Source organism: Halobaculum litoreum, from assembly GCF_030127125.1.
In the GTDB taxonomy this organism is placed as follows: Archaea; Halobacteriota; Halobacteria; order Halobacteriales; family Haloferacaceae; genus Halobaculum; species Halobaculum litoreum.
This window is the reverse complement of record NZ_CP126156.1, coordinates 2152092-2596308: the sequence shown is the minus strand read 5'-3', so window position 1 is coordinate 2596308 and position 444217 is coordinate 2152092. Positions and strand designations below refer to the sequence as shown.

Below are 444217 nucleotides of genomic sequence, written 5' to 3'. Positions count from 1 at the left end.
GCCCATGACGCCGAAGGCGGCCCAGTCGTCGCGGGCGTCGTCGTCGGGCGCGAAGTCCGCCAGCGCCGGGATCAGGGTGTGGAACGGGCGCTTCCCCGGTTCCAGCGAGTTCGGGTGGTCGGAGTCGAGCGAGAACGACGCGCCGCGGTTCTGCAGCGCGATGCCGGTGTCACCCGCGACCAGCCCGGAGCCGAAGCCGGCGAACCGGGAGTTGATGTACGAGACGACGTTGCCCTCGTCGTCGGCGACGCACAGCAGGACGGTGTCGGCGTCCTCGGCGTTCGCGTCGGGGACGCCGAACGTCACGTCGTCGTTGCACTCCTCGCCGACCTCCTGGGCGCGCGTCGCGGCCCAGTCCTTGCTCGCGAGCGGCGGGTGGTCCTCGAACTCGGGGTCGGTGATGTAGCGGTGGCCGTCGTGGAACGCCAGCTTCAGCGCCTCCGAGAAGTAGTGGACGCGCTCGGGCGAGTCGTAGTCGTACTCGGCGGCGCCCAGCTCCTCGGCGATGTTGAGCGCCTCCAGCGCGATGAGCCCCTGGTTGTTCGGCGGGAGTTCGTACACCTCCGTCCCGTTGTAGGTGGTCGAGACGGGCTCGGGGAACTCCGGCTCGAACGCCGCGAGGTCGTCGACCGTCATGAAGCCGCCCTGCTCCTGCACCTCGCCGGCGATCTGCTCGGCGATCTCCCCCTCGTACACGACGTCGGCGCCCTCCTCGGCGATCAGCTCCAGCGACGCGCCGAGCTTCGGGAGCGTGACGTGCTGGCCGACGTCGGGCGCCTCGCCGTCGAACAGGAACGCGTCGCGGGCGTGGTCCGTCTCGAACAGCTCCTCGCCGTGCTGCCACTGGGCGGAGACGACCTCCGAGACGGGGTACCCCTCCGTCGCGTAGCGGATCGCCGGCCGGAGCAGGTCGGCGAGGGACTTGCGACCGAAGCGCTCGGCGGTCGCCTCCCAGCCGCGGGCGGTGCCCGGCACCGTGACCGCGTGGGCGCCCGTGGCGGGCATCTCCGCGTCCGCCGGGTCGGCGTCTTCCTCCTCGGCAACCGCCTCGCGGACGTTCTCGATGGTGGCGTCGGCCGGCGCCGGCCCGCACGAGCGCATGGCGCCGACCTCGCCGTCGGCGGTGCGGTACAGCGCGAACACGTCGCCGCCCAGCCCCGTCGACGTGGGTTCGACGACGTTCAGCGCCGCCGCGGTGGCGACGGCGGCGTCGAACGCGTTGCCGCCGTCCTCCAACACGGAGATCCCGGCCTGCGACGCCAGCGGCTGGCTCGTCGCCACGACGCCGCGCTGTCCGTACACCGTCGACCGCCGTGACGCGAATCGATCGATATCTGGGTCGCTCATGTGCACAGATCGCCGACGGACCCGCGAAAACGCTGAGCCGGATAGTTTCGGGTGCCGGCGCGGCCCGTCGGTTCGCGGCACGCGGCGGCGCCGTGCGACGACGCCGCGGGCGGCCGGCGCGAGCGCCCGCCGTGCGGGCGGCGACCGCCCGCTCGGGAAGACTGATATGCTCGCCCCACGCTACACACGGGCATGGGAGCGGAGCGCGGCGGGGAGGGGGCGGTCCGACCGATGCGGGAGGTCACCCTCCGGATCAAGCACGTCGGACAGCCGGAGACGGCCGCGTCCGAGCGCTACCCGGGGGTGACGATGCGGTCCGTCTCGTCGATGACCGGGCGGGGGGACGAACGGAAGCGGATCGTCGAGTTGACCGGGGATCCCGCGGACGTCGGCGGCTTCATCGAGACGTTCGCCGCCTGCGACCCGGTCGTCGAGGCCGAGCCGATCACGCCGCTGGGCGAGGCGACCGTGTTCGTCGCGTTCACCGTGAACGTGCCCGAGTGGGACAGCATCGCGGAGCTGCTCGCCGGGCTCGGGCTCCACTACCGGACGGGCACCGTGATCACCGGCGGGTACGAGCGGTGGACGCTGTACCTCGACGCCGACGACGACCTGTCGGCGGTGATCGACGCGATCGAGGACCGCGGGAACGAGGTGGAGCTCGTCAGGCAACTGGAGATGCAGGAGGTGACGCCGTCGACCCGGTTCGAGACCGCCGGCGCGATCCACGACCTCACCCCCCGGCAGCGCGAGGCGCTGGGGGCGGCGATCCGGGCGGGGTACTACGGCCACGAGAAGAGCGCCGGGATCGAGGACATCGCCGAGGAACTGGGGATCGGCACCACGACGACGTGGGAGCACCTCGCGCGCGCCGAGGGGAAGGTGATGGCCGACCTCGCGGACTTCCTCGGCGACGGCCGGACGTGAGCCGGTCGGGGTCGGAGCGTCACTCCGCGTCGTCGTACGGCCAGCGCCCGCCCATCCGCAGTTCCTGTTCGTAGCCGGCGTCGATGGCGTCGCGCATCTCCGTCCGGCTCATGTGGGGCGTCTCCACCTCGTCGGCGGCGAAGCGTGCGACCGCCTCCGCGACCTGCACCGCCACGTCGCGGAGGTCCCGGGAGTCGAGTTTGTCGAGCGTGTCCGCGTGCGTGTGGCCCCAGCCGCGCCCCGACTGCGTCGAGGCGGTCGAGGTCATCGCCGCGGGGACGCCCTCCTGCACGAACGCCCACTGGTCGCCGTGGGGGGCGATGGTGTCGTCCGTCGACAGGCTCGCGTCGAGGTCGTTCGTCACCGCGCGGAACACCGCGCCCAGCTCCTCGAAGCCGTTCGTGCCGACGCGGAGGGTCCGCGAGCTACACGCGCCGTCGAGGTTGACGACGCACTTCACGTCGTCGAGGGCGCTCGTCTCCGCGCAGTGGTGCGCGCCCCACAGCCCGATCTCCTCGGAGCCGAACGTCACCAGCCGGACGCGGGTGTCCAGCTCCACGTCCTCGCGCGCGAGCAGCCGGCCGACCTCGGCGACGAGCGCCGACCCCGCGCCGTTGTCGTTGGCGCCGTCGGCGATGTCGTGGGCGTCGACGTGGGCGGTGAGCAGCACCGCCTCGTCGGTGTCGGGGCCGACCTCGGCCTCGACGTTCACCGACGTGGCGGGCTCGTTGCGGCAGTCGACCGCGACGGTCGCCTCGCAGCCCTCCTCGGCGTAGCGCGCGAGCCGCTCGCCGACCTCGCGGGAGACGCCGACCGCCGGGATCGGGCCGGGGCGCTCGTGGTAGCCGACCTCGCCGGTCGGCGGGAGCGAGCCGTCGAGGTGGTTGCGGAACACGAACGCGACCGCGCCGTGGTCGGCGGCGTTGACGTACTTCTCCATGCGGTGGATCCAGCGGTCGACCTCCTCGGGCGTGTCCGAGGAGACCATCGCGACCGCGCCGTCGAGGTCGTCGGCTCGCGCCTCGAACTCCTCGTAGGTGCCGTCGCCCACGTCGACGACCCGGCCGGTCGCCTCGCCCGCGGGACAGCCCGGCAGCGCGAGGACGTCCTGTCGGCCGTCGTGGACGCGCTCGTGGGGCTCGTGCACCGTCAGCGACGACGACCCGCGCCACCAGCCGGGGATGTCGAACTCCTCGATCCGCGCCCCGCGGGCGCCCGCCCGCTCGAAGGCGTCGCGGACCACCTCGGCCCCGCGACGCTCCCCCTCCTGACCGGCCATGCGGCTCCCCACGTCGACGAGGTCGGTGAGGACGTCCCACCCGAACCCGCTCGTCTGTGCGTCGCCCACGGCCGCGTTCGGCAGTCGCATACCCCGTGGTTCGACGCGTCCGTCTTGAGTCCCGGGGTCCCGGCCGACGCGTCCCCGTACCGGCACCGGCGGCCGGCCGCCGAAACCGCGGGGCGGCGCGGGGACCGCCCGCGACCACGCCCGCGGCCCGTCAACTTCTTGTGTCGTGCTATCGAATGACGCAAAAGATGCCCCGACCGATCGATCTCTCAGATGCCGACGAGCGCGTTCTCCGCCACCTCCGCGAGAGCGGCGCGGACTATCCGGCGCTCGTGGCGGCGAACACGGGGCTCCACATCCCGCTGGTCGAACGCCGGATCGCGACGCTGACCGAGCGCGGCTTCCTCGAGGCCGCCACCGGCGAACAGATCTACCGGATCACCGAGGCCGGCCGGCGCGCCCTCGCGGGCGACGCGCCCGTGGTGTCGCCGGCGGTCGACGGCGACGGCCCCGAGGAGACGGTCGCCGACGGCGGCACCGCCTCCGAGGAGGCCGAGTAGCCCGCACGCGCGGTCGCGGTGGTCCCCGGCTCTCGCGGTCAGTCGCTCGCGCCCAGCGCCGTCTCGAACGCGAGTTCCACCGCCCGCTCGTCCAGCCCCGCGGGAGGCTCGGGCGCACGCTCCCGCCGCGGGCGGCCTCCCCGTCGCGCGCCGTCGCCGCCGCCTGCGCCGGCGTCGCCGGGAGGTGGAGGAACCCCGCGGGCACGTCCGTCCCGTCGAGCAGCGCGAGCGCCCGGTAGAGGATCGCGTTACAGAGGTGGGTGCCCGCGGTGTTCGACACCCGCGCCGGCACCCCCGCGTCGAGACACGCCGCGACCGTCTCGCGGACCGGCAGCGTCGCGAGGCGGGCGTCCGCGCCCGCGGGGTCGAGCCGTTCGTCCACCGGGTCCGCGCCGTCGTTGTCGGGGACGCCGACGGTGTCGGCGACGTTGATCGCGACGCGCTCGACGCAGACGGCCGCCCGGCCCGCCGCGAGGCCGGTGGCGACGACCGCGGCCGGGTCGTGCTCGTCGACCAGCGCGGCGAGTTCCTCGCCCGCGCGGTCGAACGCGACCGGGAGCGTCCGGCCGACGACCGCGTGGCCCGCGACCGTGCGCCCGTCGAGCGCCGCCGCCGTCTCGCCGGCGGGGTTGGTGTCGTGGTCGCCGAACGGCTCGTAGCCGGTGCAAAGCAGCGTCATACCGGGCCTCGTCGGTGCCGTCGCGTAAGCCTTGGCCTTCCCGACGCCGGTGGCCGGTTCGAGGCGGGGTGGGACGGGGGGCGGAGCGGGGCGACAGCCGACCCGACGACCGGGTCGGGTCGCGACGCGTCGCGGGCCGGCGTCAGTCCCCGGGGACGGCGGACTCGTCGGCCGTCGAGTCGTCCCGTAGGGTCGTCGCCGCGATCGCTCCGGCGACGACCACCAGCCCGGCGCACGCGAGGTACTCGCCCGACAGCCCGATCGCCGACGCCAGCGGGAGCGCCACGAGCGGGCCGAGCGTCGACCCCAGATCGCCGAACACGTTGTACACGCCGCCGAGTTTGCCGACGTCGCCGCCGGGGGCGATGTCGCCGAGGTACGCGAGCAGCGGCGGGCCCGCGAGCCCCGCGCCGCCGCCGACGAGCGCGACGCCCGCGAGGACGCCCCCGGTCGTCGGCACCAGCGCCGCCAGCGCGAACCCCGCGCCGAAGACGGCCAGCCCCGGCACGACCGTCGTCGTCCGGCCGAGCCTGTCGGAGAGCCGCCCGACCGCGAGGTTCGACGCCGACAGCGCGACGACGGACACCGCCATCACCACCCCGCTGGAGCCCGTGCCGGCGAGCCCGCCCAGCGAGATGTCGTGTTCGGCGGTGTAGAGGACGACCGTCGACAGGAGGACGCCCGCGTACAGGAACCGGATCGTGAAGTTCACCGCGCCGACGGCGCCGATCCGGGGGTCCGCGCGCACGAGGGCGGGGACGTCGCGCAGGCGGCTCCCGCCGTCGGTGTCCGGGGTGACGTTCGGGAGCACGCGGTACGCGACCGCGGCGGCGAACAGCCCCGCCGCGCCGGCGACGGCGAACGCCTCCGCGTAGCCGTACAGGTCTGTGACGACGCCGCCGAGGACGAGCCCGGTCGGGAACCCGAGGCTCTGCCCGCCGCGCATGTAGCCGACCCACCGCCCCCGGTTCGCGGGCGTCGTCACGTGCGTCACCGTCGAGAAGGCGCCGACGAACACGAACGCCGAGCCGATCCCCCACGCCGCCCGCGAGACGAGGAACACCGTCGCCGCCGACAGCCCCAGCGGGGGGTTCAGCCCGACGAGGTAGCCGAACGGGACGAGTCCCTGCACGGCGAACCCCGCGATCATCGGCCGGCGGGTGCCGAGACGGTCGAGCACGTCGCCCGCCGGCGTCGACATGAGCAGCCGCGTGAACCGGTTGATCGAGAGGATGGCGCCGACGAGGAACGGCGCGATGCCGAGCACGCTCCCGAGCGCGGGGATGGTCGGGAACGCGACGCCGCCCCCCATCCCGCCGAAGAACACGCCCGCGACGAGGCTGAGGACGACCGTCCGCACCTGCGACTCCGTGTACCGCTCGTCGTCGGGGTCCGTGTCGGGTGGGTGGGTCGGGTCGGTCACGTCTGGCGGTCCGGAGTCGAAGTCGGGGGGTACGCGTGCTGGGCCGTCGGGACGGCGCCGGGGCGGTCGACCGCTCGGTCCGCCCGGACGGCGCGGGCCGCGCGAACGCACCGCCGCCGCGGGTTCGGGACGCTCGCTACGCTCGCGCCCCGCTCACCACGCGTACTCCTCGCGCGGGTCCACGTCGTCGCGCTCGCGGTCGAACACGACCTCGCCGTCGACGACGACGTACCGGCTGCGCGTCCCCATCTCGTGGAACGGGCCGTCCCACACGACGAGGTCGCCGTCGGTGCCCGCCGCGAGGTCGCCGACGCGGTCGCGGATGCCGAGGATCTCGGCGGGGTTCGTCGTGACCGCGTCGAGGGCGGCCGCCTCGGGGAACCCCGCCCGAACCGCGAGGCCGACGCAGACGTCGAGGTGTCGTTGCGGGATCACGGGGGCGTCCGTCTGGATGGCGACCGTGACGCCGGCCTCGTGGAGGATCGCCGGCGTCTCGAAGGTGATGTTGCGCAGTTCGTACTTCGAGGCCGACGAGAACGAGGGGCCGACGACGGCGGGCACGTCGCGGTCGGCGAACTCCTCGGCGATCACGTGGCCCTCGGTGGCGTGTTCGATCGAGAGCGCGTCGATGCCGAACTCCTCGGCGATGCGGAACACGGTGACGATGTCGTCCGAGCGGTGCGCGTGCACCCGCAGCGGGAGGTCGCCCTCGATCACTCTGGCGAGGTTCTCGCGGCCCAGATCGCGCTCGAACGGCTCGCCGTGCTCGCGGGCGTGCTCGCGGCGCTCGATGTAGTCCTCCGTCGCCATGAACTCCTGGCGCAGCGTCGCCGCGACGCCCGGACGGGTGGACGGCTGGCGGCCCTCGCGCTCGCCGTGGAAGCGCTTGGGGTTTCCCCCATCGCGGCCTTCATCCCGTCCTCGGCGATCAGCATCCGGTCGGCGACGTCCCCGTACGTCTTCATCGAGCAGATGATCCCGCCGATGACGTTGCCCGACCCCATCCGGGCGGAGACGGTGGTGACGCCGTTCCGGAACGCGCCCTGCAGCTCCTCGTCGCGCGGGTGGAAGCCGTCGAGGGCGTTGACGTGCGGTGTCGTCGCGCTCGTCCCCTCGTTGAAGTCGCCGTCCTCCGGTTCGCCCCACTCGGCCATCCCGGCGTGGCTGTGGGCGTCGATCAGGCCGGGCGTCACCTGCATCCCCGTCGCGTCCACCTCGACGGCGTCGGCGGGCGCGTCGACGTCGCCGACCGCCGCGACCGCGCCGTCGACGACGAGCACGTCGCCCTCGACCGTCCCCCGTTCCGTCTGCGTGTGGACCGTCCCGCCGCGGACGACGACGCTCCCGCCGTCGCCTGTCGTGTCGCTCATTGGCACACGGTCGGCCGATCCCGTGCAAAGCGTTTCGGTTCGAAACGCGTCGTCACAGCTCGCGGCGGATCACCGCGGCCAGCTCCGCCACCGCCTCGGGGCGGAACGTCCAGATCCCGCGCCAGACGCGCGGCTCCGTCTCCAGCGCCAGCAGGGCGACCGGCGTCGTGTGGGGGCCGACCGCGTCCGCGGGCGGGTCGAACACGACGAACCACGAGTCGCTGTAGCCGGCGCCGTACCCGGTGTGGGCGGTGACGTCGAGCGCCGACTCGGGGTCCCAGTCCGGTTCGCCGTACACGTGGACCGCCGCGCCGGAGGCGGCGAGCCGCCGGTACGTCCGGCGCGTGCCGACCTCGTCGTCGATTCGGGACAGCTGTTGGAACGACGAGTGGATCTCCCCGGCGCCGGCGCGGGCGGCGCGCAGTTCGATCTGGCGGCTCATCGCGATCAACAGGAGCTTCTCCTTGTGCGCCAGCGGGTACCCCCGGAGGCGGAACGGGACGTCCGCCAACTCCGTCAGGACCGCCGGGAGGTCGGCGTCGGCGAGCGGGAGCGTCCCCGTCGTGTACAGGTCGGAGTTGACGAGCAGCACCGCCCGCTCGAGCGCCGCGAGCGGCGAACTCGCCAGCACCTCGCCGTCCTCGACGAGCACCGCCACGTCGTCCGCGTCGGTCGTCGCCGCGGCGCCGCGGGCGGCGTCGGCGCCGACCGACACCGGCTGGTCGGCGAACAGGCGGCGGAGCATCGAGTCGAGCGGCGTCCCGCCGTCGCGACGGAGGACCGCGAGGTGTCTGTCGGCGGGGACCGCCGACGCGAGCGTCTCGAACTGTGTGTCCAGCACCACGTCTCTACACCGGGCGACCGTCTCGGTGTATATAACGTCGGCCGTCCGAGAATCAACGACGAAACCGCCCGCCTACAGGGAGCCGAGGTCCACGGCGTCCATCTGCTCCTTGTAGCGGTTGCGGACGGTGACGACCGTCACGTCCGCCACGTCGGCGATCTCCGACTGGGTGCGCTTCTCGTCGGACAGCATCGACGCGAGGTAGATCGCGGCGGCGGCGTACCCAGTCGGCGACTTGCCGGCGTGGAGGCCCTGCGCGGTCGTCTCGTCGACGATCCGCGTGGCACGGCGTTTCACCGCCTCCGGGAGGTTCAGCTCCGAACAGAAGCGGGGCACGTGTTCGACCGGGTCGACCGGCTTCAGCGCCAGCTTCAGTTCGCCGGAGATGTAGCGGTACGCGCGGGCGATCTCGCGGCGCTCGACGCGGGCGACGCTCACGAAGTCGTCGAGCGAGCGCGGGATCCCCTCCTGGCGACAGCCGGCGTAGAGGCTCGCCGTCGCCATCGCCTCGATGGAGCGCCCGCGGATGAGGTCCTCCGAGAGCGCGCGCCGGTAGATCACCGACGCGACCTCGCGGACGGACTTCGGGACGCCCTGCGCGGAGGACATCCGTTCGATCTCCGAGAGCGCGAACTGGAGGTTGCGCTCGCCGGCGTCCTGCGTGCGGATACGCTCTTGCCACGTGCGGAGGCGCTCCATCCGCGAGCGCTTCTCCGCCGACAGCTGGCGGCCGCTGGCGTCGCGGTTGCGCCAGTCGATGCTGGTCGTGAGCCCCTTGTCGTGCATCGTCTGGGTCATCGGCGACCCGACGCGGCTCTTGCGGTCGCGCTCGGTGGCGTTGAACGCGCGCCACTCGGGCCCGCGGTCGACGTTGTCCTCCTCGATGATGAGGCCCGTCGGCTCGTGGATCAGCTCCCCGTCGTCGGTGCGGACGAGGTCCGCCTCGTCCACCTCGTCGGGGTCGACCGTGTCCGCGTGCTGTTCGTCGGAGCGTTCGCGCTCGCGTCGCGTCGTCGTCACTGGCGCGCTCGCTCCGCGATCGCCCCCGAACCGCCGTAGTTCGTGTTCGACCGAGTTGTACCACCGCGGTCTGCGTCGGGCAACCGAGAGTCACCAGTCTCGGGCCCACGATACGATTCCGGCATCCCGCTAACGCAGACTCAACTCGGTCACATAAGAGTGTCGCCGAACGGATACGGCCGCCGCTGGGCGGTTCCCTGCGTGCCAATCGCTCGCAATGTGGGGGAAGTATTAAACCTTGTGCCATTCAGCGATCGGACACGACGAGAGTCGGAGGCCACGCATGACCGACCACATCGCACTCGCCGCCTGCCCCGCACACGGCAGCGACGGGTACGCGATGTCGTCGGTCACGGCCCTCGCCGCGGTCGCCGCCCGGTCCGCCCCCGCGTTCGCCGCCGTCGGCGACGCGAACCGGACCGGAGCCGGCGTCGACGGCGCCGAGGGGACCTCCGCTCCGACGCTCGTACCGTCCGCCTCCATCGCCGCGTGACGCGGCGACGGTTCTCGGGGTCGACCCGAGCGGAGGCGGACGCACCCTTGTCCCGTCCACCGTTCAGGTTCCCCGACCGTCCCGCAGTCGCGCGGCCGCCCCGCTCCCACGGGCCGGCCTGCACGCGCGTTCGAGCCGCGCAGGGAGTCTATGTCGGTCCACCGACACCGACTGGCCGACGCCAGCATGACGATCGCAGTGTCCCGTTCGGCCCCCGGCGACCTCGCCGAGGGCGCAGAGACGAAGCTCCGCCGCGCCGACCCCGTCGCCGCCGTCGAGACGCTCGACATCCGCGGCCTCCAGCCCGGCCTCAACGACCTCACGGTCGAGGCCGAGGCGACCGTGTCGCTCGCGGCCGACGCGGGCGACACGCCCGAGACCGTCGCCGACGCGCTCGCCGACACGTTCGGCGTGAACGACGTGACGGTCACCGCCGTGCGGGCGGTCCCGCCCGATAGCGCCGACGGCGCCGCCGTCGCCGGCGAGTAGCGCCGCGAACCCCGGTTTCGACCGCTCGCCCGCGAGCGACGGCGACGACGACCGCGACTCGCCCGTTCGGTCGCGACCGAAAGGGCCTACCGCGCGCCGCGACGAGCACCGCCATGAGCGATCCCGCCGCCGACGCCGACGAGGGGCCCGGCTTCGCCGACGTGCTCGACACCGCTCGGGCGCTGCTGGCGACCGGCCCGCTGTGTGACCACTGTCTGGGCCGCCCGTTCGCCGAGCGCTCGTTCGGCCTCGGCAACCACGAGCGCGGCCGCGGCCTCCGGGTCGCCGTCGCGCTCGCCGACGACGCGGACTTCGAGCCGGGCGCCACGGACGACTGCTGGGTGTGCGAGGGCGTGTTCGAGCGCGTCGACGAGTTCGCCGAGCGCGCCGCCGACGCCGTCGCCGACTACGAGTACGCCACCTACCAGGTCGGGACGCGCGTCCCGCCGCTCGCGGAGGAGAACGACCGCCTGCTGCGCGAGGACGCCGGGATGGACCCCGACGCCGGCGAACCGCTCCGCAAGGAGTTGAACCGCGAGGTCGGCAAGCGCGTCGGGCAGGTCACCGGCACCGAGGTCGACTTCGACCGCCCGCACGTCCAGTTCCTCCTCGACGTCGACGCCGACCGCGTCGAGGCGACGGTCAACTCCGCGCACGTGTACGGCCGCTACCGGAAGCTGGAGCGCGACATCCCCCAGACCGAGTGGCCCTGCTCGGACTGCCGCGGCTCCGGACGACAGGGCCGCGAGCCGTGCGACACCTGCGACGGCTCGGGCTACCTGTATCCCGAGAGCGTCCAGCAGCTCACCGCCCCCGTCGTCGAGGAGGTGATGGAGGGCGTCGACTCGACGTTCCACGGCGCCGGCCGCGAGGACGTTGACGCGCTGATGCTCGGGACGGGCCGTCCGTTCGTGATCGAGGTCGACGAGCCGCGCCGCCGCGAGATCGACGTACAGCGGCTCGAATCGGACATCAACGCCTTCGCCGACGGGAAGGTCGAGGTCGAGGGGCTGCGGCTGTGTAGCCACGAGATGGTCGCCCGCGTGAAGGAGCTCGACGCGACGAAGCGCTACCGCGCGGCCGTCGAGTTCGGCGGCGACGTGAGCGAAGACGACCTCGCGGCGGCGGTCGCCGAGTTGGACGGCGCGACCGTCGAGCAGTACACCCCGAACCGCGTCGACCACCGTCGGGCGTCGATGACCCGCACCCGCGTCGCCCACGAGGTCACCGCCGAGCTGGAGGACCCGCGCCACGCGACCGTCGAGGTCCACGGCGACGGCGGCCTCTACATCAAGGAGCTGATCAGCGGCGACGAGGGGCGCACGGAGCCGAGCCTCGCGGGCCTGCTCGGCGTCGACGCGGTGGTGACGGCGCTGGACGTGCTCGCCGTCGAGGGCGAGGCGGAGGCGTTCGAACAGCCGGAGTACTTCCTGGAGGACGGTCGCGGCGACGACGCCGCCGACGCCGAGGCGTAACCGACCCCCCGACCCGCCGACCCGCCGGCGCGACCGCGAACCGTACGCTTTTGCCGTCCCTCGGTGACCCCCAGCCATGCTCGGCGCAGACGAGGCCGGCAAGGGACCCGTCCTCGGCCCGATGGTCGCCGGCGCGGTCCGCGCCGACCCCGCCGCGATCCCCGACGGCGTCGACGACTCCAAGCGCCTCACGCCGGCGCGCAGGGAGGAACTCGACGCCGCCCTCCGCGACGACGACCGCGTCGCCGTCGCGGTCGCCCACGTCGCCGTCGAGCGCATCGACGCGCCCGACACGGACATGAACACGCTCACCGTCGCCGGACAGGCCGAGGCGCTGGCGCAGGTCGCCCGCGACGGCGACGACGCCGTGGTCGACGCCGGCGACACCAGCGAGTCGCGGTTCGCCCGCCGCGTCGCCGACGCGGTCGCCGGGGGACGGAGACACACCCCGGCGCGAGCGTCGCCGTGACGGCCGAACACGGCGCCGACGAGTCGCACCCCGTCGTCGCCGCCGCCAGCGTCGTCGCGAAGGTGGAGCGCGACCGCGTCGTCGCCGCGTTGGACGAGGAGTACCGCAGCCGCGGCTACGACGGGATCGGGTCGGGCTACCCCTCCGACCCGACCACCCGCGCGTTCCTCCGCGAGTACGTCGCCCGCGAGGGCGACCTGCCGGCGTGCGCCCGCCGGTCGTGGTCCACCTGCGACGACCTGCTCGCGGCGAACGAGCAGTCGGCGCTCGACGAGTTCTGAGTCGCACCCCCGTCGGGGGGTTCGGGACGTCCGTTCCGTGACAGTCGAATCGCCAGACAGCGCGACGATCCGGAGTCGCGCTCAGCGGAACGGCGGGAACCGCCAGCCGTAGGCGACCAGCGCGAGGAACGCGAGGAGCGCGAGCACGCCGACGGCCTCGACGGGGAGCCCGACGTCGAGCAGCGACGAGAGGACCAGCGCCGAGAGCGGCAGGATCACGGCGAAGCCGACGAACACGCCGGCCAGCACCGTCCACGGCGACGAGCCGCGCGACCGGTCCGCCCGGTCGAGTTCCTCGCGGACGACGCGGCGGACGATCCGCTCGACGTCGGCTTCGGTCAGGTCGGTGGCGGCGTCGGTCGCGTCGCCGTCGGCGTCGCGGGTCGTCGGCTCGGCGGGGCCGCGGCCGTCGTCGGAGGGCACGCTCCCGGCGACGCGAGCGACCCGAAAAGTGTTCCGCGGCGGGGCGTCGGCCCGCGCCCGACCTCAGCGGTCGGTCAGCAGCACGCGGAGGATGTCCCCGTACGCCGGCCGGGTGATCAGCACGCCGACGAGCACGCCGAGGATGGTGAAGATGGCGAAGCCCTGCAGGTCGCCGAGCGACAGCACCGCCAGCGGCGACATCGCGATGATCGTCGTCGCGGCTGCGGCGCCGATGACCCAGAACGCCTTGCGGAAGCGCGACTGGAACACGCGCCGGGAGTTCACGTCGCCCTCGCTCATCACCTCGTCGGCGATGATGACGAGGTCGTCCACCCCGGTCCCGATGACGGCGATGAAGCCCGCGATGACCGACAGGTCCAGCGGGTAGCGGATGAACGCCGCGAACCCGAGCAGCACGACCACCTCGGACAGCGCGGTGACCACCATCGGGGCGGCCACCTGCGGCCGGCCGTAACGGAGGAACACGACGCCCGCGACGGTGAACACCGCGAGCAGCCCGATGATCAGCGAGTCGGTGCGGAACGACGCGCCCTGCGAGGCGGTGACGGTGGTCGTCGTCCCCTCGTCGAGCGCCAGCGGCGCGGGGAGCGCGCCGGCGCGCAGGTCGACCGAGACCTCCTGTGCGCGCTGGAACGCCTCCTGGCCCTGCCCGGTCGTCAGGATGAACGTCGGGTTGTTCACCCACTCGCCCGAGCGGATCGTGGACGCGAGCCCGCCGTCCATGCCGAACGAGGAGACGACCGCGCCGTCGCGGACGACGAGGATACACGGCTCGGTCGACTGCGGACTCGACTCGTAGCGACACTCGCTGCCGCCCTGCCGGGCGACGCCGGTGTCGACGAACGTCTGCCGGACGCCCGGCGCCGCGTCCTCGCGGACGGCCACCTGGACGAACGCGCCGCCGGCGTCGTTCTGCCGGGCCGTCCCGACGCTCTGGAACTGCTCTTGGGTGATCGCCGTGGTGTTGACGTACGTCGTCGTGTTGTTCTGCTGCACCGGGTGGTAGACGACGATGCGGACGGTCCCGCGCGAGTCCACGAGGTCGACGACCTCCGAGCGGTCCTCGTTGGGCACCTCGATGAGCACGAAGTTCTCGCCGCCGCTCTCGACGGTGCGGACGGAGCCGCCCGAGAGGCCGGCCTCGTTCACCTTCGACCGGAGCACGACGACCGCCTGCTGGATCGTCACGTCGGTGACGCCCTCCTGCACCTCCTCGTAGCCGTAGCCGGCCGCGTCGAGGGCGCCAGCGAGGTCGTCGGTGGTGGCGTTCTCGGTCGTCAGCTCCACCGTGGCGGTCTGTTGGGTGACGTCCTGCTGGGTGTAGGTGCCCGGCGGCCGGGCGGTGACGTCGGTCACGTCGACGCCGGACAGTTGGGCGGCGACGCGGGCCTCGACCGTCGAGACGTTCTGCCCGCCGAAGTCGACGCCGGTCGCGTGGACGCCGGCCAGCGGCGCGCGGATGCGCGTCCCGCCGGACAGTTCCAGCCCGTACTGGAGGTTGGTGAACCCGGCCGACTCGGCCAGGGCCCGCCGGCGCCGTCGGCGGTGCCGTTCGCGGTCGCGCCGCCGGAGGCGCCGCCGATGCCGGGGGCGAACAGGAACACCGTCGACAACACGAGCATCGCGACGAGGAGGACGACCCGCCAGTTGTCCTTGATCGTCTCCCAGGCGCTCATCGGGCCACCCCCTCGTACTTGTACCAGCGAAGCAGCGACACGTTGAGCAGGTACGTGTTCATCAGGTCCGCCGTCAGCCCGAACACCAGGATGATCCCGATGCTGGAGAGCAGGCCGATGCCGAACAGCGTCGCGACGATCGCCATCACGGCCATCGCCGCCAGCGACGTGAGCGTCATCGTCACGCCGGTGCGCATCGCGCGGTGGGTGGACTCGTAGAAGTCACCCGAGCGCCGGAGCACGTGGTTGTTCAACAGGATGTCGGAGTCGACCGAGTACCCGATCAGCATCAGCAGCGCCGCGACGGTCCCGAGGGTGAGTTCGATGCCGAGCAGGTTCATCAGCGCCACCGGGATCACGATGTCGGAGAACGCCGAGACGACGACCGCGATGCTGGGGACGAACGTCCGGAACATCGCGAACACGAGCGCCGCCATCCCGACGAACGCCGCGGCGACGCCCAGCAGCGCCTGCGTCTGTGTGCCGGAGCCGAACGAGGCCGACACCGAGTCGACCGACCGGACCGCGAACCCGGCGTCCTCGGCCTGGGCCTCGAGCTCGCCCGCGGTCGCCTCCGACGCCTCGAAGGTCACCACGTACACGTTCTCGCCTTGGATCCGCTGGACCGAGTCGGGCGTCGCGGCGAACGCCCCGGCGATCTGTTCGCGTGCCTGCTCCTCCGACGCGTCGATGCCGAGCCGGAGCTCGGTGCCGCCGACGAAGTCCAACCCGGGGTCGACCGGCGCGCCCGTCGTCACGTAGAACCCGCCGATGACGAGGAGGGCGACGGCCAACACCGCGAGCGGAACCGCGGCGAGCTGCCGGTTGTCGTACCGGGTGTAGTCGACCTCCGGTACCTCGAATCGAGCCATGCGTGCCGCTCCCCCCGCGCGCCGAATAAGCCTTCTTCTTCGGGGCTGCCGGGGTTTCAGCCGGTCTCGTGGGTCGACGGCGCCGATCGACGCCCGTCCGGGATCCGCACACGCCGTCGAGACCGCCGGGACGACTCCGATCTGCCCCGGGTCGGCCCGTCGGTAAACCCCTCCCCGCGATACAGAATCCCCGCGAGCCGAACGACGGCCGCTCTGCGAGCCGGTCGCCGTCGGCGGTGTCGACGGGATCGGCGTCGGTCGCGCACGCCGCCGACACGCCGATGGTCCCGCGGCGCGTACGCGCGGACATGAGTCCCGAGGCGACGCGCGTGGTGCTCTCGTTCCCGGACGGCCTGAGCGAGTGGGGCCGCGACCAGATCGGCACCGACCGCTACCGGAACTACCTGCGCCGGATGCTCGACGCGCCCCGCGTCGGCGACGAGCGGGCGGAGTTCGTCGACGTCGGCTGTTGCGGCGACTCGCTCGACCTCACGTTCCGGGTCGAGGCCGTCGAGGGCGGGAGCCGCGTCGGCGACGACACCGCGATCGAACTGGTCGAGCGGCGCGGCAGCGTCGCGGGCGGCTGGCGCGTGCAGTCGGCGGCCGGGCCGACGGAGTAGCCGTCCCGCGGCCCGACGGTCGACGCCGGTCACGGTCGGATCGGACCCCGGGTGCGTCCGTCGGGGCGACCCGCGGGCTCCGGGCCCGACCGACGGGGCCGGGGGCGGGAGGCGACGCGGACGGCGACCGACCCCGGGCCGAACGGGACCGGAGCCCGACCGAACGCGACCGGGTCGAACCCGTGCCCGACGAGCCCGCGAGCGGCGGCGCGTTCGACCTGCCGAACGCGGCGGATTCGGGGCGTTCGCCGCTCCTCGCGGCGACGCCGAGCCGCGGACCCCACCCGCGCACGAGAGGATTCGGTATCGTGGGATGGAGTTTATCGGTCGAAACCGGTCGCTCGGCGCGAAGCCGTTCGTGAGCGACGAGAAGAGCTGTCCCGTTCGATCCGGCGGTCAGGGCATGTACCGGATCACGACCACGCCGGGCGCCGAGCGGACCTCGACGCGGTTCACGCCGAGGCGGGCCGCGCGGGCCCGTGCGGTCTCGGCGTCGGCGAGGACGTCCTCGACGGCGTCCTCGGTGTCGGCTTCGGCGACGGTGATCACGTGGAGTTCGCCCGTGCCGGCGCGTTCGAGGCGGGTGAGGTCGCCGACGGGCTGGTCGCCGGCGACGTCGACCGAGCGGCTCGTCGGCGACTCGTCGCTCGCCTCGACCGCGATGTGGCGGCGCTCGTGGACCTCGACCAGTTGCCACGAGACGTTCATCGGCGGGTCGGGGGCGACGGTCCCCTCGACGGCCTCCCCCTCCTCGACGCCGGGGTTCGAGGACAGCGCGTGGACCTGCCCGGAGGCCACGTCGCGGAGGACGGCGGAGTCGTCGTCCGCGTGCGTGACGAGGAACGTCGCGTCCTTCTCGCCGTCGGCGGTGTCCGCCGGGCCGGCGTCGCCGGTCGCCGCCGCGAGCGCGTCGCGGACGGCGTCCAGTTCGGAGTCGTCGGGGTCTCGGTCGGTCATGGGGCGCGGTAGGTCGTGGAGGCTTTTGCGCGTTTCGTGACGGGCGGGACGTCGACCGCCGCCGTTCAGCGCCGGAGAGTGTACACCAACGGGATCAACAGCGCGACCGCCGCGGGGATGGCGAGGCCCGCCGCCCGCGGCAGCGCGTACAGCACCTCGATCGCCGGGGCGAACGCCCCGGTCGGCGGCGGTCGGGTCGTCGGCTCCCCGTCGAGGACGAACGTCTCGGGGAGCGCGGCGACGGTGCCGAGGTACAGCGACAACAGGAACAGGTAGCCCGCGAGCGCGAGCCCCAGTTCGTAGCCCGAGCGGCCGGGCGTCCCGCGGCGGCGCGCCCGGGCGACGAGCAGCACCGGCGCGACCGTCGGCGCGACGGCGCCGAGCGCGACGACGACGTAGAACGCGCGGACGATGGAGAAGCGCGCCTGCGCGGTCGCGCCGAACAGCGTGACGAGCGCCAGCGCGAACAGCAGCGACAGCAGCGCCGCCGCCAGCCCGCCGACGACGACGTACGACTTGAACGCCAGCGACTCGCTCGCCCGGAAGGCGTACGGGAACGCGCCGAAGACGCCGCGGTACCCGTCGTCGCCCCCGGTGCTCGTGTCGGCGTCGGCCGCCGACGTGGCCTCGGACGTCGCCTCGTCGGTCATCGGCCGACGTTGGGCCGCGGCGGTGTTAAGCGCCGCGTCCGCGGCCCGCGACGCCCGGGCGCGGCGGCCGGCGGGTCGGCGACGGCGCCCCCGTGGACCGGACGGCAGGGTTTTGCCGGCGGGGACCGGGCGTTCGGGTATGTACGTCGACATCGGCAACGCGCTCGACGGGGACCTCGGGCTGGCGCGCGAGGACCTCGACGCCCTCGACGGGCGCGTCGCCGACGCCCACGAGCGGATCGCCCGGGGCCGCGCCGACAGCGAGCACGGCTACGCCGCCCTGAACCTCCCCGAGACGTGCGACCCCGACGCGATCCGGACGGCCGCGGCCGGCTTCGACCCCGACCACCTGCTCACGGTCGGCATCGGCGGCAGCGCTCTCGGCGCCGCGACGCTCACCGACGCGCTCGGGGGCGACCTCGACTGTCGGTACCTCGACAACGTCGACCCGGTGTGGGTGGCGTCGATCCTCGCCGACGTCGACCTCTCCAGCACGGTCGTCAACGTCGTCTCCCGCTCGGGGACGACCGCGGAGACGCTGTCGAACTTCCTCGTGGTCCGCGAGGCGATGGAGGCGGCCGGCGTCGACTGGACCGAGCGCACGGTCGTCACCACCGGCGCGTCGGGCAACCTCCGGGCGATGGCCGACCAGCACGACCTCCCCGCGCTGGACGTGCCCGACGGCGTCCCCGGCCGGTTCTCGGCGCTGTCGACCGTCGGGCTGTTCGCGGCCGAACTCGCGGGCGCCGACCTCGACGCGCTGCTCGCGGGCGCCGCGGCGGAGGCCGACCGCCTCGCGGGCTCGCTGTACGAGTCGCCCGCGTACGCCTACGGCGCGACGACGTACGCGCTGGCCGAGCGCGGCGCCGTGACGAACGCCGTGATGCCGTACGCCGAGTCGCTCGAACGCTTCGCCGAGTGGTTCGCCCAGCTGTGGGCGGAGTCGCTCGGCAAGGACGAGCACGGGCAGACCCCCGCCCGCGCGCTCGGCGCGACCGACCAACACAGCCAACTGCAGTTGTACCGCGCCGGGCCGGCCGACAAACTCGTCACGCTCGTGCGACCCCGCGAGGCCGACGACGTGGCCATCCCGGAGACGGATCTGGAGGGACTCTCGTACCTCGGCGGCTCGTCGCTCGGCGAACTGCTCGACGCGGAGTTCCGCGCGACGGAGGCGAGCCTCGCGGCCGCCGGGCGCGAGAACGTCCGTGTCGAACTCGACCGCGTCGACGAGCACGGGCTGGGCGAGCTGCTGTACGGGATGGAGGCCGCCACGGTGTTGTACGGCGAGCTCGCCGGCGTCTCGACGTTCACCCAGCCCGCGGTCGAGTGGGGGAAGAACGCCGCGCGGGGGCTCCTCGGCGGCGGCGACTTCCCCGAGGCCGACGCCGTGAGCGAGAAGCGGCGGCTGGAGGTGGAGTGAGGTGAACGTCGAGCTCGGCCCGCCCGGCGGGAGCGTCGAGGGGCGCGAGGTCGCCGTCCGCGTCGGACAGGCCGTCCTCGCCATCGTCTCGGGGCTGGTGGCGGCGTCGGCGCTCGTGCCGGCGTTCGAGTGGGTCGCGCTGGCGCTGGGGTTCGGCGCGGACTCGGCGGCGACGGCGGCGTTCGTCACCGTCGGCAACGTCGCCGGCTTCGCGGTCGCGGCCCTCGTGTTCCTGTTTTACGCGGGCGACCTCGACCTGCTTCGGGTCCGCCGGCCCACCGCCCGCGACGCGGTCGTCGCCGTCGGCGGCTCCGTCGGCCTGATCGCCGCGGGGTACGCCATCCTGTTCGCGTTCTCCGCGGTCGGCCTCGCGCCCAGTACGAACCGCGCGCTGGAGAACCCGCCGGCGTACTTCCTGTTGATGATCCCGCTGTCGTTCCTCACCGTCGCCGTCGGCGAGGAGCTCCTCTTTCGCGGCGTCGTCCAGGGGGAACTGAAGCGGGCGCTCGGCCCCGCCGGCGCCGTCGCCGGCGCCTCGCTGCTGTTCGGGCTGCTCCACTACGTCGCCGGCACCGGCACCCCGGCCGAGCGGCTCGTGTACGTCGCCGTCGCGGGCCTGCTCGGCGTCGGCCTCGGCGCGATGTACGAGTACACCGACAACCTCGTGGTCCCCGTCGCCGTGCACGGCGCGTACAACGCCGTCCAGTTCGCGGTCCAGTACCTGTCGGTCACCGGCGCGGTCTGAGCGGTCGGTCGGCGCCGCCGCTAGGAATCTCGGTTCCCGGACGCCGCGGACGAAAACCGCACGACGGCACCGTGGATCGGAGAACGGTCGGCCGACCTCAGGAGGGGTTCTTCCGCGAGAGGCCGCTGCCGCAGATCGGACAGCGGTCGCGGTTCTCGTCGAACGTGCGGCCGCAGCCGGAACACTGGAAGCGCCAGCTGATCTCCTCGTCGATGCCGTCGCGGGCGATGACGCGCACGCCGACGTCCATGCGCTCGGCGACGTTCTGCATGGCGTAGTCGTCGGTGACGAGCGTCGCGTCGAGTTCGAACGCCGCGGCCAGCAGGCGGAGGTCGGTGTCGGAGAGCTCGGCGGCGTCGCCGGTCTCCTCGGCGGCGCGGCGGACGCGGCCGAGCGCCCCCTCGCCGGGGACGTGGACGTGCATCCCGGCGCCCTCCTCGGCGTCGAAGCGGAGGGCGGTCTCGCCGTTCAGTTCCGCCTGCACGGCGGGGACGGAGGCGGTGTCGTCGTCGCTGTCGTAGCCGTGGATGAACGCCGACGAATCGAGGACTTCCATTACGTTCGGACGACGATGTAGTCCTTCACCGCCTGCACGTTCGAGACGGGGACGTGGAACCGGCCGCTCTCGTCGCGGTCGAACGGAACCTGTGCGGGCGACAGCTCCTCGTTCGGCGTGACCAGCAGGTCCGACAGCGACCCGGTCTTGAGGTCCATCGTGATGTTGTACAGCATGCCCAACTCGGTGCCGTCGGAGCCCATGACGGCCTTCCCGGAGAGGTTCTCGGCGAGGATGTCTGCCATACCGTCGCTCACTGACCGGACGGTCATAAACGCCACGCTGGCGTCGGACGCGGGGCACACGCCGCGGGCGCCGACCTCGGGAGGTCGCCGGCGGCGGCCGGCGGCGAAACCCACGGCCGACGGCGGCGATCGGAGGAGCGGTCGACGAACCGGCGCCGTCGGTCCGAGTGAGTCGAAACAGGTAACTTCGGCCCCCGGTTCAACTCGGACAAGAGACCTTCTCTCGGAGTATATTCCATGTCCGACACCAACACAGAGTCCGAGTCCGCCGCCGGGTCCGGCACCCTCCGCACCCCCATCGTGGCGGTGCTCGGCCACGTCGACCACGGGAAGACGACGCTGCTCGACCGCATCCGCGGCTCCGCCGTCCAGGAGGGCGAGGCCGGCGCCATCACGCAACACATCGGCGCGACCGCGGTGCCGCTTTCGACCATCTCGGAGATGGCCGGGTCGCTCGTCGACCCGACCGACTTCGACCTCCCCGGCCTGCTGTTCATCGACACGCCGGGGCACCACTCGTTCTCGACGCTGCGCTCGCGCGGCGGCGCCCTCGCCGACATCGCGGTGCTCGTCGTCGACGTCAACGACGGCTTCCAGCCCCAGACCGAGGAGGCCATCGACATCCTCAAGCGCACCGGCACGCCGTTCGTCGTCGCCGCCAACAAGGTGGACACGACGCCCGGGTGGAACCCACAGCAGGGACAGCCGATCCAGAAGTCCCTGGAACAGCAGTCCGACCGCGCCGAGAACCGCCTCAACGAGAACCTGTACGAACTGATCGGAGACCTCTCCGGCAAGGGGTTCTCCGCGGACTTCTACTGGCGCGTGCAGGACTTCCAGTCGAACATCGGTGTGGTGCCCGTCTCCGCGATGACCGGGGAGGGCATCCCGGACCTGCTCACCGTGCTCATGGGGCTGTCCCAGCGGTTCATGAAAGAGGAGATGGCCGTCGACGTCGCCGGTCCGGGCGTCGGTACCGTCCTCGAGGTGAAAGACGAGCGCGGCTTCGGCGCGACGCTGGACGTGGTGCTGTACGACGGCGTCGTCCGCGAGGGCGACACCATCGTCGTCGGCGGCCGCGACGACCCCATCGTGACGGAGGTGCGCGCGCTGCTCCAGCCCCGGCCGAACGCCGAGATCCGGACCGAGAAGCGGTTCGAGCGCGTCGACGAGGTCCGGGCGGCCGCGGGTGTGAAGATCGCCGCGCCCGACCTCGACGAGGCCATGTCCGGCGCGCCCGTCCGCGTCGTCCGCGGCGACGACGTGGACGCGGTGAAGGCGGAGGTCCGCAAGGAGCTCGCGAGGATCGAGGTCGACACCGCCGAGGACGGCGTCGTCGTGAAGGCCGACACGCTCGGCTCGTTGGAGGCGATGGCGAACGCCTTGGAGGAGGCGGAGGTGCCGATCCTGCGCGCCGAGGTCGGCGACGTCGCCCCGCGCGACGTGACGGTCGCGCAGACCGCCAACGAGGAGAAACACCGGGTGATCCTCGGCTTCAACGTCGACGTCCTCTCGGACGCCGAGGCGGCGCTCGACCGCACGGGCGTGAAGCTGTTCGACGACGACGTGATCTACCAGCTCGTCGAGGAGTACGAGGAGTACGTCGACGAGATGGAGCGCGCCCAACAGGAGACCGTCCTCGACAAGATCACCAAGCCCGCGCGCTTCCGCATCCTGCAGGACCACACGTTCCGGCAGAACGACCCCGCGGTCGTCGGCGTGGAGGTGGTCTCCGGCACGGTGCAGAACAACCGGCCGGTCGCGAAGTTCGAGGGGAGCGAACCCGAACGCGTCGGCACGCTGTCGGGCATCCAGCACCAGGGCGACGACGTGGACAAAGCACAGGCGGGCGAGCGCGTCTCCGTCGCCATCGACGGCCCGACCGTCGGCCGACAGATCGAGGAGGGCGACGAACTGTGGATCGAACTCCCCGAGAAGCACGCGAAGATCCTCGAACAGGAGCTGGCCTCGGAGATCCGCGCCGACGAGATCGAGGCGCTGAAGGCGTACCTGGAGAAGCGCCGGAAGACCGACCCCTTCTGGGGGAAGTAACGGCTCCGATCCGGGCCGCCGTCGGGCGATCCGACCGGCACGCTCGCGGGCGGAGAGGCGAGCCCGTGGCCACGCGTGACCACGAGCGTCCACACGCGTCACGTCCGGATCACGTTCGCACGTGTTCCGCGTATTATTTCCGCCGTAACGTATTTTACGAGCAGAACAGTAGTTCTCGACGGGTGAGAGCCGATGAGTGTGCGCAAACCACCGAGCGACGGTGTCGCTCGGCGCGTCCCCCGGGTCGGATCGTGGTCGAAGGAGGACCTGGTCCTCGCCGTCGTGCCCGCGTTGCTCCTCGCGGGCGTCGTCGGCGGGACGGCGCTCCCGGTGCCGACCCCGACGGCCGCCGGCGTCGGGTCGGCGCTGGCGGCGCTGGTCGTCGCGTACGCGCTGTTCGTCTCGCCTCCCGTCGACCGCGGTCGACGCCGGTGAATCGATCGGTCGTATTCTGCTCCGATCCGCCGCCACGTCCGGCGGTTTTCGTGACGACGCGTTCCGAACCCGAATCCGGGTACGGCGTCCCGACCGGGAGAGGGGCCTCTCGGTCGTCGGGAGACGCGTGAGAACGGAGTCGTCGGTGCCGGGCTATCGGGCGGTCGGTTCGAGGTCGTCGCCGACGGCGGACATCACCTGCGCGGCCGCGCTGGCGGCGAGGCCGCGGGCGACCTCCTCGCGGTCCTCGGCGTCGAGGCCGGCCTCGATGTCCTCCAGGTCCGGCGAGAAGCCCGCCGAGACGGCGTGGCCGACCGGCGGCTGGACGGCGACGGTCGCCTGCGGCCCGTTGGCGCCGTAGGAGAGTTCGAGCCGACGGCGTAGCCGTCGGGGAGGTACGACTCGGTGCGCGTGACGATGGTGGCGACCGCCCGGCGGAGCGCGTCTTTCTGGTCGGCGGTGAGGTCGATCTCCTCGGGACGACCCGCCTCGACGACGCCCGGAGCCCCCGCGTATGGGTTGTTGCCGTTCATCAGATACGACGAGGATATGGGTGGTCCATTTAAAAAGCCGTCGGCGACATGTCCGCGAGAAACAGCGTCGAGCCGACCGGGAGCGGCCGGACCGGCCGGTCACGCGATCGGTTCGCTGTCGCCGTAGGCGGCGACGACAACCGCGGCGGCGTACGCCGACTCGTCGGCGGCGACGGTGGCGCTGCGGGTCTCCTCGCGGTCGAACGTCCAGTCGCGGAGGTCGCGGCCCGCCGCCAACCCCTCCAGTACCGTCTCGCGGACGGCGTCGGCGTCGCTCCCGTCGGCCTCGTAGAACAGGCCGGGACCGGGACCGGTCGCCCACCCGAGGCAGGCGGTGACGCTGTCGGTGTCGTGGGCGTCCCCGGGCGAGGCGGCCGCGTGCGCCTGCACGACCGTGAGGCGGTCGCCCGCGGGACCGAGGTCGGGAGCGGTGCCGACCGCCTCGACGGTCGCGTCCGCGGGCACGACCGAGGAGACGGTGACGAGGTTGAAGTCGCCGACGCCGGCGTCGGCGAGCGCGGCGTCGTAGGCGGCCAGCTCGGTGGGGCCGTGGCCGACGCCGTCGGCGACGAGGATGTCCATACCGGGTGACGAGCGGCGGGAGGAAAGTGGGTGTCGGATCGCGGGCGGGGGCGTGTCGCCGCGGCCGGCGGTCGACGAGTCGCGGGGCGAAACCGCCCGACTGGGACGCGGATCGGAGCCGACTCAGTACTGGTAGCGCCCGAACTCGCCGTCGTTGAACACCGGCCCTTCGGAGTCGGTCTCGACCTTCTCGCGGGCGTTCTCGAAGTCCTCGCGGCGGACGGTCGTGCGCTCGTCGCGGATGGCGAACATCCCCGCCTCGGTCGTGAGGGCGGCGATGTCGGCGCCGGAGTAGTCCTCCAGTTCGAGCGCCAGATCCGCGAAGTCGACGTCGTCGGCGACGCTCATGTCGGCGGTGTGGATCTCGAGGATGCGCTCGCGCCCCTCCGGGCCCGGTTTGGGCACCTCGATGAGGCGGTCGAAGCGGCCGGGGCGGAGGATCGCGTCGTCGAGCATGTCGAAGCGGTTCGTCGCCGCGATGATGCGGATCTCGCCGCGGTCGTCGAAGCCGTCCATCTCCGAGAGCAGCTGCATCATCGTGCGCTGGACCTCCGCGTCGCCGGAGGTCTTCGAGTCGGTCCGCTTGGCGGCGACGGCGTCGATCTCGTCGATGAAGATGACGGCGGGCTCGCGCTCGGCGGCCAGCTTGAACAGGTCGCGCACCAGCCGGGCGCCCTCGCCGATGAACTTCCGGACGAGTTCGGAGCCGGCCATCTTGATGAACGTCGCGTCGGTCTCGTTGGCGACGGCCTTCGCGAGCATCGTCTTCCCGGTGCCCGGCGGGCCGTGGAGGAGGACGCCGCTGGGCGGCTGGATGCCCACCTCGCGGAACTGGTCGGCGTCGACGAGCGGCGCCTCGACGGCCTCGCGCACCTCGCGCACCTGCTCGTCGATGCCGCCGATGTCGGCGTACGTGACCTCGGGGGAGGCGTCGACCTCCATCGCCTGCGCCCGGGCGTCGGTCTCGTCGTCGAGCACCGTCTGGACGCTGAACGAGTCGTTGATGGCGACGCGGTCGCCCGCCTCCAGCTCGTCCTCGAGCCGCGGCGAGAGGTCGGTGAGCACCTCCTGGTTGTTGCCGTGCTGTTTGATCACGGCGCCGTCCTGGGTGAGTTCCTCGACCGTCGCGATGTACAGCGACGACGTCTTCAGCGCCTCGTTGCGGCGCTTCAGCTCGTCGACCTCGTCGCGGAGGTCGCTGCGACGGCCCTGGGCGTCCTCGAGCCGGTCCGACAGTTCGTCGTTGACCTGCACGATCCGTTCGAAGTGCTTGCGAAGCGCCTCCAGCCGCTCGGCCTCGCTCATGTCGGGGTCGAGGTCGAGGCGGGGCCGATCGGGGAGGGACGGGCTCCGTGACATTTCTCGTACTCGCTTAGGTAGCGCCGGTAAAGGGGCTTTGGGTGGCGGGGGCGTTCGCCTCGGGTGTGTTCGGGGGTCGACCGGCGAGCCCCGCGACGACGCCGTCGCTCGGCGACGACACGCGACCGAAAAAACGGACCGGGAGTCGTTCTCAGGCGCCGCCGGGAGGCGTGCCGGCGCCGGACGGCGCGCCGGGGCCGGACCGCGTGGGCGTCGTCGGTGCGTCCTCGGGCGACTTCTCGCCGGAGACGAGGAAGTCCGCGAGGTTGCCGATCAGCACCTCGTTGTCCCCGCGGTAGGCGTCGTCGGGCGCGAGGAAGTCGCTGTCGCCGACGATCGCGACGTTCCCCTGTTGGGCGGCGACGGCGTAGCTGCCGTCGCGGCGGGTCGTCGACCGGGTGGTGCCGTCGGCGCTCGCGAGCGCGACGGTCGCGTTCCCGCCGACCACCACCGGCGCGGCGTCGCGGAGGACGGCGTTCTCGACGCCGTCGCCGAGCGACCCGTTCGCTCCGGCCGCCGAGACGGCCGCGTAGTTCCGTTCGGAGTCGGTCTCGTAGAGGTACCCCGAACGGAACGCCATCTCGTACTGCGAGGAGAGGTGCGTCGTCGTCGGGCCGCTCGACGCCGTCGGGAGGCCGAGAAGCCCACCGAGCAGGCCGCTCAGGCCGCCCGAGCTCGCGGGGTCCGAGAGGACGACGAGCCGGCCGCCGGCGTCGGTGAACGCCGCCAGGCCGGCCAGTTCGGCGTCGCTGTAGCGGCGGGTCGGCGCGATCGTCAGGAACGCGTCCGCCTCGCGCAGCGAGTCGTTCAGCGTCGCGCGACGGTCGGCCTGCGGGTCGAAGAACTCGACCGTGTGCCCGTTGGCGACGAGCGCCGAGACGAGCGGGTCGATCGACTCGGCCGACGGCGCGGCGCCGTGGCCGGCGTCGACGACGATCGTCTTCGGCTCGGCGTCCGCCTCCATCTCGATGCTCCCGTCCTGCGGGGCGTCGTCGATGAGTGCGTTGTCGGGCTGGAACTGCGGGTTGTCGAGTTGTGCGGGCGCGGGCGTCTGCTGGCTCGTCACGAGCGGAACGGCCGCCGCGGCGCCGACGACGACGACGACGACGAGCAGGAACGTCCCGACGAGCCGGAGGGGATTAGCTTGCATTGTAGATCACCACCTCGTCGGCGGGTTCGCCGACGGTCATGTAGTAGCGGTACGGGGAGTCGGTCGGCTCCGCGAGCACGACCGTGCCGTTCGCGGTCTCCTCGAACAGGAGGAGACCCATACTCGGACTGGCATCGCGACGGGTCACGTCGTAGCTGTCGAGGCCGGCCTCGTTGGCGGCGTAGTCGACGGCGTCGGCGGTCGTGCCGATCTCGTCGACGAGGCCGTTCTCGACGGCGCGCATGCCGATGTACGTCTTCGCGTGTTCGAGTTCGGTGCGGCTCATGTTCAGCTCGCGGTGCTTCAGGACGCTCTCGACGAACGCCGACTGGAGCTCCTCGACCTCGCGGCGGGTCTGGTCCGCGCGTCCGGACGCCTTGTCCGGACCGCTCTTGATGTAGCTGGAGGGGGGGTGTCGGCGGGGGCCGTCGCGATCACGCCGACGGACCCGACCTCCGCCGCGGGGAGCGTGAAGATGCGGTCGGTCGGCGCGACGGCGTAGTAGCCGCCGGAGGCCGCCATCCCCTGGACGCTGGAGACGACGGGCATCACGGCCGCGGTCCGTTCGACGGCCATGTAGAGCCGTTCGCTCTGGGCGGCCGATCCGCCGGGGCTGTCGACGCTCAGTACGACTGCCTCGATCGAGTCGTTCGTCCGTGCGTCACGCAGGTGGGCGACGGCCTCGTCGACCGAGGAGCCGGAGATGGAACTGCCGACCGAGACGACCATGACAGTTCCCTCCGGGCCGCTCGTGGCCTGGTGCGCCATCGGCGCGAGCACGGCACTCGTGAGGAGGGCTGCGACCACGACGATCAGGAGTATCGACCTGCTCGACGGGTCCGGTTGAGAGGGCATTGCGTCTGGACGTTTCAACGACCTAAGTTAAATCGTCCGATAATACTGAACGGTCAGTCAGCGACCGATCGCGGGACGGCGGCCGCGGCGGTGCGCCGAACCGCCGTTCGAGCCGGAAGCGCCGCCGCGCCCTTACAGGTCGAGCAGCGCCGCGACCTCGTCGAGGTAGTCGTCGTACACGCCGATGGCCGACTCGATCGGCGCGCTGTCGGTCATGTCGATGCCGGCGATCTCCAGCACGTCGATCGGGTACTCCGACCCGCCCGCGCGCAGCGCCTCGCGGTACTGCTCGGCGGCGACCTCGCCCTCCGACTCGATGCGGTCGACGATGGCCGCGGCCGCCGAGATGCCCGTCGAGTACTGGTACACGTAGAAGTTGTAGTAGAAGTGCGGGATCCGCATCCACTCGCGGCGGATGTGGTCGTCGACGTTCGCGTCGGCGTGGCCGTAGAACTCCGCCTTCAGCTCGCCGTACAGTTCGTCGAACGCGTCGGGCGTGAGCGGCTTGCCGGCCTCGTCGTGCTCGTGGATCGCCTGCTCGAACGCCGCGAACATCGTCTGGCGGAACAGCGTCGACCGGAACCGCTCGAGGTACTGGTCGAGCGCGTGGACGCGCAGTTCGTCCGACTCCGCGTTCTCGAGCAGGTGCTTCGTGAGCAGCGTCTCGTTGACCGTGGAGGCGACCTCCGCGACGAAGATCTCGTAGTCCGCGTACTGCCACGGCTGGGCCTCCTTCGCCAGCTCGGAGTGCATCGAGTGGCCCAGTTCGTGGGCAAGCGTGTACATCGAGGACACGTCGTCCTGGTAGTTCATCAGGATGAACGGCTGGGTGTCGTACGTCCCCGAGGAGAACGCGCCCGAGCGCTTCCCGCGGTTCTCGTACACGTCGACCCAGCGCGACTCCAGCCCCTCGGCCATGCGCCGTTGGTACGCCTCGCCCAGCGGTTCGACCGCCGCGATCACGTGCTCTTTGGCCTCCTCGTAGCTGATCTCGGGGCCCTCGTCGCCCGTCAGCGACATGTACAGGTCCCACATCTCCAGCGTGTCGACGCCCAGCGCCCGCCGCTTGAGGTCGGCGTGGCGCCCCAGCGAGTCGAGGTTGTCGCGGACGGTGTCGACGAGCGTGTCGTACACGCTCACCGGGACGTTCGGCCCGTCGAGGGCGGCCTCGCGGGCGGTGTCGTAGTTGCGCGCCCGGGCCATCTTGACGTCCTTCTTGACGCTCTTGGCGAGCGTCGTCCCGACGGTGTTGCGCACGTCGGCCCACTCGCTGTAGAACTCCTCGTGGACGGTCCGGCGGAACTCGCGGTCGGGCTTCTGCAGCAGCGTGGTGAAGTTCCCCTGCGAGATCTCCACGTCCTCGCCGTCGGGGTCCTCGACGGTCGGGAACGTCATGTCCGCGTTCGCCAGCATCGAGTACGCCTCCCCCGCCGCGCCGGTGACCTCGCTCAGGTCCGCGAGGAGTTCCTCCACCTCGGCCGACCGGGTGTGGGGCTTCATCCGCACCACGTCGTCGACGAAGTGTTCGTACTCGGCGAGGGCGGGCTCGGCCTCGACGAACGCCTCGAACTCCGCCTCGTCCAACTCCTGCAGCTCCGGCTCGAGGTAGCTCGACGCGCTCGACGCCTCCGCCTGGAGGGCCTGCGCCTTCGAGGACAGCGCCTGGTACTCCTGGTCGCGGGTGTCCTCGCTGGAGCGCAGTTGGGCGTAGGAACTCACCTTCGCCACGTCGCGGTACACGTCCTCGTACGTCTCGAGCAACTCCAACAGCGTGGCGGGGCTCTCGGTGACGCGCCCCTCGTACGCGCGGAGGTCGTCGAGCCGCTCCTCGAGGTCCTCGTAGGCGGCCGTCCACTCCTCGTCGTCGGCGAAGATCGAGTCGACGCTCCACTTGTACTCCGCGTCGATCTCGGATCGTTCGGGTACCGAACTCATTACCCGTGGGTGCCCGTGCGCGGTGGTAAGTCTTGCCAACCGGACCGACAGACGGCGGCCGCCTCCGCGGCCGACGGCGCGAGCACGGGGCCGGAGTCAGGGCCGTGTCGCGACCAACAACCGGACGCCCGGCGCGCGCCGGAACGTCCGCGAGTCGACCCCCGACAGCCCCGCCGACGCCAGCCACCGCTCGACGGCGGCGGAGTCGGGTGTCCCGCCGCCGAGCGTGACGAGGTACGTGAGGTCGATCAGCGCGACGCCGACCGACGCCAGTTTCGTCGGGCCGTCCGCCGCGAACTGGTCGAGGACGGCGACCCGACCGCCGGGCGCCAACGCCGCCGTCGCTCGGTCGAGCAGCTCCGCCGCCTCCGCGGGCGTGTGGCCGTGCAGGACGTTGAACAGCAGGACGAGGTCGTACCCCGCGTCCGGGCGGTCGGCGCCGTCGCCCGCCGCCAGCCGTTCCCAGCAGTCGTCGTCGAGGTAGTCCCCGCCGACGAGCGCGAGGTCGACGCCGGCCGTCGCGGCCGCCTCCCGGGCCGTCTCCAACGCGGCCGGGTGGTCGACGAGCGTCACGTCGGCGCCGCGCTCGGCGAGTGCGACCGCGTACGCGCCGTGCCCGCCGCCCAGATCGAGGACGCGCTCGCCGTCGACGCCGCCGAGCGCGTCGCACACGGGGGTTCGAAGCAGCGTCGCGGCCGATCGGAACCCCGCCTGCGTCGTCGCCCACGCGGCCTCGTCGTCGCCGAGCCACTCGTACAGCGACGCCGCCGGGTCGCCCTCGCGGACCGCGCGGGCGGCGTGGTCGCGCCAGTACGGGAGGACCACGTCGGTCCAGAACCGCAGGAACGGAGCGAGGTCGGCGTCGCCGTCGGCGACGAGCCACCGGTCGGTCGCGCGGCTGCGGACGTATCGGTCGCCGTCCCGGTCGACGTAGCCGACCGCCGCCAGCGCGTCGAGCAGCGTCCCCAGTCCCGCGGGGTCGCACTCGAGCGCGTTCGAGAGGCCGTCGACCGTCCGCGGCCGGTCGAGCGCCTCGAACACGCCCAGTTCCGCGGCGAGCGACGCCGCGTGCAGCGACGCCGCGCCGTGCACGTCGAGGATCGCCGCCGGCGCGAGGTTCGCGCGGAACGCCAGCCGCTCGACCAGTCCGGGCACTACCGGCATCCGTCGGTCCCACCTCCGGGGGAGGTCATACGCCCGCTACGTCGCGACCCGTCAAAACGGACGCGGGGGATCGATAAATCGAATACCGCGATATCAAATCGGTGGCTCTGGACACGGAGCCGGCCGCCACCCGCGGACTTTTGCCGCCGGTCGGCGTCGCTTCCGGGCATGCACCTCGACGACGACCTCGCCGCGGCGGTGGGTCGGGCGTGGACCGACACCGAACCGTGGGCGTTCGTCACCGACCTCACCGCGCTGGGGAGCCGGATGGCCGCCGGCGAGGGGGAGGCGCGCGCGGCCGACCTCGTGGCCGACGCCTTCCGGGAGGCCGGCCTCGACCGCGTCAGGCAGGAGCCGTTCGACGCCCCCGAGTGGCGCCGCGGGGAGACGACGCTCCGGCTGACCGCGCCCGGCGACCGGGAGTTCGAGGCGATCGCGCTCCCGTACTGTCCGAGCGGCGAGGTCTCGGGCGAGTTGGTCGACGTGGGGTACGGCACGCCCGCGGAGATCGACGATGTCGACGTCGACGGGAAGGTCGCCGTCGCGTCGACGACGACGCCCGGGGACTCGCGGTTCGTCCACCGCATGGAGAAGTTCGGCGCCGCGGCGGAGGCGGGCGCGGAGGCGTTCGTGTTCGTCAACCACGTCCCCGGCCAACTGCCGCCGACCGGGTCGCTCACGTTCGGCGAGGAGGCCGTCGTCCCCGCTGTCGGCGTGAGCAGCGAGACGGGCGCGTGGCTCACGGAGTACGCGGGCGAGGGCGGCGCGGTCGAGCTGTCGGTCGACGCCGAGACGGTCCCCGGCGAGTCGCGGAACGTGCTCGCGCACGTCGGGCCGCGGACCGACGAGTACGTGCTCGCGGTGGCCCACTACGACGCCCACGACATCGCCGAGGGCGCCCTCGACAACGGCTGCGGGGTCGCGACCCTGCTCGTGGCGGCACGGGTGCTCGCGGCCGCGGACCTCGACATCGGCGTCCGGGTCGCCGCGGTCGGCTGCGAGGAGACCGGCCTCCTCGGCTCGGAACACCTCGCGGAGACGACCGACCTCGACATGGTGAAGGCGGTCGTCAACGTCGACGGCGCCGGCCGCTTCCGCGACCTCGTCGCCATGACGCACACCTCCGACGCGACCGCCGCCGTCGCCGAGCGCGTCGGCGCCGAGACGCGCCAGCCCGTCCGCGTCCGGGAGGAGCCGCACCCGTTCTCCGACCAGTGGCCGTTCGTCCGGCGGGGGACGGCGGCGCTCCAACTCCACTCCGACAGCGGCGAGCGCGGCCGCGGCTGGGGCCACACCCACGCCGACACGCGCGACAAAGTCGACGACCGCTGCATCCGCGAGCACGGCGTGCTCGCCGCACTCATGGTCCGCGAGTTGGCCGACGACGGCACCGAGGTGCCGGTGCTCGACCCGTACGAGTTGGAGGAGGCGTTCCGCGACGCCGACTTCGAGCCGGGGATGAGGGCGGCCGGGCTGTGGCCGGCCGACTGGGAGTAGTCAGTCCGTCCCCGCGCCGTCGACCACGTCGCCGAGCACCCGCGCCCGGCCGGCCGCGGCGACCCGCCGGCCGTCGAACACCTCGCGGAGCGTGGCGGCGGCCTCGGGATCCGGTTCGAACGCGAGGTCGGGGTACGTCACGTCCGCCAACACGAGCGGGCCGGGCGGCGCGGGGGCGACCCCCGCGGGCCGGCCAGCGCCTCGTCGCCGAGCACCTCGTCGACACGGTCGAGGCCGGTGTCGCCGACCGCGACGCCGCGGACCACCGTCGCCAGCCGCCGGACGAACTCCCGGGGGAACCCGCCGGCGGCGACGGTGAGCACGAGGAACTCGTCGCCCGCGGCCGTGGAGCCGGCACCGGTGTCGACCGTCACCGACAGGTCGCGGCGGGTGCGCGGCCCGCGCGGGTCGCTGGTGAGGTTGTGGACATCGTGTGTGCCCGAGAGCCGGGCGGCCGCCTCGCGGGCGCGCGCCGGGTCCGCGCCGGGGGCGTGGAGGTGGTAGCGGTACGTCCGCCGGGCGGCGTCGTGGGTCGCGTGGAAGCCGGCGGGCGCGTCGGCGGCGGCCCACACGCGGACGCTCCCGGGCAACTCGCTGGAGAACGCCCGCGGGGTGAGCCAGTCGGGCGCGTCGAACGCGACCGTCTGGGCGAGCGCGGAGACGCCGCGGTCGGTGCGCCCGGCGGCGGCGTAGCCGGGCGGGGTGTCCGGGGCCTCGTCGTCGGGGCCGCCGCGGTCGAGGACGCCGAGCGCGCGCAGCGCCTCCAGCAGCGTCCCCTCGACGGTCGGCACGTCCGGCTGGCGCTGGAAGCCGTAGAACGGGCGGCCGTCGTAGGCGACGCGGAAGGCGCGGCGGGCGCGCGGGGCGGTCATCCCGGCTACGCGACGTCGTCGTACGTCGGGCGGTCGCGGTCGCCGGGGAACCCCTCGACCGGCGTCGTCGTCTCGTCGCCGGTGGCCATGTCCTTCACCGTCACCTCGTCGTTCGCGAGGTCCTGCTCGCCGACGATGACGACCGTCTCGGCGTCGATCGTGTCCGCGTAGCCGAGTTGGGCGCCGAAGCTCCGGCCCGACACGTCCGTCTCGACGACGTTGCCGGCCGCGCGGAGGTCGCGGGCGATGCGGGCGGCGACCGGGCGGGTGTCGCCGACCTGGAGGACGTAGTAGTCGGTCTCGACGGCCGCCTCGGGGGCGACGCCGGCGCGCTCGAGGAGGAGCCCGAGCGTGGCGTGGCCGGGGGCGACGCCGACGGCCGGGGTGGGCTGGCCGCCGAACTGCTCGATGAGGTCGTCGTAGCGCCCGCCGCCGAACACGGACCGGGCGACCTCGCCGGTGGAGTCGAAGCACTCGAACACGGCGCCGGTGTAGTAGTCGAGCCCGCGCGCGGTGCGCAGGGAGAGGTCGCAGTGCTCGCCGACGCCGAAGTCGTCCGCGGCCGCGAGGACGGCGCGGAGGTTGTCGACGGCGGCCGCGAGGTCGTCCGACTCCGGGGCGAAGTCGGTCAGTTCGTCGAGGGCCGCGGGGTCGGCGACGCCGAGCAGGTCGTCGAACTGGCGCGCCTGGTCGAAGCCGAGGCCGGCGTCGTGGAGCAGGTCGAGGTACTCCGCCTCGTCGACCTTCTCGGACTTGTCGACCGCGCGGACGGCGGCGCGCACGTCGACGTCGGCGTCGAACGAGCGCAGCAGCGACCCGAGGATGTCGCGGTGGCTGACGCGGAACTCGAAGTCGGCGGCCGTCAGCCCCAGCTCGGTCATGGCGTCGGCGGCGGTCGCGAGCACCTCGGCGTCGGCGGTCGGCTCCGACGAGCCGAACACGTCGACGTTCGTCTGGTAGAACTCCCGGAAGCGACCCTGTTGGACGGCCTCGTAGCGCCAGAACGGCCGGGTCGAGACCCACTTGACGGGCTTGGAGAGCGCCTGCGCCCTCGCGGCGTACATCCGCGCGACCGTCGGCGTCAGCTCCGGCGTGAGGGTGACGTGGCGGCCGCCGTGGTCCTCGAAGGCGTACAGTTCGTCGACGATGTCGTCGCCGGACTTGTCCGTCCACATCTCCGCCGGCTCCAGCCGGGGGGTGTCGATCTCGCGGAAGCCGTACCGGCGCGCGACCGACTCCAGCGTGTCGGTCACCTCCCGGCGGACGGCCATCTCGGGGGGGTAGAAGTCGCGGAACCCCTTCAGGCGGTCGTAGGTGGGCATTGGCGGGGAGTCGCGCGGCCGGGAGGTTAACCCCCGTGGTTCGCGGGCGGACCGTCGTCGGCGCCGAGGCCGGCCGCCCCGGCCGCGCTCACACCGCCAACAGCCCGACCCCGACGACCGCCAGCGCAGCGGCGACGAGGCGCGCACCCAGCCGGCGCTCCCCGAGGACCACCCCGCCGAGGAGGACCGCGACGATCGCCTGCGTGTTGATCACGGGGGAGGCGATGCTGGCGGGGAGGGCGTCGAACGCGACCGAGGTGAGGTGTTCGGCGCCCGCGACGAGCAGCCCCAGCGCGACGAACGTCGTCGCGGGCGGCAGCGTCCCGGCGCCGTCGCCGTCGCCGGCGGCGCGGAGCGCGCGGAGGTCGCGGACCGCCAGCGGGAGGAGGACGACGAGCACCCCGCCGACCACCACCACCACGAGCGCCTCCGGGGGAGCCCGACGCGGTCGACGACGGCGCGTTTCCCCACGTCGCCGACGGCGTACGCGACCGCCGACAGCAGCGCGAGCTGTGCGGGCCGGGCGGTGACGGCCCGCCGGAGGGGTTCGACCGGGTCGCCGCCGCGGTAGTTCGCGACGTACACCGCGACGGTGACGACCGCGATCCCGGCGACGGCGAGCGGCGGCACGACCGCGTCCAGCACGAGCAGTTCCAGCGGGAGCACGAACACGGGGACGACCTTGTTGATCGGCGTGACGTACGACACCTCGCCGAGCGCCAGCGCCTCCACGACGAGGACGTACCCCGCGGCGACGCCGAGGACGCTCCCGGCGATCGCGAGCACGCCGCCGGCGCCGAGACCCGCGGGGGCGGGGACGTCGGCCGCGGACAGGCGGGTCGCGGCGACCGGCGCGTACCACGCCAGCGCGCAGGCGTTCACCGCGACGGTGAGGACGGTGGCGGGGACGCCCGCGAGGTAGCGCTTGATCGAGAACAGGTACACCCCCCACAGCACCGCCGCCCCGAGGGCGACGGCGATCCCCGGGGAGACGAGTCGGAGGGGGAGGAGGGCGTCGGGCGCGAGCACGCTCGGCGGTGTGCGGTCGCGACGGAAAACCGCGCCGGTGGCGGCGAGAACCGGGCGGCGGGGGAGCCCGCGGGGACGGGCGGGCGCCCGCTCAGCGCCGCCCGCGCACGTACGTCTGCTCGTGTGCGGGGAACACGTCGCGGACGGCGTCGTCGCCGCCCTGCTCGCGTAGGAGCGCCCGGAGCTCCCCCTCGTAGTCGGCCTTCGGCACCTCCTCGGAGGGGCCCGTCTCCACCTCGAGCGTGCGCTCGACGAGGCGGTCGACGGCGCCGCGGCCGAACCCCGAGAGGGGCGAGAGGTAGTCGACGGCGTGGCGGTCCTCCAGCGACTGGGCGAACGCCCGCGAGATCGTCGGGACGCGGTCGTCGCGGCGGGTGCCGTCGGCGACGGCGTCGACGTCGCGCTCGGCGAGCGACTCCAGCGCGTGCTCGTGGACGCGCTGGATGCCGTTGCGGGGAAGCCGTCGGCACGCATCGTGTCGACGGCCTCCTCGGCGACCGCCCGGTCGAGTTCGTGGGTGTCGAACGGGAAGCCGAGCGACTCGGCCGCCCGCCGGGCGTGCTCGTGGTCGTCGGTGAGCCCGAACGTCGCGGTGACGAGCGTCACGTCGTAGAAGCGGTCGAGGACGAGCGCGGCGAGCGAGGAGTCCTTCCCGCCGCTGTAGCAGAGCGCCAGATCCACGGATCGGTCAGCGGCGGCGGATGTCGAAACTCTTCTGGTCCGGCTGCAGCTCCCGCAGCAGTTCCTTCATCTGGTCCTCGTCGATGCGGCCGTTGACCCGGCCGCTGCGGGCCAGCGCCGTGACCTGCTGTTTCACCTTGGCGGCGAACTCGGGCTTGCTCATCTCGACGGCGTTGAGCCGTTGGCGCGCCCCGTCGGTGAGGTACTGCTTGAGCAGCGCCTCCTGCTGGCGCTCGGCCTGCTCTTGGGCGGCCTGTTGGGCCTCCTCGTCGGCCCCCTGCCCCTGGGCTTGCTCCTGTAGCTCGCGCATCTTCTGTTCGCGCAGCTCCTCCAGTCGCTCGTCGTCCGGGGTCTCGCTCATGTCGTTCCGAAGTTGCCGGCGCGCGGTCAAAACGGTTGTGGGTGCGTCAACGCCGCCGACGCGACGCCTCCGCGGCCGGCGCGGGGACGGCGGGGCGCCGGTCGGCGACGACGCCGTCGCTGGCGGGCGGCGGCCGGAGAACGGTCGGTCGAGGGGTTACGCGTAGCGCTCGAGCTCGGGACGGTCGAGCTCGCTCAGCACGTCGCCGGCGGTCTCGTCGAGGAACGAGCGGCCCTCGTCGGTGATGCGGCGGCCCTCGCCCTGCGCGGTCTCGACGAAGCCCTCCTCCTCGAGCTGCTGGAGCGCCACGCGGATGATCTTCCGCGAGCCGCCCTCGTGCTCGGGGGGCTGGACGACGTAGCGGTTCGTGCCGCGCTTGGCGCCGCCGTACTCGGTCGCGAGGCGCTCGACGCCGACCGGGCCGCGGTCGGCGACCTTGCGCAGCAGCGAGGCCGTCCGGCGGAACCAGAAGTCCTCCTGCTCGGGCGGCAGCTCGCGGTCCTGCCCGGACTTGGTGAACTCGACCCAGTCCGGCTGTTCGATGCGGTCCTCCAGTCGCGCGGCGACCTCGTCGATGAGGTCCGCCGCCGGGACGTCGTAGAGGGTAACCATACGGGCGATTTCAGCGTCGTTCCGTTTAAAGCCGTCGTATCGCCGGTTCCGTGTGAGGCGTCCACGCGGTCCGGTTCCGGGGCGACAGGGGGGCGACCGCCGGGCGAGCGGGCGCCCGTCAGCCGACGCTGTCGGCGCCGACGACGCTCACCACGACGCCGCCGATGACGACTGGCACCCAGTACACCGCGGCCCGGTAGATGACGACCGCGCCCAGCGCCGTGGTCGCCGTCACCGACACCGAGGGGAGCGCCGCGAGGACGGCGACCAGCACCGCCTCGATGCCGCCGGCGCCGCCGGGGAGGGGAGGAGTGACGCCCGCGATGGCGCCCATCGGGACGACGAACAGCATCGCGGAGAACGGGACGGGCTGGTCGATGGCGAGGAACGCGAGGTACAGCCCGACCATCTGGAACACCCACCCGAGCGCCGACGCCGACAGCGCCACCGCGATCCCGGTGCGGTCGGTGGCGACGCGTTCGATGGCGCCGAAGAAGTGGCCGATGCGCGACTCGACGCTGTCGGCGCTGGGGGCGGTGAACACCGGAAGCAGGCGGGCGACCCGTTGGATCACGGGGACGAGCGCGCCGACGACGCGGTCCTCCAGCGCGTAGCGGTTGCGCCACCCGAGATACACCGCGCCCGGGACGACCAGCGCGAGCGCGGCGACGACGCCGGTGGCGAAGCGGAGCCGGGTGCCGAACGTCGTCTCGGTCGCGAAGTACGCCGCGCCGACGAGCGCGAGCGACACCGACGGGACGAAGTTCAACGTGTCGACGCTGGCGATGGCCGCGAGGCCGCGCTCGTACTCCGTGTCCGCGACCTTCGCGATGAGGAGGGCCGTCACCGGCTCGCCGCCCGCCTGCCCGAACGGCGTGACGTTGTTGGAGAACATCGCCCCGTTGAGCACGAGGAACGACCGCGGGAACGACAGCGGCACGCCGAGGACGCCGAGCACCGTCCGGAGGCCGAGCGACCACGCCGCCAGCCAGCCGAGCGTGGCGAGGACGACCAGCGCGACCACGTCGAGCGACGCCCGTCCGAGCACCGCGACGAGGTCGTCGACCCCGACGAGGTACAGGAGGACGCCGAGGACCGCGAACGCGCCGAGGAACCCCACGACGGTGGCGCGTAGCTGGTCCGAGTTCATGGCCTGACGGTCGCCCGGCGGCCGCTTCAAGCCTCCGGAACCGGGGGACGGTGTCGCCGCGTGGGAAGCCGGAGGCCGCCGCGACGGGCGCCGGTCGCGACCCCGCGCTCGATGAAAACACCGTTTACGCCCGCCCCGAAACCCTCGCACGATGGACGAACGCGAGGCGCTGGCGCGGCTGGCCGCCGACCTCCCCGGGGCGGGGGACGACTGCGCGGTCGTGGGCGACCGCGTGCTCACGACCGACATGCTCCACGAGACGACGGACTTCCCGACCGGCGTCGACCGCTACACCGCGGGCTGGCGCGCGGTCGGCGCCTCCCTGTCGGACGTGGCCGCGATGGGCGCCGAGGCCGAGGCCGCCGTCGCCGCGTACGGCGCTCCCCGGTTCGACCCCGCCGAGGTCGACGCGTTCCTCGCCGGCGCCCGCGAGGTGTGCGAGGCGGTCGGCGGCGAGTACGTCGGCGGCGACCTCGACGAGCACGACGAGTTCACCGTAGCGACGACGGCGCTCGGACGCACGGACGACCCGGTGTTGCGGAGCGGCGCCGCCCCGGGCGACGCGCTCTGCGTGACGGGGACGGTCGGGCGCAGCGCCGCGGCGCTGCGGGCGTTCGAGGCGGGCGACCCCGACCGCGGCAACGCCCTGTTCCGGTTCACCCCCGCGTCGCCGCCGGCGTCGCGCTCCGGCCGTACGCGACGGCGATGATGGACTCCAGCGACGGCCTCGCCCGCTCGCTCCACCAGATCGCTGCGGCGAGCGACGCCGGCGCGGCGGTCGCGTGGGAGGCGGTCCCCGTCGCCGGCGCGGTGCGCGACCTGTTCGCCGCCGGCGGCGAGCGGCGGGAGGCGGCGCTGTTCTTCGGCGAGGACTTCGAGCTGGTGTTCGCCGTCCCCGAGGACGCCGTCGAGGCGGCCCGGGAGGCGTCGCCGACGCCGATTTCGGTGCTCGGGCACGTCACGGCGGCGGGCGTCACGATGGACGGCGAGGCGCTGCCCGACCGCGGCTACGGCCACGGGACCGGGAGCGACGGGCGGGACGACGACGGGTGAGAGGCGCCGGGCCTCAGACGGTCGTCACCTGGATCGGCACGAGCATGAAACACAGCAGGCCGAGCGCGAACGTGGCGACGCCGACGGCGACGCGGCGGCCGTCGAGCGGCTCGTCGTCGATCGGGTTCGCGGGGCCGCGGTAGGCGATGAACGCCGAGAACAGCCCCCAGAACGCCCACAGCCCGACGGACTCGTTGATCGCGAGGTCGCGGACGAAGTAGAGGTACGCCGCGATCCCGAACAGGGCGGCCGGCACCATCGCCGCGACGGTCTCCTGACGCTCGCCGACCATCGCGCGGACGATGTGGCCGCCGTCGAGTTGGCCGACCGGCAGGAGGTTGAGCACGGTGAAGAACATCCCCACCCACGCGCCCATGATCACCGGGTGGGCGGTCCGCGTCGGGTCACTGTAGCCGGTCGGCTGGTTCAGCGCCGCCGCGATCAGGTCGAGCAACGGGGGGTTGTTGAACACGATCACCTGTCCGCCCCCGCCGAGCACGGACGCCGGGACGGTGAACGGGCCCAGTAGGAGGCCGACGACCGTGACGACGACCGTCGCGGCGAGCCCCGCGAGCGGCCCGGCGACGCCGATGTCGAACAGCGCCTCGCGGTCGGGCATCTGCCCGCGCATCCGGATGATCGCGCCCATCGTCCCGAACGGGAGGATGAACGGGATCACGTACGGGAGCGACACGTCGACCCCGTGGTACCGGCCCATGACGTAGTGGCCGAGTTCGTGGGTCATCAGGACGCCGAGCACCGCCGCGGTGAACGGCCACGCGCGCAGCGCCGTCAGCGGGTTCGCGGCGATCTCGGAGAACGGGATGTAGTACCACGCGGTCGCGCCGACGAGCAGCGTCGACACCACCGTCGCGAGGAACAGCCCGACGTTCACCCACGGGACGCCGTCGACCCCGTCGGCGTGCGGCCGCGCGACGACGACGTCGAGCCCGGTGTCGGTGTTCACCACCTGTACCTCGTAGCCGGCCTCGCGGAACGCGGGCCAGATCCGTCGCACGAGCTCGCGCTCGCCGACGTCGCTGATCCCGTAGTAGAGGACTCTGTCGCCGTCGGTTCGGACCTCCGAACAGTGGAAGACGGCGTCGAGCTCCGGAGGACGGGGATGGTCGTCGGGAACCGCCTCGCTCATCGGTTGCGGTTCGCGGCGAATCGGGATAAGTCCTCGCTGCCGGGTTCCGGGCCGGCGCGAGGACGCCCGGGGTGCCGATACGGGGACGGCGGGGAGCGGGGACCGGGGATCGGATGGTCGCGGGGACCGTCCGTGCGTGTGGGTAGGGACCCGTGTGGTCGGCCGGTCAGTTCGTCGGCTCGATGCGCCAGGTGGTCGCGGACGTGTACGACCACTTCTCGATGGTGAGGCCGCACGCGGAGTCCTTCAGCTTCACCATCAGGGCGCCGATCTCCTTCGGGGAGAGGCCGACCTCGTCGGCGATGAACTTGCTCTTGAAGTAGAGCTCGCCGTCCGCGGCCTTCTCGCGCAGGAACGCCGCGAGGCGCTCCTCCTTGGAGGGGTCGTCGGTCGAGGCGCGGTCGGTGTCGGAGGGTTGCACGGTTGCGCTCATTGTGTCACCTCGATTCTGCCTACGGAGCCACGGGGGCATATAAAGTCCAGTCCGTTGAGGGTGATTCGGCTCCGTTCAGGGGATTTCTACCGTGAAACGCCGCCAATCGGACCGTTCACGAACGTTCGAGAGACAGTTAGACTGTTCACAACCGATCCTCAGCCAGTCTCAGTCGATAGGGATTCGGGGAGGTGATTCGCCGCGTCGGACGTTGTATTCACAAAAACGGATTCGGAACCTATCGGATCGGCCCCGGCGCGACACCGGGTCCGCCCGTGTCGTCCGGGCTCACTGCGACCGCTCGTGGACCCAGAACTCGTCGGCCTCGGTGGTCTCCTTCTTGAAGATCGGGACCTCGTCCTTCAGCCGGTTGATGCCGTCCTCGACGGCGCGGAACGCCTCCGTGCGGTGGCCGGCGAGGACGACGACGAACACGATGTCCTCGCCGTCGGGGACGACGCCGACGCGGTGGTGCATCCGCACGTCGAAGACGCCCTCGCGCTCCTCGAGGTCGCGCTCGATGCGTGCCATCCGGTCGGCGGCGACGCCCTCGTACTTCTCGAACTCCAGCAGTTCGGTGCGGTCGTCGTCCGGGGAGTCCTTCGCGCGCACCCGGCCGGTGAACGTCGCGATGGCCCCCGATCGGTCGGCGCCGTCGGCGGCTTTCGCCGCGGCGACGAGCGACTCCAGCGTCACGTGTGGCTCCCCCTCGTCGATCAGCTCCGCGAGGGCGTCGACCGAGAGCGCCCCGGCGTCGTCGACGCGGGCGACGACGTCGCCCGGGACGGCGGCGTCGCCGACGACGACCGTCGGGAGGCGGAGGCGGGAGAACCCGGCGACGAGCGCGTAGTCGAACTCGGGCGCGAGCCGGTCCAACAGCGCGGGGAACGAGTCGTCGGTCCCCGAGGCCGTCCACGACCCGTCGTCGCCGAGGCGGTAGCTCGCGGCCGCCTCCCCGGCGGCGGCACCCGTCGGCGACGCGTCGCGTCTGACGGTGGCCACACGCCCGTCGAGGCGGGCGGCGAGCGGGTCGAGGAGGTCGGCCACGCCGGGACCGACGAGCGAGAGGGTGTGCATGGTAGACGAACGGCGAGCGTCGGGCTTAGGCCTTCGGCTCCCCCGGGCCGCCGGACGCCGTCGCGCGGCGAGACGTGACGGATCGGTACACACCGCCGTCAGTCGACACGACGCCGCAGCGCGCCGAGACGGTCGCGCTCCGGGACCCTTAAGAACGAAACGCCGGTAAGCCGAGACAATGAGAGTAGTGCTCTCGCTCGGCGGCAGTGTGCTCGCGCCGGAGTTGGACCCCGAGCGGGTCGCGGCGTACGCCGCCGCCATCGAGCGGCTGGTCGGTGAGGGGTGCGAGCTCGGTGTCGTCGTCGGGGGCGGCGGCATCGCGCGCGAGTACATCCGCACGGCGCGCGAGCTGGACGCCAACGAGGTCCAGCTCGACCAGCTCGGCATCGACGTGACGCGGGTGAACGCCCGGCTGCTCATCACGGCGCTGGGCGCGTCCGTCGACCCGTCGCCGGCCCACGACTACGACGAGGCCGCCGCCGCCATCCGCCGCGGCGACGTGTCGGTGATGGGCGGCGTCACGCCCGGCCAGACGACCGACGCCGTCGCGGCGGCGCTGGGCGAGTACGTCGACGCCGACCTGCTCGTGTTCGCGACGGGCGCGGACGGCATCTACGACGTCGACCCCAACGTCGACGACGCCGCCGAGCAGTTCGCCGAGATGACGCCGGAGGAACTGGTCGAGGTCGTCGTCCCGATGAGCCGGGACGCCGGCGCCTCCGCGCCGGTCGACCTGCTGGCGGCGAAGCTCATCCAGCGCGCCGGGATACGGACGGTCGTCCTCGACGGCCACGACCCGACGGCCGTCGAGAACGCGGTGCTGTACGGCGAACACACCGGGACCGACGTGGTCCCGGCCGGCGGCGGGGAGCCGTCGTACTGGGCACAGCGATGAGCAGCGGGGACGGGGCCGCCGACGACGGCGGGGACATCGACCCGCACGCGGTCGGCAGCCGCGGCGGCGACGGCGCCGCCCACCACGCCTTCTGGGCCGACGAGGTCGCCGACGAGGTCGAGGCGCGCGACCCCGACGAGCCGATCGTGATCAAGGGGGGCGTCTCCCCCTCCGGCATCGCCCACATCGGCAACTTCAACGAGATCATCCGCGGCTACTTCGTCGCCGCCGTGCTCCGCGAGCGCGGCCACGAGGTCCGGCAGGTGTTCACCAGCGACGACAAGGACGCCCTCCGGAAGCTCCCGCGCAAGCTCGCGGACACCGAGGGGAACATCGTGGAACTGGGCGACGTGAACGCCGGCGCGCTCGGGCAGAACCTCGGCAAGCCGTACACCGACATCCCCGACCCGTTCGAGGACGGCCACGACTCCTACGCGGCCCACTTCGCCGCCCTGCTGGAGGCCGACGCCGCCGCCCTCGACATCCCCGTCGAGATGGTGTCGAACACGGAGCTGTACGCCGACGGCGCCTTCGACGACGTGGTCGAGCGCGTCCTCCGCGACGCCGACGCCGCCCGCGCGACGCTGAGCGAGTACCAGGACAAGGTCGACGCCGACTACGTCCCGTTCATGCCGCAGTGTGCCGAGTGCGGCATGCTGACGCAGGACGTGACCGAGGTGGACGTCGACGCCCGCGAGGTCGGCTACCGCTGTTCGGGGATCGAGGCGGGCGACCGCTTCATGGAGGGCTGCGGCCACGAGGGCGTCGCCTCCTTCCGCGAGGGGAAGCTCCCGTGGCGCTTCGAGTGGCCCGCCCAGTGGGAGGTGCTCGGCGTCGACTTCGAGCCGTTCGGCAAGGACCACGCCGAGGGGTCGTGGCCCAGCGGCGTCGACATCGCCCGCGAGGTGCTCGGCACCGAACCGCCCGTCCCGATGGTGTACGAGTGGTTCACGCTCAACGGCGAGTCGCTGTCCTCCTCGGAGGGCCACGTCGTCACCGTGCAGGAGGTGCTCGACCTGATCGAACCGGAGGTGCTACGCTACTTCTTCGCGCGGAACCCGAAGAAGGCGAAGGACTTCGACGTCGAACGGCTCGACCAGTTGGTCAACGAGTTCGACCGCTTCGAGCGGGCGTACTTCGGCGACGACGACCCCGACGAGCGGTTCACGGCGTTCGCCGAGCGGGCGTACCCGTTCGTCGTCGACGAGGTGCGGGAGGGCCGCGTGCGCCTCCCGTACACGTTCGCGGCGGTGCTGGGGATGGTCGACGACCGCGAGTTCCGGATCCAGTTGGCCCGCGACGAGGGCCACTTCGACGACGACACGCCGGAGTGGGCCATCGAGGACGCGCTGGAGCGCGTCGAGCGCGCCCGCCGGTGGGCCGAGCGCTGCGACAACGAGTACAACTACCGCCTCCAGTCCGACCTCCCGGACCACGACTTCGACGCGGCCGTCGAGGCGGCGCTGGACGACCTGGCCGACTTCGTCGCGGCCGGCCACGACGGCGAGGCGATCCAGAGCGAGATCTACGAGGCCGCCCGCCGCCACGACGTGGAGGTGGGCGACTTCTTCGCCGCCGGCTACCGCCTGTTCTTCGACGAGACGCAGGGGCCGCGCCTCGGCGAGTTCCTCGGGGAGCTGGAGCGCGACTTCGTCGTCGCGCGCCTGCGTCGGGCGGCCTGAGGCCCGGCGGTCCGACACCCCGTTTCGTTCACCGCGTTCCGGAAGGTCGTAACCCGAGATCGGCCGGTAGACGAACTGGCCAGTCAGTCAGCGGCGTTCTCGGGACCGAAACCCTTAGTGACCGACACCGGAAACGTCGGGTAATGCGGAAGAGCGGCCCGCCGCGTGGGCTCATCTCGTACATCGTGTTGGAGCTTTTAGAGGAGAAGCCGCGATACGGGTACGAGATCCTCAAGGAGATCACCGACATCAGCGGCGGCCACTGGGAGCCCTCCTACGGCTCCGTCTACCCGATCCTCTACAAGTTCGAGGAGGAGGGGTACGCCGAGCGGATCGAACGCGCGGACGAACCCGACCGGAAGTACTTCGCGCTCACCGACGCCGGGCGCGACCACCTCGCGGAGAAGCGCCGCGAGGTCGGCGGGAAGGCCCGCGACTTCGCGGACGTGATCCTCGGCTTCTACCACATGTACGTCGCGTTCGCGACCGACGACCGGTTCGACGTCCACCCCGAGCCCGACGAGTGGCGCTTCGACGCGGAGTACTCCGGGTGGATCGCCGAGCAGGTGATCCGCCACCACGAGCGCGACTTCGGGGAGTTCGAGCGGGTCCCCGACACCCCCGAGGAGTTCCACGCCCGCCAGGGCGACGCTGACGCGCCGGACGAGAGCGACGCCGGGGACGACGAGGAGGAGCCGCGGGCGGACGCCGACGGCGGCCGGCCCGAGGAGGCGGCGGCCGACGGCGGCACCGGCGAGTAGTCGAACGCGGGACGCGACGGGGAAACGAAGGGGCGCGGGCGGTCCGTCGCCCCGTCCTCAGAGGACCGACGGCGCGAACACGACGACGAGCAGCGCCGCCAACATCGTGAGTCCGACGGAGGTGGTGAGCGTCGACACCAGCCGCCCGCGGTCGGAGACGGGCAGCCGGGAGACGAGTCCCTCGGCGCCCATGCGGAGCAGGCGGCCGCCGTCGAGCGGGTAGCCGGGGATGCAGTTGAAGATGCCCAGTTGGATGTTGATCCAGCCGGTCCAGAACAGGACGTTCGCGAGCAGGAACACCGGCCCCTCGCCGAGGAAGCCGAGCGGGCCGGTCACGTCGTAGAAGCCCGCCCACGGCCCGTAGAAGCCGGCGAAGTTGTACGGGAGCGCCGCGGAGACGACGCTCGCGAGCGGGAGCAACAGCGCGGCGTACACGAGCCCCAGCGGGGAGCCGACGATGCCGCCCAGTCCCGGCGGCGCCTGGCCGGAGTCGCTGCCCAGCAGCGCGAGGTACGCCTCGGCCGGGTAGCGCTGGATCCCGAGGTCGTCGACGACGACGCCGGAGACGCCGCGCACGACGGAGACGCCGATCAGCGGATTCGACGCGGTCCCGCCGAGTTCGACCGTCACCTCGCGGGACGCGCCGTCGGCGTACAGCCGGAGGGTCACCGCGTCGCCCGGGGCGTAGGTGTCCCCCGAGAGCGTCGTCGTGAGGTCGTCGTAGTCGACGATCCGCTCGCCGTCGATCCGGGTGATCGTGAACGGCCCGGAGAGGTCCGTCTGGTTGTCGAGCGCGCCGTTCTCGGTGACGGCCGCGACGTACGCGCCCAGCGGCGCCCGGACGGTCCCCTCGCTGGTCGTCACCCGCGCGAACTCGTGCTCGCGGGCGGCCTCGCGGAAGGCGGCCTCGGTGCGCACCTCGGTGCCGTTGACGGCGGTGATCTGCGGCGGTTCACCCTGCGGGTCGACGGACAGGCCGAGCGGGTTCCCCTCGACGGCGCCGACCGCCGTCACCCGGCGCTCGACGGTGACCGTCTCCGCGCCGTCGTTGAGCGTCATCTCGACGGTCGGGTCGTCGGCGGCCGACAGCGCCGACTCGAAGGCGGCGGGGTCGGCGACCGACTGCCCCGCGACGGCGGTGATGCGGTCGCCGCTCTCGATGCCGGCGTCGGCGGCGGGCGCGCCCTGGTACGCGCCGCCGACGGCGAGACCGGCGGCGGGAGCGATGGACGCGACGACCGGGCCGAACAGCAACGCGAACACGACGGCCGTGACGGCGAAGTTGTTCGTGACGCCGGCGGCGAACATCCGCGAGCGGGCGCCGCGGTCGGCCCTCGCCTGACTCTCCTCGTCGGGTTCGACGAACGCGCCGACGGGGATGATCGCCAGCAGGACGACGCCCAGCGAGTCGATGTCGATGTCCTCGACGCGGCACAGCAGGCCGTGGCCCCCCTCGTGGACGACCAGCGCGACGAGCAGGCCGAACACGATCTCGGGGGCGACCGCCAGCGGCAGGAAGTCGTTGACGCCGGGGATGATGAGGAAGTTCGACGGCTGGTTCGCCTGCGTCTGGGTGGGGCTCTCCAGCGTCGCCAGCGCGGAGAACACGAGGAACCCGAACATCGCGACCATGACGACGACCGCGATGCCGACGCCGACGTTGCTCCACGCCCGCCAGAGGCGTCGCGGGGCGGACAGCCAGTTCAGGAACGCGCGGCCCCGGGTCGTGTGGATCGTCGTCAGCGGCCCCTGCACGCGGACGGCGTCCGGGAGGTACCCCCGGGAGTAGAGCCCCGCCATCACGAGCGAGTACGCGAGGATCCCCGCGAGCACCCACAGCAGGGTGTTCGAGAGGAGGGAGGACGTAGCCATTACCCACCGAAAGTCGGGGAGCGGTGAAAGGGGTTCGGGTCCGCACACCCCGCGCGGAACCGCCGGACGGGGGCGGCGAGCGCCTCACAGGCGCCGCTCGAGGATCGGGACGTCGAACGGCCGCGAGTCGAGCCGCTGGAGGCCGACCCGCTCGTAGCCGCGGGCGGCGTACCAGTCGAGCAGGAACGGGTGGTCGGTGAACGAGCGGAGGCGGACGCGGTCGTGACCCCGCTCGGCGACGACGGCCTCCGCGTGGTCGAGCAGCGCCGCCCCGAGCCCCTCGCGCCGGCGTTCGGGGGCGACCGCGAGGCGACACACCTCCGGACAGGGCCAGTCCTCGCGCCCCCGGAGTTGGATCGCCGCGGCGACGCGGGGTGCGTCGTCGTGCCCCGCCGGGTCGTCGACGACCCAGCAGTCCCGCTCGGCGAGCCACTCGCGGACCTCGGCGGCGTCGGTCTCGGCGGCGCTCGACGGGAAGCCGGCGTCCGCGAGGCGGCCGTAGGCGTCCCGGTAGAGCGCGGCGAGGGCGGGGGCGTCCGCGTCGGCCGCCGGACGGATCGGTGGCTCGGACACGGACGGGTGTCCGGCGAAGGCGGCCAAGAGCGGATCGGTCGCGGCGGCGGTCGCCGGTGTGGGGGTCGCGGGCCCCGGTGCGAGCGGGCCCGGACCGCGCCCGGGCCGCACGCGTCCGTCGGGCGGTGACGCAAGCCACAAGCCCCCCGCGTCCGAGGATCCGGCCATGGCGAAACCCCCGCAAACGGAGGAGGGTTGGTACGTGCTCCACGACTTCCGGACGGTGGACTGGGACGCGTGGCGCGAGGCGCCCGAGCGCGACCGCGAACTGGCGGTCGAGGAGGGTGTCGCGTACCTCGAGGAACACGAGCGCGTCGCCGACGCCGAGGCGGGCGCCTCGGCGGTGTTCTCGGTGCTCGGCCACAAGGCCGACCTCATGGTCGTGCACTTCCGGCCGACGCTGGACGCGCTTTCGGCGGCCGAGCGCCGCTTCGAGTCGACCGCGCTGGCGGAGTTCACCGACCAGCCGACCTCGTACGTCTCCGTCACCGAGGTGTCCGACTACGTCTCCGACTCCTACTTCGACGGGGACGAGGAGGAGGTCGAAGAGGGGATCCGCCGGTACATCGAGGGGAAGCTGAAGCCGGAGATCCCGGACGGCGAGTACGTCTCCTTCTACCCGATGAACCGCAAGCGCGAGGCCGGGCAAAACTGGTACTCGTTGTCGTACGAGGAGCGCTCGGACCTCCTCTCGGGCCACGGCGAGATCGGTCGCGAGTACGCGGGCAAGATCAAGCAGGTGATCGCCTCGTCGGTCGGCTTCGACGACTACGAGTGGGGCGTCACGCTGTTCGGCGGCGACCCGGCCGACATCAAGGACATCGTGTACGAGATGCGCTTCGACGAGGCGTCCGCCGAGTACGGCGAGTTCGGGCCGTTCTACGTCGGGCGGCGCTTCCCGCCGACGGATCTGGGCGCGTACCTCGACGGCGAGCGGGTGCCCACGAGCGAGCACGGCGGCGAGTCCGCCCACGGCGGCGGCCACCCGCACGGCGAGTCCGGCGGCCACCACGGCGGCGACGACGGCGGGCACCACCACGGCGAGGGCGGGCACGGCGGCGACGACGGCGGCGGCCACCACGGGAGCGCCGACGAGGACACGGGCGCCGACGAGGAGGCGAGCATCCGGCACGAACTGGAGGATCTGGACATCTACGCGGGCAAGCCCCACGGCGAGGACGTGTACGCGACCGTCCTCTACTCGGAGGCGGACGCCGACGACCTGTTCGACGAGGTCGACGGCCTGCGCAAGAACTTCGACCACTACGGCACCCACGTCAAGACCGCCGTGTACGAGGGCTCGGAGACCGACCGCGCGGCGGTCGTGAGCATCTGGGACACCGCCAGCGCCGCCGAGACGGCCGCGGGCTTCCTCTCGGAGCTCCCGGGGATCGTCGAACGCGCCGGCGAGGAGTCCGGCTTCGGGACGATGGGGATGTTCTACACCGTCAAGCCCGAGCACCGCGAGGACTTCGTCGACAAGTTCGGCGTCGTCGGCGACCTGCTCGACGACATGGACGGCCACTTCGAGACGGACCTGATGGTGAACCGCGAGGACGAGAACGACATGTTCATCGCGAGCCAGTGGGCCTCGAAGGACGACGCGATGGGCTTCTTCCGCTCGGACGCCTTCCGCGACACCGTCTCGTGGGGGCGCGACGTCCTCGCGGACCGGCCGCGGCACGTGTTCCTGGCGTAGGCGAGCGCGACCGAGGGCTCGGACGGACGGACGGCGGCGCGGCGGTTCCTCCCGGCCGGATCCGTCCGACGTTGCTTCCGGGGGGCCGCCCGCGAAGGAACCGCGGTCCGGCCACGAGCCGACCGGACGAACGCGAGTCGGCCGAATATCTGCGTTGATGGACGAGGACCGAGGTTTATACCGGGCGAATCGATAGACCCGCCAATGACGACCGGGGGTGCCGCCGGCGGGGGCGTGGACGACCGGCTCCACTCGCTGTACGCGGCGACGCGCGAACTCATGACGGCGACGAGCCGGGAGTCGCTCTCGGCGGTCGTGGTCGACGTGAGCGAGCGCGTCCTCGGCTACCCGCTCACGGGGGTTCACCTCCGAGCGACGGACGGGGACGAGGGGCTGGTGCCGGTGGCGTACCCCGGTGCGGTCCGCGAGCGGTTCGACGACGACCCCCCGACGTACACCCCCGGCGACCGGGTGTACGAGGTGTACGAGCGCGAGGAGTCACTCCGCCTCGGCGGGCCGGACCACCCCGACGACCCGGACCGCGGCGTCGTCGTCCCGATCCCGGGCCACGGGGTGTTGATCGCCGGCACCGAACGAGCCGAGGGGTCGGGCGACGGCTCGCTCCGCCTCGTCGAACTGCTCGCCGAGAACACCGGCGTCGCGCTCGACCGGCTCGAGCGCGAGGCGCGGGTGAACGAACTCCACGAGGCGACCCGGGAGCTGATGGAGGCGCGCGACGCCGCCGCCGTCGCCGCCGCGGCGACGAACACCGCCCACGAGGTGCTGGACCTCCGCTTGAACGCGGTGTACCTGCGGTCGACCGACGCCGACCGGCTCGTCCCCGTGAGCGTGACGGGCGAGGTCCGCGGCCTGTACGGGGAGGTGCCGACGCTCGGCCGCGACAGCATCGGCTGGCACGTGTACGAGACGGGCGAGCCGGCGTGCCACGACGACGTCCGCGAGTCGCCGCGGGTCGCCGACGCCGACACGCCCGTCCGGGCCGGGATGGCGATCCCGCTGGGGGACCACGGGGTGTTCTTCGCCGCGAGCGAGCGCGCCGGCCGGTTCGACGACACCGACCTCGCGCTGGCGCGGCTGTTCGCCGACACGGTCGAGGCGGCGCTCGACCGGGCCGAGCGGGAGGAACTCGTTCGCCGACGCGAGCGGCAGCTCGCCCGCCAGAACGAGCGCCTCGACGAGTTCGCGAGCGTCGTCTCCCACGACCTCCGCAACCCCCTGAACGTCGCACAGGGGCGGCTCGAACTGCTCGGCGACCACGTCGACAGCCCGCACCTCGACCACATGGAGACGGCCCACGAGCGCATGGAGGCGCTCATCGACGACCTGCTCGCGCTCGCGCGCACGGGCCGGTCGGTGGGCGAGACCGAGCCGGTCGCGCTCGCGTCGACGGTGACGAGCGTCTGGCGGACCATCGACGGCGGCGGCACCGTGTCGGTTGCCGACGGCGTCGGCACCGTCGAGGCCGACGCCTCGCGCCTGCAGGAGCTGTTCGAGAACCTCTTCCGCAACGCCGTCGAGCACGCCGGCGACGGCGTCGCCGTGACCGTGGGGCGGCTCGACGACCCCGCCCGGAGCGGCTTCTACGTCGCCGACGACGGGCCGGGCGTCCCGCCGACGGACCGCGACCGCGTGTTCGAGCGCGGGCACACGACCGCCGAGGACGGCACCGGCTTCGGGCTCGCCATCGTCGCCGAGATCGCGGACGCCCACGGCTGGGACGTGCGGGCGACCGACGCGGCGCCGCGGAACGGCGGGGGTGCGCGGTTCGAGATCGTGACCGGCGAGGGCGAGCGAACGTCGTGAGCGAGCCCTCGAGGGACGGCGGCGAGGTGCCGTCCCGAGCCGCCCACCGGCTGTCCGGTCCCGAGCGAACTTCGTGAGCGAGCCCTCGAGGGACGGCGGCGAGGTGCCGTCCCGAGCCGCCCACCGGCTGTCCGGTCCCGAGCGAACTTCGTGAGCGAGCCCTCGAGGGACGGCGGCGAGGTGCCGTCCCGAGCCGCCCGTCGGCCGTGCGGCCGAGCGCGGAGTGAAAGTGAACGCGCGGGCGAGTCACGGCTCCGCAGTCCGGGGGTTTCGAGGCGAAAGAGAGGGGGTGCGGTCGGTCAGCGTCGGCGGAGGTAGCCGGCGACCCCGAGCAGGCCGCCGAGCAGCGTGAACGCCGCCCAGCGGGCGCCGGAGACGTCCCGGCCGGCGGCGTCGCGGTAGACGAGCGCCGCCAGCGCCGCGTGGACGACGAGGGTCACGGCGGCGAGCCGCCGGAGCCGGCGCGCGTAGCGGCCCGCCCGGTCGTCCGCGCCGGTCGTCGACACGGCGTCAGTCCGCCGGCTCCTCGCGCGGGAGGACGCCGGCCGCGCGGAGGTCGTCGCCGTCGACGGACGTGCGGAACTGCTCGGCGCTCATGCCGTCGTCGCGCTCGATGCCGAAGTTGTCGGCGTACAGCTCGTCGACGCGGGCGCGCTCCGCGTCGCTGAGGCGGGGCGTGTCGGGCGCGGCCGCCCACTCGTCGATGTCGTCGAGCGAGCGGAACGTGGGGACGACGCTGGCGACCTCCGCGTCGTCGAGGAGGTACTGGATCGACGCCTGCCCCATCGTGCGCTCGCCGTCCCGTTCGAGGAACTCGATGGCGTCGACCTTCTCCCAGCCCGTCTCGAACCACGCGTCCGGGCGGTGGGCGCGGTGGTCGCCCTTGCCGAGTTCGGTGTCGGGGCGCACCTGCTTGTTGAGCAGCCCCGAGGAGTGCGGGACGCGCGCGATGAGGCTCGTGTCGGCGCCCTCCTCGCGGATCGTGTCGAGGAAGTGGCGGCCTGGCGTCTGCTCGAACAGGTTGTACACGGTCTGGACCGCGTCGAAGTCGAGTTCGACCGCGCGGTCGCCCTCGGCGAGCCAGCCGATCGACGGGCCGAGCGCCCAGCCGAGCGCGTCGTACAGCCCCTCCTCGCGCATCGCGTACAGCTCCTCCAGCACCTCGTCGGTCACCTCGTCGACGTTCGCGTTGTGGAGGAACAGCACGTCGAGGTACTCCATGTCCAGTCGGTCGAGACTCTGCTCGACGGCGTTCCGGAGGTACTCGGGCGAGAGATCCTTCGGGATCTCGCCGTGGCCGGCCTGCGCGTTGTTGTAGAAGTCGTAGCCGACCTTCGTGCCGACGGTGACCTCGTCGCGGAACTCGCCGAGCGCCTCGCCGATCGGCTCCTCCGAGCGGCCGTGGCCGTACACGTCGCCGGTGTCGAAGAACGTGATCCCGCGGTCCAGGGCGTGCTGGACCATCCGAATCGAGTCCTCGTCGGTCCGGTCGCCCCACCAGTCGGTGCCGACGACCCACGCGCCGAAGGCGACCTCGCTGACCTCCACGCCCGAGTCTCCGAGTTCGCGGTACTGCATGCCCCGGTCTTGGACCCAGCGGCACTTATCCGACCCGGTTGCGGGGGCGCCGCCGCCGTCGCCGCGCTCCCGGCCCGCGCCCGGCGGACCCGTCCGCGCGCTGCGACTCGGCGGGCGCGCCGCCGCCGGACCGGGCGGCGTCGCGGACGACGGGAACGCTTTTTCGTCGGCGAGTGATTCGTTCGACCCATGCATCCAGCCCCGGTTCGGGTAGGGGTCCTCGCGGCCGACGAGCAAAGCCCCGAGCGACGGGCCGCGTTCGCGGCCGCCGACCGCGTCGCCGCCGCCGTCGAGCCGGTGTCGCTGACGGCCGTCGCCGACGGCGACGCCGACCTCGCCGCCCACGACGTACTCTGGTGGCACCACGACGCGCCGTTCGCCGACTGCGCGGCGCCGGTGGCCGACGCCGGCCCGGCGATCCGCGCGTACCTCGCCGACGGCGGCGGCCTCGTGCTCGGCGCCCGCGCGCTCCCGGCGGTCGAGCCGCTCGGTATCGACCGGGTGGCGCCCGACGCGACGGGCGCGAGCGACGCCGACGGCGTGGCGGGCTACCGGATCCGGTCGGTCCACGCCGACCACCCGCTGTTCGAGGGGTTCGCGCGCGGCCCCGGCGACGCGGACGGGTCGCCGCCCCGCGTCGACCTCGTCGGGCCGGGCGGCGAGGCGGCGTACGCCCGGTACGACGGCGTCCTCCCCGCGTCGGGCGACGTGCTCGCGTGCGCGACCCACGGCGGCCACGACATCCACCACGAGTCGGCCGTGATCGAGTGGCGCGTCGGCGACGGCGCGGTGCTCGGGCTCGGCGGCACCCTCCGGTTCGACGGCCCCGACGACGGCCACGCGAGGCTCCGCGACCGCCTCCTCCGCAACGCGTTCGCGACGCTGGGCCGGGGCACGCTCCCCGCGTTCACCGGCCGCCCCGACACCGCCGAGGGGTTCGCGGCGCTGCGCGAGCGCCTCGCCGACGACCGGCACCGGCCGGCGTACCACCTCTCGCCGCCGGCGAACTGGCTCAACGACCCCAACGGCCTCGTGAAACACGAGGGGACGTACCACGTGTTCTACCAGTACAACCCCGGCGGGCCGTTCCACAACGCGATCCACTGGGGCCACGCCACGAGCGACGACCTGCTCCGCTGGACGGACGAGCCGGTCGCGCTCGCCCCCGACCCGGACGGCCCCGACCGCGACGGCTGCTGGTCCGGCTGTACCGTGATCGACACCGACGGCACCCCCACGCTCCTGTACACGGGCGGGTGCGGCCGCGACCAACTCCCGTGCCTCGCGACGACCGACGACCCGATGCTGCGCTCGTGGGAGAAGCACGCCGGCAACCCCGTCATCGAGTCGGCGCCGGAGGGGCTGGACGTGTACGAGACGGCCGACTGGGCCGCCGAGTTCCGCGACCACTGCGTGTGGCGCGAGGACGGCGTCTGGTACCACCTCATCGGCTCGGGCGTCACGAGCGACGCGGCCCCCGTCGACGGCGCGGGCGACCACGCGGGCGAGGGCGCGGCGCTGCTGTACCGCGGCGAGACGCTCGACGAGTGGGAGTACGTCGGCGTGTTCCACGCCGGCGTCGGGCCGCGCGGCGAGCCGGTCTGGGAGTGCCCCGAACTCCTCACGTTCGACGACGGCCGCCTGCTCCACGTCTCCGACGACGACCGCGTCGCCTACTACCTCGGCGACGCCGACCTCGGCGACCCAGCCGCGCCCGCCGGGAGCGACGCCGCCGCGCCGGCGTTCGACGTGCGCGAGGCGGGCCTGCTCGACCACGGCGACTTCTACGCCCCGCAGTCGCTGTGGGACGAGGAGCACGACCGCTACCTGACGTGGGGGTGGCTCGTCGAGGCGCGCGACGCGAGCGCCCAGTGGGACGCCGGCTGGTCGGGGACCATGTCGGTCCCGCGGGTGATCGACACCGACGCCGACGGCCGACTCCGTCAGCGTCCGGCCGCGGAACTCGCCGCCCGCCGCGACGAGCGGGTCGCGAGCGAGCGCCTCGCGCTCGCCGACGAGGAGCGCCTGCTCGACGCCCGCGGCGCGAGCCTCGGCGTCGAGTGTACGCTCCGCCTCGGCGACGCCGACGCGGTCGGCCTCTCGGTGCTGGAGTCGCCCGCGGGGAGCGAGCGGACCGTGCTCCGCTTCGACGGCGACACGGTGACGGTCGACCGGAGCGACGCCGGCGGCGACGGGCGCGTGAACCGCGCGCCGCGCGGGATGCCCGTCGGCGACGCCGGCGAGCCGGCGGCGACGGTCGACCTGCGCGTGTTCGTCGACGGCTCGACGCTGGAGGTGTTCGCGAACGAGCGCCGCTGCCTGTCGACCCGGGTGTACCCGACACGCGACGACGCCGACCGCGTCTCCGCGTTCGCCGAGGGCGGCGACGGCGACCTCGACCTCGACGTGTGGGCGATGGCGGGCACGTGGCCGACGTCGACCGGACGGTAGCCGGTCGCGTCAAAAGAAGTCGACGTGGTGGGCGAGTCGGCGGCGTACCACTTCGCCACGGACTACAGCAGGTCGGGCACTGTACAGGCCGGAACGGGCAGCGCCCGTTCGAGAAGGCGTCGAATGGTTCGCCTCGGCTCTTCGTTGCGGGATTAGGCGTTGTCGTCGATCCACTCACAGAACGCATCGAACTCGTGTGCTCCGGCGCTCTCGGCGATGCTCCGAAGCGTTCCGGTACGTAGCTCGTCGTGCAGCGGAACGGTCACTTGTCGATGGTCTGTATCGTTGGTCGGGTGTTCGTAGTACAGTTGCGCGTGGTCACCAGTCGTCCGTCGCCACTCAAACCCGCCGACGTTGACGAGAACCTTCACGACCTCCATTCCGGAGAACGTCCGCCGCCCCATCGATCAGTCGAGCACGTCCGGCGGCTCTCGGTCGCCAGTGGTGTTGTCGACGGGATCGATTCCCAGCGCACGAAGTTCCTCGTCCGTCGGTTCGTGGCCACGTTCGCCGGTGTGGACTGCGACAGCGTCGTCGAGGTTATCCAGCGCTTCTTCTCTGGACTCTCCCTGCGTGGTCACGCCCGTATCGACTTCTTTCGCGATCCACCAGCCATCCTCTTGCCAGAGACGAATCTCGCCATCATTTGGTTCGCCGTTCCGAGTCGAACCGGCCATCGTGTGCCTAGTTGGCCGATGGACCGTATAAGAATTCGCCACACCACTTGCAGGACGAAGCCAAACCGAAACTTCGGACGAGACGAATCGAACCCGTCTCAGCGATACCCGCCGCGCCGCCCGCCGCGACTCCGCGTCGGCAACTCCGGCAGGGCCTCGTGCGGCAGCGGGATGTGACCGTGCTTCAGTTTCCCCAGCACGCGGGTCCGGTCGCCGTCCAGTTCGATCCGGATCGTCGGCGACAGCGTCCCGCCGAAGCGGCGGTGCTGCTCCGCGGGCGGCAGCTCGGCCACGTCGTCGAGGCTGCGCCCCTCGAGGTCGAAGTAGTTGAAGAAGGAGGTGACGAGCAGTTCCTCCGCGTGCGGGAACGCGAGCCACGAGTACGTCTGGAACGGCGCGTTCCCGGGGTTGGTGAGCACGAGGCCGGTGTCGTTGAGCGGGCGGTAGTCGCCGTGCAGGGAGTCGGCGACGAAGCCGTACAGCGCGTCGAACCCCGCGAGGCCGGGCGCGAACGTGTGTTCGTGGCTGGAGACGAACAGGTAGTAGCGACCGTCGCGCACGACGACGTGCGGGCGCTCGAGTTCCTGGTTGACGCACGTCGAGTGGAGCAGCGGGTCGCGCAGTTCCCACTCGGTCGGGTCGCCCGTCGGCGAGTCGGCGATGCCGACGGCGCCGTTGAACTCCTGGTGGACGGGGTCGCCGCCGCAGGCGTCGCTCCCCTCGGGGACGGGGACGTTCGCCTCGAACAGCAGGTGGGTCTCGCCGGTCGCGGGGTCGGTGAAGAACCACGGGTCGCGGAACGTGTAGATCATCCCGCGCGACTGCGCCTCCGTCTCGTAGCGGACGCCGTCGGGGCGCAGGAGCGACTCGTGGGCGAAGGTGCCCTCGACGGCGAGGCCGTCCGGGTCGTCGGGGTCGCCCTCGACGGTCAGAGTGCCGCCGGTCGCCAGCGCGATGTGCTGGGTGTAGCTGAGGTCCGCCTCGCCGGCCTCGCCGGCGGCGGTGTAGTAGCAGTAGAGGTCGGCGGGACCCTCGCCGTCGGGGTCCCACAGCGCACAGCCGGCCCACTGTCGCGAGCCGAGCGGCTCGCTGTGCTCGAACACGGGGCCGGCGCAGTCCCACGACTCACCGTCGGCGGAGTAGAACGCGCGGATCGTGGCGACGTCGTGGCGCTTGCCCGGCAGGAGGTCGCGCGGCGCGGTGAGCGCGAGCGCGACGCGGTAGCCGCCCACGTCCGCGAGCGAGCCGTCGCGTTCGCGGAGCAGCCACGTGTCCCACAGGTACACCTCGTCGCTGACGGGCTCGTTCGGCGGGTAGACGACGGGCTTGACGGCGTCGTCGACGCGGGCGAGCCGGCTCGCCTGTTCGCGGGTCCACGCGGGCGTCCGGCGACGGATCGCCTCGGCGTCGCCGGGGTCGGCGCCCGCGGCGGGGTCGCTGTCGGTCATGCACGGGAGCACGAAAGGCGGCTCCTAACCGCTGTCGCTTCGTCGTCGCGGGCGGTTCCCCGCGGGGTGCGCATATCCGAACCCATTTGTCCCGCGGCGGAGTAGCGAACGGGTATGACCAAGCGTCACGTGTCCCTCCCTCCCGAGGCGGACGAGGGGGTCACGGCCTTCATCGATCAGGTGGACGACCGGCTCTCGTCGGAGGAGGACACCTGCGATGTCGTCCGCGACACGCTCGTGGACCTGTTCGGCGACCGCGACGCCTACGAGCGGTGGCAGGCCGGGGAGGACGTGACGCCCGCCGAGCGCGTGCGCCTGCAGGGGTACGACCCGTGTAACGCGACGCTGGAGTCGGAGTACTACGCCGAGAAGGACGAACAGCGGTACAAACGCTCCAAGCACCTCCAGTGGCTGTGGCGCCAGTTCGACGCGACGCCGATGGCGGACAACATCGCGTTCGCGCTGCGGTTCCGGCAGATGCTCGCGACCCACCTGTTCGCCGAGGCCGGGGAGAACCTCCGGCTGTTCAAGGGGATCACGTTCACCTACGGCCACAACATCGAGATCGGCGACAACACGGTGATCCACGACGACGTCCACCTCGACGACCGGGGGAAGCTCACCGTCGGCGACCGCGTCTCCATCTCCGACTCCGCGCACCTGTACAGCCACGACCACGACGTGAACGACCAGACGGCCGTCGAGAACTACCACACCGTCGTCGACGACGACGCGCGCGTCACCTACGACTCGATGGTGCGCGCGGGCTGCCGCATCGGGAAGAACGCCGTCGTCGGCGCCAAGTCCACCGTCCAGGGCGACGTCCCCGACCACCACATCGTCGCCGGCTCGCCCGCCCGCGGCATCCGCGTGAAGCCCGGCTGGGAGTCCGTCGCCGAGCCGGTCGAGGAGAAGCTGGTGAACCGCGCCGACGAGCGGCGGATCGAGTACGAGTTGCCCGACGACCTCGACGTGTTCGACGAGTTCGAGCGCGACCTCACGCCCCCGGACGGGGTCGACGCCCCCGAGGCGGACGACTAGCGCGGTCGACCGGCGAGCGACCGCGGCCGGGCGGTCACGCTCGGGGGTCCAGATCCGGGCCCGGGTACGCGCCGTCCGCCACCTCCGGGTAGAGGCTCGCGGCGTCGAACAGCGCCGCGAACGCCCGCGGCTCGCGCACGCTCACCGGGAAGCGGTCGTTGAGCCCCGCGGCCGTCCCCGCGGCGGTGAGGCGGTCGTCGAACGAGAGGACGTGCATCGCGCCGCCGCGGTACGCCGACGCGAGCGCCGGGTGGTCGCCCGGCGGCTGGCCGACCGGCTCGCGCCACGCGCCCGCCTTCTCGCGCCAGTCGGCCGCGAGGGCGGCGCCCGCGAGGTCCCCGATCGTCGCCTCGGCGTCGGCGAGGAGGGCGTCGCTGGCGACGAGCGTCGTCCACGAGTGCGCCCGCAGCGGGTCGAGCGCCGCCCGCGCGTCGCCCCCGACGAGCAGGTCCGCCGCGAGCACGTCCGCGTCGGCGACGACGCGGGCGGGCGACGGCGACGGTCGGTCGCCCGACGCCGCGTCGGTGTCGGCGTCGCCGTCGTCCGCCCGGTCCGTCCGGCTCGCGCGCTCGCGTCGCTCCCGGAGCGTCGTCCGGATCGTCTCGGCGTCGGCGTCGGCCGACTCCCCGCGGTCGAACAGCGCGTCCCACCGTTCCATGGCCGACCGGACGCGCCGGCGGCGTGAAAAGCCGTCAGGTCCCGGCGGCGCCCCGGGCGGGCGCGACCCGGCGGCGGAGCGCGTCGAGGAGGAGGCCGGCGAGGAACGCCGCGCCGACGTTCCACGCGAGGCCGACGACGCCGACGACCGCGACGACCGCGAGCGCGCCGCGCCCCTCGACGGCGACGGCGCGGCGACCGAGGTGGGCCGCGACGACCGCGAGCACGACGCCGAGCACGGCCATCGGGAAGGCGGCGACGACGCCCGCGAACGGCACCGCCGCGAGGTACAGCCCCCCGAGGACGAGGTTCGCCCCGCCCGTCCGGGCGCCGAAGGCGTGTTTGCCCGCGAGCCCGCCCGAGCCGTGACACATCGGCACGCCGCCCAGCGGCACCGCGGACAGGCACATCGCGCCCATGCTGCCGGAGAGGCGGTCGGGTGACACGTCGGCGTCGAACAGGTCCGACAGGAGGAGACTCGTCGCCACGGCGGCGTTGCCGACCGTCATCGCGAGTTGGCCCGTCGTCGCCGACAGCGCGTCCGCCGTGACCGCCGGCGCGGCCGCGGGGAACACGGCGAGGGTCGGGAGCGCGGGCGCCGGGAGGCCCGTCTCGGCGAGCGCGAGCGCCAGTCCGACGCCGAGCACGGCGAGGGCGGCGCCCCGGCGGCGGCCCGCGAGCGCGACGACGCCGGCGACGCCGGCGGCCGCCAGCGCGAGCGTCGGGTCCGCGAGGCCGAGGTCGACCCCCGCCCGGAGCAACACCAGCGCGACGGCCAGCTGGATCCCGCGTATCACGGGCTCGCCGACGTATCGCTCGACGCGCGAGAGCGCGCCGGTCGCGGCGGCGACGACGAGCACGACGCCCGCGAGCAGCCCCGCGGTCACGTACTCGCCGGCGGTCAGCGCGCCCGCCAGCGCCAGCCCCGCCAGCGCCTTCATCGGCTCGACCGAGAGCGGGAGCCCGTACACGAGCCCCCAGACGATCTGGAAGACGCCGAAGAACAGGAGGGCGTGCGCCAGCGAGACGGGGGTCAGCGCCGCCAGCCCGACGACGATCGGGAGGACCGTAACCGAATCCCCTATCGCGCCGGTCCACTCCCCGGCGTCGAAGCTGACGGCCGGCGAGTGCTCGGTCCGCCCGGAGAGCGCCACGGTACCCGTGGGTAGCCGACGAACCACTTCAGTGTACCCGGGAACCGAAGCCGGGGACGGACGGCCCGTGACGTAACCGCTCTACGTTACTCCTCGCCGTACGTCGTCACGCGGTCGGCCGGCACCGACAGCCGCACGCGCTCGCCGACGGCGGGCGGATCGCTCGCGAACAGCGAGAGGCGGCCGTCGCCGCCCCGCGCGACCGCGTCGGCGGGCGCGTCGGCGGGGCCGCCACCGGCGGGATCGGAAGCCGGGGCGGCGTCGGGCGCGTCGAGGTCGACGACGACGCGGTGGACGGCGTCCTCGCGGACGACGCGGGCGACCGTCCCGGCGAGCGGGCCGTCGGCGTCCAGCCGGACGTGTTCCGGGCGGACCGCGGCGACCGTCGCGTCCGACGGGAGGGCGAGCGCGTCCCGGATCGGCGCCGCGGCGACGACGTTCGACCCCGTGAAGGCGGCCACCGCCGGCGAGGCGGGGCGCTCGAACACGTCGTCGGGGGTGCCGGTCTGGACGACCCGGCCCCCGCGCATCACGGCGATGCGGTCGGCGACCGCGCGGGCGGTCGTCCGGTTGTGGGTGACGTACACCGCCGTCGCGTCGGCGAGCACGTCGAGCAGGTCGTCGCGCAGCGCCCGGCGGGTGGGCACGTCGAGCGCGGCGAGGGGTTCGTCCAGCAACAGCACCGCGGGCCGGACCGCCAGCGCCCGCGCCAGCGCGACCCGCTGGCGCTCCCCGCCCGACAGCGTCTCCGGGTACCGGTCCGCGAGGTGGCCGACGCCGAGGTCGGCGAGCAGCGCCTCCGGGTCGCGGTGGTCGTCGCGGTAGCGGGTGCCGTAGGCGGCGTTCTCGCGGGCCGTCAGGTGCGGGAACAGCGCGTAGTCCTGGAAGACGAAGCCGAAGTCGCGCCGCTCGGGCGGCCGGTCGTGGAGCGGGTCGCCGTCGAGCGTCACCGTCCCCTCGTGGGGGTGAAAGCCCGCGACCGTCTCCAACAGCAGCGTCTTGCCGCTCCCGCTGGGGCCGAGCACGACGAGGGTCTCGCCGGGGGCGACCGCGAGCGCGGCCTCGACGACGAACGGCGCGGCGCCGTCGTCGCCGGCGGCGTCGCCGAACGCGGCCGACACGTCGATCCGGAGGCTCATCGGGCGATCCCCCCGGTGGAGCCGCCGTCGCCGGTGAGGTGGCGCACGAGGAGGAAGATCAGCGCCGACAGCACGAGCAGGAGGAACGCGACGGCGCCGCTCTCGGCCAGCCCGCGCTGGAGGTACGTGTTGTACACGAACACGGGGGCGTGCTGGGCGCGCACCGACCCGCCCGCGGGGAGGTAGAAGAACTCCACCGTGTACGCGACGACGGCGACGGCGCCGAACTCCGAGACGGCCCGCGCCCACGCGAGCACGCCGCCGGTGACCATCCCCCGGACCGCGAGGGGCGCGGTGACGCGCCGGAACGTCTCGAACCGGCTCGCGCCGTGGATCCGGGAGGCGTACGCGAGACGGCCGTCGATCGCCTCGAACGCCTCGCGGGTGGCGTTCACCGCGTACGGGGCCGAGACGAACACCATCGCGAGGACCAGCCCCGTCGTCGTCCCGAGCACCGACAGCGACGGGAAGGCGCCGCCGCGGCCGAACCCGAACAGGACGACGATGCCCGCGACCGAGTGCGGGACGACGAGCGGCAGGTCGACGAGGCTCTCGACGAGCGCCTGCCCCGGGAAGCCGTCCGCGAGCACGCGCGCCAGCGGGACGCCGAACAGGAGGCTCGCGGCGGCCGCGAGCAGGGGGCCGTACACCGCGAGGTACAGCACGCGGTGGACCTCGGGGTCGAGCGCCCGCGCGGCGACCAGCTCCGGCCGCTGTCGCGCCACGAACATCGCCAGCGGGAGGCCCAGCGCGACGAGGAGGACGCTCCCGAGCGTCGCCGCCGCGACCGTGAACGCCGAGCCGTCGAGGGCGTACGCGGCGACGGCGACGCTGCCGACGGCGAAGACGGCGTACGCTCCCGGCCGGCCGAGGGCGTACGCGGCCGCGAACGCCAGCGCCTGCACGGCGACGAACGCGACGACTGCGCCGGGTCCGGCGGCGCGACCCGCGCCCGCCGAGGCCCCGGTTTCGGGTGCCATGACGAACCCTGCGCGGCCGGGTTACAAGAGCCTGCGGTGACCGAACCGGGCGGCGCGCCGTGGGGCGGCGGGGCTGCGGGGCCGTGAGGCGCCGGAACCTCGCCACCGCGGGGCCGCGAGGCGGCGAGCCGGCGCCGCGGGAACGGTCGCCGCCACGCCGCCGCACAACGGTTTTGTGCTCGGTCGGCGAAGCGCAGGCAGATGGACCGCGAGACGGACCCGGGCGACGAGGACGGCGGGGCGGCCGGCTTCGAGGCGAGCCTCGTCGCCGACGGGGTGACGTTCGACGCGCGGGACGCGACGCTGCTGCGGGCGATCGCGGCCGCCGGCTCCGTCAGCGGGGCCGCCGAGCGACTCGGCCGGTCGCGGGCGCGGGCGCTCACCCGACTGGAGACGCTGGAGGAGGCGTTCGGCGCCCTCGTCGAGCGCCGTCGCGGCGGCGCCGACGGCGGGGAGCCGCCTGACCCCCGAGGCGGACGCGCTGTTGGCGCGCTTCCAGCGGCTGACGGCGGCGCTGGCGGGGACCGCGGGCGCGGCGGAGTCGGTGTTCGGGGGCGTCGTCACCGGCCGGGACGGCGAGCTGGCGCTCGTCGACACCGACGCCGGCCCGCTGCGGGCGCTGGCGGTCGGCGACCCCGCGCCGGCGGCCGGCGACCGCGTGGAGGCGAGCGTGCGCGCCGACGCCGTGACGCTGCACGACCCCGCGGAGACGCCGTCGCCGGACGCGACGAGCGCCCGGAACCGCCTCACCGGCGTCGCGATCGCGGTCGAGCGCGGCGACGCGGTCGTCGACGTCCGGGTCGGCGTCGGGGCGCCCGAGCCGGTGGCGGCGCTGGTGACCGTCGACAGCGCCGACCGCCTCGGGCTGGCCGTCGGCAGCGAGGTGGTGGTCTCGTTCAAGGCGACGGCGACGCGCGCGACCGTGGCGGTCGCCGGGGAGGCGAGCGGCGACGAGGACGCCGGCGGGGAGGCCTGACGGCCCGGCTCAGAGGTCGCCGCGCAGCGCCTCGAACTCCGCGAGCAGGTCGTCCAGCGCGGCTCTCGCCGCCTCGTCCGCGGGGCGGTGCGGCGAGCGGACGTGGCCCGCTGGGGCGCCCCGTTCGCGCATCGCGTACTTCAGGCCGGGGACGCTGTGGCCGCCGGTGACCGCGTAGTTCAGCTCCACGCAGGCGGCGGTCAGTTCGCGGGCACGCTCGTGGTCGCCGGCCTCGTGAGCCTCGTAGACGGCGGTCGTCGCCTCCGGGGCGACGTTGGCGAGCGCGAGGACGCCCCCGGAGCCGCCCGCCGCCAGCGCCTGCGCGAGCACGCCGCCCGAGCCCACCATGAGGTCGAAGTCGAGGTCTGCGACGCGCCGTTGGGTGCGCTGGAACGTCTGGATGTCGCCCGAGGAGTCCTTCATGCCGCCGATGTTGGGGTGTTCGGCGAGCGTGGCGACCGTGTCGGGGTCGAGCTTCACGTCGGTGTACGCCGGGACCGAGTAGAGGTACACCGGGATCTCGGCGGCGTCGGCCACCTCGGTGTAGTACTCCTCCAGCGTCGCCATCGAGTGGCCGTAGTAGAACGGCGTGACGACGAGCGCGGCGTCGGCGCCCGCGTCGGCGGCGGCGGCGGTCGCCTCCAGCGTCTCCGCGAGACCGGGGCTCCCCGTCCCCGCGAGCACCGGGACGGAGGCCTCGTCGGCGACGACCTCGACCGTGCGGGCGCGCTCGGCGGCCGTCATGAGTTCGGCCTCGCTGTTGGAGCCGCAGGGCACGAGGAAGTCGACGCCGCGCGCCTCGACCCAGCCGACCAACTCGCGGAGCGCTGGCTCGTCGAGTGCTCCCTCGGCGTCGAACGGCGTGACCAGCGGCGGTCCGGTTCCGTGCATACCGACCGGGTCGACAGCGCGGAGCAAGAGCCTTTGCACGGTCGCGCGCCGGACCCGGATCGCCGGATCCGCCGCGGAGCAGGGTCGTACGGGCGTCCGACGGACGGCTGGCGTCTGACGTGGCTTTATACACGGCCGGGCGAACCGCCCGATGGGCGCGGGTCGACACGAACCCCCGACCGCCGCGGCCGTCGCTCCGCGGCGGCCGGTCGGTCCCGCCGTCGCGCCCGCCACGGCCGATCACGTTCCGTCCGCGTCGCAGGCACGCGTTCCCCCACCCGCCTGTCGGGGCCGTCCGGCCCCGCCTCTTTCCCCACCCGACGGCGCACCCTGCCGGAGCGACGCCGTTCCGGCGACGACCGCGTCCGGCTCAGTCGGCCCCGAGCAGCGTGGCGCGGACGTCGTCGACGCGCTCCGTCTCCGCCAGCACCGCGAGGCGGTCGCCCGCCTCGACCGTCGTGCCGGGCAGCGGGATGGTGAGCGGCTCGCGGTCGCGGCCGTGGGCGTACACCCGGGCGCCGTCGAGCGGGAGGTCGTTCACGCGCGACCCGAGGATCGGCGCGTCGTCGCCGACCGACAGCGAGAAGATCTGCAGGCGCTCGGTGAGGTCGCCGATCGCGTTGAAGTTGCCGCCCAGCATCGCCGTCTTGGCGGCGCCGGCGCCGAGGCGCTCGGGGTAGATGATCTCGTCGACCGCGCGCTCGAACTCGTCGTAGATCTCGTCGTGGAAGTCCTCCGAGACGCGCATCACGGTGCGGCAGTCGCTCGCCCCCTTCGCCTCCATACAGATCTCGAAGTTCAGCTTCGGGTCGCCCGTGATCGCCCCGACCGCGTCCGCGTCGGCGACCCCCGCCGCCGCGAGCACCTCGGGGTTGGAGCCGTCGCCCTCGACCACGGTCAGGCCGGTGGAGCGCGCCCGCTCGACTTTCGCGTGGTCGTTGTCGACGACGACGACGTCGTGGCCCTCCTCGTCGAGCACTCTGGCGGTTCGCGCCCCGACCCGTCCGTAACCCACGATGACGATCCGCATACCGTGGTATGCTACGTCATCCCACATATCGCTGTCGCCCGTGCGTGCGGATCCCACGACACACGCGCCCCTTTTGCGTTCGCGTCGCCTACCGGAGGGCATGATGGCGACGACGCACGTCCTCGCGGGCGTGCTGGTGGGGCTGGCGGCGACGGCGCTCGCGCCGGGCGCCGGGCCGCTGGTCCTGTGGGGCGCCCTCGGGGGCTCGCGCCGGACCTCGACCTGCTGGGGGCCCACCGGAAGGACCTCCACTTCCCCGCCTACGGCAGTCTCGCCGCGGTCGCGGCCGTCGCGGTCGCGGCCGTCGCGCCCTCGCCGGCGACGGTCGGGGTCGCGGTGTTCCTCGCGGCGGCGGCGCTGCACGCCGTCTCGGACGTCTTCGGCGGCGACCTCACCCTCCGGCCGTGGGAGGCGACCGGCGACCGCGCGGTGTACGAGCACCTGCGCGGGCGCTGGCACCCCCGCGGCGGTGGGTCCGCTACGACGGCGCGCCCGAGGACTTCCTCGTGGGGGTCGCGCTGGCGCTGCCGGCGCTGGCGACGCTCGACGGCCCCGCCCGCTGGGCGGTCGGCGCGCTCGTCGTCGTGTCCGGGGGTACGCCCTCGGGCGGCGGCTGCTCGTCGACGCCGGCGAGCGCGCCGTCGCGGCCGTCCCCGAGTCGGTGCTCGCGGTCGTCCCCGAGACGCTGATCGAGGACCTGCGGTAGCCGGGCGCTTTTCGCCCGGGAGCGCCGAGGGGCGGCATGGGCATGGAGACGGTGAACCTCGCGGACGGCTTCGACGCCTTCGACGAGCCGTGGTCGCCGCGGCTCGCGGCGGCGTTGAACGGACAGGCGGTGAAACTGGCGCGGCTGGACGGCGAGTTCGTCTGGCACAGCCACCCCGACGCCGACGAACTGTTCTGGGTGGTCGAGGGCGGCCCGCTCGACGTCGAGTTCCGCGACGAGCCGACGGCGACGCTCGACCCGGGCGAACTGCTCGTCGTCCCCGCGGGCGTCGAGCACCGCCCCGTCGCCCGCGCGGAGGCGAAGGTCGTGCTGTTCGAGCCCGCGGGCACGGAGAACACCGGGGACGCCGGCGACACCGGCGACGGCCGGGCGAACGAGGTGACGGAACTGCCGACGGGCGTGAGCCGCGGCCGGGTGGACGTCGCCGGGGACGCGAGGGACGCCGGCAGCAGCGGGTGACACGGATGTCAGCGAGCGGCTAAGTGGCTCCCGAGCGTACGGGAAGTATGGCCGCAGACGACATCGAGGGCGAGGTGCCCGCCGACCAGTCCGACATCCCCGTGACCGCCGAGCGCCCCGACAGCCTGCTGCGGACGACCGGTACCGACCACATCACGCTGATCGGGAGCAACGAGGAGGCGACGGTGGAGTTCTACCGCGACGTGCTCGGGATGCCGCTGGTGATGCGCCAGCCGAACCTCGACGCCCCGAACGTCACGCACCTGTTCTTCGACAGCGGCGACGGGCGAATCCTCACGTTCTTCGTCGAGGAGGACCGCGACAACGCCCCCGGTCAGCGCCCCGGCATCGGCGCCGTCCACCACCTCGCGTTCTCCATCGAGGCCGAGGAGTTGCCCGAGATCAAGGAAGCGCTCTCCGAGCACGGCCACCGCTTCGCCGAGTTCGACCGCGGCGCGTTCCACTCGCTGTACACCCGCGACCACAACGGCCTCACCATCGAGCTGGTCGTCGACAAGTACGAGCTGCCCGACGACAAGCGCGGCGAGGTGATGGCGGTCGCACAGTCGAAGCGCGTCGCCGCGGGCGCCGACTACGTCGACGACGAGCACATGGAGGCGGCCATCGAGGAACTGGGGCTGGACGTGGTGAGAAACGAGGTGCCCGACGCCGCAACCGGCACCGGGTACACGGAGTAGTCGACGCGCGGGAGGTCTGGCGCCGCCGACGCCCACCGGACGTACGGTTATGTCCCGACGGCGCGTCTGTAGTGTGGTGAATCAGCGATGCAACTCATTCCCAGCGAGAAGAACGTCGGCGGGTGGGACCGGACGGTACGACTGATCGTCGGTCCCGTCCTCCTGATCGTCGCGGCCGCCGCGCTGTTCGGCGTCGTGGCCCTCGGGCCCGTCGCGATCGCCGCGAGCGCGCTCGTCGGTCTCGTGTTCACGGTGACCGGGGCGGTGCAGAAGTGCCCCCTGAACGGACTGCTCGGGTTCGACACCTACCGCGGGGCGACCGAGGAGCAGACCGAACAGGAACTCGAGGCCGCCGAGCGGCCCGCCTGATCGGTCCCTTTTGTCGGACGCGGGAGCCGGAGCGGCGGCTCCGAGGCGCGGCGACGTCGGAAAAGCCTAGGCCGGGATTTGAACCCGGGCTCTCGTCCTTACCAAGGACGCGCTTTACCGCTAAGCTACCCAGGCGCGATTACGGATAGCCGGGAGTCGTCTTTAGGCGTTACGATTGGCCGTCGCGGGAGACACGGTGTATCACGGGACGACGACCGGGTGGCCGCCGTCGCGCGCCGCCGTCAGGAGTCGACCGACGAGGCGACGCGGTCGTCGTCCGCGAGGTGGGCGATGCGCTCGCCCGTGGAGTCGGGGAGCGCCCCGGCGTCCGGCATCCGGTCGTCGTCGCCGGCGGCGAGGTCGGCGGCGTACGACAGCAGTTCCTCGGGCGCGGTCCGCCCGACGGCGGCGGTGCCCGCGACGACGGCCAACTCGAACACGTCCGCCTCGAGGTTGCGGTCGAGGGCGGTCGCCGCCGCGTCGTCGGCGGCGTCGCGGCGGAGCGTCTGGTCGCGGCCGAACGCGCGGACGGTCTCGACGGCCTTCGCGGCGGCGGCCGTCCGGGCGAGGAGGTAGAAGCCGCGCGAGACCGAGACGTCGGCGGCGAGCACGTCCAGGTCGGCGTCGATGTCGCCCTCGGCGTCGAGGTCGGCGCTCGCCCACGGCTCCGTCTGCGACAGCTCGCGGGTGAGGCGGAGCCCCTCGTAGATCAGTTGGACGCCCGCGGCGTGGTCCTCGACGCCGGCGAGGTCGGCGTCGGGGTCGAGCGCGCGGGCGGAGAGCAGCGTCAGCGCCCCGGGCGTCATCTCCGCGTCGTCGAAGCGGTCGGTCAGCGCGCTCCGGAGCGCCGCCGGCTCGGCGTCGCCGACCGCCCGCTCCGCGGCGGCCCGAGTCCGCGCGGCGTCATCCATCGACGCGGGGTAGGCCGGGCACACGCAAAGACCTTTGGAAACGGGGGGCTATCCCGTCGCGTGATTCGCTCCGAGCGGGCCGACGACGGCGCGTACCGCATCGTGACCCTGGACCGCCCCGAGGCCCGCAACGCGCTCACGCCGGCCGGGCTCGACGCGCTGGAGGCGGCCGTCGTCGAGGCCGACGAGCCGGTCGTGCTCCTGCGGGGCGCCGGCTCGGCGTTCTGTGCCGGCGCCGACCTCGGCGTCGTCGAGGCGCTCGACGACCCGGCCGCGTTCGCGGGCCACGGCCAGCGCGTCGCCGACGCGATCGAGACGGCCGACGCCGTCGTCGTCGCGGGCGTCGACGGGCCCGCCCGCGGCGGCGGCGTCGGCTCGCGTTGGCGTGTGACCTCCGGGTGGCCACGCCGGACGCCTCGTTCGCGGAGACGGGCGTCGCCTTCGGCCTGTTCGGCGCGTGGGGCGGCACCGCGCGGCTCCCCCGCGTCGTCGGCGAGGGCGTCGCGCTCGGCGTCGCGTGCTCCGCCCGGGTCGTCGACGCCGAGGAGGCGCGCGACGTCGGCCTCGTCTCGCGGGTCGTGCCGGACCCCGCCGCGGTCGCCCGCGAGGTCGCCGGGAACGACCCGAGCGCGCTCGCGGCGGTGAAGCGCCTCGTCCGGACGGGCGCGCGGGGCGCCGAGACCGAGCCGGACGAGCGGGAGGCGTTCGCCCGCCTCCACGCCGAACACTTCGGCGAGTGAGCGGGGCCGTCCCCGTCGCTCGACGCCACCCGGCCGCGCGGCCGCCACGACCGCAATCCTTGAATCCTCGCGGCGATGAATACGCGCCATGACTGACGGACGCAACCCCGCCACCCGACGCTCGCTCTCCAGACGCCGCGCGCTCGGCGTCGTGGGGGCCGCCGGCGTCGGCGCGCTCGCCGGCTGTCTCGGCGGCGGCGGCGACACGGTCGGGTCGCTGCCGGACCGCGGCGACCAGCAGGTGATCGCCGACGTGGAGTCGTTCCCCAACGAGGGGAACCAGCACGTCCAGCGCGGCACCGACGTCGACTACGGCACCCGGCCGCCCACCTCGGGGCCGCACTACTCGGGGACGGTGTCGGCGGGGTTCTACGAGGAGCCCCAGCCGATGGGCGACGTGGTCCACACGCTCGAACACGGCGCCGTCGTCGCCTACTACGACCCGGAGGCGATCACCGAGGACGCCCGCTCGAACCTCCGGACGTGGGCGCGGAGCTTCACGGGCACGTGGCGGAGCTTCCTCGCGATGCCGTACCCGTACGACGACCCGGAGACGCCGTACACGCTCACCGCGTGGCGGCACCTGCTCCGGCTGGCCGAGTACGACGAGGCGGCCGTCCGGGCGTTCTGCGCCGAGTACCTCGGCCGGGGCCCGGAGAACCCGGTTCGCTGAGACGCCGGCGGCGGGGACGCAGCCCCCCCTTACAGCGTCAACTCGGCGGGCGCGGGCGGCATCGCGCGCTTGTGCGCCGACGACTCGTACAGCTCCTCGACGCGGGCGACCTGCTCGGCGGTGACGTCGAGCGCGCGCACGGTCGCCGCGGTCGACAGCGGCCCGTCGATGTGGAGCGCGAGCACGGCGTCGAGCGTGTCGTAGTCGAGGCCGAGCTCCTCCTCGTCGGTCTGGCCGGTCCACATCTCCGCGGAGGGCGTCTTCATCACGAGGTCGCGGGGGACGCCGACGTGGGCGGCGAGCTGGCGCACCTGCTGTTTATAGAGGGTGCCGATCGGGTTGCAGTCGACCGCCTGGTCGCCGTACTTCGTGAAGTAGCCGGTGAGCGCCTCGCTGCGGTTGCCCGTCCCGAGGACGATGCGGTCGTCGGCGTTGGCGGCGAAGTAGTTGAGGACGGCGCGGACGCGGACGCGGACGTTGCTCTCGGCCATCTTGGCGTCGGCCGCCTCGGGGAGCGCGTCGTAGAACGCCTCGGCGATGGGCTCGATCTCGACCACGTCGTACTCGATCCCCAACTCCTCGGCGACGCGCTCGGCGTCGCTCATGTTCTCGTCGGTGTTGACCGACCCCGGCATCACCAGCCCGCGGAGGCGCTCGGCCCCGAGCGCCTCCACGGCGAGGTACGCGACCGTCGTCGAGTCGATGCCGCCCGAGAGCCCGAGGACGGCACCCTCGGCGCCGGCGGCCTCGACGCGGCCCGCGATGAAGTCGGTGACGTGGTCGCGGACGCGGTCGAGTTCGGCGTCGGAGAGTCGCAGGTCCAACGGGGTCGATTCCTCGTCCAGCAGGACGGATTCGGTCATCGAGGGGATGTAGGGCGCCGGACGACTAATACCCACTTCCCGGCGGCGGGGCGTGGACGCGCGTCCAGTTCCGCCGCGTCACGAGCGACCGATTAGTTGAAGTGTGGCCGTGGGGTAGGAATCGACGCACAGGGCGCCGTTGGTCCAGTGGTAGGACATTGGCTTCCCAAGCCAATAGCCCGGGTTCAATTCCCGGACGGCGCACTCTCCCGTTCTCGAACGAAACAGCCACGGCGTCGCGTCGACTCCCGCCGCGTGTGCGCACCGTCTTCCACGTCTCCACGACCGACCAGCTCTCGTACGTCGACGCGAAGGTGACGAACCTCCTCGCGGACGACAGCCTCACCGTGACGGCCGTCGCCGTCGTCGTCGACAACCCCGCGGTCATCGACGCCGCGGCCGGCGGCGACGGACGCGAGCGCGTCGAGACGGTCCTCGCGGCCGGCGGCGACGACGCCGACACCGCGGTCCGCGTCTGTGCGAACGCCCTGCGGGGCGCGACCGCGACGCTCGAGGACCTCCCCGCGGGCGTCGAGCGCGCCTCCTCGGGCGTCGGCGAGCTCACGCGCCTCCAAGCCGACGGCTGGTCGTACATCCGTCCGTAGGGAGAGGCAGTCGCGGGAAGCGCCGGCTTCTTGTCGGTCGACTCGGCAGTCGGCTGCATGTACGTCCTCCAGTCCGGTGCGGGGCTCGGCTCCTCGGTCGGTACCGTCCTCCGGGCCGTCGCGCCGGTCGTCGACGTCGTCGTCGCCGTCGCCGTCGCCGTCGTCGTGTTCCTCGTCGCACGGTGGACCGTCCCGCGAGCCGTCGACCGTCTCGGGACTCGCTACGACTGGACCGCCAACGGCGAGTCCGTGCTGACGGCCGCCGGCATCGGCGCGGGCGCGACGCTCGGACTCCTGCTGGCCACGTCCGCCGCGGGCTACGCGGGCTACGGCGCGGGCTGGGCGCTCGTGCTCGGCGGCGTCGTCACCGGCGTCGGCGTCGAGCGCCGCCGCGTCCGCACCGTCTCGCCCGTGCTGGAGGCGCTCGGCGTGCTCGCGGCGCTGCTCGCGGTCGGCGTCGTCACGGTCGCGGTCGGCGGACTCGTCCGCGTCGTCGGCGTGTTCCTCGCGGCCGGCGCGCTCGGCGGGCTGGGTACCGCCGCCGTCGGCACCGTCACGACGGCGTCGCCGCCGCCGGTCGACGACGCGGGAGGCGCCGCTCCCGGGGACGGCGACGCCGGCGGCGACCCGCGCCGGTGATCAGGCGAGCCAGTCGGCCGGGTCGGCGTCGAGGAGGCTCCGGAGTTCGGCGGCCGCGTCGGCGTCGTACCGGAGCACGCGGCGCCACCACGGCCCCTTCCCGGAGTCGTTCGAGAGGTCGGTGACCAGCCGGTTCGCCTCGGCGCCCGCCGCGGGCGTCGACAGCGGCACGGCGCGGTCGAACAGCCGCGAGCCGTCCGGGTCGCCGCGGACGAGCACCGACGCGTCGAACGGGTCGCGGCGGACGTGGGCGTTCGAGGCGAACCGGGCCCGGGTGGCGGCGTCGGCGTCGCGGTAGTCGTCGCCCGTCAGCACCTCGGCGACGCGGAACTCGCCGATCAGGAAGCTCCCCCAGTCGGGCGGGAGCCAGTCGGCGCGGTCGCCGTCGTCGCCGGCGACCGTGAGCGTCGCGTAGAACAGCAGCGAGTCGCCCGGCTCCAGCCGCGACAGCGGGCCGGCCTTCACGCCGTGGGGGTCGCCGTAGGTGTACGCCTCGCGGCCGAGCACGCCCCCGAACTCCGGGTCGAGGTGGACCGGCAGGTCGACGGCGTCGTCGGGGACGTACGCGGCGAGGTCGAGGTCGGCGTACGTCGCGACCGGCTCCGTCGTCGGCTCGCGCTCGGGGATCGGGACGTACACGAACGAGGCGTCCGGGTACACGGGTCCGCGGCGACCCGGGAGGTTCGTGTTGGCGGCGACGTTGATGGCGACCGCGCGGGACATACGCGGCGGTGTCGCCGCGGGGGCAAAGCGTCGGCGTTCGGTCGGAGCCGTCGCCCCGTTCGACTACCGCTCGGCTACCGCTCGGCTACCGCTCGGCGTACCACTCACCGAACCGCTCCAGCGCCCGCCCGCGGTGGGAGACGCCGTTCTTCTCCTCGGGGTCCATCTCGGCGAAGGTGGCGCCGTCGTACTCGAAGACGGGGTCGTAGCCGAAGCCGCCGTCGCCGCGCGCCTCGACGATCCGACCGCGGACGACGCCCTCGAACAGTTTCACCGGGAGCGGGTCGGTCTCCTCGGCGTCGCGGTCGGCGCCCGCGGCCGCGGCGGCGACGCGGTCGTCGCGGTCGACGGGGTCGGGGCTGGCGTCGAACGCCGCGCCGTCGCAGTACGCGAGCACACAGCGGAACTCGGCGCGGGGGTCGTCGAGTTCGCGGTCGACGAGGCGACGGACGGCGCCCACGCCGAGGGTGTCCTCGACGAACGCCGAGTACGGACCCGGGAAGCCGTCGAAGCCGTCGACGAACAGCCCGGCGTCGTCGACGAGGACGGGCTCGTCGGCGTGGCGGTACGCCTCGCGGGCGCCGTAGGCGGCGATTGGCGCGAGGTCGGCCGCCTGCACCTCGGTGTAGTCGAAGTCCAGCCGAGCCACCTCGTCGCCGAGGTAGGACTCGGCCTCGCGGACCTTGCCGGGGTTCGTCGTGACGTAGCGGAGCACACCCGCGCTCGGGCCGGGGCCGGCAAAGCCGCGTCGATACGCGGTGTCCCGGGGGGCGCCGGCCCGCGACCGTGTCCGGGATGACGGCGAGAACGACCACCCCCGAGAGCCTTTTGAGCCGCGGGGGTTCAGTACAGCCCGATGAGCAACGAGCGGCCCGGCGACGGCCGGGACCGACGCCGAGCCCCCGGAGCCGCCGACCGCGAGGCCGAGGTGGGCGAGCCCGTCGTCCGCGGCGACCCTGCGGTCACCGGGGAGCGCGCCGAGCGTGCCGCCCGGTTCGACCCGGACGACCCCGACAGCCTCGCGGCCGCGGCCGAGACCGTCCGCCGGTTCGCCAGCGAGGCCGTCGGCGGCGACGACAACGTCGTGATGCTGCGCGGCGCGGCCGCCTGTGCGGCGCTCGTGCGGGGCCACGGCTCGTACAAGGCCGCCGCCGAAGCCGCCGGCGACGGCGTCGGCGTGTCGTTCATCCGCAAGTGGGCCCGCGTCCACGACCTCCCGGAGTCGGTCCGCCGGCACGTCGCCCGCGGCCACATCGCGCCGACGGCCGCGAAACACATCGCCCGCGTCGCCGGCGAGGCCCGCTTCACCGTCGCGTGGGCGGTGCTCGACGCCGACCTCACCGTCCGCGAGGTGCGCCGCGTCGCCAGCGCCGTCAACGACGGCGTCGCCCCCGAGGAGGCGCTCCGCTCGGAGGGTGTCACCCCCGGCCGCCTCACCGTCGACCTCCCGCCGGACGCGTACCGGCGCCTGCGCGACCGGGCGTCGCTGGAGAACCGCGACCCCGGCGACGTGCTCGCGGACGCGCTCGACGACTACTGAGCGGCGGGGTCCCCGCCGTCCCCGAGGAACCGCCGCGCCGTCGCCCCCACCACCGCCCGCGCCGTCTCCACGTCCGCCCACCGGACGGTCTCGTCGGGGAAGTGCGCCTGCTCGATGGTGCCCGGTCCGAACACGACCGCCGGCACGCCCGCGGCGACGTAGTGGCGGTTGTCGGCGCCGTACGTCGCGCCCGTCGGCTCGGTGTCCGCAAGTCCGGCCGCGCCCATCGCCGCCCGGAGCGCGCGGACGACCGGCTCGTCGGCGTCCACCTCCGCGGGCTCGAACATGATCGAGAACCGCTCGAAGGCGGGCGGGTGCTCGCGGAGCCACTCGTCGCCGGCGACGACCGCGGCGAGCCGGTCCTCGAACGCGGCCTCGACCTCGGCGACGGTCTCGCCCGGGGCGACCCCCAGCCGCCACTCGGCCGTCAGCGTCCCGGGGACCGTCGAGGCCCACGACCCCGCCTCGACGCGGCCACAGACGATCGGCCACGGCACCTCGAACCCGTCGTACAGCGGGTGCGTGACGCGCTCGCACCGCTCGGCCTCTAGGTCCGCGAACGCCCGTCTGATCGCCTCGAACAGCGGGAGCGTGTCGACGCCGGTCCACCGCGTCGCGGCGTGGGCGCTGCGACCCGACAGGCGGAGCCGCTTCATCACGGTGCCCTCCGTCGCCGTCACCGCCCGCAGCTCGGTCGGCTCGGCGACGAGCGCGGCGTCGCGGGCGAACGGGTACGGCGAGTCCAGCGCCGCGGCCGCCGCGCCGATGCCGCCCTCCTCCTCGCCGGCGACCGCCTCCACGACGAGGCGGCCGTCGAGGTCGACGGCGCCCGACTCGACGGCCTCGCGCACGTCGAGGGCGGCGTGGACGCAGGCGGCGACGGCCGCCTTCATGTCGACGGCGCCGCGGCAGGTGAGCGTCGCCGCGCCGTCGGCCGCTTCCCCCCACACCGGCTCGAACGGGTCGCTCGACCAGAGGGACTCGTCGGCGGGGACGACGTCGAGGTGGCCGTTCAGGACGAGCGTCGGGCCGGCGTCCGGGTCGCCGAACGCGAGGACGCCCGCGACGCTCGGGCGGCCGGCGGCGTCGATGGCTGCGGGGTCGTCGGGGAAGGAGGGGTGGTCGGCGAGGCGTGCGGGGTCGGCCTCCCACGTGTACGTCTCGAAGCCGGCGTCCGCGAGCACGTCGCGGAGCCACTCGGCCGCGGGCGCCTCGGCGCCGTTGGTCGTGTCGAACTCGCAGAGGCCTGTCGCGAGGTCCCGGAGGTCGGGGACGGTCATGGGCGGTGGTCGACCCGGGGCGACAAGGCGCTGTGGGTGGCGACGGGCCGCCTCGGAGGGCGTCGCCGGCGGTCGGTTCCTAAACGCTTATGCGCGGACGGCGGCAAAACGGGGTGAGGGCTGGTAGCTCAGTTAGGGAGAGCGTCCGGCTTTTAACCGGACGGTCGGGGGTTCGAATCCCTCCCAGCCCGCTTCTCGCGACACGCGCGACGAACACCGCGAGCGTAGCGAGCGGCGCGGGCGGCGGCGACGCCGCGGCCGCCTACCGCAGTTCCCGTTCGAGGAACGACACCGCCGCCTCGACGGCGGCGTCCTCGTCGTGTGCCCGGGGGAGGAGCAGGCGGTACGCCGTCGCGCCCGCGTCGAGCACGACCGCGTCGCCGCGGCGGCCGACCGCGGTCAGCGAGTCGTACGGGACCGAGAGCCGGCCCCCGTCGTCGCCGTCGACGACCACGAGTACGGCCGTGTCGGTGAACGCGGCGGCGGCGTCGCCCCGGAGCCCGGGGTCGGTGTCGCCGGCGACCGGTTCGGCCGCGCGCAGGCGCACAAGGTGGTGGGGCTGGTCGTAGTCGGGGAGCGCGCCCGCCACCGAGGGGAGCCCCCGCTCGTCGCCCCGGAGGCGGGCGGGCGTCACCGACGCGCCGAGGGCCTCGGCGGCGACGTCGCCGACCCCGTCGGCGGGCGGCTCGGCGTGCTCGATTGGGAGGTCGGCCGACGGGGGCGCCGTCTCCCGGTGTCCGGCGTCGGCCTCGCGGTCCGAGCCCGACCGGTGGCGGCCGGCGCCGGCCGCGCCGGCACGGTTGCCCGTGACTCCGTCGGTGGGGGCGGTGCCCGTCCGCGCTCGCACCGGCGTCGGGGCGGGCGTCGGTCCCCGCGTCGGCCGGCGCCGCCGCGCCGTCGAGGTCCCGCGGCGGCACCGTCGGGTCGGCGCCCGGCCGGCGGAAGTGGAGGTCGAACACCGCGCCCTCGGGGTCGTTGGGGCGGACCGACACCTCGCCGCCGTACAGTTCCATGAGCCGGTCGACGAAGAACAGGCTCAGCCCCTCGCCGTGTTCGACCTGCGTGTGTTCGCCGTTGCCGAAGATCTCGGCGTAGCGCTCCGGGTGGACCCCGGGACCGTTGTCGGCGATCGACAACACGGTCCGGTCGGCGTGTTCCGACGTCGACAGCGTCACGCGCGGCTCGTCTTTGTCGTTGTGCTCGACGGCGTTCTCGATGACGGCGTACAGCGCGCCCGCGAGCATCTCGTCGGCGAGCACGGGCGTCGGGTGGGAGACGTCGTCGACGACGCGGACGTCGTCCGTCTGGATGTCCCCGACGGCGTCCTCGATGGCCGTCGCGAGGTCGATGGGACGGAGCGTCCCGTGCTCGCCCGCGAGCACGCCGCTGAAGCGACGGGTCGTCCGCGCGTGGTCGAGCATGTCGTCGACGCGGTCGGCGGCGGTGTCGAGCGAGTCGAGCAGGCGGGTCACCTCCGGCGTGTCGACGCTGTCGACAACCTCGTCGGCGACGCGCTCGATGTGTCCGAGCACGACGTTCGCGTCGTTGCGGAGGTTGTGGCGCAGCACCCGGTTGAGGATCCGCAGCGACTCCTCGTAGCGGCGGTGGCGGGTCATGTCGGTGAACACCCCGATGTAGCCGCGGATCTGGCCGCCGGCGGTGAGCGGCGAGAACGACCCGCGGCCGTACACCACCCGGCCGTCCGCGCCACGCGACTCGAACTCCCCGGTCCACTGCTCGCCCCGCCGGAGCGCCGCCTCGATCTCGGCGTACACCGCGTCGTCGGCGACGAGTCGCCGCGGCGTCGACCCGACCAACGACCCCCGCGGGGAGCCCGTGAACTCCCGGGCCGCCTCGTTGACGTCGGTGATCACGAGGTCGGTGTCCGCGATGACGGCCGGGTTGTCCGTCTCGCGGAACGCCTCGCGATAGATGTCCGATTCGATAAGTGACATGTTGGGTCGCTGTCCGGCGGTCGAAGTACCCACCGGTTGCGGTCAATGTATGAACAGTCTTTCGTCAGACGGGTGTCGGACGGACCCCGACCGACGACGGCGTCGGCACGGATCGGCGCGGCCGACCGGTCCGGCGTCGGTCGGTCCCGGTCGGATGTCGGGTCGCCGTCAGTTCTCGCCGTGGTAGCTCCCGTCGTAGCGGCCGTCGTGGTCGGCCGCCGCGAGGACGAACTGCGCGACGCGGGCGCCCGGTTCGATCTCGATCGGGTGGCCCACCTGCAACAGGCCCTCGCCGCGGCCCTCGTAGCCGGCGTCCCACACCGCCGTGTTGAGCATGCAGGAGTTGCGGAGGAGCGTCGATCGCGGGTAGACGAAGCCGACGTGGTCGTCGGGGACGCGGAGTCGTTCGCCGTACTTCAGGACGTACGCCCCCGGGTCGAGGCGGTAGCGGCCGTCCTCGGGGGCGACCTCGCGCCGGTCGCCGACGGTCTTCCCCTCGCGGCCGATCCGGCCGGGCGAGACCTGTTCGTACAGCGACTCGACGGTGAGGTCGACGCCGTTCGGCTGGATCTGGTCGTCGTCGAGCGGGTCGAGGTAGTCGGCGACGGTGACACCGGATTCGAACACACCCGGGAGAGGTAGAGGTCGACCGAAAAGCCCGCCGGTCGGACTGCGTCGACGAACTGCCGGGATCGAACGTCGAGCGGATCGGCGATCCGCCTGACGAACGAACGATTACTCGGGGATCGAGTGAGTGCTCGGCGCAATAATTACCGGCCTGCGTGGGGGTCTATCACGAACGTCGGGTTGGAAACTCGCCGGATTTATATCCGCCGGGCGTCGATACGCGGACGATATGGGACAGACGATCACGGAGCAGATTCTCGGCGACCACCTCGTCGAGGGCGAGCTGACACCCGGCGAGGAGATCGGGATCGAGATCGACCAGGTGCTCACGCAGGACACCACCGGGACCATGGTCTGGCTCCAGTTCGAGGCGCTGGATCTGGACGAGGTCCAGACGGAACTGGCGGCGCAGTACTGCGACCACCAGACGTACCAGTTCGACTTCAAGAACACCGACGACCACCGCTTCCTCCGCTCTGCGGCCGGTACCTTCGGCGCGTACTTCTCCCGCCCCGGCAACGGCATCTGCCACCAGGTCCACAAGGAGAACTTCGCGGCGCCCGGCAAGACCCTCCTTGGCTCGGACTCGCACACGCCGACCCCCGGCGGGCTCGGCCAGCTGGCGATCGGTGCGGGCGGCCTCGACATCGCGGTCGCCATGGGCGGCGGCGCGTACTACGTCGAGATGCCCGAGGTCGTGAACGTCCAGCTGACGGGCGAGCTGCCCGAGTGGGCGACGGCGAAGGACGTCGCGCTCCACCTGCTGGGCGAGCTGACGGTCAAGGGCGGCGTCGGCAAGGTGCTCGAGTACACCGGTGAGGGCGCGGAGTCGCTCACCATCCCCGAGCGCACGACCATCACGAACCTCGGGACGGAGCTGGGCGCCACGTCGTCCATCTTCGGCACCGACGAGAAGACCAAAGACTGGCTGGCGCGCCAGGACCGCGAGGAGGAGTTCGTCGAGCTGTCGCCCGACGAGGACGCGGAGTACGCCGACACCATCGAGGTCGACCTCTCGGATCTGGAGCCGCTCATCGCGACGCCGTCGATGCCCGACAACGTCGTCCCGGTCCGCGAGGTCGCGGGCGAGGACGTCGAGCAGGTCATCATCGGCTCCTGTACGAACGGCGCCTACGAGGACATCCTCCCCGGCGCGAAGATGCTGAAGGGCCGCGAGGTCGCCAAGAAGACCGAGATGATCGTCGCGCCCGGCTCCAAGCAGGCCTCCGAGATGCTCGCCCGCGAGGGCTGGACCGCGGAGATGATGGCGGCCGGCGTCAACTTCTCCGAGGCGACGTGCGGTGCCTGTATCGGCATCGGCCACGTGCCCGCCTCCGACTCCGTCTCGCTGCGGACGTTCAACCGCAACTTCGAGGGCCGCTCGGGCATCGAGGACGACTCGGTGTACCTGTGCTCGCCCGAGGTCGCCACGGCGGCGGCTATCACCGGCAAGATCATCGACCCGCGTGACCTGGCCGACGAACTCGGCGACCTCGAGGCGCCCGGCCTCGAGATGGGCACGAAGTACGGCCCCGGGATGGGCGAGTCCGACCCGGACATCATCAGCCCCGACGAGGCCGTCGACGACGACCTGATCAAGGGCCCGAACATCGGCGACGTTCCCCCTGAAGGACGAGCTCGCCTCCGACATCCGTGGCGAGGCGCTCCTCAAGATGGAGGACAACATCACGACCGACCACATCATCCCGGCGACGGCGGACATCCTCAAGTTCCGCTCGAACATCGAGAAGCTCTCGGAGTTCACGCTGTCGCGCGTCGACGACACGTTCGCACAGCGCGCGCTGGACGCCGACGGCGGCTTCCTCGTGGCCGGCGAGAACTACGGCCAGGGCTCCTCGCGTGAGCACGCGGCCCTGTGCCCGATGTTCCTCGGCGTGGAGGGCGTGCTCGCACAGAGCTTCGCCCGCATCCACAAGGCGAACCTGTTCAACTTCGGGCTCGTCCCCCTCACCATCGACGAGGAGACGTACGAGAACATCGACCAGGGCGACGACATCGAGATCGTCGACGACGTGGGCGAGGGCGTCCGCAACGGCGACACCGAGTTCACGATCCGCGTGAACGACGACTGGGAGGCCACCGCGCACCTCGACGCCTCCGAGCGCGAGCGCAAGATCCTCGCGGCCGGCGGGAAGCTCTCGTGGACGAAGCAGCAGCACGAGTCCGACGGCGGCGCGGCGCCCGCCGACGACTGACGCGAGCCGACGGATCGGCTCGAGCGGCCGGCGACGACACGACCGCGGACCGTCGACGCGTCCGCGACACCGGGTCGCGGCCGACCGGCGTCTCTCTCTCTTTCGGCGCGAGCCGCCCGGCACGCCGGTCGTGACCGGCTGATCCGCCAGTTCACTTATCCCCGCCAACTCCTAGGCCCTAGCCGTGACCACCTCACGCGGCGCTGCCGCGGGCGATGACGCGAACGGCGACGCGAGGGTTCGCCCCGTCGAGCGGGCGGACCTCCTCGGCGTGTTCCGCATCGAGAAGGCGGTGTTCACCCAACCGTGGCCGTACGCGGCGTTCGAACAGCTGCTCGACGCGCCGGGGTTCCTCGTCGCCGAGGGCGACGGGGCGGGCACCCCGGACACGGCGCGCCTCGACGCCGGCGACGTGCTGGGGTACGTCGTTGGCGACCTCACCCCGAACCACGGCCGCGACATCGGCCACATCAAGGACCTCGCGGTCCGGCCGGACACGCAGGGGCGCGGGCTGGGGCGGCGGCTGCTCCGGGCCGCGCTGTCGGAACTGGCGGCGGCGGGCGCCAGCGTGGTGAAGTTGGAGGTGCGCGAGAGCAACCACCGCGCCCAGGAGCTGTACGACGACGAGGGGTTCGAGCCGGCCCGGCGGATCCCGCGGTACTACGGCGACGGCGAGGCGGCGTTCGTGATGCGCCTCGACGTCGGCGAGTGGGTGCGGCGCCGCAACGCGGGCGACGAGTAAGCGGTCGGCGAGCGGGCGACCGACGGCCCGGGCGCGGACGGACGGGTTTTACCGGTCGCGCCCGCACGCCCGGTATGGGATACGCGTGTCCGGTGTGTGAGACCCCCCAACGCGACGGCGAACACCTCGCGAACCACCTCGCGTTCACCGCGATGCTCCGCAACGACGCCCACGAGGCGTGGCTGGACGAGCACGTCGACGACTGGGGCGACCGGACGCCCGCCGACCTCGCGTCGGTCGTCACCGAGCACGCCGCCGAGACCGAGTACGACGAGGTGTTCGAGGACACCGCCGGCGGGCACGACCACGGGGGCGGCCACGGCCGCGACGCCGGGCGCCCGGACGTGACCGGCGGGGACGCGATGGGCGGCGCCGCCGAGGCCGTCGTCGACGACGCCGTCGAGTCGGTGCTGGAGGAGGCCCAGGAGCTGACGGAGGCGATGTACGGGCTGGACGAGGGGGACGGCGACGGGGACGCGGACGCGGTCGCGACGGACGACGGGGAGGAGTCGACCGCCGACGGCGACGACACGGACGCCGAGGAGGAGTCGACCGCCGACGGCGACGACACGGACGCCGAGGAGGAGTAGCCGACCGGCCCGCGGGAAGGGAACGACTCTTGGACCGCACGCCCGCAGCCACGCGTATGGACACCGAAGGGACCCTCGCGCCGGCGACGGCCGACGAGGCCCGCGCGGAGTACGACGAGTTGGTGCCCGCCGCGAAGGTCGCCGTGCGCGAGGCGACGAAGGCGATGGGCTTCGACCGCGAGGAGTACGCCGACCGCGTCACCGGGGAGGTCGTCGAGACCGTCCGCGACGCGCTGTTCGCGTCGCTGCTGCGCGTCCACGTCGGCACGCGCGCGGAGTTCGACGACTGGCTCGCCGACCACCCCGAGTACGAGCCGGACGTGGCCGGCAGCGACAACGTCGACAACGTCGTCTGGCACCCCGTCGCGTTCCCCGTCGACGACCCGGCGGTCGACGCCGACGGCGGACGACTCGCGATAGCGGCGACGTGGCAGGCCGAGCGCGAGGCCGCCCTCGGCACGCTCCGACGGCGCGCGTTCGGGCGGGCGTACCGCGCGGTCGTGAGCGACGACGGCGCGGACGGCGACGACGCGGGCGAGACGGCGGGCGCCGCCGACACGGCGGACGAGCCGTAACGGGTTTTCGCGGGCGCCCCCTACCTCGCCCATGCGCTCGGTCACGCGGAACTTCCTCCTCGGCGTGCTCGCGGTCGTCGTACTCCTACTCGCGCTCGGGGCGCTCCCCTCGTACCTCGGCTCGGGCGACCCGTACTACCTGACCGCCGACCCGGTCGCCGACGACGGGCCGGCGTTCACGCTGAACGCGACGGAGGGCGGCATCGCCGAGCGGCGCTACGAGTACTTCTTCGCGGCCGTCGAGTCGAGCGACGGTCGCTCGGCCGGCTACCGGCGCGGCCCGTACGGGCTGAAAGAGGAGTTCACCCACTCCCCGTTCGACGAACTGGCCACGTTCCGGGAGTTCGCGCCCGCCGACGCCGTCGACGGCGACGCCGTCTTCGTCCGATACAACGAAACCCGCTACCGCGTAACCGTCGTGCAACCGTGAGCGACGACACTCCCGACGACGACGGCGGCGGCGGCGCGGCCGACGAGTGGACCCCGGACGCCCCCGACTTCGACGACGGCCGGCGCCACGACTGGCCCGGCGAGCCCGACTGGCCCGTGCTGGAGTCGGTCGTGGAGTACGAGACGGGGTGGCAGACCGCCGGCTACGACCTCGTCGAACACCCCGACGGCTCGACCAAGCGCTACTACTGGGCGGAGCTGGCGACGGCCGTCGTCGTCGTCGCCCGCGCGGGCGACGACCTCCTGCTGGTCGAGCAGTACCGCCCGACCGTCCGCAACACCCAGCTCGAACTCCCGGCGGGCATCGTCGACGCCGGCGAGTCGTACACGGAGGCCGGCCGCCGGGAGCTCCGCGAGGAGACGGGGTTCGCGGCCGACGGCCTCTCGCTGTTGGGGGAGGTGCAGTGTACGACCGGGCTGCTCAGGCACACCCGCGGGTTCGTGTTCGCCGAGGGGCTCGAGCCGGTCGGGCAGGAGCTCGACGACAACGAGTACCTCGTCCCGCGGGCGGTGCCCGTCGAGGCGGCGCTCGACGTGGTGCGGTCGCCGCCGACGAACGACGCGACGCTGGAGGGGGTCCTCCTCGCGCGCGAGGAGGGACTGCTGTAGGGCGGGACCGAGTCGACGCCGGGACCGGGGTCGCCGGCGACGGAGGGCTTTTCACCCGCGCGCGGCTCCGCCCGGACATGGACGGCGAGATCACACCCGAGGAGGTCGAGCGACTCCTCGACGAGGGCGCGGACGTCCGCGTCGTCGACATCCGCTCGCCGGGGGCGTTCGCCCGCGGCCACATCCCCGGCTCCGAGAACGTCCCGATGCCGCAGTTGACGCAGCGGGTCGACTCGCTGTCGGGCAGCGAGCGCATCGTCACCGTCTGCCCGCACGGGAAGGCGAGCGTTCAGGCGGCGAACCTCATCAAGTCGTTCGAGGGGACCGCCGACGCGACCGTCGAGAGCATGGCCGGCGGCATCACCTCGTGGGAGGGCGCGCTGGAGGCGGGCGACGACGCGCCCGCCGCCGGATCCGACGAGGGGCCGCAGTCACCGTTCTGAGCGTCGCCGCCGCGAGCGCGCGGCCGCGAGCGTCCCCGTCAGCGCCGTCGCCAGCGCCGCCAGCGCGACGCCCGGGCCGAAGCCGGGCGTCGTGACGGCGGTCCCGTCGTCGGTCGCGGTCCCCGGGGCCCCCTCCGTGCCGGCGGCCGCGGTGGCCACGACCGAGACGGTCGCGCGGGCGTCGCCGGCGCTCACCACCGACTCGCCGGCCGCGTCGAAGCGGACGGGCACCCGCAGCGTCGCCGTCCGGTTCGGGCCGACGCGGACGCGCTCGGTCGCGACGACCGTGCCGTCGACCCGGACGGTCACCGTCCCCTCGGCCGGCACGCCGCCGGGCGCGGTCACGGCGGCCGTCACGAGCGCCCACTCGCCGGGCGCGACCGTCGAGCGGTTCGTCGACAGCGACGCGACCGTCGGCGCGGCCGCGGGTTCGACGACCACGCCGTAGACGCCGTCGCGCACCGTCAGTTCGTAGGCGCCGGCGGTCTCGGGCGTCCACGACAGCCGAACCGTCCGGGTGGCGCCCGCCGCGAGCGTCCCGTTGGCCGACGCGACCGTGCGGCCGTCGGCCGCGAGCGCCACGCGGTACTCGCCCGGCGCCCCGCCCGCGTTGCGGACGGTCACCGGGACGGTGACCGTCTCCCCGGCCGCCAGCGTCGCCGGCGCCGCGACCGTCTCGTTGCGGAACGGCCCCGACACCGCGAGCGCGTCGCCCGACTCGACGGTGATGCGCGCGACGGGCGTGCCGAACGCCGCCGCGTGCGCCTCGGGCGACCACATCTCGGGGACCGCCTCGGTGCGGGTGAACCGCCGTGCGGCGTCGCCGGTCGCCTCGTCGCCCGCGGCGGCGACGAGCGCGGCGAACCGCGCCGCGTCGACCGGCTCGGACGCCGCGTTCAGGCGGGTGAGGACCGACGCGAGCGTCGCGCCCCCGTCGCTGGCGAGCCGCACCCGTCGGTCCAGTTCCCCGGCGACGAGCGCGCCCTTCCGGTACTGCGCGCCGGGGACCCACGTGCTCTGGTCCGCCAGCACCGTGTCGGCGAACGGGGAGCGCTCCCCGCGGGCGAGGTGGGCGGCGAAGGCGTCGAAGCCGACGTGTCCCTGCCGGAGCGCGAGCAAGGCGGCGTAGTAGTCGGCCGACCCCTCGACGACCCACTTCGTCCCCGCGGTCGTCGCGAACGACTGGCGCGTGTGGACGTACTCGTGGAGCCACGGGCTCTCCGGGGAGTCGAGCGGTTCGTCCGCCCGCACCCACGCGTCCGCGTCGCCGGTCTGGAGGCCGCGGACCGCCCACGGCACGTCCGCCGGGGCCGCCACCAGCAGCACCGACTCGTCGCGGTCGCCGACGCGGAGCGTGTCCGAGGCGGCCGCGACCGAGTCGAGGATCGCGTCGGGCGCCGCGGCGGTGCCGTCGGCCGCGTCGGGGACGATCAGCCGGAACGTCTGCCCGTGGGCGGTCCGCTCGTGGACGGTGTGGGGGCCGAGGAACGCGATCCGGGTGCCGACCGCGCCGGGGCCGTCGACCTGCGCCTCGCGGACGAGCCCCACGTCGCCCGCCCCCGGCCGGAACCGCCACCCGACTCGCTGGCTCGGCACCGTGACGAGCGCCCACGGGCCGGGGTCGACGAACAGGTAGCGCTCGCTTTGGGCCGCCGTCGAGCCGGTCGTCGCCACGGCCGACGGCGCGTCGTGCGCGAGCGTCGCGCTCGCGGAGGTCCGGTTGGCCGGCAGGCGGTAGCGGATCGTCGGCGACGCCGTCTCGCCGTCCCACTCGTACCCCCCGTCGGCGGCCGCGAAGCCGTCGAGGGTCACCGACTCGGCGTCGTCCGGGAGCGTCGTCTCGAGGGCGGTGACGCGGTCGGGGACGGCGAACGAGAGCTCGACCGCCACCTCGCCGGGCGTGTCGGGTGTGAGCGCGAGCGTCGTCGTCAACCGGATGTCGTGGCGCGACGCCGCGGCGGCGGCCGCGAGCGGCGCGCCGGCGGGGAGTGCGCGCTCGCGACCGGGGCGCCGGCGTCGACCGCGGCGGGCGTGCCGGGGGCGGCGGCCGGGTCGGTCGTCGCGGCCGGTCCGGCGGGGCCGACGGCCGCGACGGGTGCGACGACGAGACAGACGAGCGAGACGACGAGGAGGGCCCGCCGGAGCATCGACCGTCCGTTCGGGGACGAGCGGTATAGCCGTTGGCTCGGCTCCCGGAGCGCTGTCAGGTCGGTGGCTCCGGGCCGGCCGTCGCCCGAACGGCGGTCGCACGGCTCGGCGGCGGCGAGAAACGGAGAACGGGTCGGCACGGACGGTGCTCGACGGCGGGTGTCAGGTCGGCTCGGCGGTCACGCGACGTTGAACCCCTTGTCGCGCAGGAACCCCTCGACGCGGCCGCTGTGGTTCCCCTGCAGCTCGATGGCGCCGTCCTCGACGGTGCCGCCGCAGGCGAACTTGGACTTGAGGTCGCTCGACAGCGAGTCCATGTCCACGTCCTTGGGGTCGAACCCTTCGATCACCGTTACCTCTTTGCCGTACCTGCGCTCGTCGATGCGGATCGAGATCTCCTGAGACTCCTTGGCGACGTCCTCGCAGACGCAGAGTTCCTCAGGCAGTCCGCACGTCGAGCATACCTCGGACATTTCCGGTCGAAGGTACAAGAGCGCCGTATTAAATCCTGTCGGGTGTTCGCACGCGAAACGGGCCATCGCGGCGCCGTCGGCCGGTCGGCGACGGTCGGCGGACCGTCACGCCGTCGCTCGCCGCGGGACGCGGGTCACGACGACCGGCCCGCGCCCCCGAGCCGCCGGAGGACGGGCGCGTGGTCCCGGACCAGTTCGTCGACCGCCTCGACGGCCCGGTCTGCCTCGGCGGCGTCGACGCCGCGCCCGTAGCGGGCGCGCTCGTGGGCGTCGGCGACCGCGCGGGCGCCGTCGCCGAAGCGGTCGCGCGCGAGCGCCTCGACGAACTGGCGGGGCGTCTCCCCGGGCGCCGCGGTCGGTGGACGACGGCCGCGAGGTACTCCAGCCGGCGGAACGCGCGCTGGGCGTCGGTCGACGGGTCGGCCCGCGGCTGGCGGAGCAGCCAGACGGTCCGGCGGACCCGCCCGGTGAGCCCGAAGCGCCGCGCGCCCGCGACGAGGCCGACGAGGCCGGCGAGCCCCACCGCCACGTCGCTGCGCGTCGGCGTCCAGCCGTCGTCGCCGCCGTCGCCAGCGGCGCCGCCGCCGGCCCCGGCGTTCGTGAGGTTCGCCGTGAGCCCGCCGCCGGCCGCGGTGGCGCCGGCGGTGCCGAACCGCTCCTCGTCGGGGTTGACCGCGCTGATCTGGTTCGGCCCGGGCGTCGAGCCCGCGGGGTCGGCCGTCGCCGTCGGCGTCTCGTAGCTCCCGTTCTCCGAGCCCGCGACGTCGACGTTCTCCGCGCCGTCCTCGCGGGCGGTGTCGATGCTCGACTGCTCGGCCGCCTCCCGGGGGCCGCCCGGCGTCGGGTCGAAGCGCACCCAGCCGTGGTCCGGGAAGTACACCTCGACCCACGCGTGCGAGTCGAGGCCGCGGACGACCCACTCGTCCTCGGCGACGCGCTGGCCCTCGGTGTAGCCGACGACGAACCGCGCGGGGACGCCCTGCGAGCGCAGCATCGCGACCATCGTCGTCGCGTAGTAGACGCAGTAGCCCGAGTCCATCTCGAACAGGAACCGGTCGGCGACGTTCCCCTGCGGGGCGGACACGTCCAGCGAGTACTCCTTGGTGCGTTCGAGGTAGCGCTCGACGGCGACGGCGGCGTCGTACGGGTTGCCCGCCTCCGCCCGGTTCAACACCTCGGCGGTGCGCTCGCCGACGCGGTCGGGCGTGCTCTCCGGGAGCTGGGTGTAGCGCGAGCTGATCTGCCCGGGGTAGTCGACGCCCGCGCGCCGGAGTTGGCCGGGCGTCGCGGTCGGGCGCTCGCTGACGACGGTGTACGTGTCGTTCTCGATGAGCGTCGTCCCCGGCTTGAGCCCGCCGTGGTCGGTCACCTGCGCGGTGTCGGCGGCCCGGCCCCGGAGTTCGACCGGCTTCCACGCCGCCGGGAGCGCGTCGAGCTGCCCGCGGGCGGTCACGCGCTGGACGAGGCGCTCGCTCTCGCCCGGGGGCGGCCCCAGCTGGTCGGCGTACGGCTCGGCCTCGCCGGTGCGGACCCACCGCCCGCCGGTGTAGCGGTCGTACGAGCCGACGCGCCAGTAGTCGCCCTCGTCGGCCTCGACGGTGAAGCGCACCTCCGGCGACAGCCGGATGCTCCCCAACACCCCCACCGAGTCGGTGTTGGCGACGAGGCTCGACTCGACGGTCGGGGAGTTCCCGCCGGGGACGATGGGGTTGGTCGCGCTCCCGGGGACGACGGTGACCAGCGAGGTGGCGACGACCATCACGGCGACCAGCACCGCGAGCGTGTCCCACTGCGCGAGCACGCCGCGGCGGCCCGCGGCCGCCAGCCCGCCGAAGCCGAACGCGAGCGTGAGCCCCACGGCCGCCGCGAGGCCGACCCACGGGCCCGCGTCGCCCGTCAGCAGGAAGAAACCCGTCGTGGCGGCCGCGACCGTGGCGGCGGCGGCGTCGCGCCGGCGCACCAGCAGGTACGTCGCGAGGAACGTCGGCACCGGGACGAGGAACAGCGCCCACGCCCCGGCGTTGAGCAGGCGGAGCACCGACAGCCCGGTCAACAGCGCCACCACGTCGGCGAGCACCCGGCCGACGGTGAACAGCGCCCGCGCCGACGGCGGCACCGACAGGACGTAGCCGACGAGCGCGAGCGCGAACCCGACGACGGTGAGCCCGACGGCGGTGCGCTCGCGGAGGAACCCGCCGAGCCACGCCGCCGCGAGGGCGACCGCCGCCACCTCCATCATGAGGAACGTCGCGCCGCCGACGACGTCGACGACGTGGTAGAACACCGAGAGGAACGACGCCGACGCGAGGAGGACGCCCAGCGCCGCCGGCCGGCGGACGGCCGCCAGCGCCGAGTACCGGTCCGGGGTGCCCGTCCCCTCTCCGCGGGCGTCGCCGCGCGACCGCCCCGCGCCCATCGCGCCGAACGGGCTGGACGGGGTGCTCACGCGACCACCTCGCCGTCGTCGGCCTCGCGGCCGTCGGCGTCGCGGCGGGCGCGCGGGTCGGGGCGGGAGACGCCGTACGTCGCGGGGCGCTGGGCGCGGAACTCGGCGAACTCGTGGTCCTCGCCCGCGACCGTGACGCGGACGCGGTCGGCCTCCCCGTACACGGTGACGTCGGCGTCGGCGTCGGCGACGCGTCCGGGACCGACGGTGGCGAGGCGTTCGAGCAGGCGCACCTGACTGCCGCGCTCGCCGGTGACGGTGAGCGTGCCGTCGGCGAGGCTGACGTCGACCGGGACGCCGTCCTCGACGAGCGCGAGCACGAGGCTGGCGGTCGCCTCGGCCATGTCGTCGGCGGCGCCGGGCGCGGCCGCGGCGCCGGCGGAGACGGAGACGGCCTCCGTCTCGGCCTCCGCGGAGAACTCCTTCACGATGAGGTCGTCGCGCTTGGCCGTCGACTTCCAGTGGACGTCGCGCAGCGAGTCGCCGCGGTCGTACTCGCGGAGGCGGTCGAACTCGCGCCGCTCCTCGTGGACGCCCGTCTCGTGGAGCGCGCGGAGGTCGCGACGCGCCCAGCCGGCGATGGCGTGGACTTCGGGGTAGACGAGCACTTCCGTCGTCTCGGCCGTCGAGAGGTCCACCTCGGCGAGGCCCAACACGTCCCGGGCGGTCACCTCGGCGGGGCCGAGACGGTGGCTCCCGCGCGACTCGTAGGCGACCTCGTACTCGACGGGGGTCGCGCCGACGACCGTCTCGAACACGAGGCGGTCGGCGTCGAGGCCGTCGCCGACGCGCTCGCGGACGACGCCCGAGAACGGGCGCGTCATCCCGGTGTCGGCGTCGGGACGGGGGCCGTCGCGGTCGCCGAAGTACAGTTCGACGGGGTACGTGCGGCCGACGTGGTCGTCGGGCGGGGCGCGGCGGGCGGCCCGCGGGGGTCGGCCCAGCGCAGTTGGAGGTAGGCGGCCCCGAGCGCGACGAGCGCCGGGACGACGACGGCGTTCAGCGAGCGGGGGCCGAACACCAGCCCGGAGGCGACCGCGACGACGGCGGCCGCGACGACGGCTTTCCCGCGTCGGGTGAGCCGCATGGCTACTCGACGGCCACCGTCGAGAGGGCGTCCTCCACGACGTCGAGACCGGACTCGCTCCCCGTCCGGGGACGGACGCGGTGGGCGAACACGGACGGCGCCTCCGTCTGGACGTCGTCGGGGACGACGTAGTCGCGCCCGTCGAGGACGGCGCGGGCCTGCGACGCCCGCACGAGGGCGATGCTCCCGCGGGGGCTGACCCCGAGTTGGGCGTTGTCGCGGGTGTAGGTCGCCAACTCGGTGACGTAGTCGCGCACCGGCTCCGACACCGCGACCTGGCCGACGGTCGCGCGGGCGCGGCGCAGGTCCTCGGTCGTCGCGACCGCGTCGAGCGACTCGATCGGGTGGTCGCCGGCGGTGCGGTCGAGGATCTCCGACTCGTCGGCCTTGCTCGGGTAGCCCAGCCGGAGCTTCTTCATGAAGCGGTCGATCTCCGCGAGCGGCAGTTCGTACGTGCGGCCCGGCTCCACGTCGTTCTGGGTGGCGATGACGGTGAACGGGTCGGGCAGTTCGCGGGTGACGCCGTCGACGGTCACCTGTCGCTCCTCCATCGCCTCCAGCAGCGCCGACTGCGTCTTCGGCGGGGCGCGGTTGATCTCGTCGCCGAGCACGATGTTGGCGAACACGGGGCCGGGCCGGAACTCGAACTCCCCGGACTTCTGGTTGTACACGTTGATCCCGGTGACGTCGGAGGGGAGCAGGTCGGGCGTGAACTGGACGCGCTTGAACTCGCAGTCGACGGAGGTGGCGAGCGAGCGCGCCAGCATCGTCTTCCCGACCCCCGGCACGTCCTCGAGCAGGAGGTGCCCGCGCGCGAGGACGGCGACGAGGATGTGTTCGACGGCGGCGTCGTTGCCGACGATGACGGTCGAGACGTTGTCCGCGACGCGGTCGACGAGGTCGGCCGCCTCCGAGACGGGGAGGGGTGCGAGGTCGCCCAGGTCGCCCTCGCCGTCGCGGTCGGGCTCGGCTTCGGCGTCGCTCACGCGTGGCGCACCTCGAGGGCGAGAGAACGGGCCCGGCAGCGGGCTGTCCCGGTGTCGGTCATAGCACGGGTGACGGACCCGACGGACCTAACTCTGCCGCCTGTGGACGCGCCGCACACCGATCCGCGGGGCGCGGGGCGAGCGGACGGAACCCCTCCGGAGCGCTCCCGAGCGAGGGGGAACGCCACCGAGCGAACCCGATGGTTTCGGGTGGAGATCCCGCCCGGATCGACCGATCCGGGCGCTCGATCGACGCCGGGTCGGCGCCGGCGTCCCCGCGGGCGGCCGGACTGAGAAAGGATTAGGTACCTCCGATCCCGACGGCAACTCGATTCGGAGCCACAGATGTCAGAGGGACCAGGCAGCGCGTACGGAGGAGGATTCGTCGAGCGGGCCGTCAGGGCGGCCGACGGCGCCGAGGCGGCGCTCGACGCCGACGCGGACGCCGACACCGTCGCGGCGGTGTTGAGCGCGACGCTGTTCGGCGAGGTCCTCGGCTACGGGGAGGACCGCTACGAGGTGGACGGACGGGTCGCGCGCTTCCGCGGCGACGACGGCACGGTGGGCGTGACGTTCGCGGCCGCGGCCGACGAGTCGGCGCTCGGCTCGGCCGTCGTCGCGGCGTTCGAGGCGGCCAGCGCGGAGCCGACCGTCCGCTACGTCGCCGCGGGCGGGCTCGACCGCCTGCTCGTGTTCGAGCGGCTCGACGGCGACGCGGCGAGCGACGGCGACGCCGGCGTCCGGACGGTCGCCGGCGTGACGGCGTCGCTGCACACGGAGATCCCGCTGGCCGCGGTCGTCGACGCCGGGCGACGGGGAAGCTGTCCCAGACGCTCCGCCCCGGCCCGCAGATCGCGGTGGCGAAACTGGCCGCCCTCCGGCCCGACGAACTGGCGCCGGCCGACCCCGGCGAGCCGACCGCGGCGGCCGACGCCCCCGACGCGGCGGCCGCACCCGAGCCGTCCGGCACGTCCGACACGGGAGCCGCACCGGAAGCACCCGCGGAGCGCCCGGTCGACGCCGACGACGCGGACGCGGCCGCCGACGCCGCCGACGAACTGGAGACGCTCGTCGGGACGCTGCGCGACTGCCTCGGGGACGTCCTCGCGCCGGCGGTGGCCGACGCACAGGAGCGCCTCGTCGGCGCGGCCGCGGCGTTCGACGACCGCGCGGCCGACCTGCGCGAGGCCGCGCGGGGGCCGCCGGCGGCGACGGCGACGAGACGGCCGCGGGGCCGGTCCGACGCCGTCTGCTCGCCCACGAGGCCGCCCACGCCGACGCCCGCCGGCTCCGGGCCGCGTACGGCACGTGGGTCCGCGGCGCCGGCCGCACGGGGTTCACGCCGTCGGAGAACCGCCGGGCGTTCGCCCGCGTCGTCGCCTTCCAACTCCTCGAGGAGGCGCTGCTCGTCCGGGTGGTCGAGGGGACGGGCCTGCTCGGCGACACCCTGTCCGGCGCGGCCGTCGAGCGCTTCGAGACGTTCGCCGACGCGGCGGGCGTCGACCGCGACGCCGGCGACCTGTTCGGGGTCGCCCGCGAACGGTTCGCGACCGTCCACGACCGGCGCGCGCCCGACCTCGCGGGGTGGGCGCTCGACGACGACGGCGTGGCGGCGGCGCTGTCGCGGACGGTCCGGTACCTCGACCACTTCGCGTTCCCCGACGACCCGGACTGGGCGGTCGCCGTGTACGACCGGCTGCTCTCGGTGGCCGACCTCCCGGGGATCGACACGGACCCGGCCGCGCCGGACCCGCTCGTCCCCGCGCTGCTCGACGCCGCCGGCTACCGGAGCGGCGAGCCGATCGACGGACGCAGCGACACGGACGGCGACGCCGCCGACGGCGACCCGGTCGACCTCCTCGACCCCGCGGTCGGCGACGGGCGGTACCTGCTGGCGGCCGCCGACCGTCTCCGCGACCGGCTCGGCGACGCCGGGCCGGCCGAGCGGCTCGCGGCCGTCCGCGGGCGCCTGACGGGCGCGAGCCCGGACCCGCTGGCGTGTCGGGTGACGGAGACGCGACTGCTCGTGCGCCTGCTCGGCGACTACCGGGCGGCGCGACGGGCGGACGCGGAGTACGCGCTCGGCCCGCTCCCGGTGTTCTGTACGGACCCGCTGATCCGCGAGGCGCCCGCCGACACCGGGCGCGACGCGGCGGCCGCGCTGGCGCGCGAGGACTACGGCTTCGTCGTCGGAGCGCCGCCGGCGACGCTGCGGCGCGACGTTGCCGAGGGGCCCGTGGCCGAGGCGTACGCGGCGTACGACGCCGCGTACTACACCTACGACACCTCCGCGCTGTACGTCGAGCGGGCGGGCGAGTGGCTCGCGGAGAACGGGACGCTCGCGCTCCGGGTGGCGGGGCGGTTCCGCGACACCCGGTTCGGCGAGAAGCTCCGCGAGCGCCTGCCGCAGTGGTACCGGCTGGAGGAGCTGCGGGAGGTGGACGGCGTCGCCGCGGGCGGGACGCCGGTCGTGCTCGTGGCGCGACGCTTCCGGAAGAACGAGCCGTTCGCCGACCCCGAGGAGTACGCCCCGCCGACGTACGGCTTCGACTACGCCGAGGGCTCGACGCGCCGCCGGTGCGGCGCTCGTCGGCGCGGCTGACCGGCGACGAGTGGGTGTGGGACGCCGACGGCGACGACGACGAGATCGGGATCTGAGCGTCGCGGGTGCCGACGGCGACGACGGCCGCGGCGCGCCGGGCGTCGGCGCCTCGGGGAGCGACGCCCCGTGCGGTGCGAAACCCTTTCGCCGCTCGCCCGCCCGCCTCACGAACAACGATGGTCACGGGAGCGCCGGCGACGATGCGCGAGCGCCGCGAGGAGCTGACGCCGATGCTCGCGCAGTACGTCGACGTCGCCGAGGAGTACGACGACTGCGTCGTCCTCTTTCGCGTCGGCGACTTCTACAAGGCGTTCTGCGAGGCCGCCGACGAGGTGGCCCGCGTCTGCGAACTCACCCGGATCGAGCGCGAGGACTCCACCGGCACGTACACCGCCTGCGGCGTCCCCGTCGACAACGCCCCGAAGTACCTCCGGCGGCTGCTCGACGCCGACTACCGCGTCGCCGTCGCCGACCAGGTCGAGGACGCCGAACAGGCCAGCGGGCTCGTCGACCGCGCGGTGACGCAGGTGCTCACCCCCGGCACGGTCGTCGAGGAGGAACTGCTCGCCGAGGGGTCGAACACGTACGTCGCCTGCGTCGCCCGCGCGGCCGAGGGACCCGAGGCCGGGACCCGGGCGGGGAGCGACGCGACCCGTTCGGACGACGCCGCCGACGCCGACGCCGCCTACGGCGTCGCCTACGTCGACGTGTCGACCGGCGAGTGCGCCGTCACGGCCGGGGACGCCGCCGCCGTCGACGAGGAACTCGCGCGGGTCGCGCCCGCGGAACTGCTCGTCGGCCCCGGCGTCCCCGACGGCGTCGTCGACGCCGCCGACTGCATGGTGACCGACCGCGATGACGGGGCGTTCGACCCCGAGACGGCCCGCGCGGTGCTCGACCGCTACGCCGCAGCCGACCGGTTCGCCCCCGCCGAACGCGTCGCCGCGGGGGCGCTCCTCGCGTACGCCGAGTACACACAGGGCGACGAGGGAGCCTTGGAGTACGTCCGGCGCGTCCGCCGGTACGACCCCCGGCGCTCGCTGCGGCTGGACGCGACCGCCCTCCGCGGCCTCGAACTGTTCGAGAACCACGCCGACTCCGGCCGGACGCTGTTCGACACGCTCGACGAGACGCGCTCGGCGCTGGGGCGGCGCCGCCTGCGGGCGTGGCTGCGCCGCCCGCTCGTCGACCGCGAGGCCATCGCGGCCCGCCACGACGCCGTCGCCGCGTTCGCCGAGCGCACGCTCGTCCGCGAGGCCGTGCGCGACGCCCTCGCGGCCGCCTACGACCTCGAGCGCCTCGTCGGCCGGGTCTCGCGGGGCCGGGCGACCGCCCGCGACCTCCGCTCGCTCCACGACACGCTCGCGGCGGTGCCCGCGATGCGCGAGGCGCTCGCCGGCGTCGACGCGCTCGCGGGGGTCCGGGACGCGCTCGACCCCCTCGAAGACCTGCGCGACCTGATCGACGAGGCGGTCGTCCCGGACCCGCCGCAGGAGCTCACCGAGGGCGGCGTGATCCGCGAGGGGTACGACGGGGAGTTGGACGAGATCCGCGCCACCGCCCGGGAGGGCCGCGAGTGGGTCGCCGACCTGGAGGCGAGCGAGCGCGAGCGCACCGGCATCGACAACCTGGAGGTGGGGTACAACAGCGTCCACGGCTACTACATCGAGGTGACGAACGGCCGGCTCGACAAGGTGCCCGACGACTACACGCGCCGCCAGACGCTGAAGAACAGCGAGCGGTTCTACACGCCGGAGCTGAAGCGCCGGGAGGACGAGATCCTCGGCGCCGAGGAGCGCGCCGACGCCCTGGAGTACGAGCTGTTCGTCGACCTCCGCGACGCCGTCGCCGCCGAGACCGACCGGATCGGCGCGCTCGCGGACGCCGTCGCCCGCGTCGACGCGCTCGCGGCGCTCGCCACGGTCGCCGTCGAGCGCGACTACACGCGCCCCGAGCTGGGCGCCGACGGGATCCACCTCGACCGCTCGCGACACCCGGTCGTCGAGGGGACGGCCGCCGAGTTCGTCCCGAACGACGCCGCCCTCCCCCGCGGCACCGTCGCCGTGATCACCGGGCCGAACATGAGCGGGAAGTCGACGTACATGCGGCAGGTGGCGCTGTGCGTGGTGCTCGCGCAGGCCGGCTCGTTCGTGCCCGCCGACGCCGCCCGGCTCCCGGTCGTCGACCGGGTGTTCACCCGCGTCGGCGCCAGCGACGACATCGCCGGCGGCGAGTCGACGTTCATGCGCGAGATGCGCGAGCTGACCGACGTCCTCTGTGACGCGACGCCGGACTCGCTGGTGCTGCTCGACGAGGTGGGGCGGGGCACCGCGACGACCGACGGGCGCGCCATCGCCCGCGCGGCCGTCGAGTTCCTCCACGAGGAGTCGGGCGCGACGACGCTGTTCGCGACCCACTACCACGGGCTCGTCGACCTCGCCGACGAGTACGAGCGCGTCGTCAACCGCCACTTCGCGGCGACCGAGCGCGACGGCGACGTGACGTTCCTCCACCGGATCCGCGAGGGCGCCGCCGCCGCGTCGTACGGCGTCGAGGTCGCGGAGCTGGCGGGCGTGCCCGACGAGGTCGTCGCCCGCGCGCACGACCTCGTGGCCGCCGCGCGCGAGGACGGGAGCGGGACGCCGGGGAGCGCCGGCGACGGCGGGGACGACGCACAGCGCACGCTCGACGAACTGGCGACGAACGGACACGCGGAGGACGCCGAGGACGCCCCGTCCACGCGGCCGGCGACGGCGCCCGCCGCCCGCGACGGCGCGGTCGCCGCCCTCGTCGCCGACCTCCGGGAGCTCCACCTCGCGGAGACGACGCCGCTGGAGGCGCTGAACACCCTCCACGACCTCCAGCGACGGGCGGAGGCGGCGGCCGCCGACGACGCCGACCCCGACGGCGGTGACCGACCGTGAGCGACGGGGCCGCCGGCGGCGACTCCCCAACCGTCCGCGAACTCGACGAGGCGACCGTCGAGCGCATCGCCGCCGGCGAGGTCGTCACCCGGCCCGCGCGCGTCGTCGCGGAGTTGGTGGACAACGCGCTCGACGCCGGCGCCGACCGGGTGGACGTGGCGGTCGACGGCGACGGCACCGAGCGGGTCCGCGTCGCCGACGACGGCCGCGGGATGGCGCGCGCGGACGCCGTCCGCGCGGTCGAGCCGCACACGACGAGCAAGATCCGGGCGGCCGACGACCTCCGGACGGCGACGACGATGGGGTTCCGGGGAGGCGCTGGCGGCCATCGCGGACGCCGGCGCACTCGAACTGACGACGAGCGACGGGGGCGCCGTGGCCACGCGCGTGACGGTCGCCGACGGGGAGAAGACCGTCGCGGACGCCGGGCGCGCCCGCGGCACGACCGTCGTCGTCCGGGACCTGTTCGGCGACCGGCCCGCGAGACGGGAGTCGCTGGCGGCGCCCGCGCGGGAGTTCGGCCGGATCTCCGAACTCGTGACGGCGTACGCGCTGGCCCGGCCCGGCGTGGCGTTCTCGCTGACCCACGACGGGCGCGAGACCGTGTCGACGCCCGGCACCGGGACGCGGGACGCGCTCGTCGCGCTGTACGGCCGCGAGGCGGGCGGGGCGTCGACCGACCTCACCCACCGCGCCGCCGTCGACCTCGCGGACCGCGACGCCGACCTCGCCGTCGAGGGGCGGCTCTGCTACCCCTCCACGACGCGGTCGACCCGCGACCACGTCCACGTCGCCGTGAACGGGCGGCCGGTCCGGGACGACGACCTCCGTAAGGCGGTCGCCCGTGGGTACGGGAGCCTCCTCCCGGGCGGGCGCGAACCGGTGGCGGCGCTCCGGATCGAGCTGCCGGCGTGGGCGGTGGACCCGAACGTCCACCCGGCGAAACGCCGCGTGGCGATCCGCGGCGGCGACGCGGTGTGTGAGGCAGTCGAGGCGGGCGTCCGCGAGGCGCTGACGACCGCGGACCTCCGGCGATCGGGCGAGGTGGCGATGGATCTCGAGTCGTCGCTGGCGCCCGTCGAGGGGGCCGACTCGGCGTTCGCCGACGTCGAGGTGCTCGGCGTGTTCCGGGACCTGTACGTCGTCTGCGAGGCGGGCGACGACCTCGTCGTCGTCGACCAGCACGCCGCCCACGAGCGGGTCAACTTCGAACGCCTACGGGCGGCGCTCGCGGACGAGGCCGTGCCGTCGGCGGAGGTGGACCCCGCCGAGACGGTGACGCTTGACCCGCCGACGGCGGCGGCGGTCGAGGCGTACCGCGAGGAACTGGCGGAGCTCGGCTTCGCGGTCGACCCCTTCGGCGGGACCACCTACCGGGTCACGCGGGTGCCGGCGCCGCTCGGGCGCGTCGCCGACGCCGACTCGCTTCGCACCGTCGCGACGGAGCTGCGCGAGGCGTCGGGGCGCGGGGGCGCCGACGCGCTCCGCGACGACCTGCTTGCGGACCTCGCCTGTCACCCGTCGCTGAAGGCGGGCGACGCGCTCGACCGCGAGACCGCGGCGCGACTGGTGGAGCGACTCGGCGAGTGCGAGCGGCCGTACGCCTGCCCGCACGGCCGGCCGACCGTGCTGTCGCTGCCGGCGTCGACGCTGGCCGACGGGTTCGAGCGCCACGGCTCCGGGTAGGCGCGTCGCGGGCGACCGGCGCGACCGCGGCCGCGCCGCTCACCACTCCTTGCAGTCCGCACAGACGTAGCCGGGGTCGTCGCGCCAGCGGCGCGTCGTCGTCCCGCCACAGACCGCACAGGCGGCGCCGTCGGGCGAGTGGTCGTACGTCGCCTCGGCCGGGGCGACCGCGTCGGGGGCGGGGGCGGAGTCGTCGGCGTCGGCGTCGCCCTCGGGGTCTGCGTCCGGCTGTGCGTCGACGACGGCGTCGTCGGCGGCCGGGGCGTCGGCGGCTGGGTCGTCCTCGCCGGCCGGGGCGCCGTCCTCGCCGCCGGGGGTCGCGAACTCGTCGAGCGAGCGGTCCTCGGGCACGCCCGGAGGTGACGCCCCGGCGGACGTAACTCCTGCCCTCCGGGCCGACGCCGGCCCCGTCGCGGCCGCCGGTGCGCCGACACATCAACGCTCAAGTTCCCGCGGGGCCGAGGTCGGCGTATGGTAACTGTCACCGACTTCGTGATCGAGTTGGTCACGAGCGTGATCGACCTGATCGTCATCTTCGTGACCGAGGTGGCGCTGCGCGACCCGCTCGCGTTCGTCTCGTTCCTGTTCGGCGCGCTGTTCGTCGGCGGCGCCTCGGCCGTCCTCGGCTACCTCGCGCTCGGCGCGCTCGGCTACGAGTTCGGCATCGGCGACCTCGCGGCGCAGAGCCGCTACCGCCGGGCGGGCGGCGAGCGCTGACCCGACGACGAAGGACCCTTCTCGCGACTACTCGCCGACCGCGCGAGCGGCCGCCGCGGCCGCCAGTTCGATCGCTTCCGCGAGGTCCGGCCCGAGCGGCGACCCGACGACCAACGAATCGGCGTGCTCCAGCACCGCGGCCATCCGCTCGGCGACCGCGTCGGCGTCGCCGGCCATGCAGAACGCGTCGACCATCGTCGGCGTCACGAGGTCGAACGCCGCGGAGAACTCGCCGGCGGAGATGTGGTCGCCGATCTCCCCGGCGACGCCGGCGTCGACGCCGTGGCGGTCGAGGACGGGCGGCGCCGCGCCGGCGGCGATGAACGCCACGGGCGGCCGGGCGGCCTCCCGCGCCGCCTCCGCGTCGGCGGCGACGCTGACGGCGGCGTACGCCGCGAGATCGAAGGCGCCGCGCGAGTCGGGGCGGTCAGCCACCCCCTGTTCGACCTGCTCGCGGGCCCACGCGAGGTCGTCCGGGTGCGAGCCGTTGAACAGGAGGCCGTCGGCGTGTTTGCCGGCCATCCGGCACATGTGCGGGCCCTCGCCGCCGACGTAGACGGGGATGGCGGCGCCCTGCGGCGGCTCGTAGTTCAGGCCCGCGCCGGCGGCGTCGAACGTCGACGCGCCGTCGACGCGCTCGCCGGCCCACAGCTTCCGGGCGGTCTTGAACGCCTCCAGCACCGGGCGGAGGCCGCGCTCGTCCGCGAGGCCGAGGTTGCGGAGCGTCGAGGGGTCGCCGGGGCCGACGCCGAAGACGGCGCGGCCGCCGCTGGCCTCGTCGAGCGTCGCGACCTTCGAGGCGAGCGTCGCCGGGTGGAACTCCAGCGGGTTCACGACGCCCGGGCCGAGGCGGGCGTCGTCGGTCGCCGCCGCCAGCCGGGAGAGCACGGAGAACGCGTCTCGGTTGTTGTAGTGGTGGGAGACGAACAGCGAGTCGAAGCCCGCGTCCTCGGCGCGCGTGCCCAACTCGACCATCCGGTCGACCGGGTGTTCGGGCGCGAGTTCGATCCCCAACATCGGGTCGGTCGACTCACGCATCGAACGACCACCCCCGGACGGCCTGCCGGATCAGGTCGCCGTCGACGTCGCGGAAGTGAGCGTCGGACTCGCCGTGGTCGCCCCACTCGAAGCCGCGGACGACGACGACCGGCGTGCCGTCGTCGCCCTCGCCGGCGACGAGGTTCGCGGCGGCGGCGAGTTCGTCGGCGACGTTCTCGACGGTCACGCCGAGTTCGCGCCCGTCGCGGTCGCCCTCGCCGCGCCAGTCGCGGGCGGGCGCCATCCCGGCCCAGCCGACGGCGACGCCGCGCTGGCCGTGGCGGAACGGCCGCCCGCAGGTGTCGGTGACGAGCACGCGGTCGGCCGGGAGGCCCTCGCGGATGCGCGCCGCCGACTCCGACGGGCGTTTCGGGAGCAGGAGGAGGTCGTGGCCGGGGACGTTCGACCGGTCGATGCCGGCGTTGACGCCGACGTGGCCGAAGCGCGTCTCGGTGAGGAGGAACGGCGCCTCCATGATCACCTCGGTCGACTCCTCCAACACGGCCTGCGCGAAGCGAGGGTCCTTCTCGTCGCCCGAGATGTCGGAGAGCCGGGCGGCGATCTCGCGGGCCCGGGGGCCCGGCGGGAACTCGTCGAGGTCGGCGGCGCGACCCTCGGCCTTCGAGACGACCGTCGAGGCGACACACACCACGTCGTCGGGCCGGAGGTCGACCCGGTCGCGGATCAGCGCCGCGAGGTCGTCCCCCTCCCGGACCTCCGGGAGGTCGGGGACGGCGAATAGCTCCATACCGCGTCTGCGGCCGTCGCCCGCAAAAGCGCGCCGGTGGTGGTACACGTATCCGGTGTTCGCGTCGCCCCGCTGGGGGGCTCGGGACGCCGGTACGCCGAAGTCGTCGCCGACCCACACCCGGGCATGGCTCACGTCGTCGCCGCGTTCCTCCGGAACCGCGGCGAACTCCTCCTCGTCCGCCGGAGCGACGCGGCCAGCAGCTACCCCGGCCGCTGGGGCGGCGTCGCCGGCTACGCGACGGGCGACGCCGCCGACCCGCTCGCCGACGCCGTCCGCGAGGTGCGCGAGGAGACCGGCGTCGCGGCGGACGACCTGACGCTCGTCCGGCGCGGCGACCCCGTCGACGTCGACGGTCCGGAGGGCTCGTTCACGGTCCACCCGTTCCTGTTCGACTGCGCGACCCGTTCGGTGCGGCCGAGCGAGGAACTCGCCGCCGTCGAGTGGGTCCGGCCGCCGGCGATGCTGGCGCGCGAGACGGTGCCGCGGCTGTGGGACGCCTACCGCGCCGTCGGGCCGACCGTCGAGACGGTCGCCGCCGACCGGACGCACGGCTCCGCCGCGGTGTCCGTGCGGGCGCTCGAGGCGCTGCGGGACGCGGCGGCCGCGGCGGCGGCCGACGACGCCGACGACGGCTGGGAGGGCGTCGCCGCGGTCGCCCGCGCGCTCCGCGACGCCCGCCCCGGGATGACCGCGCTCGCGACCCGGGTGAACCGAGTGATGCACGAGGCGGCCCGGACGCCCGGGGCGGTCCGCGACCGCGCGAGCGACGCCGTCGGGACGGCCGCGGGCGCCGACGAACGCGCGGCGCGTGAGGCGGTCCGGGTGCTCCGGGGACACGGCGACGCGCCGGCGGTGCTCACGCTGTCGCGCTCGGGCACCGTCGCCGCGGCGCTCGCGGCGCTCGACGGGCCGGTGTTCGTCGCCGAGTCGCGGCCGGGCGGCGAGGGGCGCGAGGCGGCCGCGTCGCTGGCGGCCGACGGCGAGCGCGAGGTGACGCTGGTGCCGGACTCGGCGGTCGCGTCGCTGCTCGCGGACGGGGCGGTGGACGCGGCGCTCGTCGGCGCCGACGCGGTGTTCCCCGACGGCTCGGTCGCGAACAAGGTCGGCACGCGCGGACTGGCGCTGGCGGCGGCACGCGAGGGGGTGCCGGTGTACGCGGCGACCGCCCGCGACAAGGTCGCACCGGGGGCGAGTTCCACCCCGAGCGGGCCGCGTTCGAGACGCCCGCGGGGTTGGCGCGTACGCGCCGCTGTTCGACCGGACGCCGGGCGAGTGCGTGACCGTCGTCACGGAGGACGGCGCGGTCGACGGGGAGGCGGTCCGCGGGGTCGCCGGGGAGCACCGCCGGCTGGCCGCGTGGGACGGCGACGGCGACCGCGATGGAAAGGAGTGATACGCGCCGACCGGTTACGTCCCAGCGGGCGGCCGTGACGAGGGTTACCCCCACCGAGCCCCGTGTGACGAGGGATTCACCCGAGCCGCCCGGTCTACGTCTCGGAGCCGCGGCTGTGTGGCGAACGTGTCGGAGTGGCGGCGAGTGGCTACATCGCGGCCGACTGGTCCCGGCCTCGCAGAAGAACCCTCGCCGAGGGCGTCGGTTCGCCTACTCGGCCTCCGTCGCCGCCTCCTCGCGCGCCCCGAGGTGGCTCCGGAGCGTGTCCACGTCCTTGTTGCCGGCGCCGGTGTTGAGCAGGACCACGGTGTCGTCCTCGTCGAACTCGCCGCGCTCGGCCAACTCGAACGCGCCCGACACCGCCGACGCGCACGTCGCCCCGACCTCGATGCCCTCCGTCCGTGCGACCTCGATCGCGGCGTCGAGGATGGCCCCGTCGCTCGTCGCGACCGCGCCGCCGTCGGACTCCGCGATGGCGTCGAGGATCCACGGCGACGCGCCGGGGTCCGGCACCGCGATCCCGTTGCAGACCGTCGTGATCTCCGTCCACGCCTCGTGGACCGCGGCGCCCTCCTCGAACGCGCGGACGACCGGCGCACAGCCCTCCGCCTGTGCGGCGTACATCCCCGGCAGCGAGTCGGTGAACCCCAACTCGCGGAACTCGGTGGCGGCCTTGTGCATCCCGATCAGGCCGACACCGCCGCCGGTCGGGTAGACGACGGCGTCGGGCACGTCCCAGTCGAGTTGCTCGATCGTCTCGAACGCCATCGTCTTCTTCACGTCGTGGCGGTACGGCGTGACGAACGTCTTCGTCGAGTACCAGCCCGCCTCGGCGCCCTCGTTGCCGGCTTCCATCGCGGCGGCGTACTCCGCGCCGGCGTCGGTGATCTCCCCCTCCGCGATCCGGAGGTCGCCGCCGTGGACCTCCGTCATCGCCTTCTGGGTGAAGCCGGCGCGGTCGGGGAGGAACACGTGCGCGTCGAGTCCCGCGCGGGCGGCGTACGCCGCGGCCGCCTGCCCCGCGTTGCCGGCGCTGTTGAGCGCGATCGCGTCGGCGCCGTGTTCGACGGCGGCGGTGAGCGCGCCCGTCTGGCCGCGGTCCTTGAACGTGCCCGTCGGGTTGCGCCCCTCGTCTTTGATGTACACCGCCCCGACGCCCATGCGCTCGGCGAGTGTGGGACACTCGACGAGCGGGGTCGCGCCCTCCCCGAGCGTGACGGCCGTCTCCCGCGGGAACGGCAGCAGCTCCTCGTAGCGCCACAGCGAGTCGAACGGGCGCGCCGCCAGTTCCTCCCGGGAGAGGTCGACGGCGTCGAGGTCGTACTCCGGGTCCGTGATGCCGCCGCAGTCCGGACACCGGTGGGTCACCGTCTCCGGGTCGTGCCGCTCGCCGCAGTCGATACACCTGAGGGCGACGAAGGCGTCGGTGGTTCGCATACGCGCCGGGTCGGCGGGGGGCGACTAACCGCTTGTGCATCCGGCGGTCCGGGCGGGAGTCGCGGGGATCGCCGGCCGGCGGCGGCTCACTCGACGCGCTCGACGAGCGACGCGACCTCGTCGGCGTACCGCTCTGGTTCGAGCCCGAGGTCGACGTCGACCGAGACGGTGATCGCCTCCGAGAGCTCCCGTTCGACGGTCCGAGCGACGTTCTGTGCCGGGTAGGCGCCGCCCGACAGGAGGAGGCCGCCGTCGTGGATCCACGACGCGAGCACCCCCTCGACGTCGACACGCCCGCCTTCGAGGCTGATCGGCTCGCCGCGCACCTCGAAGGAGATGGCGTCGAACTCGAAGGCGGCGGTGTACTCGGTCAGCGCCGCCTCCTCGCCCGTCGCGACGGTGAGCGTGCCGGCGTCGCTGGCGGACACGTCCGTCAGCCCCGCCGCCTCCAACTGCGCCTCGAACTGCCCGCGAGCGGCCTCGCCGGCCCGGGCGGCCAACTCCTCGCGCACCGACGCGACGGGCACGTCCGCGAGGTTCGGCGAGAAGGCGATCCGGGCCGCGAAGAAGTTCGCGAGCGGGGCGTCGAGCGCGCCGAGCGTCCGCTCGCGAACCGCCTCGCGCAGGGCGACGTCGTCGAACACGCGCGTGACGGCGGTCGCGGAGACGTCGGTCCCCCCGACCGTCCGCGAGAACACCTCCTCGGTGTCGGCGCTCGTCCGTTCCCAGCCGCCCTCCTCGAGCCGCTGTTCGGGGAGCTCCGGCGGCCTGACGGCTCCGCTGGCGGTACTACAGCCGGCGAGCCCCGCGGCGCCCGCGGCGAGCGCGCCCGCGAGGAATCGTCGTCTGTCCATGCAGGCCGCGCGTCGCGACACCCACAAAACCGCTTCGTTCCGGGTATCAACCCCGAGAGTCGGGGATCCGTCCGCTCGGACGGCCGTCGGTCCGGCCGACGCGGACCCCGGGACGGGTGGACCGGTCGCCGGGGCGATCGCCCGGACGAGCGTTTTTACCCGTCCGGTCCCCGGCTGGGGTATGGAGTTCGGGTTCGAGTTGGCGCTGTGTGCCCACCTCGAACGGGAGACCGACTGGGTGCTCGCGCGCCAGCTCGGCGGCGCCGTCGCGGCGCCGGGGAGCCGCGTCGTCGACGTGGTCGGCGTCGTCCCCGGGCCCGGGTTCGACGACCGCGCCCGGATCACCGAGCGTGCGATCCCGACGGCGGCCGTCGAATCGGCCGCCGGCGTCGGCGAGGCGGTCCCGGCCGCCCGCGCGGTCGACGGCCACCCCGAGCGCGCCCGCGACGTCGTCGACGAGGCGGTCGCGTGCGGCTTCTTCGTCGAGGAGCGCCGCGGCGGCAAGCGGTACGTCCGGCAGGCGACGCGGTACCCCGACGACTGGGTCGGCGAACTGGTCGCGGTCGAGAACAAGCCCGACCTCGCTCGCCCGGGCGACCTCGAACGACAGCTCCGCGTCGACGCGAGCCTCGGGCTGTTCGACCGGGTCGTGCTCGCGACCGAGAGCCACGTCACCGGCGCGCACCTGAACCGCATCCCCGAGGCGGTCGGCGTCTGGCGGTTCCACCCGGACACCGACGAGCGCGAGGTCGTCCGCGAGGCGACGCCGCTCGACCCCGACGCGCCCGGCGTCGAACTGCTCGCCGAACACCCCGGCAGGACCGACGTGGCGCTGGTGAGTCCCGCGGAGAAGGCCCGCAAGCGCCGCCGGGTCGCCGAGCGCGCCTACGGCAAGGGCTGGCGGACGTACGAGTTCCCGGCGTGCGCGAACTGCGCCGCCGACGGCGACGGTCGTCCGCGCTGTGCCCACTTCGGTCGCGTCGTCGACCCCGCGAGCGACTGCGGCGAGGCGTGTCCGGGGTGGGAGCCGGCCGAGCCGGCGGCGGACGACGACGACGCCGCGGCGCTGCGCGACGCGCGGACGCCGTGGGTGCGCGACCCGCCGGGCGCGGTGCGCCGGCAGGCGGGGCTGGACCGGTTCCGCTGACCGCGGGAGGGGCGCGAACGGTCGGTGCCGCCCTCCCCGCGCCGTCGCCTCACCCGCGCCGTCGCACGGTCACGACCGCCAGCGCCGTCGTCAGCGCCGCCAGCGCGGCGAGCGCCGCGCCGACGCCGAAGCCCGGCACGTCGATGGCCGACTCCGGCGGGACGGTCGTCCACGCGCGGTCGCCGGTCGCGTCGTCGCCGTCGGCGGCCGTGTCGTCGCCGGGCGTCGCCGTCGGCGACGCGAACAGGTCGCCGCCCGTGCCCCACAGTTCGTCGTCGGGGACGAGCCGGCTCCCCTCGAACCCGGTGAGGTAGGCGTAACACGCCTCGATGTCGGCGGTGTCGACGTCGGCGCTGCCGGTCACCTCGTACGCGCCGGTCGCCCCGACCTGCGCCATCGTCGGGCCGTCGGAGCCGGGGGCGGTGCCGACGCGCTCGGCGTCGTACGGCTGCCACGGCGCGTACACCTCCCAGACGACGTCGCCGCGGGGCGTCACCTCGACGATGCGGTGGCCGCGGCGGTCGGTGATCAGCGTGTTGCCGTTCGGGAGGCGGTCGGCGTCGCGCGGCTCGTGGAGGCCGCCGCCGCGCATCGTCCACGTGCGCTCCCAGCCGCCGTCGTCGGTGCGGCGGTACTCGACGACGCGGTCGTTCTCGGAGTCGGCGACGAGCACCGAGACGGTGCCGTTCTCCCCGACGATCACGTCGGGGTTGTGCTGCTCGTTCAGCACCTCGTAGTCGTCGTCCGCGCCGAGCGTCCACTCGATCTCTTTGGTCGCGCGGTCGATGGCGATCACCTGGTCGAAGTTGCGCACGGAGACGACGAGGGTGTCCTCGCCGACGAGGTCGACGTCGTTGACGTGGGTCCAGTCCTCGCCGTAGGGGCCGCCGCCGTCGCGCGGGAAGCGGTCGGTGTGCTCGTCGAAGCGCCACTGCCAGACGATCTCGCCCGACCGGTCGTAGATCAGCACGCGGTTGCGCTCGTCGCCCTTGTCGACGGTGGCGAACTCGCCGTCGCCGAGGTAGTCCACGTCGTGGGCGTCCTCGACGTTCTGGAGGCGGGTGACGTCGGTGTGCTCGCCGGTCGCGGGGTCGATCCGTTCGACGACGGTGATCCCCGGCTCCGTCGTCGCCATCAGCAGTTCGCCGTTGGGGAGCGGGTCGACATCGTACTCCCACCAGCGCCCGGCGGCGCTGTCGTTGTGGACGCCGTGGATCGACCCGTTCGGCGCGACGCCGAACGTCATCGCCGCGGTCTTGCCGCCGCCGCGGGCGCCCTGGATCGAGACGAGCGTCGTCGCGTCGGGGGCGCGGTCGGCGTCGATCGTGCCGACACAGGGGTTGAGCGGCTCCGACTGCGTCCGGGCGGCCGAGGCGTCCGCGCCGAGCGCGGGCGCGACGCCGGCGACGACGAGCGCGAGGACCGCGGCGCCGACGAGGAGTGTCCGGCGGCGGCTCATTCGGCCGCCTCCAGCTTCACCAGCACGTCGTGGTTCTCCTTCGGGAACCCGCCCTCGCCCGAGCGGCCGTCCCGGTTGGAGGTGATCACGTACAGTTCGCCGTCGCGCCCCTGCTCGACGTGGCGGATGCGGCCCAACTCGTCGGTCAACAGCGGGTGGGCGGTGGCGGTGTACGCGTCGTCGAGCCAGTCGGCGTCGAAGCGGCGGCCGCGCTCGCTCAGCGGGGGCAGCCCCGCGTCGGGCGGCGACAGCGTGAGCACCACCAGTTGCTGGCTCCGGAGGCCGCCGATCACCATCCGGTTGCGCCACGAGGGGACGGCGTCGCCGGTGTAGAACAGCGAGCCGGTCGGCGCCCACGTCGTGCTCTGCGTGTTCGCGAGCGGGCGGCGCACGTCGCTGTCGGCGGACAGCGCGGCGTACTCGTCGGGCTTGCGGGTGTCGGGCCACCCGTAGAAGCCGCCGGGGACGAGGCGATTCACCTCGTCGTGGCCGGCCGGCCCGTGTTCGTTGACGAGCGGCGTGCCGTCGGGGAGCCACACGAGCCCCTGCGGGTTGCGGTGGCCGTACGTGAACACGCGCGGGTCGCCGCCGTCGATGTCGGGGTTGTCGGGCGCGGGCTCGCCGTTCGCGGTGACGCGCAGCACCGACCCGGGAGCGCGCCGGGGTCGGCCGCCAGCGCGTCCTCGCCGGCGTCGCCGAGCGTCACCCACAGGTAGCCGCGGGGGCCGAACGCGATCCGACCGCCGTTGTGGAACTGGTTGGCGGCGACGTCGCCGACGACGACCCGTTCGGTCGCCGCGGGGTCGTCGGCCGACAGGTCGAACCGGGAGACGCGGTTGCGCTTCCCGCCGTCGTCCACCTGCGCGGTGTAGTAGACGTACAGCACCTCCACGTCGGGGTAGTCGGGGTGGACGGCGACGCCGAGGGTGCCGCCCTCGCCGCCCTGCACCCACCACTGCTGTTCGGTCTGGTCCTGCGGGACGGCTTCGGCGTCGATGGCGTCGGCGGGGGCGAACACGGTGTCGAGGTCGCCGTCCGCGAACCGGCTGACGCGACCGACCCGCTCGGTCACGAACAGGTCGCCGTTGGCGGCGACGGAGACGTCCCACGGCACCTCGAGGTTCTCGACGAGCACCGTCCGCTCCACGTCGCGGGCGGGGGCGTCCGTCGGCGCCGTCCACTCGCTGGGGGTGAACGCGGTGTCGGGTTCGGGGACCGGCGTCGGTTCGGGCGTCGGCGTGTCCGCGTCGCCGCCGGCGGGCGCGCCGTCGCCGCCCGGCGCGTCGGAGGAGGGCGCGCCGCTACAGCCGGCGACCAGCGCCGCGCCGGCGACCGCGAGCGCGCGCCGACGGGACCACTCGTTCGTCATGCGTGTCAGGAACGACGGCGGGCGCAAGTGTCTTCGGGTATCGAGCGTCCCCGACGGCGCCGGGTCGCGGCCGGGCGGACGGGGGCGAGGGCCGCCGCGCGGTCACCCGCGCAGCGACTCCACGGGCGGCTCCCACGCCGCGCGGTACGCCGGGTAGAGGCCCCCGACGAGCGCGACCGTCGCGCCGAAGGCGAACGCCCCCAGCGCGACGAGCCCGTTCGCCGGGACGAGCACCGCGTCGAGCGGGAGGTCGGTGTTGAGCGCGACGAGGACCACCCCGACGGTGCCGAGCACGACCCCGAGGGCGCCGCCGCCGACGCCCAACAGCGTCGCCTCGACGAGCAGGGTGCGCAACACCTGGTCGCGGTGGATGCCGACCGCCCGGAGCACGCCGATCTCGCCGCGGCGCTCGGAGACGGTCATCAGCATCACGTTGAAGATGGAGACGCCCGCGACGACGAGCGACACGCCCGCGACGGCGAGCAGGAAGCCGTTGAGCAGCGCGAAGAACTCCGTGATGCGGTCGAGCACGCTCGTCAACGAGAACACCGACACGCGGCGCTCGCGGGTGTTGAGCCCGTCGCGCACCTCGCCGGCGATCGCCTCGGCGTCGCCGCCGGAGTTCGCCTGCACGACCACCTGCGAGAAGCCGTCGGTGGCGAACTCCCCCGGCGGGAGCACGACCGCCGAGTCCGCCCGCAGCGGCGTGATGCTCGACTGCTCGGGGAGGACGGCGACGACGCGGTAGGCGTTGCCCTCGATGGTCACCTGCGAGCCGACGCGGAGGTCGAGCGCGCCGGCGACGTCGGCGCCGACGAGCGCCCCTGCCGGTGGTAGTCGGGGACGCCCGGCGCGTCGCCGAACAGCGCGGCCGGGTTCGTGGTCCCGTACACCTGTGCGAACGTCCGCCCGCCGGCGCCGGAGACGGTCGCGCCGGTCGACTTCAGCCGGACCACCTCGCCGCGGCCGGCCGCCGCCCGCTCGATCACCGCGAGGTCGCGCCCGTTCAACACGTCCGACTCCGTCTCGGGCGCGGGGCTGACGATCACCTGATTCCCGAGGCCGCCCAACTCCTCGGTCGCGGCGCCCTGCAGGGCCGTGCCGAGCATCCCCAGCGAGACGACCGCGAACACGCCGATGACGATGCCGAGGGCGGCCAGCCCCGCGCGGAGACGCTGGCGCGAGAGGTTGCGCGCGGCCAGCGAGACGGCCGGGAACCGGCGGTCGAGCGCGTCCGCGAGGTCGGCGACGCGCTCGCGCGCGGCGCCGTCAGCCATCCGTCTCCTCCAGCACGCCGTCGACCAGCTCGACGGTGCGGTCGGCGTAGTCGGTGACGAGGTCGTCGTGGGTGACGGCGACGACGCCGACGCCGCCGCGGGCGATGCTGCGGATCTCCTCGAGCACGGAGACGCCGGTGTCGCGGTCGAGGTTGCCCGTCGGCTCGTCCGCGAGCAACACGTCCGGCTCGTTGATCAGCGACCGGGCGATGGCGACGCGCTGTTTCTGGCCGCCGGACAGTTCGTCGGGCGTGTGGTCGAGGCGGTCGCCGAGCCCCACGCGTTCGAGCAGGTCGACCGCGCGGTCGGTGTAGTCGCCCGGGAGGAACGCGGTCGGGAGCCGGACGTTCTCGACGGCCGAGAGGGTGGGGATCAGGTGGAAGTCCTGGAACACGAAGCCGATGGTCTCGCGGCGCACGTCCGTGCGCTCGCGCTCGGAGCGGCCCGCGACCGGCGTGCCGTGGAGTTCGACGCGCCCCTCGGTGGGGTCGTCGAGCAGGCCCAGCAGGTTCAGCATCGTCGACTTGCCGGAGCCCGAGGGGCCGATGACGGCGATCACCTCGCCGGCGTTCACCGCGAAGTCGACGTGCGACAGCGCGGTGACGGTGCCGCCGCCGCCCTCGTAGCGCTTCGTCACGTCGACGAGCCGCAGCGGCGCCGTCGTCGGGTCGGGCTCGCGGGCGGCCAACTCGGCGGCGCTGACGCGGGCGTCCGGGTCCGACGGGGCGACCGCCCCGTCGTCGACCGCGCCGGCGACCGCCCCCGCGGCGTCGCTCGCGCCGTCGCCGACGACGCGCTCGGCCTCGCTCGCGGCCGGGTCGTCGCTCATCGGTACCGGCGGGCGAGCAGCCCGACCGCCGCGGGGACGGCGAGCCCGAACGCCAAGAGGACGCCCCCGAGCGCGCCGAGGCCGCCGAACGCGCCGACCCGCCGGGCCGGGGCGTCGTCCTCGGGGAGCGGCACCTCGATCACGGTCGTCACGCGGTCGTCGCCGGTCGTGTACGCCACCTGCACGGGGACGGTGGAGGCGTTCGCGGCGTCGACGCGGGCGGTGACGCGGAACGGGGCGAACTCGCTGGCGCCGACGGTGCCGACGAAGTAGTCGCGCTGGGGGTACGCGGGCGCGGCGAACTCGCCGTCGGCGACGCCGACGACGACGCCCGTCACCTCGCCGCCGCCGACGTTGCCGAGGTTGCCGCCGATGGCGACGCGGCCGTCGTCGCGGACGGTGACGTTGAGGCCGGTCAGTTCGACGGCGCCGCGCTTCGGCCGGAAGTCGTAGCCGGCGGCCGCCTCGCGCCGCTCGCCCGCGAGGTCGTACGTCGCGACGAACGAGAGGTCGCCCGCCGTCTCCACGTTCGAGAGGTCGACGGTGACGGTCTCCGACTCGCCGGGCGCGAGCGTGTCCGCGACGGCGACGCGGCCGACCGCCGCGACGACGGTGCCGTCGTCGCCGCGCGGGACGAGGACGACGCCGTCGACGGCGGCGTTGCCGAAGTTGGTGACCGTCACGTCGACGCGGGCGCCGTCGCCCGACGATTCGTCGTCGCCGCCCTGGAGCGCGCCGCCCCCGCCGCCCGCGCCACCGATGATGCCCGCGAGGCCGGCCGCGCCGCCCCCGCCGGCCGCGACGCCGCCGCCGTCGCCGGTCGACCGAGTCACGCGGACGCCGGCGTCCGCCGACAGCGCCGCGACGGTCACGGGCCGTTCGTGGGTGACGGTCGCGCGGGTGCCGGCCGCCGTGGTGTAGTCGACGCGGACGGCGACGGCCGCCTCGCCGGCGGCGTCGGGGCGGACCGAGAAGTTGAGCTGTTGGCTCGCGCCGGCCGCCAGCGTCGCGACGGTGCGCCGGACGCGCTCGCCGTCGCCGGGGTCGACGACGGTGACGGTGAGGTCGCGCAACGCGGCGGTCGTCGGGTTCGAGACGGTCACCTCGACCGGGGAGTCGGCGCCGGCGACCGCGCCGTCGGCCGCGACCTCCACCTGCGGGGCGCCGCGCTCGACGGCGAGCGAGAGGGGTACCGGGCGGTGGCGGTCTCGTCGTCGCTGTCGGAGACGGCGGCGACGACCGACAGGTCGTACGCGCCCGGCTCGTCGACGGTGAGCGTGACCGGGACGGTGAGCGTCTCGCCGGGCGAGAGCGTGCCGAGCCCGGTCGCCTCCCCCAGCACGTCGCCGTCGCCGTCGACGACGCGGACGCGGTCGAGGTCGGCCGCGGAGGCGCTGCCCGCCGAGAGGCGGACGGTCGCCGCGACGGTGATCGGCGCGCCGGCGGTCGGCGTCGCGGGGGTGACGGTCGCGTCGGTGATCGAGACGCGGGCGTCGGGTACCGCGCCGGCGACGCCGACGAACGGGACGAGGACCGACGTGACGAGCAGGCAGGCGGCGACGAGGGTCGCGGCTCGTGTCGAACGGACGTTCAAGTTAGCCCGGTTAGGGGTCGGACGCCCAAATACCTTCCCGCGGCGCTGGAACGCGCCGGGACCGGAACGAGCGCCGGGATCTGAACAGACGCCGGAATCTGGCCGACCGCCAGACCGCCGGCGGCGTCACTCGGTGGTCGTCTCGCCGGTCGCCCCGTCGACCGTCAGCAGCAGCGCCACGAGGAGGTGGATCGGGATCGCCCACAGGAGCAAGAGCGCGACGACCCCGACGGCCGTCTCGACCGCCGAGCCGCCGTCGGAGGCGACTTCGAGGAACGTCGCGACCGCGAACCAGAGGGTGAGCATCCGGACGACGTGCGCGTCGTCGAACCGACCGATGGCGTCGTGGAGGGGCATACACTCACCAGACGTATCGTCGAGATAAACGCCGTGGATCCGGCGTCGCTACAGGTCGTACGTCTCGCCGTCGACCGCGAGCGGTTCCGCGAACGCCTCGTCGGGCGGGTAGTAGTGGGCGGTGTGGACCAGCCGGGTCGTCCCCGCGCGGAGTTCCTCGGCGAACGCCAGCGCCCCCTCGCGGGTCATGTGCTTGGTGCCGAAGGTGTACGGCGTGCCGTCGGGCCCCTCGTCTTTCCCCCCGAGCGGGTGGTACTCGCAGAAGCGCGCGGGGACGATGCCGTCGGCGAGGAGGAGGTCCGGGTCGGCGAGCGCCGCGCGCGAGGCGGCGGGCACGTCGTAGCTCGTGTCGCCGGAGATCGACAGTTTCGCCCCCGTCTCGGGGTCCTCGACGACGACGCCGTAACAGATCAACGGCGGGTGGTCGACGGGGACGAGCGTCACGTCCAGCCCGCAGACCCGGGTCGGCTCCAGCGGGCGCACGTCGCGGACGGTGATGCGGTCGAGGTAGTCGTACTTCGAGCGGATCGTGTCGGCGACCGACTCCCCCGTGGCGGGGTCGACCTCGTCCGCCGCGTACACCGGGAGGTCGTCGAACAGGCGGTAGGCGTTGCCGAGGCCGTCGAGGTGGTCGAAGTGGATGTGGGTGACGACGGCGGCGTCGGGGAGGGGCACGTCGTTCGTGAGGAACTGGTGGCGGAAGTCCGGCGAACAGTCGATCAGCAGCGACTCGCCGGTGCGCTCGTTCGCGACGTGGACCGAGAAGCGGGAGCGCTCGACGCCGCGCTCGCGCGCCGCCGCGCAGGTGTCGCAGTCGCAGCCGACGGTGGGCGTGCCGGTGGTGTCGCCCGTGCCGAGCAGCGTGACGCGCATCTACCGGGGGGAGGTGGAGGGGCGACTAAGCCGTGTCGGGAGCGCGCGTGGCCGAGCGACGCGAGGCCACGACGAACGGCGGCGAGGTCTCGGGCCGAGCCGCCCACAGAGCGCGCGTGGCCGAGCGACGCGAGGCCACGACGAACGGCGGCGAGGTTCTCCGGGCCGAGCCGTCGGGCGAAACTCGTGGCGACCGAAAGGTATCTCTACGCCAGTCGCCTCCGCAGGGTGATGGGCGACGACCACCCCTCCCGGCGGACGTTCGAACTGCTGGCGAACGAGGTCCGCCTGCGCGTCATCACGGCGCTGGGCGACGCGAGCGGCGCCGGCGGGTACGCGACGCTGGCGTTCTCCGAGATCCAGCGGGCCGCCGACGTCGACGACAGCAGCCGGCTGACGTACCACCTCGACGAACTGCGCGACGAGTTCGTCGAGAAGACCGCGGAGGGGTACACGCTCACGCTCGCCGGTATCCGGGCGTATCAGGCGGTGATCGCGCACCGGAGCGGCCCCGAGGTGGAAGTCGAGCCGTTCGATGTGGACATCCCCTGTGGGTCCTGCGGCGACGATCTCGAGGCATGGTACACCGACGGGCGGGGGAATCTCGGGTGCCACACGTGTGGGGATCGGACGTTCAGATATCCGGTCGACCCGTCACACATCGACCCTCGAGCACCGGAGACAGTCCTCGAGTCGCTCGAATTACGGCTCCGCCGGGACCACAACTCGATGTTCCACGGTCTCTGCCCGTACTGCGGTGGCAGGGCCGAGTCGACGTTCGATCTCGCCTCGGATCACTGGGCGGATTCCGGCATGCGCCACCAAGACCTGACGGTGCACACCTCGTGTCTGGAGTGCTCGTGGTTCTTCGTCACCAACGTCGACGCCGTGTTGCGGACGAAGGAGGTCGTCTGGGCGTTCTGCGCGGAGCGCGGTGTCGATTGGACGTCGCTACTGTGGACCGAGGACGTCGACTGTACGGTCGAGTCCTTCCAGCGCGAGCCGCTTCGAGTTCGTAGCCACATCGATATCGAGGGAGACCGACTGCAGGTCGTTCTGGACGAGAACCTCGACATCGTCGAACGAACCGTAGTCGAAGCGGAGTGAGCGGCCGGACTCAGTCGTCGTCCGAGTGGTCGTGATCGTGCGAGTGATCGTGGTCGTGGTCGTGGCCCCCGCCGTCGCCGACGACCTCGGCGCCCTCGCCGTCGATCATGTCCATGTTCTTGAGGTTGTCCCGCTCCTCGAAGTCCTGCACCGCGTCCATGATGTCCGTCTGCGTGATGGACATCCGCTCCTCGGTGAGCGCCTCCAGCACGGCCTCGCGCATGACGAGCCGGAGGTCGCTCCCGGTGAGGCCCTCGGTGCGCTCGGCGACCTCGTCGGGGTCGAAGTCGGCGATCTCCATCTGCCGGGTGATGACGCGGAGGATGTCCGAGCGCATCTGCCGGTCGGGCTTCGGGAAGTTGACGATCTCGTCGAAGCGGCGCCACGCCGCCGCGTCGAGCTGGTCGGGGTGGTTCGTCGCCGAGATGAGCAGCACCTCGTCGCGCACGAGCGAGATGTCGTCGATGCTCTTCAGGAGGGTGTTGACCGCCCGCTTGAGGGCGGCGTGCTCGTCGGACTTGCGCGTCTTGGCGACGGAGTCGAACTCGTCGATGAAGAGGATACACGGCGCGAGGCGCTTGGCGACCTCGAACGTCTTCTCGACGTTCTTGGCGGTCTCGCCGAGGTACTGGCTCGTCACCATCGACAGCTTCACCTCGACGAACGGGAGGCCGAGCTCGTGGGCGAGCGCGCGGGCGGCGGTCGTCTTGCCCGTGCCGGGCGGGCCGACGAACAGCAGTTTCCCGATCTCGCGTAGGCCGATGCGCGCGAGGTACTCGCGGTGCTCGATCGCCTTCATCAGCTTGCGGATCTCGCCCTCCTGGTCGGTGGTGAGCACGAGGTCCTGCAGCGTCATCTCGATCTCCTCGGGCGCCTTCACCGTGACGAGATCGAGCATCTCGGCGTCCTCCTCCTCGTCGAAGTACTCGCCCAGCAGCGCGTCGATCCACACCCGGTCGGCGCGCACGGGCCGGTTCTCCTCGCGCGCCTCGGCGTGGGTGACCCCGAAGTCGCGCTCGTGGTCGACGTCCGGGTCGGTCGCGAGCGCCGCGAGCACGGGGTTGTCGAGGAGGTCGTCGTCGTCGACGCGCTCGAGGAGCCAGTCGACCCCCATCTCGGGCTGGGAGAGCGCGATCTCGCCGGAGAAGTCCCGGCGCTCGGTGAACAGGAGGTCCGAGATCGCCTCCCACGGGCGTTCGACGCCGGTGGCGGTCTTCGCGGTCGATTCGGTCACGTGGAGCGGGCGCTCCACGCCGCCCGGTCCCTCCTCGTCCTCCGGCGACTCGCTCCAGAAGACGCGGCGGTACCGCGGCGGTAGGTCGTCGGCGTCGAGGTCGCGGTCCTCGTTGTACCGGTGGACGGTCACGAGAAGCTCGACCACGTCCCCTGCCGGGTCACTCATCCCCGCGACGTTGCCGCCGGAGGCTGTTAAGCGCGTCGAAGCCCCGGAGACGCGGCGTGTCGCCGCGACCGACTCGTCGCGGGCGACGCCGCCCCAACGCGGCGAAACGGGTGCGAGGTTCTCCCGGATTTATCAGGATCGACCGCCGAGGTCGGGTATGGCAACGCCCGTCATCGCGGCCGCGTACCGCACCCCGTTCGGTCGACAGGGAGGCGTCTTCGAGGACGTCCGCAGCGAGGACCTCTCGGTGGCGCTCATCGACCACATCCTCGACGAACACGACCTCGCACCCGACGCCGTGGACGACCTCATGTGGGGGGTCGCGCAACAGCGCGGCCAGCAGGACAACAACGTCGCGCGCGTCATCGCCCTGCTCTCGGAGTTGGGCGAGGGGACGCCCGCGACGACGATCAACCGCTGGTGCGCCTCCTCGATGCAGTCGGTCATCTCGGCGTCGGACGCCGTCGCCGCGGGCAACCGCGAGTGCATCGTCGCGGGCGGCGTCGAGTCGATGAGCAACGTCCCGATGGACGGCGACTCCTACCAGCACCTCCACCCGGAGCTGTCGGAGAAGTACAACGTCTTCCAGCTCCAGATGGGGATGACCGCCGAGAAGGTCGCCAACGAGCACGACGTGAGCCGCGAGGCGCAAGACGAGTTCGCCGTGCGCTCGCACCGGCGCGCCGCCGAGGCGACGGACTCGGGGCGCTTCGACGACGAGATCGTCCCGATCGAGACCGCCGACGGCGTCGTCACCGAGGACGAGGGCATCCGCCGCGACACGAGCGTCGAGACGCTCGCGGAACTGTCCCCGGCGTTCACCGGCGACGGCTCCGTCACCGCGGGCAACTCCTCGCAGATCACCGACGGCGCCGCCGCCACGCTCGTCTGCTCGAAGGAGTTCGCCGACGAGCACGGCCTCGAGGTGCTCGCGGAGGTCGGCACGAACAACGTCGCCGGCGTCGACCCGACGGTCATGGGTATCGGCCCGGTCCCCGCGACGCGCGGCCTGCTGGAGCGCGCGGGCACCGACATCGACGACTACGGGCTGGTCGAGGTGAACGAGGCGTTCGCCTCCCAGTGTGAGTACACCCGCCGCGAACTCGGCATCGACGAGGACATCTACAACGTCAACGGCGGCGCCATCGCGCTGGGCCACCCGCTGGGCGCCTCCGGCGCGCGGCTCCCGGTGACGCTCATCCACGAGATGATCAAGCGCGACGTCGACCGCGGGCTGGCGTCGCTGTGCGTCGGCTTCGGGCAGGGCGCCGCGATCGAGTTCAGCCGGTAGGCCGCCGTTCCGGTCGCCGATTTTCGCGTGTGGAGGCGGGCGAGCGACGGCCGTCCGGGCCGCGGACGGGGGCGCTCGGGAACCGTCCCCCTGTGTTCGCGGTCCCGGGGACCGCCGCCCGACCCGGAGCACGCTCTGCGACGGCGTCACGCGGACCCGACACGGTTTAGGCCGAACCCTCGGAACCACCGGGTATGATTTCGAGGCAGTTCCTCCGCGAGCACCCGGAGGAGGTACGCGAGGGGATCGAGAACAAGGGGGTCGACGTCGACCTCGACCGACTCCTCGAACTCGACGAGGAGTGGCGCGAGCTGAAGGGGCGCGGCGACACGCTGCGCCACGAGCGCAACGAGGTGTCGTCGACGATCGGCCGGCTCAAACAGGAGGGCAAAGAGGAGGAGGCCCAGGAGGCGATCGACCGCAGCGGCGAGCTGAAAGCCGAGATCCGAGAGGTCGAGGAGCGGGCCGACGAACTGGAGGACGAACTCCACGAGGCGATGCTGCACGTCCCGCAGATCCCCGACGACGACGTGCCCGTCGGCGACGACGAGTCGGAGAACGTCGAGGTGCGCCGTGAGGGGTTCGACGACCTCCGCGAGCTGCCCGACGAGGTGATCCCCCACTACGATCTGGGCGAGGACCTCGACGTCCTCGACTTCGACCGCGGCGCGAAGGTGTCGGGCGGCGGCTTCTACTTCGCCAAGGGCGAGGGCGCGATGCTGGAGCACGCGCTGATCCAGTTCTTCCTCGAGGTCCACCGCGAACAGGACTACACCGACGTGTTCCCGCCGATCCCGGTGCGCTCGAAGTCGATGGAGGGCACCGGCCAGTTCCCGAAGTTCGTCGACGACGCCTACCGCATCGGCGACGAGAACCACGACGAGATCCGCGACGACGACCTGTGGCTGCTCCCGACCGCGGAGGTGCCCGTCACCAACATGTACCGCGACGAGATCCTGCTCGACGACGACCTCCCGGTCAAACACCAGGCGTACTCGCCGAACTTCCGGCGCGAGGCCGGCGAACACGGCACCGAGACGCGCGGGATCGTCCGCGTCCACCAGTTCAACAAGGTCGAACTCGTCAACTTCGTCCGCCCGGAGAACAGCGACGACCGGTTCGAGGGGCTCGTCGCCGAGGCCGAGGAGGTGTTGAAGCGGCTCGACCTCCCGTACCGCATCCTCGAGATGTGTACGGGCGATCTGGGCTTCACGCAGGCGAAGAAGTACGACATCGAGGTGTGGGCGCCCGGCGACGACATGGACGACGGCCCCGAGCAGGGCGGCCGCTGGCTGGAGGTGTCGTCGGTGTCGAACTTCCGCGACTTCCAGGCGCGCCGCGCGGGCCTCCGCTTCCGCCCCGAGCGCCACGAGAGCGCCGAGTACCTCCACACGCTCAACGGCTCGGGCGTCGCCGTCCCCCGCGTCGTCGTCGCGATCCTCGAGTACTACCAGAACGACGACGGCACGGTCGACGTGCCCGAGCCGCTCCGCCCGTACATGGGCGGCCGTGAGGTCATCGAGGGGAGCGAGAAGATCGGCGAGAGCGCCGTCGGCGCCGGCGAGAAGGAGTAAGTCGCGGTCCGCGTCGCCGGGTGTTGGGCTTCGGACGACCGGCGCGACCGGTCGACACGGCCGCGCTCCGGGGCGCTTATTCGCCGGCGTCGCCTGCGCTCGGTGTGGACCTGCACGTCCGGTACGAGGGCGACGACGACCCCGACAAGTGCACGGCCCGGAAGCTCGCCCGGTTCGACCTGGCCGAGCTCCACCGGTCGGACCGGGCGACGCCGTACGGCGTCGTGCTCAACCCCCACGCCGAGCGGGCGCTGTCGCCCGCCGACCGCGAGGCGGGCGAGACGCTCGTCGCGCTTGACTGCTCGTGGGAGTCGGCCGGGGAGGCGCGCTTCTCGCTCCCCGGCGAGCACCGCGCGCTCCCGTACCTCGTCGCCGCCAACCCCGTGAACTTCGGGCGGCCGATGCAGTTGACGACCGTCGAGGCGTTCGCCGCCGCGCTGTGTATCCTCGGCGAGCGCGACCACGCCGAGCGCGTGCTCGCGAAGTTCACGTGGGGCGAGACGTTCCTCGAACTCAACGAGGAGCCGCTGCGGCGCTACGCCGAGTGTGGCGACTCCTCGGAGGTCGTCGCGATCCAGCAGGAGTACCTCGACCGCTGATCGGTCGCCGGGCGTCTACTCCGCCAGCACGCCGCCGACGGCGCCGGCGATGGCCGAGTCGACCGCGAACACGACGGTGACGACGAGGCCCACCAGCAGGACGCCCGCGCCGCCGAGCAGCCCCCGAGCGGGCCGGCCGCCAGGCCGAGCAGGCCGCCGAACAGCGCGAACAGCACCGTGAACGCGACGCCGGTCACCGACCCCGCGATCAGCCCGTGGTACGCGCCGTTGCCGAGGCCGCCGCCGGCGAGGTAGCCCGCGACGGCGCCGCCGAGCAGTCCCGCCCCGATCTGTCCGACGACCGGGATCGCCGTGCCGAACGCCGCGACGACGAGGAACACCAGCGTCCCCCACGCCACCGCACGCCAGTCGGTCATACCTCGACGGAGGCCGGCCGGGGGTATCTACCTGTCGTCGCCGCGGCCGTCGCGGTCGTCGTCGCCCTCGCCGCGCCCGGCGTCGCGCTCGAACGCGGCCGCGCCGTCGATCAGTCGGCCGTCCGCGTCGGCGTCGGCCGCGCCGCCTCCGCCCTCGCCCTCGTCGTCGCCCTGCACCGCGTACGCCGGGAGGTCGGCCACGTCGACCTCCCCGCCAGCAGGTCCGTCGGGTCGATGTCGCCGAGCCGGTCCGGGTCGGGGTCCGCGTCGGTCGGCGGCGTGTCGGCCGAGGGCTCGTCTGGGTCGGGCTCGGGCTCGGGGACCGGATCCGCGTCGGGCGCCGCGTCGCCGTCGGTCGTGTCGGCGGTCCCGTCCCGCTCGGCGGCCGCCTCGGCCTCCTTCGCGGCCGCGAGCTGGTCGGTCGTCGGGACGAACAGCCGGTCGGTCGCGGGGTCGTACGGGCCGTCGGGGACGCCGTCGCGCGCCTCCGCGCGGAGGCCGTCGGCCGCCTCGGGCGCGGGGTCGGGGGCGCTCGCGGCGTTGTCGCGGACGCGGTCGGCCTCGACGCCGCGGATCGCCGCCCACTCGTCGGGGTCCACGCCGGCGAGGGTCACCGCCCACGCGTCGAGCGCCGCGGCGGGCGAGGAGCCGGTTTCGAGGAGCCCGACGAGCGCGCGGAGCGTCCGGGTCTCGGCCTCGCGCCACCAGTCGGGCTTGGCGACGTACACGGGGTAGAAGAACGGCGTGTCGCTGCGGTCGGCCAGGTCCCGGGGGAACGAGACGGTACGGTCGTGGACCTCCTGGAACACGGTCATGTTCACCGCGGCGACGGCCGCGAGGAGGTCGGCGTCCATCTCGTAGCCCGCCGCCTCGAGTTCGGCGCGGAGGTCGGCGAAGGCGAACGCGAACCACGCGGAGTCGGCGTCGTCGGCGAGGAGGTGGTTCGGCGCGTCGTCGTCGCGGGCGCGGCGGTACTGCTCGTCGATCCGCGACTGGACGGCGTCGTGGAGGACGCGGAGGCCGATGCGCACGTCGTCGACCGTGAAGTCGGTGCGCTGGGCGACCTCCTCGATGTACGGGTCGGGGACCGCCGGCCGGTGCATGCCCGTGGGTGTGTCGGAGGGCGGTAAAACGGTTCGTGTTCTCGGGGTCGGGGCGCCGGCGGCCGCGCCTACAGCGACTCCGCCACGTCCTCGGCGAAGTACGTGAGGATCAGGTCCGCGCCCGCGCGCTTCAGCGACAGCAGCGACTCGTGGGCGGTCGCCTCCAGATCCAGCCAGCCGCGGTCGGCCGCGGCGTGCAGCATCGCGTACTCGCCGGAGACGTTGTACGCGGCGACCGGGCGGTCGAACCCCTCGCGTACGTCGCGGACGACGTCGAGGTACGGCAGCCCCGGCTTCACCATCAGCACGTCCGCGCCCTGCTCCGCGTCGGCTCGTGCCTCCCGCATCGCCTCGCGGCGGTTGGCGGGGTCCATCTGGTAGTGGCGGCGGTCGCCGAAGGCGGGCGCGCCGTCGGCGGCGTCGCGGAACGGCCCGTAGAACGACGACTCGTACTTCACCGCGTAGCTCATGATCGGCACCTCGGCGAACCCCGCGTCGTCCAGTCCCGCGCGGATGGCGCCGACCATCCCGTCGGTCATCGAGGAGGGCGCGACCATGTCCGCGCCCGCCTCGGCGTGGGAGACGGCCGTCTCCGCGAGCAGGTCGAGCGTCTCGTCGTTCTTCACCGTGAGGGTGGGGTCCGTCTCGGCGCCGTCCTCGACGACGCCACAGTGGCCGTGGTCGGTGTACTCGCACATGCAGACGTCGGTGATGACGTACGCGTCGGTCTCCGCCGAGATGTCGCGCACCGCGCGCTGGACGACGCCGTCGGCGGCGTACGCGCGCGAGCCGACCGCGTCCTTCGCCTCGGGGATGCCGAACACCATCACGGCCTCGACGCCCGCGGCCAGCACCTCCTCGACACGCGCGACCGCCTCGTCGACGGGGACGCGCTCGTGGCCGGGCATCGACTCGATGGCGACGCGCTCGTCGGCGGTCGCGTCGACGAACACCGGCGCGATCAGGTCCGACGCCGAGAGGCTCGTCTCGGCGACGAGCGGCCGCACGCCGTCGGTCCGGAGGCGGCGGGGCCGATCGGTCGGGAACATGGGGCCACGTCGGCCCGCGTCGGACCTAAAGGCCGCGTTCGCGGCGCGGCCGGCCGGCGCCGCCGCGTCGGCGACGGCCGCCGCTCCCGGCGGGCGACGAATGACACAAGCCCTATATCGGCCGACTGGCAAGCCGTCGGCGTGACGCGCTCACCCCTCCAGCTCGGCGCGATGCCCCCGTGGCTGGAGTCGCTGTTGGCCTCGGAGTACGCGCTCGTCGTCCTGTTCGCCGTCTTCGTGCTGGAGGGCGCGATGCTGATGTACTTCATGCCGAGCGAGCTGATCGTCCCCGGCTCGCTGCTGCTGTTCGGTCACTCGGCCGACACCGTCGTCGCGGTGCTCGCCGTCGCGGTGCTCGGCGCGACCGTGGGCCAGACGGCGCTGTTCGTCGTCGCCCAGCGCGGCGGCCGCGAGTGGCTCCTCCAGAAACGGTGGTTCCGCGTGAGCGAGGAGCGCCTCGACAAGTTCGACGGCTGGTTCGACCGCTGGGGACAGGTGGTCGTCCCCGTGTCGAACTCGCTGCTGTTCACGCGCGGGATGCTCACCGTCCCCGCGGGGCTCGCGGAGATGGACGTGCGGCGGTTCGCCGTGCTGTCGGCGGCCGGGACGCTGGTGTTCGAGGCGGCGCTGGCGGCGCTGTACGTGTTCGGCGTCGACCTGCTGTGGTGAGCGGGGCGCCGCGCCGCGGGCGTTCGCACCGACGGTGGCTTTTTGCCCCCGACGGGTGAGCGCGACCCATGCCCGGTCCCGCGTTTCTCGTCGGCGAGCGCGTCGCCCTCCACACCGTCGAGGAAGCCGACGAGGCGTTCCTCCACGAGCACCGCAACCGCGCCCGCTTCCGCGACCCGATGGGCGAGTTCGCACCGCTGACCGCCGAGGACGTCACGGCGTACCGCAGTGAGGTCGTCCGCGGCGACGACGGCGTCACCCTCCTGATCTGCGTCGACGGCGACCCCGTCGGCCTCTGTTTCCTGTTCGACGAGGACCCGCGCCGCGGCGTCGCGGAGGTCGGCTACTGGCTCGTCCCGGACGCCGAGGGGCACGGCTACGCCACGGCGGCGGTGCGGCTGCTGTGTGGCTACGCGTTCGACGAGCGCGCGCTCCACCGGATCACGGCCCGCGTGTACGAGGGCAACGACGCCTCGAGCCGGCTGTTGGAGCGCGTCGGGTTCACCCAGGAGGGGCGACTCCGCGAGGACAGCGTGCGCGACGGGCGGCGCCGCGACACGCTTCGCTACGGCCTGTTGGCGCACGAGTGGACGGCGACGGACGATCCGACGGGGGAGGGGTGACGGCGGCGGGGACGGACCGGCCGGTCAGGACTCCCGGTCGGTCTGTGTCACGTCCACCTGCTCTCGGATGGCTTCGAGCCCCTCGCTCTCGGCGAGCTCCTCGACGCGGTCGCGGAAGTGCGACTCGCACAGCCCGACCTTGATGCCGCCGCGCTCGGCGGCGTAGGCGGCCTCCCGGTCGCAGTAGTGACACTGCATACCCACAGAAGGCGCCCGGTCGTACTTAACCCCGCGCCTCCGGCAAGCGGTCCCGCACCGCGGTCCAGCGGGCGGCGTCGAGGCCGTCGACGCCCAGTTCTTCGCCGTGTGCGTCGGTCCCCCCGGTGAGCAGCAGGTCGTGGTCGCGCGCCAGCGCCTCCACGCGGGCGGGGTCGTCGTCGACCCCCTCGCCGTACGGGTAGAACCGCTCGACGGCGTCGAGGTCGTGCGCGACGCAGAGGTCGAACGCCGCCGCGGGGTCGTCGTACCGGAACGGGTGCGCGAGGCCGACGACGGCGCAGGCGCCGGACAGGAGCTCGACCCCCTCCGCGACCGGCGTCACCGACCGCGGGACGTAACAGGGCCCGTCGTTCCCGATGAGGTGCTCGAAGGCGCCCCGGTAGTCGTAGTCGGCGTCGCTCTCGTCGATGGCGCGGGCGACGTGGGGCCGACCCAGTCCCGCCCGCGGTTCGAGGCCGAGGTCGACGCCGAGGTGCGCCTCCACCCGCTCGACCATCCGCCGGCCGCGCTCGCGGCGGTCCGCCTGCAGGCGGTCGCACTCCGCGCGGAGCGCGTCCTCGGCGCCGGGGGCGGCCGCCTCGCCGCCGACGCCGTAGCCGAGCAGGTCGACGCGCTCGCCGTCCGGCCCGGTGTCGACGCGCAGTTCGATGCCGCGCACGACCGTAACGCCGTCGCGGACGCACACCGGCGCGCCGAGGTCTGGGTGGATCCGGTCGTGGTCGGTGACGGCGACGGCGTCGAGGTCGGCGCGCCGCGCCGCCGCGGTGAGCGTGTCGAGGGTGAACTGCCCGTCGGAGACGACGGTGTGGGCGTGGAGGTCCGCGGTGACCATCGTCGGATCGGGGGCGACCCGGCGGGAAGGCCGTTCCGGTCGTCCGCGACCGTCGCGACGGCCGTCCGACGCCGCGGAACCGGCCGACGACACGCGATAAAAGGACATTATAATACGTTATAGTCTACCCACCTCACGAAGGTCGTACATGGACAATCGTTACATACTATCGGCCGCTTCGATCCGTTGATGCGCCTGAACGGCACGGAAGACGACCTATCGGCCCACGAGTACCCCGCGACGAGCGGCGAACTCATCGACGCGTACGGCGACACCCGTATCGACCTCCAGGACGGGACGGAGACGCTCGGCGCGGTACTCGGCCGCCTCGGCGCGGAGACGTTCCACTCCGCCGACGACGTGATGATGACGCTGTGGGGCGGGGTCGGCCACGAGGCGGTCGGTCGTCGCTTCTACAGCGACCGCGACGCCCCGACCGTCGGCGAGGACGGTCCGGACCCCGTCTCGTTCTGAGCGCGGGGGCACCGCCGGCGACGGCCGCCACCGTCGCGCGACCCGCCGCCGGCACCGCCCGGCACCCGGCTCAGTCACCCGTTCCCGGGCGGTTCTCCGTTCGCTACACCCACTCCAGCGCCGCGTCCAGATCGAGCGGCACGCTCCCCTTCTTGTACGCCTCCGTCCGGCCGTCGGGCCGCGAGCGGAACACGACGGCGGGCCGGTGACCCACCTCGGGGCGCTCGCCGCGGACGGCGAACCAGTCGTCGTCGGGGAACGACGAGCAGTCGACGAACAGCGTGATCCCGCCGCCGTGCGCCTCCAGCTGGCCGCTCGTCTTCGTCTCGACGGTGTCGCGGACGGCGGCGGAGGGCGTGCCGGCCGAGCGTCGGTTGGGCGCGACCGGCCGCGTCACCTCGACCAGCGTCGAGGTGCCGTCCGGCCGGGTCGCGCGGAAGTCGATGACGTGGTCGGTCGTCACCTCGATCTCCGGTTCGATGTCGTAGCCGGCGTTCACGAGCAGGCGGGCCACGTCGAACTCGCCCATCGTCGCCGTCATCCGGGTGATGTCGAGGTACTCGCTGGTGCCGAGTTTGCTCGCCATCTCCTCGCGCTCGTCGTCCATGACGCCGGTCGCGAGGAACTGCTCGTAGAAGCCCAGGGCGTCGAAGCGGTCGGCGTCGGGGAACCCCGCCGCGTGCTCGCGGAAGAACTCCCGGGTCGTCCCCGACCCGTCCTTCGAGCACAACACGGGGAGGAAGTACCACGCGAGGTGCGGGAAGTCCTCGAACCACGGCTCGTCCTCGTACAACACGGCGAGCAGTTCCCGCTCCGCCCACCGCGTCACGGGGAACGGGACGTCGGCGAGGGCGTACTTGTCGGTGCGCCACAGCGTCGAGGGCGTCTCCGTGTTGCCGAGCCAGTAGGCGCCGGGACCGCCCCCGACGCCGGCCGGGCCGTCGCCGTCGGCCGTCCAACAGAACAGCGCGAGGCTGCCGTCGTCCATGTCGAAGCGGCGGGCCTCGTAGCCGGAGGGCGGCGCGAACCACGGGTCGCGCTCGGTCGCCCCGAGGTTGTCGTCGAGGGGTCGGTAGAGGTCGTCGCGGACCCGGGACGCCGACCACGTGCCGGGGGCGTATCTGAACCGAAGCGGGCGTGCCACGACCGATATCATCGGTCCCGCGGTTTCAACCCACCGCTCGGCCCGCGGACGGCTTCGCTTCACGCCCGGAACCGTGTGAACGACCGACACATATATTACACTCAATTTGCTACGTGATACCGTACCATGTCAATGGGTGCCTACGACGAGGACGAGCACGAGCGCCGGGAGGAGAAGGCGCGCGTCGACGGCGACTTCGCGGAGGAGCGCAGCGAGTATCGCGGCCGCGTGACGTACGACTCCGGCGAGTCGGCCGAGGCACTCCTCGACCAGTTCAAGACGATCAAAGGCGAGTAACCCCGCTCGGACTTCTCCGGTCTCACTCGGCCGCCAGCGACAGCGCGATCGCCGTCGCGGAGACGGCGGTGACGGCCACGACGTGCCCGCACATCGCCAGCAACAGCACCGGCCGGTCGGCGATGAACGGCACCAGCGCGAGTTGGGCGAGCGCGAAGCCGACGTTCAACGCGTCGAGCCGGCGGAAGCGGAGTCTGGTCCCCGGGCCCGGCGACAGCCGGATCTCCCGGTACAGGGAGACGACCGCGGTCCACCACGACGTGCCGATCCGGTAGCAGAGGTCCCACAGGACCAACAGCGCGAGGAACACGACCGGCGTCGGCGGCTCGGCGCCGAACAGGTCGTCGACGAGCGGCGTCTCGGCCGTCGCCACCTGGAACGGGAGCAGCGCCGCCGCGGGCGACGGCTCGCCGACCGTCGCCGGGTCGGTGACGAACAGGTGGGTGACGAGCGCGATGAACGCCAGCACCGCGAGCACCACCTCGATGCTCGACCCGAACAGCAGGCGGTAGTACGTCTCGGCCACGTCGAGGCGCCGGTTCTCGCCGCCCAGCTTCAGCATGAAGTAGCTCCCGACGGCGGCGACGCCGACGGCGGCGGTCCCCGCGGGCACCGCCGCCCAGAGGTCGTACAGCCACGCGAACAGCAGCACGCCGACCTCGAACACGACGATCTGGAGCCCGATCGCCGCCGGCCGCGACAGGCTCGCGCCCGGGAGCGCGCCGACGATGCTCTCGTACACCCACGCCTCGCCGTAGGCGGGTCGCGGCTCGCGGTCGACCGGGTCGATCGCGCCGTCGGCGGGGCCCTCGCCGTGTGCGCCGCCCTCCGCGGGCGGCGCTGTCACGCGGAGACCCCCGGCTCCGCCTCCGAGTCCCGGTCGGCGTCGTCCGCGCCGTCGGCGTCGTCCGCGGACCCCGAACCCGGGTCGGACCGGCCGTCGCCGGGCGGGTCGGATGAGTCGTCGCCGCGCTCCAGCGCGCGGCGGAGCGCCTCGTCGAACGGCGTCAACTCGACCGGGACGTGCTCCCGGATGGCGTCGTCGCCGACGACGACCGGGGTGCGGAGGCCGTCGACGAGCGGGTCGACCACGCCGTCGGGCACGTCGGTGACGAGGCGGACCCACCCCGAGGAGAGCCGCGGCGTGAGCACGGGCACGGGGATCACGTACAGGCGCCCGCCCAGCGCGCGGCGGGTGCGCCGCAGCATCTCCTCGTAGGTGAGGACGTCCGGCCCGCCGATGTCGTAGGTGCCGCCGGCCGTCTCGGGGGCGTCGAGCACGCCGACGAGGTACGCGACCACGTCGTCGACGAAGATCGGTTGGCACTCGGTGCGGACCCACCGCGGCGTGACCATCACCGGGAGGCGGCCGGCCAACTGTCGGACGATGTCGAAGCTGGCGGAGCCGTCGCCGACGATCACCGCCGCCCGCAGGGTCGTCAGGTCGTACTCGCCCTCGCCGAGGATCCGCGCGACCTCGCGGCGCGACCGGAGGTGCTCGGAGAGGCGTTCCTCCTCCTCGTCGCCGAGGCCGCCGAGGTACACCACCCGGTCGAGGCCGCCGGCGCCGGCGGCGTCGGCGAACGCGGTCGCCGCGCGGCGGTCCGCCTCGGCGAAGTCGTCGCCCTCGCCCATCGAGTGGACGAGGTAGTAGGCGGCGTCGCAGTCGAGCGCGGCGAGCCACCGGCCGAGCGGCTGGGTGCTCGTCTCGCCGGGGCCGGTGGCGAGGCGCACGTCGTCGGGCGCGAGGAGGTCGCCCTCCAGCACGCGCACGCCGTCGGGAGCGTCGTAGCGGTCGGCGTCGCGGACGAGGGCGACCACCTCGTGGCCCGCCGCCAGCAGCGCGGGCACGAGGCGGCTCCCCACGAAGCCGGTGGCGCCGGTCACGAGGACACGCATACCGTCCACATCCACACGTGCCCCGATAACCCTTGGTCCGGTTCTGGGCGGTCCGGGGCGGTCCGACCGCGCCGGCTCACCCCCGTCGTCCCACGCGTCGGTCGGGGGCGCCCCGCGCGCCTCCTCGACGGCGGCGGGGGCGGGGGCGTCGACGGCGGCCGACCCGGGCTCGCCGGCCGCCGACCGCCACTCGCCGTCGGCCGCGCCCGCCCACGAGTCGGCCGCGAGCGCCCGTTCGCGCTCGCGCTCGAACCGGTCGCGGTTCACGTCGACCGTCCCCGGGGCCGACGCCGCCGCCGCGGCGACGAACGTCGCGCGGTCCTCGGGGGTCGCCGCGCCGTCGACGAGCCGCCCGACCGCCCCGTCGAGGGCGGCGGGGTCGGGGTGGAGGAACACCGTCGAGCCGAGCGCGCCGGGGCGCAGGGGCGGCGGCGGGAGGTCCGCGGGGACCGCGTCGTCGCGGAGGCGCTCGCCGGGGGCGCCGTGGACGCGCTCGACGCGCTCGCACTCGGTGTCGGCGTCGAGCGCGAGGTTGTGGCCCGGGTACGTCCGACACCGCTCCGGGTACCGCTCGGTGTCGTGGATCCGGCACCGGAGCGTGTCGGGGTCGAGGAACGCGCAGGCGTCGAGCCAGACGCGCTCCCCGCCGAACGGCGCGACCGGCTTGGGCGACTTGCGGAGGCCGACGAGGAACGCCGGCCGGCCGTCGATGGCGGCGACGCGGTGGCCGTCCACCTCGGCGTGGCGGGGGCCGTCGGTCGCGAACAGTCTGGGGACGAGCACGTCGCCGAGGCCGTCCGCGAGGAACCCCCGGATCTCGTCGCGCGACAGCGGGACCATGTGGTAGGTGTCGTCGAGCGCGCGGTAGCGCCCCTCGCGCTCGCGGTCGTCGGGCGCGCCAAGCGGCCGCCAGTCGATGCAGCAGCCGGCGCACCCCTCGCAGTTCACCTCCATGTGTCGCTTGCGGACACGGTCGGCGGGCAAGAACCTGTCCCCGGCTGCGGGCGGGCGGGAAGCGGCGGCCGGGGGCGACCGGCGACGACCGGCGCCGGCGGCGGAGCCGCGCGTTTATCGCCCCGGCGCACCGACGGCCGGTATGAGCAAGCAGCGCTGTGACGGCTGCGGCCGGCGGGTCCGTCTCGGCGGGGGGATCGGCGATCTGTGGTCGTTCGAGGCCGGGAGCACGGACGGGCTGACGCTCGAACTCGCGGACGGCTCCGAGCACTTCCTGTGTTACGACTGCATCGACGCCCTCCCCGACGACGAGGAGGTCACGCGCGCCCACGTCGAGTCGCTCCCCGCGGCCGACGAGTAGCCGGGCGACGACGGGCCGCGACCCGGGCGCGAGCGTGCAGCCATCCGACACGCTTACGCCCGCCGCGGCGGTCCGTTCGGCCGTACTGTGGACCCCAGCCGGATCGTCTCGGAGTTCCCCGCCCCCTCCTTCCGCGGCACCCAAGAGCGGGCGCTGGCCGACATCACGGACGCGTTCGCCGCCGGCAACCGCGTCGTGCTCGTGCGCGCGCCGACCGGGAGCGGCAAGTCGCTGCTCGCGCGCGCCATCGCCGGCGCCGCCCGCCGCGTCGAGGAGGCCAGCCCCTCGGAGGCGACCGGCGCGTACTACACGACGCCGCAGGTGTCGCAGCTCGACGACGTCGCCGAGGACGACCTGCTCGACGACCTCAACGTGATCCGGGGGAAGTCCAACTACGACTGCGTCCTCCCCGGCGAGGAGGACACGCCCGTCAACCGGGCGCCGTGTGCCCGCCGGCGCGGCTACGACTGCTCGATCCAGCACCGCTGTCCGTACTACTCCGACCGCGCCATCGCCTCGAACCGCCCCATCGCGGCGATGACGCTCGCGTACTTCATGCAGACCGCCGGCTCCGACGTGTTCCGCAAGCGCGACGTGGTCGTCGTCGACGAGGCCCACGGCCTCGCGGAGTGGGCCGAGATGTACGCGACCATCGAACTGTCGCCCCAGACCGTCCCCGTCTGGGACCGGGTCGGCGTCCCGGACATCCACAACGCGGAGGTCGGGCCGCTGGAGCGCACCTCGCGGTTCGCGCAGGCGCTGCTGGGCGTCTGCACCGACGAGAAGGACGAACTCCTCCGGCAGGGCGACCTCTCGCCCGAGGAGGCCGCCCGGCGCGACCGCCTCCAGGAGCTGATCTCCGAGCTGAAGTGGTTCCTCGAGGACTACCGCGACGTCGACTCGGCGACGACGTGGGTCGTCGACCAGCCCGACGGCGAGGGTGGCGCGCTCACGATCAAGCCGCTGGACCCCGAGAAGTACCTGAAACACACCGTCTGGGACCGCGGCAACCGCTTCGCGCTGCTGTCGGCGACCATCCTCAGCAAGGAGTCGTTCTGCCGCGGCGTCGGCCTCGACCCCGACGACGTCGCCCTCGTCGACGTGGAACACACCTTCCCCGTCGAGCACCGCCCGCTGTACGACACGACGCAGGGGAAGATGACGTACGACCACCGCGACGAGACGCTCCCGAAGGTCGCGCGGCTGTGCCTGCGGCTGATGGCGCGCCACCCCGACGAGAAGGGGCTGATCCACGCCCACAGCTACGCCATCGCGAGCCGGCTGGTCGAGCAGTTCGGCCAGTTCGGCGTCGGCGCGCGCGTCCGGAGCCACGACAGCGACGACCGCGACGCCCAACTGGAGGCGTGGAAGGCCAGCGACGACCCGGAGGTGTTCGTCTCGGTGAAGATGGAGGAGGCGCTGGACCTGAAGGGCGACCTCTGTCGCTGGCAGGTGCTGTGTAAGGCGCCGTACCTGAACACGAGCGACTCACGGGTCGCCGCCCGACTTGAGGACGGCCAGTGGGCGTGGTACCACCGCGCCGCCCTCCGCACCGTCATCCAGGCGTGCGGCCGGGTCGTCCGCGCGCCAGACGACCACGGCGCCACCTACCTCGCGGACGCCAGTCTCCTCGACCTGTTCGAGCGCGCCGAACACGACACGCCGCCGTGGTTCCGCGACCAGATCGACCGCATGACCGCCCCGGACCTCCCCGAGTTCGACCCCGAGGCGGCGATGGCGGGGATGGACGCCGACCCCGGGCCGAGCTCCGGCGCGGGCCACGGGGCCGGCCGATCGACCGGGGGCGGCGGCTCGAAGGGGTTCGGCGGCGGCACCGGCGGCTCGTCGTCCTCGTCCGCCTCGCGGTCGTCGGCGGGGCGCTCCTCCTCGGGCGGCTCCGCGTCGGGGTCCCGTTCCGGGGGGAGCGACGGCACCGACGACGACCCGATGGCGGACCACCCCCTCTCGGACGTGTGGGGGGAGTAGGCGTACCCACACGCCGCCGCGCCCGGATACGTCCTTATATCACGAACCCACACGGCCCGCGGCCGCGCCGACCTTAGTGACATATTATCTCACGAAGGATTATGTATCCCCTTGCAGATAGGAGTACCATGACAATCCACGGCGTCGACACGGCACTGACGCTGTTCGCTGCCGGAACGCTCACCCGCACACAGGCCGCGCGCAAGGCCGGCGTCGACCTCGACCGGTTCGACGACCTGTGCGCCAAGCGCGGCATCCCGGTGACGCCCGCGCCGCTCGACGCGGGCGGCCGGTCGCACGTCAACGCCGACTGAGCGGCCCGGTCTTCTCCCGAGTTCACCCGTCGACAGCGGCGCCGCTGGCTGGTCGGTCGGACCGGCGGCCGGGATCGCGTCGCCCCGGGCGTCGCGGCCGCTACGCCGCCGCGTCGTCGCCGGCCGACTCCGGCGGCACGACGTACAATCCGGCGTCGGTCTTCACCACGTCGACGGCGGCGGCGTCCGCGGCCACGCCCGGCGGGCGGGGGATCGTCACCGCCTCGTACGTCTCGGGGTCGAGCACCTGCACCGCGTTGTCGTCCTCGACGGTGACGACCGTCGTCTCGACGGCGTCGTCGACCGTGCCGACCTGCTCGGCGTCCGGGGTCTCCCCCTCCTCGAAGCGCGCCTCGTACGGCTCCCCCGTCGCCAGGCGCACGCCCTTGAGGTTGCCGCGGACCGAGCGCACCAGCACCGGGCCGTCGCCGTCGTCGGGGTCGATGACGTCGCCCGGGCGGAACTTCGGCAGGCGCACCGCGAACGTGACGCGGTACACCTCGTTGCCGTCGCCGTCCTCGGTGACGAGCGTCGGCGCCTCGGTGTAGCTGCCGCCCAACTCCTCGGTGATCTGAGTGGCGACCGCCTTGCCCAGCTTGTTGGTGGAGAGCTTCACGTCCTTTCCCTCGGGCTGGTCGACGATCTCGGTGACGAACGACTCGCGGTCGCCGTCCTGTTCGCGTTCGGCGACGAGCGACTCGGCGATCTCGACGGCGCGGGACTGCTCGGCGGGGTCCGGGACGCGCTCGCGGCCGCGGATCTGCACCTCGGCGGCGTAGCTCCCGCCCGAGATGCGGCCGCAGCGGTCGCAGGTGCCCCGAGAGATCTTCACGGGGACGACGACCGTCTCCTCGACGTGGGTGTCGCGGACGACGCCCGAGAACGTACAGTGCATCCGGATCGTGTTCTGGTCGACCTGCTCGGGCTCGACGCCCCAGCGGATCTCCTCGGCCTTGAGGTGGACCGCCAGCGCCTCCGACACCTCGTCGACGGCGACGTCGGTGTAGTCGCGCGCGCCGACGTCGACCCACCGGTTGCCCCGGTGGACGGCGCCGCAGTGCGAACAGACGGTCACCTCGACGCGGTCGGGCGCGTCGACCAACTCGAAGTCCGCGAAGTAGCAGGCGTCACAGAGCACGCGGTCGCGCTCGCGCGGCTCGCCCGGGAGCGGCTCCTCGCGCTCGGGCACCGGGTCGCCACAGCGCGGGCAGAACTCCCGGGTGTCGCGTGACTCGCTCATTGGGCTCGGGTAGTCGGCTCCGGCGGATAAACGGCGCGACTGGCCGCGCGCGGGGAACGGCGCGACGGTGCGACGGCGCGCCGCGGACGCGGGGGACGACGCCGGTCAGTCGTCGTACTCGGACTCGCCGCCCGCGATCGGCGTCGCCCCGTCGTCGTCCGTCTCCAGTTCCAGCACCTCGTCGACGGAGTCGAGGCCGAGGAGTTCGCGGTCCTCGGGGGCGAACTCCAGCGACTCGAGCCCGGAGGACTCCGCCGCGTCGACCACGTCCGACCCGGAGAGGGTCGTGCCGTACCGGCCGAGCAGGCTCGTCAGTTCCTGCGGGATCACGTACGTCGTGGACTCGCCCCGGCCGATGGCCGCGAGCGTCTCCATCCCCTTGTCGATGATCGCGCGCTCGCCCATCGACTCGGCGGCGCGGGCGCGCAGCACCGTCGAGATGGCGTCGCCCTGCGCTTCGAGGACGCTCGCCACCTTCGTCCCCTGCGCGGCGAGGACGTTCGCGGCGCGGTCGCCCTCGGCGGCCTCGACGGCCGAGCGGCGCCGTCCCTGCGCCTCGAGGATCATGGCGCGGCGGCGGCGCTCGGCGGACGTCTGCTGTTCCATCGCGTCGAGGACGACACGGGTGGGGAGCACCTCCTGCACCTCCACCATCTCCACCTGCACCCCCCAGTCGTCGGTGGGCCCCTGCAGACCCTCGCGGATGCGGCGGTTGATCTCGTCGCGACGGCTGAGCGTCTCGTCGAGGTGCATGTCGCCGATCGCCGCGCGGAGGTTCGTCTGAGCCAGCAGAGCGGTCGCCCGGCGGTAGTCGTCGACCTCGAGGAACGCCCGCTCGGCGTCGACGACGCGGACGTACACGACCGCGTCCGCGGTGACCGGGGAGTTGTCCTCGGTGATCGCCTCCTGGGTCGGCACGTCGATCGTCTCGACGCGCGTGTCGAACTGGTAGGTGCGGGAGACGAACGGCGGGATCAGGTGGAGTCCCGGGCCGAGCAGGCCGCGGTTGGCGCCGAACACGGTGAGGGCGCGCTTCTCGTACGCCTGTACGATCTCGACCGAGGAGACGAGCGTCACCAGCGCGAGCACGAGCAGCGTGCCCGCGAGCGCGTACTGCATCGGGAGCAGGGCCCACGCGAGGAGCGCGAGCCCGGCGCCGAGCACGAGTTGGAGGCTGCCGCTGTCGGGAACCAGATCGAGCAGGCTCACGTCGCTGGCGCTCACGCGACCGAGCGAACGGAAGAACTGCCTGCCGGGGCTGTCCATGCGCCGACCTTGGACGACACCCTACTTACACGTTTCGCGGGGCGCGGCGGCGACGGGACGGCCGGGCCGGTCACGCGCCGGGGACGGGCGCCCGCGCGGAGCCGAGCCGCGGCGACTCCGTCTCCGTCCCGTCCGCTCCGTCCTCGTCCGCGTCGCCGTTCGTGGTCCCCGAGTTCCCCCGATCGCCGTCGGCCCCGCCGCCGTTCGCGTTCCCGGAGTTCCCGCGCGCACCGTCGTCCCCGCCGCCGCTCGCGTCCCCGGAGTTCCCGCGTGCGCCGTCGTCACCGTCGCCGCTCGCGGACCCCGAGTTCCCGCGCGCGCCGTCACTTCCCGCGCCCGAGTTTCCCCGGTCGCCCTCGGACGCGTTCGTCGTGTCGGCGGCGTCCCCGCCGCTCGCGTCCCCGGAGTTCCCGCGCGCGCCGTCGTCCCCGCCGACGCTCGCGTTCACGGCGTCGTCGGCGTTCGAGTTCTCCGGGTTCCCGCGGTCCTCGGGCGGCCCGCGGTCGGTCTCGGTGCCGTTCTCGGTCGTCCCGTCGCGACCCTCGCCGCGGTCGTCGGGCGGTCCGCGGTTCGCCGGCGGACCGGGCTCGCCCGCGAGGCCCTGTCCGGTCCCCTTGCCGGCGATCCCGCGGGCCGCCTCGGCGGCCTCGCCGTCGGTCAGGTTCGACGCGTTCGAACGGAGTTCGGCGATCGCGGCGGCGTTCACCCCGCGCTCGCGGAGCGTCTCCTCGGGCAGCCCGTCGGCGGCCTCGGCGGTGGTGTTGAGGCGCGCCTCCAGCGTCCGGGTCTGGGCGACGACGCGGGCCAGCTTCGCGCGGTACTCGCCGCGGCTCATGTTCCCGGCCCGGTAGCGCTCGCGCAGGTCCTCGCGGCGCTCGCGCAGGTCGACGAGCTGTGCCCGGATCGAGTCCGTCTGGCTCGCCACGACGGCCGCCCGCGACTCGTTGGTCTCGGCGGATGCCAACTGCTGGCCGAGCGCGCGGCCCTGCACCTCGCCCTCGACCTCCGCCCCCTGTACGCCCACCACGCCGGCGAACGTCGCCCCCGGCTCCTCGTCCGTCGTCTCCTGGGCGAACGCCGCCGTCGCGGGGACCCCCGCGACGACCAGCGCCGCGACAACCAGGAGGACGGTCGTTCGGCTCATACCCGACACGATGTGGTACACCCACTAATAGCGTCCACTCCCTCTCGCCGGATTCAGCCCGGTTAAGGCTCGTTAACCCGTCGCCCGCGGGCGATCGTCCGGATCGTGTCCGGTCGACTACGCCTCGTCGTCGCCGGTCCCGTCGCCGCCGGCCTCGCCGTCGCCCCCGTCGTCGGGGTCCGGGAAGTTCGGGTCGCCCGGGTGGGGGTCCTCGTCCGCCTCCGGGAGCCGGAGGACGTTCTCGCGACCCAGCCGGAAGCTCTCGACGGTGCCGTCGTCGCGGAGGTCCCCGACGACCTGACTCGTCCGCGCGGCGCTCCAACCGAGTTCCTCGGTGACGTCCGCCTGCTTCATCCGCCCGCCGTTGCCCTCGACGAGCCTGACGACGCGCTCGTGGGGGCTCAACAGCTCCTCCGGGGGCGTGGTGTCCGCTTCGTCGTCGTTGCCGTCGGCGGCGTCCGTGTCGCCCTCGCCGTCGTCGGGGTCGCGCTCGTCGCCCGCTGTCGCCGCCGCGTCCGCGGGATCCGCGCCGTCCACGGCGTCCGGGTCGCTCGCCCCTCCGCCCGCGGCGCCGCGGTCGAGGACGTCGCCGCCGACCGGGAGGTCGCCGCGGCGGCGGAGCACCACCGCGCCGGCGATGCCGAGGAGCAGCACCGCGGCCACGGCGAGGTACGCCGGCCGGAGGGGACGGCGCCGGCGGGCGCGACCGTCACGCGCGGCTGGTCGGGCCCGAAGTTGCGCTCGCCGCGCCACGTGACCGCCGTCTCCGAGCGCTCGTCCGCCTCGGGGGCGACCCCGCGCACCTCGTAGCCGTCGGGCCACGCGACCGTGAGGACGGTCCCCGAGTCGAGGAACAGCCCCGCGAGCGCGTCGCCGGCGACGAGTCGGTCCCCCTGCGTCGCCGCGAACCCCTCCCAGGTGAACGTGTAGGCGACCACGCCGTAGTCGGTGCTCGTCGGGAAGGGGTTGCGCTGGGCGCTCACCGAGAAGTTCGTCGCCGCCATCTCCCGGCCGGTGGCGTTCTCCGCGGCGCCGACGGTCGTCGCCATGCGCGTCTCAAACCGGGAGACGTACGCCGAACGGTTCGCGCGGATGTCGGTCTGCAGGCTCTCGAACGCCGCCGTCGTGTTGTCGTCGGTCAACTCGATCCGGTAGGCGATCCGCCACTCGGCGTCGCCGTCCGGCCGGAGGGTCGCCCGGAGCACCACGCGGTCGGCCGCCACGTCGCCGGTCTGGGCGAAGCCGAGGCCGATGTCCGCCGGGCGGTCGCCGGAACCGCCCGCGTGCACGGACGCGGGGCCGACCGGGGCCGGGCCGGTTTCGGGGCCCCGGTCGCCGCGAACGCGGGCGCGGCGCCCGCGAGCGCGAGGAGGAGGGCGAGCGTGACCGCGGCGACTGGGCGTCGCATACCCACCCTCACCCGCGGACGGCCCAAAACGGTTTTCGTCGGCGGCGCGCCAACGGCGGACCATGGACGTCGAAGACCTGCTGAAACTGGTGTTGGTGCTCGTCGTGATCTGGATCGTGTTGGAGATCCTCTCGGAGGTCGTGGGGCTCGCGCTCGGCCTGCTCGGGTCGCTCGGCGGGCTGCTCGGGGTCGCCGTCGTCGTGCTCATCGTGCTGTGGCTGACCGACCGGATCTGACGGCCGTGTACAGCGTCAACGTCCCCGTCCCGTGGGAGGTCAGACGGCTCGCGGCGTCGCTCGAACCCGCGGTGACGGGGTTCGCCTCCGTCCGCGACCGCTACACGCTCGTCGTCAAACGGCTCGACGGCCGCGACCTCGACGACCTCCACCGGATCCGCGAGCGCCTGCGCCCCGCGCTGGCCGGCGTCGCGCCGTTCGACGTCCGGGTGACGGGGATCGACGCGTTCGAGCGCCCGCCGCTGGGCGAGGGGCCGGTCGTCTACCTCGCGGTCGAGGCCGTCGACGACGACGCCGGCGGCGTCCGCGGGCGCGACCCACTGCGCGCGGTCCACGACCGCCTCGTCCGGGAGTTCGGCGGCGTCGACGGGCTGGAGGGCGCCGACTACGTCCCGCACGTCACGCTCGCGCGGGGGTGGGCCGGCCACGGCGACCCCGGCGACGCGGTCGCGCGGCTCCGCGAGCGCGACGTCGAGGGCGTGCGCTGGACGGTCGACGAACTCGGGGTGTGGACGCGCGAGTACGAGGAGATCGCCGCACGGGTGCCGCTCCGCGGGTGACCGGACCCCCGGGGAGGGCGCCGGAAGCGGCTACCGCTCCGAGAGCCGCAGCGGCACGGGGTGGTTCGGGTGCATCGTCAGCGAGCCGCGGAGGTCCAGATCGGGGCCCTCGTAGTCGAAGTCGAAGCGCCGGCCGACGGTCGCGAGGATCAGCTTCGCCTCCAACAGCGAGAACTGCTTGCCGATGCAGTGGCGCGGCCCGGCGCCGAACGGGAAGTACGCGAAGCGGGGGCGGTCCGCCCGGCGCTCGGGCGCCCACCGGTCGGGGTCGAACGTCTCGGGGTCGTCGTACCACCGCGGCGAGCGGTGGACGACCCACTGCGGGAGCATGATCAGCGACCCCTCGGGGATCCGGTAGCCCGCGACGCGGGTGTCGACCTTCGCCTGCCGGAACAGGGTGTAGACGGGCGGGTACAGCCGCATCGCCTCCGACAGCACGCGGTCGGTGAACTCCAGATCGCGGACGTCGCCGGCGGTCGGGTCGCCGTCGAGGGCATCCACCTCGCGCCGGAAGCGCGCCTTCGCCTCCGGGTGTTGCGAGAGGAGGTAGAACGTGTAGGTGAGCGCCAGCGCGGTGGTGTCGTGGCCCGCCAACAGCATCGTCATCAGTTCGTCGCGCAGGTCCTGTTCGGTCTGCTCGCCCGCGTTCTGGGCCCGCAGGAGGATCGACAGCAGGTCCATCGGCATCGGCGAGTCGACGGCGTCGCCCGCGGGGTCGGCCGCGGTCTCCTCGGTGCCGCGGCGGCGCGCGACGAGGTCGTCGATGATCCCCTCCAGCGTCGACACGGCGTCGTGGAACTCGCGGTTCTCGCGGGTGGGCGCCCAACTCGGGATCACCGCCCGCATCGCGTTCGGCTCGAAGCGCTGGCCGAGCGGTTCGAGGTGCTCTTGCACCTCCTTCACCGTCTCGCGATCGACGTCGGTGCCGAACATCGCGGTGACGATGATGCGGACGGTGAGCCGGGCGAGTTCGATCTGCACGTCGACCGTGTCGCCGTCGGCCCACTCCGCGAGCGCGTCGGTCGTGTGGTCGACGATGGCGTCGTCGAGGCCGGCGATGCGCCGGGCGTGGAACGCGGGGTTCGCGAGGTCGCGCTGCTGTCGCCAGCGGTCGCCCTCGCTCATGAGGAGGCCGTCGCCCAGCAGGTCGTCGATGGCGTCGTCGAGGTTCGGTTTGCCGAACGCCGACCACTCGGAGACGAGCACGCGCTCGATGTCGCGCGGGTTGGTGAACATGTACGTCTCGCGGGGACCCAAGTCGAGGCGGATCACGTCGCCGTAGGCGTCCGCCACGTCGGTCATGAACGAGAAGGGGTCCCGGGAGTAGCGCCGGCCGTTCCCGAACAGCGGCTCGCCGCGGGGGCCCGGCGGTCTCGTACTCATACACGATCACAGGGGCGGGACGCGGAAATAGCCTCGGGCGGGCGCGTGCGCGCGTGGACGACAGAATCCGGGATCCGGATCGACGGCCCCGAACGGGCCGCGTTACTCGTCCAGTAACCGCGTCTGGTCGATCGGGACCGCGGTCAACCCCCCGGCGTTGCCGTTCGAGTACGCGTACAGCACGACCCCGGCCTCCACGTCGACGGCGCGTTTGAGCGTCCCGCTGAAGTCGTCGTCGCGGAAGCGGGCGCGCACGAGCTTCGACAGCGGGCTCGGGTCGCCGTCGCCGCCGTCGCCGTTCCCCGCCGTCCCGTCGATCGGCTCGAAGCGGGGGCCGTCCTCGTCCTCGTCGCCGCTCATGTCGGTGTCGCGGTCGAACAGACCCATGGGTCGGGGTCGCCGCGTCGTGTGAAAAGCGTGACGCGAGTCGGGTCGCCGCGCGTCGACGTGGCGGCGACGCCGGCTACCGGTTCAGCGTGTGGATCGCCCGCCCCATCGCGTTCTCGGCGGCCTCCATCGTCGCCTCCGCGAGCGTCGGGTGGGTGTGGATCGTCGCGGCGACGTCCTCCAGCGTCGCGCCCATCTCGACGGCGAGCGCGAGTTCGGCGATCAGCTCCGACGCCTCGGGGCCGACGATCTGGGCGCCGAGCACGAAGCCGGTCGCCTCGTCGGCGACGATACGGACGAACCCCTCGGTGTGGGTCGTCGTCAGCGCGCGCCCGGAGGCGTTGAACGGCATCTGCCCGACGACGGGCTCGAAGCCCTGTTCGGCCGCTTCGTCCTCGGTGAGCCCGACCGTGCCGATCTCCGGCTCGGTGAACACGGCGGCCGGGACGGCCTGGTAGTCGAGGGCGGCGGGTTCGCCGGCCGCGACCTCCGCGGCGACGATGCCCTCCTTGCTCGCTTTGTGCGCGAGCATCGGCTCGCCGGCGACGTCGCCGACCGCGAAGATCGAGTCGACGTCGGTGCGGGCCTGGTGGTCCGTCTCGATGAAGCCCGCGTCGGTCGTCTCCAGCCCGGCGTTCTCCAGTTCGAGCGTGTCCGTGACTGGGGTGCGGCCGACCGCGACCAGCACCTGCTCGGCGAGGTACTCCGCCTCCGCGCCGTCCTCGGTCTCGGTGGTGACGGCGACGCCGCCGTCGCCGGTCTCCGACCAGCCGCTGGCGCCCTCGCCGAAGTGGAACTCCACGCCCAACTCCTCGGCGCGGGTGCGGACGATACGCTGCACGTCCTCCTCGTAGCCGGGGAGCACGTCGTCGAGCATCTCGACGACCGTCACGTCGGTGCCGAGCTTCGCGAGCATCGTCGACAGCTCCATCCCGATGTAGCCCGCGCCGACGACGACGAGGCTGTCCGGGAGCGCCTCCATCCCGAGGAGGTCCCGCGAGGAGAGCACGCGCTCGCCGTCGAACTCGAACCCGGGGATCTGGATCGGCCGGGAGCCGGTCGCGACGACGGCGTGGTCGAACTCGATCGACTCCGAGCCCTGCCCGTCGCCGCCGTGGGCGACGCGGAGTTTCCGCTCGTCGGCGAACGTCGCCGTCCCCTCGATCAGGTTGACGCCGTTGGCCTTGCAGAGCTTCTCGACGCCGCCGGTGAGGCGGTCGACGACGCCGCTCTTCCACCGCTGCATGCGCTCGACGTCGACGGCGGGGTCGGCGTAGATCCCCAACTCCTCGGCGTTGGCCGCCTCGTGGGCGACGCCCGCGCCGTGGATGAACGCCTTCGACGGGATGCAGCCGTGGTTGAGGCACGTCCCCCCGTAGGCGTCCTTCTCGATGAGGGTCGTGTCGAGCCCCTGCTGTGCCGCGCGGATCGCGGCGACGTAGCCACCGGGGCCGGCCCCGATGACCGCGACGTCCGTGCCGGTCGAGATGTCTCCGACGACCATTGGGCGATGCTTCCGAACCCGGGATGATAAACTGGCAGGAATTGCGACCGTACGCCGGCGCGGCCCGCGTGCCGCGTGTCGGGGCGCCGGGCGTCGGCCACCGCAACGCCCATACCGACCGCCGGCGTCGACCCGGGCGTGCAGTCCGTCCGTCGTCCCGTCGCCGTCGCCCTGTTCGCCGCGGCGATGCCCGCGGTGATGCTCGCCGTCGACCGCGGACTGGTGCCGGAGTTCTCCGCCGCCGAGCCCGTCTGGTGGCTGTTGCCGCCGCTGGCGGTCGGCTACTGGGTCGCGTGGGTCCGGTGGGCCGAAGCCGGCGCGTGAGCGACGAACACGAGCTGTAAGCACACCGTAACTATCAGTAGGCGGTCCGTGGTGCGCCCGCAGCCATGGCACACGACGACTCGCGGTTCACACGACGTACCACGATGCGAACGGGAGCGGTCGCCGCCGGCCTGCTGGCGCTCGGCGGCGCGGGCGCGGGCACGGCGGCCGCACAGACGACCGTCACCGGCGGGGGCGGCGCGCTCCAGGCGGCGATCGACGCGGCCGACGAGGGTGACACCCTCGTGATCGGCGACGACGAGACGTACGACCCCGTCGTCGTCGGCGTCGCGGACCTCACGATCGAGACCGGGAACGACCCCGTGATCGAGGGCGCCGGCGGCACCGGCGCCGCCGTCTCCGTCGACGCCGACGGCGTCACCCTCTCGGGACTGACCGTGACGAACCCCGGCGGCCTCCTCGGGATCAAAGTCGAACCAGACATCGACGACGCGACGATCGTCCGCAACACCGTCGAGGAGGTCGGCCCCACGGGCCGCTTCGGCGTCACCGGGATCGTCGTCGGGCAGGGTGACCACGACGACATCACGATCGTGAACAACGCGATCCGGAACCTCGACCAGGAGACGACCGACGACTCCGGGTTCCCGACCGTCAACGGGATCCTGTTCGACGCGGACAACGACGACCCCGAGACGATCACCGACGTGACGGTGAACAACAACGTCATCGAGGGGTTGGAGAGCGACGTCGCACCGCTGGGGATCGTGGTCCAGCACGCCGTCGACGGGATGACGATCAACGGCAACGCGATCCGGGACCTCGTCGCCGACGACGCGACCGACTCCGACCAGTCCGACTCGGTCGACTTCGGGTTCACGTTCGCGCAGGGGATCAACGTCGCCTCGCCGTCGACGACCGACATGGTCGTCTCACGCAACGTCATCGAGGACGTCACCAGCGCCGAGGTGATCCTGCCGGAGGCGGTGAAGATCGACGGCGACGGCGGCGGCGTCCGCTTGCGCGCCAACCAGTTCCTCGTCGCGATCGGCGTCAACAACCGCAACGGCACCGACGACGGGAACCGCGACCCCTCGGGCGACCCCGAGGTCGACGCGCGCAACAACTACTGGGGGAGCCGACAGGGGCCGGAGGAGGCCGCGTTCAACACCGACGCCGACGACGACGACCGCGCCGACGTGATCGGCAACGTCGCGTTCGAGCCGTTCCTCCGCAACGCGCCCGGCGGCGAGGGGAACGCCCCCGGCGACAACGGCAACCGTCGCGGGAACGGGAACGGGAACGGCGGCGGCCCGCCGAACTGAGGCGGTCGCCCCGCCACACCCCGCGGCGGCTCACACGAAGCGCAGGCCGCCGCCCGTCGCCAACACGCGCCGGATCGACCCCCACGTCGACACGAGCGTGAAGTCCCCGGTGACGCCCTCGATGGCGCTGTCGCGGACGGCGACCAGCTCGAACCCCTCGCCGGTCGCCGTGATCTCGTGGTACGCCGTCTCGGCGTCGGAGTCGGCGATCAGCGTCGAGGTGGTGTCGTCGAGCCCCAGCCCCGCGAGCGCGGCGGTCGCGTGGGAGTTGAAGTTCCGGGGGAACCGCTCGCACAGCCCGCGCGTCGGGCCCTCGTACAGGACGACCTCGCCGTCGCCGGCCTCGAAGTCGGGGGCCTCCGCGGCGTACTCGAAGTCGAGGTGGGCGGGGTCCTTGCGCGCCTCGATGTGGACCGACTCCAACTCGCTGCGGGCGTCCGCGAGGCCGTCGATCCCGAACAGCGCGGCGTGCGGCAGGTAGATGGCGTTCCCGGCGTCCTCTGAGGCTGCCCGGAGGTGCGCCTCGTCGCCCGGGTCGGCGAACGCGGAGCCCGACAGCGCCATCAGGTCCGCCCCCGCGAGCAACTCCTCGGCGTAGTCGACGAGCACCCCCGGCGTCGCCGCCTCGACGACGAGGTCGGGGTCGCGTGCGACCAGGGCCGCGGGCGTCGTCACCTGCAGGTCCGGGTCGAGGAACGCCTTCTCCTCGCGGACCAGCACCCCCGCGAGGGCGACGTCGTCGCTCGCCGTCGCCCGCTCGATCAGGTCCGCCCCGATCCGTCCGGAGCCGACGACCGCGAGGCGGGGCGTGTCGCTCACGCGTCGTCGCCCCCGAAGAAGCCGTCCGTGTGCGCCACGGCGTGGTCGCGGGCGACCGACTCGTCCAGTTCGATCCCGTGACCCGGCGCCTCCGACACCGCGATCCGACCGCCCTCGACGAACGGGGCGTCGGTGTCGAGCAGGTCCGCCCACCAGTCCACGTCGAGCGCGTGGTACTCGAGGTAGCTGGCGTTGGGCACCGCCGCACACAAGTGGACCATCGCGGCCGTCCCGACGGGCGAGCAGACGTTGTGCGGGGCGAACGCGAGGTAGCGCTCCTCCGCGCGGTTGGCGATGGCCTTCGCCTCCGCGAGGCCGCCGACGGTCGCCGGGTCGGGCGTCACCACGTCGACGGCGTAGTCGTCGAGTAGCTGGGTGAACTCGTGGACGCGGAAGCGGTTCTCGCCGGTCGCCAGCGGCGTCGACGTGGAGCGGGCCAACTCCCGTTGGGCGTCCGTGTTCTCCGGCGGGAGCACGTCCTCCAGCCACATGATCGGGTACGGCTCCAGCGCCGTCGCGAGCCGTTTCCCGGAGCCCAACTCGTAGTCCCAGTGGCAGTCGAACGCCACCTCCGCGCGGCCGTCGACGGCGTCCACCACCCCCGCGACGACCTCCTCCTTCGCCGCGACGTGGGTGGGCGTGAGCCGCCCGTTCGTCGGCTCGGGGTCGTTGTCGGCGGGCGCGTCGAGGTCGAACTTCATCGCGTCGTAGCCCAGGTCGAGCGCCTCGGTCGCGCGCTCGACGTACGCCTCCGCCTGGTACGCCGCGTCGTCGGCGTAGTCGGTCGCGCCGTGGGCGACGGCGTACGACTCCCCCGCGTGCAGGTCGACGTACAGCCGCACCTCGTCGCGGTACTTCCCGCCGAGCAGCTGGTAGGTGGGGAGGCCGAGCAGCTTCCCGGCGAGGTCCCACAGCGCGAACTCGACGCCCGACGCCGCGGTGACGACCTTCCCGGTCGTGCCGCCGTGGCCCGAGGTCTCCTGAACCATGTGGCGGAACAGCCGCTCCACGTCGAGGGGGTTCTCGCCGACGAGCACGTCCTCGAGGTAGCCGACGATCCCGTCGACCCCGCCGCCGCGGTACGCCTCGCCGAGTCCGGAGATGCCGGCGTCGGTGTGGACGCGCACGAGGTTCCAGTCGAAGTTGCCGCGGATCACCGCGGTGTCGACGCCCGTGATCGACACGTCCCGCTCGGGAGCGCGGTGGACGCCGGGCATGGAGAAGTCCCGCATCAGGCACCCCCCTCGTCGGTGCGGAACTCCGCGAGCGCGTCGCGGTCGATCCGGACGCCGTGCCCCGGTCCGCGGGGCGTGAGCATCCCGTTCTCGGGCGTGGGCGGGTCGACGATCAGGTCGTCGAACACCTTGACGTCCCGGTCGCGGTAGAAGTACTCCACCATGCCGCCGTTGGCGACGCTCGCGACGAGGTGCGCGTGCAGGTGGGGGTTGTAGTGGGGTGTGACGGGCACGTCGTGGGAGGCGGCGGTGTGGGCGATCCGCAGCCACTCGGTGATCCCGCCACACACCGTCGCGTCCGGCTGGATCACGTCGACGGCGCCCTCGCGCAGCAGCTCGGCGAAGCCGTACCGCGAGAACTCCAACTCGCCGGCGGCGACGGGGTAGTCGAGCCCCTCGCGGACGCGGGCCATCAGCTCCACGCTGTCGGCCTTCACCGGCTCCTCGACGAAGTACGGGTCGTACGGCGCGAACCGCCGGCACGCCCGCAGCGCCTCGCCCGTGTCCGTCCAGACGCCGTTGGCGTCGAGCATGAGGGTGCGTTCGGGGCCGAGCACCTCGCGGGCGACGGCGACGCGCTTCTCCTCGGTCGCCACCGAGCGGCGCCCCACCTTCATCTTCACCGCGTCGTGGCCGCGGTCGAGGTACGTCTCCAGTTCCTCGCGCAGCCCGTCGACGCCCTCGCCGCGGTAGTAGCCGCCGCTGGCGTAGGCGGGCACCGACTCGCGGGCGGCGCCGAGGAACTCGTGGAGCGGGAGCCCCACGCGCTTTGCCCGGAGGTCCCACAGCGCGACGTCGACGGTGGCGATAGCGCGCAAGAGCAGGCCCTTCCGGCCGATCTGGTAGGTGCCCTCGAACATGTCGCGCCACAGGCGCGTCGTGTGGTTCGGGTCCGCGCCTTCGACCATCGGGGCGAGCAACTCCTCGACGGCGTCGGCGATGAGGCCGGCGCCGTCGTAGCCGAGCGTGTAGCCGACGCCCTCGGTGCCCTCGTCGTCGCGGACGAACGTGAGGGTGTGGTCGCGGTGCTCGACCGTCCGGGTCGCGAACGACACCGGCTCCGACAGCGGGATCGACACCGGGACGCTCTCGACGGCGACGACGGTCACGGGCGACCCCGCGCCGAGCGGCGGCTGTGTGGACGGTCCGGGGCGGTGCGGCTGGTTGTCGTGTGGTGTGGTGACATGGCGGCTACACGGTGAGGTTGTCGCCGGTGGCGCGGTCGAACAGGTGGGCGTTGCTGGTGTCGACGAGGAGGGTGAGGCGGTCGCCCTCGGTCGCCCCCGTGGCGTTGGAGACGCGGGCGGTGAACTCGGCGTCCGGGTCGTCCTCGCGGCCGACCGGGCGGACCGCCAGGTCCTTGTGCGGCCCCATCGGCTCGACGACGCCCACGTGGACGGCCATCGAGCGTTCGGGGTCGGGGTCGTCGACGAGCGCGGCGTCCTCGAAGTCCTCGGGACGGACGCCCAACTCGAACTCCCGGCCGCCCTCGGTCGGGAGCGCGAGCGACTCCGGGAGCGCCAGCCGAAGCCGTCGCCGACGGCGACGAGCGTGCCGTCGCGCGCCTCGACGCGCACGTCGAAGAAGTTCATCGGCGGCTCGCCGATGAACCCCGCGACGAAGCGGTTCGCCGGGCTCGCGTACACCTCCTCGGGCGGGGCGACCTGCTGGATCTCGCCGTCGTTCATCACGACGACGCGGTCGGACAGCGTCATCGCCTCCGCCTGGTCGTGCGTGACGTACAGCGAGGTCTTGCCGACGCGCCTGTGGAGGCGGTTCAGCTCCGTGCGCATCTGGATGCGCAGTTTCGCGTCGAGGTTCGACAGCGGCTCGTCGAACAGGAACAGCTCCGGGTCGCGGACGATCGCCCGGCCGAGCGCGACGCGCTGCTGTTGGCCGCCGGACAGGTCCGAGGGGCGCCGGTCGAGCAGGTCGCCGATGCCGAGCATCGACGCGGTGTCGTTCACGCGCTCTTCGATCTCGCCTTTCGGGAACTTCCGGATCTGCAGCGGGAAGGCGATGTTGTCGCGGACGGTCTTGTGCGGGTACAGCGCGTAGTTCTGGAACACCATCGCGACGTCGCGCTCGCGGGGCTCCTGCCCGGAGACGTCCTCGCCGTCGATGACGATCCGCCCCCGCGTCGGCTGTTCGAGCCCCGCGACCGTCCGCAGCGTGGTGGTCTTCCCGCAGCCCGACGGCCCGACGAGGACGATGAACTCCCCGTCGTACACGTCGAGGCTCACGTCGTCGACCGCGACGACCACGTCGCCGTCGTCCTCGGTGAACTCCTTGGTCACGCCGTCGAGGCGCAGGCTCACCCGGCGACCCTCGGGGTGGGCCCCGTGTTCGTCGGCCGTCGGCTGTTCGATCGTCTCTTCGTGGCTAGTGTCGCTCATGGTGTGCTCCGGTCGGTCGCGGCGGTGCCGGCACCGCTCGCGGCGGTGCGGTGGCGGTTCCTGCGCGGTCGGCGACGCCCGCGGGGGCGGCCCGGCCGGATCGAGAGGAGGCGCGGCCGCGGGCCGTCATCCCTTCATCCCCCCCGTGAGGCCGACGACGATGTAGCGGTTGAACGCGATCACCACCAGCGCCGACGGGATCACGGAGACGACGGCCGCGGCGGCCATCGCGCCCCAGTCGATGCCCGCGTCGCCGACGAACAGGAACGTCGCGACCGGGATGGTCATCGACTGGAGGTCGGTGCTCACCGTGAACGCGAACAGGAACTCCCGCCACGAGTAGAGGAACGTGAGGATCGTCCCCGCCGCGAACCCCGGCAACACGACCGGGAACACGACGTGGCGGAACGCCTGCACCTTCGTGCAGCCGTCGACGCGCGCGGCCTCGTCGAGCGCCGTCGGGATCGTGATGAAGAAGTTGCGCATGATGTAGATCACCAGCGGCAACCACAGGTACACGTTCGCGATCACGATCCCCGTCTTCGTGTTGAGCAGGCCGAACGTCGACACGATGCGGTAGTACGGCGTCACCAGCCCGATCGGCGGGAACAGCCGGGTGAACAGCACGAACACGAAGACGGCGTTGTCGTACGGGAACCGGTACCGGCTGAACACGTAGCCGGCGGGCGTCCCGAGCACCATCACGATCGCCGTCGACGCCGACGCGACGATCACGCTGTTGACGACCGCGCGCCAGAAGCCGCGGTCGATGAGCGCCCGGGAGTACGCGTCCAGCGTCGGCTCCAGCGGGAGGTACGTCATCGCCAGCACGCCCTGGCGCGTCTTCAGCGACGTGAGCAGCATCCACACGAGCGGCGTGACGATGAACAACACCGCGAGGAACAACACGAGGTGGACGACGTACGGGCTCTCGACGACGTCCCACACGCGCTGGCGGCGCCGGTACCGCTCGTTGGTGAGGTCTGCGCCCGCCATGTCAGACCTCGATCTCCTCCATGCGTTCGAGGATGAAGTACACGTAGCCGGCGGCCACGACCAGCGTCACGGAGACGAGGATGACGGCCACCGCCGACGCGAACCCGTAGTCGAGCAGTTGGATCCCGAACCGGTGGATGTAGATGGCGAGCGTCTCGGTCGCGCCGCCGGGGCCGCCGCCCGTCGTCGAGAACGGGATGGCGAACGCCCGGAACGCGAACATCCACGTGATCAGCCCCGCCACGAAGAACGACGGGCGGAGGTACGGGAGCGTGACGTTGCGGAACGTCTGCAGCGACGTCGCGCCGTCGACCTTCGCGGCGTCGTACATCTCCTGCGGGATCGACTGCAGTCCGGCTAGGAGGACGATCGCCGCGAACGGGATGCGCGACCACGAGTCGGCGAGGATGATCACCGCCATCGCCGTCGACGACGTGGTGAGCCACGAGAACGTCGAGGACAGCAGGCCGACGTCGAGCAGGACGCGGTTGACGACGCCGAGCTGGCCGTTGAACATCCACCGCCAGGTGACGCCGACGATCGACAGCGGCACCGCCCACGACAGCAGGATGAGGGTGGTGTAGCCGTTGCGGAGGCGGTCGGCCGTCACCTTGTTGAGCGCCAGCGCGATGACCAGCCCCGCGCCCACCGAGACGACCAGCGAGCCGAACGAGTACACGAGCGTGTTCTCGACGGCGTTCCAGAACGTCGGGTCGGTGAAGATGCGCTCGTAGTTGTACGCCGGCTCGAACGTCTCGCCGAACCCGCGGGTGTTCAACAGCGACAGCCACAGCAGCATCACCGCCGGGTAGATGAACACGACGAACAGCGCCACCAGCGACGGCCCGAGCAGCACCGTCCGGATGTGGTCGTTCACCCAGTCGGAGATCCGGCCGGTGACGCCGCCGCCGTGCGGGCCGACGTCGCGCCCGTACTCCTCAGTCGCCATGACGGGGCGGTGTGTGGGTCCGCGACATCAGTTGTTGATCTCCGAGTCGACGAAGTCCTGCACCTGGTCCATCGCCGCCTGCGGGGAGATCGACCCCTGGATCGCCCGCTGGACCGGCGAGAGCATCTGCTGGAACACGGACGCCATCTGCGGGAACAGCTCGAGGACGCCGTTCTCGATGGCGTCGCCGATGGTGTCGCCGAACGTGACGAAGTCGTTCTCCGCCGAGTCGGTGTACACCCGGTCCATGTACGAGATGTTCCCCTCGTAGGTGAACTCCAGCCACTGGGTGTAGTAGCTCAGCTTCAGGTCGCCGTACAGCATCGCGGCCAGCTTGTGGCCGGTGTCGGAGAACCGGTTGATGCTCGTCGTGTTCGGCGCGACCAGCCCGGCCTGCGTCGGCGCGGGACCCGCGTTGGCCGCCGGCGGGACGACGACCTGGTACTGGCTGCCGGCCTCGTACTCCTGGAGCAGCCGCGGGATGAAGTCCGAGAACGCGGTCGTGTACGCCAGTTGGCCGGAGGCGTACAGGTCGACGATGTCCCCCTCGCCGTAGGAGATGACGTCGCTGGGGACGTACCCCGCGTCGCGCCACTCCTTCATCTTCCGGATGACGCGCACCGCCTCCGGGGAGTTCATCACGACCGTCCCGTCGTCCTGCACCATGCGACCGCCCTGCTGGAACAGCAGCTCGCGGAACGAGTACGCGAGGTACGTCGAGGTGCCGGCGTAGTACGCGAACGCGTTCACGCCGGTGCCGGCGAACGCCTCGCCCAGCTCCTCCAGCAGGTCCCAGGACCACTCGCCCTGGAAGCGCTCGGGGTCGATCCCCTGCTCCTCGACGAGGTCGGGCCGCAGGTGACCCATGCTCGCCTCGCCGATGTTCGGGTAGCCGTACGTGTGGGTGCCCTGCTGGATGGGCCCGATGTCCCACTCGACGAGGCTCCGCAGCGCCGGGATGTACGGGTCGTAGCTCCCCTCGGGGTACAGCGCGTCCGTCACCTCGAGGTACCCCTGCTCGACGAACACGGGGACGAGGATGCCGTCGACGTTGAACGCGTGGGGCATCGGCTCCTCCGAGGAGAGGAACTGTTGTTCGCGCGTGTTCGCCTGGTCGACGCCGATCTCGATGACGTCGAGTTCGATGCCCGTCTTCTCGGTGAACAGCTCGTGGGCCGCCAGCGTCGCGGGGTCGAACTCCATGTTCGCCGCGCCGTGGTTGAGGATCTGCATCGTGTCGACGTCGCCCGCGGCGGTGTCGTCCCACCCGTCGGGCGGCGCCCACACGTCGTTCTCGACGGCGCTCTGGAACGCCCCGCTGTTCGTCCACGTCGTGTCGTTCTGCCGGTCGGGGACGTCGCGTCGCTGCTCGATCGGCCAGTCGGCCGCGGCGCCGATCCGGCGCTGCTCCCAGTCGTTCGCCAGTCCGAGCTCCTGGACGGCGGTCGTGAAGTCGCTGTCGCCGCCCCCACCGCCGTTTCCGCCGCCACCGCCCCCGCCGCCTCCGCCGCCGTTGCCGCCGTTGCCGGTTCCGCCGCCCGCGCACCCGGCCGTCGAGGTGACGACGCCGAGTCCGGCGAGCTTCAGGAGTGTGCGTCGATCTACCGTGTGGTCCGGTGCCATGGTTGGGGGAGGCCGGTGCCGTCGGGTAGTATAATGTACACTACCGCGGCGAGATAGCGCCAGTAGGCGTTCGAACGTCGCTCGGGTGCGTACACGGTCGCGTCACGCCCGGGGTCGACGCCGGCGCCACGCGGCCGTCGGCGCCCCGCTGGAACCGTGCGCGCGTTTTTGCCGGCCGGCGCCGTCGGGCGCGCATGGACTACGAGATATCGGGCAACGCGGCGCTCGTGACCGCCTCCAGCAGCGGCCTCGGGGAGGCGTCGGCGACGGCGCTCGTCCGGGAGGGCGTGAACGTCGTCGTCAACGGCCGGGACGAGGACCGGCTGGCGGCGGCCGTCGAGCGGATCGACGCCGCCGGCGACGGCGCGGCGGTGGGCCACGCCGCCGACATCACCGACCCGGACGCGGGGGCGGCGCTCGTCGAGGCGACCGTCGACGAGTTCGGCGGCCTCGACCACCTCGTGACGAGCGCCGGGGGCCCCCCGAGCGGGCCCTTTCTCGACACGACCGACGAGGACTGGTACGCCGCCTACGACCTGCTCGTGATGAGCGTCGTCCGGACGGTGCGGGCGGCCGCCGACCCGCTCCGGGCCGACGGCGGCGGCACGTTCGTCGCCGTCGCCTCCCGCAGCGTGAAGGAGGCCATCGACTCGCTGGTGCTGTCGAACGCCGTGCGGATGGCCGTGATCGGGCTGACGAAGACGCTGTCGCGGGAGTTGGCGCCCGAGGTCCGCACGAACGCGGTGCTCCCGGGGCCACACGAGACGAGCCGCATCGAGCGCCTGATCGAACAGGGCGTCGAGCGCGGCGACTACGCGTCGTACGAGGCGGGCCTCGCGGCGCGCGGGGAGTCGAACCCGCTGAACCGCATCGGCGACCCGATGGAGCTGGGCAACACGGTCGCGTTCCTCTCCTCGCCCGCGTCCGGCTACGTCAACGGCACCGCCATCCCCGTGGAGGGCGGCCTCGGGCGCGCGAACCTCTGAGCCGGCGCCGCGGGACAGCGACGCGCCCGGGCGCCGGGCGCGTCACTCGGGGTCGAACTGCCGCATCGCCGTCCGGACGCCCTCGCGGTCGCCGATGAGGGTGATCCGGTCGCCGACCTGGAGGGTGAAGTCGGCGTCGGGCACCTGCGTGTCGTCGCCGCGGGCGACCAGCGCGATCAGGCTCCCGCCGGGGAGCTCCGGCCCGATCTCGCGGACGGTGACGCCGGCCATCTCCTCGCTCGTGACCTCGATCTCCTGGACGTCGCCCGAGCGACCGATCTCGCCCATCCAGTTGGCGAGCGCGGGGCGCTCGATGTAGTTGTCGATGGCCTGTGCGGTCGCCAGCACCGAGGAGACGGTGGTGACGCCGAGCTCCTCGAACGCCTCGACGTTGTCCGGGTTGTTCGCCCGCGCGAGGATCGTCTCGGGGGCGAACTTCGACTCCGCGAGCTGTGCCACGAGGAGGTTCGCGTCGTCGTCCCCGGTGGCGGCGACGACGATGCGCGCGTTCTCGGCGCCGGCCGACCGGAGCACGTCCGTGTCCGTTCCGTCGCCGATGTGGACCGTGTGGCCCTCGTTGCGCGCGATCTGCACCACCTCCTCGTCGTTCTCGATGACGACCACGTTCTCGCCGCGGTCCTCGAGGCGTTCGGCGAGCGCGCGGCCCACCTTCCCGCCTCCGATGATGATGACTCTCATTGGTATCACGTCGAGCCGCTCCGCGATCTGTCGGGCGAACCCGCCCTCCAACACGACCGTCGCCAGGATGACCAGGAACACGGTGCCCACGAGCACGTCCGCGGCCGGCTGCATCCCCTCGTTCGCCAACTCGACGGCGAACAGCGTCGCGACCGACGCCGGGATGATGCCGCGGGGGCCGACCAGCGACATGAACAGCCGCTCGTTGCGCTCGAACCGGTCCCCGACCGTCGACAGCATGACCAGCGCGGGCCGGATCACCAGCATCACGGCGACGACGACGACGACGCCGCCGACGCCCAGCGCGATCAGGTTCTCGAACTGCAGCAGCGCCGCCAGCGCGATGAACACGAACGAGAGGACGAGCAGCGTGATGTCCCCCTTGAAGTCCGTGATCTCCGCCTCGTACGGCACGTCGGCGTTGCCGAGCAGCATGCCCGCGACCGCGACGGCGGCGATGCCGGCCTCGGTGGCGACGTAGTTCGCGCCGCCGTACGCGACCAGCGCGCCCGCGAGGACGAGCAGCCGGGCGTTCTGCGGGGCGTTGCCCGGCGAGAGGTCGACGTAGCGCAGCGCGTAGTAGACGACGCCGGCGACGAGCGCGCCGACGACGACGCCGATACCGAGCCGTTCGGCGAACAGCGTCACGAGCGCGGCCGGCGCGGTCGTCTCCGTCACGATCGCCTCGAAGATGACGACCGCGAGGATCGCGGCGGTCACGTCGTTGACGATCCCCTCGGTGTCGAGCGCGGTGGCGACGCGGTCGCGCACCGGCACCACCTCGAGGATCGGCGCGATCACCGTCGGCCCGGTCGCGACCAACAGCGCGCCGATGAGCCCGGAGACGAGCCAGTCGACGCCGAGGGCGAACCGGACGACGACGGTCGTCGCGACGAACGCGATGACGGCGCCGATCGTGACGAGCCGCAGCGTCGCCGCGGGCGCCTCCCGGAGCTTGTCGATCCGGAGGTGGAACGCCCCCTCGAAGACGATGATGGCGACCGAGAGGCCGACGATCGTCGACAGCCCGGTCAGCCCGAACGTCTCCCGTGTGATGAGGCCCAGCCCCTCCGGCCCGAGCAGGACCCCCGCGGTGATGAGAAAGATGATGCTCGGCAGTCGGAACCGGTCCGAGAGCACCTGCGCGGTGACGCCGACGCCGATGATGGCCGCGACGAGCGCGATCAGTTGCGCGGCGCCTGCCGCCATTCCCTCACCTCCATACCGGGCCCACAGGCGGGCGCTTGAAAAAGGCGCCTACTGCGGCGCGACCGGGGACCGGTCCCGTGCGGCCGGCTACGGCTCCGCGTACATGTCCCCGATCTCGTCGGCGTACCGGTCGAGGATGTTCCGGCGTTTCTTCTTCATCGTCGGCGTGAGCAGGTCGTTCGCCTCGGAGAACTCCTCGGGGACGACGCGGAACTGCTTGATCGTCTCGTGGGCCTCGAACGACTCGTTGACGCGGTCGACCTCCGACTGGATCAGTTCGCGGACGCGGTCGTCGCGACACAGCGCGTCGTCGTCGGCCGGCAGGTCGTACCCCTCGGCCTCGCCCCACTGGCGCACGGCCGCGAGGTTCGGCACGACGATGGCGGAGACGAACTTGCGGGCGTCGCCGATCACCATCGCCTGCTCGACGACCTCCGAGGCCGCGAACGAGTCCTCGATGGCGCCCGGCGGGACGTACTTGCCCGTCGAGAGCTTCATCAGCTGTTTGGCGCGCTCGCGGAACTCGATGAAGCCGTCGTCGCGGAGTTCGACGACGTCGCCGGTGCGGAACCAGCGGTCGCCGTCGAGCTCGACGAACGCCTGCTCGGTCTCGTCGGGGAGGTTCCGGTAGCCGCGGAACACGTTCGGCCCGCGCACGAGCAGCTCGCCCACCTCGCCGTCGTCGCCGTCGACGGCGCCCACCTCGTCGTCGACGCGCACCTCCACGTCGTACACCGGGTGGCCGATGGTGCCGACCTTCGGCTCCTCGGGCGGGTTCGTCGTGACGACCGGCGACGTCTCCGTGAGACCGTACCCCTCGAGGATGGGCAGGCCCATCCCGTGGTACAGTTCGCACAGATCCGCCGACAGCGAGCCGCCGCCGGAGATGAAGAAGTCGATGTTGTCGCCGAGCGCCTCCTTCACGCTGGAGAAGACGAGCCGGTCGGCCACGGCGTAGCGCGTCCGCAGGGCGAACCCGGGGTCGTCGGCGCGGTGGTACTCCCGGCCGACGCTCGTCGCCCACGTGAAGATCCGCTCTTTCACGGGCGACTCCGACGCCTGCTCGCGGATCGCGGCGTACAGCTTCTCGTACACGCGGGGGACGCTCGTCGCCGTCGTCGGGCGGACGAGGCCGAAGTCCTCGCGCAGGGTGTCGGGCGACTCGGCGTACGCGACCGTCGCGCCCGCCGAGAACTGCATGAAGTGGCCCGCGAGGCGCTCGAACACGTGCGCCAGCGGGAGGAACGACAGCGTCGTCGACTCCTCGTCGATGACCGGCACGTCGTCGGGCTTGTCGGGGCGGGGGCCGAACCGGCGCATACACTGGTCGACGTTGGAGAGGAAGTTCCGGTGGGTCAGCTCCGCCCCCTTCGGGGTGCCGGTCGTCCCGGAGGTGTAGATGAGGCTCGCGAGGTCGTCGAGGTCGCGGTCGACCACCCAGCCGTCGCCGGGGTCGACCTCGCTGCCGAGGTCGTGGACCTCGCCGAGCGTGTACACGTCGTCGCGTTCGTGGGGCTCGCCGTCGACCAGCACGACGAAGGAGAGGTCGAGGTCGTCCTCGACGGCGACCACCCGGTCGAGGAGGTCGCGGTTCTCGACGACGACGCCGGAGGCGCCGGGGTCGGCCAGCAGGTGCTGCACCTGCGAGGGCGACGACGACTTGTACACCGTGGTGACGACCGCGCCCGCGCCCAGCAGGGCGAAGTCGCTGTGGGCCCACTCCATGCGCGTGTTCGAGAAGACGCCCACGCGGTCGCCCGCGGTCACGCCGAGTTCGCGGAAGCCGGCCGACAGCCGGCGCACGAGGTCGCGCATCTCCCCGTACGTGAGGTCCGCGTAGTCGCCCGCGGGCGCGGCGTCGACGACGCCCGCGTCCACGAGCGATCGCTCGTACACCCCGCCCTTGTAGCGCTGTGCGACTCGGTCGGCGTGCTCTCGCGCGCTCGCGTCGAAGGTGGCCGCCAGCGAGTCCCGGGTCACGCCCGGGTCGTACTCGCGTTCGGCCTGCCGCCAATCCATGCCTCCCCCTGTCGGGGCGCCCCTAATAAGTCGGTCCCCACTCGGAGCGCGTTGTTCCGGGTTGTTCCCGACTCACACCGGCTTCCCGCGCTCGTCCATGTAGTCGAGGTAGCCGAGGACGCCCCGGGTGTTCATCTTCTCCTCCTCGCGGGCCTTTCGCTCCCCCCACACCTCGACGTGGTCCGCCGGCGCGTGGTCGGCGAAGTGCCGGATCACCGCCTCGTCGTCGCCCAGCTCCTCGCGTTTCCGCCGGACGGCCTCGACCCACTCCGCGAGCGTTCGCTTGTACGCGGCCATGTCGGCGTCGCGGAACTCCTTGGGACCGAAGTGGCCGAAACAGAGGTACCGGGGGTCCAGATCGCGGATCGTGTCGGCGTCGGCCTGACAGCCGTGGAGGTCGAACCGCGAGGGGGGCGACGTCTGACGGATCTCGTCGAGCGCGGGGACGTAGATGCCGGCGGCGTCGGCGGTGAACACCACGTCGTCGCCGCGGTCGTGGAAGATCACCTGGTGTGGCGCGTGCCCCGGCGCGTGGTGGACGTCGAGGTCGCGGTCGCCCAGGTCGATCGTCTCGCCGCCCGACAGCGGGTCGATGCGCTCCTCGGGGATCGGCTCGGGGTCGACGTAGAACTCCCACTGGTCGCCGACGGCGGCCTTCGTCCCGGCGACGAGGCGCGTCGGGTCGACGAGGTGTTCGACCGCCGACTCGTGCATCGTCACCGTCGCGTCGGGGTACCGCTCGGCGAGGAAACCGGCGCCGCCGGCGTGGTCGAGGTGGACGTGCGTGGGGAGGATCCACTCGGGCCGCATCCCGAGGTCGTCGAGCGCGTCGAACAGGTACTCGCGGTTGTCGCCGATCCCGGTGTCGATCACCGCCGGACGCTCGGCGTCGAGGAGGTACACCGAGCCGTAGTTCACGGTGCCGTACATACCGGTGTCGAGGCAGTACAGGTCCGTGCAGCCGGGGACGGGCGCGTACTCGCCGGGCTCGATGTCCATGTCCGAACGGGCGTCAGTCGGCGCCAAAAGGATTCGGGAGGCGGTCGTCGGCGGCGGCCTCGCCCGGATCGACGGACGGAGCGCTGGTCGAGGGGGCCGCGGAGGGCGGAGCGGGGCGGGAGCGGGGCGGACGGCGGGGCGTGCGGCGCGTCGGCTACGCGTTCACGTCCGGGCCGTCGTCGACGAACCGGACGGTGAACCGGTCGTAGCCGCCGTAGGCGGTCTCGAGCGAGCCGAGCCACCAGTTCCATCGTTCGACGAGGTCGCGGTCCGCCGGGGCGTCGTCCATGTTCTCGATCACGTCCGCGATCGTGAGTTCGTGCCCGCGGTCGGCTTCGATCTTACCGGAGTCAGCCAGATCCCGCGCCTGCCGAGCGACGGTACGGCGAGCCGCCTGGGTCCCCCCGAACTCGCGCTCGAGGGCCGCCGTGAGTTCTCTGCTGTCCACAGCCTCGATACGGCCTCCATCCCTTTTAGTTAGCCGGGTGTGTGTCATCCCCTCGCACGACCACCGTCAGACGGTTCGGCGGCGGACGAGTCGACCGGGAGACACGTTCGTCGCGGCGGCGCGGTCGCTCGCGAGCACGGTCGGCTGAGGGGAGTAAGCCCCCTTCTGTTCGGCCCGACATTCGGCTGAGCGTCCGCGTCGTCGCGGGGCGGGGCCCCGCGGCCCGCACGGGTCGTGCGGGCACCCGGACTACCATCGGGGGGCGGCCGCGAACGGCCGCCCCCGTCGACGCGGGCTTGCACCGGCAAGGATTCGCCGTTCCATCCGTTCCCGCCCGTCGACCCTCGGTGGGTGAACTCCCTCCCCTCTCGGGTCGGTTCGCGCGCCCGCGGCGTGGCCGCGGGCGCCGGCGGCGACGTCGTCGCCGCCACACCTCATCGGTCGGGGCGGGGGTCTCGTTGCTGTTCCAGAGCCAGCCGTCTCCGACTCCGGGCTTGCGCCCGGTCGCCCGTCCGGGGGTGGGGGGACTTTCCTCATGCGCCGTCGCGGGTCGGGCGCACGGGGGTCGGGCTCCCTCTGCCGATCGGACGTAGACCGACGGCCCGGATAAAGCGTTCGGGCCCGGGGGCGTCGCGCCGCGAGGCCGCCGCGATCGGTCCCGTCGGCCGCTGCTCCCAGTTAGTGTGTGGATAGCTACCACATCGAGGGAAGGGTTCAAGTTAGCACAGTACCCAGAACGTTTATGTCCAATGCGGAGGCCGTGCGGCTGACCTACGAGGACGGTGCACGCGCGGTCGAACTCGCCCGGGAGTCCGTCGAGGCGTTCGTACTCCAGGGCCAGCGCGAACAGCCCGGCAGCATGCGCGACGCCTTCTACGCCCGAACGGGCGCGTTCGTCCGCCTGCAGTCCACACGCGGCAGAGGCCGGATGCGAGGCTGTGCCGGTTCGTATCGGGGGAAGGACCAGCTCGGCCACGCGATCGTCGACGCGGCGATCAAGGCGGCCTCCGCCGACTCCGGCGGCTCCGAACTCGAACCGAAGGAACTCGACTCCGTACTCGTCTCGGCGTGCGTCGTCTCCGGCGTCACGCTCACCAACGACCCCGTCGCCGACCTCGAGCTCGGTCGCCACGGCGTCGCCATCGACCACAACGGCAAGCACGGCTGGCTGTACCCGACGATCCCCGTCGAGAACGACTGGAGCGAGGAGCGGTTCCTCTCGCGCGTCTGCCGCAAGGCCGGCCTCTCGCCGCTGGCGTGGCAGGAGGAGGAGACGATGGTGACGCTCATCGACGGGCAGGTGTTCCGCGAGCGTGAGGACGGCGGCTCCGTCGAACAGCTGTAAGGGACGCACTCGGCCGGCTTCTCTCCGACGTAGGTGTCCACCAGCGGTGCGGTTCGGTGTCGCTCAGCAGCCGGCTTCGACGGGGCCGTCCTGCTCCACCGCTGCCTCCGCGAACTCGGCGTCGAACGCCGTCGTCTCGCCGCGAACGTGGTCGACGCGAACCGGAAGCTCGGTCGGGTCGAGGCGCGCGGTGAGCGTGTACGTGACCGGTCCCGGCGTCCCCTCGCACCGATCGAGCCAGCCCCGGTCCTCGACGGCGACGGTGACACCGTGGGACCGCCCCTCCGGCCCACGCACCAACTCGCTCGTGAGTCGCTGGCACGACGGGTCGAACGACGGGATCCGTCCGCGGAGCCGGAAGGTGGGACCACCCTCGACGACACGGGGCCGCGTCGTGTCGACGGTCAACCGGACCGCGTGGCCGTCGCAGTCGAACGCCGAGGCGGCTGGGTCGGCGTCGACGGTGAGTTGGTGGTCGAGCGACGACGGCGCGTGGAAGCCGCAGCCGGCGATGGCGGCGGTCGCGCTCGCCGCGAGCCCGGTCGCACCCGACCGGAGCAGGTCACGTCTGGAGGGCATCGCCGGAGCGAGTCGCGGTCGGGGCATACGTCTTGTGCTTCCAGCGACAGGCGTACGCCGAGAGCGTCAGTCGTCGCCGAAGCCCGTCGCCGTCGCGTCCGCCAGCGCCCGCCCCGCCGCGGCGTCGACGTCGAACTCCCGGACGACTTCGCCGTCGCGGATCAGCGGCTCAAGGAGCGCCTCCCCGCCGTCGGGGCCGTCGCGCCCGCGGAGGCCGACGTGGTGGCCGCCGTCGGGCGTCCGGTACACCTCCTTCACGCCGGAGAGCTTGCCGCGTTTCGCGGCCGGGTCGCCGTCGACCTCGACGATGTCGAGCGCGAAGTCGACGGGGTCGGCGTTGGAGACGTAGCCGCCGACGCCGAAGCCGTCGGCCACGTCGCGGAGGTGCCGGAGTTCGGCGGGCCCGAGGCCGCCCGAGAGGAACACGTCCACGTCGTCGTGGCCGCGGGCGTCGAGTTCCCACCGCACCTCGCGGACGATGTGGCGGAAGTCGCCCCGCCGGGAGCCGGTGGTGTCGAGGCGGACGCCGTCGAGGCGGTCACCCAGCGTCTCGACCGCGCGGATCACCTCGTCCTTCTCGTCGGAGTAGGTGTCACACAGCGCGATCCGGGGCACGTCCTCGGGGACGGCCTCGTCGAAGGCGCGCCACGCCTCCTCCTGGTGGCCGCGGCCGAAGCAGATGAGCAGCGCGTGGGGCATCGTGCCCGACGGGTCGCGGCCGAGCACCTCGCCGGCGGCGACGTGCGAGAAGCCGTCGAGTCCGGCGACGAGCGCGCTCCGCTCCACCATCGCGGCGATGCTCGGGTGGACGTGGCGCGCGCCGAACGAGAGGAGGTTCGCGTCGGGGGCCGCGCGACGGCACTCCAGCGCCGCCGTGGCGACGCCGGAGGCGTGCGACAGGAAGCCGAGGAGGGAGGTCTCCAGTTCCGCGAAGTCGAGGTAGCGCCCCTCGATCCGCAGCACGGGGCCGCCGTCGAACAGCGCCCCCTCGGGGAGCGCGTCGACGTCGACGTCGCGGTCCGCGAGGAGCGCGGCGGCGTCCTTCACGCCCGCGAGGAGTTCGAACTCGCCGTCGGGGAACTGGTCGGCCGTCACCTCCGCGACGACGCGGGGGTTCCGGTCGGCGTGGCGGAGCGTCTCCACGGTGCGCGCGAAGTACGCGTCCGTCGCGGAGCCGTCGCGGATGGCGTCGGCGTCGACGATGTCGAACGCCTCGGGGGCGGTCATCGTCGCTCGGTTCGCCGGCACGACGCAAAAAGTCACGCCATCGGCGGGGCGGCGACCGTGTCGGAACCGGCCACCGACGGACCGTCGCCGTCGTGTGCGAACGCGATCGCCGACCGGTCGGATCCGTGTCAGTAAGTGACAAGCTTAAGCGCGTGCGTCGTCCACGGCCGACCGATGCAGGGGAACGACGGGCCGAGCGAGCGGGTGGTGCGCTACCAGTGTCCCGCCTGTGGCGCCCGCTTCGACGACATCTTCGTGGGACTCGAACACACCGAGACGACCGAGGGTAACGTCCCGCTTCGACGCGTAGCCTGAGGGTTCGCGGTGTCCGGCCCCGGACGTGGCGCGCGAGCGGCGAGCGGTCGCGGGACGGGGTGAGCGGTGGCTACTCGGACGTAACGGCGGGGTACGACGACCCCGGCGAGCCCTACTGGGGGGGCCACGTCGACTAACAAAGGAACCCCGCGGCGAGTGCGTCTGTCGCCGTGATTCGACGATGACCGAGGCAGAACTCGCGTCCCACGAGTGGTGGGAACAGTACAAAGAGACGGTGAACAGCGACCCCGAGATGCAGGTGCGGGGGCACGACCGGTTCGACGAGAACTTCTACGTCCAGTTGGACGACGAGCGGTTTCTCGTCGCGATGGACGACGGCAAGGTGTCGGAGGTGATCCCCAACCCGGGGCTCAACCAGGAGTGGTCCTTCGGCGTCGAGGGCGGCCGCGGGGCGTGGGAGGAGTTCGTCCGAGAGGTGCCGCCGGCGTTCAACCACGAGATCATCGCGTCGAACTACCGGACGCAGGTGAAAGGCGAGTCCGGTCACCTCCAGCTCACGGGGAACAACCGACAGATCTTCCAGAATCTCCGGCCGTTCCAGCGCGCGCTGGACCTGATGCGTCACACCCACAACAACGGAGGCAATCTATGAACGAGCGAGAACCCGGCACGGTCGAGGAGATCACCGGCAAGTACGTCCACGTGGACGTGAACGGCACCACCCAGCGAGTGTACTTCGAGGAGGCCGGCCCCGAGGACGGCATCCCGCTGCTGTGCCAGCACACCGCCGGCTGCAACAATCAGGAGTGGCGCCACCTCCTCGCCGACGAGGAGATCACCGACGAGTACCGGGTGATCGCGTACGACCTCCCGTTCCACGGGAAGTCGGTGCCGCCGACGGGTCAGGAGTGGTGGGAGGAGGACTACACCCTCACCGCCGACCGCTTCGCGGCGACCATCGTCGCCATCGCCGACGCGCTGGAGTTGGAGGACCCCATCTACATGGGGTCGAGCATGGGCGGCAACATCACGCTCGAACTCGCGGACTGGCACCCGGACCGCTTCCGGGCGCTCATCGGACTGGAGTGTGGGGCGTACAGTCCGGGCTTCTACATCGACTGGCTCGACGACCCGCACGTCAACACGACCGAGGTGAACGCCTACGCCTGCTGGGGGCTGATGGCGAAACAGAGCCCCGAGCAGACGCGCCGCGAGACCATGTACCTGTACGAACAGGGCGCCACGGGCGTGTTCAAGGGCGACCTCTACTACTACTCGGTCGACCACGACTACCGCGAGAAGCTGGGCGACATCGACGCGACCGAGTGCCCGCTGTACGTCGTGAACGGGGAGTACGACTACCTCACCACTCCCGAGGACGGGAAGGAAGTCGCCGAGGGCGTCGGCGACGGCTGCGTCTCCGTCGAGATCGCCGACATCGGACACTTCCCGATGAGCGAGAACCCGGTGCTGTTCAACGCCTACCTGAAGGAGATTCTGGCGGACATCACCGGCGAGCGCTCGGGCCGTCTCCCGGAGGTACTGACCCCGGACGACGTCGGGGTCGAACTGAACCGGACGGAGGCACGGGCGGTGCGACGCGAGGCGGAGGAGGCCGAGTAGCGGCCCGGCACTCCCGTCAGGGACCGCCGCGGCCCCGGACGACTACCGCGGCGGTGCCCGAACCGTGTCCAACTGCTCGACGGTCGGCGCGTTCGTGATCACGACGCGGCTCCCCGTGCGCTCGACCCGGAACGCGTCCGCGAACGGGCCGTCGGGCACGCGGTACACGTTCGCGCGTCCGTCGACGGTCTCGGCGCCGACCCGGAGGCGGAGCATCGTCCGGTACGCCCGGACGAACTCGCCGGCCTCGCTCGCGTCGTCGAACTCGATCCCCCACACGTAGCCGTACGCGGCGTCGTCGCCGTCGCCGGAGCGGTACGGCACCAGTCGGTCGCCCGCCCAGCCGTCCGACGGCGCCGCCGAGTAGTCGTACGACGAGTACGGCAGGTCCGCCGAGCGGTAGCCGCCGACGTAGTCGTTGTACCAGAACATCGCGAACAGCCCCGCCTCGCCGAGGCGCTCGGTCCGTGTGTCGAGGTCGAACCGCGACCAGTCGCCGCTCGACCGGTCCGGGAGCCGAACCGACGCGACCGGCTCGTCCGGGTAGCGCTCGGGGTGGATCGTCTGCTCGGTCGACCGGGGGCGGCGGTCGTACGCGGCGTTCACCGCCGCCCAGCCGCCGCGCTCGCGGAGCTGGTGGACGAACGCGGGGCCGTCGGCGTACGGCTGGTACACGTACGCGAACAGCCCCCGGTTGATCGGCTGCCCGCCGCCGCCGCCCGAACGCGCCGGCCGGGGGACGCAGTCCCACCCCTCGGCGTCGCCGGCGGCGTCCGGGTCGGCGCCGGCGGCACACCGCTCGAGGTACAGCGTCTCGACGTAGCGGGCGTCCCCCTCGGTGAGGCCGTTGTGCGCCAGCCCGCGGTCGCGGGAGCGGCTCCCGACGAAGCCGAAGTGCTGGTCCTGCAGGGCGTGGACCAGCTCGTGGGCGAGCGTCCCGCGGTCGATCGTCGGCTCGGCGGCGTCGGAGACGATCACGATGCGGTCGCCGGAGGGGGTGTAGTACCCCTGCACCGCGCCGCCGTACAGCGCGTCGAACTCGTCGCTCACGGCGTCGTCCTCGCCGACGATCAGCGGGGCCTCCCACACCTGCTCGTGCCACGCCTCGTACTCGGGGGAGCGCTCGCCGCCGAACACCGCGCGCTCGCGGTACTCCGCCCGACTGATCACCTCGACGGGCACCGACTCGCGGAACTCCAGCCCGCGGACCCGCTCGACGCGGGCCATCGTCCGGGCGACGAACGCCTCGCGCTCGGCGGCGTCGAGGCCGTCGCTTTGGTTCACGTCGATGGACTCGTTGTACCAGTAGCCGGCCTCCCAGCCGAGCCGGTCGCTCGGCGGGTCGTCGGGGTACTGCCAGTCGTCGGCCGCGGCGGGGCCGGCGGTCGGGGCGCTGCAGCCGGCGAGCACCAGGAGGAGGGCGGCGAGAACGGACGTCGCGGTACGCACGGTGGTCGACCGATCGACGGGACGCGGCGCGAAAGGGTTCGGACGCCGGCCGCCGTGGCCGCGGGACGGCGCGGCCGTCAGTCGCGCCGGCGGGCGAGGAGACCGGCCGCGGCGACGGCCGCCAGCGCGACGACGACGCCGAAGCCGGCGCCGGTCGTCTCGGTCGTCGACCCGTCCGTGTCCGGGTCGCTGTCGGCGTTGTTCCCGGTGTCGTCCCCGGCGTCGACGGTCGCGGTCGTGTCCGTCGGCGTCGCCGTCGGCGTCGCGTCGGGGTCGGGCGCGAGGCTCGGCCGGATGTCGCGCACGTCGTCGACGGTCGGGCCGTTCACGATGGTGACCCGGGTGCCGTCGCGGTCGACGTAGAACGCGTCCGCGAACGGGCCGCTCGGGACGACGTGGTAGCCGGCGTCGGTCTCGCGCACGTCGTGGGCCTCCAGCATCCGGAGGTACGTGTCGTGGAACTCCCGGGCGTCGGTCTCGGTGTCCCACTCGGTCACCCAGACGTAGCCGTACTCGGCGTCGTCGCCGGCGCCGGTGCGGTACGGGAACAGCCGGTCGTTCGCCCAGCCGGCCGACGGCTCGGCGTCGTAGTTGTAGACGTCGTACGGCCCCGACACGCCCTGCACCACGTTCTGGGGCGGGATGGTGTCGGCGCCGTAGTTGCGCGCCTGGTACCAGAACATCGCGTAGATGGACGCCTCGCCGACGGTGTCGGAGCCGTTCTCCCCGAGCCGCGGGTCGTCACGGGGGAACGTCTCCCAGTCGCCGGTCGATCCGTCCGTGAACTCGATCGGCGTCGGCTCCTCGTCGGTGAGTTGGATCACCTGCTCGGTGGAGGTCGGCGGGTTCCGGAACCGCTCGTCGAAGGCGGCCCAGCCGCCCGACTCGACGATGTCCGCGACGTACACCGGCCCGTCGGAGTACGGATTGAAGATGGTCAAGAGGACACCGTAGTTCCCGTCGAACGAGCCACCGCCCCCGGAGTCGGCGCTGGGCGTCTCGACGCAGTCCCACTCGGCGCCACAGCGCTGGGTGTAGCGCGTCTCGATGTAGTTCGCCTCGCCCTCGACGACGCCGTCGATGGCGAGGTCACCGTCCTGCGTGGTGCCGCGGTACGTCGCGTTCGTCAGGTCGTACCGCTGGTCCTGCAGCGCGTGGACCAGCTCGTGGATCAGGGTCGCGTTCGACACCGTCGGCGCGTCGGGGTCGGGCGTGATGATGGTGATCTGGTCGCGGGCGGGCTCGTAGAAGCCGGCGACCGAGGAGCCGGTCGTCTCGCTCAACGCGTCGCCGGAGCCGGTCGACTCGCCGACGATGAACAGCCCCTCCCACACCTGGTCGTTCCAGCGGTTGAACTCGGTGCGGTTGGCGTCGCCCGCGCGCTGTGCGGAGCGCTCGCGGTACTCCTCGCGGGACATCACCTCGACGGGGACGTTCGACTCGAACTCGGCCTCGCGGAGGTACTCCACGCGTGCCATCGCCCGCGCGACGTACGCCTCCAGCTCGGTGTCGTTGAGGGCGTCGTCGTCGGTCTGGTCGACGGCGATGGACTCGTTGTGCCAGTAGCCGTTCTCCCAGCCGATCACGTCGGAGTCGGGGTCGGGGCGGTCGGTCTGCGCGACCGTCGTGTCCGCGGCGTCGACCGCCGCCGTGGGGGAGGGCTGTGGCGCGGCGGCGAACGCCGGCGCGGCGGCGGTAGCGAGCATCGCGACGGCGAGCGCGACCGAACACAGCCGCGCGATCGTCGACGGGGCCGTTCGTCGCATACCGCAGAGTGGAACTGCGTGTGTAAGTAGCTTGTCCGAAGTTGCGGCGAGGGTACCGATCGGCGGCCGACGGGGGGCCGATCGCTCGCCGGCGTCCGCCTCGACGACGCCCGTGGCCGGGTCGACGGCGGCGGGGGCGCCCGGGCGAACGTTCATCACCGCGACAGGAGTGGATCGCGTATGGTCGCCGTCTTCGACCCCGATCGTACCGCCGTGGTCGTCGTCGACATGCAGAACGGCTTCTGTCACCCGGACGGGAGCCTGTACGCGGAGCCGAGCGAGGCGGCGGTCGACCCGGTCCGCACGCTCGTCGAGCGCGCCGACGACGCGGGCGCGCCCGTCGTCTACACGCGAGACGTCCACCCGCCCGGCCAGTTCGACGACGCCCACTACTACGACGAGTTCGACCGCTGGGGCGAGCACGTCGTCGAGGACACGTGGGACGCCGAGTTGGTCGACGACCTCCCGACCGACGACGCCGCCCACGTCGTCGAGAAACACACCTACGACGCCTTCTACGAGACGGAGTTGGCGGGGTGGCTCGACGCCCGCGGTATCGACGACCTACTGATCTGCGGGACGCTCGCGAACGTCTGCGTCCTCCACACCGCCGGCTCGGCGGGGCTGCGCGACTACCGGCCCGTGATCGTGACGGACGCGCTCGGCTACATCACCGAGGACCACCGCGAGTACGCCGTCGACCACGCCGACTGGCTGTTCGGCGAGACGGCGACGCTGGCGGACGTGGCGTTCGCGTAGCACCGCCGTCCGCGACCGTCGCCGGCGACGTTACGCCTCGTCGGCCGCCTCCCCGTCTCCTTCCCCCTCCCCCCAGCCCTCGGGGAACAGGGTCGCCGGGTCGCGGTGGGAGAAGACGACGCGCTCGGAGTCGTCGAGCGGGCGGAGGTACGTGTGGAGTTCGCCGGCGTCGGCGGCCCTCTCGAGCAGCGGCGCGGCCTGTCCCTCGGCGTAGTACAGCGGGAACGCGACCGCCTCGCCGGCCGACGAGGCCTTCATCACGACGACGAGGAACACCACGTCCGACTGCTGGGCGCGGTAGGCGTCGTACTCGTCGAAGGCGGCGTCGGCCCCGTCCACGAGGTCCTGCACCGCGGAGAACTCGTCGCCCGGGAGCAACACGTCGAATCCGAGGCGGTCGACCGCGATGCCGGCGCCCTCGGTGCCGACGTTCGGCAGCGGGGTCACGTCGCCCGGGTGGAGTTCGAGCACGTCCCATCCCGCCTCCCGGTACTCCTCGGCTGTGGCCTCCATGTCGGCCAACACGTCGTCCCAGAGCTGGCGGCGTCCAGCGAGCGGGTGGCTCCCGGCCATACTCCACGGGCGGCGCGGGAGGGTCAAAACGGTTGTCGTGTGGTCGCGAGCGACCACGACCGCGTGCCGGCACCGACCCGTCGGCGGTCAGGGCCGGACGTTCTCGCCGACCGCGTCGCCGAACGTCTCCCCGTCGCCGCGGGCGTCGTAGGCGACGTGGCCGCGCACGAGCGTCAGCGTCGGGAACACGCCCGTGTGCCCCTCGAACGGCGTCCACCCGCACTTCGAGTGGAGGTCGGCGCCACGGATCTCGCGAGCGTCGTCGAGGTCGACGAGGACGAGGTCGGCGTCGGTGCCCGCCGCGACCGTCCCCTTCCCCGCGACGTCGAAGATCCGGGCGGGGTTCGCGGCGACGAGGTCGCGCACGCGCTCGAGCGTGAGCGTCCCCTCGCGCACCTCGTTCAACAGCAGCGGGAGCATCGTCTCGACGCCCGGCACGCCGGAGGGGGCGTCCCAGATGCTCGCGTCCTTCTCGGCGCGGGTGTGGGGCGCGTGGTCGGTGGCGACGACGTCGACGGTGCCGTCGGCGACGCGCTCGAAGACGGCCTCGCGGCGCGCCTCGCTCCGCAGGGGCGGGTTCATCCGCCCGAACGTCCCCAACTCCTCGAGGTCGTCGCGCGAGAGGAACAGGTGGTGGGGCGTCACCTCGCAGGTCGCGCCGGCGTCGCTGGCGGCGTCGACCCCCTCCGGCGTCGAGGTGTGGGCGATGTGGATCGCGGCCGCGGAGTCGGCGCCGACCTCCAGCGCGCGCTCGACGGCGGCGGCCTCCGCCTCGGCGGTGCGGAAGGCGCTCCACGCGTCGGCGTCGGCTCGCTCCTTGGCGGACTCGTCGAACAGGTCGGCGTCCTCGGCGTGGACGGTGACGACCGTGTCCTCGGCGGCCGCGCGCGCGACGGCGTCGGCGAACAGGTCGGCCTCGATGCCCATGTCGCCGGTCGAGTCGGCGAGGAACACCTCGCCGAGCGCGAAGATCGGGCGGTCGAACAGCGAGTCGGGGTCCCAGTCGGCGGTGACGCCGCCGTTGATCCCGAGGTCGACGAGCGACTTCGCGGCGAGCGCGGCCTTCTCGTCGACCGCGGCGCCCGTGACCGTGGGCGGGTCGGTGTTCGGCTGGTCGACGACGGTCGTGACGCCGCCGGCGGCCGCCGAGCGCGACCCGGTGTGCCAGTCCTCCTTGTGCGCGAAGCCGGGTTCGCGGAAGTGGACGTGCGCGTCGATCGCGCCCGGCAGGAGGTGGCGCCCCTCGCAGTCGACGACGGTGTCCGCGTCGGCGGCGTCGACGGCGCCGGCGTCGGCGACGCGAGCGATCGTCTCCTCGGACGAACACGTCGCGGACGCGGCCGTCCGCGAGCGTGGCTCCCCGGAACAGCGTGCTCATCACGCCGGTGGTGGGCGGGGGTGGGCGTAAGTGCGGTGGATCGGGCGCGGGCCGCGGGCGCGACCGACTCCGACCGGGCCGCCGCGGAGCGCGGAGCTTTAAGCGACCGCCCGCGAAAGGTCCGGTCGATGCCCGGATTCGACACCATCGTCGTCGCGACCGACGGCTCCGAGAGCGTGTCGCGCGCCGTGACGGTCGCGCTCGACGTGGCCGAGCGCTTCGACGCGGCGGTCCACGCGCTGTACGTCGTCGACAGCGGCGAGGTCGACTCCTCCCCGGAGGCCGTCCGCGACCAGATGCGCAACGCCCTCCAGGAGCGCGGCGGCGCCGCCATCGTCGAGGTGCAGAAGCGCGCCGGCCGCGACGTCACCGCCGTCGTCCGCGAGGGGCGCCCGGCCAACGAGATCGCCGACTACGCCCGCGAGATCGACGCCGACCTCGTCGCCACCGGCACCCGCGGCCGCCACGGCGAGAACCGCTTCCTCATCGGCTCGGTCGCCGAGCGCGTCGTCCGCACCTGCCCGGTCCCGGTGCTCACCGTCCGCCAACTGGAGGGGGACGCCGAGGCCGACGTGTCGGTCTGAGGCGGCTACCCCTCCGCCGGCTCCCGGGACTCGTCCGCCGGCCCGTCCGCGCCGTCGTCGCCGCCCGACGCCGCGTTCTCGGCGGGCGTCACCGTGCTGGTCGTCACGAAGTACGCCAGCCCGACGGGAGCGACCGCCAGCGCCGCCGCGAGGACGACCGCGCCGGCGTTGCCGTCCCGGCCGGACGCCACGGCCTCGGCGGCGACGACCGCGAAGAGGAGGGCCACGAGGAGGTACTTCAGGTCCACGAGGTGGGACTCGATGTCGGGGTCCGTCATCGGTCGGTCCGTGGTGTGGGCGGCCGAAGTGTCTTCGGGGTCGTGTGCCTGCGGCTCCCTCGCCGTTCGCGTCGTCGTGGCCCCGCTCCGCCCGGCCGCGTACACCACCGCAGTTTTCCCCACACGTCCCAACCCCGCGGTATGGACGACGAACTCATCGACAGCAGTTCCCTCCCCTTGGAGCGCAAGTCGCGTCTCCCGGGCACCGGCTTCTTCTACCCCGACTCGCTCGACGAGGACCGCGCCGAGGAACGCGCCAAGGAGGCCGTCGAGGGCGCCGAGGCGGTCGTGATCACCGACTCCGACGCCGACGGGCTGGGCTGTGTGGCGCTGATCCGCGAGGCGTACGACGCCGCGCTCGACCCCGAACCGTTCGAGACGCGCCGCCGCGCGAAGCTCGACGGCACGGACGAGGAGGACGGCGCCGACGACGACGAGGACCGGGAGGAGTCGCCGGTCGCGCTGCTCCCCTCCGGCCCCCACTCGTTCGAGGAGGACCTCGGCTACGCCGCCGAGTTCCTCGAGGCCGGCACCGACGTGTTCGTCTGCGACATCTGTCCCGACGCGTTCGAGTACATCGAGGCGGACCTCCGCGAGGTCGTCCGCACGGCCGAGTCCGTCCGGTGGTTCGACCACCACCAGTGGGACGAGGACCTGGCCGCGTCGGTCCGGGAGCTGGGCGTCGACCTCGTCGTCGGCGAGAGCGACGAGGAGTGCTCGACGGACGTCACCCTGCGCTCGCTGGAGTACGAGTTCGACGAGCGGTTCACCGAACTGGCGGCCGTCACCCGCGACCACGACCTCTGGCTCAAGGAGGACCCCCGCTCGCACGACCTCGCGGACTACGCCTACTGGACCGGCGCCGAGGAGTACGCCGCCGTCGTCGGCGCGTACGGCGCCGCCCTGCCCGACGTGGCGGTGGAGTACGTCGAACACCGCCGCGTCGAGAAGGAACTGCTGGTCGAGAAGGCCGTCGACCGCGCCGTCCACCACGAGGTCGGCGACTGGACCGTCGGCGTCACCTACGGCCGGTGCTCGCAGAACGAGGTCGCCGACGCGCTCCGGCAGGACGGCGCCGACGCCGCCGTGATCGTCAAGCCCTCCGGCTCCGCCTCCATCCGCGGCTCCGAGGGGTTCGAACGCGCCCACGAGGTCGCCGGTCGGGTGAACGGCGGCGGCCACCCGAAGGCCGCCGGCTGTAAGCCGGACATCTACGACGACATGCTCGACTACGGCCACCACTGGACGACCGAGGGCGCCACCGCCAAGCGCGTCATCCTCCGGGCGTTCGAGGCCGTCGCCGCCGAGGCGGCCGCCGAGGACGCCGCCGACGCGGCGGAGTAGCCCCCGCGTCCCGGCCGGCCGGGGATCGGCCCCGCAACCTACCAGTGTCGCGCCCGAACCCCGAGGCGCATGAACCAGACAGCGTGCGGTGAGTCGCGATGAGGGCGGCACGGGTCCCCGAACCGGGCGCCGACTTCGAGGTCGTCGACGTCGAGACACCCGAGCCGGCCGCCGGCGAGGTGCGCGTCGCGGTCGACGCCTGCGGCATCTGTCACAGCGACGCGTTCGTGAAGGAGGGCGCGTACCCGGGGATCGACTACCCGCGGGTGCCCGGCCACGAGGTCGCGGGCCGCGTCGACGCCGTCGGCGACGACGTGACGGCGTGGAGCGAGGGCGACCGCGTCGGCGTCGGCTGGCACGGCGGCCACTGCTTCGAGTGCGACGCCTGCCGCCGCGGCGACTTCCAGCAGTGCGAGGACGCACAGATCACGGGCATCGCGTACGACGGCGGCTACGCCGAGTACATGACCGCGCCCGCGGAGGCGCTGGCGGCGGTCCCCGCGGACCTCGACGCCGTCGACGCCGCGCCGCTGCTATGTGCGGGCGTCACGACGTTCAACGCCCTGCGCAACACCGACGCGCGGCCGGGCGACCTCGTCGCCGTGCAGGGCGTCGGCGGACTCGGACACCTCGGGATCCAGTACGCCCGCGCCGCCGGCTTCGAGACGGTCGCGCTGTCGCGCTCCCCGGACAAGGAGGAACTGGCGTACGAACTGGGCGCGGACCACTTCGTGAACGCCGCCGAGGCGGACGCGGCCGAAGCCCTCCGGGAACTGGGCGGCGCGGACGTGGTGCTCGCGACCGCGCCGTCGGCGCCGGCCATCGAGTCGGTCGTCGACGGCCTCGGCACCGACGGGCGCGTCGTCGTCGTCGGCGTCCCCGGGGAGGAGGTGAGCGTGAACGCCCAGTCGCTCGTCGGCGTCCGCGGCGGCGTCGACGGGTGGGCCTCCGGGAACGCCCGTGACTCGCAGGACACCCTCGAGTTCAGCGACCTCCGCGAGATCACGCCCGAGGTGGAGACGTTCGCCCTCGACGAGGTGCACGCCGCGTACGACCGGATGATCGAGAACGAGGCGCGGTTCCGCGTCGTCTTGGAGCCGTAGCGGGCGGCGATCCACCCGCCCGGCGGCCGCCGACGCTTACTCTCCGGCCGCCGGCTCCTCGCTGTACGCGCCCATGACCCACTTGTGCGAGTAGTCGGTGCCACACGAGCAGTGGGCGTACGCGTGCATCACGTCGCCCTCGGCGTACAGGCCGCCGACCTCCTCGTTGCGCTCCTCGCCGAACGCGAACACGAACTCCGTGTCGTGGTCGGCCTGGGGCTCGGCGACCGCGTCGGGACACTCCCCGCCGCCGAGGTCGGGGTGGATGACGCCGTCGCGGCCCATCGCCTCCTTGGCGAACTGCATCGCCTGCATCCCGGTGCCGGCGGCGAACGCCTTGCGCCCCTCCTCGCCGGGGACGACGAGGACGACGCCGTCGTCGACGGCCTCGCCGATGTCGGCGATCTTCCCCTGCTCGTCGAGGTGGTCGTGCGTGAGGTAGATGGCGACGTCGTCGAGGCGGTCGCCCGCGAGGAACTCGTCGAGTTTGCCGTCGTCGTCGGTCATGCCTCCGGGTCGGCGGCCGAGTCGTAAAAGGTCGTCCGTCCCGGCCGCCCCCGACGGACGGTCCGTCGTGCGCGGGGCGCCGGGGGTGAGAAGGGTTACTCGTAAACGCTCGGAACTGCGTACCTCCACGTCATGAGTGGCATCGACGACGCGATCCGGGTGCTGTACGTCGACGACGACGACGACCTGCGCGACCTCTTCGCGGTCGGGCTCGAGCGGCACGACGATCGGTTCGACGTGACGACGGCGTCGTCGGTCGCGGCGGGGCTCGACCGCGTCCGGACGGGCGCGCCCGACTGCGTCGTCAGCGACTACTCGATGCCCGGCGGGACGGGGATCGCGTTCCTCCGGCGGCTCCGCGAGACCGACCCCGAACTCCCGTTCATCCTCTTCGCGGAGACCGGGGACGAACGGGTGGCCAGCGAGGCCATCTCGGCGGGGGTCACCGACTACGTCGTCCGCGACGCCGTCGAGAGCCAACACGCGCTGCTGGCCCGGAAGATCGAGACGTACGTGGCCCGCAGACGGGCCGAACGCCGCGCCACGGAGACGAACGAGCGCCTGCGCGAACTCGCGTCGGTCGCCGACGACGTGCTGTGGACGTTCTCGCCGGACTGGTCGCAGCTCCTGTTCATCAACGGGGAGGCACACGAGCGCCTGTTCGGGCAGTCGGCCGAGCGGCTGTACGAGGAGCCCGCGTCGTTCCTCGAACGCATCCACCCGGACGACCGGGACCGCGTGCGGCTGGCGATGGAGCGGGCCAGCGGCGGCACCCCGCAGAGCGTCGAGTACCGCATCCGGCAGTCCGACTCGGTGGAGGTGTGGGCGGAGTCGCACTGTGAGCCGGTCGTCGAGGACGGCGAGGTGGTGCGCATGACGGGGTTCACACACGAGATCACCGACCGGAAGCTCCGCGAGCGCGAACTGGCGAACGCGAACGAACGGCTCGACCGCTTCGCGTCGACGATCGCACACGACCTCCGCAACCCGGTGAACGTGGCGAGCGGACACCTCGACCTCGTTCGCGAGACGGGCGAGTTGGACCACCTCGACCCGGTCGAACGCGGGATCGACCGGATCGACGAACTCCTCTCGGACCTCCTCACGCTGGCCCGCTCCGGCGACGACATCGGCGACACCCGAGCGGTCGACCTCGCCGAGGTCGTCGAGTCGGCCGAGGGGACCGTCGCGATGGCCGGCGCGACGCTCCGGATCGACTCGAGCGGCCCCGTCGAGTGCGACCCGGCCCGCCTCCGGGAGGCCATCGAGAACCTCCTACGCAACGCCATCGAGCACAACGACGAGACGGTGACGATCGCCGTCGGCCTCCTCGACGACGGGACGGGGTTCTACGTGGCGGACGACGGCGTCGGCATCCCCGAGTCCGAGCGCGAGGAGGTGTTCGCCGGCGGGTACACGACCGTCAGGAAGGGGACCGGCTACGGGCTCTCCATCGTCGAGCGCATCGCCGCCGCGCACGGCTGGACCGTCACGGTCGTGGAGTCCGCCGACGGCGGCGCGCGCTTCGAGTTCACGGACGTCGCCGTCGGCGGCGAGTGACGCCGGGCGCCGACACGTCTGCGGCGGCGGCGCGGCCGCTCGCGGCCGTGAGAGCGGAAGAAGGAACCGACGTTACTCCTCGTCGTCCTCGTCGTCGGCGTCCGCCTCGGTCGCTTCCTCGTCCTCGCCGAGCGCCGTCGCGATGGAGCCCTCGACGCGGGCGTTGATCTGGACGGTCTCCTCGGAGACCTGCCGGCCGCGGACGGTGACGCGCTTGCGCTCGCCGTCGCGCGAGGGCTTGTAGCCGACGCCGCCCTCCAGCAGGAGCTCCTTCAGGTCGCCGCCGGGGACGTCCTCGCGCATCGGACGGCCGGCCTTGTCGGAGCCGCCGGTGATGATCAGGTCGACGCCGTCGGCGCCGACGGCCGCGCCGTCGACCTCCTCGCCGATCTCGCGTCCGAGGAATCGGTTGGCGTCCTGTCCGTCGACGTCGAACTGCCGCGTGTCGCCGGCGTCGTCGCCCACGACGATCTTGAATTCGGCCATTACGGGGTACTGCTCGGCGGTGAGAGAAAAGACCGTCGAAAGCGTGGTCCGGGGCGTGCGAGGACGAGCGGGCGAGTCCGCGGCGCGCGCGGGACGCGGCGCGACCGGCGAGGCCGAGCCCGCGGCGGCGGGTCCCCCGGCGTCGCTGCTCAGCCGGACCGGACCGCGACGGCTCCCGGGTCCCCGACGACCGCGGCCGGCGCGCCCCGGTACGTCCCCACGCCCGTCTCCTCCTCGCCCCGGACCGCGACCCAGCCGGGACCGTCGCCGGACACGACGACGCCGGCCGTCTGCCGGAAGGCGTTGCCCGTCCAGCCGCCGGCGAACCAGTCGTTGCGCGCCTCGTAGGTGACGAGCACGTCGAGCGTCGCGTCGGCCGGCGCCTCGTACGAGAGGAACAGCCGGGTGCCGAACGACCGGCACGCGGCGTCCTCGCCCGCCGGGACCGGACAGTCGGTCTCGGTCGCGTTCAGTCGCGGCCGGAGCACGGGCTCGGAGTCGGCCGGCGAGCGCGTGTCGATGGGGTCGTCGAACGCCAGTTCGACGTTCACGAGGTAGTAGTCGAGCGTCCGGATCGGCGTCGTCCCGGGCGCGGCCGTCGGGGTCGCCGCGCTCGGCGTGTCCGTCGCGCCGTCGTCGGTGATCGGCCGCGGCGGCGGGCGCTCGCGGTACGCGGGCGTCAGTTCGGCGAACTCCAGCGCGAGCATCGGGCCGTAGTCGGTGTCGACGACCGCGACCGTCCAGTCGGGCGGCGCGTCGACGGCGCCCGGCGAGCCGGCGACGACCGCGTCGCCGACGGGACTGCTCCCGTTCTCGACGGGCAGCGGGAGGTACAGCGTCACGTTCGTCAGCGTCGCGTTCGGCTGGACGTACGCCCGGTACTCGGCGGTGTGGCTGTACGACTCGGGGACGGGCTGGACGAACCGGTAGACGCCGAACCCGACCGCGCCGGCCGCGACGAGGAGAACGACGAGAACGACCGCGAGGGCGACGCGGAGACGACGGTCCATGCTGGCGACACCTCGCGGCCGCGCGACAAAACGCCACCGGCGGCCGCGGCGCCCCCGCTCGGCCGGCTCACCCCAGCCGCACGGGGTCGTCGGCGGCGACGACCGCCACGCTGACCTCGTCGCCGACGGCGAACGTCGGGTCCCCGGCCTCGGGTCGCGTGACGAGTTTCGCCCCCGCGGCCGCGTCGCCGCGGGCGGCGAACAGCGACAGCCCGGTGATCCGCTCGCCGTTCGCGAGCACCGCCACGTCGGCCCAGTCGACGTGGCGGCCGCGTCGCGTCCCGGCGTCGGCGCCGAGGAACCGGACGCGCTCGCCGTCGGCCGGCTCCCCTCGGCGGGCGCGCCGTCCGCGCCCCGTCCGGGGACGCCGCCGCCCGTGTAGTGGGCGAGCCCGCCGTCGAGCGGCCGACCGTCGTCGTCGGCCACGGCGACGAACGTCCCCGCGTCGCCGGCGGCCGGCGCGGGCGGCGCGGGCGCGTCCAGCACCGCGTGGCTCGGCCCCGTCTCGACGACCGTGCCGGTGCCGTCCCACGCCAGCGGCGTCACGTCGCAGTCGGCGACCAGCGGGAGCGACCCCGACGCGCGATACGGGTTCCGGTCGCGCTCGCGGAACTCGAGGTGGACGTGGTTGTCGACCCACCGGCCGAAGAAGCCCGAGCGCACCAACTCGCCCAAAGGGTCGCCGACGGCCACCTCGTCGCCGGCGTCGACCGCGGGGTCGACGTGGAGGACGCGCGCGAGGCGGTCGCCGGTGTCGACGACGATCAGGTGGTCGTGGTCGACGGCGTACTCGCGGTCGGGACACCGCACGGTCCGGGTGTCGACCACCTCGCCGGCGACCGGCGAGCCGCCGACGTTCGAGGCGGGGTACAGGTCGACGGCACACGCCCGGTCGTGGGCCGGGTACGGGGAGTTGTACAGCGAGAACTTGCGGTAGCGCGCGAGCACCGACGCCGGCACCGCGACCGGCGCCGGCGACTCGGTCGACGCCCTCGACGCCCCCGACTCGTCCATACCCGTCGCAGGCGACGCAAGCGCTTAGGCGACCCGACTCCGAGCGACGGGCGTGACGACCGACGACGGGGACGGCGGGCGCGTTCGGGTGTACCGCGGGCGCCGGGCGGACCGCGACGCCGACCGCGCCGCCACCGCCGCGATGCTCGACGAGGCCGGCGAGACGGGCGTGCCGGCGGTGCGGGTGTGGGCGCCCGGGCGGTCGCTCGCGTTCGGTCGTCGCGACGCCCGCGCGGACGGCTACCCGCGGGCGACGGCGGCCGCCCGCGAACACGGGTTCCCCCGGTCGAGCGCTCCGTCGGCGGCCGGGCGGTCGCGTACGCCGAGTCGACGCTGGCGTTCGCCCGCGCCGTCCCCTCGCGGACGCCCGGACGGGGCTGACCGAGCGCTACGAGGCCGCGGTCGCGACGCTCGTCGCCGCGCTCCGCGACGCCGGCGCGGACGTCGAGCGCGGGGAGCCGCCCGCCTCCTACTGTCCGGGCGACTACTCCGTGCGCGCCGTCGACGGCGGGAAGGTGGCGGGCATCGCCCAGCGCGTCCGGCAGGACGCCGCGCTCGTCTCCGGCTGCGTGACCGTCGCTCAGCGGGGGCCGATCCGGGCGGTGCTCGCGCCGGTGTACGACGCGCTCGGCGTGCCGTTCGACCCCGACACGGTCGGCTCCGTCGCCGCGGCCGGCGGCCCCGACGACCCCGCCGCGGTCCGCGACGCGCTGACGGCCGGCCTCGTCGGCGAGCGCGCGGCCGACGTGCGCGACGTGAGCACGCTCCCCGTCGACGCCGGCGACGACTGAGCCCGGCGCGACGAACCACGACACCTAAGCCGTCGACTCCCCCAACACACGGACGACCGTGCCCCGGTTCGCGTACCCCTGCCCCGGCTGTCGCACCACGAACAGCCTCCACGACGCCGACTGCGACTTCGAGGGGACCGAGTGGCACCACGTCGAGAAGGCGTACACCGACGTGCTCACCGTCCTCGTCGACGGCGCCGTCACCGAGTCCGCGCTCCAACACGCCGTCCACGACGAGTGGTCGGGGCTCCACCGCGCGGCGCTGGACCTCCTCCGGCGCGAGGGACGCGTCGAGGAGGACGGCGACACGCTCCGTCTGCTCACCGCCGAACGCTACCGCGAGGAGGTCTCGGAGCCGACCCGCGAGCCGATGGCGACCATCTACCGGAAGGGGAGCTACCCCGGCTGTCACGACAACAGCGTGTTCGCGATGGTCGCGTGGTACGAGATGGTCGGCCTCTCGTGGCAGGAGACGCGCCAGAACGTGATCGACTGGCTCCACGCCTCCGGGACGTGGGACCGCGGCGGCTTCGAGGAGTCCTCGCCCGAACAGCTCGTCGACAGCAAGCGACACGTGTACGAGGCCGGCTACGGCTGGAAGGAGAAGGCGCAGGCCGCCAAACGCGTCATCGAGCGTCACGGCTGATCCCGCCGCCGCGGACGGCGTCGTCAGGCCCGCCAGCGATTGTACCCGAGCGTCCCCACCCCCGCCAGCACCGCGACCACCCCGACGCCGCTGCCGACCAATCCGAGGAAGAGCCCGTCGGGGAACGAGAAGTCGTCCGTGTGGGAGACGACCTCGACGGCGTAGTGCGTCCCGTCGCGCTCGACGATCGGCTCCTCGGGAACCGGCTCGTCGTTCCACGGGCGGTAGTCGTACGCCGCCTCGGATTCGGTCGCGTTGCGGATCTTCCGGAAGGTCCGCCGTTCGGCGGGCGGGAGGTCATCGTACGACACGACCAATTCCGCACGCACGGCCGCCGCGACGTCGGACTCGTTGGCGACGGTCGTCGTCACCTCCCCGTCGGCCAGCGCGAACGTGTGGTAGGTGTCGTACTCGGCCGAGAGGAACGTGTAGTTGCGGCGGAGTTGCCGGACGTCGGCGGCGACTGCGTCCGAGTCCACCGTCGCGGAGCCGGTCGCCATCGCGGTCTCCAGCGTCTCGCGCGTCCGGTTGGGCGCGCGGAAGTCGTTGCGGACGTGGCGGTACCGGAACGACTCGGGGCGGAACGTGAGCGACGACGCGTACCGCTCGGCGAGCACCGAGTCGTTCCCGACGGCGATCTCGGTCGCCGCGTAGCCGGTCGGGGAGCGGTGCCGCTCGGGCCCGTCGGCGGCGTCGAGCGCGAACGCGTACGCCGGTCCCGGCAGCAGGAGGAGGCCGACGAGGACGACCACGAGCGCGGTGCGATCGGAGGGCATCGCCGGCGGGTCCTCGGCGGCGCGGTAAGTGTCTTCTCCGTCGAGTGGCGGGCCCCGACCACGACCGCTAAGTTCCCCCACGCCGACCGTCCGCCGTGACCACTTCGCCCGACGATCCGGACGCCGACGACGCGGCGGCGGCCGGGTCGTCGACCGACGGCGACCGCGCGGGCGGCTCCCGGCGCGCCGTCGCGGTCGTCATCGGCGTCGTCTTCCTCGACCTGCTCGGCTTCGGCGTCGTCATCCCGATCCTCCCGTTCTACGTGCGCTCGTTCGGCGTCTCGGACGTGTTCATCGGGCTGACGGCCGCCTCCTACTCGCTGGCGCAGTTCCTCGCGGCGCCGACGCTCGGCCGCATCTCCGACGAGCGCGGGCGCCGCCCGGTGATCGCCTTCTCGGTCGCGATGGCCGGCGTCGCGTGGCTCGTGTTCGGCTTCGCCACCGAGATCGGCGCGATCGCCGGCACCGGCGCCGCGGTCGCCACGCTGTTGATCTCGCGGACGCTCGCGGGCGCCGCCGGCGGCAACATCTCCGCCGCGCAGGCGTACATCGCCGACGTCACCCCGCGCGAGCGCCGGGCGGGCGCGCTCGGGTTGGTCGGCGCGGCGTTCTCGCTGGGGTTCGTGTTCGGTCCCGCCCTCGGCGGCGTCGCCGCCAGCGACCCGGTCGTGGCAGCCGCCGACTCGCTGCTGCCGGCGTTCGTGCCCACGACGCGGTTCACCCTGCCGAGTTTCACCGCCGCGGGGCTCTCCTTCCTCGCGTTCGGGGCCGCTCTGGCCGTGCTGAAAGAGCCCGACCGGAGCCGCGCGAGCGGCGCCCGGAGCGGGTCGCTGATCGACCAGTTCCGCACCGCCCTCGCGGACGACGCGCTCCGGCCGCTCGTGGCCTCCTACTTCGTCACCTCGGTCGCGTTCGCGGGCATCCAGGTGATGTTCATCCCGTTCGCCGCCGACTTCTACGGCTACGACGCGACCGCCGCCGCCGTCTTCCTCACGTACATCGGCGTCCTCGGCACGATCAACCAGGGCGCGCTCGTCGGGCCGCTCGAACGCCGCCTCGGCGCGGTCCGGCTCGCGGTGATCGGCGGCACCGCGCTCGCGACGGCGCTGGCGTTGCTCCCGTTCACGCCCGAGGTGGGCGCGCTCCTCCCGCTGCCGGGCGACCCCGGCGAGGGGCTGTTGACGGGGCCGATCCTGACGGGGCCGACCGTCGCGCTGTTCGGGGTCGGGGCGCTGCTGTCGTTCGGCAACGGCTCGCTGAACGTCTCGCTGTCCACGCTCGTCTCCGACCGCGCCAGCGACGAGACGCAGGGCGCGGCGTTCGGCGTCACGCAGGGCGCGGGGAGCCTCGGGCGGACCGTCGGCCCGCCGGTGGCGGCGTCGGCGTACGTGCTCGCGTACTGGTCGCCGTTCGTCGCCGGCGCGGTGCTGCTCGTGCCCGTGGTGTACGTGCTGGGGCGGGGCGCCGCGTTCGGCGGGCGGACGGCGACCGCCGACGACTGACGGCGGGCGAGCCCGGTGGGGACTCGCGGACTACCGGACGAACAGGTCGCCCACGGCGCCGGGGTCGCGGACGGTGACGACGCCCGGGTCCGCGTCGTGGTCGACGTGAACCGCCCGGAACCCGGCCTCGCGGGCGGGGACGACGTCGTGGTCCCGCGAGTCGCCGACGTACACGTGCTCGTCGGCCGGCAGTCGGTCGCGCGCGACGGCGAACGGCTCGGGGTCGGGCTTGTGGGCCCCCACCTCGTAGCTGGGGACGTAGGCGTCGAACAGGTCGAACAGGCCGTGCCGGGTCAGCTTCCGGCGCTGCTGGGCCGCCACCCCGTTCGTCAACACCCCGAGCGCGACGCCGTCGTCCGCCAGCGCGTCCAGCGTCGCGCGGGTCCCCTCGCGGACCGTCGTCGCCGCCGCCTCCGTCTCGCACAACGACGCCGCCAGCGACGCCGCGTCGACGTCGACGTCGAGGCCGGCCGCCGCCAGCGCCCCCGCCATCCCCTCGCGGTACGGCTCGGGGTGGAACGCGCCGAAGGCGTCGAAGAAGGCGTCGTTGTACGACTCGAACAGCGAGCGAGCGTCGTCGCGGGCGACGCCGACGGCGGCGCACGTGTCGCAGAAGATCTCGTCGTACGGGGCGGTGAACTCCACGAGCGTCCCGTCACAGTCGAAGAACCAGGCGGTGGACACGACGGCCGATCGCGGCGACGCGACAAAAGCGGCGGGTGCTCAGTCGCTCTGGATGCGCGGCGCGAGCATGTACGTCACCTGCCCCATCCCCTCGGCGAACTCGTAGTGGAGCTTGACGGGGAACTCCTCGCCGAGTTCGACGCGGACCTCCGCGTCGCTCGGGATGGCCTTGTTCATGTCCTTGAGGTAGTCGAGGCTGAACAGCGAGTCCGCCGGGCCCGACTGCAGGTCGATGAGGTCCTCGCGGTCGAGGCGGAGGTCGACGTCGTCGGTGTCGCCCTCGGCCTCGATGAAGAACGCCTCCTCGGCGCCGTCGACGCGCAGGCGGATGTGGTCGGATACCATGTCGGCGGCCTTGATCCCGCGGTCGATCTGGGCGCCCTCGACGACGATCTCGGCGGGTAAGTCGAGGTCCGGGATGTCCGGCTCCTGGCGGATGGAGTCGGGGTCGATGAGCGCGAGCGTGTAGCTGAGGCCGTCGATCTGGATGTGGAGCTTGCGGGTCTCCTCGTCGAGTTCGAGCTGGACGAGGTCGCCGGAGTTCGCCATGCCGGCGATGTCCTCCAGGCGATTGAGGTTGACGCCGATGACCCCTCCGTCGGCCTCGTAGGACTCGAACGCCGCGGCCTCGAGCGTGAGGTCGACCATGCCGACGTTGGCCGGGTCGACGGCGCGGATCGCCAGCTCGTCCTCGTTGAGCCGGATCTTACACTCGTCGACCAACACGCTCACCGAATCGAGCGCGTCCCGGAGGGTGGAGGCGCTCACGATGGCCTTGAACATATATCGCGGGCTACGGGTGTGCCCATAAAAATACCCGCGGTTCCCACTCCGGCTCCGAGCGACCTCGGTGGCCGAAGTCGCTGAGACCGACGGCGACGTCACGGCCCGAGTCGCCGATCAGTCAAGAAGACGGCATTCAATCGAGAAGTACATAGTTTGAAACCCATCTGTCGTATATAGGTACTTGGTAACATGAGTGAATCAGAAGCGGGTATGCTCGCGTCGACGTATCGAAAGCGGTTCGGAGAGCCGTTCACCACCGACGAGGTGTACGGGTACTGGCTGTTCGTCGCCGGGACCGTCGTCGCGGTCGTGGGGATGGCGGTGTTTCTCACGTCGATGGGCGCGGGCCAAACCGGGACCCGCGGGACCGCGTACCTCCTCTCCGGGGTGGGACTCGCGACCGCCTTCGCCGGACTCGTCGTCGGGCAGTCGTTCCACCGGACCGCCAAGCGGCTGGTGTACGTCGGCCTCCTCGTCTGTCTGGCCGCGATGGTGTGGTTCATGACTGTCTTCCCCGGACAGTGGGCGCTCGGGTCGGGGACCGCCCAGGGAGTCGTTGGGGTGTACACCCTCGGGCTGGCGCTCATCACCCTCTCGGGCGCGCTCGCACCGATCTCGGTCGGTCAGAGTCGTGCTCGACAGGCTGTCGAGGACCAGCTGGCCGACGCCCGCGCCGACGACGAGGCCGACGACCGCCGCATCGAGGAGCTGGAGGCGGCGGTCGCCGAGCGCGACGACCGGATCGACGCCCTCGAATCCGAGGTCGACGAGTCGCGAGCGGAGACGGAGGAAGCCAAGCGTGCGACCGAGGAGGCTCGCGAGGAGGTCCGTGCCGCGTCCGCGGAGACCGCAGCCGCGCGAGAGGAGACGGCGTCGGTACGCGACGACCTCAACGCGGCGGCGTCCCACGTCAACGCGCTCTCGAAGAGCTCGGCGACGTTCGACGTGTACCGCGACAAGGCGGGGAAGTGGCGCTGGCGGCTCGTCCATCGCAACGGGAACATCATCGCCACCTCCGGCGAGAGCTACTCCAGCGACCGGACCGCCCGCCGCGGGATGCGCAGCGTCAAGCGCAACTCGCTGGGCGCGGCGGTCGTCTGGCAGCGCGACGAGGAGGACCCCGAGCCGGTCGCCGACCCCGTCGCCGAGGAGCCGAGCGCCCGGTTCCGGCTCTACCGCGACGCCGACGACGAGTACCGCTGGCGGCTCAACCACGACAACGGGGAGACCATCGCGGCGGCGACCCGCGGGTTCTCGTCGAAATCCTCGGCGAGGGACGGCATCGAGTCGGTCCGCTCGGCCATCGGCCCCGCCGACTACCTGGAGTTCGATCCGGCGGGGATCGAGGTGTACGAGGACGCGGCCGGCGAGTTCCGCTGGCGACTCGTCCACCGCAACGGGAACGTCCTCGGCGACTCCGGTGAGGGCTACGCCAGTCGGTCGAACGCCCGCCGAGCGGCCGACCGCGTCCAGGAGGTGGTCGGAGACGCCGCCGTCGACGCCGACTCCGGGATCCGGTTCGAGACGTTCGAGGACGCCGCCGGCGGCCACCGCTGGCGACTCGTCGCCACCAACGGAGAGACCATCGCGGACTCGGGCGAGGGGTACAGCTCTCGGTCGAAACTGAAAGACGCGATCGAGCGCGTCCGGAAGTACACCCCCGCCGCCGACCGCCTCACGATGGCCACCGCGGCCGTCGAGGTGTACGAGGACGCCGGCGGCGAGTTCCGCTGGCGGCTGCGTCACCGCAACGGGACGATCCTCGGAACGTCCGGCGAGGGGTACACCTCCCGGTCGAAGGCTCTCGACGCCGTCAACAGCGTGAAGCGACACGCACCGAACGCGCCGGTCGAGGAGGAGGGCAAGGGAGACGCCGGCGAGGCGAGTGCCCACGGCACATCGACTGACGAGACCGGGACCGACGAGGTGTAGGGCGCCGCGATCGAACAGGACTGAGACGGGGACTTCGGTGCCGAACTTCCCCGGATCCGACGCCGTCAGTTGTACTCCGAGAGCGTTGTGCGCCGCTTCTCCGCGTCAGTGACGTTCGTGATCAGCACCTCGGCGACCTCGCCGCGGTTGTCGGCGTCGCTGTTGATCGCCCGCGTCGCCTGCACGACGTTCACCTCGAACCGGTCGTACTCCTCGTACAACTCGGCGACCGGCGGCGAGTTCGAGAGGACGACCGACACGCCCGCGTCGTCGAGGGCGACCGCGAGATCGCGCAGTCGCTTCTGGTCGTCCTTGTCGAACCCGTCGGCGTGGTAGTCGTTGAAGTTCGCCGTCGTCGACACCGGCTCGTACGGCGGGTCGAAGTAGACGAGGTCCCCGGCGGTCGCCTCGTCGCGGACGTACTCGAAGTCCTCGTTGTGGACGGTCGTGTCCTGCAACACCTCGTGGAGCGCGCGGATGCGGTCGGCCTGTACCCAGTCGGGGTTGGCGTACCGGCCGACGGGGACGTTGAACTCGCCGCTGTTGTTCTCGCGGTAGAGGCCGTTGAAACACGTCCGGTTGAGGTAGACGAACAGCGACGCCTCGCGCAGTCGCTCGTCGGCGGTCTTGTCCGCGACCTCGTGCAACTCGTTGAACTCGTCGCGGGCGTCGTAGTAGTAGTCCTCGTCGTGCTCGTGGGTCCGGTTCTCCGCGATCAGCTCCTCGGGGTCGCGGTCGCGGATCACCTCGTACAGCGTCACCAGTCGGTCGTTGAGGTCGTTGAGGGAGCCGGCGTCCGGCTCGAGGTGGAAGAACACCGCGCCGCCGCCGACGAACGGCTCGTGATACCGGTCGAACGTGACGGGGAACTGCGCCGTGATCTCGGAGAGGAGTTGACGCTTTCCCCCGGCCCACTTCAGGATCGGCTCGACCATGCAGGTAGTTGCTCTCTCGCCCGCCGCTTCTTAAGCGCTCTCACGCGGCGCGTCGGGAGCGGGCGAACGCGCGTTTTATCCGTTTCAGCCGGGTAACACCGGCAACTGACCATGGCTCGCAAGGACGATTTCTACAACCGGGCGAAACAGGAGGGGTACCGCGCCCGTTCCGCCTACAAGCTCCGCCAGATCGACGAGGAGGTGGACCTGTTCGACCGCGGCGACACGGTCGTCGACCTCGGCGCGGCGCCGGGCGGCTGGCTCCAGATCGCCGCCGAGGAGGTGACCGAGGCGGGCCGCGTCGTCGGCGTCGACCTCCAGCGCATCGACGACCTCGACCACCCGCACGTCGATACCGTCCGCGGCGACATGACCGAGGAGCGCACGCGCTACTACCTCCGGAAGGCGCTCGGCGTCGACCCGCGACCGGAGGAGAGCGACGCCGAGCCGGAGCGCCCCGTCGACGTCGTGATCTCCGACATGGCGCCGAACATGACCGGCGAGTACCAGCTCGACCACGCCCGCTCGATCCACCTCTGTCGGCAGGCGTTCGACACGGCGCTGGAACTCCTGAAACCGGGCGGCTCGTTCGTCGTGAAGGTGTTCGACGGTCCCGACCTCGCAGACTTCCGCGACGACGTGGCCGAGCAGTTCCAGTACGTCCGGGCGTACACTCCCGAGGCGTCCCGGAAGCGCTCCTCCGAGCGCTACCTCATCGCCCGCGGGCGGACGGACGCGCCGGTCCGGGAGGGCCAGCGGCTCGAGGTCGAGGTGACCGACACCGGCGACGAGGGCGACGGCGTCGCCCGCGTCGAGGGGTACACGCTGTTCGTCCCCGGCGCGGAGGCCGGCGAGACGGTGGAGGTCGTCGTCGACGACGTGAAACCGCGGTTCGGGTTCGCCGAGCGCGTCGACTGAGCGGAGCGAGAGAACCGTTTTTCGGGCGCCTCAGGCGCTCACACCTGCCGCCTCGTCTCCGTCGCGGCGGACGAGCGCGACGGCGGCGTACACGAGCGGCGTGTCGACCAGCGCGATGAGCAGTTTCAGGACGTACTGCCCGCCGATCAGCGACAGGAGCACCGAGGTCGGGAGCGCCGGCCCGATGCCGAAGACGGCGGGTGCGACGGCGAACGCGACGACGGTGAACACGACGGTGTCGATGAGTTGGCTCGTCGCCGTCGAGCCGACGTTGCGTAGCCACAGCGCGTCGCCGTCGGTGAACTCGCGGATGCGGTGGAACGCGATCACGTCCCAGTTCTGGCTCAGCACGTACGCGACGAGCGAGCCCAGCACGATGTTGCCCGAGAGGCCCAGCACCGTCTCGAACGCCGCGGGGTCGACCGACCCCTGCGCGGCGGGCGTCGCGATGGTCGCGAACACCAGCGCCAACAGGACGAAGTTCATCGCGAAGGCGACGTTGACGACGCGGCGGGCGTACGCCTTCCCGTACAGTTCCGAGAGGCAGTCCGACGCGAAGAACGTGACCGCGTACGCCAAGGTCCCGCCGGGCGCGGTGACGGCGCCGAGCACGGGGAGCGTCACCGCGAGCAGCTTCGCGGAGATGACCTGCGCGGTGACGAGCGCCGCGACGAACAGCGCCGTGAGGACGACCGCCGCCAGCGGCACGTCCAGACGGGGCGGCTCGCCGGTCGCCGTGGCGCCGCTCATTCGTCGTCCCCGTCGCCCCCGTCGCCGCGGGCGTCGCTCGCGTCGCTCGCGTCGTCCAGCCGGCCGTGACGGGCGTCGATCTCGTCGAGGACGTCCAGCGTCTTGCGCACCGACGCGCGGATCGCGTCGCTTCGGTTCACGAACTTGCCGTCGTCGCCGACGTGCTCGTCCAGGTCGGCGAGCAGCTCCCCCGGGCATCTCGACGCTTATCTTGGGCATACCCGAGGATACGTGGAGGCGGGGTTGAATCTTCTCACACGAGCACGACGAGAAGTCCGACGCCCGGGTGGCGCGCGACCCCCCGGGGCGGGCGCCGCCGGCGTCGTCACGCCCCGGGCTTCGAGTCGCGCACGAGGTCGACCGTCGGTTTCCCGAGGTCGCGGCGGCCGCCGAGCGTGAGCACCCACAGGATCAACAGCCCGATCCCGTAGGCGGCCATCAGCGGGATCGTCACGAGGAACATCGTGAACACGTCGGCGGGCGTGAACAGCGCCGCCGCGAGCATGATGCCGACGGTCACCTCCCGCCAGCGCGACCGCATCGCCCGGTAGGAGACCCCCGCGGTGTTGAGCAACACCATGAGCACGGGCACGTCGGCGAGGAAGCCGATCCCGAGGGTGGTGAAGAACACCAGCCACGCGAAGTCGCTGATCCGGTAGCTGATCACCATCCCCGCCGCCAGCGCGTCGCCGACGAGCCACGAGATGACCGCCGGGGCGATCACGTTGTAGCCGAGCGCGAGGCCGCCGAGGAACCCCGCCAGCAGGGCGGCGACCCACCCGAAGACGACCTGCCGGCGGCCGCGGACGAAGCCGCGGTCCCGGAGCGCGGGCCACGCGTAGTACGCCGCGAACGGGAGCACCGCGACGACGCCGGCGATGGTGGAGATCTTCACCTCGAAGATCAGCGCCTCGACCGGGTGGAGCACGATGACGCCGAAGTTCTCGGCGTTCGGGCCGACCACCTCCGCGGGGATCCGGTTCACGAAGTTCTCGCGCACCGTCCCGATCCCGCCGAGGTAGAGGAACGCGAACACGCCGGCCAGCGTCACCCCGAACACGGAGACGAGGACGAACAGCCGCGAGCGCAGCGAGGCGGCGACGAACGCGAGGTCGTCGTAGTAGCCGCCGATGTCGTCCTCGTCGCGCTCGCCGCCGGTGAGCCCCTCGAGGAACGTGCCGCCCGCCCGGGAGGCCCGGTCGCCGGCGTCGTCGGCCGCGCCGGGCACCGACGCGCCGCCCGCCCCGCCGGCCGCCTCGGCGGCCGCCTGCGCGGACTGGTAGTCGTCGTAGCGGTCGAGCACCGCTCGCGCCTTCTCGGAGTCGCCCGCGGAGGCGGCGCGGTCGGCGAGGAAGTTCGCCCGGCGCTCGGAGACGCCCGCGAACACGGCGTCCGGGGCGCGCCGCACCTGGTCGGCCGTGAGCGCCTCGGCGTCGACGGCGGTCGGGTCGGTGCCGGCGACGTAGGCGAAGTAGACGGCCAGCAGGAGGCCCAACAGCGCCGCCAGCGAGAGGCCGCCGGCGACGAACGCCGCGAGCGCGGCCGTACCGCTCACGCCGAGGCTCCCGAGGATCGCCGCCGAACTCGTCCCGTACTCCGTCAGGACCGAGTCGGCCAGCGCCGGCCGCTCGACGAGGACGTAGCCGACCGCGCCGACGACGGCCGCGATACCGAGGAGGACGTTCCACAGCGAGCCGAGCCGGCCGCGCCAGTCCACGAAGCCGACCCCGCGGCGGGTCGCGCGGACCACGCCGGCGTCGCCGGCGAACAGGTCCCGGGCGGGCCCGGTCGGGGCGGCGGAGTCGGCGCCGGACGCGCCGGCGTCGCCGTCGTCGGCGTCGGCGACGCCCTCGGCGGCGGCGTCGTCGAACCGGTCGAGGATCGCCCGCGCCTTCTCCGGGTCGTCCGCGTCCATCGCGACGGAGGCGGCCTCCAGCGCCTCGTCCTCGGTCATCCCCTCGAACGCCTCCGGCGGCGCCGCGCGCACGCCGGCGGCGTCGAGCGCCGTCAGGTCGATGGCGTCGGGGTCGCCGGGGTCGCCGACGAGGGCGGTCGACGCGTCGAGTTCGGCGTACACGAAGTACGCGAGCGCGACGACGGCCGCGACGACGCCCGCGGCGGCGGCGATGCCGACGAGCACGGGCGTCGGGAGGCCCGTCGCGAACCGGTAGTCGGTGACGGCGCCGGCGACGCCGTTGACCGCGGCGGCGCCGCCCCGGGTGTAGAACAGGAAGACGGCGGCGGCGACGCCGACGGCGACGCCGGCGAGCGCGTTCCAGCGGAGGCGCGCGGTCGCCGCGAGGTCGATGCGCTCGCTGCCGCGGCGCGCGGTGACGACCACCTTCGCGAGGTACAGCGACGCGGCGTACAGCAACAGCAGCGGCGCCGCCCACATGATCTGGGTGAACGGGTCCGGCGGCGAGAACACCGCGCCGAACACGAAGATGGCGACGACGGCGTGGCGCCACTTCTCGCGGAACGTCTCGTAGGGGACGATCTCGGCGTACGACAGCGCCGTGATCAACAGCGGCATCTGGGCGGCGAAGCCGAACGAGAACGTCAGGAGGGCGATGAACTGCGCCCACTTCACGATGGAGTAGGTGGGCTGGATCCCCGCGGAGAGGGCGTTGTTCGCGAGGAACGCGAACATGAACGGGAAGAACACGAGGTAGCCGTAGGCGACGCCGACGACGAACAGACCGACGGCGAGGAGGGCGATGAGGGCGATCTTCCAGCGTGCGACGGGGGTCTGCGGCCACAGCCCCCGGTCGCGGAGCGCGTCCCGCGAGAAGTAGAGGAACGGCGGGATCGCGAACACGATCCCGACGATCAGTCCGATCTTCGCCTGGAGGAGGATCACGTCGAACGGCGTCTGGGCGATGATCTCGACTTCCTGCCCGGCCGACTCGCTGAGCCGGGCCCGCGTGACGTTCTTGAGGAAGTCCCAGACGTACAGCCGGAGGGCGTAGAACGTCCCCATGAACCCGACGAGGAAGACGATGAACACCTTCTGGAGGTCCTTCTGTGCGGACCGCAGCATCGCGCCGGCGGTCTCGCGGCCGTCCGCCAGCGCCCGTTGGGTGTCCTCATCGAGCGCGCTTGACATAGCCGAGAGGAGCGGCTTCCCGGTTATCAACCTTTTCAACGAGGGGACGGCCGCGTCGGCGGCGGCGGGGACGCGCGCCGACCAATCAGAAAAGGCCTATAACGCGTCGGAGGTGAACCCAACCCAATGACCCCGGACCCGGACCCGCCGGAGGACGACCCGGTGGACGCCGACGACGGCGACACCGACGGGTCCGGACCCGCCGACGACGGCGCGAGCGACGGGGACGACGAGGAGGCGTTCGAGTACCCCGGCACCGACCCCGCGCCGGAGCCGTCGGCCGACGCCGAAGCTGAGGACGACGCCGATGCGGAAGCCGAGGCCGACGCGGAAGCCGACGACGCGAACGAAGACGCCGACGACGGAGCCGAGTTCGTGCACGTCGACGACGCCGTCGCGTCGGCGTCGACCGACGAGGCCGACGACCCCGACGGCTCGGAAGCGGACGATCCGGACGGCTCGGAAGCGGACGAGTACGAGCCGGCCGAGCCGACGGGGATCGACGGCGAGCAGGTGACGGTGCCCCCGGAGCCCGACCAGCCGGTGCCGGAGCCGACCGCGGGCGACCGCCCCGACGACGCCGACGTGGCGACGAACGGCGAGGGGGCGATGACGGCCGCCCAGAAGGGGATGGCCGCCGTGAACGAGGGGATGGGCCACCTCGGCGGCGAGGGCGGCGGGCCCGACTCCGACCAGGAGATGCCGTTGACCGAGCACATCGAGGAGATGATGCGCCGGCTCGGCGTCGTGTTCGCGGTCGCCGGCGTCGTCGTCGTCGCGGTGCTGCTCATCGGGACGGTGTCGCCGGCGGTGCCCAGCGCCGAGGAGATCATCCAGTTCCTGTGGGACGCCCACGTCGGCTTCGAGGACAACCGCCCGCGGGTGTACGGCCCGCTGGAGTTCCTCCTCACGAAGCTGAAGGTGGCGTCGCTGGCGGGGCTGCTCGTCGGTCTGCCCGTGTTCGTCTACGAGACGTACCGCTTCATGAAGCCCGGGCTGTACCCCCACGAGCGCCGCTACTACCTCGCGGCCGTCCCGACGAGCCTGATCCTCGGGCTGGTCGGCGTCGCGTTCGCGCACTTCATCGTCCTCCCGGTCATCTTCGACTACTTCATCAGCTACACCGAGGACAGCGCCGTCCTCGCGTTCAGCCTCCGGGAGACGTTCAACCTCATCCTCCTGCTGATGGGGTACATGGCGATCGTGTTCCAGATCCCGCTGTTCATCCAGCTCGCGATCATGATGGGGCTGGTGACCCGCGAGTGGATGGAGGACCGCCGGCTGCTGTTCTGGTCGGCGTTCGTCGGGCTGGCGTTCATCGTCTCGCCGGACCCGACCGGGATGGCGCCCATCATCGTCGGCGCGACGATGATCGTGTTGTTCGAGGGGACGCTGGCGCTGTTGCGCTGGACGGGGAACTAGCCGCGGCGCCCGCGACCGCGTCGCCGGCCGTGCCCGCGGGGACGCGTCGCCGCTCCCCGAGGTACCCTTTTGCCGTCCCCCGACCCACCCACGCCCGATGGGAACGATCCTCCTGTGTCGCCACGGCGAGACGCCGTGGAACCGCGACCGACGCGTGCAGGGCTGGGCGCCGACCGAGTTGACCGACCGGGGGCGCGAGCAGGCCGCCGCGCTCGCCGACTACCTCGCCGACGAGTACGCGGTCGACCGGGTCGTCGCCTCGGACCTCGAGCGGGCGGCCGAGACGGCCCGAGCCGTCTCGCGGGCGACCGGCGTCGAGCCGGCGTTCGACGCCCGGTGGCGCGAACGCGACTTCGGGCGGATGCAGGGGCTGCGCTACGGGGAGCTGTTCGGCACGTACCCGGAGTACACGCTCTCGGAGGTCGGCTACGCGGCCGCCGAGACGACCCCCGAGAGCGGGGAGTCGCTGCTCGACATGTGGGGCCGGGTCACGGCGGCGTTCGCCGACCTCCGCGCGGCGGTCGGCGCCGACGAGACGGTCGCGGTCGTCGCCCACGGCGGTCCGCTGTACGCCGTGACGGGCGAGCTGAAGGGGCTCGACGTGGTCGCGGCGGTGCTCGACCAGGAGCAGGGCAACTGCGCGGTGAACGAGGTGCGCGTCGACGGCGCGCCCGGCGACGGGGCGCGGGCGGCCGCGCTGGTGCGCGAGAACGTCACCTCGTTCCTCGCGGAGGCGACGAGCCAGGAGAACTACTGAGCGGCGCGCGGGGGGGAGGACGAGGCGAGGGGAGACGAGGCGGGGGGCTACGACGGGTACTCGCGGGCGAACACGTCGTCGACGACCGGTTCGCCGTCGTAGTCGACCGTCTTCTCCTCGCCGTCGTCCGTCCCCCCCGGCGGGACTCACGCTGCCGGTCGCGTACCCCTCCAGATCCAGCGTCACGTGGTCGAAGCCGAGGTCGAGCATGTGGTCGCGGGCGGCGGCGACGAAGTCGGGGTCGAGCGCCGTCTCCAACTCGTCGGTGCCGACCTCGATGCGCGCGAGGCCGTCGTGGTCGCGGACGCGGAACTGCGAGAAACCCCACGTACGCAGGAGTCGTTCGGCCTGCTCGATGCGGGTGAGGCGCTCCTCGGTCACTTCGAGGCCCGTCGGGATGCGCGAGGAGAGGCACGCCATCGAGGGCTTGTCCGCCACGTCGAGCCCGTAGTGGTCGGCGATCTCGCGGACCTCCTCCTTCGTGATCCCGGCGGCCAACAGCGGCGACACCACGGCCAACTCCTCGACGGCCTGCAGGCCGGGGCGGTGGCCCTCGCCGGGGTCGGAGGCGTTCGTCCCGTCGCAGACGGTGGCGATGTCGCGCTCGCGGGCGGCGTCGTACATCCGCGAGAGCCGCATCGTCCGGCAGTGGTAACAGCGGTCGTCGCCGTTGGCGACGAAGTCCGGGTCGTCGAGCTCGGAGAACTCGACGATCGCGTGGTCGATGCCGATGTCCTCGGCAACGCGGGTCGCGTCGTCCAGCTCCTCGGCGGGGAGCGTCTCGCTCTTGGCGGTGCACGCGACCGCGTCGTCGCCGAGCGCGTCGCGCGCCAGCGCCGCGACCACGGACGAGTCGACGCCGCCGGAGAAGGCGACGAGGACGCCGTCGCGCTCGGCCAGCGACTCGCGCGCGGCCGCCGCCTTCGCCGCCACGTCGTCGTTCATGGCCCCAGCGACGGGGCGCCCGGTGAAAAGCCCCGCGTCACGGGCAGGGTGCGGTCGGGACGCGGTCGCTCGGACGCGCCGTTCCCCCGCGCGGGCCCCGGGCCCGCCGCGTGCGCCCGCCGTCGGAGGAACGGTTTTGACCCCCGCCACGCTACCGTGCCCCGAATGGAGTTCACGTCGGTCCCGGGCGTCGGCGAGAAGACGGCCGAGACGCTCGCCGACCTCGACGGCGCCGCGGACGCCCTCCGCCGCGGCGACGTGGCGACGCTGGCCCGCGCCCCCGGGCTCACGGAGGGTCGGGCCGCCGCCATCGCCCGCGGCGCCATCCGGCGGCGCCACGACGACCCCGGCGGCTGGCTGGCGACCGACCGCGCCCGCGAGGTGTACGAGGACGCGCTCGGCCTGTTGCAGGAGCGCGCCGTCACCGGCTACGCCGAGAAGCGCCTCCGGACGCTGTACCCGTCGGCGACCGAGTCCCGGATCGCGGAGGTGCGCGAGTGGGCCGCCGACGCCGTCGAACGCGAGCCGAACGAGGCGGTGGTCGAGGCGCTGCGGGGCGTCGACCAGCCGACCGAGCCGCGCGGGCTGCGGGTGCGCGAGCGGGCGCTGGCGACCGCCGACGCCGAGCGCTACGCCGAGGCGAAGGACGCGTTCCCCGAGTTGTCCGTCGAGGTCGTCGAGGACGCCCGCGACCTCGCGGAGTTGGCCCGGTCGTACAGCACGGTCGTCGCGCTCGACGAGTCGTTCGCCGGCGTCGACGTCGACGGCGACGTCCGGGTGATCCCCGACCCCGAGGAGCGCCACGAGGAGGTCGTCCCCGAGCGCCTGCTCGCGTTCTTCGCCGAGAACCGCGCCGAGCTGCTGGCGGCGCTGGACGTCCACGAGGCCGCCGGGATGGACCCGGCGCTGGACCCCGCGGCGCTGCGCGACGCGCTGTCGCGGCTCGACGACGACGGCACCCCCGCGGCGACGACGAACTGCGCCGGCTCACCGACGCCGTCGACGACCTCGACGCCGCCGCCAGCACCGCCGCGAGCGTGGCGAACGACCACCTGCGCGACGCCATCCGCGAGCAGGACGTCACCATCGAGGGCACCGACTTCCTCTCGCTGGTCGAGCAGGGCGCCCGCGTCGACAGCCTCCTCTCGCGGGAGCTTGCCGACGAGTACGACGCCGCGATCCGGAAGGCGCGCGAACACTTCGTCGACGCCCTCCAGCTACAGCCGGGGGAGGCGGACTTCGCCGAGCGTGTGTTCGCGGGCGAGCCCACCTTCCCGACCGAGCACAACGAGGAGCCGCTGAACCGCCTCCGCACCGAGCTGAAGGCCGCCCGCGACCGCCGCGCGGCGAAGCTGAAGTCCGGGCTGGCCGCCGACCTCGCGGACCTGCGGGAGCCGGCCGACGACCTGATCGCCGACGCGCTCGAACTCGACGTGGAGTTGGCGGTCGCGCGGTTCGCCCGCGACTTCGACTGCGTCGTCCCCGAGATCGACGACGAGGGGACCGGGTTCGCCATCGAGGGCGGCCGCTCGCCCCTGCTCGACGTGTCGTTCGACGAGGCCGAGCCCGTCGACTACGCCGTCGAGGGCGTCACCCTGCTGTCGGGCGTCAACTCCGGCGGGAAGACCTCGACGCTCGACCTCGTCGCGCTGATCGTCACGCTCGCGCACATGGGGCTCCCCGTCCCGGCCGCGTCGGCGCGGGTGGGTCGCGTCTCGGAGCTGCACTACTACGCGAAGTCGCAGGGGACGCTCGACGCCGGCGCGTTCGAGTCGACGCTGCGCGACTTCGGCGACCTCGTCTCGGGCGCGAGCGGGCGGCTCGTCCTCGTCGACGAGCTGGAGTCGATCACCGAGCCCGGGGCGTCCGCGAAGATCATCGCCGGCATCCTCGAGGCGCTCGCCGAGCAGGGCGCGACCGGCGTGTTCGTCTCCCACCTCGCCCGCCAGATCCGCGAGGCCGCCGACGTCGACGTGGCCGTGGACGGGATCGAGGCCGTGGGGCTGGCGGACGGGGAGTTGGTCGTGAACCGCTCGCCGCGGAAGGACCACCTCGCGCGGTCGACGCCGGAGCTGATCGTCGAGAAGCTCGCCACCGAGTCGTCGGACCCGGGGTTCTACGAGGGGCTGTTGGAGAAGTTCTGAGGGCCGGCCGGTCAGGCGTACAGGTCCCTCGGCTCGTCGTGACCGGCGTCGCCGTCGTCGAGGCCGCGAAAGAGGAGTTCGTAGTCGGCGTCGTCGAGGCCGCCGCGGAGGTCCTCGATGCCGCGCCGGAGCGTGCCGCGGCGCCGAACCAGTTCCCGGTACGCGGGGTCCGCCTCGGAGACGCCGGGAGCGCCGTCGAGGGCGGCCTGTTTCTGGGAGAGGGCGTAGTAGCGACGCACCCCGTCGTCGTAGCGGGCGACGCGCACGAGCCGGTCGACCGTCTCCCGGAGCCGGCACGCGTCGACCGGCTTCTCGAGGTAGGCGTCGACCGGGAGGTCGACGAGGTCCGCGTCCGCGCCGACGCCGGTGACGGCGGCGACGCGGACGCCGACGCCGGACCCGCGGATCAGTTCGAGCGTGTCGTCGCCGTGGATCCCCGGCAGCCGCCGGTCGAGGAACACGACGTCGACCGAGTCGTCGAGCGCCGCGAGCGTCGCCTCGCCGTCGGCCGCCGTGATCACGTCGTAGTCGGTCGCGAGCCGGTCCGCGTACAGTTCGCGCACGTCCGCCTCGTCCTCGGCCACGAGGACGCGGGGGCGTCCCCGCTCGGCCGGGCCGTCGGTTCCCCCCTCGTCGTCGATGCCCTCCGTCATCGCTCCGTCCGAGCCTCCCGCCCCACCTCAAGCCGCCCGACGCGTGCCCCGGATTAAGCCGGATTCAGCGACCGAACGCGGCGACCGGTGCCGGCGTTCGCCCGTCGGTCGGCGTCGGCGACACGTTCGCCCCGCCGGATCCCCCCGACCACTACCGCCCGGACGTCCGCGACCGAGCACGGCGATACTGAAACCGTATCGGCCGCGAGCGCCCCGCGTTCGCGGTCTCCGCGAGCCGTTCACTTTCACCCCGCCGCCGGGGAACGATTAAGTGGTCGGACACGCGAAGGTCCGGTATCATGGCCGGGGACCCCGAAGACGACATGCTGTCGTGGGACGAGTCCGTCTTCCGCGACGAGCACGTCTTCGAGATCGACTACGTCCCCGAGACGTTCCGCCACCGCGAGAGCCAGTTGGAGTCGCTGAAGTACGCGCTCCGGCCGGCCGCGCGGGGGTCGCGCCCGCTCAACACCGTCGTCCGCGGGCCGCCCGGGACGGGCAAGACCACCTCCGTCCAGAAGCTGTTCTCGGAGCTGCGGGCGCAGACCGACGTCAGGACCGTCCGCGTGAACTGTCAGGTGGACTCGACGCGGTACGCGGTGTTCTCGCGCGTTTTCGAGGGCATCTTCGACTACGAGCCGCCGTCCTCGGGCATCTCGTTCAAGAAGCTGTTCGGCCAGATCGCCGACCGCCTCGTCGAGGACGACGAGGTGCTCGTCGTCGCGCTCGACGACGTGAACTACCTGTTCTACGAGAACGAGGCGTCGGACGCCCTCTACTCGCTGCTGCGGGCCCACGAGGCCCACGCCGGCGCGAAGGTGGGCGTCATCTGCGTCTCCTCGGACCTGTCGCTGTCGGTGATCGAGGAGTTGGACACGCGCGTCCAGTCGGTGTTCCGCCCCGAGGAGGTGTACTTCCCGACGTACGACGTCGACGAGATCGTCGACATCCTCCGCGAACGGGCGGACCGGGGGTTCCACGAGGGCGTCATCGGCGCCCCGGAGCTGGACCGCGTGGCCGAGTTGACCGCCGAGTCGGGCGACCTCCGCGTCGGGATCGACCTGCTGCGGCGCGCCGGGCTGAACGCCGAGATGCGCGCTTCCCGGGCGATCAACGTGGAGGACGTCGAGAAGGCGTACGACAAGTCGAAGTACGTCCACCTGTCGCGCAGCCTCCGCGGCCTGTCGGAGTCGGAGCTCGCGCTCGTGCGGGTGCTCGCGGAGCACGACGGCGAGCAGGCGGGCTCGGTGTACGAGGCGTTCCGCGACCGCACCGACCTCGGCTACACCCGGTACTCGGAGATCGTCAACAAACTCGAACAGTTGGGACTCGTCGAGACGGAGTACGCCGACGTCGAGGGACGGGGACGCTCCCGGTCGATCTCGCTGGCTTACGACCCCGAGGCGGTGCTGGAGCGGATCGAGGGGTAGCCCGTCGGCCTCAGTCGGACCCCTCCCCGGTCCGGCCGGACACCGCGTCGGCGCCGTCCGCGACGACGCCGTCGGCTGCCGCACCGTCCCCCTCCGCCAGCCGTTCGGCCGGGTAGCCGTGGCCGAGGTACAGCGCGACCACGTTCGCCGAGAGCAGGCCGAGGAGGACGAGGAAGTCGAGGCGCGAGACCGGGCCGGCGAACACGACGACCAGCGAGGCGAACGGGAGCAGGACCGCGGCCCAGAAGGCGACCGCCCGCACGGTCATCGTCGCACGGCGGACGGGGGGACGGAGGGACGTCGGGACGACGGCGGGGCGCCGCCGGGACCGGCACTCGCGGTCGGCGTTGGCGGAGGACATGGCACGACCGATCGGAGGTCGGCCGCGGCCTTAGCTACGTGCCGAGTAACCGCGCCGACCGTTCGGATAGCCCCGTGTTACTACTCGACACGCGGCGCCTTCGGACGCGACGACGCGGGAGTGGCGGCACCACACACATCCGAAAGACATACTCGGCGCACGCGAAACCGTGGGGTATGGACGCCTACGAGTTGATCACCCGGAACGCGACCGAGGTGGTCACCGAGGAGGAAGTACGCGCGTTGGCCGAAGACCCCGAGGGCAAACGGGTGTACGTCGGCTACGAGCCGTCCGGCGTCCTCCACATCGGGCACATGCTGACGGCGACGAAGCTCATCGACCTGCAGGAGGCGGGGTTCGAGGTCGTCGTCCTGCTGGCGGACGTCCACGCGTACCTCAACGACAAGGGGACGTTCGCGGAGATCCGCGAGACGGCAGAGCGGATGCGCGACCAGTTCCTCGCGTACGGGCTCGACCCCGACGCGACGGAGTTCGTGTACGGCTCGTCGTTCCAACTCGACGAGGAGTACGTGCTCGACACCCACGAACTGGAGGTGTCGACGACGCTCAACCGCGCCCAGCGCGCGATGGCCGAGATCCAGGGCGGGGAGACCGCGAAGGTGAGCCACGTCGTCTACCCGCTGATGCAGGCGCTCGACATCGTCTACCTCGACTTGGACCTCGCGGTCGGCGGCCTCGACCAGCGCAAGGTCCACATGCTCCACCGCGAGCAGGTGCCGGGGATGGACGGCGAGAGCGACCACGACTACGAGGCGCGGCCGTGCCTCCACACGCCGATCCTCGCGGACCTGGACACCGGCGTCGGCAAGATGTCCTCCTCCTCGGGCACGACCATCTCGATGGAGGACTCCGCCGACGACATCGACGACAAGATCAACGGTGCGTTCTGTCCGCCGACGCGCGACCCGGAGCCGGACGACGACGGCAACGAGCGCGAGAACCCCGTGCTGGAGATGTTCGAGTACTCCGTGTTCCCGCGGTTCGACACCGTCGTCGTCGAGCGCCCCGAGCAGTACGGCGGGGACCTCACCTACGACGACTACGCGTCGCTCGCCGACGATCTGGAGTCGGGCGAACTCCACCCCGCGGACGCGAAGGGCGCGCTCGCCGACTACCTGAACGAGCTGATCGCGCCCGGCCGCGAGGTGCTCGCGGAACTGGACGCGGAGTAAGGGCGGTCGCTTACGCGAAGCCGAACTGCTTCATCAGGCTGGTCGCCAGTCCCTTCACCACGAGGCCGGTGCCCGCGAGCACCAGCGCGATGCCGACGGCGACGACCGGCGACGACCACGCGACGAGCACGAGCCCCGCGAGCAGCAGCAGCGCGCCGACGATCCCCGCCGTGCCGAGTCTGTCGATCATACTCGGTCGTTCCGGGTCGAGGTGAAAAGGTCGGCGGGTTCGGTGCGCGCGCGCCGCCGCCGGTCGTCGCGCCCGCCGAACTTAACTGTCGGACCCGAGAACACAGGAGTATGAGCGACGGCGACGCGCAGGGTCGCACGGACCTCAGGATGCCCGACGACGACGAGGTGTTCGCCGAGGTGACGGAGATGCTCGGCGCCAACCGCGTGAAGGTGCGGTGTGCCGACGGCACCCGCCGGACCGCGCGGATCCCCGGGCGCATGCAGAAGCGCACGTGGATCCGCGAGGGGGACATCGTCCTCGTGAGCCCGTGGGACTGGCAAGACGAGAAGGCCGACATCGAACACCGCTACGAGAGTCAGGAGGCCGACCAACTCCGCGAGGAAGGCCACATCGCCTGACGCCGCCGCCGAGTGCGGCCGGCCCGGCCGGCGGGCGCGGGTGCCGGTGCTTTTCACGCCCGAGCGCGTAGCCCGCCGTAGATGACCGGAGAGTTCGGGTTCGTCGAACCCGACGAGGCGGAGACGCCCGGCGACGAGTGGGAGGACCTCGACCTCGAGGACATCGCCCAGACCGAGGCCGACCGCATCGCGCGCCGGCAGGACGACGAGTTCGACGAGTTCCGCAAGCGCGTCAAGAACACCGAGCAGTTCAAAGTCGAGGCGTCGGTGTTCGACGACGCCACCCTCGCGGCGCTGTACAAACTCACCCGCGACGGCCACATCGTCGCCTTCGGCGGCCCAATCTCGACGGGCAAGGAGGCGAACGTGTACGAGGCGCTCGGCGCCGACGACCGGGAGGTGGCGACGAAGGTGTACCGCATCAACACCTCTAACTTCCGGCACATGCGCGAGTACCTCGAGGGCGACCCGCGGTTCGAGGGCATCGGCTCGGACAAGAAGAAGGTCGTCCTCGCGTGGGTGCGCAAGGAGTTCGCCAACCTCTCGCGCGCCCGGAAGGCCGGCGTGCGGGTGCCCGAACCGATCGCCGTCCAGCGCAACGTCCTCGTGATGGAACTCGTGGGGCACGCCGACGACCGCGCCCGGCGCCTCGCGGAGGTGGACGTGGAGAACCCCGAGACCGCCTACGAGGTGGTGCGCGAGTACATGCGCCGGCTGTACTCGGCGGGGCTCGTCCACGGCGACCTCTCGGAGTACAACATGATCATCCACGAGGGGGAACTCGTGATCATCGACCTCGGGCAGGCGGTGACGGTCCACCACCCGAACGCCGAGGAGTTCCTCGAACGCGACTGTACGAACGTGGCGAGCTTCTTCTCGCGGCAGGGGCTCGACGTGACGGGCGAGGACCTCCGCGCGTACGTGACGACGCCGGAGCCGGAGCCGTCCGCGGAGCCGGAGCCGGCGACGGACCCGAACCCGGACACGGAGTAGCCGCGGGCGCCGTGGTCGGGGGATCGACCCCGTCGCGGGCGAGCGAGCGCCGACGGGCGCGGAGCGGCCGTGTGGACGCCTGTCGCGGCGCCTCGCCGAGCGAACGCTTAACCGCGTGGGGCGGAAAGTCCGGGTGTAATGCAGCACGTGAAGGTTCCGCAGGACCGCATCGGCGTGCTCATCGGTGCGGGCGGTGAGACGATGCGGGAGATCGAAGAGCGAGCCGAGGTGCGCCTCGACATCGACTCGGAGTCGGGGTCGGTCGGCATCGACAGCGTCGGCGACCCCGTCGCCGGCATGGTCGCGCCCGACATCGTCCGCGCCATCGGCCGGGGGTTCACCCCCGAGTCGGCGCTGTCGCTGTTGGAGCACGACCTGCGCCGGTTCGAGTTGGTCGACCTCGCGTCGAAGACCCGCAACAAGAACGACCTCCAGCGCCAGAAGGGCCGCCTCATCGGCGAGAACGGCCGCACCCGCGAGCTGATGGAGGACCTCTCGGGCGCGGAGGTCGTCATCAAGGGCACCACCCTCGGCATCATCGGCCAGCCCGAGGAGGTGAAGGCCGTCCGCCGCGCCGCCGGGATGATCCTCGACGGCGCGCCCCACGGCGCCGTCTACTCGTTCCTCGAGCGCAAGCACAACGAACTCCACGGCGCACCCGACCTCTCGCCGCCCACCGGCGGCGCCGAGGAGTCGCGGTAGCGCCCGGCTCGGTTCTTCGATCCCGGTCCTCACACCGCCTGGAGCCGCGGCGCCACGAACGCCTCGACGTGGCCCCCGCCGTCCGCGACGTCGTAGGCGACACCCAACGGCGCCTCCTCGCCGAGCGTGACGCGCACGTCCGTCCCCGAGGGGACCGGGCGCTCGACGCACTCCAGATACGACAGCGAGAACAGCGACCGCGCCTCGCCGGCCTCGAACGCGGTCGTGTCCTCGCGCGGGACGACGAAGCGCACGTCGTCGGTGTCGCCGTCGGCCGCGGCGACGAACGCCTCCTCGCTCGGGTCGACCGCGAGCGTGAGGTGGTCGGCGACCATCCCCGCGGCGCGGACGAACCGCCCGACCGTCTCGCCGGGGAGCGTCAGCGCCGCGGTGTGCTCGAAGCCGAGCGCGTCGACGTCGCCCGGGCCGCGGACGCTCTCGGGGTCGAACAGCCCGAGCGCGTACTCCACCTCCCCGACGTGGACGTGGAGCCGGTACGCCTCGGGGTCGAGGGCGAGCGTCGCCACCTCGTCGCCGTCGGCCATCGCGAGCACCTCCTCGAGCCGGTCCACGTCGACGCCGACGACGGTGCCGTCGGCGGTGTACGACTCCGTCGCGTCGGCGTCCAACTCGACCTCGACGGCCGCGACCGTCGCCGGGTCCATCGCCGCCGCGCGCAGGCCGTCGGCGGCGAACGCCAGCCGACACTCGTCGACGAGCGCGCCGACGGCCGACAGCAACGGGCGGAGCGCGTCCGGGCGCACGCGCACCCGGACCGGCGCGTCCGCGGTGTCGTGAAGCGACTCCGTAGTACCCTCGGGCTGTGCGGCACCGCTCGCGGAGGTGTCGTCGACCATACCCGATCGCGGACCTGTCGGCAAGTAAGTATTTTTGTGCCCGTTCTAGTAGATACCTCGAATCGGAGTATGAGTCTATATGTGTTCCGAGTTCATACCCCGAATCGGAGTATGAACGACGACCGCGAACGGGGGATCTTGACCCCCGCCGACCGGCGGTACCTGCGCGGGGAGACCGAGTTCGCGAGCGTGCAGTCCGAGCGCAACGCGCGGGCGCGCATCCGCGACAGACTGCACGCCGCGCTGTACGACTTCGAGGTGTTGGTGGAGGGGCTCGCCGAGACGGACCGGGAGTTGGTGTTCGCGGACCGCCTCGACCGCGAGGGGACCGCGGCGTTCGACGCGCTCGTGTCGGCGGTGGCGTTCCTGTACCGCGGGGTCGGCGACACCGAGATCGACTTCGAGACGGTGCTGTCCGAGGGGATCAACCTCGCGGAGGCGGGCGAGGAGCGCGCGGCGACCGTCGACCTCGACGTGACGTTCCACGCGTTGAGCGTCGCCGAGGTCCGCCGGAAGATGCGCGAGGGGGAGCCGCTGTCGTTGACGGAGTTGGCGTTCGCGGACGCGCGCACGGAGATCTCGCCCGACGAGGTCGCCGAGTACCTGCGAGACGACGACCGCGCGGTCGACGACGGCCGGATCCAGTCGCGCGTCACCGACTTCTGAGCGTCGAGCCGCCGGATCGCGACCCGGTCGCGGGTCGCGGGGCACGACGGCGCGGCGTCGACGTCGCGTCCGGTCGCCCCGAAGACAGTATATAAACCATCTATGGTAACGCCTCACATACGCCACCAGCGGCGTCGTGCGACCGTGTGACGAACCGCCGCCACAACTTTTTTATAGAATCGGAAACAATCACGGAGTGACTCATGTCTCAGCGCCAGCGGATGGGCAACCAGCCCATGATCGTACTCTCGGAGGACAGCCAGCGCACGTCCGGAAAGGACGCGCAGTCGATGAACATCACGGCGGGGAAGGCGGTCGCGGAGTCGGTCCGCACGACGCTCGGCCCGAAAGGGATGGACAAGATGCTCGTGGACTCCTCGGGCGGCGTCGTCGTCACGAACGACGGCGTGACCATCCTGAAGGAGATGGACATCGACCACCCCGCGGCGAACATGATCGTCGAGGTCTCCGAGACACAGGAGGACGAGGTCGGCGACGGCACGACGACCGCCGTCGTCATCGCCGGTGAGCTGCTCGACCAGGCCGAGGAGCTCATCGACTCGGAGGTCCACCCGACGACCATCGCGCAGGGGTACCGACAGGCCGCCGAGAAGGCCAAGGAGGTCCTCTCGGAGAACGCCATCGAGGTCACCGCGGACGACCGCGACACCCTCGAGAAGATCGCCGCGACGGCGATGACGGGCAAGGGCGCCGAGTCCGCGCGCGACACGCTCGCGAAGCTAGTCGTCGACGCCGTGCTCGCCGTCCGCGACGACGACGGCACCATCGACACCGACAACGTCTCCGTCGAGACGGTCGTCGGCGGCTCCATCGGCAACTCCGAGCTCATCGAGGGCGTCATCGTCGACAAGGAGCGCGTCGACGAGAACATGCCCTTCGCCGTCGAGGACGCCAACGTCGCGCTGTTCGACGGCGCCATCGAGGTGAAGGAGACGGAGATCGACGCCGAGGTCAACGTCACCGACCCCGACCAGCTCCAGCAGTTCCTCGACCAGGAGGAGAAGCAGCTCAAGGAGATGGTCGACAAGCTGACCGCCGTCGGCACGGACGTCGTCTTCGTCGGCGACGGCATCGACGACATGGCCCAGCACTACCTCGCGCAGGAGGGCATCCTCGCCGTCCGCCGCGCGAAGGACTCCGACCTCAAGCGGCTCGCCCGCTCGACGGGCGGCCGCGTCGTCGCCAACCTCGACGACATCACCGAGGAGGACCTCGGCTTCGCCGGCTCCGTCGCCCAGAAGGACATCGGCGGCGACGAGCGCATCTTCGTCGAGGACGTCGAGGACGCCCGCTCGGTCACGCTCGTCCTCCGCGGCGGCACCGAGCACGTCGTCGACGAGGTCGAGCGCGCCATCGAGGACTCGCTGGGCGTCGTCCGCACGACGCTGCAGGACGGCGAGGTGCTGCCCGGCGGCGGCGCGCCCGAGACCGAGCTGGCGCTGCAGCTGCGTGACTTCGCCGACTCCGTCGGCGGCCGCGAGCAGCTGGCCGTCGAGGCGTTCGCCGACGCGCTGGAGGTCATCCCGCGCACGCTCGCCGAGAACGCCGGGCTCGACCCGATCGACTCGCTGGTCGACCTGCGCGCCCGCCACGACGGCGGCGAGTTCGGCGCGGGCCTCGACGCCTACTCCGGCGACGTGATCGACATGGAGGCGGAGGGCGTCGTCGAGCCGCGTCGCGTCAAGACGCAGGCCATCGAGTCCGCCACCGAGGCGGCGACGATGATCCTCCGCATCGACGACGTCATCGCGGCCGGCGACCTGAAGGGCGGCGGCTCCGACGACGGCGGCGACGACGAGATGCCCCCGGGCGGCGGCGGCATGGGCGGTATGGGCGGTATGGGCGGTATGGGCGGCGCGATGTGAAGTTCGGTTAGCGCCACACCCACCCACACCACCCTCGACGCCGACACGCACCGCTCCCCGACCGACTTCGATTTTTCGACGACCGCGACCGGACAGCGACTGCCGTGTGTCGCCGCGGGTCGCCGCGAGAACGGTCGCCCGCCGCGGGCACGGCCGCCGACTACGGCACGGGCACCGCGCCGCCGAGCAGGAAGACGAGCGCGACGCAGAGCACGAACAGCCCGGCGGCGTACACGCGGAGGCGCGCCCGGCGGCTCCGCGCGACGCCCGTCGCGCGCTCGCCGGACGTGCCCGCGAGGAAGCCCGCGCCGTCGTCGAGGCCGAGGAAGCCGCGGTGCTGCTCGCGGCCCGCGTCCGCCTCGCTGGGGCGCATCCCGCCGGTCTCGCCCGCGAACACGGTCACCAGCCCCGCCGCCGCGACCATCGACAGCGCGAGGACGACGAGGCCGACGTCCCACCCGAGCAGGCGGGCGCCCCCGGCCGCGACGACGACGGTGGCGACGGGGTACGCCACCCCCACCCGCGCGTACGCCAGCGCCCGCCCTCGATCCATGCGCGTCGCTGGGGGTGCCGCGCCGAAAGCCGTTGTGTTGTCCCGCGTCGCGGCCGGCGGAGCGGGCGCCGGAGCGACCGGGCCGCGATGGGTTTTCCCCGCCGCGCCCCGACCGGGTGGTATGAGTCAGGAATCACCGACGGGCGGCGAGCCGTTCGGGCGCGCGGACGCCGCCGCGGTCGCGTCGACCCACGCGGACGCCCTCGGGGCGCTGGCCGACGCGCTCGACGGCGACGGCGCCCCCGTGACGCGGGGGCGACGGGCGAGTGGCGGACGCTGTTCCCGGGTGATGTCGTGACGCCCGCCGACGCGCGGTACGACGAGGCCCGGCGCGTCTGGAACGGACTGACCGCCGCGTCCCCCGCGGCCGTGGCGTACCCGACGACGGCGGCCGGCGTCGCCCGCGTCGTCGGGACGGCCCGCGAGACGGGGCTCGGGATCGCGACCCGTTCGGGCGGCCACTCCGCGACCGGCACGTCGACCGGCGACGGCGTCCTCGTGTGCGGCGTCGGCGCGATGCGCGGGATCGCGGTGGACCCCGACGCGCGGACGGCGACCGTCGAACCGGGCGTCACCGTCGGGGAGTTGGACGCCGCGACGACGGCCCACGGGCTCGCGACGCCGCAGGGCGTCGCCCCGGAGGTGGGCGTGACGGGGCTGACGCTCGGCGGCGGGACGGGCTACCTCTCGCGGGCCCACGGCCTCGCCTGCGACCGGCTCGCCCGCGTCGACCTCGTGACCGCCGCCGGCGAGCGCGTCACGGCGAGCCCGGCGGCGAACCCGGAGCTGTTCCGCGCGGTGCGGGGAGCCGGCGGCGAGTTCGGCGTCGCCGTCGAACTCGCGTTCGACCTCGTCCCCGTCCCCGACGAGGTGGCGATGTGTGACGTGTGGTTCCCCGTCGACGGCGCCGCCGACATCGCGGCCCTGCTGCACGAGTACCGCGCGCTGGTGCGCGAGGCGCCACGGGAGACGAACGTCTCCCCGTACGTCGCTCGCGTCCCCGACGAGCCGGCGTTCCCCGACGACCGCGTCGGCGACCTCGCGCTGTGCGTGCTCGGCGTCCACGGCGGCGCCCCCGACGCGGGCGAGCGGGCGCTGGCGCCGTTCCGCGAGGTCGGCGACGCGGCCCCGCTGTTCGAGCGCGCCGACCGCCGCCCGTACCCCGAGGTGCAGGCGTACCTCGGCGGCGGCTCGCCCGCCGGCGACCGCTACTACTGGCGGTCCGTGGCGGTCGAGGCGTTCACCGACGACCTCGTCGAGCTGACGGCCGAGCGGATGGCCGCGCTCCCCGGCGACCGCGACACCGTCGTCGTCTGGCCGCTGGGCGGCGCCGTCGCCGACATCGACCCCGCCGACACCGCCGTCCCCGAGCGGGACGCCGAGGTCGTGCTCAACTTCGAGGCGTGCTGGAGCGACCCCGACGACGACGACGCACACCTCGCGTGGGCCCGCGAGTCGGCCGCCCGCGCCCGCGATGTCGGCACCGTGACGGGCGAGCTCCCGAACTTCTCGGGCACCGAACGCGGCGACGACGCGGCCCGGGGGGTGTACGCCGCCAACTACGACTGGCTCCGGGAGACGAAGCGGCGGTGGGACCCAGACGGGGTGTTCTCGCCGAGCGGCCGCCTGTGACACCCCGTCGGTCGGACGCCCCCCGAGCCCTCCGGAGCGGTGCTTAAGCCCCGGGACGCCCTGTAGACGGCATGATCCCCGCGTCCACGACGACACGTCCGCCCCCGAAGACCGTCCTCTACTGTCCCGACTGTTGGCACGCCGCCCCGCCGACCGGCGACTGGCTCGTCCGCGCCGACGTCGGCCGCGAGGCGCTCGTGTGCCCCGACTGCGGCGCCGTCGTCACGGTCCGCCGGGTCGACCCCGTCCCCGCCTGAGCGACACCGTTCGCCCGCCGCTTCCCGTTCGGCCGCTCTTCCCCCGGCGCTTCCCCGCCCGCCGACGGGCCGTGCGTTCGCGGTCCTCGCGCCGGCCGTCGTCGTAGCGGGCGAACCCGGCCGGTCCTGCCGCGCGTCGTCCCTTTATCCCGCCGGCCGCGGTGGGGGGCGTATGCGCGCAGCCGTGTTCCACGGCCCCGGGGACGTCCGGGTCGAGGAGGTCGACAAACCCGAGATCGAGGAACCGACCGACGCCATCGTCCGCGTCACCCACACCGCCGTCTGCGGGTCTGACCTGTGGTTCTACCGCGGGGAGAGCGACCGGGAGGCGGGCACCGGCGTCGGTCACGAGCCGATGGGCGTCGTCGAGGAAGTCGGCGAGGCCGTCCGCTCGGTCGACCCGGGCGACCGGGTGCTCGCGCCGTTCGCCATCTCCTGCGGGTCGTGTGAGTTCTGTCGCAAGGGGCTCCACACCTCCTGTGTGAACCGCGACTCGTGGGGCGGCGCCAACGGCGGCGCACAGGGCGAGTTCGTCCGCTCGACGCACGCCGACGGCACGCTCGTGCGCGTGCCCGACCGCTACGCCGACGACGAGGCGGCGCTGGAGTCGCTGCTCCCGCTCACCGACGTGATGGGGACGGGCCACCACGCCGCGCTGTCGGCCGGGGTCGAGGCCGGCGAGGACGCCGTCGTCGTCGGCGACGGCGCCGTTGGGCTGTGCGGCGTCGCCGCCGCGCGACGGCTGGGCGCCGAGCGCATCGTCGCCGTCGGCCACCACGAGGACCGGCTGGCGATCGCCGAGTCGTTCGGCGCCACCCACACCGTCGCCGAGCGCGGCGAGGCCGCGGCGAACGAGGTGCTCGACATCACCGACGGCGGCGCGAACCACGTGCTGGAGTGTGTGGGCGCGGCCTCGGCGATGGAGACCGCGGTGGACGTCGCCCGTCCCGGCGGCACGGTCGGCTACGTCGGCGTCCCCCACGGGATGGACGGCGGCGTCGACCTGTTCCCGTTCTTCGGCGACAACGTCGCGCTGCGCGGCGGGGTCGCCCCCGTCCGGGCGTACGCCGAGGAACTGATGGCCGACGTGTTGCAGGGGACGCTCGACCCGGCGCCGATCTTCACCGAGACGGTCGGGCTCGACGGCGTCCCGGAGGGGTACCGCATGATGGACGAGCGCGAGGCGGTGAAAGTGCTCGTCAAGCCCTGGGAGTGACCCGACGACCCGCCGCCGTCACACGGGCGCACGGTCGCCCGAACGTTTTTCGCGCGGCGGCCCTCCTCGCTCACCAGTGACCGACTACGACGCGGTCGTGTTCGACATGGACGGGGTACTGGTCCACCGCAGCGACGCCGACGTGTTCCGGCGGGCCGCCCGCGAGGCGTTCGCGGCGTTCGACGTCGAGCCGGCCGACGAGCACGTGGAGGCGTTCGCGTGGACGCGCGTCGACGAGTTCGCCGACGCGTGCGCCCCGTACGACCTCGACCCCGAGGCGGTGATCGCCGAACGCGAGGCGCGCTCGGCGGCCATCCAGCGGGCGGTGCTCGCCGCGGGCGGGAAGGCGCTGTACGACGACGTCGACGCGCTGGAGTCGCTGGGCGACGGCGCGCGCCTCGGCCTCGTGAGCAACAACCAGCACGCGACCGTCGAGGCGGTCGTCGACGCACACGGCCTCGGGGAGCTGTTCGCGACGGCGTACGGCCGCGACCCGACGGTGGCGGGGGTCGCCCGGCGCAAGCCCGACCCCCACTACCTCGAGCGCGCGCTCGCGGACCTGGGGACGCGGAACGCGCTGTACGTCGGCGACAGCCGGGTCGACGTGGCCGCCGCGGCCGCCGCCGGCGTCGACTCGGCGTTCGTGTGGCGCGACCACCGCGAGGGGTACGACCTCGAGGGGGAGGAGCCGACCCACGAGGTGGAGACGCTCGCGGCGCTGCCGGGCGCGAGCGCGTGATCGGGGAGAACACGGGCGGCGAGGGATTTGAACCCCCGACCTCTTGGTCCGGAACCAAGCGTTCTGTCCGCTGAACTAGCCGCCCTCGGCGACACCTACCGCACCCCGGCGAATAAGCCTTCGGAACCCGAGCCGGCGCGAGCGGGGGGCGGTCGCTGTCGGGGACGAACGGACGGGGAGAACCGTGGCGACGGCGCGCGCCGTGTTACGGCGCTTCGCCGGTCTCGATGGTGAAGTCGGCCTTCGGGTAGGCGACGCAGGTGAGGGTGTACCCCTCGTCGAGCTCGGCGTCGTCGAGCATCTGCTGGTCGTCGTGCGTGACGTACTCCTCGGAGTTGCCGCCGGAGGTGATCTGCCCGGCACAGGAGACACACTGCCCCTGCCGGCAGGCGTACGGGAGGTCCCAGCCGTTGTCCTCGCCGGCCTCCAGCACGGTCTGGTTGTTGGCGACCTCGATGGTGTCGCCCTCCTTCGCGTACTCGACCTCGAAGTACTCGACTTCGTCCTCGGGGATGTCGGCGGGGCTCGTCTCCTCCTCGGCGGCCGCGCCGCCCTCCAGTTCGCCGTCCTCGTCGCCGGTCGCGATGGCGCCGGCGGGGACGCTCCCGCCGCCGACGGCACGGCTGCCCGGCTCGGGGAACTCCGTCTCCTCGACGGTGGAGGCGCGCCGCTCGATGACCTCCTCGGAGATGTCCGCGGTGGCCTCCCAGCCCGTGCCGCGGGCGAAGTGCAGGGCGACGAAGACCAGCACGAGGCCCGCGCCGAACCCGATTGCCACGGGGTCTACCATGCTCGCGCCTATGAAGCGGGGGGTAACAAGGGTTGTGATTGTCGAGCGACGCCGGGAACGTCGAATCGCGAGACTGCGAACGTGTTCGCCCCCGTCCGCGGCCGCGGGAGCGCGTTACTCGCCGTTCCGCGGGACGTCGTGGCGCCCGAAGCCGTAGCGCAGGCGGCTGGCGAGGCGGCGACCGAACCGCTCGCGGCGCGAGTCGAAGCGCTCGGCCAGCGCCTGGTAGATGAGCGGCACGGGCACCTCCTGTTCGAGCGCCTCCTGCACCGTCCACGTGCCCGTCGACCCGCCCTCGACGCGGTCGGCCACGTCGCCGAGGTCGTTCCCCTCCTCGCGGAACGCCTCCTCGCACAGTTCCAGCAGCCACGACCGGATCACCGCGCCGTTGTTCCACGTCCGCGCGACGGCCTCGAGGTCGAGGTCGTAGCGGCCCTCGTGGAGCAGTTCGAATCCTTCCCCGTAGGCCTGCATCAGCGCGTACTCGACGCCGTTGTGGACCATCTTCACGTAGTGGCCCGACCCGGCCTCGCCCATGCGGTCGTGCCCCGCGGGGCCGGTGGCGACGGCGTCGAACACCGGCGTCAGTTCCTCGTACGCCCACGCGGGACCGCCGACCATCAGCGAGAAGCCGAGTTCCGCGCCGGCGGGGCCGCCGGAGGTGCCGCAGTCGAGGTACGCCGCGTCGGTCGCCTCGGCGCGGCGCACGGAGTCCTCGAAGTGGGAGTTGCCGCCGTCGACGACCACGTCGTCGTCCGTGAGGTGCGGTTCGAGGTCGTCGAGCGTGGCGTCGACCGCGTCGCCGGCGGGGACCATCAGCCAGATGCGGACGCCCTCGTCGGCGTCGCTCCCGTCGTCCTCACGGGTCGCTTCGCTCCCCGTTCGGTTCGAGGGCTCGCTCCGCTCGCCCTCGCTCAGTCGCTCGTACAGGTCCGCGACGGAGTCGGCGGGCTCGGCGCCGGCCTCCGCGGCGGCGGCGGTCGCCTCCGCCGAGAGGTCGAACGCGACGACGTCGTGACCGGCGTCGAGGACGCGGTCGACGACGATGCGACCCATCCGCCCCAGCCCGATCACGCCGAGTTGCATGCTCATACCGGCGCGTCGGCGACGCGGGGCGTAGGCGTTGCGGTGTGCGGTGTCGGCGGATCGGGCGCCGAGGCGACGACCGCACGCGCAGTCCGCCGGCGACGCGGGCGGGGAAGCGCCGCACTTACGCGCCCCGCAGTCGGACGACCGATATGGACGACAGAGTGCGCGAGCACGCCGAGGTACTCGTCGACTGGAGCGCCCGCGTCGAGGCGGGCGACCAGGTGGTGCTGGACGTTGCCGAGGGCGCTCACGATCTGGCGGTCGCGGTCGCCGAGGAGTTGGGCAAGCGCGACGCCACCCTCCTCACGACGTACGGCTCCAGCGAGGTCGGCCGCGCGTTCCTCCGCGCGGGCGACGACGACCGCGAGTTCGCCCACAGCGAGCCGAAACTGGCGATGCTGGAGGCCGCGGACGTGTACCTCCGCGTCGGCGGCGGGCGCAACACGACCGCCCTCGCGGACGTGGACGGCGACCGCCGGACGGCCGCGCGGAAGGCGACCACGGCGACCCGAGAGGCCCGGATGGACACCGACTGGGTGTCGACGGTCCACCCGACCCGCTCGCTGGCCCAGCAGGCCGGGATGGCCTACGAGGAGTACCAGGACTTCGTGTACGACGCCGTCCTCCGCGACTGGGAGTCGTTGGCCGGGGAGATGGCGAAGATGAAGGAGATCCTCGACGAGGGGAGCGAGGTCCGCATCGAGAAGGAGCGCACCGACCTCACGATGTCCATCGAGGGCCGGACCGCCGTCAACTCCGCCGCGTCGGTCGCGTACGACTCCCACAACCTCCCCTCCGGCGAGGTGTTCACGGCGCCGCACGCCACCGAGGGCGAGGTGTTCTTCGACGTGCCGATGACCATCGACGCCCGGCGCGTGCGGGACGTGTCGCTGACGTTCGAGGGCGGCGAGGTCGTCGACTTCTCCGCCGCGCAGGGCGAGGCCGCCATCGCCGACGTGCTCGACACCGACGAGGGCGCCCGGCGCCTCGGCGAACTGGGGATCGGGATGAACCGCGGCATCGACCGCTTCACCGACTCGATCCTGTTCGACGAGAAGATGGGGGACACGGTCCACCTCGCGGTGGGCCGGGCGTACGACTCCTGCCTGCCGGAGGGCGAGTCGGGCAACGACTCGGCGGTCCACGTCGACATGATCACGGACATGTCCGAGGACTCGCGCATGCTGGTCGACGGCGAGGTCGTCCAGCGCGACGGGACGTTCCGCTGGGAGGACGGGTTCGGCGAGTAGACCGGGGCGGCGAGCGCCGGCCCGACTCCGCGGTGGCGTCCGCGAGGTCCGCGAGACGGTCGACGCCGTCCGTCGTCGCCGACACGCGAGCCCCGGGCTCCGCACGAACCGACCGACGCGGAGGGAAAGGTTCATCCGCGGAAGCGCCCCGACCTACTCCTAGTCGCCGGCGCGGTCCCGACCGGCCCAGCGTCGCGGGACAGACGGACCGCGCCACCGGACACCCACCCCACCCAATCTCTCATGAAAGTCGCAGACGCCGTTCCGGAGTTCGCCGACGCGTTCGGGTTCGAGGAGTTCAACCGCATGCAGCGGGAGGCGCTGCCGGCCATCCTCGACCGCGACGAGAACGTCGTCGCGGCCGCCCCGACCGCCTCCGGCAAGACCGCGCTCGCGGAGTTGGCGATCTGTGAGACGCTGAAGACGGGCGGCACCGCGCTGTTCATCGCCCCCCTGCGCGCGCTCACCAACGAGAAGGAGGCCGAGTGGGAGCGCTTCGAGGACCTGGGCTACTCGGTGTACGTCGTCACCGGCGAGCGCGACCTCAACCCCCGCCGCGCCGAGCGCGCCGACATCCTCGTGATGACGCCCGAGAAGACCGACTCCGCGACGCGGAAACACGAGTCGGCCCGCTACGACTTCATCAACGACGTCGACTGCTGTGTCATCGACGAGGTCCACCTGCTCGACTCCGACAAACGCGGCGCGGTGCTGGAGGTGACCGTCTCGCGCCTGCGCCGCATCTGTGACCCCCGCGTGGTCGCGCTGTCGGCGACGATGCCCAACGTCGCCGACGTCGCCGAGTGGCTCGACGCGCCGCCGGAGACCACCTTCGAGTTCGGCGACGACTACCGGCCCGTCGACCTCGAGACCGGCGTGAAGACGTACACCCACGGCGACAACTCCTTCGCCGACAAGTACCGCCGGCTGTACCGCACGCTCGACCTCGCGGAGCCGCACATCCGCGAGGAGGGGCAGGCGCTCGTGTTCGTCTCCTCCCGGCAGGACACGGTGATGGCCGCGAAGAAGGCCCGCGACGAGGTCGCCGAGCGCGACCTGCCGATGGGCGCGCGCGGCGAGTACGACTTCCACAACGCCGCCAAGGAGCTGGACAACGACACCCTCCGCCACTCCGTCGTCGACGGCGTCGCCTTCCACCACGCCGGGCTCTCGAAGAACGACAAGGACCACGTGGAACGGTGGTTCAAGGAGGGGAAGATCCAGCTCCTCTTCTCCACCTCGACGCTCGCGTGGGGCGTGAACCTCCCCGCCCGCTGTGTCGTCATCCGCGACACGAAACACCACGACCCGCTGGAGGGCGAGGTGGACATCAGCCCGCTGGACGTGCTCCAGATGCTCGGCCGCGCGGGCCGGCCGGGGTACGACGACGTGGGGTACGGGTGGGTCGTCTGCGACCGCTCGGACGCCGACAAGTACCGAAAGCTGCTCCGCGAGGGCAAAGAGATCGAGTCGCGTCTCGCCGAGGACCTCGACTCCCACCTCAACGCCGAGATCGCGCTGGGCACCATCTCCGGGCTGGACGACGTGATGTCGTGGCTGGAGACGACGTTCTACTACGTGCGCGCCGGCACCAAGCCCGAGGAGTACGACTTCGAGGGCGTCCGCGACCGGGTGCGCGAGACGGTCGAGTCGCTCGTGGACCGCGGGTTCGTCGAGACCGACGAGACGCTCGGCATCGAGGCGACGACGCTCGGCCGCCTCGCCTCGAAGTACTACCTCCGCATGGAGACGGCCGAGCGGTTCGCGCAGTTGGGCGAGCGGCGGTCGATCGACGAGAACAGCGTACTCCACACGGTCGCCGCGGCCGCCGAGTTCGACTCCGCCTCGGCGCGCTCGGCCGAGGCCGACGCCGTCGACCGCGTGCTCGACGGGATCGACACGAGCCTCGAGGGCGGCAACCGGAAGGTGCTCGCCATCCTCCACGCCGCGGTCCGCGGCTCCACCCCGTCGGACCTGCGCTCGGACGCGTGGATCATCGAGCAGAACGCCCTGCGCCTGCTGGCGGCGCTGCGGGAGTTCGCCGACGCGGTCGCGGGGCCGCGCGCCGCCAACCTCGTCCGCCGCGTCGAGGCGCGCGTCGAACACGGCGTCAAACGCGAGGCCGTCGGCCTCACCGCCATCGAGGGCGTCGGCGAGGGGCGCGCCGAGCGCCTCGCCTCCGGCGGCCTCACGACCCCGGCGGACGTGGTGTCGGCGGGCGTCGACCGCCTCACGCGGGCGGGGCTGTCCGAGGGCGTCGCCGAGCGCGTGATCCGGCAGGCGGCGGACCTCCCGAACGCCGTCGTCGAGTGGGGGTCGTTCCCCGAGTCGATCGGCACCGCCGACAACGAGATGTGCGAGGTGACGGTGCGCAACGTCGGGGGGAACGCCCGCGCGGGGATCCGCGTGACGGCCAACGGCGTGGAGATGACCGAGAAGACGCTGTACTTCACCGACGAGACGACCGTCCCGGTCGGCGTGTTCGGCGCGCCCGGCGAGGCGGAGATGCGCTACGAGGTGGAGGTCGTCTACCCCGACCTGCCGTTGCTGCCGGAGGCGGACTCGCGGATCGTCAGCGTCGACTGACGCACCGCCGCGAACAGCGCCGCGGGGTCGTCGCGGTCGACCACCTCGTCGGCCGCCGACAGGTCGGTGTCGGCGTTGTGGTCGCCGCGGACGGCGATCGTGTACGCGCCCGCCCGGGACGCCGCGAGCACGCCGTTCTCGGAGTCCTCGACCGCGACCGCGCGGCTCGGCACGCCGCCCAGCTCCGCGATCGCCGCCTCGAACAGCCCCGGGTCGGGCTTCCCGGGGCCGTCGAACTCCTCGGCGGGGGCGACCACGTCGAACGCCAGATCGAAGCGGTCGACCACGGTCGCGATCCAGTCGCGCGGCGACGAGGAGACGAGTCCGACCGGGACGCCCTCGCCGCGGAGGCTCGCGACGAAGTCGGCGACGCCGTCGAGGAGCGCGACGCGCTCGCCGTAGACGGTGCGGGCGGTCTCGTCGTACAGCGCCATGAACTCGGCCTTGCTCACGGTCGTGTCGTAGTGCTCGGCGAGGTAGTCGTAGATCTCCCCGTAGTACATCCCCGTCACCTCGTCGAGGTCGGGGTGGGCGCCGTCGAGCACCGCCGGGAAGATCTCCTCGCGCTCGGCGGCGTGCCAGTAGTCCTCGGAGTCGACGAGCACGCCGTCCATGTCGAAACAGACGACGACCGGCGCGGCGTCGGCCGCGACCGCCTGCTCGGTGCCGGGCGCCGAGGACGACGCGTCGCCGGGGGCGTCGGTCGTGTCCGCCCCCGCGGTGGCGTCGGGCGCGTCGGTGCCGCCGGAGGCGTCGGCGTCGCCGTCGGATGACTCGGACATACCCCACCGTGCCGCTCCGGCGGGATGGACGTTCCGGCCCGCCGGGAGGCGCGCGGGCCGAGGGTCCAAGTAGGAGAGTGCGACCACTCGCCCCGTGCCAGCGACCTGTACCCTCCTCGCGGGCGACTGTACGACGCGCTTCGAGACGACGACCGGCGACGAACGGCTCCAGCGCGGGCGCGTCGTCGTCCTCGCGAAGCCCGACCGCACCCTGCTCGTCCACGACCGCTCCGGCTACCAGCCCGTCGCGTGGCTCACGCGCGCCGACTCCCTCACCGTCGAGGCCGACGACCGCGGCTTCGCGGTCACCGCCCACGACGCCGGCCGCACCCTCGCGGTGCGCTCGCACGACGCCGGCGACGTCGTCGAGTTCCCCGTCACCGACGCGGGGGTGCCGGTCGGCGAGTGTCCCGACCCCGACTGTGGCGCGGCGCTCGTGCGCGCCGGCGGCGACGTGGTGTGTCTCGGCTGCGGGGACGGCTACGGCCTCCCGTCGGGGGCGACGGTCCACGACGACCGGACGTGCGACGACTGCGGGCTCCCCGTGATGACCGTCGAGCGCGGCGCGTCGCTCGACCTGTGTGTCGACTACGCGTGCGACTCGCTGACCGACGCCGTCCGCGACGTGCTGGACCGGCGGTTCGACTGCCCGGACTGCGGGCGCGACCTGCGCGTCAGGGAGCACCGCGGCCGGGCGTTCCTCGGCTGCGACGGCTACCCCGACTGCGAGACGGCGTTCTCGGTGCCGGCGGGCACGTTCGCCGGGGAGTGTGCGTGCGGGCTCCCGCGGTTCGACACCGCGACCGCGACCCGGTGTCTGGACGGGACCTGCGAACTGGACCGCCCCGCCGACCCCGAACCGGGGCCGTGAACGCCGACGGCGACGCCGGCACGCGACCGACCGTCTCGCCGGACCACAGCCCCTATACCCGAACCTCCCGGCGGTACACAGGATGAACGCGACACTCGACGGCGACGTCGTCCGCGCCCGGGGCGACGCCCGCCAGCGGTTCCACGACGCACGGGGGTACGGCCGCGCCGACGGGCCCGACGTCACGCTCGCCCGCGTGGAGGCCGCCCACCTGCTGTACCGCGGCGACCTCGAGGCGGTCTCGGGGATGGGCTTCCGGGCGTTCTTCCGCGACAGCGTCGCGAGCGAGGCGGGGTTCGCCGCCCGGTTCCTCGTGTACACCGACCTGCGCGAGCGGGGGTTCTACCTCGCGCCCGCCCGCGACGGGTGGCCGGGCGCCGGGGGCGCCGCCGCCGAGGGCGCCGACGTGCTCGTGTTCGAGCGCGGGGAGAAGCCCGGCGGGCCGGTCGCCCACCGCGTCCGGGTGGTCGGCGAGCGCGAGGAGCTCGCGGCGGCCGACCTCGCGGGCGCGACGCTGGCGGTCGTCGACGAGGAGAGCGAGGTGTCGTACTTCGCGTGCGCCGCGGGCGGCGGCTTCGACGGCCGTACCGCCTACGACCTCCCGAGCGGCCTCGACGCGGACCTGCTCGACGACCGCGTCGTCTGCTGGAGCCCGCCCGCCGCCCTCTACGAGTCGGCGTTCTACGGCCAGCCCGTCTCGGGGCGCGACGACGCCGACGTGGACGCGCTCCAGCTGTCGCTGCTGGAGGCGGCGGACCTGGCCGCACGCGGGGCGGTCGACCTCGACCCCGAGGCCGTCGTCGACCGCGGGCGTGCCGTGGAGGGCGACCGCTTCGACCGCCGCCTCGCGGTGTACCGTCGGCTCCGGGACCGCGGCGTCGTCCCGAAGACGGGCTACAAGTTCGGCGCGGACTTCCGGACGTACGACGCCGTGGAGTCGGTCGCCGACCTCCCGCACTCCGAGCGACTCGTGCGGGTCGTCACCCCCGACCACCGGTTCCACCCGCGCGAGCTGGCGCTCGACGTCCGCCTCGCCGGCGGCGTCCGCAAGGAGATGGTGTTCGCGCTCGCCGACGGGGCGGACGTCGAGTACCTGACCGTCGGCCGGCTGACGCCCTGACGGCGGCGTGACCCCGGCACCGCGGCCGGGGGTGCGTCCGGCGGCCGGCCGCGTTTCAACCAAAAGACGTATTGACTCAACGCGAGAGTCGGCTATCGAATGGAGTACACGTTCCAGTGCGCCTGCGGCGCGGAGGTGTCCGACTTCACGCGCGGCGGCGACGTCGAAGTGAGCACCGTCGCCGTCTGCGACGACTGCGGCTCCGCGTACGGGCTCACGATCACGACCATCCAGCGCACCGTGGACTGAGAGGGCGACGCCGCCGGCCCGCCGTCCGGCCGCCCGCTCGCGCCGTTCAGAACTCGACCGCGACGCCGTCCGCGTCCGTCGCCGCGGCCCACAGGTGGGTCGCCGTCGCCGTGTCCAACACCGCCGAGCCGACGCTCTCCACGACGATCACGTCGTCGTCGGCCTCCCGGCCGGCCGCCCCCGCGAACACGTCCGAGAGCGGAGCGAGTCGCGCCGGGTCGACCCCGTTGTCGCGCACGTCGCCGATGCCCGCCACCTCCTCGGGCACGTCGGCGAACACGCGCGCGGCGCGTTCGAACGTCGCCCGGTCGAGTTCGCACATCCCGGCCTCGTAGGCGCCGACGGCGACGACGAGCGCGCCCGCGGCGAGGTCCTCGCCCGAGAGGACGGGCGTCTCGCTGGTCGTCGCGGTGACGACCACGTCGGCGTCGCGGACGGCCGCCGCGGGCGAGGCGACCGCCGCGGCGTCGACCCCGATCGCGGAGGGCCGCCGCACAGCCCTCGCGCGAGGCGGGCGTCGGCGAGAAGACCCGGGCGCGTTCGACCCCCGGGCGGCCGCGATCGCGCGGGTCTGCCACCGGGCCTGCCGGCCGGCACCGATCACCGCGAGGTCGACCGGCCCCGACCCCCGGGCGAGGTCCCGGGCGGCGAGCCCGCCGATACAGCCCGTCCGGGCGTTCGTGATGCGCTCGCCGGCGAACAGCGCCAGCGGCGCGCCGTTCGCGGCGTCGGTGAGCACCACCTGCGCCTGGACGGTCGGGCGGTCCGCGTCGGCGTTGCCGGGGAACACGGAGGCGAGCTTCGTCGCGTACGTCGGGTCGCCGTGGACGTACGCCGGCATCGCCAGTCCGGTGCCCGCGGGCTCGGCGCGCCCGTCGAGCCCCTCGCCGACCGGGAAGTGCGGGCGTTCGGGGCGTTCGACCTCGCCGCGGCCCTGCTTCAGGAAGGCGGTCTCGACGACCCCGAGCAGATCGTCGAGCGACAGCAGCGAGGCGACCGCGTCGTCGTCGAAGACGTGCATGGCCGTGGGTCGAGGCGGCACGACTTCCGTGTTTCCTCGCACGCCCGGCGGGCGACCCCGCCCGGGACGCCCCCGCCGCACAGCCCGAACACCCAAGTCCCATGTTTACACACCACACGTCATGCACGTCGTCGTGGTCGGGGGAGGCATCGTCGGGGTCGCGAGCGCGTACGAACTCGCCGTCCGCGGCGCCGACGTGACGCTCCTCGAACGGGGGCGTCTGGGCGCCGGCAGCACCGACCGCGCGCTCGGCGGCATCCGCGCGCAGTTCTCCACCCGCGTCAACGTCGCGTGCTCGGTCGCGTCCATCGAGGTGTGGGACGCGTTCGCCGAGCGGTTCGGCGTCGACATCGACCGCCGGCGGACGGGCTACCTGTTCTGTACGCGCGAGGAGGACACCGCCGACGCCTTCGCCGACCAGGTGGCGATGCAGGCGGAGTTCGGCGTCGACAGCCGGCTCGTCGACCCCGACGAGGCCGCCGAGATCTGTCCGGGGCTGCGCCCCGACGAGTTCGTCGCCGGCACGTACTGCCCGACGGACAGCTTCGCGGACCCCCACCTCGCGCTCCAGGGGTACGCCGGCGCCGCCCGCGAGGCGGGGGTCGAGATCCGGACGAACACGCCCGTCGCGGCGCTCGACCCGCGCGAGTCCGGCGTCCGGGTCGCGCTCGCGGCCGGCGCCGGCGAGGCGGTCGCGGCGGACGCCGTCGTCAACGCCGCCGGCGCGTGGGCGCCGCGGTTGGCCGAGACGGCCGGCTACGACCTGCCGATCGTGCCGCACCGCCGGCAGACCGCCGTCGTCGAGCCCGAGCGCCCGGTCCCGGAGACCGACCCGCTGGTCGTCGACGCCGACACGACCGCCCACTTCCGGCCCGAGCGCGACGGCCGCGCGCTCGTCGGGGGCCACTTCGCGGCGACGGACCCGGTCGTGACCGACCCGGACCGCTGCTCGGAGAAACCGGACACCGACTGGGCCGTCGAGGCGGTCGAGCGCGTCGGCGCGTTCGCCGACTACTTCGGCCCCGAGAGCCGCCTCGCGGGCGGGTGGGCCGGGCTGTACGCGGTGACGCCGGACCACCACGCCATCGTCGAGGAGTCGGTGCCGGGCGTCGTCACCGCCGCGGGGTTCTCCGGCCACGGCTTCCAGCACGCGCCGGCGACGGCGACGGCCGTCGCGGAGCTGGTGCTCGACGGCGCGTCGTCGACGGTCGACGTGTCGCCGCTGTCGCGCGAGCGGTTCGAGACGGGCGAGTCGCTCGTCGAGCGGAACGTCGCGTGAGCGGGTCGAGGAACGGACGGAAGCGGTCGAAGGAGCGGGGAAGGGAGAAGAGGAGAGGAAGAGAGGAGAGAGGGGAGAGGTGGGGAGACGGTCAGGCGCGATTGGTGTCGTCGGCGGAGTCGTCGAACTCGGTCAGCTCCGAGCGGGGTGCGGCCTCGTCGACGTCGTCGTCGCGCAGTTCCGCGGGATCGACGCGGTCGGGCGAGGCGAACTCCTCGTTGAGGAGCGCGCCGACGAAGCCGCCGACCGCGCCGAGCGCGCCGCCGTACAGCGCCGCGAGCAGCAGCGCGACGAAGAACACGCCGAACGCGACGAGCAGGCTCGAGCGCTGTCCGGGGCCGACGATGACGAACACCGACGCGATCAGCGTCGCCAGCACGGCGCCGGGGACCGCCGCGAGCAGGCCCGAGAGGCCGCCCACCTTCGCGCCCTCGGTGCGGTCGGGGCCGTGGAGGTAGCCGGCGACGGCCCCGCCGATGGCCGGGGAGAACGGCAGGAAGAACGTCACGAGCGACACGACCGCCCCGATGACGGCGTGTTTGAGGGTTCCGGGTGAGGATGTAGCCATACGAACAGTATCGTGCGGCGGGGGAATAAATACCGTCGGGGCGGGAGCGAACAGGCCGCACGGCGGGGCGACACGGAGCCGCGGTCCGGAACGACACGACTAACCCCCGACCGGACGGACGCGTACACAATCGAATGCGATTCCCACAGGCGCAGGTCGCGTTGCTGGAGGCCGCCAGCGCGACCGACGCGAAGCCGATCGAACAGCTCGCCGAGGAGACGGACCTGAAGCCCGAGACGGTCACCCGCGCGGCCTTCGACCTCCGCGACGAGGGGCTCGTCGCCGTCGACGAGCGCGTCGAGGAGTCGGCGACGCTCACCGACGAGGGCGAGACGTACCGCGAGGCCGGGCTGCCGGAGGTCCGCCTGTTCCGCGCGGCCCGCGACGCCGGCGGCACGGTGGGGATGGGCGAGGCCATCGGCGCCAGCGGGCTGGAGGGGCCCGAGGTCGACATCGCGCTCGCCAACTACGCCCGCAAGGGGTACGGCGTCGTCGACGGCGGCGAGGTGAGTGCCGACGCGGACGCCGACCCCGACGCCGACGAGGAAGCCGCCGCGCTCGACGCGCTCGCGGCCGGCGAGGTAGTCGAGGACGCGGGCCTGCTCGACCGGCTGGAGAGCCGCGGGCTGGTTGACGTCGACGAGACGACCGTCCGCTCGGTGACGCTCACCGACGCGGGCGTCACGGCGCTGATGGAGGGCGTCGAGGCCGCCGAGACCGTCGACCGCCTCACCCCCGAACTGCTCACCAGCGGCGAGTGGGAAGACGTCGAGTTCACCGAGTACAACGTCGAGGCCGACGCGCCCGCCGTCGAGGGCGGCCGCGAGCACGTCCTCCGCGGCGCCGCCGAGCGCGTGAAGGACGTGCTCGTCGGCATGGGCTTCCAGGAGATGGACGGCCCGCACGCCGACGCGGACTTCTGGATCAACGACTGCCTGTTCATGCCGCAGGACCACCCGGCGCGCACCCACTGGGACCGCTTCGCGCTGGACGTGCCGCCCGTGCGCGACCTCCCCGAGGGGCTCGTCGACCGCGTCGAGCACGCCCACCGCGAGGGCGTCGGCGAGGACGGCGACGGCTACCACTCGCCGTGGTCGGAGGACTTCGCGCGCGCCATCGCCCTGTGCGGGCACACCACGTCGCTGTCGATGCGCTACCTCTCGGGGTACGCCGACGCCGACTTAGAGCCGCCACAGCGCTACTTCTCGGTGCAGAAGGCGTACCGCAACGACACGCTCGACGCGACCCACCTGCTGGAGTTCTACCAGATCGAGGGGTGGGTGATGGCCGAGGACCTCTCCGTGCGCGACCTGATGGGCACCTTCGAGGAGTTCTACCGCCAGTTCGGCATCGAGGAGATCCGGTTCAAGCCGCACTACAACCCCTACACGGAGCCGAGCTTCGAGCTGTTCGGCGAACACCCCGAGACGGGCGAGGAGATCGAGATCGGCAACTCGGGGATGTTCCGCGACGAGGTGCTCGAACCGCTCGGGATCGACTGTGACGTGATGGCGTGGGGGCTCGCCTTGGAGCGGCTCGCCATGCTCACGACCGGCGCCGAGGACATCCGCGACCTGCACGGCACGCTCGCGGATCTGGAGTTCCTGCGGAACGCGGAGGTGACCTACTGATGCCAGTCGTCGACATCGACACGGACGAGCTGCGCGGCCTGACCGGCGAGGACAAGACCGACGAGGAGTTCAAGCAGGACCTGTTCGCGCTCGGCCTCGAGTACGAGGGCGACACCGAGGACGGCCTCCTCCAGTTCGAGTTCGGCCCGGACCGCCTCGACCGCCTGTCGGTCGAGGGGGTGGCGCGCTCGCTGCGCTACCAGTACGGCGCCGACCGCGGCGTGTACGTCCCCGAGACGAACGACGCCGACTGGACCATCGAAGTCGACCCCTCGGTGCCCGACGAGCGCCCCTACGTCACCGGCGCCGTCGTGCGCGGCGTGAACCTCGACGAGTCGGGGCTCGACTCGCTCATCCAACTGCAGGAGAAGCTGCACGCGACGATGGGGCGGGGCCGCGCGAAGGGCGCCATCGGCGTCCACGACCTCACGATGCTGAAGGGGCAGGCGCTCACCGAGGAGTCCGAGCCGTCGGGCACCATCAACGCCGCCTCCTCGGATCTGGGCGCGACCGAGAAGACCGTCACCTACCGCGGCGTCGACCCCGAGGGCGACCGCTTCGTCCCACTGGACGCGAACACCGACATGACGCCCGCGCAGGTGCTCACGGACCACCCGACCGGCGACACGTACGCGGAGCTGGTCGAGGATCTGGACCGCTACCCCGCGATCTACGACGAGCTGGGGCTGTTCTCGTTCCCGCCCGTCATCAACGGGTCGCGCACCGAGGTCGACGCCGGCTCCCGCGACCTGTTCATCGAGCTGACCGGCACCGACCAGTGGACCATCGACAAGATGTGCGTCATCCTCTGTTACGCCCTCTCCGCGCGCGGCGGCACCGTCGAGGAGGTGCAGGTGGACTACGCGGACGGCGCGACGTACCCCGACGAGTACGGGCCCGAGCTGCTCCGGCCGGACTTCGACACCGACGAGAAGTCCGTCACGCACGACCGCATCGAGACGATGCTCGGCGTGGAGGTGGAGCGCGACGAGGTCGTCGACCTGTTCGAGCGCTCCGGGATGGACGCCGCCTACTCGCTCGGCGAGGAGGAGACGGTGTACGACGTGACGGTGCCCCCGTACCGCGTCGACGTGCTCCACCCGCTCGACCTCGTCGACGACGTGGGCCGGGCGTACGGCTTCAACGAGTTGGAGCCCAGCTACCCCGACATCGGCACAATCGGCGGGCGCCACGAGCGCTCGCGGCTGGAGCGTGCGGTGCGCACGAGCCTCGTCGGCCTCGGCTTCGAGGACATGCTGAACTTCCACATGACCTCCGGGGCGGAGAACTACGACCGGATGCGCCTCGACGAGCGCGACCCCGGCGCGGACCTGTCCGAGGCGCCGCTCGGGGCGGAGCCGGCCGCCGTGATCACCAGCCCGTACAGCGAGGACTACACCCAACTGCGGACGTGGGCGCTCCCCTCGCTGGTGCAGGTGCTGGAGAACAACACCCACCGGACGTACCCGCAGGACCTCGCGGAGGTCGGCTTCGTCGCCCACCGCGACGACGACGTGAACACCCGGGTCGCCGAGGACTACCGCGTCGCGGGCGTGCTCGCCCGGACGGACGCCACCTACGAGGACGCGAAGGCGCGCGTGCAGGCCGTCTGCGACGACTTCGACGCCGACGTGGAGACGCCCGCGACCACCCACCCGAGCTTCCTCGACGGCCGGGTCGCCGCGGTCGTCGTCGACGGCGAGTCGGTCGGCGTGGTCGGCGAACTCCACCCGGCGGTGCTGGTGGAGCGCGACATGGAGGTGCCGGTCGCGGCGTTCGAGTTCTCGCTGTCGGCGCTCGAGTGAGCCGCGGCGGCGGCCGGGAACAGGTCCCGGGTCGCCGGCGCTCCACCCGAAGGGGGTCACGGCACGACGGCGGGCGGGCGGCCGCGCCGCCCGAACCGCGTGAGGGCGCCCCGAGCGGGGAGTCGCCCGAGGGGAACACCTTTCACGCCCTCCGACGCAGGCACGCGTATGAGCCTGACCGTCGAACGCGTGCTGGTCCCGGTGGACGGGAGCGACGAGTCACTGGAGGCGGTCGAGTACGCGGTCGCCGTCGCCGACGTCTACGACGCCGCGGTCCACGCGGTGTACGTGCTCGGCGAGGAGGTCGTCCGCGCCATCGAGGAGGCCGCCGTCGACGAGTCGGAGGTCGCCGAGGACACCGAGGCGTTCACCGACTCGGTCCGCGAGCTCGCCGAGGCCGAGGGCGTCCCCGTCTCCTCCTCGATCGCCTACGGCTTCTCGACGAAGCGCAAGACCACCCACCCCGGCTCGGTCGTGCTCGACACCGCCGAGGACGTCGACGCGGACTTCCTCGTCATCCCGCGCGAACCGCTCACGGGCGAGCCGGGGGAGGTGCTGGAGAAGGCCGCCGAGTACGTGTTGTTGTACGCGAGTCAGCCGGTCCTGTCCGTCTGAGCTGGCGGCGACGGTCGGGGTGGCGCGTCGCGTGCTACTCCGGCTTCGCCAACTGCGCGGTCATCTCCAGCTCGAACGACTCGGCGTCGCTCGTCTCGAAGCCGACCTTCTTGTACAGGCCGACCGCCGCGCGGTTCCACCGCTCGACGGTGAGCCACACGTGCTCGACGCCGTTGGCGGCGCCGTGGCCGAGCAAGGCCTTCATCAGGTGGGTGCCGATGCCCGAGCCCTGGTACTTCTGCAGGACGAAGATCGCGAGCTCGTACGCCTCGCCGTCCTCCACGAGGGTGGCGTGCCCGGCGACCGCGTCGCCGTCCCACGCGACGACGTTGTACCCCTCGCCGCCGAGGATCGTCTCCAGCCACGAGCGCACGTCCGCCTCGCGGCTCGGCGGGATCCCCTGTGCGCGGTCGGCGGGGTCGAACGCGGTGTACATCTCCACGAGCGCCTCGAACTCGGCTTCCCCCGCCTCGCCCTCGGCGTCGGGCGGGTACGGTCGGATCTCGATGGTGCGGTCGTCGCGGTCGACGAACGACAGCGGCGGCGGGTCGAACGGGCCCGCCGGCTCCTCGGGGTACATGCGGTCCCCGGTCATCGGACCAGTTTCACGGAGACGTGTGAGTTCAGCAGGACGAACTGGGCGATGCTGCCGAGGTTGATCTTCCCCATCGGGCTCGTCTCGCCGCCGCCGAGGGCGATCATGTCGAACCCCTCGTCCTCGGCGATGTCGACGATCTGGCTCCCGGCGTCGCCGTCGACGCGGCGGACGTCGGCGTCGATGCCGGCGTCGCCGAGGACCGCGCGGACGCGCTCCTCCACCTCCTCGGGCGTGCGCTCGGAGCGGGGGTTCTCGACGACCGCGACGGTGAGGTCGTCGCCGGCGGCCCGCGCCCGCTCGACGGTGTCCTCCAACGCACGGAGGGAGTCCTCGCTCCCGCCGACACCCAGCAGTACCTTCATGCGCCGACCGTCGGTAGGCCCGGACAAAAGCGTGCCGCCGCCGCCGCGACCGACGGACGGGACGGCGGTCGCCGCGCTCGACGGCGCTCGACGACGCTCGACGACGACCGACGGCGCCGACCGGACCGCCGGCGTCCGCCGCGCGTCGGACGGACGGGAACGGCTTTTTATCGGTCGCTCGGCTACGGGCGCGCATGACCGACGACACGGCGGCCGACGGCGGCGAGGAACTCGTCGACGCGGGGGAGTCCGGGGACGCCGCCCCCGACGACGAGCGACCGGCCGCCGGGGACGAGGCGGTGACGACCGACGACGACCGCGACGGCGGGGCGGACACGGAGGCAGAAGCGGAGACGGACACGGACACGGAGGCAGAAGCGGAGACGGACACGGACACGCAGGCGGACGCGGATGCCGGCGGGGAGACGGCGGGGTCGGTGCCGGGACCGGACGTCGGCGCCGACGTGCCGGGCGTCGACGCGGACGTCCCCGACGACGTCGCGAAGTACGACCGCTTCCAGAAGATGGAGCGCGCGGAGTACGACCGGGTCAACGAGTTCCTCCGCGACCGGACGTACGTCACCGCCCGCGAGTGGGCGATCGCGCGGCTGTGTGCGGACTTCCGGACGGAGACGGGCGTCGAGATGACGAAGATCGGCGAGAACCTCCCGCGGCTCGTGCCGTTCATGACGGACACCTACACGCCGCAGGCGGTGAACCAGGCGCGGGCGGCGTTCGAGGAGAAGGTGCGCAAGGCGGGCGCGACGTTCCTCTACGGCGCGATGTCGGGCTTCTTCACCGCCGAGGACCTCGACGACGTGATGTACGAGTCGACGGAGGTCGCGAAGTTCCTGCTCGAAGTGGAGGGCGCGGACCTCGCCGTCGAGGAGGAGCTGGCCGCCGAGGACAAGATCTCCTCGGTGATGCGCGACGTCCGCGAGGCGAGCGCGGAGGTGCGCGGCGAGGAGGTCAAGTGCCCCGAGTGCGGGCACGTCCACGAGTCCTGAGTCGCCGGCCCCCGTCCCGAGCGGCCGCGCGCCACGGCGGACGCGGCGGGTGCTCGGCGGGCGCGAGTCGGGGGCCAGAAGCCGGAGGGGGCGGAGCCGCGCGGGGTGGGGAGTCCCGCGACCTCAGTCCAACAACAGCAGCGACGGGTTCTCCAGCCGCTCCATCACGTAGTTCGTGAACCGGCCGGCCTCGGCGCCGTCGATGACGCGGTGGTCGATCGACAGCGACAGCGGGAGCGTGTGCGCGGCGCGCACCTCGCCGTCCTCGGCGACCGGGCGCTCGTCGATGGCGCCCAGCCCCATGATCGCCGTCTCGGGGTAGTTGATGATCGGGGTGGCGTACTCGCCGCCGATGGCGCCGAAGTTGGTGATCGTGAACGTGCCGCCCTGCATCTCCTCGCGGGTGACCTTGCGCTCGCGGGCGCGGGTGGCCAGATCGTTCACCTCGTCGGCGAGTCGGAGGATCGACTTCTCGTCGACGTTCTTCACGACCGGCACCATCAGCCCCGCGTCGGTCGCGACGGCGATGCCGAGGTTGTACTCCTTCTTCAGGAGGATCTCCTCCTCCTCTTCGCGGAGTTCGGAGTTGAGCGTCGGGAACTCCTTGAGCCCGGCCACGAGCGCCTTCATCACGAACGGCATGTAGCTGAGCTTCACGTCGCGCTCGGCGGCGTGGGCCTTCAGCTCGGCGCGCGTGTCGACCAGCTCGTCGACGACGGCGGTGTCGTGGTGGGTGACGTGCGGCGCCGTGTACTTCGACTGCGACATCTGCTCGCCGATGGTGCGCCGGACGCCCCGGTACGGCACCGACTCCGGCTCCCGGCTCGCGGCCGCGCCGTTGCCCGCCGCGGCGGCGGGGCGGGCGCGCCGGTGTCCTCGGCTTCGGCCGCCTTCGCGTCCTTCACGGCCTGCGCGTACTGTCGGACCTGCTCGGTCGAGACGAACGCCTCGCCGTCGCGGGTCTCCTCCGTCGGCACGTCGTTCAGGTCGACGCCCGCGTCCGTGGCGGCCTTGCGGGTCGCCGGCACCGCGAGCGTGCGGTCGCGACCCGCGGCCTCGACCGAGGACGGCGCCGCGCCGACGCCACCCGCCGCGGCGGCGTCGGAGGCGCCCTTCTTCGAGACGGCCGACTTCTTCGAGCCGATGTCGACCTGCTTCGGGCCCGAGGACTCCTCGGCGTCCCCGTCCGTTCCGTCGTCGGACTCGGCGTGCGCGCGCACGTCGCCCTCGGTGACGCGGCCGCCGGGGCCGCTCCCTCGACCGCGCCGATGTCGACGCCGAGCTCGCGGGCGAGGCGGCGTGCGGAGGGCGGCGCGAACACGCGACCGCTCGACGGCGCGGGCGCCTCGTCGGCGTCGACCGTCGTGTCGGCCGCCGCCTCCGCCTCCGGTTCGGGCTCGGAGTCGGCCGCCTCCGCGGCCGCCGGCTCGGCCTCGTCGTCGTCGCCGTCGACCGTGTACGTGATGATCACGTCGCCGACGGGGACCATCTGTCCCTCCTCGACGTGCAGTTGCTTCACCGTCCCGTTGTACGGGGACGGCACCTCGACGAGCGCCTTGTCCGTCTCGACCTCGGCGACCGGCTGGTCCTCCGTGACCGTGTCGCCCGGCGCGACCAGCCAGTTGACGAGCTCCCCCTCGGCGACGCCTTCGCCGACGTCGGGGAGTTTGAACTCCTTCTCGGCCATGGTCAGAACTCGACCGCCTCTTTGATACCGTCGGCGACTCGGGCCGCGTTCGGCATGTAGTAGTCCTCCAGCGCGTACAGCGGGTACGGCACGTCGTAGCCCGTCACGCGCGAGACCGGCGCCTCCTGGTACAGCAGCGCCTCCTCCTGGAGGGTCGCGGTGATCTCGCCGGCGAGGCCGCCCGTCTTGGGCGCCTCGTGGACGACGCACGCGCGGCCGGTCTTCTTGAACGACTCGACGATGGACTCCCGGTCCAGCGGCGAGACGGTGCGGAGGTCGACGACCTCCGCGTCGATGCCCTCCTCGGCCAGCTCCTCGGCCGCCTCCAGCGAGGGTCGGGTCATCGCGCCGTAGGTGAACACCGAGACGTCGGCCCCCTCGCGGCGGGTGACGGCCTCGCCGATCGGCACCTCGTAGTCGCCCTCGGGCACCTCGCCGCGGAACGCGCGGTAGATGAGCTTCGGCTCCATGAACACGACCGGGTCGGGGTCGCGGATCGCCGAGATGAGCAGCCCCTTCGTGTCGTACGGCGTCGAGGGGATGACCACCTTCAGGCCGGCCTCGTGGGCGTAGAACGCCTCCTTCGACTCGGAGTGGTGTTCGGGCGCGCGGATCCCGCCGCCGTACGGCATCCGGAGCACCATCGGGAGCGTGTAGCGACTGCGCGACCGGGTGCGCAGGCGGGCCATGTGGCTCACGATCTGGTCGAAACCGGGGTAGGCGAACCCGGAGAACTGGATCTCCGGCACCGGCTTCAGCCCCATCGCGGCCATCCCGACGGCGGTGCCGATGATGCCGGACTCCGCCAGCGGCGTGTCGACGACCCGGTGTTCGCCGAACTCGTTGTACAGGCCCTCGGTGGCGCGGAACACGCCGCCGTTCTTGCCGACGTCCTCGCCCATCACGAGCACGTCGTCGTCCAACTCCATCTCGGTCGCGAGCGCGTCGCGCACCGACTGTACCAGCGTCAGGTTCTGCGTGGCTTCTTGTTCTTGTGTGCTCATGGTGTCACTCCTCCAGGAACGCCTCGTCGCCGTACGTCTCGCGCAGTCGCGCGAACTCCTCGGCCTGCCGCCGGATCTCCGGCGTCTGCTCCGCGAACACGTGGTCGAACATCGTCGACGGGTCCGCCCGGACGGTCGACTCCGCCGCGTCGATGGCGGCCGCGACCTCCTCGCGGACGGACTCCTCGACCTCGGCGACGCGCTCGTCGTCGAGGATCCCCTGGTTCCGCAGGAACTTCTCCAGCCGCGGGATGGGGTCTTTGGCCTTCCACTTCTCCACCTCCTCGTCCTCGCGGTAGACGGTCGGGTCGTCGGCGGTCGTGTGTGCGCCGAAGCGGTACTGGACCGCCTCGATCAGCGTCGGGCGCAGTTCGCCCTCGCCGGGGTCTTTCGCCTTCTCCAGCGCCTCGGTGGTCGACTTGTACACCGCCAGCGGGTCCATCCCGTCGACCTGCACGCCTTCGAAGCCGTAGGCGATGGCCTTCTGGGCCAGCGTCTCGCTGGCGGTCTGCCGCTCGCGCGGCACCGAGATGGCCCACTGGTTGTTGTTGCAGAAGAACACCGTCGGCGTGTCGAACACGCCCGCGAAGTTCAACCCCTCGTGGAAGTCGCCCTCGCTCGTGGCGCCGTCGCCGAAGTAGCAGATGAACCCGGTGTCCGTCTCGCCGTCGTTCTTGAGTTTGTCCGCCCACGCCATCCCGGTCGCGTGCGGGATCTGGCTGGCGATGGGCACGGCGGGGGTGAACACGTTCGCGTCCTCGGGGATGAGGCTCCCGCGCTCGTCGCCCATCCAGTACAGCAGCGTCTCCTTCAGCGGGAGGCCGCGGACCATCGCGGCGCCGTGCTCCCGGTAGGAGGGGACGAGCCAGTCGTCCTCGGCCAGCGCCATCGCCGAGCCGACCTGCGCGCCCTCCTGTCCCGACAGCGGCGGGTACGTCCCCATCCGCCCCTGTCGCTGGAGGGACACCGCCCGCTCGTCGAAGTGGCGGGCGAGCTTCATGTGGCGGTACATCGCGACGAACTCGTCGTCCGACAGCTCCGGCACGTCGCCGACGACGCCGCCGTCCTCGTCGAGGACCTGGACCATCCCGTCGCGGGGGTCGCGCTCGAGCGTACTCATAGTACCCACCTTCGCATACGCGAACGCTGTCCGCCCCGCGTGATAGTGTTTTCGTAAATAGTTTACTGTGACCAGAAATACTGCCAAGAACTGGCACACCGTCGAACCCGAGCGGCCATCCCCGGCCGAACGGTCAGTTGTCGTCCGGTGTTCGGCGATATTTTCCGTGAACTGGCGGAAACCGCCACCGATCCTTGACAATCGTTGATGCAGGCGGGGACGCCGGCGCCGGCGTCGAGGGGGACTGGGCGGCGGCGGCGCCGGCCAGTCGGCCGCGCGGGCCGCCTCGCGGGCCTCCTCGACGCTGGCCCCGTCCCGGAGCAGGGCCTCGACGAAGAACTCGCCCGCCTTGTACGACGAGCGGACCATCGGTCCCGAGGCGCAGTAGAGGAAGCCGAGCTCCGCCTCGGCGACGCGTTTCCACGTGTCGAACGCGTCCGGGTGGACGTACTCGAACACGTCGAGGTGCGAGCGCGACGGCTGGAGGTACTGTCCGAGGGTGACGATGTCGACGCCGACGTTGCGGAGGTCCCGCAGGGTGCGGTACACCTCGTGGTCGTACTCTCCGAGCCCGAGCATGACGCTGGTCTTCGTGTGGACGTCGGACTCGCGGTCGACGCGCTCCAGCACGTCGAGCGTCTGGGCGTAGGTGGCGCGGCGGTCGCGGACGGGCCACTGGAGGCGCTCGACGGTCTCGACGTTGTGGGCGATGACGTCCGGTTCGGCGTCGACGATCCGGTCGACCGCGTCGGGGTCGCCGCCGAAATCCGGGATCAGTACCTCGACGAGCGTCTCGGGGTCGCGGCGCTTGATCTCGCGGATCGTCTCCGCGAAGTGGCGCGAACCCCCGTCGGCGAGGTCGTCGCGGTCGACGGAGGTGAGCACGACGTACTCCAGCCCGATCTCGGTCACCGCCTCGGCGACGTTGGCGGGCTCGTCGGGGTCGAGCGGCTCCATGCCGCCGGTCTCGACGTCACAGAAGTTGCAGCCGCGCGAGCAGCGGTCCCCCATGAGCATGAACGTCGCCGTCCCCGGCCCGTCGCGCCCGGACCAACACTCCCCGAGGTTGGGGCAGTTGGCCTCCTCGCAGACCGTGTGGAGGTCGTGGTCGCGCAGCGTGGACTTGATCTCGGTGAAGCGCCGGCCGGACGGCGGGCGCATCTTCAGCCAGTCGGGCTTCCGCCGCCGACTACTCATACCTCAGTCTTCGTCCCGGGGGGCAAAAGCGTGCGGTCCGGAGTCGGCCGGGGGCGGCGCCGACCGCGAGGTCGGCGGCGAGGTCGGCCGTGACGGCCGCTCGGATCGATACGTATTTAATCAACGATTTAGATGATAAAATCATATCACGATGCTCGACGTGTCGTCCGAGGAGATCACGGACGGGCCGCTTGGGCGCGCGCTCGCGTTCCTCTCGGTGCCGATCGTCGCCCAGCAGCTCGCGCTGACCGCCCAGAGCATCGTCGACGTGCTCTGGCTGGGGCGGTACAGCGGCGACGCGGTCGCCGCCGTCGGGCTCGTCGCCCCGCTGGTCGGCCTCGTCGTCGCGGTGGCCGGCGGCGTGTTCACCGGCGAGCACGTCCTCGTCTCCCAGCGCGTCGGCAACGACGACGAGCGCGGGGCGAGCCGCGCCGTGTTCCACGCGCTCGTCGCCGCCGTCGCGGTCATGCTCCTGTTGCTCGGCGTCACGGTCGCGGTCGGGCGGCAACTCGTCGGCCTGTTCGACCCCGGCGCGAACGTGGCGCGCCTCGCCGGAGTGTACCTCGTGGCGATGACCGGCGCGTTCACCGTCTCGGCCGTCAGCGACGTGTTCGAGTACGGCTTCATCGGCGCGGGCGACTCCCGGACGCCGCTGTTCGTCAATCTCCTGTCGATCGGCATCAGCATCGGTCTCGATCCCGTCCTCATCTTCGGCTACGGCCCGATCCCGGGGTACGGGATCGCCGGCGCCGCCTACGCGACGGCGATCGGCTTCGGCGTCGGCGCGGTCGTCATGATCGCCGCCGCGGTGTGGGGACGCCGGGGGTTCACCTTCCACCTCGACGCCGTCTCGCTCGACGTCGCGGAGTTCCGCGAGTTGGTCGCCGTCGGCGCGCCCAAGACCGGGCAGGGGATCGCCCGACAGGTGGCCCGCCTCGTCGTCGTCGCCATCGTGTCGGTGACCGGCGGCGCCGCCGCCTTGACGGCGTACACCATCGGGGCGCGGGTCGCGACGGTGGTGTTCGTCCCCGCCGCCGCCATCGGCTCGGCCGGCACGACGCTCGTCGGGCAGAACCTCGGCGCGAACCAGCCCGCCCGCGCCACCCGCGCGACGTGGCTCGGCGTCGGCGTCGGCGCGGTCGGGCTGGGGGCGATCGGGGTCGTCCAGTACCTCTTCCCGACCGCGATCGCCGGACTGTTCGTGCCCGGGATCGAGGGCGAGGCGCTGGGGCTGTCCGTCGCGTACCTCCAGATCCTCGCGCTCGGCTACTGGGCGCTCGGCACCATCTGGACGGTCGAGGCCGGCTTCAACGGCGCCGGCCGGACGGACGTGAGCATGTACTCGACGATGCTGCAGTACTGGGCCGTCCGCGTCCCGGTCGCCGCGGTCGGCGCGTTCGTGCTCGGCTGGGGCGCGCTCGGTCCCTTCTGGGCCGTGACGGTGTCGAACGTCGTCGCCGCCGCGGGGCTGGTCGGCTACTTCCGGTACTCGACGGCCGACGGCCTCCACGAGCGGGCCGCCGAGTCCGCGGGCGAGACGGCCTCGGCGGACTGACGCGCCGACGCGCCCGCGACCCTCGTCCCGCCGAGCGCGGTCCTCAGAACTCCTCGCCGGGGTCGATCCCCTCGGCGTCCTCGGCGGGCGGTTCGATCCCGACCGCCTCCGGGTCGACGTCGAACTCCCGGCGGAGCTCCCGCATCCGGTCGCGGATGTCCGCGGCCAACTCGAACTCGAGGTTGCTCGCGGCTTCCTCCATGCGCTCCTCGAGCGCCTGGATCCGCGCTTGCGCCTCCTCCTCGTCGGCGACGTCGTCGCCGGAGAGCCCGGAGGTGTCCGTCTTCGACCCGGGGAGGTTCGTCTCGCCGATCTCCTTGTCGATCGTCTGCGGCTCGTAGCCGTGCTCCTCGTTGAACTCGCGCTGGATCTCGCGGCGGCGGCGCGTCTCGTCGATCGCCGACTCCATCGCCCCGGTGACCTCGTCGGCGTACAGGATCACCTCGCCGTCGACGTTGCGGGCCGCCCGCCCCATCGTCTGGACGAGCGTCGTCTCCGATCGGAGGAACCCCTCCTGGTCGGCGTCGAGGATGGCGACGAGGCTCACCTCGGGGATGTCCAGCCCCTCGCGCAGGAGGTTGATGCCGACGAGCACGTCGATCTCGCCTAGACGGAGCGAGCGGATGATCTCGTGGCGCTCCAGCGTGTCCGTCTCGTCGTGCATGTACGCCACCTCGACGCCGGCCTCCTCGAGGTACTCGGTGAGGTCCTCGGCCATGCGCTTGGTGAGCGTGGTGACGAGGGTGCGCTCGCCGCGCTCGATGCGGTCGTCGATGCGGTCCATCAGGTCGTCGACCTGCCCCTCGGCCGGCTCGATGGTCACCTCGGGGTCGACGAGGTGCGTGGGGCGGACGATCTGTTCGACGATCCGCTCGGAGTTGTCGCGCTCGTAGTCGCCGGGGGTCGCCGAGACGTACAGCCGGCGGTCGGTCTTCTCGACGAACTCCTCGAAGGTGAGCGGGCGGTTGTCGTACGCCGTCGGGAGCCGGAACCCGTTGCCGACCAGCGAGTCCTTGCGGGACTTGTCGCCCTCGAACTGCCCTTTGATCTGGGGGAGCGTCTGGTGGGACTCGTCGATCACCGTGAGGAAGTCGTCGGGGAAGTAGTCGAGCAGCGTGTACGGCGCGTCTCCGGACTCCCGATCCGAGAGGTGGACCGAGTAGTTCTCGATCCCCGAGCAGTAGCCCGTCTCCTGCAACATCTCGATGTCGAAGGTCGTGCGCTCCTCGATGCGCTGGGCGGCGACCAGATCCCCTTGGCGCTCGAAGTACGAGACGCGCTGTTGCATCAACTCCCGGATCTCCGAGACGGCCTGATCGATCTGCTCCTCGGGCAGGGAGTAGTGCTCGGCGGGGTGGATCAGTGCCGCCGGCTCCTCGCTGACGACCTCGCCGTTCACCACGTCGACCTTGCGCATGCGGTCGATCTCGTCGCCCCACAGCTCGATCCGGACGGCGTGGCGGCCGTACATCGGGAACACCTCGACGGTGTCGCCGCGCACGCGGAACGTCCCCTGCTGGAAGTCGACGTCGTTGCGCTCGTAGTTGAGGTCGACCAACTGCTTCAGCAGGTCGTCGCGACCGATCTCTTGACCGACCTCCAGTTCGAGCGCCATCCCGCGGTAGTTGGTGGGGTCGCCGAGCCCGTAGATGGCCGAGACGGAGGCGACGACGATTACGTCGTCGCGCGTGAGCAGCGACCGCGTCGCGGAGTGCCTGAGGCGGTCGATCTCGTCGTTGATGGACATCTCCTTGTCGATGTACGTGTCCGTCTGCTCGACGTACGCCTCCGGCTGGTAGTAGTTGTAGTAGGAGACGAAGTACTCGACCGCGTTGTCGGGAAAGAGGTTGCGGAACTCCTCGTACAGCTGCGCGGCGAGCGTCTTGTTGTGGGCGATGACGAGGGTGGGCGTGTCCAACTCCTCGACGACCCACGAGACGGTGTTCGTCTTCCCGGAGCCCGTGACGCCGAGCAGCGTCTGCTCGGTCATCCCGGACTCGTAGCCGTCGACGAGCCGGCGGATCGCCTCGGGCTGGTCGCCCGCGGGGTCGAACGGGGCGTCCACCCGGAACGGCTTCTCGGCCTCGGGACGGTCCGGCGAGAGGGGCCCCTCGGATTCGCTCATTGACGGTGTGTGGGGTGGGAGGCACTTGACGAGCGCGGTCGAACGAGCGAGCGGCGCGAGCGAGAGAGACCGCGAGCGACGGCGGCGTGCTCGTGGGCGCGCCGCCCATCGAAGGGTGCCACGAACGAGCGAGCGGAGCGAACGAACGAGACCGCGAGCGACGGCGGCGCGCCACGGAACCGCTCCGCCGCAAGGTGCGCGGGCGCCGCCGAGCGCTGCACTCGTGTCACCGACGCCGGCGACGTTCGCGACCGCCGAAACGCCTACCTCCCGAAGCGGAGAATCGGGCGGTATGACACGACAACTGCTGGCGGACGCGAGCGCGCACCTCCGACGGGCCGCCGACGCCGCCGACGGCGAGGCCGCCGAGCGCCTCGCGCGCGTCGCCGACGCGCTGGCGGAGGCAGCCGACGCCGACGCCGGCCCCGACCACGGCTGGATGGCGAAACGGATCCACACGATCCGCGACGCCGCCGGCGACGCCGGCGGGGAGGCGGCCGACCACGCCGAGGCCGCCGTCGACTGCATCAGCGAGTACCGGTCGGACGTCCCCGGCGTCTGAACGGCGCCCCGATTTATCAGGGGGCGGCACCACGCTCGCGCCATGAGAGTCGCAGTCGTCGCCGTCGGCCAGGCCGGCGGGAAGATCACGGACGCACTCCTCCGCTACGAACGCGACAGTCGCGAGGACGTCGTCGTCGACGCGGTGGCGGTCAACACCGCGCGCGCGGACCTGCTCGGCCTCCGGGAGGTGCCGCCACAGAACCGGGTGTTGATCGGCGGCGACCGCGTGAAGGGGCACGGCGCGGGCGCGGACAACGAACTCGGCGCCGAGTTGGCGCGCGACGACATCGACGAGGTGCGCGACGCCGTCGACGCGATCCCGACGAGCGACGTGGACGCGTTCCTCGTCGTCGCCGCGCTCGGCGGCGGGACGGGGTCGGGCGGCGCGCCCGTCATCTGCCGGGAACTGCGCCGGATCTACGAGGAGCCGGTGTTCGCGCTCGGGGTGCTCCCCGCGCGCGACGAGGGCGGCATCTACACGCTCAACGCCGCGCGGTCGCTCCAGACGGTCGTCGAGCACGCCGACGCCACCCTGCTGTACGACAACGCCGCCGGGCGCGAGTCGGGCGAGAGCCTCGCGGGGGGCTACACCCGCGTCAACGAGGCGATCGCGCGCCGGCTCGGCGTGCTGTTCTCCGCGGGCGAGGCGACCGATCCGAGCCCGGAGAAGGTCGTCGACGCCAGCGAGATCATCAACACGCTCGGCCGGAGCGGCGGCGTGGCGTCGCTCGGCTACGCGACCGCGCCGCTCGAGCGCAAGCGGGGGATCTTCGGCGGCCGCAAACCCGTCTCGGAGGACCCGCTGGAGACGACGACGCGGGTGAGCGCCACCGTCCGGCGGGCGGCGCTCGGGAACCTCACGCTGCCGTGTGAGCTTCGGGACGTCGAGCGCGCGCTGGTCGTCGTCAGCGGCCCGCCCGAGACCCTCTCGCGCAAGGGCGTCGAGGACGCCCGCGCGTGGCTGGAGGAGACGACCGGGACGCCGGAGGTGCGCGGCGGCGACTACCCGCTTCGCGACACCGACCACCTCGCGGCGGTGGTCCTCCTCGGCGGCGTGACCGAGGCGCCCCGGCTCCGCGAACTGCGCGCCGCCGCCGTCGAGGCACAGCGCAACGTCGCCGCCATCGCCGAGCGCGCCGACCTCTCGGGAGGGATCTGGGACGCCGAGGGAGTGGAGCCGCTGTTCTGACGGCCCGAAGACCCCCCGGGAGCGGCCTCAGCAGACGTTCTTCGGCTTGACGCCCATCGACTCCAGCGTCTCGACGTAGTCGGCGTACGCCGTCTCGACGACCGCGTCGGCCGCCTCGCGGGCGCTCGCCCAGTCGTCGTCGCCGTCACAGACCGCCTCGAGGAGCGCGAGCGCGTCGTCGAGCCGGGCCGCGAGGTCGTCGCGGACGCCCCGGAAGTCGTTCGAGGACGCGGGGTCGGCGTCGCCGACGAAGAAGCCGACCGTCTGCTCGGCGCGGGTGTGGGCGACGACGAGCCGGCCGTAGAGGCCGCCGGCGCGTTCGGCCGTCCCGTCGAGGGCCGCGAGGCCGTCGTACTCCGGGTAGTCGTGGAGCGCGTCGTCCGCCGGGTCGGCGTCCGGGTCCGCCACCTCCCGGTGGTCGCGGGCGTCCTCGGCGACGTCGCCGAACAGCGCCGCGGCGTCGCCGTTCGCCTCGTCGGCGCTCCACGCCTCGAACGTGCGGCCCGCGAGCGCGAACTCGGCGGCGACGGCCGCGCGAACGGCGTCGGCGTCCATCTCGCCGCCCGTGAGCGCGTACAGCGACTTCGAGGAGCCGAGCCGCGACAGCGGCGTCTCGTTGTCGTCGCGGAACTCGTCGGAGAAGGTGGCTGCGTCCATGGGCGAACGTACACCGGTGTGCCGCTTCAATCCCGCGCCCGCCGTCCGCGCCGACGACACGCTTACGGCGCCCGCCCGGAAGACCGGAGGTGTGTCACGTCCCTCCGACGGGTCGCGGTCCGTCTCGGCGGCGCTCGGCGCCGCCGGTCGCCTCCTCCGCGACCGTCCCGCCGCCGTCGTCCCCGCGTACCTGCTCGCGCTCGGCCTGACGACCGCCGCCCGCGTCCCCGTCGTCGTCGGACTGGCGGTCGCGCTCGGCTCGCTCGCCGCGACCGGCCGGCTCGAACCGATCGTCCGCGCGGTCGTCGACCTCCAGAACGCCGCCCGCGAGGCCGAGGGCGGGGCCGGCGCCGCCGGCGCGGGCGACCCCGGGACGCCCGCGGTGCCGGACGCGCTCCCCGCCGGGGTCGAGGCGGCGGTCGCGAACGCCGTCACGCCGACCGTCGTCGCCGCGCTCGCCGGCGGCGTCCTCGGCGCCGTCGTCGTCGGCTTCCTCGCCGGCGGCGTGTCGAAGGCGGTCACGTACGGCACCGTCTGGGCCGGGCTCGACGGCCGCCCGCCGCTGGCCGACGGCGTCCGGACCGCCGGCCGCTGGCGGACGTTCCTCGCCATCTCGCTCGTGCGCGTCGTCGTCGCGGTCCTCGCGGTCGGCGTCCCGCTGTTCGTCGGGCTGAACCTCGCGGCATCGCCGGCGGTGCTCGCCGGGGACCCGAGCGCCGCCGCGGCACTGGTCGTCCTGCTGACGGTCGCGGCCGTCGGCCTCGGCGTGGTGGTCGTGCTCCTCGCGTCGTTCCTCCTCGCGTTCGCGGAGTCGGCCGCGGTCGTCGACGGCCGCGGCGCGTGGGGGCGATCCGCGCGAGCCTCGGGTTCGTCCGGCGCCACCCGGCCCACGCCGTCGGCTTCGCGCTCGTCGCCCTCGGCGGGTACGTTGCCGCCGTCGTCGCCGTCGCGCTCGCGAACGCGGCCGGCGCCGGCAGCCTCGGCGGCATCGTCCTCCCGCTGGTGGTCGCCCCGTTCCTCGACGCGGCCGCGACCGCGCTGTACGCCGGCGTCGACGGGACGACGTCGGCCGGGTCCGGGGCCGGGTCCGGATCCGGATCCGGGTCGGCGGAGCGACGGCCGGCGACGGCCCGTGTCCGTGCGGGGTTGGGCCTCGGCTGGCGCGAGTTGGTCGGCTTCTGCCGGGGCCACGCGCCGGCCGTCGCGGCGGCGCTCGGCGTGCTCGTCGCCGGCATCGCCGTCGGCTACGCGACGACGGCGCCGTACGGCGTCACCGCCGAGGGGCCGGCGGACGTGGCGGGGGTGTTCGGCGCGGTCGCGGTCGGCCCGTTCGTCACCATCGCGGCGAACAACTGGGTCGTGAGCGCCGGCCTCGCGTACGGCGGGCTCGCGTTCGGGCTCCCCGCCGTCTCCGGGCTGGCGTTCAACGGCGTGCTCGTCGGGGCGCTCGCGGGCGTGTTCGACCGGACGGCGTTCCTCGCGCTCGTCGCGCCCCACGGCGTGCTCGAACTGCCCGTCATCGCCGTCGCCGGCGGGCTCGGCCTCCACCTCGGCGGCGTCGGCTGGCGGGCGGTGCGCGGGGAGACGGACGCCGAGCGCGTCGCCGGGGAGCTGGAGCGCGCGGCGTGGGTGCTCGTCGGGATCGGGGTCCTGCTGGTGGTCGCAGCCGCCATCGAGGCGTTCCTCACGCCGCGGATCGCGGCGGCGGTGCTGGGCGGGTAGCGTCGAAAGAACGGTGAGGTCGTCGCGGTCGGCCGACTCAGTCGCCGCCGGGCTCGCTGCCCTTCACGATCGGCGCGCGGACGAGGTTGCCCCACTCGGTCCACGAGCCGTCGTAGTTGACGGTCTGGTCGGCGCCCACGAGTTCGTGGAGCGCGAACCACGCGACCGAGGAGCGCTCGCCGATGCGGCAGTACGCGACGATCTCGTCGTCGCCCTCGGCGAGCACGTCGGCGTAGAGGTCCTCGAGCTCCGCCTTCGTCTTGAACGTCCCGTCGTCGTTGGTGACGGACGCCCACGAGATGTTGCGCGCGCCGGGGATGTGGCCGCCGCGCTGGGCGGTCTCCTGCAGGCCCGGCGGGGCGAGGATCTCGCCGCTGTACTCCTCGGGCGAGCGCACGTCGACGAGCGGGACGCCCGCGTCGATGGCGGCGTCCACGTCGTCGCGGTACGCGCGGATCGACTCGTCGGGCTCCTCGGCCGTGTACTCGGTCGCCGGGAACGACGGCTCCGCCTCGGTGGTCGGGTAGTCGTTCTCGATCCAGTACTCGCGGCCGCCGTCGAGCAGCTTCACGTCGTCGTGGCCGTAGTACTTGTACTGCCAGTAGGTGTACGCCGCGAACCAGTTCGAGTTGTCGCCGTAGAGGACGACCGTCGAGTCGTTCGCGATGCCGTGCTCGGCGTTGAGCGCCTCGAAGTCCGCCTTCGTGAGCACGTCGCGCTGGGTCTGGTCCTGGAGGTCGGTCTCCCAGTTGAAGCCGATCGCGCCGGGCGCGTGGCCGGAGTCGTACGCCTCCGTGTCCACGTCCACTTCGACCAGTCGGTACGCCGGGTCGTCGGACTGGAACTCGTCGAGGTGGGCTTCCACCCAGTCGGCGTCGACGAGCACGTCCTTCGCGTAGTCTGTCATTGCGTGAGGGTGTACGCGCGCTCGCCGTATTAATCCGCCAGCCGCGGCAGAGGCGGCCAATCGTCCGTCGAACCGGACGATGTTGCCGCCGGATCCGGGGCGCGGGGTCGACAGCCCCTCGCGACGACGACACGCCCTCGGGGCGCCGGAGCGGTCGCGCGACGGAGCCGGAAGATGTTGCCACCGCTCCGGACGCGCTGCCGACCTCGCCGACTCGGGCGGGCTTTTGCCCGCCCGGCGTGAACGGCGGGGCATGAGCGACACGTTCGTCTCCGCGGCGTGGCTGGCCGAGCGCCTCGACGACCCCGACGTCCGCGTGGTCGACGTCCGCGACGGGTGGGAGTACGACGGCATCGGGCACCTGCCGGGCGCGGTGTCGGTCCCGTTCGACGAGTTCCGGTCGAGCGCGGGCGACGAGGGGATGCTCCCCGGCGCCGAGCGCTGGAGCGAGCTGCTGTCGGCCGCCGGCGTCGACGCCGACGACGACCTCGTCGCCTACGACGACGAACACGGCGTGTTCGCGGCGCGCTTCCTCGTGACCGCGGAGCTGTACGGCCACGACCCCGCGAGGCTCCGCGTCCTCGACGGCGACTACAGCGCGTGGAGCCGCGAACACCCCACCGAGCGGGAGGCGCCCGACCCGGCGCCGACGGCGTACGAGCCGCGCGAGCCGCGGCGCTCGCCGCTCGTCGACTTCGCCGGCGTCGAGGCGCGACTCGACGGCGACACCGTGATCGTCGACACGCGCGACCCCGACGAGTACGCCGCGGGCCACCTCCCCGGCGCGGTCAACCTCGACTGGCTCGAGCTGGTCGACGCCGACACGCGCGGGCTGAAGCCCCGCGAGGAGCTGACGGCGATCCTCGCGGACCACGGGATCACGCCGGACCGTGAGGTGCTCCTCTACTGCAACACCGCCCGCCGGATCAGCCACACGTACCTCGTGCTCCGGCACCTCGGCTACGGGGACGTGCTGTTCTACGAGGGGAGCCTCACCGAGTGGGAGCGGCGCGGCGGCGAGACCGTCAGCGAGTAGCGTCGTCGTCCGCGTCGGCGTCCGGCTCCGAGGTCGTGTCCGGCTCCGACTCGGTGTCCGACGCCGTCCCCGCGCCGGCGCGGTCCTCGCCCCCGTCGCCGAGGGGGTCCGGGTCGCGGCCGGGGCGCGCGTCGCGACCGCCCCCGGCGCCCGGCCGGGAGCCCGCGTCGGCCGCGGGCGTCGACGACCCGGGTAACTGCTGTTGGGTGGTGACGCCGTTGGCCGAGAGGAGGCTGACCGTCTCGGCCAGCAGCGCGACGACCAGCGGGCCGACGACGAAGCCGATGGCGCCGAGGGTGAGCAGGCCGCCGACGAAGCCGATGAAGTAGACGGAGACGGGGAGGTCGGTCGCGCCGCCGGCGAGGCGCGGGCGGATCACCGCGTCCGGGACGAACCCGATCAGGACCAAGCCGACGACGAGCACGATGGTCGCGCGGAACACGTCGCCGGCGACGAGGTCGACGACGGCGAGCGCGACGACGACGATGCTGGGGCCGAGCACCGGGACGAACTGGAGGACGCCCGCGACCACCGCCAGCGCGAACGGCGACTGGTAGCCCAACGCGGCGAACGTGAGGAGGGCGACGACGAACGTGGCGACGGCGGTCGCCCCCTGCAGGACGTAGATCGCCCGCAGCGTCGAGGCGGTCCGCCGGTGGAGCGCCAGCAGGACGTCGTGGTACTCGCCGGGACACAGCCGCAACAGCGCCGCCCGCGGCGCCCGCGGCTTCAGCAGGAGCCCGTACACGAGGATGACGAACACCACCAGTTTCAGCGCGATGACCGGCGCGGCCGCCGCCAGCGAGATGGCGAGCGTCCGCAGCGTCGCCTGCGCGGTCACGAACACGACGTCCGTCTCGATGACGTACACCATCGAACCGAGGTCGACGACGATCTCCGCGGGGATCGTGGCGACGAAGTCGAGGAGGTCCCGCCGGCGCCGGTACAACACGTACGCCAGCGGCACCGCGAGCGCGACGACGCCGAGGAACCCCGCGACAGTCGCCGCGCCCGCGGCGGCGCGGGCGGGGTAGCCCCGGTCGCTGACCCACTGCCGCAGCGGGTACAGCACGTACGCCACCGTCACGGCGAACACGACCGTCGAGAGGACGCTCTCCAGAACCACCGCGGTCAACACGAGGATACCGGCGAGCAACGCCGCGAGCGCGGTCCGCCGGCTTGGCTGCATGCACGTACACGGCCCTCCCTGGTACAAAACGGTTGCCCGGAACGCGACGCGACGGGCGGACCGTCGCCGTTAACTATCTCCGGGTGTGACCACCCAGTAATGACACACACGGATCGGAGTCGACGGCGGTTCCTCCGGGTCGCGGGCGCGGCGGGCGTGGCCGGGCTGGCCGGCTGTGCGGCCGAGCCCGTGGAGGACGGGCCGAGCGACTCGGCGGGCGGGACGAGCGACGACGAGGTGACGACGGCGGGGACCACGACCGGCGAGCCGACCGCCGCGATGGCGGACACGCTCGTCGTCGCGACGTACCCGCCGTTCGTCGACGCGCCCTCCACCAGCCCCGGCGCGTGGCTGAAGGAGGAGTTCGAGTCGGCGTTCGACGCGACGCTGGTGTACCAGACGCCCGACTCGGAGCTGAACTACTACATCGAGCGCGCCGTGCAGGGCGTCGACTTCGAGGCGGACGTGTACGTCGGCCTCGACACCGGCCAGCTCATCGACGCCGACGGCAAGCGCGGCGAGGGGCAGTTCACCGACCCGCTGTTCGCCGAGGCCGGCGACGTCGCGGGGCTGGACCGCGTGAAGGAGGGCCTCCGCTTCGACCCGCAGAACCGCGTCGTCCCGTTCGACACCGGCTACGTCTCGCTGGTGTGGAACGCGACGATGGACGACGGCGAGTTCGTCGCGCCGGAGACGTTCGAGGAGCTGGCGACCGCGCCGTACGCGAACGACCTCATCGCGCAGAACCCGACCACGTCCTCGACCGGCGAGGCGTTCATGCTCCACACGGTCGACGCCTTCGGCGAGGACGGCTTCCTCGACTACTGGAGCCGCCTGCAGGACAACGGCGTCACGGTGCTGGGCGACTGGTCGTCCTCGTACTCGGCGTACCTCAACGAGGAGGCGCCGATGGTCGTCTCCTACTCCACCGACCAGGTGTTCGCCTCCGCCGAGGGGCAGGACCTCGACAAACACCAGATCCGCTTCCTGAACGACCAGGGGTACGCCAACCCCGAGGGGATGGCCCGCTTCGCCGCCAGCGACGCGCCCCGGCTCGCCCGGCGGTTCATGGAGTTCGTGCTCCGGCCGGAGATCCAGGCGGGCATCGCCCAGCGCAACGTCGCCTTCCCGGCGATCACCGACGCCCCGCTGCCCGACGACTACGCGCAGTACGCCAAGGAACCCGCCGAAGCGGTCACCTTCACGTACGACGACCTCGAAGCCAACCTCAGCACATGGACGGACCAGTGGTCGCGGCGCTTCGCCGGCGGGTGAACGAGGCCCGCGCCGCCGCGAGCGGCGACCGCTCGGTCGCCGCGGAACGACTCGCGCTCCCCCTGCTGGCGCTGGTCGCCGCCCTCCTGCTGGCGCTGTTGTTCTACTACCCCGTGGCGACGGTGTTCGTCGACGCCGTCGTCGAGGACGGCCGGCTCACCTTCGGCCCGCTGGTCGCGGTGCTCACCGACCGGTTCTACGTCGGCCGCGTCCTCGGGTTCACGGCGTATCAGGCGCTCCTCTCGACGGGGCTGAGCGTCCTCCTCGGACTGCCGGGCGCGTGGGTGCTCGCCCGCTTCGAGTTCCGCGGTCGGCGGACGCTGCGCTCGGTGACGATGGTGCCGTTCGTCCTCCCCTCCGTCCTCGTCGCGGCGGGCTTCTACGCCACGTTCGGCGCCAACGGGAGCCTCAACACGGTGTTGTCGGCGCTCGGCCTCCCCGCGGTCGACCTGCTGCCCTCGCTGGGGGCGATCCTCGTCGCGCACGCCTTCTACAACGCGCCGCTGGTCACCCGGGTGGTGACGGCCGCGTGGGAGTCGGTCGACGCCGGCGCCGTCGAGACCGCCCGCTCGCTCGGGGCGTCGCGCCGGCGGGCGTTCCGCGACGTGGTGGTCCCGCAGCTGCTCCCCGCCGTGCTCACGGGCGCGGCGCTGACGTTCGTGTTCACCTTCGCCTCCTTCGCCATCCCGCTCGCGCTGGGCGGCGCGCAGTTCGCGACCATCGAGGTCTTCATCTACTCGGCCCGGCGGCAGCTGGAGTACGGCCGCGCGGCCTCCCTCGCCGTGCTGGAGACGGGCGTGTCGCTGTCGCTGATGGCGCTGTACCTCCGGTACGAGCGCGAGCAGTCGGCACGGCGTCGGGGCGTGCGGACGCTCGTCCGGCGCCCGCTGGTCCCCGACTCGTGGACGCGCGAGCGGCTCGTCCGGCGCGCCGCGGTCGCGGGCTACGCCGTCGTCGTCGCGCTCGTGTTCCTCGCGCCGCTGGCGAGCATGATCTACGCCAGCGTGAGCGTCGAGGGGCGGCTCACCCTCGACGCCTACCGGTTCCTCCTGGAGCGGCAGACGACGGGCGCGGCGTTCCAGGTGAAGCCGTTCCCCGCAGTCGTCAACTCGCTGGTGTTCGCGGCGGCGACGCTCGCCGTCGCGCTCCCGCTGGGCGTCGCGATGGGCGTGCTCACGACCCGGCGGTTCAGGGGTCGGTGGGCCGTCGACGCCCTCTCGATGGCGCCGCTGGCCGTGTCGGGTATCGTCGTCGGCCTCGGTCTCCTCCGGGGGCTCGTGTTCGGGGTCGAGGCGTTCGGCTACCGCTTCACCGTCACGGGCGCCGTCGCCATCGTCGCGGCGCACGCCGTCGCCGCCTACCCGTTCGTGGTGCGGACGGTGGCGCCGCCGCTGGACCGCCTCGACCGCGCGCTCGTCGAGTCGGCGCGGGCGCTCGGCGCCTCGCGGGCGCGGACGGTGCTCGACGCCGAACTGCCGCTGGTGTGGCCCGGCGTCGTCGCCGGCGCGGCGTTCGCCGTCGCCATCTCCATCGGCGAGTTCGACTCGACGGTCATCCTCGCGGAGGGCGGCGGCACCTACACGATGCCCGTCGCCGTCGAGCGGTTCATCGGGCGCCGGCTCGGCCCCGCGACCGCGATGGGCACCGTGTTGCTGGCGGTGACGGCGGCCGCGTTCGTCGTCGTCGAGCGCGTCGGGGGTGAGTTCCGTGGGTAGCGACCCCGGCGCCGACGACGCCCGCGGCGGCGACGCGGGCGCCGAGCCGGCGGGCGTCCGCGTCGAGGACCTCCGCGTCGAGTACGGCGCCACGACCGCGCTGGACGGCGTCGACTTCCGGGTCGAGCCGGGCGAGTTCTTCACGCTCGTCGGCCCCTCCGGCTGCGGCAAGACCACCACCCTGCGCTGTCTCGCCGGGTTCGAGCAGCCGACCGGCGGCACGGTGGAGATCGGCGGCGAGTCGATGGCGGGGGTTCCACCCGAAGCGAGGGGGGTCGGCGTCGTGTTCCAGAGCTACGCGCTGTTCCCCCACATGACCGTCGGCGAGAACGTCGCCTACGGCCTCCGGTTCGCCGACCCGCCGGGGGGCACGACGCGGGACGAACGCGTCGCCGAGTTGTTGGCGTTGGTCGACCTCCCCGGCTTCGCCGACCGCGACCCCGACACCCTCTCCGGGGGGCAACAGCAGCGCGTGGCGCTGGCGCGGGCGCTGGCGCCCGCGCCCCGCCTGCTCCTGCTCGACGAGCCGATGTCGGCGCTGGACGCCCGCCTCCGCGAGCGGCTCCGGGTGCAGGTGCGCGAGATCCAACGCGAGGTCGGGCTGACGACGGTGTACGTCACCCACGACCAGGAGGAGGCGCTGTCGGTGTCCGACCGCGTCGCCGTCGTCAACGACGGCCGGATCGAGCAGGTCGGCGCGCCCCGGGAGCTGTACGACGCGCCGGCGACGCGGTTCGTCGCCGGGTTCCTCGGCGACAACAACGTCCTCGACGGGACGGTCACGGGACACGGCGCCGCCGGGGGCGGGTCCGCCGCCGCCGGCGCGACGCTCGCGGACCTCGACGTCCCCGGAGTCCGCGTGGGCGACACCGACGCGCACGTGCTCCCGGTTCCAGTGGAAGCCGGGGGGTCGGTGCGACCGGGTGCCACCCTGACCGTCTGCGTCCGGCCGGAGCGGATCCGGGTACGTCGGGGGGATCGCGGCGTCGGCGAGGGGCGCGCGGCGTTGCCCGCGACGGTCGAGCACACCGAGTTCCTCGGCGACTCGACACGCCTCCGCTGCGACTGGAACGGCGTGGCCGTCACCGCGCGCACCGGCGGCGAGCGGTCGTTCGCCGTCGGCGAGGGCGTGACCCTGGGCGTCGACCCGGACGACGTGCGGGTGGTCGAGCAGGAGTGACGCGGGGATCGGAGCCGGAGCGGACCAACCCCCTCGGTCGGCGTCCGGTCAGGGCGCGACGCCGACCGTCAGGAGCGTCCCGAACTCGCGGTAGCGCTCGACCATCGCCTCGCGGCTCTCCCACGAGGAGGTGGGGAACTCCTCGGCCGGCGGGATGTCGACCTCGCGGTCGGCGACGTTGTCCTGCGCGGCGACGTGGAGGCCGGCCTCCCGGAACGCCGTGCGGTACTCGGCGGCGTCCCACCGCGTCATGTCGACCGAGATGGTGTCCTGCCACTCGTGGCTGTGGACGTTCTCCTCGTAGTAGTTGACCGCGCAGTGGAACGTGCCGCCGGGCTTCAGGACGCGAGCGACCTCGCGGAGGGTCCGGTGGGGGTCGTGGCTGTAGTAGAACGCCTCCATCGTGACCGCGTGGTCGAGCGAGTCGTCGGCGAACGGGAGGTGGCCGAAGTCGCCGACGACGAAGCCGAGGTCGGCGTCGGGCTCGGCCTCTCGGGAGTACTCGCGGGCGTTGTGCGCCATCTCTGGCGCGCCGTCGAGGCCGTAGCCGCGCGCCATCCCGGTGGTGTCGGCCAGCGCGCGCAGGGCGTAGCCGCTCCCGGTACCCAGATCGAGCACGCGGTCGCCGTCCTCGACGGGCATCCGCGCGAGGACGTGCTTCGCGGTGTGCCAGTGGCGCTCCTCCATCCCTTTGTCCCGGCCGTCGGCCGCCCAGGCGTCGAACTCGTCGCGGACGCTCATGGCGGCGGGTCGGCGGCGGGCGCCAAATCCCCGTCGGTGTCGAGCGCGCCGACCCCCGCGGCGACGGCGCCGAACCGGGGCGCGCGACACGAACGCGAGGTGAGGGTTTAGGACGGATGCGGTCCAAGCGTCGGTATGCACGTCCGGGACGCGGTGGAGGCGGACGCCGAGGCGCTCGCGGCCATCGCGGACGCCCCGGCCGACGCGATGCGGGGACTGGTCCACGACCGAACCGTCCGCGTCGCCGTCGAGGACGAACCCGCGACGGACCCGAACGAGGACCTCGACGCCGACCCCGACGACCTGCTCGGGTTCGTCAGCTTCGACGTCCGCGGCGACACGGTCCACGTCACACAGTTCGGCGGCACGCGCGCGGCCGCCGAGCGCCTGCTCGCGGAGCCGCTGCGGTTCGCCGCGACCGAGGCGTTCGCCGTCGAGTTGCTCGTCGTCGAGGGCGAGGACGACCTCCGCGAGGCCGCCGAGAGCGCGGGGTTCGCGGAAGTCGGCGCCGGCCCCCGCTTCGAGGGGAAGACGACGACCAGGTACCGCGCCGACGACCCCTGAGGCGGCCCGTCGCGCGGCGTGGGTCCGTCCCTCGAAGCCGGGTCCCGTCGGCAGAACTACGTCCGCGGGCCGACACGTTCGGCCATGGAGCTCGCGATCGTCTCCGACTCGCACATCCCGGAACGGGCCGACGCGATCCCCGAGCGGTTCCGCGAGCGCGTCGCCGCCGCCGACCACACCCTCCACGTCGGCGACGTCCAGACGCCCGACGCGCTCGCGACGTTCCGCGACCTCGCCGGGGAGTTGACCGGCGTCCGCGGCAACATCGACCCGGCCGACATCGGCCTCCCCACCGTCGCGACGGTCGAGGCGGCGGGCGTGACCGTCGTCGCGGTTCACGGCGCGGTGAACCCCGCGACCCGCGACCCGACGATCGGTCCCGATCCCGACCCCGACGACTGGATGGCCGCCGAGGGCGTCGTCGCCGACGGCCACGACTGGCTGGCGGCGGTGACGACGACCGCCCGAGTCGTCGCCGCCGAGGGCGTCACCCCGGAACTGGAGCGCGCGTGCGTCCCGGTCCCGGCCGAGGTCGAGGCCGCCGACGCCGACGCCGTCGCGGCCGCCGCCGACCGCGCGCCCGACCCCGAGGGGACGGTCGTCGCCGTCGGCGGCCACAGCCACCGCGTCGTGGAGGACACCCGCCGCGGCGTCACGGTGTTGAACCCGGGCACCGTGACGGGCGCCGACCCCGGGCCGCGGACGACCATGATGACCGTCGAGGCGGCCGACGGCGACGTCGACGTGACCCTCCACGAGGCCGACGGGTAGCGAGTCGTCGGCGGGCCCCCGGCCGCCCTCGCCGCGACCGACGGGAGGCGGGCGAACGACGGGGGCGTCGCTTCGGGTGGAACCGACGCGGGCGAGACACGCGGGTCGTCGCCCGACCAGCGGCGGTCGCCGTCAGACGAACTTGCGGACGGTCATCTCCAGCGTGTCGAGATCGAGGATCGGGGCGTAGCCGGCGTCGGGGTCGATGTTGACGGACTTCTGGAAGTCGGTCTGCGCCTGCCAGCAGCCGGAGTTGACCGCGAGGACGTTGTGGTACTTCCCCCCAGCCCAGTTTGTGGACGTGGCCGGTGTGGAACACGTCGGGCACCTCGTCGATGACGAGGTAGTCGCGCTCCTCGGGCGCGACGCGGGTGCGACCCCCCGAACTGGGGGGCGACGTGGCGCTTCTTCAGCAGGTGGTACATCGCCTTGTGCGGCTCGTCGTAGCTGGCCTTCTCGGCGGGCAACTCGGCGATCACCTCGTCGAGGGAGACGCCGTGGTACATGAGGACGTTCACGCCCTCGACGTCGACCATCGCGGGGTTGCTGACGATCTGGGGGTCGTGCGCGCTCATGATCTCGCGGAGTTCCTCGTCGAAGCCGGGTTGGGGTTCGGCGAGGCGGACGGCGTCGTGGTTGCCGGGGATCATGACGATCTCCATGTCGCCGGGGACCTCCTTGAGGTGCTCCGCGAACGCCTCGTACTGCTCGTAGATGTCGACGATCGTCAGCTCCTCGTCCTGGTCGGGGTAGACGCCCACCCCCTCGACCATGTCGCCGGCGACGAGGAGGTACTCGACGTGTTCGGCCGCCTCGGTGTGGAGCCAGTCGGCGAAGCGGGACCACGCGTCCGCGAGGAACTCCTGGGAGCCGACGTGCACGTCGGAGATGAGCGCCGCCTGGACGTGGCGGTCGGCGGTGCTCGGGCGGTGGGTGCGGGGGACGTCCGGGAAGTGGATCGCGTCGACGAACACGATGCCGGCGTCGTCGGCGAGCGTCCCCGACACCGCGATGCACTCGTCCATGAGGAGTTCGTTCACAAGGTCCGCGATGTCGCGGTCCTTCATCACGAGACACGGGAACGTCCCGGTGGTGTCCTCCAACTCGATCAGCCAGTGGCCCGAGGCGGTCGACCGGATGTCGTTGACGAGCCCGATGATCTCCACGTCGGCGCCGCCGCCCATCGCCTCGACGGAGTCGGCCGGCCGGTGGTTCACCCGACCGCGCAGTTGCCCCGACAGCCGTTCGTAGCGGTCGCGGAACACGCCGACGAACTCGTCGTACGCGCCCGTCCCGGTCGACTCGCCGGTCATGTCGTTGGCGACGACCGGCTTCGTCGGGGAGCGGCTCCCGACGGCCGATCCCGACCCCCCTGTTTCGCGTGGAGCGTCGCCGGTCGCGTGTGTCGATCCGGTCGGGTCGGTTCCAGTCGAAACGGAGGGGTCGTCGGCCGCGGCGGACGGGGACGGTCCGGCCCCCGCTTCGGGGTCGGCGGACGCCTCGGGTGTGGCGTCGGCGGGCCGGTCGGCGGGTCGGTCGGCGGGCGACCCCCGGTCGGTCCGTCCCGGCGCGAGTCGCCGTCGACCTGTGGCGGGTCCGGCGCGGGGTCGGCCTCGAGCGCCGCGCGGACGTGCGCGACGGTGAGCACGAGCGCGTCGTCGGGGGCGGCCTCGACGGCCGCCTCGAGCGTCGTCGCGGGCGCCGCCGACTCCGCGATGAGGGTCACGGCCTCGCGTTCGGCGTTGAGGCCGCGGCTGGTGAGCGCCTGCACGACACGCGAGGACGACTCCAGCGGCACGGACCGAGGTGAGCCGGCGGCGGGCAAAAGGGTAGCGGACGGCGGCCGGGCGGCGGGACCGCGGGACGGGGAGCGGCGCCGAGGCGGGCCGTGTGGGCGGGTAACAGAAGGTTCAACACCGCCCGCCGGGTTCGTGTGGGCAATGAGCGACGACGGGCGGTCGCCCGACGACCCGCTGACGCGGTTCCTCCAGGCCGACAGCGGCGCGCTGTTGTTCGTCCGCGAGGTGCTCTCCTCGGCGCTGGCGGTCGCGCTGGTGGGGGTGTTGCTGTTCGCCATCGCCGGCGTGTGGCCGCCGATGGTCGCCGTCGAGTCCGGGAGCATGGAGCCGCACATGGAGCGCGGCGACCTCGTGTTCATCACCGAGCCCGATCGCTTCTCGCCGGCGTTCGGCCACGACGACACCGGCGTCGTGACCTACGAGACCGGGGCCGTGGAGGGGTACTCCACGTTCGGGATGGCCGGCTCCGTGGTCGTCTACCGTCCGCCCGGCGAGGGCGGGCCGCCGATCATCCACCGGGCACGGTTGCACGTGGAACAGGGGGAAAACTGGGTCGACCGCGCGAACCCCGACTACCTCCCGGCGACCTCGTGCGAGCAGGTGCCGTCGTGTCCCGCCCCCTACGCCGGCTTCATCACGAAGGGCGACGCCAACTCGCAGTACGACCAGGTCAGCGGCATCGCCCCCGTGGTGAAGCCCGAGTGGGTCCGCGGCGTCGCCCGGGTGCGCGTCCCGTACCTCGGCTACGTCCGGCTCGTGTTCTCGGAGGCGATCCTCGCACAGACGGGGCCCGGCGTCGACGTCGCCGCGGCGACCCCGACGGCTCCCGTCGACGGCGGTGCGACGAACGCGACGACGCCGCCGGGCGAGCCGTCGCCGCCGACCGCCGCGTCGCCCCGGAGCGCGAACGCCGGACCCGTCGCGCTCGGCGTCCGGTAGCCCGACTGACCGCCGGTAGCGCGAGCGGTCGGCCGATAGCGCGAGGGCGCGGTCGACGATGCACCCGTACAGGACAGCCGACGGACGGCGCGTCCGGTCACGTCCGGTCGCGTCGGGGGCGCGCCCCCCGGTTTCGTTTGGAACCGATATCGCGTCCGAAACCGGGGGCTCCGCGGGGGCGGTGGAGTCGAAACGATCGGGTGTGAGCCGCCGTGTCGGACGGCGGCCGGGTCAGTTGTCGAACCGCGCCTGGACGAACGGCTGGACGTCCTCGATGTCGCCGAGACGGGAGTCCGACAGGAGGACGGCTTCGGTCTCCTCGACGGGGACCGAGAGGCTGATCTCCTTCGTCCGGCCGTACCGGCCCTTGGAGACGACGACGGCGTTGACGATGCCGAGCATGTCGAGCTCGGAGATGAGGTCGGTGACGCGGCGTTGCGTGAGGACGTCGGCGTCGATCTCCTCGCAGAGCCGCTTGTAGATGTTGAACACCTCGCCGGTGTTCACGTTGTGGACGCCGTTCTGCTCCAGCAGGATGATCGAGAAGAGGACGATCTTCGACTGGGTCGGGAGCGTGCGCACGACCTCGACGACGCGGTCCAACTCGATCTTGTCCTGCGCCTGCCGGACGTGCGCCTCCTCGACGAGGTCCGCCTGCGAGCGCTCGGCGAGTTCGCCCGCCGTCCGGAGCAGGTCGAGCGCCCGCCGCGCGTCCCCGTGCTCCTGCGCGGCGAACGCCGCACACAGCGGGATCACGTCCTCGGTGAGCGCGTCGCCCTTGAACGCGATGTCGGAGCGGTGCTGGAGGATGTCCCGGAGCTGGTTCGCGTCGTACGGCGGGAACACGATCTCCTCCTCCCCGAGGCTCGACTTGACGCGCGGGTCGAGGAAGTCGGTGAACTTCAGGTCGTTCGAGATCCCCATGATGGAGATCCGGGAGTTGCTCAGCTCCGAGTTCATCCGCGAGAGGTTGTACAGCGTGTCGTCGCCCGACTTCTCGACGAGTTTGTCGATCTCGTCGAGCATGATGACGACGACGCGCTCGTGGTAGTCGACGGCGTCGAAGAACGTCGAGTAGACGCGGTCGGTGGGCCACCCCGTCATCGGCACCTCCTCCATCTCCTCGCGGTCGGCCTCGAGGTCGGCGATCCGGTCGTCGACGGCGTCGACGGCGTCGAACTCCGTGTCGGTCAGCGCGTCGGGGTGGTCCGTCGCGGCCGATCGGAGGTCGCGGAGCTCCGCGAGGCGTTCGTCGATGACGGCCTCGTTCTTCTCGATGAACTTGTTGGCCAGCTGTGCGAGCACGCGGTACTGGGTGTCGGTCACCTCGCAGTTGATGTACTCGACCTCGCAGGGGACGTCGTACTTCTGGCTCGTCGACTCCAACTCCTGGGAGACGAACTTCGCGGACGCCGTCTTCCCGGTCCCCGTCTTCCCGTAGATGAGGATGTTCGACGGCGTCTCCCCGCGCAGCGCGGACACGAGGATGGTCGCCATCTTGTTGATCTGGTCGGTCCGGTGAGGGAGTTCGTGGGGCGTGTAGGAGGGACGGAGCACCTCCTTGTTCTCGAAGATCGGTTCCCCCGAGAGCAGGTCGTCGAACAGCCCCGTGCTGGCCTCGTCGTCGTCGCTCAACACCTCGTCGACGTCGAGGTCCACGTCGGCGCGCGAGCGCGACCCGGATCCGAACTGGAACGACCCGCCGGCGGACGCCGGCTCGTCGCCGTCGCCTCCCGGCGTCGCCTCCGGGTCCGTTCGTACGCTCGATCCGGTCTCGTCGTCTTCGGCGTCGGTGTCCGTGTCGGCGTCGCTCGCCCCGTCCGCCGATCCCTCCGTCGTTCCCTCGTCCCGTGTCATCGATCGGATACCCCTTTGTTTCGACTGGAACCCGAACCGCTCACCCACCGAATCACGGCGCGTGACCCCGTGTCCGTCGAAGTTGGTCCTCACCTCGGGGACGGCCGGTGTCCAGATGATGCAATCGAAACGGTCGGACAGCCTCCTCAAAAGCGTTACTATTCGGACGGGATCCTCGCGACGGGGGGTCCGACACCGGCGGCCGTCCCCCGCGAGGGAGTCGAGCCGACCGGGAGCCGGTTCGTCCGGCGTAACCGGATTCGACTAGAAAGAGGGGGCGGGCCGTACCGCCGTCGGCATCTCGGCGGGCGTCGCCGGGGGCCGATCCGAACCCCCCCACCCCTTCGTTTCCGGTGGAACGGCACGGGGACGGGGGTGGGGGTGGGTCCGTCTAGATGCCGGCATCTTTATATCGAATGCCAGCCAACAATATCCGCACGACTAGCAGATTGGTTTTATTTTGTGTGGTGGGGTGAACTAGAGAACCGCGGCGCCGGAACCCGACCCACCTCCTCAGGCGGGTTCCACCCGAAACGAGGGGGTGGGGGTGTCCTTCTCGGGGGCTCGACGGGGGGACAGCCGGGCAGAACGGACAGCCGTTCGACACGACCGCCGCGTTCGCTGCCGCTCCCGGACGGGCACCGTTCAGGAGACCGTCCGCTTAGCCGACGCCGCTAGCGTCGCCAGCGGCCGAACCGCCCCCGGTCGCGGGTGCCACGGTTCGTCCTCGCGGCGACACGCGACGTCCACGCTCGGGCCGTCGGTTCCGGACCGCCAGTCCCGTAGCGGTACCCTTCCCGACCGGACGCCGACCCTACCCGCCCCCTCCTTCCGGTCGAGCGCTCCCCGGACGGCGGCCACCCGGGAGCCGGAAAGCGTGACGTAACCCGTCTGACGTAGTGCTTAAGTGGCGTGGCTGGTTTGGGGCGATAACGCCCTCCACACGGGACGGAGGCGCACGGAGGCCAGGATGGGTCTGCTCACCAATCTCAGGGATAGCATCACACGGGTCACCGATCGGCTCTTCGCCGACGAGGAACCCAAACGCATCGGGATCTACGGGCCGCCGAACGCCGGGAAGACGACGCTGGCGAACCGCATCGCCCGCGACTGGACCGGCGACGCGGTCGGGCCGGAGAGTCACATCCCGCACGAGACGCGTCGCGCGCGCAGAAAGGAGAACGTCACCATCGAGCGGAACGGGAAGACCGTCACCATCGACATCGTCGACACGCCCGGCGTGACGACGAAGGTCGACTACAAGGAGTTCCTCGACCACGACATGGAGAAGGACGACGCCGTCAAGCGGTCGCGCGAGGCGACCGAGGGCGTCGCCGAGGCGATGCACTGGCTCCGCGAGGACGTCGACGGGGTCATCTACGTGCTCGACTCCACGACGGACCCGTTCACGCAGGTGAACACGATGCTCATCGGGATCATCGAGAGTCAGGACCTGCCGGTCCTCATCTTCGCGAACAAGGTCGACCTCGACGAGTCCGACGTGAAGCGCATCTCCGACGCGTTCCCGCAACACGAGACGGTGCCGCTGTCGGCGCTGGAGGGGGACAACATGGACGAAGTGTACGAGAAGATCGCGGAGTACTTCGGATAATGCCCGAGGCAACCACACCCGACGACGGCGACGCCGGCGACGGGGTCAGACTCGACCTCATCAGCGGCGCCCGCATGGAGGGGCTCACCTCGATGGAGAAGATCCGCCTCATCCTCGATTCGGTGCGCGACGGCGACATCGTCGTGCTCGAGGCGGGACTGTCGCCCGAGGAGGAGTCGAAGCTCATCGAGGTCACGATGACCGAGATCAGCCCCGACGACTTCTCCGGCATCGAGATCGAGACGTACCCCTCGACCCACCAGCCCAACCAGGGGCTGATGGGACGCCTCCTCGGCAAGGAGGAGGCGCCGAAGAAGCTCACCGTGATCGGGCCGGCCAACCAGATCGAGACGCTGCACAAAGACGAGGACCTCATCAGCGCGCTCGTCTCCCGGAGGTAGTCGATGCCCCACCAGTGCACCAACTGCGGCCGCACGTTCGCCGACGGCTCCAAGGAGATGCTGTCGGGCTGTCCGGACTGCGGGGGCAACAAGTTCCAGTTCCGGCCCGCGGGCGCGGGCGACCCCTCGACGGCGGACGACGCGGCGACGGAGTCGGACCCGTCGCCGTCCCCGGCCGACGCCGCGCGGACGGAGCGGACGGAGCCGACCCGGTCCGACGCAGCGACCGAGCCGGTCGCGGACCGGGCGGCTCCCGCGGAGCGGTCGCGGTCGACGCCGGCCGACGGCGACCCGAGCGCGACGACCCCGCCGGCCGCGACCGACGCCGGCGAGGACGGCGCGCAGGCCAGCGCCCGCTCGGAGATCGTCTCCGAGGACGAGATCGCCGCCGCGGCGCCGGAGCCCGGCGAGTCGTCCGCGACCGCCGACGCCGGGGTGCCGCGGAGGCCGCCGACGACGGCGGCGACTCCGAGCCGGTCGACCCGAACCTCGACGCGCTGCGACAGAAGCTCAACGACCAGTTCGAGTCGATCCGCATCGTCAGCCCGGGCCAGTACGAACTGAACCTCATGGAACTGTACGACCGCGAGGAGTACATCATCTCGCTGCGCGAGGACGGCCGCTACGTCATCGAGATGCCCGAGAGCTGGGACGACCGCTGAGCGACGGCGGCCGGCGTTCCACCCGAACCGACGGCCTCCTCGTCCGGCCCCGATCGCCGTTCCACGCGAACCGGCCCCCTCTCCTCCCGACCTCGGTGGTCGTTCCACGCGAACCGGCCCCCTCTCCTCCCGACCTCGGTGGTCGTTCCACGCGAACCGGCCCCCTCTCCTCCCGACCTCGGTGGTCGTTCCACGCGAACCGGCCCCCTCTCCTCCCGACCTCGATCGCCGTTCCACCCGAAACGGGTCCCTTCTCTCCAGCCGTCGTCCGGTTCCGGTAGAGCCTTGCCGGCGCCGGCACCGATCCGACCCGAATGCTGTCCTCGGTGCGCGAGCGCGTCCGGTCGGCGCTGCTCCGGTTCCCCGCCCTCCTCGCGGCGGTCGGCCTGCTCGACCGCGAGAAGGGCGAGGAGGCGTTCGACCTCGCCGTCCCGGTGATGGTGACGGGGGGACTGCGGACGCTCCTGCGGGTGGCCGACTTCCTGATGGTGGGACTGTACGCCGGCGGCGCCGCCATCGCGGCCCTGGAGTTCGGCTTCCAGTACTACTTCGTCCCGTTCGGGCTGGCGCTCGCGCTCACCTCCGGCACCATCAGCGTCGTCTCCCGGTTCCAGGGCGCCGACGAGCCGGCGGAGGCGAACTTCGCGATCAAGCAGTCGCTGTGGCTCGCGCTCGCGCTCGCCGTCCCGATCACGCTGTTCACCCACTTCTACAGCGAGGAACTGATCGGCGTCCTCACGAACGACCCGCGGACCATCGCCCTCGGCGGCGACTACCTCCGCGTGGTGATGTACTCGGTGGGGTTCCGCTTCTGGTCGATGATCGCCGCCCGGGCGCTCGCCGGCTCCGGCGACACCCGGACGCCGATGTACGTTCGGCTGCTCACCCTCCCCACGAACGTCGGGCTGAACGCGGCGCTCATCTTCGGACTCGGCCCGTTCCCCGAACTCGGCGTCGTCGGCGCCGCGTGGGGCACCGTCGCGGCCACCACCCTCGCGGGCGTCGTGTTCGCGTGGGCGCTGCTGTCGGGGCGGTACTCCGTGCGGCTCCCGGTCCGGGGCAAGCAGTGGGACACCGACGTCGCGCGCGAACTGGTCCGGGTGAGCCTCCCGCTGGCCGGCACCCGGCTGTCGCGGACGTTCGGCCGGTTCCCGTTCCTGTTCGTGTTGGGCGTCCTCGGCACCGAGGTCGTCGCCGCGTACGCCATCGGTCGTCGGGTGATGCTGCTGGCGCTGATGCCGGCGTGGGGGTACTCCACCGCCGCCTCCACCCTCGTCGGGCAGGCCATCGGCGCGGGCGACGAGGAGGAGGCCGACGAGTACGGCTGGCAGACGCTCCGCCTCGCGCTCGTTACGCAACTGCTCATCGGCGGGCTCATCGCGCTGTTCGCCCGGCCACTGGCGGCGGCGTTCGGCTCCGAGAGCGTCGACCTCACCGTCACGTTCATCCGCGTGTTCGGCCTCGGCGTCGCCGGCTTCGCGGTGGCCCGGACGATGCGCGGCGGCCTGCGCGGCGCCGGCGACACCCGGTGGCCGCTGTACGGCGGCCTCCTCGGCACCTACGCCGTCCGCCTGCCGATCGCGGTGCTGGCGCTCCCCGCGGGGTACGCGGTGACGCTGTTCGCCGGCCCGCTCGCGGCGACGGTCGGGCTGGCCCCGCTCGTCGTCCCGCTCCCCGGGATGGACCTGGGGCTGATCGCGGTGTACGCGGCCATCGTCGGCGACCTGTACGCCCGCGCGGTCGTCAACCTCGTGCGCTACCACAGCGACGCGTGGAAGCGCGTCGCCCGCGAGTCCGGCGTGGGGGCGTCGGCGGACGCCGACTGAGCCCGTCCCCCGAGGGAGCGTCACGCCGCCCGTCGCGAGGAAACGACCCACGGACCGCCGCGACCGCGCGACGCGGCGGCGGCGTATTGAAGCCTTTATGCACCACGCCACGCCACGTCGGGGCATGAGCAAGGCGACGAAGATCGTGCTCGGTACCGTCGGTGTCTCGGCCGTCCTCTCGGTCGGCATCATCCTCGTTCTCGCGTTCGGGTAGATGGCCGGCTTCGAGCGGCGCGACCTGCGCGCCGACGTCGCGGCCGTCCGCGAGGCGTACGCCCCGGACAGCGTCGTCCTCGACGCGGCCGCGGACTTCGAGACCGTCCCGCCGGAGGCCGCCGAGGAACTCGGCCTCCTCGTCGACCGCCTCGACCCGGCGGCGTACCCGACCGAGTGGCTCCCCGAGGACGCGCCCGCACAGCTCCGGCGCTACGCCGGCTCGGACTTCACCATCGGGATGCCCGGCGACGGGACCGTCGTGTGGACCCGCCAGACCGTCCCGCCGACCGTGCTCGTCAAGCAGCGGGCCGAGGGGACGCCCGAGGACTTCCTCGGGTTCCTGTTGGCGGAGGCGTTCGTCGAGGTGTGGCTCGACGTGCCCGAACACTTCCTCCCGTTCTTCGGCGAGGCGTACCGCGACCTCGACGCGGCGACGCCGCTCGGGCCGAACGAGACGTACCAACTGGCCGCCGCGCTGTTCGACGCGTGGGTCGGACTCGAAGCCCGCGAGGAGTTCCGGGCGTGGGACGACCCCGACGCCGACGCGGTCGACGCGGCAGACGCGGCAGGGGGACCGCCGCCGGCCGCGACCCACCGGCGGACCGCCACCACCCCGCGGTCCACGCCGCGTGGGTCGACGCGGGCGAGCGACTCGTCGACCGCCTCGACGACCTCTCGGCGGAGGTCGCCACCGGCTCGCTGTCGTTCACGGCGGCGACGGAGTACGCCTGCGCCGCGGTGAAACACGACCTCGACCTGCCCGCGCCGTTCTCGGCGCTCGACACCGCGGCGTACCGCGAACACGGCCCCGACTACGCGGTGCGGTGGGCCGAGAAGACGTTCGAGAAACTGGCCGAGTAGCGTCGCCGGCGGTCCCCTTCGAAGTCGGGCCGCGACTACTCCTCGTCGAGGTCGACGCTCACCGTCACGTCGCCGCCGTCGTCGAGGTCGATCACCACGTCGAACAGCGACCGGAAACGGTCGAGCACGTCGTCGTCGTGGACCTCGTGGGAGAGGTGGAACAGGCCGACGGCGTCGTGTTCGCCGAGCAGGTCGAGCATCTCGACGGTGGCGTCGTACACCCCGTCGACGTCCGCGTAGTACGCCAACTCGGTGAGCGAGTCGACGCTGAGGCGGCGCTTCCCGGCGTGCGACGAGAGGAAGCGTTCTACCTGCTCGACCACGCCGTCGAGGTCGTCCGGCGCGGAGACGTAGTGGAAGTGGTCGGAACTGCGCCGCGAGTAGCCGCGCTCGACGGAGATGGTGTCGAGGATCTCCGCGCGCGACTCGTCGACGTCGTAGTGTTCGAGCTTCTGTTCGACCTCGCGGGCGGTGGTTCGCGTGGAGACGACGAGGAAGTTGTCCGTGTCGGCCTTCAGGAAGTCCGTGTCGATGCGGTCGGTCTCGCCGATGCTCGGGTGGAGGAGGAGGACCCCCGTTCCGCCGGGGATGGTGGTGTCGACGTCGCCGACGGCGAGCGTGTAGTCCATGGTACCGACACCGGCCGCTCGGACTTAAAATCCGTTGGGGGCGACGCCCGACGGGCCCGGCGCGCGGCGGCGGCGAGAACCCGGCCGCTCAGAACTCGTCTTGGACGATCCCGAGCACCTCCTCGCGGTCGTCCCACGCGACGAAGATGGCGACGGAGGTGGCGGAGGTGATGATGTCCTGCACGGTGATGCCGGCCTCGGCGATGGGGCCGACGATGTCGGAGACGACGCCCGGCCGGTTCGGGAGCTCCCCGCCCATGACGCGGATGACGGCGTAGCCGCCCTCGGTGGACACCGACGAGAGCGAGCCGTCGCCGACGACCACTTCGTCGTGGAGCGCCGCCTCGGCGCGCTCGGCGGCGGCGGTGTCGACGTAGAACGTCACCGAGTCCATCCCGGAGGCGACGGCGTCGATGTTGATCCCTTCCTCCCGGAGCGCCTCCGAGAGGTCGGCGAGGATCCCCGGCCGGTTCCGGATGGCGCGGCCGGCGACCGTGATGCACGCGAGCTCCTCCTCGCGCATGTCGATGAGGTTCTCGAAGCTCCCCTCGATGCGGGTGCCGCCGCCGAGCAGGTCGCCGTGCTGGTAGTGGACGACGCGCACGTCGAGCCCCTCGTCCTTGTACACGAGCGCGCTGGGCGCGATCACCTCGGCGCCGCGGAACGAGAGGTTGCGGAGCTCGTCGACGGTGATGCGCGCGACGTTGCGCGCGCCCTCGACGACGTGGGGGTCGCCCGTCATCACGCCCTCGACGTCGGTGACGATGACGACCTCGTCGGCGTCCATGTACTTCCCGAGCATGACGGCGGTCGTGTCGGAGCCGCCGCGGCCGAGCGTCGTCACCTCGCCGTCGAGCGTCTGCGCGAGGAAGCCCGTGATGACGGGGACGACGCCGTCGAGCTTCGCGGCCAGCGCGGCCGCGCGCTCCCTCGTCGCCTCGACGTCGACCTCGCCGACGTCGTTGGTGATGACGGGCCAGTCGTCGACGCCCGGTTCGAGGAAGACGGCGTCGACGCCGCGGGCCGAGAGGGCGGCCTTGAGCATCCGGACGGAGGTGCGCTCGCCCATCGAGACGATCTGCGCGCGGTCCTGGTCGCCGACCTGGAAGGTGATCTCGTCGAGCAGGTCGTCGGTGGTCGACCCCATCGCGCTGGCGACGACGGCGATCTCGTGTCCCTCCTCGACGGCCGCCGCGATCGAGTCGGCCGCGCGCTCGACGCGGTCGCCCGACCCCAGCGAGGTGCCGCCGAACTTGGCGACGACGCGCATCAGGCGCCCACCCCGGTTCGGACCGGTGGACGTACGTGAGATTCTCGGAGATTCATGCCGCCGGATAACACGGGTCGCTGTTTAACCCTGTCCTCTGTCGCAATGGTCGCCGCGGTGCGGTCGGCCGACACGACGCGATCGGCGGGTCGTCCCCGTGCCTCCCGTCGACCGCCGGTCCGGGTCGTCAGCGCGGGAAACCGCCGCGCTCGGGCGTTCGCGGTCCGTTCGGGGCGTGTTCCCCGTCACGGGGTGTTTTTATTCCCGCCCCGACACGAGCGGGTATGGTCGGACGCAGCAGGCGGTTCGCCCTCGCCGACACCGCCCAACAGATCGTCGGGGGGTTCCTCCTCGCGGGGCCGTTCGTCGTCACCGACGAGGTGTGGGGGCTCGCCGTCGGGATGGAGTGGTACCAGGCGGTGACGACGGCGATCATCGTGCTCCTCGTCGGCTACGGCGCCCTCTACAAGGCCGACGACGAGCGCGACCCCGACCGCGAGGCCGAGGTGGGCGGGATCCCCCTGCGGTTCGTCTCGCTCATCGCGGTCGCGTACCTCTCGGTCGCGATCCTGGCGCTGTCGTTCGACGCCCCCGCGACGCTCATCCCGAACCACGTCGAGCCGCCGGTGTCGATGCGCGATCAGGTGTACATCACGCTGAAGGCGATGAGCGTCGGCGCCGTCTTCTCGGTCATCGGCGCGGCGACCGCCGACTCCGTGTTCTGACCGGGATCGGCGATCCACCCCGTCCGCCCGCGCCGACCCGCTCCGCCGCCCGACCCTCCACCGACCCGCTCCGCCGCCCGACCCTCCACCGACCCGCTCCGCCGCCCGACCCTCCACCGACCCGCTCCGCCGCCCGACCCGCCGCTCGATCCCCCGCCGGTCCGACGGACCCGTTCGATCCCTCCCTCACTCCCCCTCGAACAGGCGGCTGCCGATCCGTTCGGGGAGCCCCGCCTCCGCCACCGCCTCGGCGACGGCCTCGACGTCGTACGCGACCCGCCGCAGGTCGACCTCCCGCGCCGCCACGTCGAGCACCGCGTACGCCGCCCGCGGGTCGCCGTCGCGGGGCTGGCCGACGCTCCCGGGGTTGACGACGACGCCCCGGGGGAACGACTCCGTGCCCTGCAGGTGCGTGTGGCCGAACACGAGCGCGTCCAGCTCCCACTCGTTCGCGTCGAGCCGGTCGGCCGCCCGCGCCAGCAGCCGCTCGGACATCTGGTGCGGGTAGGTGTAGCGGTCGGGGTCGTCGGGGTGGCCGTGGACGACCGCGACCCGGCCGTCGGCGACGGTGCGCCGCTCGGGGAGGTTCGACAGCCACGCGAGCGCGTCGTCGTCGAGCGCCTCGCGGGCGTACTCGACGCCGGCTTTCGCCATCCCGTTGAACCCCGCGGTCGACCCGCCGGCGACCGCGCGGTCGTGGTTCCCCAACACGGTCGGCACGTCGCGCTCGCGGAGCATCGCGACACACTCCCCGGGCCACGGGCCGTAGCCGACGACGTCGCCGGCGCACACGAGGCCGTCGACGGGCGGCATGTCCGCGAGGACGGCCTCCAGCGCGATCCGGTTGCCGTGGACGTCCGAGAGCAGTCCCAGTCGCATGGCCGGGGCAACGACGCCCGGCGTGTTACCTCCGGCGGCGCGTCGCCCGTCCGCTCACTCCGCGTCGCCGTCGGGCGCGGCGTTCTGGAGGCCGTACCCGACGCCGCCGTCGCCGACGCGGACGCCCGCCGCACACACCGCGTGTTCGTACTCGAGGCCGTAGGCGGTCCGCGCGGCCGCCACGGCGGTCCGCGGCGCGAACTCGAACGGCCGCGGGTCGTCCTCCTCGTACGTCGCGACGAGGTGCGGCTCGTCGACCGCGCGGACGACCAGCGCGTCGCGGCGGACGATGCCGACGTAGCCGGCGTCCGCCTCGACGATGCCGGCGACCCGGGGCGTGTCGTAGTCGTCCTTCTCGTAGTCCATCGCGTGGAGCGCCTCGACGAGCGCGTCGCGGGCCGGGTACCCCCGATCGTACTTCTCGGCGATCGGGTCGACGTGGGAGCCGTTGCCGATCACGGCGCCGTCGCCGGCCGTCCGGGCGCAGTTGTACGAGACGTAGGGGTTGTCCGTCGCCTCGGCCTCGGCGGTCGGCACGACCGTCAGCGTGTCGTCGCCGCGGCGGGTCACCTGTCGGTTCGGGAACGAGCGCGAGGAGACCCGATACGCGCCCACCTTCGGCCCGACCACGACGAATCGTCCGATGTACATACACGAGTGTGGATACTCACTCGACAAGTAGGTAGTGATCTATACACGGTCGGGCGGGCTCCCGCGGCGGACGCCCGCCGCCGACGCGCTGAACGAGCGTTCAAAAAGTTTATCGGGGCGTCACCCGTGGATGGCCTCAGTACCCGTGTCACATTCAACCCCAGTCGCCGTGGCGGTGTGTGCCCTCCTCGTTCTCGGCGGCGTCGCCGGCGTCGCGGCGCCCGCCAGCGCCGACGTGTTCGTGACGATGACGACGAGCGTCTCCACCGAGGACCCCGTCCCCGACGAACCGTTCACGATCACGACCACGCTGGCGAGCGACGACGCGGGCGACGACACCTACCGCGTCATCGACCTCTCCGTCGTCGAGGTCGACGACCGCAGCTACGACGACGACGAGGAACTCGCGGCGCTCGACGTCTCCGACTCGCTGGCGCCCGGCGCCGCGCGGACGTACGACCTGAACGTGACCCTCGAGGACACCGGCGAGCGGACCGTCTACGTCCACGCCGTCCTGCTCGGTCCCCGCGGCGACCGGAAGTACGTCGTCCAGCCGGTGACCGTCGACGTCGACCAGCCGAACCCGCAGTTGGAACTCGACGTGACCGACGCGGTCGTCGGCGCCGAGCGAACGGTGAACGTCACCGTCGCCAACGGGCTGGAGTCGACCGTCCGCCAACTCGACGTGCGCGTCGACACCGACGCCGACGCGCTGGCGTTCCGCACGCGGGGTCGCGTGCGCTCGACGCTCGCCGGCGGGGAGACCGCCGTCTTCTCGTTCCCGGTGCGAGCGACCGAAGCCGGCCGGTTCCCCGTGACCGTCGAACTCAGCTACAGCCTCGACGGCGACCGGCGTAGCGTGACCCGGACGTTCGGTGCCGACTTCTCCGAGCCGCAGAACCCCGGTCGGATCCGGCTGACCGGCGTCAGCGTCGTCCGCGGCGACGACGGCGTGCTCCAGATCGCCGGCAGCGCCGCGAACGTCGGCGGCACCGACGTCGAGAGCGTGCTCGTCAGCGTCGTCGAGGACGACGGCGTGACGCCCGCCGACCCCCAGCCCGACTACTTCGTCGGCGGCGTCGAGGGGAGCGACTTCGCCTCCTTCGACCTCAACGCCGAACTGTCGGGCGACCGCACCACGGTGCCGGTCCGCGTCGAGTACGTCGTCGACGGCGTCGAGCGCTCGTTCACGACCGACGTGCGCGTGAGTCAGGCCGCGCTCGCGACGCCCGAACCGCCCCAACAGGGCGGCCCGCTCGGCGGCGTGCCGCTCCTCCCGACGGTGTTGGGCGTGCTCGTGGTCGTGCTCGCGGCCGTGCTGGTGATCCGCCGCCGATGACGGACTCCGACGACGGCCCCGTCGCGGACGGCGCCGCACCCGCCCCCGACGGCGCGGGCGTGGCCGAGGCGGTCCCGGCCGCCGCGAGCGGCGCCGACGCCGCCGGCGACGCGGCGACCCCGATCATCTCCGGGCGCGACGTGGTGAAGGAGTACGTCACCGGCGGCGAGACGGTGCGCGCGCTCCGCGGGATCGACTTCCGCGTCGACCCCGGCGAGTTCGTCGCCATCGTCGGCCCCTCGGGGTCGGGGAAGTCCACCCTCCTGAACATGCTCGGCCTGCTCGACGTGCCGACGAGCGGCGTCGTCGAGCTGGAGGGCGTCGACGTGGAGACGTTCGACGACACCGAGCAGACGCGCAAGCGCAAGGACACCATCGGCTTCGTCTTCCAGAGCTTCCACCTCATCCCCACGCTCACCGCCGTCGAGAACGTGGAGGTGCCCCGCCTGCTCGACCGGACGCCGAAGCGGACCCGCGAGGTCGCCACCGACCTGCTCGAACGGATGGGGTTGGGCGACCGCCTCGGCCACTACCCCGAGGAGCTGTCCGGCGGGCAGAAGCAGCGCGTCGCCATCGCGCGGGCGCTGGTGAACGAGCCGCGGCTCCTGCTGGCCGACGAGCCGACCGGGAACCTCGACCGGGACACCGGCGACCAGATCCTCGCGGAGTTCGACGCCATCACCGACGAGGGCGTCGCCGTCGTCACCGTCACCCACGACGACTACGTCGCGCAGTTCGCCGACCGCGTCGTCAACCTCATCGACGGCACCGTGCGCGAGGACGCGGAGGCGGTCACCGGATGACGCCGCTCGAACGCCTGTGGGGGTCGTTTCCGGCGTTCCTGATGGCGCGGCGCAACGTCGTCCGCGCGAAGACGCGCTCGGCGCTGGCGGTCGCGGTCATCCTCATCGGCGTCGTCGCCATCGGCGCCATCGGCGCCGGCGGCGTCGCCTTCCAGGAGTCGCAGTTCGAGACGCTCGGCACCATCGGCGCGGACGTGCAGGTGTTCGCCGGCGAGGACAACGAGAACGGCTACCTCACGGCGACGGACGTCGGCACGATCGACCGCGTCAGCGGCACCGCAGAGATCGTCCCGCTGAAACAGGAGAACGCCGACGTGATAGAGGACGGCTCGACCGCCGGGAGCGCGACGCTGTACGGCGTCGACGAGCCGACGGAGCTGTACGAGGTCGACGAGGGGTCGATCCCGGCGAACTGGCGCAACGGCGTGCTCGTCGGCTCGACGCTCGCCGACCGCTACGACCTCCGCCCCGGCTCGAAGGTGACGCTCAGCCGGACGACCATCGAGGACGGCGAGGCCGTCCGCCGGACCGACGAGTACCGCGTGAAGGCGGTGCTCGCGCAGGCCGGACAGGCCGACATCGCCAACCCCAACGAGGCGTTCGTGCTCCCGACGCGGGAGTTCGACGACGACGTGTTCGCGCAGGTGATCGTCCGCGCCGACGACGCGACGACGGCCAACGAGACGGCGATGGCGATCAAGCGGACGTTCAACGGCCGCCGCCAGCTCGTCGGCGTGTTCGAGCGCGGCGACGTGGCCGAACAGATCGACGAGGCGTTCCGGCTGATCAACCTGTTCCTCGTCGGCATCGGCGCCATCTCGCTGGTCGTCGCGGGCGTGTCCATCGCGAACGTGATGCTGATGGCGGCGATCGAGCGGCGCGAGGAGATCGGCGTGCTCCGGGCGGTCGGCTACGAGAAGGTCGACATCGTCCGGATCATGCTCGCGGAGGCGACGCTGCTGGGCGCCATCGGCTCGCTGCTCGGCGGCGCGGTCACGCTCGCCATCGTCGCCGTGATCAACGACGCGCTGTTGGGCGCGCCGTTCGCGTACTCCGCGGCCGCGCTCCAGTACGTCGTCGGCGGGATGGTGTTCGGCGTCGTCGCCAGCCTGCTCGCCGGCATCTACCCCGCGTGGCGGGCCGCGCGCGAACGCCCGGTCGAGGCGCTGCGCGGGTGACGCGGTCGCCGCGTCGCCGCCGGCGTCGCCTCGCCCCCGGTTTCGAGGAGTTCATTACCGCCCGTCCGCGAGATGGACCAACCGATGAGCGAACCCGGCGACGACGAGGTCACCGTGTGTGACGACAGGAGCGAAGTGGAGACGCTCATCATGGAGGCGACGTACCGCGCGCTGACCGAGCACGGGTACGCCGACCTGACCGTCGCCCACATCGCCGAGGAGTTCGAGAAGAGCAAGTCGCTGCTGTACTACCACTACGACTCCAAGGACGACCTCATCGCCGGCTTCCTCGGGTTCGCGGGCGACCACTTCCTCGCGATGCTCGACGCGGCCGAGCGCGAGGCCGACGACCCGCTGGACCGGCTCCGGGCGTTCGTCGACATCTACCTCGCCGCGGAGGTCGACGACGAGATGACCGCCGCCCAGCGGGCGATGATCGACCTGCGCGCGCAGGCGGTGTCGGAGCCGCGCTTCCGCGCGGAGTTCGACCGCATCGACGCCCACATCCGCGACCGGCTCGCGGAGGCCGTCGCCGACGGCGTCGCCGACGGGACGATCGACGACGACGCCGACCCCGAGGCGGTCGCGACGTGGCTGCTCGCGGCGCTGACGGGCGCGATGCTCCAGCGGCACACCGCCGAGTACGACGTGGTGTCGCCGGTCCGGGCGATGGTCCACGGCCGCCTCGACGAGTTCGAGGCCGGCCGGGACGACTGACGCCGCCGCCGGGAGCGCTCCGGCGGGTAGGCTTTGGCGCCGGCCGTGGTGCGGTTCGTATGAGCGAAGCGACAGCTTCAGTCGACGAGGCCGACCCGGACGCGACCGCCGAGGCGGCGCCCGCCGCGGACCGCCGCTCCCTCTCGCGCATCGGGCGGGTGCTGTTCGGGCTCGGGCTCGCCCTGCAGGCGTCGGAGGACTTCCGCGACATGGAGGACACCGTCGAGTACGCCGACTCCGCGGGCGTGCCGATGCCCGAGATCGCCGCCCCGTTCGCGTCGGGGATGATGCTCGTGTGCGGGCTCGGCGTCGCGCTGTGGCGGCTCCCGCGGCTCTCGACGGGGGGCGCCGCCACCTTCCTCGCGGTGGTGACGGCGACGATGCACGACTTCTGGAACGAGGAGGGCGACGCCAGCGGGGAGCGCCTCGCGTTCTTCGGCAACCTCGCGATGTTCGGGGCGGCGCTGGCGTTCCTGCGGGAGGCGTACCGCCGGTGAGCGCGCCGTCGGACGGTATCGGACCGCCATCGGATCGGTAGCTGACGACACACCTTCTTGCCCGGTCGTGGCGACGTGACGACACGATCCGGGATGAGTTCGATCCTCGTCGCGTACGCGACCGGTGAGGGACAGACCGCGGCCGTCGCCGACCGGGTCGGCACGGTCGTCGGCGGGCGCGGCCACGACGTCGACGTGGTCGACCTCGGGGGGGACGCCGCCCCCGGCGTCGTCTCGTACGACGCGGTGATCGTCGGCTCGTCGGTCCACTACGGACGCCACGGGAAGCGGGTCCGCCGGTTCGTCCGCGACAACCGGGCGGCGCTGGCGGCGCGGCCGACGGCGTTCTTCCAGCTCTCGCTGGCGTCGGCCGAGGGCTCCGACGACGCGGTCGCGGAGGCCGCGGGCTACGTCGAGGCGTTCCTCGAGGCGGTGGACTGGCACCCCGACCGCGTCGCCCAGTTCGGCGGCGCGTTGCGCTACTCGAAGTACGGCTTCCTGCGGCGACTGGTGATGCGCCGGATGGTCGGCGACAGCTTCCCCGAGGCCGACCCCGCCGGCGACACGGAGTTCACCGACTGGGACGAGGTCGAGGCGTTCGCGAACGACGTGGCGGCGTTCGTCGAGGGACGACTGGGGGCGGCGCCCGACGCCGGCGCGGACGCGACCGATCCGGCCTCGTAGCGCCCCCGCACCGCGGTCGCCTTCGCAACACTCATAACGTCGTATCGACTACCCGAAAGCGCAGACACGCAGCAGTCCCATGGGGTAGTGGCCAATCCTGTTGCCTTCTGGGGGCAACGACGAAGGTTCGAATCCTTCTGGGACTACTCCCGTTCTGTCGATTTCCGTTGCACGTCCACCCCGACCACGTCTCGTGTTCTCCAGTCGAAACGAAGGGGTTCCGCCATCGGTTCGTCAGGTGTTACCCGTTTTCTCACAACACGATGGTCGGATGAAATACGGCGGGGTAGATACGGGCTGGAGACCATTCCAGTGTACGAAACATCGTGCCACTACCATTCGACGACCAACTCCGCGCCCTCGGAAGCCCCGCGCGGCGACGAGTGCTGGTCGAACTACTCGGGCGAGAACCGGACGCGACCGTTCCGATCGGGTCGACGTTGGCCGCGGGGGAGCCGAACACCGAGCGGGCTCGGCTCCTGTTGTACCACACCCACCTCCCGCTGTTGGCACAGATGGGCGTGGTCGTCTCGGTCGACGCCGACGAGCACGTCCGGCGTGGCCCCTCGTTCGGGGACATCCAGCCGCTGTTGGAGCTCCTGGTCGCGAACCGTGACCTGTGGGACGGGACGTTCACCGTGCCGCGCTCGGCGTCGGACTGATCCGCCCGCCGAGACGGCTCAGACCGACCCGGAGTCGGTGGGCAACCCTTGTGCCAACAGCCGCCGGGTGACGACGATCATCCCGTTCCCGAACCCGGTCCCGAACACCGCGTGCTCGTCTCCGGTTCCCGTGAGGAGCGTACTGACGAGGATGGCCGAGCGGTCGACCAACAACAGGCGACCGATCGCGGGGTCGGTCGGCGTATGCTCGTCGCTCTCGAGCCACTCCAGTCCGGAGACGAACACCCGTGCACTGGGCACGCGACGCTCGACGGTGTCGCGCACGGCCTCGGACGCCGTCCCGATGAACAGGTCGACCGACCGGGCGAGCGACGTCAACGTCTCCACGAGGTCGTCGGTCAGCAACGACGCTTCGCCGAGCACGAACACGACCTCCGACTCGGCGGCGGCGATCAGGTCCTGACTGCGATTGGCGATCGGTGTCCGTCCCGTCAGCGTCCACACCTCCTGCACCGGCCCCTCGTCCGGCTCCCCGACCGGTTCGGTGTCGTGCAGGGCGCGCTGGAGGCGCTCGAACCGCTGTTCGTGTTCGTCTTGGAGGGTTCGCACCGCCTCCTCGACGGGCACCGCCTTGAACCGTTGCGGCGTCGAGTGTTGCACCTGGACCAACCCCCGCGCCTCCAGCACCCGCACGGCGTCGTACACGCGGGTGCGCGGGACGGACGTGATCTCGCTGAGGTCCTTCGCCGTCCCCGTCGGGAGCCGCGACAGCCCGACGAAACAGGCGGCCTCGTACTCCTTGAGTCCCAACTGTTGGAGGAGCTCGACGGCCTCGCTGACTGTTTCGTCGTCTGTCATGATGGGGTCCCGTCGGCGCGTGGGCCTCGGACGTTGTCCACACTTTCACTATGTGAGTTAATAATGGTTCGCACTGGCGGATCGGGACGGATCGCCGAACCACGACGCTCGGCACGGAGGTAGTCGAAGACGTGGCGTGGTGGCTGAGGGCCGCCAGTTCGCCTCGCCGCGCGTCCAACGGTGTTAACGTGTTCACTCACAATCTGCCGACCAACTGTGTTCACCCGGATAATCAAAAATTGTATCACCACCCGACGCGTAGCCGGGTGTACAACTCGTCTCACTCGTCCGGTGGCATCGGTCCGCCCCGCAGTCGGGGAGACGGCGGCGAAGGAGTTCCACAGAGTCAATGACCACAGACCCACACGGTGACCCGCACGCGACGGCGATCGCCCAGCTCAGACACCTCGGACTGAGTACGTACGCCGCGCGGACGTTCGTCGCGCTCACGGCGCTGGGGACCGCGACCGCCAAGGACGTGAGCGAGGTGTCGGACGTCCCCCGGACCCGCGTGTACGACGCGGTCGACGAACTCCACGAACTCGGCCTCGTGGACGTCCAGCAGGCGCACCCGAAGCAGTTCTGGGCCGTCTCGGCGGAGTCGGCCGGGCGGACGTTCCGCAACGACCTCCAGCACCGGACGGACCAACTCACGGCGGCGCTGTCGGCGATCCGCGCCGCCGACGGCCGCGGCGAACAGCGCGGCGTGTGGACCGCGAACGGCCGGGCGGCCGTCACCGACCGGGTCGTCGAGTTCATCGACGACGCCGAGTCGGAGATCGTCTACATGACCGTCGAGGAGTTGCTCGACGATCAGGTGCTCGACGCCATCGAGTCGGCGGCCGACCGCGGCGTCTCGATCGAACTCGCCGGGAGCCCACCCGGGGTCGAAGAGCGCATCCTCGACGTGGCGCCCGACGCGTCCGTGTTCGACTCGCTGTGGCTGTGGTCGGACACGCCCGCTGGTCGGCTCCTGATGGCCGACGGCACCCGCACGCTCGCGAGCGTGCTCACGGCCGACGGCGACGACGACCACGACGAGGCGACCGAGACGGCGATCTGGGGGGTCGGCGAGTCGAACAGCCTCGTCACGGTGTTGAAGGCGCTGTTCACCTGGCGGCTCCACGAGTCGGGACGGGCCGGCGACGCCGACGCCCGCGGGCCGGCCGCGGACGAGTGAGTCGTCTCGAGTTTCACCCGGTTCTTCCTCACAAGAGTGATTCCGCTCCGGAGCGACGGACTCGGTACATGGAAGACCCACATCGGTCGGCCCCGGATGACGGCGAGCCGACGGAGTCGCCGATCGCACACCGGACGTACGACTGGTCCGTGACCGACCCGGTGACGGCGGTCGTCGAGTCGCTGTCTTCGGCGACCGGGGTCGCGCCGGGCGACGTCGACCCGCTTCAGCACGCCGTCGACTGCGACGCGCTCGACCGCCTCGTCCGGTCGGGCGACGGCACGCACGTCGCCGTCTCGTTCACCCACGGCGGCCACGTCGTCTCCGTGACCGGCGGGGGCGGCGTCTCCCTGCGCCCGGTCTGACCGCGCCGCCGCCCCGTCGACGCCGGCCTCGTTCCCCGAGCGCCCCGTCGCGCCCCGCTCACTTGCGCACGTCCAGCAGCGCGACCCGTTCGTGGACGACGGCCGCGAGCGACCCGGCGGTCGCGGCCAGTTCCCGCTCGTCCACGTCGAAGTAGTCGCACACGAGCGCCTCGTCGTAGTCGGTCGCCGTCCCGGGACGGTCGAGCAGGTCGCCCACGGCGTCCGCGGCGGCCGCCTCGTCCCCGGACTCCCCGTCGGCGGCGACGAGCACCACGACCGGCCCCTCGCCCTCGCTCACGCCGACGGTCAGCGCCCGGTCGATCTGTCGGCGGCCGGCGGCGTACAGCATGACCTCGACGCCGCGGTCGCGCGCGACGTTCTCGCCGCGCTCGAACGCCCGGTCCGCCAGCGCCAGCGCCCGTTCGAGGTGCGCGCGGTCGACGACGTAGCGCGCGTCGAACGCCTGCACCGTACACGCCATCTCCTCGCCGATCGCCGTCAGCGCCCCGAGGAACGCGTCGAGGTCGTCGATCCGCGCGGACCCCTCGACGAGCCTCACGAGAAATCACCGAACGTCGCCTGTCCGTCCTCCCCGTCGGCGTCGTCGTCGCCGTCGGCGGCCGCCGCGGAGGCGGCGGCGTCCTCGGTGACGCCGTCCATCGAGGGGTCCTGTCGGCCGGCCGCCCGGAGGACGTTCTCCGCCGTCTTCTCGCGCCCGCGGAGCGCGCCGAGCACGACCGACTTGTCCGCGTCGCGCAGTTCCGTCCGCGTCTCGATGCCGGCCTCGAACAGGCGGCGGGCGCGCTTGCGGCCGACGCCGCGCACGCCCGTCAGTTCGAGCAGTTCCTCGCGGACGCCGTCCTCGACGCGCTTTCTCGCCGCCCGGACGTCGCGGACGACGCCGAGGTCGAGTTCGGTCGCGAGCTGTTCGGCCGCGCCCAGCAGCCACTCGGCGGTGTCGACCTTCCCGCGGATGTCGCCGGGGCCGACGCCGTAGCGCTCGGCGATGCGGTCCTCGTCGACCTCGCTGGCCCAGTCCTCCAGCAGCCGCGCGGTCTTGAGCGCCGCCAGCCAGTCCTCGAAGGCGACGTCGTCGAACTCCGAGGGGGCGTGCCCGAGGAACTCCGCCTCGCGCTCGTAGAACTCCTCCTCGTACGTCTGGCGGTCCCCCGACTTCAGGTACAGCTGGTACATGTCGGGGGTGCGCGCGACGAGGTGGTACAGCCCCAGCGGGGTCACCGTCGGGCCGTCGTCCGCGTCGTCGGCCCCGCCGTCGCCGTCGCCCCCTTCGTCCGCCGCCGCGAGGTCGCTCGCGGTCGCGAACCCGGCCTCGGCGTCGGCGGGCACCTCGCCGTCGCCGGCGGGCCGGCTCCGGCGGTTCGCCGACACGGCGTCGGCGTCGGCCGCCTCCACGCCCTCGCGCAGCCCGTCGACGATCTCGGCGGCCGACATCGGGTCGAGGTACAGCCGCGAGACGGTGTGGCCGATGCCCGTCGCCTGCAGCGCGTCGCCGTCGCGCTCGAGGAAGTCGTTGGCCGCGAGGTAGTCGAGCACCCTGTCGGTCACCTCGGCGAGCCGGGCGTCGTCGTCGGTCTGGCTCGCGTACAGCGTCCGGTCGAGGAACGCGAGCAGCCCCTCCCGCGTCGTGGCGAACCCGGAGGCGACCGTCGCGAGCACGTGGGTGCGCAGCGCGGGCTCGGCGGCCAGCTTCGAGCGGACCGCCTCCGGCTCGGCCCACAGGTAGCGCTCGAACAGTTCGTCCATCGTGTCGCGGTCCTTCGCCAGCAGGATCGCCTCGCCGTACGGGTCCAGCCCGGGCCGGCCCGCCCGGCCCATCATCTGGTGGACCTCCAGCACGTCCAGCGGCTTCATCCCGCCGAACTCGCCGTCGTAGCGGCGCCAGTCGCGGACGATCACCCGCCGGGCCGGGGTGTTGACCCCGGCGGCGAGGGTCGGGGTCGCGCAGATGCACTTGATCAGCCGGTCGCGGAACGCGTCCTCGACGAGGCTGCGGTGCTCGCTCGCGAGGCCGGCGTGGTGGAACGCCGCCCCGCGCCGGACGCAGTCCGCGAGGTCGTCGGAGGTGTCGGTGTCGGAGACGTCGCGGATCTCCTGTGCCAACTGCTCCAACTCGGCCTGCTCGTCGGGGGCGAGCCGCTTCGCCGTCACGTCGCCGAGGCGGCCGGCGGCGGCCTCGGCGTTGCGCCGGGAGTTGACGAACACGAGCGAGGAGCCGCGCTGGCCGTCGACCTCCTCGTCTAAGGCGTCGCCGACGAGCGCGGCCGTCGGCTTCTCCCCGCGGCCGACGGGCACCTCGCGCTGGCTCCCGTCGTCGAAGTTGACGGCGTTGCCGTAGTGGACCCCCGTCTTCAGCTCGATGGGGCGCCAGTCGGACTCGACGAGCGCGGCGTCGAGCCAGTCGGCCACCTCGTGGGCGTTGCCGACGGTCGCCGACAGCGCGACGATCTGGAGGTCGTGGGCGATCCGGCGGAGCTTCGCGAGCGTCACCTCGAGGGTGGGGCCGCGGCCGCCGTCGTCGACGAGGTGGACCTCGTCGGAGACCACGCAGGTGAGGTCGCTCACCCACGGCGCGCCGTTGCGGATGAGCGAGTCCACCTTCTCGCTCGTGGCGACGATGACGTCGCAGGAGGCGAGCCACTCGCCGTCGGACTGGTAGTTGCCCGTGGAGACGCCGACGTCGATGCCGAACTCCTCCCACCGCTCGAACTCCGTCTGCTTCTCGCTGGCGAGCGCGCGCAGCGGCACGATGTACAGCGCCTTCCCGCCGCGCGCGACCGACGACAGCATCGCCAGCTCCGCGATCAGCGTCTTGCCGGAGGCGGTCGGCACGGAGGCGACGAGGCTCTCGCCGTCGGCGACGCCCTTCTCGACGGCCTCCGCCTGCGGCGGGTAGAACTCCGCGATCCCCTCCGCCTCCAGCGCCTCGGGGACGCCGTCGGGCAGGGTCGCGACGTCGGAGGGTTTCATTACCCGTGGTAGCGGGGTTCTCGGGTTTAAGTTGTCGGAGCGGGCCGCCGGCGACCCCGCGGCCCGGGTCGCGTCGTCGCCGCGGCGGTCGGCGCCGCTGGGGGTCGGGGGCGGCCGTCGGCCGGCGATCCGCGCAATTTTTGCGGGGCGACCGAGACGGCCGGACGACGACATGACCGACCCCGTCACAGTCACCGACATCCGGCGGGCGCGCGAGCGGTTCGACCCGGAGATCGTCCGCGAGACGCCCGTCGAGCGCTCGCGCTCGCTGTCGGCGATGAGCGGCGCCGACGTCCGCCTGAAGATGGAGCACCTCCAGCGCACGGGGTCGTTCAAGACCCGGGGCGCGTCGACGAAGGTCGCCGCGGTCGCCGCCGCCGGCGACGCCGATCGGGTGGTCGCCGCCAGCGCCGGCAACCACGCACAGGGCGTCGCGCTCGCGGCCGCGAACGCCGACATCCCCGCGACGGTCGTGATGCCGGCCGACGCGCCGCAGGCGAAGGTCGACGCCACCCGCGGCTACGGCGCCGAGGTGATCCTCCACGGCCGGACGTTCCAACAGGCGGTCGCCCGTGCCCGCGACATCGCCGACCACCCGGCCGCCGTCTTCGTCCACGCGTACGACGACCCCGCCATCGTCGCCGGGCAGGGCACCCTCGGGCTGGAGGTCGCCGAGCAGGTACCGGACCTCGACACCGTGATCGTCCCCGTCGGCGGCGGCGGTCTGATCGCCGGCGTGGCGACCGCCCTCGCCGCCGTCGCCCCCGAGGTCCGCGTCGTCGGCGTGCAGGCCGCGGACGCCGCGACCGTCCCCGACAGCCTCGCGAAGGGGGCGCCGGTCGACCGCGAGGAGACGCGGACGATCGCCGACGGCATCGCCACCGGCGGCGTCGCGGACCTGACGTTCGACGCGATCGAGCGCCACGTCGACGAGGTGGTCACCGTGTCGGACGACGAGATCGCCCACGCGATCCTCACGCTGCTCGGGCGCGCCAAGCAGTTGGTCGAGGGCGCCGGCGCGGCGTCGGTCGCGGCGCTGTGCTCGGGCGATCTTGACGTGAGCGGCGAGACGGTCGTCCCCCTGCTGTGCGGCGGCAACATCGACATGTCGATGCTCGACACCGTGCTCGAACACGCGATGACCGACCGCGACCAACTGCTCCGGCTCCGCGTCCGCATCGAGGACGAGCCGGGCGAGCTGTCGACGCTGTCGACGGTGCTCGCGGACCGCGGCGCCAACGTCCGCCACGTCCGCCACGACCGCGCGGTCGAGGACCTCCGGGTCGGCGAGGCGTACCTCGTGTTCGAGGTCGCCGCTGCCGGCCGCGAGCACGCGACCCGGCTGATGGAGGCGATCCGCGAGCGCGACTACGAGGTCGCGCGGGTCAACTGACCCCCGCGGCGATCCCGCTCGCCCCGTTCACTCGGATCGTGGTACCGTTCCACACTCCAGTCGAAACGAAGGGGTACTCGCCGAGTCGTCCGGCGGTTTCCGGAACTGACACAACGCTGCGAACGTTTCGAGTTGTCCGACGCGCAGCCGTCGGAGCGCACGCGTCCGGCGGTCGCGTGCCGGACTCGTGACGGCGGTCGACCACGACGCTCGCGGCGCCGGCCGTCCGACCCCCTCGGTTCGGGTCGGGGTGGTCGCGCCGCCGGGCGCGTTCGCGCAGCGCCGTTCGCGCTCCCGGCTCGCTACGTTCGCTCGCCCTCGCTCGCCCGGTGTTCGGAGATGATCTCGTCGACCATCGCCTCCGTCTGCTCGCGCTCGCGCTCCTCGGCGCGGCGCTCCCAGTCGGCGATCACCGCCTCCACGTCGCTCTCGCGGGCGACCGCGAGCTCGTCGACCTCCTGTATGGCCACGTCGTCGGCGGGCCCGACGGGCACGTCGCGCTCGAACAGCACCTCGTCGGCGGCGTCCGACAGCCCGCCCGAGCGGAGCACCACGCGCGGCTCCGTCGCCGCGAGGCGCTCGGCGGTCGCCCGGCCCGCGCCGGAGGCGTCCCGGAGGTACACGACGTCGCCGGCGGCGAGCCCGTACTGCTCGTCGGCGTCCTCGATGGCGCGTTTGGTGAACTGCTCGACGGCCTTCACCGGCACGAGGTCGCGCCCCTCGGACACGTCCGCGAAGTTGTCGTGGTCGAGCTTCCACAGCGTCTTCAGCCGCGCGAGCTTCTCCTCCAGCTCCTCGACGGTCTCCTCGGCCTCGTCGCGCTCGCGCTCCAGCCGGCTGTTCTCGCGGCGGATCCGCGTCACCTCGCGGTCGCGACGCGCCTCGAGGCGCTCCTCGCGCCGGGCGTCCGACAGCTCCGCCTCCAACTCCTCGATCTCGTCGTCCTTCGCCGCGAGGTCGTCCTTCAGGTCGTCGACGTGCTCGCGGAGGCGCTCGACCTGCGACTCCAGGTCGCGGATCCGCTTCTCCTCGGGGTCCAACTCGCGGGGCTCGGGCCCGCGTTCCTCCTCCTCGTCGCCGTCGTCGTCGCGCAGGTCAGCCAGCGCCCCCTCGACGGACTGCTCGTCGCCGACGACGCGGGCGATCACCTCCGCGCGGTCGATGCCCGCGGGGATCTGGCGGCCGATGCGCGCGAACTGGTCGGCGTGGGCGTCGACCGCGAACAGCGCCGCCGCCAGCGCGTCGCGCTCGTGGTCGTTGTCGTACGCCTCCTCGCGGGTCCGGTGGAGCTTCTCGTCGACCGGCAGGTCCGACTCGGGGGTCCAGCCGGCGGCGTCGAAGCTCCGCCGGAACTTCTCGACCGTCTCCGGCATCGGCGTCACGTCCGCGGCGACGATCACCGGCCGGCCGCGTTCGACGAGCCACTCGATCAGCGCGGCCGTGTCGGCCGTCCGGGTGGAGTGGACGTCGAAGACGGTGCCGTCGAGGCCGACGACGGCCGCCGCCGTGGTCGTCCCGGGGTCGATGCCGACGATCACGCGGTCGCGGCGCTTCACCAGCGGCTCGAACTCGATGCCGTCGCGGCGCTCGCGCTCGACCTCGACGCGGGTGTCGCCCGAGCGGTTCGCCGAGACGGGGATGTCCTCCGGGCGCGCGGCCACCGAGAACACGGCGTTCTGGTAGCCGCCGTACTTCTCGGTGATGTCCACCTCGTACTCCAGTCCGGCGTCGTCGAGCGCGGCCTCCACCTCGCGGGTGCGCCGCTTCACGTTGCCGTGGATCCGCCGGGTGTAACGGTCCTGACTCCAGCCGCCCTTGCCGGTCGAGCGCCCTCTGGACACCTTCACCGTCGTCGTGTCCGTGAAGGCCGTCACCTCGTAGCCGACGTTCGCGGCCGCGAGGCGGGCGCTGGCCTCCGCCTCCTTCATCGGCTTCTTGCCGTACGGGACGCCGTGGCGGGAGGCGACCCGCGAGAGCGGCTCGGGGCGTTCGTCGCCCGTCACCTGCACGAGCGCGGTGCCGTGGGGGAGCGACCGCAGGAACCGAACGAGGGCGTCCTTGTCGGCGGCGAGTTCGTAGGCGTTGTCGGTGGCGACGATCGCCGGCTCCTCGGACTCGATCCGCCGGCGGAGCTTGCGGTGGGAGACGACGTCCCGTTCGATCGACTCCCCGTCGAAGACGACGAGGGCGTAGGAGGGCGCGTCGCCCCGGATGTCGCCGCTCTGGATGTCGACCCCGAACACGAGGGAGTCGAGCGCGCTCGTCCGGGCGTTCACGGCCGCGTCTTGGCGGCAGGCGTTGAAAAACTCCGCGCCGGGATCACCGTGTCACACTGTCGCACGGAAACCGGGTCCGGCCGGCCACACGACCGCGCGTCCCACGCCTACTCGGCGTCCGGGAACGGCACCTCGACCTCGGTGCCGTCGTCGGGGAGGAACACCTCGCCGTCGAACGCCTCGCGCGCCTCGCGCTCGAAGCGTCGCGCCTGCCCGGCGTACCGCGAGGAGAGGTGCGTGAGCGCGAGTCGCTTCGCGCCGGCGCGCCGGGCGATCCGGGCGGCCTCCGCCGCCGTCGAGTGGGCGGTCTGGCGGGCGCGGTCGCTCGCCTCGTCGAGGAACGTCGCGTCGTGGACGAGCAGGTCCGCGCCCGCGGCGGCCTCGACGGTCGCGTCGACCGGCCGGGTGTCGCCCGTGTAGACGACCCGCCGACCGGGGCGGGGCGGGCCGACCACCTGTTCGGGGTCGATGACGCGCCCGTCGTCCAACTCGACCGACTGCCCCTCGTGGAGCTTTCCGTAGGCGGGGCCGGGCGGGATGTCCAGTTCCGTCTCGGCTTTCTCGCGGTCGAACCGGCCCTTGCGGTCGTGCTCGACGAGCGCGTAGCCGACCGACGAGGTGCGGTGCTCGGTGGCGAAGGTGCGCACCTCGTACTCCTCGCGGGAGAGCGCGACCGCGCCGGCGCGCTCCTCGCGGATCGTCACCGGGAAGCCGGGGTCGTGGCCGGCGGCGTGGACCAACTCGCGGAGGTGGCGCTTCGACCCGGGCGGGCCGTGGATGGCGAGGGCGGCCTCGCGGTCGTTGAAGTCGAGGCTCTGGACCAGCCCGGGGATGCCGAGCACGTGGTCGCCGTGGAGGTGCGTGACGAACAGGTGCGAGACGCCGAACCCGGTGCCGAAGCGCATCATCTGCCGTTGGGTCCCCTCCCCGCAGTCGAACAGGAACTCGTCGCCCTCGCGGTTGAGGTAGACGGCGCTGGGGGCGCGCTCCACCGTGGGCACCGCGCCGCTCGTCCCGAGGAAGGTGACCCGGATCATGCGCGGGAGTGGTGGGGCCGGGGGTGAAACGCTGTCGGAGCGCGGTCGTCCCTCCCGAGGCGCCCGCCGTCCGGCCGCCGCTCCTCGCCGGGGTACAGCGGCGCCGTACCGGGATTAATCCGGGTGAATTCCGATTCGGTAGCCGCACGGTATATCCCCGCGACGCCGCAACGACCGGCCACGATGTCAGGGCACACGACGACGCTCGCCGCGGTCGCCGCGGCACTCATGCTCGTGCTCGCTGGCTGTGGAAGCGGCGTCTCTCCGGGAGCGGGGGGCGCGGTGACCGGCGGCGACGGCGCCGGCTCCGTGAACTTCTACATCAGCGACCAGCAGAACGCGATCGACCAGTTCGAACACCTCAACGTCACCGTCTCGCAGGTCGAACTCGTCCGCGCGGACGCGGCCGACGAGACGACTGACGACGAGACCGAAGCGGCCGACGACGAGACCGAGACGGAGACCGAAGCCACCGAAACCGAGACCGAGACCGACGACGAGGCGGACGGCGGCGAGCGCGTCGCCTACGACGTGAACAACGTCACCGTCGACCTGACGGAGCTGCAGGGCGCCAACTCCACGAAGATCGGCAACCTCTCGGTGCCGAACGGGACGTACACGCAGGTCGTCGTCCACGTGGAGTCGGTGGACGGCACGCTGACGAACGGCGAGTCGGCCGCGGTGAAGCTCCCCTCGAACAAGCTCCGCGTGAACAAGGGGTTCACCGTCGGTGACGGCGAGGAGGTCGACTTCGTGTTCGACATCACCGTGACCGAGCGCGGCAACAACGGCTACATCCTCAAGCCCGTCGCCGGCGAGTCCGGCACCGGCGACGAGGTCGAGATCGAGGAGGTCGACGACCGGACCGAGGACGCCGACGACGAGGCCGAGGACGACGAGGCGTCCGAATCCGAGCCCGAGGACGAGACGCCCGACGACGAGGGCGAGGCGAACGGGAACGGCTCCGACGCCGGCCAGTCGTCGATGGACTTCTACCTCAGCGACGAACGGAACGCGATGGGCGACTTCGCGCACCTGAACGTCACCGTCACCGAGGTCGGCCTCAGGAAAGCGAACGGCTCGTGGGTCGAACACGACGTCGACGACCGATCGGTCGACCTGACGACGCTGCCGGGCGCGAACGCGACGAAGCTCGGCACGTTCGGCGTCGAGGACGGCACCTACACCAAGGTGTTCGTCCACGTCGACGAGATCGACGCGACGCTGGAGAACGGCGAGTCGACGACCGTGAAGCTCCCCTCCAACAAGCTCCAGCTCAACACGGAGTTCACCGTGGGCAACGGCGAGGACGTCGACTTCGTGTACGACATGTCCGTGTTCGAGGCGGGCAACTCCGGGAAGTACATCCTCAAGCCCGTCGTGAGCGATTCCGGCACCAGCGACGAGGTCGAGATCGAAGACGTCGACGAGGACGATTCCGACGACGAGGACGACGACGAGGAGGCCGAACTGACGGCCGCGTTCGTCGGGAACGTCACGGCGGGCGAGAACGCGACCGTCGAGGTGACGCGGAACGGCTCGGCCGTCGAGAACGCCGCCGTCACGGTCGAGCAGGTCGTCGGCGACGACGAGACGACCGAGGCGTACGAGACGGACGCGAACGGGACGGCGACGTTCCTCGTGGACGCGAACGCGACCGAACTGACCGTCGAGGTCGTCGCCGGCGACGACGAGGCCGAGCTCGAGCGCGAGTTCGAGTCGGACGCCGACGAGGACGAGGACGACGCCGACGAGGCGGAGGGCGAGCTGAACGCCTCCTTCGTCGGCAACGTCACGGCCGGCGAGAACGCGACCGTCGAGGTGACGCGGGACGGCTCGGCCGTGGAGAACGCGACCGTGACCGTCGCCCAGCGGGCCGACGGCGAACTGTCGGTCGCGGAGTACGAGACGGACGCGAACGGGACGGCGACGTTCCTCGTGGACGCCAACGCCACCGAGGTGACCGTCGACGTCGTCGACGGCGACGACGAGGCCGAGCTCGAGCGCGAGTTCGAGACGGACGACGACGCCGCCACGGACGGCGACGACGAGGACAACCCCGCGCTGCACGCCGCGGTCTGACGCGCGGCGGTCCGCTCTTCCTCGAACGGCCGCGACCGCGCCGCAGCCGAGCGCTTTCGCCGGCTTTCAGCGACTGGGAACCGGCTCCCGTTTATACCGGGTTGCCGTCCACATGACCACATGTGAGGTGAGACAGATGGCGTACTCGGAAACCAACCCACTCGCGAACGAGTTCGGCTTCGACGTCGGTGGACCGCTGGCTGCCGCCTGGATCGCCCTGCTGCGCGTCGTGACGGGGTGGTGGTTCTTCCACAGCGGCGTGACGAAGATCATCGAGGGCGGCCTGAACTTCGGCTACGGGCCGGCGTACCTGCAGGGGATGACCGGCACCGCGCTGGGTCCCATCCCGGTGTGGATGGGGAACAACCTCGCGTGGCTCATCAAGCCGGGCGTCCCGCTGTTCGAGACGCTCATCGGCCTCGCGCTCATCACGGGCGCGGCCGTCCGGCTGGCGTCGGTCGGCGGGGCGTTCTTCATGACCCTGTTCTGGGTCGGGAACGCCGGCTTCGGCCACGGGCTCGTCAACAGCGACCTGATGGGCCTGCTGCTGTTCGGGACGATGATCGTCCTGGGCGCCGGCCGGTACTTCGGCATCGACGGCGTGCTCGAGACGACCGGTATCGTGGACAAGTACCCGAAGCTGCGGTACCTGCTCGGGTGACCACACGGAGGTGAACACGAATGACGCAACTCGACATCGTCGAGAAGGTGGCGACGGCGTTCAGCGCGGGGACCATCCTCGTCGGCATCGTCGGCCTGGGGCTCGTCGAGACCCTGACCGGCAAGCCGTTCGGGGCGGCCCCGATGACCAACGACGCGGGCGAGGTCGTGGCGACGCCCACGGTCGACCCCGCCATCCGCACCGGGCTGGTGATCCTCGGGCTCGTCGTCCTGTTCGGCGTCGGGCTCTACCGGATGGCCGCGACCGACGCCGCGGGCACCGACACGCGGCGCGAGGTCACCGCGGACTGAGGAGACGCCCACCGACCGCGACGCGCCGCTCTCGCTTCTGTCCCCGTTTCGACCGCCGCTCGGTGAGCACGCTCCCCTCGCCGGGAGTCGCGGCGCCGGCGCGCGAACGGCAGGGTTCAAGCCGACCGGTCCGCTACCGGGAGGTAATGGACGGCCCGCTGTGGACGGACACGCACGCCCCCGCGCTCGCGGACCTCCCGCAAGCCGGCGTCCGCGAGCGCCTGTCGCGGGCGGTCGACGAGCCGATGAACCTCGTGGTGCAGGGCCCGCCCGGGTCGGGGAAGACCGCCGCCGTCCGCGCGCTCGCGGCGGCGGCCCACGACGACCCGGACAACGACCTCGTCGAGATCAACGTCGCGGACTTCTTCGGGCGCACCAAAAAGGAGATCCGCGAAGACCCCCGCTTCGCGTCGTTCCTGCAGGGACGCTCGCGGATGGCGAAACGCGACATGATCAACCGCGTGCTGAAGGAGTCGGCGGCGAACGCGCCGATGTCGGGCACGTACAAGACGGTCCTCTTGGACAACGCCGAGGCGATCCGCGAGGACTTCCAGCAGGCGCTGCGGCGCGTGATGGAGCAGTACCACCGCACGACGCAGTTCGTAATCGCGACGCGCCAGCCCGCGAAGCTCATCCCGCCGATCCGCTCGCGGTGTTTCCCGGTGCCCGTGCGCGCGCCGACGACCGACGAGACCATCGACGTGCTCGCGGGTATCGTCTCGGCCGAGGGCGTCGCCTACGACGACGACGGGCTGGAGTTCGTCGCCAGCGCCGCCGCCGGCGACCTCCGGAAGGCGGTGCTGTCGGCGCAGACGACCGCCGTCGAGCACGGCGAGGTGACGATGAGCGCCGCCTACGAGACGCTCGGCGAGGTCGGCACCGACGAGGCGGTGCTCGGGGCGCTGGAGGCCGCACAGGCGGGGGAGCTGAAGGAGGCCCGGTCCGCCCTCGACGACCTGCTCCACGATGACGGCTACGAGGGCGGCGACCTGCTCCGCGAACTGCTCCGGGTCGCCCGCTCGAAGTCCGACGCCTCGCCCGCGGCGGTCGCTCGCCTGCACGCGCTCGCGGGCGAGGTCGACCTCGACCTCGTCGAGGGGAGCGACGACCGCCTCCACCTCACCCACCTGCTGGCGGCGTGGGGCGCCGGTCGACGGACGACCGAGACGACCGTCCGCGACCCCGTCGACGCGTGATCCCGCTCCCGATCCCGGATCTGGCGCCGGGGAGCGAAGGCCGCGTCGCCGTCCCGCTCGTCCTCGCGGCCGCGGCGTTCGTCGTGTTCCCGCCGCTGGGGCTCGCGCTGCTGGCGGTCGCGGCGTTCTCGGTGTACTTCTACCGCGACCCCGAGCGCGAGCCGGCGGGCGAGGGGTGGTGTCGCCCGCGGACGGCCACGTCTCGGTGGTCCGCGAGGACGGCGACCGCGTCCGCGTCGGCGTGTTCATGAGCCCGTTCGACGTGCACGTCTGCCGGGCGCCGGCCGACGGCGCGGTGACGCGCCTCGACCACCGCGGCGCCGCCCACAAGCCGGCGTTCGCGAAGGAGTCCGAGCGCAACGAGCGGTTCGAGTACACGCTCGACGCTGGCGACGGCGACGGCGACGCCGAGGGCGAGGGCGACGGCGCCGCGGCGGGAGCCGACGGCCGCGCCGAGCGCGTCGACGGCGCGCTCATCGCGGGCTGGTTCGCCCGGCGGATCACCCCCTACGTTTCGCCTGGAGACACGGTCACACGGGGCGACCGGATCGGATACATCGCGTTCGGCTCGCGGGCCGACGTGGTGTTGCCGGCTGGCTACACCGTCGACGACGTCCGTGTGCGCCGCGGCGAGGCGGTCCGCGCCGGCGAGTCGGTGCTCGCGCGGCGGGACTGAGACGGGCCGCCGGCCCCGACTCCACCCCGATACCGCGGCAGCCGCGTTCACGTTCACCCCGGACCCGGTCGCGACCGTGTGGGTTATGCCCGCCAGCGAGCCACCTCCTCCCATGCCGGGCAACCCGAAGGGCGACCGCCGGGAGCGCGAACTCGTCAACAGGCTCCACGACGCCGGGTTCGCGGTGATGCGCGCGCCCGCCAGCGGCTCCTCCACCGACCGCGAGCTGCCGGACGTGCTCGCGGGCGACGGGCGGGTGTTCTACGCCGTCGAGGCGAAGTCCTCCTCGGGCGACCCCATCTACCTCCGCGGCGAGGAGGTGGAGGCGCTCATCTACTTCGCGCGCAACTTCGGCGCCACCCCGAAGATCGGGGTGCGCTTCGACCGCGAGGACTGGTACTTCTTCCACCCGGGCGACCTGTACGTCACCGACGGCGGGAACTACCGCGTGAAGAAGGAGACCGCCATCGCCGACGGCGAGACCATCGACGACCTCCTCGCCGCCAGCGAGGACACCGAGTCCGACACCAGCGTCGCGGAGGTGCTCAACGCCGTCGAGCAGGGGATCCTCTCGGCCGACGAGGCCGAAGAGATGCTGTAACCGTCGGCGCGACACGACGGCAAGACACTTACACGCCGGCCGAGGCCACTCCCACCGTGCGCGACACGTCCCCCCGCTCGTCCGCGGAGCCCTCCTCTCTCGGCCGCCTGCTCGCGGTCTGGATCCTCGTCGGCTCGTCGTTCGTCGGGCTGGGGATCGACCTCACGCGGGCGGTCGTCGGCTACGACGAGGTGGCCGTCGGCACCCTCACCCTCTCGGGGTGGGACGTCGGCCTCCTGCTCGCGACGGTCGTCGTGGCCGCGGCGTGGGTGGCGGGCGTCCGCCCCTCGATCCGGGCCGGCGCTGCGTTCCTCGTCGTCGCGGCCGGCGTCCACCTCGTCGCGACGCCGGGGCTCTCGTCGGCGGGGCTCGGCGCGTGGGCGACCGTCGCGGGCCGCGTCCTCGCGGTCGCGGTCGCGACCGCGCTGTGTCTCACCCCGTTCGGCGGCGCGGCGCTCGGGTGGCTCCGCGAGCGGGCGCGGACGCTCCTGCGGGTGCCGCCGGCGGAGTGACCGGGCGAGGGGGGTCGCCCGCGGCTCAGACGACGCCGCTCGTCACCTCGACGGTCCGCTCGTACGTGAACGGGCCGCCGACCTCCGCGAGCCGCGCCCGGAGGGCGTCCTCGAACGCCCGGCGATCCGTGCCCAGTCTTTCCGGGGAACAGAACGACAGCGACAGGACGTACCCCACGACGGCGTCGGCGTCGAGGTCGCGCCGCTCCCCGACCGACGCGACGCGCACGTCGTCGAACCCGGCGTCCCGGAGGTGGTCGGCCCACGTGCGGTCGTACGCCACGGGCCCGGTGCGCTCGGGGAGGTCGTCGACGTACTCGTCGGCGACGGCGTACACCGCGTCCTGCCACCCCTCGGTCCCCTTCGTGAGCCACTCCCCGTCGGAGACGAGGGTGACGCCGCCGCCGGGTTCGGTCACGTCGCGGATCCGGTCGAGCGTCGCCGCGCCGTCCATCCAGTGGAACGACCGCCCCATCGTCGTGAGTCGGAACGGACCGTTCGCGGCGTCGAGGCGACCCACGTCGGTGTCGTCCCCCTCGACGGCGTGGACGTTCTCGGCGCCGGCTCGGGCGGCGCGTGCGCGAGTGGCCTCCAGCATCGCCGGGCTGGGGTCCATCGCGACCACCCTCTCGGCGTGGGCGGCGAGCGGGACGGCGAGTTCGCCGGTGCCGCAGCCCAGATCGAGCACCCGCGGCCCGGCGCCGCCGTCGCCGCCGTCGAGCGAGAACCGGTCGCGGAGGCGGTCGACCACCGCGTCCCCGTAGCCGGGCCGGTGGCGGGCGTAGTGCTCGGCGGTGCTGTCGAAGCGGGGACCGTCGGGCATGGACGCGCTCGTGTCGCGGACGCGGCAAAAAGGCCACCGTTCGCTCGGCCGGTCAGATCCCGATCACGGGCTTGTGCGGGCGCTCGTCGGGCGCGAGTCGCCGCAGTCGGGAGGCGGGGAAGCCGTAGCGCTTGCGCCCGGACACGTCGAGCGGCCCCGGGCTCCGCATCGCGTTGCCGACGTACACCGCCTCGACGACGGGTTCGTGGTCGCCGTACTCCGCGTTCGTCCCGTAGTCGCTGATCCGGGTGCCGTCGCTCGTGCGGTACTCGTCGGCGCGGGTCCGCGTGACGCCCGTGACGACGAGCAGTTTGTCGGCCTCGCGGTCGCGGACGAACGAGCCGACCGCGGGGCGGTGGGCGCCACAGAGGACCGCGCCGGCCTCGCGGGCCGGGACGAACACGCCGGCGCCGCAGACCGCGCAGGCGGCGACGCGCTCGCCGGGGGCGGGGACGCGCCCGATGCCGATCTCCATGTCGACGCGGCGGAGGTGTTTGCAGCGCCGGCCGCGGATCCCGTGGTCCGGGCAGGTGCAGGTGTCGCTGCCGACGTCGACGACGTAGCTGCCCCCGTCGGTGTCGACGAGGTACTGGTCGTCGCTGCGGAGCGCGAACACGGCCATCGGCTCGCGGCGGGCGCGGTCGCTCCGCTCGGCGTCCGCGTCGGCCCCGCGAGGGCCGTCCGGGCCGTCGGGAGCGTCGGGCCCCGTCGGGGGAGGCGCGTCCGCGCGCGTCGTTCCGGCGGTCGGCGGCGGTCGGCGTCGCGACGGTCGCCACGGTCGGCGGTTCGGTCCCGGCGGTCGGCGGCGAGTGTCGGGGTCATCGTATCGGTAGAGATACGCGCCGAACGGAGGTAAGCCCTCGGCCGCGCCGCGCCCCGTGGCCCTCGCGGACGGCCGATCCGGCGTCTGGCGTCGCTTCGAAGCCCTTTTAGCGAGTCCACCGGAACTCCGGGGCATGGAAATCGACGCCGGGATGCGCCGCAAGATCGCCGTCTCCGTCGGCGCTGTCGTCGTCTTCATCGCCCTCCTGGTGGCCATCGGCACGCAGTTCTCGGTCAACCACAACCTCTCGGACGTCGGGGCGTACTACCTCGTCGGCGTGATCGCGCTGTTCGTCGTGTTGATGGGTGCCGCCGGCGTCTTCTTGGACAACCGCTGAGGCGGTCCGACGGGTCGCCGTCGGGTCGGATCAGGCCGGCGCGCCGTCCGCGTCGGGGTTCTCCCGGTCGCGCCAGTCGGTGACGTCGTCCGCCTCGCGGATCTTCCTGCTGTAGTACTCGAGGGGGTGCGGCGCGACGCTCCGGTGGTTCCGTGCGTTGTCACACAGGCCGTACTCGCCGAGCGTCCGGCACGACGGCGGCGGGTACTGCGCGCCGGACTCGTCGCGGAGGTAGCCGAAGCGGTCGGCCACGAGCTCCGGGTCCAGCCCCGAGAGGGCGACCGCCTCGTCGGCCTCGAGGTTGAGCCCGGCGAGGAACGCGAGCAGCGAGAAGCGCCCGTGGGGGTCGAGTTCCTCGCCGGCGCGGGCGCGCTCCAGCAGGCGGGCGATGCACGGCGGGAAGTAGTCGGGGTCGACGACCTCGATGTCCGACCGGACGCTGCGGTCGGCCAACAGGTCGCGCAGGTCGCCGATCTCCGCCTCCAGTTCGTCCGCGAGGTCGTCGCTCACGCCCTCGAACGGGAGCCCCTCGGCGACGCGGTCGCCGACGGCCTCCCGGAGCAGCCGGTACAGTTCCTCGCGTTCGGTGCGGACCTCGCCGGCGACGAGTTCCCGGTTGACGAGGCGCCAGTCGTCTCCCCACTTCGGGTCGACGTACGAGAGGTACGCGCCGACGCCGAGCCACAGCCACTTCCCCGCGGGCTGGCCGGGTTTGGGGTCCTCCACGCGGACCGCCCCGTCGAGGTCGAACTCGCGGAGCAGGTCGTCGCGGTCGACCCGCGCGGGGTCGGGCCGGGCGTCCGGGTCGCGTTCGAGGTCCTCGGTGAAGCGGCGGTAGGCGGTGCGGGCCTCCGCCTCGGCGTACTTCTCCACCGCCGCGTGGGAGTCGAGCAACGAGACGAGGATGCGTGCGACGGGGTACGAGAGGAGGTTGTCGCGGTCGCTCCACTCGCGCGGGTCCGCGGGGTCGACCGTCCCCTCGGTGAGCGCGCGCTCGATGCGCTCGCGGCCGCGCTCGACGGCCGGGTCGCCCTCGGCGACGAGCGCCGCGAGATCGACGCCCGACTCGCGGACGGCCTCGCGGGCCGCCGCGAAGAACGGATAGCGGGCGTGGCGCGGGTTCATTCGGGTGGTGGTGGTGACGGGCCGGGGTTAAGCGCGACGGTCTCCGTATCGTTCGCTGTCGCGGTCGGTGTCGGTGTGCTCGCCTTCGCCGTCGTCGTCGGCTCCGTCGTCGGTGCGGCTCCCTCGACTCGGGCGGCCGCGAACGCTCCCGTCGGGTCAGAACTCCTCGACGTGCGGTCGCAGGTCGAGCTCCAGCGTCCACGCCGAGCGGTCCTGTTCGACGAGGTGCCAGTAGTTGTCGGCGACGGCGTCGGGGTCGAGGTACGCCTCGGGCGTGTCCGTCTCCACGTCGGGGCCGAGGATGCCGCCGTCGACGACGACGTGGGCGACGTGGACGCCCTCGGGGCCGAGCTCCCGCGCCATCGACTCCGCGAGCCCCCGGGAGCCGAACTTCGCCATCGAGAACCCGACGGCTCCCTCGCGCCCCCGGACGGAGGTGGTCGCTCCGGTGACGATCACGGTGCCGCCGGGGGCGCCCCGTTCCTCGTCGAGCATGTCGTCGACGGCCGCCTGCGCGCACAGGAAGTCGGCGCGGGGGCCGACCTCGTACGCGCGGTCGAACGCGCCGAGGGTGGTGTCCCGGAGCCCGGTCCAGGAGGCGGCGCTGGCGTGGTTGACGAGCACGTCGACGGGCCCCAACGCCTCGCGGACGCGGTCGAACGCCGTCGCGATGTCGCCCGCGTCGGCGAGGTCCGTCGAGACGCCCAGCGCCCGGGTCGGGAGGTCGGACGCGAGGTCGTCGAGGTAGTCGTCGCTGCGCGCGAGCAGGCCGATCGCACAGCCCTCGGCGGCGAAGCGCCGCGCGACCGACTCCCCGAGCCCCGGACCGACGCCGGCGACGACTGCGACTGTCATGGGCGACGTGTCGCCCGCGCGAGGCATAACCGTTGGCGCCGGGGGCCGCTCCAGCTCCCCTCGGCCGGGCCGAGCGGGCGCCGTGCGACCGTCTCCCGGACAACCGAGGCGCTTAACAGGCGTTCGGGGAAAGTACGGGTGAAATGCCCAGTGGGGACTACGACCCGGAGACCGCCGAGTCCGAGTGGCAACGGCGATGGGTCGACCAGGAGACGTACGCGTACGACGCGGAGGCCGCGACCGACCCGAACACCGTCTTCTCCATCGACTCCCCGCCGCCGACCGTATCCGGCGACCTCCACATGGGCCACCTGTACGGGTTCACCCTGCAGGACTTCGTCGCACGCTTCGAGCGCATGAACGGGGAGACGACGTTCTTCCCGTTCGGCTACGACGACAACGGCATCGCCTCCGAGCGGCTCGCCGAGGAGGAGCTCGGCATCCGCCACCAGGACTTCGAGCGCCGGGAGTTCCAGCGCAAGTGCCGCGAGGTGTGCGCCAACTACGAGGAGCAGTTCACCGAGAACATCCAGGGGCTGGGCGTCTCGGTCGACTGGAACCACACCTACCAGACCATCGAGCCGCGCGTCCAGCGCGTCTCCCAACTGTCGTTCGTCGACCTGTACGAGCAGGGCCGCGAGTACCGCGAGAAGGCGCCCGCCATCTGGTGTCCCGAGTGCGAGACGGCCATCTCGCAGGTCGAGACCGAGGACGACGAACAGGACTCCCACTTCCACGACATCGCGTTCTCCGTCGCCGGGAGCGACGAGACGTTCACCATCTCGACGACGCGCCCCGAACTGCTGCCGGCGTGTGTCGCGGTGTTCGTCCACCCCGACGACGACGACAACCAACACCTCGTCGGCGAGTCCGCGGAGATCCCGCTGTTCGGCCACGAGGTGCCGATCCTCGCGGACGAGGGCGTCGACATGGACACCGGCTCGGGCATCGTGATGTGCTGTACGTTCGGCGACCAGAACGACATCGAGTGGTACCAGATCCACGACCTGGACCTGCGTGTCGCCATCGACGAGTCGGGCCACATGACCGACGTCGCCGACGAGTACGAGGGGATGCACTCCGGCGAGGCCCGCGAGGCCATCGTCTCCGATCTGGACGACGCGGGGGCCCTCCTCGACCGCCGCGCGATCACCCACACGGTGAACGTCCACGAGCGGTGCGGCACGAGCGTCGAGTTCCTCGTCACCGAGCAGTGGTACATCCGGATGCTCGACAGGGCCGACGAGTACCTCGAGGCGGGCCGGGAGATGGAGTGGTTCCCGGAGAAGATGTTCACCCGGTACAAACACTGGGTCGAGGGGCTGCAGTGGGACTGGCTCATCTCCCGTCAGCGCTCCTCGGGCATCCCGTTCCCCGTCTGGTACTGCGGCGACTGCGACGAGCCGGTGATCGCCGACAAGGCCGACCTCCCGGTCGACCCGCTGTCGGACGACCCGCCCGTCGACGCCTGCCCCGAGTGCGGCCACGGCGCGTTCGTCCCCGAGGAGGACGTGCTCGACACGTGGGCCACCTCCAGCCTCACGCCGCTCATCAACGCCGGCTGGGACTGGGACGACGAGGCCGAGGAGTACACGATGGAGCACCCGGAGCTGTACCGCTTCGACATGCGCCCGCAGGGCCACGACATCATCAGCTTCTGGCTGTTCCACACCGTCGTCAAGTGCTACGAGCACACCGACGAGGTGCCGTTCGAGGAGACGCTCATCAACGGGATGGTGCTCGACGAGAACCGCGAGGCGATGTCCAAGTCGAAGGGGAACGTCGTCCTCCCGCGGGAGGTGCTCGCGGAGTACCCCGTCGACGCCGCCCGGTTCTGGGCCGCCGGCTCCGCCGTCGGCGACGACCTCCCGTACAAGGAGAAGGGGCTGCGCGCCGGCGAGAAGCTGCTCCAGAAGCTGTGGAACGCGTCGCGGCTCGTCGAGTCGCTCGTCGGCGACGCCCGCGAGGAGCGCCCGGACGTCGACCACGACGACCTGCGCGAACTCGACCGCTGGCTGCTCGCCGAGTTGGACGACCTCACCGAGACGCTCACCGAGCAGTTCGCCCGGCGGGAGTTCTCGAAGGCGCGCGACGGCCTGCGCGGCTTCTTCTGGCACACGTTCTGTGACGACTACCTCGAGGTGGCGAAGACCCGCGTCCGGGAGGCCGACGACGACGACCCCGCCGCGCGCTACACGCTGTCGGTCGCCCACGAGCGCTTCCTCAAGCTGTTCGCGCCGATGCTGGCGCACGTCACCGAGGAGCTGTGGCAGGACATGTACGCCGAGGAGCGCGCCGGCGACGAGTTCGACTCGATCCACCTCGCCGACTGGCCGGAGCCGCTCGGCGTCGAGGCGGACCGCGACGCCGGCGCCGCCGCCATGTCCGTCGTCGGGGCGCTGCGCCGCTACAAGAGCGAGCGCGGCCTCCCGCTCAACGCCGCCCTCGACCGCGTCGAGGTGTTCGGGGAGGGCGACCTCGCGGCGTACGCCGACGACGTCCGCGGCGTGATGAACGTCGGGGAACTCGCCGTGCTCGACACCGAGCCCGAGGTCGAGTCCGTGATCACGGGCATCGACCTCGACTACGCGCAGGTCGGGCCGCAGTTCGGCGAGACGGTGGGCGACATCGAGGCCGCGCTCGCGCGGGACGACTACGAGATCGTCGACGGCGAGCTCCACGTCGCCGGCGAGACGCTCGGCGCCGACCTGTTCGCGGTCGAGCGCGAGCGACGCTACTCCGGGACGGGCGAACTGCTCCAGCCGGAGGACGCCGTGGTCATCGTCCACGACGAGTAGCCGGTCCGCGCGGTCGGCGACCGCTCGCCACCCGAACCCTTCTTCTCTCGCCCCCGTCTCTCCCCGCGCGTGAACAGACGAGTCCTCTCGGTCGGCGGTCTCGCGGTCGCCGGCGCCGCACAGGTCGCCCTCGGCGTGATCCGGTACACGACCGGTGCCGGGGTCGGAAGCCCGTTCTTCTCGGTGCTCGCCGGGGGGATGCTCGCGGTCGTCTTCGGGCGCGCGCTCGTGCGGGGCGACGACCTCAACGGGCTCGCGACCCGGCCGCTGTTCGTCGCGGTGGGCGTGTTCAGCGGCGTCGTCTCGACGGGGCTGACGCTGTTGGTCCTGCTCTCGTTGTAACCACCGGTCGCGGGGTCCGGACGCCGCCTACAGGTCCGCTCCGACCGCGTCGGCGACGGAGTCGAAGCCGTCCCGCTCCAGCAAGTCGAGCAGCCCCTCGTTGATGTCGCGCGCGAGGCTCGGCCCCTCGTACACGAGGCCGGTGTACAACTGGACGAGGCTCGCGCCGGCGCGGATCTTCGCGTACGCGCCCGCGGCGTCGGAGACGCCGCCGACGCCGACCACGGGCACGTCCGTCCGCTCGGCGATGAACCGGACCATCCCCGTGGCCCGGTCCTCGATGGGCTTGCCCGAGAGCCCGCCGCGTTCGGCCCGCTGGGGACTCCGGAGGGTGTCGGGCCGCTCGGTCGTCGTGTTGGTGGCGACGACGCCGTCGAGGTCGAGGTCGTCGACGACCGCGAGCGCCTCCTCGACGGCGGGTTCGGGGAGGTCCGGCGAGAACTTCACGAGCAGCGGGTCGGCGCCGGCGTCCGACAGCGTCCCGAGGATGCGCTCCAGCGACTCGCGGTTCTGGAGCGAGCGGAGCCCGGGCGTGTTCGGCGAGGAGACGTTGACGGCGACGTAGTCCGCGTGCGCCCCCACGCGCTCGTAGGTGTACAGGTAGTCGTCCGCGGCGTCCTCGAGGGGGGTCGACTTCGACTTGCCGACGTTGACGCCCAACGGGACGTCGGGCGCCGGTTCGCGGTCGAGTCGCTCGCCGACGGCGTCGGCGCCGTCGTTGTTGAAGCCCATGCGGTTGACGATGGCCTCGTCCTCGCGGAGGCGGAACATCCGCGGGCGGGGGTTGCCGGGCTGGCGCTCGGCGGTGACGCCGCCGACCTCGACGTGGCCGAAGCCGAGCGACGCCAGCACGCGTGGGATCCGAGCGTTCTTGTCGAACCCGGCGGCGACGCCCACCGGCGTCGGGAAGTCGAGCCCGAACGCCGTCGTGCGCAGCCGCTCGTCGTCGACGGCGTATCGCTCGCGGAGGAACGACTCGACTGGGGTCCCCTGGACGGCGCGCAACAGGCGGTGGGTGCTCTCGTGGGCGGTCTCGGCCGGGAGCGCGTACAGCGCGGGCTTCGCGACGTCGTAAGCCTTCATATCGGTGCCTGTCCGGACGTCAGGCCGGACACGCTCTTGAACTGCGGGGGTGTCCCGGTGTCAGAAGTCGTGTTCTACCTCGTCGGGGTCCGCTTTCTGGATGATAATCTTGCCGTCACGGACGCGAACGAACACTTCGTCGCCGATCTCCATACCGGCGACCGCGAGCTCGTCCTCGTGGAGGTTCACGTGGACGTTGTGGTACTCGCCGTTCTCGTCTTTGGCGCCACTCGGGCTGAGCGTCTTCTTCCGGACCATCGCCTTCGGTACCCCGAGAGTCGCCCCACGAGACACATAAGTGTTGTTTACGCCCCCCGTCCACGCCCTCGGCTGTCGCGCGAGCCGTCACGCGGTCCGCGGGCCGGCGCGTTCCCCCGTTTCCGACATCTCGTCGGGGGGTCCGTAGCGTCCTCGTATATCAAACTTTCCCCGTCGAGGGGTAAATTCCCCGATACGTTTATCATAGCGTGTGTGTTCCCTTCACACGGAGGCGAAAAACCATGGTACGTGAGGACGGTAAGCGGAACTTCGCGCTGCGCGAGGGCGACGGCACCGAGGAGAGCGTCTTCTCCGGAAACACGCCGCGACAGGCCGCGCTGAAGGCTGCTCGTCGGCTCGAGCCGGCCAGCTCCGAGGACGCCGCCGACCGCGTCGAGCTCCGACTCCGGGAGAAGGGGACCGACAAGGTCCACATCTACGAGGGGTGGTCGTGGCGCGAGTCCGCGCCGGACAACAAACCCGACTGGATGCCCGACGAGATCACCGAGGCGAACGTCGCCAAGAAGGGCATCGAGCACTTGGAAAACTGATCTCGGGTCGAGTCGACTGTTCTTTGGTATGTGGACACCCACACGCCCCCGCGAGCGCCGCCTATCCCCGCCCCTTCCCACCCCCGCCCCTTCCCGCCCCCGCCCGTCGGTCCGGCCTTTCGGCCGGCATCCTACACGGTCGTTCCTCACACCGTTCCGTGAAACCGCGTGACGTGGCGGGGTCGAGACGACGACCTTTTATGTTCCCCTGCCATTCGAAGAAATGCGAAGGTCGCACGGGACGCCCCGGGCGACACGGCACACCCTTCCGGGGTGTGTCGGAGTTCGTTCCGATGCCCTTATCAACGGCAAGGGCTTCGGACGCAATGCGAAGACACGACGCGAATCACTGCGGTTCAAGTCCGCCTCGATTCGCCTCGTGGGCGTGCTTCGATGGGGTTAAGTACCCTCTCGGAGTATGTCCATATCCGCAAGAGATGAGGATTCCGCCCCTGCGGTCCGCCGCAAGACGGTATCTGATGTGAGCCACGATGGTTCGGTGTCACCCGATCGGTGTCGCCGAACTCGGACCACGCAATGGTGAGGTCACGCTTTGCGCGTGACTTCCCGCCACCCCCTCCCCTCGCGGGGAGGAACATTCCGGTTGATCCTGCCGGAGGTCATTGCTATCGGAGTCCGATTTAGCCATGCTAGTCGCACGGGTTCAGACCCGTGGCGAATAGCTCCGTAACACGTGGCCAATCTACCCTACGGACCGGTATAACCTCGGGAAACTGAGGCTAATCCCGGATACCGCTCCCATGTTTGAACACGGGGAGCGGGAAACGTTCCGACGCCGTAGGATGAGGCTGCGGCCGATTAGGTAGACGGTGGGGTAACGGCCCACCGTGCCGATAATCGGTACGGGTTGTGAGAGCAAGAACCCGGAGACGGAATCTGAGACAAGATTCCGGGCCCTACGGGGCGCAGCAGGCGCGAAACCTTTACACTGCACGACAGTGCGATAGGGGGACTCCGAGTGCGGAGGCATAGTGCCTTCGCTTTTGTGTACCGTAAGGTGGTACACGAATAAGAGCTGGGCAAGACCGGTGCCAGCCGCCGCGGTAATACCGGCAGCTCGAGTGATGACCGATCTTATTGGGCCTAAAGCGTCCGTAGCCGGCCGGGCAAGTCCGTCGGGAAATCTACCAGCTCAACTGGTAGGCGTCCGGCGGAAACTGCTCGGCTTGGGACAGGGAGACTCAAGGGGTACGTCCGGGGTAGGAGTGAAATCCCGTAATCCTGGACGGACCACCGATGGCGAAAGCACCTTGAGAGAACTGCTCCGACGGTCAGGGACGAAAGCTGGGGTCTCGAACCGGATTAGATACCCGGGTAGTCCCAGCTGTAAACGATGTTCGCTAGGTGCGACGCAGACTACGAGTCTGTGTTGTGCCGTAGGGAAGCCGAGAAGCGAACCGCCTGGGAAGTACGTCCGCAAGGATGAAACTTAAAGGAATTGGCGGGGGAGCACTACAACCGGAGGAGCCTGCGGTTTAATTGGACTCAACGCCGGACATCTCACCAGCCCCGACTGTTCGAATGAAGACCAGTGTGATGAGCTTGTCAGACGATCAGAGAGGAGGTGCATGGCCGCCGTCAGCTCGTACCGTGAGGCGTCCTGTTAAGTCAGGCAACGAGCGAGACCCGCGTCCCTAATTGCCAGCAAGACCCTCGAGGTCGTTGGGTACATTAGGGAGACTGCCGCCGCCAAGGCGGAGGAAGGAACGGGCAACGGTAGGTCAGTATGCCCCGAATGGGCTGGGCTACACGCGGGCTACAATGGTCGGGACAATGGGTTCCTACCCCGAGAGGGGACGGTAATCTCAGAAACCCGGTCGTAGTTCGGATTGTGGGCTGAAACTCGCCCACATGAAGCTGGATTCGGTAGTAATCGCGTGTCACAAGCGCGCGGTGAATACGTCCCTGCTCCTTGCACACACCGCCCGTCAAAGCACCCGAGTGAGGTCCGGATGAGGCCTGGGTTGCCAGGTCGAATCTGGGCTTCGCAAGGGGGCTTAAGTCGTAACAAGGTAGCCGTAGGGGAATCTGCGGCTGGATCACCTCCACAGACCCGAGACCAGGGCGACGCCCTGGCTCACCTTTCGGTCCGGTTCCCGACGCCGATCGGGCACCTTCGAACCATCGTGGCTCGCTCAGCCCCCGACAAGGGGGTGGGCCCATAGCTCAGTGGTAGAGTGCCTCCTTTGCAAGGAGGATGCCCTGGGTTCGAATCCCAGTGGGTCCATGTCTTCGGGTTCCGTCGCGAACCGTGTGCCTTATACGGCAGACGGGGATACGGTGAAACCCGACGCAAGACCGATGCACCATCCCGCGAGAGCGGGGATGGGAAGGGTCGAGTACGCTCGCGTGCCACCCACGCGACGTACGATGACGACCGTATGTACGTGCAATCCAGACGTCCACTGGACCCGTTCACCGGGTCACAGTGTACCATCAGTTACTGGCTACTGTGCCAGCTGGTGAATGGCTCGGCTCGAGAGCCGACGACGGACGTGCCAAGCTGCGATAAGCTCAGGGAAGCCGCATGGAGGCGAAGAACCTGAGATCTCCGAATGGGAATCCCTCTACAATTGCCTTGCGCAATGGGGAACGCTCCGAATTGAAACATCTCAGTAGGAGCAGGAAGAGAAATCAATCCGAGATGTCGTTACTAACGGCGAGTGAACGCGACACAGTCCAAACCGAAGCCCTCACGGGCAATGTGGTGTTCGGGCTGATACCAAGCAGTTCGAGTTCGTGAGAAGTCTCCTGGAACGGAGCACGATACAGGGCGACAGTCCCGTATCACGAACGCGACCTGCGGATCAGTTCCCAGAGTAGCGGGGGTTGGATATCCCTCGTGAATACCTCAGGCATCGACTGAGAAGACTAAACACTCCTCGAGACCGATAGCGAACAAGTAGCGTGAGCGAACGCTGAAAAGCACCCCGAGAAGGGCGGTGCAATAGGGCCTGAAATCAGCTGGCGATCGAGCGACGGGGCTTGAAAGGCTCCTCTCAGAATGACCGTGGGGCGACCCACCAGTAAGACGAGAGGAGAGCCGAAGTTCCGTCGTGCGTTTTGAAAAACGAACCAGGGAGTGTACTGCTCCGGCGAGTCTAACACGAGTATCGTGGAAGGCGCAGGGAAACCGACAAGGCCGCAGCATTGCGAGGGCCGCCGTGTTCAAGCGCGGGGAGTCGAAGCAGTACTACCCGAAACCGAGTGATCTACTCCGAGGCAGGATGAAGCGTGCCGAAAGGCACGTGGAGGTCCGTTAGCGTTGGTGTCCTACAATACCCTCGCGTGATCTTGGAGTAGGGGTGAAAGGCCCATCGAACTCGGCAACAAGCTGGTTCCGACCGAAACATGTCGAAGCATGACCTCTCCTAAGGTAGTTCGTGCGGTAGAGCCACCGATTGGGAGACCCGCCTCCGAGAGGAGTCGGCCTCCCTGTCGAACTCCGAACGTACGAACGCCGCTGACGGAGGGAGTCCGGTGTCCCGGGGTAAGCTTGGGCACCGTGAGGGGAACAACCCAGAGTTAGGTTAATGACCCAAAGTGTGGATTAAGTGTAATCCTCTGAAGGTAGTCTTGAGCCCTAAACAGCCGGGAGGTGAGCTTAGAAGCAGCTACCCGCTAAGAAAAGCGTAACAGCTTACCGGCCGAGGTTCAAGGCGCCCAAAATGAACGGGACTCAAATCCACCTCTGATACCTAACCGCCTCCTTCACCGGAGGATCGTGTAGGTCGGCGTACTGTACGGATGGAAGCTCGGGCGAGAGCTCGCGTGGACCGTTCAGTAACGACAATCCTGGTCACAGTAGCAGCGATATTCGGGTGCGAACCCCGAAGGTCTGAAGGGTAAGAGTTCCTCGGCACTGCTAATCAGCCGAGGGTTAGCCGATCCTAAGTCCGGCCGTAATTCGAACCGGACGAACGGGCAACTGGTTAATATTCCAGTGCTACCACGCACTGAAAGTCGACGCTTTGGAAACGGTTGAGCCGGGCCTTCGCCCGGTTGAATCGGGGAACTCCGTGGAAGCCGTAACGGCACGAAGCGGAAGAAGCCCGAGACAACGAAAGTCAGCCCTATCCAGAGCCCGTGAAAAGACGAGCGTGGTATTCGTATCGAGATCCGACACAGGTACCCTGGCAGAGCAAGCCAAGACCGACGGGAACAACCGACGTTAGGGAATTCGGCAAGTTAGTCCCGTACGTTCGCAATAAGGGATGCCTGCCCTCGACGGGGCAGGTCGCAGTGACTCGGTGGCTCCGACTGTCTAGTAACAACACAGGTGACCGCAAATCCGTAAGGACTCGTACGGTCACTGAATCCTGCCCAGTGCAGGTATCTGAACACCTCGTACAAGAGGACGAAGGACCTGTCAACGGCGGGGGTAACTATGACCCTCTTAAGGTAGCGTAGTACCTTGTCGCTTCAGTAGCGACTCGCATGAATGGATCAACGAGAGCCACACTGTCCCAACGTTGGGCCCGGTGAACTGTACGTTCCAGTGCGGAGTCTGGAGACCCCCAAGGGGAAGCGAAGACCCTATAGAGCTTTACTGCAGGCTGTCGCTGGGACGTGGCCGCTAACGTGCAGGATAGGTAGGAGGCATTACACAGGTACCCGCGCTAGCGGGCCACCGAGCCATCACTGAAATACTACCCGTTAGTGGCTGCGACCCTCACTCCGGGAGGAGTACACCGGTAGCCGGGCAGTTTGACTGGGGCGGTACGCGCTCGAAAAGATATCGAGCGCGCCCCAAGATTTCCTCACGCGGGACAGGAACCCGCGGAAGAGCGCAAGAGCACAAGGAAGTCTGACAGTGTCATTCCAAGCGAGTGACGCTGACGCGAAAGCGTGGTCTAGCGAACGGATCAAGGGCCTCAATGGCCCGGATTTACGACAGAAAAGCTACCTTAGGGATAACAGAGTCGTCACGCGCAAGAGCACATATCGACCGCGTGGCTTGCTACCTCGATGTCGGTTCCCTCCATCCTGCCCGTGCAGAAGCGGGCAAGGGTGAGGTTGTTCGCCTATTAAAGGAGGTCGTGAGCTGGGTTTAGACCGTCGTGAGACAGGTCGGCTGCTATCTATTGGGGGTGTTACGGTATCTGACGAGAACGTTCGTATAGTACGAGAGGAACTACGAATGGTCACCACTGGTGTATCGGTTGTCCGAGAGGGCAGCTGCCGAGAAGCTACGTGACACGGGGTAAGAGCTGAACGCATCTAAGCTCGAAACCCACTTGGAAAAGAGATACCACCGAGACCACTCGTAGAAGACGAGTTCGATAGACTCGGGGTGTACGCGTCGAGGCAACGAGACGTTCAGCCCGCGAGCACTAACAGGTCGAGCCACACTCATATGCACTGGGACCCGTGAACGGGTCCAGGCGTTACCTGGATTGCACGTACGTATCGGTCGAAGACCGACGTTGGCACACATCGGATCGTTCCCGATGGTCGGCCTTCGGGCGGCCACAGCGGCGGGGCACCACCCGTACCCATCCCGAACACGGAAGTTAAGCCCGCCAGCGTTCCGGCCAGTCCTGGAGTGCGAGAGCCTCTGGAAACACCGGTTCGCCGCCCACCACTCATACACGCAGTTCGAGAGCCCACCAGCACACGCGTGCTGGTGGGCTTTCTTCATTTTACACACACGAGCAGACCGACAGCCACGGCCATCCCGACCGAGGGCGCTCGACACGGCCCGTCGCGATCGACGCGGACACGCGGATCCGCTAGGCTTAAACGCCTCACACGTCTCCGTTCGGATGCGCCAAGGTGGCAGAGTCCGGCCATACGCATCTCCCTGCAGAGGAGAATCACGCTGGTTCAAATCCGGCCCTTGGCTTCTACGTCGACCCGCACGCGACGCGGAGCCGCGGCACCCGTTCTCGGAAAGAAAACGGTTAAACTCCGGGCGACCCGTCCCTCACGTATGCAACGACGCGCCGCGGCCATCTACGTCGCGTTCTTCATCGTCGTGGGAGCGGCATCGTTCTCGCTCATCGCGACAGCGAGCGCGCCGCAGCTCTCCTTCGAGAACCCCGACCACCGCTTGAACCAGGGCGACACGTTCTCCGTGGACGACCAGCAGTACACCGTCTCCGCGGTCTCCGCCGAGGTCGAGGGCGGCGGTGGCGGCGGCCACGGGGGCGGCGGCGGCGAGGAACTCGTCCGCTCGGGGACGCTCGAGTACACCAACGAGTCCGCGCTGTACACCGTCGAGTGGGCCAACGGGTCGTCCGTGACCTACGAGGACCAGAGCTGGACCATCCGGACCGACAACGCCTCCGGCGCGTTCACGCTCGTCGAGGAGATCAACCGGACGGGCATCCTGATGGCGGACGACGACGTCGAGAACGAGACGACCACCGTCGACGGCCAAGAGTACGTCGTCGAGCGTTCGGGCGAGAACCGGACGCTGATCCCCGCCGACGAGTACTTCCCCGCGCCCGAGACGCGCGAGTACGCCGTCGGCGACGACCTCGACAACGTCGAGGACAACACCGCGACCGTCGCGAGCGTGACGCCGGAGGCGGCGACGCTGGAATACACCGCCCCGCGCACCAACGAGATCGACGTCGCGAACCACGCGAACGTGACCGTCGGGGGAACGACGTACTTCGCACACTTCCCCGACAACTCCACGATGGTCCTGACCCAGGAGTTCGACACGTACGCGCAGTACGAGGAGGAGACGGCCACCCAGACCACGCTGACGAACGGTCTGTGGGGCGTCACGATCCTCAGCGGTGTCTCGGCGTTCTTCCTCGTCGGGCTGGCGTACATGCCGTCCCGGTACTGAACGCGGGGCGCCGTCCTTCTCCCGCGGGCTCGGTTCGGTCCGTCCTCCGCGACCCGCGAGCGACGGCTACCCGTCGAAGCGGTACAGCGACGTGACGTACGGCAGGCGATTGAACATCCAGTAGGCGACCGGCAGCCCGACCACGGTCACCGCGAGGAACGCGGCGACGTTCGCCCACAGGAGGCTGAGCCACCACCCCACGAGGAGGAAGTAGAGTCCCCGCACGAGCAGCGACCGCTGACCGCGGGCGTCCTCGGGGACGACGAGCGACCGCGGCTCCTTGAGCGTCAGGACGGTGGGAACGAGATTGATCAGCTTGATGCCCAGCGGGAGCCCGATGATCGTCGCGTTGAGGAACCACGCGACGTTGACGACGGCCGGCGTCGCCCACCAGCCGATCGCGACGAACCACAGCGCACGGGTGAACAGCGATCGTTGTGCCATATCGGAGCGCACGCGCCGGGCGGGTGAAGCCCTTGTCCCGGCGTCGGCCGAGTCGCGTCGGTCGCGTCGCGTTCCCCCTCGGATCCGGGTCCCACAGAGCGGTGGCGGCCGCTCGCGGTGCTCGCGACACGGAACACGGGCGCGACGGGATTTGAACCCGCGACCGTCGGATGGCTCCCCGCGCCGGATCACCGGCGCGGTTAGAAGTCCGACGCTCTGAATCCGGACTGAGCTACGCGCCCTCGGTCGTGGTGACACGCGGCGGGGCAAAAAACGGCGCGGTCGCGCGCGGGCGGCGCCCCCGCGGTCCCCGCTCTCGCAGGGTTTAATCGGACGAACGGCGAACGGCCGGTGATGCGAGTCATCGGAACGGTCGGCCTCCCGGGCAGCGGAAAGGGGGAGGCCGCCGCGGTCGCCGAGGAGGAGGGCGTGCCCGTCGTCACGATGGGCGACGTCATCCGGGCGGAGTGTCGCGACCGCGGACTCGACCCCGCGGAACACCACGGCGCCATCGCGCGGGCGCTGCGCGAGGAGAACGGTCCCGCGGCCATCGCCGAGCGGTCGATCCCGTTGATCGAGGAGGCGGCGGCCGGGGGCGACGCGGCGACCGTCCTCGTCGACGGGCTCCGCGCGCCGGTCGAACTGGAGCGGTTCCGCGACCGCTTCGGCGACGACTTCACGCTCGTCGCCATCACCGCGCCGTTCGACCTCCGGGCCGAGCGCCTCGGCGCGCGCGGCCGCGACGACTCCGACGTCGACACCGAGGCCCTGAAGCGGCGCGAGGAGCGGGAGTTGGGTTTCGGCATGGGCGAGGTGATCGAGGTCGCGGAAGTGACCGTCGAGAACACCGACACGCTGGCGGCGTTCCGCGACCGGATCCGCGGGGTGTTGCACGGCGCCGCGGACGGCGGGGCGGCCCACGACGCCGACGCGCCCGCGGAGGTGGAGAAGTGACGGCCGTCTACAGCGTCGACGTCCGGATCGAGGCGCCGGTGCGCGACACCGAGGTGACCGACCGCGTCCGCGACGCCGTCGAGGCGCTGTTCACCAACGCCGAGTTCGTCTCCGAGCCGGGGAAGCTCGTCGCGGAGGCCCACACCCTCGACGACTTCTCGGACAAACTCCACGAACAGGAGATCCTCGACACCGCGCGCCGGGAGTTCGCGAACGGCGCCACCGACGACGGGTTCTCGTTCGCGCTGAAGAAGCAGGCCGCCTTTCAGGGCGTCATCAACTTCGCCGTCGGCGAGCCAGACGAGTTGGGCGACATCGAGGTCGCGGTGACGGTCCGGTCGCCGACCGTGGAGGAGTACATCGACCACCTCGCGCCGCCGACCGAGGACGGGACGCCGGTCGACCCCGACCGTCGGTGAGCCGCCCCCGACGCGCCGCGTCCGGCCCGGACGGCTACGGAGCGCTCCCCGACTCCAGCCGGTCGCGGAGGTTCCGCAGCGTCGTTCGCAGTTCGCGTTCGTTGTAGCGCACGGCGAACGGCTCGGCCGCTTTCGCGAGCACGCCGCCCGGGAGGTCGTACTCGGCGGTGTACGTCACGCGCGTGGCGTCGCCGTCGGCCTCGAACGCCCACGTGAGCGTCCCCGCGAGGTCGCCGGCCAACTCGAACACGATGCGTTCGTTCTCGACGTACTCGGGGGTCTCCATCGTCCCCGTGAGCGACACGCCGACCATCTCGTAGGTGTACTCGAGGCGCTTGCCGCCGTTGTCGAGCGGTTCGACGTTCGACACCGCGGCGATGCTGGGCGTCATCTCGACGTGGTGCTCGGGCTCGTCGACGTACCCGAACACGTCCTCGACGGGGGCGTCGACGCGGACCGTGTGGCTGACGGTGACCATGTCGGCACGACGCGGGCGACCCGCAAAACGCTCGGGGGGCTTCTTCTCCCGCGCCCCCGAGGGGACTCCCATGGCGACGTTCTCCGTCGACACCGACGGCCACACCGCGGTCCACGACGTGACCGACCGCGTCCGCGACGCGCTCCCCGCCGACGCGGCCGGCACCTGCACGGTCTTCTGCGAGCACACGACCGCGGGGCTCGTCGTCAACGAGGCCGAGCGGCGACTGCTCGGCGACGTCGAGGCGTTCGTCGAGGGGCTCGCGCCGGAGGGCGGGTGGGCCCACGACGACCTCGACGGCAACGCGGCCTCGCACCTCCGGGCGCTCCTCCTGGGCACGAGCGTCACGGTGCCGGTCGCCGACGGCGACCTCGCGCTCGGCCGTTGGCAGTCGGTGCTCCTCGTCGAGTGTGACGGCCCGCGGACGCGGACCGTCCGGGTGATCGCCGAGTGAGCGGTCGGCGTCGTCGTCGCGCCCCCGGCCTCACGCGAACACGAGCACGGCGGCGAACAGCACCACCACCCCGAGCACGTCGCAGACGTTCGTCACCACGGGGATCACCACGTCGTCGGGGTCGAGCGAGAGCCGGTAGGCGGCGTACGTCGCGACGAGCGTGACGACGACCGCCAACACGGCGAGCGTCACTCCCGAGGCCAGCGCGATCACGAGGACCGTCCCCGGCGACAGCGTCGTCGCACCGAGGAGCGACGCGAGCGTCCACGCGCCGAGGCCGATCACCGGGAACAGCGTCACCGCGAGCGCGACGGTGGCGACGGCGTTGCCGACCAGTTCGTCGTCGCGGGCGTCGAACGACAGCGTCCCGAGGTGGAACGCCGTCGACAGCCGCGCCGCGAGCACCGAGCCGAGGTTGCCCGCGGTGCCGATGGTGACGGGGACGAGCACGAGCAGCGACGGCGACGCGAGCAGGCGGTCCTCGAAGGCGCCCAGCACCAGCCCCGAGCCGAGTTCGACGGCCGTGAGCACGAGCAACACGGGGAGCATCGCGCGGGTGATGGCGCGGACGGTCCAGTCGGTCGCCACCTACCCCCAACCCCCCAGGAAGCCGGCGAGCGCGAGGACGGTGCGCGCGGCGACCAACAGGAAGAACACGCCGAACACGTCGCCCGTCGTGGTGACGATGGGGCCGACGAGCGTGTCCGGGTTGCGCCCGCGGCGGTAGCCCGCGAACACGACGAGCACCACCACGACGGTGAGCGCGGTGCCCGAGAGGAGGCCGGCGACCAGCGCGACGCCGACGAGCACCGGGAGCGGGGCGACCGGCGCGTCGAGGAGGGTGAGCACGAGGAAGGCGAGCACCGCCGCGACCGTCGACGCGAGCAGTCCGTTGACGAGCGCGGCGACGGCCGCGCGCCGGAGGCGCACGTCGCCGGCGCGCACCCGCGGCTCGACGAGCCCCTGGTGGAGCCCGGTCGACACCCGGGCGCCGAAGCTCCCGTACACGTTGCCGCGGGTGGCCAACAGGGCGGGCACGAGCACGAGCAACCCCTCGACGGCGCGCAGTTCCGCGCGCATCCCGCCGAGGACGACCCCCGCGAGCAGGCCGCCGGCGAGGCTGGCGGCCAGCGCCGGCAGCGCCTCGCGGTACGCCTCCAGCGCCGTCTCGCGGATACCCATCGCCCGCACCGACGCGCCGGCGCGACAAAGTCGGGTGCCCGCGGCGGGCTCGGCGGCGCCGCGCGCTCGCCGCGACCGACGGGCACTTGGCCCCGTGTTCCCTCGCCCCGGCAATGAGCGACTCCTCCGCACGGGTGTTGTTGACGAACGACGACGGCGTCGACGCCCCGGGGCTCGCGGCGCTGTACGAGGAACTGCGCGCCGTCGCCGACGTGACGGTGGTCGCGCCCGCGGAGAACCAGTCCGGCGTGGGCCGGGCGCGCTCGCGCGCGGTCGACGTCGACGACCACGAGTGGGGCCACGCCGTCCACGGCACGCCCGCCGACTGCGTCGCGTACGCGCTGCGGGCGCTCGACGCGGAGTTCGATCTGGTCGTCTCCGGCTGCAACCACGGCCCGAACTGCGGCGAGTACATCATGGGCCACTCGGGCACCGTCGGCGCCGCCGTCGAGGCGGCGTACCTCGGGACGCCCGCGGTCGCGGTGTCGGCGTACCACCGCGAGGAGTTCTTCCCGCCCGAGGGGTTCACCTTCGACGTGCCGGCCGACGTCACCCGCCTGCTCGTCGAGCACGTGCTCGCGGGCGGCGTCGACCTCGCGGAGGCGGACCTCCTGTCGGTGAACGCGCCCGTCGACGACACCGGCGGCGACCTCCGCCTGACCGAGCCGGTCGCCGACTACGGCGTCGACGTGCGCGAGGCGACCGCCGAGGAGCGCGAGCGCCACGACGGCGACTGGCGGCTCGAGTCCGACTTCTGGGCGCGCTTCGAGTACGCCGGGCGGAACCCCTCGCTGGCGGACGTGGGGAATTCCTACCCCGCGTGGTCCGACCGCGCGGCCGTCGTCGACGGCGACGTGAGCGTCTCGCCGCTGCGCGTCCCGCAGACGCCGGTCCACTCGGAGGGGATCGACGACCTCGTCGCGGCGGTGAATCGCGCGTGGCTCGCCGAGCACGAGGACCGCGCGGCGGCCGACGACGACTGACGACCGCGCGCGGGCTCACTCGTCGACGACGGCGACGACGCCCGTGCCGACGACGGCGGCGACCATCGCCGCCGCGAGCAGCCCGAACGCCGCGCCGAAGCCGGTCGCGTCCGCGACCCAGCCGACGACCGCGGGCGCCAGCGCGCCCGCGCCCATGAGCAGCGTGCGGACGACGCCGAGGCCGCCCCGGCCGACGACTCGGGGATGACCGCCGAGAGGTACGCCCCGCGCACGGGACGGAAGCCGTGACAGCCGAGTCCGAACGCGACGACGGCGGCGCCGACGGCGACGACGCCCGACACGGAGAGCAGCGCGAGCAGCCCGCCGGCGCCCAGCGCGAGCGTCGCCGCGATCACCGGGAGGCGGCCGACCCGGTCCGAGAGGTCGCCGGTGGCCAGTTGGACGAGCGAGACGACGAACAGGCCGGAGTACAGCGCCGAGGCGGTCGTCTCGGGCAGCCCGGCGGCGTCGGTGAGGTACAGCGGGAGGAACGCGACCGCGCCGTTGTACGCGAACGAGAAGCAGACGGTGACGACGACGAACGCGGCGAACGCCGGCTCGCGGAACAGCGCGGCGTACCGGCGGAGGCCGCCGTCGCCGTCGCGCCGGTCGCCCGTCCCGTGGTCGCCGCCGCCGGTCGTCGCGTCGGCGCGGGGCACGCGCCGGAGGAACAGCGCCGCGAGCAGCCCGGCGGCGCCCGCGCCGGCGAGGAACAGCGTGTGCCAGTCGAGGCCGACGCCGGGGACGACGAGCGCCGTCCCCGTCACCGCGACGACCGCGGCGGGGGCGGCGACGCCGCCGAACGCGCCGAACGTGTCGAGCACGCCCAGCGCGCGGCCGGTGCGTGCGGGGTACAGCCGCGAGAGCAGGCGGACGGCGACCGTCTTGTGCGCGCCCGTGCCGAGCCCGACGAGCAGCATCCCGCCGCCGATGACGGCGAGCGCGACCCCGTCGGGGACCGGCACCGCGAGCACGAGCGCGCCCGCGCCGGCGACGCCCGCGCCGGCGACGATCACCTGCCGGGCGCCGACGCGGTCGGCGAGCGCGCCGCTGGGGAACTGCATCAGCGCGTACACGGTCATCATCGCGGTGAACGCAACGCCGAGCGCGGCGTTGGAGACGCCGAACGTCTCGCGGAAGGTGGGGAACAGCGGGGGGAACGCGTAGCGGAGGAACTTCGCGAGGAACCAGATCAGCGCCGTGAGCGCGAGCACGTCGTAGTCGGCGAGCGCGCGCAGCCGTGCGCCGGTTCCGGTGGCCATTCGCTTCCCGAGAGGTCCGTGGCCGCCAAAAGCCGAGCGGAAGCGGCCGGTCGCGGGCCGCGATCAGGGCGCGCCGACGAGGACGAACGTGCTCTCGACGTCGCCGTTGCGGATCTGCCGGGTCGCCCCCGGCGGGATCCGGATCGCGTCGCCCGCCTCCAGCGGGACCGCCTCGTCGTCGACGACGACTGTCGCCTCCCCGTCGATCAGGAGGTACACCTCCTCGTGGTCGCGCTGTGCGTGGTCGTGTTCCTTCCCGGTCCACCCCGGGTCGCAGTCGACGACGGTGACGCCGAGGTGCTCACATCCCAACTCGTCGCGCAGGAAGTGCATCGCGCCGGCCGCCGGCTCGACGTCGCGGTAGTTGACCGTGGTGTACGACATACGACCCGGATCCCGCGAGACCGGCTACTAGCTGTCGTCGGTTCTCACGTCGTCCGAATCGGCTGGCACGGTCGCGCTGCGGGTCGGGCTCGCCCGCGGCGGGCGGCGAACGGGCGCCGAGTTACCCGAACGGGCCCATGCCGCCCATGCCGCCGCCGCCCCCGCCGCCTTGGTTCTGGAGGCGCTTCATCATCCGCTGCATGTCGCCGTCGCCCATGTTCCCGAACTGGTCCATGGTGCGTTTCATCATGCTGTGCTGTTCGAGCAGTTCCTCGATGCGCTCCTCGGGGACGCCCGAGCCGCGCGCGATGCGCGCGAGGCGGTCGCTCTTGATCACCGCGGGGTTCTCCAACTCCTCCTCGGTCATCGAGTCCATCGCGATCTCGAACGAGCGCATCCGCTCTTGGGTGACGTCCATCGCGTCGTCCGGGAGCTGGTCCATCAGCCCGCCGCCGAGGCCGGGGATCATGTCGAGGACCTGGTCGAGGGGGCCCATGCGGTCCATCGCCTTCATCTGGTTGCGCATGTCCTTGAGGGTGAACTCCCCCTCCATCATGTCCTCGGGGTCCCAGTCGTCCTCCTCGCTGGTCTCGGCCATCGCGCGCTCGACGCGCTCGGAGAGCTGTTTGAGGTCGCCCATCCCGAGCAGCCGCGAGATGAAGCCGTTCGGCTCGAAGCGCTCGATGTCCTGCACCGTCTCCCCGGCACCGAGGAACGCGATGGACGAGCCCGTCTCGTTGACCGCCGTCAGCGCGCCGCCGCCCTTCGCGGTGCCGTCGAGCTTGGTGATCACGACGCCGTCGATGCCGATCGACTCCTCGAACTGGCGGGCCTGCTCTTTGGCGCCCTGCCCGATCGCGGCGTCGAGCACGAGCAGCGAGCGGTCCGGCTCCACCACGTCGTCGATCCGTTCGATCTCGTCGATAAGGTCGTCCTCGAGCGCGTGGCGACCCGCGGTGTCGACGATGCGCACGTCGGCGTCAGCGGTCGCTTCCAGCCCCTCGCGGGCGATCTCGACGGGGTCGTCGTTGTCCGGGTCGCCGTAGAAGTCGACCTCGGCGTTCGCGGACATCTGCTTGGCCTGGTCGTACGCGCCGGGGCGGAACGTGTCCGTCTGGATGACCGCGGGGCGCAGGCCCTTCTTCGAGAACCACCACGCCATCTTCGCGGCGGTGGTGGTCTTCCCGGAGCCCTGGAGCCCGGCGAGCATGATCGTCTGCTCCTCCAGCGGGATCTCGGTCGACTCGCCGATGAGCGCGACCATCTCCTCGTACACGATCTTGAGGACGTGGTCGCGGGCGGTCGTGCCGCCGGGGGGCTCCTCGTCCAGCGCGCGGGTCTTGATGCTGTCCGACAGCTCCATCACGAGGTCGACGTCGACGTCGGCCGACAGCAGCGAGCGCTGGATCTGCTTGACGACCTCTTGGACGTCCGCCTCGTCGATGCGGGACTTCCCGCGGAGCGAGTCCATCGTGCTCCGGAGGGAGGTCCCCAGATCGTCGAGTACCATCTTGTTGGCTCGGAGTAGTGGGTCCGGGCGGTAAAGGCTTCCCTACACGGCGTCGGTGCGTCCCGCCCCCGTCGCGTCGGTGCACGCGCACCCGCGCCTGCGACGGCTCCCGGCGGCGTGCCCCCGACGGACTCAAGGACGGGCCCGCCGTCCCCCCGGCCATGCGCATCGCCGTGCCCAACAAGGGGCGCCTCCACGAGCCGACGATCGAGGTCCTCGAACGGGCGGGCCTCCACATCGAGAACACCGCCGACCGCCAACTGTACGCCGACACCGTCGACCCCGAGGTGACGGTGCTGTTCGCGCGCGCCGCCGACATCCCCGAGTACGTCGCCGACGGCGCCGCCGACGTGGGGATCACCGGGCTCGACCAGGCCCGCGAGTCGGGGCACGACCTCGTCGACCTGCTCGACTTGGGGTACGGCACCTGCCGGCTCGTCCTCGCGGCGCCCGAGGACGGCGCCATCTCGACCCCCGAGGACGTGACCGGCCTGACGGTCGCCACCGAGTTCCCCCGGATCACCCGCGACTACTTCGACCGCAAGGGCATCGACTGCGAGGTGGTGGAGGTGACCGGGGCGACCGAACTCACCCCCCACGTCGACATGGCCGACGCCATCGTCGACATCACCTCCACCGGCACCACGCTCCAGGTGAACCGCCTCGCGGTCGTCGACGAGGTGCTGGCCTCCTCCGTCCGGCTGTTCGCCCGCCCGGACGTCGCCGACGACCCGAAGGTCGAGCAGGTCGCGACCGCCCTCGAATCGGTGATCGCCGCCGAGGGGAAGCGCTACCTGATGATGAACGCCCCCCGCGACCGCCTCGACGACGTGAAGGACGTGCTCCCCGGGATGGGCGGCCCGACCGTGATGGACGTGGCCGACGGCGACGAGGACCGCGTGGCGGTCCACGCCGTCGTCGACGAGCGGGAGGTGTTCGAGACCATCACCGCGCTCAAGGCCGTCGGCGCGAGCGACGTGCTCGTCACCGAGATCGAACGCCTCGTCGAGTGAGGGGCCGGTCGACGTCGCCGCGGCGGTTCACTCCGGCGCGACGGTGACCGTCCCGTCGCGGTCGACGGAGACGCGGTAGCCGAGGTGGGTGAACGACACCGACACCGCGGTCCCTTCGCGACGGTACAGCGCGTCGAGCGCGTCGGGGTCGACGGCGTCGTACAGCGTGGCCCCGAGCTCGTGGGGCGGAACCCCCTCCGCCTCCGCGACGGCCGCGGCGACGACCGCGCTGACCGGTCCCTCGACGTCCTCCCGGGCGACGACCCGTCGTGCGGAACTCATGTTCGAGAGCCGAACGCCGGAGAAGATAACGTTCGCGCCCCGATTCTCCGCCGCGATACGGGGCCCCGCCCGCGGCGACCGCCTACTCCCCGTCGCGCCACCGCAGCGTCGGCGCCCCGATCCGGGGGTCGACCAGTCCCGCCGGCAGTCCGTCGCGCACCCGCACCCACGCGACCGTCGCGAGCGTGCCGACGACGACGGCGCCGACGCCGAGCAGCCCCGCCTCGGGCCCGAACGCGCCGCCGGTCGCCAGCGGCGGGCCGGTCGGCTCGAGGTCGACGACGGCGGCCTCGATCGGCAGGCCGCTGACGGCGAAGCCGTACAACAGCCCCTGCGCGGCGTTCCACGAGATGTGGACCCCCACCGGGAAGGAGAGCCGCCCCGTCACCACGAAGCCGACGCCGAGGAACGCCCCGGCGAGGGTGATGCCGAGCGTCGAGGCCGTCGAGGCGCCGGGGTTGCTCGCGTGGAGCAGGCCGAACACGACCGCCGAGACGGCCAGCGCGACCCCGACGGCGACCCGGCGGCCGGCGAAGCCGAGCCCCTCGGCGACGTCGACGAGCAGGAGCCCGCGGGCGAGCAGTTCCTCGTAGAAGCCGACGACGACGAACACGAGCAGCACCGTCCCGGCGCCCGCGGCGCTGCCCACGAGCGTGTCGGCCACGCGGAACCACCCGGCGGCGAGGCCGACGCCGGCGACGAACGTCTGGAGCGCGACCCCGAGCGCCAGCCCCGCGCCGAGGTCGGCGAGCCACCCCGGTTCGCGCCGGAGCCCCAGGTCCGAGAGCCGGCGCCGGTCGACGTACCGCGCCGCCAGCAGCGTCGCGCCGGCGACCGCGAGCATCGGGAGGACGGTCGGGAGCGGCGCGGGGAGTTCCCTCCCGGCGAGGAGGAGGCTCGTCGCGGCCAGCGCCGCGAGCACGAGGAGGAGCGCGAGGACGAGTCGGATCGGCGCGCGGAGGCGGCGCTCGGCGTCGTTCCAGAACGGGTATCGCAGGCGCGCGAGCGGGGAGCGGTCGTCGCTCATCCCGGCGCCGTCTGGTAGATCGCGAGCACGCTGTTGATCCCGAGGGCCGCGAGGACGGTGAGCGTGTAGTGGAGCGCGGTGATGATCGCGGTGCCGCGCCTGTTCAGCCCGTACGCGAGGTACACCATCACGTAGTCGACGACGAGCGCGAGCGCGATCACGGCCGCCGTCGGGAGCACGGCCGCCGTGAGGCCGACGATGGCCATCGCCACGCCCGGCGGGACGGCCTGTCGGAGCTCGGCCTCGTCGCCGAGCAGGAAGTACGCCGCGGTGTTCGCGAGCAGCGTCGACAACACCGCGATGAGGACGAGCCCGCCGAGGATCCCGACGACGGACAGCTGCAGGAGCGCCACGGCGCTACCCGAGGAGGCCCAGCTCCGAGAGGCGTTCGGAGATCACCTCGACGGCCGCGGTCGCGTCCGCCGGCTCCTTGCCGCCCGTGATGACGAGCTTGCCCGAGCCGAACAGCAGCGCCACGACGTTCGGCTCGTCGAGCCGGTAGACGAGCCCCGGGAACTGCTCGGGCTCGTACTCGATGTTCTCGAGGCCGAGGCCGATGGCGATGGCGTTGAGGTTCAGACTCTTCCCGAGGTCGGCGGAGGTGACGATGTTCTGGACGGTGATCTCGGGGTCGTCCTCGATCGGGATCTCCAGCTCGCGGAGCTTGTCGAAGACGATGTGGAGCGCCTCGTGGACCGCGTCGGTGCTCTTGGCGCCCGTGCAGACGATCTTTCCGGAGCGGAAGATGAGCGCGGCGCTCTTCGGGTCGGTCGTCCGGTACACCAGCCCCGGGAACTGCTCGGGGTCGTAGTCGGCTCCCTCGAGGTCCATGGCGACCGTCTGGAGGTCCAGTTCCAGACCGATCCCGGTCGACGCGACGACGTTCTCGATGTTGATCGACTCGGCGGGATCTCCCATTCTCGTGTCGAAAAACGATTTAAAAGCTTAAAGTAGTACCGCCACGCCGCCCCCGGGTTCTCCTCCGCGGCGGCCGCACCGGGGGCGCCGCCGCGGATCCGGACGTTCAAGCGCCCCGGCGCACCACCGTCGGTCGTGTACGGCTTGGAGTTCGCCGGCGAGGAGGACGCGTTCGCCGCCCGCGAGGCGCGCGCCGCCGCCGCCGGGGTGGAGACGGTCGCCCCGGGGCTGGCGGTCGCGGACGCGGTCGACGCCGAGCGCGTGCGGGGGCTGGCGTACACGCGCACCGCCCTGGACCTGCTCGGGCGTGCGGACGCCGACCCCGCGAGCGCCCGCGCCGTCGTCGCGGCCGCGAGCGTCGCCCGCGAGGGCACCGTCGCGGTCCGGGCGCGCGTCGTCCGGGACTCGGCCGACGCCTCGACGACCGCGGCCGAACGGGAGTGCGGCGCCGCCCTCGTCGAGCGCGGCTTCGACGTGGACCTCGACGACCCGGACCACACGCTCCGGGTGCTGTTCGCGGGCGACGTCTGCCTCGTCGGCTGGGTCGTCGCCGAGTCGGTGCGCGACTTCGCGACCCGCAAACCGACCGACCGGCCGTTCTTCCAGCCCGGGAGCATGGCGCCGATGGACGCTCGCGCGTACGCCAACGTCGCCGGCGCCGGCCCCGGGCGGACGGTGCTCGACCCCATGTGCGGGACGGGGGGCGTGCTCATCGAGGCGGGACTCGTCGGCAGCGACGTCGTCGGCAACGACGCGCAGGCGAAGATGGCCCGGGGCGCCCGCGAGAACCTCGCGGAGTACCTCGGCGACGCCGGCGTCGACTACGGGGTGGTCAGGGGCGACGCGACCGACCTCGCGGTCCGCGACGACGCGGTCGACGGCGTCGTGTTCGACGCGCCGTACGGCCGGCAGTCGAAGATCGCCCGCCACGACCTCGACGACCTCGTGGGCGCGGCGCTCGCGGAGACCGCCCGGGTGGCGCCCCGCTGTGTGCTGATCGCCGACCGCTCGTGGCGCGAGGCGGCGCTCGCGGCGGGGTGGCGGGTGACGGACTCGTTCGAGCGGCGCGTCCACCGGAGTCTGGTCCGGCACGTGCTCGTGTTGGATCGCGACTAGCGGGCGTCGAGCGTCGGAAAACGGGGTGCGGCTCGCTCGCCGGGCGGCCTACTCGTTCTCGCCGAGCAGCGCGTCGACCAGCTCCTCCGGCTCGAACAGGTCGAGGTCGTCGTACCTCTGCCCGACGCCGAGGAACAGGATCGGCTTGCCGGTCACGTACGCGATGGAGATGGCCGCGCCGCCCGAGGAGTCGGCGTCGGCCTTGGTGAGGATCGAGCCGTCGATGGCGGCGGCGTCGTCGAACTCCTGGGCGCGCCGGACGGCGTCCTGGCCGGCGACCGCCTCGTCGACGAAGAGGGTGAGGTCCGGGTCGACGACGCGGTCGATCTTCTCCAACTGCGCCATCAGGTCGTTGCTCGTGTGGAGGCGACCCGCCGTGTCGCCGAGCACGACGTCGATGTCGTTCGCCTCGGCGTACTCGACGCCGTCGTAGATGACGGCGGCGGGGTCGCCGCCCTGCTCGTGGGCGATGAGCTTCCGGTCGAGCGCCTCCGCGTGCTCGCGGATCTGCTCGTTGGCGCCGGCGCGGTAGGTGTCGCCGTTCGCCAGCACCGTCGAGTAGCCGCGCTCCTCCAGCCACCGCGACAGCTTCGCGATGCTGGTGGTCTTGCCGACGCCGTTGACGCCGGTGAACACGAGCGTCACGGGCTTGTCGGCCTCCGCGATGCGCCGTTCGAAGTCGAACTGCCCGACGCTGATCACGTCGACGAGCGCGTCGCGGAGCGCCTCGGTGACGAGCTGGTCGGTCGTCTGCACCTGCGCGCGCGTCTCGCCGAGCATCTTCTCGCGGACGGTGTCGAGGATGCGGTCGGCGACGCTCATCTCCACGTCGCTGGAGAGGAGCGCGAGTTCGAGGTCCTGAAGGGGCCCTTCGAGGTCCTCCTCCTCGATGATGACCTTCCCCGTGGCGAACGCCGCCGCGCGCTTGAGGCGGCTCGGGCCGGCGTCGGCCTCGGCCTCGGCGTCTGCGTCGCCGTCGTCGGGCTCGGCCGCGTCCGCGGCGACCTCGTCGCTCCCGGACTCGGCGGCGGGCGCTCCCTCGGCCGTGTCGGGCTCGACGGCCGGCTCCGCCCCGGCGGCGTCGGCGTCCGTCGCCTCGGCGTCGGCCTCGGCGGCCTCGGCCTCCGCGTCGGCCGTCTCGGCGTTCTCCTCGACCTCCTCGGCGGCGTCCTTCCGGAAGGAGGAGAGCTTGTCCTTCAGGCCGTCGAACATCCCTTACTCGTCCCCGTCGTCGGCCTCGTCGGCCATCTGCTGCATCTGCTGCATCTGCTGTTGCTGCATCTGCTGTTGCATCTGCTGGGCCTGCGCCTCGAGCTGCTCGCTCTCGGACTCCAGCTCCTGCTTCTCCTCGGTGACGTTCTCGATCTGCTCGTCGAGCGCCTCCTTGCGGGTCTCCAGCGCCTCGACGGCGTCGCCCTCGTCGAGCTCCGCGGCGTAGTCGCCGCCGAGGCTCACGACGATCTCGTCGAGGTCCTGCACCTCGGCGCGGACGTACGCGCCGCCGCCGAGGGGGACCTGGATCGTCGAGCCGGTGTCGATCTGGCCGATGGCGTCGATCGCCTCGTCGATGTCGCGCTGCTCCTGGCGGAGGTCGTCGATGTCGCCCTCGAGCTCCTCGACCTCGGCCTCGATGGCCTGGATCTCCTGGGAGATCTGCTGGAGCTGCTGCTGACCCGGACCGCCGCCGCCGAGGCTCATTCGGCGACCACCTCGCCGATCTCGATCTGGGTGCGGTTCAGGTTGTGCTCGGCGCCGAACTTCGAGAGCACGTGCTCGCGCGCGACGTTCTCGTTGACCGCCTCGACCGAGCGGGTGAACGCCTGCATCCCGTCTCGGGCCTGGAACCGGCCGCTAACCGTGAACTGGCTCATGTGCGCGAAAAACGGCCCGCGAGCCGGAAGTACCTTCCGACTCCCGTCGTCCGACGGGATCCGGACGGCGGCGCGTCGCCGCGTCTCGGTCGGCGACGCCTACTCGATGAACCCGAGCGTGTCGTCGATCCGACCCAGCTCGGGCCCGGTGGTGTCCTCGCCGACGGCGTACCCGTCGTCGTTGGCGAGCAGCCCCGACCCGACCAGCGGCGCGCCGTAGTTGACGGTGCCGAGGTCGGCGTACACGTCGAGATGCTCCTCGAGCGCCGCCAACTCGGCCTCCTCGCTGTTCGGGTGGCAGAGGACGCCGGTGTTGTTGGCGACGGCGGCGGTGCCGACGGTGTTGACGTCGCCCAGCGAGCCGCGCTCGACGGGGACGCCGAGCGTGTCGGCGACCACGTCGACGGCGTCGGCGGAGAGGTCCGGGTGGACGTACGCGCCGTAGTCGTTCGCGAGGACGACGTTCCCGGCGGCGTTCAGCTTCCCGGGGAGCCGCTCGACGGGGTCGCCGGTCGCCTCCCGGAGGGCGTCGATCTCGCGGTCGGTCGCCTGCCGGGAGACGAGCAGTCCGTTCTCGTTGCCCGCGACGAGCGAGCCCACCGTGCCCGAGCCGCCGACGGTCGTCTCCAGCACGTCGACGTCGAACTCCTCGGCGAGCCGGTCGGCCACGTCGTCGTCGACGTCGGGTCGCACGACGAGGCAGTCGCTGGCGGCGTGCGCGTACACCCCTACGTACGACGACCCGGCGAACGAAACCCGAAGCACGCCCGATCAGGCCGGCTCCGCTTCGACGACGACCTCGCCGTCCTCGTCGAAGCGAGCCGCCCGGAGGCGGACCTTGCTCGGGGGGTTCTGACGGCCGCGCTCCCAGACGGTCTCGTTGACCGCGGGGTCGAGGCGGACGTCGCCCTCGTCGACCGAGAAGTGCTTCGCGAGGTGCGCGCGGATGAGCGACATCGCCCGGTCGCCGCGCTCCTGGCTCGGCGCCTGCTTCGCCTCGCGGAGCGGGATCGTGACGACGCGCTCCTCGAAGTCGTTCGCGCTCATTTACTCGTCGGTGTCCGAGCGCCGCCAGTGGCGTCGCTTCGGGTTGCGGGTCACTTCCATGTCGGTCTTCATCATCACCCACGCCGGCACGCGGCTGTTCTGCCGCTCCAGCTTGGCAAGGCGCTTCTTCTTCGCCTTGGATTTCTTGGTCATGGTATCCGGCAGATTCCACGTCGGAAGGGAAAACCCTGTCCATCCGGGAGCGCGCTCGAGGCGGTAGCGAACGCGCCACGACCGCGGGCGGGCGTGCGGGTCGGTCCCCCGCCTCACAGCGCCGCGAGCGATCCCAGCCCCGCCCCGACGGCCGCCGCCACCGCACCGGCGAGCACGACCCGGACGGTCGCTTCCACCACGTCGCGCCCGACGAGGCGCACCCGGAGCGCGGCGACGACGCCCAACTCGACGACGACCACGAGCAGCGCGAACGGGACCCTGCCGAGTCCCGAGAGCACGACCAACGACGGCAGCGCCGCGGCGAGGAACGCCCCGCCGCCCCCGAACGTCGCCCGCCGGAGCGGGTCGTCGGCCGCCGACAGCCCGCCGTCGTCGTCGCGGGCGGCCGACAGCGCCGCGTGCAGCGCGACGCCGACGGCGGCCGCGAGCCCGACCAGCCCGGCGGTCCACGGGTCCGTGGCGACGGCCGCACAGAACAGCGGCGCGGGGACCACGACGGCCCCGGCGGTGAGTCCCGCCAGCGCCGGCTCGCTCACCCGGTAGCGCATCGTCGTCCGCGTCTGGCCCGCCCGTCGCATTCGATCCGTGTTCCCGGCCGACCCGAATAACTCCACCGTCAGACGCGCCCCGCCGGCGCGCGCCGCCCGCCGCGACCGTCCCGGGCCCGCGCCGAAACCGGTTTGGGCGCTCCCCACCGCGTTCCGGTATGCTCCCGCTCGGCGCCGCCCCCGCACAGGCCGCCGTCGCCGCGGTCGCCGCGGACCTCCTCCCGCTGGTGGTCGACGCCCTGGGCCGGGTCGCCCGCATCGCGGTGTTGATCGCGGTGGGGGTGTTCCTCGCCAACGTCGCCGTCGAGTTCGGCCTCGTCGAGCGCATCGCGGGGTTCTCGCGGTACCTCACCGGGCCGGCGAACCTCCCGGACGAGGCCGGCACCGCCATCGTCACCACGGCCGCGTCGACGACGGCCGGCTACGGGATGCTCGCGGACTTCCGCGAGTCCGGCCGGCTGTCCGACCGCGCGACGATGGTCGCCGTCGTCATCAACACGTTCTTCGGCTTCGTCCAGCACCTGTTCACGTTCTACGTGCCGGTGATCGTCCCGATCCTCGGCCGGGAGACGGGGGTGCTGTACGTCGGCACCCGCGGCGCCATCGCGCTGGCGATCACCTGTACCGGCGTGCTGGCCGGGGCGCTGCTCCTGCGCGGCGGCGCCGGCGACCTCGCCCCGGCCGACGACGCCGAGGGTGAGGCGTCCGAGGCGACGACCGACGGCGGCGAGAACGCTCCGGGCGAGAACGCTCCGGGCGACACCGCGTCCGGCGCGCCGGTGCGCGAGCGCGTCGGGGCGGCCGCCGAGTCGACGTGGTCGAAGCTCCGCCGGATCCTCCCCCGCCTCGCGCTGGTGTACGTGCTCGTGACGGTGGTAGTCGCCCGGGTCGACCTCCGGGCGCTCTCGGAGGTCGCGGGACCGCTCGCGGACGTGGCCGGCCTCCCGGCGGCGGTGGTGCCCGCCATCGTCATCTTCGTGTTCGACACGACGGCGGGCGCGGCGGCGTTCGCGCCGCTCGTCGGGACGACGCTCACCCCCGAGCAGGCGGTCGCCGGGATGCTGATCGGCGGCATCGTCTCCTTCGCGTTCTCGACGTTCAAGCGGTCGATCCCGTTCCAGTACGGCATCTGGGGCCCGGCGTTCGGCTCGAAGGTGATCCTCGTGAACACCGGGCTGAAGGTGGTGTTCATCGCGGTCGCGTTGGTCGTGTTCCTGGTGTGAGCCCCCGACCGATCCCGACGGATTCAGGCACCCGCCCCCACCACCCACGGACATGACCGACACACTCGCCGTCGCCGACGGACTCGTCCTCACGCCCGCGTTCGACGTGGTCGAGGCCGACGTCCTCGTCGACGCCGACGCGGGCACCGTGATCGAGGTCGGCCCCGACCTCGCGGCCGCGGCCGACGAGACGCTCGACGCCGCCGGCGGCCTCGTGATCCCCGGCCTCGTCAACGCCCACTGCCACGCCGCGATGACGCTGCTGCGCGGCTACGCCGACGACGAACCGCTCGACACGTGGCTCCGCGAGCACGTCTGGCCGGTCGAGGCGGCGTTGACGCCCGACGACATCCGCGCGGGCACCGAACTCGCGCTGGTCGAGTTGATCCGCTCGGGCGTCACCGCGTTCGCGGACATGTACTTCGCGGTCGAGGAGGTCGCCGCCGCCGTCGAGGCGGCCGGCATCCGCGCCCGCCTCGGCCACGGCGTCGTCACCGTCGGCAAGGACGACGAGGCCGCCCGGGCGGACCTCGAGGAGTCGTTCGCCGTAGCCGAGCGCCTCGACGGCGCCGCCGACGGTCGCGTTCGGACCGCGGTGATGCCCCACTCGCTCACCACCGTCGCCGACGACCTGCTCGCCGAGACCGCCGACCGCGCCCGCGACGCCGACGTCCCGATCCACTTCCACCTCAACGAGACGCCCGACGAAGTCGCGCCGATCGTCGACGAGCACGGCGTCCGCCCGAGCGCGCACGCCGACGAGTTGGGCCTGCTCACCGACTCGACGTTCGTCGCCCACGGCGTCCACACCGACCCGTCGGAGTTCGACGTGCTCGCCGAGCGCGGCACGAGCGTCGTCCACTGCCCGGCCTCGAACATGAAGCTCGCCTCCGGGATGGCGCCCGTGCAGGCGATGCTCGACGCGGGCGTGCCCGTCGCGCTCGGCACCGACGGCGCCGCCTCGAACAACGACCTCGACCTGTTCGACGAGCTGCGCGACGCCGCGATGCTCGGCAAACTCGCGGCCGACGACGCGGCCGCCGTCGACGCCGAGACCGCGTTCCGGATGGCGACGGCGGGCGGCGCCGAGGCGCTGGGGATCGACGCCGGCCGGATCGCGGCGGGCGCGAACGCCGACCTCGCGGTCGTCGACCTCGACGCGCCGCACCTCACGCCCGCCCACGACCTCGTCTCGCACCTCGTGTACGCCGTCCGCGGCAGCGACGTGCGCCACACCGTCTGCGACGGCCGCGTCGTGATGCGCGACCGCGACGTGCTCGCGTTCGACGAGGCCGCCGTCCGCGAGCGCGCACAGGAACACGCCGTGGCGCTCGTCGCGCGCGCCGAGGAGTAGTCGCCAGTCGGGCACGCCGCCGCCGTCCCGCGACACAAGAGCTTTCTCCGCGCTGTCGGATCGCCGCGTATGGTCGCCCTCCAGTCCGTCGCCGGCGTCGTCCTCGTCGTCGTCGGCGCCGTGTTCGCGACGTACACCGCCCGTCACTGGCGCCTGTACCGCGCGGTCGCCGCCACGCCCACGACCGACCTCTCGCTCGTCGGGGAGGGGCCCGTCGAGGTGAAGGGGACGGTGACCGAGGCGCTCGCGACCGCCGAGCCGACGATCCGGGGCGGCCCCGACCCGGTCGTCGAGGCGTGGGAGGTCGAGGAGTGGGACGAACGCGGGAACGGCGGTCGCTGGAAGACGCTCGCGCTCGGCGTCGACGGCGGGCGGTTCGTACTGGAGACCGACCACGGCGAGATCGAGGTCGACGTCCCCACGACGAGTTCGGGCTCGTTCTCGCTCCCGGAGGCGCTGTTGTCGACGGGGATGACCGGCGTCGCCGTCGACGACGTCGCCGTCGAGGTGGCGCGGATGCCCCACGTTCGGGTCGAACCGGACGCCCGGCCGTCCGACCGGATCCGGTCGTTCGTCCACGCCCACCGCGACGTGGACGGCCAGACGGACTCGATCACCAACCTGATCGACATCGGCAACGCCCACGGCGAGCGCACGTACCACTCCCAGACGGTCGAGGTGGGCGACGAGGTGTACGTCCTCGGGCGTGCGACCGCGGCCGCGGACGCGCCGCACCCGCCGCGCGCCGAGCACCTGACCGTCCGGGGCGGCCCGGAGGACGGCGTGCCGATGATCGTCTCGACGCTCCGCGAGGACCGCATCGTCGCGCAGGGGCGGACCCGCACCCGGATCGCGGGCGCCGCCGCGGCGCTCGCGCTCGCCGCCGGGATCGGACTGCTGTGGGCGCCGTACCTCTCCGGCGTCGTGTGAGGCGGGCGGTCGACGCCCGACACGGCGGCGGCTCGCGCCGCTCCGGGCCGACTCCGGCGGGATTAAACCGACCCGAACCGACCCCGAGAGTATGAGCACGCAGACGTACGCGCCGGTGACGGAGCACCTCGACGACCCCGCCTCGGCCGCCGAGGAGGGCCGCCGCAAGATGGACTGGGCGCTCCAGCACATGCCGATCCTCGCGCACCTCCGCGAGGAGTTCGAGGCCGACCGGCCGTTCGCGGGGCAGACGATCGGGATGGCGATGCACGTCGAGGCGAAGACCGCCAACCTCGTCGAGCTGCTCGCCGACGGCGGCGCCGAGGTCGCCATCACGGGCTGTAACCCCCTGTCGACCCACGACGACGTGTCGGCGGCGCTCGACACCCACGACAACATCACCTCCTACGCGGTGCGCGGCGTCGACGACGAGGACTACTACGCCGCCATCGAGTCGGTCATCGCCCACGAGCCGACCATCACCGTCGACGACGGGATGGACATGGTCGCGGCCATCCACGAGGACTACCCCGAACTCATCGACTCCATCGTCGGCGGCGCCGAGGAGACGACGACGGGCGTCCACCGCCTGCGCGCGATGGACGCCGACGGCGAGCTCAAGTACCCCGTGTTCGCCGTCAACGACACGCCGATGAAGCGCCTGTTCGACAACGTCCACGGCACGGGCGAGGCGTCGCTGGCGACCATCGCCATGACGACGAACCTCTCCTTCGCCGGCAAGGACGTCGTCGTCGTCGGCTTCGGCTACTGCGGCAAGGGCGTCGCGAAGAAGGCCGCCGGCCAGAACGCGAACGTCATCGTCTGCGAGGTCGACTCGCGCAAGGCGCTGGAAGCCCACATGGAGGGGTACGACGTGATGCCGATGGCGGAGGCCGCCGCGCAGGGCGACGTGTTCGTCACGACGACGGGCAACCGCGACGTGATCACCGCCGAGCACTTCGAGCGGATGCAGGACGGCGTGCTCCTCGCGAACGCCGGCCACTTCGACGTCGAGATCAACCTCGACCAGTTGGACGACATGGCCGTCGACCGCTACGAGGCCCGCGACGGCGTCGAGGCGTACGAGATGGAAGACGGCCGCCGGCTGAACGTGCTCGCGGAGGGCCGCCTCGTCAACCTCGCGGCGCCCATCGCGCTGGGCCACCCGGTCGAGGTGATGGACCAGTCGTTCGGCGTGCAGGCGGTGTGCGTGCGCGAACTCGTCGAGAACGGCGACGCCTACGACGCGGGCGTCCACGAGGTGCCCGACGAACTCGACCGCGAGGTCGCCGAGGTGAAACTCGCGGCCGAGGGCGTCGAGTTCGACGCGCTCTCCGACGAGCAGCGCGAGTACATGGGCTCGTGGCAGCACGGCACCTGAGCCGGCCGCCCCGACACGACCGACGGCCGCCGCCGGCGCCGCGCGAGGTGCTCCCGGCCCGTTCCGCTCCGCACCGCTCCGTTCAGTTCTCCCGCGACTCGCCGAACCGGAAGCCGTCGCCGTCGCGGTCGTTCCCGGCGTCGGCGCCGCCGTCGGTCGCCGCGACCGAGCCGTCGGCCGGCGCGGCGGCGGGTCCGCGGTCGCGGTCCGCCCGCGCGGTCTCGAACGCCTCGACCCGGTCGCCGAGCCGCCGCGCCTCCGCCCGGAGCGCCTCGGCACGCGCGGCGGCGTTGCCGACGGCGTCGGCGCCGCGGTCGCTCGCGGCCTCCGCCTCGTCGGCCGCCGACGCGACGCGGCGTCCGGCGTCGCGCGCCTCCTCGGCGGCGGAGACGACGCGCTCGGCGGTCGCCGCCTGGTCGTCGGTGGCACGGGAGATCGCCTCCACCGAGTCGGCCGCGGCGTCGACCGCGCCCGCCAGGTCGTCCATGCGCTCGACGGCCGACTCCACGGTCGAGGCGCCCGACTCCACGCGGTAGCTCATCCGCCCCATGCGGTCGGCGGTCTCCTCGGTCGCCGCGTTCACCTCCTCGATGGTGTCGGCGATCTCGTCGGTGGCGTCGCCGGCCTCCTCGGCGAGCGTCTTCACCTCCTCGGCGACGACGGCGAAGCCGTCGCCCTCCTCGCCCGCGCGGGCGGCCTCGATGTTGGCGTTGAGCGCGAGCAGGTTCGTCTCGGCGGCGACCCCCTCGATCAACTCGACCATCTCGGTGATCTCGTCCATCCGGTCCTCCAGCGCCATCACGGCCTCGTTGGCCGTCGCCACCTGGTCGGAGATGCCGGCCATCTCGTCGGCGGCGTCGCTGGCGGCCTCCCGGCCCGCCGCCCCCAACTCGGCGGCGTCCTCCACCTCCCGGGCGACGCCGTCGGCCTGCCCGGCGACCTCCTCGACGGTCGCCGACAGGTCGCCGAGGTCCCCGGCGACGTCGTCGAGCCGCTCGCGTTGGGCCGCGGCGGCGCCGGCGATGTCGTCGACGGCGTCGGTCGCCTCGTCGATGGCGGCGGTGGCGTCGGTCACCTCCGCGGCCAGCGCCCGGGAGTCGTCGTCGACGGCGCGGGCGTCCGCCTCGACCGCCCCGACGGTGTCCTCCAGCCCGGCGAGCATCCCGTTGGCGGCGGCTTCGAGGTCGCCCAGCGCCGCCTCGTCGGTGTCGGCGTCGAGCCGGACGGTGAGGTCGCCGTCGGCCGCGGCGGCGAACGCCGTCTCGTACTCGTCGACGGCCGCGCGCATCTCCCGGACGACCCCCTCGGCGCGGTCCCGCGCGGCGGCGGCCTCGCCGCGGGCCGCTTCGGCCTCGTCGAGCCGGTCGCGCAACGACGCGCGCAGGCGCGACAGCGCGGCGTTCAACTCGCCCAGCTCGTCGTCGCGCTGTTGGTCGAACGTCGCGGAGAAGTCGCCGTCCGCGAGCTCGCGGGCGCTGGCGGTGAGGCCGTTCGACACGTCGATGAGGTCGCGGGCGATGAGGTAGCCCCCGGCGACGAACAGGGCCGCCGTGACGCCCCACGCCGCCAGCAGCGCCGTCACGGGGAGCCCCGTCGCGGTCCCGATCCCGACGACGATTCCGCCGGTGACGGCCGCGGTAACCGCGTAGGCCGCCAGCACCTCTGTGATCATCCGCCGCCGAAGCGGCTTCGGCAGCAGCGAAACCAGGTCCATGTGCGCGGCTCCGACTCCGGGCAGTTAAGCGACCGTCTCCAGCTATCCCGCCCGATAACGGTCCCACACGACGGCCCTCGGCGACGGCCCCGGGCGGCGCGTCCGCCGTGGTTCCTACAGCGACACCCGCGCCCGCGTCCCGTAGCGGGGGCCGTCGCGCCCGAGCGTCGACTCCGTGAGTCGGATCTCCCGCGCCGTGAACCGTCCGACGGTCGGGTCCTCCTCGAGGTACTCGCGGACGCGGGCCTTCCCGCGGGCGTCGTCCATCCGGGCGAGCGTGACGTGCGGCGTGAACTCGTGGTCCGCCTCGTCGAAGCCGAGCGCGACCGTCTCGCGCTCGACGGCCTCGGCGAGCCGGGTCACCTCGTCGCTCCCGTCGCGGACGCCGACCCAGACGACGCGGACGTAGTCGGGCGACGGGAACACGCCGAGCCCGCCGACCTCGCACTCGACGGGGGCGACCCCCGCCGCGGCGACGGCGCGCTCCAGCGCGTCGACCACGTCGTCGACGCGGGCCTCCTCGACGTCGCCGAGGAACTTCAGGGTGCAGTGGGCCTGCGCCGGGTCGGCGAGCCGGAGGCCGGGGAGGTCGCGCAGCGGGGCTTGGACGGCGGCGACCTCGTCGGCGAGGCGGTCGGGGAGGTCGATCGAGACGAACAGACGCGGCATACGGACGCTTCGGCGGCCGGGGAGAAAAACGGCGCGCGCACCCTCGCCACTCGGACGCGCAACATACATCCGTCCACACGGACGATTCGTACTCAATGAGCGACGAGGAGCCGGAGCCCGACCGACAGCCGCACCAGTTCTCCGAGGGGCAGGGCCTCGACGAGGACTACGAGGAGTTCACCCTCGACCCGGAGGCGTTGAACGCCGACCCCTCGCAGGTCGACCCCGTCGACACGCGGGTCCTCACCGACCTGCTCGACGAGCGCAACATCCCGAAGGACCGCGTCGACGTCGAGAGCCTGATGGAGGTCGGGCTGTCGTACATGGGGATCAACCGTTTCGAGGAGGCGACCGAGACGTTCGCGCGCGCCGCGCAGTTCGCCGCGGACGACTCGCTGGAGGAGCAGGAGGCGTGGACGAACAAGGGCGTCGCCCACGCCCAACTGGAGGAGTGGGACGAGGCCGTCGGCGCCTACCGCGAGGCGCTGCGCATCGACGACGACTCCGAACACGCCGCCAGCGCGGAGACGAACCTCGCGTACGCGCTCCACGAGTCCGGGCGCACCGAGCAGGCGCTCGAACACGCCGAGCGCGCCGTCGAGATCGACCCGCGCTTCCCGCAGGCGTGGTACAACCGCGGCTTCTTCCTCGTCGAGCGCGGCCTGCTGGAGGACGCCGTCACCGCCTTCGACAACGCGATCCGCCTCGGCATGCGCAACGCCGAGGTGCTCGAGGAGAAGGCGCGCGCGCTCGACGAGCTCGGCCGCGAGGACGAGGCCGAGCAGGCCGCCGAGCGCGCCGAGGAGATCCGCAAGGAGGCCGAGCAGGAGATGGTCCGCGAACAGAGCGAGGGCGGCGCCGGCGGGATGGGCGCCGGCGGCGCGGGCGGCCCGGGCGGCGCCCCCGGCGGCGCGGCACCCGACCGCGACCGCGGCGGCGACGACCTCGACCTCGGGGGCCTGTAGATGAGCGACGACGCCGGGCCGGCGGACGCGACGGACTCGGCCGGCGGGGCGGAGCCGACCGACTCGCCCGGCGCCGACGCCGACGCCGCCCCCGACGCCGCGTTCCTGCTCACCCGTCGCGAGACCCCCGAGGGGACGCTCGTGGCGGTGTGTGACGCGGACGTGCTCGGCGAGACGTTCGAGAACGGCGCGGTGTCGCTGGAGGTCGAGGAAGCGTTCTACGGGAGCGACGACGCCGAGCCCGCCGACGCCGACGCCGTCGTCGCGGGGCTGTACGACGCCGACACCGCCAACCTCGTCGGCGAGCACTGCGTCGGCGTCGCCGTCGAGGAGGGCATCATCGACGAGGAGCGGGTGCTCGACGTGGGCGGCACGCTCCACGCGCAACTGCTGTGGCTGTGAGCGGGTCGACGCCTTCTTAGCCGGTCGGGTCCCGGTTCCGCCGTGACAGACTCCGAACTCCTGGTCAGACTCGACGTGTTCCTCGGCCTCGTCGCCGTCGCGGTGATCGTGTACGCGCTCGACGTGCTCGCCGACGCGCTGGTCGTCGGCGGGATCGCGCTCGCCGTCGTCGCCGTCGGGCTGTACGCCGTCTGGTCGTACGCCTCGGCGTACCTGTTCGCCGCGGCCGACACCGACGACTGAGCCCCCGAGACGCCGGTCTCGGCCCGGGATCCCCCCGCGACCGAAGGGATGTTACCCCTCCGTCTCGTGTCTCCGACAATGGGAATCCAGGAGCCGTACCCGCTGGACGTCGAGGCCGTCCGCGCCGATTTCCCCATCCTCGAGCGGAAGGTCGGGGGCGACGTGACGGTCCCCGGCGAGGGCGAGGGGGACACGACGCCGCTCGTGTACCTCGACAACGCGGCGACGAGCCACACGCCCGAGCAGGTGGTCGGCGCCATCGCGGACTACTACCGGTCGTACAACTCCAACGTCCACCGCGGCATCCACCAGCTGAGTCAGGAGGCCAGCACCGCCTACGAACACGCCCACGACCGCGTCGCGGAATTCGTCGGCGCCGAGGGGCGCGAGGAGGTCGTGTTCACGAAGAACACCACCGAGGCGGAGAACCTCGTCGCGTACGCGTGGGGCCTGAACGAACTCGGCCCCGAGGACAACGTCGTCCTCACCGAGATGGAGCACCACGCCTCGCTGGTCACGTGGCAACAGATCGGCAAGAAGACCGGCGCCGACGTCCGGTTCGTCCGGGTCGACGACGACGGCCGCCTCGACATGGATCACGCGCGCGAGCTGGTCGACGACGACACCGCGATGGCGAACGTCGTCCACGTCTCCAACACGCTCGGCACGGTGAACCCCGTCGCCGAGTTCGCGGACCTGGTCCACGACCACGACGGGCTGATCTTCGTCGACGGCGCCCAGTCCGTGCCGCACATGCCCGTCGACGTGCAGGCCATCGACGCCGACTTCTTCGCCTTCTCGGGGCACAAGATGTGCGGCCCCACCGGCATCGGCGTGCTGTACGGGAAACAGCACCTCTTGGAGGAGATGCAGCCGTACCTGTACGGCGGGGAGATGATCCGGAAGGTCACCTTCGAGGACAGCGAGTGGGAGGACCTCCCGTGGAAGTTCGAGGCCGGCACCCCCGTCATCGCGCAGGGGATCGCGCTGCACGCCGCCATCGACTACCTCGAGGACCTGGGGATGGAGAACGTCCACGCCCACGAGCAGCTGCTCGCGGAGTACGCGTACGACGAACTCACCGCGTACGACGACGTCGACATCTACGGCCCGCCGGGCGACGACCGCGCCGGCCTGGTCGCGTTCAACGTCGACGGCGTCCACGCCCACGACCTCTCCAGCATCCTCAACGACCACGGCGTCGCCGTCCGCGCCGGCGACCACTGCACCCAACCGCTCCACGACAAGCTCGGGGTGCCCGCCTCCGCCCGCGCGTCCTTCTACATCTACAACACGCGCGAGGAGATCGACGAACTCGTCGAGGCCGTGGACGACGCGCGCCAGCTGTTCGCCTGAGCCGCACGTCGCCGCGGGGCACGACTCCCCGGAACGCTTAACGGTCGCACTCGCCATTTTCCGACAACAATGGGCATTGGCGGCGGCTCCGACATGTATCGCCAGCAGATCCTCGACCACTACAAGAACCCGCGCAACTACGGCGAACTCGACGACGCGACGTTCTCCCACACCGGGGAGAACCCCTCCTGCGGCGACACCATCACCGTCGACGTGCGGCTCGACGACGACGACGAGACCATCGAGTACGTCGCGTTCTCCGGCGACGGCTGTGCCATCTCGCAGGCGTCCGCCTCGATGCTCTCGGAGCGTCTGCAGGGGACGACGCTGGAGGAACTGGAGGCGATGGACACCGAGGACATCACCGAGATGCTCGGCGTCGACATCTCGCCGATGCGGATCAAGTGCGCCGTGCTCGCCCGGCAGGTGGCACAGGACGGCGCGAAGCTGTACGAGGGCGAACTCGACGACCTCGACGTGACGAAGACCGAGGACTGAGCGACCCCCTCGCTACGGCACCCGCCCGAACAGGTCGCGGTTCGCCGCGACGTAGCCCAACTCCCCCCGCCGGAACTGTTCCTCGCGCGCCTCGCGCCACGCCGCCAGCGTCGCGTCCGCGACGCCGCCCGCCTCGCCGACCGCCGCGACCACCGTGTCGAGCACCGTCCGCAGGAACGTCGCCTCGTCGGCGGGGTACCCGCCGGAGCCGTCGCCCTCGACCACCCAGTCCGACGGGGCGTCGACCGTCGGCGCCGCGCCGGCCTCGGCGAAGCGGTCGGCGAGCAGCGTCGCCGCCCGACCCCGGTTGCGCATCGTCCCGTGGAACGCGTCGACGACGGCGTCGTCGGCGGGGTGGGGCGGCGCGAACCGCGTCTCGCCGTCGAAGGTGAGCGGCAGGTGGTACCAGCCGTCGGGCGCGGCCGTCCGCACGAGCGCCAACACGTCGTCGGGGGCGAGCAGGTCGGCGAACGAGCGCGCGACGACGCCGTCGAAGCCGCCGCCGTCGGCGACCACCCGCGCGTCGTCGACCCGGAACCGCACCGCCAACCGGCCCCCGTCGGCCGATCCGAGGGTCACGCACGACCCCTCCGTTTCGACTCCACGCCCCGCGGCACGCGCGGCCGCACACAGGCGCTCGCGGCCCGCCGCCAACACCCGCTCGTCGGTGTCGACGGCGACCCACTCGCCGGCCGGGAGCGCCTCGGCCGCGAGCAGCCGACGGAGCACCCCGCAGGTGCCCGCGCCCGCCTCCAGTACGCGGGCGCCGCCGTCGCGCCCCGCCTCGGCCAGCGCCGCGCGGAACGCCCCGTCGGCGGCGTCGCTGTGGGCGCGTTCGTCGACGGTTCGGGCGGCCTCCAGGTAGGCGACGTCGTCACCCTCCATCGGCCACCTCCGGGGTCGTCGGCCGCGACGGCGCCGCGTCCCCGGCCACGTCGCCGAGGAAGCCGGCGACGCCGGCGACCGTCTCCGTCCACGGCGGGTGGGCCGCGAAGCGCGCCAGGGCGGCCCGTCCCATCGCCGCGAGGCGCTCGCGGTCGGCCGCGAGGCCCGCCAGCGCGTCGCGCACGGCGGCCACGTCGCCGGGCGCGACGAGGACGCCGTCGGCGCCGTCGGTGACCACCGACCCCGCCCCGCCGGCCGCCGAGGCGACCGCCGGCAGCCCGAACCCCATCCCCTCGAGCGACGCGATGCCGAACCCCTCGTAGCGCGAGGGGAGCGCGAACACGTGCGACCGGCGGAGGGTCGCGGCGAGGTCCGCGCTCGGGAGCTCTCCCCGGAACGTCACCCGGTCGGCGACGCCGAGGTCGGCGGCGAGCCGCCGCACGCCCGCGGCGTGGTCGGCGTCCGGCTCCGGACCGACGACGGCGAGGCGCCAGTCCGTCGTGGCGCGGTCGTCCCCGGCGGCTCCGTCGGCCGCGTCCGCGTCGTCGACCGCGTCCAGCCCGGCCAGCGCGCGCAACAGCGTCGGGTGACCCTTCCGCGGGACGAGCGCGCCGACCGAGACGACCCGGAACGGCTCGGCGGTCGCGCGGCGGTCGACCGCCGCCGGCGACACGTCGGGCGCGAACTGGTCGGCCGCCGGCGGGGCGACGTGCGTCCGGAGCGACGCGCCGGCGAGCCGGCGCACCTCGCGCTCGGTCGCCTCGCTCACGCAGACCGCCGCCGAGCAGCCGCGGAGGAACGCGCGTTCGAGCCGTGCGGCGACGGGCGCGAGCGGCCCGCCCTCGGACCGGCGGAGGTGGTGGACCAGCGCGACGACCGGCGTGCCGCCGCGGCGGAGCCGGCGCACGAGGCCGGCGGTGCCGGGGTGGGCCAACTCGTCGACGACGACGACGTCGGCGTCCGTCAGCCCGGCCGGGAGCCCCGTCGCCAGCCCGAGCGTGTCGACGACGCCGAGGGTAGCGCCGCCACGGCACCGAGAACACCCGGACGCTCGCGCCCCGGTCGCGCAGGCCCGCGACGAGGCGGCGGTCGTAGCGGAACCCGCCGGAGGTGGTCGCCGGGTCGCCGGGGACGACGAGGGCGACGGCGAGGTCGGCGGTGTCGGCGGTGTCGGCGGCGGCCTCACTCATCGCCGTCGGCGCCGTCGTCGGGCGGGCCGGCGCCGTCGAGGGGCGCCTCGTAGCCGGCGGCGGCCTCGTCGTCCTCCCACACGGTCACCCGGAGCGAGTCGGCCGGGTCGCCCGCGGCGGCCGGGGCGAGCCGGGCGTGGAGGACGCGGGCGAACCGCTCGACGCTGGGGTTGTACCCCTCGAACTCCGGAAGGTCGTTCAGCGTCGTGTCGCGGTAGCGCGCCTCGACGTCGTCCAACGCCGCGCCCACGTCGTCGATGTCGACGAGGTAGTCGTACTCGTTCAGCGCCGGCCCGGCGAACGTCGCCTCGACGGCGAACACGTGCGAGTGGCGGTCGCCCTCGGGACCGGGGTCGGGGACCGTGAGGTAGTGCTGTGCGACGAACTGGCGTGTGACGGTCGTGTGGTAGGTCATGCGTGGGTGACGCGCCCGCCGGGCGTCGACCCGCGGTCGGCGGACGGGGCGGTCGCGTCTGTCGATCGGGTTGACACACGCTACGGCTCCCACACCAAGAACGTGTCGTGACCGGCGCGCCGTCCCCGCGGGTCACCCGACGAACTCCTCGACCACCGGCGGGAGCCGTCGGCGGACGAGCGCGTACACGACGCCGAGCGCGACACAGCCGGCGGCGACCGACGGCAGCGGGGCCGGGTAGAACAGCGCCACCGGCGCCGCCAACACGGCCGTCGCGACGGCGTCCTCGGGCGCGCCGTCGTAGCGGATCAGGTACCGCGGCCCGATCCACCGTCCGCGGAGGTGGTCGTACACCGCCTCCCGCGAGGTGCGCTCCCACGGCCGGATCTCGTCGCCCGCGCCGAGCGCGTCCGTCCCGGCGTGGACGGCGAAGGAGACGGCGAACACGGCCAGCGACAGCGTCGCCGCCGTCGGGACGACGACCGCGGCCGCGACGGCGGGGAGCGCGAGCGCCCAGCCGAGCACCGGGAAGTGGAGCGTCCGCCGGTGGCGGCCGACGAACAGGTCGGCGTCCGGCAGCAGGCCGCCGACGATGCCCGCCGTCGCCGCGGGGACGGCCGCCTCCGGCGCGTACACCACGACGGGCGCGGCGAGGAGCGCGCCGACGAGCGCGTGCGTGAACGCCATCACGGCCGGATCACGACGCCCGGCGGTAGAGGACGACCAGCACGACGATCAGCACCGCCTGCGCCACCTTGTCGGTGATCCCGATCGGCGAGAGGTACTCGTCGGCGGGGGTCACCGCGAGCCAGATGACGATCTGGCCGAGCGTGAACGGGACGCCGACCGCGTAGAACAGTCGGCGACGGAAGTCGACCAACACGGCGCCCGCGCCGACGAGGAAGCCGACCCCGGCGACGAGGAAGGCGATCCCGAGCCCCTGGTCGATGAACGAGACGCCGAGGAACAGGTGGATCACGCCGCTGATCGCCGCCATCGCGACGCCGAGCCAGTGGAGGCCGGTCATCGACTCCGTGTGCAGCGTCAGCCCCTCCGACGCGGTTTCGGTGCTCATGGCGGACGAAAGGGGCGCGGACGTGTTAAAAACTCTCACGGACCGTCGGCGCGCCGCCGTCGCGTTACTCCGGCTTCAGGCCGCCGTCCTGCACGCGCATGACCGCCTCGCCGTCGGCGAGGTTCGGCGCGTCCACGAGGCGGACGATCCGCTTGTCGCCCTTCGACTTGCGGAGGTAGATGCGGAACGTCGACTTGTGGCCGAGGATGTGGCCGCCGATCGGCTGGGTCGGGTCGCCGAAGTACGAGTCGGGGTTGGCCGCGACCTGGTTGGTGACGAGGACGGCGACGTTGTACAGGTTGCCGACCTTGTCGAGCTCGTGGAGGTGTTTGTTGAGCTTCTGCTGGCGCTCGGCCAGTTCGCCGCGGCCGACGTACTCGGCGCGGAAGTGGGCGGTGAGCGAGTCGACACACAGCAGGCGGATCGGCCAGTCGGTGTCCTCGTGCTCGCTGGCGAGTTCGTTCGCCTTCTCGGCCAGCAGGATCTGGTGGTTGGCGTTGAACGCCTTCGCGACGTGGATGTGGTCGAGGAAGTCGTTGACGAGCGCCTCCATCGCCTCCTCGTCGTCGGGGGTCCCCTCGATCTCGCGGCGCTCCAGTTCGTCGGCGAGGATCTCGTCGTCGAGGCCGCGGACCATGTCGTCGATCCGCTCGGGGCGGAACGTGTCCTCGGAGTCGACGAAGATGGTGCCCCCGTCGAGGCCGCCGTTCTCCTTCGACAGCTGGACGTTGACGGACATCTGGTGGGTCACCTGCGACTTGCCGGAGCCGAACTCGCCGTACACCTCGGTGATCGACTGGGTCTCCAGCCCGCCGTCGAGCAGGTCGTCGACCTCGTCGATCTGCCAGGAGAGCTTGCCGATCTCCTCGCGTCGCTCCAGCACGGCGGCGCCCGTCTCGAAGCCGCCCACGTCGGCCGCCTCGCGGGCGCCGTTGATCACGTCCGCCGCCGTGGACTCGCCGATGTCGGCGGTGTTGCCGAGGTCGCCGGGGCTGGCGACGGCGAGGCTCTGGTAGCTCTTGAAGCCCGCCTCGATGAGCTTGTCAGCGGTCGCGGGGCCGACTCCGGGGAGCGCCTGCAGGTCGTCTTCTGGCATCGTACCCGGTTCTTGCCCCGCTCCCCACATAAACCCTCGTTAACAGTAGGGTGGAAGTGAAACCGAGGTACGTGAGCGGGGCGCTCACCACGGGTGTCCGAGGGTTCAGAACGGAAGGGGTGGGAGGCGGCGTTCGTGGCGGCCGGAAGACACTTTCCTCGCGCACGGAATGGCCGGGGTATGCGTCGGCGTGCGTTCTGCTCGTCGCTCGCGTTCCTCGTGGGTGCGGGCTGTGCCGCGCGGCGACCGGCCGCGTCCGACGCCGAAGGGGGCGATTGCGACGACGCGAGGCTACTGAAGACGAACCGGTGGGCCGAGCAGTCGAGCGACGACGGCGTCCCGTACGAGGACTACGTCTCGGTCGGCGTCGCCGTCACGGGTCCGGAGCCTCCCGACCTTCTCGTCGCTATCGAGGTCGCCGACGGCGTCGACGAACACGTGCTGGAGCTCGACGGACTCGCCGCGGACGCCGACCGGGAGGAGCGGTGGGACGGCTTCGAGTTCGGACCGTTCGGGCACCACACCGTCGGCGACGTGCGGGCGTCGCTGGTCGGATGCGACGAATCGATCCCGTAGTCGGCCCCCGGTCAGCCCCACGGGTGGCCGTTCGGGCTGTCCGGCCACAGCGGATACCAGTACTCCTTCTCGGATTCGAGGCCGAGTTCGCCGTCCAGCACGGATTCGAGCTTGAACTCGATCTTGTTGTCGCGACTGCTGGTGCCGGTCGGCGCGAACGGGTAGTAGGCGCCGCGGCGGAACGAGTAGACCCAGTAGGCGCGCTCGCCGCCGTCCCGCTCGAAGCCGAACACGGCGGCGAGGAGGCGCGAGCCGTACCCGCGCTCGACGAACTCGTCGGCGGCGAAGTGGACGGAGGTGACGAGGTCCTCGGGGTCGTCGTCGGCGAGCACGACCCAGTGGTAGCCGTAGTCGTCGGCGTGGCGGCGGAACGTCGTGCCGGTCTCCTCCGCGCCGGCGTCGAGGATCGCCTCGACGGCGTCGACGGTGTCGGCGAAGTCGGTGGAGTCGACCGACGAGAAACACAGCGCGGCCTCGCCGACCGACCGGAAGCCGAGGTCGGCCTCCATCGTGACGTACGCCGTGCTCATCCCGAACAGGTCCTCGGGGTCGGCGTCGCTGACGGCGTCGGTCTCCGCACGGACGCCGAGCACGGATCGGAGTGTGTCGAGGATCCCCATCGTCGTTGCCGGACTGACGGCGGGGTGCGTGTTCAAGCCGTCGCCTCGGGCGACGGACGCGCGGCGGCGACGCGCGCGCCGCGCCGCCCGCTCAGTTCCCCTGGATCGCGTCGATCACCATCGCGGCGGCGACGACGGGCTCTTTGGGCACGTCGCTCGCGTCGTCGACGCTGATCTCGTAGGTGTCCTGCAGCGAGAACTGCCCCTCGATGGCGCCGACGTGGCCGCCGTCGGCGTCGGTGATCTCGTACTTGTGGGGGATCCACGCGCCGAACGGGAGGACGTTGCGCGCGAGCGTGACGGCCGCGCCGCGGGAGTCGATCTGCGCCAATCGCGCCCCGGTGTCGGCGTCGCGGATCGTCCACGTGTCTTGGAAGACGGAGTAGTCGTTGTCGAGGATCACCAGCTCCTCGTCAGTTCGCGAGTCCGTGAGGACGTAGTTGCCGGCGACGTCGAGCATCCCGGCGGCCTTCACGCGGAACACCGGCTCGCCGTCGGCGTCGACGAACGGGAACTCCTCTTTCAGCTTCAGCATCTTCTGTTTCCCCCGGAGGACGACGTTCCCGGCCGAGTCCTCGGCGCGGTACTTGTTGCGGACGAGGCTCTGGACGACGGTGTAGCGGTCGTCGGTCAACTCGATCCCGGCGATGTCGTACGTGCGGTCGCTCACGTGCGGCACTGCTCCGGTCTCCCACTTGAACGCTCGGACGGCGGGGCGGAGCAGGTCGGCGTCGGAGGCGGAGGCGGCTCAGGCCGTCTCGAACTCCCGCTCCAGTTCGCGGAGGCGCTCGACGCGCTTCTCGGTGCTCGGGTGGGTGGAGAACAGCTTCCCGACGAACCCGGACCTGATCGGGATGACGAAGAACGCGTTCATCTCCGCGGTGTCGCGCAGGTCCTCCTTCGGGACGCGGTCCATACCGCTGTCGATGGTGACCAGCGCCGACGCGAGCGCGCCGGGCTTGCCGGAGATGGCCGCGCCGCCGCGGTCGGCCGCGAACTCGCGGTAGCGCGACAGCAGGCGGATGAGCAGGAACGAGATCACCCACACGACCAGCGACACGACGATCGCCACCAGCACGGGCGCCTGGTTGCCGCCGCGGCTGTCGCCGCCGCCGAGCAGCCAGCCCCAGCGCACGACGATGAACGCCAGCGTCGACAGGAACGACGCGATGGTCATCACCATCACGTCGCGGTTCTTGATGTGCGCGAGTTCGTGGGCGAGCACGCCCTCCAACTCCTCGTCGTCGAGGGTGCGCAGGAGGCCCGTCGTCACACAGACGGCCGACTTCTTCTGCGAGCGGCCGGTCGCGAACGCGTTCGGGACGCGCGTGTCCGCGACGGCGACCGTCGGCTTCGGGAGGTCGGCCTGCTGGGACAGGCGGGTGATCGTGCGGTGCAGCTCGGGGTACTCCTCCTCGGAGACCTCCTTGGCGCCCATCGAGTAGAGGGCGAGTTTGTCGCTGAAGAAGAACTGCCCCAGCGAGAACAGGCCCATGATGGCGACCAGCGCGAACAGGCCGACGAACCTCGACAACACCGCGATGAACACGATGTAGAGGGCGAACAGGAGGAACCCGGTCAGCACCATGCGACCGCGGAGTCCCCAGTCCGTCTTCCATTCCATACCCCTACTACCGGATGCACGGCTTAAACGCTGTCGTGGATCGGCCGACGGTCGCGACGGCGGCGCCCCGCCGTCGCCGTCCCCCGAGGCGGACGGACTTTTACCCCGAGGCCCGCGAGTACCGGTGTGGTCGAGGCACTCCTGGTGGTCGGGCTGGTCGTCGCGGTGTTCGTCGGCTTCAACATCGGCGGCTCCTCGACGGGCGTCTCGTTCGGCCCGGCGGTCGGCAGCGGCACCCTCTCGAAGACGGCGGCGGCGGCGCTCATGTCGCTGTTCGCGCTCGCGGGCGGCTGGACGGTCGGGCGCGAGGTGATCGAGACGATGGGCGGGAAGATCGTCCCCGCCGCGCAGTTCACGCTGGCCGCCAGCGTCGCCGTCCTCTTCTTCGTGGGGCTGGCGCTGCTCGTCTCAAACACCTTCGGCGTCCCCGCCTCGACGTCGATGACGGCCGTCGGCGCCATCGCCGGCCTCGGCGCCGCCACCGGGACGTTGAACGCCGACGTGATGCTCCGGATCGTCGGCTGGTGGCTCGTCGCGCCCGTCGTCGCCTTCTGGATCTGTGCGGTGGTCGGCCGCTACCTCTACCCGTACCTCGACGCCGCCTTCGCGATCGACCGCACGCCCGGGGGGATCCTCGAGTTCGACGGCCGCCGCCCCCGGATCGCCGACGACACGACCGGGAAGGAACTGCTCGGGACGGTGCTCGTCGTCGTGATCGCCTGCTACATGGCCTTCTCGGCGGGCGCGTCCAACGCCGCCAACGCCGTCGCGCCGCTGGTCGGGAACGGGTCGATCACGGCGAGCCAGGGCGTGTTGGTCGCCGGGGCGGCGATCGGGCTCGGCGCGTTCACGATCGCGCGCCGGACGCTCGACACCGTCGGCAACGACCTCACGGACCTCCCGCTGTTGGCGGCGCTGGTCGTCGAGGTCGTGTCGGCGAGCATGATCACCTTCCTCTCGGCGATCGGGATCCCCGCCTCGCTGGCCGTCTCCGCGACGATGTCGATCGTCGGCCTCGGGTGGGGGCGGGCGACGCGCACGACGACCATCGGCGACGCCGTCAGCGGCGCCATCGGCGCCGACGGGGGCGACCGCGAACGGTCGGAGGTGTCGGTGAACGCGCTCGCGGCCGAACGCTCCTCGGCGGCGGACGTGCCGCGCGTCGGCGAGGAGGAGGGCGACGACCTGCTCGCCGAGGACCTGTTCGACGCCGGGACGACCGGGCGCGTCGTCTCCTTTTGGATCCTCACGCCGACCATCTCGTTCGTCTCGTCGTACGCGCTGTTCTCGCTGGTCCCGCTGTAGGGGGCGCGCCGGCACGACGGCCCCGGACCGCGTTCTCCGCCGTACGGAAAACGGTGGTTTTGGCACGCCTAAAGGCTATACGGCGGCGATTCTCCCTGCGAGATAGCAACAACTAATGGTCCGGCGGTCGAATCGCGGGACGAAATGCCCACGGTCGAATACCTCAACTACGAAGTGCTGGACGACAACGGCTGGGACCTCGACGACGACGACCTCTTCGCCAACGCCGCCGACGCGGGGCTGGACGCGGAGGACTACGGCGAGCTGGAGGTCAACGAAGGCGAGTACATCCTGGAAGCCGCCGAGGCCCAGGGCTACGACTGGCCGTTCTCGTGCCGCGCCGGCGCCTGTGCGAACTGTGCGGCGATCCTGAAGGAGGGCGAGATCGAGATGGACATGCAGCAGATCCTCTCCGACGAGGAGGTCGACGACAAGAACGTCCGCCTCACCTGCATCGGGTCGCCCCAGGCCGACGAGATCAAGATCGTCTACAACGCGAAGCACCTGGACTACCTCCAGAACCGCGTCATCTGAGCGCGGCTTCGCCGCGACTTCTCCCGTTTATCGCCGCTCGCCAGCGACGGCTCCGCCGGGGTCCGGCGCACCGCCCCCCGCCCACCGCCCACCGGCCGCCGTCGCGGGCAACGCAACGCCTAACTCCCCGGCCGCGTGCGACCGGACATGGACGTGTTCGGCGTCGCCACCGCGGCCGACCTCCTGCGCCTGCTGCTGCTCCCGCCGCTGGCGTGGGCCGCCTACCGCGACATCCGCACCCGCCGCGTGTCGAGCGGCCTCTGGTACCCGTTGCTCGCGATCGGCGTCCTCGCGCTGGCGCTCGACGCCGCGGCGGCGTTCCCGTTCGACGGCTACGCCGGCCGGATCTTCCTCGTTCGCGTGGGCTTCGCGCTGCTGTTCGTGATCCCCTTCTCGGTGCTCGCGTACCGGCTGGCCGCCTTCGGCGGCGCCGACATGAAGGCGCTCGTCGTACTCGCGGTCGCGTTCCCGACCACGCCCGCGTACGTCGTTCCGCTGTGGATCCTGCCCGACGTGACGTGGCTCCACACGGTCGGCTTCCCGGTCCACCCCGCCGCGCTCGGCGTGACGGCGATGTCGGCGCTGACGAACGCCGTGCTGTTCGGGGCGGGGTACATCGCCCTCCTGTTCGCGTCGAACCTCGCCGCCGGCCGGCTGTCGCCCGCGATGTTCGTGGGTCGCTGGACCGCCGTCGACGACCTGCCGACGGTCCACGGCCAGCTCCTCCGCGTCGACGGGCTCCGCCCGGAGCGCGGCCTCGACCTCGACGCCCTCCGGATGTACCTCCGGTGGCGCGGCACCACCCTCGCGGCCGTCCGGGCCGACCCCGAGGCCCACCGCGACCCGGCCTCCGTCGAGGGGACCCACCCCCGACCGACGGCGCCGTCCACGACGGCCCGCGGACCGACGGCGGCGTCGACGGCGGCACGGACGACTCCGGCGGCTTCGAGTTCCCCGACGCGGACGCGGCGGAGAAACCGGGTGCCGCGGCCGATGCCCCGCCTGCGGCCGCCTCGCCCGCGGCGCCGGACGACCCGTGGGCCGCCGAGCGGTTCCTCGACGACGTCGAGGGGAGCGCGTACGGCACCACCCCCGAGCGACTCCGCGAAGGGTTGGAGCGGGTGACGAGCGAGGAGGCGCTGTGGGTGTCGCCCGGCCTCCCGTTCCTCGTCCCCCTGTTCGCGGGGCTCGTCCTCGCGTTGACGTACGGCGACGCGTTGACCGTCGCCCTCGGCGCGCTGGGACTGGTGTGACCGTACCGCCGGGTCCCGAGCCGCCGGCCGGCCCGACACACGCACAAGACCTATCCGCCGCACCGCCGACGTTCGGGGCGATGAGCGACTCGCAGGTCGACGCCGCGGGCGGCGGGATCGACGTGGACTTCGGGGACGACGGGCTCGTCCCCGCGGTCGCACAGGACGCCGACTCCGGCGAGGTGTTGATGCTCGCGTACGCGAACCGGGAGGCGCTCGACCGGACGCGCGAGACGGGCCGGGCCCACTACTACTCGCGCTCCCGCGAGGAGTTGTGGGAGAAGGGCGCCACCAGCGGCCACACGCAGGCGGTCGACGAGGTCCGCGTCGACTGCGACGCCGACGCGCTCCTCTATCTCGTCGACCAGACCGGCGGCGCGTGTCACACCGGCCACCGCTCGTGTTTCCACCGCACCGTCGACGGCGACGCGGTGGGCGAACGCGTGTTCGACCCCGACGCGGTGTACGAGTAACGGATGGTCGGGGACCCCGACGCCGTCGGCGACGCGCCCGGGCCGGACGCCAGCGCGACGCCGGCCCCGCTCCCGGACGCCGACCGCGACGCGGCCGCGCTGGTCGACGCGCTCCGCGAGGCGCGCGAGCGCCGCGCCGACGCCGAGGCCGCCGTCGCCGAACACGGCGCGGCGACGCTGGAGACGGTCCGCGACGCCGTCGGGCGCGCCGACCGGCTCCTCGAGCGGTACGTCGACTCCGCGACGGGCACCGGCGACTTCCAGGCGTACGTCGAGTTCCAAGGCGAGTTCGCGGGGATCGTCGAGGACCTGGACGAGGACACGCCCGGCTACGGGGCGTTCGAGCGGGCCAACGAGGCGGTCGACGGCCGCCGCCTCTCGGAGTCGGACTTCGAGCGCGCCCGCGAGGCGCTCGCGCCCGCCCGCGACCTCGCCGACCGCCTCGCCGAGCGCGAGGACGCCGCGGCCGCCGTCCACGAGGCCGAGCGCGCCGTCGAGCGCCGCCTCGACGCGCTCGACGAGCGGGCGGCCGACCTCGAACGCCTCGTCGAACTCGGCGAGGCGGACCTGACGGCGCCCGTCGAGGAGATCCGCGAGCCGATCGCGGCGTACGACGACGCGGTCCGCGACGCGTTCGCCGACTTCCGCCGGGAGGCGCCCGCCCGCGAACTGCTCGGCTTCGTCGCCGACGCCGCCGCCACCCCGTTCGTCGACTACGCCGCCCCGCCGCCCGAACTGGTCGCCTTCCTCGCGGACGCGCCCGCCGGCGACGAGCCGGTCCCGGACCTGCTGGCGTACGCGGACTACTCGGCGTCGAAACTGGACCACTACGTCGACGACCCCGGCACCTTCACCGCCCGCGTGCGGCCCCACCGGACGTACCTCGAACGGCTCTCCGCGGACCCGCTGACGGTCGGCTGGCCGCCGCCGTCGGCGGAGACGCTCCGCTTCCAGCGCGAGGAACTCGTCTCGCTGGTCGCGACGTTCGCCCCCGAGTCGGTCGTCGCCCGCGCCCGCGCGCTCCGCGAGGCGGCCGACCACCCCGAGTACGAGCGCCTGCGCCGGGCCGCCGAGGCGGAGGCGGAGCTGTCGGACGAGGAGGTCGAGCGCGTCGCCTCGGGGGCGGCGGCCGCGGAACTGGCCGCCGCCCGCGCGCGTCGGGCGGCGCTGGCGGCGGCGCTCGACGACGAGTGAGCGACGGCCGCGCGGGCGGCTACACCGGCCGCGCGTACACCGCCGTCGGGTACGACTCCCCGTCGACCTCGAACGCCGACGAGCCGACGCGCTCGAAGCCGCGCGCCTCGTAGAACGCGCGGGCGTCGTCGTTGGCCTCGAACGTCTCCAGCGCCAGCCGGTCGACGTCCGCGGGCAGCCGCTCGACGACGTCGGCCACCAGCGCGCTCCCGACGCCCTCGCCCTGTCGCTCCGGGTCGACGTAGACGGCCCGGAGTTCGGCGTCGTCGCGCTCACAGAACGCCTTCCGGTCGGCGCCCCACAGCGCGTCCGCGAACCCGACGACCGCGCCCGGCGCCGGGTCGACGGCGACGAGGAACGCACGCTCGTCGTCGACGGCGCGCTCGTAGCGCGCCTGCAGTTCGCGGCCGCTCGGGACGGTCATCGCGTCGAGCCGCTCGGCGGGGAGGATGCCGGCGTAGGCGTCGCGCCACGCCGCGCGGTTCACCGCCATCGCCGCGCGGAACTCCGTCGCCGAGGCGACCGGGCGCACCAGCGTGTCCATGTCGCCGACTCGGGACCGTTCGGACAAAAGCCGTGTGGGCCGGGGCGTCGACCTCGCGGCCTTACGCCTCGACGCCCTTCTTCGCGTCCGCGAGCGCCCCGCGGGCCTCCGTCGCGAGCGCGCGCGCCCGCTCGGGGTCGGCCGACTCGGCGTACACGCGGACCTTCGGCTCCGTGCCGGAGGGGCGCACGAGCACCCACGCGTCGCCGTAGTCGAGCCGGTAGCCGTCCTTGGTGTCGGGCTCGGCGTCGGCGGCCTCGGCGTACGCGGCGGCCGCGTCGAGCATCGCGTTCAACTCGGCGTCCGTCTCGTAGGTGAGGTTCTCGCGGACGTTCGTGTAGTCCTCGTACGGTGCGACCACGTCGCTGACGGCGACGTCGCGCGCGGCGAGCAGCTCGAGGAACTTCGCGGCGATGAACGCGCCGTCGCGCACGAGCCGGTAGTCGGGGAAGAACACGCCGCCGTTGCCCTCGCCGGCGACGGGGACGGACTCCCCCTCGCGCCACAGCTCCTTGATCCGGGTGATGATGTTCGTCGAGCCGATGGGCGTGAGCTCGAGGTTCGCCCCGGCGGCCTCGCAGACGTCGACGAGGCGCTGGGAGACGTTGACGGCGGCGACGGTCGTGTCGCCCTCGCCGAGGTGGTGAGCCGCCAGCGCAGCCAGCGAGGCGTCGCCCTCGACGTACTCGCCCGTCTCGTCGACGAAGACGGCGCGGTCGGCGTCGCCGTCGTGGGCGACGCCGGCGTCGGCGTCGGCCGCGCGGACGAGCCGCTTCAGGTCCGCGAGGTTCTTCTCGACGGGCTCGGGGTCGCGCCCCGGGAAGTGGCCGTCCGGCTGGGCGTTCACCGTGACGACGTCACAGCCGAGTTCGCGGAAGAACTCGGGGGAGGTGAGCGCGCCGGCGCCGTGGCCGGGGTCGAGCGCGACCGTGAGGCCGGCGTCGGCGACGGCGTCGCGGTCGACCGTGGCGAGCATCTCGGCGACGTAGTCGTCGTTCGCGTCGGCGACGCGCCGGGACGCGCCGATGGCGTCCCACGCGACCGTCGTGGTCCCCTCCGAGAGGAGGCGGTCCTCGACGACCTCGAGCCGGCTGACGGGGAGTTCGACCCCGTCGTCGCCGACGAGCTTCACGCCGTTGAACTCCGGCGGGTTGTGCGACGCCGTGATCATCACGCCGGGCACCGCCTCCACCTCGCAGTACCGCACCAGACTCGGGGTCGGCACGACGCCGAGTCGCTCCACGTCGACGCCGGCGGCCGTGATGCCGGCGGCGGCGGCGTCCGCGAACGTCCGCCCGGACGTGCGCGTGTCGTGGCCGAGGGCGACCCGGTCGGCGTCCCACGTCGCCGCGGCGGCGGCGGCCACCCGGGAGACGAACTCCGGGGTGAACTCCTCGCCCACGACCCCGCGGGTGCCGCTCGATCCGAAGACCTTCATTCGGTTCGTAGGTCCGACGTGGGGCGGGATAGTGGTTCCGACCCGTCACGCTCCGTGCGACACGGAACCGCGGCCGTCGCCGCCCGCCCGGCCGCCACGACGACCGGCCGGCGCTGGCTCCGTCGCTCGGCGGCGGGATTTACCTCCGATGCCGGCGAACCGACGACCATGATCCACGCGACCGGTCCGCTGCTGTCGATCGACCTCGACGCCCGCGAGGCGACGACCGAGGGGATCGACGACGTGCTCGGCGCGTTCGTCGGCGGGCGCGGCGTCGGGACGAAACTGGCGTTCGACCGCGTGCCGTTCGACGCCGACCCGCTCGGGCCCGAGAACCGCCTGTACCTGACGACGGGGCCGCTCCAGCACTCGTCGATGAGCTTCACCGGGCGGATGAACATGACGGGCGTGTCGCCGCTCACCGGCGGGCTCGCGTCCTCGAACGCCGGCGGCTTCCTCTCGCGCAACTTCACCGGGACGGGGTACGCCGCCGTCGAACTCCGCGGCGCCGCCGACGAACCGCTCGCGGTCCACGTCCGCGAGGACGGCGTCACCTTCGAGTCGGTCCCCGAACTCGTCGACGCCGAGGTGCCCGCGGTGACCGACTGGGCCGAGGCGGAACACGACCTCGCGGCCGAACACCTCGCGTGTATCGGCCCCGCGGGCGAGCACCGCGTGCGCTACGCCTGCGTGATGACCAGCGAGACGCGCGCGTTCGGGCGCACCGGCCTCGGCGCGGTGCTGGGGAGCAAGAACGTGAAGGTGCTCACGTTCGACGGCGACGCGGCCGCGGACGTCGAGATCGACGCCGTACAGTCGGAGATCCACCGCGAGGCCGCCACGTCGGACCACATCATGAAGCGGCAGGGCACCACCAGCGTCACCGAGCTCGCCAACGAGGTGGAGGCGCTCCCGACGGACTACTTCTCGAAGCAGTCGTTCGACGGCGTCGAGGGGATCGGCGGCGACGCGGTGGAGTCGAAGAAGTACAAGAAGGGCACCTGCTCGCAGTGCGCGTTCGCCTGCAAGCTCCCGACGCGCGACGAGGCCGCGGGCGTCGAGACGGAGGGTCCGGAGTTCGAGACGGTGATGGCGTGGGGGTCGAACCAGTCCGTCGACGACGTGGTCGAGGTGATGAAGGGGAACGAGCTGTGCGACCGCCTCGGCGTCGACACCATCTCCGCGGGCGACACGATGGCCGCCTACCTCGCCAGCGAGGACGACCTCGGCGACGCCGAACGCGCCCGCGAACTGCTCCGGAAGGCGGCGTTCCGCGAGGGCGAGGTCGGCGACCTGCTCGCGGAGGGCGTCCACCGCGCGGCCCCCGAGTTGGGCGTCGACGACTGGACGGTGAAGGGGCTGGAGTTCGCCGCCCACGACGGCCGCGCGCTCAACGGGCAGGGGCTGTCGTTCGCGGTGTCGAACCGCGGCGCCGACCACATGTACGCCGGCTTCTACGCGAAGGAGTACCCGCTCGTCTCCAAGGAGGAGGCGCTCGACAAGCGCGGGCTGGAGGGGAAGCCGCCGCTCGTCGCCGAGGCGGAGAACCACGCCGCCGTCCTCGACTCGGCGGTCGCGTGCAAGTTCTCCCGGGACTTCGTGAGCGACGAGCGGCTGGGCGCGCTGTTGGACGCCGACTACGACGACCTGCTGGACGTGGGCGCCCGCGTCGTCGAGCTGGAGCGGGCGTTCAACAACCGCCGCGGCTTCGACCGCGACGACGACGCGCTGCCGTACGACCTCGACGGGTTCGCGGACGCGCTCGACGAGTACTACGCCGCCCGCGGCTGGCGCGCCGACGGCGTGGTGCCGGGGCTGGGCGAGCCGGGCGCGAGCGACGGCCCGGCGGCGGCGGACGACTGAGGCGGCCGTGTCCCCCGACACGACCGCCGACGACGGTGCGACCGCCGCCCGCGACGCGGACGGCCACGCCGTGGACCGGACGGAGACGGCCGCCGTCGTCGTGGTCGGCTGCGGCCCCGGCGGCGCCGTGCTCGCGTCCCTCCTCGCCCGCAGCGGCGTCGACGTCACGCTGGTGGAGCGGGAGGCGACGTTCGCGCGCGAGTACCGCGGCTTCGGGTGGAACCCGAGCGTCGTCCGGCTGTTCGACGAGATGGACCTGCTGGACGACGTGCTCGCCCTCGCCCACGAGACGGTCCGCGAGGGGACGTTCACGCTGTACGGCGAGCCGGTCCGCGTGCTCGACTTCGACGTGCTCGACACCGCCTACCCGTACGCCCTGCTCATGGAACAGCCCGCCCTCCTCGAACTGCTCGTCGACCGCGCGAGCGAGTACGGGGGGTTCGACTTCCGGCCGTCGACGACGGTGACGGGCCTGCGGCGCGACGACGACGGCGCCGTCCGCGGCGTGACCGCGCGGGACCGGGCGGCCGACGAGTCGCTCGCGGTCGACGCGCGCGTCGTCGTCGGCGCGGACGGTCGCTACTCGGCGGTGCGCTCGGCCGCGGGCATCGACGCGGGCCTGTTCGACTCGCCCGTCGACCTCGTGTGGTTCACGCTCCCGGCGGGCACCGTCGACGCCGCCACGCAGGGACAGATCGGGCCCGGCGGGATCCTCGTCCACTTCGGCCTCGGCGCCGGGCGCCTGCAGGTCGGCTTCCTCCTCCGCGACGGCGAGTGGCCGGCGGTCCGCGAGGCGGGGTTCGACGCGTTCCGCGAGCGCGTCGCCGCCGTCGACCCGGCGGTCGCGCGGGCGATGGGCGCCCACCTCGACGGCTTCGCCGACACGACGCTGCTCGACGTCGCCCCCGGGGTCGCGCCCGAGTGGACGCGCGACGGCCTCGTCCTGCTGGGCGACGCCGCCCACACCGCCAGCCCCGTCGGCGCGCAGGGGAACCCCTCGCGGTCGAGGACGCGGTCGTCCTCCACGACGTGCTCGCGGACGCGCTCGGGGACGGAGCCGGCCCGCTCCCCGCCGGCGCGCTCGCCGGGTTCGAGCGCCGCCGGCGGCCGACCGTCGAGCGGGTCATCGCGCTCCAGCGCCGCGCCGCCCGGGGGATGGCGTGGTGGCTCCGCTTCGGCGAGCGCGTGCCGCCGTGGCTCGTCCGCGCCCCGGCGGTCGCCTTCGGCCGCGCCGCCGCCGCCAGCCGGCTCGCCCGCCGGCCGGTCGAGGCGTTCGCGCTCGGCGACCGCTCCGTGTCGGTCGCGCGCGAGCGGTTCGTCGACTGACCCGGGGCGGCCGCGACCGGCCGTCCGCGTCCCCCCGCCCCCGCACCGCGTTTCAGGCCTGATAGGCGGGGCCGAACCGTTATGCCCGGCCTGCGTCCCTCTCCCGACGTGAGCACGAAACGGATGTCGACCGTGTCGCTGGGGATGTTGATCGTCGTGTCCGTCGTCGCGGCCGCGCTCGTCGCGGTGCAGGTGATCTGAGCGGGCCGACGGGAGCGGACCGACCGACGGCGAGCCGCCGGGGGGCGGACGGGCGGACCGGAAGCGACGGGTCGCGACGGGTCGCGACGGGACCGAACCGACGAACCCAACCGCCGCGAGCCCCTGCCCTCGGTCGATGGAGATCCAGTTCCTCGGCGGCGCCCGCGAGGTGGGTCGCTCGGCGGTGCTCGTCGACGACGCGCTCCTCCTCGACTACGGGACGCTGACCGGGGACCCGCCGCAGTACCCGGTCGGGCGGCCGGAGCCCGACGCCGTCGTCGTCAGCCACGGCCACCTCGACCACGTCGGGCAGGTGCCCGCGCTCCTCCGGGGCGACCGCCGCCCGCCGATCCACTGGACGCCGCCGACGGGCGAACTGGCGCGGGTGCTCGCCCGCGACACGCTGAAACTGCGCGGCTACGACTGCACCTTCACCGGGAGCCACGTCCGGCGCCTCGGCGAGGTCGAGCACCGCCACGGCTACGACGAGCCGTTCGTCGTCGCCGCCGGCGGCACCGACTACGAGGTGACGTTCTTCGACGCCGGCCACATCCCCGGCAGCGCGCACGTCCTCGTCGACGACGGCGACACCCGGCTGCTGTACACGGCGGACTTCCACACCGACGACACGCGCCTGCTGTCGGGGTCGACCGCCCGGCCCGACGCCGACGTCGTGATCTGCGAGAGCACCTACTCCGACGTCACCCACGAGGACCGCACACGGGTGGAGGAGCGGTTCGTCGAGCGCGTCCGCCGCACCCGCTACGAGGGCGGGACGGCGCTGATCCCGGCGTTCGCCATCGGCCGCACGCAGGAGGTGCTGCTCGTCCTCGGCGACACGGAGGTGCGCCCGTACCTCGACGGGATGGGCCAGACGGTGACCGACATCGTGCGCCGCCACCCCGAGTTCGTGCGCGACCCCGACGCGCTCCGGCGGGCGAAGTCGGGGGCCCGGTACGTGACCGGGAAGGACGGCCAGCGCGAGCGCATCGCCGCCGACAACGAGGCCATCGTCACCACCTCCGGGATGGTGTCTGGCGGCCCGGTGATGCGCTACCTCCCGATGCTCCGCTCGGACCCGACGAACCACGTCTGCCTCACCGGCTACCAAGTCGAGGGGACGAACGGCCGGATGCTGCTGGAGCGCGGGCGCTGCGAGTTGGACGGCGGGGTCGTCCCCGTCGCCGCCGGCGTCGAGCTGTTCGACTTCTCGGCCCACGCCGACCGCGACGGCCTGCGCTCGTTCCTCGACGGCTACCGCGACGCGACCCTGCTCGTCAACCACGGCGACCGCTGTCCCGCGTTCGCGGCTGACCTGCGCGAGGACGGCTACGACGCGAGCGCCCCGGAGCTGGGCGAGCGCGTCGTCGTCTGAGCGCGACGCGTGCGCCCCCGCCCGTAACGCCCTTTCTTCCGCCGCCCGTGGACACGTGCGTGGTCGGCGATCCGGACGACATCGACCCCGAGGCGGTGTTGGAGCGTCGCGAGCGCCGCGTCTCGCGGCAGGGACACGCCGCGGTCGCGGGGGCGCTCGCGACGACGGCGCTGTCGACGGCCGCGCTCGCGCTGGCGATCGCCGTCGGCGCGCTCACGCCGCGGGCGCTCCTGCCGGTGTTCTCGCTGGCGGGGCTGGGGGCGCTGGCGGGCGCGTGGCTCAACGGCGCGCTGGTGAAGCGCACGGACGACTCGCGGCCGTGGTTCCGCCGGGGCGTCGGGGTCGTCCTCGCGGCGGCGGCGGCGCTCTCGGCGGCGGTGTTCCTCCTCGGGAACGGTGTCGGCGAGTCGGTGCAGCTGCTCGTGATCCTGTTCGGGGTGGCGTGGCTCGCGGGCGCGGCGGTGACGTGGCGGTTCCGGTGACGCGGCGGACGCGACCGGGCGCCCGTCGGACGGCCGCGGGGCCCGTGGAGCCGCCCGGCGGCTCAGGCGTCGGCGGACTCGACCTCGACGGCGACCTCGTTGCGCCGGAGGAACGGGAGCGTCCACGGCGCGTCGTACCCCATGTAGAACGGCTCGCCGGCGACCGGCACCGACGCCGACGCCAGCGCCGCCTCCAGCCGCTCGACCTCCCGCGCCACCCGGCGCCCGGTCGGTCGCCACGAGAACCGCCTGACGGCGAGCGTTCGCTCCGGGACGGCGACGAGCGTCACGTCCTCGTCGGTCGGGCGCGGCGCCGACTCGGCGTCGTACTCGGCGGGGAGGTAGAACGCCATCCGCACGCCCCCCTCGACGTCGTCCGTCTCGACGGGCGCGGTCATCGGGATGCGCCGGCTCCCGTCGCTCACCTCCACGGGCGCGGTCATCGGGATGGAGACGCCGCGGCCGCCGTCGTCCCCGTCGCCGACGCGGACGGGCGCGGTCATCGCGAGGTCCGTCTCCGTCTCGTTGGCGCCGGCGATGTAGCGGAACAGCCGCCCGAACGCCTCGCGGCGGCCGTCGGCGACCGTCTCCGCGAGGACCGTCGGCGGGTAGCGCCGTAGCTCCACGTCGCCCACGCTGGCGACGACGGTGTACGGCACCGACTCCGTGGTGTACCGCCGGTAGAGGTTCCACGCGCCGAGCACGCCGACGGCGGCGCCGGCGGCGCCGAGCGCGAGCGAGACTGGTCGGTTCATGCCGTCGTCGTACGCGTCCCGACGGCATACCGTTTGCCTCCGGGGCGACGACCGGTCAGTCGTCGGCGTCGACGTCGGCGTCGGCGGCCGCGCCCGCGTCGCCGTCCCCGTCGCCCGCGGTCCCGAACTCGTACGTCACGCCGGTCAGCTCCTCGGAGACGTTCCACAGGCGCTCGGCGTCGCCCTCGCGGTACGAGCGGTCGCTGGAGCGCTGGCGCTCGGGGTGGCCCCGCATGTCGAACAGTCCGCCCGGGCCGACGTAGTCGCCGCCGGCGACGCCCGGCGCGGTCGCGGCGTACAACAGCGGCCACGCGCCCGCCGCGGCCGACTGGGCGAACACGGCGTTCGCCGCCCGCATCGCGAGCGCTCGGAACTGCGACCCTTCGGCCTCGGGTCCGCGGCGCTGGAGGTTCGTCGCCGCCCACCCCGGGTGACAGACGACGCTCGTCACGCCGTCGACCCCGTGCCCGTCGAGGCGTCGCTGGAGTTCGTAGCCGAACAGGACGTTCGCGAGTTTGCTCTGCCCGTACGCCTCCCACTTGCCGTACGCGCGCTCGTGGTGGAGGTCGTCGAAGTCGATCTCGCCGCGCTCGTGGGCCCGGCTCGACTGGGTGACGACGCGGCTCTCCCCGTCGGCGGCGACGAGGTCGTCGAGGAGCAGCCCCGTGAGCGCGAAGTGGCCGAGGTGGTTGACGCCGAACTGCGTCTCGAAGCCGTCGACGGTCTCGGTGCGCGGGATCGCCATCACGCCCGCGTTGTTGCAGAGCACGTCGATCGGGTCGTCCCGCTCGTCGGCGAACGCCCGCACCGACGACAGGTCCGCGAGGTCCAGCTCCGCGACGGTCAGGTCGTCGCCGCTGACGCCGGACTCCGCCCGTTCGATCCCGGCGGCCGCCGCCTCCCCGCGCTCGACGCTGCGACACGCGAGGGTCACCTCGGCGCCCGCGCGGGCGAACGCCCGCGTCGCCTCCTTCCCGATGCCGCTGTTGGCCCCGGTGACGACGACGCGTTCGCCGTCCATGTCGGGGAGGTCAGCCGCGGTCCAGCCGGTCATGCCCGACGGTTCGCCCGCCCGCGGCCTAAACCCCGAGGGCCGGCACGCTACAGCCAGCCTTCGCGCCGGAAGTACGCCACGAGCACGACCGCGATGCCGGCCATCCCGAGCATCGTCGCGTGGTAGGCGTACGGCCACGCGAGTTCGGGCATCGACGCGAAGTTCATCCCGAACACGCCGGCGACGAACGTCAGCGGCAGGACGACCGTCGCGACGACGGTGAGCCGGCGCATCACCTCGTTGGTCGACTGCGACAGCGTGTTGAGGTAGATGTCGCGCGCCCCCGCGGTGAGGTCGCGGTACGTCTCGGTCAGCTCGACCAGCTGGACGACGTGGTCGTACACGTCGCGGTAGTACTTCTCGCTCGCCTCGGCGACGTGGTCGGCGTCGCCCCGCGTCAGCGGGCTGAGCGCGTCGCGTGTCGGCCACACGACCCGCCGCACAGACAGCAGTTCGCGACGGAGGTCGTTGATCTCGCCGAGCGTGTCGGGGTCGGGGGCGTCGATCACCAGCTCCTCGACGGTCTCGATGTCGTCCTCCAGCTCGTCGAGCAGGCGGAAGTAGCCGTCCACGACGCGGTCGATCACGAGGTAGCCCGCGAAGTCGGGGCCGCGCGCGAGCGCGCGCCGCTCGGCGCTCGCGAGACGGTTCCACACCGGCTCGACCGCGCCGCCCCCGTCGGTCGTCACCGTCACCAGCCAGTCGTCGCCGACGAACACGCCGACCGGGCGGGTCCGGATCTCCTCCAGAAACGTCGTCTCGCCGATGCGGAAGCGTGCGGCCTTCACCAACAGGAACGTGTACTCGTCGAGCACCTCCGACTTCGGGCGGCCGTCGCCCAGCACGTCCTCGGCGTGCAGGGGGTGGATCCCGAAGCGCTCGGTCACGGTCGCCAGATCGCCCGTCGGGCGCGGCGTCCCGCCGGTGTCCGCGACGCCCTCGCCGCCGTCGGCGTCCCCGACGTCCACCCACACCCAGGTCGTCCCCGGGGCCTCGACGGCCGCCGTGGGGTCGGCGAACGTCGCCGACTCGCCGTCGGTGTACGACAGCGCCCGGATCACCGGTCGTCGCCCCCTTCGCCGTCCGCGGGGCGCCGGCGTCGACGCCGGCGCCGGTCCCGCCCGCGTCGCTCGTGCGGGCGGTCCCCGTCCCGCCGTCGGCCCGGTCGACCGTCCCGCCGGTCACCGTCCCCGTCTCGGTACGGCCGTACGTGACCGCCGCGAGCGTCACGCCGATCATCAGCCCCGCGATGCTCGCCTCCCGACCCGGGTACGGCGCGGCGACGCCGGCGCCGTAGCCGACCAGCGACAGCGTCGTCAGCGCCGCCGCCGCGAGGAACGTCCGGTCCATGTCGCGCCCGTCGACACCGACCCCCCTAACGGTTCGGGCACGCGCAACGGCCTTGTGCTTCGGTACCGTTGACCACGATATGGCAGTAGACGACGCCGACCCCGCGATCCCCGACCTCTCCGAGGAGGAGGCGCGGGCGCTCCACTCCCTCCAACTCGGGATCGAACACGCCTACCGGGCGTACGCGGACCTGCTCGGCTGTCACCACCGGACGGGACACGCCATGGACCGGTTCGCCGAGGCGGAGGAGCTGTTGCGAGCGGCCGGCCACGACGGCTACGCCGACACGATCCGCGACCGGCTGTTGCCCGCCGGCGCGGTCGAGGACCGCTGGACGTACGAGCTCGTCACGGAGTTCCGGCGGGGGCTGGTCGACGAACTCGACGCCTTCGAGACGACGGTCCGCGACGACCTCGCGGGCGGGGTGGACCACGTGAGCGAACGCGCCCAACAGCGGGCGTGGCGCGAGCGGGCCCGCTCGTCGGAGTGGACGGAGTGAGGCCCGTCCCGCCCGTCGCGTGACCGCGCGGCCGGTCGCGCCGCTGGTCGGGACGGTCGCGTGGACGGCGCGGCACGGGGCCTCGCCGTCGACAGTCAGGAACGCTCGCTCGGCTCGCGGCTCGCCTCAGTCGTCGTCGACGACGACCTCGACGGGCTCGGACTCCTCGGCGGCTTCCGCGCCGCCGGCGCTCCCGCGCTCCTGGTACAGCATCACGCCGGCGACGACGAGGACGATCCACGAGCGCCAGTTGGCGAGGTTGAGCGTGTAGCCGATGCCGAACGGCTTCTTCACGAGCATGCCCTTGCCGGGCTGCCAGTACGAGGAGAGCAGGCGGCCGACGCTGGGACGCTCGAAGTTGTACGGGATCCCGAAGAGTTCCCCCGATTGGGGTTTATCTGCCATACGACCGACAACGACGGCTTCGGATAAATCGCTTTGGCCCGATGGCGGCACAACACGGGCTGGGTTCTCGTCCGATACCGGCCCGCCCGGCTCGACGCGCCGACCGCCGGGACGCGTCGGGCAGCGGGTGTGCGGCCCGTCGTCGGCGCCGCGGGGCCGTCTGTTCGCCTACCGGTAGCGACCGCGCCCCTCGACGCCGCGGAGCCGGTCCAACACCGCGTCGTCGCCGACCGCGCGGTACCCCTCCTCGACCGCCGCGACCAGCGGCGCCGGGTCGGTCGCGGTCCCCTCGACGGACTGCTCGAACACGTGCAGGTCCATCGCGTAGTCCTCGACGTGGTCCGACTGGAAGCCGAGGCCGAAGTCGATCAGGAACAGCCGCCCGTCCTCCGGCGCGCCGTCGCGGCCGACGCGGGCGTTGCGCGTCGTCGGGTCGCCGTGGACGATGCCCGCGACGTGGAGCCGCGCGAGGTGCTCGCCGACCGTCCGCGCGTGGTCGACGGTCGAGCCGGCCGCCAGGTCGCGGGCGCCGACGAACTGCATCGTCAGCGTCGCCTCGGGCACGTCCACGTCGCGCACCAGCGGCGTCGGGACGCCCGCGCGCCGCGCGGCCGCCAGCAGCCGCGCCTCCGCGACCGTCCGCTCGCGCCGCAGCGTCGCGTCCAGCTCCGGGTGGCGGTACGCCTTCGGGAGCCGCCGCTTCGCCACCGTGTCGCCGCGGACCTCGACGGTCGCCTCCGCGCCGCGCAGGTCGGCCGCGTCGTCGCTCGCCCCCGGCACGCGCGCGACCGACTCGCCCGAGCGCCACGTCACCGGCACCTGGTCGGGGCGGAAGTCCGGGTCGATGGCGGAGTCCGCGACGGCGACGGTGTCGCCCGCGGCGGCCATCTTCGCGCCCAACACCGCGATCATCCCGGCGTTGTCGCGGAGGAACCGCGGCTCGGGCGCGTGGAACCGGGCGCCGCGTTCCTCGCACATCGACGCGAGCATCTCCCTGAGGCGCGCGTTCTGCCCGACACCGCCCCCGAGCACGAGTTCGTCGGTGCCCGTCAGCGACAGCGCCCGCTCGGCGACCTCGGTGAGCATCGCGAACACGTGCTCCTGGAGGGCGAAACAGACGTCCTCGACGGGGACGCCGTCGTCGTACGCGTCCTTCGCGGCGGACATGATCCCCGAGAAGGAGAAGTCCATCCCCTTCACGACGTACGGCAACTCGACGAACTCGCCGTCCGCCGCGTGGGCTTCGATCTTCGGGCCGCCGGGGTGGCTCCAGCCGACGTGGCGGGTGAACTTGTCGAGGGCGTTGCCGACGCCGGTGTCCATCGTCTCGCCGAGCACGCGGTAGCGCCCGTCGTGGAAGCCCAGCAGGTGCGCGTTCGCCCCCGAGGCGTTCAGACACACCGGCGAGTCGAAGCCGGCGCGGTGGCGCCCGATCTCGAGGTGGGCGACCATGTGGTTGACGCCGACCAGCGGCACGCCGAGCGTCTGCGCGAGCGCCCGCGCGGCGGTGGCGACGACGCGGAGACAGGGGCCGAGTCCGGGGCCGCGCGAGAAGGCGACCGCGTCGACCGGCGGCTCGTCGTCGCCGCGGTCGTCGTACTCCTCGCGGGCGTGGCCGAGCGCCGTCTCGATCACCCGCGGGATCGCGTCGCCCATGTGTTCGGCGGCCTCGCGCGGGTGAATGCCGCCGCTGTCGGGTTCGTACGGGTCGGACTCGATAAACACGGCGTCGGTCTCGGCGTCGAACACCGCGGCGCTGGCGCACCAGGCCGTGCCCTCGACGCCGAGGACGCGCATCCGGCGTTACGCTTCCTCTGCCTCGGCGTCCTCGTCGCCGGCGATGGCGTTCCGCTCGAGGACGTACTCCTGCTCGACGTCGGCGGCGTGCTCGGCCGTCTCGTACACCTTCGCGTAGCCGACGGTCTTGCGCATCCCGAACTTCGTGTCGAGTTCCTGGATGACGACCTCGTCGGAGCCCTTGTCGAGCTTGGCCGCGAGCGAGTCGCGGACCTGCAGACGCGCGGGGGTTGCTTCGTCGTGCTGCACCTCGAACCGGACGTCCGTCCGGTGGAGCATGGGGTTCTCCTGCTCGGAGATGATGTCGATGTCCATGGTTCAGTTGTCCGTCAATGGACCCGGCACCGGGAAAAGGACTTCGAAGCGGCCTGCGCCCGTGTACGGGAGTGTCCGGCGCCTCCGGCGGCCCGTCCGCGCTACTCGACGCCCAGCGCCGAGAGCGCCGCCGCGGTGTCGCCGTCCAACTTCCCGAGCAACTCGCGCGCCTCGCGCTTCGACGCCGCGGTCACGTCGACGAGCACCATCCCCTCGTTCGGCTGGCCGTACACGACGCTCGCGCCCTCGGGGGCCACGAGGAGCGCCGGGACGGTCGCGAGGTCCTCCTCGCCGGTGACGTGGATCACGACGGGGTCGGGGTCGGCGAGCGCCTCCGCCAGCGCCTCCAGCATCGCCGTCGAGAGGGTCGCGGGTGGGTTGTCGACTTCGATCCGGCGGTTCCCGCCGTCGAGGACGGCGGCGATCTCGGCGCCGACGGCCTCGCGTTTCGTCTTCCCGTCGATCACGGCGACGTCGGGGTCGCGGCCGGCGACGCGGAGGTGGTAGGTGACGACGTCGCCGACGGCGACGATCGGGTCGCCCGCGTCCGCGAGCAGTCGCTCCGTGTCCGTGTAGACGGGACCCATCGGGTCCTTGAACGCGCCGCGGAGGTCGTCGGGGAGCGAGAGCATCCGAGCGGGTCGTTCAGCGGACCTTCAGCGCGTAGCTGCCGGGCGTACTCACGTTCATCTCCGGCGCGATCTCCGACTTCTCGGGGTGGGGGATGATGACGTAGCCGGCCCAGTCCTCCGTCAGCGAGGAGGAGCCGCAGTTCTCGCACGTCTGGGCGTCCGGCCCGTTGACGAAGTGGCACTCGCGGCAGGCGAGGCGGTCCTCCGCCATCAGTTACCCTCCGCGGGGGCGCCCTCCGAGCGCCGGCGCACGTCGGCCTCCAGCCACTCGTGTTTGCCGAGGCCCGGCTGTTTGGCCGTGAGGCCGATCTTCGAGTCGCGCGGGTTGCGCTCGTCGATCGACTTCGTGACGACGCGGACGCGGACGGGGTCGTCGACCCCGAGCGTGTCGCTCGACTCCGTCGAGGCGAGCTGTTGGTTCTCCCCGTCGTACGCGAGGTACTCGTCGGAGATCTGCGAGACGTGCAGCAAGCCGTCGACGGGGCCGATGCCGACGAAGGCGCCGAACTCGACGACCTCCACGACGTTCCCGTCGACGACCTCCTGCATGTCCGGGTCGAAGGTCACGGCGTCGAACTCCGCCTGATAGTAGACGCCGGGGCGGTTCGGGAGGACGGCGCCGTCGCCGATCTCGTGGACCTCGATGACGCTGACCACGCTGCCGACGTCCTCGTCCATGCGTCCCTCCAACTTGTCCTGCAAGAGCTTGCGGACGCGGTCGCGGCTCACGTCCGCCAGATGCTCCGGCGGGACCTCGACCGTGTCCTTGAGTCGTACCCGTTTGTACATGCTATGGTTCTGTTATCGCGAGTGTGTTCGCGCCCCTTAAACCGATTACGCGTACGCCCCGAGCGAGGAGGCGCTCGCGCAGGGGGCGGTCGTTCGTGGCGACGTAGCCGTCGAAGGACTCGCCCGAGGCGAGTTCGACGACCGCGTCGTCAGCGTACTCCTCCGTCGTCGCGACGACCCGACACCGCTCCGCGAGGTCCCGGCCGACCGAGGCGGCCGTGGCTTCCTCGCCGGCGCCCGTCGCGAGCTTCTCCAGCTCGGCGACGACCGCCTCCGGAGTGACGAGGTCGGGGTCGTCGACGAGCCGGTCGAGCTCGTCGAACACGCGGACGCCGCACTCCACCGGCATCATCAGCGCGTTCGTGTCGAGCACGACCGTCGTCACCCGGTTACTCCGTGAGGGTCCCGACGCCGATGAGGCGCCACCGGGCGCCCATGCGACGGTTGATGGCGATCTTCGCGCCCTCCTCGGCGCAGACGGGCCGCTTGAGGTTCACCTCGCACTCGCCCGTCCGGGCGCTCGTCACCGCGCCGACCGTGGTCGCGGTGCCGACGGTGAGCATCAGCGGCTCGCCGGTGGAGATCTCCTCGACCTCCCCCTCGCCGACGACGCGGTCGAGCAGCTCGGCGTCCATCTCGAAGCCGTCGCGCGTCGGCGGCAGCGTGCCGGGCTCGCCGGCGACCTGGCCGGCGAGCGCGTCGCCCTTCGTCAGGCTCGGGTCCAGCCCGGTCCCGACGCCGAGCAGTCCGCCGGGGCCGACCTCCTCTTGCGGCCGTCCGCCCGCCTGCAGCGAGCGCACCGACGTCTCGATCGAGTGGTACTCCGAGGAGCCGCCCTCCTCGACCTCGCGGCCGGGACGCAGCTCCAGCTCGTCGCCCTCGGAGAGGGTGCCCTGCGCGAGCGACCCGCCGATGACGCCCCCGAGCAGGTCCTTCGCCTTCGTGCCGGGGCGGTTGATGTCGAACGAGCGGGCGGTGTACATCTTCGGCGGGAGCGTCTCGTCGCGCTCGGGCGTGGGGATGTGCTCCTCCAGCGCCGAGATGACGAGGTCCACGTTGACGCCCTGCTGGGCGCTGACGGGGACGACCGGCGCGTCCTCGGCGACGGTGCCCTCGACGAACTCCTTGATCTGTTCGTAGTTCTCGCGGGCGCGCTCGTCGTCGACGAGGTCGACCTTGTTCTGGGCGATGACGATGTTGTCGATGCCGATGATGTCCAGCGCCATGAGGTGCTCCTCGGTCTGGGCCTGGGGCACGTCCTCCGTGGCGCTCACGACGAGCACGGCGCCGTCCATGATCGACGCCCCCGACAGCATCGTCGCCATCAGTGTCTCGTGGCCCGGCGCGTCGACGAACGAGACCGTCCGCAGGACCTCGGTCTCGACGTCGTGCTCGGGGCACGTCTCCTCGACGGTGTAACACTCGGGCTCGTCGCACTCGGGGCAGCGACGCAGCGTCGCGTCCGCGTACCCCAGTCTGATGGAGATCCCGCGCTTCATCTCCTCGCTGTGCTGGTCGGTCCAGTCGCCCGACAACGCTTGCACTAGCGTCGTCTTGCCGTGGTCGACGTGACCGACGAGTCCGATGTTCACCTCCGGTTGTGTTTGCTCCGTCACCATGAGCCTCCGAGAGTAATCTCGTTGGAACTTCGCTTCGTGCGCCTGATAAAGGTGCTGTTACGGCGGTGGCGGCTCCGTGTGCGTGTCTGTGTGTTCCACGGGGACCGGAACGCGGCCCGGTCGCGTGACGTCGCCGGGCGGCGCGCCCCGCCGAGCGCGGGCCGGTCCCGAACCGGTCGCCCGCGTCGGCGTGTCGCCCGGGTCGCCGCGGATCGCGACACGGCGGAACACACTCCAGAGCGCGCGAAACCCGAACGAACGGGCTTATACGGCGCCGTCGTCAACGGACGGCCAACTGAGTACACATGACATTCGAAGACCTCCCCACGACGCCGCGGGCGGAGGAACTCCTCGACAAGGCGTTCTCGCGGGCCTCCCGCGCCGGCCGCGCGAAGGACGGCTGGGACGCCCAGGAGTCGATGCTGATCACCGCCGCGAACATCCTCTCGGACAACCTCGCCAACGTCTCCACCTCCTGGCCCGACTTCGAGTTCGAGGTCGAGCCGTTCTACTACGAACTCGCCGACGCCGTCGTCAACGTCGACGAACTCCGGCAGGCGCTGTCGGAGGTGAACTGGGCCTCCCGCCAGATCGACGAACTGCGCTCGGAGTACCAGGCGAAGATGCGCCGTTCGGGCGTCGAGACCGCGCGCAAGCACCGCAAGCAGGCGTTCGCCCGGATGGCCGACATCGTGGACGAGATCGAGGACGACCTCCTGACGGTCGGGGAGGCCCGCGACGCGCTGAAGACGCTCCCCGACATCCGCCCCGACGAGCCCGCGATCGTCGTCGCCGGCTACCCCAACGTCGGCAAGTCGTCGTTCGTCAACCGCGTCACGCGCGCCTCCAACGAGATCGCGTCGTACCCGTTCACGACGAAGGCGGTCCAGATCGGCCACTTCGAGCGCGACCGCATCCGCTACCAGATCATCGACACGCCCGGCATCCTCGACCGCCCGGAGGAGGAGCGCAACGGCATCGAGCGACAGGCCGTCTCCGCGCTCACCCACCTCGCCGACGCCGTCGTGTTCGTCCTCGACGCCTCCGGCGACTGCGGCTACCCGATCGAGGCCCAACTGGAACTGCTCGCGGAGGTCGAGGAGCGCTTCGACGCGCCCGTCATCGTCGTCTGCAACAAGAGCGACCGCTCCACGGACGTCGAGGCCGACGCGTACATGAGCGTCGCCGAGGGGGAGAACGTCGACGCGGTGCTCGACATGGCCGTCGAGGCGGTCGGCTTCGAGCCGGACCTGCCGACGCGCGGCGAGAACTGACGCCGGTCGACCCCTTCACTTCGACTCGAACTCCCGCTCCCCTTCACGCTCCGGTTCCCTCCGAGTCGCCGACTCCGCCCGGCTGTCGGCGTCGAGCAGGCGGTCGACTCGCCGCTCGAACTCCTCGTCGGAGATCTCGCCGTCCGCGTAGCGCCGCTTGAGGCGGTCCAGCGGCGCCTCCTCGGCCGGCTCCGTCGCGGTCGCCGTCCCGTCGGCGTCGTCGTCAGCGTTGCCGACTCCGGAGTAGCGGAGGCGGACCCACCGGACCGCGACCCACAGCGAGAAGACGACGACGACGCCGACCGCGGTGCCGGCGGCGACCGTCGCCGACACTCGGCCGACGTACCACAGCGCGGCGACGATCACGACGAGGTCGACGCCGAAGGCGAGGAACGTGCCCAGCATCGCCCCGGTGACGAGACGCGGGGAGTCGTCGCTCACGCCGTCGTGTCGGCCGCTGGATCACTTGGTCGTTCCGGGTGTGAAAACGGGAGTCTCGGTCTGGATCGGAACCGGAACCGGACCGGAACCGAGTGGCGACCGCTCCCCGATTACTGGAGCTCGTACGTCACGGTCACCGACGCCGACACCGTCACCGAGCCGGGCTCGAACGTGGTCGAGCCGCCGGCGTCGGCGGCCGTCTCGTAGGCGACCCGCGAGTCGTACGGCTGGTAGCCGGCCGAGCCGACCTGCATCGACAGCTCGGTGCCGACCGAGCGGTCGGCGGCGCCGGCGACCGTCTCGGCGGTCGTGCGGGCGTCCTCGACGGCCCCGGCGAGCGCCTCGGCGCGCAACTCGGCGCGCCGCTCGTCGCTCAGGGTGAACTGCACGGTCTGGACGGCGGTGGCGCCGTTGTCGACGGCGAGGTCGACGGCGCTCCCGGCGTCGTCGGGGGCCGTCTCGAACTGGAGCGCGTGGTACGCGCGGTAGCCGACGAGGTCGCGGCTGTCGCCGGAGTAGTCGTACTCGGGGCTGAGCCGGAAGGCCGTCGTCTCCACCTCGTAGCCGGCGTCGGTGAGCGCCGTCCGGAGCTGGTCGACCTGTTCGGCCGTCCGCGTCCGCGCCGCCTCGGCCGTGTCCGCGCGCACCTCGACGGCGACGCCGATCACCGCGAGGTCCGGCGCGGCGCTCACCGTGGCGCTGCCGCCGCTGGAGATCGTGTTCGTGTCTGTCGATCCGGTCGCCGTCTGGAGCGGGGTGGCGTCGCCCGCCGCCCCGGCACAGCCCGCGAGCGCGAGCATCGCCGCGACGAGGACCGCGGAGAGGAGTCGTCTGTCCATACACCGGAGACGCGCGCTCGTGGCTTTACCGTGGCGTAGACGCAAAGACGGCTTTGTGCTTTGCCGCCGGGGGGTCGACGCTCGACCGGCGGACCGGCGGCCACCGTCGCCGCGCCGCGTCGCCTCACCCCGCGCCGCCGACGGTCGCGTCCTCGACGGCGACGTACCGCACCGACACGTCGACCGACGCGGTGTCGCCGAATCCCAACGGCGCGGCCGCGTCGTCGGCGAGGCGCCGGGCCAACTCGTCGCCGATCCGCGGCGGCGTCTCCCCGGGCGGGTGGCCGACGGTCACCGTCACGGCGGTCGGCTGGCGAAACGGGAAGCCGCCGTAGGCGACCGACACGTCGAGGACGCGCGCGTCGCCGTCGAGCAGGGCGTTCGCCTCCTCGTGGGCCGCCGTCTCGAACTGCGCGCTCTCGAAGGAGGCGACGGTGACGCCCCCGAGGACGACCGTCGCCACGAGGATGGTGACGCCGAGCACGCCCACGCGCTTGAGCGTCGTCGCGCGCGTCTCGTCGAGCCGCCAGAAGCTCTCGGGGCGGTACCCCTTGTACCACAGCGTCGCCAACGCCGCGAAGTTGATCGACACGAAGTTGACCAGCACCAACAGCGCCGCGCCCGAGACGGTCGCCGGCTGGCCCCACGCGACGCCGATGCCCACGACCGCCGTCGGCGGGACCAGCGCGGCCGCGATCATGACGCCGACGAGCGCCGAGGAGACGCCCGACGACAGCGACAGCGCGCCCGCGATGCCCGCGCCGAGCGCGATGGGCAACGAGAGCACGTCCGGCGCGAGCCGCTCGCGCACCTCCGCGATCGAGAACACCTCGTCGGCCGAGAAGGGGACGATCATCCCGTAGCGCAGGACCGCGGCGAACGCGGCGGCGCTGGCGACCGCGAGCACGCCGCCGATCACTTGGAGCTTCACGCCGCGCTCGAACAGGTCGTCGTCGTCGAGCACGGTGCCGGCGCTGGCGGCCATCGCGGGGCCGATGAGCGGCGCGATCACCATCGACCCGACGACGACCGCCGCCGAGTCGAGCAGCAGGCCCGCGGTGGCGACGACCGCGCTGATGACGGTCATCGTCACGAACGCGGGGAACTTCGGGGCCATCTCCGTCGCCCGCGCGGCCAACTCCTCGCGGGCGATCCGGTCGCCGTTGCCCTCCTCGTCGTCGAGGTACCGCTCCTCCAGCGCCTCGAAGCGCTTCGAGACGACCGTCTCGGCGTCGAGGACGACGGTGTAGGCGTCGCGTTCGAGGCCGGCCTCGCGGAGCTCCGAGAGCACCGGCTCGACGGCCTCCGTCGGCAGCGGGAACGAGACGATGGCGGTGTACTCCCGGCCGCTCGTCTCGTCGGAGATGACGTAGTCGATCCCCTCCTCGTCGAGCGTCGCGAGCACCGTCTCCCGCTTGCCGGCCGGCACCATCACCTGAACGAGTCGCACGGCCACACCTCACGGACGGGGGAGTTATAGGCGACGGACGGCGGCTCGCTCCCCGCCGCTCACTCCGGCGCCAAGCGCCGCAACACGGGGATCGCCGCGAGCGTCTCGTCGGGGAGCGCCCCCAGTCGACGCCGTCGGGGCGTGCGGGCGCCGGGTCGCCGCCGGCGCGCTCGCGGACCGCGGCGGTCCGGACCGTCCGCTCGGGGGTGCAGATCAGGTCCAGCGGCACGTCGTGGGCGTCGAGCGCCACCTCGTCGTCGACCACCTGCATCCCGTGGACGGTCGTCGCCACCGTCGTATCGGCGTCCACCGCGCCCAACTCCGACAGCACCGCGAACTCCAGGTCCGCGAACCCCTCGCCCTTCCCGACGCGGCCGCCCGCCTCGGTGACGGCGACGCTCCCGGAGACGATCAGGTCGACGTGGGGGACCTCGTCGGGGCCGACCGGGACGCCGTGCTCCGCGGACCCGGACACGGTCGTCGCGTCGTCGACGTCCGGTACCTCGTCGGGTGCGAGCCGCAGGAACGGCTGCTCGTCGCGGAGCCGGGGGACGGCCATGTAGACGGTCTTGCCGGCGCGCAGGGCGGCGCGCCGCACCGGCAACTGCGGGGCGTCCGGGTTCGCCTTCAGGGTGTCCGCCGCGCGCCACTCCTCGGTCGCCGCGAGGCGCTCGCAGGCGGCGTCGGCGCCCGCGAAGTTCGGGATGCGGCCGTGGGGCGGGAACGGGAAGCGGGCCTCGCCCGACGCCTCCAGCGCGTCCCAGATCCGCTCGCGGAGCGGCTGTTTGTCGGCCGCCATCTCACTCGTCGCCACCGTTCCCGTCGCAGGTCGCCTCGAACGTCGGCGTCCCGTCGTCGACGGCGGCGTCGACGCGGAACGCGGGGCACTCGACGGGGTCCCACGTGCGACCCGTGCGGCCACCCGCGGTCTCGACGCTGAACTCGGCGGGGCCGTCGCCGACGCGGAACGTCGCGATCAGCTCGACCCGCTGGCTCGCGTCGGCCGGGAGCGTGCCCGAGAAGCGGTCGGTGACGGTGTCGCTGCCGCGGACGACGACCTCGAAGGCGCGCTCGACGTCGTCGCGGTTGGTCAGTCGGACCGTCACCTGTGCCTCCGGCGGGGACCCGGCGGTCGGGGGCGTCGTCACACAGCCCGCCAGCCCGGCCGCGAGCGCGCTCCCGCCGAGCGCGAGGGCCGCTCGGCGCGTGCGTGGCGTCTCTCGTGTCACGTCGGTCGGGTGTGGCCCTCGGGGAGTAAGTCCGTCGGCGATCCGCCGACCCGCGCCGCTTATCCGCCGCCGCGGTCCATCCCCGGGCATGACCTTCGAGGGGCGACCGAACCGGGACGCCGAGGTGGTGCTCGTCGGGCGCTCGAACGTCGGCAAGTCGACGCTGATGCGCGAGTTGACCGGCCACGACTTCACGACGGGGAAGAAGCCGGGCGTCACCCGGAAGCCGAACCACTTCGACTGGGCGCCGCAGTCGTTCATGTTCACCGACCTCCCCGGGTTCGGCTTCATGAGCGGTGTCGAGGAGGATCACCGTGAGGCGATCAAGACGGACGTGGTGCGCTACGTCGAGGACAACGCCGACTCCATCCTCGCCGGGATCCTCGTCGTCGACGGGAAGGCCGTGATCGACATCATCGACCGCCACACCGAGGCGGGCGACATCCCTCACGACGTGGAGATGTTCGGCTTCCTGCAGGACGTGGACGTGAAACCGATCGTCGCGGTGAACAAGATGGACAAGGTCGACGACCGCGACGAGCGCCTGAACGCGCTGTGCGAGCGGCTCGGGCTGTACCCGCCGTGGCAGCAGTGGGACGACACCATCGCGCCGATCACGGCGAAGAAGGGGAGCATCGAGCCGCTGAACGAGGCGCTGCGCGACTGCTTCCGGGCGGCGAATCGCGACGACCTGCTCCAGTTCGTCACGTAACCGCGGTCGCCCGAGTACGAGCGTTTATCCCACAGAACGCCGCACCCACCCACAACGATGGCCAGCGCCGACGCCGACGCCGAGGAACCGGAAGCGGGAGACAGCGACGCGTTCCCGGTCCCGGCGCTGCGCGAGCGTGCCGCGGCGTGTGCCGCCCGCCTGCGCGAGGCCGACGAGTTCCTCCTGTGCTCGCACATCGACGCCGACGGCCTCACGAGCGCCGCCGTCGCCACGGCGGCGTTCGAGCGCGCCGGCTTCGACTTCGAGACGGCGTTCTTCAAGCAACTCGACGCCGACGCCGTCGTCTCCATCGCCGCCACCGACTACGACGTGGTCTGTTTCACCGACTTCGGGAGCGGCCAACTCGACGTGATCGCACCCCACGAGGAGCGCGGCGACTTCGTCCCCGTCATCGCGGATCACCACCAGCCCGCCGACGCGGAGACGGAGTTCCACCTCAACCCCCTCCTCGAAGGACTCGACGGCGCGAGCGAACTGTCGGGCGCGGGGGCGGCGTACCTACTCGCGCGGGCGTTGGGCGACGCGACCGCCACCGACAACCGCGACCTCGCCGCGCTGGCGGTCGTCGGCGCGGTCGGCGACATGCAGGACGGCGACGACGGCCTGTCGGGCGCCAACGAGGGGCTCGTCGCCGACGCCGTCGCCGCCGGCGCGCTCGCGGAGGTGACCGATCTGGCGCTGTACGGCCGGCAGACCCGCCCGCTCCCCAAACTGTTGGAGTACGCCAGCGACGCGCGCATCCCGGGAATCTCGAACGACCAAGCCGGCGCCATCGAGTTCCTCTCGGAGCTGGACGTGCCCGTGCGGGACGCCGACGGGGAGTGGCGCCGCTGGGTCGACCTCGACGCCGACGAGCGCCGCACGGTCGCGAGCGCGCTCATCCGCCGGGCGGTGGCCTCGGGCGTCCCGAGCGAACGCGTCGACTCGCTGATCGGGACGACGTACGTGCTCGCCGACGAGGAGCCCGGCACCGAACTCCGGGACGTCAGCGAGTTCTCGACCCTGCTCAACGCGACCGCCCGCTACGAGCGCGCCGACGTCGGCCTCGCCGTCTGCCTCGGCGACCGCGGCGAGGCGCTCGACCGGGCCAGAACCCTCCTGCGCAACCACCGCCGGAACCTCTCGGAGGGACTCCAGTGGGTGACGACAGAGGGGGTCGAGCGCGAGGACAACGTCCAGTGGTTCGACGCCGGCACGCGCATCCGCGAGACCATCGTCGGCATCGTCGCCGGGATGGCCGTCGGCGCCGACGGCGTCTCCGCGCGCAAGCCGATCGTCGCGTTCGCCGACAAGGGCGACGGCGAGACGAAGGTGTCCGCCAGAGGGAGCGGCTTCCTCGTCCGAGAAGGGCTGGACCTGTCGGCGGTGATGCGCGAGGCGAGTCGCTCGGTCGGCGGGGACGGCGGCGGCCACGACGTCGCCGCGGGCGCGACCATCCCGGCCGACGAGCGCGACGCGTTCCTGGCGGCGGTCGACGAACTCGTCGGCGAGCAACTGGCCGGCGACGGGGAGTGAAAGACGGCGCGACCGACGGCGACCGCTACGCCGACTCGGAGGCCGAGGACCTGCTCATGTCGCGGAACAGCATCCGGTAGTCGTCAGGCGAGAACGCCGACGCGAGGTCGTCGAGGTCGTCCTGGAGCGCCTCGATGTCCGAGAGGAGGGTCTCGTACTCGGGCGAGGAGCGGAGCTCCGCGGGGGTGCGCTCGGCCTCCAGCACGGCGCGTTTCGTCACGAGCGAGGCGGTGCGCTGGAGGGTGTCGTCGTACTGTGCCCGGGTGCCCAGCCGTTCGACGGCCGACTGGATGTCGTCGCGGGTCGCGGGCTTCACGAGGTACAGGTCGAACCCCATCTCGACGATGTCGACGTCCGGCTCGACGGCCGTCACCATCGCCACGCGGCAGTCGAGGTCGCGGTCGCGGATCTCCGCGAGGATGTCGGCGCCGGAGGTGTCCGGGAGGCGACGGTCGAGGAGGACGGCGTCGGTCGTCTCGTCGACCAGGTCGAGCGCCTCCTCGCCGGTGTTCGCGACGGTCACGTCGTACTCCCCGGCCAGGTAGCCGCGGTAGAGGTCGGCCACCTCCGGTTCGTCCTCGACGATGAGCACGTGCCGTGTCACGACGACCGCCCCCGCACGCGCTTGACCCCGCGGTCAGTCATGTTCGTGAGGCGGATGTGTTCCCGCTTAAAACTATCGCACGCCGGCCCCTCTCCGCCGTCGCGCCCCGACGCAACGACTATACGCTCGTAGGGCGACTCGTCCCCCTCGATAGACCGGCGATCCGCCGCGTCCACGGCGCAACCGTTTTCATATGTGAGGACGGCGACTAGCGATATGGTAGACACGGTTCCGACCGGAGTCGACGGCCTCGACTCGATCCTCAACGGGGGGCTCGTCGAGCACGCGACGGTGTTGGTGAGCGGGAACCCCGGGACGGGGAAGTCCCTGTTCGGGATCCAGTACCTCTACGACGGGGTCACCGAGTACGACGAGCACGGCATCTACATCTCCTTCGAGGAGAACGAGGAGGACATCCGGCAGGCCGCCGAGTCGATCGGCTTCGACCGCTGGGGCGACCTCGTCGACGAGGGGGCGATCAAGGTGTACGACAAACAGCACATGCTCCGCGAGGGCGACTTCTCGTCGGCGCTGGACACGCTCCTCGAGGACTTCGCGAACGCCTCCTACGACCGACTCGTCCTCGACTCGCTGACGATGTTCTCGCTGTTCTTCGAGGACGAGAAGGAGAAGCGCACCTACCTCCTGAAGTTCTCCGACATCCTCAAGCAAAACGGCCTCACCTCCCTCCTGATCAACGAACAGGGCGCGGTGTTCCCCGAGACGGAGATCGGCCTCGAGAACTTCCTCACCGACGGGAACATCTACTTCATCCAGACGCCGACCGACTCTGGCGTCAACCGCTACGTCTGGGTGGCGAAGATGCGCAAACAGGACATCGACACCGACATCTTCCCCATGGAGATCGCGGACGGCGGGATCAAGGTGTACGAGCGCGCCGCCGGCTTCTCGATGATGGGCGGCGACGGGTCGGACACGGCGTTCTGACGGGCGCGGGCCCCTCAGCCGTCGGTCATCGTCCGCCACACGTCGTCGAGCTTGTTCTTGACCTCCGAGCGCTCCTCCAGTTCGACGGTCAGCCCGTCCCGGAAGGTGACGTTCACGCCGTCGACGCAGCGCCTGTACACCTTGATCCGGCGGTGTTCGTCGGAGAGCGGCCGGTCGTGGAGCTCCAGCAGTTCGGTGTCCTCCAGCTCGTTGATCCGGCGGTAGCAGGTGGCGATCGGCACCCCGAGTTGGTCCGACAGCTCCTGTGCAGACTTGGGTTCTCCCGCCGCATCGAGGATCTCGGGGTTGTACTTGTTCCCCAGCACCTCGATGATCTCCTCGTCGTCCGCGGGCATAGCTCTCAATACTGATTGTGGTGGTGATAAGCGTACCGCCTCGAAGACGGTTGCGCCGGTCGGTTTCGCCGCCCCCTCGGTTTCGATATCGGTAGCGATTCCTTCGCCCAGTTATCCCATCCGATACTCGGCGCCGTAGGTTTAATATTCGGATCCGTGTCGCTGCGAGCAGTGCCCGCCCCGCTGTCGGGACGGGACCGAGAGAACCACAATGTTCGAATTCATCACGGACGAGGAAGAGCGCGGGCAGGTCGGTATCGGGACACTCATCGTGTTCATCGCGATGGTGCTGGTGGCGGCGATCGCCGCCGGCGTCCTGATCAACACCGCGGGCTTCCTCCAGAGCAAGTCGCAGGAGACCGGACAACAGAGCAGTAAGCAGGTCAGCAACCGCCTCCAAGAGGTCGTCACGACCGGGTCGGTGAGCGGGAACAGCATCGATCAGGTGAACGTGACGGTGACGCTGGCCCCGGGTGCGGGAGAGGTCGACCTCTCGAACGCGACGATCAACTGGATCGGCCCGCAGGGGACCGAGACGCTGACGCACAACAGCTCCGGCGAGGCCGGCTGGCAGTTCAACACGACCGCGGTGAAGAACACGGACACGTCCACCAACGTGCTGAACGACCCGGACGACCGGTTCAACATCAACTTCGACCTCACGCTGAGTGACTCCCCGAGTTCGCTCGCCGAGGGCTCCGAGGTCACGATCAAGATCAACACGATGGCCGGCGCGACCACGAGCATCCGCTTCACGGTGCCCGAGTCGCTCGGACAGAAGAGCGCGGTCGAGCTGTAACCGTGTTCGAGTTCGTGACGGACGAGGACGAACGCGGCCAGGTGGGTATCGGAACCCTCATCGTGTTCATCGCGATGGTGCTGGTGGCGGCGATCGCCGCCGGCGTCCTGATCAACACCGCGGGCTTCCTCCAGAGCAAGGCCCAGGAGACGGGGACCCAAAGCAGTAAGCAGGTCAGCAACCGCCTCCAAGAGGTCGCCACCGTCGGGAACGTGACCCCCGCTGGCCAGATCGACGAGGTCAACGTCACTGTCACGCAGGCGCCCGGCGCCGGCGAGATCGACCTCGAAAACGTGACCGTCACGTGGATCGGCCCGGACGGGACGTTCCTGCTCAACCACGAGAACGCGAGCCAGAGCGTCGACGACAGTTTCGGCACCTCGCAGATCAAGAACGTCGACGGTTCGTCGACCGTCCTCGACGACCCGGACGACCGCTTCTCGCTCGACTTCGACCTCTCCACCGGTAGCGGCGATCCAGAGCTACTCGACGAGGGCGACGAGGTGACGATCAAGATCAACACGCGGGCCGGTTCGACCACGACGATCCGGTTCACGGTGCCCGAGTCGCTCGGGCAGCAGCAGGGCGTCGAACTGTAAGCTCGGCCGCCCACACTTTTTAGCGCACACCGCCGAACAGCGTACCATGAGCGACGACGCACCGCGCGGCAACCCCGGCGTCGACCCGGACGACCTCGACATCTCGAAAAGCGAGTACGTCCGCGAGTTGGGCGACGACCGCTACGTCGTCTCCGCGGGGAGTCGCCCGCCGCGGGCGCCCCGCGAGGAGGCGACGGGAGACGCGGCCGACGAGCGGGCGGCCGACCCCGACCCGCCGGACCGCGCCGCCGGCGTCGCGGAGACGGCGGAGGCGGTTCGCGAGGGACTCGACCCGAACGCGGGTCCGGGTGCCGCCGCGGACCCGGCCGGGCCGGCCGCCCCGACGGGCCGACCTTCCGGGGACGGATCCCCGACGGCGGGATCCGACCCGGCCACCGACCGTGACGCCGGCACCGACGGGCTCCCGCGCGACCCCGCGGGAACGACGACGGACCCGGCCTCGGGATCGGTCGAGGGGGCGCGCCCGGCGTCGCACGACCGGCGCGGTGCGCCCCGCGGCGGCGCCGAGAGCGGCGCCGACCCCGGCGACCTCGACGCGCGGGCGGTCGGCCAGTGGCTGGCCGCCTCGCTCGCGGACACGGAGTTCGCCTACGGCTTCGACGCGACGCTGTCGATCGACGGCCGCACGACCCGCCACCGGATGGCCTCCGACGACGTGGGCGAGACGTTCGAGACGCTCGTCACGTGGTTCGCGACGGCCGCGGCCGGCGACACGCCCCCCGAAGCGGCGCTCGGCATCCTCCTGTCGAACATGGACGACGGACCCACCCTCCCGCCGAACGCGGTGCGGGCGGCGCTGGCGCGGCTCGGGATGGCCCGCGACGACACGATGGAGGACCTGCTCGTCGCGCTCGAGGACGCGGGCGGACTGCGTCTGTAGACGACCGCCGGGGTCGCCGCGGATCGCCCGACGCCACCGCGACCGGTTTTCACCGCTGATAGTCGCGGGGGAGTGTTTATCCCGGTTCCGGGGTGGAAGTCGACTATATGCCGACCAGCGTGCTGATCGCGGACGACTCGGAGTTCATGCGGAACCTCCTGCGGGAGATCCTCGAGGGGGAGTTCGAGATCGTCGGCGAGGCGGAGAACGGCGTGGAGGCGGTGGACCTGTACGGCGAACACGCGCCCGACATCGTGATGATGGACATCGTGATGCCGATCCGGAACGGGATCGAGGCGACCACCGAGATCACCGAGGAACACCCCGATGCCAGCGTCATCATGTGCACCAGCGTCGGGCAGGAGGAGAAGATGAAGGCCGCGGTCAAGGCGGGCGCGGAGGGGTACATCACGAAGCCGTTCCAGAAGCCGAACGTGCTCGAAGCCATCAACGACGTCGTCCCCGCGTAGGGATGTACGTCGACATCCAGTCGCTGGGGGAGTTCTCGGATCTCGCGAGCCAGGGCGCCGACCGCGCCGCCGACGCGCTCGGCCAACTGGCCGGCGCCAACGTGTACGTCGACGTGACCGACGTGACGCTGATGGCGGCCGGCGATCTGCGGGAGGCGTTCGCGGGACGGGAGTTCGTCGGCGTCGAGATCGGACTGCGGGGCGGCATCGCCGGCCAGACGGTGATGGCGTTCGAGATGGACGCCGCGGAGAGCCTCGTCGAGCGGCTGTTGCCCGGCGGCGGCGACGGGGAACTCGTCCGCAGCGGGGTCACCGAGGCGGGCAACATCATGACGTCGGGGTTCATCGACGGCTGGGCCGACCACCTCGGCGTCGCCATCGACATGACGCCGCCCGCGTACGTCCGCGCCTCCGGCACGGACATCCTCCCGGACGGCGCGTTCGACGACGACCGCCAGGGCGTGTTCATGTTCGAGTCGCAGGTGTCCTCGATGGACGAGGAGCTGGAGTTCACGATCTACATGCTGCCGGAGTACGCCGGCTTCACGGACATGCTCGGCCACGACGGGCCCGTCGGCGAGGCCGGCGACGCCGTCCCGGTGAACAAGCTGCCGACGTTCAACGAGATGACCCGGCAGGGGGCGTCCTCGGCCGCCGACAACATCACGATGATGACCGGCACCGAGACGGACGTGGACGTGTCGCGGCTGCGGTTCGTCCCGGTGCAGGACGTCCCCTCCGAGTTGGGCACGGAGACCGTCGCCGGGACGGTGTTCGAACTCCACGGCGACCCGAGCGGCTACCTCGCGATCCTGTTCGACGAGTCGTCGGCCGAGGAGGTCGCCGGCGGGATGATCCCCACCGAGACCGAGCCGGGGATCGGCGACATGGAGAAGGGGGCGCTCCGGGAGCTCGGCAACATCATGACGTCGGGGTTCATCGACGGCTGGGCGAACGTCCTCGGGACGAGTATCGAGCACACCCCGCCGCAGTTCGTCCACGACATGGGCTCGGCGGTGATGAGCCCGCTCGTGAGTCGGCTCGGACAGACGCAGGACCACGCCTTCATCATCGACTCGACGGTGCGCACGCCCGACGGGAACGTCCGGTGTGACATCTACGCGCTGCCGGACCAGCGGGAGCTGGCGGCGGCGCTGGACCGCATCGAGCCCGCCGCGACCGACGGCGGGCTCCCCGGTGACGACGCCGTGTGCCCCTCCGACTCCCCGCCCGCGGGCGGACCGTCCTCGCCGTCGTTGAGCGAGGAGTCGGTCCCGCGACGCAAGGTGGGGTTGTCGGACGCGGCGGTCGTCACCGACGGCGAACTGCTCGTGACCAGCGGCCTCGGCTCGTGTCTCGGGGTCGCGATCCACGACCCGACCGGCGGCGTGGGGGGGCTGCTCCACGCGATGCTCCCCGAGGCGGCCGACCGCCCCGGCGACGACGAGAAGTTCGTCGTCGAGGGGATCGACGCGCTGATCGCCGACCTCGTCGCCGCCGGCGCCGACCGGACCGCGCTCGTCGCGAAGGTCGCGGGCGCCGCCGAGATGATCGCCTTCGAGATCGGCGACGACGGCGCCTCCGTGGGCGAGCGCAACGTCGCCGCGGCCGAGGCGGCGCTCGCCGCGCGGGACGTCCCGCTGGCGGCCTCCGACACCGGCGGCGACCGCGGCCGGTCGCTGCGCTTCGAGACGACCACGGGGTCGCTCCACGTCTCGTACGCGGGCGGCGAGACGGTCGTCCTGTGACGGGACCGAACGCCCCCGCGATCCCCCGTTCTCACCGCCCCACAGTCGCCGTTCGCACGGCTGCACTCCCGCGCCTCCGACCGGCCGGACCGGCCGGGATCGGTTCCCTGCGGCGTTATCGACCCCGATAATCCGCGGGCAGGGTTTATGGTTCGTTCGTGGGTGGTGAGGTGTAATGGGTCTCCTCACCGCGCTATCGGGAGCATGGGTCGGCGGGATCCCGGGAGCAGACGCGGGACTACTGGTCTCGCTGGGGCTCCTCGGAGCCAGCCTGCTCGACCGCTTCCGCGACGGCGACGACGGACCCGGGGACGGCGACGCCGGCGACGACGACGACCTGCTCGGCGGCGACGACGGCGCCTTCGGCGGCGGCGGCGGCGACGCCGGCGGCGACGGCCTCGGCGACCTCGGCGGCATGGACGACTGGGACGAAGACGACCCCTTCGCGGGGGAGGACGGCGGCGACGACGGCGTCGCCGAGCTGGAGAAACGGGTCGACGACCTCGAGAACGAGGTCGCGAGCCTCTCGTCGACGGTGAACACCGTCCGCTCGGAGAACGAGGAGATCTCCGGGAAGGTCGAGGACATGGGCGAGGACGTCCGGAGCCTCCTCGACATCTACGAGATGGTCACCCGCGGGATCAACCCCTTCGTCGACGACGTCCAGGCCAGCGACTTCGGGGGCGACGCCGGCGGCTTCGGCCTGTTCGACGACGCGGGCGGCGAGGAGGAGAGCGAGGACGACCTCGACGAGGACCTCGCCAGCGCCGACGCGGAGGGGTTCTTCGACGAGGACCTCGCGGACGACGGTCTCGACGACGAGATGGACGACATGGGCGACATGGACGACATGGATGACCTCGACGAGTTCGACGAGACGGCGGACGACGAGAAGTTCGACGACGACCTCGACGGCTTCGAGGACGAGGACGACGACACCGAATCAGACACCATGGCGACCGACAACGGCGGCGGCAAGAGCTTCAGCGAACTGAAAGACGAGTACGAGTCGGGCGACGCCGACTGGGACGACGGCGCCGGGGCGGAGCCGGAGCCCGACGACGACGGGGACGACCCGCTCGACGCGCTCGACACCCAACCGGGGACGAACGGCCACGACGAGGCCGACGACCTCGGCTTCGGCGACGACCCCGAACCGGAGTCGACGGCGGGCCCGACCGACCCGAGTCGACGCGCCGCGGGCGTCGACGACGACGGCGGGTTCGAGTTCGTCGAGGAGGACGACCTCTCCGACGAGCCGGCCAAGCCGTACCTCACGAGCCTGCCGGGCGACTACGTGGGCGACCTGATGGTGATGGAGTGGCTGGAGTTCCTCGTCGAGGAGTCCACCACGACCGACGCGGTGCGGGCGGTCAACTACTACCGGCGCGTCGAGTGGATCGACGACGAGGTCGCCGACCAGCTCAAGGGGTTCCTCTCGGGGTTCGGCGACATCGACCGCAACCTCATGGACCGCCCCGGGACCGACCACCTCGACCTCGACCACCACACGCGCTCGCTCAAGTACATCATGCAGTTGACCGACGCCACGGCCGAATCGGTCGTCATCGACCGGTGGCCGCAGCTCTCGGGGGGCATGCATGGGCCTCAGCGTTAGTGCCTCCGCAGGGGTCGTGTTCCTCGGCGTGTTCCTCGCGGTCGGCATCGTCTACCCGGCCGCGGCGAACGGCTTCGAGCAGGTCACCGACGCGCGCCACGACGCCGCCGACCGCGCGCTCGACCGCGCGAACACCGCCGTCGACGTGACGGACGCGACGTACAACACGACCACGTCGACGCTGACGGTGAACGCCACCAACGACGGCACCACCGCGGTCGGCGTGAACGACACGACGCTGCTCGTCGACAACTCGATCCCGCCCACGGCCGACGTCACGACCACCGTCGCGGGCGGCGTCGCCACCGACCTGTGGCTGCCGGGCGAGACGGTGACGTTCGAGGTGGACCTGGCGGCCGCGCCGAACCGCACGCAGGTCGTCGTCGACCACGGCGTCCGCGACGCCGTCGACGTCGTCGAGGTGGCCTGAATGGCGGGCGGGAGCGCCGCCGAACTCATCCTGTTCATCGCGGCGATCGTCATCGCCGCGTCGGTCGCGGGCACCCTCACCAGCGAGGTGGACCGCGTCAGCGACGCCATCTCGGCGAAGTCGCTCGACGTCGCCGGCGAGATCCGTGCCGACACCGAGATCGTCTCCGACGCCGGCGCCGGCGTGTACAACCGCTCCGGCGACGGCAACGTCACGATCCACGTCCGTAACACGGGTGCGTCCGACCTCCCGGCCGACCCGGGGACCGTCGACGTGGTCCTCGACGGCGCGTACGTCACGGACGTGAACGTCTCCGTCGTCGACGGGGGCGAGACGTGGCACCGCGGCGACGTGGTGACCATCGAGTTCGCGCCGGCGACGGCGCTCGACCCCGGCGACCACCGCCTGAAGCTGGTCGTCCGCGGCGACGAGGAAGTGTTCCGCTTCAGGACCGAGTGAACCCAACGACCCCAGACCAATGTCACGCGCACACCAGAACACGCTGCTGTCGATCGGACTGCCCGAGCGGGACCAACTGAACAAGGAACTCGGCGGGGGGATCCCCCGCGGCTCCATCGTCCTCATGGAGGGGGACTACGGCGCCGGGAAGTCGGCGCTGTCCCAGCGCTTCTCGTACGGCCTCGTCGACGAGGGCGCGAGCGTCACCCTGCTGTCGACGGAGCTGACCGTCTCCGGGTTCATCGACCAGATGTACTCGCTGGGGTACGACGTGACGAAGCCGCTGCTCAACGAGGAACTGCTGTTCCTCGCGGCGGACTTCGACTCCGGCGGGAACTTCTCCGACACCGACGCCGAGCGCAAGGAACTGCTCAAGCTCCTGATGGAGGCGGAGACGATGTGGAACTCCGACGTGATCATCCTCGACACGTTCGACTCCATCCTGCGCAACGACCCCACGTTCGAGGCGCTCGTCCGCAACAACGACGAGCGACAGGCCGCCCTGGAGATCATCTCCTTCTTCCGGGACATGATCTCCTCTGGGAAGGTGATCGTCCTCACCGTCGACCCCTCGGCGGTCGGCGACGACGCCATCGGCCCGTTCCGCTCCATCGCCGACGTGTTCTTCGAACTCCAGATGGTCGAGGTCGGCTCCGACGTGCGCCGCAACATCGCCGTCAAGCGCTTCGCCGGGATGGGCAGCCAGGTCGGGGACTCCATCGGCTTCTCCGTCCGCTCCGGCACCGGCATCGTCATCGAGTCGCGCAGCGTCGCCTGAGACGGCGCCCGCGCCGCCGCGGTCCGCGCCGTCGCCGCCGCCCCGCAGTCCGTTATCGCCCGTGATAGCTCGCGGGGAGGGTTTAAGCCTCGTTCGTCGGTTGATCGTCGTAATGCGTACCACCCCTGCCGGGAGTCGGGGGCCCGGTGCCGTCGTGCGGTCGGAACCGAACTCGTGCCGGCTGACGTCGGCGCGGAGGTGTGAACGATGACAGATCAGGGACAGGCGAACCCGTCGAGCGAGTTGAAGCAGCTGGCGATGAAGCGCCCGCACCTGCGGGAGCACCTACAGAAGTTCAAGCAGATCACCGGGGAGTTCCCGATGTTCGTCGACGACATCGAGGGCGACCACGAGGCCCAGCGGCCGAACGTGCTCTACCCGGTCGGCGGCCCGATCTTCTGTCACGTGTACGGCGACTTCGGCCAGGACACGAAGTACTACACCGTCGAGCCGACGCTGTCGGGCGCCGAAGAGCAGGTGCTCGACACGGTCAAGTCGAAGCTGCTGCGACAGAGCGGCCACAAGCCCGCCCCCGAGGGGGAGTCCGGCTACGACGACCTCATCGAGGAGCTGTTGGAGGAGGTCACCGCAGTCACCGAAGAGCAGACCGGCCGCAACGTGCTCTCGACGATCAAGAACTTCGGTCGCGTCGAGGTGTCCAAGCAGACGTACGACAACATCCGCTACCGGCTCAACCGCGACATCGTCGGCTTCGGCCCGCTGGAGCCGGTCATGCGCGACCCGGAGAACGAGGACATCCACGTCATCGGGCCGAAGGAGTGCCACGTCGACCACGGCGTGTTCGGGATGCTGGAGACGACCGTCGACTTCGGGACCCCGAAGGAGTTCGACAACTGGCTGCGCAACATGGGCGAGCGGATGGGCGACCCCGTCTCCGACTCCAACCCCATCATCGACTCGACGCTCCCGGACGGGTCGCGTATCAACATCATCTACTCCGACGACGTCTCCATCAAGGGCTCCTCGCTCACCATCCGGCAGGGCGAGGAGACGCCGCTGTCGATCAACCAGATCACGAAGTGGGGGACGCTCAGTCCCGAACTGGCGGCGTACCTGTGGCTGTGTCTGGAGAACGAGCAGACCGTCTTCGTCGTCGGGGAGACGGCGTCCGGGAAGACCACGACGCTCAACGCCGTCCTCAGCTACATCCCCCGCGACTCGAAGATCTACACCGCGGAGGACACCGCGGAGGTCATCCCCCCGCACAACACGTGGCAGCAGCTGTTGACCCGGGAGGGCGACGGCGGCGAGTCGAACGACGTGGACATGTTCGACCTCGTCGCGGCCGCGCTGCGTTCGCGCCCCGACTACATCATCGTGGGGGAGGTGCGTGGCGCGGAGGGTCGCATGGCGTTCCAGGCGGCCCAGACGGGCCACCCCGTGATGCTGACGTTCCACGCGTCCGACATCGTCTCGATGATCCAGCGGTTCACCTCCGAGCCGATCAACGTCCCGGAGACGTTCATGGACGTGGCCGACGTGGCGCTGTTCCAGAACCGCGTCAAACAGGGCGACAAGGTGCTCCGGCGTGTCACCTCCGTCCAGGAGATCGAGGGGTACTCCAAGGAGATGGACGGCGTCGTCACCCGGCAGGTGTTCGACTGGGACCCCGTCGAGGACGAGATCGTCTTCCGCGGGCGCAACAACTCCTACGTGCTCGAAGAGCAGATCGCGACGCTGCTGGGGTACGCCGACACCCGCGACATCTACGACGACCTGAGCTTCCGCGCGGAGCTCATCGAGCGGATGATCCAGGAGGGGGTTCTCGGCTACCACGAGGTCAACGAGGCGATCACCTCCTTCCAGCGCGACGGCGTCGACGGACTGCCGTTCGACATGCACCGCACGACGTGAGCGACGGATGAGCACGAACAGCGCGTCGTCGTCGGACTTCTTCCCGGACTCGGCCAGCGAGCTGGCCGCGGACCTGCTGGAGTCGTACGACGCGCTGGACATGTCCAAGCGGAAGTACGTCGGCTACGTCCTCCTGCCGGCGGCGGGCTTCCTCCTGCTCACGGTCGTCGGCGCGTTCCTCCTCCCGCTGCCGTTGACGGTCCGCCTGCCGATCCCCGCCCTCGGCCTGCTGGTGTTCGTCGCGGCGGTCATCTACCCGAAGCTGTACCTCAACGGTCGGCAGGTGGCCATCGAGAACCAACTCCACCTCGTCATGACCCACATGACGGTGCTGTCGACGACGAACATCGACCGGATGGAGGTGTTCCGGACGCTCGCGCGCGAGGAGGAGTACGGCGCCGCCGCCGACGAACTCGCCCGCGTCACCCACCTCGTCGACACGTGGAACCAGTCGCTCGACGACGCGTTGCGCCGTCGCGCGAAGGAGGTGCCCTCGGACGCGTTCTCGGACTTCTTCGACCGCCTCGGCTACACCATCGGCGCCGGGCAGTCGCTGGACGACTTCCTCCTGTCCGAGCAGGACGCCGTCATCCAGAACTACATCACGGTGTACGAGGGCGCGCTGGCGAACCTCGAGGTGATGAAGGACCTGTACATGTCGATGATCCTCTCGATGACGTTCGCGCTGGTGTTCGCCATCGTGCTCCCCATCCTCACCGGCGACAACCCGACGATGACCGTCTCCGCCGTCATCGTCCTGTTCATGCTGGTGCAGTTGGGCTTCTACATCGTCATCCGCGCGATGTCGCCCCACGACCCCGTCTGGTTCCACTCCGAGCAGGGGGCGCCGTCGGACTTCCGGCTGTGGGCCAGTTTCGCCGTCGGCGTCGTCGGCACGACCGCGCTCGTGGCGTTCATCGGCGCCGGGCTGTTCGGGATCGGGCCGGGGCTGCGCGGCCTCCTGTTCTTCCTCGAGGACATCCCGCTGGCGATGTACCTCTGTGTCCCCATCTCGCCGATGGCGGTCACGGGGATCATGCTCCGTCTGGAGGAGCGCAACATCGAGGAGCGCGACGGCGAGTTCCCGTCGTTCATCCGGGCGCTGGGCGCGGCGGAGTCCGCCAAGCAGTCGACCACGGGCGACGTGTTGGAGACGCTCCACCGGAAGGACTTCGGGGCGCTCACCCCCTCCATCGTCCGGCTGTACCGGCGGCTCAACATCCGCATCAGCTCCGGGGACGCGTGGTACACCTTCGCCACCGACACGCGTTCGTACCTCATCCAGAAGTTCTCCGACATGTACCTCGAGGGCCGCGCGATGGGTGGCCGCCCGAAGCAGCTGGGCGAACTCATCTCGAAGAACATGAACACCGTCATGCAACTGCGCGAACAGCGCCGGCAGGCGACGGTGACGATGATCGGGCTGCTGTACGGGATCACCTCCGCGTCGGCGTTCGCGTTCTTCATCGGCCTGCAGGTCGTCAGCATCCTCGCGGACCTGTCCGAGCAGTTCAACGTCACCAACGCGGGCGGCGTCGGCCAGATCATCTACGCCGGCGTGTACGACATCGCGCTCATCGAGTTCCTGCTCCTGTTGGTCATCCTGTTCAACGCGGTGCTCTCGTCGGTGATGATCCGAACCATCGACGGCGGGAACAAGGCGAACGCCTACCTCCACTTCGTGTTGATGACGTGGCTCGGCTCGGCGGTCGCCATCTTCACCAAGCACCTAGTCACGTCCATCCTCACGATCTGATCCTCGGGCGGGTCCCGAACACGCCCCCGGTCGGCCGTTGTTGCACGGTGCCGACAGCTCCGTTTCACCGTTGATACTCCGCGCGGAACGGTTATCCGTGGTGCCCCGGTGGGTCCGGTAGCGGCGGACACGAGGGACTCGGGAGGTGGCCGCCGTCGGGTCGCGGCGAAGCCATGGGTAGGGACCTGGTTTCCGTCACCTCGACCCCGACGCGGTTTTCGCGCGCCGTCACGCGTCGTCGCGAGCGGGCGCTCCGCGTCGGGCGTGCCGACCGTCCCGCGCCGTCGTCGCGGGGCGGACCCGCGGCCGGCGAACCGCGGGCGCGCCGTTCCCGTCGCCCCAGCCCGTTCGGTGCGGCCAGCCGGCGCCTTCGCCGGCTATCGCGACCGTCGCGGCAGCGTCCATCCGTCGCGACCGCGCACGACGGCGCCGCCGCTGGCGTCACGGGCGTCGAAAGAAGGAACCGCGTCGCGTCCGCGTCGGGGCCGCGCGGCGGCTCAGTCGTCGGCCCGGCCGCCGTCGGTGGCGACCGCGCCGCCGGCGTCGCCGCGCGCGTCCCGGATGTTCTCGTAGCCCATCTTCACCAGCGACAGCGCCAGGTAGATGAGCACGAACGCGATGACGATCTGGACGATGGCCGACATCATCGCGACCGTCGTCGCCTCCGCCATCCACGCGTCGTTGAGGAACTTCGCGTAGAGGTTGTCGTGCAGCGCCAGCCACAGCAGCCCGATGATGGTGATCGTGGTCATGACCGCCATCGGCCCGCCGGTGCTGATCAGCTGCTTGGAGTCGCTCCAGTTGGCGAGCCACACCGTCGCGGTGAGCAGCGCCAGCGCCGCCAGCAGCTGGTTCGCGCCGCCGAACAGCTGCCACAGCGTGAGCCACGAACCGCTGGTGATGAGCACGTACGCGGGCACCGCCTGCACGAGCGCGTTGCCGTAGCGGTCCGACGCGAACGACTCGACGGGGGTCTCGGGCGTCCCGACGATCTCCTCCATCATGTAGCGGCCGAGCCGGACGGCCGTGTCGGTCGAGGTGAGCAGGAAGCTCACCAGCACGAGCGCCATGAACGGGCCGCCGAAGGAGGCGGGGATGCCGAAGCTGGTCAGCATGATCCCGCCGCCGGTGGCGAACGTCGGCAGCGCGAGGCCGATGCCGCCGCCGACCTCGGGCGCGACGATGGCGACCGCGACGAGGGCGACGGTGGCGAGCAGTCCCTCGCCGAGCATGCCGCCGTAGCCGATGGCGCGCGCGTCCGTCTCCTTGTTCAGCTGCTTCGAGGTCGTCCCCGAGGACACCAGCGAGTGGAACCCGGAGATGGTCCCGCACGCGATGGTGATGAACAGCAGCGGGAACAGCGGCGCGCCGGAGCGCCCCACGAACCCGTAGAACGGTTCCAACTGCGTCACGAGCGGCTGGCTCGGCGTGATCGCCGCGATGCCGAGCGAGCCGCCGACGGTGCCGACGATGATCGCCAGCAGCGCCCCGCCGACCCCCGTGTACAGGAGGAACGACGAGAGGTAGTCGCGCGGCTGGAGCAGCACCCACACGGGGAGCGCGCTCGCGATCGCCCCGTACACGAGGATGAACGGGACCCACGCGGCCGTGTTGGCGCCGAAGGCGCCGGCGGCCGGGAGCCACGACCCGCCGCTACCCAGCAGGACGATCGTGTCGGCCGGCGCCCGCGCGGCCGGCTCGAAGATCGCCACCGGGAACATCGTCCCGAGGTACACGCCCACGAACATCGCGGCGACGAACGCGACCGTCCCCGGGATGAACGAGAGGTTCAACTGGTACAGGTACACGCCGAACAGCACGGCGAGCGCGATGTAGATCAGGCTCGCGGTCGCCGCCTCGGGGTACGCGTTGAACACGATGCCCACGACGAGCGCGAACACCGCCACGACGAGGATGATCGTCAGGAACGCGAACCACAGCAGCATGTTCTTCCCGCGTTCGCCGACGTACTCGCCGATGATGTACCCGATCGACTTCCCCTCGTGCCGGAGACTCGCCGACAGCGAGACGAAGTCGTGGACCGCGCCCATCAGCGGGTTGCCGATCCCGATCCACAGCAGCGCGGGCACCCAGCCCCACACGACGCCGGCCGTGATCGGGCCGACGATGGGTGCACCGCCCGCGATACTCGAATAGTGATGCCCGAGGAGCACCGGCTTCTTGGCCGGAACGTACTCCTGTCCGTCTTCGTACTTGTGGGCCGGCGTCTCACGATCCTCGTCCAGTTCGACGAACCTGGAAAGGTACCGCGAGTACCCGAGGTACCCCGCGCTGAACAGCGCGAGCACCGCGAGCACCAGCCACATCACAGCCACCATGTGTGTTACCTCATCGCAGGCGTGTGTGGACAGAATATAAAAACGTTACAGTTTCTGGCCGCCCCTCGGAACCGGAAACCGGCCGAAACGGCCACCTGAACGCCCGTTCATCTAAGGTTTCGAACGCTTGGACGCAGAATTTACTCCCGATCTTCGCTTGAATACTTTGTGGCGACCTCGCACGCGAGCGTCCGGTCGCCCGCGCACCGTTCACTCGTCGGTCGGCGGCGCCGCGGGCGGGGCGGTGTCGACGTCGAGTTCCTCGGCGACCTCCGTGAGGAAGTCGCCCTTCACCTCCTCGACCCGCGTCTCGATCTCGGCGACGACGGGCTGGTCGAACGCCTCGCGCAGCGTCCGGAGGTGTGCCCGCTCGGTCGCGACGCGGTCGCGGAGGTAGCGCGCCCCGCGGCCGTTCTCGTCGTCGTCCGGCGAGGGTGTGAGCCGGTTCACGGCGAGCCCCCGCACCGCGAGCCCCCGGTCGGCGAGGCCATCGGCGGCGCGGCGCGTTTCCCGGACGGACAGTTCGTCGGGGTTGACGACGAGGAAGAAGGCGGTGTGCTCGCGCAGCATCCGCCCGGCGTACTCGAAGAACTCCTTGCGCTCCCGGAGCCGCGCGAGGATCGGGTCGCCGTCCATCACGCGCCGCGGCTCGGTGTTGCCGATGGCGGCCTTCTCGTACAGGTCGATCGACTGCTCGCGCTTGCGCCGCAGGCGGTCGATCCACCCCTCGAGGAACTCCGGGAGCCCGAGCAGCCGGAGGGTGCCGCCGGTGGGCGAGGTGTCGAACACGACGCGGTCGAACGCCTCGCTCGAGCGCATCACGTCGACGAAGCGGTCGAACAGCGCCGCCTCGTAGGCGCCGGGCGTCTGGTGGGCCATCTCGATCTGCCGGTCGATCTCGTTGACGAGCGCGGCGCTCACCTGGTCGCCGAGCGCCCGTTTCGTCTCCATGAGGTGGTGTTCGACCTCCTCGTCGGGGTCGATCTCCATGGCCCACAGCCCGTCGCGACCGTCGACCGCCTGCGGTTCGTCGCCCAACCGCTGGTCGAACACGTCCGACGTGGAGTGGGCCGGGTCCGTCGACACGACGAGCGTGTCGAGCCCCGCGGCGGCGCACTTGACCGCGTACGCCGCCGACATGGTCGTCTTGCCGACGCCCCCTTTCCCGCCGAAGAACACGAACTTCTCCATCGTCAGAAGTGGTACTGTTCGCCCTTGCGTTCGAGCATCGACCCGCGGTCCCACATCCGTCGCTCCCACGCCTCGAACTCGCTTTCGAGGTACGGGAGCAGTTCGGCGGTGTAGTAGGAGACGGGCGACGGGATGCCGAAGGCGTCCGGGAAGCACGCCAGCATGAACGTGTCCTCGGTGTCCTCGGCCTCCTTCTCGATCTTCTCGTAGGCGGGGTGGGTGACCAGCCCGTGGTACAGGCCGGCCGCCCACTCGCGGAGGACCGCGAGGAAGTCGTCGATCCGGTCGGCGAGCGTCACCTCCCCGTCCGCGCTGTCGTCGGTCATTGTCCGTGTGAGACGCTACCGCCGATAAGGCAGTTCCGGTCGCCGCGCCGCGTCGCCTCCGGCCGCGGGGCGCCCTCGGCGGTCGCGACGGCCCGCCGCGTCGCCGCGACCAACGGGCACAAGTACCACACCCACCGATCCGGGGACGACACATGACGCCCGGACGCGGTCTCGGCGGCGGTCCCGGCTCGGCCGACGACGACGCGATCCCCGTGACCGTCCTCTCGGGGAGCCTCGGCGCGGGGAAGACGACGCTCGTCAACCACCTGCTGTCGAACGCCGGCGAGCGCGACATCGCGGTGCTGGTCAACGATGTGGGCGCGGTGAACGTCGACTACGACCTCCTCTCCTCGGAGGACCTCCCCGCCGTCGGCGTCGCCGAGCTGTCGAACGGCTGTATCTGCTGTGAACTGCGCGACGACCTCGAACGCGCGGTCGTCCAACTCGCCGACGGCAAGGAGTTCGACCACCTCGTCGTCGAGCCGTCGGGGATCAGCGAACCCGGGCCGGTCGCCCGCCAGTTCACCAACGGCCCGGCGGCCGCGCGCTACCGGATGGACGCCGTCGTCACCGTCCTCGACACGCCGCAGTTCCTCAACGCCTTCGCCGGCGAGGGGACGCCCGAGCGGCGGGGCGCCCCCGCCGACGGCGACGCGACCGCCGGCGACGGGCCCGACGAGGTCCGCCCCCTCTCGGACCTGCTCGTCGAACAGGTGGAGGGGGCCGACGTGGTGCTGCTCAACAAGGCGGACCTCTGCGACGAGGCCGCCCTCGCGGAGGCCGCGGACCTCGTGCGCGCGCTCCGCCCGGGCGTCGAGACGCTCCGCACCGAGCACGCGGCGGCGCCGCTCGACCGCGTGCTCGACGTGGACCTGTACGAACACCGCGACCGCGACGGCGGGGCCCGCGGTCACGGCGGCGAGGAGGAGAGGCACGAGTACGACCACGGGGACCGTGGCGGCCACGGCGACCACGACCACGCCCACCCCGACGAGGTGTACGGCGTCACCTCCTTCGTCTACCGCGAGCGCCGCCCGTTCCACCCCGGGCGGCTCGCGGCCGTGCTCGCGGACCTGCCGGAGTCGGTCGTCCGCTCGAAGGGGACGCTCCACGTCGCCGGCGGCGACCAGCGGCTCGCCTACAGTCAGGCGGGACCGTCGGTTCGGGTGGAGGCGGTCGGCCCGTGGGTCGCCGCCATGGACGAGGCGGACCGCGACCTGTACCGGGCGAACCGGCGCGACGACGCCGACTGGCACGACGAGTGGGGCGACCGCCACACGGAACTGGTCGTCATCGGGGTCGACCTCGACGAGTCCGCGGTGCGCGCGCGGCTCGACGACTGCCTGTGTACGGACGCGGAACTGGCGGACGGGTCGGGCGTCGACCCCGCCGAGTGGTTCCCGACGGGGGAGGAGGGGGACGGCGGGACGGTCGTCTCGCTGGGGTAGTCGCGGCGTGCCGCCCTCAGCAGGCGCAGCCGGTCGACCCCGGCGAGCGCTCGAACGTCATCTCCGCGCCGCAGTCGGGACACGACGGCGGCGCCTCGCCGTCGACGTCGAGGTCGAGCAGGCGTTCGTCGCAGTCGTGACACCAGTAGGCGCCCGCCGACTCCTCGACGCCGTCGCCGCGGGTCGGCGACTCCGTCGAGGCCTTCAGCGTCTCCGTGAGCGTGCCGAGCAGTCCCATGCCCGTGTGACTCGACGGCACGCGTGTAAACTCCCCGCGGGCTCGCGCGCCGGGCACACGACCGCGACCGGCGGCGTCGGCCGACTCAGACGTCGTCGGCGACGTTGTCGAGCAGGCGCCGCAGTTCGCCGCGTCGCTTCCAGCCGGCGACCCGGTCGGCCAGCGGCACCGGGAGCCCCAGCGAGACGCGCGAGACGGCCCGGAGGCGGCTCCCCTCGTTCGCGGGGGCGACCGTCACCACGGTCTCCATCGCGTCGAACGGCCCGCGCTCGCCGGCCTGTTCGTAGCGCCAGCCGTCGGCGGTCTCGGTCACCCGGAGGTCGAACTCCAGCCCGCCGCCGGCGACGGTGACGACGGTGGCGTCGCCGTCCTCGCCGGTCGACCGGGCCGTGAAGCTCCCCTCGTACTCGACGAGCGCCGTCGGCGACAGCAGGCGCCGGACGGCCGCGGGCGGGGCGGCGACGAACCGCTCGGCCTCGACTTCGCGCATACCCGGCGTGGGCGCGGCCCGGACAAAAACACGGGGGAGCGGGCCGCGCCGGGGGCGGTCGCGACCGGCGCCGGCTACCACTCGAGGAACGGGAGCGTCAGCGCGACCAACAGGAGCCCGAACCCGACGGCCGCGTACCACAGCCGCCGGAACCGCCACTCTGCGGGCGTCTCCGCGCGCAGGTCCGGGCGGACGGTCCGGACCAACCGCCAGTACGCGGCGGCCGTCGCGAGGAGGAAGACGGGCGTCGAGCCGGCGACCGCCGTCGCGACGTCGACGCCGAACAGCGTGATGAGGTACACCGGCCCCACGGAGTAGACGATCATGAACGCGGTGCCGGCGACGACGAGGAACGGAACCGGGTCGACGGGGTCGCCCCGACGGTTCCGGAGGCGCATGGGGCGGCTACGACCGCGGGAGACAAGTAGGTGGTCCCCGCAGGCCGAGCCATGGCAAGCGACGGCGACCCGCGCGTGCTGCTCGCGATGAACCTCGTCCTCTCGACCGCGTTCTCCACCGTCGTCGTGTGGGGGCTGTCGTACGCGGACCTCGCCTCGCTCACCGTCGAGAACGTCGTCGGGATGACGCTCGTCGTGTTCCTGGCGACGTACCTGATCGTGTTGCGGTAGCGCGGCGCGGTCAGGACGGCGCCAGCGCCTCGGCCGCCGGCGGGTCCTCGCCGGCGTCGCCGTCGCCGGACGCCGCCGCCAGCCACTCCGCCCACGTAATCGTCCCGACGGCCCGGTCGGGGCGGGTCGCGTGCCCGGCCCGGAAGCCGGCGGCCGTCGACCCGGGGACCGGAACCGGGAGGATCGGCCGCCGGAGCCCCCGGCGCTCGCGGTACGTCCGCGCCAGCGAGCCGACGGTCTCGACCGTCGGGCCGGCCACCGCCGGGACCCTGTCGCCGGGGCGCTCGAGGGCGGCGACGAGCACGTCGGCGAGGTCGGCGGCGGCGACCGGCTGCAGCGGCACCCCCTCGGCACCGGCCACACGGGGAGCCGCGAGAGGCCGCCGAGGAGGCCGTCGAGGAACGCGTAGAACTGCGTCGAGCGGACGACCGTCGACGGCACGTCGCTCGCCGCCACCGCCCGCTCGGCCCGGCGTTTGTGTCGGTAGTACGAGTACGGGATCGCGTCGACGCCGACGATCGACACGTACCAGAACCCGTCGACGCCGGCGTCGGCCGCCGCCGACACCAGCCGCTCGGTGCCCGCCGCGTCGACCGCCGCCGTGTCGCCCCGCGGCGCGGTCGCCGCGTGGATCACGCGGTCGACGTCGGCGAGCGAGTCGGCGAGCGGTTCGATCCCGTCGCCGTCCTCGAGGTCCAGCGCCGTCCAGTCGAGTCCGTCGGCGTCCCGGACCGTCTCGCGGGCGGTGTCGGGCGTCCGGCTCGTCGCCGTGACGCGGTGGCCGGCGGCGAGCAGCCGCGGGAGCAGTCGTCGCCCGAGCGTCCCCGTCGCGCCGGTGAGCAGGATCCGTCCCATACGACGGGATCCGCCCCCGTCCCCGAGGGCTCGCTGCCGGAACTGCTCGGGGGATTTATCAGCGACGCGCCGGACCGCCCGCCGTGTGAAACACGTTCGCCTGTCGATCACGGCCGGCGGGCACGAGTCGGCGATCCACCCGATGTACGGCCTCCTCACCGGCGCGCCGTTCGTCGAGCGTGCGACGGCGCTGCAGTGGAACCGCACCGACGGCACGCTCGGGGTCCTCCACTACGTCGAGGGCGACGCCGCGGCCTTCGACGAGGCGGTCGGGGCGCTCGACGCGGTCGTCGAGCACGCGCTCGCACCCGTCGACGACGGCGCCTTCTACGCGTACGTTCGCGACGACACGGTCGGCCCGGTCGCGGACCTGTTCGCCCCGCTCGCGGCCGCGGGACTGGTCGTGGTGCCGCCGATCCGCTACCGGCGCGACGGGGCCGTGGAGCTGTCGGTGTTCGGACCGAGCGACGCGGTCGGCGCGCTCGTCGACGCGCTCGACCCGCCCGTCGAGGTGACCGTCGAACGCGTCGGCGGGCTGACCGCGCTCGCCCCGGCGACCCGACGACTGAGCCCCCGCCAGCGCGAGGCGGTCGAGGCCGCCCTCGCGGCGGGCTACTACGAGGTGCCGCGCACGGGGAGCCAGCGGGACGTGGCCGAGGCGCTGGACTGCGCGCCCAGCACGGCTGCCGAACACCTCCGGAAGGCCGAGGCGACGCTCGTCCGGACGGCGCTCGAACGGCTGTGACGGGCCGCTCGCGGGGGCGACCGACCGCTACGCCGCGAACACGAACACCGCGGTCATCGCCGCCCCCGCGGTCGGGGAGATGGTGAGGTTGTCGTCGACGACGTAGCCGCGGATCACCGGCTTCAGGCCGTCGGCGACGGTCGCGCCGAGCGCGCCCGCGGCCGCGGCGGCGACGCCGACGACCGTCCCCGCGTGGAGCGTCGTGAACGGCACCGCGAGCGCGAAGCAGACGAGGAACATCACCGCGAGCACCCCCACCTCCTTCGCCGTCGTCGCGTCGTTGCTCCCGAGGTACCCCGAGACGGGGTCGCCGATCGACAGCATGAGGATCGCCGGCACCGCCAGCGGCGGCTCGACCGCCACGGCGGCGGGCCCGTACGGCGGCGCGACCGCCAGCGCCGCGAGCGTCGCGCCCACCATGAACAGCGCGTAGCCGGCGACGTTGTCGGCCTCGTACTCGCGCGTCAGCTCGTCGTACACGCGGTCGAGCGGGCCCCACTCCACCTCGACGACGAGCCGGAGGAACTCCAACAGGAACACGCCGGCCGTCGCCACGAGCAGCAGCGCCTGCAGTTGGCGCCACGTCACGAGGTCCAGCAGGTAGATCGCCGGGAACCCGGTTCCCGAGAGGTGGACCGCCCGTCGCTTCAGCTCCCCCATCCCCGGTTCAGGCGGTCTCCACGTCGGTCTCGATCTCGTCGTACGCCGCCGCGAGCGCGTCGAACGCGCGCTCCGTCTCCGGGTCCAGCAGGGCGGCGATCTCGTCGGCGACCGCGCTCACGGGCACCCGGACCTGCCGGGCGGAGTCGCGCTCGCGAACGGTGACGGTGTCGGGGCCGTCGCCCTCGATACCGTCGCGGTCGACCGTGACGCAGAACGGCGTGCCGACCTCGTCCTGCCGACGGTAGCGCCGGCCGATGGAGCCGGAGTCGTCGTACTCGACGGCGAGGCCCGCCGCGCGCAGGTCGGCCGTCACCTCGTCCGCGAGGTCGAGCAGGCGGTCGTCGTTGGAGACGAGCGGGAACACGGCGGCGTCGGTCGCGGCCATCTCCGGGTCCAACGCGAGGTACGTGCGCTCCTCGCCGTCGACCTCGTCGACGCGGTAGGCGTGTTCGATGACGGTGTACACGATGCGGTCGACGCCGAACGACGGCTCGACGACGTGCGGGGTGATGTGCTCGCCGTTCTCGGTCACCGTCTCGACCGAGAAGTTCGCCACGTCCGTGTCGACGGTGTAGCTGTCGCCGTCGACCTCCACCTCGACCTCGTCGGCGTCGAAGGCGTCGGGGTCGCGCTCGGCGAGCGTCCGGAGCGCCTCGGCGACCGCGCCGGCGTCGCCGCCGAACTCGGGCCCGAGCGTCGCCATGTCCGGGTCGACCGTCGCGCGCTCGACCGTCTTCGGCTCGTCGTACTGCTTGAACACGGTGAACGACTCGCCGGAGTGGTCGGCGTGCTTCGTGAGGTCGTAGTCCGAGCGGTACGCGAAGCCGGTGATCTCGATCCAGTCGCCGCCGACCTCGCTCTCGGCGTCCCAGCAGTCCGCCGCGTAGTGGGCGAGTTCGCCCGGGAGGTGCTGGCGGAAGCGGAACCGGTCCGTGTCGACGCCGATACGCTGGTACCACTCCTGTGCGACGCCGAGGTAGTAGGCGACCCAGTCGGAGGCGATGACGCCCTCGGCGACGGCCTCGCCGACGGTCGTCGTCGTGATGCCGCCGTCGTCCGCTTCTTGCGCTTCGGCCGAGTACAGACGAACTTCGACGTCCTCGACCTCGTGGAGCGGCGGCTCGTCCGTCTCGGGGTCGATGAACGTCTCCAGCTCGGCCTGCGTGAACTCGCGAACGCGGATGATGCCCTTGCGGGGGCTGATCTCGTTGCGGTAGGCGGGGCCGATCTGGGTGACGCCGAACGGGAGGCGGTTGCGCGCGTACTCCTTGAGCCGCGGGAACTCGACGAAGATGCCCTGCGCCGTCTCCGGGCGCATGTAGCCGGGCTGGCCCGAGCCGGGGCCGATGCTCGTCTCGAACATGAGGTTGAAGTCCTCGACCGGCTCGTCCGCGAGCGGGGTGTCACACGTCGGACACCGCAGGTCGTGCTCGCGGATCAGCTCCTTGACCTCCGCGATGGGGAGCGACTCGGCCTCCTCGATGCCGGTGTTGTCCTCGATGAGGTGGTCGGCGCGGTGGGACTCGCCGCACTCGGGGCACTCGACGAGCATGTCGTCGAAGCCGTCGAGGTGGCCTGACGCCTCGAAGACGGCCTCGGGCATGATGGTGGGCGCCTCGATCTCCATGTTGCCCTGGCGGACCGTGAAGCGGTCGCGCCAGGCGGACTCGAGGTTGTCCTTCACCGCCGCGCCGTTCGGCCCGTACGTGTAGAAGCCGGCGACGCCGCCGTAGGCGCCGTTGGCGCCGAAGAAGAAGCCTCGGCGCTTCGCCAGCTCGATCACGTCCTCCTGTTCGGCCATCCTACAGCGCCTCCAGCAGGTGGACGTCGCGCACGATGCCGACGAGTTCGCCGCCCGCGAGCATCGGCATCTGCTCGATGTCCTCGGAGATCATCTCCTGTGCGGCCTCGACGACGCTGCGCGTCCGCGAGACGGTGATCACGTCCTCGGTCATGAACTCCGAGACGGGCTCGGCGGGGATCTCGACGTTGCGGGTGGGGACGTAGGAGTTGCCGACGGCCTTGATGCCCTCCCACTTCCACTCGTCGTCCTGCCCGGCGATGGAGTCGCCGGTGTCGTCCTCGCCCTCGACGACGCGGGCGACCTCCAGTACGTCGACCTCGGTGAGCATGCCCGCCACGTCGCCGTCGTCGTCGAGGACGACGCCGTACGGGACGTTCGCGAAGAACAGTTCGCGCTCGGCGACCGTCAGCGGCGTGCCGGCGTACACCGTGTTGATGTCGGTGCCGGCGACGTCGCCGCAGGTCGCGTCGACCGCGACCTCCTCCCGGGCGATGGCGGCGACGATGTCGGTGACGGTGACGATGCCGACGAGGCGATCGCCGTCTTGCTCCTCGACGACGGGGACCCGGCGGGTGCCGCCGACCATCACCTGCGCGGCGTCGCGCAGGTTCGTCGCCGGCGTCACGGTCGGCGTCTCGCGCATCAACAGCGCCAGCTGGTCCTCGTCGGGCTGTTCGATCAGGTCGTCGCGGGAGACGAGGCCGCGGTACACCTCGTCGTCGCCCTCGCCTTTCACGACCGGGACCGAGGAGAAGCGGTACTCCTGGAGGTACGCGAGCACGTCGTCGCGGCCGCCGGGGAGCGAGGCCGTGACGAGTTCGGCCCGCGGGGTCATCGCGTCTTCGACGTTCATACCCCGTCGTGCGCCCCCACGCCTCTTGTATCATGCGAAGGTGTGGAGCGCCGTGTCGCGGCGGCGACACCGGCGACCGGTCCGCCCGCGCGGCCGGCGCGTCGCCGATCCGACGAGTTTATCAGTAAGCATGTGAGAGGTACGCATATGACAACGAGGCACACGGGGTGCGAGCCCGGTGAGGTGATGGCGTCGGTGGACGAGGGTTCCGCGGAGTTCGTCATCGCGGACCTCGGGTGCGACGACGCCTGGATCGCCGTCGGCGAGTCCGACGCCCCGGTGCTCGAGAACTGGTGTTGACCCGCGCGGGGCCGGTCCCGCGCGTCCTTCTCTCGCTCCTCGCGGCCGCCAGCGGCGCGTCCGCTCACACCTCGTCGTCGGGGTCGTGGTCGGCGGCCATCCGCTCGGCCTCCGCGGCGTAGCGCTCGCGCGTCGCCGGGTCGTCGACGGGCTCGGTGTCGGTCCCGTCGCGGTCGACGGCGGCGGTGACGGGGCTGCGCTGGAGCAGCTCGATCGACGCCTGTCTCGTGTAGGATCGCTCGCCGTCGACGCTCGCGTACGTGAGCGTCACGGTCTGTCGGGTGTCGTACTCGCGGGAGACGAGCCAGAGGCGCATGGCTCGGGGTTGGCGCGGCACGGAGAAAGGGTCCCGGGATCCGCGGCGGCGGTCGGCCGGCGGGTCAGTTCCCGAACTCGAAGCCGCCGTACTCCTCGTCGTCGGTCTCGGTCGCCGCCTCGTCGTCCGCCCCGGCGGCCTCGTCGTCCTCGGCGGCCGGTTCGATCGTGACGCCGTCGGCGTCGTCGTCCTCGCCGTCGGTCTCGTCGGGGTCGACGTCGAAGGTCACGCCGCCGTCGGTGCGGAACTCCCGCTCCGCGTCGTCGACGAGCGAGCTCGTGCGGCCGCCGTCGGCGCGGAAGCCGGCGCTCTCGGCGTCCTCGCCGCGCAGCTCGGCGACGCGCTCGGAGAGGTCCTCGATCGCACGACTCTGGTCGTCGGTGGCGGCGACGATGCGGTCGGCGGCGTGTTCGGCCTCGGTCGAGCGCTCGCGCACGTCCTCGATGGTGGCGGTGAGCTCCTCGACGGTGGCGGCCTGGTCGTCGGTCGCGCGCGACACCTCGGTGATGCCGTCGGCCGCCTGGTCGATGGAGGCGGCGATGTCCTCGAACGCCTCCAGCACGTCGTCGATCTGGTCGGCCGCGTGGTCGATCTGCTGGTGGCTCTGCTCGGCGGCGACGACCGTCGAGTCGGTCTGGTTCTGCAACTCCTCGATGTTGCCGGTGATCTGCTCGGTGTGTTGGCGGGTCTCGTCGGCGAGCGTCTTCACCTCCTCGGCGACGACGGCGAAGCCGTCGCCGTCCTTGCCGGCGCGGGCGGCCTCGATGTTGGCGTTGAGCGCGAGCAGGTTCGTCTGCTCGGCGACGTCGGAGATGACCTCGACGACCGCCTCGATGTCGTCCATCCGCTCGCCCAGGTCGGTGACGGAGTCGACGAGTTCCTCGCCGATCTCGGTGACGTCCTCGGTCGCCTCGCGGGCGTCCTCGCTGGCGTCGAGCCCCTCGGTCGCGGCCTCGCGCGCCTGCTCGGCGGCGACGTCGACCTCCTCGGCGGTGGCGGCGACCTCCTCCATCGACGCGGAGAACGTCTGCATCTCGGTGACGCCCTCCGACAGGAGCTCGTTCTGCTGGCCGACGTTCTCGGCGATCTCCTCGGCGGCGTCGACCGCCTCATCGACGGAGTCCTCCAGTCGCGCGGTCCCCTCGTCGACGCCGGCGGCGGTCTCCTGGAACGCCTCGGCCATCTCGTTGAGGTCGTCGACGACCGCCAGCAGCCGGTCGTCGAGGCAGTCGTCCTCGTCGTCGAACCGGGCGCGCCGGGACAGGTCGCCCCCCCATGAGCGCCGCCATCGCCGACCCGAGTTCGTCCACCAGCCCCTCGACGGCCTGTTGTCGCTTGGCCTGCTCGGTCCGGTCCCGGACGGTCTCGACGACGGCCACCAGTTCGCCGTCCTCGTACAGCGGCATCGCCGTGAAGTAGATGCTCCGGTCGACGCCGTGCTGGTCGGTCATCACGCTGGTGTCCGCGTACAGCCACGTCCACTCGTTCTTGAGATCGACGTCGAACTCCTCGTGGACCGACTTCGGGTACTCGAGGACCTTGTCCGCGAGCGTCTGCGCGCGGCGGCCGTCCGGGTAGAACATCTCGCTGGCGTGTTCGTGGCCGACCGCCTCCTCGGCGGTCGCGCCCGTGAGATCCTCGATCGCCGAGTTCCACGCGACGATCTCGCCGTCGCCGTCGAGCATGAACACCGGCGAGCCGATACCGTCGAGCAACAGGTCGTCGTCCACGTTCAGTTCGTCGTCGTCCTCCGGCTCCGGCGCCGGCGCGGGGTCCCCGCCCGCCTCGACGGTGACCCCGCCGTCCGCGATGGTGGTGTCCGTCGCCGTGCCGGGCACCCACTCCCGGAGCCGACCTAACAGTGACATACTACACCTGCTACGCGTACCCCGATTAAGCCTAACCCGCCGGTTTTCAAATCGAATAATTCCACTCCGTCGACATACCGTGCGAACTGGTACCGACAGGCGGGCACGCGAGGGCGAACGCCGTCTCACGCGTCAGCCTCAAACCCGCGGAGCGCCCACCGATCGCCGATGGACGCGAGCGCGGTCCGGGAGCGCGCCGCCGACCTGCCCCGCGAGCCGGGGGTGTACCAGTTCCTTGACGGCGACACCGTGTTGTACGTCGGGAAGGCGGTCGACCTGCGCGATCGGGTGCCGTCGTACGCCGACCCCCGGTCGGCGCGGGTCGCACGGATGGTCGACCGTGCGGACGCGCTCGACTTCGCCGTCACCGACACGGAGACGCAGGCGCTGTTGCTGGAGGCGAACCTGATCAAGCGGCTCAACCCCCGCTTCAACGTCCGCCTCAAGGACGACAAGTCGTACCCGCTGGTCCAACTCACGGACCACGAGGTGCCGCGGATCGAGGTCACCCGCGACCCCGACGAGGCGGCGACGGTGTTCGGCCCGTTCACCGACCGCGGCCGCGTCGACACCGTGGTCAAGGCGGTCCGCGAGACGTACGGCCTCCGGGGCTGCTCGGACCACAAGTACGAGGGCCGCGCCCGCCCCTGTCTCGACTACGAGATGGGGCTGTGCTCGGCGCCCTGTACCGGGGAGATCGCCCCCGACGCGTACCGCGAGGACGTCGCCTCGGCGGTCCGCTTCTTCGAGGGCGAGACGGGTGCGCTCGCCGACCCGCTCCGCCGCGAGATGGAGGCGGCCGCCCAACGCCAGGAGTTCGAGCGCGCCGCGAACCTCCGCGACCGGTTGGCGGCCGTCGAGTCGTTCCACGGCGCCGGCGAGGAGGCCGTCGCCGACCGGTCGGACGAGCGCGCCGTCGACGTGCTCGGCGCGGCCGTCGAGGGGGACTCGGCGGTCGTCGCCCGCCTCCACAGCGAGCGCGGGCAACTGGTCGACCGGTCGCGCCACTCGCTGGACGCCCCCGACGCCGCGGACCGCGTCGCCGAGGTGCTCGCGGCGTTCCTCGTCCAGTACTACGCCGAGCGCGAACTGCCCGACGCGGTCCTCCTCTCCGAGCGCCCGGCCGACGAGGACGTCCTCGCGTGGCTGGAGGCGGAGGGCGTCGCCGTCCGCGTCCCCGGCGCCGGCCGCGAGGCGAAGCTCGTCGAACTCGCCCTGAAGAACGCCCGCAGCGGCCCGACCCGCGGCGACGAACTGGCGGCGCTCGCGGACGCGCTCGGTATCGACCGCCCGGAGCGCATCGAGGGGTTCGACGTGAGCCACGCGCAGGGGAAACAGGTCGTCGGCTCGAACGTGTGCTTCGTCGGCGGGAGCGCGGAGAAGGCCGACTATCGCCGGAAGAAGCTCACCGACCGCAACGACGACTACGCCAACATGCGCGAGCTCGTCCGCTGGCGCGGCGAGCGCGCCGTCGAGGGGCGCGACGACCGTCCCGACCCGGACCTCCTGTTGATCGACGGCGGCGACGGCCAACTGGGCGCCGCCCGCGACGCGCTCGCGGCGGTGGGGTGGGACGTCCCGGTCGTGGCGCTGGCGAAGGAGGAGGAACTGGTGATCACCCCCGACGGCGTCCGCCGGTGGGACGACGACGCGCCGCACCTCCACCTGCTCCAGCGCGTGCGCGACGAGGCGCACCGCTTCGCCGTCCAGTACCACCAGACGCTCCGCGACGACGTGTCGACGGTCCTCGACGACGTGCCCGGGATCGGTCCGGAGACGCGCCGGCGGCTCCTCCGTCGGTTCGGCTCCGTGGAGAACGTCCGCGCGGCCAGCGAGGACGACCTGCTGGACGTGCCCGGCGTCGGACGGAAGACGGCGAGCGAACTGCAAGCGCGGCTGTAGCGGTGCCCCACCGCGGTGTGTCCGTTGCTGACAGGTGATCCTCCGTAGCGCCGCCGGAGGTGGATCACGCACCCGCCGAGTGCTCCGACGGCGGCGACTACGTCACGCGAGGGCGTGGCCTCGCTATCGCACGAGAAGGTGTGGTCGGGCGCGGTGTGGCTGTAGCCGGAAACGTGGCCCCCGGTCGCGGTGGGGCGGCGCTACTTCGTCCGGAACGCGCGGTCGCCCGCGTCGCCGAGACCGGGGACGATGAACCCCTCCTCGTTCAGTTCGTCGTCGATGGCAACGGTGAGGAGGTCGGCCGCGGGCACCGCTTCGCCGACGCGAGTGAGGCCGTCGGGCGCCGACACCGCCGAGAGCACGAACAGGTCCTCGGGCTCGGGGTTGTTCGAGACGACGTGGTCGAGCACCGCACACATGGTCGACCCGGTCGCGAGCATCGGGTCGGCGACGATGACGGTGTCCTCGGCGGTGATGTCGGGGAGCTTCGTGTAGTCGATCTCGATGGGGAACGTGCCGTCGTCGTCCATGCCGGCTTCCTCGTTGCGGCCGGCGGAGATGACGCCCTGCTTCGCGCGCGGGAACGCCTTCAACAGTCCCTCGACGAACGGCGTCGCCGCCCGGAGCACGTTGATGATGACGACGTTGTCGAGCCCCTTCACGCGCTCGCCGGTCGTCTCCGCCAGCGGCGTCTCGATGGAGACGAACTCCGTCTCCATCGCGCCGTCGATGATCTCGTAGCCGCAGATGCGGCCCAGCTTCACCAGCCCCTTGCGGAACGCCACCTGCTCGGTCTCCACGTCGCGCAGCCGCGAGAGGGTGTCCTTCGCCAGCGCGTGCGTGATGAGGTGCGCGTCGCCTCGCTTCTCGATGGCCATCGTTGTCCGAACGTTGCCGTGCGGCCGGGCATAATCCCGTTGGGTCGCGCGCGGCGCACCGTCCGCCCTCGCCGACGCCGCGGATTCGACGAACGTCGAATCGCGCTTCGTCGTTCAGTACCCCGCTATCGCGCGTTTCGAAACGTTTAGTGGCGGCTCGGTCGGCGATTCACGTGGTATGACGAAAGTCAGTGTGATCGGTGCGGCGGGGACGGTCGGCGCCGCGGCGGGGTACAACATCGCCCTGCGCGACATCGCGGACGAACTCGTGTTCGTCGACATCCCGGACATGGAAGAGACGACGATCGGCCAGGCGGCCGACACCAACCACGGGGTCGCGTACGACTCCAACACGCGGATCCGGCAGGGCGGCTACGAGGCCACCGAGGGCTCCGACGTCGTCGTCATCACGGCGGGCATCCCGCGCAAGGAGGGCCAGACCCGGATCGACCTGGCGGGCGACAACGCGCCGATCATGGAGGACATCGGCGAGTCGCTGCGCGAGTACAACGACGACTTCGTGTCGATCACCACGTCGAACCCGGTCGACCTGCTCAACCGCCACCTGTACGAGAGCGGCGAGCGCGCCCGCGAGAAGGTGATCGGCTTCGGCGGGCGCCTCGACTCCGCGCGCTTCCGCTACGTCCTCTCCGAGCGCTTCGACGCGCCCGTGAAGAACGTCGAGGCGACGATCCTCGGCGAGCACGGCGACGCGCAGGTGCCCGTGTTCTCGAAGGTCCGCGTCGACGGCACCGACCCCGCGTTCACCGCCGACGAGAAGGAGGAGATCCTCGGCGACCTGCAGGAGTCCGCGATGGACGTCATCTCCCGGAAGGGCGCGACCGAGTGGGGCCCGGCGACGGGCGTCGCCCACATGGTCGAGGCCGTCGTCCGCGACACCGGCGAGGTGCTCCCCGGCTCCGTCGCGCTGCAGGGCGAGTTCGGCTACGAGGACACCGCCTTCGGCGTCCCGGTGAAGCTCGGCTCGAACGGCGTCGAGGAGGTCGTCGAGTGGGACCTCGACGACTACGAGGCAGACCTCATGGACGAGGCGGCCGAGAAGCTCTCCACGCAGTACGACAAGATCGCGTAGGCGACCACCGCCGTCCCCGCGCCCCCCGCCCGCGGCCGCTCTCCGCCCGGTCCCCGCCCGCGCGCCGGGGCACCGCCCCCGTTTTTGTCGCCCCCGGCCGACGCCGAGCGTGTGGACTCCACCGTACTCGTCACCGGCGGCCTCGGCCGCTCCGGCCGCTGGATCGTCGACCGCCTCGCCGCCGACCACGACGTCGTCTGCGTCGACCTCGATCACCCGGGCTACGAGGTGGACGCCGCCCCGACCGTCGACTTCCGCGCCGCCGACCTCACCGACCCCGGAGAGGCGTTCGACCTCGTCGGCGCGCTCGACCCCGACGCCGTCGTCCACTGGGCCGCATACCCGTCGCCGACGCGCCACGCCGGCAGCCGCGTGTTCCACGACAACGTCGCCGGCGCGTACAACGTCCTCGTCGCCGCCGGCCGTGCCGACGCGACCGTCGTCCAGGCGTCCAGCGAGAGCGCCTACGGGCTCGCCTTCGCCGAGACCACTCCGCTCCCCGAGGAACTCCCGATCACGGAGAGCCACCCCACGCGCCCGGAGGACCCGTACGGCACGGGCAAGGTCGTCGCCGAGGAGGTGGCCGACATGGTCCACCGCCGCCACGGCGTCCCCGTCACCTCGGTGCGTCCGTCGTGGATCCAGTACCCCGGCGAGTACACCTGTCTGACGCTCGACGACCTCGCCGACGGCGCCGGCAACTGCTGGTCGTACGTCGACGTGCGCGACGTGGCCGCCCTCGTCGCCCGCGCGGTCGCGGACCCGCCCGCGGGCCACGAGCCGGTCCACGCCGCCGCCGCCGAGAACTACCTCGGTCGGCCGACGGCGGACGCGGTCGCGGAGCACTTCGGTCGCCTCCCCGACGACTGCCACCTCGACGGCGAGCAGTCCGCGCTGTCGACGGCGAAGGCGGGGGAGCTGTTCGACTGGACGCCGACCCACGACTGGCGGACGGCCGCCGACGCGGACGTGCCCGGGCCGGAGCTGTGGGGCTGACCGCGGCGAAGGTTCACCCCGGATGCCGGGACCACACGGCCCGTGACCTGACGACGGCCGCGACGGGTCCGCGGGAGCGCGCCACGCCCGTCGCGGCACGGTTCGGCGCCTGTTCGCCTCGCCCGCCGCCGTCGCCGAGCCGCCGGCTCGGTGACGGCTCCGTGGCAACGACTAAACGGGTGGCTCGCACAGCCGTGGGTATGTCCGACTCGTGTGACGCCTGCGGCTCGGCGGTCGAGGACGCGCTCGCCCGGACGGTCCGGCTGTCGGTCGACCGCTCGACCGTCGACGAACAGCGCCTGTGTCCCGGCTGTTTCGCCGACTGGATCGACCGCTACGAGCGGGAGATGCAGTCCGACCCGGACGTGACGATCGACGGGGAGAACGACATCATCGTCGACTGAGTCACAGCTCGACCGAGCAGGTGGTCCCGACGGCGAGCCCCTCCTCCTCGACGTGCGCGGCCAGACAGCCGTAGTTGCAGTACGGCGTCTCGCTCGACTCCCCGCCCTCGCGGACGTACACCGGGTCGTGGACGGTCACATCGCAGCCGCAGTACGCGCAGTCGGTGGTGTCGCTCATCACGAGCGGGTACGTGCCGCCGCCGCAAAAAGCGGTCGCCGGGCGCGTCGCCGCCGACCGGCCGAGGCGACTACTCCTCGGCGTCGTCGTCGCTCTCGCCGTCGCCGCCGGCGCTCAGCCCGTCGTCGGCCGGCCGGTCGAGCGCGCGCTCGGCGTCGTGGTGTTCGGAGTAGCCGTCGAACCAGCGGACGATGCGCTCGATGCGGTCGACGATGTGGGCCGGTTCGCCCGAGCGCGACAGCTCGTGGCCCTCGCGCGGGTAGCGCACGAGTCGGGTGTCGACGCCGTGTTTCCTGAGGATCCGGTGGAACAGCTCCGCCGTGTTGTCCGGGGTCCGGTAGTCGCGGTCCGAGTGGAGCACGAGCGTCGGCGTCTCCACCTCGTCGGCGTGGGCGACCGGCGAGTGCTCCCAGAGGAACTCCGGTTCCTCCCACGGCGTCGTGTCGTAGTCGCCCTCGACGAGCTTGTACGCCCCGTCGGTCGAGCCGTAGAAGCCGGTGAAGTCGTACACGCCGCGCTGGGAGACCGCCGCGCGGAAGTAGTCCGACTGGCCGACCGCCCACGAGGTCATGTAGCCGCCGAAGGAGCCGCCGGTGAGGAACACGTTCGTCTCGTCGACGTAGTCCCTGTCCGCCACCTCTTCGACACCCGCCATCACGTCCGTGAGGGTCACGTCGCCCCAGTCGCGCTCGATGGCCCGCATGAACTCCTCGCCGAAGCCCGTCGAGCCGCGCGGGTTCGACCAGAAGACGACGTAGCCGCGCGCCGCGAGCGTCTGGAACTCGTGCCACATCGTCCCGCTGGTCGTCCACATCGCGTGCGGGCCGCCGTGCACCTCGACCGCCAGCGGGTACTGCTCGTCGGCGTCGAAGTCCGGCGGCGTCAACACCCACCCCTCGACGGGGCCCTGCGCGGACTCGAACGCGAGCGGCTCCGGCTCCGACACCGCGACCGAGTCGAGGTACTCGCCGTTGAGGTCGGTGAGCCGGCGCTCCTCGCTCCCGTCGAGCACGAACAGGTCCCCGGGGTGGTCCCACTCGCTCTTCGTGACCGCCGTGACGCCGTCGGCGACGTGGGCGCCGTCGACCGAGCCGCCGCGGTACTCGCGCTCGGGCGCGGCGCTCGCGTCGCCGGGCGCCGACCAGAGGCTCGTCGCGCCCTCGTCGGGGGTCGTGAAGTGGACACGCTCCTCGTCGGGGCCCCACTGGGGGGCGGCCTCGTAGCCGAGCCCGCGGTCGAGCTCCGCCGTCAGGTCGGCCGTCTCGTCGGCCGCACGGTCGTACACGTGGAGTTCGGTCGGCTGGATGCTCGCCTGCTCGGCCTCGGTGTACGTGTACGCGATCCGGTGGTCCTCGGTGACCGCCAGCGAGGCGCCCCAGCCGGTGGTGCGGAGGACGTCCTCCGTGTCGCCCGACTCGGTGTCGTAGGCGACCACGTCGATGTCGTAGTTGTCGTCGGGGTCCTCGCCGGCCTTCTGGGCGGTGAAGTACAGCGTCTCGTCGTCGCCCCACGCGGGCGCGCCGTGGTCGTGGTCGCCGTCGGTCACCCGTTCGAGGTCGCCCGACTCCACGTCGAGGAGGTACACCTGCGGGCGCTTCCCGTCGAAGTAGCTCGTGCCGGTGCGGTACACCGTCCGGTCGATGACGCGCGGGTCCGGCTCCTCGGGCTCGTAGTCGTCCGGGACTTCGAGGTCGCGCTCGGCCTCGCGGTCGTCGGCGGTGACCGACTGGAGGAACGCGATGCGGGTGCCGTCCGGGCTCCACGTGATCGCGTTGACGCCGCCGACCACCTCGGTCACCTGCTCGGCCTCGCCGCCGACGCCGTCGAGCGGGAGCAGCCACAGCTGCTGGGTGTCGTCGTCCTCCCCGCGCGTGGAGGTGAACGCCAGCCGGTCGCCCGACGGCGAGAAGCGCGGCTCCGCGTCGCTCCCCTCCGCGAGCGTCAGCCGTCGCGCCACGTCGCTCCCGTCGGTCGGCGCGAGGTACACCGTCGACTCGTAGGAATCGTCGCCGTCGGGCTCGCGGCGAACGAACGCCACGTGCTCGCCGTCCGGCGCGACCCGCGGGTCGCTCGGCTTGGCGATGTCGTGGACGTCGCTCGCCTGAATCGTGTCCATACGCCGGCCTCGGAGTGGCGAGGCAAGTACGTTCGGAACCCGGAATCGGACGCGGGCTATTCGATCCCCACTCGCCCGCTCGTCGCCGAGCGCAGGCGGTCGCGAAGCCCGGCGGCGTCGGCGACCGGCACCCGCGCCACGAACGACACCTCGGCGTCGTAGTCGGCCTCGAACTCCACCCCCGCCGACTCGAGGATGCCCCGGACGGTGCCGGAGTCGTCGTACGTGGCCGTGAGGACCACCCGCTCGTGGGGCGCCTCCTCGACGACGCCGGCGGCGTCGACCCCCTCCTTCACGGCCCGGGAGTACGCCCGGGCGAGTCCCCCGACGCCGAGGTTCGTGCCGCCGTAGTAGCGCGTGACGACCGCGACGACGTTGCGGATCTCCCGTTGTTGGAGCACGTTCAGCGCCGGCTTCCCCGCCGAGCCGGTCGGCTCCCCGTCGTCGCTGGCGTACTCGCGGAGCAGCACCTCGCCGGGCGACCGCGACCCGGCGTCGCCGGCGGGGACGCGGTAGGCGGGGACGTTGTGGGTCGCGTCGTCGAACTCGGCGCGCACCTCGTCGACGACCGCCTCCGCCTCGGCGACGGTGTCGACCGGGGCGACGTGCCCGAGGAACCGCGACCCCTGCACGGTGAACTCGGCGGTCGCGCGCTCGGCGACGGTGCGGTACGGCTCCGGGTTCGCCATGGTCGTCGTTCCGGACGCGGCGTGAAAGGGTTACTCGTCGCCCGCCGCGGCGGTCGCGGCGTCGGGGGCGTCCCCGGCGTTCGCCGGGAGGTCCGGGTCGGCGACGAACAGCGCCAACAGGCAGGCCGCGCCGACGCCCTGTGCGACGAACGCGACCAGCGCGATCGGGTCGCTCGCGAGGTGTGCGAGTACCTCGCCGACCGGGTTCGTCACCTCGTGGCTCGGCACGAGGCCGCCGTGGTCGGTGAGGTGCCACCACGCGTAGCCGGCCGAGTACGCGAGCAGGATGCCGGCCGTCAGCGAGTAGAGGCGTCGGTGCCGGGCGCCGCGGACGATCAGGGTCGCGAGCCCGACGAGCAGCAGCGCCGACGGGACGAACAGGTACGGGCGCGGGTCCGCGAACGAGCCGATCGGGAGGTACACGAGGAGGCGGGGGAGCCCCTCGATCAGGTGGATCGCCGCCGAGACGAGCGCCGCCTGCACGGCGAGCACGCGCAGTACGCTGGCGGTTCGGTCGTCCATACCCGTCTTCGGCGACTCGCGGTGAAAGCGGCGTCGGTCTCGGTCAGAACTCGACGCTGCGCACGTACGGGAGCGCCCGGATCGACACGAGGAGGTCGCCCGGAAGCGCCTCGTCGGTGATCAGGTACAGTTTCGGCTCGTCGGCGAACTCGGGGTCGTCCGACAGCACCTGCCGCAGCGAGAGGTCCGCCTCCGCGAGCATCCCGGTGATCTCGGCGACGATGCCGGAGGCGTCGGGGTCGCCCACCTCGACGGTGAGCACCGTGAGGTCGAGCACCGGCGCCAGGTCCATCAGGCTCGGCACCGCGGTGATGTTGGCGAAGATCCGCCGCAGTTCCTCGTCGTCGCGGATCGCCGTCGTCGTCGCGTCGACCACCCGGCGGTCGACGCCCGCCTCGCGGGCGATGCCGGTGTCGGGGATCTCGATGCCGCCCGAGACGACGCGCCCGTCGTCGTTCACGGAGAACCCCCGCTCGAGGAGCAGCCGCACGACCGCCTGCTGTCCCGGGGAGCCCTCGAACTTCCCCATGATCTCGTCGAACATCCGTGTTCGTCGTCGCCCACCTGCGGGCATAACTGTTCGGAGTCGGCGGATCGGGTCGCCGCAGCGGCCGGGACGCCTCCGACGCCGGACCGCGCCGGGGCCGCTCGCGCCGTCGTCGGCGCGTCGACCGGGGTCGTCCAGGGACGGGCCGCCCCCACAACGCCCTTGTCGCCCCCACCCGAGGCGACTGCTGTGCGCGAACTCGACTGCGACTTCTGCGGCGAGCCGGCGGCGGGGGCCTACGAGGTGCTGCCGACGGAACTGGACCCGACGCCCGACGAACAGGTTCGGGTCGTCCTCTGTGCGGGCTGTCGCGAGACGCTCGACGGCGTGCTCACCCCGCTGCTCGACCGGCTCGGGGCGAGCGACGAGGGCGGCGTCGACCCCTCCTTCGCCGACGCCACCGCGGGGCACGCGCCGCCCGAGGCGCCGCCGAGCGAGGACGGCATCGACGAGGGCGACGACGACCCCGACCTCGCGGTCGACGCGGCCGGCCACGCCCCGCCGCCGACGCCGAGCGCGCCCGACGGCGACCCCGACGCGGCGCCCGACGGCGACGACGCGACTTCGGAGGAAGCCGACGCGACCTCGGAGGAGACGAATCGGACGCCGGCCCAGCGGATGCCGCGGGAGACGCGGCGGACGCGGACGCCGGGACGGCGGCCCGCGAGGAGCCGCCGAACTTCCGGAAGGTGATGCGCTTCCTCAACAACCGCGAGTTCCCCGTCGACCGCGCGGAGGTGGCGGAGTTCGCGGCCGGCGCGTACGATCTGGAGGACGACGAGGTGGCCGAGATCTTCGACTACGCGGTCGAGCGCGGGATCCTCGCGGAGAACGGCGGGAAGCTGGTGAAGGGCTGAGGCGCCCCGACCGCCGGCGGGCTACAGGTCCCCCTTCGTGCTCGGGGTGTCGCTGCGGCGCTCGTCGAGCCGGGTCGCGTCGTCGAGCGCCCGCGCGAGCGCCTTGAACAGCGCCTCGACCTCGTGGTGGGCGTTCACGCCGGTCTCGACCTCCGTGTGGAGCGTGAGCCCGGCGTTCATCGCCAGCGAGTACGCGAAGTGGCGCGCCATGTCGCTGGCCATCTCGCCCACCGCGTCCTGCGAGAACTCGCCGGCGAACTCGAAGTACGGGCGGCCGCTCACGTCGACGACGACGCCCGCGACGGCCTCGTCCAGCGGGACGCGCCGGTCGGCGTAGCGGCGGATGCCGCGTTTGTCGCCCAGCGCCTCGGCGAACGCCTCGCCGAGCGCGATGCCGACGTCCTCGACGGTGTGGTGGTCGTCGATGTGGGTGTCGCCGTCACACCGCACCGTCAGGTCGAACAGGCCGTGCTTGGCGAACGCCGTCAGCATGTGGTCGAAGAAGCCGACGCCCGTCTCCACCTCGCTGTCGCCGTCGCCGTCGACGGCGAGGGTGACCTCGATGTCCGTCTCGGCCGTCTCGCGCGCGACGGCCGCCGTGCGGTCGCTCATGCGCGGTGCGTGGGTACGGGCCGGCAAGACCGTTCCGGCTTCCGGGGTCGGCCGCGCCCAGCCTCCCGGGCCGTGCGTCCGCCGCGACCGGACCCGGTCGCCGTCGGCGGCCCCGACGCCGCCGGCGTCGTCCGGGCGTCGGACGCCCGTTCGACTGGCGTTGAAGTGGCCGCGCGTGGGAGTCGATCGCATGAAGACCGGCTTTCCCGCGCTGGTCGCCCTCGGGGGCGGCTCCGTCGGCCTCTCGACGGCGACCGCGGCGGGCCTGACGCTCGGCCTCGTGTTGACCGCCGCGGGCACCGCGCTCGCGGTCGCGACCGTCTCGCGCTCGCTGATCCGCTACGCCGACGGCGGGTGAGCGTCCGGCCGACAGGAGCGTCCCGGCGGCCCCGCACACCGCGGTCGGCCGCGGCCGTCCGCTCAGACCGACTGCGCCTCGGCGAGCGTGAACGTCCCCTCGTACAGCGCGGTGCCGACGACGACGGCCGCCGCGCCCGCCTCGCGCAGGACGCGGACGTCGTCGAGGCTCGCGACGCCGCCGGAGGCGACGACGGGGATGTCGACGGCCTCGGTGACGCGCTCGACGCTCCCGCGGTTCACGCCCTCCAGTTGGCCCTCCACGTCGACGTCGGTGAACAGGATCGCGCCCGCGCCCAACTCCTCGTAGCGGCCCGCGGCCTCGGCGGGGTCGAGGCCGGTGCCCTCGGTCCACCCCGAGACGACGACCTCGCCGTCCTTCGCGTCGAGGCTCACCATCACGCTCCCGGGGTACTGCTCGCTGATATCGGCGACGACGTCGGGGTTCTCGACGGCCGCGGTGCCGAGGATCACGCGGTCGACGCCGCGGTCGAGGAGGGCGACCGCGTCGGCGGCGCTCGGATCCCGCCGCCCAGTTGGACCGGCACGTCGACGGCGTCGAGGATCGCGTCGACGGCGGCGGCGTTGGCGCGCTCGCCGTCGAACGCGCCGTCGAGGTCGACGAGGTGGAGCGTCTCGGCGCCCTCGTCGACCCAGCGCTCGGCCGCCGCGACGGGGTCGCCGTAGCGGGTGGCGGTGCCGCGCTCGCCCTGCACCAACTGGACGACCTCGCCCCCCTCCATGTCGACGGCGGGGACGACCTCGAACTCCGGGAAGTGGCTCATGCGCGGTGCTGGGTCGCGATCCGGGGTAAGTGGTTCGCGTTCGGGTCGGCCGGCTCGCGCCCGGCCCGTCGGCACCCGCTCCGCGGGCGCTCCGACCGCGGCCCCGTCGTCGTATTTATGCTCCGACCGTGTCACCTCCCACCAATGACCGTCTACGAGTCCGACCTGCCGGGCGTCGGGAAGAAACACGAGATCGAGTTGGACGGCGACGAGCGGATCGTCGTCGTCACCCACAACACGGGCAAACGCGAGGTGTACCGCCGCGCCGACGCCGACGCCGACGCCGAGAAACTGTTCGAACTGTCGGACGAGCTCGCGCGGACGGTCGGCACCGTGCTGGAGGGGGCGTACTTCCAGCCGGTCGCGACCGACACCATCGAGACGATGCTGGGCGGCGACGCGCTCATCGAGTGGTACGACGTGCCCGCCGGCTCCGAACTGGCGGGCGAGACCATCGAGGAGGCCGACGTGCGCCAGCGGACCGGCGCGTCGATCATCGCCGTCCAGCACGGCGCCGACGTGGTGCCGAACCCCGACCCCGGCGCGGGGGTCCACGGCGGCGACACCGTCGTCGTCATGGGGTCGCGCGAGGAGGTCGAACGGTTCCACGACACGTTCATCGCCGGCGTCGGCGACGACGCCGCGGACGACACCGAGGACGCGGCCGACCCGAACTGATGGCGGCGGGAGCGCCCGTCGCGGGCGACCTCAACGGCCTGCTCGCGCTCGGCGCCGTCGTCGCCGTCGCCGCCGCGGTCGCGGCGCTGGGTCGTCGCGTCGGGATCCCGACCGTCCCGCTGTACGTGCTCGGCGGCGTCGTCGCCGGCCCCTCGGTGGCGGGCGCGATCGGCCTCCCCACCGTCGAGCCGGCGGAGCTGACGACGCTCGCGGAGGTCGGGGTCGTCCTCCTGCTGTTCTTCCTCGGGCTGGAGTTCAGCATCGACCGCCTCATCGCCGCCCGCCGCCGGCTCTCGGGCGCCGCGGCCGTCGACCTCCTGGTGAACTTCCCCGTCGGCGTCGCGCTCGGGTTCCTGTTCGGGCTGGGCCCGCTCGGGGCGTTCCTCGTCGGCGGCATCGTGTACATCTCCTCGTCGGCGGTGATCACCAAGTCGCTCGTCGACCTCGGCTGGATCGCCGACCCCGAGGCCGAGCCGGTGCTGGGGGTGCTCGTCGCGGAGGACCTCGTCGTCGCCGTCTACCTCGCGCTCGCGGGCGCGCTCGTCGCCGGCGGCTCCCCGGTCGACGCGCTCCCGCGCATCGCCGTCGCGCTGGGGTTCCTCGGGGCGGTCGCGCTCGCGGCCCAACTGCTCGCCCCGCGGCTCACGCCGTACCTCGGCACCAGCGACGAGGACCTGGTCGTGCGGACGCTCGCGGTCGCGCTCGTCGTCGCGGGGCTGGCGCTGTCGGTCGGCGCCAGCGAGGCGGTCGCGGGCTTCTTCGTCGGCGTCGGCGTCGGCGCCACCCCGCTGCACGACCGCGTCGCCGACCGGATCGCCCCGCTGCGCGACGCGTTCGCGGTCGTGTTCTTCGCGTGGGTCGGGCTCAACACCGACGTCGTCGCCGTGGCGGCGGTCGCGGTGCCGGTGCTCGTCGCGGCGCTCGTCTCCGGCCCGACGAAGGTCTTCAGCGGCGCCGTCGGCGGCCGGCTGTACGGTCTCTCGCCGCGGCGGTCGCTGCGGACCGGCCTCGCGCTCGTCCCCCGCGGAGAGTTCTCGCTGATCATCGCGGCGCTGGCGACGTCCTCGCCGGACCCGCTCGTCTCGTCGGTCGTCCCGGCGTTCGCCGTCGGCTACGTGCTCGTGTTGTCGTTCGCGGGCACGGTCGCGATGAGCGAGGCGCGGCGGATCGAGCGCCTCGTCGGGCTGTCCCCGGACTGAGCCACCCGGCGCCGTCGCCCGGGTTCGAGACGCCCCCGGTTTTCATCGCTGAGTGTGGGTGCGAAACGGTCAAGTCTCCCGACTCGGAGTCGAAGCTATGAGCGAGTCGGTCGTCGCGGACTTCGTCGGTCGGTTCTTCGCCCCCGGCGTCGACGGGGAGCCGCCGAGGGGCCGGATCATCCTGAGCCAGCGACGGCTCGTCCTCGCGGCCGACGGCTACAAGGAGACGATCCCGCTGTCGAAGGTGTTCGACGTGACCATCGGACAGGTCCCCCCGGAGATGGCGGGCTACTTCAACGACACCGTCACCGTCGCCTACCGGAAGGGCGAGGGGCGGGCGGTCGCCGCCATCGAGGGGAAGGGGACCGACATCGACCGCTTCGCGACGATCCTGTTCAAGGTGCTGCTCAACGGCACCAAGGCGCTCGCGCGCCACCCGGCGAAGGTCGGCGGCCGCGTCGTCGACGCCGACACCCGGCAGACGCGCCTCGACGTGACGCAGGGCGCGCTCACCTTCGAGGGGGACGGCGACGCCTTCACCGTCGACCTCGCGAACGTCGTCTCGGTCGAACGCGCCCAGCGCGACCTCGGCAACGGGAGCCACCCGGTCGTCTCGTTCCGCCACGTCGAGGACGGCACCGCCGTCACCTCGGAGGTGGGGATGACGTCCGGCCGGCTCACGAACGTCCTCGGGCGGTACGTCAGACTGCGCTACGCCGACGTGCAGGCGGAACTGGAGGACCTGGAGCCCAGCGAGGAGGAGATGGAGGTGCTGGTCGCGGCGTACTCGGCCGGACCGGGCGTCTCGTTGAACAAGGTGGTCGACATCGAACCGCAGCGGCTCACCATGCTGTTGAACGGCCTCATCGACGAGGACCTGCTCGTCGACACCGACGAGGGGACCCAACTCACGGCGAAGGGCCGCGTCGTCGTGGGCCAGCGGATCGAGTCGGTCAACACCTGAGGCGTCGGCTCGCGACGGGGAGCGGTCGCCGAGAAAGGGGTCGTCGTGTCCGGCCTCAGAACAGGCCGAGGGCGCTCCCGACGTCGAACAGCGTCTTGGCGACGCGCAGCGTCACCGACTTCGTCACGCCGACGCCCTCGACGGTGATGTCGTCGTTCCGGTAGGCGTCGAGCGCGGCGGCGGCGGGGTTCTGCGAGTCGAGGATCTCACAGACGGTCGACTCGCTCGTCTCGACGCGCAGGGTCGGGTTCTCGACGAGGTCCTCCGAGAAGCTCGTCACCCGCGCGTCGCCGTTCGTCACGGCGCTGTACTCGTAGTCGCCGTCGGACGACGTGATCACGACGTTGACGCGCTCGCCGGCTAACTGTCCGCGAAGGGGACCGGGGAGTTGGTCGAGGTTGCCGTTGTAGGTGTCGACGGCCATCTGCATGCCCTCGAGGTCGACGGTGCACGAGTCGGCCTCCGACTGGGCGGCGACCGGCGCGACGGACACCGCGAGGACGGAGAACACGACGAGCGCGGCGACCGTGATACTTTTGTATTTGAACATTACCTCTTATATTCCACTCCAGTACTTATCCGTTGTGTTCAGGGGCTCTCCGCCGTCGGCGGCGGGCCACGGCGGGCCGTGCGTCGTGCGGAGTCGGTCGGGAACGGACTACTGTTCGTTCATCGCCTCGCTGGCGATGTTGCGGCCGCGCGGCTCCAGCGCGACCTCGCGGCGGGTGCGCACCTCCTCCAGCACCTCCGCCTCGATGAGGCGCTCGAAGATCTCCTCGACGCGGTCGACGCTCATCCCGAGGAAGTTCGGCACCTCGAACGAGGAGACGCCGGAGTACAGCGCCATCAACACCTCGCGTTCGGACTCCGACAGCTCGACGGCACCGCGGTTGCGGTCGCGTCCCTCCCCGAGGTACGACTTGACCACGGCGACGATCCACGGCTCGCCCGAGAGGTACGTCTGCACGCTGGTCCCCTCGTCGTCGGTGTGTTCGGCCTCGATGACCGACGCCTTCTCGTCCATCACGGTCCGCTCGGTCTCCTCCAGCGTCCCGATGTCGTCGAGTTCGAGCCGGACGAACGCGCCGCTCTGTTGGGCCACCGAGATGCCGTCGGCCTCCACCTTGATGCGTGCCTGCTCCCACTCGGTGTCCTGGACGACGCCGCCTTTGATCGCCGGGTGACGGGCCTTGATCACCTTGCGGTCGAGGAACGCGCGGTACAGGTCCGTGCGGAACTCCTCGTGCTCCTCGGCGGCGATGAGGAACACGTCGTCGCCGATGCGGAGGCTGACGTAGTTGGAGACGCGCTGGATCTCCTGGTTGGCGTCGTAGCGGCCGCCGATGCCGTCGACGTTCGACAGCGCGAGCGTCCGCTTGCCGCCGTTGCCGACGAGGACGACGCGCTTGTTCGAGAGGATGATCCGGCCGTTCGACCACGACACGTCGTTGAGCTTGCGCCCGCCCTTCATCGCCTGGGCGAACTTGCCGCGGGTGTCCGCGACCTTGTACTCCTCGCCGCCGCCGGGCTGCTGTCCGCCACCGCCGTTCCGCTGTGCGTCGTTCACTGTTTAACACCTCCGAGCTTCGACAGCGACGCGAACGCCCGTTTCCGGATCTGCTTGTCCACGTCGCTGTCGGTGATCGCGTCGAGCGTCTCGCGCGCCCGGTCGCCGCCCACGGAGCCGAGGGCGTACGCCGCCTTCGCGCGGGCGTCGACGCTCGCGTCCTCGTCTTTCACCAGTTCGATGAGCGTCGACTCCACGTGCAACCCCTCGAGGTTCGTGATGCTCGTCGCCGCGAACTGGGCGGTCATCTTGTCGTCGTCGTCGAGCGCCTCGACGAGCGCGTCCAGCACGTGGTCGGGCGGCTCCGTGCTCGTCACCCGCCCGAGGAACCACACCGCGTTGCGCCGCTGGCGCGCCTGCGTCGCGTCCTCGAGGATCTCCACGAGCGGCCCCGTCACCGTCTCGTCGTCGGCGTCCTGTAGCTCCGAGATGACGGCGTCGCGGACGGCGTGGCTCTGCTTGGTCGGCGCGTTCGCGAGCAGTTCGATGATCGAGAACACCGCCGTCCGGCGCACCGTGTCGTGTTCGTCCTCCAGCGCGCCCGCGAGCTTCGGCACGGGCTTGGCCGAACTGGCGTTGCCCAGCGCCGACGCCGCCAGCCGCCGGAGACTGACGTTCTCGTCGTCCAGCAGGTCCAACAGCGCCGCGAGCGCCTGCCCGTTGGCGATGGTGCCGAGCGCGTCGGCGGCCGCGGCCTTCACCGCGGGGTGGTCGTCGTCGAGTTTCGCCCGGAGCCGGCCGACGGCGCGCCCGTCGCCGATGCGGCCGAGCGCGAGACAGGCGCGCTCGCGCACCCGCGGGTCGGGGTCGTCGAGCCGCTTCGCCAGCGGGCCGACGGCGTCCCCGTCGCCGATCCGCCCGAGCGCGTTGGCGGCGGCCATCCGGTACTCGGGGATGCTCGCCCCGCCGAGCACCTTCGCGAACGCCCGCATCGCCGCCCAGTCGGCGGCGTTCGGGTCGATGCCGAACTGCTTGGCGATGAGTCGCTGGAGCCCGTTGCCGCCGAGGTCGTCGAGCCCGTCGACCGCCGCCGCGCGCACCGACTCCTCGTCGTCCTCGCGTGCGAGGTGGATGAGCACGTCGACGGTGCGGTCGTCCTCGGGGTCGCCCACGTCGCCGAGCATCTCCGCGGCCCGCCGGCGCACCGCCGCGCTGTCGCTGTTCTTGGCGGTGTCGGTGAGCTGCTCCATGTCCCCGTCGCGGGCGAGCGTGTACAGCGACATTATCCCTCGTAGCGGTAGATGCGGCTCCGTTTCGCCACGGGCTCGAAGTCGTCGCGCAGGCCGGGGGGGCACCGTCTCGGTCTTCCCGAGCACGAGGTACCCCCCCCCGGCCGCAGCGAGTCGCGCAGCGTCTCGAACAGCCGCTCCTTGTACGCGGTGTCGATGTAGATGAGCAGGTTCCGACAGAACACCAGGTCCATGTCGGTCCTCGGCCCGTCGCTGATGAGGTCGTACTGCTCGAACTCGATGCGCGACTTGACCGACCGGCGCACCCGGAAGACGTTCTCCTCCTGTTCGACGTACGCCGTCGGGTCCGACAGCGGCGACAGCTCCTCCTCGATGTCGGTCGTCCGGGTCGTCTCGTACACGCCCGCGCGGGCGGCGTCGAGCGCCTCCTCGCTGATGTCGATCGCGGTGATCCGGAAGCGGCGCTCGTTCACCTCCTCGTCGTCGGCCACGAGCATCGACAGCGAGTACGGCTCGCGCCCGTCCGCACACGGCGCGCTCCACACGTCGACGCCGTCCCGGCCGTTCTCCTCGCTCAGCTCCCGGAGGACCGGCCGGAGGTCGGCCCACACGTCCGGGTCGCGGAAGAAGCCGGTGACGTTGATCGTGAGCGCGTCCAGCAGCGCCTCGCGCTCCTCGTCGTCGCGTTCGAGCACCCGCCGGTAGGCGGCGTGGTCGTCGGTGTCGCAGCGCTGCATCCGGGCGGCGACCCGCCGGCCGAGGTACGCCTCGTTGTAGTACCCCGGCTCGAACGGCACCGCGTCCTCGACGAAGTCGATGACGCGCTGGAGCCCCCTCGTCGCCCCGCTCGGCGCGGCTCATCGCCGCCCCCCCGAGCGTCTCCACGTCGAGGATGCTCACCACGTCGCCGTCGCCGAGGACGGCCGTCCCCGACAGCCCCGGGATCCCCGAGAGGATCCCCTCCAGCGGCTTCACGACGACCTCCTCCTGGTGGAGCACGTCGTCGCAGTGCAACGCGATCGGGCGCTTCTCCTCGTGGATCCGGAGGAGCATCCCGTCGTCCCCGTCCGCGTCGGCGTCGGCGGGCAGGTCCTCGCCACCGTCGGCGACCGCGCCGCCGGGGTCGGCCGCGGGCGTGCCGAGCACCTCGCCGAGCCTGACGACCGGGTAGATGTCGTCGTCGTGGCGCACCACCTCGTCGCCGTGGGCCACGTCGATGCCGCCCGCGCGGCTCACCTCCGCGATGTTCTTGATCGGGACGCCGTACTCGACGCCGTCGACCTCGACGAACATCACGCGGACGATGGCCACCGTGACGGGGAGCTTGATCTCGAAGCGCGACCCCTCGCCGGGCGTCGACTCGAGGCTGATGCTCCCGTCGAGGTCCTTCACCGTCGTCCGGACGACGTCCATCCCGACCCCGCGGCCGGAGACGTCGGTGACCTCGTCGTTGGTCGAGAACCCGGGGTGGAAGATCAGTTCGCGCGCCTCGGCGTCGGACATGGCCTCCACCTCGGCGGGGCTCTTGACGCCCTTCTCGACGGCCTTCTCCCGGAGCACGTCCGCGTCGATCCCGCCGCCGTCGTCCTCGACGACGATGGTGACGTGGTCGCGCTCGCGGTCGGCGGTCAACTCGATCGTCCCCGTCTCGGGCTTGCCGGCCGCCTCGCGCGCTTCGGGCGGCTCGATGCCGTGGTCGACGGCGTTGCGGAGGATGTGGACGAGCGGGTCGCGGATCTCCGTGAGGATCGTGCGGTCCAACTCGATGTCCCGCCCGTCGATGTCGAACTCCACGTCCTTCGACTGGTCGCGCGCGAGGTCGCGCACGAGCCGCGGGAACGTGTCGACGACCGCCGACAGCGGGATGAGCCGCATGTCCATCACCGTGTCCTGCAGGTTCGTCGAGATCTTGTCCAGCTCGTCGAGGTTGTCCGAGTCGATGCCGGCGTCCTCCATCTCGCGGCGGAGCTTGATCCGGCTCGTGACGAGCTGCTCGACGAGCCCGTACAGGTCGTCGAGCTGCTCCACGTCGACACGGACCGACGAGATGCTGTCGGAGGTCGACGAGGACGACGCCGCCGCGCCAGCCGACGCGGGCTCCTCGCCGTCGTCGGCGTCCGCGGCGTCGTCGGCCGCACCCGCCGCGTCCGTCTCGTCCGCCTCGCCCGTCTCGTCCGCCCCGTCCGGCGTCGCCGCGCCGTCGTCGGTCGCCTCCGCCCCGTCCGCCTCGTCGCCGGGGGCCGGCTCGACGACGGCCACGGCGGCCGACTCGACCTGCGTGACCGCCTCGACGCCGGCGGCGACCGCCGCGCCCGCCTCGCCGGTCACGAACAGGTCGAAGGTTCCCTCGAACTCGCCGGCCTCGACCGTCTCGCGCGGCGGGTCGCACGTCAGCCCGCCGAACGCCTCGTCGACCGCCTCGAGCACGAACATCGCGTCGATGCCCGGCATCTCCGTCTCCCGGAGCGTCACGCGGGCGCGGTAGACGCCCTCGTCGTCGTCGGGCGCGAGGCCGTGGTCGACGTCGGAGTCGACCGCGTCGGGTGCCGCGTCGGCCGCGCCGTCGGCCCCGTCGTCGGTCGTCGCGTCAGCGTCCGCGTCGACGTCGGCGGTCGCGTCCGCGTCGTCGCCGAGCGCGGCGTCGCCCTCCTCGACGAGCGTGCGGAGGTCCTCCTCGACCTCGGTCGGGTCGACGGTCGTCTCGCCCGTCTCGTCGATCTCGCCGAGCATCGCGTCGAGCAGGTCGACCGCCTCGAACAGCCGGTCCATCAGGTCGCCCGACACCGTCATCTCGCCGTCGCGCACCTCGTCGAGCAGGTCCTCCATCGCGTGCGCGAGCCCGGAGAAGTCGCCGAACCCCATCGCCGCGGCGTTCCCCTTCAGCGTGTGGGCGGTCCGGAAGATGGCGTCCATCGCCGCCGGGTCGTCCGGGTCCGACTCCAGCGCGAGCAGGGAGTTGTTCAGCTCCGTGATCCCCTCCTCGGACTCGCGGACGAACGCACGGATGTGTGCCTCGCTCACGCCCGCTCACCCGTGATGCCGCCCGCGATGTCGTCCAACGGGAGCACCGTGTCGACGCAGCCGGTCTCGGCCGCGCGCTTGGGCATCCCGTACACGACGCAGGTGTCCTCGTCCTGCGCGAGCACGCGCGCCCCGGCGCGGGACAGCGCCCGCACGCCGTCGCTCCCGTCGGCGCCCATCCCCGTCAGCACGACCCCGACGAGCGGGTCGTCGACGACCCGCGCGGCCGACTCCATCGTCACGTTCACCGAGGGGCGCACGCCCTGTCCGCGCTCCTCGTCGATCACATTCAGCCGGAGGCGACCGTCGCGGGCGCTCGCCACCTCCAGGTGGTGGCCGCCGCGGGCGACCGCGAGCTCCCCGCGGCCGATCCGCATCCCGTCCTCGGCCTCGCTGACCGAGAGGTCGCAGGCGGCGTCGAGCCGTTCGGCGAAGCGACCGGTGAACGCCTCGGGCATGTGCTGGACGACGACCCCGCGCAGGTCCGCCTCGCCCGGGAGCGCCGAGAGCACGCGTTCGACGGCGTCGGGGCCGCCGGTCGAGGAGCCGACGATCAGCGTCGTGTTCGGCTCGACGGAGACGTCCGGACCGGCGTCGCCGGTGCCGCCCGCGTCGCTCCGGGCGGCGCCGCTCGCGGCCGCCGCGGCCGCCGTCCGCCGGCGCCGGCTCCCCGTCGAGAGGTCCGCCCGCGCCACCGAGCGGACGGTCTCGACGAGCTGTTCTTCCAGCCGGGAGACGCCCATCGACACCTCGCCGCCGGGCTTGGCGAAGAAGTCGACCGCGCCCGCGTCCAGCGCTTCGAACGTCTCCTCGGCCCCCTCCGCCGTGTACGCCGACAGCATCAGCGTCGGCGTCGGCGTGTCCGCCATCAGCCGCTCGACCGCCTCGATCCCGTCCATCTCGGGCATCTCCACGTCCATCGTGACGACGTCCGGCTCCGTGTCGGCGACGACCGACAGCGCCTCCCGCCCGTCGCCGGCCTCCCCGACGACCTCCACGCCGCCGGACTCCAGGATGTCGGCGATGAGTCCCCGCATGAACCGGGAGTCGTCCACCACGACCGTCCGCGGCGCACGCGCGCTCACGGCGCACCCCCAGCCGGCCGTGTGGCGTCTCGAATCATGTTCCGGCCTTCCGATACGCCGTTATTGAAGTCACCGCCCCGAATTTCACGGCTGATACCTCGTGCGCTAGCGTTAAGCGGCGCGGTTCGGGGTTGAGTGGTATGGCAAGCAGCGAGCGGGCGACGGACGCCGGGACGGTCGACGCCGAACAGACCCAGGTGCTCGAGTTCGGGCTGGGGGACGAGACGTACTGCCTCGACATCGCGTACATCGACGAGATCGTCGACGCGGGCGACCTCACGGCGATCCCGAACTCGCCGCGCCACGTCGAGGGCGTGATGGACCTGCGCGGCAAGACGACGACGATCATCGACCCGAAGACCCTCCTCGGCGTGACGGGGACCGGGGCACGCGAGCGGATCATCGTGTTCGACCCCGACGAGGTCGACGACGGCGGTACGGTCGGCTGGGTCGTCGACGAGGTGTTCCAGGTGCGCGACGTCTCCCCCGACCAGGTCGACGAGGCGACCACCGCCGGCGACGACTCCGTCCGGGGGATCGTCAAGGGCGACGACCGCTTCGTCGTCTGGGTCGAGCCGCGGACCGAGTGAGCCGGGCGGCGATTCCGTACGGGCGCGGCTCCGGGTGGGGCCGGCCCGGTATCAGCGTTGAGTCTCGGGGGGCAGTCCTTATGAGACCGCTCGGCCGCATCCCTGTATGCGCGTATCGAGCGGCGTTGCGGGGTTCGACGACCTCGTCGGCGGGGGGCTGCCGGGAGAGCGGCTGTACGTGGTCTGTGGGCCGCCGGGCAGCGGCAAGACCACCTTCTCGGCGCAGTTCATCGCCGAGGGGGCCGCCGACGGCGACCGGTGTCTGTTCATCAGTATGCACGAGAGTCGGGCGGACCTCGAACGCGACATGGACGCCTACGACTTCGGCTTCGCGCAGGCGCTGGAGTCGGGGTCGGTGACGTTCCTCGACGCCTTCTCCTCGGAGGGGAAGCGGTTCTTCGGGATGCCGGGCGACCGACGGGACGTCAACAGCGTCACGAACCGGATCAGTTCGTTCGTCGAGTCACGGGAGATCGACCGGGTCGTCATCGACTCGACGATGCTGCTGCGGTACCTGCTCGACGACACGGACAACACGCTGATGCGGTTCCTCTCGGCGCTCAAGCGGACGAGCGCCACCACCTACCTGATCTCCGAGATGACCGATCCCTCGGCGTACGCGGACGAACACTTCCTCGCTCACGGCGTCGTCTTCTTCCACAACTACATGGAGGACGACGGGATGCGCCGCGGGCTGCAGGTCGTGAAGATGCGCGGCGCCGACGTCGACACCGACATCCAAGGGCTGCAGTTCACGTCCTCCGGGCTGGTCGTCGGGGACGGCCGGCCGGTCACCCACTGATGTACGAGGACAGGCTCGGAACCGACTGGACCGACATCAGCGACGAGGAGGCGATCCGCCGGGCGTACGCGCTGGGCGTGGCCGCGGCGTTCGGCTACGAGAACCGCGAGGAGTTCGACCGCCTCCGCGCGGCGCTCGACACCTCCTACGACCGCAGCATCATCGACCTCGCGTACCAGGAGGGCACCCAGGAGGCCCGCGTCGTCCACGCCGAGAGCGACACCGACGACGGCGCGGCCGTCTGGGCACAGCTGGTCGGGGGGGCGCTATCGTCGCCGCACAGCGACGACGCCGACGTCGAGTCCCCCGGCCCCGCGGGCCGTCCGATCACCGCGACCGAGTTCCCGGCCGCGCTCCGCCGGGCGGGGCTGCTCGACGGCGGCGAGGACCTCGACGCGCTGGGGTTCCCCGACCTCCTCGGGCGCTCCCCGGGCGCCGCCGACGACGAAGGGGGGCCCTGAGCGTGTCCCGCGCGTCCGGACCGTCCCCGTTCGCCACGGCGCTCGAGGCGGTCAAGGGGTTCGTCTCGCGGCTCGGCGTGCCGTTCGTCGACGCCGGGGACGACCCGACACTGACGCCCGACGAGGCGATCCGTCGGGCCCACGCCCTCGGGGTCGCCGCCGCCTTCGGCGCCGACACCGACGACGCGCTGGCGGCGGTCAAGGCGTCGCTCGACGCGACGTACGACCGGAGCATCGTCGACCTCGCGTACCGCGAGGGTCGGGGCGACGCCGAGGGACACGACGGCGAGGGACTCACCGACGAGGCTGCCGAACGGCTCCGCGACGAACTGGCGGAGCCCGCCGGCGCGGCCGGGCAGCCTTCGGGCGACGCCGGCGGCGAGGGTCTCCCGTCGCCGGTCGACGGCGACGCGCCGGGCGGCGACCTCCCGACGGCGCTCCAGCGGGCGGGCCTGCTCGACGGCGGCGCGGACCTCGGGGCGTTGGGCTTCCCCGAGGGCGTGGGGGAACCGAACGACCGGAAGGGGCCGAACTCGTGAGCGTGTTCCGATCGGAACTGCCGTTTCCGTCGCTTTGGACAAAGGTTTTAGCTGTCGGTCGCAACCTCACGCGTATGCTGGAGGACGCCCCGCTGTCGTTCGACGGCGGCGGAGGAGGCCGGAGCCTCCTCATCGCCGGTCCGCCCATGACCGGCAAGTACGACCTCATGCTCCGCCTGTTGGCGGAGACCGGTGAGCGGGGCGTCGTCATCACCACGGGCGATTCCGCCGACCAGATCCGCGCGGACTACGCCGCGGTCGCCGACTGCGACCCGGCCTCGGTCGGCGTGGTCGACTGCGTCTCGAAGCAGCGCGGCGGCGACCTCGTCGAGGACGAGCTCGTCCGGTACGCCTCCTCCCCGAAGAACGTCACCGACATCGGGATGAAGTTCACCGACCTCTACGAGGTGTTCCGCGAGACGGACCAGACGGTCGGCGTCGGCGTCCACACGCTGTCGGAGCTGCTCATGTACCTCGACCCACAGGACGTGTACCAGTTCGTGCGCGTCCTCACCCGGCAGGTCGAGAGCGAGGGGTGGTCCACGGTCGCCGTGATCAACTCCACGATGCACGACGAGCGGACCCTCCACACGATGTACGAGCCGTTCGACACGGTGATCAACACCCGCGAGGAGGACGGATCGCGCGAGATGCGCGTCCGCAACCGGCAGACCGCGGCGACGGCGTGGACGACGTTCTGACCCCGCAGCGACTCTTCTCGACGCCATCGACGGACCGACCCGACCTCCCGTCGAGCGACTCTCGTGTCGACCGTGACAGTCGCGAGTACTGTGAGCCCGCCTCCTGCTGGGTCGACGACGACCGCCTGCCACGCTCGAGGGCCGCCAGTCCGACAGCCACTACCGCTACGCCGACCGAACCGCACCGACGGGCGACCGACTCCCGGGGCCACGCTCGGCGTCGAAGAGGGACGGTCCTGCGACGACACCCCATTCGATATCGCGGTATCCCGTTTACACTCGCCGACCGTCGGCCTTACGCCGGTGCCCGAGCAACGCCCGACGATGGCCGAGTTCGACCCCGAGCGGTTCGAGGACAAGTACGCGAACTACTTCCCGGAGCTCCAGCGCGCGTACAAGAACGCGTTCGAGCAGATGAACGAGCGGTACGACTCCGAGCTGATCCACGGGATCGACCAGCAGATCCTCAACGAGTCGGAACCGTTCTACGACGAGGGATCGGGACGGTTCACCGTCGAACTCCCGGAGAACCCCACGGATCGGCTGACCGCGATCGTCGTCGACGACGAGAAGCTCGCGGAGACGCTCGACCGCTACGTCGCGCAGATCGAGACGGAACTGTACCGCGTGTTCGACCTCGAGCCGCCGACCGAGGAGTGAGGGGAGCGCCCGCCGCGGCGGCGGCTCGCGGGCGACGGTTCGGCGACCTCGCCCCGTGTGGTCCCCCGGCGGGCACCCAGTGACCGTGTGGTCGGTGTTCGAGCGACCGCTACGCAGACCCGTGCGCCGGCGGCCGTCGCCGACGGCCCTCGTCCTCGCCGCGACGACGGACCCGACCGCCGCGGTCGTCTCCGTTCGGTGTCCTCGCCGCCGTCGTGGACGCGGCGCGCGGTTTCATCGGTCCTCGCCGGTGTCGCGGCCGGATCCGGCTCCGACCACGTCCGGCGACGGAGCCCGTCGTTCCCGACGATAAACCCGAGCGCGCAATATCGAATCGAGCCGATCCCGCCGAGCCCCCGCCCCCGGAGACCAGAAGAGGGATTAGCGGCGAGCGGGATTCGGGGGACATGAGCGACGACTCGCCCGAGAACGTGCTGTTCGTCGTGCTCGACACGGTCCGGAAGGACCGCCTCGGGCCGTACGGCTACGACGGGGGGACGACGCCGGGGTTGGACGCGTTCGGCGAGGAGGCGACGGTGTTCGAGAACGCCGTCGCGCCCGCGCCGTGGACCCTCCCGGTCCACGCGTCGCTGTTCACCGGGATGTACCCGCACCGCCACGGCGCCGACCAGGAGAACCCCTACCTCGAGGGGGCGACGACGCTCGCCGAGACGCTGTCGGCGGCGGGCTACCGCACCGCCTGCTACTCCTCGAACGCGTGGATCACGCCGTACACCCACCTCACGGACGGGTTCGACGACCAGGACAACTTCTTCGAGGTGATGCCCGGCGACTTCCTGTCGGGGCCGCTCGCGAAGGCGTGGAAGGCGATGAACGACAACGACGCCCTCCGGACGGTCGCGGACAAACTCGTCTCGCTGGGCAACGTCGCCCACGAGTACCTCGCGTCGGGCGAGGGCGCCGACTCGAAGACGCCCGCGGTGATCGACCGGACGAAGTCGTTCGTCGACGACGCGGAGGCCGCCGGCGACGACTGGTTCGCGTTCATCAACCTGATGGACGCCCACCTCCCGTACCACCCGCCACAGGAGTACGTCGACGAGTACGCCCCGGGCGTCGACTCGACGGCGGTGTGCCAGAACTCCAAGGAGTACAACTCGGGCGCCCGCGACATCGACGACGACGAGTGGGCGGCCATCGAGGGGCTGTACGACGCCGAGATCGCCCACATCGACGACCAACTCACCCGGCTGTTCGACTGGCTGAAGGAGACGGACCGCTGGGACGACACCGCGGTGGTCGTCTGCGCCGACCACGGCGAACTCCACGGCGAGCACGACCTGTACGGCCACGAGTTCTGCCTGTACGACCAGTTGATCAACGTCCCGCTCATGGTGAAACACCCCGCACTCGACGACGAGCGACGCGAGGACACCGTCGAACTCCTCGACACGTACCACACCGTGCTGGACACGCTCGGCGTCGAGGGCGGCGAGCCCGCCGCCGACGGCGAGGCGGCGGTCGCGCTCGACCGCACCCGGTCGCTGCTGTCGGCCGACTACCGCGAGTTCGCCGGCGTCGACGACTCCGCCCGCGACCCCGGCCAGCGCGCCGCCCCCGACGGCGACTTCGGCTTCGTCGAGTACTCCCGACCCGTGGTCGAGTTGAAGCAGCTGGAGGAGAAGGCCTCCGGCGCCGGCATCGAGTTGCCCGAGGAGTCGCGCTTCTACTCCCGGATGCGCGCGGCCCGCGCGACCGACGCGAAGTACGTCCGCATCGACCGCATCCCGGACGAGGCGTTCCGCCTCGACGCAGACCCCGACGAGGAGCGGAACCTCGCCGACGGCACCGACGAACGGATCGCCGAGGCCGAGTCCAAGCTGGGCGAGTTCGAAGCCGCCGCCGGCGGCGCGTGGACCGACGCCGCAGACGGCGCGGTCACCGACGACTCGCTCGACGAGATGGACGACGAGGCGACCGAACGGCTCCGCGACTTGGGCTACGTCGAGTAACGCGGATCTCCGAGCCGTCCCCCGATCGCTGTCGACGTTTACGGAACCGGTAAACCGACAGACGTAGCGTCGGATCGGAGGACAGACTCCGAGCTGTTCACTCCGCGATCCCGGCTGCCTCCCACGCCCGGAGCAGGTCCGCGAGCGTCCGGTTCGTCGGCGTCGCGACCCCGTGGGCCGGGGCGCGGTCGACCACCGCGCCGTTGATCTCGCTCGCCTCCGTTCGACTCCCGCGCTCGACGTCCTGGAGCATCGACGAGCGGTTCGCGGCGGTCTCCTCGACGACGGTGTCGACGGCAGCGACCGCGGCGTCGTCGGTCAGGTCGACGCCCTCCGCGCGGGCGACCCGGGCGGTCTCGCGTGCGGCGCGGTGCGCGGCGTCGCGGGCGGGGCCGTCGGCGAGCGCGCCGTTCTCCACCCGGGCCAGGGCGGTGACGGCGTTGATGCCGGCGTTGACCGCGAGCTTCTCCCAGCGGCGGCGCGGCATCCCGGGGTCGGCCTCGCAGTCGAGGCCCGCCTCGCGGAACGCCGCCGCGACGCGTGCGGCCCGCTCGCTGGTCCCGCCGTCGAGTTCGCCGACGTGGATCCGCCCCACGCCGGTGCAGCGGACCTCGCCCGGGGCGACGAGTTCCGCGCCGTAGGTGGCCGAGCCGGCGAGCACGCGGTCGCCCAGTTCGGCGACGAGCGTCTCCTCGGTCAACCCGTTCGAGAGCGCACAGACGACCGCGGGGTCGCCGGTCGCGAGCGTGCGGGCGGCCGCGGCCGTGTCGTACGCCTTCACGGTCACGAGCGCGAGGTCGCACGTCAGGTCCGCGGGCGTCGGATCGGTGGTCGCTCGGGGTCGAACGCGGGCGTCGAGTTCGCCGGTGACGCGGAGCCCCTGCCCGGCGACGCGGCGGGCGTGCGGGTCGCGGGCGACGAGCGTCACGTGGTGGTCGCGCGCGAGCAGTCCCCCGACGAGGCTGCCGAGCGCGCCCGCGCCGAACACGACGATGTCCATGCCCGGCGGTGGCGCGGCGGCGAAAAGAGGTGTTCGGTCGACCGCGCGGTCGGCGGCCGCCCGCCCCGCCTAGCCCCGCCCGACTGGCTCGGCCTCGTCAGTCCTCGGTCCGGTAGTAGCGGTGTTCGCGCGGGGCGTCGCAGTTCGGGCAGGCGTCGGGGAGGCCGCCGTCGAGGTCGCCCACCTCCCCGCAGTCCGAACAGCGCCACACGAGTTCGCCCTCGCCGAACTCGTGGCCCGCGCGCTCGTGTTCGATCGACAGCGAGCGGATCCCCTCCAGCGTCGTCACGTTCACGCCGTGTTCGTCGACGCCGCGGACGGTGCCGATGGCTCGTCCCGACTCCGTGAACACGCCCTGGCCGAGTCCGACCGGCGCTCGCTCCTCGCTCGTGGCCGTCCGTTCGTCGGGCAGGAGGCGAAGCGCGCCGAGCGCTCCCGCCCGCCGGGAACCGCCGGGGCGACGGCGTGGCGTCGACCGACGACGGCGCTGTCGGTCACCGGTCAGTCCTCGGCCCAGTAGTACAGCTCCTCGCGCGGCGCCTCGCAGTCCGGGCACCGCTCGGGCAGCCCGCCCTCGATGCGCCCCATCGTGCCGCAGTTCCAACACCGCCACATCACCGACGCCCTGCCGAACACCTCGCGCGCCTCGTCGAGGCTCACCGTGGCGGCGCCCTCGGGCGCGAGCACGTAGAACCCGGCGTCGTCGATGCCGCGGACCGTCCCGAGCTCGTTGCCGTCGGCGTCGTACACCGACTGTCCCGCCGAGATGTCGGTCAGCTTCGTCCGCTCGCCGCGTTGTTCGCTCGCCATACCGGCCGGTACGCGCCGCCGACCCGTAAGCGATGTCACAGGATCCCTGTCAGGGTTCTCGCCGCATCGTTGGTCCCTGTGTGTCGACTACCTATCGAGCACTCCTCGTCGCGACGATCGCACCCTGGCGGTTCGGATCGGCGGAGTTCGGTCCCGCGTCACCGCTCGATCCACGTCTCGTGGAGGTCGCGCCACACGAGGCCGCCGGGCGCGTCGTCGGCCGCCCGGAACAGGACCGTACTCACCCGTCCGGTCGTGCCGTCGGGCGTCTCCTGCCACTCCTCGTAGCGGACGGTCGCGCGGTCGGCGGTCGCGTCGACGACCGCGACGTTCCGGATCGCGATGTCGAACGCCCCCGGCTCGTCGCGTCCGTGCGCCCCGCGGATCGACTCCAGCACCGACTCGCGCCCGCGCCGGGTTCCGTCGGGGGTGACCAGTTCGAAGTCGGGGTGGAGGGCGTCGGCGACGGCCGCGAACTCGTCGTCGTCGCTCGCGCCGGTGAACCACGCGACGAAGCAGTCGTGGAGGCGTTCGATCTCGGCGCGGCAGGCGTCGGCGGTGAGCACGGGCGACGTTCGACGCGGGACGAGGTAGGTGTGGCGCCCCGCCCGTTCACATGAAGTCCGCGATGGAGCCCTGCTTGTTCTTGTCGTTCTCGAACACCGACTCCAGCGAGCGTTCGAGGATCTCCAGTCGCTGGACGGTGTACTCGCGGCAGCCGAACTCCTTGGCGACCTCCAGCGCGACGTCCATGTACTTGTTCACCGACCCCCGGTGGACGGTGAGCGTCATGTCGCCGCCGCACTCGCGGCAGTCGCCGGTCAGCGGCATCCGGCGGTACTTCTCGCCGCAGTCGAGACAGCGCGTCTCCTGCCGGGAGAACGCCCGGAGGTTCCCGATCAGGTCCGGCAGGAAGTGGTACTCGATGACGCGCTCGGCGACGTCGGTCTCGTCGACGGCGCGCAGCTTGCGGGCGAGCGCCAACTGGGCGTCCATCTTGTCCATCATCGACCCGAGCGTCTTGTACGCCGACAGATCCGGCCCGAGCGCGATGTCGGTCGTGTCGTGGGTGTGGTCGAAGCCGCGGTACTCGTCGTCGGTGCCGAGGGTGTCCTCGCCGAGTTGGATGCGGTCCTCCACCTCGCCGGGGTCGGCCATCTCCAGGGTGGCCTCGTAGAACTCGCGGGGGTACTGCCGCACGATGTCCATGTTGTGGGCCTCGTCGTCGATCTCCGCGGGGTCGATCCGCGAGGACATGACGAGGGGGGCGTCCATCTGCCCGCCGCGTTTGTCCGGCAGGAACGACTTGCTGAAGTTGAGCAGGCCGTCCATGAGCAGCATCACGCAGTCCTCGTCGCCGTCGCACTGCTTTTGAGACAGGTCGTTCGCGACGAGCGAGTGGGTCCCCTCGACGGTCAGGCAGTACGTGTGCTCGGTGTCCGCCTCGACGTACTCGACGGTCGCGACGGCCTCGACGAGCGCGTCCTCGCCACCCCCGTCGAACGCACGACGCGGCGTCGTCGCTCTGGTCTGGATCTGCTCGCGTAGCCGTCCCTCCTTCCGGTCCAAGTGGAAGCCGACACGCTCCGCGAACGTGACCGCGTCTTCCGAGGTGACACGGAGGACGTAGCTTCGAGCCGACATCGTCGGGTCGTCGATGTCGTAGTAGTCGGGGAACTTCGTGTGGAGCGGCACCGGCTCCTCGATGTCGACACGACCGACGATCCCGAGCCGCGACAGCAACGCAAGCAGGTCCTCTTTCAGCTCTCGACTCACGGTCGTCGCCGAGACGACTGCCGCGTTCGATTCGGCGGTTCCGTCGCCACTGAAATACCCACCGAGGTACGCCTCGACGATTCCCTCGTCGGCATCGAAGACACACTGCGGTACGCGCTTCGTCTCCGCGGACGCCCCGGTGTCGAGGACGCTGTCGAAGAACGCGCGGAGCAGTCGACCGGACGCGGTCACCTTCGCGTCGTTCTCACGGTACGGGTCGACACCGAACTCCTCGCGCAGGATTTCTACGTAGAAGTCTCGGGCCTGGTCCTCGGTTCCACAGATCGTCGTCTGGTGGATCGTCCCCTTCGGCGTCTCCTGTGCGCGAGTGAACCCCTCGGCGGCGTAGTAGCCGAGGAGTGTCGCCGTCCGTTCGTTCAAATCGACGTGTCTGTCGATCTCGACCGAATCCCGCTTCACGCCGAGTTTCGCGTCTGTTGGAACGTATTCGAGCATCGACTCCGCCGAGTCGAAGAACTCCAACAGAAGTTCCGCCGGGAGGCTTCCCCTGTAGAGGTAATTGCTGAGCCCCTTCCTCGAGAGCCCGAGATACTCGGCGGTGCTCTTCAGCGGGTGGAACTGACCATCCCACTGCGGCGCGAGTCGGTCGCTGAACAGGTCGTAGAGCGCATCCTTCTCTAACCCCTTGATCATCAACCGCTCGTTGTCGATCGTCTCCGAACTGACGAACTCCGCGAGGAGGTCGAACGCCTTCGTTCCGTCCGGGTCGACGCCGTCGAGTCGCGAGGGCTTGACCACGTGGTCGTCCTCGGTCACGTCCCTCGCGAGCTTCGTCTCGATCGCCCCTTCGTCGAAGACGTGCATCTCGTGGTCGGGTGTCACCGTGACCTCCCGGCCGCTCCGCGTCTCCACACGAACCATGTGGTCTGGTGCGACGTGCCTCGACACGGCTTCGACCGGGCGCAGTACCTCCTCACCTTCGTCGGTCAGCGACGGGACGAACACGTCGCCGTCGAGTTCCGACACGAGCGTCCCGAAGTCGTCCGCTGCGGGGTCGTCTAACCGGTCCTCGACGAACTCGTCGATCCGACCGTAGTGCCACTCATCGGCCTCGTCTCGGTACCAGAGCTTCGTCTCCGGGTGGAAGCAGTTCCGCCGCTTCGCCGCGTGGAAGTACGGATGCGCGTAGCCGACGGCGGCGCTCGTGAAGCCCACGACGCGGCCGACGACCGCGGCGCTGGTGTGGGGCGCCATCCCGAACACCAACTCGCCGACGAGGTCGTCGCGCTCGTTCACCTCGTAGAACGGGTCCAGGTCGTAGAAGTCCGTGAGCAGTTCGTCGACGAAGTCCGCCGTCTTCATCATGTGCTCGGCGGCGCCGTCGGAGAGGACGATGTCCTGCACCTTCAGCTCGATGAGCTGGTCGTCGTGGACGAGGGGTTCGCCGTCGATGTCCTCCTCGTACCCCAACTCCCGGAAGTGGTCGACGGTCACGTCGAGTTCCTCCGGTCGGACCGCCGTCACCGGGAGGTCGGTCATGTCGTAGCGGACGGTGCCGTCCTTGAACGTGGTGACGCCGTGTTTCGCGCGGAACACGCCCTTCTCGATCGGCTCGGGCGTCTTGTTCGAGGAGGACAGCCCCTTCACGCCCTTCAGGATCTCGAAGGAGGCCTCGCGCTCGCCGGTCGCCTCCAAGGCGCCCCAGTACTCGTCGTTGAGGCGGACCGTGTGCCAGTCGGGGCTCTCGACCTCGCGCTCGCAGCGCGGGCACTCGACGCGCCCCGACTCGTCGGGTTCGCACTCGGTGCCGCACTCCTCGCACTCGTAGTAGGGCTCGGTGTGGGCGCCGCAGTCGGGACACAGGCACTTGAACGAGTGCTCGCCGCAGTCGGGACACTCGCGGTCGCCGACGAGCACGTCGTACACGCCCTTCCCTTTGTCCGTGCGGGTGCGGGCGGCCTCGGCCACCGAGCGCTGGCTCCCGCCGTAGTCGCGGATGGGGAACAGCGTGTGGACCGCCGGCGAGAGGTCGCGGCTCTCGGACTTCTCCGGGCGGCCCATCCGGTTCCCGATCCGGGTCGGCGCGCGCTCGCGGACCTCGAAGTCGACCACCTCGTTGACCGCGCGGATCGCGTTCTCGCCGTCGTCCCACGCGGTCGCCTCCGCGGAGAGGTCCGCCAGTTCCCACTCGCGGCGGAGGCCGCCGGTGACGCCCAGTTGGCGCAGGAGCGGGCGGAAGTCGGGGATCCGGAGCGCGTCCTCGGTCTGGCTGTGCTCGACGAGCAGGTTCTCCAGCGCGCGCCGCACGGTGTCGGTGTGCTCGACGACGAGCAGGTCGCCGGTCACCTCGCCCGCCGCGGCTGCGTCCGCGACGGCGTCGTACTCGTCGACGGAGACGTCGTGCCAGCAGTAGGTGTAGGCGGGGTGGAGGGGGGCGTCGTACTCGTCGACCCACGCCAGCGCCGTCCCGGCGTCGGGGTCGTCGAGGTCGATGGTGCGGTCGTCCTCCAGCGCCTGGAGGTCGGCGCCGGCGGCCGCCAGGTCCTGTTCCCACCACTCGCGGACGTAGCCCGCGGGGACGAGCGGGTGGTTGTTCTCGACGAACTCGCCGAAGTTGACGAGGTACTCGCCCAAGTCGAGCACCTCCTCGACGCCGTTGCGAACCTCCAGCGCCTCCTTCGGGTCGTCGATGCGGCGCACGTCGCCGTTCGCCAGCCGCACGGTCGGGCCGTCGATGGAGTCGACGGGGACGACGCCGCCGGCCTTGCCGGGGCGCTCGGTCTTGATCTGGGTGCCGGTCGCGAGGAAGTCGTCGACGATGTGCATCGTCGCCGGGTGGACGCCCGCGGTCGCGAACCCGTGGTTGCGCGCGCGGCCGTAGCGCAGGCGGAACCCGCCCGCCTCGGAGGGGTGGCCGAAGACGGGCCGGCCCGCGATGAGGTCGCGGAGGAACTTCTTGGAGGGTTCCGGCCGGAGCGATCCGGTCGGCGCGTCCGGGTCGGGGACGTCGTCCTCGTCGGCGCCGTCCGCCTCGGCGTCCGCGTCGTCCCCGTCGCCCTCGTCGTCGGCCGCGTCGTCGCCGCCGTCGTCGCCGTAGCTGCCGTCGATGAGGTCCTGCAGCCACGGCCAGTCGACCTCGTCGAGTTGGCGGGTGTACCGCTGGATCTTCGGGGCCTTGAGCGCGATCCCCTCGGCGAGCACGAGGCACATCCCGCCGCGGGCGTTGTTCGTGTCGACGCGGTCGAGGTCGCGGAAGCCCGACACCTCCTCGTCGCCCGTCGCCTCGCCGTCCAGCATGATCGGCATGTGCTCGGCGATGAACTTCGTCTCCTTGTCCTTCGGCGTGTACTGGAGGCCGGTCTCCTTGTCGTACAGGCCGATCTCCTCGGCGTAGCGTTCGATCTCGTCGTCGCGGGCGCGGTACTCCTCGATGCCGAGCAGGGCGCGGGCGTAGTCGCCCACGAGGACCGACAGCGCCTGCGCGGTGCCGCCCGCGGAGCGGATCGGGCCGGCGTAGTAGACGTTGATGAACTCCGTGCCGTCGTCGTTCTCGAGGATCTCGACGCGGTCGATCCCCTCGATGGGGGCGGCGACGACCCCCTCGGTGAGCAGGGCGACGGCCGTCCGCACGGCGCCCTCGATCTTGCCCGCGCGGGAGTCGAAGTCGCCGACGGTGCCCTCCACGAAGTCGGTCACCAGCTCCAGCGCCGCCTCCTCGCGCGAGAACTCCTCCTCCAGTTCCCGGACGCGCTCCGCGACGCCGGGGATGCCGAGGATGTTCTCGACGCGGTCGGCCATGTCGCGGGCGACGGGGATCTCGATCTCCGTCTCGGGGTCTTTCCCCTGTGCCTTGGCCGCCTGCGCGCGCTCGAACGCCTCGTCGAGCCGGTCCTCGATCCGCGTGAAGTAGCGCTCGTCGTCGGGTCTCACGGTGTCGCCTCCGTCGTCGCCGTCCCGGTCCGGCCGCGTCGCGGCCGCGGTCGCGTCGTCGTCGCTGACGACCCCGGAGCCGGCGTCACGGCGGCGAGGGGCGCGCCGCCTCGGCTCGCGTGTCGGGGTCGTCGATGCACGTCACCTTCCTGTGCGGGGGAGGGTGATAAGCGATTCGTCGTCTCCCGGCCGGGTGTGTCGATCCCCGGCGGCTCCCCGTGTTACAGCCAGAGGTCCAGATCGGTCACCGCGTCGTGTTCGCGCTCCAGCGGCGACTCGAACGCGCGGAAGTACACCTCGCCCGCGAACACGGTGCCGCCGTCGAGGTGGCCAGCGAGCGCCTGCCCGTTCCGGCGCGAGAGGACCGCGTGGGTGTGGGCGAACCGCTCGCCGTCCAGCAGCGCGACGTTGCCGACGCAGGCGGCCACTTCCAGCGGCTCGTCGAAGGCGACCGACTGGTACTCCTGGTCGTCTTGGTCGTAGAACCACACCTCCGCGTCCTGCACCGCGCCCATGGCGTTGAACCACGCGGCGTCCGCCTCGACCTCGTCGGCGAGCGACTCGATCTCCTCGCGCCAGTCCGCGCCGTTGTCGAGGCTCGCCATGTACTCGCCGGCGACTTCGACCTCACGGTAGTTCATACGCGAGGCCTCGGCCGACCGGGAGTAAAGCGTTGCCGCCGCGAGCGGGGCCGAGCGGTGCACGGTCGAACGAACGCGAGACCGCGTCGGCGAGCGGTGAGCGACGGGAGCCGCGAACTGCCGCAGCACGACGCACACGGCCCGCCCCGCACCGAGGGTTCAAGCCGGATACCGCGACCACTCGCGCCGATGCGACGCTGAGAACGGTCGTCGGCGACGAGGCGGGTGTGCGGCCCGACCGCCGACGTACGACCCTCCGGCTCAACGGTCACAGGGCCGCCTGCTCGCCCCTCCGCGAGCGACGCCGCCCGACTACCGTGCCGCCGCGTCGATCGCTCGGTCGAGGTCGGCGACGATGTCCTCGGGGTTCTCCACACCGACGGAGAGACGCACCATGTCCTGGGTGACACCGGCCGCCAGCTGCTCCTCCTCGGTGAGCTGCTGGTGGGTCGTCGACGCCGGGTGGATGACGAGCGTCTTCGCGTCGCCGACGTTCGCGAGCAGCGACGCCAACTCCGTGTTCTCGACGGTGTCGCGGGCGGCCTCGTAGCCGCCGGCGAGGCCGAAGGCGATCATCCCGCCGTAGCCGCCGTCGAGGTACTCCGACGCCTCGGCGTGGGTCTCGTGGTCCGGCAGTCCCGGGTACGTCACCCAGTCGACGGCCGGGTGGTCCGCGAGGTGTTCGGCGACGTGTTGGGCGTTCGCGCAGTGGCGCTCCATCCGCATCGGGAGCGACTCCAGTTTCTGCATCGTCGCCCACGCGTCGAACGGCGACTGCGCGCTCCCGAGGTCACGGAGCCCGCGCGCGATGCCGGCGTAGGTGAGCGCCGCCTCGCCGAAGCGCTCGGCGAAGTCGACACCGTGGTACGCCGGGTTCTCGGCGCCCAACTCGGGGAAGCGGTCGGCGTGCTCCCCCCACGGGAACGAGCCGCCGTCGACGAGCACGCCGCCGACGGTGGAGCCGGAGCCGTGGATCCACTTGGTCGTCGACTCCCACACGAGGTCCGCGCCGTGTTCGATCGGGCGGCACAGGTACGGCGTCGCGAACGTGTTGTCGACGAACAGCGGCGTGTCGTGCTCGTGGGCGATGTCGGCGATGCGCTCGATGTCCGGCGTGACGAGCGCGGGGTTGCCGATGGTCTCGAGGTGGACGTACGCGGTGTCCTCGTCGATGGCCTCGGCGTACGCCTCGTAGTCGAGCGTGTCGACGAAGCGCGTCTCGACGCCGCGGCGCTCGACGGTGTGCGTGAGGTAGGTGTAGGTGCCGCCGTACAGCGACGACGAGGAGACGATGTTGTCGCCGGCCGACGCGAGCAGGAAGGTCGCGAGGTCGAACGACGCCATGCCCGAACTCGTCGGCACCGCGCCGACGCCGCCCTCCAGCGAGGCGAGCCGCTCGCCCAGCCGCGCGACCGTCGGGTTGAGCAGGCGGCTGTAGATGTACCCCTCCTCCTCCAGCGCGAACAGCCGCGCCGCGTGGTCGGCGTCGTCGAACACGTAGGAGGTCGTCTGGTGGATCGGCGGCGCGCGCGCGCCGGTCGCCGGGTCGGGGTCGGCACCCTCGTGTACGCTGCGGGTCCAGAAGCCGTAGTCGGTGTCGTCGCTCGTCATACTACCCGCGTGTACACACACGGACAGCTAAGTGCTACCGTCGGTCGCGGAACTCGCCGGAACCTGTGACGCCCGCCCGCCGCGTCGGGCCGGCGGCGGTCACCCGGGGAACAGGCTCGAGTGGACCGGCGCGCGGTCCGGACCGCCCCCGCCGCCGCCGGACGGCTCGTCGTCGTCCTCGTCGCGGACGGCGCGGCCGTCGACGCCGTCGGCGAGGAAGGCGCGCAGCGGCGGGCCGACGGCCTCCGGTTCGACGAGGAACGCGTCGTGGCCGTGGTCGGAGTCGACGACGTGGTGGGCGGTCGGCACGTCGCCGTCGCGCGCCGCCGCGGCGAGCGCGCGCGACTGCTCGACGGTGAAGTGCCAGTCGCCCGTGAACGACAGCGCGAGCAGTTCGCCCTCGTACGCCGCCAGCGCCTCCGCGTCGGAGCCGTAGCCCGCCGCGAGGTCGTACTCGTCCATCGCCCGCGTGAGGTAGAGGTAGCTGTTGGCGTCGAAGCGGCCGGTGAACGACTCGGCGTTGTAGTCGAGGTACGACTCCACCTCGCGGTACGGGAAGAACCGCCCCGTCGGGTCGTCGGGGGCGTCGCCGAACGCGTCGCGGCCGGCCGCGCGGCGGCCGAACTTCCGGCCCATCGACGCCTTCGAGAGGTACATCACGTGCCCGATGCGGCGCGCCTGCGCCAGCCCGTCGTCCGGGCTCGGGCGGTCGTCGCCGTAGTAGTCGCCGCCGTTCCAGTCGGGGTCGGTCGTGATCGCGCGGCGCGCGATAGCGTCCAAGGAGAGACACTGCGTGTCCAGTCTGGGCGCCGTCGCGACGGCGGCGACGCGGCGCACGTCGTCGGGGAAGCGCTTCGCCCAGTCGACCGCGTTCATCCCGCCGACGCTGCCGCCGACGACGGCGTGGAGGCGACCGACGCCGAGGCGGTCGAGGAGTCGGCGCTGGGCGCGCGTCCAGTCGCCGACGGTCACGGGCGGGAAGTCGGTCCCCCACGGCTCGCCGTCCGGCCCGTCCGCGGGCGGGCCGGAGGAGCCGTAACAGGAGCCGGGCACGTTCACGCAGACCACGTAGTACTCGGTCGTGTCGATCGCCTTCCCCGGGCCCACGACGTCGTTCCACCACGCACGGGCCTGCCCGGCCGTCTCGACGGCGTCGCCCACCTCGTCGTCGTGGTCGGCGCCGGCCGGCGCGTTCGAGACGTGCTGGCTCCCGGTGAGCGCGTGGCACACGAGGACCGCGTTCGAGCCGTCGAACTCGCCGTACGTCTCGTACGCCAGCCGGAGGTTCTCGACGGACTCGCCGCACTCGAAGCGGAACTCGCCGACCGACTCGACGGCCGTCATCGCGTCGCCTCCGCGATGGCGTGGTCGAGGTCGGCCACGACGTCCGCGGGGTCCTCGATGCCCACCGACAGCCGCAGGAGGTCCGGCGAGACGCCCGCCGCGCGCTGTTCGTCGGCCGTGAGCTGTGCGTGCGTCGTGCTCGCGGGGTGGATGATCAGCGAGCGCGCGTCGCCGATGTTCGCGAGGAACGACACCAACTCGACCGCCTCGCAGACGCCCTTCGCCGCCTCGAACCCGTCCGCGAGGCCGAACACGACCATCCCGCCGAAGTCGTCGAGGTACTCGGCGGCGTTCGCGTGGGTGGGGTGGTCGTCGAACCCGGGGTACGTGACCCAGTCGACCGCGGGGTGGTCGCGGAGGTGTTCGGCGACGATCCGCGCGTTCTCGCAGTGCTTCTCCATCCGGATCGGCAGCGTCGACAGGCCTTGAAGGGTCTGCCAGGCGTCGAACGGCGACTGGGGGTTGCCGAGCGTGCGGACGCCGCGGTGGCGCGCGACCTGCGCGAACGCGCGCTCGCCGAAGCGCTCGGCGAAGTCGACGTCGAAGGCGGGGTTCCCGCCCGACAGCTCCGGGTAGTCCGCGTCGGGGTGGTCCCACGGGAAGGTGCCGCCGTCGACGAGCACGCCGCCGACGGTGGTGCCGGCGCCGTGGATCCACTTGGTGGTCGAGTCCCAGACGACGTCGGCGCCGTGCTCGATCGGGCGACACAGCGCGGGCGTCGCGAACGTGTTGTCGACCACGAGCGGGACGGCGTGCTCGTGAGCGATGTCGGCGATGCGCTCGAGGTCGGGCGTCACCAGCGACGGGTTCGCCAGCGTCTCGACGTGGACGAACGCGGTGTCCCCGTCGACCGCCTCCGCGTACGCCTCGTCGTCGGTCGTCTCGACGGTCCGGAGGTCGACCCCGCGCCGCGAGGCCATGTGCGCGAGGTACGTGCTCGTCCCGCCGTACATCTCCGCGCTGGCGACGACGGTGTCGCCGGCGCGCGCGAGCAGGCTCGTCGCGGTGTCGATGGCGGCCATCCCCGAGGCGGTCGCGACGGCGTCGACGCCGCCCTCGAGGTCGGCGAGTCGCTCCTCCAGCACCCGCGTCGTCGGGTTCGAGATCCGGGTGTACACGTCCCCCTCGCGCTCCAGCGCGTACAGGTCCGCGGCGGTGTCGGCGTCCGGGAACGCGTAGGAGGTCGTCTGGTAGATCGGCGGCGCGCGCGCCCCGTCGCGGGGTCGCCCGCCCACCCCGCGTGGAGCGCACGCGTCCGCCGGCCTCGACCCCCGGCAGCGCCACGCCCGCCGGCCCCCGGACCGGCTCCCCCGGACGACCGCGGGACGTCGTCGTCGCTCATGTGTTACGGTCATAATCTCGAATACGGATATGCGCGATAGTTACGGCAACGTCTGCCGGAGGGACACGAAGTCCCAAAGTCTAAAGCGGGGACCGCGGGAAGCGGCCGTGTATGGCCGCTATCGAGTTGGAGGGCGTCACGAAGCGCTACGGCGACGTGACGGCCGTCAGCGACCTCCACCTGCAAGTCGAGTCGGGAGAGGTGTTCGGCTTCCTCGGCCCGAACGGGGCGGGGAAGTCGACGACGATCAACATGCTGCTCGACTTCGTGCGTCCCACGAGCGGCAGCGTCCGGGTCCTCTCGCGCGACGCGCAGGCGGAGTCGGTCGAGGTCCGCCGCCGTACGGGCGTGCTCCCGGAGGGGTACGACGTGTACGAGCGCCTCACCGGCCGCCAGCACGTCGAGTTCGCGATGCGCTCGAAGGAGGTCGACGGCGACGTCGACGACGTCCTCGACCGCGTGGGGATCCTCGACGACGCCGACCGGCGCGCGGGCGGCTACTCCAAGGGGATGCGCCAGCGGCTCGTCCTCGGGATGGCGCTCGTCGGCGACCCCGACCTGCTCATCCTCGACGAACCCTCCTCGGGGCTGGACCCCGCCGGCGCCAAGGAGATGCGCGAGATCGTCCGCGCGGAGGCGGACCGCGGCGCGACGGTGTTCTTCTCCAGCCACGTCCTCGGGCAGGTCGAGTCGGTGTGTGACCGCGTCGGCATCATGCGCGAGGGCGAACTCGTCGCGGTCGACTCCATCGAGGGGCTCCGCGAGGCCGTCGGCGGCGAGGAACAACTGGTCGTCACCGTCGACGCGGCCAGCGAGGACGACGTGGCGGCCGTCCGCGCGCTGGACGGCGTCTCGGCGGCCTCGACCGACGGCGGGACGGTCACGGTGTCGTGTGCCAGCGACGCGAAGACGGCGGTGATCGCCGCGCTCGAGGACGCCGGCGTGACGGTGAAGGACTTCTCGACGCAGGAGGCCAGCCTCGAGGACCTGTTCCTCACCTACGCGGAGGGCGGCGACGCCCCCGACGACGCCCCGGTGGCGGGGACGGAGGGCGGCGAATGAGCCTGGAGGCCGTCGCGCGCAAGGACTTCCAGGACGCCGTGCGCTCGCGGTGGGTGGTCGTGCTCGCGGCGCTGTTCTCGCTGCTGCTGTCGGTGGCGGTGTACCTGCTCCCGCGGGACGCCTCCACGTCCGCGCTGTTCAACAGCCTCATCGTCCGCGACCTGTTCGTCTCGCTGTTGGTGCCGCTCATCGGCGTCGTCATCGCGTACAACTCCATCGTCGGCGAGCGGACGACCGGGTCGATCAAGCTCCTGCTGTCGCTGCCGCACTCGCGCAGCGACGTGGTGTTCGGCAAGGTGCTCGGCCGGGCGACGGCGCTGGGCGTCCCGGTGGCGGTCAGCTTCGTCCTCCCGGCGCTGGTCGCGCTGGTGACGCCGCTGTCGCTCGAGCTGGGCGTGTACCTCGGCTACCTCCTGTTCACCGTCGTCCTCGGGACGGCGTTCGTCGCGCTCGCGGTCGGCTTCTCGGCCGCCGTCGACTCCCAGCGGATCGCGGTCGCCGGGCCGGTCGTCGTGTACCTCCTGTCGGGGCCGGTGTGGAGCGTCGTCCAGTTGCCGCTGCAGTTCTTCCTCGCCGGCCAGCAGTTCCCGGGGTGGCTCCCGCTGGACTCGTCGGGCGTGTTCCGGCTGATCCGGCTGGTCAACCCCATCGAGTCGTTCAAGATCCTCACCGTCGAGTTCGTCAACGGCTACCTGCTGGCCGCCGGGCAGGCCGGCACCGAGGCCGCCGGCCGCTACGCGGTCCAGGTGGAGGTCGCCGCTCTCGCCATGCTCGCCGCGTGGATCCTCCTCCCGCCGCTGCTGGGGCTGATCCGGTTCGAGGACGCCGACCTGTAACGACGCGACCCGTTCGCGCGGTCGCGGAGGTTCGGGGTCGTCGCCGGCGGCCGCGGGCGATCACGCCTCCCCGTCCGGCGGCCACGCGACCCCGCGCTCGGCGAGCAGGTCGGCGAACGCCGCCTCGTCGATCTCGGGCACGTCGGCGGCCGCGGCGTCCTCGCGCTTGCTCGTCCCCGGCGAGTCGCCGACAACGAGGTAGTCCGTGTTCCCCGACACCGACGAGGTCGCGCTCGCGCCGTGCGCCTCGACGACCTCCTGTGCGACGCTGCGCGACGTCGACAGCGACCCCGTGAACACGAACGTCAGCCCGTCGAGGGCGTCCCCGGCGTCGGTGTCGTCCGGCTGCGGGTCGACGTAGTCGAGCAGGTCGTCGATGACGCGGGCGTTCTGCTCGGTCTCGAAGAAGTCGCGGACGGTGTGTGCGACCGTCTCACCGATGTCGTCCACCTCGACCAACTCCGCGACGGCCGCGTCCCGCACGGCGTCGAACGTGCCGAAGTGGCGCGCGAGGTTGCGGGCGGTCGCGCCGCCGACCTCGTGGATGCCGAGCGCCGCGAGGAACTCGGCGAGGTCGGGCTCGCGGCTCGCGTCGATCTCGCGCAGGAGGTTGTCGGCGCTCGTCTCGCCCCACCCCTCCAGCGCGACCAACTCCCCGCGCCGCTCGTGCAGGCGGTACAGGTCCGGCAGCGTCTCGACGAGCCCGGCCTCCCGGAGCTGTTCGACCGACTCCTCGCCGAGCCCCTCGATGTCGAGGCCGCCGCGGCTGGCGTAGTGGACGACCGCGCGCTCGGCCTGCGCGGGACACGCCAGCCCGTTCGGACAGAACGCGAGCGGCCCGTCGCGCTCCACGTCGCTCCCGCAGGCGGGGCAGGCGTCGGGGAACGCGTACGGCGCGTCGCTGTTCGACGTCACCACCTCGGCGACCTGCGGGATCACGTCGCCGGCGCGCTTCACGCGCACCTCGTCGCCGACGTTCACCCCCAGCGACTCGATCTCGTCGGGGTTGTGCAGGGTCGCCCGCGACACCGTCACCCCGCCCACGTCGACCGCGTCGAGGATGGCGACGGGGGTGAGCCGGCCGGTGCGGCCGACCTGCACGACGATCCGCTCGACGGTCGTCACCTCGTGGCGCGCGGGGAACTTGTACGCGAACGCCCAGCGATAGCTCCGCGCTTTCGTGCCCAGTCGCTCGCACGCCGCCCGGTCGTTCACCTTGATCACGACCCCGTCGATCTCGTAGTTCAGGGCCTCGCGCTCCTCCGCCAGCCGGTCGCGGTAGTCGATGGCCGCCTCGACGTCGGCGGCGAGCTCCGCGCGGTCGTTCACGTGGAGGCCGAACGAGCGGAGGGCGTCCAACTCCGCGAGGTGGGTGTCCGGGTGGGAGGGGGCCAGCCCGTCGTCGTCGCGCGCCTCGCCGTCGTCCCACCCGAGCACGTCGTAGAAGAAGCAGTCGAGCGGGCGCTCGGCGACGGCGTCGAGGTCGAGCTGACGGAGGGTGCCGGCGGCGGCGTTGCGGGGGTTGGCGAACGGCTCCTCCCCGCGCTCGACGCGCTCGGCGTTGTGGTCGTGGAAGGCGTCGCGCGGCATGAACACCTCCCCCCGGACGGCCAACTCCGCCGGGGGGTCGCCGCCGAGCCGCTCCGGCACCGACCGGATCGTCCGCACCTGTTCGGTCACGTCGTCCCCCTCGCGCCCGTCGCCCCGCGTCGCCGCCTGCACGTAGCGGCCGTCCTCGTACACCACCTCGACGGAGAGCCCGTCGAACTTGGGCTCGCACGAGTACGCGACGTCGCCGACCGCCCGGCGGACGCGCGCGTCGAACTCCCGGACGTCGTCGGCCTCGCCCGACTGGTCGATCGACAGCATCGGCGCCGCGTGCGCGACCGTGTCGAGGGCGTCGAGGGTGCCGCCGCCGACGCGCCGCGTCGGCGAGTCCGCGGCGTCGAGGTCGAACGCGTCCTCGAGCGTCTCCAGCCGGGCGAACAGCGCGTCGTACGTCCGGTCGGCGATCAGCGGGTCGTTGCGGGCGTAGTACCGGTAGTCGTGCTCGCGGACCGCCGCCCGGAGGAGCGCGGCCTCCGCGGCGGCCGCGTCGGCGTCGAGCGTCGAGACGTCGGCGAACGCCGTGTCCGGGTCGACGAGGTAGGGGTTGTCCGGGTCGGCGAACCGTAGGTCGTCGGGGTCGACCTCCGCGGGAGTACTCATCGACGGCGCTTGGATCGCGGCTCGCCTGAATCCATCGGCGGCCGGCCGGCGCGGGGACCGGACCGACGAGCCGGCCGAGACGCCGCGGGCGCCGTCGGCTCCGTCGTGGCCGACCGACCGGCGCCGAGTCGGCGTCGCCTCCGGTTATCGGATGTGGTAGCCGGACGTGCGTTCTTTTGTGAGGGTGGCCCGTGCTCACTCCATGACCCACGCGGGGGGAACCCGAAGGGCCGATTCCGGCTTCACAGGAGCGTTACGTGGCAAGATCGACGAAATAATCAGATACACGCCGTCCGGCGACACGATCCCGGACGAGCAGTGGCGGTCGCGCCACCGGTCGATCCTGATCGCGCTGGTCGCGCACATCCCGTTCCTGACGGCGCTGGGGCTGTACGAGGGGACCGAGACGCTCGTCACCGGGGCGACGATCCCGTCGATGCCGACCGCGATGGTGGTCGGGCAGATGGGCCTGCTCGCGGTCCTCGCGGCGCTGTCGACCTGGTCGCGCCTCGGACGGCGGACCCGGACCGCGCTGTCGTCGCTCGGGCTGATGCTCAGTTCGGGCTTCCTCGTGCGGTTCTCGGGCGGCTTCATCGAGGCGCACTTCCACTTCTTCGTCGTCATGGCGGTGGTCGCCCTGTACGAGGACTGGGTGCCGTTCGCGCTCGGCCTCGTGTACGTCAGCGGGAGCCACGTCGTGTTCTCGCTGATCGACCCCACGAGCGTCTACAACCACCAGGCGGCGATCCAGAACCCCTGGGCGTGGGCGGGGATCCACGCGGCGTTCATCCTCATGCTCGCGGCGGCGCTGATGCGAAACTGGTTCTCGATCGAGAAGTCCCGCGAGGAGGCGGCCGACCGGATGGCGGCGGTCGAACGGCAGAAGTCGGAGGTGCGCGACGCCGAGGAGGCGACGGCGGAGGCCAAACGGCGCCGCGAGGAGGTCGAACGGCTCAACGACGTGCTGGAGTCGACCGCGACCGACTACAGCGCCGCGCTGGGGCGCGCGGCCGACGGCGACCTCACCGTCCGTCTCGACGCCGACAGCGAGAGCGGCGCGATGGCGCAGGTCGGCGCCGCCTGTAACCGGATGCTCGAGGACATGGAGACGGCCATCCGCGAGGTGAAGGCGGTCGCCAGCGAGGTCGACGCCGCGAGCCGACAGGCGTCGACGGGCGTCGCCGAGGCGACGCACGCCAGCGACACCGTGAGCCGCTCGGTCGACGACATCGCCGACAGCGCCGAGGACCAGCGCGGCCTCCTCGCGGAGGTCGCCGGCGAGATGGAGGACCTCTCGGCGACCGTCGAGGAGGTCGCGGCGTCGGCGGAGACGGTCGCGGAGACCTCCCGCGAGACCGCACACGTCGCCGACGAGAGCGAGTCGTCGGCCCACGACGCCATCGAGCGCATGGACGCCGTCGAGGGCACCATCGAGTCGACGGTCGACAACGTCCAGTCGCTGGAGGACCGGATGGCCGAGATCGGCGACATCGTCGACCTCATCGGCGACATCGCCGACCAGACGAACCTGCTCGCGCTCAACGCCTCCATCGAGGCGGCCCGCGCCGGCGGCGGCTCCGGCGCTGACAGCAACGGGTTCACCGTCGTCGCCGACGAGGTGAAACAGCTCGCCGAGGAGACCCGCGAGGCGGCCACCGAGATCGAGGCGCTCATCGAGCGGACGCAGGCGCGCACCGACGCGACCGTCGAGGAGGTCCGCGCCGCCGAGGACCACATCGCCGAGGGCGCCGACGCGGTGGAGACGGTGGCGGCGTCGCTCGCGACGGTCGCGACCAACGCCGAGGAGACGAACAGCGGGGTCGAGGAGATCAGCGGGGCGACCGAGGACCAGGCGCGCAGCACCGAGGAGGCGGTCGCGGCGATCGAGCCGGTGACGGAGATCAGCCGCGAGACCGCCGAGGCGGCCGAGCGCGTCGCCGCGACGACCGACGACCAGGTGGAGTCGATGTCCGCGGTGACCGCCGAGACGGAGTCGCTGTCGACGCAAGCGGACACGCTCCGGGACCTGCTGGCCGCCTTCGAGGTCGGCGGCGGCGACGGGGCGGCCGAGCCCGACCCCGCCCCCGGCCGCGGTCCGGCCGGCGCCCGCGTCGCCCTCGAGGACGGCGGGACGACGCCCGACGGCGACGACCCCGGCTTCGAGTTCGACGCCGACCGCTGACCGGGCGCTCGCGCGCCCGCCCCGCGGAGTCGCCTCCCTCCGTTTCCCTACCGCTCGTTTCGCACGTCCGGGACGAGGATCCCCTCGTCCTCGAACAGGTCCGCCAGCGCGAACATCGACTCGACGACCACGTCGCACGCCGGTTCGACCGCGGGCTTCGGCTCGTACCCCACCGCGAGCCCGGCGACCTCCAGCATCGGCAGGTCGTTGGCGCCGTCGCCGACGGCGACGGTCCGGCTCATCGGGACGCCCTGCTCGTCGGCGACGCGCTCCAACTGCTCGTCTTTCGTCCCCTCGACGAGCGGGCCCGCCACCTCGCCGGTGAGCCGGCCGCCCTCGACTGGGAGGCGGTTGGCGACGATCTCGTCGACCTCGACGCCGGCCTTCTCGAGCGCGGCGGCGACGCCGCGCTCGAAGCCGCCGGTGAAGACGGCGACGTAGTGGCCGCGGTCGCGCAGGCGCTCGATCACGGCCGCGGCGCCCTCGCGCAGTTCCACCCGGTCCCACGCGACCTGCGCCTCCTCCTCCTCGAGGTGTTCGAGGAGCGCCGCGCGCTGTCGCAGGCTCTCGGCGTAGCTCAGTTCGTCGTTCATCGCCCGCGCCGTGATGTCGGCCATCTCGTCGGCGACGCCGCACCGCTCGCCCAGCAGCACGGTCATCTCCGAGTCCGACAGCGTCCCGTCGAAGTCGAACGCCACGAGTCGCGTCATGGGCGTCCGTTCGCTCCCCGCGGCTTCAACTCCCCGGATCCCGCGACCGCGGCGTCGCCGCCGGGGCGACGCGTCGCCCGCCGAGCCGTACACGACCGTGGAATTTCCACCCGAAACGAGGGGGTCGTCTATCCAGCGCTATGGATCGCTCCGGTGGGCGAGTTACGCCGACGTGGAAAGCCTTACCCACGCGCCGCGACTCGGAGCGCGCATGAAGGTACTCGTCACGGACCCCATCGCGGACGCGGGGATCGAGACGCTCCGAGACGCCGGCCACGAGGTCGAGACCGGCTACGACCTGGAGGGCGACGCGCTCCTCGAGGCCGTCGCCGACGCCAACGCGCTGATCGTGCGCTCGGGGACGGAGGTGTCCGCCGAGGTGTTCGAGGCGGCCCCGAACCTCCTGATCGTGGGCCGGGCGGGCATCGGCGTCGACAACATCGACATCGACGCCGCCACCGACCACGGCGTCGTCGTCGCGAACGCCCCCGAGGGGAACGTCCGCGCCGCCGCCGAGCACACGGTGGCGATGACGTTCGCCGTCGCCCGCTCCATCCCGCAGGCACACGCCCGCCTCAAGGACGGCGAGTGGGCCAAGGGCGACTACCTCGGGCGCGAGGTGAACGGCAAGACGCTCGGCATCGTCGGCCTCGGCCGCGTCGGGCAGGAGGTCGCCAAGCGCCTCGACTCGCTGGGCATGGACCTGGTCGTCTACGACCCGTACATCAACGAGGAGCGCGCCGCCCAGTTCGGCGCCGAACTCGTCGACGACCTCGACGACTGCCTCGCCCGCGCCGACTTCGTCACCATCCACACGCCGCTGCTCCCCGAGACGGAGGGGATGATCGGCGCCGAGGAGTTGGCGGCGATGGGCGACGCGTACCTCGTCAACTGCGCGCGCGGCGGCATCGTCGACGAGGCCGCCCTCGCCGAGGCGGTCGAGAACGGCCCCGTCGCGGGCGCGGCGCTGGACGTGTTCGCCGAGGAGCCGCTCCCCGCGGACTCGCCGCTGCTCGACGTCGACGACGTCATCGTCACGCCCCACCTCGGCGCGAGCACGGAGGCCGCCCAGGAGAACGTCGCCGTCGACACCGCGAAACAGGTGCTGGCGGCGTTCAACGACGAGCCGGTCGTCAACGCCTTGAACGCGCCGTCGGTCGACGAGTCGGCGTTCCCGCGCATCGAGCCGTACCTCGACGTGGCCGACACCGCCGGCCGCATCGCGGCCCAGCTGCTGGGCGAGCGCATCTCCGGGGTCGAGGTCCACTACGAGGGCGACATCGCCGCCGAGAAGATCGACCTCGTCACCGCCAGCGCGCTCAAGGGGGTGTTCTCGCCGCTGGAGTACGAGGTGAACGCGGTGAACGCCCCCCAGCTCGCGAAGGACCGCGGCATCGAGGTGACCGAGAGCAAGACCCGACAGGCCGAGGACTTCCAGAGCCTCGTCACGGTGACCGTGAAGGACGGCGACACCGAGATGTCGGTGTGCGGCACGCTGTTCGCGGGCGACGACCCGCGCATCGTCCGCATCGACGGCTACCGCGTCGACGCCCGGCCGTACGGCCACATGCTCGTCGCGCGCAACCGCGACGAGCCGGGCGTCATCGGCCTCATCGGCACCGTCCTCGGCGACGCCGGCGTCAACATCGCTGGGATGTTCAACGGCCGCGAGACCATCGGGGGCGAGGCGCTCACCGTGTACAACCTCGACAACCCCATCACCGACGAGGCCGTCGAGCGCCTGCTCGACGACGACCGGATCATCTCCGTGAACCGGATCGTCCTCGAGGGCGCCGACAACGGCCGCTGACCCCGTCGCGGACTCCTACTCCTACTCCATCGCGCGCCGTGTCGTGCGGTCTTCCGTGCCGGCCGCCGTCCGCGAGCGGGGCCGCCGTCGTCGCCTCACCGTCGCAACCGCTCCAACAGCCGTCCGACGGCCGACGCCGCCGGCGTGCGACGCGCCGCCTCCCGGTCGGCGTCCGCCCGGGCCGCGTCCAACAGCGTCTCGTACCGGTCGACGATCCGTCGCTGGTCGCGGACCCGTTCGGCCAACTCCCGGCGGAGGCGTTCGTTCTCGTCCCGGAGGGCTTCGAGGCTCCGCGCCGCGCCCGGGCCCGGGCCGCGGCGGTCGGCGTCGCTCCTCGACTCGTGTGCTGCTGACTCCCCACCCATGCTCCGTCACGACGCCGCGGACCCGCAAAAAGGCGCGTCGGACGGACGGGTGACACACGGGCGACACGCCCGCTCGCGCGTCCCGCCGGCGGCGACGGCGCTGTCGCCCCGGTCGCCGAAGCGGTCGCCCGCGCTCAGGACACCCGGACCAACTCGGCGACGGCGTAGGCGGCCGCCAGCGCCCCGACGAGCAGCCCGATCGTTCCCAGGAGCTGGTTCCGCGGGGCGGTGGTCGTCTGCGAGACGGTCAACAGCGCGAGCAACACGACGTGGAGGGCGAGCAGCCGGTCGGTGCGGTCGGACACGTCGGCGACCACTCGCGGCCCCGACGTGAACGGTTCGGCCGCCGGCGACGGTCGGGGGCGGGGCGGCGCGTCGGCGTGCCCCGCGTCGTCGCCGTCACTCCGCGCCGATGTGCTCCAGCACCGCGTCCGTGGAGTTCGCCACCGGCTCGGGGTCGCCGCCGGCCTCGTAGGCGGCGTCGGGGTCCTTCAGCAGGTGGCCCGTCGTGAGACAGACGACGTCCTCGTCGGCGTCGACGACGCCCCGCTCGCGGAGCTTCCGGAGCCCCGCCACGGAGGCGGCGGAGGCCGGCTCGACGCCGACGCCCTCCCGGGCGAGGTCGCGCTGGGCCTCGGTGATCGCCTCGTCGTCGACGGCGACGGCGGTGCCGCCGGTCTGGCGGATGCCCGGGAGCGCCTTCGGCGCGTTCACCGGGTTGCCGATGCGGATGGCGGTCGCGCGCGTCTCCACCTCGTCCCAGCGGCGCACCTCGTCGGCGCCGTTCTCGATGGCCTCGACCATCGGCGCGGCGCCGGCCGCCTGCACCCCCGTCAGGGCGGGCACCTCGTCGGGGTCCATCGCGCCGGCGGCGACCAACTCGCGGAACGCCTTGAACAGCGCCGACGTGTTCCCCGCGTTGCCGACGGGGAGGACGATGCGGTCGGGGAAGGTACCGTAGTCGTCGCGGAACTCCTCGAGGATCTCGAAGCCGATCGTCTTCTGCCCCTCGAGGCGGAACGGGTTCAGGGAGTTGAGGAGGTACACCTCGCCGCGGTTCGCCAGGTCCTGTACGATGTCGAGGCAGTCGTCGAAGTTGCCGTCGACCTCGAGGATCCGGGCGTCGTGGAGGCTCGCCTGCGCGACCTTCCCCGCGGCGACCTTCCCCGCCGGGAGGAGCACGAGCGTCTCCATCCCGCCGCGGGCGCCGTAGGCGGCGAGGGCGGCGGAGGTGTTCCCGGTGGAGGCGCACGCGAGACGGCCGACGCCGAGTTCCTTGGCGACGCGGACGCCGACGGTCATGCCGCGGTCCTTGAACGAGCCCGTCGGGTTCATCCCCTCGTGTTTGATCCGGAGGCGGTCGACGCCGACGTCCTCCTTCAGGCGCGGCACCTCGTGGAGCGGGGTGTGGCCCTCCGGCAGCGAGACGCCCTCCTCGAACGGGAGCGCGGCGGCGTAGCGCCACACGCCCTCGCCCTCGAAGTCGTCGAACGTCGGCGGGTGCGCGTAGCGCACCTCCAGCAGGCCGTCGCAGTCGTCGCAGGTGAACCGGACGTCGTCGAACGGGGCGAACTGCCCGCCGCAGGCGATACACTCCAGCCAGACGCCGTCGTCGGCGACCGCCGGCGCGTCCTGGGCGGGCGCGTCGAGGGAGAGGCTCATGGCGAGTCGGTCGGACTCGCCGCGTAAAAGTGGGCTGTTCGTGGCGGGTAGTGCCAGCGAGGCCGACCGGCGGGAGGCCTCGGAGAACGGCGGAGCGGTCCCGTGCCGCTCCGCCCAGCGCCACGCGAACTCGACCGACGGGAGGCCTCGGAGAACGGCGGAGCGGTCCCGTGCCGCTCCGCCCAGCGCCACGCGAACTCGACCGGCGGGAGGCCTCGGAGAACGGCGGAGCGGTCCCGTGCCGCTCCGCCCGTCGTCCACGAGAACGCGACCGCGGGCAGACCGCGTTACTCGTCGTCGCCGAACGCCTCGATGACGCCGTGGACCGTCTCGGCCCACTTGTCGAGCGCCTCGTGGAGCAGTTCCTTCGCCTCGGGCAGCGGCGTGGCGGTGTACTGGTACACGTAGCCGCCGGGGTCGAGCAGCCGCCGCTCGCGCTCGGCGAGGCCCTTCTCCAGCAGCGTCGTCAGCGACCGGTTCACGTTCGAGCGGTCCCGGTCGAGGACGTCGGCCAGCTCCTCGACGGTGCTGCCGGGGTTCTCCAGCAGGCGGAGGTACGTCCGGCTCTCGTGTTCCTGGATCCCGAACACGCACGCCATCACGTGCCCGAAGCTCGGGTCCTCCGTGTGGATCAGGTCCTCCATGTCCGGCGAGTCGCTCATGTCGTCCGTATCGACGGCGTCGCCGCGAATAAAGCCCCGCGGTCGCGGCACCGCCGCCCGGCGGTCCGCCGGCTACTCGTCGCCGTCGCCGTCGCCGGCGGCGTCGGCCTCCGCCTCCTCGTCGGGCTGTCTCGCGTACCCCATCCGCTCGATGCACAGCAGCATCTCGGCCTCCTCCTGGTGTTTGTGGAGCCGCGTCGGCGTGTCGCAGTAGAACGTCTCCCCGTCGTGGCGCAGCGTCAGCTTGCGCTCGCTGCCGAACAGGTCGGCGGTGACGACGACCCGACGGCCCTCCCGCAGGGCGTCGATGATCTCCGCGGCGGTGAGTTCGCCGGCGTCGACCTCCAGCGGTTGCATGGCTCACGGTGCGCGACCCGCCGTTATCTTTCTTGCCACCCGGACACCAGATCCGGGCGTGCAGGTCCGCACCATCGACCACGTGAACCTCCGCATCCCCGAGGACGGCCTCGCCGACGCCCGCGCCTTCTACGAGGCGGGGCTCGGCTTCGAGTTGGAGGGCGTCGACCGGTTCGAGTCGGGCGAGAAACCGTTCTTCGACGTGCGGCTGGCGCCCGAACACGTGATCCACCTGTGGCCGACCCCGGCGTTCGACGAGCCGGTCGCGACCAACTACGACCACGTGGCGCTGGTCGTCGAGGAGGACGTCGAAGCGGTGCGGTCGGCGCTCGCCGACGCCGGCATCGAGGTCGAGCGGGAACTGGACAGCCCGCGCGGCGCGACCGGCGAGGCCGGCGCGGTGTACGTCCGCGACCCGTTCGGCTACCGGGTGGAACTCAAAGCGCCCGTCGCGGAGTCGTAGCCCCCCGCGACCGACGGCGCGACGCGCGCGGGCGCAGGCCTCAGTTCTTCGTCGGGGTCGACTGGCCCTCGGTGCCGTCCTCCACCGTCTCGACGGGCGCCTCGGCGCCCTCGACGGCCTCGGCCGCCTCGACGTCCTTCGGCGTGTCGACGTGCCAGCGGTCGACCTCGTCCTCGAAGTCGGCGAGCCGCCGCGACACCGCCTCCTTCAGGTCGTCGTCGTTGACGTTCACCTCGAAGACGAACTCCGGGCCGCCCTCGCCGCGCGTGGACTTCTGGATGTTCGCCGACACCAGTTCGTTGTCGAAGTAGTACGGCGCCATCTGCGTCATCACCTTCCGGTAGACGGTGTGTTCGAACTTCCGAACGGCCTTGCGCCCGGCCGAGTCGGCCGCGCGCGCGACGTGGCCGATGGAGTCCTTCCACGAGTCGAGCGCGCCGTCGTTGTCGCCGTTCTCGACGCGTTCGTACGACTCCGAGAGCTTCTCCCCGGCCGTCTGGAGGTCCTCCTCCGGGCTGGTCCCCTCGCGCTCCCCCTTCCCCTCGGCGACGCTCGCCTGTTCGGCGGTCTTCGCGTCGACGTCCTCGCCGAGGCGCTCGTGGGCCTTGGGACGCCACTCGTCCCACGCCTCGAAGGCGTCCAGCCGGTCCTCCGAGACCCCACACTCGTGGAGCGCGCGGGTGATCCGCTCGCCGTGCTCGACGGCGTCACCCCACTCCCCACGCGTCTTGAATCCGGAGATGCTCTCTTCCATGCGGTTGACCGCCGGCTACGCCGTGGAGCGGTATAAGCGTCCCTCTCCGTGTCGCGCCCGTCGGACGCGAGCCCGGGCGGCGGGTGGGCTCACCGACCCCCGTAGGTGAGGCGTGCCGCGAGGTCGTCCAAGCGAGAGACGACGCCGCCGAGCCACGCGCTCGGGGAGACCCGCCGGAGGTCGTCGTCCGCGAGCTCGATCCGGTCGTCGCCGTACGGGTCGCTGTCGCCGTCGGCGGTCGCGTCGACGACCGTCGACATCGAACACCGACCGCACGACTCGCGCTCGCCGAGTCCCATGGTAGCTACCTCCACCGTCGTGGACGACGATGATAAACCCCTCGCCCGCCGGTCCCGGCCCGCTCGCCGTGGACGACGCCCTTTTGCCGGCGGTGGCCATCTGCCGGGGTATGGGATACCACGTCGTGAACCCGGACGACCTGGCGGAGGAGCCGGACCGCCCGTGCGAGCTCCGGCGAATCGCCGAGGCGGCGGGCTTCGAGAAGCTGGCGGCGAACTGGTTCCGCGCCGAGCCCGGCGAGGAGCTCCCGCTGGCGTACCACTACCACGAGGAGCAAGAGGAGCTGTTCTACGTCGTCGAGGGGACGCTCCACGTCGAGACGCCCGAGGAGACGTTCGCGGTGCCCGAGGGGTCGCTGTTCGCCGTCACCCCGGGGAGCCCCCAGTTGGCGCACAACCCCGCGGACGCGGACGAACCGGTGACGGCCCTCGCGCTCGGGGCGCCCGCCGTCTCGGGCGACGCCGTGGCGTACGACCCGGAGGAGTAGGATGGCCCGCGAGGAGCGGGGCGAGGCGACCGACGCCGCGGGCGGCGGCGCCGACCCCGACACCGCCGCCGCGGCGGACGCCGACGCGGACGCGTACCGGACCGACGCACAGGGGCGGATCGTCGACGGCGCGGCGTACGAGGACGTCCCCGTCTGGGACGACGAGTTCCTCGACCGCGTGAGCGACCGCCTCATGTTCAACTACGACCTCGACCGCGACTACCGCGTCCGCGGGGAGTCGTTCGACCTGTTCGGCACCATGCGGATCGCCTCCCAGAAGGAGTTCTTCCACCCCTCGCTCGACTACGCGAACCACCACAGCGACGAGCACCTGTTCGCCCGCCGCGTCGACCGCGCGTCGGTCCGCGAGCTGGAGCGACTCGTCGAGTTGGGCCACGACCTCGCCGACGAGTGGGTCGAGGGCGACGAGGAACACTACGGCACGGACTTCTCGTTCGTCCTCGTCGCCGACGAGGTGCCCGAGGCGGTGCGCGAGTTCGTCGTCGACTTCCGCGAGCGCCAACTGCTCAAGTACGGCTACTACGGCCACTACGAGATCAACCTCGGCGTCGTCGCCCCCGACGAGGAGACGGCCGTCGCCAGCCGCGAGGCGGACGTCGTCGCCGCGTTCGCCCTGTGGGACGACGTGCCCGAGCGGCGCGGTCGGCGGGGCCTCGTCTCGCGCATCCTCGGGAAGCTCCGCGGCTGACTCCCGCGGCGCGGCCGGGAGCGTTTTGTCACCCGGTCGACTCGTGGCGCGCATGGACGCCCAAGACCGCGTCGCCGACTTCTTCGACCGCCACGGCTTCGAGGGCCGCCCGGCGTACC

At 72.3% G+C, this 444217-nt stretch carries 424 protein-coding genes, 8 tRNA genes, 3 rRNA genes, 1 other RNA gene and 42 pseudogenes (2 of these 478 only partly in view); 218 read left to right on the top strand and 260 right to left on the bottom strand.

Annotated elements, in window-relative coordinates; all coding sequences use genetic code 11:
* On the bottom strand, positions 1 to 1347 hold the 5' portion of the coding sequence (gene ggt, locus P0R35_RS14125) for a gamma-glutamyltransferase (protein WP_284013056.1). The gene continues 291 nt to the left of window position 1, outside the view; 1347 of the gene's 1638 nt are visible here — the first part of the coding sequence; its start codon is at positions 1345 to 1347; its stop codon lies beyond the left edge, outside the window.
* A gap of 192 nt (positions 1348 to 1539) precedes the next feature.
* Between ggt and P0R35_RS14120 the strand changes: the two genes are divergently transcribed.
* A complete protein-coding gene (locus tag P0R35_RS14120) occupies positions 1540 to 2274 on the top strand; it encodes a helix-turn-helix domain-containing protein (RefSeq protein WP_284013055.1) in 735 nt (244 codons plus the stop codon).
* A 19-nt stretch (positions 2275 to 2293) separates the two neighbouring features.
* Here the strand turns inward: P0R35_RS14120 and P0R35_RS14115 are convergent, their stop codons facing one another.
* The 6 genes and pseudogenes from P0R35_RS14115 to P0R35_RS14090 all read right to left on the bottom strand — a co-directional run bounded on the left by P0R35_RS14115 (position 2294) and on the right by P0R35_RS14090 (position 9458).
* Positions 2294 to 3643: a M28 family peptidase gene (locus tag P0R35_RS14115; protein WP_284013054.1), complete on the bottom strand. Its 1350-nt coding sequence runs from the start codon at positions 3641 to 3643 to the stop codon at positions 2294 to 2296.
* A gap of 357 nt (positions 3644 to 4000) precedes the next feature.
* Entirely contained in the window at positions 4001 to 4801 is an 801-nt protein-coding gene (locus tag P0R35_RS14110; RefSeq protein WP_284013053.1) for a pyroglutamyl-peptidase I, read from the bottom strand.
* Between the two features lie 142 nt (positions 4802 to 4943).
* A complete protein-coding gene (locus tag P0R35_RS14105) occupies positions 4944 to 6224 on the bottom strand; it encodes an MFS transporter (protein WP_284013052.1) in 1281 nt (426 codons plus the stop codon).
* A gap of 153 nt (positions 6225 to 6377) precedes the next feature.
* Positions 6378 to 7594, bottom strand: a pseudogene (locus P0R35_RS14100) (amidohydrolase family protein).
* Positions 7595 to 7646: 52 nt separating this feature from the next.
* Positions 7647 to 8435, bottom strand: a complete 789-nt coding sequence (locus P0R35_RS14095) for a DICT sensory domain-containing protein (protein ID WP_432765052.1) — start codon at positions 8433 to 8435, stop codon at positions 7647 to 7649.
* A 75-nt stretch (positions 8436 to 8510) separates the two neighbouring features.
* On the bottom strand, positions 8511 to 9458 hold the full coding sequence (locus P0R35_RS14090) for a transcription initiation factor IIB (RefSeq protein WP_284013050.1): 948 nt from the start codon (positions 9456 to 9458) through the stop codon (positions 8511 to 8513).
* Between the two features lie 283 nt (positions 9459 to 9741).
* Between P0R35_RS14090 and P0R35_RS14085 the strand changes: the two genes are divergently transcribed.
* The 4 genes and pseudogenes from P0R35_RS14085 (at position 9742) to rnhB (ending at position 12665) form a co-directional block, all read left to right on the top strand.
* Positions 9742 to 9951, top strand: a complete 210-nt coding sequence (locus tag P0R35_RS14085) for a hypothetical protein (protein ID WP_284013049.1) — start codon at positions 9742 to 9744, stop codon at positions 9949 to 9951.
* A 186-nt stretch (positions 9952 to 10137) separates the two neighbouring features.
* Positions 10138 to 10440, top strand: a complete 303-nt coding sequence (locus tag P0R35_RS14080) for a hypothetical protein (RefSeq protein WP_284013048.1) — start codon at positions 10138 to 10140, stop codon at positions 10438 to 10440.
* Between the two features lie 113 nt (positions 10441 to 10553).
* Positions 10554 to 11915: a tRNA pseudouridine(54/55) synthase Pus10 gene (locus P0R35_RS14075; protein WP_284013047.1), complete on the top strand. Its 1362-nt coding sequence runs from the start codon at positions 10554 to 10556 to the stop codon at positions 11913 to 11915.
* A 76-nt stretch (positions 11916 to 11991) separates the two neighbouring features.
* Positions 11992 to 12665: pseudogene (rnhB, locus tag P0R35_RS14070) on the top strand (ribonuclease HII).
* Positions 12666 to 12746: 81 nt separating this feature from the next.
* Here rnhB and P0R35_RS14065 read toward each other — a convergent pair.
* The 3 genes and pseudogenes from P0R35_RS14065 to secF all read right to left on the bottom strand — a co-directional run bounded on the left by P0R35_RS14065 (position 12747) and on the right by secF (position 15657).
* Positions 12747 to 13088, bottom strand: coding sequence for a hypothetical protein (locus P0R35_RS14065; protein ID WP_284013046.1), 342 nt, complete (start codon positions 13086 to 13088; stop codon positions 12747 to 12749).
* A gap of 63 nt (positions 13089 to 13151) precedes the next feature.
* Positions 13152 to 14785 (bottom strand): annotated as a pseudogene (locus P0R35_RS14060) (MMPL family transporter).
* Positions 14782 to 15657, bottom strand: a complete 876-nt coding sequence (secF, locus tag P0R35_RS14055; RefSeq protein WP_284013045.1) for a protein translocase subunit SecF — start codon at positions 15655 to 15657, stop codon at positions 14782 to 14784. The pseudogene P0R35_RS14060 and the gene secF overlap by 4 nt, the downstream one beginning before the upstream one ends.
* Positions 15658 to 15965: 308 nt before the next feature.
* Here secF and P0R35_RS14050 point away from each other — a divergent pair, with 308 nt between their 5' ends.
* Positions 15966 to 16277, top strand: coding sequence for a DUF7968 family protein (locus P0R35_RS14050; protein ID WP_284013044.1), 312 nt, complete (start codon positions 15966 to 15968; stop codon positions 16275 to 16277).
* 396 nt (positions 16278 to 16673) lie between these two features.
* Here P0R35_RS14050 and P0R35_RS14045 read toward each other — a convergent pair whose 3' ends face one another.
* Together P0R35_RS14045 and P0R35_RS14040 are read right to left on the bottom strand one after the other, a co-directional pair.
* Entirely contained in the window at positions 16674 to 17234 is a 561-nt protein-coding gene (locus P0R35_RS14045; RefSeq protein ID WP_284013043.1) for a DUF5812 family protein, read from the bottom strand.
* Positions 17235 to 17299: 65 nt separating this feature from the next.
* Positions 17300 to 17884 (bottom strand): DUF8056 family protein, encoded by a 585-nt coding sequence (locus P0R35_RS14040; protein WP_284013042.1) that lies wholly within the window; start codon positions 17882 to 17884, stop codon positions 17300 to 17302.
* 139 nt (positions 17885 to 18023) lie between these two features.
* On the opposite strand from P0R35_RS14040, the gene P0R35_RS14035 reads away from it, so the two are divergent.
* Together P0R35_RS14035 and P0R35_RS14030 are read left to right on the top strand one after the other, a co-directional pair.
* Positions 18024 to 19307, top strand: coding sequence for a phosphoglucose isomerase-related protein (locus P0R35_RS14035; protein WP_284013041.1), 1284 nt, complete (start codon positions 18024 to 18026; stop codon positions 19305 to 19307).
* A gap of 1 nt (position 19308) precedes the next feature.
* Positions 19309 to 20052: a CPBP family intramembrane glutamic endopeptidase gene (locus P0R35_RS14030; protein ID WP_284013040.1), complete on the top strand. Its 744-nt coding sequence runs from the start codon at positions 19309 to 19311 to the stop codon at positions 20050 to 20052.
* Positions 20053 to 20149: 97 nt separating this feature from the next.
* Here the strand turns inward: P0R35_RS14030 and P0R35_RS14025 are convergent, their stop codons facing one another.
* Both P0R35_RS14025 and P0R35_RS14020 read right to left on the bottom strand, forming a co-directional pair.
* Complete coding sequence (locus P0R35_RS14025) at positions 20150 to 20608, bottom strand: NOB1 family endonuclease (protein ID WP_284013039.1); 459 nt, start codon at positions 20606 to 20608, stop codon at positions 20150 to 20152.
* Entirely contained in the window at positions 20608 to 20853 is a 246-nt protein-coding gene (locus P0R35_RS14020; RefSeq protein ID WP_284013038.1) for a PRC-barrel domain-containing protein, read from the bottom strand. The genes P0R35_RS14025 and P0R35_RS14020 overlap by 1 nt, the downstream gene beginning before the upstream one ends.
* Positions 20854 to 21090: 237 nt before the next feature.
* Between P0R35_RS14020 and infB the strand changes: the two genes are divergently transcribed.
* Together infB and P0R35_RS14010 are read left to right on the top strand one after the other, a co-directional pair.
* A complete protein-coding gene (gene infB, locus P0R35_RS14015) occupies positions 21091 to 22905 on the top strand; it encodes a translation initiation factor IF-2 (protein WP_284013037.1) in 1815 nt (604 codons plus the stop codon).
* A gap of 198 nt (positions 22906 to 23103) precedes the next feature.
* The gene (locus P0R35_RS14010) at positions 23104 to 23340 is read left to right on the top strand and encodes a DUF8015 family protein (protein WP_284013036.1); all 237 of its coding nucleotides are present in this window, start codon (positions 23104 to 23106) and stop codon (positions 23338 to 23340) included.
* 153 nt (positions 23341 to 23493) lie between these two features.
* On the opposite strand, the pseudogene P0R35_RS14005 reads toward P0R35_RS14010, so the two are convergent.
* The 8 genes and pseudogenes from P0R35_RS14005 to P0R35_RS13970 all read right to left on the bottom strand — a co-directional run bounded on the left by P0R35_RS14005 (position 23494) and on the right by P0R35_RS13970 (position 30918).
* Positions 23494 to 23873: pseudogene (locus P0R35_RS14005) on the bottom strand (DUF5811 family protein).
* 99 nt (positions 23874 to 23972) lie between these two features.
* Complete coding sequence (locus P0R35_RS14000) at positions 23973 to 24455, bottom strand: pyruvoyl-dependent arginine decarboxylase (protein WP_284013035.1); 483 nt, start codon at positions 24453 to 24455, stop codon at positions 23973 to 23975.
* 123 nt (positions 24456 to 24578) lie between these two features.
* The gene (gene pan2 / locus P0R35_RS13995; RefSeq protein ID WP_284013034.1) at positions 24579 to 25814 is read right to left on the bottom strand and encodes a proteasome-activating nucleotidase Pan2; all 1236 of its coding nucleotides are present in this window, start codon (positions 25812 to 25814) and stop codon (positions 24579 to 24581) included.
* Between the two features lie 151 nt (positions 25815 to 25965).
* The gene (locus P0R35_RS13990) at positions 25966 to 26964 is read right to left on the bottom strand and encodes a DUF4350 domain-containing protein (RefSeq protein WP_284013033.1); all 999 of its coding nucleotides are present in this window, start codon (positions 26962 to 26964) and stop codon (positions 25966 to 25968) included.
* On the bottom strand, positions 26954 to 27271 hold the full coding sequence (locus P0R35_RS13985; protein WP_284014655.1) for a Clp protease/crotonase-like domain-containing protein: 318 nt from the start codon (positions 27269 to 27271) through the stop codon (positions 26954 to 26956). Before P0R35_RS13985 ends, P0R35_RS13990 begins: the two co-directional genes overlap by 11 nt.
* Positions 27268 to 27819: a S49 family peptidase gene (locus P0R35_RS13980; RefSeq protein ID WP_284013032.1), complete on the bottom strand. Its 552-nt coding sequence runs from the start codon at positions 27817 to 27819 to the stop codon at positions 27268 to 27270. Before P0R35_RS13980 ends, P0R35_RS13985 begins: the two co-directional genes overlap by 4 nt.
* Before the next feature lie 132 nt (positions 27820 to 27951).
* Positions 27952 to 29754 (bottom strand): oligoendopeptidase F, encoded by a 1803-nt coding sequence (gene pepF, locus P0R35_RS13975; RefSeq protein WP_284013031.1) that lies wholly within the window; start codon positions 29752 to 29754, stop codon positions 27952 to 27954.
* Between the two features lie 96 nt (positions 29755 to 29850).
* Positions 29851 to 30918: a methyltransferase gene (locus P0R35_RS13970; protein ID WP_284013030.1), complete on the bottom strand. Its 1068-nt coding sequence runs from the start codon at positions 30916 to 30918 to the stop codon at positions 29851 to 29853.
* Positions 30919 to 31086: 168 nt separating this feature from the next.
* Between P0R35_RS13970 and P0R35_RS13965 the strand changes: the two genes are divergently transcribed.
* Positions 31087 to 32415, top strand: coding sequence for a M28 family peptidase (locus P0R35_RS13965; RefSeq protein WP_284013029.1), 1329 nt, complete (start codon positions 31087 to 31089; stop codon positions 32413 to 32415).
* Here the strand turns inward: P0R35_RS13965 and truA are convergent.
* The 7 genes and pseudogenes from truA to P0R35_RS13930 form a co-directional block, all read right to left on the bottom strand.
* A pseudogene (gene truA, locus P0R35_RS13960) lies at positions 32416 to 33287 on the bottom strand (tRNA pseudouridine(38-40) synthase TruA).
* A 5-nt stretch (positions 33288 to 33292) separates the two neighbouring features.
* The gene (gene hisS / locus P0R35_RS13955) at positions 33293 to 34609 is read right to left on the bottom strand and encodes a histidine--tRNA ligase (protein ID WP_284013028.1); all 1317 of its coding nucleotides are present in this window, start codon (positions 34607 to 34609) and stop codon (positions 33293 to 33295) included.
* Between the two features lie 88 nt (positions 34610 to 34697).
* Positions 34698 to 35638 (bottom strand): annotated as a pseudogene (locus P0R35_RS13950) (EamA family transporter).
* 91 nt (positions 35639 to 35729) lie between these two features.
* Positions 35730 to 36319 (bottom strand): annotated as a pseudogene (locus P0R35_RS13945) (DUF7411 family protein).
* A 7-nt stretch (positions 36320 to 36326) separates the two neighbouring features.
* Positions 36327 to 36680, bottom strand: a complete 354-nt coding sequence (locus P0R35_RS13940) for a DNA-binding protein (protein ID WP_284013027.1) — start codon at positions 36678 to 36680, stop codon at positions 36327 to 36329.
* Positions 36681 to 36836: 156 nt separating this feature from the next.
* On the bottom strand, positions 36837 to 37292 hold the full coding sequence (locus P0R35_RS13935) for a 30S ribosomal protein S19e (protein ID WP_284013026.1): 456 nt from the start codon (positions 37290 to 37292) through the stop codon (positions 36837 to 36839).
* 118 nt (positions 37293 to 37410) lie between these two features.
* Positions 37411 to 38442 (bottom strand): lysylphosphatidylglycerol synthase transmembrane domain-containing protein, encoded by a 1032-nt coding sequence (locus P0R35_RS13930; protein ID WP_284013025.1) that lies wholly within the window; start codon positions 38440 to 38442, stop codon positions 37411 to 37413.
* Positions 38443 to 38593: 151 nt separating this feature from the next.
* Between P0R35_RS13930 and thiL the strand changes: the two are divergent.
* Positions 38594 to 39495, top strand: a pseudogene (thiL, locus tag P0R35_RS13925) (thiamine-phosphate kinase).
* 13 nt (positions 39496 to 39508) lie between these two features.
* On the opposite strand, the gene P0R35_RS13920 reads toward thiL, so the two are convergent.
* The 3 genes from P0R35_RS13920 to P0R35_RS13910 form a co-directional block, all read right to left on the bottom strand.
* Entirely contained in the window at positions 39509 to 40645 is a 1137-nt protein-coding gene (locus P0R35_RS13920; RefSeq protein ID WP_284013024.1) for a site-2 protease family protein, read from the bottom strand.
* Between the two features lie 166 nt (positions 40646 to 40811).
* Positions 40812 to 41078, bottom strand: coding sequence for a DUF7123 family protein (locus tag P0R35_RS13915; protein WP_284013023.1), 267 nt, complete (start codon positions 41076 to 41078; stop codon positions 40812 to 40814).
* Positions 41079 to 41366: 288 nt separating this feature from the next.
* The gene (locus tag P0R35_RS13910) at positions 41367 to 42155 is read right to left on the bottom strand and encodes a molybdopterin synthase (protein WP_284013022.1); all 789 of its coding nucleotides are present in this window, start codon (positions 42153 to 42155) and stop codon (positions 41367 to 41369) included.
* Positions 42156 to 42333: 178 nt separating this feature from the next.
* On the opposite strand from P0R35_RS13910, the gene pyrH reads away from it, so the two are divergent.
* The 3 genes from pyrH (at position 42334) to P0R35_RS13895 (ending at position 45493) form a co-directional block, all read left to right on the top strand.
* Entirely contained in the window at positions 42334 to 43050 is a 717-nt protein-coding gene (gene pyrH, locus P0R35_RS13905; RefSeq protein ID WP_284013021.1) for a UMP kinase, read from the top strand.
* Positions 43047 to 44732 (top strand): lysine--tRNA ligase, encoded by a 1686-nt coding sequence (lysS, locus tag P0R35_RS13900; protein WP_284013020.1) that lies wholly within the window; start codon positions 43047 to 43049, stop codon positions 44730 to 44732. Before pyrH ends, lysS begins: the two co-directional genes overlap by 4 nt.
* 143 nt (positions 44733 to 44875) lie before the next feature.
* Positions 44876 to 45493 carry a PadR family transcriptional regulator gene (locus P0R35_RS13895; protein ID WP_284013019.1) on the top strand — a complete coding sequence of 206 codons (618 nt, stop codon included), beginning with the start codon at positions 44876 to 44878 and terminating at the stop codon, positions 45491 to 45493.
* Positions 45494 to 45550: 57 nt separating this feature from the next.
* On the opposite strand, the gene P0R35_RS13890 is transcribed toward P0R35_RS13895, so the two are convergent.
* Positions 45551 to 47365, bottom strand: coding sequence for a site-2 protease family protein (locus tag P0R35_RS13890; protein ID WP_284013018.1), 1815 nt, complete (start codon positions 47363 to 47365; stop codon positions 45551 to 45553).
* An 84-nt stretch (positions 47366 to 47449) separates the two neighbouring features.
* Positions 47450 to 47938, bottom strand: coding sequence for a GNAT family N-acetyltransferase (locus P0R35_RS13885; protein WP_284013017.1), 489 nt, complete (start codon positions 47936 to 47938; stop codon positions 47450 to 47452).
* 166 nt (positions 47939 to 48104) lie between these two features.
* Between P0R35_RS13885 and P0R35_RS13880 the strand changes: the two genes are divergently transcribed.
* A complete protein-coding gene (locus P0R35_RS13880; RefSeq protein ID WP_284013016.1) occupies positions 48105 to 49637 on the top strand; it encodes a heme-binding protein in 1533 nt (510 codons plus the stop codon).
* A gap of 204 nt (positions 49638 to 49841) precedes the next feature.
* On the top strand, positions 49842 to 51461 hold the full coding sequence (locus tag P0R35_RS13875; protein WP_284013015.1) for a sensor histidine kinase: 1620 nt from the start codon (positions 49842 to 49844) through the stop codon (positions 51459 to 51461).
* 299 nt (positions 51462 to 51760) lie between these two features.
* Here P0R35_RS13875 and P0R35_RS13870 read toward each other — a convergent pair whose 3' ends face one another.
* Together P0R35_RS13870 and P0R35_RS13865 are read right to left on the bottom strand one after the other, a co-directional pair.
* On the bottom strand, positions 51761 to 51967 hold the full coding sequence (locus P0R35_RS13870) for a hypothetical protein (protein ID WP_284013014.1): 207 nt from the start codon (positions 51965 to 51967) through the stop codon (positions 51761 to 51763).
* A 4-nt stretch (positions 51968 to 51971) separates the two neighbouring features.
* The gene (locus P0R35_RS13865) at positions 51972 to 53039 is read right to left on the bottom strand and encodes an aldo/keto reductase (protein WP_284013013.1); all 1068 of its coding nucleotides are present in this window, start codon (positions 53037 to 53039) and stop codon (positions 51972 to 51974) included.
* Between the two features lie 189 nt (positions 53040 to 53228).
* Here P0R35_RS13865 and P0R35_RS13860 point away from each other — a divergent pair, with 189 nt between their 5' ends.
* The gene (locus tag P0R35_RS13860; protein WP_284013012.1) at positions 53229 to 55490 is read left to right on the top strand and encodes a GH32 C-terminal domain-containing protein; all 2262 of its coding nucleotides are present in this window, start codon (positions 53229 to 53231) and stop codon (positions 55488 to 55490) included.
* A 152-nt stretch (positions 55491 to 55642) separates the two neighbouring features.
* Here P0R35_RS13860 and P0R35_RS13855 read toward each other — a convergent pair whose 3' ends face one another.
* The 3 genes from P0R35_RS13855 to P0R35_RS13845 form a co-directional block, all read right to left on the bottom strand.
* A complete protein-coding gene (locus P0R35_RS13855) occupies positions 55643 to 55894 on the bottom strand; it encodes a type II toxin-antitoxin system HicA family toxin (protein WP_284013011.1) in 252 nt (83 codons plus the stop codon).
* Between the two features lie 3 nt (positions 55895 to 55897).
* Positions 55898 to 56167, bottom strand: coding sequence for a type II toxin-antitoxin system HicB family antitoxin (locus P0R35_RS13850; protein WP_284013010.1), 270 nt, complete (start codon positions 56165 to 56167; stop codon positions 55898 to 55900).
* Between the two features lie 98 nt (positions 56168 to 56265).
* A complete protein-coding gene (locus P0R35_RS13845) occupies positions 56266 to 57615 on the bottom strand; it encodes a glycoside hydrolase family 68 protein (protein WP_284013009.1) in 1350 nt (449 codons plus the stop codon).
* Between the two features lie 114 nt (positions 57616 to 57729).
* Between P0R35_RS13845 and P0R35_RS13840 the strand changes: the two genes are divergently transcribed.
* The gene (locus P0R35_RS13840; protein WP_284013008.1) at positions 57730 to 58656 is read left to right on the top strand and encodes an acyltransferase; all 927 of its coding nucleotides are present in this window, start codon (positions 57730 to 57732) and stop codon (positions 58654 to 58656) included.
* A gap of 34 nt (positions 58657 to 58690) precedes the next feature.
* On the opposite strand, the gene P0R35_RS13835 is transcribed toward P0R35_RS13840, so the two are convergent.
* The 4 genes from P0R35_RS13835 to P0R35_RS13820 all read right to left on the bottom strand — a co-directional run bounded on the left by P0R35_RS13835 (position 58691) and on the right by P0R35_RS13820 (position 62586).
* Positions 58691 to 59314 (bottom strand): DUF7384 family protein, encoded by a 624-nt coding sequence (locus tag P0R35_RS13835; protein WP_284013007.1) that lies wholly within the window; start codon positions 59312 to 59314, stop codon positions 58691 to 58693.
* Between the two features lie 34 nt (positions 59315 to 59348).
* Entirely contained in the window at positions 59349 to 60467 is a 1119-nt protein-coding gene (locus tag P0R35_RS13830) for a putative sulfate/molybdate transporter (protein ID WP_284013006.1), read from the bottom strand.
* An 86-nt stretch (positions 60468 to 60553) separates the two neighbouring features.
* Positions 60554 to 61606, bottom strand: a complete 1053-nt coding sequence (locus P0R35_RS13825) for an ABC transporter ATP-binding protein (RefSeq protein ID WP_284013005.1) — start codon at positions 61604 to 61606, stop codon at positions 60554 to 60556.
* Positions 61603 to 62586 (bottom strand): ABC transporter permease, encoded by a 984-nt coding sequence (locus P0R35_RS13820; RefSeq protein WP_284013004.1) that lies wholly within the window; start codon positions 62584 to 62586, stop codon positions 61603 to 61605. Before P0R35_RS13820 ends, P0R35_RS13825 begins: the two co-directional genes overlap by 4 nt.
* 201 nt (positions 62587 to 62787) lie before the next feature.
* Between P0R35_RS13820 and P0R35_RS16430 the strand changes: the two are divergent.
* Positions 62788 to 63562: pseudogene (locus tag P0R35_RS16430) on the top strand (TOBE domain-containing protein).
* A 9-nt stretch (positions 63563 to 63571) separates the two neighbouring features.
* On the opposite strand, the gene P0R35_RS13810 reads toward P0R35_RS16430, so the two are convergent.
* The gene (locus P0R35_RS13810) at positions 63572 to 64453 is read right to left on the bottom strand and encodes a dihydrodipicolinate synthase family protein (RefSeq protein ID WP_284013003.1); all 882 of its coding nucleotides are present in this window, start codon (positions 64451 to 64453) and stop codon (positions 63572 to 63574) included.
* A 370-nt stretch (positions 64454 to 64823) separates the two neighbouring features.
* Positions 64824 to 65483 carry a potassium channel family protein gene (locus P0R35_RS13805; protein WP_284013002.1) on the bottom strand — a complete coding sequence of 220 codons (660 nt, stop codon included), beginning with the start codon at positions 65481 to 65483 and terminating at the stop codon, positions 64824 to 64826.
* Between the two features lie 404 nt (positions 65484 to 65887).
* On the opposite strand from P0R35_RS13805, the gene P0R35_RS16310 reads away from it, so the two are divergent.
* From P0R35_RS16310 to P0R35_RS13785, 4 genes are all read left to right on the top strand, one after another.
* Positions 65888 to 66172, top strand: coding sequence for a hypothetical protein (locus P0R35_RS16310; protein WP_321170431.1), 285 nt, complete (start codon positions 65888 to 65890; stop codon positions 66170 to 66172).
* A gap of 59 nt (positions 66173 to 66231) precedes the next feature.
* Entirely contained in the window at positions 66232 to 66669 is a 438-nt protein-coding gene (locus P0R35_RS13795; RefSeq protein ID WP_284014654.1) for a cupin domain-containing protein, read from the top strand.
* Positions 66670 to 66716: 47 nt separating this feature from the next.
* Positions 66717 to 67367, top strand: a complete 651-nt coding sequence (locus tag P0R35_RS13790) for a VOC family protein (protein ID WP_284013001.1) — start codon at positions 66717 to 66719, stop codon at positions 67365 to 67367.
* 87 nt (positions 67368 to 67454) lie between these two features.
* On the top strand, positions 67455 to 67736 hold the full coding sequence (locus tag P0R35_RS13785; protein WP_284013000.1) for a YgaP family membrane protein: 282 nt from the start codon (positions 67455 to 67457) through the stop codon (positions 67734 to 67736).
* A gap of 63 nt (positions 67737 to 67799) precedes the next feature.
* Here the strand turns inward: P0R35_RS13785 and P0R35_RS13780 are convergent.
* Together P0R35_RS13780 and P0R35_RS13775 are read right to left on the bottom strand one after the other, a co-directional pair.
* Positions 67800 to 67871, bottom strand: a tRNA-Thr gene (locus P0R35_RS13780).
* Positions 67872 to 67978: 107 nt separating this feature from the next.
* Entirely contained in the window at positions 67979 to 68647 is a 669-nt protein-coding gene (locus tag P0R35_RS13775) for a DUF7114 family protein (protein ID WP_284012999.1), read from the bottom strand.
* A gap of 60 nt (positions 68648 to 68707) precedes the next feature.
* Here P0R35_RS13775 and P0R35_RS13770 point away from each other — a divergent pair.
* Together P0R35_RS13770 and P0R35_RS13765 are read left to right on the top strand one after the other, a co-directional pair.
* Positions 68708 to 69387 (top strand): annotated as a pseudogene (locus P0R35_RS13770) (enoyl-CoA hydratase/isomerase family protein).
* 88 nt (positions 69388 to 69475) lie between these two features.
* Positions 69476 to 70060 (top strand): thioredoxin-like domain-containing protein, encoded by a 585-nt coding sequence (locus tag P0R35_RS13765; RefSeq protein WP_284012998.1) that lies wholly within the window; start codon positions 69476 to 69478, stop codon positions 70058 to 70060.
* A 29-nt stretch (positions 70061 to 70089) separates the two neighbouring features.
* Here the strand turns inward: P0R35_RS13765 and P0R35_RS13760 are convergent, their stop codons facing one another.
* Positions 70090 to 70923, bottom strand: a complete 834-nt coding sequence (locus P0R35_RS13760) for an NAD+ synthase (RefSeq protein WP_284012997.1) — start codon at positions 70921 to 70923, stop codon at positions 70090 to 70092.
* A 133-nt stretch (positions 70924 to 71056) separates the two neighbouring features.
* Here P0R35_RS13760 and P0R35_RS13755 point away from each other — a divergent pair.
* The 3 genes from P0R35_RS13755 (at position 71057) to P0R35_RS13745 (ending at position 72167) form a co-directional block, all read left to right on the top strand.
* Positions 71057 to 71127 (top strand) — tRNA-Gly (locus tag P0R35_RS13755).
* Between the two features lie 53 nt (positions 71128 to 71180).
* Positions 71181 to 71528 (top strand): DsrE family protein, encoded by a 348-nt coding sequence (locus tag P0R35_RS13750; protein WP_284012996.1) that lies wholly within the window; start codon positions 71181 to 71183, stop codon positions 71526 to 71528.
* A gap of 57 nt (positions 71529 to 71585) precedes the next feature.
* Positions 71586 to 72167 carry a hypothetical protein gene (locus tag P0R35_RS13745; protein ID WP_284012995.1) on the top strand — a complete coding sequence of 194 codons (582 nt, stop codon included), beginning with the start codon at positions 71586 to 71588 and terminating at the stop codon, positions 72165 to 72167.
* On the opposite strand, the gene P0R35_RS13740 is transcribed toward P0R35_RS13745, so the two are convergent.
* Both P0R35_RS13740 and P0R35_RS13735 read right to left on the bottom strand, forming a co-directional pair.
* Positions 72168 to 72890, bottom strand: coding sequence for an Nmad3 family putative nucleotide modification protein (locus tag P0R35_RS13740; RefSeq protein ID WP_284012994.1), 723 nt, complete (start codon positions 72888 to 72890; stop codon positions 72168 to 72170).
* A gap of 85 nt (positions 72891 to 72975) precedes the next feature.
* A complete protein-coding gene (locus tag P0R35_RS13735) occupies positions 72976 to 73605 on the bottom strand; it encodes a non-canonical purine NTP pyrophosphatase (protein WP_284012993.1) in 630 nt (209 codons plus the stop codon).
* A gap of 141 nt (positions 73606 to 73746) precedes the next feature.
* Between P0R35_RS13735 and P0R35_RS13730 the strand changes: the two genes are divergently transcribed.
* Complete coding sequence (locus P0R35_RS13730; RefSeq protein WP_284012992.1) at positions 73747 to 74430, top strand: DUF7119 family protein; 684 nt, start codon at positions 73747 to 73749, stop codon at positions 74428 to 74430.
* Here P0R35_RS13730 and P0R35_RS13725 read toward each other — a convergent pair.
* Positions 74424 to 75710 (bottom strand): M20/M25/M40 family metallo-hydrolase, encoded by a 1287-nt coding sequence (locus tag P0R35_RS13725; protein ID WP_284012991.1) that lies wholly within the window; start codon positions 75708 to 75710, stop codon positions 74424 to 74426. The two genes, P0R35_RS13730 and P0R35_RS13725, sit on opposite strands and share 7 nt — an antisense overlap.
* Before the next feature lie 117 nt (positions 75711 to 75827).
* Here P0R35_RS13725 and P0R35_RS13720 point away from each other — a divergent pair.
* Positions 75828 to 75901: transfer RNA gene (locus P0R35_RS13720), tRNA-Lys, on the top strand.
* A 71-nt stretch (positions 75902 to 75972) separates the two neighbouring features.
* Here the strand turns inward: P0R35_RS13720 and P0R35_RS13715 are convergent.
* The 3 genes and pseudogenes from P0R35_RS13715 to P0R35_RS13705 all read right to left on the bottom strand — a co-directional run bounded on the left by P0R35_RS13715 (position 75973) and on the right by P0R35_RS13705 (position 78292).
* Positions 75973 to 76557 (bottom strand): hypothetical protein, encoded by a 585-nt coding sequence (locus tag P0R35_RS13715; protein WP_284012990.1) that lies wholly within the window; start codon positions 76555 to 76557, stop codon positions 75973 to 75975.
* A 148-nt stretch (positions 76558 to 76705) separates the two neighbouring features.
* Positions 76706 to 77665: pseudogene (locus P0R35_RS16740) on the bottom strand (sensor histidine kinase); the annotation flags it as partial.
* A gap of 168 nt (positions 77666 to 77833) precedes the next feature.
* A complete protein-coding gene (locus P0R35_RS13705; RefSeq protein WP_284012988.1) occupies positions 77834 to 78292 on the bottom strand; it encodes a deoxyuridine 5'-triphosphate nucleotidohydrolase in 459 nt (152 codons plus the stop codon).
* Between the two features lie 229 nt (positions 78293 to 78521).
* Here P0R35_RS13705 and P0R35_RS13700 point away from each other — a divergent pair.
* The 7 genes and pseudogenes from P0R35_RS13700 (at position 78522) to P0R35_RS13670 (ending at position 83917) form a co-directional block, all read left to right on the top strand.
* Positions 78522 to 80508, top strand: a pseudogene (locus P0R35_RS13700) (aconitate hydratase).
* A 184-nt stretch (positions 80509 to 80692) separates the two neighbouring features.
* On the top strand, positions 80693 to 81250 hold the full coding sequence (locus tag P0R35_RS13695; RefSeq protein ID WP_284012987.1) for a GNAT family N-acetyltransferase: 558 nt from the start codon (positions 80693 to 80695) through the stop codon (positions 81248 to 81250).
* 74 nt (positions 81251 to 81324) lie between these two features.
* Entirely contained in the window at positions 81325 to 81840 is a 516-nt protein-coding gene (locus tag P0R35_RS13690) for a DUF5810 domain-containing protein (protein WP_284012986.1), read from the top strand.
* 56 nt (positions 81841 to 81896) lie between these two features.
* Positions 81897 to 82415 (top strand): DUF5809 family protein, encoded by a 519-nt coding sequence (locus P0R35_RS13685; protein WP_284012985.1) that lies wholly within the window; start codon positions 81897 to 81899, stop codon positions 82413 to 82415.
* Between the two features lie 31 nt (positions 82416 to 82446).
* Positions 82447 to 82845 carry a hypothetical protein gene (locus P0R35_RS13680; protein WP_284012984.1) on the top strand — a complete coding sequence of 133 codons (399 nt, stop codon included), beginning with the start codon at positions 82447 to 82449 and terminating at the stop codon, positions 82843 to 82845.
* Between the two features lie 116 nt (positions 82846 to 82961).
* Positions 82962 to 83474: an NUDIX hydrolase gene (locus P0R35_RS13675; RefSeq protein WP_284014653.1), complete on the top strand. Its 513-nt coding sequence runs from the start codon at positions 82962 to 82964 to the stop codon at positions 83472 to 83474.
* 77 nt (positions 83475 to 83551) lie between these two features.
* Positions 83552 to 83917 (top strand): rhodanese-like domain-containing protein, encoded by a 366-nt coding sequence (locus tag P0R35_RS13670; RefSeq protein WP_284012983.1) that lies wholly within the window; start codon positions 83552 to 83554, stop codon positions 83915 to 83917.
* Here P0R35_RS13670 and P0R35_RS13665 read toward each other — a convergent pair.
* From P0R35_RS13665 to P0R35_RS13630, 8 genes are all read right to left on the bottom strand, one after another.
* Positions 83906 to 85849, bottom strand: a complete 1944-nt coding sequence (locus P0R35_RS13665; RefSeq protein WP_284012982.1) for a CARDB domain-containing protein — start codon at positions 85847 to 85849, stop codon at positions 83906 to 83908. The genes P0R35_RS13670 and P0R35_RS13665 overlap by 12 nt on opposite strands.
* Entirely contained in the window at positions 85846 to 86064 is a 219-nt protein-coding gene (locus P0R35_RS13660; protein ID WP_284012981.1) for a hypothetical protein, read from the bottom strand. The genes P0R35_RS13665 and P0R35_RS13660 overlap by 4 nt, the downstream gene beginning before the upstream one ends.
* A 180-nt stretch (positions 86065 to 86244) precedes the next feature.
* Entirely contained in the window at positions 86245 to 86538 is a 294-nt protein-coding gene (gene yciH / locus P0R35_RS13655) for a stress response translation initiation inhibitor YciH (RefSeq protein WP_073307091.1), read from the bottom strand.
* Between the two features lie 28 nt (positions 86539 to 86566).
* The gene (locus tag P0R35_RS13650) at positions 86567 to 88984 is read right to left on the bottom strand and encodes a transglutaminase TgpA family protein (protein WP_284012980.1); all 2418 of its coding nucleotides are present in this window, start codon (positions 88982 to 88984) and stop codon (positions 86567 to 86569) included.
* Entirely contained in the window at positions 88981 to 89808 is an 828-nt protein-coding gene (locus P0R35_RS13645) for a DUF58 domain-containing protein (protein WP_284012979.1), read from the bottom strand. Before P0R35_RS13645 ends, P0R35_RS13650 begins: the two co-directional genes overlap by 4 nt.
* On the bottom strand, positions 89805 to 90071 hold the full coding sequence (locus P0R35_RS13640; RefSeq protein ID WP_284012978.1) for a hypothetical protein: 267 nt from the start codon (positions 90069 to 90071) through the stop codon (positions 89805 to 89807). The genes P0R35_RS13645 and P0R35_RS13640 overlap by 4 nt, the downstream gene beginning before the upstream one ends.
* A gap of 2 nt (positions 90072 to 90073) precedes the next feature.
* A complete protein-coding gene (locus P0R35_RS13635; protein WP_432765013.1) occupies positions 90074 to 91057 on the bottom strand; it encodes an AAA family ATPase in 984 nt (327 codons plus the stop codon).
* Between the two features lie 348 nt (positions 91058 to 91405).
* Positions 91406 to 91831: a hypothetical protein gene (locus P0R35_RS13630; protein WP_284012977.1), complete on the bottom strand. Its 426-nt coding sequence runs from the start codon at positions 91829 to 91831 to the stop codon at positions 91406 to 91408.
* A gap of 640 nt (positions 91832 to 92471) precedes the next feature.
* Between P0R35_RS13630 and P0R35_RS13625 the strand changes: the two genes are divergently transcribed.
* The 3 genes and pseudogenes from P0R35_RS13625 to mutL all read left to right on the top strand — a co-directional run bounded on the left by P0R35_RS13625 (position 92472) and on the right by mutL (position 98269).
* Entirely contained in the window at positions 92472 to 93659 is a 1188-nt protein-coding gene (locus P0R35_RS13625) for a hypothetical protein (protein WP_284012976.1), read from the top strand.
* A 176-nt stretch (positions 93660 to 93835) separates the two neighbouring features.
* The gene (gene mutS / locus P0R35_RS13620) at positions 93836 to 96583 is read left to right on the top strand and encodes a DNA mismatch repair protein MutS (protein ID WP_284012975.1); all 2748 of its coding nucleotides are present in this window, start codon (positions 93836 to 93838) and stop codon (positions 96581 to 96583) included.
* Positions 96580 to 98269, top strand: a pseudogene (mutL, locus tag P0R35_RS13615) (DNA mismatch repair endonuclease MutL). The gene mutS and the pseudogene mutL overlap by 4 nt, the downstream one beginning before the upstream one ends.
* 39 nt (positions 98270 to 98308) lie before the next feature.
* Here mutL and P0R35_RS13610 read toward each other — a convergent pair.
* Positions 98309 to 98620: a DUF7573 domain-containing protein gene (locus P0R35_RS13610; RefSeq protein WP_284012974.1), complete on the bottom strand. Its 312-nt coding sequence runs from the start codon at positions 98618 to 98620 to the stop codon at positions 98309 to 98311.
* Positions 98621 to 98740: 120 nt separating this feature from the next.
* Between P0R35_RS13610 and P0R35_RS13605 the strand changes: the two genes are divergently transcribed.
* Positions 98741 to 98986, top strand: a complete 246-nt coding sequence (locus tag P0R35_RS13605; RefSeq protein WP_284012973.1) for a DUF8024 family protein — start codon at positions 98741 to 98743, stop codon at positions 98984 to 98986.
* Positions 98987 to 99013: 27 nt separating this feature from the next.
* Here P0R35_RS13605 and P0R35_RS13600 read toward each other — a convergent pair whose 3' ends face one another.
* A complete protein-coding gene (locus P0R35_RS13600) occupies positions 99014 to 100003 on the bottom strand; it encodes a 5,10-methylenetetrahydromethanopterin reductase (protein WP_284014651.1) in 990 nt (329 codons plus the stop codon).
* Positions 100004 to 100016: 13 nt separating this feature from the next.
* Entirely contained in the window at positions 100017 to 100772 is a 756-nt protein-coding gene (locus tag P0R35_RS13595; RefSeq protein ID WP_284012972.1) for a coenzyme F420-0:L-glutamate ligase, read from the bottom strand.
* Positions 100773 to 100898: 126 nt separating this feature from the next.
* Between P0R35_RS13595 and P0R35_RS13590 the strand changes: the two are divergent.
* Positions 100899 to 102168 (top strand): annotated as a pseudogene (locus P0R35_RS13590) (eIF2B alpha/beta/delta subunit family protein).
* Positions 102169 to 102378: 210 nt separating this feature from the next.
* On the opposite strand, the gene P0R35_RS13585 reads toward P0R35_RS13590, so the two are convergent.
* Together P0R35_RS13585 and P0R35_RS13580 are read right to left on the bottom strand one after the other, a co-directional pair.
* On the bottom strand, positions 102379 to 103605 hold the full coding sequence (locus P0R35_RS13585; RefSeq protein ID WP_284012970.1) for a threonine synthase: 1227 nt from the start codon (positions 103603 to 103605) through the stop codon (positions 102379 to 102381).
* A gap of 86 nt (positions 103606 to 103691) precedes the next feature.
* Positions 103692 to 104459, bottom strand: a complete 768-nt coding sequence (locus P0R35_RS13580) for a DUF6517 family protein (RefSeq protein ID WP_284012969.1) — start codon at positions 104457 to 104459, stop codon at positions 103692 to 103694.
* Between the two features lie 181 nt (positions 104460 to 104640).
* Between P0R35_RS13580 and P0R35_RS13575 the strand changes: the two genes are divergently transcribed.
* A complete protein-coding gene (locus P0R35_RS13575; protein WP_284012968.1) occupies positions 104641 to 105606 on the top strand; it encodes a DUF5787 family protein in 966 nt (321 codons plus the stop codon).
* A gap of 49 nt (positions 105607 to 105655) precedes the next feature.
* Here the strand turns inward: P0R35_RS13575 and P0R35_RS13570 are convergent, their stop codons facing one another.
* The 9 genes and pseudogenes from P0R35_RS13570 to P0R35_RS13530 form a co-directional block, all read right to left on the bottom strand.
* Complete coding sequence (locus P0R35_RS13570) at positions 105656 to 107065, bottom strand: aryl-sulfate sulfotransferase (RefSeq protein ID WP_284012967.1); 1410 nt, start codon at positions 107063 to 107065, stop codon at positions 105656 to 105658.
* Positions 107062 to 108434: pseudogene (locus P0R35_RS13565) on the bottom strand (PQQ-dependent sugar dehydrogenase). Before P0R35_RS13565 ends, P0R35_RS13570 begins: the two are co-directional and overlap by 4 nt.
* Positions 108435 to 108536: 102 nt before the next feature.
* On the bottom strand, positions 108537 to 108857 hold the full coding sequence (locus P0R35_RS13560; RefSeq protein ID WP_284014650.1) for an FtsX-like permease family protein: 321 nt from the start codon (positions 108855 to 108857) through the stop codon (positions 108537 to 108539).
* 219 nt (positions 108858 to 109076) lie between these two features.
* A pseudogene (locus tag P0R35_RS13555) lies at positions 109077 to 109543 on the bottom strand (ABC transporter permease); the annotation flags it as partial.
* Positions 109544 to 109703: 160 nt separating this feature from the next.
* Positions 109704 to 110540, bottom strand: coding sequence for an ABC transporter ATP-binding protein (locus P0R35_RS13550; protein WP_284012966.1), 837 nt, complete (start codon positions 110538 to 110540; stop codon positions 109704 to 109706).
* On the bottom strand, positions 110537 to 111694 hold the full coding sequence (locus tag P0R35_RS13545) for a CARDB domain-containing protein (RefSeq protein ID WP_284012965.1): 1158 nt from the start codon (positions 111692 to 111694) through the stop codon (positions 110537 to 110539). The genes P0R35_RS13550 and P0R35_RS13545 overlap by 4 nt, the downstream gene beginning before the upstream one ends.
* On the bottom strand, positions 111640 to 112134 hold the full coding sequence (locus P0R35_RS13540; RefSeq protein WP_284012964.1) for a hypothetical protein: 495 nt from the start codon (positions 112132 to 112134) through the stop codon (positions 111640 to 111642). The genes P0R35_RS13545 and P0R35_RS13540 overlap by 55 nt, the downstream gene beginning before the upstream one ends.
* A gap of 126 nt (positions 112135 to 112260) precedes the next feature.
* Positions 112261 to 112491, bottom strand: a complete 231-nt coding sequence (locus tag P0R35_RS13535; protein WP_284012963.1) for a hypothetical protein — start codon at positions 112489 to 112491, stop codon at positions 112261 to 112263.
* A 48-nt stretch (positions 112492 to 112539) separates the two neighbouring features.
* Positions 112540 to 113364: an MBL fold metallo-hydrolase gene (locus tag P0R35_RS13530; protein WP_284012962.1), complete on the bottom strand. Its 825-nt coding sequence runs from the start codon at positions 113362 to 113364 to the stop codon at positions 112540 to 112542.
* Between the two features lie 231 nt (positions 113365 to 113595).
* Here P0R35_RS13530 and P0R35_RS13525 point away from each other — a divergent pair, with 231 nt between their 5' ends.
* Positions 113596 to 114471 (top strand): winged helix-turn-helix domain-containing protein, encoded by an 876-nt coding sequence (locus tag P0R35_RS13525; RefSeq protein ID WP_284012961.1) that lies wholly within the window; start codon positions 113596 to 113598, stop codon positions 114469 to 114471.
* A 10-nt stretch (positions 114472 to 114481) separates the two neighbouring features.
* Here P0R35_RS13525 and P0R35_RS13520 read toward each other — a convergent pair whose 3' ends face one another.
* The gene (locus tag P0R35_RS13520) at positions 114482 to 115873 is read right to left on the bottom strand and encodes an ATP-binding protein (RefSeq protein WP_284012960.1); all 1392 of its coding nucleotides are present in this window, start codon (positions 115871 to 115873) and stop codon (positions 114482 to 114484) included.
* A gap of 157 nt (positions 115874 to 116030) precedes the next feature.
* Between P0R35_RS13520 and P0R35_RS13515 the strand changes: the two genes are divergently transcribed.
* The 3 genes from P0R35_RS13515 to P0R35_RS13505 all read left to right on the top strand — a co-directional run bounded on the left by P0R35_RS13515 (position 116031) and on the right by P0R35_RS13505 (position 119337).
* Positions 116031 to 117164, top strand: a complete 1134-nt coding sequence (locus tag P0R35_RS13515) for a thiolase family protein (RefSeq protein WP_284012959.1) — start codon at positions 116031 to 116033, stop codon at positions 117162 to 117164.
* A 194-nt stretch (positions 117165 to 117358) separates the two neighbouring features.
* On the top strand, positions 117359 to 118738 hold the full coding sequence (gene serS / locus P0R35_RS13510; protein WP_284012958.1) for a serine--tRNA ligase: 1380 nt from the start codon (positions 117359 to 117361) through the stop codon (positions 118736 to 118738).
* A gap of 104 nt (positions 118739 to 118842) precedes the next feature.
* The gene (locus tag P0R35_RS13505; RefSeq protein WP_284012957.1) at positions 118843 to 119337 is read left to right on the top strand and encodes a DUF367 family protein; all 495 of its coding nucleotides are present in this window, start codon (positions 118843 to 118845) and stop codon (positions 119335 to 119337) included.
* A gap of 15 nt (positions 119338 to 119352) precedes the next feature.
* On the opposite strand, the pseudogene P0R35_RS13500 reads toward P0R35_RS13505, so the two are convergent.
* The 4 genes and pseudogenes from P0R35_RS13500 to hemB all read right to left on the bottom strand — a co-directional run bounded on the left by P0R35_RS13500 (position 119353) and on the right by hemB (position 121866).
* A pseudogene (locus P0R35_RS13500) lies at positions 119353 to 119714 on the bottom strand (DUF5518 domain-containing protein).
* A 27-nt stretch (positions 119715 to 119741) separates the two neighbouring features.
* Positions 119742 to 119891 carry a hypothetical protein gene (locus P0R35_RS13495; RefSeq protein ID WP_284012956.1) on the bottom strand — a complete coding sequence of 50 codons (150 nt, stop codon included), beginning with the start codon at positions 119889 to 119891 and terminating at the stop codon, positions 119742 to 119744.
* Positions 119825 to 120817: a hypothetical protein gene (locus tag P0R35_RS13490; RefSeq protein ID WP_284012955.1), complete on the bottom strand. Its 993-nt coding sequence runs from the start codon at positions 120815 to 120817 to the stop codon at positions 119825 to 119827. The genes P0R35_RS13495 and P0R35_RS13490 overlap by 67 nt, the downstream gene beginning before the upstream one ends.
* A 68-nt stretch (positions 120818 to 120885) precedes the next feature.
* Positions 120886 to 121866, bottom strand: a complete 981-nt coding sequence (gene hemB, locus P0R35_RS13485) for a porphobilinogen synthase (protein WP_284012954.1) — start codon at positions 121864 to 121866, stop codon at positions 120886 to 120888.
* Between the two features lie 171 nt (positions 121867 to 122037).
* Between hemB and P0R35_RS13480 the strand changes: the two genes are divergently transcribed.
* Both P0R35_RS13480 and P0R35_RS13475 read left to right on the top strand, forming a co-directional pair.
* Positions 122038 to 122535, top strand: coding sequence for a DedA family protein (locus tag P0R35_RS13480; protein WP_284014649.1), 498 nt, complete (start codon positions 122038 to 122040; stop codon positions 122533 to 122535).
* Positions 122536 to 122603: 68 nt separating this feature from the next.
* A complete protein-coding gene (locus P0R35_RS13475; protein ID WP_284012953.1) occupies positions 122604 to 123158 on the top strand; it encodes a GNAT family N-acetyltransferase in 555 nt (184 codons plus the stop codon).
* Between the two features lie 24 nt (positions 123159 to 123182).
* On the opposite strand, the gene P0R35_RS13470 is transcribed toward P0R35_RS13475, so the two are convergent.
* Together P0R35_RS13470 and P0R35_RS13465 are read right to left on the bottom strand one after the other, a co-directional pair.
* Positions 123183 to 123356, bottom strand: coding sequence for a DUF6757 family protein (locus P0R35_RS13470; RefSeq protein ID WP_284012952.1), 174 nt, complete (start codon positions 123354 to 123356; stop codon positions 123183 to 123185).
* 25 nt (positions 123357 to 123381) lie between these two features.
* Positions 123382 to 124209: a PHP domain-containing protein gene (locus tag P0R35_RS13465; protein ID WP_284012951.1), complete on the bottom strand. Its 828-nt coding sequence runs from the start codon at positions 124207 to 124209 to the stop codon at positions 123382 to 123384.
* A 189-nt stretch (positions 124210 to 124398) separates the two neighbouring features.
* Here P0R35_RS13465 and P0R35_RS13460 point away from each other — a divergent pair, with 189 nt between their 5' ends.
* Positions 124399 to 124683: a DUF5789 family protein gene (locus P0R35_RS13460; RefSeq protein WP_284012950.1), complete on the top strand. Its 285-nt coding sequence runs from the start codon at positions 124399 to 124401 to the stop codon at positions 124681 to 124683.
* Between the two features lie 103 nt (positions 124684 to 124786).
* Here the strand turns inward: P0R35_RS13460 and P0R35_RS13455 are convergent, their stop codons facing one another.
* Positions 124787 to 125827: a DUF5784 family protein gene (locus tag P0R35_RS13455; protein WP_284012949.1), complete on the bottom strand. Its 1041-nt coding sequence runs from the start codon at positions 125825 to 125827 to the stop codon at positions 124787 to 124789.
* 126 nt (positions 125828 to 125953) lie between these two features.
* Here P0R35_RS13455 and P0R35_RS13450 point away from each other — a divergent pair, with 126 nt between their 5' ends.
* On the top strand, positions 125954 to 126124 hold the full coding sequence (locus tag P0R35_RS13450) for a DUF5786 family protein (RefSeq protein WP_345782749.1): 171 nt from the start codon (positions 125954 to 125956) through the stop codon (positions 126122 to 126124).
* Positions 126125 to 126146: 22 nt separating this feature from the next.
* Here the strand turns inward: P0R35_RS13450 and P0R35_RS13445 are convergent, their stop codons facing one another.
* The 3 genes and pseudogenes from P0R35_RS13445 to P0R35_RS13435 form a co-directional block, all read right to left on the bottom strand.
* Entirely contained in the window at positions 126147 to 126914 is a 768-nt protein-coding gene (locus P0R35_RS13445) for a DUF7530 family protein (RefSeq protein WP_284014647.1), read from the bottom strand.
* Positions 126915 to 126967: 53 nt separating this feature from the next.
* Positions 126968 to 128023, bottom strand: a complete 1056-nt coding sequence (locus P0R35_RS13440) for an NAD(P)H-binding protein (protein WP_284014646.1) — start codon at positions 128021 to 128023, stop codon at positions 126968 to 126970.
* Positions 128024 to 128110: 87 nt separating this feature from the next.
* Positions 128111 to 128977: pseudogene (locus P0R35_RS13435) on the bottom strand (YkgJ family cysteine cluster protein); the annotation flags it as partial.
* A 142-nt stretch (positions 128978 to 129119) separates the two neighbouring features.
* Between P0R35_RS13435 and P0R35_RS13430 the strand changes: the two are divergent.
* The 3 genes from P0R35_RS13430 (at position 129120) to P0R35_RS13420 (ending at position 131638) form a co-directional block, all read left to right on the top strand.
* Positions 129120 to 129338 carry a DUF7561 family protein gene (locus P0R35_RS13430; protein WP_284012948.1) on the top strand — a complete coding sequence of 73 codons (219 nt, stop codon included), beginning with the start codon at positions 129120 to 129122 and terminating at the stop codon, positions 129336 to 129338.
* 87 nt (positions 129339 to 129425) lie between these two features.
* Complete coding sequence (locus tag P0R35_RS13425; RefSeq protein ID WP_284012947.1) at positions 129426 to 131324, top strand: helicase C-terminal domain-containing protein; 1899 nt, start codon at positions 129426 to 129428, stop codon at positions 131322 to 131324.
* A gap of 128 nt (positions 131325 to 131452) precedes the next feature.
* The gene (locus P0R35_RS13420) at positions 131453 to 131638 is read left to right on the top strand and encodes a DUF7317 family protein (protein WP_284012946.1); all 186 of its coding nucleotides are present in this window, start codon (positions 131453 to 131455) and stop codon (positions 131636 to 131638) included.
* 100 nt (positions 131639 to 131738) lie between these two features.
* Here the strand turns inward: P0R35_RS13420 and P0R35_RS13415 are convergent, their stop codons facing one another.
* The 5 genes from P0R35_RS13415 to P0R35_RS13395 all read right to left on the bottom strand — a co-directional run bounded on the left by P0R35_RS13415 (position 131739) and on the right by P0R35_RS13395 (position 136577).
* Positions 131739 to 132878, bottom strand: coding sequence for a 60S ribosomal export protein NMD3 (locus tag P0R35_RS13415; protein ID WP_284012945.1), 1140 nt, complete (start codon positions 132876 to 132878; stop codon positions 131739 to 131741).
* Positions 132879 to 132983: 105 nt separating this feature from the next.
* Entirely contained in the window at positions 132984 to 134144 is a 1161-nt protein-coding gene (locus tag P0R35_RS13410; protein ID WP_284012944.1) for an SPFH domain-containing protein, read from the bottom strand.
* A gap of 70 nt (positions 134145 to 134214) precedes the next feature.
* A complete protein-coding gene (locus P0R35_RS13405; RefSeq protein ID WP_284012943.1) occupies positions 134215 to 135288 on the bottom strand; it encodes a hypothetical protein in 1074 nt (357 codons plus the stop codon).
* A 117-nt stretch (positions 135289 to 135405) separates the two neighbouring features.
* Positions 135406 to 135693, bottom strand: coding sequence for a helix-turn-helix transcriptional regulator (locus P0R35_RS13400; RefSeq protein ID WP_284012942.1), 288 nt, complete (start codon positions 135691 to 135693; stop codon positions 135406 to 135408).
* Positions 135690 to 136577, bottom strand: coding sequence for a DUF7345 domain-containing protein (locus P0R35_RS13395; RefSeq protein WP_284012941.1), 888 nt, complete (start codon positions 136575 to 136577; stop codon positions 135690 to 135692). Before P0R35_RS13395 ends, P0R35_RS13400 begins: the two co-directional genes overlap by 4 nt.
* A gap of 181 nt (positions 136578 to 136758) precedes the next feature.
* Between P0R35_RS13395 and P0R35_RS13390 the strand changes: the two genes are divergently transcribed.
* Together P0R35_RS13390 and P0R35_RS13385 are read left to right on the top strand one after the other, a co-directional pair.
* Positions 136759 to 136932: a DUF7554 family protein gene (locus tag P0R35_RS13390; RefSeq protein ID WP_284012940.1), complete on the top strand. Its 174-nt coding sequence runs from the start codon at positions 136759 to 136761 to the stop codon at positions 136930 to 136932.
* Positions 136911 to 137492, top strand: coding sequence for a 2'-5' RNA ligase family protein (locus tag P0R35_RS13385; RefSeq protein ID WP_432765012.1), 582 nt, complete (start codon positions 136911 to 136913; stop codon positions 137490 to 137492). Before P0R35_RS13390 ends, P0R35_RS13385 begins: the two co-directional genes overlap by 22 nt.
* A gap of 30 nt (positions 137493 to 137522) precedes the next feature.
* Here P0R35_RS13385 and P0R35_RS13380 read toward each other — a convergent pair whose 3' ends face one another.
* From P0R35_RS13380 to lpdA, 3 genes are all read right to left on the bottom strand, one after another.
* Positions 137523 to 138875 (bottom strand): cytochrome P450, encoded by a 1353-nt coding sequence (locus tag P0R35_RS13380; RefSeq protein ID WP_284012939.1) that lies wholly within the window; start codon positions 138873 to 138875, stop codon positions 137523 to 137525.
* Positions 138876 to 138977: 102 nt separating this feature from the next.
* Entirely contained in the window at positions 138978 to 139262 is a 285-nt protein-coding gene (locus tag P0R35_RS13375) for a hypothetical protein (protein ID WP_284012938.1), read from the bottom strand.
* A gap of 76 nt (positions 139263 to 139338) precedes the next feature.
* The gene (lpdA, locus tag P0R35_RS13370) at positions 139339 to 140766 is read right to left on the bottom strand and encodes a dihydrolipoyl dehydrogenase (protein WP_284012937.1); all 1428 of its coding nucleotides are present in this window, start codon (positions 140764 to 140766) and stop codon (positions 139339 to 139341) included.
* Between the two features lie 138 nt (positions 140767 to 140904).
* Between lpdA and P0R35_RS13365 the strand changes: the two genes are divergently transcribed.
* Positions 140905 to 141090 carry a hypothetical protein gene (locus tag P0R35_RS13365; protein WP_284012936.1) on the top strand — a complete coding sequence of 62 codons (186 nt, stop codon included), beginning with the start codon at positions 140905 to 140907 and terminating at the stop codon, positions 141088 to 141090.
* Between the two features lie 104 nt (positions 141091 to 141194).
* Positions 141195 to 142376, top strand: a complete 1182-nt coding sequence (locus P0R35_RS13360; RefSeq protein ID WP_284012935.1) for a right-handed parallel beta-helix repeat-containing protein — start codon at positions 141195 to 141197, stop codon at positions 142374 to 142376.
* A gap of 30 nt (positions 142377 to 142406) precedes the next feature.
* Here the strand turns inward: P0R35_RS13360 and P0R35_RS13355 are convergent, their stop codons facing one another.
* From P0R35_RS13355 to P0R35_RS13325, 7 genes and pseudogenes are all read right to left on the bottom strand, one after another.
* The gene (locus P0R35_RS13355) at positions 142407 to 143195 is read right to left on the bottom strand and encodes an aspartate dehydrogenase domain-containing protein (RefSeq protein WP_284012934.1); all 789 of its coding nucleotides are present in this window, start codon (positions 143193 to 143195) and stop codon (positions 142407 to 142409) included.
* On the bottom strand, positions 143192 to 144427 hold the full coding sequence (locus P0R35_RS13350; RefSeq protein WP_284012933.1) for a mandelate racemase/muconate lactonizing enzyme family protein: 1236 nt from the start codon (positions 144425 to 144427) through the stop codon (positions 143192 to 143194). The genes P0R35_RS13355 and P0R35_RS13350 overlap by 4 nt, the downstream gene beginning before the upstream one ends.
* Positions 144427 to 145539, bottom strand: a complete 1113-nt coding sequence (locus P0R35_RS13345; protein ID WP_345782748.1) for a mandelate racemase/muconate lactonizing enzyme family protein — start codon at positions 145537 to 145539, stop codon at positions 144427 to 144429. Before P0R35_RS13345 ends, P0R35_RS13350 begins: the two co-directional genes overlap by 1 nt.
* A 774-nt stretch (positions 145540 to 146313) precedes the next feature.
* A pseudogene (locus tag P0R35_RS16735) lies at positions 146314 to 146826 on the bottom strand (ABC transporter ATP-binding protein); the annotation flags it as partial.
* 126 nt (positions 146827 to 146952) lie between these two features.
* A complete protein-coding gene (locus P0R35_RS13335; RefSeq protein ID WP_284012932.1) occupies positions 146953 to 147822 on the bottom strand; it encodes a carbohydrate ABC transporter permease in 870 nt (289 codons plus the stop codon).
* A 1-nt stretch (position 147823) separates the two neighbouring features.
* Positions 147824 to 148771: a carbohydrate ABC transporter permease gene (locus tag P0R35_RS13330; RefSeq protein WP_284012931.1), complete on the bottom strand. Its 948-nt coding sequence runs from the start codon at positions 148769 to 148771 to the stop codon at positions 147824 to 147826.
* 27 nt (positions 148772 to 148798) lie between these two features.
* A complete protein-coding gene (locus tag P0R35_RS13325; RefSeq protein WP_284012930.1) occupies positions 148799 to 150394 on the bottom strand; it encodes an ABC transporter substrate-binding protein in 1596 nt (531 codons plus the stop codon).
* A 194-nt stretch (positions 150395 to 150588) separates the two neighbouring features.
* Between P0R35_RS13325 and P0R35_RS13320 the strand changes: the two genes are divergently transcribed.
* Positions 150589 to 151380: an SDR family oxidoreductase gene (locus tag P0R35_RS13320; RefSeq protein WP_284012929.1), complete on the top strand. Its 792-nt coding sequence runs from the start codon at positions 150589 to 150591 to the stop codon at positions 151378 to 151380.
* 42 nt (positions 151381 to 151422) lie between these two features.
* Here P0R35_RS13320 and P0R35_RS13315 read toward each other — a convergent pair whose 3' ends face one another.
* From P0R35_RS13315 to rnpB, 5 genes are all read right to left on the bottom strand, one after another.
* Positions 151423 to 153288, bottom strand: a complete 1866-nt coding sequence (locus tag P0R35_RS13315; protein ID WP_284012928.1) for a cation:proton antiporter domain-containing protein — start codon at positions 153286 to 153288, stop codon at positions 151423 to 151425.
* Between the two features lie 87 nt (positions 153289 to 153375).
* On the bottom strand, positions 153376 to 155307 hold the full coding sequence (locus tag P0R35_RS13310; protein ID WP_284012927.1) for an AMP-dependent synthetase/ligase: 1932 nt from the start codon (positions 155305 to 155307) through the stop codon (positions 153376 to 153378).
* A 72-nt stretch (positions 155308 to 155379) separates the two neighbouring features.
* Entirely contained in the window at positions 155380 to 156306 is a 927-nt protein-coding gene (locus tag P0R35_RS13305; protein WP_432765011.1) for an MBL fold metallo-hydrolase, read from the bottom strand.
* A 154-nt stretch (positions 156307 to 156460) separates the two neighbouring features.
* Positions 156461 to 156754 (bottom strand): WNWW family protein, encoded by a 294-nt coding sequence (locus P0R35_RS13300; protein WP_284012926.1) that lies wholly within the window; start codon positions 156752 to 156754, stop codon positions 156461 to 156463.
* 142 nt (positions 156755 to 156896) lie between these two features.
* Positions 156897 to 157335, bottom strand: an RNA gene (gene rnpB, locus P0R35_RS13295) — RNase P RNA component.
* Between the two features lie 161 nt (positions 157336 to 157496).
* Between rnpB and P0R35_RS13290 the strand changes: the two genes are divergently transcribed.
* Entirely contained in the window at positions 157497 to 158099 is a 603-nt protein-coding gene (locus P0R35_RS13290; protein ID WP_284012925.1) for a TIGR00296 family protein, read from the top strand.
* Positions 158100 to 158162: 63 nt separating this feature from the next.
* On the opposite strand, the gene P0R35_RS13285 is transcribed toward P0R35_RS13290, so the two are convergent.
* On the bottom strand, positions 158163 to 158678 hold the full coding sequence (locus tag P0R35_RS13285) for a hypothetical protein (protein ID WP_284012924.1): 516 nt from the start codon (positions 158676 to 158678) through the stop codon (positions 158163 to 158165).
* 66 nt (positions 158679 to 158744) lie between these two features.
* Positions 158745 to 159905 (bottom strand): nicotinate phosphoribosyltransferase, encoded by a 1161-nt coding sequence (locus P0R35_RS13280; RefSeq protein ID WP_284012923.1) that lies wholly within the window; start codon positions 159903 to 159905, stop codon positions 158745 to 158747.
* A 174-nt stretch (positions 159906 to 160079) separates the two neighbouring features.
* Here P0R35_RS13280 and P0R35_RS13275 point away from each other — a divergent pair, with 174 nt between their 5' ends.
* The 3 genes from P0R35_RS13275 (at position 160080) to P0R35_RS13265 (ending at position 161804) form a co-directional block, all read left to right on the top strand.
* On the top strand, positions 160080 to 160220 hold the full coding sequence (locus P0R35_RS13275; RefSeq protein WP_284012922.1) for a hypothetical protein: 141 nt from the start codon (positions 160080 to 160082) through the stop codon (positions 160218 to 160220).
* A gap of 181 nt (positions 160221 to 160401) precedes the next feature.
* On the top strand, positions 160402 to 160833 hold the full coding sequence (locus P0R35_RS13270; protein ID WP_284012921.1) for a hypothetical protein: 432 nt from the start codon (positions 160402 to 160404) through the stop codon (positions 160831 to 160833).
* Positions 160830 to 161804 carry an alpha/beta fold hydrolase gene (locus P0R35_RS13265; RefSeq protein WP_284012920.1) on the top strand — a complete coding sequence of 325 codons (975 nt, stop codon included), beginning with the start codon at positions 160830 to 160832 and terminating at the stop codon, positions 161802 to 161804. Before P0R35_RS13270 ends, P0R35_RS13265 begins: the two co-directional genes overlap by 4 nt.
* 42 nt (positions 161805 to 161846) lie before the next feature.
* On the opposite strand, the gene P0R35_RS13260 is transcribed toward P0R35_RS13265, so the two are convergent.
* Both P0R35_RS13260 and P0R35_RS13255 read right to left on the bottom strand, forming a co-directional pair.
* Positions 161847 to 163253 (bottom strand): Hvo_1808 family surface protein, encoded by a 1407-nt coding sequence (locus P0R35_RS13260; RefSeq protein WP_284012919.1) that lies wholly within the window; start codon positions 163251 to 163253, stop codon positions 161847 to 161849.
* 77 nt (positions 163254 to 163330) lie between these two features.
* The gene (locus tag P0R35_RS13255) at positions 163331 to 165019 is read right to left on the bottom strand and encodes an Hvo_1808 family surface protein (protein ID WP_284012918.1); all 1689 of its coding nucleotides are present in this window, start codon (positions 165017 to 165019) and stop codon (positions 163331 to 163333) included.
* 180 nt (positions 165020 to 165199) lie between these two features.
* Between P0R35_RS13255 and P0R35_RS13250 the strand changes: the two genes are divergently transcribed.
* Positions 165200 to 165778, top strand: coding sequence for a cysteine hydrolase family protein (locus P0R35_RS13250; RefSeq protein ID WP_284012917.1), 579 nt, complete (start codon positions 165200 to 165202; stop codon positions 165776 to 165778).
* A 30-nt stretch (positions 165779 to 165808) separates the two neighbouring features.
* On the opposite strand, the gene P0R35_RS13245 is transcribed toward P0R35_RS13250, so the two are convergent.
* Positions 165809 to 166351, bottom strand: coding sequence for a DUF7529 family protein (locus P0R35_RS13245; protein WP_284012916.1), 543 nt, complete (start codon positions 166349 to 166351; stop codon positions 165809 to 165811).
* A gap of 87 nt (positions 166352 to 166438) precedes the next feature.
* Positions 166439 to 167729: pseudogene (locus P0R35_RS13240) on the bottom strand (dihydroorotase).
* Between the two features lie 128 nt (positions 167730 to 167857).
* On the opposite strand from P0R35_RS13240, the gene P0R35_RS13235 reads away from it, so the two are divergent.
* Complete coding sequence (locus tag P0R35_RS13235; protein WP_284012915.1) at positions 167858 to 168313, top strand: universal stress protein; 456 nt, start codon at positions 167858 to 167860, stop codon at positions 168311 to 168313.
* Between the two features lie 5 nt (positions 168314 to 168318).
* Here the strand turns inward: P0R35_RS13235 and P0R35_RS13230 are convergent, their stop codons facing one another.
* Complete coding sequence (locus P0R35_RS13230; RefSeq protein WP_284012914.1) at positions 168319 to 168591, bottom strand: hypothetical protein; 273 nt, start codon at positions 168589 to 168591, stop codon at positions 168319 to 168321.
* 141 nt (positions 168592 to 168732) lie between these two features.
* Here P0R35_RS13230 and P0R35_RS13225 point away from each other — a divergent pair, with 141 nt between their 5' ends.
* Positions 168733 to 169935 (top strand): DHH family phosphoesterase, encoded by a 1203-nt coding sequence (locus P0R35_RS13225; RefSeq protein ID WP_284012913.1) that lies wholly within the window; start codon positions 168733 to 168735, stop codon positions 169933 to 169935.
* A 98-nt stretch (positions 169936 to 170033) separates the two neighbouring features.
* Positions 170034 to 171038, top strand: coding sequence for an alcohol dehydrogenase (locus P0R35_RS13220; protein ID WP_284012912.1), 1005 nt, complete (start codon positions 170034 to 170036; stop codon positions 171036 to 171038).
* Positions 171039 to 171074: 36 nt separating this feature from the next.
* Here the strand turns inward: P0R35_RS13220 and P0R35_RS13215 are convergent, their stop codons facing one another.
* The gene (locus tag P0R35_RS13215; protein WP_284012911.1) at positions 171075 to 171545 is read right to left on the bottom strand and encodes a DUF5807 family protein; all 471 of its coding nucleotides are present in this window, start codon (positions 171543 to 171545) and stop codon (positions 171075 to 171077) included.
* A gap of 132 nt (positions 171546 to 171677) precedes the next feature.
* Between P0R35_RS13215 and P0R35_RS13210 the strand changes: the two genes are divergently transcribed.
* Positions 171678 to 173105 carry a sensor histidine kinase gene (locus tag P0R35_RS13210; RefSeq protein WP_284012910.1) on the top strand — a complete coding sequence of 476 codons (1428 nt, stop codon included), beginning with the start codon at positions 171678 to 171680 and terminating at the stop codon, positions 173103 to 173105.
* Positions 173106 to 173177: 72 nt separating this feature from the next.
* On the opposite strand, the gene P0R35_RS13205 is transcribed toward P0R35_RS13210, so the two are convergent.
* The 3 genes and pseudogenes from P0R35_RS13205 to P0R35_RS13195 all read right to left on the bottom strand — a co-directional run bounded on the left by P0R35_RS13205 (position 173178) and on the right by P0R35_RS13195 (position 175615).
* The gene (locus P0R35_RS13205; RefSeq protein ID WP_284012909.1) at positions 173178 to 173591 is read right to left on the bottom strand and encodes a 30S ribosomal protein S6e; all 414 of its coding nucleotides are present in this window, start codon (positions 173589 to 173591) and stop codon (positions 173178 to 173180) included.
* 149 nt (positions 173592 to 173740) lie between these two features.
* Entirely contained in the window at positions 173741 to 174601 is an 861-nt protein-coding gene (locus P0R35_RS13200) for a hypothetical protein (protein ID WP_284012908.1), read from the bottom strand.
* Between the two features lie 67 nt (positions 174602 to 174668).
* Positions 174669 to 175615: pseudogene (locus P0R35_RS13195) on the bottom strand (DUF8155 domain-containing protein).
* 142 nt (positions 175616 to 175757) lie between these two features.
* On the opposite strand from P0R35_RS13195, the pseudogene P0R35_RS13190 reads away from it, so the two are divergent.
* Together P0R35_RS13190 and P0R35_RS13185 are read left to right on the top strand one after the other, a co-directional pair.
* Positions 175758 to 176406 (top strand): annotated as a pseudogene (locus P0R35_RS13190) (lipoyl protein ligase domain-containing protein).
* A gap of 58 nt (positions 176407 to 176464) precedes the next feature.
* Positions 176465 to 177052 (top strand): DUF7474 family protein, encoded by a 588-nt coding sequence (locus tag P0R35_RS13185; protein WP_284012907.1) that lies wholly within the window; start codon positions 176465 to 176467, stop codon positions 177050 to 177052.
* A gap of 23 nt (positions 177053 to 177075) precedes the next feature.
* Here P0R35_RS13185 and P0R35_RS13180 read toward each other — a convergent pair whose 3' ends face one another.
* Positions 177076 to 177828: a DUF7979 domain-containing protein gene (locus P0R35_RS13180; RefSeq protein WP_284012906.1), complete on the bottom strand. Its 753-nt coding sequence runs from the start codon at positions 177826 to 177828 to the stop codon at positions 177076 to 177078.
* Positions 177829 to 177923: 95 nt separating this feature from the next.
* On the opposite strand from P0R35_RS13180, the gene P0R35_RS13175 reads away from it, so the two are divergent.
* Positions 177924 to 179330 (top strand): MFS transporter, encoded by a 1407-nt coding sequence (locus P0R35_RS13175; RefSeq protein ID WP_284012905.1) that lies wholly within the window; start codon positions 177924 to 177926, stop codon positions 179328 to 179330.
* Between the two features lie 30 nt (positions 179331 to 179360).
* On the opposite strand, the gene P0R35_RS13170 is transcribed toward P0R35_RS13175, so the two are convergent.
* Complete coding sequence (locus tag P0R35_RS13170) at positions 179361 to 180014, bottom strand: HAD family hydrolase (RefSeq protein ID WP_284012904.1); 654 nt, start codon at positions 180012 to 180014, stop codon at positions 179361 to 179363.
* 39 nt (positions 180015 to 180053) lie between these two features.
* Positions 180054 to 180797, bottom strand: a complete 744-nt coding sequence (locus P0R35_RS13165; RefSeq protein ID WP_284012903.1) for a DNA polymerase sliding clamp — start codon at positions 180795 to 180797, stop codon at positions 180054 to 180056.
* Positions 180798 to 180989: 192 nt separating this feature from the next.
* On the opposite strand from P0R35_RS13165, the gene P0R35_RS13160 reads away from it, so the two are divergent.
* A complete protein-coding gene (locus P0R35_RS13160; RefSeq protein WP_284012902.1) occupies positions 180990 to 182732 on the top strand; it encodes a DUF1508 domain-containing protein in 1743 nt (580 codons plus the stop codon).
* 65 nt (positions 182733 to 182797) lie between these two features.
* Here the strand turns inward: P0R35_RS13160 and P0R35_RS13155 are convergent, their stop codons facing one another.
* A complete protein-coding gene (locus P0R35_RS13155) occupies positions 182798 to 183667 on the bottom strand; it encodes a DNA adenine methylase (RefSeq protein WP_284012901.1) in 870 nt (289 codons plus the stop codon).
* Positions 183668 to 183778: 111 nt separating this feature from the next.
* On the opposite strand from P0R35_RS13155, the gene P0R35_RS13150 reads away from it, so the two are divergent.
* On the top strand, positions 183779 to 184585 hold the full coding sequence (locus tag P0R35_RS13150) for an SAM-dependent methyltransferase (RefSeq protein ID WP_284012900.1): 807 nt from the start codon (positions 183779 to 183781) through the stop codon (positions 184583 to 184585).
* Positions 184586 to 184615: 30 nt separating this feature from the next.
* Here the strand turns inward: P0R35_RS13150 and P0R35_RS13145 are convergent, their stop codons facing one another.
* The 3 genes and pseudogenes from P0R35_RS13145 to tatC (P0R35_RS16305) form a co-directional block, all read right to left on the bottom strand.
* Positions 184616 to 185335: a queuosine precursor transporter gene (locus P0R35_RS13145; protein ID WP_284012899.1), complete on the bottom strand. Its 720-nt coding sequence runs from the start codon at positions 185333 to 185335 to the stop codon at positions 184616 to 184618.
* Positions 185332 to 185554, bottom strand: a pseudogene (locus P0R35_RS13140) (ribbon-helix-helix domain-containing protein). Before P0R35_RS13140 ends, P0R35_RS13145 begins: the two are co-directional and overlap by 4 nt.
* Before the next feature lie 106 nt (positions 185555 to 185660).
* Positions 185661 to 188441, bottom strand: coding sequence for a twin-arginine translocase subunit TatC (gene tatC / locus P0R35_RS16305; RefSeq protein ID WP_321170430.1), 2781 nt, complete (start codon positions 188439 to 188441; stop codon positions 185661 to 185663).
* A 126-nt stretch (positions 188442 to 188567) separates the two neighbouring features.
* Between tatC (P0R35_RS16305) and tatC (P0R35_RS13125) the strand changes: the two genes are divergently transcribed.
* Together tatC (P0R35_RS13125) and P0R35_RS13120 are read left to right on the top strand one after the other, a co-directional pair.
* On the top strand, positions 188568 to 189863 hold the full coding sequence (tatC, locus tag P0R35_RS13125; RefSeq protein ID WP_284012898.1) for a twin-arginine translocase subunit TatC: 1296 nt from the start codon (positions 188568 to 188570) through the stop codon (positions 189861 to 189863).
* A gap of 97 nt (positions 189864 to 189960) precedes the next feature.
* Complete coding sequence (locus tag P0R35_RS13120) at positions 189961 to 190620, top strand: histidine phosphatase family protein (RefSeq protein WP_284012897.1); 660 nt, start codon at positions 189961 to 189963, stop codon at positions 190618 to 190620.
* A gap of 47 nt (positions 190621 to 190667) precedes the next feature.
* On the opposite strand, the pseudogene larE reads toward P0R35_RS13120, so the two are convergent.
* Positions 190668 to 191565: pseudogene (gene larE / locus P0R35_RS13115) on the bottom strand (ATP-dependent sacrificial sulfur transferase LarE).
* Between the two features lie 165 nt (positions 191566 to 191730).
* Between larE and P0R35_RS13110 the strand changes: the two are divergent.
* A pseudogene (locus tag P0R35_RS13110) lies at positions 191731 to 193709 on the top strand (MutS-related protein).
* A gap of 11 nt (positions 193710 to 193720) precedes the next feature.
* Here P0R35_RS13110 and P0R35_RS13105 read toward each other — a convergent pair.
* Positions 193721 to 194362: a response regulator gene (locus P0R35_RS13105; RefSeq protein WP_284012896.1), complete on the bottom strand. Its 642-nt coding sequence runs from the start codon at positions 194360 to 194362 to the stop codon at positions 193721 to 193723.
* A 299-nt stretch (positions 194363 to 194661) separates the two neighbouring features.
* On the opposite strand from P0R35_RS13105, the gene P0R35_RS13100 reads away from it, so the two are divergent.
* Positions 194662 to 195792 (top strand): ORC1-type DNA replication protein, encoded by a 1131-nt coding sequence (locus tag P0R35_RS13100; RefSeq protein ID WP_284012895.1) that lies wholly within the window; start codon positions 194662 to 194664, stop codon positions 195790 to 195792.
* A 10-nt stretch (positions 195793 to 195802) separates the two neighbouring features.
* Here the strand turns inward: P0R35_RS13100 and P0R35_RS13095 are convergent, their stop codons facing one another.
* Positions 195803 to 196153, bottom strand: coding sequence for a DUF8028 family protein (locus P0R35_RS13095; RefSeq protein ID WP_490396507.1), 351 nt, complete (start codon positions 196151 to 196153; stop codon positions 195803 to 195805).
* A gap of 176 nt (positions 196154 to 196329) precedes the next feature.
* Between P0R35_RS13095 and P0R35_RS13090 the strand changes: the two genes are divergently transcribed.
* Positions 196330 to 197346 (top strand): tyrosine--tRNA ligase, encoded by a 1017-nt coding sequence (locus P0R35_RS13090; RefSeq protein WP_284012893.1) that lies wholly within the window; start codon positions 196330 to 196332, stop codon positions 197344 to 197346.
* A 10-nt stretch (positions 197347 to 197356) separates the two neighbouring features.
* Here P0R35_RS13090 and P0R35_RS13085 read toward each other — a convergent pair whose 3' ends face one another.
* Positions 197357 to 197536: a DUF7470 family protein gene (locus tag P0R35_RS13085; protein ID WP_284012892.1), complete on the bottom strand. Its 180-nt coding sequence runs from the start codon at positions 197534 to 197536 to the stop codon at positions 197357 to 197359.
* 110 nt (positions 197537 to 197646) lie between these two features.
* On the opposite strand from P0R35_RS13085, the gene eif1A reads away from it, so the two are divergent.
* The 3 genes from eif1A to P0R35_RS13070 all read left to right on the top strand — a co-directional run bounded on the left by eif1A (position 197647) and on the right by P0R35_RS13070 (position 199632).
* Positions 197647 to 197937 carry a translation initiation factor eIF-1A gene (gene eif1A, locus P0R35_RS13080; RefSeq protein ID WP_284012891.1) on the top strand — a complete coding sequence of 97 codons (291 nt, stop codon included), beginning with the start codon at positions 197647 to 197649 and terminating at the stop codon, positions 197935 to 197937.
* Positions 197938 to 198018: 81 nt separating this feature from the next.
* On the top strand, positions 198019 to 198930 hold the full coding sequence (rio1, locus tag P0R35_RS13075) for a serine/threonine-protein kinase Rio1 (RefSeq protein WP_284012890.1): 912 nt from the start codon (positions 198019 to 198021) through the stop codon (positions 198928 to 198930).
* Positions 198931 to 199068: 138 nt separating this feature from the next.
* On the top strand, positions 199069 to 199632 hold the full coding sequence (locus P0R35_RS13070) for a KH domain-containing protein (protein WP_284012889.1): 564 nt from the start codon (positions 199069 to 199071) through the stop codon (positions 199630 to 199632).
* 29 nt (positions 199633 to 199661) lie between these two features.
* On the opposite strand, the gene P0R35_RS13065 is transcribed toward P0R35_RS13070, so the two are convergent.
* Positions 199662 to 200489 carry a DNA polymerase sliding clamp gene (locus tag P0R35_RS13065; protein WP_284012888.1) on the bottom strand — a complete coding sequence of 276 codons (828 nt, stop codon included), beginning with the start codon at positions 200487 to 200489 and terminating at the stop codon, positions 199662 to 199664.
* Between the two features lie 111 nt (positions 200490 to 200600).
* Here P0R35_RS13065 and P0R35_RS13060 point away from each other — a divergent pair, with 111 nt between their 5' ends.
* The gene (locus P0R35_RS13060) at positions 200601 to 201155 is read left to right on the top strand and encodes a DUF8102 family protein (protein ID WP_284012887.1); all 555 of its coding nucleotides are present in this window, start codon (positions 200601 to 200603) and stop codon (positions 201153 to 201155) included.
* A 236-nt stretch (positions 201156 to 201391) separates the two neighbouring features.
* Positions 201392 to 203041, top strand: coding sequence for a thermosome subunit alpha (thsA, locus tag P0R35_RS13055; RefSeq protein ID WP_284014641.1), 1650 nt, complete (start codon positions 201392 to 201394; stop codon positions 203039 to 203041).
* Positions 203042 to 203201: 160 nt separating this feature from the next.
* Here thsA and P0R35_RS13050 read toward each other — a convergent pair whose 3' ends face one another.
* Positions 203202 to 203594 (bottom strand): hypothetical protein, encoded by a 393-nt coding sequence (locus P0R35_RS13050; RefSeq protein ID WP_284012886.1) that lies wholly within the window; start codon positions 203592 to 203594, stop codon positions 203202 to 203204.
* 121 nt (positions 203595 to 203715) lie between these two features.
* Between P0R35_RS13050 and P0R35_RS13045 the strand changes: the two genes are divergently transcribed.
* The 5 genes from P0R35_RS13045 (at position 203716) to P0R35_RS13025 (ending at position 207438) form a co-directional block, all read left to right on the top strand.
* Positions 203716 to 203892 carry a hypothetical protein gene (locus P0R35_RS13045; protein WP_284012885.1) on the top strand — a complete coding sequence of 59 codons (177 nt, stop codon included), beginning with the start codon at positions 203716 to 203718 and terminating at the stop codon, positions 203890 to 203892.
* Positions 203889 to 205226: an FAD-binding oxidoreductase gene (locus tag P0R35_RS13040; RefSeq protein WP_284012884.1), complete on the top strand. Its 1338-nt coding sequence runs from the start codon at positions 203889 to 203891 to the stop codon at positions 205224 to 205226. Before P0R35_RS13045 ends, P0R35_RS13040 begins: the two co-directional genes overlap by 4 nt.
* A 71-nt stretch (positions 205227 to 205297) precedes the next feature.
* Positions 205298 to 205483: a DUF8106 domain-containing protein gene (locus P0R35_RS13035; RefSeq protein ID WP_284012883.1), complete on the top strand. Its 186-nt coding sequence runs from the start codon at positions 205298 to 205300 to the stop codon at positions 205481 to 205483.
* 172 nt (positions 205484 to 205655) lie between these two features.
* Positions 205656 to 206699 carry a zinc-dependent alcohol dehydrogenase family protein gene (locus P0R35_RS13030; protein WP_284012882.1) on the top strand — a complete coding sequence of 348 codons (1044 nt, stop codon included), beginning with the start codon at positions 205656 to 205658 and terminating at the stop codon, positions 206697 to 206699.
* Positions 206700 to 206775: 76 nt separating this feature from the next.
* Positions 206776 to 207438 (top strand): HAD family hydrolase, encoded by a 663-nt coding sequence (locus P0R35_RS13025; RefSeq protein WP_284012881.1) that lies wholly within the window; start codon positions 206776 to 206778, stop codon positions 207436 to 207438.
* A 12-nt stretch (positions 207439 to 207450) separates the two neighbouring features.
* Here the strand turns inward: P0R35_RS13025 and P0R35_RS13020 are convergent.
* The 3 genes from P0R35_RS13020 to P0R35_RS13010 all read right to left on the bottom strand — a co-directional run bounded on the left by P0R35_RS13020 (position 207451) and on the right by P0R35_RS13010 (position 209314).
* A tRNA-Arg gene (locus P0R35_RS13020) sits at positions 207451 to 207523 on the bottom strand.
* Between the two features lie 120 nt (positions 207524 to 207643).
* Entirely contained in the window at positions 207644 to 208228 is a 585-nt protein-coding gene (locus P0R35_RS13015; protein WP_284012880.1) for a 2Fe-2S iron-sulfur cluster-binding protein, read from the bottom strand.
* Between the two features lie 114 nt (positions 208229 to 208342).
* Positions 208343 to 209314 (bottom strand): decarboxylating 6-phosphogluconate dehydrogenase, encoded by a 972-nt coding sequence (locus tag P0R35_RS13010; RefSeq protein ID WP_284014640.1) that lies wholly within the window; start codon positions 209312 to 209314, stop codon positions 208343 to 208345.
* Between the two features lie 152 nt (positions 209315 to 209466).
* On the opposite strand from P0R35_RS13010, the gene P0R35_RS13005 reads away from it, so the two are divergent.
* Both P0R35_RS13005 and P0R35_RS13000 read left to right on the top strand, forming a co-directional pair.
* Positions 209467 to 210567, top strand: coding sequence for an aminopeptidase (locus tag P0R35_RS13005; RefSeq protein ID WP_284012879.1), 1101 nt, complete (start codon positions 209467 to 209469; stop codon positions 210565 to 210567).
* 243 nt (positions 210568 to 210810) lie between these two features.
* Entirely contained in the window at positions 210811 to 213153 is a 2343-nt protein-coding gene (locus tag P0R35_RS13000) for a DEAD/DEAH box helicase (protein ID WP_284012878.1), read from the top strand.
* On the opposite strand, the gene P0R35_RS12995 is transcribed toward P0R35_RS13000, so the two are convergent.
* Complete coding sequence (locus P0R35_RS12995; RefSeq protein WP_284014639.1) at positions 213096 to 213767, bottom strand: HAD family hydrolase; 672 nt, start codon at positions 213765 to 213767, stop codon at positions 213096 to 213098. The genes P0R35_RS13000 and P0R35_RS12995 overlap by 58 nt on opposite strands.
* Positions 213768 to 214029: 262 nt before the next feature.
* On the opposite strand from P0R35_RS12995, the gene P0R35_RS12990 reads away from it, so the two are divergent.
* From P0R35_RS12990 to P0R35_RS12980, 3 genes are all read left to right on the top strand, one after another.
* Entirely contained in the window at positions 214030 to 214806 is a 777-nt protein-coding gene (locus P0R35_RS12990; protein ID WP_284012877.1) for a topoisomerase DNA-binding C4 zinc finger domain-containing protein, read from the top strand.
* Positions 214807 to 214888: 82 nt separating this feature from the next.
* Positions 214889 to 215926, top strand: coding sequence for a tRNA-intron lyase (gene endA, locus P0R35_RS12985; RefSeq protein WP_284012876.1), 1038 nt, complete (start codon positions 214889 to 214891; stop codon positions 215924 to 215926).
* A 99-nt stretch (positions 215927 to 216025) separates the two neighbouring features.
* The gene (locus P0R35_RS12980; protein ID WP_284012875.1) at positions 216026 to 216175 is read left to right on the top strand and encodes a hypothetical protein; all 150 of its coding nucleotides are present in this window, start codon (positions 216026 to 216028) and stop codon (positions 216173 to 216175) included.
* A gap of 46 nt (positions 216176 to 216221) precedes the next feature.
* On the opposite strand, the gene P0R35_RS12975 is transcribed toward P0R35_RS12980, so the two are convergent.
* Complete coding sequence (locus P0R35_RS12975; protein ID WP_284012874.1) at positions 216222 to 217196, bottom strand: ornithine cyclodeaminase family protein; 975 nt, start codon at positions 217194 to 217196, stop codon at positions 216222 to 216224.
* Between the two features lie 121 nt (positions 217197 to 217317).
* Between P0R35_RS12975 and P0R35_RS12970 the strand changes: the two genes are divergently transcribed.
* Positions 217318 to 218475 (top strand): NAD(P)/FAD-dependent oxidoreductase, encoded by a 1158-nt coding sequence (locus P0R35_RS12970; RefSeq protein WP_284012873.1) that lies wholly within the window; start codon positions 217318 to 217320, stop codon positions 218473 to 218475.
* 91 nt (positions 218476 to 218566) lie between these two features.
* On the opposite strand, the gene P0R35_RS12965 is transcribed toward P0R35_RS12970, so the two are convergent.
* Positions 218567 to 219043 carry a DUF5518 domain-containing protein gene (locus tag P0R35_RS12965; protein ID WP_284012872.1) on the bottom strand — a complete coding sequence of 159 codons (477 nt, stop codon included), beginning with the start codon at positions 219041 to 219043 and terminating at the stop codon, positions 218567 to 218569.
* 134 nt (positions 219044 to 219177) lie between these two features.
* Between P0R35_RS12965 and pheS the strand changes: the two genes are divergently transcribed.
* From pheS to P0R35_RS12950, 3 genes are all read left to right on the top strand, one after another.
* Positions 219178 to 220674, top strand: coding sequence for a phenylalanine--tRNA ligase subunit alpha (gene pheS, locus P0R35_RS12960; protein ID WP_284012871.1), 1497 nt, complete (start codon positions 219178 to 219180; stop codon positions 220672 to 220674).
* Positions 220674 to 222479 carry a phenylalanine--tRNA ligase subunit beta gene (pheT, locus tag P0R35_RS12955; protein WP_284012870.1) on the top strand — a complete coding sequence of 602 codons (1806 nt, stop codon included), beginning with the start codon at positions 220674 to 220676 and terminating at the stop codon, positions 222477 to 222479. Before pheS ends, pheT begins: the two co-directional genes overlap by 1 nt.
* Before the next feature lie 168 nt (positions 222480 to 222647).
* Complete coding sequence (locus P0R35_RS12950) at positions 222648 to 223094, top strand: universal stress protein (protein ID WP_284012869.1); 447 nt, start codon at positions 222648 to 222650, stop codon at positions 223092 to 223094.
* Positions 223095 to 223128: 34 nt separating this feature from the next.
* On the opposite strand, the gene P0R35_RS12945 is transcribed toward P0R35_RS12950, so the two are convergent.
* Together P0R35_RS12945 and P0R35_RS12940 are read right to left on the bottom strand one after the other, a co-directional pair.
* Positions 223129 to 223689: a GNAT family N-acetyltransferase gene (locus P0R35_RS12945; protein WP_284012868.1), complete on the bottom strand. Its 561-nt coding sequence runs from the start codon at positions 223687 to 223689 to the stop codon at positions 223129 to 223131.
* Positions 223686 to 224054, bottom strand: coding sequence for a universal stress protein (locus P0R35_RS12940; RefSeq protein ID WP_284012867.1), 369 nt, complete (start codon positions 224052 to 224054; stop codon positions 223686 to 223688). Before P0R35_RS12940 ends, P0R35_RS12945 begins: the two co-directional genes overlap by 4 nt.
* Before the next feature lie 194 nt (positions 224055 to 224248).
* On the opposite strand from P0R35_RS12940, the gene P0R35_RS12935 reads away from it, so the two are divergent.
* The gene (locus P0R35_RS12935) at positions 224249 to 225061 is read left to right on the top strand and encodes a DUF5806 family protein (protein ID WP_284012866.1); all 813 of its coding nucleotides are present in this window, start codon (positions 224249 to 224251) and stop codon (positions 225059 to 225061) included.
* Positions 225062 to 225184: 123 nt separating this feature from the next.
* Here P0R35_RS12935 and P0R35_RS12930 read toward each other — a convergent pair.
* The 4 genes and pseudogenes from P0R35_RS12930 to lipA all read right to left on the bottom strand — a co-directional run.
* Positions 225185 to 226748: pseudogene (locus tag P0R35_RS12930) on the bottom strand (dihydrolipoamide acetyltransferase family protein).
* Positions 226749 to 226750: 2 nt separating this feature from the next.
* Positions 226751 to 227752, bottom strand: a complete 1002-nt coding sequence (locus P0R35_RS12925; protein WP_284012865.1) for an alpha-ketoacid dehydrogenase subunit beta — start codon at positions 227750 to 227752, stop codon at positions 226751 to 226753.
* A gap of 4 nt (positions 227753 to 227756) precedes the next feature.
* Positions 227757 to 228872 (bottom strand): pyruvate dehydrogenase (acetyl-transferring) E1 component subunit alpha, encoded by a 1116-nt coding sequence (pdhA, locus tag P0R35_RS12920; RefSeq protein WP_284014638.1) that lies wholly within the window; start codon positions 228870 to 228872, stop codon positions 227757 to 227759.
* Between the two features lie 270 nt (positions 228873 to 229142).
* Positions 229143 to 230069, bottom strand: a pseudogene (gene lipA, locus P0R35_RS12915) (lipoyl synthase); the annotation flags it as partial.
* 151 nt (positions 230070 to 230220) lie between these two features.
* Here lipA and P0R35_RS12910 point away from each other — a divergent pair.
* Positions 230221 to 231624, top strand: a complete 1404-nt coding sequence (locus tag P0R35_RS12910) for an MATE family efflux transporter (RefSeq protein WP_284012864.1) — start codon at positions 230221 to 230223, stop codon at positions 231622 to 231624.
* Positions 231625 to 231667: 43 nt separating this feature from the next.
* On the opposite strand, the gene uvrB is transcribed toward P0R35_RS12910, so the two are convergent.
* Entirely contained in the window at positions 231668 to 233749 is a 2082-nt protein-coding gene (gene uvrB, locus P0R35_RS12905; protein ID WP_284012863.1) for an excinuclease ABC subunit UvrB, read from the bottom strand.
* A gap of 292 nt (positions 233750 to 234041) precedes the next feature.
* On the opposite strand from uvrB, the gene P0R35_RS12900 reads away from it, so the two are divergent.
* Together P0R35_RS12900 and P0R35_RS12895 are read left to right on the top strand one after the other, a co-directional pair.
* Positions 234042 to 234311 (top strand): DUF7553 family protein, encoded by a 270-nt coding sequence (locus tag P0R35_RS12900; protein ID WP_284012862.1) that lies wholly within the window; start codon positions 234042 to 234044, stop codon positions 234309 to 234311.
* 42 nt (positions 234312 to 234353) lie between these two features.
* A complete protein-coding gene (locus tag P0R35_RS12895; RefSeq protein WP_284012861.1) occupies positions 234354 to 235502 on the top strand; it encodes a tubulin/FtsZ family protein in 1149 nt (382 codons plus the stop codon).
* 27 nt (positions 235503 to 235529) lie between these two features.
* Here the strand turns inward: P0R35_RS12895 and P0R35_RS12890 are convergent, their stop codons facing one another.
* Positions 235530 to 236159 (bottom strand): transcription antitermination protein, encoded by a 630-nt coding sequence (locus P0R35_RS12890; RefSeq protein ID WP_284012860.1) that lies wholly within the window; start codon positions 236157 to 236159, stop codon positions 235530 to 235532.
* An 840-nt stretch (positions 236160 to 236999) separates the two neighbouring features.
* Here P0R35_RS12890 and P0R35_RS12885 point away from each other — a divergent pair.
* Positions 237000 to 237881 carry a stage II sporulation protein M gene (locus tag P0R35_RS12885; protein WP_284012859.1) on the top strand — a complete coding sequence of 294 codons (882 nt, stop codon included), beginning with the start codon at positions 237000 to 237002 and terminating at the stop codon, positions 237879 to 237881.
* A 37-nt stretch (positions 237882 to 237918) separates the two neighbouring features.
* On the opposite strand, the gene P0R35_RS12880 is transcribed toward P0R35_RS12885, so the two are convergent.
* A complete protein-coding gene (locus P0R35_RS12880) occupies positions 237919 to 238788 on the bottom strand; it encodes a sulfurtransferase (RefSeq protein ID WP_284012858.1) in 870 nt (289 codons plus the stop codon).
* Between the two features lie 253 nt (positions 238789 to 239041).
* On the opposite strand from P0R35_RS12880, the gene P0R35_RS12875 reads away from it, so the two are divergent.
* A complete protein-coding gene (locus P0R35_RS12875) occupies positions 239042 to 239824 on the top strand; it encodes a sulfurtransferase (RefSeq protein WP_284012857.1) in 783 nt (260 codons plus the stop codon).
* On the opposite strand, the gene P0R35_RS12870 is transcribed toward P0R35_RS12875, so the two are convergent.
* Positions 239814 to 241013, bottom strand: a complete 1200-nt coding sequence (locus tag P0R35_RS12870) for an AI-2E family transporter (RefSeq protein WP_321170429.1) — start codon at positions 241011 to 241013, stop codon at positions 239814 to 239816. The two genes, P0R35_RS12875 and P0R35_RS12870, sit on opposite strands and share 11 nt — an antisense overlap.
* Positions 241014 to 241112: 99 nt before the next feature.
* Here P0R35_RS12870 and P0R35_RS12865 point away from each other — a divergent pair, with 99 nt between their 5' ends.
* The 3 genes from P0R35_RS12865 to P0R35_RS12855 are packed head-to-tail and all read left to right on the top strand — an operon-like array spanning position 241113 to position 245183.
* Complete coding sequence (locus P0R35_RS12865; RefSeq protein ID WP_284012856.1) at positions 241113 to 242288, top strand: thiamine ABC transporter substrate-binding protein; 1176 nt, start codon at positions 241113 to 241115, stop codon at positions 242286 to 242288.
* Complete coding sequence (locus P0R35_RS12860; protein ID WP_284012855.1) at positions 242249 to 244003, top strand: ABC transporter permease; 1755 nt, start codon at positions 242249 to 242251, stop codon at positions 244001 to 244003. Before P0R35_RS12865 ends, P0R35_RS12860 begins: the two co-directional genes overlap by 40 nt.
* On the top strand, positions 243996 to 245183 hold the full coding sequence (locus P0R35_RS12855; protein WP_432765009.1) for an ABC transporter ATP-binding protein: 1188 nt from the start codon (positions 243996 to 243998) through the stop codon (positions 245181 to 245183). Before P0R35_RS12860 ends, P0R35_RS12855 begins: the two co-directional genes overlap by 8 nt.
* Positions 245184 to 245231: 48 nt before the next feature.
* Here the strand turns inward: P0R35_RS12855 and P0R35_RS12850 are convergent, their stop codons facing one another.
* The gene (locus tag P0R35_RS12850; protein ID WP_284012854.1) at positions 245232 to 245924 is read right to left on the bottom strand and encodes a class I SAM-dependent methyltransferase; all 693 of its coding nucleotides are present in this window, start codon (positions 245922 to 245924) and stop codon (positions 245232 to 245234) included.
* 135 nt (positions 245925 to 246059) lie between these two features.
* On the opposite strand from P0R35_RS12850, the gene P0R35_RS12845 reads away from it, so the two are divergent.
* The gene (locus P0R35_RS12845; RefSeq protein WP_284012853.1) at positions 246060 to 246488 is read left to right on the top strand and encodes a hypothetical protein; all 429 of its coding nucleotides are present in this window, start codon (positions 246060 to 246062) and stop codon (positions 246486 to 246488) included.
* Between the two features lie 84 nt (positions 246489 to 246572).
* A complete protein-coding gene (locus P0R35_RS12840) occupies positions 246573 to 247259 on the top strand; it encodes a metallophosphoesterase family protein (RefSeq protein WP_284012852.1) in 687 nt (228 codons plus the stop codon).
* A 132-nt stretch (positions 247260 to 247391) separates the two neighbouring features.
* Here P0R35_RS12840 and P0R35_RS12835 read toward each other — a convergent pair.
* A pseudogene (locus P0R35_RS12835) lies at positions 247392 to 249057 on the bottom strand (DNA-directed DNA polymerase II small subunit).
* Positions 249058 to 249199: 142 nt separating this feature from the next.
* Here P0R35_RS12835 and P0R35_RS12830 point away from each other — a divergent pair.
* A complete protein-coding gene (locus tag P0R35_RS12830; protein ID WP_284012851.1) occupies positions 249200 to 249997 on the top strand; it encodes a S24/S26 family peptidase in 798 nt (265 codons plus the stop codon).
* A 231-nt stretch (positions 249998 to 250228) separates the two neighbouring features.
* Here the strand turns inward: P0R35_RS12830 and P0R35_RS12825 are convergent, their stop codons facing one another.
* Complete coding sequence (locus P0R35_RS12825) at positions 250229 to 251854, bottom strand: Cdc6/Cdc18 family protein (RefSeq protein WP_284012850.1); 1626 nt, start codon at positions 251852 to 251854, stop codon at positions 250229 to 250231.
* A gap of 970 nt (positions 251855 to 252824) precedes the next feature.
* Here P0R35_RS12825 and P0R35_RS12820 point away from each other — a divergent pair.
* From P0R35_RS12820 to P0R35_RS16725, 7 genes and pseudogenes are all read left to right on the top strand, one after another.
* Entirely contained in the window at positions 252825 to 253466 is a 642-nt protein-coding gene (locus P0R35_RS12820; protein WP_284012849.1) for an Era-like GTP-binding protein, read from the top strand.
* The gene (locus P0R35_RS12815) at positions 253466 to 253867 is read left to right on the top strand and encodes a DUF2073 domain-containing protein (RefSeq protein ID WP_284012848.1); all 402 of its coding nucleotides are present in this window, start codon (positions 253466 to 253468) and stop codon (positions 253865 to 253867) included. Before P0R35_RS12820 ends, P0R35_RS12815 begins: the two co-directional genes overlap by 1 nt.
* Positions 253868 to 253870: 3 nt before the next feature.
* A pseudogene (locus tag P0R35_RS12810) lies at positions 253871 to 254529 on the top strand (Zn-ribbon domain-containing protein).
* 314 nt (positions 254530 to 254843) lie between these two features.
* The gene (locus P0R35_RS12800) at positions 254844 to 256355 is read left to right on the top strand and encodes an MATE family efflux transporter (RefSeq protein WP_284012846.1); all 1512 of its coding nucleotides are present in this window, start codon (positions 254844 to 254846) and stop codon (positions 256353 to 256355) included.
* Positions 256356 to 256479: 124 nt separating this feature from the next.
* Positions 256480 to 256569 carry a hypothetical protein gene (locus tag P0R35_RS16730; RefSeq protein ID WP_432765008.1) on the top strand — a complete coding sequence of 30 codons (90 nt, stop codon included), beginning with the start codon at positions 256480 to 256482 and terminating at the stop codon, positions 256567 to 256569.
* Positions 256570 to 257313, top strand: coding sequence for a DUF7089 family protein (locus P0R35_RS12795; RefSeq protein WP_432765007.1), 744 nt, complete (start codon positions 256570 to 256572; stop codon positions 257311 to 257313). It abuts the gene before it with no gap.
* Positions 257271 to 257432: a DUF7089 family protein gene (locus P0R35_RS16725; protein WP_432765051.1), complete on the top strand. Its 162-nt coding sequence runs from the start codon at positions 257271 to 257273 to the stop codon at positions 257430 to 257432. The genes P0R35_RS12795 and P0R35_RS16725 overlap by 43 nt, the downstream gene beginning before the upstream one ends.
* A gap of 35 nt (positions 257433 to 257467) precedes the next feature.
* On the opposite strand, the gene P0R35_RS12790 is transcribed toward P0R35_RS16725, so the two are convergent.
* Both P0R35_RS12790 and P0R35_RS12785 read right to left on the bottom strand, forming a co-directional pair.
* Positions 257468 to 258061: a DUF7090 family protein gene (locus P0R35_RS12790; RefSeq protein ID WP_284012845.1), complete on the bottom strand. Its 594-nt coding sequence runs from the start codon at positions 258059 to 258061 to the stop codon at positions 257468 to 257470.
* Between the two features lie 88 nt (positions 258062 to 258149).
* Positions 258150 to 259331, bottom strand: coding sequence for an aspartate kinase (locus P0R35_RS12785; RefSeq protein ID WP_284012844.1), 1182 nt, complete (start codon positions 259329 to 259331; stop codon positions 258150 to 258152).
* A 281-nt stretch (positions 259332 to 259612) separates the two neighbouring features.
* Here P0R35_RS12785 and P0R35_RS12780 point away from each other — a divergent pair, with 281 nt between their 5' ends.
* Entirely contained in the window at positions 259613 to 260053 is a 441-nt protein-coding gene (locus P0R35_RS12780) for a DUF2391 family protein (protein ID WP_284012843.1), read from the top strand.
* A gap of 186 nt (positions 260054 to 260239) precedes the next feature.
* Here P0R35_RS12780 and P0R35_RS12775 read toward each other — a convergent pair whose 3' ends face one another.
* Positions 260240 to 260932, bottom strand: coding sequence for a metallophosphoesterase family protein (locus P0R35_RS12775; protein WP_284012842.1), 693 nt, complete (start codon positions 260930 to 260932; stop codon positions 260240 to 260242).
* A gap of 54 nt (positions 260933 to 260986) precedes the next feature.
* Complete coding sequence (locus P0R35_RS12770; protein ID WP_284012841.1) at positions 260987 to 261583, bottom strand: IMP cyclohydrolase; 597 nt, start codon at positions 261581 to 261583, stop codon at positions 260987 to 260989.
* Positions 261584 to 261713: 130 nt separating this feature from the next.
* On the opposite strand from P0R35_RS12770, the gene P0R35_RS12765 reads away from it, so the two are divergent.
* The 8 genes from P0R35_RS12765 (at position 261714) to P0R35_RS12730 (ending at position 267463) form a co-directional block, all read left to right on the top strand.
* Positions 261714 to 262922, top strand: coding sequence for a COG1361 family protein (locus P0R35_RS12765; RefSeq protein ID WP_284012840.1), 1209 nt, complete (start codon positions 261714 to 261716; stop codon positions 262920 to 262922).
* Positions 262919 to 263725, top strand: a complete 807-nt coding sequence (locus P0R35_RS12760; RefSeq protein WP_284012839.1) for an ABC transporter ATP-binding protein — start codon at positions 262919 to 262921, stop codon at positions 263723 to 263725. The genes P0R35_RS12765 and P0R35_RS12760 overlap by 4 nt, the downstream gene beginning before the upstream one ends.
* Positions 263722 to 264903, top strand: a complete 1182-nt coding sequence (locus P0R35_RS12755) for an ABC transporter permease (protein WP_284012838.1) — start codon at positions 263722 to 263724, stop codon at positions 264901 to 264903. Before P0R35_RS12760 ends, P0R35_RS12755 begins: the two co-directional genes overlap by 4 nt.
* An 84-nt stretch (positions 264904 to 264987) precedes the next feature.
* Positions 264988 to 265620 (top strand): TetR/AcrR family transcriptional regulator, encoded by a 633-nt coding sequence (locus P0R35_RS12750; protein WP_284012837.1) that lies wholly within the window; start codon positions 264988 to 264990, stop codon positions 265618 to 265620.
* Positions 265621 to 265679: 59 nt separating this feature from the next.
* The gene (locus tag P0R35_RS12745; RefSeq protein WP_284012836.1) at positions 265680 to 266117 is read left to right on the top strand and encodes a DoxX family protein; all 438 of its coding nucleotides are present in this window, start codon (positions 265680 to 265682) and stop codon (positions 266115 to 266117) included.
* A 93-nt stretch (positions 266118 to 266210) separates the two neighbouring features.
* Entirely contained in the window at positions 266211 to 266801 is a 591-nt protein-coding gene (locus P0R35_RS12740; protein ID WP_284014635.1) for a flavodoxin domain-containing protein, read from the top strand.
* Positions 266802 to 266874: 73 nt separating this feature from the next.
* Positions 266875 to 266947 (top strand) — tRNA-Gln (locus tag P0R35_RS12735).
* Between the two features lie 237 nt (positions 266948 to 267184).
* Positions 267185 to 267463, top strand: coding sequence for a hypothetical protein (locus tag P0R35_RS12730; RefSeq protein ID WP_284012835.1), 279 nt, complete (start codon positions 267185 to 267187; stop codon positions 267461 to 267463).
* A gap of 18 nt (positions 267464 to 267481) precedes the next feature.
* On the opposite strand, the gene P0R35_RS12725 is transcribed toward P0R35_RS12730, so the two are convergent.
* Entirely contained in the window at positions 267482 to 268282 is an 801-nt protein-coding gene (locus tag P0R35_RS12725; RefSeq protein ID WP_284012834.1) for a TrmB family transcriptional regulator, read from the bottom strand.
* A gap of 349 nt (positions 268283 to 268631) precedes the next feature.
* On the opposite strand from P0R35_RS12725, the gene P0R35_RS12720 reads away from it, so the two are divergent.
* Entirely contained in the window at positions 268632 to 269462 is an 831-nt protein-coding gene (locus P0R35_RS12720) for a TrmB family transcriptional regulator (RefSeq protein WP_284012833.1), read from the top strand.
* A 68-nt stretch (positions 269463 to 269530) separates the two neighbouring features.
* Positions 269531 to 269827, top strand: coding sequence for a HalOD1 output domain-containing protein (locus tag P0R35_RS12715; protein WP_284012832.1), 297 nt, complete (start codon positions 269531 to 269533; stop codon positions 269825 to 269827).
* Positions 269828 to 269885: 58 nt separating this feature from the next.
* On the opposite strand, the gene cgi121 is transcribed toward P0R35_RS12715, so the two are convergent.
* Both cgi121 and P0R35_RS12705 read right to left on the bottom strand, forming a co-directional pair.
* Positions 269886 to 270386 carry a KEOPS complex subunit Cgi121 gene (gene cgi121 / locus P0R35_RS12710; protein ID WP_284012831.1) on the bottom strand — a complete coding sequence of 167 codons (501 nt, stop codon included), beginning with the start codon at positions 270384 to 270386 and terminating at the stop codon, positions 269886 to 269888.
* On the bottom strand, positions 270383 to 272815 hold the full coding sequence (locus P0R35_RS12705; protein ID WP_284012830.1) for an ATP-dependent DNA helicase: 2433 nt from the start codon (positions 272813 to 272815) through the stop codon (positions 270383 to 270385). The genes cgi121 and P0R35_RS12705 overlap by 4 nt, the downstream gene beginning before the upstream one ends.
* Before the next feature lie 172 nt (positions 272816 to 272987).
* On the opposite strand from P0R35_RS12705, the gene ilvA reads away from it, so the two are divergent.
* Positions 272988 to 274208, top strand: coding sequence for a threonine ammonia-lyase (ilvA, locus tag P0R35_RS12700; protein WP_284012829.1), 1221 nt, complete (start codon positions 272988 to 272990; stop codon positions 274206 to 274208).
* A gap of 302 nt (positions 274209 to 274510) precedes the next feature.
* Here the strand turns inward: ilvA and P0R35_RS12695 are convergent, their stop codons facing one another.
* The gene (locus P0R35_RS12695; RefSeq protein WP_284012828.1) at positions 274511 to 276484 is read right to left on the bottom strand and encodes a DUF460 domain-containing protein; all 1974 of its coding nucleotides are present in this window, start codon (positions 276482 to 276484) and stop codon (positions 274511 to 274513) included.
* Between the two features lie 107 nt (positions 276485 to 276591).
* Positions 276592 to 277518 carry a ribonuclease Z gene (rnz, locus tag P0R35_RS12690; RefSeq protein ID WP_284014634.1) on the bottom strand — a complete coding sequence of 309 codons (927 nt, stop codon included), beginning with the start codon at positions 277516 to 277518 and terminating at the stop codon, positions 276592 to 276594.
* Between the two features lie 186 nt (positions 277519 to 277704).
* Between rnz and P0R35_RS16720 the strand changes: the two are divergent.
* The 8 genes and pseudogenes from P0R35_RS16720 to P0R35_RS12655 all read left to right on the top strand — a co-directional run.
* Positions 277705 to 278268, top strand: a pseudogene (locus P0R35_RS16720) (DUF4382 domain-containing protein); the annotation flags it as partial.
* 237 nt (positions 278269 to 278505) lie between these two features.
* Positions 278506 to 278922: pseudogene (locus tag P0R35_RS16715) on the top strand (DUF4382 domain-containing protein); the annotation flags it as partial.
* Between the two features lie 817 nt (positions 278923 to 279739).
* A complete protein-coding gene (locus tag P0R35_RS12680) occupies positions 279740 to 280264 on the top strand; it encodes a DoxX family membrane protein (RefSeq protein ID WP_284012826.1) in 525 nt (174 codons plus the stop codon).
* A gap of 20 nt (positions 280265 to 280284) precedes the next feature.
* Positions 280285 to 280575 (top strand): hypothetical protein, encoded by a 291-nt coding sequence (locus P0R35_RS12675; RefSeq protein ID WP_284012825.1) that lies wholly within the window; start codon positions 280285 to 280287, stop codon positions 280573 to 280575.
* A 146-nt stretch (positions 280576 to 280721) separates the two neighbouring features.
* Positions 280722 to 281771 carry an AAA family ATPase gene (locus P0R35_RS12670; RefSeq protein ID WP_284012824.1) on the top strand — a complete coding sequence of 350 codons (1050 nt, stop codon included), beginning with the start codon at positions 280722 to 280724 and terminating at the stop codon, positions 281769 to 281771.
* An 11-nt stretch (positions 281772 to 281782) separates the two neighbouring features.
* Positions 281783 to 282447: pseudogene (locus P0R35_RS12665) on the top strand (protein sorting system archaetidylserine decarboxylase).
* Positions 282448 to 282559: 112 nt separating this feature from the next.
* Entirely contained in the window at positions 282560 to 283048 is a 489-nt protein-coding gene (hjc, locus tag P0R35_RS12660) for a Holliday junction resolvase Hjc (protein ID WP_284012823.1), read from the top strand.
* 56 nt (positions 283049 to 283104) lie between these two features.
* The gene (locus tag P0R35_RS12655) at positions 283105 to 283560 is read left to right on the top strand and encodes a hypothetical protein (protein ID WP_284012822.1); all 456 of its coding nucleotides are present in this window, start codon (positions 283105 to 283107) and stop codon (positions 283558 to 283560) included.
* A gap of 25 nt (positions 283561 to 283585) precedes the next feature.
* Here P0R35_RS12655 and P0R35_RS12650 read toward each other — a convergent pair whose 3' ends face one another.
* The gene (locus P0R35_RS12650; protein WP_284012821.1) at positions 283586 to 284383 is read right to left on the bottom strand and encodes a class I SAM-dependent methyltransferase; all 798 of its coding nucleotides are present in this window, start codon (positions 284381 to 284383) and stop codon (positions 283586 to 283588) included.
* Between the two features lie 52 nt (positions 284384 to 284435).
* Entirely contained in the window at positions 284436 to 285005 is a 570-nt protein-coding gene (locus P0R35_RS12645) for a hypothetical protein (protein ID WP_284012820.1), read from the bottom strand.
* Positions 285006 to 285339: 334 nt separating this feature from the next.
* Here P0R35_RS12645 and P0R35_RS12640 point away from each other — a divergent pair, with 334 nt between their 5' ends.
* The gene (locus P0R35_RS12640; RefSeq protein ID WP_284012819.1) at positions 285340 to 285543 is read left to right on the top strand and encodes a DUF7472 family protein; all 204 of its coding nucleotides are present in this window, start codon (positions 285340 to 285342) and stop codon (positions 285541 to 285543) included.
* A gap of 30 nt (positions 285544 to 285573) precedes the next feature.
* Here the strand turns inward: P0R35_RS12640 and P0R35_RS12635 are convergent, their stop codons facing one another.
* Together P0R35_RS12635 and P0R35_RS12630 are read right to left on the bottom strand one after the other, a co-directional pair.
* Complete coding sequence (locus tag P0R35_RS12635) at positions 285574 to 286668, bottom strand: DNA primase (protein ID WP_284012818.1); 1095 nt, start codon at positions 286666 to 286668, stop codon at positions 285574 to 285576.
* A gap of 156 nt (positions 286669 to 286824) precedes the next feature.
* Positions 286825 to 287523: an SDR family NAD(P)-dependent oxidoreductase gene (locus tag P0R35_RS12630; protein ID WP_284012817.1), complete on the bottom strand. Its 699-nt coding sequence runs from the start codon at positions 287521 to 287523 to the stop codon at positions 286825 to 286827.
* 143 nt (positions 287524 to 287666) lie between these two features.
* Here P0R35_RS12630 and P0R35_RS12625 point away from each other — a divergent pair, with 143 nt between their 5' ends.
* Positions 287667 to 290321, top strand: a complete 2655-nt coding sequence (locus tag P0R35_RS12625) for a valine--tRNA ligase (protein ID WP_284012816.1) — start codon at positions 287667 to 287669, stop codon at positions 290319 to 290321.
* Between the two features lie 69 nt (positions 290322 to 290390).
* Positions 290391 to 290663 (top strand): hypothetical protein, encoded by a 273-nt coding sequence (locus tag P0R35_RS12620; RefSeq protein WP_284012815.1) that lies wholly within the window; start codon positions 290391 to 290393, stop codon positions 290661 to 290663.
* Positions 290664 to 290690: 27 nt separating this feature from the next.
* Here the strand turns inward: P0R35_RS12620 and P0R35_RS12615 are convergent, their stop codons facing one another.
* Together P0R35_RS12615 and P0R35_RS12610 are read right to left on the bottom strand one after the other, a co-directional pair.
* On the bottom strand, positions 290691 to 291746 hold the full coding sequence (locus tag P0R35_RS12615; protein ID WP_284012814.1) for a quinone-dependent dihydroorotate dehydrogenase: 1056 nt from the start codon (positions 291744 to 291746) through the stop codon (positions 290691 to 290693).
* Positions 291747 to 291806: 60 nt separating this feature from the next.
* A complete protein-coding gene (locus tag P0R35_RS12610; protein WP_222920950.1) occupies positions 291807 to 292004 on the bottom strand; it encodes a hypothetical protein in 198 nt (65 codons plus the stop codon).
* Between the two features lie 242 nt (positions 292005 to 292246).
* On the opposite strand from P0R35_RS12610, the gene P0R35_RS12605 reads away from it, so the two are divergent.
* The 7 genes from P0R35_RS12605 (at position 292247) to P0R35_RS12575 (ending at position 299378) form a co-directional block, all read left to right on the top strand.
* Positions 292247 to 292555 carry a non-histone chromosomal MC1 family protein gene (locus tag P0R35_RS12605; RefSeq protein WP_284012813.1) on the top strand — a complete coding sequence of 103 codons (309 nt, stop codon included), beginning with the start codon at positions 292247 to 292249 and terminating at the stop codon, positions 292553 to 292555.
* Between the two features lie 597 nt (positions 292556 to 293152).
* A 16S ribosomal RNA gene (locus P0R35_RS12600) occupies positions 293153 to 294624 on the top strand.
* 107 nt (positions 294625 to 294731) lie between these two features.
* Positions 294732 to 294803, top strand: a tRNA-Ala gene (locus P0R35_RS12595).
* 211 nt (positions 294804 to 295014) lie between these two features.
* Positions 295015 to 297931: ribosomal RNA gene (locus P0R35_RS12590) — 23S ribosomal RNA — on the top strand.
* Between the two features lie 106 nt (positions 297932 to 298037).
* Positions 298038 to 298159: ribosomal RNA gene (gene rrf, locus P0R35_RS12585) — 5S ribosomal RNA — on the top strand.
* The 16S, 23S and 5S rRNA genes sit together here with 2 tRNA genes alongside, the layout of an rRNA operon.
* A gap of 186 nt (positions 298160 to 298345) precedes the next feature.
* A tRNA-Cys gene (locus tag P0R35_RS12580) sits at positions 298346 to 298421 on the top strand.
* 87 nt (positions 298422 to 298508) lie between these two features.
* Positions 298509 to 299378 carry a hypothetical protein gene (locus P0R35_RS12575; RefSeq protein ID WP_284012812.1) on the top strand — a complete coding sequence of 290 codons (870 nt, stop codon included), beginning with the start codon at positions 298509 to 298511 and terminating at the stop codon, positions 299376 to 299378.
* A gap of 66 nt (positions 299379 to 299444) precedes the next feature.
* Here P0R35_RS12575 and P0R35_RS12570 read toward each other — a convergent pair whose 3' ends face one another.
* Positions 299445 to 299822, bottom strand: coding sequence for a YccF domain-containing protein (locus P0R35_RS12570; RefSeq protein ID WP_284012811.1), 378 nt, complete (start codon positions 299820 to 299822; stop codon positions 299445 to 299447).
* 136 nt (positions 299823 to 299958) lie between these two features.
* Positions 299959 to 300064, bottom strand: a tRNA-Arg gene (locus tag P0R35_RS12565).
* A 112-nt stretch (positions 300065 to 300176) separates the two neighbouring features.
* On the opposite strand from P0R35_RS12565, the gene P0R35_RS12560 reads away from it, so the two are divergent.
* Positions 300177 to 300776: an AAA family ATPase gene (locus tag P0R35_RS12560; RefSeq protein ID WP_284012810.1), complete on the top strand. Its 600-nt coding sequence runs from the start codon at positions 300177 to 300179 to the stop codon at positions 300774 to 300776.
* Positions 300773 to 301195, top strand: a complete 423-nt coding sequence (locus P0R35_RS12555; protein ID WP_284012809.1) for an RNA-binding domain-containing protein — start codon at positions 300773 to 300775, stop codon at positions 301193 to 301195. The genes P0R35_RS12560 and P0R35_RS12555 overlap by 4 nt, the downstream gene beginning before the upstream one ends.
* A 34-nt stretch (positions 301196 to 301229) precedes the next feature.
* On the opposite strand, the gene P0R35_RS12550 is transcribed toward P0R35_RS12555, so the two are convergent.
* Positions 301230 to 301673 (bottom strand): SRPBCC family protein, encoded by a 444-nt coding sequence (locus tag P0R35_RS12550; RefSeq protein WP_284012808.1) that lies wholly within the window; start codon positions 301671 to 301673, stop codon positions 301230 to 301232.
* 70 nt (positions 301674 to 301743) lie between these two features.
* On the opposite strand from P0R35_RS12550, the gene P0R35_RS12545 reads away from it, so the two are divergent.
* Entirely contained in the window at positions 301744 to 302127 is a 384-nt protein-coding gene (locus P0R35_RS12545; RefSeq protein WP_284012807.1) for a secondary thiamine-phosphate synthase enzyme YjbQ, read from the top strand.
* A 30-nt stretch (positions 302128 to 302157) separates the two neighbouring features.
* Here the strand turns inward: P0R35_RS12545 and P0R35_RS12540 are convergent, their stop codons facing one another.
* Both P0R35_RS12540 and P0R35_RS12535 read right to left on the bottom strand, forming a co-directional pair.
* Entirely contained in the window at positions 302158 to 302715 is a 558-nt protein-coding gene (locus P0R35_RS12540; protein WP_284012806.1) for a magnesium transporter, read from the bottom strand.
* Positions 302716 to 303309 (bottom strand): magnesium transporter, encoded by a 594-nt coding sequence (locus tag P0R35_RS12535; RefSeq protein ID WP_284012805.1) that lies wholly within the window; start codon positions 303307 to 303309, stop codon positions 302716 to 302718.
* A 113-nt stretch (positions 303310 to 303422) separates the two neighbouring features.
* On the opposite strand from P0R35_RS12535, the gene surE reads away from it, so the two are divergent.
* Entirely contained in the window at positions 303423 to 304292 is an 870-nt protein-coding gene (gene surE / locus P0R35_RS12530; RefSeq protein WP_284012804.1) for a 5'/3'-nucleotidase SurE, read from the top strand.
* Between the two features lie 15 nt (positions 304293 to 304307).
* Here the strand turns inward: surE and P0R35_RS12525 are convergent.
* The 3 genes and pseudogenes from P0R35_RS12525 to P0R35_RS12515 all read right to left on the bottom strand — a co-directional run bounded on the left by P0R35_RS12525 (position 304308) and on the right by P0R35_RS12515 (position 307448).
* A pseudogene (locus tag P0R35_RS12525) lies at positions 304308 to 305554 on the bottom strand (MFS transporter).
* A gap of 63 nt (positions 305555 to 305617) precedes the next feature.
* Positions 305618 to 305938 (bottom strand): cupin domain-containing protein, encoded by a 321-nt coding sequence (locus tag P0R35_RS12520; protein ID WP_284012803.1) that lies wholly within the window; start codon positions 305936 to 305938, stop codon positions 305618 to 305620.
* 121 nt (positions 305939 to 306059) lie between these two features.
* Positions 306060 to 307448, bottom strand: coding sequence for a signal recognition particle protein Srp54 (locus P0R35_RS12515; RefSeq protein WP_284012802.1), 1389 nt, complete (start codon positions 307446 to 307448; stop codon positions 306060 to 306062).
* A gap of 161 nt (positions 307449 to 307609) precedes the next feature.
* On the opposite strand from P0R35_RS12515, the gene hisG reads away from it, so the two are divergent.
* Positions 307610 to 308461: an ATP phosphoribosyltransferase gene (gene hisG, locus P0R35_RS12510; protein WP_284012801.1), complete on the top strand. Its 852-nt coding sequence runs from the start codon at positions 307610 to 307612 to the stop codon at positions 308459 to 308461.
* Between the two features lie 27 nt (positions 308462 to 308488).
* Here the strand turns inward: hisG and P0R35_RS12505 are convergent, their stop codons facing one another.
* From P0R35_RS12505 to P0R35_RS12490, 4 genes are all read right to left on the bottom strand, one after another.
* Positions 308489 to 308743, bottom strand: a complete 255-nt coding sequence (locus P0R35_RS12505) for a HalOD1 output domain-containing protein (protein ID WP_284012800.1) — start codon at positions 308741 to 308743, stop codon at positions 308489 to 308491.
* An 82-nt stretch (positions 308744 to 308825) separates the two neighbouring features.
* Entirely contained in the window at positions 308826 to 309770 is a 945-nt protein-coding gene (locus P0R35_RS12500; RefSeq protein ID WP_284012799.1) for a CPBP family intramembrane glutamic endopeptidase, read from the bottom strand.
* The gene (locus tag P0R35_RS12495; RefSeq protein WP_284012798.1) at positions 309767 to 310123 is read right to left on the bottom strand and encodes a DUF7473 family protein; all 357 of its coding nucleotides are present in this window, start codon (positions 310121 to 310123) and stop codon (positions 309767 to 309769) included. Before P0R35_RS12495 ends, P0R35_RS12500 begins: the two co-directional genes overlap by 4 nt.
* A gap of 4 nt (positions 310124 to 310127) precedes the next feature.
* Positions 310128 to 310688, bottom strand: a complete 561-nt coding sequence (locus tag P0R35_RS12490) for a TATA-box-binding protein (protein ID WP_284012797.1) — start codon at positions 310686 to 310688, stop codon at positions 310128 to 310130.
* A 144-nt stretch (positions 310689 to 310832) separates the two neighbouring features.
* Between P0R35_RS12490 and P0R35_RS12485 the strand changes: the two genes are divergently transcribed.
* Entirely contained in the window at positions 310833 to 311804 is a 972-nt protein-coding gene (locus tag P0R35_RS12485) for a methyltransferase domain-containing protein (protein ID WP_284014633.1), read from the top strand.
* Between the two features lie 48 nt (positions 311805 to 311852).
* On the opposite strand, the gene ftsY is transcribed toward P0R35_RS12485, so the two are convergent.
* The 7 genes from ftsY to P0R35_RS12450 form a co-directional block, all read right to left on the bottom strand.
* Positions 311853 to 313016, bottom strand: a complete 1164-nt coding sequence (ftsY, locus tag P0R35_RS12480; RefSeq protein WP_284012796.1) for a signal recognition particle-docking protein FtsY — start codon at positions 313014 to 313016, stop codon at positions 311853 to 311855.
* A 3-nt stretch (positions 313017 to 313019) separates the two neighbouring features.
* Positions 313020 to 313502 carry a prefoldin subunit alpha gene (gene pfdA / locus P0R35_RS12475; RefSeq protein WP_284012795.1) on the bottom strand — a complete coding sequence of 161 codons (483 nt, stop codon included), beginning with the start codon at positions 313500 to 313502 and terminating at the stop codon, positions 313020 to 313022.
* Positions 313499 to 313675, bottom strand: coding sequence for a 50S ribosomal protein L18Ae (gene rpl18a / locus P0R35_RS12470; RefSeq protein ID WP_284012794.1), 177 nt, complete (start codon positions 313673 to 313675; stop codon positions 313499 to 313501). The genes pfdA and rpl18a overlap by 4 nt, the downstream gene beginning before the upstream one ends.
* Positions 313676 to 313774: 99 nt before the next feature.
* Positions 313775 to 314440, bottom strand: coding sequence for a translation initiation factor IF-6 (locus tag P0R35_RS12465; RefSeq protein WP_284012793.1), 666 nt, complete (start codon positions 314438 to 314440; stop codon positions 313775 to 313777).
* A 6-nt stretch (positions 314441 to 314446) separates the two neighbouring features.
* Positions 314447 to 314722: a 50S ribosomal protein L31e gene (locus tag P0R35_RS12460; RefSeq protein WP_284012792.1), complete on the bottom strand. Its 276-nt coding sequence runs from the start codon at positions 314720 to 314722 to the stop codon at positions 314447 to 314449.
* Positions 314723 to 314875: a 50S ribosomal protein L39e gene (locus P0R35_RS12455; RefSeq protein WP_073308560.1), complete on the bottom strand. Its 153-nt coding sequence runs from the start codon at positions 314873 to 314875 to the stop codon at positions 314723 to 314725.
* A 113-nt stretch (positions 314876 to 314988) separates the two neighbouring features.
* The gene (locus P0R35_RS12450) at positions 314989 to 315474 is read right to left on the bottom strand and encodes a hypothetical protein (protein WP_284012791.1); all 486 of its coding nucleotides are present in this window, start codon (positions 315472 to 315474) and stop codon (positions 314989 to 314991) included.
* A 128-nt stretch (positions 315475 to 315602) separates the two neighbouring features.
* Here P0R35_RS12450 and P0R35_RS12445 point away from each other — a divergent pair, with 128 nt between their 5' ends.
* The 4 genes from P0R35_RS12445 (at position 315603) to P0R35_RS12430 (ending at position 320332) form a co-directional block, all read left to right on the top strand.
* On the top strand, positions 315603 to 316667 hold the full coding sequence (locus P0R35_RS12445) for a nucleoside recognition protein (protein ID WP_284012790.1): 1065 nt from the start codon (positions 315603 to 315605) through the stop codon (positions 316665 to 316667).
* 52 nt (positions 316668 to 316719) lie between these two features.
* A complete protein-coding gene (locus P0R35_RS12440; protein WP_284012789.1) occupies positions 316720 to 318021 on the top strand; it encodes an amidohydrolase in 1302 nt (433 codons plus the stop codon).
* Positions 318022 to 318090: 69 nt separating this feature from the next.
* Positions 318091 to 318951, top strand: coding sequence for a hypothetical protein (locus P0R35_RS12435; protein WP_284012788.1), 861 nt, complete (start codon positions 318091 to 318093; stop codon positions 318949 to 318951).
* Positions 318952 to 319042: 91 nt separating this feature from the next.
* A complete protein-coding gene (locus P0R35_RS12430) occupies positions 319043 to 320332 on the top strand; it encodes an adenosylhomocysteinase (protein WP_284012787.1) in 1290 nt (429 codons plus the stop codon).
* 82 nt (positions 320333 to 320414) lie between these two features.
* Here P0R35_RS12430 and P0R35_RS12425 read toward each other — a convergent pair whose 3' ends face one another.
* Both P0R35_RS12425 and thpR read right to left on the bottom strand, forming a co-directional pair.
* Positions 320415 to 322046 (bottom strand): methyl-accepting chemotaxis protein, encoded by a 1632-nt coding sequence (locus P0R35_RS12425; RefSeq protein ID WP_284012786.1) that lies wholly within the window; start codon positions 322044 to 322046, stop codon positions 320415 to 320417.
* Between the two features lie 114 nt (positions 322047 to 322160).
* On the bottom strand, positions 322161 to 322715 hold the full coding sequence (gene thpR, locus P0R35_RS12420) for an RNA 2',3'-cyclic phosphodiesterase (protein ID WP_284012785.1): 555 nt from the start codon (positions 322713 to 322715) through the stop codon (positions 322161 to 322163).
* A gap of 95 nt (positions 322716 to 322810) precedes the next feature.
* Here thpR and P0R35_RS12415 point away from each other — a divergent pair, with 95 nt between their 5' ends.
* The 5 genes from P0R35_RS12415 (at position 322811) to sufU (ending at position 326179) form a co-directional block, all read left to right on the top strand.
* Entirely contained in the window at positions 322811 to 323680 is an 870-nt protein-coding gene (locus P0R35_RS12415; RefSeq protein WP_284012784.1) for a tetratricopeptide repeat protein, read from the top strand.
* Positions 323681 to 324082 carry a DUF424 domain-containing protein gene (locus tag P0R35_RS12410; RefSeq protein WP_284012783.1) on the top strand — a complete coding sequence of 134 codons (402 nt, stop codon included), beginning with the start codon at positions 323681 to 323683 and terminating at the stop codon, positions 324080 to 324082.
* A gap of 42 nt (positions 324083 to 324124) precedes the next feature.
* Positions 324125 to 324325, top strand: coding sequence for a hypothetical protein (locus tag P0R35_RS12405; RefSeq protein ID WP_284012782.1), 201 nt, complete (start codon positions 324125 to 324127; stop codon positions 324323 to 324325).
* Positions 324326 to 324409: 84 nt separating this feature from the next.
* Entirely contained in the window at positions 324410 to 325681 is a 1272-nt protein-coding gene (locus P0R35_RS12400) for an aminotransferase class V-fold PLP-dependent enzyme (RefSeq protein ID WP_284014632.1), read from the top strand.
* A 75-nt stretch (positions 325682 to 325756) separates the two neighbouring features.
* The gene (sufU, locus tag P0R35_RS12395) at positions 325757 to 326179 is read left to right on the top strand and encodes a Fe-S cluster assembly sulfur transfer protein SufU (protein WP_284014631.1); all 423 of its coding nucleotides are present in this window, start codon (positions 325757 to 325759) and stop codon (positions 326177 to 326179) included.
* Positions 326180 to 326191: 12 nt separating this feature from the next.
* Here the strand turns inward: sufU and P0R35_RS12390 are convergent, their stop codons facing one another.
* From P0R35_RS12390 to radA, 6 genes are all read right to left on the bottom strand, one after another.
* The gene (locus tag P0R35_RS12390; protein ID WP_284012781.1) at positions 326192 to 327064 is read right to left on the bottom strand and encodes a methyltransferase domain-containing protein; all 873 of its coding nucleotides are present in this window, start codon (positions 327062 to 327064) and stop codon (positions 326192 to 326194) included.
* Positions 327054 to 327998: a glycosyltransferase family 4 protein gene (locus tag P0R35_RS12385; protein ID WP_284012780.1), complete on the bottom strand. Its 945-nt coding sequence runs from the start codon at positions 327996 to 327998 to the stop codon at positions 327054 to 327056. Before P0R35_RS12385 ends, P0R35_RS12390 begins: the two co-directional genes overlap by 11 nt.
* Positions 327999 to 328246: 248 nt before the next feature.
* A complete protein-coding gene (locus P0R35_RS12380; protein ID WP_284012779.1) occupies positions 328247 to 328669 on the bottom strand; it encodes a 6-pyruvoyl trahydropterin synthase family protein in 423 nt (140 codons plus the stop codon).
* 132 nt (positions 328670 to 328801) lie between these two features.
* The gene (locus P0R35_RS12375) at positions 328802 to 329356 is read right to left on the bottom strand and encodes a metal-dependent hydrolase (RefSeq protein WP_284012778.1); all 555 of its coding nucleotides are present in this window, start codon (positions 329354 to 329356) and stop codon (positions 328802 to 328804) included.
* Between the two features lie 10 nt (positions 329357 to 329366).
* A complete protein-coding gene (locus tag P0R35_RS12370; RefSeq protein WP_284012777.1) occupies positions 329367 to 329744 on the bottom strand; it encodes a DUF7475 family protein in 378 nt (125 codons plus the stop codon).
* 64 nt (positions 329745 to 329808) lie between these two features.
* Positions 329809 to 330840, bottom strand: a complete 1032-nt coding sequence (radA, locus tag P0R35_RS12365; RefSeq protein WP_284012776.1) for a DNA repair and recombination protein RadA — start codon at positions 330838 to 330840, stop codon at positions 329809 to 329811.
* A gap of 180 nt (positions 330841 to 331020) precedes the next feature.
* On the opposite strand from radA, the gene P0R35_RS12360 reads away from it, so the two are divergent.
* Complete coding sequence (locus tag P0R35_RS12360; RefSeq protein ID WP_284012775.1) at positions 331021 to 331416, top strand: hypothetical protein; 396 nt, start codon at positions 331021 to 331023, stop codon at positions 331414 to 331416.
* A gap of 11 nt (positions 331417 to 331427) precedes the next feature.
* Here the strand turns inward: P0R35_RS12360 and pspAB are convergent, their stop codons facing one another.
* From pspAB to htpX, 3 genes are all read right to left on the bottom strand, one after another.
* Positions 331428 to 332036: a PspA-associated protein PspAB gene (gene pspAB / locus P0R35_RS12355; RefSeq protein ID WP_284012774.1), complete on the bottom strand. Its 609-nt coding sequence runs from the start codon at positions 332034 to 332036 to the stop codon at positions 331428 to 331430.
* 91 nt (positions 332037 to 332127) lie between these two features.
* Positions 332128 to 332706, bottom strand: a complete 579-nt coding sequence (locus P0R35_RS12350; RefSeq protein WP_284012773.1) for an LURP-one-related/scramblase family protein — start codon at positions 332704 to 332706, stop codon at positions 332128 to 332130.
* Between the two features lie 78 nt (positions 332707 to 332784).
* The gene (gene htpX, locus P0R35_RS12345; protein WP_284012772.1) at positions 332785 to 333660 is read right to left on the bottom strand and encodes a zinc metalloprotease HtpX; all 876 of its coding nucleotides are present in this window, start codon (positions 333658 to 333660) and stop codon (positions 332785 to 332787) included.
* A 126-nt stretch (positions 333661 to 333786) separates the two neighbouring features.
* Between htpX and P0R35_RS12340 the strand changes: the two genes are divergently transcribed.
* The 5 genes and pseudogenes from P0R35_RS12340 (at position 333787) to P0R35_RS12320 (ending at position 338419) form a co-directional block, all read left to right on the top strand.
* Entirely contained in the window at positions 333787 to 334965 is a 1179-nt protein-coding gene (locus P0R35_RS12340) for an inorganic phosphate transporter (protein WP_284012771.1), read from the top strand.
* A gap of 144 nt (positions 334966 to 335109) precedes the next feature.
* Positions 335110 to 335499, top strand: a complete 390-nt coding sequence (gene fer / locus P0R35_RS12335) for a ferredoxin Fer (protein WP_284012770.1) — start codon at positions 335110 to 335112, stop codon at positions 335497 to 335499.
* A gap of 153 nt (positions 335500 to 335652) precedes the next feature.
* A pseudogene (locus tag P0R35_RS12330) lies at positions 335653 to 336752 on the top strand (prepilin peptidase).
* A gap of 80 nt (positions 336753 to 336832) precedes the next feature.
* A complete protein-coding gene (gene hisI / locus P0R35_RS12325) occupies positions 336833 to 337225 on the top strand; it encodes a phosphoribosyl-AMP cyclohydrolase (protein WP_284012769.1) in 393 nt (130 codons plus the stop codon).
* Between the two features lie 3 nt (positions 337226 to 337228).
* Entirely contained in the window at positions 337229 to 338419 is a 1191-nt protein-coding gene (locus P0R35_RS12320) for a DUF7118 family protein (RefSeq protein ID WP_284012768.1), read from the top strand.
* 19 nt (positions 338420 to 338438) lie between these two features.
* Here the strand turns inward: P0R35_RS12320 and P0R35_RS12315 are convergent, their stop codons facing one another.
* The gene (locus tag P0R35_RS12315; protein ID WP_284012767.1) at positions 338439 to 338963 is read right to left on the bottom strand and encodes a GNAT family N-acetyltransferase; all 525 of its coding nucleotides are present in this window, start codon (positions 338961 to 338963) and stop codon (positions 338439 to 338441) included.
* A 61-nt stretch (positions 338964 to 339024) separates the two neighbouring features.
* Complete coding sequence (glmM, locus tag P0R35_RS12310) at positions 339025 to 340401, bottom strand: phosphoglucosamine mutase (RefSeq protein ID WP_284012766.1); 1377 nt, start codon at positions 340399 to 340401, stop codon at positions 339025 to 339027.
* Between the two features lie 168 nt (positions 340402 to 340569).
* On the opposite strand from glmM, the gene P0R35_RS12305 reads away from it, so the two are divergent.
* The 4 genes from P0R35_RS12305 (at position 340570) to P0R35_RS12290 (ending at position 345648) form a co-directional block, all read left to right on the top strand.
* Positions 340570 to 342264: an aldehyde ferredoxin oxidoreductase family protein gene (locus P0R35_RS12305; protein WP_284012765.1), complete on the top strand. Its 1695-nt coding sequence runs from the start codon at positions 340570 to 340572 to the stop codon at positions 342262 to 342264.
* 7 nt (positions 342265 to 342271) lie between these two features.
* Complete coding sequence (locus tag P0R35_RS12300) at positions 342272 to 343702, top strand: FAD-dependent monooxygenase (protein WP_284012764.1); 1431 nt, start codon at positions 342272 to 342274, stop codon at positions 343700 to 343702.
* A gap of 225 nt (positions 343703 to 343927) precedes the next feature.
* Positions 343928 to 345166 (top strand): MBL fold metallo-hydrolase, encoded by a 1239-nt coding sequence (locus P0R35_RS12295; RefSeq protein WP_284012763.1) that lies wholly within the window; start codon positions 343928 to 343930, stop codon positions 345164 to 345166.
* Between the two features lie 59 nt (positions 345167 to 345225).
* Entirely contained in the window at positions 345226 to 345648 is a 423-nt protein-coding gene (locus P0R35_RS12290) for a hypothetical protein (protein ID WP_284012762.1), read from the top strand.
* 62 nt (positions 345649 to 345710) lie between these two features.
* Here the strand turns inward: P0R35_RS12290 and P0R35_RS12285 are convergent, their stop codons facing one another.
* The 3 genes from P0R35_RS12285 to corA are packed head-to-tail and all read right to left on the bottom strand — an operon-like array spanning position 345711 to position 348518.
* Positions 345711 to 346403, bottom strand: coding sequence for an SOUL family heme-binding protein (locus P0R35_RS12285; protein ID WP_284012761.1), 693 nt, complete (start codon positions 346401 to 346403; stop codon positions 345711 to 345713).
* Between the two features lie 55 nt (positions 346404 to 346458).
* On the bottom strand, positions 346459 to 347457 hold the full coding sequence (locus tag P0R35_RS12280; RefSeq protein WP_284012760.1) for an oxidoreductase: 999 nt from the start codon (positions 347455 to 347457) through the stop codon (positions 346459 to 346461).
* A gap of 47 nt (positions 347458 to 347504) precedes the next feature.
* Positions 347505 to 348518, bottom strand: coding sequence for a magnesium/cobalt transporter CorA (gene corA / locus P0R35_RS12275; RefSeq protein ID WP_284012759.1), 1014 nt, complete (start codon positions 348516 to 348518; stop codon positions 347505 to 347507).
* A 368-nt stretch (positions 348519 to 348886) separates the two neighbouring features.
* Between corA and P0R35_RS12270 the strand changes: the two genes are divergently transcribed.
* Positions 348887 to 349306 (top strand): hypothetical protein, encoded by a 420-nt coding sequence (locus tag P0R35_RS12270; protein WP_284012758.1) that lies wholly within the window; start codon positions 348887 to 348889, stop codon positions 349304 to 349306.
* A 126-nt stretch (positions 349307 to 349432) separates the two neighbouring features.
* Here P0R35_RS12270 and P0R35_RS12265 read toward each other — a convergent pair whose 3' ends face one another.
* From P0R35_RS12265 to P0R35_RS12230, 8 genes are all read right to left on the bottom strand, one after another.
* Positions 349433 to 349711: a DUF5808 domain-containing protein gene (locus P0R35_RS12265; RefSeq protein ID WP_284012757.1), complete on the bottom strand. Its 279-nt coding sequence runs from the start codon at positions 349709 to 349711 to the stop codon at positions 349433 to 349435.
* A gap of 168 nt (positions 349712 to 349879) precedes the next feature.
* Positions 349880 to 351508, bottom strand: a complete 1629-nt coding sequence (locus tag P0R35_RS12260) for a bifunctional N(6)-L-threonylcarbamoyladenine synthase/serine/threonine protein kinase (RefSeq protein WP_284012756.1) — start codon at positions 351506 to 351508, stop codon at positions 349880 to 349882.
* A gap of 6 nt (positions 351509 to 351514) precedes the next feature.
* A complete protein-coding gene (locus P0R35_RS12255; RefSeq protein ID WP_284012755.1) occupies positions 351515 to 351823 on the bottom strand; it encodes a 30S ribosomal protein S24e in 309 nt (102 codons plus the stop codon).
* Positions 351824 to 351924: 101 nt separating this feature from the next.
* Entirely contained in the window at positions 351925 to 352455 is a 531-nt protein-coding gene (locus P0R35_RS12250) for a GTP-dependent dephospho-CoA kinase family protein (protein ID WP_284012754.1), read from the bottom strand.
* 13 nt (positions 352456 to 352468) lie between these two features.
* Positions 352469 to 352666 carry a transcription elongation factor subunit Spt4 gene (spt4, locus tag P0R35_RS12245; protein WP_284012753.1) on the bottom strand — a complete coding sequence of 66 codons (198 nt, stop codon included), beginning with the start codon at positions 352664 to 352666 and terminating at the stop codon, positions 352469 to 352471.
* Positions 352666 to 353244, bottom strand: a complete 579-nt coding sequence (locus tag P0R35_RS12240; protein WP_284012751.1) for a DNA-directed RNA polymerase — start codon at positions 353242 to 353244, stop codon at positions 352666 to 352668. Before P0R35_RS12240 ends, spt4 begins: the two co-directional genes overlap by 1 nt.
* A gap of 1 nt (position 353245) precedes the next feature.
* On the bottom strand, positions 353246 to 353596 hold the full coding sequence (locus P0R35_RS12235; RefSeq protein ID WP_284014630.1) for a type II toxin-antitoxin system VapC family toxin: 351 nt from the start codon (positions 353594 to 353596) through the stop codon (positions 353246 to 353248).
* Positions 353597 to 353633: 37 nt separating this feature from the next.
* Positions 353634 to 354863, bottom strand: coding sequence for a translation initiation factor IF-2 subunit gamma (locus P0R35_RS12230; RefSeq protein ID WP_284012749.1), 1230 nt, complete (start codon positions 354861 to 354863; stop codon positions 353634 to 353636).
* Positions 354864 to 355168: 305 nt separating this feature from the next.
* Here P0R35_RS12230 and P0R35_RS12225 point away from each other — a divergent pair, with 305 nt between their 5' ends.
* Entirely contained in the window at positions 355169 to 356137 is a 969-nt protein-coding gene (locus tag P0R35_RS12225) for an NOG1 family protein (protein WP_284012745.1), read from the top strand.
* Positions 356138 to 356152: 15 nt separating this feature from the next.
* On the opposite strand, the gene P0R35_RS12220 is transcribed toward P0R35_RS12225, so the two are convergent.
* The 5 genes and pseudogenes from P0R35_RS12220 to P0R35_RS12200 form a co-directional block, all read right to left on the bottom strand.
* Positions 356153 to 356578 (bottom strand): SHOCT domain-containing protein, encoded by a 426-nt coding sequence (locus P0R35_RS12220; RefSeq protein WP_284012744.1) that lies wholly within the window; start codon positions 356576 to 356578, stop codon positions 356153 to 356155.
* Positions 356579 to 356688: 110 nt separating this feature from the next.
* Positions 356689 to 357417 carry an SIMPL domain-containing protein gene (locus tag P0R35_RS12215; RefSeq protein ID WP_284012743.1) on the bottom strand — a complete coding sequence of 243 codons (729 nt, stop codon included), beginning with the start codon at positions 357415 to 357417 and terminating at the stop codon, positions 356689 to 356691.
* Between the two features lie 124 nt (positions 357418 to 357541).
* The gene (locus P0R35_RS12210) at positions 357542 to 358867 is read right to left on the bottom strand and encodes a TIGR00341 family protein (protein WP_284012742.1); all 1326 of its coding nucleotides are present in this window, start codon (positions 358865 to 358867) and stop codon (positions 357542 to 357544) included.
* Between the two features lie 59 nt (positions 358868 to 358926).
* A pseudogene (locus P0R35_RS12205) lies at positions 358927 to 359666 on the bottom strand (5-formyltetrahydrofolate cyclo-ligase).
* A 1-nt stretch (position 359667) separates the two neighbouring features.
* A complete protein-coding gene (locus P0R35_RS12200) occupies positions 359668 to 360096 on the bottom strand; it encodes a hypothetical protein (protein ID WP_284012741.1) in 429 nt (142 codons plus the stop codon).
* 88 nt (positions 360097 to 360184) lie between these two features.
* Here P0R35_RS12200 and engB point away from each other — a divergent pair, with 88 nt between their 5' ends.
* Complete coding sequence (engB, locus tag P0R35_RS12195; RefSeq protein ID WP_284012740.1) at positions 360185 to 360808, top strand: GTP-binding protein EngB; 624 nt, start codon at positions 360185 to 360187, stop codon at positions 360806 to 360808.
* A gap of 57 nt (positions 360809 to 360865) precedes the next feature.
* A complete protein-coding gene (gene recJ, locus P0R35_RS12190) occupies positions 360866 to 362344 on the top strand; it encodes a RecJ family nuclease (protein WP_284012738.1) in 1479 nt (492 codons plus the stop codon).
* A 25-nt stretch (positions 362345 to 362369) separates the two neighbouring features.
* Here the strand turns inward: recJ and P0R35_RS12185 are convergent, their stop codons facing one another.
* Positions 362370 to 362948: a HalX domain-containing protein gene (locus P0R35_RS12185; RefSeq protein WP_284012736.1), complete on the bottom strand. Its 579-nt coding sequence runs from the start codon at positions 362946 to 362948 to the stop codon at positions 362370 to 362372.
* A gap of 216 nt (positions 362949 to 363164) precedes the next feature.
* On the opposite strand from P0R35_RS12185, the gene P0R35_RS12180 reads away from it, so the two are divergent.
* Entirely contained in the window at positions 363165 to 363896 is a 732-nt protein-coding gene (locus P0R35_RS12180) for an ATPase domain-containing protein (RefSeq protein WP_284012735.1), read from the top strand.
* Positions 363897 to 363910: 14 nt separating this feature from the next.
* Here P0R35_RS12180 and P0R35_RS12175 read toward each other — a convergent pair whose 3' ends face one another.
* Positions 363911 to 364252 (bottom strand): helix-turn-helix domain-containing protein, encoded by a 342-nt coding sequence (locus tag P0R35_RS12175; RefSeq protein ID WP_284012734.1) that lies wholly within the window; start codon positions 364250 to 364252, stop codon positions 363911 to 363913.
* Positions 364253 to 364463: 211 nt separating this feature from the next.
* Here P0R35_RS12175 and P0R35_RS12170 point away from each other — a divergent pair, with 211 nt between their 5' ends.
* The 12 genes and pseudogenes from P0R35_RS12170 (at position 364464) to arlJ (ending at position 375685) form a co-directional block, all read left to right on the top strand.
* Positions 364464 to 365051, top strand: coding sequence for a flagellin (locus tag P0R35_RS12170; protein WP_284012732.1), 588 nt, complete (start codon positions 364464 to 364466; stop codon positions 365049 to 365051).
* Between the two features lie 2 nt (positions 365052 to 365053).
* Complete coding sequence (locus P0R35_RS12165) at positions 365054 to 365650, top strand: flagellin (RefSeq protein WP_284012731.1); 597 nt, start codon at positions 365054 to 365056, stop codon at positions 365648 to 365650.
* 46 nt (positions 365651 to 365696) lie between these two features.
* Positions 365697 to 366551 (top strand): DUF7500 family protein, encoded by an 855-nt coding sequence (locus P0R35_RS12160; protein ID WP_284012730.1) that lies wholly within the window; start codon positions 365697 to 365699, stop codon positions 366549 to 366551.
* Positions 366552 to 366658: 107 nt separating this feature from the next.
* On the top strand, positions 366659 to 367021 hold the full coding sequence (cheY, locus tag P0R35_RS12155; protein WP_284012729.1) for a chemotaxis protein CheY: 363 nt from the start codon (positions 366659 to 366661) through the stop codon (positions 367019 to 367021).
* Between the two features lie 2 nt (positions 367022 to 367023).
* Positions 367024 to 368187, top strand: a pseudogene (locus tag P0R35_RS12150) (chemotaxis protein CheC); the annotation flags it as partial.
* 243 nt (positions 368188 to 368430) lie between these two features.
* Complete coding sequence (locus P0R35_RS16425) at positions 368431 to 368769, top strand: chemotaxis protein CheD (RefSeq protein WP_284014629.1); 339 nt, start codon at positions 368431 to 368433, stop codon at positions 368767 to 368769.
* 175 nt (positions 368770 to 368944) lie between these two features.
* Positions 368945 to 370387 carry a FlaD/FlaE family flagellar protein gene (locus P0R35_RS12140; protein ID WP_284012728.1) on the top strand — a complete coding sequence of 481 codons (1443 nt, stop codon included), beginning with the start codon at positions 368945 to 368947 and terminating at the stop codon, positions 370385 to 370387.
* Positions 370371 to 370817, top strand: a complete 447-nt coding sequence (gene arlF, locus P0R35_RS12135) for an archaellum stator protein ArlF (RefSeq protein ID WP_284012726.1) — start codon at positions 370371 to 370373, stop codon at positions 370815 to 370817. The genes P0R35_RS12140 and arlF overlap by 17 nt, the downstream gene beginning before the upstream one ends.
* Positions 370818 to 371276 carry an archaellum stator protein ArlG gene (gene arlG / locus P0R35_RS12130; protein ID WP_284012725.1) on the top strand — a complete coding sequence of 153 codons (459 nt, stop codon included), beginning with the start codon at positions 370818 to 370820 and terminating at the stop codon, positions 371274 to 371276.
* A gap of 19 nt (positions 371277 to 371295) precedes the next feature.
* On the top strand, positions 371296 to 372054 hold the full coding sequence (arlH, locus tag P0R35_RS12125; protein WP_284012724.1) for an archaellum protein ArlH: 759 nt from the start codon (positions 371296 to 371298) through the stop codon (positions 372052 to 372054).
* A gap of 207 nt (positions 372055 to 372261) precedes the next feature.
* Positions 372262 to 373929, top strand: a complete 1668-nt coding sequence (flaI, locus tag P0R35_RS12120) for an archaellum flagellar ATPase motor FlaI (RefSeq protein ID WP_284012722.1) — start codon at positions 372262 to 372264, stop codon at positions 373927 to 373929.
* Positions 373930 to 373936: 7 nt separating this feature from the next.
* On the top strand, positions 373937 to 375685 hold the full coding sequence (gene arlJ / locus P0R35_RS12115; protein ID WP_284012721.1) for an archaellar assembly protein ArlJ/FlaJ: 1749 nt from the start codon (positions 373937 to 373939) through the stop codon (positions 375683 to 375685).
* A gap of 497 nt (positions 375686 to 376182) precedes the next feature.
* On the opposite strand, the gene P0R35_RS12110 is transcribed toward arlJ, so the two are convergent.
* The 3 genes from P0R35_RS12110 to P0R35_RS12100 all read right to left on the bottom strand — a co-directional run bounded on the left by P0R35_RS12110 (position 376183) and on the right by P0R35_RS12100 (position 379514).
* The gene (locus tag P0R35_RS12110) at positions 376183 to 378024 is read right to left on the bottom strand and encodes a carbon starvation CstA family protein (RefSeq protein ID WP_284012719.1); all 1842 of its coding nucleotides are present in this window, start codon (positions 378022 to 378024) and stop codon (positions 376183 to 376185) included.
* 210 nt (positions 378025 to 378234) lie between these two features.
* The gene (locus P0R35_RS12105) at positions 378235 to 379215 is read right to left on the bottom strand and encodes an ArsA family ATPase (RefSeq protein ID WP_284012718.1); all 981 of its coding nucleotides are present in this window, start codon (positions 379213 to 379215) and stop codon (positions 378235 to 378237) included.
* Between the two features lie 2 nt (positions 379216 to 379217).
* Entirely contained in the window at positions 379218 to 379514 is a 297-nt protein-coding gene (locus tag P0R35_RS12100; RefSeq protein ID WP_284014628.1) for a DUF7990 family protein, read from the bottom strand.
* Between the two features lie 179 nt (positions 379515 to 379693).
* Between P0R35_RS12100 and P0R35_RS12095 the strand changes: the two genes are divergently transcribed.
* The gene (locus P0R35_RS12095) at positions 379694 to 380989 is read left to right on the top strand and encodes a CobW family GTP-binding protein (protein ID WP_284012717.1); all 1296 of its coding nucleotides are present in this window, start codon (positions 379694 to 379696) and stop codon (positions 380987 to 380989) included.
* 16 nt (positions 380990 to 381005) lie between these two features.
* Here the strand turns inward: P0R35_RS12095 and P0R35_RS12090 are convergent, their stop codons facing one another.
* The 3 genes from P0R35_RS12090 to P0R35_RS12080 all read right to left on the bottom strand — a co-directional run bounded on the left by P0R35_RS12090 (position 381006) and on the right by P0R35_RS12080 (position 382115).
* Complete coding sequence (locus P0R35_RS12090) at positions 381006 to 381227, bottom strand: hypothetical protein (RefSeq protein ID WP_284012716.1); 222 nt, start codon at positions 381225 to 381227, stop codon at positions 381006 to 381008.
* Between the two features lie 85 nt (positions 381228 to 381312).
* Entirely contained in the window at positions 381313 to 381717 is a 405-nt protein-coding gene (locus P0R35_RS12085; protein ID WP_284012715.1) for an SRPBCC family protein, read from the bottom strand.
* Between the two features lie 74 nt (positions 381718 to 381791).
* Positions 381792 to 382115 (bottom strand): hypothetical protein, encoded by a 324-nt coding sequence (locus tag P0R35_RS12080; RefSeq protein ID WP_284014627.1) that lies wholly within the window; start codon positions 382113 to 382115, stop codon positions 381792 to 381794.
* Positions 382116 to 382166: 51 nt separating this feature from the next.
* Here P0R35_RS12080 and P0R35_RS12075 point away from each other — a divergent pair, with 51 nt between their 5' ends.
* Complete coding sequence (locus tag P0R35_RS12075) at positions 382167 to 382346, top strand: DUF8107 family protein (protein ID WP_284012714.1); 180 nt, start codon at positions 382167 to 382169, stop codon at positions 382344 to 382346.
* A 10-nt stretch (positions 382347 to 382356) separates the two neighbouring features.
* On the opposite strand, the gene P0R35_RS12070 is transcribed toward P0R35_RS12075, so the two are convergent.
* On the bottom strand, positions 382357 to 382707 hold the full coding sequence (locus tag P0R35_RS12070; protein WP_284012712.1) for a Rossmann-fold NAD(P)-binding domain-containing protein: 351 nt from the start codon (positions 382705 to 382707) through the stop codon (positions 382357 to 382359).
* A 104-nt stretch (positions 382708 to 382811) separates the two neighbouring features.
* Positions 382812 to 383201, bottom strand: a pseudogene (locus P0R35_RS12065) (SDR family oxidoreductase); the annotation flags it as partial.
* A gap of 85 nt (positions 383202 to 383286) precedes the next feature.
* Between P0R35_RS12065 and P0R35_RS12060 the strand changes: the two are divergent.
* Entirely contained in the window at positions 383287 to 383946 is a 660-nt protein-coding gene (locus P0R35_RS12060; RefSeq protein WP_284012711.1) for a helix-turn-helix domain-containing protein, read from the top strand.
* 27 nt (positions 383947 to 383973) lie between these two features.
* Here P0R35_RS12060 and P0R35_RS12055 read toward each other — a convergent pair whose 3' ends face one another.
* Genes P0R35_RS12055 through P0R35_RS12045 form a run of 3 tightly spaced genes read right to left on the bottom strand, consistent with a single transcriptional unit; the run spans position 383974 to position 387266 of the window.
* Positions 383974 to 384606, bottom strand: a complete 633-nt coding sequence (locus tag P0R35_RS12055; protein WP_284012710.1) for a dolichol kinase — start codon at positions 384604 to 384606, stop codon at positions 383974 to 383976.
* A 7-nt stretch (positions 384607 to 384613) separates the two neighbouring features.
* Positions 384614 to 386410: a glycine--tRNA ligase gene (gene glyS / locus P0R35_RS12050; protein ID WP_284012709.1), complete on the bottom strand. Its 1797-nt coding sequence runs from the start codon at positions 386408 to 386410 to the stop codon at positions 384614 to 384616.
* 1 nt (position 386411) lies between these two features.
* A complete protein-coding gene (locus P0R35_RS12045; protein WP_284012707.1) occupies positions 386412 to 387266 on the bottom strand; it encodes a CBS domain-containing protein in 855 nt (284 codons plus the stop codon).
* Positions 387267 to 387413: 147 nt separating this feature from the next.
* Between P0R35_RS12045 and P0R35_RS12040 the strand changes: the two genes are divergently transcribed.
* Entirely contained in the window at positions 387414 to 387566 is a 153-nt protein-coding gene (locus P0R35_RS12040) for a DUF7556 family protein (protein ID WP_284012706.1), read from the top strand.
* A 64-nt stretch (positions 387567 to 387630) separates the two neighbouring features.
* On the opposite strand, the gene P0R35_RS12035 is transcribed toward P0R35_RS12040, so the two are convergent.
* Together P0R35_RS12035 and P0R35_RS16710 are read right to left on the bottom strand one after the other, a co-directional pair.
* Complete coding sequence (locus P0R35_RS12035; protein ID WP_284012705.1) at positions 387631 to 387882, bottom strand: DUF7967 family protein; 252 nt, start codon at positions 387880 to 387882, stop codon at positions 387631 to 387633.
* A 64-nt stretch (positions 387883 to 387946) separates the two neighbouring features.
* Positions 387947 to 389750, bottom strand: a pseudogene (locus tag P0R35_RS16710) (methyl-accepting chemotaxis protein).
* A gap of 168 nt (positions 389751 to 389918) precedes the next feature.
* Here P0R35_RS16710 and P0R35_RS12020 point away from each other — a divergent pair.
* Positions 389919 to 391652 (top strand): excinuclease ABC subunit C, encoded by a 1734-nt coding sequence (locus P0R35_RS12020; RefSeq protein WP_284012701.1) that lies wholly within the window; start codon positions 389919 to 389921, stop codon positions 391650 to 391652.
* A 200-nt stretch (positions 391653 to 391852) separates the two neighbouring features.
* On the opposite strand, the gene upp is transcribed toward P0R35_RS12020, so the two are convergent.
* Positions 391853 to 392530: a uracil phosphoribosyltransferase gene (gene upp, locus P0R35_RS12015; protein ID WP_284012699.1), complete on the bottom strand. Its 678-nt coding sequence runs from the start codon at positions 392528 to 392530 to the stop codon at positions 391853 to 391855.
* 178 nt (positions 392531 to 392708) lie between these two features.
* Between upp and mdh the strand changes: the two genes are divergently transcribed.
* The 3 genes from mdh (at position 392709) to P0R35_RS12000 (ending at position 395023) form a co-directional block, all read left to right on the top strand.
* The gene (gene mdh, locus P0R35_RS12010) at positions 392709 to 393623 is read left to right on the top strand and encodes a malate dehydrogenase (RefSeq protein WP_284012698.1); all 915 of its coding nucleotides are present in this window, start codon (positions 392709 to 392711) and stop codon (positions 393621 to 393623) included.
* Between the two features lie 111 nt (positions 393624 to 393734).
* Positions 393735 to 394619: an NAD-dependent epimerase/dehydratase family protein gene (locus P0R35_RS12005; protein WP_284012697.1), complete on the top strand. Its 885-nt coding sequence runs from the start codon at positions 393735 to 393737 to the stop codon at positions 394617 to 394619.
* Positions 394620 to 394819: 200 nt separating this feature from the next.
* Positions 394820 to 395023 (top strand): DUF7569 family protein, encoded by a 204-nt coding sequence (locus P0R35_RS12000; protein WP_284012696.1) that lies wholly within the window; start codon positions 394820 to 394822, stop codon positions 395021 to 395023.
* Between the two features lies 1 nt (position 395024).
* On the opposite strand, the gene P0R35_RS11995 is transcribed toward P0R35_RS12000, so the two are convergent.
* The 5 genes from P0R35_RS11995 to trpY all read right to left on the bottom strand — a co-directional run bounded on the left by P0R35_RS11995 (position 395025) and on the right by trpY (position 399072).
* A complete protein-coding gene (locus P0R35_RS11995) occupies positions 395025 to 395201 on the bottom strand; it encodes a hypothetical protein (RefSeq protein WP_284012695.1) in 177 nt (58 codons plus the stop codon).
* A 70-nt stretch (positions 395202 to 395271) separates the two neighbouring features.
* Positions 395272 to 397317 (bottom strand): S9 family peptidase, encoded by a 2046-nt coding sequence (locus P0R35_RS11990; RefSeq protein ID WP_284012694.1) that lies wholly within the window; start codon positions 397315 to 397317, stop codon positions 395272 to 395274.
* 56 nt (positions 397318 to 397373) lie between these two features.
* Complete coding sequence (locus P0R35_RS11985; RefSeq protein ID WP_284012693.1) at positions 397374 to 398006, bottom strand: IMPACT family protein; 633 nt, start codon at positions 398004 to 398006, stop codon at positions 397374 to 397376.
* A gap of 30 nt (positions 398007 to 398036) precedes the next feature.
* Positions 398037 to 398528, bottom strand: coding sequence for a hypothetical protein (locus P0R35_RS11980; RefSeq protein ID WP_284012692.1), 492 nt, complete (start codon positions 398526 to 398528; stop codon positions 398037 to 398039).
* 43 nt (positions 398529 to 398571) lie between these two features.
* The gene (gene trpY / locus P0R35_RS11975; protein WP_284012691.1) at positions 398572 to 399072 is read right to left on the bottom strand and encodes a TrpY family transcription regulator; all 501 of its coding nucleotides are present in this window, start codon (positions 399070 to 399072) and stop codon (positions 398572 to 398574) included.
* A gap of 192 nt (positions 399073 to 399264) precedes the next feature.
* Between trpY and P0R35_RS11970 the strand changes: the two genes are divergently transcribed.
* Both P0R35_RS11970 and P0R35_RS11965 read left to right on the top strand, forming a co-directional pair.
* Positions 399265 to 399768 (top strand): DUF8528 domain-containing protein, encoded by a 504-nt coding sequence (locus tag P0R35_RS11970; protein WP_284012690.1) that lies wholly within the window; start codon positions 399265 to 399267, stop codon positions 399766 to 399768.
* The gene (locus P0R35_RS11965; RefSeq protein WP_284012689.1) at positions 399768 to 399932 is read left to right on the top strand and encodes a hypothetical protein; all 165 of its coding nucleotides are present in this window, start codon (positions 399768 to 399770) and stop codon (positions 399930 to 399932) included. The genes P0R35_RS11970 and P0R35_RS11965 overlap by 1 nt, the downstream gene beginning before the upstream one ends.
* Positions 399933 to 399953: 21 nt before the next feature.
* On the opposite strand, the gene hisB is transcribed toward P0R35_RS11965, so the two are convergent.
* Positions 399954 to 400544, bottom strand: coding sequence for an imidazoleglycerol-phosphate dehydratase HisB (hisB, locus tag P0R35_RS11960; protein ID WP_284012688.1), 591 nt, complete (start codon positions 400542 to 400544; stop codon positions 399954 to 399956).
* A 190-nt stretch (positions 400545 to 400734) separates the two neighbouring features.
* Here hisB and P0R35_RS11955 point away from each other — a divergent pair, with 190 nt between their 5' ends.
* The gene (locus P0R35_RS11955) at positions 400735 to 400902 is read left to right on the top strand and encodes a hypothetical protein (RefSeq protein WP_284012687.1); all 168 of its coding nucleotides are present in this window, start codon (positions 400735 to 400737) and stop codon (positions 400900 to 400902) included.
* Between the two features lie 62 nt (positions 400903 to 400964).
* On the opposite strand, the pseudogene hisA reads toward P0R35_RS11955, so the two are convergent.
* Positions 400965 to 401686 (bottom strand): annotated as a pseudogene (gene hisA, locus P0R35_RS11950) (1-(5-phosphoribosyl)-5-[(5-phosphoribosylamino)methylideneamino]imidazole-4-carboxamide isomerase).
* Positions 401687 to 401830: 144 nt separating this feature from the next.
* Between hisA and P0R35_RS11945 the strand changes: the two are divergent.
* The 3 genes from P0R35_RS11945 to P0R35_RS11935 all read left to right on the top strand — a co-directional run bounded on the left by P0R35_RS11945 (position 401831) and on the right by P0R35_RS11935 (position 404527).
* Positions 401831 to 402364 (top strand): cation:proton antiporter regulatory subunit, encoded by a 534-nt coding sequence (locus P0R35_RS11945; RefSeq protein WP_284012686.1) that lies wholly within the window; start codon positions 401831 to 401833, stop codon positions 402362 to 402364.
* Complete coding sequence (locus tag P0R35_RS11940) at positions 402364 to 403563, top strand: cation:proton antiporter (protein WP_284012685.1); 1200 nt, start codon at positions 402364 to 402366, stop codon at positions 403561 to 403563. The genes P0R35_RS11945 and P0R35_RS11940 overlap by 1 nt, the downstream gene beginning before the upstream one ends.
* A 97-nt stretch (positions 403564 to 403660) precedes the next feature.
* Positions 403661 to 404527: a CheF family chemotaxis protein gene (locus P0R35_RS11935; protein ID WP_284012684.1), complete on the top strand. Its 867-nt coding sequence runs from the start codon at positions 403661 to 403663 to the stop codon at positions 404525 to 404527.
* 55 nt (positions 404528 to 404582) lie between these two features.
* On the opposite strand, the gene P0R35_RS11930 is transcribed toward P0R35_RS11935, so the two are convergent.
* The 6 genes and pseudogenes from P0R35_RS11930 to cheB form a co-directional block, all read right to left on the bottom strand.
* Positions 404583 to 405077: a hypothetical protein gene (locus P0R35_RS11930; protein ID WP_284012683.1), complete on the bottom strand. Its 495-nt coding sequence runs from the start codon at positions 405075 to 405077 to the stop codon at positions 404583 to 404585.
* 108 nt (positions 405078 to 405185) lie between these two features.
* Positions 405186 to 405998 (bottom strand): CheF family chemotaxis protein, encoded by an 813-nt coding sequence (locus P0R35_RS11925; protein ID WP_284014626.1) that lies wholly within the window; start codon positions 405996 to 405998, stop codon positions 405186 to 405188.
* Positions 405999 to 406090: 92 nt separating this feature from the next.
* Positions 406091 to 407221, bottom strand: a pseudogene (locus P0R35_RS11920) (HEAT repeat domain-containing protein); the annotation flags it as partial.
* A 95-nt stretch (positions 407222 to 407316) separates the two neighbouring features.
* Entirely contained in the window at positions 407317 to 408081 is a 765-nt protein-coding gene (locus P0R35_RS11915) for a CheR family methyltransferase (protein WP_490396514.1), read from the bottom strand.
* 136 nt (positions 408082 to 408217) lie between these two features.
* Positions 408218 to 410305 (bottom strand): annotated as a pseudogene (locus P0R35_RS11910) (ATP-binding protein); the annotation flags it as partial.
* Positions 410302 to 411342, bottom strand: a complete 1041-nt coding sequence (gene cheB / locus P0R35_RS11905; protein ID WP_284014623.1) for a chemotaxis-specific protein-glutamate methyltransferase CheB — start codon at positions 411340 to 411342, stop codon at positions 410302 to 410304. The gene cheB and the pseudogene P0R35_RS11910, both read right to left, overlap by 4 nt.
* Positions 411343 to 411530: 188 nt before the next feature.
* Here cheB and P0R35_RS11900 point away from each other — a divergent pair, with 188 nt between their 5' ends.
* The 7 genes from P0R35_RS11900 to P0R35_RS11870 all read left to right on the top strand — a co-directional run bounded on the left by P0R35_RS11900 (position 411531) and on the right by P0R35_RS11870 (position 417116).
* Positions 411531 to 411980 (top strand): chemotaxis protein CheW, encoded by a 450-nt coding sequence (locus P0R35_RS11900; RefSeq protein ID WP_284012682.1) that lies wholly within the window; start codon positions 411531 to 411533, stop codon positions 411978 to 411980.
* Between the two features lie 106 nt (positions 411981 to 412086).
* Positions 412087 to 412782, top strand: coding sequence for an ATPase domain-containing protein (locus P0R35_RS11895; protein ID WP_284012681.1), 696 nt, complete (start codon positions 412087 to 412089; stop codon positions 412780 to 412782).
* Complete coding sequence (locus tag P0R35_RS11890) at positions 412782 to 413243, top strand: DUF8057 family protein (protein ID WP_284012680.1); 462 nt, start codon at positions 412782 to 412784, stop codon at positions 413241 to 413243. The genes P0R35_RS11895 and P0R35_RS11890 overlap by 1 nt, the downstream gene beginning before the upstream one ends.
* 2 nt (positions 413244 to 413245) lie before the next feature.
* Positions 413246 to 413782 (top strand): DUF8057 family protein, encoded by a 537-nt coding sequence (locus tag P0R35_RS11885; RefSeq protein ID WP_284012678.1) that lies wholly within the window; start codon positions 413246 to 413248, stop codon positions 413780 to 413782.
* A gap of 74 nt (positions 413783 to 413856) precedes the next feature.
* The gene (locus tag P0R35_RS11880) at positions 413857 to 414483 is read left to right on the top strand and encodes a DUF7504 family protein (RefSeq protein ID WP_284012677.1); all 627 of its coding nucleotides are present in this window, start codon (positions 413857 to 413859) and stop codon (positions 414481 to 414483) included.
* Positions 414484 to 414807: 324 nt separating this feature from the next.
* A complete protein-coding gene (locus P0R35_RS11875) occupies positions 414808 to 415143 on the top strand; it encodes a DUF5783 family protein (RefSeq protein WP_284014622.1) in 336 nt (111 codons plus the stop codon).
* 407 nt (positions 415144 to 415550) lie between these two features.
* The gene (locus P0R35_RS11870; protein ID WP_284012675.1) at positions 415551 to 417116 is read left to right on the top strand and encodes a sulfatase; all 1566 of its coding nucleotides are present in this window, start codon (positions 415551 to 415553) and stop codon (positions 417114 to 417116) included.
* 97 nt (positions 417117 to 417213) lie between these two features.
* Here P0R35_RS11870 and P0R35_RS11865 read toward each other — a convergent pair whose 3' ends face one another.
* The 9 genes and pseudogenes from P0R35_RS11865 to P0R35_RS11825 form a co-directional block, all read right to left on the bottom strand.
* Positions 417214 to 418116, bottom strand: coding sequence for a ketopantoate reductase family protein (locus P0R35_RS11865; RefSeq protein ID WP_284012674.1), 903 nt, complete (start codon positions 418114 to 418116; stop codon positions 417214 to 417216).
* A gap of 97 nt (positions 418117 to 418213) precedes the next feature.
* Complete coding sequence (locus P0R35_RS11860; protein ID WP_284012672.1) at positions 418214 to 418468, bottom strand: DUF7130 family rubredoxin-like protein; 255 nt, start codon at positions 418466 to 418468, stop codon at positions 418214 to 418216.
* Positions 418469 to 418617: 149 nt separating this feature from the next.
* Complete coding sequence (locus P0R35_RS11855) at positions 418618 to 418926, bottom strand: DUF7130 family rubredoxin-like protein (protein ID WP_284012671.1); 309 nt, start codon at positions 418924 to 418926, stop codon at positions 418618 to 418620.
* Between the two features lie 158 nt (positions 418927 to 419084).
* Positions 419085 to 419492 (bottom strand): DUF4440 domain-containing protein, encoded by a 408-nt coding sequence (locus P0R35_RS11850; protein WP_284012670.1) that lies wholly within the window; start codon positions 419490 to 419492, stop codon positions 419085 to 419087.
* Positions 419493 to 419538: 46 nt separating this feature from the next.
* On the bottom strand, positions 419539 to 424593 hold the full coding sequence (gene polC, locus P0R35_RS11845; protein WP_284012669.1) for a DNA polymerase II large subunit: 5055 nt from the start codon (positions 424591 to 424593) through the stop codon (positions 419539 to 419541).
* Between the two features lie 221 nt (positions 424594 to 424814).
* A complete protein-coding gene (locus tag P0R35_RS11840; RefSeq protein WP_284012668.1) occupies positions 424815 to 425234 on the bottom strand; it encodes a PPC domain-containing DNA-binding protein in 420 nt (139 codons plus the stop codon).
* A 312-nt stretch (positions 425235 to 425546) separates the two neighbouring features.
* A complete protein-coding gene (locus tag P0R35_RS11835) occupies positions 425547 to 426845 on the bottom strand; it encodes an O-acetylhomoserine aminocarboxypropyltransferase/cysteine synthase family protein (protein ID WP_284012667.1) in 1299 nt (432 codons plus the stop codon).
* Between the two features lie 99 nt (positions 426846 to 426944).
* Entirely contained in the window at positions 426945 to 428189 is a 1245-nt protein-coding gene (gene metX / locus P0R35_RS11830; protein WP_284012665.1) for a homoserine O-acetyltransferase MetX, read from the bottom strand.
* Positions 428186 to 429531, bottom strand: a pseudogene (locus P0R35_RS11825) (O-acetylhomoserine aminocarboxypropyltransferase/cysteine synthase family protein). The gene metX and the pseudogene P0R35_RS11825 overlap by 4 nt, the downstream one beginning before the upstream one ends.
* Positions 429532 to 429642: 111 nt before the next feature.
* Here P0R35_RS11825 and P0R35_RS11820 point away from each other — a divergent pair.
* Both P0R35_RS11820 and P0R35_RS11815 read left to right on the top strand, forming a co-directional pair.
* Positions 429643 to 430593, top strand: a complete 951-nt coding sequence (locus tag P0R35_RS11820; RefSeq protein WP_284012664.1) for an ABC transporter ATP-binding protein — start codon at positions 429643 to 429645, stop codon at positions 430591 to 430593.
* On the top strand, positions 430590 to 431429 hold the full coding sequence (locus P0R35_RS11815; RefSeq protein ID WP_284012663.1) for an ABC transporter permease: 840 nt from the start codon (positions 430590 to 430592) through the stop codon (positions 431427 to 431429). Before P0R35_RS11820 ends, P0R35_RS11815 begins: the two co-directional genes overlap by 4 nt.
* A gap of 60 nt (positions 431430 to 431489) precedes the next feature.
* Here the strand turns inward: P0R35_RS11815 and ligA are convergent, their stop codons facing one another.
* Positions 431490 to 433637 (bottom strand): NAD-dependent DNA ligase LigA, encoded by a 2148-nt coding sequence (gene ligA / locus P0R35_RS11810; protein WP_284012661.1) that lies wholly within the window; start codon positions 433635 to 433637, stop codon positions 431490 to 431492.
* 202 nt (positions 433638 to 433839) lie between these two features.
* Between ligA and P0R35_RS11805 the strand changes: the two genes are divergently transcribed.
* A complete protein-coding gene (locus P0R35_RS11805) occupies positions 433840 to 435819 on the top strand; it encodes a methyl-accepting chemotaxis protein (RefSeq protein WP_284012660.1) in 1980 nt (659 codons plus the stop codon).
* A gap of 47 nt (positions 435820 to 435866) precedes the next feature.
* Here P0R35_RS11805 and serB read toward each other — a convergent pair whose 3' ends face one another.
* The gene (serB, locus tag P0R35_RS11800) at positions 435867 to 436529 is read right to left on the bottom strand and encodes a phosphoserine phosphatase SerB (RefSeq protein WP_284012658.1); all 663 of its coding nucleotides are present in this window, start codon (positions 436527 to 436529) and stop codon (positions 435867 to 435869) included.
* A 211-nt stretch (positions 436530 to 436740) separates the two neighbouring features.
* Here serB and serA point away from each other — a divergent pair, with 211 nt between their 5' ends.
* Positions 436741 to 438339: a phosphoglycerate dehydrogenase gene (gene serA, locus P0R35_RS11795; protein ID WP_284012657.1), complete on the top strand. Its 1599-nt coding sequence runs from the start codon at positions 436741 to 436743 to the stop codon at positions 438337 to 438339.
* A gap of 95 nt (positions 438340 to 438434) precedes the next feature.
* Here the strand turns inward: serA and P0R35_RS11790 are convergent, their stop codons facing one another.
* The 5 genes from P0R35_RS11790 to P0R35_RS11770 all read right to left on the bottom strand — a co-directional run bounded on the left by P0R35_RS11790 (position 438435) and on the right by P0R35_RS11770 (position 441385).
* The gene (locus tag P0R35_RS11790) at positions 438435 to 438704 is read right to left on the bottom strand and encodes a hypothetical protein (RefSeq protein WP_284012656.1); all 270 of its coding nucleotides are present in this window, start codon (positions 438702 to 438704) and stop codon (positions 438435 to 438437) included.
* Between the two features lie 134 nt (positions 438705 to 438838).
* Positions 438839 to 439009 (bottom strand): hypothetical protein, encoded by a 171-nt coding sequence (locus tag P0R35_RS11785; RefSeq protein ID WP_284012655.1) that lies wholly within the window; start codon positions 439007 to 439009, stop codon positions 438839 to 438841.
* Positions 439010 to 439103: 94 nt separating this feature from the next.
* On the bottom strand, positions 439104 to 440366 hold the full coding sequence (gene thrC / locus P0R35_RS11780; RefSeq protein ID WP_284012654.1) for a threonine synthase: 1263 nt from the start codon (positions 440364 to 440366) through the stop codon (positions 439104 to 439106).
* 287 nt (positions 440367 to 440653) lie between these two features.
* Positions 440654 to 441028 (bottom strand): helix-turn-helix domain-containing protein, encoded by a 375-nt coding sequence (locus P0R35_RS11775; RefSeq protein ID WP_284012653.1) that lies wholly within the window; start codon positions 441026 to 441028, stop codon positions 440654 to 440656.
* Positions 441029 to 441100: 72 nt separating this feature from the next.
* Positions 441101 to 441385: a DUF8001 family protein gene (locus tag P0R35_RS11770; RefSeq protein WP_284012651.1), complete on the bottom strand. Its 285-nt coding sequence runs from the start codon at positions 441383 to 441385 to the stop codon at positions 441101 to 441103.
* Positions 441386 to 441443: 58 nt separating this feature from the next.
* On the opposite strand from P0R35_RS11770, the gene P0R35_RS11765 reads away from it, so the two are divergent.
* Positions 441444 to 441848, top strand: coding sequence for a VOC family protein (locus tag P0R35_RS11765; RefSeq protein ID WP_284012650.1), 405 nt, complete (start codon positions 441444 to 441446; stop codon positions 441846 to 441848).
* 40 nt (positions 441849 to 441888) lie between these two features.
* Here P0R35_RS11765 and P0R35_RS11760 read toward each other — a convergent pair whose 3' ends face one another.
* Both P0R35_RS11760 and P0R35_RS11755 read right to left on the bottom strand, forming a co-directional pair.
* Positions 441889 to 442602, bottom strand: coding sequence for a DUF5828 family protein (locus P0R35_RS11760; RefSeq protein WP_284012649.1), 714 nt, complete (start codon positions 442600 to 442602; stop codon positions 441889 to 441891).
* 89 nt (positions 442603 to 442691) lie between these two features.
* Entirely contained in the window at positions 442692 to 442901 is a 210-nt protein-coding gene (locus tag P0R35_RS11755) for a DUF8007 family protein (RefSeq protein ID WP_284012648.1), read from the bottom strand.
* Between the two features lie 110 nt (positions 442902 to 443011).
* Between P0R35_RS11755 and P0R35_RS11750 the strand changes: the two genes are divergently transcribed.
* The 3 genes in view from P0R35_RS11750 to P0R35_RS11740 are tightly spaced (at most 52 nt apart) and all read left to right on the top strand, a layout consistent with a single transcriptional unit that may run on beyond the window.
* A complete protein-coding gene (locus P0R35_RS11750) occupies positions 443012 to 443389 on the top strand; it encodes a cupin domain-containing protein (protein WP_284012647.1) in 378 nt (125 codons plus the stop codon).
* A gap of 1 nt (position 443390) precedes the next feature.
* The gene (locus P0R35_RS11745) at positions 443391 to 444098 is read left to right on the top strand and encodes a DUF8052 family protein (RefSeq protein WP_284012646.1); all 708 of its coding nucleotides are present in this window, start codon (positions 443391 to 443393) and stop codon (positions 444096 to 444098) included.
* A 52-nt stretch (positions 444099 to 444150) separates the two neighbouring features.
* On the top strand, positions 444151 to 444217 hold the 5' end (the start) of the coding sequence (locus tag P0R35_RS11740) for a MazG nucleotide pyrophosphohydrolase domain-containing protein (RefSeq protein WP_284012645.1). It continues 239 nt past the right edge of the window; 67 of the gene's 306 nt are visible here — the first part of the coding sequence; its start codon is at positions 444151 to 444153; its stop codon lies off the right edge, out of view.

What these genes read in the sequence shown, in the direction of transcription:
- P0R35_RS14120 (WP_284013055.1), top strand. Translation starts at nt 1,540, where the DNA reads ATGGGAGCGGAGCGCGGCGGGGAGGGGGCGGTCCGACCGATGCGGGAG.
- P0R35_RS14115 (WP_284013054.1), bottom strand. Translation starts at nt 3,643, where the DNA reads ATGCGACTGCCGAACGCGGCCGTGGGCGACGCACAGACGAGCGGGTTC.
- P0R35_RS14110 (WP_284013053.1), bottom strand. Translation starts at nt 4,801, where the DNA reads ATGACGCTGCTTTGCACCGGCTACGAGCCGTTCGGCGACCACGACACC.
- P0R35_RS14085 (WP_284013049.1), top strand. Translation starts at nt 9,742, where the DNA reads ATGACCGACCACATCGCACTCGCCGCCTGCCCCGCACACGGCAGCGAC.
- P0R35_RS14080 (WP_284013048.1), top strand. Translation starts at nt 10,138, where the DNA reads ATGACGATCGCAGTGTCCCGTTCGGCCCCCGGCGACCTCGCCGAGGGC.
- P0R35_RS14075 (WP_284013047.1), top strand. Translation starts at nt 10,554, where the DNA reads ATGAGCGATCCCGCCGCCGACGCCGACGAGGGGCCCGGCTTCGCCGAC.
- secF (WP_284013045.1), bottom strand. Translation starts at nt 15,657, where the DNA reads ATGGCTCGATTCGAGGTACCGGAGGTCGACTACACCCGGTACGACAAC.
- P0R35_RS14050 (WP_284013044.1), top strand. Translation starts at nt 15,966, where the DNA reads ATGAGTCCCGAGGCGACGCGCGTGGTGCTCTCGTTCCCGGACGGCCTG.
- P0R35_RS14045 (WP_284013043.1), bottom strand. Translation starts at nt 17,234, where the DNA reads ATGACCGACCGAGACCCCGACGACTCCGAACTGGACGCCGTCCGCGAC.
- P0R35_RS14040 (WP_284013042.1), bottom strand. Translation starts at nt 17,884, where the DNA reads ATGACCGACGAGGCGACGTCCGAGGCCACGTCGGCGGCCGACGCCGAC.
- P0R35_RS14035 (WP_284013041.1), top strand. Translation starts at nt 18,024, where the DNA reads ATGTACGTCGACATCGGCAACGCGCTCGACGGGGACCTCGGGCTGGCG.
- P0R35_RS14025 (WP_284013039.1), bottom strand. Translation starts at nt 20,608, where the DNA reads ATGGAAGTCCTCGATTCGTCGGCGTTCATCCACGGCTACGACAGCGAC.
- P0R35_RS14020 (WP_284013038.1), bottom strand. Translation starts at nt 20,853, where the DNA reads ATGGCAGACATCCTCGCCGAGAACCTCTCCGGGAAGGCCGTCATGGGC.
- infB (WP_284013037.1), top strand. Translation starts at nt 21,091, where the DNA reads ATGTCCGACACCAACACAGAGTCCGAGTCCGCCGCCGGGTCCGGCACC.
- P0R35_RS14000 (WP_284013035.1), bottom strand. Translation starts at nt 24,455, where the DNA reads ATGGACATCCTCGTCGCCGACGGCGTCGGCCACGGCCCCACCGAGCTG.
- pan2 (WP_284013034.1), bottom strand. Translation starts at nt 25,814, where the DNA reads ATGTCACGGAGCCCGTCCCTCCCCGATCGGCCCCGCCTCGACCTCGAC.
- P0R35_RS13990 (WP_284013033.1), bottom strand. Translation starts at nt 26,964, where the DNA reads ATGCAAGCTAATCCCCTCCGGCTCGTCGGGACGTTCCTGCTCGTCGTC.
- P0R35_RS13980 (WP_284013032.1), bottom strand. Translation starts at nt 27,819, where the DNA reads ATGCCCTCTCAACCGGACCCGTCGAGCAGGTCGATACTCCTGATCGTC.
- pepF (WP_284013031.1), bottom strand. Translation starts at nt 29,754, where the DNA reads ATGAGTTCGGTACCCGAACGATCCGAGATCGACGCGGAGTACAAGTGG.
- P0R35_RS13970 (WP_284013030.1), bottom strand. Translation starts at nt 30,918, where the DNA reads ATGCCGGTAGTGCCCGGACTGGTCGAGCGGCTGGCGTTCCGCGCGAAC.
- P0R35_RS13965 (WP_284013029.1), top strand. Translation starts at nt 31,087, where the DNA reads ATGCACCTCGACGACGACCTCGCCGCGGCGGTGGGTCGGGCGTGGACC.
- hisS (WP_284013028.1), bottom strand. Translation starts at nt 34,609, where the DNA reads ATGCCCACCTACGACCGCCTGAAGGGGTTCCGCGACTTCTACCCCCCC.
- P0R35_RS13940 (WP_284013027.1), bottom strand. Translation starts at nt 36,680, where the DNA reads ATGAGCGAGACCCCGGACGACGAGCGACTGGAGGAGCTGCGCGAACAG.
- P0R35_RS13935 (WP_284013026.1), bottom strand. Translation starts at nt 37,292, where the DNA reads ATGGTTACCCTCTACGACGTCCCGGCGGCGGACCTCATCGACGAGGTC.
- P0R35_RS13930 (WP_284013025.1), bottom strand. Translation starts at nt 38,442, where the DNA reads ATGAACTCGGACCAGCTACGCGCCACCGTCGTGGGGTTCCTCGGCGCG.
- P0R35_RS13920 (WP_284013024.1), bottom strand. Translation starts at nt 40,645, where the DNA reads ATGAGCGAGGCGGTTCCCGACGACCATCCCCGTCCTCCGGAGCTCGAC.
- P0R35_RS13915 (WP_284013023.1), bottom strand. Translation starts at nt 41,078, where the DNA reads ATGAGCGCAACCGTGCAACCCTCCGACACCGACCGCGCCTCGACCGAC.
- P0R35_RS13910 (WP_284013022.1), bottom strand. Translation starts at nt 42,155, where the DNA reads ATGCACACCCTCTCGCTCGTCGGTCCCGGCGTGGCCGACCTCCTCGAC.
- pyrH (WP_284013021.1), top strand. Translation starts at nt 42,334, where the DNA reads ATGAGAGTAGTGCTCTCGCTCGGCGGCAGTGTGCTCGCGCCGGAGTTG.
- lysS (WP_284013020.1), top strand. Translation starts at nt 43,047, where the DNA reads ATGAGCAGCGGGGACGGGGCCGCCGACGACGGCGGGGACATCGACCCG.
- P0R35_RS13895 (WP_284013019.1), top strand. Translation starts at nt 44,876, where the DNA reads ATGCGGAAGAGCGGCCCGCCGCGTGGGCTCATCTCGTACATCGTGTTG.
- P0R35_RS13890 (WP_284013018.1), bottom strand. Translation starts at nt 47,365, where the DNA reads ATGGCTACGTCCTCCCTCCTCTCGAACACCCTGCTGTGGGTGCTCGCG.
- P0R35_RS13880 (WP_284013016.1), top strand. Translation starts at nt 48,105, where the DNA reads ATGGCGAAACCCCCGCAAACGGAGGAGGGTTGGTACGTGCTCCACGAC.
- P0R35_RS13875 (WP_284013015.1), top strand. Translation starts at nt 49,842, where the DNA reads ATGACGACCGGGGGTGCCGCCGGCGGGGGCGTGGACGACCGGCTCCAC.
- P0R35_RS13865 (WP_284013013.1), bottom strand. Translation starts at nt 53,039, where the DNA reads ATGCAGTACCGCGAACTCGGAGACTCGGGCGTGGAGGTCAGCGAGGTC.
- P0R35_RS13860 (WP_284013012.1), top strand. Translation starts at nt 53,229, where the DNA reads ATGCATCCAGCCCCGGTTCGGGTAGGGGTCCTCGCGGCCGACGAGCAA.
- P0R35_RS13855 (WP_284013011.1), bottom strand. Translation starts at nt 55,894, where the DNA reads ATGGGGCGGCGGACGTTCTCCGGAATGGAGGTCGTGAAGGTTCTCGTC.
- P0R35_RS13850 (WP_284013010.1), bottom strand. Translation starts at nt 56,167, where the DNA reads ATGGCCGGTTCGACTCGGAACGGCGAACCAAATGATGGCGAGATTCGT.
- P0R35_RS13845 (WP_284013009.1), bottom strand. Translation starts at nt 57,615, where the DNA reads ATGACCGACAGCGACCCCGCCGCGGGCGCCGACCCCGGCGACGCCGAG.
- P0R35_RS13840 (WP_284013008.1), top strand. Translation starts at nt 57,730, where the DNA reads ATGACCAAGCGTCACGTGTCCCTCCCTCCCGAGGCGGACGAGGGGGTC.
- P0R35_RS13835 (WP_284013007.1), bottom strand. Translation starts at nt 59,314, where the DNA reads ATGGAACGGTGGGACGCGCTGTTCGACCGCGGGGAGTCGGCCGACGCC.
- P0R35_RS13825 (WP_284013005.1), bottom strand. Translation starts at nt 61,606, where the DNA reads ATGAGCCTCCGGATCGACGTGTCGGCCGCGTTCGGCGACGCCGCCGGC.
- P0R35_RS13820 (WP_284013004.1), bottom strand. Translation starts at nt 62,586, where the DNA reads ATGGCACCCGAAACCGGGGCCTCGGCGGGCGCGGGTCGCGCCGCCGGA.
- P0R35_RS13810 (WP_284013003.1), bottom strand. Translation starts at nt 64,453, where the DNA reads ATGCACGGAACCGGACCGCCGCTGGTCACGCCGTTCGACGCCGAGGGA.
- P0R35_RS13805 (WP_284013002.1), bottom strand. Translation starts at nt 65,483, where the DNA reads ATGCGGATCGTCATCGTGGGTTACGGACGGGTCGGGGCGCGAACCGCC.
- P0R35_RS13795 (WP_284014654.1), top strand. Translation starts at nt 66,232, where the DNA reads ATGGAGACGGTGAACCTCGCGGACGGCTTCGACGCCTTCGACGAGCCG.
- P0R35_RS13790 (WP_284013001.1), top strand. Translation starts at nt 66,717, where the DNA reads ATGGCCGCAGACGACATCGAGGGCGAGGTGCCCGCCGACCAGTCCGAC.
- P0R35_RS13785 (WP_284013000.1), top strand. Translation starts at nt 67,455, where the DNA reads ATGCAACTCATTCCCAGCGAGAAGAACGTCGGCGGGTGGGACCGGACG.
- P0R35_RS13775 (WP_284012999.1), bottom strand. Translation starts at nt 68,647, where the DNA reads ATGGATGACGCCGCGCGGACTCGGGCCGCCGCGGAGCGGGCGGTCGGC.
- P0R35_RS13765 (WP_284012998.1), top strand. Translation starts at nt 69,476, where the DNA reads ATGACTGACGGACGCAACCCCGCCACCCGACGCTCGCTCTCCAGACGC.
- P0R35_RS13760 (WP_284012997.1), bottom strand. Translation starts at nt 70,923, where the DNA reads ATGACCGAATCCGTCCTGCTGGACGAGGAATCGACCCCGTTGGACCTG.
- P0R35_RS13745 (WP_284012995.1), top strand. Translation starts at nt 71,586, where the DNA reads ATGTACGTCCTCCAGTCCGGTGCGGGGCTCGGCTCCTCGGTCGGTACC.
- P0R35_RS13740 (WP_284012994.1), bottom strand. Translation starts at nt 72,890, where the DNA reads ATGTCCCGCGCGGTCGCCATCAACGTCGCCGCCAACACGAACCTCCCG.
- P0R35_RS13730 (WP_284012992.1), top strand. Translation starts at nt 73,747, where the DNA reads ATGAGCAACGAGCGGCCCGGCGACGGCCGGGACCGACGCCGAGCCCCC.
- P0R35_RS13725 (WP_284012991.1), bottom strand. Translation starts at nt 75,710, where the DNA reads ATGACCGTCCCCGACCTCCGGGACCTCGCGACAGGCCTCTGCGAGTTC.
- P0R35_RS13690 (WP_284012986.1), top strand. Translation starts at nt 81,325, where the DNA reads ATGGGATACGCGTGTCCGGTGTGTGAGACCCCCCAACGCGACGGCGAA.
- P0R35_RS13685 (WP_284012985.1), top strand. Translation starts at nt 81,897, where the DNA reads ATGGACACCGAAGGGACCCTCGCGCCGGCGACGGCCGACGAGGCCCGC.
- P0R35_RS13680 (WP_284012984.1), top strand. Translation starts at nt 82,447, where the DNA reads ATGCGCTCGGTCACGCGGAACTTCCTCCTCGGCGTGCTCGCGGTCGTC.
- P0R35_RS13670 (WP_284012983.1), top strand. Translation starts at nt 83,552, where the DNA reads ATGGACGGCGAGATCACACCCGAGGAGGTCGAGCGACTCCTCGACGAG.
- P0R35_RS13660 (WP_284012981.1), bottom strand. Translation starts at nt 86,064, where the DNA reads ATGCTCCGGCGGGCCCTCCTCGTCGTCTCGCTCGTCTGTCTCGTCGTC.
- yciH (WP_073307091.1), bottom strand. Translation starts at nt 86,538, where the DNA reads ATGTCCGAGGTATGCTCGACGTGCGGACTGCCTGAGGAACTCTGCGTC.
- P0R35_RS13645 (WP_284012979.1), bottom strand. Translation starts at nt 89,808, where the DNA reads ATGACGCGCCCGTTCTCGGGCGTCGTCCGCGAGCGCGTCGGCGACGGC.
- P0R35_RS13640 (WP_284012978.1), bottom strand. Translation starts at nt 90,071, where the DNA reads ATGCGGCTCACCCGACGCGGGAAAGCCGTCGTCGCGGCCGCCGTCGTC.
- mutS (WP_284012975.1), top strand. Translation starts at nt 93,836, where the DNA reads ATGGTCACGGGAGCGCCGGCGACGATGCGCGAGCGCCGCGAGGAGCTG.
- P0R35_RS13605 (WP_284012973.1), top strand. Translation starts at nt 98,741, where the DNA reads ATGGTAACTGTCACCGACTTCGTGATCGAGTTGGTCACGAGCGTGATC.
- P0R35_RS13600 (WP_284014651.1), bottom strand. Translation starts at nt 100,003, where the DNA reads ATGTTGGGGATCGAACTCGCGCCCGAACACCCGGTCGACCGGATGGTC.
- P0R35_RS13595 (WP_284012972.1), bottom strand. Translation starts at nt 100,772, where the DNA reads ATGGAGCTATTCGCCGTCCCCGACCTCCCGGAGGTCCGGGAGGGGGAC.
- P0R35_RS13585 (WP_284012970.1), bottom strand. Translation starts at nt 103,605, where the DNA reads ATGCGAACCACCGACGCCTTCGTCGCCCTCAGGTGTATCGACTGCGGC.
- P0R35_RS13580 (WP_284012969.1), bottom strand. Translation starts at nt 104,459, where the DNA reads ATGGACAGACGACGATTCCTCGCGGGCGCGCTCGCCGCGGGCGCCGCG.
- P0R35_RS13575 (WP_284012968.1), top strand. Translation starts at nt 104,641, where the DNA reads ATGGAGTTCGGGTTCGAGTTGGCGCTGTGTGCCCACCTCGAACGGGAG.
- P0R35_RS13570 (WP_284012967.1), bottom strand. Translation starts at nt 107,065, where the DNA reads ATGAGCCGCCGCCGGACACTCCTCGTCGGCGCCGCGGTCCTCGCGCTC.
- P0R35_RS13560 (WP_284014650.1), bottom strand. Translation starts at nt 108,857, where the DNA reads ATGACCGTCTCCGAGCGCCGCGGCGAGATCGGCGTGCTCCGGGCGGTC.
- P0R35_RS13550 (WP_284012966.1), bottom strand. Translation starts at nt 110,540, where the DNA reads ATGAGCGACGACCCGGCCGCGAGCGAGGCCGAGCGCGTCGTCGGCGAC.
- P0R35_RS13535 (WP_284012963.1), bottom strand. Translation starts at nt 112,491, where the DNA reads ATGCCCCTCCACGACGCCATCGGTCGGTTCGACGACGCGCACGTCGTC.
- P0R35_RS13530 (WP_284012962.1), bottom strand. Translation starts at nt 113,364, where the DNA reads ATGCGCGTCACGCTGCTCGGCACGGGCGACACCACCGGCACGCCCACC.
- P0R35_RS13525 (WP_284012961.1), top strand. Translation starts at nt 113,596, where the DNA reads ATGGGCGACGACCACCCCTCCCGGCGGACGTTCGAACTGCTGGCGAAC.
- P0R35_RS13520 (WP_284012960.1), bottom strand. Translation starts at nt 115,873, where the DNA reads ATGAGTGACCCGGCAGGGGACGTGGTCGAGCTTCTCGTGACCGTCCAC.
- P0R35_RS13515 (WP_284012959.1), top strand. Translation starts at nt 116,031, where the DNA reads ATGGCAACGCCCGTCATCGCGGCCGCGTACCGCACCCCGTTCGGTCGA.
- serS (WP_284012958.1), top strand. Translation starts at nt 117,359, where the DNA reads ATGATTTCGAGGCAGTTCCTCCGCGAGCACCCGGAGGAGGTACGCGAG.
- P0R35_RS13490 (WP_284012955.1), bottom strand. Translation starts at nt 120,817, where the DNA reads ATGCACCGGCCGGCGGTCCCCGACCCGTACATCGAGGAGGTCGCCCAG.
- hemB (WP_284012954.1), bottom strand. Translation starts at nt 121,866, where the DNA reads ATGTTCCCGACCGATCGGCCCCGCCGCCTCCGGACCGACGGCGTGCGG.
- P0R35_RS13480 (WP_284014649.1), top strand. Translation starts at nt 122,038, where the DNA reads ATGCCCCCGTGGCTGGAGTCGCTGTTGGCCTCGGAGTACGCGCTCGTC.
- P0R35_RS13475 (WP_284012953.1), top strand. Translation starts at nt 122,604, where the DNA reads ATGCCCGGTCCCGCGTTTCTCGTCGGCGAGCGCGTCGCCCTCCACACC.
- P0R35_RS13470 (WP_284012952.1), bottom strand. Translation starts at nt 123,356, where the DNA reads ATGCAGTGTCACTACTGCGACCGGGAGGCCGCCTACGCCGCCGAGCGC.
- P0R35_RS13465 (WP_284012951.1), bottom strand. Translation starts at nt 124,209, where the DNA reads ATGGTCACCGCGGACCTCCACGCCCACACCGTCGTCTCCGACGGGCAG.
- P0R35_RS13460 (WP_284012950.1), top strand. Translation starts at nt 124,399, where the DNA reads ATGCGCCTGAACGGCACGGAAGACGACCTATCGGCCCACGAGTACCCC.
- P0R35_RS13450 (WP_345782749.1), top strand. Translation starts at nt 125,954, where the DNA reads ATGTCAATGGGTGCCTACGACGAGGACGAGCACGAGCGCCGGGAGGAG.
- P0R35_RS13440 (WP_284014646.1), bottom strand. Translation starts at nt 128,023, where the DNA reads ATGCGTGTCCTCGTGACCGGCGCCACCGGCTTCGTGGGGAGCCGCCTC.
- P0R35_RS13430 (WP_284012948.1), top strand. Translation starts at nt 129,120, where the DNA reads ATGAGCAAGCAGCGCTGTGACGGCTGCGGCCGGCGGGTCCGTCTCGGC.
- P0R35_RS13420 (WP_284012946.1), top strand. Translation starts at nt 131,453, where the DNA reads ATGACAATCCACGGCGTCGACACGGCACTGACGCTGTTCGCTGCCGGA.
- P0R35_RS13415 (WP_284012945.1), bottom strand. Translation starts at nt 132,878, where the DNA reads ATGAGCGAGTCACGCGACACCCGGGAGTTCTGCCCGCGCTGTGGCGAC.
- P0R35_RS13410 (WP_284012944.1), bottom strand. Translation starts at nt 134,144, where the DNA reads ATGGACAGCCCCGGCAGGCAGTTCTTCCGTTCGCTCGGTCGCGTGAGC.
- P0R35_RS13405 (WP_284012943.1), bottom strand. Translation starts at nt 135,288, where the DNA reads ATGAGCCGAACGACCGTCCTCCTGGTTGTCGCGGCGCTGGTCGTCGCG.
- P0R35_RS13390 (WP_284012940.1), top strand. Translation starts at nt 136,759, where the DNA reads ATGGACGTCGAAGACCTGCTGAAACTGGTGTTGGTGCTCGTCGTGATC.
- P0R35_RS13380 (WP_284012939.1), bottom strand. Translation starts at nt 138,875, where the DNA reads ATGAGTACGAGACCGCCGGGCCCCCGCGGCGAGCCGCTGTTCGGGAAC.
- P0R35_RS13375 (WP_284012938.1), bottom strand. Translation starts at nt 139,262, where the DNA reads ATGGGTCTGTTCGACCGCGACACCGACATGAGCGGCGACGAGGACGAG.
- lpdA (WP_284012937.1), bottom strand. Translation starts at nt 140,766, where the DNA reads ATGGTCGTCGGAGACATCTCGACCGGCACGGACGTCGCGGTCATCGGG.
- P0R35_RS13360 (WP_284012935.1), top strand. Translation starts at nt 141,195, where the DNA reads ATGCGAACGGGAGCGGTCGCCGCCGGCCTGCTGGCGCTCGGCGGCGCG.
- P0R35_RS13350 (WP_284012933.1), bottom strand. Translation starts at nt 144,427, where the DNA reads ATGCGGGACTTCTCCATGCCCGGCGTCCACCGCGCTCCCGAGCGGGAC.
- P0R35_RS13335 (WP_284012932.1), bottom strand. Translation starts at nt 147,822, where the DNA reads ATGGCGGGCGCAGACCTCACCAACGAGCGGTACCGGCGCCGCCAGCGC.
- P0R35_RS13330 (WP_284012931.1), bottom strand. Translation starts at nt 148,771, where the DNA reads ATGGCGACTGAGGAGTACGGGCGCGACGTCGGCCCGCACGGCGGCGGC.
- P0R35_RS13325 (WP_284012930.1), bottom strand. Translation starts at nt 150,394, where the DNA reads ATGGCACCGGACCACACGGTAGATCGACGCACACTCCTGAAGCTCGCC.
- P0R35_RS13320 (WP_284012929.1), top strand. Translation starts at nt 150,589, where the DNA reads ATGGACTACGAGATATCGGGCAACGCGGCGCTCGTGACCGCCTCCAGC.
- P0R35_RS13315 (WP_284012928.1), bottom strand. Translation starts at nt 153,288, where the DNA reads ATGGCGGCAGGCGCCGCGCAACTGATCGCGCTCGTCGCGGCCATCATC.
- P0R35_RS13310 (WP_284012927.1), bottom strand. Translation starts at nt 155,307, where the DNA reads ATGGATTGGCGGCAGGCCGAACGCGAGTACGACCCGGGCGTGACCCGG.
- P0R35_RS13305 (WP_432765011.1), bottom strand. Translation starts at nt 156,306, where the DNA reads ATGGACATCGAGCCCGGCGAGTACGCGCCCGTCCCCGGCTGCACGGAC.
- P0R35_RS13290 (WP_284012925.1), top strand. Translation starts at nt 157,497, where the DNA reads ATGTCCAATGCGGAGGCCGTGCGGCTGACCTACGAGGACGGTGCACGC.
- P0R35_RS13285 (WP_284012924.1), bottom strand. Translation starts at nt 158,678, where the DNA reads ATGCCCTCCAGACGTGACCTGCTCCGGTCGGGTGCGACCGGGCTCGCG.
- P0R35_RS13280 (WP_284012923.1), bottom strand. Translation starts at nt 159,905, where the DNA reads ATGACCGCCCCCGAGGCGTTCGACATCGTCGACGCCGACGCCATCCGC.
- P0R35_RS13275 (WP_284012922.1), top strand. Translation starts at nt 160,080, where the DNA reads ATGCAGGGGAACGACGGGCCGAGCGAGCGGGTGGTGCGCTACCAGTGT.
- P0R35_RS13270 (WP_284012921.1), top strand. Translation starts at nt 160,402, where the DNA reads ATGACCGAGGCAGAACTCGCGTCCCACGAGTGGTGGGAACAGTACAAA.
- P0R35_RS13265 (WP_284012920.1), top strand. Translation starts at nt 160,830, where the DNA reads ATGAACGAGCGAGAACCCGGCACGGTCGAGGAGATCACCGGCAAGTAC.
- P0R35_RS13255 (WP_284012918.1), bottom strand. Translation starts at nt 165,019, where the DNA reads ATGCGACGAACGGCCCCGTCGACGATCGCGCGGCTGTGTTCGGTCGCG.
- P0R35_RS13250 (WP_284012917.1), top strand. Translation starts at nt 165,200, where the DNA reads ATGGTCGCCGTCTTCGACCCCGATCGTACCGCCGTGGTCGTCGTCGAC.
- P0R35_RS13245 (WP_284012916.1), bottom strand. Translation starts at nt 166,351, where the DNA reads ATGGCCGGGAGCCACCCGCTCGCTGGACGCCGCCAGCTCTGGGACGAC.
- P0R35_RS13235 (WP_284012915.1), top strand. Translation starts at nt 167,858, where the DNA reads ATGCCCGGATTCGACACCATCGTCGTCGCGACCGACGGCTCCGAGAGC.
- P0R35_RS13230 (WP_284012914.1), bottom strand. Translation starts at nt 168,591, where the DNA reads ATGACGGACCCCGACATCGAGTCCCACCTCGTGGACCTGAAGTACCTC.
- P0R35_RS13225 (WP_284012913.1), top strand. Translation starts at nt 168,733, where the DNA reads ATGGACGACGAACTCATCGACAGCAGTTCCCTCCCCTTGGAGCGCAAG.
- P0R35_RS13220 (WP_284012912.1), top strand. Translation starts at nt 170,034, where the DNA reads ATGAGGGCGGCACGGGTCCCCGAACCGGGCGCCGACTTCGAGGTCGTC.
- P0R35_RS13215 (WP_284012911.1), bottom strand. Translation starts at nt 171,545, where the DNA reads ATGACCGACGACGACGGCAAACTCGACGAGTTCCTCGCGGGCGACCGC.
- P0R35_RS13210 (WP_284012910.1), top strand. Translation starts at nt 171,678, where the DNA reads ATGAGTGGCATCGACGACGCGATCCGGGTGCTGTACGTCGACGACGAC.
- P0R35_RS13205 (WP_284012909.1), bottom strand. Translation starts at nt 173,591, where the DNA reads ATGGCCGAATTCAAGATCGTCGTGGGCGACGACGCCGGCGACACGCGG.
- P0R35_RS13200 (WP_284012908.1), bottom strand. Translation starts at nt 174,601, where the DNA reads ATGGACCGTCGTCTCCGCGTCGCCCTCGCGGTCGTTCTCGTCGTTCTC.
- P0R35_RS13180 (WP_284012906.1), bottom strand. Translation starts at nt 177,828, where the DNA reads ATGCCCTCCGATCGCACCGCGCTCGTGGTCGTCCTCGTCGGCCTCCTC.
- P0R35_RS13165 (WP_284012903.1), bottom strand. Translation starts at nt 180,797, where the DNA reads ATGTTCAAGGCCATCGTGAGCGCCTCCACCCTCCGGGACGCGCTCGAT.
- P0R35_RS13160 (WP_284012902.1), top strand. Translation starts at nt 180,990, where the DNA reads ATGAGTGAATCAGAAGCGGGTATGCTCGCGTCGACGTATCGAAAGCGG.
- P0R35_RS13155 (WP_284012901.1), bottom strand. Translation starts at nt 183,667, where the DNA reads ATGGTCGAGCCGATCCTGAAGTGGGCCGGGGGAAAGCGTCAACTCCTC.
- P0R35_RS13150 (WP_284012900.1), top strand. Translation starts at nt 183,779, where the DNA reads ATGGCTCGCAAGGACGATTTCTACAACCGGGCGAAACAGGAGGGGTAC.
- P0R35_RS13145 (WP_284012899.1), bottom strand. Translation starts at nt 185,335, where the DNA reads ATGAGCGGCGCCACGGCGACCGGCGAGCCGCCCCGTCTGGACGTGCCG.
- tatC (WP_321170430.1), bottom strand. Translation starts at nt 188,441, where the DNA reads ATGTCAAGCGCGCTCGATGAGGACACCCAACGGGCGCTGGCGGACGGC.
- tatC (WP_284012898.1), top strand. Translation starts at nt 188,568, where the DNA reads ATGACCCCGGACCCGGACCCGCCGGAGGACGACCCGGTGGACGCCGAC.
- P0R35_RS13120 (WP_284012897.1), top strand. Translation starts at nt 189,961, where the DNA reads ATGGGAACGATCCTCCTGTGTCGCCACGGCGAGACGCCGTGGAACCGC.
- P0R35_RS13105 (WP_284012896.1), bottom strand. Translation starts at nt 194,362, where the DNA reads ATGACGGAGGGCATCGACGACGAGGGGGGAACCGACGGCCCGGCCGAG.
- P0R35_RS13100 (WP_284012895.1), top strand. Translation starts at nt 194,662, where the DNA reads ATGGCCGGGGACCCCGAAGACGACATGCTGTCGTGGGACGAGTCCGTC.
- P0R35_RS13095 (WP_490396507.1), bottom strand. Translation starts at nt 196,153, where the DNA reads ATGTCCTCCGCCAACGCCGACCGCGAGTGCCGGTCCCGGCGGCGCCCC.
- P0R35_RS13090 (WP_284012893.1), top strand. Translation starts at nt 196,330, where the DNA reads ATGGACGCCTACGAGTTGATCACCCGGAACGCGACCGAGGTGGTCACC.
- P0R35_RS13085 (WP_284012892.1), bottom strand. Translation starts at nt 197,536, where the DNA reads ATGATCGACAGACTCGGCACGGCGGGGATCGTCGGCGCGCTGCTGCTG.
- eif1A (WP_284012891.1), top strand. Translation starts at nt 197,647, where the DNA reads ATGAGCGACGGCGACGCGCAGGGTCGCACGGACCTCAGGATGCCCGAC.
- rio1 (WP_284012890.1), top strand. Translation starts at nt 198,019, where the DNA reads ATGACCGGAGAGTTCGGGTTCGTCGAACCCGACGAGGCGGAGACGCCC.
- P0R35_RS13070 (WP_284012889.1), top strand. Translation starts at nt 199,069, where the DNA reads ATGCAGCACGTGAAGGTTCCGCAGGACCGCATCGGCGTGCTCATCGGT.
- P0R35_RS13065 (WP_284012888.1), bottom strand. Translation starts at nt 200,489, where the DNA reads ATGGTCGACGACACCTCCGCGAGCGGTGCCGCACAGCCCGAGGGTACT.
- P0R35_RS13060 (WP_284012887.1), top strand. Translation starts at nt 200,601, where the DNA reads ATGAACGACGACCGCGAACGGGGGATCTTGACCCCCGCCGACCGGCGG.
- thsA (WP_284014641.1), top strand. Translation starts at nt 201,392, where the DNA reads ATGATCGTACTCTCGGAGGACAGCCAGCGCACGTCCGGAAAGGACGCG.
- P0R35_RS13050 (WP_284012886.1), bottom strand. Translation starts at nt 203,594, where the DNA reads ATGGATCGAGGGCGGGCGCTGGCGTACGCGCGGGTGGGGGTGGCGTAC.
- P0R35_RS13045 (WP_284012885.1), top strand. Translation starts at nt 203,716, where the DNA reads ATGAGTCAGGAATCACCGACGGGCGGCGAGCCGTTCGGGCGCGCGGAC.
- P0R35_RS13035 (WP_284012883.1), top strand. Translation starts at nt 205,298, where the DNA reads ATGATCCCCGCGTCCACGACGACACGTCCGCCCCCGAAGACCGTCCTC.
- P0R35_RS13030 (WP_284012882.1), top strand. Translation starts at nt 205,656, where the DNA reads ATGCGCGCAGCCGTGTTCCACGGCCCCGGGGACGTCCGGGTCGAGGAG.
- P0R35_RS13015 (WP_284012880.1), bottom strand. Translation starts at nt 208,228, where the DNA reads ATGGTAGACCCCGTGGCAATCGGGTTCGGCGCGGGCCTCGTGCTGGTC.
- P0R35_RS13010 (WP_284014640.1), bottom strand. Translation starts at nt 209,314, where the DNA reads ATGCAACTCGGCGTGATCGGGCTGGGGCGGATGGGTCGCATCGTCGTC.
- P0R35_RS13005 (WP_284012879.1), top strand. Translation starts at nt 209,467, where the DNA reads ATGGACGACAGAGTGCGCGAGCACGCCGAGGTACTCGTCGACTGGAGC.
- P0R35_RS13000 (WP_284012878.1), top strand. Translation starts at nt 210,811, where the DNA reads ATGAAAGTCGCAGACGCCGTTCCGGAGTTCGCCGACGCGTTCGGGTTC.
- P0R35_RS12995 (WP_284014639.1), bottom strand. Translation starts at nt 213,767, where the DNA reads ATGGACGGCGTGCTCGTCGACTCCGAGGACTACTGGCACGCCGCCGAG.
- endA (WP_284012876.1), top strand. Translation starts at nt 214,889, where the DNA reads ATGAACGCGACACTCGACGGCGACGTCGTCCGCGCCCGGGGCGACGCC.
- P0R35_RS12980 (WP_284012875.1), top strand. Translation starts at nt 216,026, where the DNA reads ATGGAGTACACGTTCCAGTGCGCCTGCGGCGCGGAGGTGTCCGACTTC.
- P0R35_RS12975 (WP_284012874.1), bottom strand. Translation starts at nt 217,196, where the DNA reads ATGCACGTCTTCGACGACGACGCGGTCGCCTCGCTGCTGTCGCTCGAC.
- P0R35_RS12970 (WP_284012873.1), top strand. Translation starts at nt 217,318, where the DNA reads ATGCACGTCGTCGTGGTCGGGGGAGGCATCGTCGGGGTCGCGAGCGCG.
- P0R35_RS12965 (WP_284012872.1), bottom strand. Translation starts at nt 219,043, where the DNA reads ATGGCTACATCCTCACCCGGAACCCTCAAACACGCCGTCATCGGGGCG.
- pheS (WP_284012871.1), top strand. Translation starts at nt 219,178, where the DNA reads ATGCGATTCCCACAGGCGCAGGTCGCGTTGCTGGAGGCCGCCAGCGCG.
- pheT (WP_284012870.1), top strand. Translation starts at nt 220,674, where the DNA reads ATGCCAGTCGTCGACATCGACACGGACGAGCTGCGCGGCCTGACCGGC.
- P0R35_RS12950 (WP_284012869.1), top strand. Translation starts at nt 222,648, where the DNA reads ATGAGCCTGACCGTCGAACGCGTGCTGGTCCCGGTGGACGGGAGCGAC.
- P0R35_RS12945 (WP_284012868.1), bottom strand. Translation starts at nt 223,689, where the DNA reads ATGACCGGGGACCGCATGTACCCCGAGGAGCCGGCGGGCCCGTTCGAC.
- P0R35_RS12940 (WP_284012867.1), bottom strand. Translation starts at nt 224,054, where the DNA reads ATGAAGGTACTGCTGGGTGTCGGCGGGAGCGAGGACTCCCTCCGTGCG.
- P0R35_RS12935 (WP_284012866.1), top strand. Translation starts at nt 224,249, where the DNA reads ATGACCGACGACACGGCGGCCGACGGCGGCGAGGAACTCGTCGACGCG.
- P0R35_RS12925 (WP_284012865.1), bottom strand. Translation starts at nt 227,752, where the DNA reads ATGAGCACACAAGAACAAGAAGCCACGCAGAACCTGACGCTGGTACAG.
- pdhA (WP_284014638.1), bottom strand. Translation starts at nt 228,872, where the DNA reads ATGAGTACGCTCGAGCGCGACCCCCGCGACGGGATGGTCCAGGTCCTC.
- P0R35_RS12910 (WP_284012864.1), top strand. Translation starts at nt 230,221, where the DNA reads ATGCTCGACGTGTCGTCCGAGGAGATCACGGACGGGCCGCTTGGGCGC.
- uvrB (WP_284012863.1), bottom strand. Translation starts at nt 233,749, where the DNA reads ATGAGCGAATCCGAGGGGCCCCTCTCGCCGGACCGTCCCGAGGCCGAG.
- P0R35_RS12900 (WP_284012862.1), top strand. Translation starts at nt 234,042, where the DNA reads ATGACACGACAACTGCTGGCGGACGCGAGCGCGCACCTCCGACGGGCC.
- P0R35_RS12895 (WP_284012861.1), top strand. Translation starts at nt 234,354, where the DNA reads ATGAGAGTCGCAGTCGTCGCCGTCGGCCAGGCCGGCGGGAAGATCACG.
- P0R35_RS12890 (WP_284012860.1), bottom strand. Translation starts at nt 236,159, where the DNA reads ATGGACGCAGCCACCTTCTCCGACGAGTTCCGCGACGACAACGAGACG.
- P0R35_RS12880 (WP_284012858.1), bottom strand. Translation starts at nt 238,788, where the DNA reads ATGACAGACTACGCGAAGGACGTGCTCGTCGACGCCGACTGGGTGGAA.
- P0R35_RS12875 (WP_284012857.1), top strand. Translation starts at nt 239,042, where the DNA reads ATGAGCGACACGTTCGTCTCCGCGGCGTGGCTGGCCGAGCGCCTCGAC.
- P0R35_RS12870 (WP_321170429.1), bottom strand. Translation starts at nt 241,013, where the DNA reads ATGCAGCCAAGCCGGCGGACCGCGCTCGCGGCGTTGCTCGCCGGTATC.
- P0R35_RS12865 (WP_284012856.1), top strand. Translation starts at nt 241,113, where the DNA reads ATGACACACACGGATCGGAGTCGACGGCGGTTCCTCCGGGTCGCGGGC.
- P0R35_RS12860 (WP_284012855.1), top strand. Translation starts at nt 242,249, where the DNA reads ATGGACGGACCAGTGGTCGCGGCGCTTCGCCGGCGGGTGAACGAGGCC.
- P0R35_RS12850 (WP_284012854.1), bottom strand. Translation starts at nt 245,924, where the DNA reads ATGAGCGTCCGCGACGAGTTCGACGCCTGGGCGGCCGACGGCCGGGAC.
- P0R35_RS12845 (WP_284012853.1), top strand. Translation starts at nt 246,060, where the DNA reads ATGCACGTCCGGGACGCGGTGGAGGCGGACGCCGAGGCGCTCGCGGCC.
- P0R35_RS12840 (WP_284012852.1), top strand. Translation starts at nt 246,573, where the DNA reads ATGGAGCTCGCGATCGTCTCCGACTCGCACATCCCGGAACGGGCCGAC.
- P0R35_RS12830 (WP_284012851.1), top strand. Translation starts at nt 249,200, where the DNA reads ATGAGCGACGACGGGCGGTCGCCCGACGACCCGCTGACGCGGTTCCTC.
- P0R35_RS12825 (WP_284012850.1), bottom strand. Translation starts at nt 251,854, where the DNA reads ATGACACGGGACGAGGGAACGACGGAGGGATCGGCGGACGGGGCGAGC.
- P0R35_RS12820 (WP_284012849.1), top strand. Translation starts at nt 252,825, where the DNA reads ATGGGTCTGCTCACCAATCTCAGGGATAGCATCACACGGGTCACCGAT.
- P0R35_RS12815 (WP_284012848.1), top strand. Translation starts at nt 253,466, where the DNA reads ATGCCCGAGGCAACCACACCCGACGACGGCGACGCCGGCGACGGGGTC.
- P0R35_RS12800 (WP_284012846.1), top strand. Translation starts at nt 254,844, where the DNA reads ATGCTGTCCTCGGTGCGCGAGCGCGTCCGGTCGGCGCTGCTCCGGTTC.
- P0R35_RS16730 (WP_432765008.1), top strand. Translation starts at nt 256,480, where the DNA reads ATGAGCAAGGCGACGAAGATCGTGCTCGGTACCGTCGGTGTCTCGGCC.
- P0R35_RS12795 (WP_432765007.1), top strand. Translation starts at nt 256,570, where the DNA reads ATGGCCGGCTTCGAGCGGCGCGACCTGCGCGCCGACGTCGCGGCCGTC.
- P0R35_RS12790 (WP_284012845.1), bottom strand. Translation starts at nt 258,061, where the DNA reads ATGGACTACACGCTCGCCGTCGGCGACGTCGACACCACCATCCCCGGC.
- P0R35_RS12785 (WP_284012844.1), bottom strand. Translation starts at nt 259,331, where the DNA reads ATGCGCGTCGTCGCCAAGTTCGGCGGCACCTCGCTGGGGTCGGGCGAC.
- P0R35_RS12780 (WP_284012843.1), top strand. Translation starts at nt 259,613, where the DNA reads ATGGTCGGACGCAGCAGGCGGTTCGCCCTCGCCGACACCGCCCAACAG.
- P0R35_RS12775 (WP_284012842.1), bottom strand. Translation starts at nt 260,932, where the DNA reads ATGCGACTGGGACTGCTCTCGGACGTCCACGGCAACCGGATCGCGCTG.
- P0R35_RS12770 (WP_284012841.1), bottom strand. Translation starts at nt 261,583, where the DNA reads ATGTACATCGGACGATTCGTCGTGGTCGGGCCGAAGGTGGGCGCGTAT.
- P0R35_RS12765 (WP_284012840.1), top strand. Translation starts at nt 261,714, where the DNA reads ATGGCCTCAGTACCCGTGTCACATTCAACCCCAGTCGCCGTGGCGGTG.
- P0R35_RS12760 (WP_284012839.1), top strand. Translation starts at nt 262,919, where the DNA reads ATGACGGACTCCGACGACGGCCCCGTCGCGGACGGCGCCGCACCCGCC.
- P0R35_RS12755 (WP_284012838.1), top strand. Translation starts at nt 263,722, where the DNA reads ATGACGCCGCTCGAACGCCTGTGGGGGTCGTTTCCGGCGTTCCTGATG.
- P0R35_RS12750 (WP_284012837.1), top strand. Translation starts at nt 264,988, where the DNA reads ATGAGCGAACCCGGCGACGACGAGGTCACCGTGTGTGACGACAGGAGC.
- P0R35_RS12745 (WP_284012836.1), top strand. Translation starts at nt 265,680, where the DNA reads ATGAGCGAAGCGACAGCTTCAGTCGACGAGGCCGACCCGGACGCGACC.
- P0R35_RS12740 (WP_284014635.1), top strand. Translation starts at nt 266,211, where the DNA reads ATGAGTTCGATCCTCGTCGCGTACGCGACCGGTGAGGGACAGACCGCG.
- P0R35_RS12725 (WP_284012834.1), bottom strand. Translation starts at nt 268,282, where the DNA reads ATGACAGACGACGAAACAGTCAGCGAGGCCGTCGAGCTCCTCCAACAG.
- P0R35_RS12720 (WP_284012833.1), top strand. Translation starts at nt 268,632, where the DNA reads ATGACCACAGACCCACACGGTGACCCGCACGCGACGGCGATCGCCCAG.
- P0R35_RS12715 (WP_284012832.1), top strand. Translation starts at nt 269,531, where the DNA reads ATGGAAGACCCACATCGGTCGGCCCCGGATGACGGCGAGCCGACGGAG.
- P0R35_RS12705 (WP_284012830.1), bottom strand. Translation starts at nt 272,815, where the DNA reads ATGAAACCCTCCGACGTCGCGACCCTGCCCGACGGCGTCCCCGAGGCG.
- ilvA (WP_284012829.1), top strand. Translation starts at nt 272,988, where the DNA reads ATGACCGACCCCGTCACAGTCACCGACATCCGGCGGGCGCGCGAGCGG.
- P0R35_RS12680 (WP_284012826.1), top strand. Translation starts at nt 279,740, where the DNA reads ATGGCGTACTCGGAAACCAACCCACTCGCGAACGAGTTCGGCTTCGAC.
- P0R35_RS12675 (WP_284012825.1), top strand. Translation starts at nt 280,285, where the DNA reads ATGACGCAACTCGACATCGTCGAGAAGGTGGCGACGGCGTTCAGCGCG.
- P0R35_RS12670 (WP_284012824.1), top strand. Translation starts at nt 280,722, where the DNA reads ATGGACGGCCCGCTGTGGACGGACACGCACGCCCCCGCGCTCGCGGAC.
- hjc (WP_284012823.1), top strand. Translation starts at nt 282,560, where the DNA reads ATGCCGGGCAACCCGAAGGGCGACCGCCGGGAGCGCGAACTCGTCAAC.
- P0R35_RS12650 (WP_284012821.1), bottom strand. Translation starts at nt 284,383, where the DNA reads ATGCCCGACGGTCCCCGCTTCGACAGCACCGCCGAGCACTACGCCCGC.
- P0R35_RS12645 (WP_284012820.1), bottom strand. Translation starts at nt 285,005, where the DNA reads ATGGCCGTGTTCGCGCTCCGCAGCGACGACCAGTACCTCGTCGACACC.
- P0R35_RS12640 (WP_284012819.1), top strand. Translation starts at nt 285,340, where the DNA reads ATGGAAATCGACGCCGGGATGCGCCGCAAGATCGCCGTCTCCGTCGGC.
- P0R35_RS12635 (WP_284012818.1), bottom strand. Translation starts at nt 286,668, where the DNA reads ATGAACCCGCGCCACGCCCGCTATCCGTTCTTCGCGGCGGCCCGCGAG.
- P0R35_RS12630 (WP_284012817.1), bottom strand. Translation starts at nt 287,523, where the DNA reads ATGACAGTCGCAGTCGTCGCCGGCGTCGGTCCGGGGCTCGGGGAGTCG.
- P0R35_RS12625 (WP_284012816.1), top strand. Translation starts at nt 287,667, where the DNA reads ATGCCCAGTGGGGACTACGACCCGGAGACCGCCGAGTCCGAGTGGCAA.
- P0R35_RS12615 (WP_284012814.1), bottom strand. Translation starts at nt 291,746, where the DNA reads ATGAAGGCTTACGACGTCGCGAAGCCCGCGCTGTACGCGCTCCCGGCC.
- P0R35_RS12610 (WP_222920950.1), bottom strand. Translation starts at nt 292,004, where the DNA reads ATGGTCCGGAAGAAGACGCTCAGCCCGAGTGGCGCCAAAGACGAGAAC.
- P0R35_RS12605 (WP_284012813.1), top strand. Translation starts at nt 292,247, where the DNA reads ATGGTACGTGAGGACGGTAAGCGGAACTTCGCGCTGCGCGAGGGCGAC.
- P0R35_RS12575 (WP_284012812.1), top strand. Translation starts at nt 298,509, where the DNA reads ATGCAACGACGCGCCGCGGCCATCTACGTCGCGTTCTTCATCGTCGTG.
- P0R35_RS12570 (WP_284012811.1), bottom strand. Translation starts at nt 299,822, where the DNA reads ATGGCACAACGATCGCTGTTCACCCGTGCGCTGTGGTTCGTCGCGATC.
- P0R35_RS12560 (WP_284012810.1), top strand. Translation starts at nt 300,177, where the DNA reads ATGCGAGTCATCGGAACGGTCGGCCTCCCGGGCAGCGGAAAGGGGGAG.
- P0R35_RS12550 (WP_284012808.1), bottom strand. Translation starts at nt 301,673, where the DNA reads ATGGTCACCGTCAGCCACACGGTCCGCGTCGACGCCCCCGTCGAGGAC.
- P0R35_RS12545 (WP_284012807.1), top strand. Translation starts at nt 301,744, where the DNA reads ATGGCGACGTTCTCCGTCGACACCGACGGCCACACCGCGGTCCACGAC.
- P0R35_RS12535 (WP_284012805.1), bottom strand. Translation starts at nt 303,309, where the DNA reads ATGGGTATCCGCGAGACGGCGCTGGAGGCGTACCGCGAGGCGCTGCCG.
- surE (WP_284012804.1), top strand. Translation starts at nt 303,423, where the DNA reads ATGAGCGACTCCTCCGCACGGGTGTTGTTGACGAACGACGACGGCGTC.
- P0R35_RS12520 (WP_284012803.1), bottom strand. Translation starts at nt 305,938, where the DNA reads ATGTCGTACACCACGGTCAACTACCGCGACGTCGAGCCGGCGGCCGGC.
- P0R35_RS12515 (WP_284012802.1), bottom strand. Translation starts at nt 307,448, where the DNA reads ATGGTACTCGACGATCTGGGGACCTCCCTCCGGAGCACGATGGACTCG.
- hisG (WP_284012801.1), top strand. Translation starts at nt 307,610, where the DNA reads ATGCGCATCGCCGTGCCCAACAAGGGGCGCCTCCACGAGCCGACGATC.
- P0R35_RS12505 (WP_284012800.1), bottom strand. Translation starts at nt 308,743, where the DNA reads ATGAGTTCCGCACGACGGGTCGTCGCCCGGGAGGACGTCGAGGGACCG.
- P0R35_RS12500 (WP_284012799.1), bottom strand. Translation starts at nt 309,770, where the DNA reads ATGAGCGACGACCGCTCCCCGCTCGCGCGCCTGCGATACCCGTTCTGG.
- P0R35_RS12490 (WP_284012797.1), bottom strand. Translation starts at nt 310,688, where the DNA reads ATGGGAGATCCCGCCGAGTCGATCAACATCGAGAACGTCGTCGCGTCG.
- ftsY (WP_284012796.1), bottom strand. Translation starts at nt 313,016, where the DNA reads ATGTTCGACGGCCTGAAGGACAAGCTCTCCTCCTTCCGGAAGGACGCC.
- pfdA (WP_284012795.1), bottom strand. Translation starts at nt 313,502, where the DNA reads ATGAGCCTCGGCGGCGGCGGTCCGGGTCAGCAGCAGCTCCAGCAGATC.
- rpl18a (WP_284012794.1), bottom strand. Translation starts at nt 313,675, where the DNA reads ATGAGCCAGTTCACGGTTAGCGGCCGGTTCCAGGCCCGAGACGGGATG.
- P0R35_RS12460 (WP_284012792.1), bottom strand. Translation starts at nt 314,722, where the DNA reads ATGAGCGCGAACGACTTCGAGGAGCGCGTCGTCACGATCCCGCTCCGC.
- P0R35_RS12455 (WP_073308560.1), bottom strand. Translation starts at nt 314,875, where the DNA reads ATGACCAAGAAATCCAAGGCGAAGAAGAAGCGCCTTGCCAAGCTGGAG.
- P0R35_RS12450 (WP_284012791.1), bottom strand. Translation starts at nt 315,474, where the DNA reads ATGCGACGGGCGGGCCAGACGCGGACGACGATGCGCTACCGGGTGAGC.
- P0R35_RS12445 (WP_284012790.1), top strand. Translation starts at nt 315,603, where the DNA reads ATGCTCCCGCTCGGCGCCGCCCCCGCACAGGCCGCCGTCGCCGCGGTC.
- P0R35_RS12440 (WP_284012789.1), top strand. Translation starts at nt 316,720, where the DNA reads ATGACCGACACACTCGCCGTCGCCGACGGACTCGTCCTCACGCCCGCG.
- P0R35_RS12435 (WP_284012788.1), top strand. Translation starts at nt 318,091, where the DNA reads ATGGTCGCCCTCCAGTCCGTCGCCGGCGTCGTCCTCGTCGTCGTCGGC.
- P0R35_RS12430 (WP_284012787.1), top strand. Translation starts at nt 319,043, where the DNA reads ATGAGCACGCAGACGTACGCGCCGGTGACGGAGCACCTCGACGACCCC.
- P0R35_RS12425 (WP_284012786.1), bottom strand. Translation starts at nt 322,046, where the DNA reads ATGGACCTGGTTTCGCTGCTGCCGAAGCCGCTTCGGCGGCGGATGATC.
- thpR (WP_284012785.1), bottom strand. Translation starts at nt 322,715, where the DNA reads ATGCCGCGTCTGTTCGTCTCGATCGACCTCCCCGACCGCCTCGCCGAC.
- P0R35_RS12415 (WP_284012784.1), top strand. Translation starts at nt 322,811, where the DNA reads ATGAGCGACGAGGAGCCGGAGCCCGACCGACAGCCGCACCAGTTCTCC.
- P0R35_RS12410 (WP_284012783.1), top strand. Translation starts at nt 323,681, where the DNA reads ATGAGCGACGACGCCGGGCCGGCGGACGCGACGGACTCGGCCGGCGGG.
- P0R35_RS12390 (WP_284012781.1), bottom strand. Translation starts at nt 327,064, where the DNA reads ATGGAGGGTGACGACGTCGCCTACCTGGAGGCCGCCCGAACCGTCGAC.
- P0R35_RS12380 (WP_284012779.1), bottom strand. Translation starts at nt 328,669, where the DNA reads ATGACCTACCACACGACCGTCACACGCCAGTTCGTCGCACAGCACTAC.
- P0R35_RS12375 (WP_284012778.1), bottom strand. Translation starts at nt 329,356, where the DNA reads ATGGCGTTCACGCACGCGCTCGTCGGCGCGCTCCTCGCCGCGCCCGTC.
- P0R35_RS12370 (WP_284012777.1), bottom strand. Translation starts at nt 329,744, where the DNA reads ATGAGCACCGAAACCGCGTCGGAGGGGCTGACGCTGCACACGGAGTCG.
- radA (WP_284012776.1), bottom strand. Translation starts at nt 330,840, where the DNA reads ATGCCAGAAGACGACCTGCAGGCGCTCCCCGGAGTCGGCCCCGCGACC.
- P0R35_RS12360 (WP_284012775.1), top strand. Translation starts at nt 331,021, where the DNA reads ATGCGTCGGCGTGCGTTCTGCTCGTCGCTCGCGTTCCTCGTGGGTGCG.
- pspAB (WP_284012774.1), bottom strand. Translation starts at nt 332,036, where the DNA reads ATGGGGATCCTCGACACACTCCGATCCGTGCTCGGCGTCCGTGCGGAG.
- htpX (WP_284012772.1), bottom strand. Translation starts at nt 333,660, where the DNA reads ATGGAATGGAAGACGGACTGGGGACTCCGCGGTCGCATGGTGCTGACC.
- fer (WP_284012770.1), top strand. Translation starts at nt 335,110, where the DNA reads ATGCCCACGGTCGAATACCTCAACTACGAAGTGCTGGACGACAACGGC.
- hisI (WP_284012769.1), top strand. Translation starts at nt 336,833, where the DNA reads ATGAGCGACTCGCAGGTCGACGCCGCGGGCGGCGGGATCGACGTGGAC.
- P0R35_RS12320 (WP_284012768.1), top strand. Translation starts at nt 337,229, where the DNA reads ATGGTCGGGGACCCCGACGCCGTCGGCGACGCGCCCGGGCCGGACGCC.
- P0R35_RS12315 (WP_284012767.1), bottom strand. Translation starts at nt 338,963, where the DNA reads ATGGACACGCTGGTGCGCCCGGTCGCCTCGGCGACGGAGTTCCGCGCG.
- glmM (WP_284012766.1), bottom strand. Translation starts at nt 340,401, where the DNA reads ATGAAGGTCTTCGGATCGAGCGGCACCCGCGGGGTCGTGGGCGAGGAG.
- P0R35_RS12305 (WP_284012765.1), top strand. Translation starts at nt 340,570, where the DNA reads ATGATCCACGCGACCGGTCCGCTGCTGTCGATCGACCTCGACGCCCGC.
- P0R35_RS12295 (WP_284012763.1), top strand. Translation starts at nt 343,928, where the DNA reads ATGGAGATCCAGTTCCTCGGCGGCGCCCGCGAGGTGGGTCGCTCGGCG.
- P0R35_RS12285 (WP_284012761.1), bottom strand. Translation starts at nt 346,403, where the DNA reads ATGAACCGACCAGTCTCGCTCGCGCTCGGCGCCGCCGGCGCCGCCGTC.
- P0R35_RS12280 (WP_284012760.1), bottom strand. Translation starts at nt 347,457, where the DNA reads ATGACCGGCTGGACCGCGGCTGACCTCCCCGACATGGACGGCGAACGC.
- P0R35_RS12270 (WP_284012758.1), top strand. Translation starts at nt 348,887, where the DNA reads ATGGCAGTAGACGACGCCGACCCCGCGATCCCCGACCTCTCCGAGGAG.
- P0R35_RS12265 (WP_284012757.1), bottom strand. Translation starts at nt 349,711, where the DNA reads ATGGCAGATAAACCCCAATCGGGGGAACTCTTCGGGATCCCGTACAAC.
- P0R35_RS12260 (WP_284012756.1), bottom strand. Translation starts at nt 351,508, where the DNA reads ATGCGCGTCCTCGGCGTCGAGGGCACGGCCTGGTGCGCCAGCGCCGCG.
- P0R35_RS12255 (WP_284012755.1), bottom strand. Translation starts at nt 351,823, where the DNA reads ATGGACATCGACATCATCTCCGAGCAGGAGAACCCCATGCTCCACCGG.
- P0R35_RS12250 (WP_284012754.1), bottom strand. Translation starts at nt 352,455, where the DNA reads ATGCTCTCGCTCCCCGACGACCTCCGCGGCGCGTTCAAGGACCCGATG.
- spt4 (WP_284012753.1), bottom strand. Translation starts at nt 352,666, where the DNA reads ATGGCGGAGGACCGCCTCGCCTGCCGCGAGTGCCACTTCGTCAACGGG.
- P0R35_RS12240 (WP_284012751.1), bottom strand. Translation starts at nt 353,244, where the DNA reads ATGTACAAACGGGTACGACTCAAGGACACGGTCGAGGTCCCGCCGGAG.
- P0R35_RS12235 (WP_284014630.1), bottom strand. Translation starts at nt 353,596, where the DNA reads ATGATGCCGGTGGAGTGCGGCGTCCGCGTGTTCGACGAGCTCGACCGG.
- P0R35_RS12230 (WP_284012749.1), bottom strand. Translation starts at nt 354,863, where the DNA reads ATGGTGACGGAGCAAACACAACCGGAGGTGAACATCGGACTCGTCGGT.
- P0R35_RS12225 (WP_284012745.1), top strand. Translation starts at nt 355,169, where the DNA reads ATGACATTCGAAGACCTCCCCACGACGCCGCGGGCGGAGGAACTCCTC.
- P0R35_RS12215 (WP_284012743.1), bottom strand. Translation starts at nt 357,417, where the DNA reads ATGGACAGACGACTCCTCTCCGCGGTCCTCGTCGCGGCGATGCTCGCG.
- engB (WP_284012740.1), top strand. Translation starts at nt 360,185, where the DNA reads ATGACCTTCGAGGGGCGACCGAACCGGGACGCCGAGGTGGTGCTCGTC.
- recJ (WP_284012738.1), top strand. Translation starts at nt 360,866, where the DNA reads ATGGCCAGCGCCGACGCCGACGCCGAGGAACCGGAAGCGGGAGACAGC.
- P0R35_RS12180 (WP_284012735.1), top strand. Translation starts at nt 363,165, where the DNA reads ATGGTAGACACGGTTCCGACCGGAGTCGACGGCCTCGACTCGATCCTC.
- P0R35_RS12175 (WP_284012734.1), bottom strand. Translation starts at nt 364,252, where the DNA reads ATGCCCGCGGACGACGAGGAGATCATCGAGGTGCTGGGGAACAAGTAC.
- P0R35_RS12170 (WP_284012732.1), top strand. Translation starts at nt 364,464, where the DNA reads ATGTTCGAATTCATCACGGACGAGGAAGAGCGCGGGCAGGTCGGTATC.
- P0R35_RS12160 (WP_284012730.1), top strand. Translation starts at nt 365,697, where the DNA reads ATGAGCGACGACGCACCGCGCGGCAACCCCGGCGTCGACCCGGACGAC.
- cheY (WP_284012729.1), top strand. Translation starts at nt 366,659, where the DNA reads ATGCCGACCAGCGTGCTGATCGCGGACGACTCGGAGTTCATGCGGAAC.
- P0R35_RS16425 (WP_284014629.1), top strand. Translation starts at nt 368,431, where the DNA reads ATGCTCCCCGAGGCGGCCGACCGCCCCGGCGACGACGAGAAGTTCGTC.
- P0R35_RS12140 (WP_284012728.1), top strand. Translation starts at nt 368,945, where the DNA reads ATGGGTCTCCTCACCGCGCTATCGGGAGCATGGGTCGGCGGGATCCCG.
- arlF (WP_284012726.1), top strand. Translation starts at nt 370,371, where the DNA reads ATGGGCCTCAGCGTTAGTGCCTCCGCAGGGGTCGTGTTCCTCGGCGTG.
- arlG (WP_284012725.1), top strand. Translation starts at nt 370,818, where the DNA reads ATGGCGGGCGGGAGCGCCGCCGAACTCATCCTGTTCATCGCGGCGATC.
- arlH (WP_284012724.1), top strand. Translation starts at nt 371,296, where the DNA reads ATGTCACGCGCACACCAGAACACGCTGCTGTCGATCGGACTGCCCGAG.
- flaI (WP_284012722.1), top strand. Translation starts at nt 372,262, where the DNA reads ATGACAGATCAGGGACAGGCGAACCCGTCGAGCGAGTTGAAGCAGCTG.
- arlJ (WP_284012721.1), top strand. Translation starts at nt 373,937, where the DNA reads ATGAGCACGAACAGCGCGTCGTCGTCGGACTTCTTCCCGGACTCGGCC.
- P0R35_RS12110 (WP_284012719.1), bottom strand. Translation starts at nt 378,024, where the DNA reads ATGGTGGCTGTGATGTGGCTGGTGCTCGCGGTGCTCGCGCTGTTCAGC.
- P0R35_RS12105 (WP_284012718.1), bottom strand. Translation starts at nt 379,215, where the DNA reads ATGGAGAAGTTCGTGTTCTTCGGCGGGAAAGGGGGCGTCGGCAAGACG.
- P0R35_RS12095 (WP_284012717.1), top strand. Translation starts at nt 379,694, where the DNA reads ATGACGCCCGGACGCGGTCTCGGCGGCGGTCCCGGCTCGGCCGACGAC.
- P0R35_RS12090 (WP_284012716.1), bottom strand. Translation starts at nt 381,227, where the DNA reads ATGGGACTGCTCGGCACGCTCACGGAGACGCTGAAGGCCTCGACGGAG.
- P0R35_RS12085 (WP_284012715.1), bottom strand. Translation starts at nt 381,717, where the DNA reads ATGCGCGAAGTCGAGGCCGAGCGGTTCGTCGCCGCCCCGCCCGCGGCC.
- P0R35_RS12080 (WP_284014627.1), bottom strand. Translation starts at nt 382,115, where the DNA reads ATGCGCCTCCGGAACCGTCGGGGCGACCCCGTCGACCCGGTTCCGTTC.
- P0R35_RS12075 (WP_284012714.1), top strand. Translation starts at nt 382,167, where the DNA reads ATGGCAAGCGACGGCGACCCGCGCGTGCTGCTCGCGATGAACCTCGTC.
- P0R35_RS12055 (WP_284012710.1), bottom strand. Translation starts at nt 384,606, where the DNA reads ATGGGGGAGCTGAAGCGACGGGCGGTCCACCTCTCGGGAACCGGGTTC.
- glyS (WP_284012709.1), bottom strand. Translation starts at nt 386,410, where the DNA reads ATGGCCGAACAGGAGGACGTGATCGAGCTGGCGAAGCGCCGAGGCTTC.
- P0R35_RS12045 (WP_284012707.1), bottom strand. Translation starts at nt 387,266, where the DNA reads ATGAACGTCGAAGACGCGATGACCCCGCGGGCCGAACTCGTCACGGCC.
- P0R35_RS12040 (WP_284012706.1), top strand. Translation starts at nt 387,414, where the DNA reads ATGACAACGAGGCACACGGGGTGCGAGCCCGGTGAGGTGATGGCGTCG.
- P0R35_RS12035 (WP_284012705.1), bottom strand. Translation starts at nt 387,882, where the DNA reads ATGCGCCTCTGGCTCGTCTCCCGCGAGTACGACACCCGACAGACCGTG.
- P0R35_RS12020 (WP_284012701.1), top strand. Translation starts at nt 389,919, where the DNA reads ATGGACGCGAGCGCGGTCCGGGAGCGCGCCGCCGACCTGCCCCGCGAG.
- upp (WP_284012699.1), bottom strand. Translation starts at nt 392,530, where the DNA reads ATGGCCATCGAGAAGCGAGGCGACGCGCACCTCATCACGCACGCGCTG.
- mdh (WP_284012698.1), top strand. Translation starts at nt 392,709, where the DNA reads ATGACGAAAGTCAGTGTGATCGGTGCGGCGGGGACGGTCGGCGCCGCG.
- P0R35_RS12000 (WP_284012696.1), top strand. Translation starts at nt 394,820, where the DNA reads ATGTCCGACTCGTGTGACGCCTGCGGCTCGGCGGTCGAGGACGCGCTC.
- P0R35_RS11995 (WP_284012695.1), bottom strand. Translation starts at nt 395,201, where the DNA reads ATGAGCGACACCACCGACTGCGCGTACTGCGGCTGCGATGTGACCGTC.
- P0R35_RS11990 (WP_284012694.1), bottom strand. Translation starts at nt 397,317, where the DNA reads ATGGACACGATTCAGGCGAGCGACGTCCACGACATCGCCAAGCCGAGC.
- P0R35_RS11985 (WP_284012693.1), bottom strand. Translation starts at nt 398,006, where the DNA reads ATGGCGAACCCGGAGCCGTACCGCACCGTCGCCGAGCGCGCGACCGCC.
- P0R35_RS11980 (WP_284012692.1), bottom strand. Translation starts at nt 398,528, where the DNA reads ATGGACGACCGAACCGCCAGCGTACTGCGCGTGCTCGCCGTGCAGGCG.
- trpY (WP_284012691.1), bottom strand. Translation starts at nt 399,072, where the DNA reads ATGTTCGACGAGATCATGGGGAAGTTCGAGGGCTCCCCGGGACAGCAG.
- P0R35_RS11965 (WP_284012689.1), top strand. Translation starts at nt 399,768, where the DNA reads ATGCGCTTCCTCAACAACCGCGAGTTCCCCGTCGACCGCGCGGAGGTG.
- hisB (WP_284012688.1), bottom strand. Translation starts at nt 400,544, where the DNA reads ATGAGCGACCGCACGGCGGCCGTCGCGCGCGAGACGGCCGAGACGGAC.
- P0R35_RS11955 (WP_284012687.1), top strand. Translation starts at nt 400,735, where the DNA reads ATGAAGACCGGCTTTCCCGCGCTGGTCGCCCTCGGGGGCGGCTCCGTC.
- P0R35_RS11945 (WP_284012686.1), top strand. Translation starts at nt 401,831, where the DNA reads ATGACCGTCTACGAGTCCGACCTGCCGGGCGTCGGGAAGAAACACGAG.
- P0R35_RS11940 (WP_284012685.1), top strand. Translation starts at nt 402,364, where the DNA reads ATGGCGGCGGGAGCGCCCGTCGCGGGCGACCTCAACGGCCTGCTCGCG.
- P0R35_RS11935 (WP_284012684.1), top strand. Translation starts at nt 403,661, where the DNA reads ATGAGCGAGTCGGTCGTCGCGGACTTCGTCGGTCGGTTCTTCGCCCCC.
- P0R35_RS11930 (WP_284012683.1), bottom strand. Translation starts at nt 405,077, where the DNA reads ATGTTCAAATACAAAAGTATCACGGTCGCCGCGCTCGTCGTGTTCTCC.
- P0R35_RS11925 (WP_284014626.1), bottom strand. Translation starts at nt 405,998, where the DNA reads ATGAAGGGCGGGCGCAAGCTCAACGACGTGTCGTGGTCGAACGGCCGG.
- cheB (WP_284014623.1), bottom strand. Translation starts at nt 411,342, where the DNA reads ATGCGGGGACTCATCGCCGACATCCTGGAGTCCGGCGGCGTGGAGGTC.
- P0R35_RS11900 (WP_284012682.1), top strand. Translation starts at nt 411,531, where the DNA reads ATGGCAAGCAGCGAGCGGGCGACGGACGCCGGGACGGTCGACGCCGAA.
- P0R35_RS11895 (WP_284012681.1), top strand. Translation starts at nt 412,087, where the DNA reads ATGCGCGTATCGAGCGGCGTTGCGGGGTTCGACGACCTCGTCGGCGGG.
- P0R35_RS11890 (WP_284012680.1), top strand. Translation starts at nt 412,782, where the DNA reads ATGTACGAGGACAGGCTCGGAACCGACTGGACCGACATCAGCGACGAG.
- P0R35_RS11880 (WP_284012677.1), top strand. Translation starts at nt 413,857, where the DNA reads ATGCTGGAGGACGCCCCGCTGTCGTTCGACGGCGGCGGAGGAGGCCGG.
- P0R35_RS11875 (WP_284014622.1), top strand. Translation starts at nt 414,808, where the DNA reads ATGGCCGAGTTCGACCCCGAGCGGTTCGAGGACAAGTACGCGAACTAC.
- P0R35_RS11870 (WP_284012675.1), top strand. Translation starts at nt 415,551, where the DNA reads ATGAGCGACGACTCGCCCGAGAACGTGCTGTTCGTCGTGCTCGACACG.
- P0R35_RS11865 (WP_284012674.1), bottom strand. Translation starts at nt 418,116, where the DNA reads ATGGACATCGTCGTGTTCGGCGCGGGCGCGCTCGGCAGCCTCGTCGGG.
- P0R35_RS11855 (WP_284012671.1), bottom strand. Translation starts at nt 418,926, where the DNA reads ATGGCGAGCGAACAACGCGGCGAGCGGACGAAGCTGACCGACATCTCG.
- P0R35_RS11840 (WP_284012668.1), bottom strand. Translation starts at nt 425,234, where the DNA reads ATGAACTACCGTGAGGTCGAAGTCGCCGGCGAGTACATGGCGAGCCTC.
- P0R35_RS11835 (WP_284012667.1), bottom strand. Translation starts at nt 426,845, where the DNA reads ATGACGAGCGACGACACCGACTACGGCTTCTGGACCCGCAGCGTACAC.
- metX (WP_284012665.1), bottom strand. Translation starts at nt 428,189, where the DNA reads ATGACGGCCGTCGAGTCGGTCGGCGAGTTCCGCTTCGAGTGCGGCGAG.
- P0R35_RS11820 (WP_284012664.1), top strand. Translation starts at nt 429,643, where the DNA reads ATGGCCGCTATCGAGTTGGAGGGCGTCACGAAGCGCTACGGCGACGTG.
- P0R35_RS11815 (WP_284012663.1), top strand. Translation starts at nt 430,590, where the DNA reads ATGAGCCTGGAGGCCGTCGCGCGCAAGGACTTCCAGGACGCCGTGCGC.
- ligA (WP_284012661.1), bottom strand. Translation starts at nt 433,637, where the DNA reads ATGAGTACTCCCGCGGAGGTCGACCCCGACGACCTACGGTTCGCCGAC.
- P0R35_RS11805 (WP_284012660.1), top strand. Translation starts at nt 433,840, where the DNA reads ATGACCCACGCGGGGGGAACCCGAAGGGCCGATTCCGGCTTCACAGGA.
- serB (WP_284012658.1), bottom strand. Translation starts at nt 436,529, where the DNA reads ATGACGCGACTCGTGGCGTTCGACTTCGACGGGACGCTGTCGGACTCG.
- serA (WP_284012657.1), top strand. Translation starts at nt 436,741, where the DNA reads ATGAAGGTACTCGTCACGGACCCCATCGCGGACGCGGGGATCGAGACG.
- P0R35_RS11790 (WP_284012656.1), bottom strand. Translation starts at nt 438,704, where the DNA reads ATGGGTGGGGAGTCAGCAGCACACGAGTCGAGGAGCGACGCCGACCGC.
- thrC (WP_284012654.1), bottom strand. Translation starts at nt 440,366, where the DNA reads ATGAGCCTCTCCCTCGACGCGCCCGCCCAGGACGCGCCGGCGGTCGCC.
- P0R35_RS11775 (WP_284012653.1), bottom strand. Translation starts at nt 441,028, where the DNA reads ATGAGCGACTCGCCGGACATGGAGGACCTGATCCACACGGAGGACCCG.
- P0R35_RS11770 (WP_284012651.1), bottom strand. Translation starts at nt 441,385, where the DNA reads ATGCAACCGCTGGAGGTCGACGCCGGCGAACTCACCGCCGCGGAGATC.
- P0R35_RS11760 (WP_284012649.1), bottom strand. Translation starts at nt 442,602, where the DNA reads ATGGAAGAGAGCATCTCCGGATTCAAGACGCGTGGGGAGTGGGGTGAC.
- P0R35_RS11755 (WP_284012648.1), bottom strand. Translation starts at nt 442,901, where the DNA reads ATGGGACTCGGCGAGCGCGAGTCGTGCGGTCGGTGTTCGATGTCGACG.
- P0R35_RS11750 (WP_284012647.1), top strand. Translation starts at nt 443,012, where the DNA reads ATGGGATACCACGTCGTGAACCCGGACGACCTGGCGGAGGAGCCGGAC.
- P0R35_RS11745 (WP_284012646.1), top strand. Translation starts at nt 443,391, where the DNA reads ATGGCCCGCGAGGAGCGGGGCGAGGCGACCGACGCCGCGGGCGGCGGC.